379 protein-coding genes, 1 tRNA gene, 1 other RNA gene and 4 pseudogenes are annotated in these 435,702 nt (G+C 60.6%); 179 read left to right on the top strand and 206 right to left on the bottom strand.

Annotated features, from left to right (window positions below):
- Window positions 1-20 precede the first annotated feature (20 nt).
- Window positions 21-875, bottom strand: coding sequence for an ATPase, T2SS/T4P/T4SS family (locus V4529_05625; protein ID MES2357805.1), 855 nt, complete (start codon window positions 873-875; stop codon window positions 21-23).
- Window positions 876-1,680: 805 nt separating this feature from the next.
- On the opposite strand from V4529_05625, the gene V4529_05620 reads away from it, so the two are divergent.
- Window positions 1,681-2,460, top strand: coding sequence for a hypothetical protein (locus V4529_05620; GenBank protein ID MES2357804.1), 780 nt, complete (start codon window positions 1,681-1,683; stop codon window positions 2,458-2,460).
- Window positions 2,461-2,835: 375 nt separating this feature from the next.
- Here the strand turns inward: V4529_05620 and V4529_05615 are convergent, their stop codons facing one another.
- The 3 genes from V4529_05615 to ligD all read right to left on the bottom strand — a co-directional run bounded on the left by V4529_05615 (window position 2,836) and on the right by ligD (window position 11,137).
- Window positions 2,836-8,631 carry an RHS repeat-associated core domain-containing protein gene (locus V4529_05615; GenBank protein ID MES2357803.1) on the bottom strand — a complete coding sequence of 1,932 codons (5,796 nt, stop codon included), beginning with the start codon at window positions 8,629-8,631 and terminating at the stop codon, window positions 2,836-2,838.
- 518 nt (window positions 8,632-9,149) lie between these two features.
- Window positions 9,150-10,160, bottom strand: a complete 1,011-nt coding sequence (locus tag V4529_05610) for an ATP-dependent DNA ligase (GenBank protein ID MES2357802.1) — start codon at window positions 10,158-10,160, stop codon at window positions 9,150-9,152.
- Between the two features lie 29 nt (window positions 10,161-10,189).
- Window positions 10,190-11,137: a non-homologous end-joining DNA ligase gene (ligD, locus tag V4529_05605; protein MES2357801.1), complete on the bottom strand. Its 948-nt coding sequence runs from the start codon at window positions 11,135-11,137 to the stop codon at window positions 10,190-10,192.
- Window positions 11,138-11,304: 167 nt separating this feature from the next.
- Between ligD and V4529_05600 the strand changes: the two genes are divergently transcribed.
- Together V4529_05600 and V4529_05595 are read left to right on the top strand one after the other, a co-directional pair.
- Window positions 11,305-13,137, top strand: a complete 1,833-nt coding sequence (locus V4529_05600) for a M28 family peptidase (protein ID MES2357800.1) — start codon at window positions 11,305-11,307, stop codon at window positions 13,135-13,137.
- 89 nt (window positions 13,138-13,226) lie between these two features.
- Window positions 13,227-13,568: a dihydrofolate reductase family protein gene (locus V4529_05595; GenBank protein MES2357799.1), complete on the top strand. Its 342-nt coding sequence runs from the start codon at window positions 13,227-13,229 to the stop codon at window positions 13,566-13,568.
- On the opposite strand, the gene V4529_05590 is transcribed toward V4529_05595, so the two are convergent.
- Entirely contained in the window at window positions 13,480-14,202 is a 723-nt protein-coding gene (locus V4529_05590) for a DUF4397 domain-containing protein (GenBank protein MES2357798.1), read from the bottom strand. The two genes, V4529_05595 and V4529_05590, sit on opposite strands and share 89 nt — an antisense overlap.
- Before the next feature lie 165 nt (window positions 14,203-14,367).
- Between V4529_05590 and V4529_05585 the strand changes: the two genes are divergently transcribed.
- Together V4529_05585 and V4529_05580 are read left to right on the top strand one after the other, a co-directional pair.
- Complete coding sequence (locus V4529_05585; GenBank protein MES2357797.1) at window positions 14,368-14,787, top strand: GntR family transcriptional regulator; 420 nt, start codon at window positions 14,368-14,370, stop codon at window positions 14,785-14,787.
- The gene (locus tag V4529_05580; protein ID MES2357796.1) at window positions 14,780-15,745 is read left to right on the top strand and encodes an SPFH domain-containing protein; all 966 of its coding nucleotides are present in this window, start codon (window positions 14,780-14,782) and stop codon (window positions 15,743-15,745) included. Before V4529_05585 ends, V4529_05580 begins: the two co-directional genes overlap by 8 nt.
- Before the next feature lie 77 nt (window positions 15,746-15,822).
- On the opposite strand, the gene V4529_05575 is transcribed toward V4529_05580, so the two are convergent.
- On the bottom strand, window positions 15,823-16,182 hold the full coding sequence (locus V4529_05575; GenBank protein ID MES2357795.1) for a hypothetical protein: 360 nt from the start codon (window positions 16,180-16,182) through the stop codon (window positions 15,823-15,825).
- Between the two features lie 338 nt (window positions 16,183-16,520).
- Between V4529_05575 and V4529_05570 the strand changes: the two genes are divergently transcribed.
- Window positions 16,521-17,882, top strand: a complete 1,362-nt coding sequence (locus V4529_05570) for an aspartate aminotransferase family protein (protein MES2357794.1) — start codon at window positions 16,521-16,523, stop codon at window positions 17,880-17,882.
- A gap of 112 nt (window positions 17,883-17,994) precedes the next feature.
- Window positions 17,995-18,147, top strand: coding sequence for a lmo0937 family membrane protein (locus V4529_05565; GenBank protein ID MES2357793.1), 153 nt, complete (start codon window positions 17,995-17,997; stop codon window positions 18,145-18,147).
- An 82-nt stretch (window positions 18,148-18,229) separates the two neighbouring features.
- Here the strand turns inward: V4529_05565 and V4529_05560 are convergent.
- The 3 genes and pseudogenes from V4529_05560 to V4529_05550 all read right to left on the bottom strand — a co-directional run bounded on the left by V4529_05560 (window position 18,230) and on the right by V4529_05550 (window position 21,206).
- Window positions 18,230-18,364: pseudogene (locus V4529_05560) on the bottom strand (DinB family protein).
- 11 nt (window positions 18,365-18,375) lie between these two features.
- Window positions 18,376-18,723 carry a hypothetical protein gene (locus V4529_05555; GenBank protein ID MES2357792.1) on the bottom strand — a complete coding sequence of 116 codons (348 nt, stop codon included), beginning with the start codon at window positions 18,721-18,723 and terminating at the stop codon, window positions 18,376-18,378.
- Complete coding sequence (locus tag V4529_05550) at window positions 18,720-21,206, bottom strand: penicillin acylase family protein (GenBank protein ID MES2357791.1); 2,487 nt, start codon at window positions 21,204-21,206, stop codon at window positions 18,720-18,722. Before V4529_05550 ends, V4529_05555 begins: the two co-directional genes overlap by 4 nt.
- Before the next feature lie 172 nt (window positions 21,207-21,378).
- Between V4529_05550 and V4529_05545 the strand changes: the two genes are divergently transcribed.
- The 5 genes from V4529_05545 to V4529_05525 all read left to right on the top strand — a co-directional run bounded on the left by V4529_05545 (window position 21,379) and on the right by V4529_05525 (window position 26,359).
- The gene (locus V4529_05545; GenBank protein ID MES2357790.1) at window positions 21,379-21,912 is read left to right on the top strand and encodes a sigma-70 family RNA polymerase sigma factor; all 534 of its coding nucleotides are present in this window, start codon (window positions 21,379-21,381) and stop codon (window positions 21,910-21,912) included.
- 41 nt (window positions 21,913-21,953) lie between these two features.
- Entirely contained in the window at window positions 21,954-22,742 is a 789-nt protein-coding gene (locus V4529_05540) for a hypothetical protein (protein ID MES2357789.1), read from the top strand.
- Window positions 22,720-24,249, top strand: coding sequence for a HEAT repeat domain-containing protein (locus tag V4529_05535; GenBank protein MES2357788.1), 1,530 nt, complete (start codon window positions 22,720-22,722; stop codon window positions 24,247-24,249). The genes V4529_05540 and V4529_05535 overlap by 23 nt, the downstream gene beginning before the upstream one ends.
- Complete coding sequence (locus V4529_05530; protein ID MES2357787.1) at window positions 24,246-25,550, top strand: HEAT repeat domain-containing protein; 1,305 nt, start codon at window positions 24,246-24,248, stop codon at window positions 25,548-25,550. The genes V4529_05535 and V4529_05530 overlap by 4 nt, the downstream gene beginning before the upstream one ends.
- A 104-nt stretch (window positions 25,551-25,654) precedes the next feature.
- Window positions 25,655-26,359 (top strand): PAS domain S-box protein, encoded by a 705-nt coding sequence (locus tag V4529_05525; GenBank protein MES2357786.1) that lies wholly within the window; start codon window positions 25,655-25,657, stop codon window positions 26,357-26,359.
- 35 nt (window positions 26,360-26,394) lie between these two features.
- On the opposite strand, the gene V4529_05520 is transcribed toward V4529_05525, so the two are convergent.
- Both V4529_05520 and V4529_05515 read right to left on the bottom strand, forming a co-directional pair.
- Window positions 26,395-27,744: an amino acid permease gene (locus V4529_05520; protein MES2357785.1), complete on the bottom strand. Its 1,350-nt coding sequence runs from the start codon at window positions 27,742-27,744 to the stop codon at window positions 26,395-26,397.
- Window positions 27,745-27,763: 19 nt separating this feature from the next.
- Entirely contained in the window at window positions 27,764-28,909 is a 1,146-nt protein-coding gene (locus tag V4529_05515) for an aminotransferase class V-fold PLP-dependent enzyme (protein ID MES2357784.1), read from the bottom strand.
- Between the two features lie 165 nt (window positions 28,910-29,074).
- On the opposite strand from V4529_05515, the gene V4529_05510 reads away from it, so the two are divergent.
- From V4529_05510 to V4529_05500, 3 genes are read left to right on the top strand one after another with little or no spacing between them, the layout of a single operon-like run.
- Entirely contained in the window at window positions 29,075-30,769 is a 1,695-nt protein-coding gene (locus V4529_05510; protein ID MES2357783.1) for a GMC family oxidoreductase, read from the top strand.
- Window positions 30,766-31,383, top strand: a complete 618-nt coding sequence (locus V4529_05505; GenBank protein MES2357782.1) for a gluconate 2-dehydrogenase subunit 3 family protein — start codon at window positions 30,766-30,768, stop codon at window positions 31,381-31,383. Before V4529_05510 ends, V4529_05505 begins: the two co-directional genes overlap by 4 nt.
- A gap of 8 nt (window positions 31,384-31,391) precedes the next feature.
- Window positions 31,392-32,633, top strand: coding sequence for a Gfo/Idh/MocA family oxidoreductase (locus V4529_05500; protein MES2357781.1), 1,242 nt, complete (start codon window positions 31,392-31,394; stop codon window positions 32,631-32,633).
- Window positions 32,634-32,942: 309 nt separating this feature from the next.
- Here the strand turns inward: V4529_05500 and V4529_05495 are convergent, their stop codons facing one another.
- Both V4529_05495 and V4529_05490 read right to left on the bottom strand, forming a co-directional pair.
- The gene (locus tag V4529_05495; GenBank protein ID MES2357780.1) at window positions 32,943-34,181 is read right to left on the bottom strand and encodes a nucleoside permease; all 1,239 of its coding nucleotides are present in this window, start codon (window positions 34,179-34,181) and stop codon (window positions 32,943-32,945) included.
- A 95-nt stretch (window positions 34,182-34,276) separates the two neighbouring features.
- The gene (locus V4529_05490) at window positions 34,277-35,149 is read right to left on the bottom strand and encodes a sugar phosphate isomerase/epimerase (protein ID MES2357779.1); all 873 of its coding nucleotides are present in this window, start codon (window positions 35,147-35,149) and stop codon (window positions 34,277-34,279) included.
- A 283-nt stretch (window positions 35,150-35,432) separates the two neighbouring features.
- Between V4529_05490 and V4529_05485 the strand changes: the two genes are divergently transcribed.
- Together V4529_05485 and V4529_05480 are read left to right on the top strand one after the other, a co-directional pair.
- A complete protein-coding gene (locus V4529_05485) occupies window positions 35,433-37,100 on the top strand; it encodes a Na+/H+ antiporter (protein ID MES2357778.1) in 1,668 nt (555 codons plus the stop codon).
- Between the two features lie 78 nt (window positions 37,101-37,178).
- Window positions 37,179-38,813, top strand: coding sequence for an FAD-dependent monooxygenase (locus V4529_05480; GenBank protein MES2357777.1), 1,635 nt, complete (start codon window positions 37,179-37,181; stop codon window positions 38,811-38,813).
- A 24-nt stretch (window positions 38,814-38,837) separates the two neighbouring features.
- On the opposite strand, the gene V4529_05475 is transcribed toward V4529_05480, so the two are convergent.
- Both V4529_05475 and V4529_05470 read right to left on the bottom strand, forming a co-directional pair.
- Window positions 38,838-40,097 carry an aminoacetone oxidase family FAD-binding enzyme gene (locus V4529_05475; GenBank protein MES2357776.1) on the bottom strand — a complete coding sequence of 420 codons (1,260 nt, stop codon included), beginning with the start codon at window positions 40,095-40,097 and terminating at the stop codon, window positions 38,838-38,840.
- Window positions 40,094-40,432 (bottom strand): hypothetical protein, encoded by a 339-nt coding sequence (locus V4529_05470; protein ID MES2357775.1) that lies wholly within the window; start codon window positions 40,430-40,432, stop codon window positions 40,094-40,096. The genes V4529_05475 and V4529_05470 overlap by 4 nt, the downstream gene beginning before the upstream one ends.
- A 207-nt stretch (window positions 40,433-40,639) precedes the next feature.
- Here V4529_05470 and V4529_05465 point away from each other — a divergent pair, with 207 nt between their 5' ends.
- Window positions 40,640-41,791: a threonine synthase gene (locus V4529_05465; protein MES2357774.1), complete on the top strand. Its 1,152-nt coding sequence runs from the start codon at window positions 40,640-40,642 to the stop codon at window positions 41,789-41,791.
- A gap of 236 nt (window positions 41,792-42,027) precedes the next feature.
- Here the strand turns inward: V4529_05465 and V4529_05460 are convergent, their stop codons facing one another.
- Window positions 42,028-43,272, bottom strand: a complete 1,245-nt coding sequence (locus V4529_05460) for a heparan-alpha-glucosaminide N-acetyltransferase domain-containing protein (GenBank protein MES2357773.1) — start codon at window positions 43,270-43,272, stop codon at window positions 42,028-42,030.
- A 78-nt stretch (window positions 43,273-43,350) separates the two neighbouring features.
- Here V4529_05460 and pgm point away from each other — a divergent pair, with 78 nt between their 5' ends.
- Window positions 43,351-45,000, top strand: a complete 1,650-nt coding sequence (pgm, locus tag V4529_05455; protein MES2357772.1) for a phosphoglucomutase (alpha-D-glucose-1,6-bisphosphate-dependent) — start codon at window positions 43,351-43,353, stop codon at window positions 44,998-45,000.
- Between the two features lie 51 nt (window positions 45,001-45,051).
- Here pgm and V4529_05450 read toward each other — a convergent pair whose 3' ends face one another.
- Together V4529_05450 and V4529_05445 are read right to left on the bottom strand one after the other, a co-directional pair.
- Window positions 45,052-45,609 (bottom strand): AIM24 family protein, encoded by a 558-nt coding sequence (locus V4529_05450; GenBank protein MES2357771.1) that lies wholly within the window; start codon window positions 45,607-45,609, stop codon window positions 45,052-45,054.
- Between the two features lie 317 nt (window positions 45,610-45,926).
- Entirely contained in the window at window positions 45,927-46,862 is a 936-nt protein-coding gene (locus tag V4529_05445) for a patatin-like phospholipase family protein (GenBank protein MES2357770.1), read from the bottom strand.
- 253 nt (window positions 46,863-47,115) lie between these two features.
- On the opposite strand from V4529_05445, the gene V4529_05440 reads away from it, so the two are divergent.
- The 4 genes from V4529_05440 to V4529_05425 are packed head-to-tail and all read left to right on the top strand — an operon-like array spanning window position 47,116 to window position 51,435.
- Window positions 47,116-47,718, top strand: a complete 603-nt coding sequence (locus V4529_05440) for a hypothetical protein (protein MES2357769.1) — start codon at window positions 47,116-47,118, stop codon at window positions 47,716-47,718.
- Complete coding sequence (locus tag V4529_05435) at window positions 47,718-49,871, top strand: M28 family metallopeptidase (protein MES2357768.1); 2,154 nt, start codon at window positions 47,718-47,720, stop codon at window positions 49,869-49,871. Before V4529_05440 ends, V4529_05435 begins: the two co-directional genes overlap by 1 nt.
- 4 nt (window positions 49,872-49,875) lie before the next feature.
- Window positions 49,876-50,601: a Crp/Fnr family transcriptional regulator gene (locus V4529_05430; GenBank protein MES2357767.1), complete on the top strand. Its 726-nt coding sequence runs from the start codon at window positions 49,876-49,878 to the stop codon at window positions 50,599-50,601.
- 33 nt (window positions 50,602-50,634) lie between these two features.
- Entirely contained in the window at window positions 50,635-51,435 is an 801-nt protein-coding gene (locus V4529_05425) for an alpha/beta fold hydrolase (protein MES2357766.1), read from the top strand.
- Between the two features lie 172 nt (window positions 51,436-51,607).
- Here the strand turns inward: V4529_05425 and V4529_05420 are convergent, their stop codons facing one another.
- Complete coding sequence (locus tag V4529_05420; GenBank protein MES2357765.1) at window positions 51,608-52,078, bottom strand: hypothetical protein; 471 nt, start codon at window positions 52,076-52,078, stop codon at window positions 51,608-51,610.
- A 147-nt stretch (window positions 52,079-52,225) separates the two neighbouring features.
- Here V4529_05420 and V4529_05415 point away from each other — a divergent pair, with 147 nt between their 5' ends.
- Window positions 52,226-53,020 carry a hypothetical protein gene (locus tag V4529_05415; GenBank protein ID MES2357764.1) on the top strand — a complete coding sequence of 265 codons (795 nt, stop codon included), beginning with the start codon at window positions 52,226-52,228 and terminating at the stop codon, window positions 53,018-53,020.
- Between the two features lie 327 nt (window positions 53,021-53,347).
- On the opposite strand, the gene V4529_05410 is transcribed toward V4529_05415, so the two are convergent.
- The 6 genes from V4529_05410 to V4529_05385 form a co-directional block, all read right to left on the bottom strand.
- A complete protein-coding gene (locus V4529_05410) occupies window positions 53,348-54,199 on the bottom strand; it encodes an MBL fold metallo-hydrolase (GenBank protein MES2357763.1) in 852 nt (283 codons plus the stop codon).
- A gap of 217 nt (window positions 54,200-54,416) precedes the next feature.
- A complete protein-coding gene (locus V4529_05405) occupies window positions 54,417-54,758 on the bottom strand; it encodes a TraR/DksA C4-type zinc finger protein (protein MES2357762.1) in 342 nt (113 codons plus the stop codon).
- A gap of 67 nt (window positions 54,759-54,825) precedes the next feature.
- On the bottom strand, window positions 54,826-55,161 hold the full coding sequence (locus V4529_05400) for a contact-dependent growth inhibition system immunity protein (protein ID MES2357761.1): 336 nt from the start codon (window positions 55,159-55,161) through the stop codon (window positions 54,826-54,828).
- Between the two features lie 785 nt (window positions 55,162-55,946).
- Window positions 55,947-56,342 (bottom strand): DUF302 domain-containing protein, encoded by a 396-nt coding sequence (locus V4529_05395; protein ID MES2357760.1) that lies wholly within the window; start codon window positions 56,340-56,342, stop codon window positions 55,947-55,949.
- Between the two features lie 175 nt (window positions 56,343-56,517).
- The gene (locus V4529_05390; GenBank protein ID MES2357759.1) at window positions 56,518-57,600 is read right to left on the bottom strand and encodes an FAD-dependent oxidoreductase; all 1,083 of its coding nucleotides are present in this window, start codon (window positions 57,598-57,600) and stop codon (window positions 56,518-56,520) included.
- A 14-nt stretch (window positions 57,601-57,614) separates the two neighbouring features.
- Window positions 57,615-58,628, bottom strand: a complete 1,014-nt coding sequence (locus V4529_05385; protein ID MES2357758.1) for an aldo/keto reductase — start codon at window positions 58,626-58,628, stop codon at window positions 57,615-57,617.
- Between the two features lie 174 nt (window positions 58,629-58,802).
- On the opposite strand from V4529_05385, the gene V4529_05380 reads away from it, so the two are divergent.
- The 4 genes from V4529_05380 to V4529_05365 all read left to right on the top strand — a co-directional run bounded on the left by V4529_05380 (window position 58,803) and on the right by V4529_05365 (window position 62,944).
- Window positions 58,803-59,591 (top strand): fatty acid desaturase, encoded by a 789-nt coding sequence (locus V4529_05380; GenBank protein ID MES2357757.1) that lies wholly within the window; start codon window positions 58,803-58,805, stop codon window positions 59,589-59,591.
- Window positions 59,592-59,628: 37 nt separating this feature from the next.
- Entirely contained in the window at window positions 59,629-59,910 is a 282-nt protein-coding gene (locus tag V4529_05375) for an oxidative damage protection protein (protein ID MES2357756.1), read from the top strand.
- Between the two features lie 110 nt (window positions 59,911-60,020).
- Window positions 60,021-60,569 (top strand): DUF411 domain-containing protein, encoded by a 549-nt coding sequence (locus tag V4529_05370; protein MES2357755.1) that lies wholly within the window; start codon window positions 60,021-60,023, stop codon window positions 60,567-60,569.
- A 356-nt stretch (window positions 60,570-60,925) separates the two neighbouring features.
- Window positions 60,926-62,944, top strand: a complete 2,019-nt coding sequence (locus V4529_05365) for a M1 family metallopeptidase (GenBank protein MES2357754.1) — start codon at window positions 60,926-60,928, stop codon at window positions 62,942-62,944.
- A gap of 334 nt (window positions 62,945-63,278) precedes the next feature.
- Here the strand turns inward: V4529_05365 and V4529_05360 are convergent, their stop codons facing one another.
- Together V4529_05360 and V4529_05355 are read right to left on the bottom strand one after the other, a co-directional pair.
- Window positions 63,279-66,071: a hypothetical protein gene (locus V4529_05360; protein MES2357753.1), complete on the bottom strand. Its 2,793-nt coding sequence runs from the start codon at window positions 66,069-66,071 to the stop codon at window positions 63,279-63,281.
- 42 nt (window positions 66,072-66,113) lie between these two features.
- Entirely contained in the window at window positions 66,114-67,448 is a 1,335-nt protein-coding gene (locus V4529_05355; protein MES2357752.1) for a M20/M25/M40 family metallo-hydrolase, read from the bottom strand.
- Window positions 67,449-67,509: 61 nt separating this feature from the next.
- On the opposite strand from V4529_05355, the gene V4529_05350 reads away from it, so the two are divergent.
- From V4529_05350 to V4529_05340, 3 genes are all read left to right on the top strand, one after another.
- A complete protein-coding gene (locus V4529_05350) occupies window positions 67,510-69,840 on the top strand; it encodes a DUF5916 domain-containing protein (GenBank protein MES2357751.1) in 2,331 nt (776 codons plus the stop codon).
- Between the two features lie 115 nt (window positions 69,841-69,955).
- Window positions 69,956-72,892, top strand: coding sequence for a hypothetical protein (locus V4529_05345; GenBank protein ID MES2357750.1), 2,937 nt, complete (start codon window positions 69,956-69,958; stop codon window positions 72,890-72,892).
- 189 nt (window positions 72,893-73,081) lie between these two features.
- Window positions 73,082-73,657 carry a TMEM175 family protein gene (locus V4529_05340; GenBank protein ID MES2357749.1) on the top strand — a complete coding sequence of 192 codons (576 nt, stop codon included), beginning with the start codon at window positions 73,082-73,084 and terminating at the stop codon, window positions 73,655-73,657.
- A 70-nt stretch (window positions 73,658-73,727) separates the two neighbouring features.
- Here V4529_05340 and V4529_05335 read toward each other — a convergent pair whose 3' ends face one another.
- Window positions 73,728-74,597: a PEP-CTERM sorting domain-containing protein gene (locus tag V4529_05335; protein MES2357748.1), complete on the bottom strand. Its 870-nt coding sequence runs from the start codon at window positions 74,595-74,597 to the stop codon at window positions 73,728-73,730.
- Between the two features lie 303 nt (window positions 74,598-74,900).
- Here V4529_05335 and V4529_05330 point away from each other — a divergent pair, with 303 nt between their 5' ends.
- From V4529_05330 to V4529_05320, 3 genes are all read left to right on the top strand, one after another.
- Window positions 74,901-76,715 (top strand): glycoside hydrolase family 3 N-terminal domain-containing protein, encoded by a 1,815-nt coding sequence (locus V4529_05330; protein ID MES2357747.1) that lies wholly within the window; start codon window positions 74,901-74,903, stop codon window positions 76,713-76,715.
- Window positions 76,716-76,801: 86 nt separating this feature from the next.
- Window positions 76,802-77,482 (top strand): hypothetical protein, encoded by a 681-nt coding sequence (locus tag V4529_05325; GenBank protein ID MES2357746.1) that lies wholly within the window; start codon window positions 76,802-76,804, stop codon window positions 77,480-77,482.
- Window positions 77,483-77,487: 5 nt separating this feature from the next.
- Window positions 77,488-78,708, top strand: coding sequence for an MFS transporter (locus V4529_05320; protein ID MES2357745.1), 1,221 nt, complete (start codon window positions 77,488-77,490; stop codon window positions 78,706-78,708).
- 11 nt (window positions 78,709-78,719) lie between these two features.
- Here V4529_05320 and V4529_05315 read toward each other — a convergent pair whose 3' ends face one another.
- A complete protein-coding gene (locus V4529_05315; GenBank protein ID MES2357744.1) occupies window positions 78,720-79,103 on the bottom strand; it encodes a VOC family protein in 384 nt (127 codons plus the stop codon).
- A gap of 76 nt (window positions 79,104-79,179) precedes the next feature.
- On the opposite strand from V4529_05315, the gene V4529_05310 reads away from it, so the two are divergent.
- Window positions 79,180-79,680 (top strand): hypothetical protein, encoded by a 501-nt coding sequence (locus tag V4529_05310; GenBank protein MES2357743.1) that lies wholly within the window; start codon window positions 79,180-79,182, stop codon window positions 79,678-79,680.
- A gap of 6 nt (window positions 79,681-79,686) precedes the next feature.
- Here the strand turns inward: V4529_05310 and queF are convergent, their stop codons facing one another.
- The 10 genes from queF to V4529_05260 form a co-directional block, all read right to left on the bottom strand.
- Window positions 79,687-80,097 (bottom strand): preQ(1) synthase, encoded by a 411-nt coding sequence (gene queF / locus V4529_05305; protein ID MES2357742.1) that lies wholly within the window; start codon window positions 80,095-80,097, stop codon window positions 79,687-79,689.
- Between the two features lie 215 nt (window positions 80,098-80,312).
- A complete protein-coding gene (locus V4529_05300; GenBank protein MES2357741.1) occupies window positions 80,313-81,245 on the bottom strand; it encodes a rhomboid family intramembrane serine protease in 933 nt (310 codons plus the stop codon).
- Between the two features lie 23 nt (window positions 81,246-81,268).
- Window positions 81,269-82,279: a D-alanine--D-alanine ligase gene (locus tag V4529_05295; protein MES2357740.1), complete on the bottom strand. Its 1,011-nt coding sequence runs from the start codon at window positions 82,277-82,279 to the stop codon at window positions 81,269-81,271.
- An 11-nt stretch (window positions 82,280-82,290) separates the two neighbouring features.
- Window positions 82,291-83,685, bottom strand: a complete 1,395-nt coding sequence (locus V4529_05290; protein MES2357739.1) for a pyridoxal-phosphate dependent enzyme — start codon at window positions 83,683-83,685, stop codon at window positions 82,291-82,293.
- 60 nt (window positions 83,686-83,745) lie between these two features.
- A complete protein-coding gene (locus tag V4529_05285) occupies window positions 83,746-84,243 on the bottom strand; it encodes an energy transducer TonB (protein MES2357738.1) in 498 nt (165 codons plus the stop codon).
- 5 nt (window positions 84,244-84,248) lie between these two features.
- A complete protein-coding gene (mutS, locus tag V4529_05280) occupies window positions 84,249-86,846 on the bottom strand; it encodes a DNA mismatch repair protein MutS (GenBank protein MES2357737.1) in 2,598 nt (865 codons plus the stop codon).
- A 3-nt stretch (window positions 86,847-86,849) separates the two neighbouring features.
- Window positions 86,850-88,145: an SPOR domain-containing protein gene (locus tag V4529_05275; GenBank protein MES2357736.1), complete on the bottom strand. Its 1,296-nt coding sequence runs from the start codon at window positions 88,143-88,145 to the stop codon at window positions 86,850-86,852.
- A gap of 68 nt (window positions 88,146-88,213) precedes the next feature.
- A complete protein-coding gene (gene holA, locus V4529_05270) occupies window positions 88,214-89,272 on the bottom strand; it encodes a DNA polymerase III subunit delta (protein ID MES2357735.1) in 1,059 nt (352 codons plus the stop codon).
- 29 nt (window positions 89,273-89,301) lie between these two features.
- Window positions 89,302-89,814, bottom strand: a complete 513-nt coding sequence (locus V4529_05265; GenBank protein MES2357734.1) for a zf-HC2 domain-containing protein — start codon at window positions 89,812-89,814, stop codon at window positions 89,302-89,304.
- A 236-nt stretch (window positions 89,815-90,050) separates the two neighbouring features.
- A complete protein-coding gene (locus tag V4529_05260; GenBank protein ID MES2357733.1) occupies window positions 90,051-90,704 on the bottom strand; it encodes a sigma-70 family RNA polymerase sigma factor in 654 nt (217 codons plus the stop codon).
- Window positions 90,705-91,078: 374 nt separating this feature from the next.
- Here V4529_05260 and V4529_05255 point away from each other — a divergent pair, with 374 nt between their 5' ends.
- The 3 genes from V4529_05255 to V4529_05245 are packed head-to-tail and all read left to right on the top strand — an operon-like array spanning window position 91,079 to window position 94,407.
- Window positions 91,079-92,032, top strand: a complete 954-nt coding sequence (locus V4529_05255) for a DUF4097 family beta strand repeat-containing protein (protein ID MES2357732.1) — start codon at window positions 91,079-91,081, stop codon at window positions 92,030-92,032.
- Between the two features lie 34 nt (window positions 92,033-92,066).
- A complete protein-coding gene (locus tag V4529_05250) occupies window positions 92,067-94,067 on the top strand; it encodes an ATP-binding protein (protein ID MES2357731.1) in 2,001 nt (666 codons plus the stop codon).
- Window position 94,068: 1 nt separating this feature from the next.
- Window positions 94,069-94,407, top strand: coding sequence for an EthD domain-containing protein (locus V4529_05245; GenBank protein MES2357730.1), 339 nt, complete (start codon window positions 94,069-94,071; stop codon window positions 94,405-94,407).
- Between the two features lie 24 nt (window positions 94,408-94,431).
- Here the strand turns inward: V4529_05245 and V4529_05240 are convergent, their stop codons facing one another.
- The 3 genes from V4529_05240 to V4529_05230 are packed head-to-tail and all read right to left on the bottom strand — an operon-like array spanning window position 94,432 to window position 97,674.
- Complete coding sequence (locus tag V4529_05240) at window positions 94,432-94,983, bottom strand: NUDIX hydrolase (protein ID MES2357729.1); 552 nt, start codon at window positions 94,981-94,983, stop codon at window positions 94,432-94,434.
- Between the two features lie 19 nt (window positions 94,984-95,002).
- Window positions 95,003-96,352: a pitrilysin family protein gene (locus V4529_05235; protein MES2357728.1), complete on the bottom strand. Its 1,350-nt coding sequence runs from the start codon at window positions 96,350-96,352 to the stop codon at window positions 95,003-95,005.
- On the bottom strand, window positions 96,349-97,674 hold the full coding sequence (locus V4529_05230) for a pitrilysin family protein (protein MES2357727.1): 1,326 nt from the start codon (window positions 97,672-97,674) through the stop codon (window positions 96,349-96,351). The genes V4529_05235 and V4529_05230 overlap by 4 nt, the downstream gene beginning before the upstream one ends.
- Window positions 97,675-97,744: 70 nt before the next feature.
- Between V4529_05230 and V4529_05225 the strand changes: the two genes are divergently transcribed.
- A complete protein-coding gene (locus tag V4529_05225) occupies window positions 97,745-98,530 on the top strand; it encodes a histidine phosphatase family protein (protein ID MES2357726.1) in 786 nt (261 codons plus the stop codon).
- A gap of 27 nt (window positions 98,531-98,557) precedes the next feature.
- On the opposite strand, the gene V4529_05220 is transcribed toward V4529_05225, so the two are convergent.
- The 7 genes from V4529_05220 to V4529_05190 are packed head-to-tail and all read right to left on the bottom strand — an operon-like array spanning window position 98,558 to window position 106,050.
- Window positions 98,558-100,510: a DUF3857 and transglutaminase domain-containing protein gene (locus tag V4529_05220; GenBank protein MES2357725.1), complete on the bottom strand. Its 1,953-nt coding sequence runs from the start codon at window positions 100,508-100,510 to the stop codon at window positions 98,558-98,560.
- Between the two features lie 14 nt (window positions 100,511-100,524).
- Window positions 100,525-101,058, bottom strand: a complete 534-nt coding sequence (locus V4529_05215) for a putative metal-dependent hydrolase (GenBank protein ID MES2357724.1) — start codon at window positions 101,056-101,058, stop codon at window positions 100,525-100,527.
- 5 nt (window positions 101,059-101,063) lie between these two features.
- Complete coding sequence (locus V4529_05210; GenBank protein MES2357723.1) at window positions 101,064-101,570, bottom strand: hypothetical protein; 507 nt, start codon at window positions 101,568-101,570, stop codon at window positions 101,064-101,066.
- Between the two features lie 56 nt (window positions 101,571-101,626).
- Window positions 101,627-103,075 carry a pitrilysin family protein gene (locus V4529_05205; protein MES2357722.1) on the bottom strand — a complete coding sequence of 483 codons (1,449 nt, stop codon included), beginning with the start codon at window positions 103,073-103,075 and terminating at the stop codon, window positions 101,627-101,629.
- Window positions 103,072-104,421, bottom strand: a complete 1,350-nt coding sequence (locus V4529_05200) for a pitrilysin family protein (GenBank protein ID MES2357721.1) — start codon at window positions 104,419-104,421, stop codon at window positions 103,072-103,074. The genes V4529_05205 and V4529_05200 overlap by 4 nt, the downstream gene beginning before the upstream one ends.
- Window positions 104,422-104,461: 40 nt before the next feature.
- Complete coding sequence (locus V4529_05195) at window positions 104,462-105,844, bottom strand: MBL fold metallo-hydrolase (protein MES2357720.1); 1,383 nt, start codon at window positions 105,842-105,844, stop codon at window positions 104,462-104,464.
- A 35-nt stretch (window positions 105,845-105,879) separates the two neighbouring features.
- Window positions 105,880-106,050 carry a hypothetical protein gene (locus tag V4529_05190; protein ID MES2357719.1) on the bottom strand — a complete coding sequence of 57 codons (171 nt, stop codon included), beginning with the start codon at window positions 106,048-106,050 and terminating at the stop codon, window positions 105,880-105,882.
- Between the two features lie 7 nt (window positions 106,051-106,057).
- On the opposite strand from V4529_05190, the gene upp reads away from it, so the two are divergent.
- Window positions 106,058-106,693, top strand: coding sequence for a uracil phosphoribosyltransferase (upp, locus tag V4529_05185; protein ID MES2357718.1), 636 nt, complete (start codon window positions 106,058-106,060; stop codon window positions 106,691-106,693).
- Window positions 106,694-106,727: 34 nt separating this feature from the next.
- Here upp and V4529_05180 read toward each other — a convergent pair whose 3' ends face one another.
- Window positions 106,728-107,378 (bottom strand): DUF2225 domain-containing protein, encoded by a 651-nt coding sequence (locus V4529_05180; GenBank protein MES2357717.1) that lies wholly within the window; start codon window positions 107,376-107,378, stop codon window positions 106,728-106,730.
- A gap of 177 nt (window positions 107,379-107,555) precedes the next feature.
- Between V4529_05180 and V4529_05175 the strand changes: the two genes are divergently transcribed.
- The 6 genes from V4529_05175 to V4529_05150 all read left to right on the top strand — a co-directional run bounded on the left by V4529_05175 (window position 107,556) and on the right by V4529_05150 (window position 113,647).
- On the top strand, window positions 107,556-108,503 hold the full coding sequence (locus V4529_05175; GenBank protein ID MES2357716.1) for a hypothetical protein: 948 nt from the start codon (window positions 107,556-107,558) through the stop codon (window positions 108,501-108,503).
- A 66-nt stretch (window positions 108,504-108,569) separates the two neighbouring features.
- Complete coding sequence (locus tag V4529_05170; GenBank protein MES2357715.1) at window positions 108,570-109,325, top strand: hypothetical protein; 756 nt, start codon at window positions 108,570-108,572, stop codon at window positions 109,323-109,325.
- Window positions 109,326-109,352: 27 nt separating this feature from the next.
- Window positions 109,353-110,012, top strand: coding sequence for a DUF4129 domain-containing protein (locus V4529_05165; GenBank protein ID MES2357714.1), 660 nt, complete (start codon window positions 109,353-109,355; stop codon window positions 110,010-110,012).
- On the top strand, window positions 110,009-111,283 hold the full coding sequence (locus V4529_05160; GenBank protein MES2357713.1) for a DUF4350 domain-containing protein: 1,275 nt from the start codon (window positions 110,009-110,011) through the stop codon (window positions 111,281-111,283). The genes V4529_05165 and V4529_05160 overlap by 4 nt, the downstream gene beginning before the upstream one ends.
- On the top strand, window positions 111,271-112,239 hold the full coding sequence (locus tag V4529_05155; protein ID MES2357712.1) for a MoxR family ATPase: 969 nt from the start codon (window positions 111,271-111,273) through the stop codon (window positions 112,237-112,239). Before V4529_05160 ends, V4529_05155 begins: the two co-directional genes overlap by 13 nt.
- Window positions 112,240-112,360: 121 nt before the next feature.
- Window positions 112,361-113,647, top strand: coding sequence for a DUF58 domain-containing protein (locus V4529_05150; protein MES2357711.1), 1,287 nt, complete (start codon window positions 112,361-112,363; stop codon window positions 113,645-113,647).
- On the opposite strand, the gene V4529_05145 is transcribed toward V4529_05150, so the two are convergent.
- The 6 genes from V4529_05145 to rpmH form a co-directional block, all read right to left on the bottom strand.
- Entirely contained in the window at window positions 113,625-115,439 is a 1,815-nt protein-coding gene (locus V4529_05145) for a stage II sporulation protein M (GenBank protein MES2357710.1), read from the bottom strand. The genes V4529_05150 and V4529_05145 overlap by 23 nt on opposite strands.
- Entirely contained in the window at window positions 115,436-116,773 is a 1,338-nt protein-coding gene (mnmE, locus tag V4529_05140) for a tRNA uridine-5-carboxymethylaminomethyl(34) synthesis GTPase MnmE (GenBank protein ID MES2357709.1), read from the bottom strand. The genes V4529_05145 and mnmE overlap by 4 nt, the downstream gene beginning before the upstream one ends.
- Window positions 116,770-117,549 (bottom strand): MBL fold metallo-hydrolase, encoded by a 780-nt coding sequence (locus V4529_05135; GenBank protein MES2357708.1) that lies wholly within the window; start codon window positions 117,547-117,549, stop codon window positions 116,770-116,772. The genes mnmE and V4529_05135 overlap by 4 nt, the downstream gene beginning before the upstream one ends.
- A 160-nt stretch (window positions 117,550-117,709) precedes the next feature.
- A complete protein-coding gene (gene yidC / locus V4529_05130) occupies window positions 117,710-119,473 on the bottom strand; it encodes a membrane protein insertase YidC (GenBank protein ID MES2357707.1) in 1,764 nt (587 codons plus the stop codon).
- A gap of 14 nt (window positions 119,474-119,487) precedes the next feature.
- The gene (yidD, locus tag V4529_05125; protein ID MES2357706.1) at window positions 119,488-119,688 is read right to left on the bottom strand and encodes a membrane protein insertion efficiency factor YidD; all 201 of its coding nucleotides are present in this window, start codon (window positions 119,686-119,688) and stop codon (window positions 119,488-119,490) included.
- A 555-nt stretch (window positions 119,689-120,243) separates the two neighbouring features.
- Window positions 120,244-120,408 carry a 50S ribosomal protein L34 gene (gene rpmH / locus V4529_05120; protein MES2357705.1) on the bottom strand — a complete coding sequence of 55 codons (165 nt, stop codon included), beginning with the start codon at window positions 120,406-120,408 and terminating at the stop codon, window positions 120,244-120,246.
- Window positions 120,409-120,586: 178 nt separating this feature from the next.
- Here rpmH and dnaA point away from each other — a divergent pair, with 178 nt between their 5' ends.
- Both dnaA and dnaN read left to right on the top strand, forming a co-directional pair.
- The gene (gene dnaA, locus V4529_05115; GenBank protein ID MES2357704.1) at window positions 120,587-121,990 is read left to right on the top strand and encodes a chromosomal replication initiator protein DnaA; all 1,404 of its coding nucleotides are present in this window, start codon (window positions 120,587-120,589) and stop codon (window positions 121,988-121,990) included.
- Between the two features lie 299 nt (window positions 121,991-122,289).
- Entirely contained in the window at window positions 122,290-123,402 is a 1,113-nt protein-coding gene (gene dnaN, locus V4529_05110) for a DNA polymerase III subunit beta (GenBank protein MES2357703.1), read from the top strand.
- 3 nt (window positions 123,403-123,405) lie between these two features.
- Here dnaN and V4529_05105 read toward each other — a convergent pair whose 3' ends face one another.
- Together V4529_05105 and rnpB are read right to left on the bottom strand one after the other, a co-directional pair.
- A complete protein-coding gene (locus V4529_05105; GenBank protein ID MES2357702.1) occupies window positions 123,406-123,699 on the bottom strand; it encodes a hypothetical protein in 294 nt (97 codons plus the stop codon).
- A 520-nt stretch (window positions 123,700-124,219) separates the two neighbouring features.
- Window positions 124,220-124,608, bottom strand: an RNA gene (rnpB, locus tag V4529_05100) — RNase P RNA component class A.
- Window positions 124,609-124,751: 143 nt separating this feature from the next.
- Here rnpB and V4529_05095 point away from each other — a divergent pair.
- Entirely contained in the window at window positions 124,752-125,645 is an 894-nt protein-coding gene (locus V4529_05095) for a helix-turn-helix transcriptional regulator (GenBank protein ID MES2357701.1), read from the top strand.
- A 16-nt stretch (window positions 125,646-125,661) separates the two neighbouring features.
- Here V4529_05095 and pyrE read toward each other — a convergent pair whose 3' ends face one another.
- Window positions 125,662-126,219, bottom strand: a complete 558-nt coding sequence (pyrE, locus tag V4529_05090; GenBank protein MES2357700.1) for an orotate phosphoribosyltransferase — start codon at window positions 126,217-126,219, stop codon at window positions 125,662-125,664.
- A gap of 48 nt (window positions 126,220-126,267) precedes the next feature.
- On the opposite strand from pyrE, the gene V4529_05085 reads away from it, so the two are divergent.
- Window positions 126,268-127,185: a HAMP domain-containing sensor histidine kinase gene (locus V4529_05085; GenBank protein MES2357699.1), complete on the top strand. Its 918-nt coding sequence runs from the start codon at window positions 126,268-126,270 to the stop codon at window positions 127,183-127,185.
- Here the strand turns inward: V4529_05085 and V4529_05080 are convergent.
- Complete coding sequence (locus tag V4529_05080; protein ID MES2357698.1) at window positions 127,147-128,064, bottom strand: serine/threonine-protein kinase; 918 nt, start codon at window positions 128,062-128,064, stop codon at window positions 127,147-127,149. The two genes, V4529_05085 and V4529_05080, sit on opposite strands and share 39 nt — an antisense overlap.
- 106 nt (window positions 128,065-128,170) lie before the next feature.
- Here V4529_05080 and V4529_05075 point away from each other — a divergent pair, with 106 nt between their 5' ends.
- The gene (locus V4529_05075) at window positions 128,171-129,589 is read left to right on the top strand and encodes a GWxTD domain-containing protein (GenBank protein ID MES2357697.1); all 1,419 of its coding nucleotides are present in this window, start codon (window positions 128,171-128,173) and stop codon (window positions 129,587-129,589) included.
- The gene (gene polA / locus V4529_05070) at window positions 129,590-132,400 is read left to right on the top strand and encodes a DNA polymerase I (GenBank protein ID MES2357696.1); all 2,811 of its coding nucleotides are present in this window, start codon (window positions 129,590-129,592) and stop codon (window positions 132,398-132,400) included.
- Window positions 132,401-132,423: 23 nt separating this feature from the next.
- Here the strand turns inward: polA and V4529_05065 are convergent, their stop codons facing one another.
- Both V4529_05065 and V4529_05060 read right to left on the bottom strand, forming a co-directional pair.
- Entirely contained in the window at window positions 132,424-133,353 is a 930-nt protein-coding gene (locus V4529_05065) for a 1-acyl-sn-glycerol-3-phosphate acyltransferase (GenBank protein MES2357695.1), read from the bottom strand.
- Window positions 133,354-133,374: 21 nt separating this feature from the next.
- On the bottom strand, window positions 133,375-134,826 hold the full coding sequence (locus V4529_05060) for an MFS transporter (GenBank protein ID MES2357694.1): 1,452 nt from the start codon (window positions 134,824-134,826) through the stop codon (window positions 133,375-133,377).
- 143 nt (window positions 134,827-134,969) lie between these two features.
- Here V4529_05060 and V4529_05055 point away from each other — a divergent pair, with 143 nt between their 5' ends.
- Window positions 134,970-135,626 (top strand): acyloxyacyl hydrolase, encoded by a 657-nt coding sequence (locus V4529_05055; GenBank protein ID MES2357693.1) that lies wholly within the window; start codon window positions 134,970-134,972, stop codon window positions 135,624-135,626.
- 7 nt (window positions 135,627-135,633) lie between these two features.
- Here the strand turns inward: V4529_05055 and V4529_05050 are convergent, their stop codons facing one another.
- The 11 genes from V4529_05050 to mnmG all read right to left on the bottom strand — a co-directional run bounded on the left by V4529_05050 (window position 135,634) and on the right by mnmG (window position 147,041).
- Entirely contained in the window at window positions 135,634-136,554 is a 921-nt protein-coding gene (locus tag V4529_05050) for an ABC transporter permease (GenBank protein ID MES2357692.1), read from the bottom strand.
- A complete protein-coding gene (locus V4529_05045) occupies window positions 136,551-137,453 on the bottom strand; it encodes an ABC transporter permease (protein MES2357691.1) in 903 nt (300 codons plus the stop codon). The genes V4529_05050 and V4529_05045 overlap by 4 nt, the downstream gene beginning before the upstream one ends.
- Window positions 137,450-138,898 carry an ABC transporter ATP-binding protein gene (locus tag V4529_05040; protein MES2357690.1) on the bottom strand — a complete coding sequence of 483 codons (1,449 nt, stop codon included), beginning with the start codon at window positions 138,896-138,898 and terminating at the stop codon, window positions 137,450-137,452. The genes V4529_05045 and V4529_05040 overlap by 4 nt, the downstream gene beginning before the upstream one ends.
- Window positions 138,899-138,902: 4 nt before the next feature.
- On the bottom strand, window positions 138,903-139,676 hold the full coding sequence (locus V4529_05035) for a Nif3-like dinuclear metal center hexameric protein (protein MES2357689.1): 774 nt from the start codon (window positions 139,674-139,676) through the stop codon (window positions 138,903-138,905).
- Entirely contained in the window at window positions 139,673-140,626 is a 954-nt protein-coding gene (locus V4529_05030) for a BMP family protein (GenBank protein MES2357688.1), read from the bottom strand. The genes V4529_05035 and V4529_05030 overlap by 4 nt, the downstream gene beginning before the upstream one ends.
- A gap of 118 nt (window positions 140,627-140,744) precedes the next feature.
- Window positions 140,745-141,557 carry a ParB/RepB/Spo0J family partition protein gene (locus V4529_05025; protein ID MES2357687.1) on the bottom strand — a complete coding sequence of 271 codons (813 nt, stop codon included), beginning with the start codon at window positions 141,555-141,557 and terminating at the stop codon, window positions 140,745-140,747.
- A gap of 122 nt (window positions 141,558-141,679) precedes the next feature.
- The gene (locus V4529_05020; protein ID MES2357686.1) at window positions 141,680-142,480 is read right to left on the bottom strand and encodes an AAA family ATPase; all 801 of its coding nucleotides are present in this window, start codon (window positions 142,478-142,480) and stop codon (window positions 141,680-141,682) included.
- Between the two features lie 219 nt (window positions 142,481-142,699).
- Window positions 142,700-143,419, bottom strand: coding sequence for an SIMPL domain-containing protein (locus V4529_05015; GenBank protein ID MES2357685.1), 720 nt, complete (start codon window positions 143,417-143,419; stop codon window positions 142,700-142,702).
- Between the two features lie 109 nt (window positions 143,420-143,528).
- Window positions 143,529-144,434 (bottom strand): ion channel, encoded by a 906-nt coding sequence (locus V4529_05010; protein ID MES2357684.1) that lies wholly within the window; start codon window positions 144,432-144,434, stop codon window positions 143,529-143,531.
- A 234-nt stretch (window positions 144,435-144,668) separates the two neighbouring features.
- Window positions 144,669-145,037 carry a hypothetical protein gene (locus V4529_05005; GenBank protein ID MES2357683.1) on the bottom strand — a complete coding sequence of 123 codons (369 nt, stop codon included), beginning with the start codon at window positions 145,035-145,037 and terminating at the stop codon, window positions 144,669-144,671.
- An 81-nt stretch (window positions 145,038-145,118) separates the two neighbouring features.
- On the bottom strand, window positions 145,119-147,041 hold the full coding sequence (mnmG, locus tag V4529_05000; GenBank protein ID MES2357682.1) for a tRNA uridine-5-carboxymethylaminomethyl(34) synthesis enzyme MnmG: 1,923 nt from the start codon (window positions 147,039-147,041) through the stop codon (window positions 145,119-145,121).
- A 49-nt stretch (window positions 147,042-147,090) separates the two neighbouring features.
- Here mnmG and V4529_04995 point away from each other — a divergent pair, with 49 nt between their 5' ends.
- Window positions 147,091-147,375 (top strand): hypothetical protein, encoded by a 285-nt coding sequence (locus V4529_04995; GenBank protein MES2357681.1) that lies wholly within the window; start codon window positions 147,091-147,093, stop codon window positions 147,373-147,375.
- Between the two features lie 7 nt (window positions 147,376-147,382).
- Complete coding sequence (locus V4529_04990) at window positions 147,383-148,660, top strand: iron transporter (GenBank protein ID MES2357680.1); 1,278 nt, start codon at window positions 147,383-147,385, stop codon at window positions 148,658-148,660.
- Between the two features lie 176 nt (window positions 148,661-148,836).
- On the opposite strand, the gene V4529_04985 is transcribed toward V4529_04990, so the two are convergent.
- The 3 genes from V4529_04985 to V4529_04975 form a co-directional block, all read right to left on the bottom strand.
- Window positions 148,837-149,388: a hypothetical protein gene (locus V4529_04985; GenBank protein MES2357679.1), complete on the bottom strand. Its 552-nt coding sequence runs from the start codon at window positions 149,386-149,388 to the stop codon at window positions 148,837-148,839.
- Window positions 149,388-150,173, bottom strand: a complete 786-nt coding sequence (locus V4529_04980) for a dienelactone hydrolase family protein (GenBank protein ID MES2357678.1) — start codon at window positions 150,171-150,173, stop codon at window positions 149,388-149,390. The genes V4529_04985 and V4529_04980 overlap by 1 nt, the downstream gene beginning before the upstream one ends.
- Window positions 150,174-150,291: 118 nt before the next feature.
- Window positions 150,292-151,323 carry a hydrolase gene (locus V4529_04975; protein MES2357677.1) on the bottom strand — a complete coding sequence of 344 codons (1,032 nt, stop codon included), beginning with the start codon at window positions 151,321-151,323 and terminating at the stop codon, window positions 150,292-150,294.
- Window positions 151,324-151,341: 18 nt separating this feature from the next.
- On the opposite strand from V4529_04975, the gene V4529_04970 reads away from it, so the two are divergent.
- The 3 genes from V4529_04970 (at window position 151,342) to V4529_04960 (ending at window position 154,007) form a co-directional block, all read left to right on the top strand.
- Complete coding sequence (locus V4529_04970; GenBank protein MES2357676.1) at window positions 151,342-151,695, top strand: ArsC/Spx/MgsR family protein; 354 nt, start codon at window positions 151,342-151,344, stop codon at window positions 151,693-151,695.
- Window positions 151,696-151,787: 92 nt separating this feature from the next.
- Entirely contained in the window at window positions 151,788-153,725 is a 1,938-nt protein-coding gene (locus tag V4529_04965) for an ABC-F family ATP-binding cassette domain-containing protein (GenBank protein MES2357675.1), read from the top strand.
- Between the two features lie 87 nt (window positions 153,726-153,812).
- A complete protein-coding gene (locus V4529_04960) occupies window positions 153,813-154,007 on the top strand; it encodes a hypothetical protein (GenBank protein ID MES2357674.1) in 195 nt (64 codons plus the stop codon).
- Between the two features lie 183 nt (window positions 154,008-154,190).
- Here the strand turns inward: V4529_04960 and V4529_04955 are convergent, their stop codons facing one another.
- On the bottom strand, window positions 154,191-155,270 hold the full coding sequence (locus tag V4529_04955) for a hypothetical protein (protein ID MES2357673.1): 1,080 nt from the start codon (window positions 155,268-155,270) through the stop codon (window positions 154,191-154,193).
- Window positions 155,271-155,396: 126 nt separating this feature from the next.
- Between V4529_04955 and V4529_04950 the strand changes: the two genes are divergently transcribed.
- Entirely contained in the window at window positions 155,397-155,810 is a 414-nt protein-coding gene (locus V4529_04950; GenBank protein MES2357672.1) for a hypothetical protein, read from the top strand.
- Window positions 155,811-155,901: 91 nt separating this feature from the next.
- On the opposite strand, the gene V4529_04945 is transcribed toward V4529_04950, so the two are convergent.
- From V4529_04945 to murB, 11 genes are all read right to left on the bottom strand, one after another.
- Window positions 155,902-157,278 (bottom strand): TldD/PmbA family protein, encoded by a 1,377-nt coding sequence (locus V4529_04945; GenBank protein ID MES2357671.1) that lies wholly within the window; start codon window positions 157,276-157,278, stop codon window positions 155,902-155,904.
- Window positions 157,278-158,870, bottom strand: coding sequence for a TldD/PmbA family protein (locus V4529_04940; protein MES2357670.1), 1,593 nt, complete (start codon window positions 158,868-158,870; stop codon window positions 157,278-157,280). Before V4529_04940 ends, V4529_04945 begins: the two co-directional genes overlap by 1 nt.
- A 126-nt stretch (window positions 158,871-158,996) precedes the next feature.
- Window positions 158,997-160,043 carry a hypothetical protein gene (locus V4529_04935; protein MES2357669.1) on the bottom strand — a complete coding sequence of 349 codons (1,047 nt, stop codon included), beginning with the start codon at window positions 160,041-160,043 and terminating at the stop codon, window positions 158,997-158,999.
- Window positions 160,044-160,150: 107 nt separating this feature from the next.
- Window positions 160,151-160,522 carry a rhodanese-like domain-containing protein gene (locus tag V4529_04930; protein ID MES2357668.1) on the bottom strand — a complete coding sequence of 124 codons (372 nt, stop codon included), beginning with the start codon at window positions 160,520-160,522 and terminating at the stop codon, window positions 160,151-160,153.
- 82 nt (window positions 160,523-160,604) lie between these two features.
- The gene (locus V4529_04925) at window positions 160,605-161,717 is read right to left on the bottom strand and encodes an ATP-binding protein (protein ID MES2357667.1); all 1,113 of its coding nucleotides are present in this window, start codon (window positions 161,715-161,717) and stop codon (window positions 160,605-160,607) included.
- A gap of 16 nt (window positions 161,718-161,733) precedes the next feature.
- On the bottom strand, window positions 161,734-162,453 hold the full coding sequence (locus V4529_04920; GenBank protein ID MES2357666.1) for a response regulator transcription factor: 720 nt from the start codon (window positions 162,451-162,453) through the stop codon (window positions 161,734-161,736).
- Between the two features lie 32 nt (window positions 162,454-162,485).
- On the bottom strand, window positions 162,486-163,307 hold the full coding sequence (locus tag V4529_04915) for a D-hexose-6-phosphate mutarotase (protein MES2357665.1): 822 nt from the start codon (window positions 163,305-163,307) through the stop codon (window positions 162,486-162,488).
- Between the two features lie 51 nt (window positions 163,308-163,358).
- On the bottom strand, window positions 163,359-163,832 hold the full coding sequence (gene msrA, locus V4529_04910; GenBank protein MES2357664.1) for a peptide-methionine (S)-S-oxide reductase MsrA: 474 nt from the start codon (window positions 163,830-163,832) through the stop codon (window positions 163,359-163,361).
- A 36-nt stretch (window positions 163,833-163,868) separates the two neighbouring features.
- On the bottom strand, window positions 163,869-164,018 hold the full coding sequence (locus V4529_04905; protein MES2357663.1) for a hypothetical protein: 150 nt from the start codon (window positions 164,016-164,018) through the stop codon (window positions 163,869-163,871).
- A complete protein-coding gene (locus V4529_04900) occupies window positions 164,015-164,251 on the bottom strand; it encodes a DUF2007 domain-containing protein (GenBank protein ID MES2357662.1) in 237 nt (78 codons plus the stop codon). The genes V4529_04905 and V4529_04900 overlap by 4 nt, the downstream gene beginning before the upstream one ends.
- Window positions 164,251-165,231 (bottom strand): UDP-N-acetylmuramate dehydrogenase, encoded by a 981-nt coding sequence (murB, locus tag V4529_04895; GenBank protein ID MES2357661.1) that lies wholly within the window; start codon window positions 165,229-165,231, stop codon window positions 164,251-164,253. Before murB ends, V4529_04900 begins: the two co-directional genes overlap by 1 nt.
- Window positions 165,232-165,344: 113 nt before the next feature.
- Between murB and V4529_04890 the strand changes: the two genes are divergently transcribed.
- The 5 genes from V4529_04890 (at window position 165,345) to V4529_04870 (ending at window position 173,309) form a co-directional block, all read left to right on the top strand.
- On the top strand, window positions 165,345-166,862 hold the full coding sequence (locus V4529_04890) for a M20/M25/M40 family metallo-hydrolase (protein ID MES2357660.1): 1,518 nt from the start codon (window positions 165,345-165,347) through the stop codon (window positions 166,860-166,862).
- Between the two features lie 5 nt (window positions 166,863-166,867).
- On the top strand, window positions 166,868-168,280 hold the full coding sequence (locus tag V4529_04885; GenBank protein ID MES2357659.1) for a pitrilysin family protein: 1,413 nt from the start codon (window positions 166,868-166,870) through the stop codon (window positions 168,278-168,280).
- Window positions 168,280-169,590 carry a pitrilysin family protein gene (locus tag V4529_04880; protein ID MES2357658.1) on the top strand — a complete coding sequence of 437 codons (1,311 nt, stop codon included), beginning with the start codon at window positions 168,280-168,282 and terminating at the stop codon, window positions 169,588-169,590. The genes V4529_04885 and V4529_04880 overlap by 1 nt, the downstream gene beginning before the upstream one ends.
- 118 nt (window positions 169,591-169,708) lie before the next feature.
- Window positions 169,709-171,664, top strand: coding sequence for a hypothetical protein (locus tag V4529_04875; GenBank protein ID MES2357657.1), 1,956 nt, complete (start codon window positions 169,709-169,711; stop codon window positions 171,662-171,664).
- A 559-nt stretch (window positions 171,665-172,223) separates the two neighbouring features.
- Entirely contained in the window at window positions 172,224-173,309 is a 1,086-nt protein-coding gene (locus V4529_04870; GenBank protein ID MES2357656.1) for a nucleotidyl transferase AbiEii/AbiGii toxin family protein, read from the top strand.
- 142 nt (window positions 173,310-173,451) lie between these two features.
- On the opposite strand, the pseudogene V4529_04865 reads toward V4529_04870, so the two are convergent.
- Window positions 173,452-174,713, bottom strand: a pseudogene (locus tag V4529_04865) (IS3 family transposase).
- A 503-nt stretch (window positions 174,714-175,216) separates the two neighbouring features.
- Between V4529_04865 and V4529_04860 the strand changes: the two are divergent.
- Window positions 175,217-175,876, top strand: coding sequence for a class I SAM-dependent methyltransferase (locus tag V4529_04860; protein MES2357655.1), 660 nt, complete (start codon window positions 175,217-175,219; stop codon window positions 175,874-175,876).
- Window positions 175,877-176,151: 275 nt separating this feature from the next.
- On the opposite strand, the gene hisIE is transcribed toward V4529_04860, so the two are convergent.
- Genes hisIE through hisG form a run of 9 tightly spaced genes read right to left on the bottom strand, consistent with a single transcriptional unit; the run spans window position 176,152 to window position 183,388 of the window.
- The gene (gene hisIE, locus V4529_04855) at window positions 176,152-176,745 is read right to left on the bottom strand and encodes a bifunctional phosphoribosyl-AMP cyclohydrolase/phosphoribosyl-ATP diphosphatase HisIE (GenBank protein MES2357654.1); all 594 of its coding nucleotides are present in this window, start codon (window positions 176,743-176,745) and stop codon (window positions 176,152-176,154) included.
- Window positions 176,739-177,506 (bottom strand): histidinol-phosphatase, encoded by a 768-nt coding sequence (gene hisN / locus V4529_04850; protein ID MES2357653.1) that lies wholly within the window; start codon window positions 177,504-177,506, stop codon window positions 176,739-176,741. The genes hisIE and hisN overlap by 7 nt, the downstream gene beginning before the upstream one ends.
- Window positions 177,503-178,267 carry an imidazole glycerol phosphate synthase subunit HisF gene (hisF, locus tag V4529_04845; protein MES2357652.1) on the bottom strand — a complete coding sequence of 255 codons (765 nt, stop codon included), beginning with the start codon at window positions 178,265-178,267 and terminating at the stop codon, window positions 177,503-177,505. The genes hisN and hisF overlap by 4 nt, the downstream gene beginning before the upstream one ends.
- On the bottom strand, window positions 178,264-178,815 hold the full coding sequence (locus V4529_04840; GenBank protein ID MES2357651.1) for an imidazoleglycerol-phosphate dehydratase: 552 nt from the start codon (window positions 178,813-178,815) through the stop codon (window positions 178,264-178,266). Before V4529_04840 ends, hisF begins: the two co-directional genes overlap by 4 nt.
- Window positions 178,812-179,525, bottom strand: a complete 714-nt coding sequence (locus tag V4529_04835; protein MES2357650.1) for a 1-(5-phosphoribosyl)-5-[(5-phosphoribosylamino)methylideneamino] imidazole-4-carboxamide isomerase — start codon at window positions 179,523-179,525, stop codon at window positions 178,812-178,814. The genes V4529_04840 and V4529_04835 overlap by 4 nt, the downstream gene beginning before the upstream one ends.
- Window positions 179,522-180,118, bottom strand: coding sequence for an imidazole glycerol phosphate synthase subunit HisH (hisH, locus tag V4529_04830; protein ID MES2357649.1), 597 nt, complete (start codon window positions 180,116-180,118; stop codon window positions 179,522-179,524). The genes V4529_04835 and hisH overlap by 4 nt, the downstream gene beginning before the upstream one ends.
- Complete coding sequence (hisC, locus tag V4529_04825) at window positions 180,115-181,146, bottom strand: histidinol-phosphate transaminase (GenBank protein ID MES2357648.1); 1,032 nt, start codon at window positions 181,144-181,146, stop codon at window positions 180,115-180,117. Before hisC ends, hisH begins: the two co-directional genes overlap by 4 nt.
- Entirely contained in the window at window positions 181,143-182,468 is a 1,326-nt protein-coding gene (gene hisD, locus V4529_04820; protein MES2357647.1) for a histidinol dehydrogenase, read from the bottom strand. The genes hisC and hisD overlap by 4 nt, the downstream gene beginning before the upstream one ends.
- A complete protein-coding gene (gene hisG / locus V4529_04815; GenBank protein ID MES2357646.1) occupies window positions 182,465-183,388 on the bottom strand; it encodes an ATP phosphoribosyltransferase in 924 nt (307 codons plus the stop codon). The genes hisD and hisG overlap by 4 nt, the downstream gene beginning before the upstream one ends.
- Before the next feature lie 279 nt (window positions 183,389-183,667).
- Here hisG and V4529_04810 point away from each other — a divergent pair, with 279 nt between their 5' ends.
- Window positions 183,668-184,207 carry a plastocyanin/azurin family copper-binding protein gene (locus V4529_04810; GenBank protein ID MES2357645.1) on the top strand — a complete coding sequence of 180 codons (540 nt, stop codon included), beginning with the start codon at window positions 183,668-183,670 and terminating at the stop codon, window positions 184,205-184,207.
- Between the two features lie 131 nt (window positions 184,208-184,338).
- Complete coding sequence (locus V4529_04805; GenBank protein MES2357644.1) at window positions 184,339-185,979, top strand: AAA family ATPase; 1,641 nt, start codon at window positions 184,339-184,341, stop codon at window positions 185,977-185,979.
- An 84-nt stretch (window positions 185,980-186,063) separates the two neighbouring features.
- On the opposite strand, the gene V4529_04800 is transcribed toward V4529_04805, so the two are convergent.
- Window positions 186,064-186,699 carry a DUF5640 domain-containing protein gene (locus V4529_04800; GenBank protein ID MES2357643.1) on the bottom strand — a complete coding sequence of 212 codons (636 nt, stop codon included), beginning with the start codon at window positions 186,697-186,699 and terminating at the stop codon, window positions 186,064-186,066.
- Window positions 186,700-186,839: 140 nt separating this feature from the next.
- On the opposite strand from V4529_04800, the gene V4529_04795 reads away from it, so the two are divergent.
- Both V4529_04795 and V4529_04790 read left to right on the top strand, forming a co-directional pair.
- Window positions 186,840-186,974 carry a hypothetical protein gene (locus V4529_04795; protein MES2357642.1) on the top strand — a complete coding sequence of 45 codons (135 nt, stop codon included), beginning with the start codon at window positions 186,840-186,842 and terminating at the stop codon, window positions 186,972-186,974.
- Window positions 186,975-186,992: 18 nt separating this feature from the next.
- Window positions 186,993-187,478: a GAF domain-containing protein gene (locus V4529_04790; protein MES2357641.1), complete on the top strand. Its 486-nt coding sequence runs from the start codon at window positions 186,993-186,995 to the stop codon at window positions 187,476-187,478.
- Here V4529_04790 and V4529_04785 read toward each other — a convergent pair.
- Window positions 187,475-188,476 carry a DUF3667 domain-containing protein gene (locus V4529_04785; protein MES2357640.1) on the bottom strand — a complete coding sequence of 334 codons (1,002 nt, stop codon included), beginning with the start codon at window positions 188,474-188,476 and terminating at the stop codon, window positions 187,475-187,477. The two genes, V4529_04790 and V4529_04785, sit on opposite strands and share 4 nt — an antisense overlap.
- On the bottom strand, window positions 188,430-189,680 hold the full coding sequence (gene ispG, locus V4529_04780; GenBank protein MES2357639.1) for a flavodoxin-dependent (E)-4-hydroxy-3-methylbut-2-enyl-diphosphate synthase: 1,251 nt from the start codon (window positions 189,678-189,680) through the stop codon (window positions 188,430-188,432). The genes V4529_04785 and ispG overlap by 47 nt, the downstream gene beginning before the upstream one ends.
- A gap of 30 nt (window positions 189,681-189,710) precedes the next feature.
- On the opposite strand from ispG, the gene V4529_04775 reads away from it, so the two are divergent.
- Both V4529_04775 and V4529_04770 read left to right on the top strand, forming a co-directional pair.
- The gene (locus V4529_04775; GenBank protein MES2357638.1) at window positions 189,711-190,157 is read left to right on the top strand and encodes a hypothetical protein; all 447 of its coding nucleotides are present in this window, start codon (window positions 189,711-189,713) and stop codon (window positions 190,155-190,157) included.
- 185 nt (window positions 190,158-190,342) lie between these two features.
- A complete protein-coding gene (locus V4529_04770; GenBank protein ID MES2357637.1) occupies window positions 190,343-190,555 on the top strand; it encodes a cold shock domain-containing protein in 213 nt (70 codons plus the stop codon).
- Between the two features lie 109 nt (window positions 190,556-190,664).
- On the opposite strand, the gene V4529_04765 is transcribed toward V4529_04770, so the two are convergent.
- Complete coding sequence (locus V4529_04765) at window positions 190,665-191,039, bottom strand: hypothetical protein (protein ID MES2357636.1); 375 nt, start codon at window positions 191,037-191,039, stop codon at window positions 190,665-190,667.
- Window positions 191,040-191,095: 56 nt separating this feature from the next.
- Here V4529_04765 and V4529_04760 point away from each other — a divergent pair, with 56 nt between their 5' ends.
- Together V4529_04760 and V4529_04755 are read left to right on the top strand one after the other, a co-directional pair.
- Window positions 191,096-191,641, top strand: a complete 546-nt coding sequence (locus V4529_04760; GenBank protein MES2357635.1) for an outer membrane beta-barrel protein — start codon at window positions 191,096-191,098, stop codon at window positions 191,639-191,641.
- A 163-nt stretch (window positions 191,642-191,804) separates the two neighbouring features.
- Window positions 191,805-192,371 (top strand): outer membrane beta-barrel protein, encoded by a 567-nt coding sequence (locus V4529_04755; protein MES2357634.1) that lies wholly within the window; start codon window positions 191,805-191,807, stop codon window positions 192,369-192,371.
- Window positions 192,372-192,426: 55 nt separating this feature from the next.
- On the opposite strand, the gene V4529_04750 is transcribed toward V4529_04755, so the two are convergent.
- From V4529_04750 to V4529_04720, 7 genes are all read right to left on the bottom strand, one after another.
- Window positions 192,427-192,843: a DUF190 domain-containing protein gene (locus V4529_04750; GenBank protein MES2357633.1), complete on the bottom strand. Its 417-nt coding sequence runs from the start codon at window positions 192,841-192,843 to the stop codon at window positions 192,427-192,429.
- A 2-nt stretch (window positions 192,844-192,845) separates the two neighbouring features.
- Window positions 192,846-193,238 carry a fluoride efflux transporter CrcB gene (gene crcB, locus V4529_04745; GenBank protein ID MES2357632.1) on the bottom strand — a complete coding sequence of 131 codons (393 nt, stop codon included), beginning with the start codon at window positions 193,236-193,238 and terminating at the stop codon, window positions 192,846-192,848.
- Between the two features lie 15 nt (window positions 193,239-193,253).
- Entirely contained in the window at window positions 193,254-194,795 is a 1,542-nt protein-coding gene (locus V4529_04740; GenBank protein ID MES2357631.1) for an FAD-dependent oxidoreductase, read from the bottom strand.
- Between the two features lie 14 nt (window positions 194,796-194,809).
- The gene (gene argH, locus V4529_04735; GenBank protein ID MES2357630.1) at window positions 194,810-196,219 is read right to left on the bottom strand and encodes an argininosuccinate lyase; all 1,410 of its coding nucleotides are present in this window, start codon (window positions 196,217-196,219) and stop codon (window positions 194,810-194,812) included.
- 201 nt (window positions 196,220-196,420) lie between these two features.
- Window positions 196,421-197,215: a hypothetical protein gene (locus V4529_04730; GenBank protein ID MES2357629.1), complete on the bottom strand. Its 795-nt coding sequence runs from the start codon at window positions 197,213-197,215 to the stop codon at window positions 196,421-196,423.
- Window positions 197,212-197,730, bottom strand: coding sequence for a sigma-70 family RNA polymerase sigma factor (locus V4529_04725; protein MES2357628.1), 519 nt, complete (start codon window positions 197,728-197,730; stop codon window positions 197,212-197,214). Before V4529_04725 ends, V4529_04730 begins: the two co-directional genes overlap by 4 nt.
- 72 nt (window positions 197,731-197,802) lie before the next feature.
- Complete coding sequence (locus V4529_04720; GenBank protein ID MES2357627.1) at window positions 197,803-200,259, bottom strand: carboxypeptidase-like regulatory domain-containing protein; 2,457 nt, start codon at window positions 200,257-200,259, stop codon at window positions 197,803-197,805.
- Window positions 200,260-200,565: 306 nt separating this feature from the next.
- On the opposite strand from V4529_04720, the gene V4529_04715 reads away from it, so the two are divergent.
- From V4529_04715 to V4529_04700, 4 genes are all read left to right on the top strand, one after another.
- Complete coding sequence (locus tag V4529_04715; protein MES2357626.1) at window positions 200,566-201,042, top strand: hypothetical protein; 477 nt, start codon at window positions 200,566-200,568, stop codon at window positions 201,040-201,042.
- Between the two features lie 26 nt (window positions 201,043-201,068).
- Complete coding sequence (locus V4529_04710) at window positions 201,069-201,599, top strand: hypothetical protein (protein ID MES2357625.1); 531 nt, start codon at window positions 201,069-201,071, stop codon at window positions 201,597-201,599.
- A 250-nt stretch (window positions 201,600-201,849) separates the two neighbouring features.
- Window positions 201,850-202,227 (top strand): Rieske (2Fe-2S) protein, encoded by a 378-nt coding sequence (locus tag V4529_04705; protein MES2357624.1) that lies wholly within the window; start codon window positions 201,850-201,852, stop codon window positions 202,225-202,227.
- A gap of 6 nt (window positions 202,228-202,233) precedes the next feature.
- Window positions 202,234-202,773, top strand: coding sequence for a Rieske (2Fe-2S) protein (locus V4529_04700; GenBank protein ID MES2357623.1), 540 nt, complete (start codon window positions 202,234-202,236; stop codon window positions 202,771-202,773).
- Window positions 202,774-202,928: 155 nt separating this feature from the next.
- On the opposite strand, the gene V4529_04695 is transcribed toward V4529_04700, so the two are convergent.
- A complete protein-coding gene (locus tag V4529_04695) occupies window positions 202,929-204,176 on the bottom strand; it encodes an argininosuccinate synthase (GenBank protein MES2357622.1) in 1,248 nt (415 codons plus the stop codon).
- Between the two features lie 119 nt (window positions 204,177-204,295).
- Between V4529_04695 and V4529_04690 the strand changes: the two genes are divergently transcribed.
- On the top strand, window positions 204,296-204,757 hold the full coding sequence (locus tag V4529_04690; protein MES2357621.1) for a hypothetical protein: 462 nt from the start codon (window positions 204,296-204,298) through the stop codon (window positions 204,755-204,757).
- A gap of 130 nt (window positions 204,758-204,887) precedes the next feature.
- Here the strand turns inward: V4529_04690 and V4529_04685 are convergent, their stop codons facing one another.
- The 6 genes from V4529_04685 to V4529_04660 form a co-directional block, all read right to left on the bottom strand.
- Window positions 204,888-206,405: a M56 family metallopeptidase gene (locus V4529_04685; GenBank protein MES2357620.1), complete on the bottom strand. Its 1,518-nt coding sequence runs from the start codon at window positions 206,403-206,405 to the stop codon at window positions 204,888-204,890.
- A complete protein-coding gene (locus V4529_04680; GenBank protein MES2357619.1) occupies window positions 206,402-206,767 on the bottom strand; it encodes a BlaI/MecI/CopY family transcriptional regulator in 366 nt (121 codons plus the stop codon). Before V4529_04680 ends, V4529_04685 begins: the two co-directional genes overlap by 4 nt.
- 125 nt (window positions 206,768-206,892) lie before the next feature.
- The gene (locus V4529_04675) at window positions 206,893-210,075 is read right to left on the bottom strand and encodes a glycoside hydrolase (protein ID MES2357618.1); all 3,183 of its coding nucleotides are present in this window, start codon (window positions 210,073-210,075) and stop codon (window positions 206,893-206,895) included.
- Between the two features lie 260 nt (window positions 210,076-210,335).
- The gene (locus V4529_04670) at window positions 210,336-210,722 is read right to left on the bottom strand and encodes a hypothetical protein (GenBank protein MES2357617.1); all 387 of its coding nucleotides are present in this window, start codon (window positions 210,720-210,722) and stop codon (window positions 210,336-210,338) included.
- Window positions 210,719-211,342 (bottom strand): hypothetical protein, encoded by a 624-nt coding sequence (locus V4529_04665; protein MES2357616.1) that lies wholly within the window; start codon window positions 211,340-211,342, stop codon window positions 210,719-210,721. The genes V4529_04670 and V4529_04665 overlap by 4 nt, the downstream gene beginning before the upstream one ends.
- A gap of 79 nt (window positions 211,343-211,421) precedes the next feature.
- The gene (locus V4529_04660) at window positions 211,422-212,012 is read right to left on the bottom strand and encodes a sigma-70 family RNA polymerase sigma factor (GenBank protein ID MES2357615.1); all 591 of its coding nucleotides are present in this window, start codon (window positions 212,010-212,012) and stop codon (window positions 211,422-211,424) included.
- 168 nt (window positions 212,013-212,180) lie between these two features.
- Here V4529_04660 and V4529_04655 point away from each other — a divergent pair, with 168 nt between their 5' ends.
- From V4529_04655 to V4529_04635, 5 genes are all read left to right on the top strand, one after another.
- On the top strand, window positions 212,181-213,266 hold the full coding sequence (locus tag V4529_04655) for a FecR domain-containing protein (GenBank protein MES2357614.1): 1,086 nt from the start codon (window positions 212,181-212,183) through the stop codon (window positions 213,264-213,266).
- Between the two features lie 124 nt (window positions 213,267-213,390).
- Window positions 213,391-216,801, top strand: a complete 3,411-nt coding sequence (locus V4529_04650; GenBank protein MES2357613.1) for a SusC/RagA family TonB-linked outer membrane protein — start codon at window positions 213,391-213,393, stop codon at window positions 216,799-216,801.
- Window positions 216,802-216,829: 28 nt separating this feature from the next.
- Window positions 216,830-218,071, top strand: a complete 1,242-nt coding sequence (locus V4529_04645) for a hypothetical protein (protein MES2357612.1) — start codon at window positions 216,830-216,832, stop codon at window positions 218,069-218,071.
- Window positions 218,072-218,073: 2 nt separating this feature from the next.
- Window positions 218,074-220,074 (top strand): S9 family peptidase, encoded by a 2,001-nt coding sequence (locus V4529_04640; protein MES2357611.1) that lies wholly within the window; start codon window positions 218,074-218,076, stop codon window positions 220,072-220,074.
- Window positions 220,071-221,621 (top strand): M20/M25/M40 family metallo-hydrolase, encoded by a 1,551-nt coding sequence (locus V4529_04635; GenBank protein ID MES2357610.1) that lies wholly within the window; start codon window positions 220,071-220,073, stop codon window positions 221,619-221,621. The genes V4529_04640 and V4529_04635 overlap by 4 nt, the downstream gene beginning before the upstream one ends.
- 15 nt (window positions 221,622-221,636) lie before the next feature.
- On the opposite strand, the gene V4529_04630 is transcribed toward V4529_04635, so the two are convergent.
- Complete coding sequence (locus tag V4529_04630) at window positions 221,637-222,161, bottom strand: NADPH-dependent FMN reductase (GenBank protein MES2357609.1); 525 nt, start codon at window positions 222,159-222,161, stop codon at window positions 221,637-221,639.
- 100 nt (window positions 222,162-222,261) lie between these two features.
- On the opposite strand from V4529_04630, the gene V4529_04625 reads away from it, so the two are divergent.
- From V4529_04625 to V4529_04565, 13 genes are all read left to right on the top strand, one after another.
- The gene (locus V4529_04625) at window positions 222,262-223,449 is read left to right on the top strand and encodes a nuclear transport factor 2 family protein (protein MES2357608.1); all 1,188 of its coding nucleotides are present in this window, start codon (window positions 222,262-222,264) and stop codon (window positions 223,447-223,449) included.
- Window positions 223,446-224,144, top strand: coding sequence for an ATP-binding protein (locus tag V4529_04620; protein ID MES2357607.1), 699 nt, complete (start codon window positions 223,446-223,448; stop codon window positions 224,142-224,144). Before V4529_04625 ends, V4529_04620 begins: the two co-directional genes overlap by 4 nt.
- A 34-nt stretch (window positions 224,145-224,178) precedes the next feature.
- Window positions 224,179-224,805, top strand: a complete 627-nt coding sequence (locus V4529_04615) for a carbonic anhydrase (protein MES2357606.1) — start codon at window positions 224,179-224,181, stop codon at window positions 224,803-224,805.
- Window positions 224,806-225,022: 217 nt separating this feature from the next.
- Complete coding sequence (locus V4529_04610; protein MES2357605.1) at window positions 225,023-226,981, top strand: CocE/NonD family hydrolase; 1,959 nt, start codon at window positions 225,023-225,025, stop codon at window positions 226,979-226,981.
- A 256-nt stretch (window positions 226,982-227,237) separates the two neighbouring features.
- A complete protein-coding gene (locus V4529_04605; protein ID MES2357604.1) occupies window positions 227,238-228,158 on the top strand; it encodes a hypothetical protein in 921 nt (306 codons plus the stop codon).
- Between the two features lie 174 nt (window positions 228,159-228,332).
- Window positions 228,333-228,851 (top strand): polymer-forming cytoskeletal protein, encoded by a 519-nt coding sequence (locus V4529_04600; GenBank protein ID MES2357603.1) that lies wholly within the window; start codon window positions 228,333-228,335, stop codon window positions 228,849-228,851.
- A 10-nt stretch (window positions 228,852-228,861) separates the two neighbouring features.
- Complete coding sequence (locus V4529_04595; protein MES2357602.1) at window positions 228,862-229,206, top strand: hypothetical protein; 345 nt, start codon at window positions 228,862-228,864, stop codon at window positions 229,204-229,206.
- A 374-nt stretch (window positions 229,207-229,580) separates the two neighbouring features.
- The gene (locus V4529_04590) at window positions 229,581-230,990 is read left to right on the top strand and encodes a serine hydrolase domain-containing protein (GenBank protein MES2357601.1); all 1,410 of its coding nucleotides are present in this window, start codon (window positions 229,581-229,583) and stop codon (window positions 230,988-230,990) included.
- Between the two features lie 239 nt (window positions 230,991-231,229).
- A complete protein-coding gene (locus V4529_04585; protein ID MES2357600.1) occupies window positions 231,230-231,955 on the top strand; it encodes an HD domain-containing protein in 726 nt (241 codons plus the stop codon).
- A gap of 111 nt (window positions 231,956-232,066) precedes the next feature.
- The gene (locus tag V4529_04580; protein ID MES2357599.1) at window positions 232,067-233,962 is read left to right on the top strand and encodes a beta-L-arabinofuranosidase domain-containing protein; all 1,896 of its coding nucleotides are present in this window, start codon (window positions 232,067-232,069) and stop codon (window positions 233,960-233,962) included.
- A 125-nt stretch (window positions 233,963-234,087) separates the two neighbouring features.
- Window positions 234,088-234,627, top strand: coding sequence for a DUF1572 family protein (locus V4529_04575; GenBank protein MES2357598.1), 540 nt, complete (start codon window positions 234,088-234,090; stop codon window positions 234,625-234,627).
- A 42-nt stretch (window positions 234,628-234,669) separates the two neighbouring features.
- A complete protein-coding gene (locus V4529_04570; protein ID MES2357597.1) occupies window positions 234,670-235,092 on the top strand; it encodes a VOC family protein in 423 nt (140 codons plus the stop codon).
- A gap of 84 nt (window positions 235,093-235,176) precedes the next feature.
- Window positions 235,177-236,367 carry an alanine racemase gene (locus tag V4529_04565; GenBank protein MES2357596.1) on the top strand — a complete coding sequence of 397 codons (1,191 nt, stop codon included), beginning with the start codon at window positions 235,177-235,179 and terminating at the stop codon, window positions 236,365-236,367.
- A gap of 24 nt (window positions 236,368-236,391) precedes the next feature.
- On the opposite strand, the gene V4529_04560 is transcribed toward V4529_04565, so the two are convergent.
- The 4 genes from V4529_04560 to V4529_04545 form a co-directional block, all read right to left on the bottom strand.
- The gene (locus V4529_04560; protein ID MES2357595.1) at window positions 236,392-238,014 is read right to left on the bottom strand and encodes a M1 family aminopeptidase; all 1,623 of its coding nucleotides are present in this window, start codon (window positions 238,012-238,014) and stop codon (window positions 236,392-236,394) included.
- Between the two features lie 82 nt (window positions 238,015-238,096).
- Window positions 238,097-238,387 carry a MoaD/ThiS family protein gene (locus V4529_04555; protein ID MES2357594.1) on the bottom strand — a complete coding sequence of 97 codons (291 nt, stop codon included), beginning with the start codon at window positions 238,385-238,387 and terminating at the stop codon, window positions 238,097-238,099.
- 2 nt (window positions 238,388-238,389) lie between these two features.
- A complete protein-coding gene (locus V4529_04550) occupies window positions 238,390-239,571 on the bottom strand; it encodes an exo-alpha-sialidase (GenBank protein MES2357593.1) in 1,182 nt (393 codons plus the stop codon).
- A 101-nt stretch (window positions 239,572-239,672) separates the two neighbouring features.
- Window positions 239,673-240,377 carry a hypothetical protein gene (locus V4529_04545; protein MES2357592.1) on the bottom strand — a complete coding sequence of 235 codons (705 nt, stop codon included), beginning with the start codon at window positions 240,375-240,377 and terminating at the stop codon, window positions 239,673-239,675.
- Between the two features lie 244 nt (window positions 240,378-240,621).
- Here V4529_04545 and V4529_04540 point away from each other — a divergent pair, with 244 nt between their 5' ends.
- Window positions 240,622-241,170, top strand: a complete 549-nt coding sequence (locus V4529_04540) for a hypothetical protein (protein ID MES2357591.1) — start codon at window positions 240,622-240,624, stop codon at window positions 241,168-241,170.
- 61 nt (window positions 241,171-241,231) lie between these two features.
- On the opposite strand, the gene V4529_04535 is transcribed toward V4529_04540, so the two are convergent.
- Together V4529_04535 and V4529_04530 are read right to left on the bottom strand one after the other, a co-directional pair.
- Window positions 241,232-243,235 carry a hypothetical protein gene (locus V4529_04535; GenBank protein MES2357590.1) on the bottom strand — a complete coding sequence of 668 codons (2,004 nt, stop codon included), beginning with the start codon at window positions 243,233-243,235 and terminating at the stop codon, window positions 241,232-241,234.
- A gap of 62 nt (window positions 243,236-243,297) precedes the next feature.
- The gene (locus V4529_04530) at window positions 243,298-243,999 is read right to left on the bottom strand and encodes a DUF305 domain-containing protein (protein ID MES2357589.1); all 702 of its coding nucleotides are present in this window, start codon (window positions 243,997-243,999) and stop codon (window positions 243,298-243,300) included.
- 202 nt (window positions 244,000-244,201) lie between these two features.
- Here V4529_04530 and V4529_04525 point away from each other — a divergent pair, with 202 nt between their 5' ends.
- From V4529_04525 to V4529_04495, 7 genes are all read left to right on the top strand, one after another.
- Window positions 244,202-244,837, top strand: coding sequence for a YigZ family protein (locus tag V4529_04525; GenBank protein MES2357588.1), 636 nt, complete (start codon window positions 244,202-244,204; stop codon window positions 244,835-244,837).
- A 118-nt stretch (window positions 244,838-244,955) separates the two neighbouring features.
- Window positions 244,956-245,762 (top strand): succinate dehydrogenase, encoded by an 807-nt coding sequence (locus tag V4529_04520; protein MES2357587.1) that lies wholly within the window; start codon window positions 244,956-244,958, stop codon window positions 245,760-245,762.
- The gene (locus tag V4529_04515) at window positions 245,763-247,580 is read left to right on the top strand and encodes a fumarate reductase/succinate dehydrogenase flavoprotein subunit (GenBank protein MES2357586.1); all 1,818 of its coding nucleotides are present in this window, start codon (window positions 245,763-245,765) and stop codon (window positions 247,578-247,580) included.
- Between the two features lie 80 nt (window positions 247,581-247,660).
- The gene (locus V4529_04510; protein ID MES2357585.1) at window positions 247,661-248,428 is read left to right on the top strand and encodes a succinate dehydrogenase/fumarate reductase iron-sulfur subunit; all 768 of its coding nucleotides are present in this window, start codon (window positions 247,661-247,663) and stop codon (window positions 248,426-248,428) included.
- Window positions 248,425-248,937, top strand: a complete 513-nt coding sequence (locus V4529_04505; GenBank protein MES2357584.1) for a hypothetical protein — start codon at window positions 248,425-248,427, stop codon at window positions 248,935-248,937. The genes V4529_04510 and V4529_04505 overlap by 4 nt, the downstream gene beginning before the upstream one ends.
- 72 nt (window positions 248,938-249,009) lie before the next feature.
- On the top strand, window positions 249,010-250,059 hold the full coding sequence (locus V4529_04500; GenBank protein ID MES2357583.1) for a serine hydrolase domain-containing protein: 1,050 nt from the start codon (window positions 249,010-249,012) through the stop codon (window positions 250,057-250,059).
- 141 nt (window positions 250,060-250,200) lie between these two features.
- Entirely contained in the window at window positions 250,201-251,649 is a 1,449-nt protein-coding gene (locus tag V4529_04495; GenBank protein ID MES2357582.1) for a PQQ-binding-like beta-propeller repeat protein, read from the top strand.
- 14 nt (window positions 251,650-251,663) lie between these two features.
- On the opposite strand, the gene dcp is transcribed toward V4529_04495, so the two are convergent.
- The 5 genes from dcp to V4529_04470 form a co-directional block, all read right to left on the bottom strand.
- Complete coding sequence (dcp, locus tag V4529_04490; GenBank protein MES2357581.1) at window positions 251,664-253,799, bottom strand: peptidyl-dipeptidase Dcp; 2,136 nt, start codon at window positions 253,797-253,799, stop codon at window positions 251,664-251,666.
- Window positions 253,747-255,651 (bottom strand): M1 family metallopeptidase, encoded by a 1,905-nt coding sequence (locus V4529_04485; GenBank protein MES2357580.1) that lies wholly within the window; start codon window positions 255,649-255,651, stop codon window positions 253,747-253,749. The genes dcp and V4529_04485 overlap by 53 nt, the downstream gene beginning before the upstream one ends.
- Window positions 255,652-255,826: 175 nt before the next feature.
- The gene (locus tag V4529_04480; protein MES2357579.1) at window positions 255,827-258,481 is read right to left on the bottom strand and encodes an ABC transporter permease; all 2,655 of its coding nucleotides are present in this window, start codon (window positions 258,479-258,481) and stop codon (window positions 255,827-255,829) included.
- Between the two features lie 11 nt (window positions 258,482-258,492).
- The gene (locus tag V4529_04475; GenBank protein ID MES2357578.1) at window positions 258,493-258,831 is read right to left on the bottom strand and encodes a PadR family transcriptional regulator; all 339 of its coding nucleotides are present in this window, start codon (window positions 258,829-258,831) and stop codon (window positions 258,493-258,495) included.
- Between the two features lie 16 nt (window positions 258,832-258,847).
- Window positions 258,848-259,567, bottom strand: a complete 720-nt coding sequence (locus V4529_04470; protein MES2357577.1) for an ABC transporter ATP-binding protein — start codon at window positions 259,565-259,567, stop codon at window positions 258,848-258,850.
- 201 nt (window positions 259,568-259,768) lie between these two features.
- Between V4529_04470 and V4529_04465 the strand changes: the two genes are divergently transcribed.
- The 7 genes from V4529_04465 (at window position 259,769) to V4529_04435 (ending at window position 268,548) form a co-directional block, all read left to right on the top strand.
- Window positions 259,769-260,434: an O-methyltransferase gene (locus tag V4529_04465; protein ID MES2357576.1), complete on the top strand. Its 666-nt coding sequence runs from the start codon at window positions 259,769-259,771 to the stop codon at window positions 260,432-260,434.
- A 120-nt stretch (window positions 260,435-260,554) separates the two neighbouring features.
- On the top strand, window positions 260,555-263,167 hold the full coding sequence (locus V4529_04460; protein ID MES2357575.1) for a DUF5916 domain-containing protein: 2,613 nt from the start codon (window positions 260,555-260,557) through the stop codon (window positions 263,165-263,167).
- Window positions 263,168-263,304: 137 nt separating this feature from the next.
- Entirely contained in the window at window positions 263,305-265,449 is a 2,145-nt protein-coding gene (locus V4529_04455) for a prolyl oligopeptidase family serine peptidase (GenBank protein ID MES2357574.1), read from the top strand.
- A 103-nt stretch (window positions 265,450-265,552) separates the two neighbouring features.
- Window positions 265,553-265,963 (top strand): nuclear transport factor 2 family protein, encoded by a 411-nt coding sequence (locus V4529_04450; protein ID MES2357573.1) that lies wholly within the window; start codon window positions 265,553-265,555, stop codon window positions 265,961-265,963.
- A 36-nt stretch (window positions 265,964-265,999) separates the two neighbouring features.
- Window positions 266,000-266,827, top strand: coding sequence for an isocitrate lyase/phosphoenolpyruvate mutase family protein (locus V4529_04445; protein ID MES2357572.1), 828 nt, complete (start codon window positions 266,000-266,002; stop codon window positions 266,825-266,827).
- 335 nt (window positions 266,828-267,162) lie between these two features.
- Window positions 267,163-267,930, top strand: coding sequence for a c-type cytochrome (locus V4529_04440; protein ID MES2357571.1), 768 nt, complete (start codon window positions 267,163-267,165; stop codon window positions 267,928-267,930).
- A gap of 18 nt (window positions 267,931-267,948) precedes the next feature.
- Window positions 267,949-268,548 carry a YdeI/OmpD-associated family protein gene (locus V4529_04435; protein ID MES2357570.1) on the top strand — a complete coding sequence of 200 codons (600 nt, stop codon included), beginning with the start codon at window positions 267,949-267,951 and terminating at the stop codon, window positions 268,546-268,548.
- 80 nt (window positions 268,549-268,628) lie between these two features.
- On the opposite strand, the gene V4529_04430 is transcribed toward V4529_04435, so the two are convergent.
- Window positions 268,629-270,959 carry a M14 family zinc carboxypeptidase gene (locus tag V4529_04430; protein MES2357569.1) on the bottom strand — a complete coding sequence of 777 codons (2,331 nt, stop codon included), beginning with the start codon at window positions 270,957-270,959 and terminating at the stop codon, window positions 268,629-268,631.
- 109 nt (window positions 270,960-271,068) lie between these two features.
- Here V4529_04430 and argC point away from each other — a divergent pair, with 109 nt between their 5' ends.
- The 5 genes from argC to V4529_04405 all read left to right on the top strand — a co-directional run bounded on the left by argC (window position 271,069) and on the right by V4529_04405 (window position 275,558).
- The gene (gene argC / locus V4529_04425; GenBank protein MES2357568.1) at window positions 271,069-272,043 is read left to right on the top strand and encodes an N-acetyl-gamma-glutamyl-phosphate reductase; all 975 of its coding nucleotides are present in this window, start codon (window positions 271,069-271,071) and stop codon (window positions 272,041-272,043) included.
- Window positions 272,040-272,816, top strand: a complete 777-nt coding sequence (argB, locus tag V4529_04420; GenBank protein MES2357567.1) for an acetylglutamate kinase — start codon at window positions 272,040-272,042, stop codon at window positions 272,814-272,816. The genes argC and argB overlap by 4 nt, the downstream gene beginning before the upstream one ends.
- 5 nt (window positions 272,817-272,821) lie before the next feature.
- On the top strand, window positions 272,822-274,039 hold the full coding sequence (locus V4529_04415; protein ID MES2357566.1) for an acetylornithine/succinylornithine family transaminase: 1,218 nt from the start codon (window positions 272,822-272,824) through the stop codon (window positions 274,037-274,039).
- Window positions 274,036-274,539 carry a GNAT family N-acetyltransferase gene (locus V4529_04410; protein MES2357565.1) on the top strand — a complete coding sequence of 168 codons (504 nt, stop codon included), beginning with the start codon at window positions 274,036-274,038 and terminating at the stop codon, window positions 274,537-274,539. Before V4529_04415 ends, V4529_04410 begins: the two co-directional genes overlap by 4 nt.
- A gap of 269 nt (window positions 274,540-274,808) precedes the next feature.
- The gene (locus V4529_04405) at window positions 274,809-275,558 is read left to right on the top strand and encodes a methyltransferase domain-containing protein (protein ID MES2357564.1); all 750 of its coding nucleotides are present in this window, start codon (window positions 274,809-274,811) and stop codon (window positions 275,556-275,558) included.
- Window positions 275,559-275,580: 22 nt separating this feature from the next.
- Here V4529_04405 and V4529_04400 read toward each other — a convergent pair whose 3' ends face one another.
- On the bottom strand, window positions 275,581-277,485 hold the full coding sequence (locus V4529_04400; protein MES2357563.1) for an ATP-binding cassette domain-containing protein: 1,905 nt from the start codon (window positions 277,483-277,485) through the stop codon (window positions 275,581-275,583).
- Window positions 277,486-277,658: 173 nt separating this feature from the next.
- Here V4529_04400 and V4529_04395 point away from each other — a divergent pair, with 173 nt between their 5' ends.
- Genes V4529_04395 through V4529_04385 form a run of 3 tightly spaced genes read left to right on the top strand, consistent with a single transcriptional unit; the run spans window position 277,659 to window position 281,251 of the window.
- Window positions 277,659-278,945, top strand: a complete 1,287-nt coding sequence (locus V4529_04395; GenBank protein ID MES2357562.1) for a DUF4010 domain-containing protein — start codon at window positions 277,659-277,661, stop codon at window positions 278,943-278,945.
- Between the two features lie 23 nt (window positions 278,946-278,968).
- The gene (locus V4529_04390) at window positions 278,969-280,144 is read left to right on the top strand and encodes a tRNA guanosine(34) transglycosylase Tgt (protein MES2357561.1); all 1,176 of its coding nucleotides are present in this window, start codon (window positions 278,969-278,971) and stop codon (window positions 280,142-280,144) included.
- A 21-nt stretch (window positions 280,145-280,165) separates the two neighbouring features.
- Complete coding sequence (locus tag V4529_04385) at window positions 280,166-281,251, top strand: M15 family metallopeptidase (protein ID MES2357560.1); 1,086 nt, start codon at window positions 280,166-280,168, stop codon at window positions 281,249-281,251.
- On the opposite strand, the gene V4529_04380 is transcribed toward V4529_04385, so the two are convergent.
- Complete coding sequence (locus V4529_04380; protein MES2357559.1) at window positions 281,226-282,182, bottom strand: hypothetical protein; 957 nt, start codon at window positions 282,180-282,182, stop codon at window positions 281,226-281,228. The genes V4529_04385 and V4529_04380 overlap by 26 nt on opposite strands.
- Window positions 282,183-282,383: 201 nt before the next feature.
- Between V4529_04380 and V4529_04375 the strand changes: the two genes are divergently transcribed.
- From V4529_04375 to V4529_04365, 3 genes are read left to right on the top strand one after another with little or no spacing between them, the layout of a single operon-like run.
- On the top strand, window positions 282,384-283,574 hold the full coding sequence (locus tag V4529_04375; protein MES2357558.1) for an amidohydrolase: 1,191 nt from the start codon (window positions 282,384-282,386) through the stop codon (window positions 283,572-283,574).
- A complete protein-coding gene (locus V4529_04370) occupies window positions 283,571-283,807 on the top strand; it encodes a DUF3311 domain-containing protein (GenBank protein ID MES2357557.1) in 237 nt (78 codons plus the stop codon). Before V4529_04375 ends, V4529_04370 begins: the two co-directional genes overlap by 4 nt.
- 56 nt (window positions 283,808-283,863) lie before the next feature.
- Window positions 283,864-285,279: a sodium:solute symporter family protein gene (locus V4529_04365; GenBank protein MES2357556.1), complete on the top strand. Its 1,416-nt coding sequence runs from the start codon at window positions 283,864-283,866 to the stop codon at window positions 285,277-285,279.
- Here the strand turns inward: V4529_04365 and V4529_04360 are convergent.
- A complete protein-coding gene (locus V4529_04360; GenBank protein ID MES2357555.1) occupies window positions 285,254-285,991 on the bottom strand; it encodes a metallophosphoesterase family protein in 738 nt (245 codons plus the stop codon). The two genes, V4529_04365 and V4529_04360, sit on opposite strands and share 26 nt — an antisense overlap.
- Before the next feature lie 9 nt (window positions 285,992-286,000).
- Complete coding sequence (locus V4529_04355) at window positions 286,001-286,330, bottom strand: PadR family transcriptional regulator (protein ID MES2357554.1); 330 nt, start codon at window positions 286,328-286,330, stop codon at window positions 286,001-286,003.
- A gap of 153 nt (window positions 286,331-286,483) precedes the next feature.
- Here V4529_04355 and V4529_04350 point away from each other — a divergent pair, with 153 nt between their 5' ends.
- From V4529_04350 to V4529_04340, 3 genes are all read left to right on the top strand, one after another.
- Window positions 286,484-286,870, top strand: coding sequence for a VOC family protein (locus V4529_04350; protein MES2357553.1), 387 nt, complete (start codon window positions 286,484-286,486; stop codon window positions 286,868-286,870).
- Between the two features lie 74 nt (window positions 286,871-286,944).
- A complete protein-coding gene (locus V4529_04345; protein ID MES2357552.1) occupies window positions 286,945-287,568 on the top strand; it encodes an outer membrane beta-barrel protein in 624 nt (207 codons plus the stop codon).
- 30 nt (window positions 287,569-287,598) lie between these two features.
- Window positions 287,599-288,459, top strand: a complete 861-nt coding sequence (locus V4529_04340; GenBank protein MES2357551.1) for an alpha/beta hydrolase-fold protein — start codon at window positions 287,599-287,601, stop codon at window positions 288,457-288,459.
- A gap of 9 nt (window positions 288,460-288,468) precedes the next feature.
- Here the strand turns inward: V4529_04340 and V4529_04335 are convergent, their stop codons facing one another.
- Window positions 288,469-289,710 carry a serine hydrolase gene (locus V4529_04335; GenBank protein ID MES2357550.1) on the bottom strand — a complete coding sequence of 414 codons (1,242 nt, stop codon included), beginning with the start codon at window positions 289,708-289,710 and terminating at the stop codon, window positions 288,469-288,471.
- A 120-nt stretch (window positions 289,711-289,830) separates the two neighbouring features.
- Between V4529_04335 and V4529_04330 the strand changes: the two genes are divergently transcribed.
- From V4529_04330 to V4529_04310, 5 genes are all read left to right on the top strand, one after another.
- A complete protein-coding gene (locus V4529_04330; protein MES2357549.1) occupies window positions 289,831-290,370 on the top strand; it encodes a sigma-70 family RNA polymerase sigma factor in 540 nt (179 codons plus the stop codon).
- A complete protein-coding gene (locus V4529_04325; protein ID MES2357548.1) occupies window positions 290,367-291,047 on the top strand; it encodes an isoamylase early set domain-containing protein in 681 nt (226 codons plus the stop codon). The genes V4529_04330 and V4529_04325 overlap by 4 nt, the downstream gene beginning before the upstream one ends.
- A gap of 58 nt (window positions 291,048-291,105) precedes the next feature.
- Entirely contained in the window at window positions 291,106-292,251 is a 1,146-nt protein-coding gene (locus V4529_04320) for a glycogen-binding domain-containing protein (GenBank protein MES2357547.1), read from the top strand.
- A gap of 161 nt (window positions 292,252-292,412) precedes the next feature.
- Window positions 292,413-293,168: a hypothetical protein gene (locus V4529_04315; GenBank protein ID MES2357546.1), complete on the top strand. Its 756-nt coding sequence runs from the start codon at window positions 292,413-292,415 to the stop codon at window positions 293,166-293,168.
- Between the two features lie 80 nt (window positions 293,169-293,248).
- Window positions 293,249-294,199 carry a DUF4382 domain-containing protein gene (locus tag V4529_04310; GenBank protein MES2357545.1) on the top strand — a complete coding sequence of 317 codons (951 nt, stop codon included), beginning with the start codon at window positions 293,249-293,251 and terminating at the stop codon, window positions 294,197-294,199.
- Window positions 294,200-294,276: 77 nt separating this feature from the next.
- On the opposite strand, the gene V4529_04305 is transcribed toward V4529_04310, so the two are convergent.
- Window positions 294,277-295,131: a methyltransferase domain-containing protein gene (locus V4529_04305; GenBank protein MES2357544.1), complete on the bottom strand. Its 855-nt coding sequence runs from the start codon at window positions 295,129-295,131 to the stop codon at window positions 294,277-294,279.
- A gap of 64 nt (window positions 295,132-295,195) precedes the next feature.
- Between V4529_04305 and V4529_04300 the strand changes: the two genes are divergently transcribed.
- Entirely contained in the window at window positions 295,196-296,038 is an 843-nt protein-coding gene (locus V4529_04300) for a type II CAAX endopeptidase family protein (protein MES2357543.1), read from the top strand.
- 37 nt (window positions 296,039-296,075) lie between these two features.
- Here the strand turns inward: V4529_04300 and V4529_04295 are convergent, their stop codons facing one another.
- The gene (locus V4529_04295) at window positions 296,076-296,825 is read right to left on the bottom strand and encodes a phosphatase PAP2 family protein (protein MES2357542.1); all 750 of its coding nucleotides are present in this window, start codon (window positions 296,823-296,825) and stop codon (window positions 296,076-296,078) included.
- 99 nt (window positions 296,826-296,924) lie between these two features.
- The gene (locus V4529_04290) at window positions 296,925-297,104 is read right to left on the bottom strand and encodes a hypothetical protein (GenBank protein MES2357541.1); all 180 of its coding nucleotides are present in this window, start codon (window positions 297,102-297,104) and stop codon (window positions 296,925-296,927) included.
- Window positions 297,105-297,503: 399 nt separating this feature from the next.
- On the opposite strand from V4529_04290, the gene V4529_04285 reads away from it, so the two are divergent.
- Window positions 297,504-297,770, top strand: a complete 267-nt coding sequence (locus tag V4529_04285) for a hypothetical protein (protein MES2357540.1) — start codon at window positions 297,504-297,506, stop codon at window positions 297,768-297,770.
- Between the two features lie 56 nt (window positions 297,771-297,826).
- Window positions 297,827-298,459 carry a hypothetical protein gene (locus tag V4529_04280; protein ID MES2357539.1) on the top strand — a complete coding sequence of 211 codons (633 nt, stop codon included), beginning with the start codon at window positions 297,827-297,829 and terminating at the stop codon, window positions 298,457-298,459.
- Window positions 298,460-298,982: 523 nt separating this feature from the next.
- Here V4529_04280 and V4529_04275 read toward each other — a convergent pair.
- Complete coding sequence (locus V4529_04275; GenBank protein ID MES2357538.1) at window positions 298,983-299,471, bottom strand: VOC family protein; 489 nt, start codon at window positions 299,469-299,471, stop codon at window positions 298,983-298,985.
- Window positions 299,472-299,658: 187 nt separating this feature from the next.
- Window positions 299,659-300,717 (bottom strand): DUF72 domain-containing protein, encoded by a 1,059-nt coding sequence (locus V4529_04270; protein MES2357537.1) that lies wholly within the window; start codon window positions 300,715-300,717, stop codon window positions 299,659-299,661.
- A 249-nt stretch (window positions 300,718-300,966) separates the two neighbouring features.
- Here V4529_04270 and V4529_04265 point away from each other — a divergent pair, with 249 nt between their 5' ends.
- A complete protein-coding gene (locus V4529_04265; protein MES2357536.1) occupies window positions 300,967-301,335 on the top strand; it encodes a heavy metal-binding domain-containing protein in 369 nt (122 codons plus the stop codon).
- A 213-nt stretch (window positions 301,336-301,548) separates the two neighbouring features.
- On the opposite strand, the gene V4529_04260 is transcribed toward V4529_04265, so the two are convergent.
- Window positions 301,549-301,621: transfer RNA gene (locus tag V4529_04260), tRNA-Phe, on the bottom strand.
- A 141-nt stretch (window positions 301,622-301,762) separates the two neighbouring features.
- Window positions 301,763-302,290 carry a CGNR zinc finger domain-containing protein gene (locus tag V4529_04255; protein ID MES2357535.1) on the bottom strand — a complete coding sequence of 176 codons (528 nt, stop codon included), beginning with the start codon at window positions 302,288-302,290 and terminating at the stop codon, window positions 301,763-301,765.
- Window positions 302,291-302,431: 141 nt separating this feature from the next.
- Between V4529_04255 and V4529_04250 the strand changes: the two genes are divergently transcribed.
- Genes V4529_04250 through V4529_04240 form a run of 3 tightly spaced genes read left to right on the top strand, consistent with a single transcriptional unit; the run spans window position 302,432 to window position 305,697 of the window.
- Window positions 302,432-303,397, top strand: a complete 966-nt coding sequence (locus V4529_04250; GenBank protein ID MES2357534.1) for a DMT family transporter — start codon at window positions 302,432-302,434, stop codon at window positions 303,395-303,397.
- A 60-nt stretch (window positions 303,398-303,457) separates the two neighbouring features.
- Complete coding sequence (locus tag V4529_04245) at window positions 303,458-304,237, top strand: energy transducer TonB (GenBank protein MES2357533.1); 780 nt, start codon at window positions 303,458-303,460, stop codon at window positions 304,235-304,237.
- 11 nt (window positions 304,238-304,248) lie between these two features.
- Entirely contained in the window at window positions 304,249-305,697 is a 1,449-nt protein-coding gene (locus V4529_04240) for an aldehyde dehydrogenase family protein (GenBank protein MES2357532.1), read from the top strand.
- A 90-nt stretch (window positions 305,698-305,787) separates the two neighbouring features.
- On the opposite strand, the gene V4529_04235 is transcribed toward V4529_04240, so the two are convergent.
- Together V4529_04235 and V4529_04230 are read right to left on the bottom strand one after the other, a co-directional pair.
- On the bottom strand, window positions 305,788-306,015 hold the full coding sequence (locus V4529_04235) for a hypothetical protein (GenBank protein ID MES2357531.1): 228 nt from the start codon (window positions 306,013-306,015) through the stop codon (window positions 305,788-305,790).
- 66 nt (window positions 306,016-306,081) lie between these two features.
- Window positions 306,082-307,434 (bottom strand): retropepsin-like aspartic protease, encoded by a 1,353-nt coding sequence (locus tag V4529_04230; protein ID MES2357530.1) that lies wholly within the window; start codon window positions 307,432-307,434, stop codon window positions 306,082-306,084.
- Between the two features lie 136 nt (window positions 307,435-307,570).
- On the opposite strand from V4529_04230, the gene V4529_04225 reads away from it, so the two are divergent.
- The 5 genes from V4529_04225 to V4529_04205 all read left to right on the top strand — a co-directional run bounded on the left by V4529_04225 (window position 307,571) and on the right by V4529_04205 (window position 319,324).
- Window positions 307,571-308,293, top strand: coding sequence for a cytochrome b/b6 domain-containing protein (locus V4529_04225; GenBank protein MES2357529.1), 723 nt, complete (start codon window positions 307,571-307,573; stop codon window positions 308,291-308,293).
- Window positions 308,232-308,987 (top strand): molybdopterin-dependent oxidoreductase, encoded by a 756-nt coding sequence (locus V4529_04220; protein ID MES2357528.1) that lies wholly within the window; start codon window positions 308,232-308,234, stop codon window positions 308,985-308,987. Before V4529_04225 ends, V4529_04220 begins: the two co-directional genes overlap by 62 nt.
- A gap of 139 nt (window positions 308,988-309,126) precedes the next feature.
- A complete protein-coding gene (locus tag V4529_04215) occupies window positions 309,127-310,494 on the top strand; it encodes an HD domain-containing phosphohydrolase (protein MES2357527.1) in 1,368 nt (455 codons plus the stop codon).
- Window positions 310,495-310,593: 99 nt separating this feature from the next.
- Window positions 310,594-310,866, top strand: a complete 273-nt coding sequence (locus tag V4529_04210) for a hypothetical protein (GenBank protein ID MES2357526.1) — start codon at window positions 310,594-310,596, stop codon at window positions 310,864-310,866.
- Between the two features lie 94 nt (window positions 310,867-310,960).
- Window positions 310,961-319,324, top strand: a complete 8,364-nt coding sequence (locus tag V4529_04205; protein MES2357525.1) for a glucoamylase family protein — start codon at window positions 310,961-310,963, stop codon at window positions 319,322-319,324.
- Between the two features lie 41 nt (window positions 319,325-319,365).
- Here V4529_04205 and V4529_04200 read toward each other — a convergent pair whose 3' ends face one another.
- Window positions 319,366-320,901 (bottom strand): FAD-dependent oxidoreductase, encoded by a 1,536-nt coding sequence (locus V4529_04200; GenBank protein ID MES2357524.1) that lies wholly within the window; start codon window positions 320,899-320,901, stop codon window positions 319,366-319,368.
- A gap of 78 nt (window positions 320,902-320,979) precedes the next feature.
- Here V4529_04200 and V4529_04195 point away from each other — a divergent pair, with 78 nt between their 5' ends.
- Window positions 320,980-321,255, top strand: a complete 276-nt coding sequence (locus V4529_04195) for a DUF3006 domain-containing protein (protein MES2357523.1) — start codon at window positions 320,980-320,982, stop codon at window positions 321,253-321,255.
- Window positions 321,256-321,276: 21 nt separating this feature from the next.
- Here V4529_04195 and V4529_04190 read toward each other — a convergent pair whose 3' ends face one another.
- From V4529_04190 to V4529_04170, 5 genes are all read right to left on the bottom strand, one after another.
- Window positions 321,277-322,308, bottom strand: a complete 1,032-nt coding sequence (locus V4529_04190) for an MBL fold metallo-hydrolase (protein MES2357522.1) — start codon at window positions 322,306-322,308, stop codon at window positions 321,277-321,279.
- A 72-nt stretch (window positions 322,309-322,380) separates the two neighbouring features.
- The gene (locus V4529_04185; GenBank protein MES2357521.1) at window positions 322,381-323,022 is read right to left on the bottom strand and encodes a cyclase family protein; all 642 of its coding nucleotides are present in this window, start codon (window positions 323,020-323,022) and stop codon (window positions 322,381-322,383) included.
- A gap of 26 nt (window positions 323,023-323,048) precedes the next feature.
- Window positions 323,049-325,058 carry a transketolase gene (tkt, locus tag V4529_04180; protein ID MES2357520.1) on the bottom strand — a complete coding sequence of 670 codons (2,010 nt, stop codon included), beginning with the start codon at window positions 325,056-325,058 and terminating at the stop codon, window positions 323,049-323,051.
- 57 nt (window positions 325,059-325,115) lie between these two features.
- Complete coding sequence (locus tag V4529_04175) at window positions 325,116-326,093, bottom strand: ring-cleaving dioxygenase (GenBank protein MES2357519.1); 978 nt, start codon at window positions 326,091-326,093, stop codon at window positions 325,116-325,118.
- 78 nt (window positions 326,094-326,171) lie between these two features.
- Window positions 326,172-326,435 (bottom strand): hypothetical protein, encoded by a 264-nt coding sequence (locus tag V4529_04170; protein MES2357518.1) that lies wholly within the window; start codon window positions 326,433-326,435, stop codon window positions 326,172-326,174.
- Between the two features lie 34 nt (window positions 326,436-326,469).
- Between V4529_04170 and V4529_04165 the strand changes: the two genes are divergently transcribed.
- Together V4529_04165 and V4529_04160 are read left to right on the top strand one after the other, a co-directional pair.
- Window positions 326,470-327,879: an MATE family efflux transporter gene (locus tag V4529_04165; protein ID MES2357517.1), complete on the top strand. Its 1,410-nt coding sequence runs from the start codon at window positions 326,470-326,472 to the stop codon at window positions 327,877-327,879.
- Between the two features lie 37 nt (window positions 327,880-327,916).
- Window positions 327,917-329,332 carry a hypothetical protein gene (locus V4529_04160; GenBank protein ID MES2357516.1) on the top strand — a complete coding sequence of 472 codons (1,416 nt, stop codon included), beginning with the start codon at window positions 327,917-327,919 and terminating at the stop codon, window positions 329,330-329,332.
- A gap of 11 nt (window positions 329,333-329,343) precedes the next feature.
- Here the strand turns inward: V4529_04160 and V4529_04155 are convergent, their stop codons facing one another.
- Window positions 329,344-329,685 (bottom strand): NIPSNAP family protein, encoded by a 342-nt coding sequence (locus tag V4529_04155; protein MES2357515.1) that lies wholly within the window; start codon window positions 329,683-329,685, stop codon window positions 329,344-329,346.
- A 324-nt stretch (window positions 329,686-330,009) separates the two neighbouring features.
- Here V4529_04155 and V4529_04150 point away from each other — a divergent pair, with 324 nt between their 5' ends.
- Window positions 330,010-331,404: a pitrilysin family protein gene (locus V4529_04150; GenBank protein ID MES2357514.1), complete on the top strand. Its 1,395-nt coding sequence runs from the start codon at window positions 330,010-330,012 to the stop codon at window positions 331,402-331,404.
- Window positions 331,401-332,780, top strand: a complete 1,380-nt coding sequence (locus tag V4529_04145) for an insulinase family protein (GenBank protein ID MES2357513.1) — start codon at window positions 331,401-331,403, stop codon at window positions 332,778-332,780. The genes V4529_04150 and V4529_04145 overlap by 4 nt, the downstream gene beginning before the upstream one ends.
- 109 nt (window positions 332,781-332,889) lie before the next feature.
- On the opposite strand, the gene V4529_04140 is transcribed toward V4529_04145, so the two are convergent.
- From V4529_04140 to V4529_04130, 3 genes are all read right to left on the bottom strand, one after another.
- Window positions 332,890-333,294, bottom strand: a complete 405-nt coding sequence (locus V4529_04140; GenBank protein MES2357512.1) for a type II toxin-antitoxin system VapC family toxin — start codon at window positions 333,292-333,294, stop codon at window positions 332,890-332,892.
- Entirely contained in the window at window positions 333,291-333,542 is a 252-nt protein-coding gene (locus V4529_04135) for a CopG family transcriptional regulator (protein ID MES2357511.1), read from the bottom strand. The genes V4529_04140 and V4529_04135 overlap by 4 nt, the downstream gene beginning before the upstream one ends.
- A 139-nt stretch (window positions 333,543-333,681) precedes the next feature.
- Window positions 333,682-334,107 carry a DoxX family protein gene (locus V4529_04130; GenBank protein ID MES2357510.1) on the bottom strand — a complete coding sequence of 142 codons (426 nt, stop codon included), beginning with the start codon at window positions 334,105-334,107 and terminating at the stop codon, window positions 333,682-333,684.
- Window positions 334,108-334,178: 71 nt separating this feature from the next.
- Here V4529_04130 and V4529_04125 point away from each other — a divergent pair, with 71 nt between their 5' ends.
- The 3 genes from V4529_04125 (at window position 334,179) to V4529_04115 (ending at window position 337,537) form a co-directional block, all read left to right on the top strand.
- Window positions 334,179-335,978, top strand: a complete 1,800-nt coding sequence (locus tag V4529_04125) for a DEAD/DEAH box helicase (protein MES2357509.1) — start codon at window positions 334,179-334,181, stop codon at window positions 335,976-335,978.
- 118 nt (window positions 335,979-336,096) lie between these two features.
- Window positions 336,097-336,603, top strand: a complete 507-nt coding sequence (locus V4529_04120; protein MES2357508.1) for a hypothetical protein — start codon at window positions 336,097-336,099, stop codon at window positions 336,601-336,603.
- A gap of 97 nt (window positions 336,604-336,700) precedes the next feature.
- On the top strand, window positions 336,701-337,537 hold the full coding sequence (locus tag V4529_04115) for an energy transducer TonB (protein MES2357507.1): 837 nt from the start codon (window positions 336,701-336,703) through the stop codon (window positions 337,535-337,537).
- A gap of 89 nt (window positions 337,538-337,626) precedes the next feature.
- On the opposite strand, the gene V4529_04110 is transcribed toward V4529_04115, so the two are convergent.
- From V4529_04110 to V4529_04100, 3 genes are all read right to left on the bottom strand, one after another.
- On the bottom strand, window positions 337,627-340,161 hold the full coding sequence (locus V4529_04110) for a zinc-dependent metalloprotease (GenBank protein MES2357506.1): 2,535 nt from the start codon (window positions 340,159-340,161) through the stop codon (window positions 337,627-337,629).
- Window positions 340,162-340,222: 61 nt separating this feature from the next.
- A complete protein-coding gene (locus tag V4529_04105) occupies window positions 340,223-340,798 on the bottom strand; it encodes a hypothetical protein (GenBank protein MES2357505.1) in 576 nt (191 codons plus the stop codon).
- A 15-nt stretch (window positions 340,799-340,813) separates the two neighbouring features.
- Window positions 340,814-341,713 carry an enoyl-[acyl-carrier-protein] reductase gene (locus V4529_04100; protein ID MES2357504.1) on the bottom strand — a complete coding sequence of 300 codons (900 nt, stop codon included), beginning with the start codon at window positions 341,711-341,713 and terminating at the stop codon, window positions 340,814-340,816.
- A 25-nt stretch (window positions 341,714-341,738) separates the two neighbouring features.
- Here V4529_04100 and V4529_04095 point away from each other — a divergent pair, with 25 nt between their 5' ends.
- The 7 genes from V4529_04095 to V4529_04065 all read left to right on the top strand — a co-directional run bounded on the left by V4529_04095 (window position 341,739) and on the right by V4529_04065 (window position 345,988).
- Window positions 341,739-342,275: a 2'-5' RNA ligase family protein gene (locus tag V4529_04095; protein ID MES2357503.1), complete on the top strand. Its 537-nt coding sequence runs from the start codon at window positions 341,739-341,741 to the stop codon at window positions 342,273-342,275.
- A gap of 62 nt (window positions 342,276-342,337) precedes the next feature.
- Window positions 342,338-342,661, top strand: coding sequence for a hypothetical protein (locus V4529_04090; GenBank protein ID MES2357502.1), 324 nt, complete (start codon window positions 342,338-342,340; stop codon window positions 342,659-342,661).
- A gap of 15 nt (window positions 342,662-342,676) precedes the next feature.
- Entirely contained in the window at window positions 342,677-343,048 is a 372-nt protein-coding gene (locus tag V4529_04085; protein MES2357501.1) for an MmcQ/YjbR family DNA-binding protein, read from the top strand.
- Between the two features lies 1 nt (window position 343,049).
- On the top strand, window positions 343,050-343,544 hold the full coding sequence (locus tag V4529_04080) for a hypothetical protein (GenBank protein MES2357500.1): 495 nt from the start codon (window positions 343,050-343,052) through the stop codon (window positions 343,542-343,544).
- A complete protein-coding gene (locus V4529_04075) occupies window positions 343,541-345,286 on the top strand; it encodes a S8 family peptidase (GenBank protein MES2357499.1) in 1,746 nt (581 codons plus the stop codon). Before V4529_04080 ends, V4529_04075 begins: the two co-directional genes overlap by 4 nt.
- Before the next feature lie 136 nt (window positions 345,287-345,422).
- On the top strand, window positions 345,423-345,665 hold the full coding sequence (locus V4529_04070; protein MES2357498.1) for a ribbon-helix-helix domain-containing protein: 243 nt from the start codon (window positions 345,423-345,425) through the stop codon (window positions 345,663-345,665).
- The gene (locus V4529_04065; GenBank protein MES2357497.1) at window positions 345,650-345,988 is read left to right on the top strand and encodes a type II toxin-antitoxin system PemK/MazF family toxin; all 339 of its coding nucleotides are present in this window, start codon (window positions 345,650-345,652) and stop codon (window positions 345,986-345,988) included. Before V4529_04070 ends, V4529_04065 begins: the two co-directional genes overlap by 16 nt.
- Window positions 345,989-346,001: 13 nt before the next feature.
- Here the strand turns inward: V4529_04065 and V4529_04060 are convergent, their stop codons facing one another.
- The 5 genes from V4529_04060 to V4529_04040 form a co-directional block, all read right to left on the bottom strand.
- Window positions 346,002-346,214: a DNA alkylation repair protein gene (locus V4529_04060; GenBank protein MES2357496.1), complete on the bottom strand. Its 213-nt coding sequence runs from the start codon at window positions 346,212-346,214 to the stop codon at window positions 346,002-346,004.
- A gap of 25 nt (window positions 346,215-346,239) precedes the next feature.
- A complete protein-coding gene (locus V4529_04055; protein MES2357495.1) occupies window positions 346,240-346,524 on the bottom strand; it encodes a DNA-binding protein in 285 nt (94 codons plus the stop codon).
- Between the two features lie 28 nt (window positions 346,525-346,552).
- The gene (locus tag V4529_04050; GenBank protein ID MES2357494.1) at window positions 346,553-347,038 is read right to left on the bottom strand and encodes a type II toxin-antitoxin system VapC family toxin; all 486 of its coding nucleotides are present in this window, start codon (window positions 347,036-347,038) and stop codon (window positions 346,553-346,555) included.
- Window positions 347,035-347,331: a type II toxin-antitoxin system prevent-host-death family antitoxin gene (locus V4529_04045; GenBank protein ID MES2357493.1), complete on the bottom strand. Its 297-nt coding sequence runs from the start codon at window positions 347,329-347,331 to the stop codon at window positions 347,035-347,037. Before V4529_04045 ends, V4529_04050 begins: the two co-directional genes overlap by 4 nt.
- Window positions 347,332-347,481: 150 nt before the next feature.
- A complete protein-coding gene (locus V4529_04040; GenBank protein ID MES2357492.1) occupies window positions 347,482-349,458 on the bottom strand; it encodes a Xaa-Pro dipeptidyl-peptidase in 1,977 nt (658 codons plus the stop codon).
- A 244-nt stretch (window positions 349,459-349,702) separates the two neighbouring features.
- On the opposite strand from V4529_04040, the gene V4529_04035 reads away from it, so the two are divergent.
- Complete coding sequence (locus tag V4529_04035; GenBank protein ID MES2357491.1) at window positions 349,703-350,626, top strand: pyridoxal-phosphate dependent enzyme; 924 nt, start codon at window positions 349,703-349,705, stop codon at window positions 350,624-350,626.
- 108 nt (window positions 350,627-350,734) lie between these two features.
- Here V4529_04035 and V4529_04030 read toward each other — a convergent pair whose 3' ends face one another.
- The 11 genes from V4529_04030 to V4529_03980 form a co-directional block, all read right to left on the bottom strand.
- Window positions 350,735-352,330, bottom strand: a complete 1,596-nt coding sequence (locus tag V4529_04030) for a peptidase S10 (protein ID MES2357490.1) — start codon at window positions 352,328-352,330, stop codon at window positions 350,735-350,737.
- 194 nt (window positions 352,331-352,524) lie between these two features.
- The gene (locus V4529_04025; GenBank protein MES2357489.1) at window positions 352,525-355,692 is read right to left on the bottom strand and encodes a glycosyl hydrolase; all 3,168 of its coding nucleotides are present in this window, start codon (window positions 355,690-355,692) and stop codon (window positions 352,525-352,527) included.
- Window positions 355,693-355,741: 49 nt separating this feature from the next.
- Window positions 355,742-357,784, bottom strand: coding sequence for a gamma-glutamyltransferase (locus tag V4529_04020; GenBank protein ID MES2357488.1), 2,043 nt, complete (start codon window positions 357,782-357,784; stop codon window positions 355,742-355,744).
- A 98-nt stretch (window positions 357,785-357,882) separates the two neighbouring features.
- Window positions 357,883-358,275 (bottom strand): hypothetical protein, encoded by a 393-nt coding sequence (locus tag V4529_04015; GenBank protein ID MES2357487.1) that lies wholly within the window; start codon window positions 358,273-358,275, stop codon window positions 357,883-357,885.
- A 94-nt stretch (window positions 358,276-358,369) separates the two neighbouring features.
- Complete coding sequence (locus V4529_04010; GenBank protein MES2357486.1) at window positions 358,370-360,625, bottom strand: protein kinase; 2,256 nt, start codon at window positions 360,623-360,625, stop codon at window positions 358,370-358,372.
- Window positions 360,626-363,301 carry a protein kinase gene (locus tag V4529_04005; protein MES2357485.1) on the bottom strand — a complete coding sequence of 892 codons (2,676 nt, stop codon included), beginning with the start codon at window positions 363,299-363,301 and terminating at the stop codon, window positions 360,626-360,628.
- A complete protein-coding gene (locus V4529_04000; protein ID MES2357484.1) occupies window positions 363,302-365,581 on the bottom strand; it encodes a protein kinase in 2,280 nt (759 codons plus the stop codon).
- 22 nt (window positions 365,582-365,603) lie between these two features.
- Window positions 365,604-368,054 carry a protein kinase gene (locus V4529_03995; GenBank protein MES2357483.1) on the bottom strand — a complete coding sequence of 817 codons (2,451 nt, stop codon included), beginning with the start codon at window positions 368,052-368,054 and terminating at the stop codon, window positions 365,604-365,606.
- A complete protein-coding gene (locus tag V4529_03990) occupies window positions 368,051-370,456 on the bottom strand; it encodes a protein kinase (protein MES2357482.1) in 2,406 nt (801 codons plus the stop codon). Before V4529_03990 ends, V4529_03995 begins: the two co-directional genes overlap by 4 nt.
- Window positions 370,457-370,795: 339 nt before the next feature.
- Window positions 370,796-371,575 carry an exodeoxyribonuclease III gene (xth, locus tag V4529_03985; GenBank protein ID MES2357481.1) on the bottom strand — a complete coding sequence of 260 codons (780 nt, stop codon included), beginning with the start codon at window positions 371,573-371,575 and terminating at the stop codon, window positions 370,796-370,798.
- A gap of 32 nt (window positions 371,576-371,607) precedes the next feature.
- Entirely contained in the window at window positions 371,608-372,180 is a 573-nt protein-coding gene (locus tag V4529_03980; protein MES2357480.1) for a HutD family protein, read from the bottom strand.
- A gap of 177 nt (window positions 372,181-372,357) precedes the next feature.
- Between V4529_03980 and V4529_03975 the strand changes: the two genes are divergently transcribed.
- The 4 genes from V4529_03975 (at window position 372,358) to V4529_03960 (ending at window position 379,764) form a co-directional block, all read left to right on the top strand.
- Window positions 372,358-372,966, top strand: coding sequence for a sigma-70 family RNA polymerase sigma factor (locus V4529_03975; GenBank protein ID MES2357479.1), 609 nt, complete (start codon window positions 372,358-372,360; stop codon window positions 372,964-372,966).
- A 61-nt stretch (window positions 372,967-373,027) separates the two neighbouring features.
- The gene (locus V4529_03970; GenBank protein MES2357478.1) at window positions 373,028-374,182 is read left to right on the top strand and encodes a FecR domain-containing protein; all 1,155 of its coding nucleotides are present in this window, start codon (window positions 373,028-373,030) and stop codon (window positions 374,180-374,182) included.
- A 66-nt stretch (window positions 374,183-374,248) separates the two neighbouring features.
- Entirely contained in the window at window positions 374,249-376,927 is a 2,679-nt protein-coding gene (locus V4529_03965; protein MES2357477.1) for a TonB-dependent receptor plug domain-containing protein, read from the top strand.
- Window positions 376,927-379,764 (top strand): pitrilysin family protein, encoded by a 2,838-nt coding sequence (locus V4529_03960; protein MES2357476.1) that lies wholly within the window; start codon window positions 376,927-376,929, stop codon window positions 379,762-379,764. The genes V4529_03965 and V4529_03960 overlap by 1 nt, the downstream gene beginning before the upstream one ends.
- 76 nt (window positions 379,765-379,840) lie before the next feature.
- Here V4529_03960 and V4529_03955 read toward each other — a convergent pair whose 3' ends face one another.
- Window positions 379,841-380,209 (bottom strand): helix-turn-helix domain-containing protein, encoded by a 369-nt coding sequence (locus V4529_03955; protein ID MES2357475.1) that lies wholly within the window; start codon window positions 380,207-380,209, stop codon window positions 379,841-379,843.
- Window positions 380,210-380,372: 163 nt separating this feature from the next.
- Between V4529_03955 and V4529_03950 the strand changes: the two are divergent.
- Both V4529_03950 and V4529_03945 read left to right on the top strand, forming a co-directional pair.
- Window positions 380,373-380,798, top strand: a pseudogene (locus tag V4529_03950) (SDR family oxidoreductase).
- A 71-nt stretch (window positions 380,799-380,869) separates the two neighbouring features.
- Entirely contained in the window at window positions 380,870-381,469 is a 600-nt protein-coding gene (locus V4529_03945; GenBank protein ID MES2357474.1) for an NAD(P)-binding domain-containing protein, read from the top strand.
- Between the two features lie 85 nt (window positions 381,470-381,554).
- Here V4529_03945 and V4529_03940 read toward each other — a convergent pair whose 3' ends face one another.
- The gene (locus tag V4529_03940; protein MES2357473.1) at window positions 381,555-382,046 is read right to left on the bottom strand and encodes a DinB family protein; all 492 of its coding nucleotides are present in this window, start codon (window positions 382,044-382,046) and stop codon (window positions 381,555-381,557) included.
- A 98-nt stretch (window positions 382,047-382,144) separates the two neighbouring features.
- The gene (locus tag V4529_03935; GenBank protein MES2357472.1) at window positions 382,145-383,302 is read right to left on the bottom strand and encodes a DUF5700 domain-containing putative Zn-dependent protease; all 1,158 of its coding nucleotides are present in this window, start codon (window positions 383,300-383,302) and stop codon (window positions 382,145-382,147) included.
- 191 nt (window positions 383,303-383,493) lie between these two features.
- Between V4529_03935 and V4529_03930 the strand changes: the two genes are divergently transcribed.
- A complete protein-coding gene (locus V4529_03930; protein MES2357471.1) occupies window positions 383,494-384,927 on the top strand; it encodes a peptidase dimerization domain-containing protein in 1,434 nt (477 codons plus the stop codon).
- 34 nt (window positions 384,928-384,961) lie between these two features.
- On the opposite strand, the gene V4529_03925 is transcribed toward V4529_03930, so the two are convergent.
- The 8 genes from V4529_03925 to V4529_03890 all read right to left on the bottom strand — a co-directional run bounded on the left by V4529_03925 (window position 384,962) and on the right by V4529_03890 (window position 394,660).
- Window positions 384,962-386,347: a sialidase family protein gene (locus V4529_03925; GenBank protein MES2357470.1), complete on the bottom strand. Its 1,386-nt coding sequence runs from the start codon at window positions 386,345-386,347 to the stop codon at window positions 384,962-384,964.
- A gap of 81 nt (window positions 386,348-386,428) precedes the next feature.
- The gene (locus tag V4529_03920) at window positions 386,429-386,890 is read right to left on the bottom strand and encodes a hypothetical protein (GenBank protein ID MES2357469.1); all 462 of its coding nucleotides are present in this window, start codon (window positions 386,888-386,890) and stop codon (window positions 386,429-386,431) included.
- On the bottom strand, window positions 386,887-389,391 hold the full coding sequence (gene ctaD / locus V4529_03915; GenBank protein ID MES2357468.1) for a cytochrome c oxidase subunit I: 2,505 nt from the start codon (window positions 389,389-389,391) through the stop codon (window positions 386,887-386,889). The genes V4529_03920 and ctaD overlap by 4 nt, the downstream gene beginning before the upstream one ends.
- Window positions 389,392-389,410: 19 nt before the next feature.
- Window positions 389,411-390,436 carry a cytochrome c oxidase subunit II gene (gene coxB / locus V4529_03910; GenBank protein MES2357467.1) on the bottom strand — a complete coding sequence of 342 codons (1,026 nt, stop codon included), beginning with the start codon at window positions 390,434-390,436 and terminating at the stop codon, window positions 389,411-389,413.
- A gap of 5 nt (window positions 390,437-390,441) precedes the next feature.
- Complete coding sequence (locus tag V4529_03905; protein MES2357466.1) at window positions 390,442-391,026, bottom strand: c-type cytochrome; 585 nt, start codon at window positions 391,024-391,026, stop codon at window positions 390,442-390,444.
- Complete coding sequence (locus tag V4529_03900; GenBank protein ID MES2357465.1) at window positions 391,026-392,978, bottom strand: PQQ-dependent dehydrogenase, methanol/ethanol family; 1,953 nt, start codon at window positions 392,976-392,978, stop codon at window positions 391,026-391,028. Before V4529_03900 ends, V4529_03905 begins: the two co-directional genes overlap by 1 nt.
- An 8-nt stretch (window positions 392,979-392,986) precedes the next feature.
- Window positions 392,987-393,922 (bottom strand): SMP-30/gluconolactonase/LRE family protein, encoded by a 936-nt coding sequence (locus V4529_03895; protein ID MES2357464.1) that lies wholly within the window; start codon window positions 393,920-393,922, stop codon window positions 392,987-392,989.
- Window positions 393,923-393,925: 3 nt separating this feature from the next.
- Window positions 393,926-394,660, bottom strand: a complete 735-nt coding sequence (locus tag V4529_03890; protein MES2357463.1) for a hypothetical protein — start codon at window positions 394,658-394,660, stop codon at window positions 393,926-393,928.
- A 203-nt stretch (window positions 394,661-394,863) separates the two neighbouring features.
- Here V4529_03890 and V4529_03885 point away from each other — a divergent pair, with 203 nt between their 5' ends.
- Together V4529_03885 and V4529_03880 are read left to right on the top strand one after the other, a co-directional pair.
- Entirely contained in the window at window positions 394,864-395,796 is a 933-nt protein-coding gene (locus V4529_03885) for a GntR family transcriptional regulator (protein MES2357462.1), read from the top strand.
- A gap of 175 nt (window positions 395,797-395,971) precedes the next feature.
- Window positions 395,972-396,379: a hypothetical protein gene (locus tag V4529_03880; GenBank protein ID MES2357461.1), complete on the top strand. Its 408-nt coding sequence runs from the start codon at window positions 395,972-395,974 to the stop codon at window positions 396,377-396,379.
- A 75-nt stretch (window positions 396,380-396,454) separates the two neighbouring features.
- On the opposite strand, the gene V4529_03875 is transcribed toward V4529_03880, so the two are convergent.
- Complete coding sequence (locus V4529_03875; GenBank protein MES2357460.1) at window positions 396,455-397,168, bottom strand: hypothetical protein; 714 nt, start codon at window positions 397,166-397,168, stop codon at window positions 396,455-396,457.
- A 357-nt stretch (window positions 397,169-397,525) separates the two neighbouring features.
- On the opposite strand from V4529_03875, the gene V4529_03870 reads away from it, so the two are divergent.
- Genes V4529_03870 through V4529_03850 form a run of 5 tightly spaced genes read left to right on the top strand, consistent with a single transcriptional unit; the run spans window position 397,526 to window position 401,978 of the window.
- Complete coding sequence (locus V4529_03870) at window positions 397,526-398,071, top strand: thiamine pyrophosphate-binding protein (GenBank protein MES2357459.1); 546 nt, start codon at window positions 397,526-397,528, stop codon at window positions 398,069-398,071.
- A complete protein-coding gene (locus V4529_03865) occupies window positions 398,071-398,661 on the top strand; it encodes a thiamine pyrophosphate-dependent enzyme (protein MES2357458.1) in 591 nt (196 codons plus the stop codon). Before V4529_03870 ends, V4529_03865 begins: the two co-directional genes overlap by 1 nt.
- Window positions 398,658-399,809, top strand: a complete 1,152-nt coding sequence (locus V4529_03860) for an aminotransferase class V-fold PLP-dependent enzyme (protein MES2357457.1) — start codon at window positions 398,658-398,660, stop codon at window positions 399,807-399,809. The genes V4529_03865 and V4529_03860 overlap by 4 nt, the downstream gene beginning before the upstream one ends.
- Entirely contained in the window at window positions 399,806-401,143 is a 1,338-nt protein-coding gene (locus V4529_03855; GenBank protein ID MES2357456.1) for a sodium-dependent transporter, read from the top strand. The genes V4529_03860 and V4529_03855 overlap by 4 nt, the downstream gene beginning before the upstream one ends.
- 58 nt (window positions 401,144-401,201) lie before the next feature.
- Entirely contained in the window at window positions 401,202-401,978 is a 777-nt protein-coding gene (locus V4529_03850; protein ID MES2357455.1) for a cyclase family protein, read from the top strand.
- Between the two features lie 54 nt (window positions 401,979-402,032).
- Here V4529_03850 and V4529_03845 read toward each other — a convergent pair whose 3' ends face one another.
- The 5 genes and pseudogenes from V4529_03845 to V4529_03825 form a co-directional block, all read right to left on the bottom strand.
- Complete coding sequence (locus tag V4529_03845; protein MES2357454.1) at window positions 402,033-403,427, bottom strand: efflux RND transporter periplasmic adaptor subunit; 1,395 nt, start codon at window positions 403,425-403,427, stop codon at window positions 402,033-402,035.
- Window positions 403,428-403,429: 2 nt separating this feature from the next.
- Window positions 403,430-405,796, bottom strand: a complete 2,367-nt coding sequence (locus V4529_03840) for an ABC transporter permease (GenBank protein MES2357453.1) — start codon at window positions 405,794-405,796, stop codon at window positions 403,430-403,432.
- Window positions 405,793-406,469: pseudogene (locus V4529_03835) on the bottom strand (ABC transporter ATP-binding protein). The gene V4529_03840 and the pseudogene V4529_03835 overlap by 4 nt, the downstream one beginning before the upstream one ends.
- A 229-nt stretch (window positions 406,470-406,698) precedes the next feature.
- Window positions 406,699-407,346 carry a glutamine cyclotransferase gene (locus tag V4529_03830; protein ID MES2357452.1) on the bottom strand — a complete coding sequence of 216 codons (648 nt, stop codon included), beginning with the start codon at window positions 407,344-407,346 and terminating at the stop codon, window positions 406,699-406,701.
- A 9-nt stretch (window positions 407,347-407,355) separates the two neighbouring features.
- Entirely contained in the window at window positions 407,356-408,576 is a 1,221-nt protein-coding gene (locus V4529_03825; GenBank protein MES2357451.1) for a helix-turn-helix domain-containing protein, read from the bottom strand.
- A 154-nt stretch (window positions 408,577-408,730) separates the two neighbouring features.
- Here V4529_03825 and V4529_03820 point away from each other — a divergent pair, with 154 nt between their 5' ends.
- Genes V4529_03820 through V4529_03810 form a run of 3 tightly spaced genes read left to right on the top strand, consistent with a single transcriptional unit; the run spans window position 408,731 to window position 411,914 of the window.
- On the top strand, window positions 408,731-409,507 hold the full coding sequence (locus V4529_03820; protein ID MES2357450.1) for a DUF899 domain-containing protein: 777 nt from the start codon (window positions 408,731-408,733) through the stop codon (window positions 409,505-409,507).
- A complete protein-coding gene (locus V4529_03815; GenBank protein ID MES2357449.1) occupies window positions 409,504-409,851 on the top strand; it encodes a hypothetical protein in 348 nt (115 codons plus the stop codon). Before V4529_03820 ends, V4529_03815 begins: the two co-directional genes overlap by 4 nt.
- The gene (locus V4529_03810) at window positions 409,848-411,914 is read left to right on the top strand and encodes a S9 family peptidase (protein ID MES2357448.1); all 2,067 of its coding nucleotides are present in this window, start codon (window positions 409,848-409,850) and stop codon (window positions 411,912-411,914) included. Before V4529_03815 ends, V4529_03810 begins: the two co-directional genes overlap by 4 nt.
- On the opposite strand, the gene V4529_03805 is transcribed toward V4529_03810, so the two are convergent.
- Complete coding sequence (locus tag V4529_03805) at window positions 411,903-412,988, bottom strand: winged helix DNA-binding domain-containing protein (protein MES2357447.1); 1,086 nt, start codon at window positions 412,986-412,988, stop codon at window positions 411,903-411,905. The genes V4529_03810 and V4529_03805 overlap by 12 nt on opposite strands.
- 137 nt (window positions 412,989-413,125) lie before the next feature.
- Between V4529_03805 and V4529_03800 the strand changes: the two genes are divergently transcribed.
- Window positions 413,126-414,397, top strand: a complete 1,272-nt coding sequence (locus V4529_03800; GenBank protein ID MES2357446.1) for an MFS transporter — start codon at window positions 413,126-413,128, stop codon at window positions 414,395-414,397.
- 42 nt (window positions 414,398-414,439) lie between these two features.
- Here V4529_03800 and V4529_03795 read toward each other — a convergent pair whose 3' ends face one another.
- Complete coding sequence (locus tag V4529_03795; protein MES2357445.1) at window positions 414,440-414,880, bottom strand: VOC family protein; 441 nt, start codon at window positions 414,878-414,880, stop codon at window positions 414,440-414,442.
- A gap of 139 nt (window positions 414,881-415,019) precedes the next feature.
- On the opposite strand from V4529_03795, the gene V4529_03790 reads away from it, so the two are divergent.
- Together V4529_03790 and V4529_03785 are read left to right on the top strand one after the other, a co-directional pair.
- Window positions 415,020-415,577: a sugar O-acetyltransferase gene (locus tag V4529_03790; GenBank protein ID MES2357444.1), complete on the top strand. Its 558-nt coding sequence runs from the start codon at window positions 415,020-415,022 to the stop codon at window positions 415,575-415,577.
- Between the two features lie 130 nt (window positions 415,578-415,707).
- Window positions 415,708-418,266 (top strand): protein kinase, encoded by a 2,559-nt coding sequence (locus tag V4529_03785; GenBank protein ID MES2357443.1) that lies wholly within the window; start codon window positions 415,708-415,710, stop codon window positions 418,264-418,266.
- A 14-nt stretch (window positions 418,267-418,280) separates the two neighbouring features.
- On the opposite strand, the gene V4529_03780 is transcribed toward V4529_03785, so the two are convergent.
- The 3 genes from V4529_03780 to V4529_03770 all read right to left on the bottom strand — a co-directional run bounded on the left by V4529_03780 (window position 418,281) and on the right by V4529_03770 (window position 420,102).
- The gene (locus V4529_03780; GenBank protein ID MES2357442.1) at window positions 418,281-418,766 is read right to left on the bottom strand and encodes a hypothetical protein; all 486 of its coding nucleotides are present in this window, start codon (window positions 418,764-418,766) and stop codon (window positions 418,281-418,283) included.
- Between the two features lie 110 nt (window positions 418,767-418,876).
- Window positions 418,877-419,296 (bottom strand): hypothetical protein, encoded by a 420-nt coding sequence (locus tag V4529_03775; GenBank protein ID MES2357441.1) that lies wholly within the window; start codon window positions 419,294-419,296, stop codon window positions 418,877-418,879.
- A 587-nt stretch (window positions 419,297-419,883) separates the two neighbouring features.
- A complete protein-coding gene (locus tag V4529_03770; GenBank protein ID MES2357440.1) occupies window positions 419,884-420,102 on the bottom strand; it encodes a DUF2283 domain-containing protein in 219 nt (72 codons plus the stop codon).
- Between the two features lie 496 nt (window positions 420,103-420,598).
- Here V4529_03770 and V4529_03765 point away from each other — a divergent pair, with 496 nt between their 5' ends.
- A complete protein-coding gene (locus V4529_03765) occupies window positions 420,599-422,455 on the top strand; it encodes a M1 family metallopeptidase (GenBank protein MES2357439.1) in 1,857 nt (618 codons plus the stop codon).
- Between the two features lie 34 nt (window positions 422,456-422,489).
- On the opposite strand, the gene V4529_03760 is transcribed toward V4529_03765, so the two are convergent.
- The 12 genes from V4529_03760 to V4529_03705 form a co-directional block, all read right to left on the bottom strand.
- A complete protein-coding gene (locus V4529_03760; GenBank protein ID MES2357438.1) occupies window positions 422,490-423,155 on the bottom strand; it encodes a PAS domain-containing protein in 666 nt (221 codons plus the stop codon).
- A 246-nt stretch (window positions 423,156-423,401) separates the two neighbouring features.
- Complete coding sequence (locus V4529_03755) at window positions 423,402-424,184, bottom strand: pyrroline-5-carboxylate reductase (protein ID MES2357437.1); 783 nt, start codon at window positions 424,182-424,184, stop codon at window positions 423,402-423,404.
- 138 nt (window positions 424,185-424,322) lie between these two features.
- On the bottom strand, window positions 424,323-425,579 hold the full coding sequence (locus tag V4529_03750) for a dienelactone hydrolase family protein (protein ID MES2357436.1): 1,257 nt from the start codon (window positions 425,577-425,579) through the stop codon (window positions 424,323-424,325).
- 110 nt (window positions 425,580-425,689) lie between these two features.
- Window positions 425,690-426,202: a hypothetical protein gene (locus V4529_03745; protein ID MES2357435.1), complete on the bottom strand. Its 513-nt coding sequence runs from the start codon at window positions 426,200-426,202 to the stop codon at window positions 425,690-425,692.
- Window positions 426,203-426,343: 141 nt separating this feature from the next.
- Window positions 426,344-427,729: an FAD-binding oxidoreductase gene (locus tag V4529_03740; protein MES2357434.1), complete on the bottom strand. Its 1,386-nt coding sequence runs from the start codon at window positions 427,727-427,729 to the stop codon at window positions 426,344-426,346.
- Window positions 427,730-428,089: 360 nt separating this feature from the next.
- Window positions 428,090-428,407 (bottom strand): hypothetical protein, encoded by a 318-nt coding sequence (locus V4529_03735; protein ID MES2357433.1) that lies wholly within the window; start codon window positions 428,405-428,407, stop codon window positions 428,090-428,092.
- A gap of 147 nt (window positions 428,408-428,554) precedes the next feature.
- The gene (locus V4529_03730; GenBank protein MES2357432.1) at window positions 428,555-428,929 is read right to left on the bottom strand and encodes a YciI family protein; all 375 of its coding nucleotides are present in this window, start codon (window positions 428,927-428,929) and stop codon (window positions 428,555-428,557) included.
- A 2-nt stretch (window positions 428,930-428,931) separates the two neighbouring features.
- The gene (locus V4529_03725) at window positions 428,932-429,366 is read right to left on the bottom strand and encodes a DoxX family protein (protein ID MES2357431.1); all 435 of its coding nucleotides are present in this window, start codon (window positions 429,364-429,366) and stop codon (window positions 428,932-428,934) included.
- Window positions 429,367-429,667: 301 nt separating this feature from the next.
- Window positions 429,668-429,916 carry a TonB family protein gene (locus tag V4529_03720; GenBank protein MES2357430.1) on the bottom strand — a complete coding sequence of 83 codons (249 nt, stop codon included), beginning with the start codon at window positions 429,914-429,916 and terminating at the stop codon, window positions 429,668-429,670.
- Between the two features lie 313 nt (window positions 429,917-430,229).
- Window positions 430,230-430,451: a hypothetical protein gene (locus V4529_03715; GenBank protein MES2357429.1), complete on the bottom strand. Its 222-nt coding sequence runs from the start codon at window positions 430,449-430,451 to the stop codon at window positions 430,230-430,232.
- Window positions 430,452-432,152: 1,701 nt separating this feature from the next.
- Window positions 432,153-432,872 carry a hypothetical protein gene (locus tag V4529_03710; protein ID MES2357428.1) on the bottom strand — a complete coding sequence of 240 codons (720 nt, stop codon included), beginning with the start codon at window positions 432,870-432,872 and terminating at the stop codon, window positions 432,153-432,155.
- A gap of 315 nt (window positions 432,873-433,187) precedes the next feature.
- Window positions 433,188-435,644 (bottom strand): AAA family ATPase, encoded by a 2,457-nt coding sequence (locus tag V4529_03705; protein MES2357427.1) that lies wholly within the window; start codon window positions 435,642-435,644, stop codon window positions 433,188-433,190.
- Between the last annotated feature and the right edge of the window lie 58 nt (window positions 435,645-435,702).

Genomic DNA, 435,702 nt, shown 5'->3' with positions numbered 1-435,702 from the left:
CTGAAAGAGATCAAGGCAGCCTAAACTTGGTGTCCATTAAAGCGGGTCAAGTCCATCTTCTCGGATTGGATGTCACGCCGGCGCAGAGCACTGTAGAGCGTCGTAGTCTTTCCGCTTCCCGTCGGCCCTGTGACGAGCACCATACCGTGAGGGCGATCGATCGCTGCAATCATGTCATGCAGAATCGAGCGTGGCATCCCGAGTGCTGTGAGATCTACTGGCCGGCTGCCACGATCGAGGAGACGCAGTACGACGCTCTCTCCGTAAACGGTTGGGACGGTAGATACTCTGAGATACAGTTCCGTATCTTCCACGCGTACGCGGATTCGTCCATCCTGAGGACGACGACGCTCGGAGATATCAAGATCCGCGAGAAGCTTGAGCCGAGAGACAACTGCCTCATGCAACCGTCGAGGTGGCTCTATGGTTGGAGCGAGCACACCGTCAACGCGTACTCGCGCCGTCGCTCCTCCGCGCGTGGATTCAATGTGGACATCGCTGGCACCGGCCTCGTACGCGTCGTGCAGCAGCGTGTTGACGTACCTGATGACTGGCGGCTGATTGGCAATCTCACGCACGTCCGCGGTTCCTTCATCGCTGCCAGACGTCACGTCAGAACCATCACCGGCATGCGCGGTGGCGCGTTCGATCATCCGCTCGAGATCATCGTCGTTGGTATCGCGCGTGACGATAATCCGGCCGTAGATATCGCTGAGCTCCGGTATCGCCTCCAGGAACGCACCGGGCGCGACTGCCACGATCAACTTGCCATCGTCGCCCAGTTTATCTGGACACACACGATGATGCAGCAAATACTCTCGACTCACGCCAGTAGCAGCGAACGACTCCACAGCAACTTCGGAAACCGATAGCACGGGTAGCCTCGCAGAACGCATTCGCAATCGAGTAATGCGCAGACAACATTTACGATTTGGGCTACAACGTACGTATCCCTGCTTGCCAAGCAAGTGCTAATTCCGGCCAGCATATGCGAATTTCGGCCACGAAACTGGCCATAAACTGCTGCTTTATGGCTAGCTGATCATGTTTTTGAGCCGCTGCAGGGTTGCATTGCGGGTGACGGTATACTCGGATCTGCTTTGACTGCACTGCACAGTCGGGAGTGGTACGCCGACGGATATCGTGCACGGGACCAGTGAAATACGTGGGGGAATGACCTCCTTCTGGTGACCCGCACCGATCTTTGATTAGCGGTTGCGAGCCGGCGTGGATGGGTCATCTCTCGCGTTGGCTGGAATTCGCATACCTTGGCCGAAATTCGCATGCCGTGAACTGGAAGGAAACCACGCCCGACTCTTCTGCCGCCAGTTACGACGCGGCAGTTGCTTCTGCCTCAGTTCGAATTCCGGGAAGGGCGTTGGCGTTGAATACCCGGTCGTTCATCGGCGATAGGTTGATACGAATTTCAACCTTGGCGACCAAACCCTTCGTCTGCTTGCCTACCGCATCTTATGGCGGGCCGTCAACCCAATCCCGGGGTTCTCTTCGTGGGGAACGCCAGGCCGACGCGGGTTCTTACCGTTGGAATACGAACGATGTAGTATTTCTCCAGGTGCAAGAACGCGATTTCGTAGCACGCATGCGTGTGGTGTATCGAGCGTGACCCATCCTCGCTCGTTGCATCCAGGGAGCCCCGAATGTGACAGGATCTAAGCTGACTTGAGATACGTCGTATTTCTGTCGCCAGACACGCTGGAAACAGTGTCAGCAATCGTCGCTGGATACGGCGGCAGTATCGATTCCGTACCGGATGCGCGCCGGCTCCTGACCGCGATCGCTTCGACAGATGGCGACTGTCTCGTCATCGATCCGTCTTTGATCACGGCCGCGATAGCGGAGACGATCGTCGTCACCCTGTCCAAATTCCCGCGTCCGGTCGTCGTCTCGAGCGCCATCACTCCGGTGGCGATGGACAGCGCGGTGATTCTGGCCGAGCGCACTCAGGCGCGATTCGTCTTCCGCGGGGTGCCAGCCGAGCACTCGCTGCTGGAGCGGGCGTTGCTGCTGACGCCGGACGTGAAGCTGAGCGCGGCGTTGCTATCAGGGATCGAAGCGCAGATGGCCCGCCTCACGTCGGTCATACGGGACAGGCTCAGAGACGCATTCATGACGGGGGATGGCGCTCGTTCGCTCGACGCACTGGCCGCGATGACCGCGCACACACGCCGCAGTCTCGAGCGGCATCTCGCCGATGCGGGCTTCGTGTCGGGGACGCGACTGCTGGACGCGGTGCGGATCGTGGCTGGTTACACGGCGATTACGAGGTCGACGGTGCCGCTCGAGAGCATCGCGCGCATGCTCGGTTGTATGGTGCGGACGATGGACGCGCAGTTCGTGTTGATGATTGGTGTTACGTGTAGTGGGTTACGGGCGGAGCCGATGGCGGTTGAGGAAGTGGCGGGGCGGATTGCGCGGCGATTGACGGATCGAGAGAAGTAGATGGAAGTATGGCGCGGTATCCCGCTCCACGTCCAAAAATGCTACGCCATTCGGACCAGGAATCCGGGACAAGACCGATGTTACAACGTTCAAGAAGATAGATATATCACCAGTACCAAAGTGATGAGGTTACAGACTTGGCTGATAGTGAACCAGATCCAGAAAGTACGAAGATACGGACGCGCAGCTGGCGAGTAATGCGACGGCTTCAGTATGTTCCACAGCGGTGAAGGGGAATCACCTTCCCCGCCAGTCTGCGCTGGCGTGATGTCTATCCGATATCGACGCAGAGGTTGGTAGGAGAAGAACATCCCGATACCGGGGATGACTACCAAGGCAATACAAGCGATCACACCCATATTCTTGCTCGACTCATCATTGTGGACGTCCACTCGCAGCGTTCATCTCGTTGATACCTTGGTCTATCCAAAGTCGTATCGGCTGCATGACAGCTTCTTCGAAATCCGTAAACGTCAGAGTCTTCGTGTAAGTGCGATCAGCTTGCGACCCAATGAGGAGTAGCGGCGACCCTAACTGCGGCCCAAAGCCGCCTGTGTACGTCGAGCCCAATTGGTTTCCAGAATAGGAGCCGGAGATGCCCCACACTGAAGCGCCACTACCGTTTGACCACCCTCGAAACGAAGATAGGTTTGTGGATGAGCCCAATGCTATTCCCGCGCCGACTGCTCCTCCGAAGCCGCCTCCGACAGTAGTGTAAATCCCAGGCCCTTCATTACTCCATAGGATGAGCCCAACCCCTCCTGTTGGCCCCGCACCAATAATACCCGACCCATGAACTCCAATAAAGTACACACGGTTACAGAAGACGCACCCGGGATTCGCGCCTTTCAATGTCGCGTGCGGTACCTTGGACGGTCCCCGATTGTGGTAAAGGTCACTGGCAAACTGGCAGTAGATTCCGCAACTGTTGTATGCATTCATAATGCTTCCGCCAAACATACCACTCGGATCGCTGCCGTTGATCGGGTCGTCATCCGCAAAGGTATACGGATTCACTCCGCCAGCAAACCCTGCAGGATCCTCGGACATGAATCTGCCGAGCGAGGGATCATACCATCTGGCTCGGACGTAATACAACCCTGTGTACTCGTCATGATGTAGCGACTTCCACAGCAAGTTGCCAGCTTGCCCTACACCAACCGAAGGAACGCCCCAGTCGTCGTAGCTCGCTGTCATCGTGATCGTCGTACCTTCGTACGCACCCAGAACACTTCCGCTCTCATCCAGCTTCAGGTAATCGATCCTAGTCGGAGTCGTGGCACCCGTGATCACACCATAAGGGTCGTCCACACCTGGGTTATACAGGTATTCGGCTACGCGCTGCTCCCCGTTCGCTGCATTGAACTCGCCTAGCAACTGGCCGCGGTCATAGACCCACACGCGGTCAAGCGAAGAATCGAGCGAGCGAAGAACGGGCTGACCATATGCATTGTAGTCGTAGTGCACTATAAGCGGCGAGTCGCCCAGGCCGTCGTTATAGTACACGTCGGTGAGCCGACCATCGGAGCTCCAGGTGTACTGATGATCCTCGCCGGTGCTGGAGTTGTACTTCCGGATGATATTTCCGTCCAGATCGTGTGTGTACGTGAACCCGTTACTCGTAAGCACCCGGTTTCCCGTATCGTATGTTCCGCCTTGAGAAGTCCGATTCCCTTCGTTGTCATACGTATAGACGTTGGGCACGGAATGGCCGGAACAACTGCCCCACGTCATACCGGAAATCGTATCGGCCACGGCCGTCGTGCATCCTACAAGGATCTGTGTCTGCGCAAGCCTACCGAGCGAGTCATAAGCGAACGAAGTTCCGTTGCCCGGGCTCTGGAAAACGGTGGCGATCTGGTTGATGCGCAGCAAGTGATCGTACGCTTGGCTGCGGTTCAAGTTGGTCAGGCTGGAAGCCGAGAACTGCGTCCACTCAACTGCATGGCTCGGAAGGAATAGCGTATTCAAAGTTCCGCTTACATTGGTTGTCGCCGATTGGAGTCGGTCAGACGTATATGAATACGTCATCGTACTGAATCCATCGTTGTAGGAGCTTACAAGACCGGTCGTGGTATCAGCATACAGGTATCGTTTTCTAAACGTTACCGATGGGGCGGTCGTCGTAATCACCGTGCTGTCAACGCCAGCCCAGGAGCTCAAATCTCCATGGATCACCTGGAACCGCGTGCCGTTGACATGCGTAGTTACAGTATCAGCACGCCCCAGCGTACTTGTTCCAAAGTGCACGCGCAGCGAGTCGGTCTCGGTCGCGTTCCATGCGGTCACGCCGTGTTCATCCGCGTTGTACGCGAAGGTATCAGTGCTGGTGCTGTCACCGGACTTGACCAGTAATCGGCCAAGCCGATCGTAGGTACGGTCGATTCGTTGCCCTCGACGGTTCGTCTCGCTTGTCAAGCGGCCGCTCGCATCGTACCTGTAGTACGTGCAATGGCCCGTAGGATCGCATCGATCCGTTGCCCAGCCAAGCGCGTTGTAGTGTGTGGTGGTGTGGTTGGAGTTCCTGTCAATGACTGTAGTGGGCAACAGGCCGTCGAAGACAGTTTGTACCGTTGTTCCGGACCCGCCCTGATACACGGCAATCTGTCGGTTCAGGCTGTCGTATGCAAACGTGACGGAGCTATCAACACCATCAATGTAAGACGCTGTCCTTCCATGCGAGTCCAATATTGCGTGAACGATCGAGCCGACGGCGTTGGTAACTGAATCAGCGTTTCCCCAAACAGCATCGTAACCGTAGTGCGTAGTGTGACCCGCCTCGTCTCGAACGCTCAGAACCCGCCCAAGCGCATCGTACGTGTATCGGAGTACATTGGGAGTCGGACCGACATGGCGTACCGAATCGGCGTTGCCATTACTGCTATTCAGGAAGATCCGCTCGCCCGCCCTTCCGCCACCCCAGGTGCTATCGGACTGGGCAAATACGCCGTAACGAATGTGAACCGTGCTGTGTCCAGCTTCGCGCACTGCTGTTATGAGCCCGTTGGAATAGCTTGCGGAATCGACACTTCCATTCGGATGATGCAGAACAGTCGCGAATATTCCGCTGCGCTCGACGGTCGTCGTGTGGCCTATGGGATCCACTACGCTGAGGACCTGCCCCCAGCGGTCCGGTGTGATGGTGGTAGTGTCATTGGTGGGGCTGATGATGTGTGCAACGACACTGGAGGGCGGAGTGAGTTGTGCCGGAGTGATCGCCGTGGTGTCGGACGGTACCCCGACTGCCTGCCATGATGAGAGGCTCGTGGTTGGAATACCCGTCGTAGTTGACCCGCCACCCGCGTCAAGCGGCACCGATGGGCTTACGATCTGCGAGAGTTTCCACGCCGTGTCGTAATTATAGGTAGTAGTGTTGCCACGTCGGTCGGTAATCGTGTGAAGCCTGCCCGATCCGTCGTAGCCATAACTGTCGTAGCCACCATCGGGGTCAGTTATACGAGTCAGGTAGCCGTTGGCATCCACGGTAACGTTCGTCGTTCGACCATTTGCGCCGCCGGTTTCGGTGATGCCGGCGAGTCTGCCGTTTCCATCATAGGAGAGCGCGAGATATGGCGCTGATGTAGAACTCCCACTCGAACGCATGGGCTCCGTGATACTCACAAGGTGGAAGCCGTCGCTTCCACCGTACTGGAATGTTGTCTGGCGCCCCAGTCTGTCGATCGCTGCCGTCATAAGACCACTTGCATTGAATAGCACTCTTGAGCCGTCTGGATATGCGCGCGTCCATACTGAACCGTTGAGCGTTAGCGTGCTGAAGTCAGGTGCCATTGCGCCGTCGCTGGCAAAGTAGGTGGCCGATCCGTCTCCGTTCCTTGCCATGTAGCCCGACGCGCCACCACCTCCTTCCGGCTCGTACGATAGCTGCTGCAGACCAGCAATCGCCCATCCTCGGGCAATCTCCGATGACTGATCGTTTACGAGCATGAGCTGCGTCTTGACCGATGTAACGTCACTCTCGTCGTTTGCATAGTGAGCGGTGACGACCAGCGTAACGGTGTCGATCATTGTCCCATAGCTCGACATGTCGATCTGGCCTGCGAGCCGGTAGGTAGTGCCGGGCGAACTCGTGCCGGCGAATGTTAGCTTGGTCTCTCCATTAACGAATGGAAGATTGACCCCGAGCCGCTTCACTTCCAGCGTATAGCTACTGACGGCAGCAGGAGCTGAAGGAACCGAGACGTCGGCGTAGATGAATGGTCTTGGGAATGCACGATCACTGTTATAGACCAAGGTCACACTTCGCGGCGTGTCGAGTGTGTAGTATGGTACCGTGCTCCGACTCGCCGTCATTGCGAAGCAGGAAGCCACGCAGAGGCTCATGTCCTGATCGTCATTATTCATGAATGCCGTCGAAAGCGAAAGACGCGAACTCACGTTGACAGTGCCTGCTGCTGTCGATTCATACGTATTCACGAGCGTCTTGTACGCACGGAGGCTGATCTGCCCCGTGCCGGCAGCTCCCTGCGTCTGAAACGATACACTGACAATACTGTCGGCGCCCTGCGCTACCGTGACCGACCCCGGTGCGGAGCAACTGGTCAGCGGCGCAGTGCAACCCGTGATCTGAAGCGTGTACGTGATTTGACCGGAGGTGCCTACGTTATGCACGTTGAACGTGTACGTTCCACTTGAGTTTGTCTGAGTATTCAGACTTGCCAGCACTGGACTTACCTGCACGGTCGGTGCGAGCGTAACGACCTGGACCGATCCGTCGTCGGCATAGGTCGGCCCCCATGTCGCGGTGACGGTCGCATGCAAACTGACGCTTGCGTTCTGACCCGCGCCGAGCGTTGTAAAATCGACCGGCGCGTCGAAGGCCGTGTCGTTAGGCTGAATCGTGACCGATCCATACCGACTGGTGCAAGCGTTGCCAACCGTCCCCGTGCACGTCGCACTCAGGATATATTGCGCAGCCACATTGCCCGCATTATGGACCTTGAAGAGGTAGTTGGTCGATACGTTCGCCTCGTTGTAAGTCGTCGAGCCGTCCGGCGTTACCTGAACCGCCGCCGTTCGTATGTCCGGCACGTTCACGCTGTCGCTGTTCTGGCTCGTGTATACGTGACCCCAGCTGTCTGTGAACGTAGCCGATAGGGTCACAGTTCCAGTCCCGCCTGCTAGGTTGCTGGCCGCCGTGGCAACGACGTTTGCCGTCCCGGGACTGCTTGGGGTAATGCTTACACTCGAGGGGCTCGGCGTCGTACCGCAGCTCAACGCGCCGGAACAACTGGACACCAGTGAGTAGCTAACGGGACTCGTATTGTTACCCGTCGCATTGATCGTGAAGCCATACGTGGCGCTCCCGCTCGGGTTGGGAGGCGTGGGCGCTGTCTGAGTAGCAACAGATACCTTCTCGGACAGGATTACTATCGTTACTGCCTCGCTACCCGTTTCGCCAAACGGGGATTGCGCCGTCAGAGTGATCGTACCGTTCCCTCCACCATAAGCACCAGTCTGGAAGTTGAGCGTAGCCGTGGTCGATCCGTGTGGGGCGACGGATACCGTTGTGGAGGGACTGACGGTACACACATAGGAATTGAGATTGCCGGTGCAACTGGGAGTGAGCGTGTACTGTGCCGCGGTGTTGCCATTATTGGTGATCGTGAAACCCGGGTCGTTCGTACTTACACTTTCAGCCGTCCACACAGTAGGACTCGCAGTCACCGATGGCTGGGCGCTCTCCATCGTCACGTTGAGTGTGGCGGAAGTGTTGTTCCCCGATCCCCAGTTCACCAGCATCGTGATCTGGCCCGTACCCGTGGCTGCCGTGTGATACGTCACGGTCGCGGTTCCACTGCCGCCGTTCTTCGGTAACGAGACACTGCTCGGAGATACGGAGCACGTGTTCACCGCTCCAGTGCACCCGGTTATGGAGAGCGCAGCTACGGCGTTACCGGTACCGCTGTTCCCAAGAGAGAACGAGTATGTATGCGTACCGCTGCCTGTAACCAGAACATTGTCTGTCTCGGGAGAAACGGTCACGTTGGCGTCGCCGCCTATCATCGGGATGGCATTCTGTCCTGCGCCTGGCTTGGTGACCTGGGCCTGCAACGCCATGGGAGCGAGTGCCGAACTCAATGCGAGGATTGAGAGACAGATGCCGAATACCGAACGAAGCACGACAGGAGCAACACGAGAATTTGATCTCATGACGATACCGGGGGCGTGAGTGGATGAATCGGGTGAGAAGCCGGGAGCCGTGGTACCTCTCTCGTGGTGCTTCTCACTGATGTAGACGCGACTCGGTGACGCAGGAGATGCGTCCTGAGCGATGGGACCCGTGATGGCAGCATGACTGGCGGCTTAGGCACGCCGAGTGCCACTTCAACACAAATGCTAAATCGCGTCGGAACAACGACTTAGCTGTTATCAACCATCCGTTTGTCGCATTTTGTCGCGCGACAAGGTGCGACTGTCGCGCGACAAAATGCGACAAATGCTCGTTTCATATCGAGATTGGAGCGCTCACTTTTCGGTTCAGATTCCTGCGACCTGCGCTACAATGTGCCGTTGAGCGTTGACCGGGCAGCTCAACGTTCGAGCTTTACGCAACGTCAGCGTCGGATTTGCTGAAATCTCGGATCAGATATTGCTCTGAACTCCGTGGCTTCCCGCGCGACGTAAGGACTGTCCTGCTTGGGCGTGCCTCTTGACTCGGAACAGGAATCTTATCTCACTGGCGCGCGCAACATCCTCGACACATTCGCCACCGGCGGCTTTACCTGCTCCATCGTGCACTGCCGCGGTGCCTTGTCCGGGCGCCAGCGAACGAAGCTCGTTCCGTGCCGGAAGCGATCGCCGGAGAAGTGATCATACGTAACCTCCACGACGAGCTTCGGCGCCAATGGCTGCCAGTCCGCAGAGCGATCCGTGCTCCATCGACTCGGGCCACCTGGCTTCTGACCGGTGAACCCCGGTGGCTTGATGAGCTTCTCGATCTTCGGCAACAGCGCTTTTCTTTCTTCCACCGTGAACGACGACACGAATCCGATGTGATTGAGCAGGCCGTCGGAGTCGTAAAGGCCGAGCAGCAGAGATCCGACCACGTGACCCTTGGTTGCGTATCGGAAACCTCCGACCACACAATCGGCAGTGTGAATCCGTTTCACCTTGTGCATGCCGGTGCGATTGCCTGACTCGTACGGCAGATCGGTGCACTTTGCGACCACGCCATCCAATCCGGCGCGTCCCTCGAGCCAGCGCCGCGCGAGCGCAAGTGATCGCGTCGATGGAGACAGGCGCATGAAGGCGGATTCAGCGTCGAAGTAACGGTCCGCGAATGCTTCCAGCATCTCGCGGCGCTCCTTCAATGGCTCGTCGATCAGTGCCCGACCGCGCTCGCCGACGAGCAGATCGAACACGACATACATCGCCGGCGTCTCGGTTGACAGTTTCGTGACGCGACTTGCCGCTGGATGTATTCGCTGAAGCAACGCGTCGAATGAAAGCGCCTTATCCTGCGGAATGACGAGCTCGCCATCGAGCACGAACTTCTTCGCGCGGAGTTTGCCCAGTGCCGTCACGATTTCGGGGAAGTAGCGCGACAGCGACTTGCCGGCCTTCGATCGCAGCTCGACCTTCCCGCCATCCCGAAATGCGATGCACCGGAAGCCGTCCCACTTTGGCTCGTACTGCCACTGTCGTCCCGTCGGAAGCTCGGCGACGGACTGTGCCTCCATTGGCGCGTAGCTGTACTTGAGTGGAAGAGTCATAGGAATCTGTCCAGCTTCACACGCCCGCGTACGGAGAGCAGAGGCTTCCATAAATCGCCGAGCTCGGCGACACGTTCAGGAACTGTATTCATCCGAAACGCGTCGCGATCCACACCCCGCTCCACCTCGTCCCAGTTGACCGGAGTGGACACGGTCGCGCGCGGAGTCGGGCGCACGGAATACACCGACGCCAGCGTCTTGCCCCACGCGTTCTGGTTGTAGTCCACGAATACTCTCCCGTACGGCCGTTTGGCGATGATGTATTCCGCAGTTGCGATCTTGGGATGACTGGACGCGATGGTACGCGCCAGTTCTTTCGCGAAACTCCACACCTGCTTCTGAAGAGGGCCGCGCACGATGGGTACGTACACGTGCATTCCCGTAGCGCCGCTCGTCTTGACGAACGAAGGCATTCCAAGATGGTCCAACGCCTCCCGAACGATCAGCGCCACCTCCATCACGCGCGAGAACGACGCACCTTTCGCAGGATCGAGATCAAAATGCAGATAATCCGGCCGATCTACGTCGTCACAGCGTGCGTACCATTGGTTGAGATCGATACATCCGAGATTCACCAGCCACAGGAGCGATGCAACGTCCTGCACCATGGGAAAATCGATGACATTTCCCGAATCATGCTCGATTGCGCACGTTTCGATCCAGTCAGGACGCGGACTCGGTGCGCGCTTCATGAAGAAACATTTACCAGATGCGCCGTTGGGATAACGTTTCATCACCATCGCGCGATTGCGCAGGTGCGGGAGCAATGCCGGTGAGATGGCGAGGTAGTAGCGCAGGAGATCACCTTTCGTAATCCTGCGCGACGGCCAGAACATCTTGCGAAGATGCGTGAGGCGCACCGATCGCTTGCCGACGCGAAGATCCACGTCGTCCACGTCGCGTGGAATCTGTGATTGGCGCAAGGTTTTGGTTAACGTAGGCATGCAACATACCCTTGCAAATCGCTCGCCTGGGATCCCCCCCCCCGCGCGCGACCCTATCCGAGCAGCCCTCTCCCTGCTAACGTGTGACCAATACCGACACAGCGCCGGCACGGCTGCCGGCGTCCGCCAACGCACTCTGCTGCAACTCTGCCCCCGGGACCACTATTGTGACCGACCGCCCTCGCCTCGTTCGCTCCGCGCTCATCACTCTCTTTTTCGCGAGCGCAGCATCCGTCTCCGCTGTCTCCGCACAGCAGGCCGCACCGCGCTCCGATCGCCCCGTCTGGCCCGACGAGGGTCCGCGCACCTGGACGCCGCGCGCGACTGAATCCGCAATCACTCCGAACGATCTCCGCACTCGCCTCTACCAGATCGCCGACGACTCCATGCAGGGTCGCGATATCGGCGCACTCGGCGACTACAAGGCGACCGCCTACATCGCCGACGTGTTCCATCGCCTCGGTCTCAAGCCGGCCGGCGACAACGGTACGTACTTCCAGGATCTCCCCTACGGCGCGTTCGCGCTGCAGGGGCCAGCGCCGCGTCTCTCCGTCGGGAAGAAGACACTCTCCGCCGGCGCGCGATGGATTCCGTTGGCGCCAAGTGCCGCCACCGGTACCGGAGCAAGGGCTGAGCTCCGTAACACGCCGGTGGTCTTCGCCGGCCGCTTCGGCGATACAGTCACGCTCGATCCGGCTCGCTTCCGCGGCAAGGTCGCAGTGTTCGTGGGCGGCCCGCGTGTGCCGGAGAGCCAGGGTGTCCCTGCACGCGTCCCGAGTTGCGACTCTCTCCCGGATCGCTTCGGCGCCGATGCAGCCATCGCCGACGATGCGCGCAACCGCGCACGTGGCGTGCGGACCTTCGGGCGCCGAGATGAGCGCGCACTCGCGGCAGGCGCCGCAGGCGTGCTGTTCATCGAGCCCATCGACGCATCGGCGGCTGCCGCCCTAATGCATCCACGCGTCGGAATGCCGGTGAGTGATGCACTCATCGCCGCTCCAGCAGGCGCGGTGATCGACAGCGTGACCGCGCAGCAACTGTTCGGAAAGGCGCCGAGCCAGCTCGCAGTAGGCGACGCAGGCGCGACAGTGACCGCCAACTGGCGCTACAGCTTCAGCGTTTCCACGACTCCCGGCCGCAACGTGATCGCGATCCGCCCGGGCAGCGATCCCACACGCGCCGGCGAGTATGTACTGATCAGCGCGCACAACGATCATGTCGGTATGCGCCCCGAAGGCGTCGATCACGATTCACTGCGCGCCGTCAACATGGTCACTCGGCGGCAGGGCGCGAACGATCCGGTTTGCCGACCCAACGCGGCGCAGCAGCATGAGATCGATTCGCTCATTGCACACGCGCGCAGCATCCGCCCACCACGTCGCGATTCCATCATGAACGGCGCCGACGACGACGGGTCGGGTACCGTCATACTTCTGGAAGAGGCCGAGAAGTTCGCGAGCGAGCATCCGGAACGTTCCATCATCTTCGTATCGCACACCGGCGAGGAAGCAGGACTGCTCGGCTCCAAGTGGTTCACCGATCATCCCACGATTCCGCTCGATTCGGTCGCTGCCGCCATCAACATGGATATGGAAGCGAAGGGTCACGTCTGGCAGGTGAAGTTCGGTGGACCGAACTCGATTCAGATGCTCGGTGCACGCAGACTTTCGCGCGAGTTCGGCGACGTGATCGACTCGGTGAACGCCGTACGCCCCGAGGCAATGGCGATCGACAAGTCGTGGGATGTGCAGGCGAATCCGTGGAATCGGTTCTGCCGCAGCGATCAGGTGAACTACGTGCTGCATCACGTGCCGGTCGTCTACGCCTCCACAGGATATGCGCTCGACTACCATCAGCCCACCGACGAGCCGCAGTACGCCGACTACGATCACATGGCGAAAGTAGGCAACTTCGTGCACGACATCGCTCTCGCTGTAGCGGACCGTAAGAACAGGCCAGTGATCACCGGCGACGATCCCGCGTTTCCACGCTGCAGGTAACGGAGTTCACATGCGCAAGCTCATCGTATCCGAGTTCGTGACCCTGGACGGCGTGATTCAGGCGCCCGGAGGCAAGGACGAAGATCGGGATGGCGGATTCGAGCACGGCGGCTGGACATGGCCCTACTGACACGCTCGAGGCACCGATCTGGCGCGACACCACGATCATTCGCGACGACGTGATCGAGTCGGTGCGTCAGCTCAAGGAGCAACCGGGAAAGAACATCCTGACTGACGGAAGCAACCAGCTCGTCCACGATCTGATGAAGCACGATCTCGTCGACGAGCTGCACATGGTGCTGTATCCGCTGAGGGCTGGCCGGAAACGAGCCGACCGATCCGCTACCCGCGATCCGGTATCGCCAGCCACGAAACTGGAAGACCACCGCCGGCCGCGTCCATCAGCAGCACGCTTCTCGCCTGCCCATTAGTCAACGAGCTGGCATCGACGTCCAGCAGGACGTTCTTGGTGCCTGCGGCAGTTACGCGCAGACGCAGAATGCCGCTCGGAACTGGCGCAAGTATGTAGCCCGACGTGCCTTCGAACGTGATGTTGGAGGCGACCGGCGTCGTGAGCGTCGAATCCGCGCTAGTCAGATAGAAATCCACCGGGCCTGCAGACGGCGATGCATTGATGACTCGCAATCCCACCTGACCACTCGGAAGCGGCGACACCGTATCCGGCAGAATGAGCAATCCTGCACCGGTCGCATGCTGCGTCACGATCATCGCATAGACGCTGAGGTTCTGGACCAGCAGCTGGGTCGAAGCGATTGTCGTCGTGTCTGTCCCTGCGGTAATTCTGAACTTGCGAGCATTCGTGAGCGCATTGACATACACCGATGAACCGGAGTCGTACGGCTGCGGCCTCGACAGCGCACTCGTGTCATCGATGAACAGGTTCACCGTGGAATACCGTGGCGCCGCATTGATGAACTGAATGAGTCCCTGCGGAGCCGTATTCCCCGAAATTTTATCGAGTTGGCATCCGCTCAATGCAGTCACTCCAGCCAGGAGGCCGATGCTGGCAAGTGCCCGGAAACCCGGTAGTCGTTTGTTACGCATTAGCCCGAAGCGCTGAGACATTGAACTCTTGGTTAGTGACAGTGACTGTGCGACCCGAATACGCCGAATTGCGTCACATTCCGAGCCAGGCCGAACATTTACCCCTTTTCCCATGATCCGGATCGCCTCCACCTGACCGAAGTTCCCGTCTTGTTGGGTAGTTGTATGACTGTTATAATACAAGCATACATCATGTTCCAGATCGATCCGGGCAATCCTGCACCAATCTACGCGCAACTCGAGCGCGCAGTTCGCACCGCGGTGGCGGCCGGCTGGCTGGAAGCCGGCGACCAGCTCCCCACGGTGCGGCAGCTCGCCGTCATCCTCAAGATCAACGCAAATACCGTCGCCCGGGCTTATGCGGCGCTCGAGCGGGAAGGGGTCGTCGAGACCCAGCGTGGTGTAGGGACGTTCATCAGGCCGCACCCGGAAGGCTCCGGCGTGCGGAGTGCCATGCTCGCCCGCGAGCTCGAGGAACGAGCTGCGGGCTTCATCGCCGACATGTCAGGACTTGGATTCTCCGCTTCAGAAGTGATCGATCACCTGCAACGCGCTTACCAGAAGGAGGCGTCTTCAAATGGCTGACGACATTGGCATGGCACTCGCCACGATGCGCAATTCACGTAACAACAACCGACCGACGACGCGCGGCTCGCGCCTCAACATCGTCTCGGTCACGCTCCTGCTCGTCAGCATTGTCGTCGGCCTCGTGCTGAGCGCCGTGACGGTCTCGCCGTTTCCAGCGATTCTCCTGACGATAGTCGGCATCATTCTCGCCCAGGCTCCGCGAATCGCCCAGGAATGGGAGCGCGGCGTCGTACTCCGCCTCGGCCGCTTCGTCGGATTGCGCGGCCCGGGCCTGTTCTGGGTGACCCCGTTCGTCGAAACCGTCAACAGCTGGATCGACCAGCGGGTCATCACGACCGGCTTTGCCGCGGAGCAATCGCTCACGGCGGATACGGTTCCCGTAAACGTCGATGCTGTGCTGTTCTGGCTGGTACACGATCCGCAGAAAGCGGCGCTCGAAGTGCAGGATTACTTCAACGCAGTAACGTGGGCCGCGCAGACTGCACTGCGCGACATCATCGGCCGCACGTCACTCTCCGACCTGCTGCTGGGCCGAGAGCAGATAGAAGGCGAACTGCAAAAGCTCATCGACGAGCGCTCCAGCCCGTGGGGCGTCACCGTGCAGGCGGTCGAGATGCGCGATGTGCTGATCCCCGAATCGCTGCAGGATGCAATGTCACGCCAGGCGCAGGCGACTCGTGAAAAGCAGGCACGCGTGATACTTGGAGAAGCCGAAGTTGAGATCGCGGCGCTATTCGACAAGGCGGCGGTAACGTACGGCAGCAATCCGACCGCGCTGCATCTGCGCGCGATGAACATGCTGTACGAGGGACTCAAGGAAAAAGGCGCACTGATGATCGTCCCGAGCTCTGCCCTGGACACGATGGGCATGGGTGCGCTCGGCGGAACGGCGGCGCTGGGTCAGCAATTTCTGACGCAGCAACAACAAGCGGCGGCAGCGGCGGCGAAGCCGTAGAATCGAGGGAAGTCGTCTTTCAGGTCGTCATTCCCGCGAAAACGGGAATGACGATTGGGACGAACCGCGGTCGTTCGCTAGTGCGTCCCGGCGTGTCCAGCGACGCCCAGCCCGGTCGGCGGGTTTGACCTCGAGCGGCGATCGTCGCGCGTCGCATCGCGATCCGCCTGTGCCTGAGCCGGCCGGCCGGCACCAGCTGATTCCCGCCCCGTCCGCGACTGGCTCGCTCCGTCAGCATGCCTGATGTCGTGAATCAACGCGCAACGGAGACACAGATCTATCGTCCGGCTGCGGCGGCGGAAGATCCCGAACGGGGCGCCGCAGGCCTCGCATGACAGCGCGGCGAGCGCCATCAGCACGATCACGATGGGGCAAAGTATCAGCCCCATCATCACCCAATGGTCAGCGACAAAACCCGCGAACGTATCCAGTGTCATCCCCTCTTCCTCCGAACGCAGAGACTTGCAAGCTCCATCCCCATCACGCCAGGCACCTCTGAAAACGCAACTCTGTAACCAGTATCGGCCAGCCAACGGGAAACGAGCACTCACAGGTCAAAAATTCGGCCGCGCGGCCGAATCACCGCCAATCGGCTGCCGCGAGGGCGCCCGGCACTGTCCGTTCGCGAGGGTACCGAGCGCGTATCGAGCAACGGGTCGATGCGGGTCCGGTTCGCTCCAGACGGTGGATCGTGCATTATTGAGTGTGGCAAAACAGTGCCGGCCAGGCTAGCTCGGCGACCTCGCCAGAGAAACGACATCAAGGAGTTCAGCAGGTGACCACGATTGCACCGCGGCTCGACATGCCGCCAGTGAACCATACGCCGCGCCCGTATACAGGCCCGACCCGTGAAGCGATCCTGGAGATGCGCCGCCTTTACACCAATCCGGCCATCTTCACCACGTATCACGACCCCTTACTCATCGTCGAAGGGTTCATGCAGTACCTGTACGACGAGACGGGCAGACGATATCTCGACATGTTCGCCGGCATCGTCACCGTTTCATGCGGTCACTCGCATCCGGAGTTCGTGCGACGCGTTCAGGAGCAGGTCGGAACGCTGCAGCATGCAACCACGATGTATCTGCATCCCAACTTCGCGCAGCTCGCGAAGAAGCTCGCATCCAAGATGCCGGCCGGTCTCGACGTCACGTATTTCGTCAACGACGGAACCGAGGCGAACGAGCTCGCGATTACGATGGCGCGTCTGTTCACTGGAAACACCGACATCATCGCGGTGCGGAACGGCTATCACGGCGGCAGCCCAACGGGCCAGGGATTGACCTCTCACAGCACGTGGAAGTTCCCCGTGTCAGGCGAAGGACACGTGCATCACGCGATCAATCCGCATCCGTACAGGAGTCCGTTTACGGGAACGCCGGAAGAGATCGCGACGATGAGCGCACGCGACATACGCGATCTCATCAGATACTCCACGCCCGGAAAAGTCGCGGCATTTCTCGCCGAGCCGATCCAGGGAGTTGGAGGAGCAACGCACGGCGCGCCGAATTACCTGAAGGAAGCGTACGCGATCGTGCGCGAAGCCGGCGGTCTCTGCATCGCCGATGAAGTGCAGACAGGATTCGGCCGCACGGGCGACCATTACTGGGGCTTCGAGAACTTCGATGTGGTTCCGGACTTCGTGACGATGGCCAAGGGACTTGGCAACGGCGCGCCAATCGGCGCGGTGACGACGCGAATGGACATCGCGCGAACGTTGTCTCAACGCATCCACTTCAACACGTTCGGCGGGAATCCAGTGTCGATGGCCGCTGGACTGGCGGCGATGGACATCATAGACGAGGACGGCCTTCAGGAGAACTCGCGCGTCATCGGCGCACGCCTCAAGAAGGGACTCGAGCGGTTGCAGGAGTCATACGAGCTGATCGGCGACGTACGCGGAATGGGACTCATGCTCGGCGTCGAACTCGTCCGCGATCGTGGGACAAAGGAGCCAGCGAAGGCCGAGACAGTCGAGATTCTCGAGGCGACGCGCGAGCTTGGAGTGCTGATCGGCAAGGGCGGCCTGGATGGCAACACGCTCCGGATCAAGCCACCCATGTGCATCACAGCGGACGACGTCGATTTCGCGCTGGAGGTATTTGATCAAGCGTTCGCCAGGGTGGAAGGCAAGTAACACACGTCGGGAGGCGCGTGCGGCACGCAGATTCTTATCGCGTACTTAACGCGCCTTCCGGGCCAGTCAGTCTTACATTCACCCCTGCTTTTCGTGACATCCGGGGGATGACATGTTTCTGCTGGTCGCGCTCGTATTGTTGGTGTTGTGGGCCGTGGGGTTCTTCATCTTCCCCGCCGTCGGCGTACTGATCCACATCCTGCTGGTGCTCGCGATCATCGCGGTCCTCTGGCACTTCCTCACCGGACGCGGGATGCGCGTGTAGACGCACGTGTGTACATCATGACCAGACACGGATGAACTCTGTGGCACTTGTGTGCCAGGAAGCTCATCCGTGCTGTGCGGAACTACATCGGCTCGTCCGCGGATGGTCCGTATGATCCGGGCACTGGCACGCCGAGCAGCCGGTAGTACACACCGAGCTGCGCGCGATGATGCACGAGATGGTTGAGCATCACGCGACGGAGGGCAGCGCCTTTGGGCATGGTGAATATCACGGGCGCTCGAGCCCCGAGCCCAGCACCGCCGCTGCCCCGCAGAGCACGGCGGCGAACGCGACCGTGATGAGCACGAGAGCGAATGCAGGCAGCTGCATCACCGAGCCGACCTCCACGGCCACCATGCGCACGTCGGCCCCTCGCGCGGCCTCGGCGCCAAGTATGCCAAGCCAGCCGAGCGCGGCACCGAGTGCGGCGATGGTTCCGCGTGCGCGTGCGCGCCTGTCGATGATGCTGTAGATGAAACCAACGACTGGCAGACTCATCCAACCGAACACTACCGTCGCCAGTGCGCAGATCAGGGCGACGATCGCAAGGCGAGCCACATATCGCAGCACGATCACTTCATCGGCCTCAGTTTGAGAGTTGCGCTTGTCTCGCTTGCCGGAAGCTCCGCGCTCGTACGCGGGAACATCAGCGGCTGAAGCTTGCCGCGCTCCCAGAATGCGAGATGATCTCTGTACCTTGGGCTCATTGGATTGCCGCTCTGCCCGCCAGGAAACGTGCCCCATGCGTGAACTTCGGGCCCCATTTCCACAACCATTCTCCAGCTCGGGCCGTAATGCCCCGTTCCCGTTGACGGGGTCAACGTTCCAGTCCCACCGGGCACGGGAATACGGAGCGCGGAGAAGGCCGGAATGTGAAGCAGATGATAGATGTTCGCAAATCGAATCCTGTCCCAGCGCCAGCCCCCTGCATTCGGCGCGCCGTATTCCTTCGTGACACTGTCGTACGCGACAGCGAGACTCTGCGCCAGGATATCGTCGCGGTCTTCTGCAACACTCCGCGTCCGTCGGTCATCCCACCACGCGTTGCCTGGTTGTGTCAGCAGCTCCGCGAGCACAGCTGTACTCGGCGTCGCGACACGCGCGCCATTCTGATTCAGCTCATCCCAGGTGCGGTCGGATAACTCTCGCATCGCTGCTTCGAACAGGACCGCGCGTTGATTGTCCAGTGAGTAGCTGCGATTCCATTGCGCCAACAGCGTTGCTGCAGAATCGAGCGCTGCGTTGCTCCGCCCACGTGCGCGCTCCGTCTTCGCTGCGGCGATGAAATATGGCACGAAGCGATCGGCGCGCGTGCTACCCGGATCGGTCTGCCAGCGAATCATGTCGTCCGGTGTGACTTTCGCATTGGCGCGCAGCAGTTCATTGATTCTCAGTGCACGCCACACTTCGTAACCATGATCGGTGCCAAGGTATCCAAACTCCGATTCCGGAGTTTCAGGTTCCTGATTTGCCGACGCGAGAAATCCCTGCGGAGGGTCGAACGACTGTGGATACTTGTCGACCGGCCAGAATCCCTGCCAGTCGCTCGCCGAGGTCGATCCGTCGCGTATCGTCTGCCCGTCTCCGTCTCCGGGCCGGATGGGAAAATGCCCGGTGGAGCGAATCGCAATGGAGCCGGAGCGGTCTGCCACGAGCATGTTCTGCGCTGGCGCCAGAAAGTTTTGCGACACTGCATCCTGAAATTCACGCGTGTTACGTGCGTGCGACGCATCATACAGTGCCTGCAGCTCGTTGGACGGCTCCAGTACTGTCCACCGCATCGATACCCAGTGGCCGTGTTCGTTGGTCATCGGTCCGCGATGTGTGTACCGCACTGTATCGGTGTGGATCACACGTCCTGACTGATCGCGATATTGCTCGATGCGTCGTGAGAGCGGACGCCACTGTCCATCGAGCCTGTACCTTGCAGGATTGACGGAATCGTCGACGGTCTCGCGATAGAAGTCCATGACGTCCGCAGCTGTGTTCGTGAAGGTCCACGATACGTCGCGGTTGAACCCGATCACGACTGCTGGCGCGCCGGGAATCGTAACTCCGTAAACGTCGAGCTTTCCCGGCACTACGAGATGAACTTCGTACCATATGCTTGGAAGCGTCAGCTCCAGATGCGGGTCACCGGCCAGTAGCGCGTATCCGTCTTTCGTGCGCGCGGGCGACACCGCCCAGTTGTTGCTCGCGAATGCAGGCTGCGATTCGGCACCCGGATCGTCGGTCCGGAAACGCCGATACAACGACGACAACGCAATCGCATTGCGGTCTGGCGTGCCGGGAGCAACGATCGTCTCGAAACGGTCGTGCGGCGCTGTCCAGCCGGGTTGCGGCTGGATCGGCTCTTCGATGGGAGTGTGCTGCGGAAACACCGATCGCGCGGCGCTGTCACCGATGAGTGCGGCTGCGCGCACCAGCATGTGATCCGGATCGCCGGATGCGAGCGTCCATCCCATCCTGTTGAGCAGGTGAATGGAGTTGATCGAATGCCAACGCTCGGGCCTGGCGTTGAGCAACTTGTACTCTATTGGATAGTCGCGCGGTTTGAGCGAGTCGATGTATGCATTTACGCCGCTGGCGTACGCATCCAGGATCCTGCGCGATTCACTGTTCGGATCGACTGCCGCGAGCTTCTGCTCTGCTGCGCGCGGCATTCCGAGCAAGCGCGGTGTTTCATCCAGCTCTAGTGCGCGCGCTCCGACCAGCTCCGTAAGTCGCCCGGATGCCGCGCGGGTCTGGATGTCGAGCTGAAACAGACGATCCCGCGCGACGACGTACCCCAGGGCACGGTAGGCATCTTCTTCGGTAGTCGCGAATATGTGCGGAACGCCACGGTCGTCATAGCGAACGTCGACCGTGCCCTCGAGGCCGGGAATTGCGACGGTCGCATTTCGCGGCAGGACCGCGTTGCCCGCGGTGCCCCAAACCCCGCTCACAGGATCGAGCAATCCACCCATAGGCGGGAGTGGTCCGACCGGACGCATGCCGGCATAGACAGCGCCGCATAGCGCGACGGCAGAAAGTGCGAGTACGAGTGGTTTTGGCAGCACGATTGGAGTGCGAGTAAGATACAGCGCCGAGCCGGATTTGCCCCGGAGCGACCCTCAGTGAACGCTTTTCGGATAGCCGGCATCCAACCCCTCAGTCCACCGTGAGATTGGGGGCCGACGACCACTGTAACCTTGGGAGCTTTCCAGTACCACCATCCAGCGGTAGCGGCGCATGAGTGAAGCGCACCTGATCGCACGGGTGCTGGAAGGCGACCGGCTGGCCGGCCGCGAGCTGTACGACGCTCATGCCTCGAGAGTTTATCGGTTGGCGTATCGCATGACGTGCGACGAGGATATGGCGCGAGAATGCACTCAGGACACCTTCGTTCGTGCCTTCTCCAGGCTGAATGGATTCCGGCAGGAAGCGGCGTTCGGGACATGGATTCATCGAATCGCGGTGTCCGTCGTGCTGCAGGCATTGAGAAGCCAGCGTCGGCGGTCGGCTCGCTTCGTGGACATGGAAGAAGCGCGCGAGGTTGCCGCTGGCGATGACGGGCATGACGCCGAGCTGGCGAGCCGCCTTGAACGCGCGGTGGATGAGCTGCCGGAGATGTATCGCACACCGCTCATCATGCACGATCTGGAAGGCTATACACACGCTGCAATCGCTGACGCGTTGTCGATTGCGGAAGGAACGTCCAAGACACGCGTCGCTCATGCACGCGCAAAGTTGCGTGACACGCTGACGGCTTTGAGGGACCAATGACGTCCAGGGATGGAGAGAGGACTGCGATGGAAGAGGAACGAATGAATGAGACGATCCGGCAGACACTGGCCGCCTCACGACGACCACCCGAGCCTCCGCTCGACGCAATGTGGCTACAGATCGAGGAGCGGGTTTTCGGCGACGCGAAACCGCGGCTCGTTCTTCACACGCGCGCGTCACGCTGGCTCATCCCCACCCTCGCTGCAGCGGCTGCTCTCGTATTCGGTGTTGGTCTTGGCTGGTACGCGGCACCGCGCACCATCGTAACGCGAGTCGTTGCTTCACCGGCCGCTGCAACTCCGGCAACACAACAGATTGCGTCCGCAGACGCGACTCCGTCGAACACGCAAAACTCGAACACGGAAAACTCGAAGAGTGTCGCGAGCACGATTCCATCTCGCGAAAATGCACGGATACAGAATGCACATTCAGTCGCGACGTCTGACTCGCGGGATCTGGCCGCGGCGCGACTCGCATCTCAGTTCAACGATGCAGGCGGCGGATCCGAGATGAGCCGGTACCTCACGCAGACCACGGTACTGCTCGCCTCGCTGCCGTCCGACCGGGCGGCGGCCGAGTCCGATACGGCGGTAGCAACGCGCGCCGGCGAGCTGCTTACCCAGACGCATCTGCTGCTCGATTCAAAGGCTGGCAGCGATCCCACGCTACACAGACTGCTGGAAGATCTCGAGCTGGTGCTGGCGCAAGTCGCGCGTCTGCGCGGCCAGCGCAATGGAACGGATCTGCAATTGATACATCAGACACTCACCGCCCACGACGTACTTCCGCGCGTCCATGACGCGACGATTGAAGCCAGCACCACTGACTGAGGATTCACCGAACATGCGCATCTACACACTCGTCTCGCTTACTTCGGCCATGTCGCTTCTCGCGGCGGCCGCGCCAGCCCAGACACCCGCACCTGCGATCGCCCCCGCACCGCCGACAGAAATATTGCCGCGCGGGAGACTCGACGATCTCAAGCAGCTCGACTGGATCGACACCGATCTGCCTCGCAATCTGGCGGCCTCCGCCGCGCATATTGCAGAGGACGACGCATGGATGGTCAGGGCGAAGCTCGCGCCAATGGCTGCGGCGCTCGCGGCATCAGTTCCCGATCTTGATTTCGACTTCGACTACGCACCACGCGCATTCGCCGGAATGGCCGAGTCCCCGCGCGCATCATGGGCTGCGGATGATCCAGCCGATTCACTCTACCGTCTCGCCCGCCAGACTCTCAACTCGGGTGACTACCGTCGCGCCGCTCAGTTGTTCGCGCAGATCACACGCCAGTACCCGACTTCGCAGTACCGTGCGGACGCCGCGTACTGGCGTGCATTTGCACTCTATCGCATCGGTGGCATCGCCGATCTGCACGAGGCGCTGCAGGCACTCGACTCCGCTGGAACGCATAGCGCGACCGCGCCTGAAAGAGCGAGAGTGAGAGCGAAAGAAATGAAAATGACGATTGCCACTCCCGCTGCCGAAGACGGCGGATCGCGCGCAATGACGTTCTATATGGATGCAGTGAGATCATCGGACAGGGAAGCGGCGGTGCTTGCAACACGAATTCGTGGCGCGCTCGCGGCTCGCGGCGACGCAACTGCCGCGGCGCAGATCGCCCGAACGGCTGATTCGAGTGCAGCATCGTGCGATGACGAAGATGCGCAGCTGCGCGTGGAGGCGCTGAACGCGCTCGTACAGATGGATCCGAAGAACGCCGATCCGGCCATCGCGAAGGTGCTCGCGCGCCGCGACAGCTGTTCGGCGCCGCTTCGCCGCGGTGCGCTCGGGCTGATTGCACGTTCGAATGACGCGCACAACACCGATCTGCTGATCGGCGCAGCCAAAAGCGACCCATCACTGGAAGTACGCGCGGAAGCGATCCGCCTGCTCGGCCGTGCGCCGGACGACCGCGCGACTGCAGCGCTCGTGGGATTCGCGACGACGACTACGGACAAGGCTCCGCTTCAACGTATTGCCGTGCGATCGCTTGCCGCGCAACAGTCGCCTGCATCGACCCAGGCACTCCGCAGCCTCATGACACGCACCGACGTGTCGAACGACGTACGTATCACCGCACTTCACTATGCAGGCAAGAAGGATCTGCAGCTCTCCGACCTGATCAAGATGTACGATGCGTCGGCCGACAGATCCACGCGGGATGAGATCATCTCGCTCCTGGACCAGCGGCCGGAGCCGCAAGCCGCCGACAAGCTCATCGACATCGCGCGCACGAGTACCGACCCGAGCATGCGCCGGCAGGCGATATCTGCTCTGTCACGCAAGAAGGATCCACGTGTCACCAAACTCCTCCTCGACATCATCGACAAATGACGACACATGGATTCCTCATCGGCGCTGGCGCGCTCGCGCTCGCCGCTTCGTTCAGCGGCGCGCCGGAAACGCTCGGTGCGCAGTCGCTCACGTCGCGCATCAATTCGAGTTCCGCGACACGCGTGCAGTTCGAATTTGCAGGTCGCCCCGATGTATGCGGTGATGGTCAGGCATTTCTCTCGACCGGTGGCGGCTCATCGTACTACGGCCAGGTGAACGTCATCAACGGCGTCACGAGTCAACCGTGCGCGGCGGGACCGGTTCGTGTGGTGATCGACCGCGCGGATGGCGTGGTCACGAATATCCAGACAGTTGCCGGTCCATTGCACACTGCGGAAGGCGCTACCGATCTCGGGACTGTGCCGGGACGCGAGGCTTCGGACTATCTAATGTCACTCGCAACGAATACCGACGGCCGTGCAAGCCGGCAGGCGATTCTGCCCGCGGCTATTGCCGATGGCGTCGATATTACGCCGGCCCTCGTCAGCATCGCGCGCGACCAGAACCGTCCATCCGATACCCGCCGCGCGGCGCTTTCGTGGCTCGCGCGCGACGATGGCAGCGACTCCCGGGCGCAGACTGCGCAGGCAACCGATCTGCTGTTACGCATATCACGCGACGAGAACGAGACCCAGTCGCTGCGCCGCTCCGCGCTCAACATGCTAGGCCGCGTGGGTCACGGCGCCGGAATTCCGTCTCTGATTCAGTTGGCGACAGACAATTCGGCGTCCTGGATCGGCGAGGAGAGCGTGAGGGCGCTATCGCAGTCCGGCGATCCTCGCGCGCGCGACTTTCTACGCAAGGAAGTGACGCGCACCGACATCTCCGACGCAACACTCGCAGCGGTCGTGCGCGGGCTCGGCGGCAGTGAGGCAACAGGCAAGGATATCGACCTGCTGCGCAGCTCGTTCGGAACGATGACGAGCGACCGCGCGCGTACGGCAGTGCTCGATGTGATCGGCCAGCGCGGAACCACTACCGATACTCAGTGGCTCCTCGGCGTTGCACGCAACTCGCAGATGTCCGCGGAGACGCGCCGTCGCGCGCTGGATCTCGCTGCGCGGAGCACGAACGGCCGGACGCAGACGATTGCGCTCTACGACAGCATGGAAGATCCAAGCCTCAAGGAAGCGTTGATCCGCATCTATGGCCAGAGCAACGATCGCGCATCTGTCGACAAGCTCATATCGATCGCGAAGAGCGACAGCAATTACACGCTGCGCCGACGAGCGATTGCGTCGCTTTCACGTACCCAGGATCCACGCGCGCGCGAAGCGCTGCAGGAAATCACAGTTCGGTAATTGTTCGGGATCTACAGGATCCCGCGAAACAGCACGATTTTACGACCTGCGGCATCGGCCTCCTGGCATGCCCGTGACGCTGGCTAGATTCCAGCGTCACGACTATGGCGCATGGGCCAACCACGGACCGCAGGGCGAATCAGACAGGAGAGGGCAAGGTGATGGAGGAGGTCGCGCATCGTTCAGGTCCAGACTACGACGCGATAGAGCCAGTCAGCGATCTCGAGGAGCGTTTTTTCGAGGTTTCGCTCGACATGCTCTGTTGCCTGGATTTCAACGGCTACTTCAAGCGGCTCAATCCGGCATGGGAGCGCACACTCGGATTTACATGCGATGAGCTGAGATCGCGGCCGTTCATCGACTTCGTGCATCCGGACGATCGCGCGCGTACCCTCGAGCAGAACGCCAGGGTGCGGGCAGGTGGCCACGCCCTCGCCTTCGAAAACCGATACGTCTGCAAGGACGGCAGCTATCGATGGCTGCTATGGAATGCAGCGCCGGACGCCGGACGCCGCTCGATCTATTCCGTGGCGCGCGACGTGACAGCCAAGAAGCAGGCGGACGATGAGCGCGAACGTCTCGTGACCGAGCTGCAGGCGGCGCTCGCCGAGATCCGTACGCTGCAGGGGATCGTACCGATCTGTTCGTACTGCAAGAAGATTCGCGATGACGATTACTACTGGCAGACAGTCGAGAGCTACATATCCAAGCGGATGAACACACGCTTCAGCCACAGCATCTGCCCGGTTTGCTATACCAAGGAAACGGAACCGATGCTCGCGAAGTTCGAGCGCGACAACCCTGTGTAATTCCAACTGCCACGCGCGGATGCATCCGCGCGTGGCTAGTCCAGCGCCTCAACCGCGATCGACGGATCGGCCTTCCTCAATCGCATCCAGATGAAGTACGTCGGCACACCCAGGGACAGTGCGCCGATTCCGATGAGGCTGTGCCTGGGATCGCTGTAGATGGTCGTCCCCACCACTATCCAGCTCGCGATCATGAAGAACGCCGTGGTCCACGGGTGACCCGGCACGGTGTATCCCACTGCACTCGTACGCTCACGATCGCGCGCCCGAAATACGAACAGTGCGAGCGCTGCCAGTCCGTAGAAGATGAAATCCACCGAAGTCACGTAGCTCATGATGGATTCATAGCTTCCCGACGCGGCGACTATCGCGCACAGCGTCCCCTGAAGCGCTATCGCGACCGTTGGCGTGTGCGATCGTGGTGAGATACGCGCGATTGCCTTGAAGAACAATCCGTCGGCTGCCATCGCTTGATACACGCGCGGTGTGGCGAACATTCCCTGGCTCAGGAAGCCGAACGTCGACAGCGCGATGCAGCCAGCCATCACTTCGGCGCCGATATGCATCCGGCTCGACACGTGATCGACGACGGCCGCGGCGGGCGTCACCGTACTCGCGAGCCCGTCGGCGCCGAGTGCGAGGAGAAATACCGCGTTCACCGCAAGATAGAGTGCCACGACTCCGAGCACGCCGTAAAGCATCGCGCGCGAAAGGTCGCGTGCGGGATCGCGCATGTCAGCGGCCGCGAAGCTCGCGGTTTGCCATCCACCATACGCGAACATCACCGGCGTAAACGCAGCCGCCAGCGCACTGAACGGGTGTACCGGCATGGTTCCGCTCATCGACTCCGAAGCGGTACCGTGCGCCATTATGGCGACACCGCACCCGATTATCGCGACTATGGCGACGACCTTCAGAATCATGAACAGACTCTGAGTCTTGTTGCCGGCGCGCAGATTCGCGCAATTGATTCCGGTCAACAGCGCAAGCGCCAGCACCGCAACCGTCGTCTCGGATATCGGCAACGGAACAACCGCGAGAAAATAGCGCGCGAATATCACCGATACGGCGGCGATCCCACCGGTTTGCACGACCAGCAGTATCGCCCAGCCGAACATGAACGCGATCGCGGGATGAAAGGCGTCCCGCATGTACGCGTAGTGTCCGCCGCGCGCGGGATGGCGTGCCGCGAGCTCAGCGTACACGAACGCACCGGCCAGCGCTATGACTCCGCCGATCGTCCACACGATCATCATGAGCACACCGCTGTGCACCATGTTCGCCACCACGGCGGGATTGCTGAAGATCCCGGCACCGACGATACCGCCCATGACGAGCATGGTCGCGTCGAACACTCCGATCTTCGGGATCGAGCGGTCGTTCACGATGGTACTCGCCGGTCCGCTAACCATCCAGCAGCGCCAGTACTCTATCGATCTGCTGCTCCGTGTTGTAGATGTGCGGAGCAAGTCGAATCACCCCGCCGCCACGAATGGAGTGCGATACGTTGTGTTCGTTCAACCTTCGCGAAATCGTTTCGGCGTCTTTCGCTCTGAACGAGACTATTCCCGCTCGGCGGCTCGCCTCGCGCGGCGTCAAGAGCGACAGGGTTGGTATCGCCGACATCCCTTCGACGAGTCTGCCAGCCAGCGAATGGATCCGCGACGCCACTGCGTCGAGGCCGATCTCGTACAGCAGCTCGAGGCTCGAATCCATCCCGACCATGTCCTGATATGGAATCGTCGCGACCTCGAACCTGCGGGCATCGTCCTCGTATGTGAGATCGTACTCCAGCATGTGCGAGAAGTCCTCTGCGCCACGCACGCTGAGCCAGCCTACGGTGCGGGGCTCCAGCATCCGAATCAACTCCCGTCGCACGTAGCAGAATCCGGATCCCCAGGGAGACAACAGCCACTTCTGTGCGCCGCAGGATAGCACGTCCACGTGACACGCATGCACGTCCAGCAACGTGGTCCCCACTCCCTGAATCGCATCGACGACGAACCATATCTTGCGGTCGCGGCACATGGTTCCTATGGCAGCCAGATCCGCGCGATCACCGGACACGAACGACACCCACGATATCGCGACAACTGCAACGTCACCGCGATCGAGCCTGGCTGGCAGCGCGTCCCAATCGGGGAGCCCGTTCGGAAGCAGGCTCAGCTGTTCGTATCGTGCGCCGCCTCTGCGCTGAATCGCCATCCATGGATACACGTTGGCAGGAAACTCGCCGTCGTATCCCAGGATCACCTTGTCTCGCGCGATCGGAAGGACCTGCGCCGCGATGTTGAGTCCCGTGCTCGTATTGGGAATGAGAGCGATCTCATCACGGTCGGCGCCCACCAGACCGGCGCACAGCTCGCGGGCCTTCGCCAGTGCGGCAAACTGTTCGTCCAGGGCGATCTTCCACGGCTCCGCGCGAAGGCGAGTCCAGCGATCCAGCTCGCTGACGGTGCGCGCGGGCAACGGTCCGGTCGCCGCAGCGTTGAGATACGTAGGGGTGCCGCTGGCGGCCCAGGGAAATTCCTTTGCTATTTCGAATGACATGTCGGTGGAGTTATCGTCAACCGGGAAACGTTCGCTCTCCTGCATCCGTCGCGCCAGTGGTCTGTACGATCCCGTAGCGTTGCGAGTGCGCCGCGCGCGCACTATCTTCGCGCCCGCACACTACAGCTCCCCAGAATCTCGCACGATTTCAAGTTGGAGGAATGGATGTCCCAGCTCTCACAGCGGCCCGAGTACGACGTATGTATAGTAGGCTCGGGCGCTGGCGGTGGAATGGCCGCCTACGTTCTCACCAAGGCCGGCGCAAATGTCGCGCTGCTCGAGGCGGGGCCTGAATGGTACAGCACTCGCGATTCCAAGATGCTCGTACCGGCCTATGCGTCACCGCGCCGGGGCGCAGGCTCGCGCGAAAAGCCGTTCGGTGAGTTCGACGGCTGTATCGGTGGCTGGGATATCGAGGGCGAGCCCTACACCACCGCGCCAGGCACAAAGTTCTCCTGGTGGCGCGCCCGGATGCTGGGCGGCCGGACCAACCACTGGGGCCGCATCTCGCTCCGATTCGGTCCCGACGATTTCCGTGGCAAGAGCATCGACGGACTCGGCGACGACTGGCCGATCGGCTACGACGACATCAAGCCCTACTACGACGAGGTCGACAAGCTCATCGGCATCTTCGGCAGCAACGAAGGGTTGCGCAACAATCCGGACGGAATCTTTCAGCCCGCGCCCAGGCCGCGCTGTTACGAGCTGATGATCAAGCAGGCGTGCGACAAGCTGGACATCACCTGCATTCCCGGACGTCTTTCAATCCTGACGCGTCCGCTGAACGGCCGAATGGCCTGTCACTATTGCGGACAGTGCGGCCGCGGCTGCCAGACAAACTCCAACTTCTCGAGCCCCGGCGTTCTGATCAAACCTGCACTCGACACGGGCAAGCTCACCCTCATCACGGGTGCGATGGCGCGCGAAGTAACGATCGACAAGAACGGGATCGCAACCGGCGTCACCTACATCAGAACCAGGGATGGAACCGAGCAGCATGTTCGCGCTCGCGTGGTGGTACTGGCCGCTAGTGCCTTCGAATCGGCGCGACTCATGCTCAACTCCAAATCCGCGCTCTTTCCGCACGGTCTCGCGAACTCGAGCGGCATCATAGGCAAATACATCACCGATACCACCGGAGCCGGCCTCAACGGCTTCATCCCGAAGATGGTGAACCGCATGCCGCACAACGAGGATGGGACCGGCGGCAATCACATCTACATGCCGTGGACCAAGGACAACAAGAAGCTCGACTTCCCGCGCGGATATCACATCGAGGTCGGCGGCGGTTTCGATGCTCCGTCGTACGGATTCATGGGCGGAATTCAGCGCTACCCCAACGCCGGAGGCTATGGCAAGTCACTGAAGGACGACTATCGTCGGTACTTCGGTGCCAGTGTCGGATTCGCGGGACGTGGCGAGATGATTCCGAACGACGACTGCTACTGCGAGCTGGATCCGAAAGTTGTGGACAAGTACGGCATTCCGGTTCTCCGCTTCCACTGGAAGTGGAGCGATCACGAGATCAATCAGGCAAAGCACATGCAGGAAACCTTCCACTCGATTGTCGCCGAGATGGGCGGCGAGGTATTCTCGCCGATGCCTACGCGCGAAAGGGAATACGGCCTCGCGGCCGGCGGCACGATCATCCACGAGCTGGGAGCTACACGCATGGGCAACGACCCCACCAAGTCGGTGCTCAACAAGAATTGCCAGGCGCACGACGTGAAGAATCTCTTTGTCGCGGATGGCGGCCCGTTCGTATCGCAGGCGGACAAGAATCCGACGTGGACGATTCTCGCGCTCGCGTGGCGCACGAGTGATTACATAACGCAACAGCGCAAGGCGGGGGCACTATGAGCGACGACAAGAACAACGGAATGAGCCGCAGGGACGCACTCAAGCTGCTCGGTGCTGTCCCTCTCACCGGTGCGCTGCACTGGACGCCCGAAGCAATCAGCCGGGCCACCCACGTGCTGCAGCAGGATGACACCGAGGCGCCCAAAGTCAGGCCCAAGTTCTTTACAGCTCACGAAGACGCGACCGTTCGGATCCTCGTCGATCTGATCATCCCGCGCGATGAGCGCTCCGGCAGCGCTACCGATGCGCGCGTCCCCGAATTCATGGACTACATGCTCGGCGAGGCGACCGAGATGAATCGAGTCGAGATGCGGGGCGGACTTGCGTGGCTCGACACCGAATGTCGCACACGGTTCAATGCCAATTTTGTGAATTGCACCGACACGCAACGTCGTCAGGTGCTCGACGACATCTCGTGGCCCGAAAAGGCTCGGCCAGAGATGAGTCACGGCGTTGCGTTCTTCAACAGCTTCCGCGATTTCACTGCGTCCGGCTTCTTCTCATCGCAGATGGGATGGAAGGACGTGAGGTACATCGGGAACGTCTTCAATCCGAACTGGAACGGCTGCCCCACGGAAGTGCTGCACCAGTTGGGCGTCAGTTACGACAGTTAGAGGAATCAATGAGCAGCAACAGACTCGGCATCGGCTTCATTGGCAGCGGCTTCATCGCCCGGTTCCACCTCCAGTCGTTCGTCGGAGTGCGCGACGCAGACGTACTCGGAATCTGGAGTCCGAACCGTGAGAACGCAGCCGCGACCGCAGCGTTCGCGCGCACGCTCGATGTTGGAAATGCCCGCGCGTACGATTCCATCGCCGACATGGTTGCCGATCCCGCGATCGACGCCATCTGGCTGCTCGGCCCCAACTTCTCCCGTATCGATAACGTCAGGGAGATAGTCGCCGCGATCGAGAGTGGCAGGGGCACTCTCAAGGCAATCGCGTGCGAAAAACCACTCGCGCGCAACGTCGCTGAAGCCACAACGGTCCTCGAGCTCGTCGAGCGTGTTGGACTGATGCATGGATATCTCGAGAACCAGCTATTCTCTCCCCAGATCGAGACCGGCCGGTCGCTGATCTGGAGTCGCGGCGCAGCGACGACGGGACGCCCGTATCTCGCGCGCGCAGCCGAAGAACACAGTGGTCCCCACATGCCGTGGTTCTGGCGTGGCGACATGCAGGGCGGCGGTGTACTCAACGACATGATGTGTCATTCTGTCGAGCTGGTGCGTTATCTGCTCACCAAACCCGGCGATCCGCGCAACTCGCTCACGCCTGTTTCCATCAACGGCCGCATCGCGAGTCTCAAATGGAGCAGGCCGGAGTACGCCGAACGTCTGCGCAGGACAATGGGGAAGGATGTCGATTACAGCAAGCATCCATCCGAGGATTTTGCCGGCGCAACGATCGAGTTCGAAGCGAGCGACGGTACGCGAGTGATCGGTGAAGCGAGCACATCATGGAGCTTCGTCGGCGCGGGACTTCGTCTCTCCGCCGAACTACTCGGCCCTGAGTATTCCATGTCATGGAACACACTCGACAGCGGACTCAATCTGTTCTTCAGCCGCGAAGTGAGCGGCAAGGCGGGCGAGGACCTGATCGAGAAGCAGAACGCCGAGATGGGATTGATGCCCGTAGTGGCGAGCGAAGCCGCCGCCTACGGTTACGAAGCCGAGAACCGCCACTTCGCGCGCGCATTTCTCCGCGGCGAGACGCCGTTGTTGACGTTCCACGACGGACTCGAAGTAGTGAAGCTGTTGATGGCCGCGTACCGCAGCGCCGAAGAAGGCAGAACCATCGAACTGCCCGCAAAAGGGATCGAAAATTTCCAACCCGCCGTGGCCCGCGGGAAATGGCATCCTTGACCCCACCATCCACGCGCCGAATTGGTACGCCTGCGTAGGGCGCGGATATATCCGCGCCTGGCCCCGTTACGTGCAATCGGATTTGGATGTTCGCCGGATATATCCCGCGCCTGGCCCCGTTATGTGCAATCGGATTGGGATGTCCGCCGGATATATCCGCGCCTGGCCCCGTTACGTGCAATCGGATTGGGATGTCCGCCGGATATATCCCCGCCTGTCCGATATCGGCGCAATCGGATTCGGATGTCCGCCGGACACATCCGCCCTTGGCCCCGTTACGTGCAATCGAAACCAGATTGACACCGCGTGCTACGCCGCGATCGGCATCTCCATCTCATCCGCCGGCGGCTTGACCGCTACGCTCGGCTTGAACCAGAACAGGAATATCACGAAGATCACCGCCGATCCAATCGCTGGAATCAACCAGATCGATCTCCAGTCATGCGTGATCACTCCGTTCGCGCCAACGGTCTGATACGCCTGCACTACGAGTCCTGACAGCCACGATCCGATCACGTTGCCGATACCGAGTGTGACGAACGCAATCAATCCCTGCGCCGCCGCGCGGATCTTGAGAGTCGCCTGCTGATCGACGTAGATCTGTCCGCTCACGAAGAAGAAATCATAGCACACGCCGTGTACCAGGATACCGGCGTACAGCATCCACACAGTCGGTCCAACATTTCCAAAGGCAAAGAATGCGTAGCGGATTGCCCACGCAGCCATGCCGAGCAGCATGATGCGCTTGATTCCCAGACGTGTGAGAAACCACGGCAGCAGCAGCATGAAGAAGAGCTCCGACCCCTGGCCCATCGTCATCTTCGCCGCGGCTCGTGCCATTCCGGCTTCGTTCAGGAACGCGTTCGTGAACGTGTAGTAGAACTGCAGCGGAATCACGAGCAGGAACGATCCCACTACGAAGACCGTGAACGACTTGTCCTTGAACAACGACAGCGCATCGAGACCGAGTACGTCTCGCGCGCGAAGCGGCTGGCCGGCAGCGTGCGGTGGCGTGTGCGGCAGGGTCAGGGAGAAGAGACCGAATAGCAGCGAGGCACCGGCTGCGATCTTCATCGGAATCGCCGTGGACTCGATCCCCATGAAGCTCACGAGCAAGCCGGCAACGATCCAGCCGATCGTTCCCAGCACTCGAATCTTCGGAAAATCGCGCGCCGGATCTTCGATGTGATCGAAGCTTATGGAATTCGCGAGCGCCAGCGTCGGCATGAACGTCAGCGCATAGATGATGAGCAGCACGTAGAACGGCACGAAGGCCTGGAGCGTCGATACGTAATACAGTACCACCCCGCCAACGATCAGCAGGATCGCCATCACGCGCTCGGAAGAGAAGAACCGATCTGCGATCATGCCGATGAAGAACGGCGATATCATCGCCGCGATTCCCATGCTCCCGTACGCCAGCCCGACTCTCGATCCACTGAACTTGAGCGTCTCGGTCAGATACGTTCCGGCTGTCACGTACCACGCGCCGTAAACGAAGTACTCGAGAAACATCATCACCGATAACTTGGCGCGCGTTGCCGTCATTAATGAATCCTGATCTTCAGTAGTATGTGACGATTTCTGTGGTGGCTACGTCGATATTAATGTGCCGAAATCCGGTGAGATCCGCCAACCCCCTCTCAGAACTCCAGTTGCCGTAAATACGCGTAGCTCGCCGCGATGCTCGCGAACGGATCCCTGGCATTGTCGTGCTCCACGAAGTAGTGCTCGATGCCAGCTTCTCGCGACTGTGCGAAGATGCCCTTCCAGTCGATCACACCCTTCCCCACATCCACCATCGTCTTCGCAGCGCTGCCGTCCATGTCCTTGACGTGGACCATCCGGAAGCGGCCCGGATATTTCCTGAAGTACGCCAGCGGATCACCGCCACCCTTCACGAGCCAGTAGATGTCCATCTCCATCGCGACCAGCTTCGGATCGGTCCTGTCCAGCATCACGTCGTAGGGACGCACGCCGTCGATCGGCGCCAGCTCCGACTCGTGGTTGTGATATCCGATGCTGATTCCCGATCGCCCTGCGATCTCACCCGCATGGTTGAGTACGTCGGCGGCCTTCCGGTAACCATCCAGCCCCGCCTTCTCGTCCGGAATGTTCGGACAGATGACGAACTTGTGCCCCAGCTGATGTGCTTCGTCCAGCACCCGGGGCAGGTCGTCGCGAACGCGCTCCATCGCAATGTGAGTGGACGGCGCCGCAAGGCCGTGGCGATCCAGTGCGGCCCTGAACTCGGCGACGCTGTGCGAGCGGTACCCAGCCAGCTCGACCTCCTGATACCCGATCGACGCAACACGCGCGAGCGATCCGTCCAGGTCGTTGGTCAAAGCATCGCGAATCGTGTAGAGCTGCACGCCGATCCTGCCAAGCTTTCGCGCCGGTAACATGCCGTACGCCCGCGTTCCCATTGCCGTCGCTATCAACGATCCCGACAGCATGCCAAGGAACGAGCGCCGATCCATACCGCCGGTACAGCTGTCGCCCTGCTGCTTCGTCACCGTGCCTCCGTCAGAGAAACTGTGCTCGCGATTGTGTCACGAATTGCATTCCCCGGAATGCGCCCAGCTTCCGAGCGGGGAAGTTTACCACCCCATTATAGCGCAGACTTGCATCGCTGATAATGTCGCTCCGGACGAAGTCACGGCGAGCCGACACGCCTGCGGTCGCGATTATCCCCTGGCGCAGTGCTCGAACAGCATCCCGCCGACCCGATATTCATGGCCCGAATATTTCCGTGGTTAGGTCTTTCATCCACAAATCCGAAAGCCCTCCAGACCACCCGTGCGCGAACTCGAGCTCATCATCGCCCTTCTCGCCGTCTTCGCGACGGTGCAGATGCTCGCGCGCAGATGGAGCGTTCCATATCCGTCACTGCTCGTCATCGGCGGCCTGGCCCTGGCCTTCATACCGGGCTTGCCACGGATCGACAGTGACCCGGAACTGCTCTTTCTCATATTCGTTCCGCCACTTCTTTACTGGGCCGCCCTCACCACCTCGGTCCGTGAGCTGAAGGATGTGATCGGCCCTGTCGCCCGCCTGGCGACGGCGCTCGTTCTGCTCACGATGGCCGCAGTCGCCGTCGTCGCACACCTGCTCAGCCCCGAGTTTTCCTGGGCATCCGCCTTTCTGCTCGGAGCGATCGTCGCACCGCCGGATCCGATCGCCGCGACCGCAGTCGTCGTCCCACTTGGCGTGCCCCGAAGAATCACGGCCGTGCTCGAAGGCGAAGGGCTGCTCAATGACGCGACATCGCTCGTGGCGTACAGAGTCGCGCTCACAGCCGCCGTCACAGGCGCATTTTCCGTGTCGTCCGCAAGCGTCCGCCTGCTCACCGCCGGCGTCGCCGGCGCCGCGATCGGTCTCGTCATCGGATGGTTGATCGCGGTGTTTCGCCGGACCGTGACCGGACGACTGCCGACCGTCGAGAATACCCTTTCGCTGTTGTCGCCGTTCATCGCATTCATACCGGCCGACGCGATCGGAGCGTCAGGTATCATCGCAGTGGTCACGCTCGGCTTGTATCTCGGTCGCCAGGATCCAAAATCGATGGCACCCGCGTCACGCGTGCAGGCAGAAGCGATGTGGACGATGCTGACGTTTCTGTTCCAGAGTCTGATCTTCATAATGATCGGACTCGAGCTGCCGCACATCATGCGCGGCCTCGAGAATCACTCCACACCAACGCTGCTCATCTACGCGTCGGTAATCACGTTGGTGTGCATGTTGGTCCGTTTCGTATGGGTGGGAATCTCGGTGGCGGTCCTCCGTACCGTACGACGCCGGAAACACAAGCGGATCGAGCCGGCATGGAACGAAGGCGCATTCGTTGCATGGGCCGGTATGCGCGGTGGTGACTCGCTCGTGATTGCCCTCGCAATTCCATTCTACGCCAATTCGGGCGTGCCCATACCTGCGCGCAACCTCATAATCTTCATCACGTTCTTCGTGATATTCGTGACTCTCGTCGGACAGGGTATGACGCTCTCTCCAGTAGTGCGCGCACTCGGCCTGCATCGCGACCCGTCCGGCAAGGCAGAGGAGACGACCGCGCGCATTATGCAGGCACGCGCTGCGCTCGCCGTCATCGATGACATGATCACACACGGTGGAATCGACGCGAGCATAGGAAGGCGCATGAGATCGCGTTATGCAGATCGCGAGAAGCGCTGGACGGCACGCAGCGACGGCCACGATGAAGACGCCACGTCCGAGGAGCGCGAAGCAGCCGATGAAATGGCCGGCGTTTCCGATACAGTGATGCGCGCGAACGAGCGGATAATCAGCGCGCAGCGCGGTTCACTGCTCCATCTCCGCGAGAGTGGCACCATTAACGACGATGTCCTCCGCCAACTTGAGCGTGAGCTGGATCTCGAGACGATGCTGCTGGACTCCAAGAACCTCGATGACAGGGACGCCGGCGCCTGGTCGCCATATGGCGCTGATACCTGATGTGGACGCTTCACGAATTGGCGCGGCTGGTGCGCGGTCGCATATCTTGCTGATGTCGTAGAATACGGGAGGATCTCCATGCTCCACTCCGTTCTCGTAGTAGGTGCCGGTCCTACCGGCCTTGCGATGGCCGCCGAGCTGGCGCGACACGGTGTACAGTGCCGAGTGATAGACAAGGCACGGGCGCCATCCGACAGATCCAGAGCGATCGTCATTCAGGCGCGCACGCTCGAACTGTTGTCCCTCATGCAGCTCGCGGACGAGTTCGTCATGGCCGGCCATCCAGTCCACGCCGCGAACATCTACTCCAATGGGAAGCGCATCGTCCACCTGCGCTTCGACGATCTGGATAGTCCATATCCGTATCTCCTCGTCCTTGCGCAGTCCCAGACGGAGCGAATACTGGGAGATAGGCTCCGTCAGCTCGGAGTTGTCGTCGAGCGCGGAGTCGAATTGCTGTCGCTCTCTCAGGACGCGGAAAAGGCAACGGTCGAGCTGCGTCACGCGGATGGGCACACCGAGCGCGAGCGCGTCGACTGGATCGTGGGATGCGACGGCCCGCACAGTACAGTTCGGCGCGCACTCGACGTTCCGTTCGAAGGGCATGCGTTCGATCAGGTTTTCATCCTCGCCGATGTGCAGGTGCATTCGGAGTTGAGCGACGAGGAATTGCACATCTACTCGCAGCACGGCGACGTCTGCGCGATCTTTCCACTCGGCCGCGGTCGTTACCGCATCGTCGCCGATAACCCGCCAGCCAGCCTTGCAGGACAGGATCCCTCGCTCGAGGAATGTCAGGCGATGGTGAACGAACGCATGAGCGAGCCGGTCACTCTCAGTGATCCCGAATGGATCTCCACCTTTCACGTCAACAGCAGAATGGTGAAGGAGTTGCGATCACGACGCGTATTTCTTGCGGGCGACGCGGCCCACATCCACAGTCCGGCCGGCGGTCAGGGAATGAATACGGGCATTCAGGATGCCGTAAATCTCGCATGGAAACTCGCGCTCGTCTGCAGCGGTCGATCGGATCCATCGCTGCTCGACAGCTATCAGTCCGAGAGGTATCCCGTGGAGCGCTCCGTGTTGCGGCAGACTGACATGATGTTTCGACTCGCTGGTGCGTCCGGCGGTATCGGAGCGTTCGCAAGGCAGTATATCGCGCCGTTGCTCGGCAGTCTCGACTTCGTTCGACACGAGGCGGCGCGCCACGTGTCGGAGATCGCCATCGAATACGAGCACAGCCCGATAGTGGAGGACCACTACGTCCCGCACGGTCCGCATGCCGGTGACCGAGCGCCCGACGCAGTTGCGCGGCTCGCTCCCGATGGCGCTACCGTTCACGTCGTCGACGTCTGCTCCCGCCCACAACACACATTGCTGATGATCGTGGATGCAGCAGACCACGTTGCGGTCGCCGATAACGTATCAAGAAAAATTGTTGCATTATATGGCGACGTTATAACACCTGTCATGGTCTCGGATGCAATGACGCCGCGGGACAGGGCCAACGCATCGTCAATCACACCGGCTCGTACGCGCGAGCCACGATCGTTGCGCGACGAATACGGCCCTGCACGCCCGACGATGTATCTCGTGAGGCCGGATGGCTACGTCGGCTTTCGCGCGCCGCTCACGACATCGGCGGATGCGTTGATGCAGTATCTGGCCCGCCTCATGCCGCACAAGCCCACCACCGCCTTGGCGATATGACGACAGTTCGCGAATGATGCATCTCTAAATCCGTGCAACGCCACGTCCGGCGGCGCGACCCGTTGCCCAGGCCCACAGAAAGTTGTAACCGCCGATCGGACCAAACGCATCGAGCACTTCCCCGCACACGAACAACCCGGGATGACGCCGGCTCTCCATCGTGCGCGGATCGATCTCGCCGAGACTCAAGCCGCCTCCCGTTACCTCGGCTTTCTTGTACCCCTCGTTGCCAGTCCACGGAAGGTCGCCACGCACCAGCGTGTCGATGAGTGCACGTCGCTCGTCGCGCTTGAGCTCCGCAAGCATGCGCGTGGGCTCGACGCCGGCCGACACGATGAGCGCAATTGCCAGGCGGTCCGGCAGCTCTGCACGCACCGCACCGGCGACTGTGCGCGTGCCGCTCGCACGCAACGCGTGCTCCCATTCGACATCGCCAAGTTCGCTCCAACGCACGGTGATGCGTGCCGGTGGATCCGTGTGATCGTTCGCCGATCGAACCACGACGTGGGATATGTCGAGCACGGACGGCCCGCTGTAGCCGCGATGCGTGAAGAGAAATCCGCCGGTAGCCGTTGCGCTGCGCTCCGCACTCGTGGCGGTGATCGTCACCTTGAGCGACACGCCGGAAAGTTCGGCGAATGGCGCCGGCTCCGCAGTCACCGGCGTGAGTGCGGCGTAGGTCGGATGCATCGCATGGCCGAGCTTCGCAAGAACCGAGAGTCCTGCCCCATCGCTTCCCGTAGCAGGGACTGACAGTCCGCCAGTCGCGAGGATGACGGCATCGCACTCCAGTGGCAGATCTCCATCGCGCTCGACGCGCCAGCGCCCGCCTGGCAGTGGCACGACGTCGGTGACGCGACTGTTCATTATTATGTTCGCACCGCGTTGCGTGGCGTACGACAGCAAGCCATCACGCACGTCGCGTGCACGATTGGATTCCGGAAATAGTTTTCCCGATTCCGTTTCCTCGACCAGCCTGAGACCAAGCTCATTCTCGAAGAACGCGCGCTGTTCGGTGAGCGGCCACGATCGGACTATCTTGTGAAGCGTATTGCGGGACGAATCGGTGACGAAGCGTGACTCGTCCAGTCGCGCGGGCAAGATGTTGCAGCGGCCGCCTCCGCTGATGAGGATCTTCCGTCCACCGTCGGCGGTGCGCTCGAGCAGCGTTACCTGTGCGCCGGAAGCGGCGGCGAAGATGGCGGCCATCGTGCCCGCTGCACCGGCCCCAATGATGACGACGTGTCTCGCGAGCTCCGGCGGCCCTTGCTTGCCGGCGCTCAACGCCGGATCCGTGCGGCCGACCAGACCAGCAGGGCGAGCATGGCAGCCAGCGGCAACAGGATCAGCAGAGCGAACGCCAGCAGCCCCACGAGCAACCAGCCAATGAAGGGTCCGACTCCGTCCACGGTCACGGAGAACCGACTCACCCTCAGCCATACCACGAGCCACGGTATTACCGCGAGCACGCACACCCCTATGAGCCGCGTCGCGGGCCAGCGCACTATCCGCTCGCGCGCCGGCCGGCGCAGCGTTGCGTAGACTGCGGCCCCGCAGAGCGCGAGCAGCAACAGCGCCACGGCGGATCCGACCCACGTAACGAGCGATGAATGCGGCATGATGCTCCTTCCGGAAGATGCGCGCCGGACTCCGTGTATTCCCGCGATGGCGGTGTCTCCGGGCAGCGCCCGCCATCGATCAACTTACCACGCGCAACACGAGACCGACCAGATTAGTATCATCGATGTGACGCTGAATCATCCCGCAAGTGAGCGGATAGTCCGACGGCACGCATATCCCTGGAATCCCTGAGGAATCGAACCGGAATGGCAAATCTTACCTACTTCGAATGCACCAAGTGCGGGGAGCGACTCAGCCCCGCTGAACCTCATACAGTCTGTCCGGTAGATGGCGGATCGCTCTACGCGCGCTACGACCTGGAGCCATATCGCGGCCTCGCATCCCGTGACGCGCTCTCGGGCCGCGTCGCCAGCATGTGGCGCTATTCCGACGTCCTGCCAGCCGTCGAGCCGGTGACACTCGGCGAAGGTTTTACGCCGATGATTCAGAGCCGGCATAATTCGAACGTGTACATCAAGGACGAGGGATTGAATCCGACAGGCTCGTTCAAGGCGCGTGGATTGTGCGCCGCCGTGACGATGTGCAAGGCGTACGGCATCGACAAGATCGCGATCCCATCTGCCGGCAACGCTGCCAGCGCGCTCGCAGCCTATTGTGCGGCAGCCGGTATCGAGGCGCACATCTTCATGCCGAAGGACGTTCCAGTTGCGAACCGAGTGGAATGCCAGCAGTATGGCGCGCGCGTCACATTCGTCGATGGATTGATCAGCGATTGCGCGAAGATCGTGAACGAGCGCAAGCAGGCCGAGGGCTGGTTCGACATCTCGAGTCTCAAGGAGCCGTTCCGCGTCGAGGGAAAGAAGACGATGGGCTACGAAGTAGCCGAGCAGCTTGGATGGAAGCTGCCCGATGCGATCTTCTATCCGACCGGCGGTGGAGTCGGCCTCATCGGCATGTGGAAGGCGTTCGACGAGATGCAGTATCTGGGCTGGATCGGCGCCGAGCGCCCGAAGATGATCGCCGTGCAGGCAGCAGGGTGCGCGCCGATCCCCAGGGCGTGGGACGAGCACAAGCCGACGTCCGAGTTCTGGCAGGACGCGCACACCATCGCCGCCGGACTCAGGGTGCCGAAAGCTTACGCTGATTACATCATCCTCGACATCCTTCGCGACAGCAAGGGAACAGCTGTAACGGCGACCGATGCGGAGATGCTGGACGCGATTTCCTCGATGGCGTCGAAAGAAGGCGTTTTCGCCGCACCGGAGGGTGCTGGAACTCTGGTCGCTTACAACAAGTTGATCGCTTCAGGCTTTCTCAAGCCGACAGATCGGGTCGTGCTCTTCAACACAGGGTCGGGCCTAAAATACATAGACGTGATCGAAGGCGGTCCCGCGTAGGGCGCGGATATTTCCGCGCCTGGCCCCATTACGCGCAATCGGATTCCGATGCCCACCGCGTCGCGCGGATCCCACGATTCCCCACGCGCCGATTTGGTGGTCCTACGTACGGCGCGGATATATCCGCGCCTGGCCCATTTACGCGCAATCGAAATCGGATGACCACCCCGGATATATCCGCGCCTGGCCCCGTTACGCGCGATCGGATTCGGATGACCGCCGCGTCCCCCGCGCCCCTACAAATAACTCAGCCACCAATCCGTGCGCCGCTGCTTGACCGCCGCATACCAGCGACACACCGGATACAGCGCCACGACGACGATCGCCCAGATCAGATAGACCACCGGCAAACTGTAATCCCACCCGGGCGGCGGTGTTATCGGAAACCGATCCAGCGTGGGCGACTCGAACATCCAGTGCACTTGCCCGTAGCGCGCGTAGCACACCGCTGTCGCAAGTGCATGTATCAACGGAATGTGTAGCACGTAGTAGAACATCGGCACCTTGCCGACCGTGAGCGCAGGTCGCAGCCACCCTGGCGTGCGGCCATCCACCGCCCAGAGAAGCAACATCGCAGGCCCCAGCGTCATGAGCAAAAACAGCAGTGACGGCGGATACTTGGTCGTATTGAGAAACGACAACACCGTGAATCCAACAGAATGCTGTGCTGACCAGCGTTGTGGATCGCCGTAGATGTTCACGTAACGCAGCACCACAAAGGCGGCGGTGAGAAATGCGCCAAGTCGAAGCAGGAGATCCTTGCGGCGGACCGACTCCCATCTGTACAGCTCCCCCAGGCCGTAGCCCACCGCCGTGACTCCGATCCACGGAATGAGTGGATACGCCTCGAAGATCGTGAACCTCGGCGTCGAGACAAGTACGCCGGGCGAGTGCAGAATCAGCCAGACCGGTGCCAGCGCTCCGAACGATGCCGCACTGACGGAGTCGAAGAGATTGTGCGCGACGATGAGCACCACGCCGATTGACACGACTGCCTTTGTCGGAAGGTGTACCAACGCCGCCAGCGCGATCATCGACCAGCCCAGCGCCCACAGGACGAAGAGTATCGTGAGCCGGTAGTCGAAGTTGAACTGCCAGCCCAGACAACGAGTGGCGACCACCTCGAGAAAGATGAGCCAGAGACCGCGCGTCCACAGAAAACGCGACAGCTCGCGCTTCGATTTCCGGCGCAGCGAAAGGAATGCACCTGTCCCGGTGAGCAGAAAGAACACCGGCGCACAGAAGTAGGTGATCCAGCGTGTCAGAAACAACGCCGCGGATGCGTGGGTCAGATCTGTGGGACTGATCGTGGGCGAGGTGAAGTACTCGCGCGTGTGATCCAGAGCCATGACGATCATTATCAGGCCGCGCACCACATCCACCGACTGGATGCGCACGCGCGCAGGCGGCGCCGTCGCTGTCTCCCCGGGCATGCCAATTGCGCGAACGGTCGGTGTCACTTCATAATTCGGGATGGACATGACGATGTCTGCAAAGGTTGATGTCGAAATTCCCGTCCAATCGTGTACTCGTACGGGTGTCCTCACCGTGGATCGCTAATGAGCATCAGCCCACTCGCCGGCAAGCCGGCACCGCAGTCCATTCTAGTGAACGTACCGCGGCTCATGACTGCGTATTACTCGCTGGTACCCGATCCGAAAGTTGCGGCGCAACGCGTGTCGTTCGGGACGTCCGGTCATCGGGGGTCCGCCTTCGATTACGCCTTCAACGAGGATCACATCGTCGCCATAACGCAGGCAATCTGCGAATACAGAAAACAACATGGGATCGACGGTCCCCTGTTTCTTGGCATCGATACACATGCTCTCTCCGCATCTGCGTTCGCGTCTGCTCTCGAAGTTCTCGCGGGGAATGACGTGAACGTGATGATCGACGACCGCGACGGTTACACCCCGACTCCGGTTGTCTCGCACGCGATCCTCAGCTACAATCGCGGGCGTACCAGCGGATTGGCTGACGGCATAGTCGTGACTCCGTCGCACAATCCGCCCGACGATGGTGGCTTCAAGTACAACCCCATCAACGGTGGTCCGGCCGATACCGACGTCACGGGCTGGATCCAGAATCGCGCCAACCAGCTGCTCGGTGATGGCCTCAGGGGCGTTGTACGCATCCCTTTCGACCGCGCCACTCGTGCCGCAACAACGCACAAGCACGATTACATGGACGCCTACATCGGCGACCTCGGAGCAGTAATCGACTTCGACGCGATTCGATCCGCCAAACTTCACCTCGGCGTCGATCCACTCGGCGGCGCCGGCGTCTTTTACTGGGGAATGATCGCCGAGCGGTACAGGATCGATCTTACCGTCGTGAGCGAAGATGTCGATCCGACGTTCAGGTTCATGACCGTCGACTGGGACGGCAAGATCCGCATGGATTGTTCGTCGCCGTACGCAATGCAACGGTTGATCGGACTCAAGGACAGCTACGACGTCGCGTGGGCGTGCGACACCGACCACGACCGGCATGGCATCGTCGCGAAGAGCGTCGGCCTGCTGAATCCGAATAACTATCTCGCAGTTGCGATATCGTACCTCTTCGATCATCGCCCCGACTGGTCGCCTTCCGCAGGCGTTGGCAAGACGGTGGTGAGCAGCAGCATGATCGATCGCGTCACGTCGCGACTTGGCCGCCCGCTCAAGGAAACACCGGTCGGCTTCAAGTGGTTCGTGGATGGACTCATGAATGGAACTATCGGATTCGCAGGCGAGGAGAGTGCCGGCGCATCGTTCCTGCGGCGTGATGGCACGATCTGGACCACTGACAAGGATGGAATCATCGCCGGACTGCTCGCCGCCGAGATGACTGCCGTCACAGGCAAGGACCCCGGGCAGCTGTATCAGGATCTCACTCATGAATTTGGTGATCCCGTGTACGAGCGCATCGATTCACCCGCGACCCCGGAACAGAAGCAGATACTGTCGAAGCTCGCGCCGGGCGACGTGACTGTCAGCGAGCTGGCGGGCGAGAAGATTACGAGCGTCATCACGACAGCACCCGGGAGCAAGGATCCGATCGGCGGCATCAAAGTTAGTACGGCCAGCAGCTGGTTCGCTATCCGTCCATCGGGTACCGAAGACGTCTACAAGTTGTATGCAGAAAGTTTCAAGGGGAGAGATCACCTGCGAGTCGTGCAGTCGGAGGCGCAGGCGATAATTCAGACAGCACTGAAAACGGGCAAGTAAAAAGGCGCGGATGTTATCCGCGCCTCCAGTCATTCACGTCGTTTCGTAGCGTCAGCGATTATCCATCACCCCGCGCATCACCGCGCCGAGTATTCCACCGCCCACCGCCGCTTGCGTATTACTCTCTGGCGTCGCAACAGACGGATGGTAGTACATCGACTGGATACCAACGCGCCCGGGTCCCGTAAATCGATTGAAGAATATCTGTCCCCCGCTCGCGAAGAATCCTGTCGCTATGCTCTGCGTTTCGAGCTCCATGCGCACGGATGGATCCTTGTAGATCCAGCCGCCCGGTTCGACGTCGATCTGCTCGCCCGCCTGCAGCGTTACCTCGAACACGTTGCCATAACCGTGCAGCCATACGATCCCGTCGCCGTTTCGCGCACCGAACGTGTCGATGAACAGCCCCGACTGTCCGAAGAGGATGTTGCCGATTCCGTTCACACGCTGGAAAGTAAAATCGACCGAATCGGTTGCGGCCAGGAACTGATGCTCACGCACGTCGATTGCCTGTCCGCGCGTGAGATGCAGCGGAATTATCTGTCCCGCACCATCGCGACTGAACGCGATGTGCCCCATCCCCTTTGCCTCCGTCATGAAGATTGGCATGCCGGATGAACCACCGCACCCCCACCATCCACGCGCCGAATTGGTGGTCCTGCCTGACGACGCCAAACCACGCGCCGAATTGGTGGTCCTGCGTAGGGCGCGGATGCATCCGCGCCTGGCCCCGTTACGCGCAATCGAATTTTGATGTCCGCCGAATATATCCGCGCCTGCCCCATTACGTACAATCGGATTCGGATGAACGCCGCGTCGATTTCGTAATGGTACGCGCCCCCGCCCCCGCCCCCGTCACGCGCAATCGAATTCGGATGTCCGCAGTGCCACCGACACCCCCATATCGAACAACCGTTCGAATACCCCTACACCCTTCGCCCCGCAATGGCGGGACCCACCGGCGCCGCTGCGTGAAACCGTGCCGCAGACGCCGATTCCAGCGCCTCCGCCACCGCGTCGTACCCGGCACCGATCAGCTCGCGCGTAGCGCCGAACGTGAACGATGGCCAGTCATATACCGCGGGCCGGATATGAAGCGTCGGAACGTGGTCGCGCTCGGCCTGAATCGCAGCTCGCTGTGGCTCGGCGAGGATCTGAACTACGCGACTGTGAATTCCCACTAACCCCTGTCGCTCCCAGGTCGTGTCTTCCGCGTCGATCAGCTCACTCACGTCGCTCGCAATGATCCTGCGCGCGCCCCATCGGATTGCTTCAACCAGTCCGACCATCGTCTTCAATCCGCCGTCCACGAGCAGGTCGCCATCAGCGAGCGTGAGCGGCGGAAAGACGAGAGGCAGCGCTCCCGACGCGTACACCGCATCGACGAGACTCAGCGTCGACTCCGCGCCATGTCCGAACCAGCGCTCGTCGCCGTTGCGCAACGACATCGCATTGACGCGGATGGGACGCACCAGCGACGCGAACGTCGCCGGCGCGATTATTCGCTGAATCAGATCGCGATAGTGTTCGCCATCATAGATGGATATCTGCGCAAGACCGGCGATCATGTACGCCTTGATGTTGCGCTTCAGTACCGCCTGCTCCGTCACGCCAAGCGCATCTGCTTCCAGCTCGTCGATCGAGGCGCCCATGGCCCAGCGCGCGCCGATCAGCGCACCGATGCTGGTTCCGACAATCGCGTCGACCTGGACTCGCGCTTCGATCAGCGCACGAATGACTCCGATGTGTGCCATCCCGCGCATCGCACCACCGCCAAGCACCAGGACGGTGTGCGGGGTGTGGCGGAGGCCGTCGGGTCTGGCACTCTCCGGAAATGGTCCGGCGATCGGGAAACGCGGCATTTGAGTTGTCTAATTAAGTGGCGAAAATGCCGAGCGTAAGTCCCTGTCAAGTGCCGGAATCTGTGTCCTTTCGTATCTTTTACGGATGCGCAGGCATTCTGTTGTCAACACCGCTCCCGCGGCCGCGTCGATCGCGGCATCAGCTCCGGGTGCGCAGAACGCGGAGAACAGGCGATCGATCGGTACATCCAGACCGGACCTCAACGTGGCACAACGTTGACGGACTGGATGCGCCGATAAGTTGCCTCGACAGATGCCACGCGGTTATCCGAGCCACATTCAGAAAGCGTTCGACGAGATCCGGTTCGGACCTCTGAGAACGCTTAACCTCCGGGAGTCGCTTCCGACTGCCGAAGCGGCGCGCGCGCGCGCCGACAGCTGGATCCGCACCAAGCAGGTCGAGCGCGCCGGCGAGCTGCTCATCATCACCGGCCGCGGCAATGGAAGCGAGGGCGGAATAGCGGTTGTACGACAGACCATCCTCGCGCTATTCCCATCCCTTCGGCGACGCAACATCATAACGAAGTGGGAGGATCACACCGAGGGCTCCTTCGTAGTGACGCTGGCACCGATGACAGCGATGTTCGAAGCTCCCAATCGCCGCCGCGAGCCCGCGGTATCGCTTCCGATCCCGGAGTCCCTGTCAGCCCTTTCCCCCGAAACGCTCAAGCTGCTCAGAGAGCTCGCTGTATCATCGCTCCTCATGCTCGGCGTTCACAACCCGGAGCGATTCGTGGAGTCGGAGATGATGACGAAATTCACCAAGCTTACCGCCGCTCTATCCGGCGCGGATGATCCCGAAGTGGAGCTTCGCGCCGCCATCCAACACGCACTCGAAGAACTGGACGAACAGTAATGACAATTTCAAGGCTCACCGCTGCGATAGCAGTGTCACTCGCCGGCGCATCTGCAGTTGCACCGTTCGCGTCGGCGCAAGGTACGCAGAACACGCAGACGTCGATTGTCGGCTTCACCTCGGCAAACGCGCAACATCAGCGCGAGCTCGAAGCGAAAGCCGCCACGCTCGCCTCGCCTGCAAATGCTGATTCGCTGTCACGCGAACTGTCGAAGGAACCGCATATGGCCGGCACACCAGCCCAGGCCAGAACGCGTGACATCTTTGCGCGCGAGCTCAGGAAATATGGAATCGACCCGGAGGTGCGCACATACAGCATCTACATGCCGCATCCGACGAGTGTGCACCTGTACAGAGTGTCGCCCGACGCCGCTGAGTTGTCGCTCTCCGAAGGACCGATCGCCGAGGACACGACGTCGTTCAGCTACCCGCAGCTGCTCACGTTCAATGGATACGGCGCGGCTGGCGACGCAACGGGCGAGGTGGTCTACGTCAACTATGGACTGATCGAGGATTACGCGACGCTCGATTCGCTCGGAATTTCCGTAAAGGGCAAGATCGTCATTGCGCGCTACGGAAGATCCTACCGCGGAATCAAGGCACGCGAAGCCGAGAAGCATGGAGCGGCAGCGCTGATCATCTACAGCGACCCTGCGGATGACGGATTCACGCGGGGCGATATCTATCCTGAAGGGCCGATGCGTCCGTGGACCGGCGTCCAGCGTGGCAGTGTCTTCAACGACAACGGCGATCCCACCACGCCCGATTACGCGAGCGTTCCAGGCGCGAAACGTATTCCGCTGGATCAGACGAACCTGCCACGCATCCCCGTGATCCCCGCGTCGTACAAGAACGCCGCTGAACTGCTGCGCGACGTGCGCGGTGGTGGCGAGCTTCCGCGCGGCTGGCAGGGCGGCCTGCCGTTCCGTTATCACGTTGGACCGGGACCCGTCCGCGCACGTGTCGTCGTCACCACCGACGCACAGACGCATCCGTACAAGGACATCTGGGACGTGCTCGGCACCATTCGAGGGTCGGAATACCCCGATCAGCTCGTGATCATCGGCGGACATCGCGACGCATGGGGGCCCGGCGCTGCTGACAACATCAGCGGCACCGTCAGTATTCTCGAGACCGCGCGCACCATCGGCGATCTCGTGAAGCAGGGCTATCGTCCGAAACGTACAATCGTCTTCGCGTCCTGGGACGCTGAAGAATGGGGATTGATGGGCTCCACGGAATTCGTCGAGCAGGATTCCGCCCGTCTCTTCAAGGACGGAACTGCATACATCAACTTCGATGAAGTCACGACTGGTCCCGACCTCGGCGCGAGTGGATCGCCGTCGCTGCGTCCCTTCTTCCGCGACGTCACGAAAGTCGTCGCAAGCCCGACCGGAAAGGGGTCGGTATATGATGCGTGGCGCATCTCCGATCGGATAAAATCCGACACCGCACAGCCGGTGATCGGCGATCCAGGCGGCGGCTCCGACTTCGCCGGCTTTTACAATCACCTCGGCATTCCCATCGCCGATTGGGGATTCGGCGGACCGATGGGCGTGTATCACTCTGCGTTCGATTCGTACCACTGGATGAGCAAGTTCGGCGATCCAGGCTACAAGTATCACGCTACCATGGGCGTGATGGGCGCTGTCGCCATCACTCGTCTCGCCGACGCCGATATCATCCCATACGACTATGTAGAATACGCACGCGCGATGCGCGGCCTCACAGCGACCGCGGCCAGGAACATCGCCGAGAAGCACTGGACCAACGTCTCGCTCAGCGCGCTGGATTCATCGATTACGGTGATGGAGACAGCCGCGAGCAAGTTCAACGAGACGCGTGATGCAGCGCTCGCAAAGGGCGTATCGGCGGCATCGAGAAAGCAGGCAAATGAGCTGCTCATGCAGGTCGAGCGCGCATTCGTTCGCGCGGGCGGACTGCCAGTCAGCAAGCGTGAATGGTTCCGCAACGTGATCTACGCAGCCGACAACGACAACGGTTATGCGAACATCGGATTGCCGAGCATCAACGAGGCTGTGAAGGCTGGAGATGAAGCGTTATCTGTACGCGAGATAGCAGACCTGTCGCAGCGTTTTATCAAGGCGGCAGGATTGCTCGACTCGGCGGCGCGAAGCTTGCGAACACAGTGAGGTCATGGATGATGTAGCATCGGTGCGCCGGACGCCGCGACTGTCGCTCAGCGAGCGAATCGCGGCGTCCCAGTTCGGCGCAAAAGCACACTGGCCCAGCGGATTCGAGGTGTACCGGAGTGGTACAGCCGCTGACGGAGTCTTCATCGTGTTGCACGGCCACGTTGTGCTGCGAAGCCCCATGAAGGGCGGACGTGGCTTCGTGAGCGGGATAGCAATGCCGGGCGAGACCTTCGGAGCCGAGGGACTCGCTCCGCGCGGTTGCTACGTAACCGATGCCAGGGCCGCCGATGGAGTCGAGACGCTGCACCTGGGGGGCGAGCAGTTTCGCGCATTCCTGAGAGAGCAGCCCGCCCACGCGATATCCCTGATCGGCCAGATCCTCGCCGAGCGCAGTACGCTGCTCGAGAGATTGCAGGAGCTCGCGTCGCTCAACGTCGAGGATCGGCTCGTCTCAGTGCTCATGCGACTGAGCGAGGACACCGGCTTCATGGTGGACGATGCCACCCTCAAGCTGGACCCCTCGCATCACCGGCTGCTGTGTGAGATGGTGGGCGCCACCCGCGAATCCATCGCGCTGGCATTGAGCCGCATGGTGAACGGTGGGGTAGCGTCGCGCGCTGGCTCGTGCTTTGTTATTGATACGCGGCAGTTGGCATCCCGCCATCACGCTTCGCGGTACGACGAGCAGACTCCCCTGCCAATGACCAGGGAATCGGCCCGAGCGTAGAGCACCGAGCGGTAGCGGCTCGCATTCCCATCGATTCCGATAGCAGACATAATTCAAGGCGCAGGTCAGCTTGACCTGCGCGCCGGCAACGAGCGGGGGATTCTTCTCCTGCACGGTTTCGGCGACACACCTCAAACGTTGGCATACCTCGCCCGGTACCTTCACGAGCGGGCGTTCGACGTTCGCGTCCCCCTGCTCCCGGGCCATGGCCGCAACATCAGCGCGATGGACGCGTCGTCCCACATCGAGTGGCTCGACAGCGCGCGCGCCGAGCTGTTCGCCATGCGCGCCCGTCACAGGTGGACCGCCGTCGGCGGCCTCTCGATGGGTGGATCGATCGCCACGATACTGGCCGCCGAGCTGCGCGATCTACCTTCGCTCGTACTGATCGCGCCGTATCTCAGAATGCCTAAGCGACTGCGCTGGCTCTCCGCCACATCTGGATTGTGGAGCAACGTGGTCGGGCCCATTCACTCGCGAACTACACGCTCGATCCTGGACCCCGCCGAGCGCGAGGCGAATCTCGCTTACGGGTCGGTGACCGGGAAATCGATCCACGAGCTCGCGCTGCTGGTCAACAAGGCGCGCCGCGCGTTGCCGGAGATTACCGCACCGACGTTGTTGATTCAGTCCGAAACCGACAATCGGATCTCCGCGCAGAGTGCGCGGCAGGCATTCGCAGAGCTGAGGACGGAATCAAAGAAGCTGGTTCTCACGCACGAGGGCGGACATGTGATAACCGTGGACTACGGCCGCGAGCGCGTGTTCGAAGAAGTGCGCGCCTGGCTGGGGACTGGTCCCGGAACCTCGCCCCAGCCAGGGCGCCCGGAATAGCTGGGGTTGGACCAGCTACCCGGATCTCCTCGTCATTCCCGCGGAAGCGGGAATCCATCTGCTGCCGACCCACTTTCTGCTGTCATCGCATCCAGAGATCGAGAACTTGGATTCCCGCTTTCGCGGGAATGACGGTTCTCTGAACCCGCTGTCGCGGGAATAAGGATTCCCCCTAGAACTTGTCCTGCACGAAATCGCTCACCGCAGTCGCAGCGCCTTCGGCAACGTGCGTCACCTGCTCGGCGATACCAGCCGCAACGCGCTTCACACGCGTGACCGGAGACTGCTTGCGCGTGCTCTTACGGGTGCTTTTCCGCGCCTTTTTGACAGCGGAAGATTTGCGCGCCGTACTCTTCTTGCGCGCTGGGCCACGCTTGGCGGCAGCCTTGGTCGCGCCACGCTTACTGGTTGCCTTGCGTCCTCCGGTCTTGCGCGCGCCGGCCTTTCTGGTGCTCTTGCGGGTCGCAGCCTTGCGGGTGGTTTTACGAGTGGTCTTGCGTGCACCGCCCTTGCGGGACGCTGCCTTCCGAGCAACGGTCTTGCGCGTGCCCTTCTTGGCCTTCGACTTTGAACCGCGCTTTGCGCCGGTGCGTGAACCGGAAGTGCGGCTCGAGCTCTTACGGGACGATTTCTTAGTTGCCATGCTCTACTCCGGAACGTTGGTTGAATCAGCTCACGTGAATCCAAGCAAGAATCGCGCACAAATGTATAACGCGCAAGAGTTTTTCGTGCAATCCGTGCATATCTTTCCGTGCGACAATTCGAAATTCACGCCGATTCATCCCAACGAATGCCATCTCATCATCATCCAACGCGCGGAATCTCGCAGTCTGTTCGGCGATTCACCGGCAAGTTCACACCGGGCGCATCGATGTTCGCAGCGGTCGCATTGGGCGCTGTCGCCTTGGTCGCCGGGTGCAACAAGAGCGATACATCGTCCTCCAGTTCCGCCCCGGTCGCCGGCACAATCACCGCGACCGCCGCGCAACCGCCTGCTGCCGACACCGACCACACTGCGAACGGCGCCCGCCTGCCAACCGGATACCTCGCGCAGTTCGACAACGCGAACGCGAAGAGCTCCGATGCGTCGTACTCGGAAAAGGAGCCCGGCCGCTGGGAAGTGAAGACGGGACCCGCCCACATCCTGTACTCACCAAAGGACACCGCAGCCAACAAGTACACCGTCTCCGCCACCTTCGAGCAGCTGGAGGCCCCGTCACATCCTGAAGCATTCGGCGTCTTCGTCGGTGCGTCCAACCTCGGCGCGCCGACCGTCAGGTACACGTATTTCATAGTGCGAGGCGACGGCAAGTACATGGTGAAGGTCCGCGACGGCGCGAACACCCGCACCGTAACAGACTGGACCGCGCACCCGTCGATCCCCGTGCAGGATGCATCAGGCAAGGGACTCTACGGAATCAGGATCGACGTCAGCGGCAAGACGGCGAACGTCAGCGTGAACGGCGTCCCGATCACCACCATCACCGGAAAGGACATACCGCTGAACGGAATCACGGGCGTGCGGATCAACCACAACCTGCACCTGATAGTGACCCCCGTATCCGTGATCCGGGGGCGTGCGTAACCCTACGCAGGCGTCGTGGATGGCACGCCTGGGTCCCCTCCCCCACGCGCCGAATTGGTACGCCTGCGTAGGGCGCGGATTCTTCCGCGCCTGGCCCCGTTACGCGCGATCGGAATCGGATGACCACGTCGTCGATTCACCGCACCACACGCCTGGCCCCGTCCGGCGCAATCGAAATCGGATGACCACCACGTCGATTCACCGCACCACACGCCTGGCCCCGTCCGGCGCAATCGAAATCGGATGACCACCACGTCGATTCACCGCACCATACGCCCGGCCCATTTACGCGCAATCGAAATCGGATGACCACCGCGTTGGCCGCACCTACACCCTGCGCGTCTCACCGTGCGCCATCACCCATAACATCTCCGGCTCCAGCCCCGCCTTTTCCCACTCCACGCGTGTAAGCGCCGGTGGCTCATCCAGCGGCTCATCCGTGAGCTTGAAGGTCCCCCAGTGCATCGCGATGAACCTGCATGCCTGTCCCGAGTTCTCAGCGACCACATCGACATAAGCCGATACGGCCTCATCCGGCGCCATGTGCACCGGCTGCATGAACCAGCGCGGATCGTAAGCGCCGATCGGAATGAAAGCAGCCTCGAACGGGCCGAGTCGTCGCGTGATCTCGCCGAACTCCGGATGCCGTCCTGTGTCACCGGCGAAGAAGACAGCGCGATGGCCCGCACGGATTGTCCAGCCGCACCAGAGCGTCGAGTCCCGGTTGTTCGGGCGTCTGCCGGAAAAATGTTGTGCCGGTGTGCAGGTGATGTCGAGATTGTGCAAGTGCGCGCTCTGCCACCAGTCCAGCTCCGCCACGACCCGTGCACCGCGAGCACGGAGCCAGGCGCCGACGCCGATGGGCGCGATGAATTGCGCGTGCGGATGCTGCGCGCCTATGCGCCGGATCGTTGCGACGTCGAGATGGTCGTAGTGGTCGTGTGAAAGAAGCACCAGATCGATCGGCGGCAGCGAATCGAAGCTCACGCCAGGTGCCGTTGCGCGCTTGGGGCCGGCGAAGCTCACCGGTGACGCGCGCTTGCTCCAGATCGGATCCAGCAGGATGTTCACGGACCCGATCTGGAGCAGAAAGCTCGAGTGGCCTATCCACGTGACGACGACTTCGTCAGTCGATGCACGTGCGGGAAATGCCGGAGTTGCGCGGGGAAAGATCGACATCGGCGGGTCCGGGCGCCTGGTTCTGCGGCGATCCCGGACCCATTTCAGTACATCACGCAGTCCGTGAGGAGGCGTGTGTGGCCACGGGTTCAGGAATTTCCCGCGGGTGCTTTTGTGTGTCGGCATCTGTGACTGAGCCCTTCTGTCCTCTGGCGGCTGCATGCATCAACATTAAGCGACGCCACATGACGAGACGCTTCCGCTCGGAGCCGCCCATTTATCGGCACTCCAGGCAGTTGGTCGCTTCGGGGACGACGAGCAGGCGTCCATATGCGATTCCCTCCCCGCAGTGGCCGCAGACACCATACCTGCCGTCCTCGATGCGCCTCAGTGCCTCGGTGAGCTCTGCATGCCGAGCATGGACGCGGCCGGTGAGCGTGACCGTGAGGCCACCGTCGCTCGCCGTGCCGGAAGCGACACGAAGCGACGAGCTGTCCGCGAGGAGTGCCTCCTCCTGCGCGTCGCGCGCGAGCGATCGCTCGATGCGTGCCAGCTCCGAGCGGATGTCCGCCTCCAGCTCGCGCAGTTGTGCACTCGATATTGCTCCGGTCGATCTCATTTCGGTCCTCCTGTATCTGGTGAATGGCAGTGATGCCTCGACAACGGGCAGGCCCAGGGGCCTGCCCTTACTCCGCGTTCGTCCAGAACGCCATCCGCTCCGCGCGTGGCAGCGCCAGTCGCGCGATGGCACCTGCGCGAACCGCCGCCTTGTAGCGCTGGAACGACGCCGGATCGTCGTGCCAGAACGTTGCCGGCAGCTCGATCAGCGCCCGCAGCAGATCACCGCGAAAGCTTCCAGCCGATGCAAGTGGATCACGTTCGATCACATCCAGCACCATCGGCACTACTTCGTGCAGATCCGCGTGGTGGTGCAGTGCCTTCAGCAGATCCGCGTCGTTTTCAATGCACTGTTTCATTTCTCTGACGGTTACCGCTTTCGCTTCTTCTAATTGCGTTGCCATTGATGGTTTCCGATTCCTCCTCCTTTCGGTGCGCCAGACGTTGCGTGTTGCGTTCGGAGATCGCTGGTGGCGTGCAGACCGGGATTGCGAATTTGGTCCATAGTGCCTTCATCCTTGCCTCCTGCGTGATTCGAGCAAGTGCGTGGTGCCGCGTGAAGCATCCGTAGAGCGTGCGTCGTGTACGCATGCTAAAAACGAAAAACACCCCGCCAGGCTGGAAAAGCGCAGGCGGGGTGTCGAGTTGGCGAGCGGTGAAGCTCGCCTCTGACTGTGAGCCGGATCAACCGCTGTAGCGGTACTCCTGGCTGCCCGTCCTGCTATTGGGAGATGTGCGCGGTCGCATGGCCGACACTCGGCTGCAACTCGTGCTCCGGCGCATCATCCATCTCAGATCGACTCGTTTGGGCGCGCGCAAGCCGACCGGCCGGCAGGCCATGGACCGGCCAGTGCCGCAAGTCGGATCGAGATCCGCGCGCTGAGTTGAAGTCGACATTGGATGATCTCCGTTAGCAAAAAAGGTCGCGTGGTCCGATATCTTGGCACCGTGCCGAGGCAGGGTGGCTTACACGATCAGAGCGATTGGCGGAGGACCGCCGGAAACGTCTGGTGGTAGATGGTCGGGACGCGACTCCCTGTGGTACTGTAGCCCGAGGGGCTGGGGAAGTCAAGAATTGGGGGTGGCGAGACCCGGAAGTGATGCGAATCGCACTGCGACGGGTTTTACACCGAGAAACGCGAGACGTTCCACCGCACGCTCTCCGATGGTCGCGCGCATTGCAATTGAACTACTCCGCCGCCTTCGCTGCCAGTGTCTCCACCACTGTGATGTTCTGCAACAACTCCTGCGGTACGCCATGCCGCTTTTGCAAATATGCCGGGCTGTTGTAGGAAACCCAGGCTTTCCCATGAGCATCTTCCCAGATCAGAATCTTGAGCGGGAGATCAAGTGCTATGCTGGGAGCGGCTAACATCACAGGCGTGCCACCCTGGGGGTTTCCGAAGATCAAAAGTTTGGTAGGCCGCATTTTCATCCCTGCTCTTTCCGCTTCGCCGCTATGGTCGACGAGAGCAAACAGCTTGACTCCCTTCGCTTGAAGAATCCCCTTGAGTTTCTCTACCGTTTCATCTACCGAATGATTGCTGGCGATGTTGACGATCCCATCACCCTTATCGAGCGTCATGGACGTCTCCGCGCTGTTGTTAAACTGCGAGTCTGTGAAATGTCGGGCCGAACCCACATAAGTCGCCATTGCCAGCCCGACTAATGCTGGAAAGGAAGCAATTGCCACACCTCTCTGCACGTACACGTTGTCGCCCTCCGTCACATTGTTCGCGAACGGTCCCCGGTGCGGGTACTCAACTGGACTCTTTCAATCTCCCCACCGCATCTGCCACCCGCTCCCCCAGCAACCGCGACGTCGTCCACTTTCCACCAAACACGCTCACCACGCGACCTTCCACTTCGATAGTCTCCCCGCGCCGCTGCGCGTGCGCCGACTTTCCGAAGTCCACCAGCGGACGCACACCCGCAAAGGTTGTCTCGATGTCCGCATCATCAATCCCGTTCACGAAGAACGTATTGTACGCATCCAGCAAGTACTCACGCTCGGCGACGCTGCATGCAATTGGCTCGTCGAGCGTCTGACGCACTTCCGTCGTTCCCACCAGCGTCCGCCCGTGATGCGGTAACGCAAACACGAGCCGTCCGTCCGACGGAAGGTTCAGCGCAAATCCGGCTTCGATCGCTCTGTTCACAATGAGGTGAGATCCGCGCACGAGATCCAGCCGCGTGTGCGACGCAATTCCGCTCGCGTCCAGCAACGCACGCGCCCATGGCCCCGCAACGTTCACTATCACGTCGAATCGCGAAGCATCACGCGTCGTACGCAGCTCGCCATCGCGCGCGATTTGCAGGACGTCGGTGTTCTCATGAATCACGACGCCGTCGTCAAGCGCACGGTCAGCTGCCCAGCGGCCGAGCGCCGCGTCGTCCATCTGCGCATCCCAGTACGAGAACGCACCACGCAGTCCGTCGCGCTTCAGGCCGCTCGCGCGCTCAGGCATGCGTCCTCTACTCCACCATCTATGACGCCCGAGTCTCGCTCGGCCGGCAAGCAGATCGTATGCTGTGAGACCCGCGGCGAGCGCGACACGTCCGTGCGGCGCGTGGCTGTATAGTGGCAGGAACAGCTCGACCCGACGCGTGAGCATGGGTGCGCGCTGCATCCACCAGCGCCGCTCGTGCAATCCCTCGTACACCTGCCGTACGTCGCCCTGCTCCAGGTATCGCAGACCACCGTGCAGCAGCTTGCTCGATGCCGCACTCGTCGCACCCATCAGCACGCCGCGCTCGAACAGCACGACGTCGTGGCCGCGCCGTCGGAGCGCCCATGCGCTCATCACACCGTTGATCCCACCACCGACGATCGCGACTCGCATCGTGCCTTACACCACTACGTGAAGAGCTCCACGTTCTCCTCCACGTGTCTCACGTCGCGCATTCCTACAACTATGCTGGCGACATTCGGCAACATGCGCACGAATGACAGCGCGCACGCGGCATCCGTCCTTGCTTCCGGGAATGCCTCGCGTGCAGCCGGTGGTAGATCCGTTGCCAGGCGCCCCTGCATGAGCGGCGCGACCGCTATCATCGCGATTCCCATGTCGCTCGCGGATTCGAGCGCGGTCCGCTGATGTCCATTCACCATCTGCGTCGGCGAGCGCACTCCTTCCATCATCGCGAGATTCACCGGCATCTGCACGGCAACCATGTGATGATCGTCGCCCGCCACGTCACGCGCGGCCGACACCAGCGATTCGATGGATATGTGATTCTGCGCGTCCGCGGGAACCCGAAGGCCATTCCATGTCGCGCAGCCATATGACTGTATCAATCCGTCGTTCACGCAACGCTCCAGCTCCGCGAACGCATCGTGAATCCGGTTGTCGAACTCGCCGCGCGTCACGGCGTCGAGCTGCTGCTCCGGATTGTGTATGTAGTAGATGTCGATTGAATCGACGCCGAGGTTCGCGATACTGCGTTCCACCTGATTGCGCAGGAATGCCGGAGCGATGCAGTGCCCGCCCGCAACCAGCTCGTCAGCGCCGATGATTCCCGTATCGAGATATTCACGCGCGATGTACGCACGGTACTCCTGCTTGCTCGAGGGCGGCGGCGCTTCCAGTGGCAGATAGCCGCCCTTGGTCGCCACGAAGATTCTCGCGTCGCGATCGCTGTTGCCGATGTCGCGCAGCACACGCCCGATCACCCGCTCGGATCGCTGACAGCGATAGTTGATCGCCGTATCCACGTGATTCACGCCCAGTTCGATCGCCCGCCGCAGCGCGCGATCGTAAGCCGCGTCTTCCTCGTCTGTCGGCGCGCCCAGTGCCGATCCGATCCCGAGTGCTGAAAGCGGCAGGGATGGCGGGTTCGGCGAAGATTCGGAATGGGCGGCTGTCGGCATGTCGCGGGATGATGCCGGCCGAGTGGCGCCGTCGCAAGTGGCGGCGTCACTTTGATCCATTCGGCTGATCGATGACTATTCGAACAATCGTTCGGTAAGCTTTTGCCTGATACCTCGATTCACGCGTCTTTATAGATTACAGGTCTGCTATAGATCACGGAGATTGACGCCATAATGCCCCATTTCGCAGCTCTTGCCACCGCGTGGTGGAAGCCGGTCCTTTTCATCATCATTGCTGGACACCTCACCAACGTCTGCGTGACGATCTTCCTGCATCGCGCACAGACCCACCGCGGTGTGAAGCTCCACTACCTGGCAGCGCTTCCGATGCGCATCTGGCTGTGGCTGTCGACTGCGATCGTCACCAAGGAATGGGTGGCCTGCCACCGCAAGCACCACGCATTCGCGGACCGCGAGGGTGATCCGCACTCGCCGCTGATGGAAGGTCTCCGCAACATCGTGCTCAAGGGCGCGTTCTACTACCGCAAGGCGGTCCGTCAGCCGGGCATGCTGGAGAAGTACGGCAAGGGCACTCCCACCGACTGGCTCGAGCGTCACGTATTCTCCAAGCTCAACTGGGTCGGCATCCTGCTGATGCTGGGCATCGACATCTGGCTCTTTGGATTCTTCGTCGGACCGCTCGTGTGGGGCATTCAGATGATCTGGATTCCGTTCTGGGCAGCTGGCATCATCAACGGCGTCGGTCACGCAGTCGGCTATCGCAACTTCGACGTCAAGGACGAGAGCCGCAACATCTCGCCCATCGGCATCTGGCTCGGCGGCGAGGAGCTGCACAACAACCACCACGCAGATCCGCACAGTGCGATCTTTTCCGCGCGCTGGTTCGAGTTCGACGTCGGTGCGCTGTATCTCCGCATCCTCGCGATGTTCCGCCTCGCCGAAATCAAGTACGCACGTGGAATGCGGGAGCATGAATCGTCGGAGATGCGTGACGCCGCGTAACGCGCGCTTCGCATAACCCGAGACACCGAAGAGACGAATGCCAGCTACAGTAACGTGCACGCGCTGCGGCCAGACGCGCGAAGGTTTCGAGCGCGCGCCATTCCCCGGCCCGATCGGCGCGCGCGCGCTCGGCGAGATCTGCCAGGTCTGCTGGGGCGACTGGCTCAAGCAGCAGACGATGCTGATCAATCACTACGGTCTCAACGTGATGGATCCGCAAGCTCGCCAGTTCATCACGCGCAACATGGAAGCGTTCCTGTTCAAGCGCGGCGAGTCGAGCCAGATCGACACCAGCAAGCTAGGCACGATAAGCCATTAGTAGGGCGCGGATGTATCCGCGCCTGGCCCCGTCAGGCGCGATCGGATTTGGATGTGTCGATATCCGCGCCTGGCCGCGTTACACCACGCACGATGGAGGAAACGCACACAATGTCGAACGTCCCGAACACATCACGGTTCCACGCCACGATTGCCCTCGCAGCAATCATCGCCGCGCTCGGCTGCTCCTCCGGCAAGGCCGATATACCTCCCGCAAGCCAGCAGGCTTCCACCCAGGGACTCGCCACGCACGCCGCGGCGACGCTCGCACCTGGTACACCAGGCACACCGGTCGTCGTTTACAAGGACGCCCAGTGCGGATGCTGCAAGGCGTGGGTGCAGCACATGCGCGATAACGGATTCCAGGTGACGGCAATCGACGAGCCGGCACGAGTGCTCGATTCGATCAAGACCGCGCACGGAATCAACGACGCCACCGCGTCATGCCACACCGCGGAAGTCGGCAAGTACGTGATCGAAGGACACGTACCAGCCGATCTGGTGCAGAAGCTTCTCACCGACAAGCCGGCTGATGTTGTCGGACTGACAGTCCCTGGCATGGTGACCGGCACCCCCGGCATGGAAGGCGGAACCCCGGAGCACTACACAGTGCTCGCGATGATGCGAGACGGCACAACGCGCCCCTACGCACAGCGCTAACGCACGTTTTTCCCCACGCGCCGAATTGGTACGCCTGCATTGGCGATGATTCCTCCCACGCGCCGATTTGGTACGCCTGCGTAGGGCGCGGATGTATCCGCGCCTGGCCCCGTCAGGCGCAATCGGAATCGGATGACCACGTCGTCGATCCACCGCACCACGCGCCTGGCCCCGTCAGGCGCAATCGGAATCGGATTACCACCACGTCGTCGATTCACCGCACCACGCGCCTGGCCCATTTACGCGATATCGAACCCTGATTCAACACCATCCCATTGCAGCCGTATTATGATGATGGCGCATGTGGGGGGCGGATGCATCCGCCCCTGTCGCTAAAGTCCCGCCCAGGAGCCTCGATGTCCGTTCGATCCATTGCCGCGCTCGCGCTGCTTTCCAGCGCAGTCGCGTTGCCGATTTCTGCGCAGCAGTCCGCGCCCGTGCTTCCGTACACGCCGACCAACGCGCCGCGGGCGATACGACGAGACATTCCGCTCACCAACATGATCCGCCGAGCGTGGGAAGCCGGGACGCGCGATTCGACAGGACGTCCGGGGCGTAATTACTGGCAGCTGTGGAACGACTACACCATCAATGCGCGCTTTGACGCTCCGACATCGACAGTGAGCGGCAGCGAGCGCGTCATGATCCACAACAACAGCGATTCGGCGATGCACGAGATAGTGCTGCGACTGGATCAGAACATCTATCGCGCAAACGTACCGCGCGCCGAAACGGTCCCGGAGATCACAGACGGCATGGTCGTGACGAAGCTGACCGTCGATGGCGCGAACGTCGATCTCAGCGACAGAAGCAACTCTGCAGGACGAAGCCCGCGCGGCCGGCCGGCTCCGCCGATCACGCATCCAGAAGCGATCGGCATCACTCAGACCGTTGCAACGATCAAGCTTCCCGCGCCGATCCCTGCGAAGGGTACGAGTACGATCGAAGCCGAGTGGCACTTTCGCGTTCCGCAGTCGCTGGGTGTTCGCGGATTGCGCATGGGAGCGTGGGGTGACTCGCTGTATCAGGTCGGTCAGTGGTATCCGCGCGTAGCAGTGTTCGACGATCTTCGCGGTTGGGACACCGATCCGTACCTCGGACCGTCCGAGTTCTACAACAACTACGGCCATTTCGATGTGAAGCTCGACATGCCCGCAGGCTGGCTCGTCGGATCGACCGGTGTGCTACAGAACCCTGAGCAGGTGCTCACCGCGAGCGCACGCGAGAAGCTGTCGCGTGTTCTGCAATCCGACTCGACGATCAACATCGTGAGCGCCGATGAGCGCGGTCCCGGCAAGTCGACCGCTGCAGGCGACAGACTCGTCTGGCACTTCGTCGCTGACAGCGTTGGCGACGTCGCATGGGGAACGTCGGACCGTTTCGTCTGGGATGCTACGCGCGCGACGATTCCGGGGAAGGGTGTCATCCCGATCAACATCTTCTACGAGCCAGGTAACACGCAGAAGTACGTCACCGCTGGCCCAACGGCGCGTCACGCGCTCGAGTTCTATTCCAAGTTGTGGATGCCGTACACCTATCCGTTGCTCACGATGGTGGACGGTCCCGAAGGCGGAATGGAATATCCAATGTTCATCATGTCGAGCGCTGGCGCGTCGGATCACGAAACGGGTCATCAGTGGTGGCCGATGATGGTCGGCACCAACGAGACGTGGTACGGCTTCATGGACGAAGGATTCAATCAGTACATGAATCGTCTCTCGCGTTTCGATCGACTCGGTCAGACTCCAAACGTCGACAGCCTGGGACAGTCATACGGCCGCACGAGTGGTGATGAGCGTGAGCACCCGCTGATGTCGGACGCGAACTACGGCGGCCCGATGTATTCCTTCCAGGCCTACGGCAAGGCGCCGCTAATGCTGTCGATGCTCGGCGGCATCGTCGGCGATACCGCGGTCTGGAATGCGATGAGTGGTTACGCGAAAGCATGGCGCTTCAAGCATCCAACGCCATGGGATTACGCGCTGTTCATGGACAACGCGCTGCACAAGGATCTCAGCTGGTTCTGGTACTACTGGCTGTTCACCGACGAAGCGGTTGACGGCTCGATTGCGAGCGTGAAGACGACCGGTGCGCGAACGACGGTTGTAGTTCGTCAGGACGGCGGAATGCCATCGCCAGTGGTTCTCAAAGTCAAGTTCGCCACAACCGGCCCAGCGATCCGCACAATGAAGAACGCGCGGATGACAGATGCGAACACAGCAATAGTTACGTGGCCCGTTGACGTCTGGTTCAATGGCAGCAGAACCTACAACGCAGTGCTGGACTTCGGCGGACGCAAGATAGAATCGATAACGCTGGATCCCGGCCGCAGGTTCCCGGATCGTAATCCCAGCGACAACGTATGGCCGCGATAACGACGCGTCGCACGCGCCGAATTGGTGATCCCACGTTCGCAACGATTCCACCCACGCGCCGATTCGGTACGCCTGCGTTCGCAACGATTCCCTCCACGCGCCGAATTGGTACGCCTGCGTAGGGCGCGGATGTATCCGCGCCTGGCCCCGTCAGGCGCAATCGGAATCGGATGACCACGTCGTCGATTCACCACGCCACACGCCTAACCCGTTTACGCGCAATCGGAATCGGACGACCACGTCGTCGATTCACCACGCAACGCATCCGATCCATTTACGCGCAACCGAACCCGCATGAACCCCGGATCCATTTTGCGACCACCCCGGTAAAACGCTACCGCGGTGGTCGCACCAGATCGTCCGGCCGCGCCTCCACCCGGATCTCCTGCCTGAACGTCTTACCCGCAACCTTCATCGTGACGACGTAGTCACCAGGCTCGACGCGCTTGAGATCCGCGGGTGACGTCGGATCCCCAAGCGCGCGCGGACGCGGCTTGCTGCTCGTGAGATCCCATGTAGCCTGATTGAGGCCGGCGTAACCCGGCCCGCTCAACTTGCGCACCGTGTCGCCCTTCGCGGTAAGGATGTACACGTCCACCGGACCTGTGAGCGCGTCACGCAGATAGTAGGAAATGATCGCGCCACGCGGTGGATTCTTTGCGACGAACGGGCGGCTTCCGAAGGATGGATACGTATCAGTGTAGCGGAATTGAAGCGCTGGCGAAACGCGAAACAGGTGCGCGCGTTCGCGCAGCAACGTGTCCGTCATCTCCTCGAGCGGACCGACGTTCACCACCCAGATTCCGCGGCCGTGCGTGCCGACCACGAGATCGCGCTGATCGTATGACATCGCGAGCTTGTCCGCGGATACCGGCGGTAGCCCATGACCGAATTTCCGCCACTTCGCTCCACCATCGATGGATACGTAGACACCGATCTCGGTCCCGACCAACAACAGTTGCGCGTTGTACGGGTCCTCGAACACGGTGAGACTGCCAGCGTCGGTAGGCAGACCGGTCGAAATCGAGCTCCAGCTCTTTCCAAAGTTCGTGGTTTTGTACACATGCGGTGCGTAGTCGTCGCGACTGTGACAGTCGTACGTCATGTACGCAGTACCTTCCGCGAAATGGCTGGCGGCGATCGTCGATACGAAACAGCGTGTCGGCGCCTTCGCCGGAAAGTTTGCGGTGACGTTCGTCCATGTCTTGCCGTAATCGCGTGTCAGCCAGACCAGTCCATCATCGCTGCCCGTCCATATCACGTCGCGCGTGCGCGGGCTCTCGGCGATCGAGAACAACGCGTGGTATGACGTGTTTGGTCCTTCACCCTCGGGATGTTCGCGAGTGGCCCGCGTCATGTCGGGACCGACCACTTCCCAATCAACGCTCTTGTCGCCGTGATCGTGGATGCGGAAGAGATGGTTTCCGCCTGCGTACAACGTCGCGGTGTCGTGCTGCGACAGCGCAAGTGGCGTCGTCCAGCCCCAGGTATAGCCATAGCCGGAGTCGCCGCCCGCATCGAGCGCTATCGGCTGGATGTGATCGCGCTTCCATGTGCGCATGTCGAGACGCGACATGCTGCCGAATTGTGATTCCGAGTAGATGATGTTGGGGTTGGTGCGCGATATCTGCACCCACATTCCATCGCCGCCATTGACGCTGTACCAGTCAGCGTCGGTAACTCCGATCGTGTCACGCGTACTGCTCGGTCCACACCAGACACCGTTGTCCTGCAGGCCCCCGCAGATGCGATACGGCTTGGACGTGCTGTCGATAGCGACGGTGTAGAACTGGCCGATGGGAATCTCGGCGTGCTCCCACGCCTTCCCGCCGTCGAACGTGGTGTACACACCGCCATCGTTGCCGAGTATCATGTGGGCGCTGTCGGCAGGATCGATCCAGAGTGCGTGGTTGTCGACGTGAACGTTGTACAGTGAATCATTCTCGAATGAATGGCCGCCGTCCTTTGAAACCATCAGCGGCGACGCGAGCATGTACACGTGGCTGTCGTTGGTCGGGTCGGTGACTATTTCGTCGTAGTAGTAATGTGGATTTGCTGCCAGGTCGTTGACGTGTGTCCAGTGCGCGCCGGCATCGTCGGATTTGAAAACTCCACCGAATGGTGCCGCAGACGTGTTGGTGACGCCACGATCCACGGCGATCATCGCGTATACTGTCGACGGGTGCTTCGCGGATATCGAAATGCTGACGCGACCGATGTCGCCGGTTGGCAATCCGTTGGCGCGTGCTGGATCGGTGAGTTTCGTCCATGTGCGTCCACCATCCACCGTCTTGTAGATCCCGCTTCCCGCGCCAACTCCCTGCATGTGCGACCCGCCTTCACGTATCCGGTGCCACATCGCTGCATAGAGCACCTCGGGATTGGATGGATCCATTGCGAGATCGACTGCGCCCGTGGTGTCGTCGACGAACAGAACCTTGCTCCACGACGTGCCGCCGTTCGTCGTCTTGAAGACTCCGCGCTCGGCGTTCGGCCCCCACAGGTGTCCGAGTGCAGCGACGTACACTGTATTCGGATCGGTCGGACTGATGACGATCTTCGCGATCGATCGCGTGTCCGTGAGGCCCATGTGTTGCCACTTGCGGCCGCCGTTGGTGGACTTGTGCACGCCGTTGCCCCACAGCGTGGAGCGCGATGAATTCTTCTCACCTGTGCCGACCCAGATGACGTTGCTGTCGGACGGTGCGATGGCAATGTCGCCAATCGATCCGTTGCCGAGTGAGTCGGAGATGGAGTGCCACGTTATACCGGCGTTGGATGTCTTCCACACGCCGCCGCCGGCGGAGCCTATGTAGATCGTCTTGCGAAATGGCTTTGGCACCGCGATCGCCGTCACGCGCCCGCTGTATGCAGCGGGCCCGAGATTTCGAAATGAAAACTTGTCGATGAAGCGCGTAAGCGAATCGCCTATGGGCACCTTGCCAGCGGCTGTATCCTGTCGCGCTCGGCTCGTGTCATTCCCCGTTGGTGACGGTTGCCGGAGTACCGTATCTCCTCGCGCCTTTTTCACTGGCTGTCGAACGACCTGCGCGGCGAGCGGGAGGCTGATGAACATCACAGATGCGAGTGCAGCGATGACTGTCGGTGCGAGCGTCTTACGGTTCATTGTAGTGCGTGAGAGCGTGGAAAGACTACATCACTTCCTGGATCACTTCGGGTTGCTGAGCCTGTACATCAACACTGCCGCGCGCTTCGTCTGCACGGGCAGCATGCGTAGATCAGCGGTTTCCTTCTCGGTGTGATCGTCACGGCCCGATAGGCCAAGTCCATCTATGGCCATTGGTACCAGTTTCGCGACGAACGACACATCGGCCGCGCCGGCACGTGACGGATCGACGGCTGTGACGGGCCAGAATCCGAGGTCGGTGCTCACCTTGCTGTACATCGCGAGCAGTCTGCGATTGCCGTCGGTCGGTGCCATCGGTGGATAGCCATCGGCGAACGTTATCTCCGCAGTCGTGTGCGGAAGATGATCGGCCACGATATCGCTCATCGTCTTGCGCGCGCGCGCCAGCTGTTCGGGCGATAGCGTGCGCAGATCCCCCGTGACGATCATCTCCTTCGCAACGACATTGCTTTTGCCAGCCGCACTCCCTTCAGTGCCGCTGGTATCGGCTTTCACCGAAGTGCCGCCGAGTGCAAGGCCGGGATTGAAGGTGAGATACTGTTCACTCGAAAGCTTTTGATAGAACTGATTCAGGATGCGCGACGCCTCGTACACCGCGCCCGCTCCGACATCGCTCGTGAATATCTGCGACGAGTGCGCCGGAACTCCGGTCGTGCGCAGCGTCCATCCGTCATCTCCGCGCCGCGATATCACCAGCGTGTGCGGATCGCCGGCGGCGTCCTCGAAGCCGAGTGCGGCAGTTGCGCCATGAGCAGCGTCGATCAGTGTCTTGCGCGCGAGACTCAAAGGTGTGCCCGACTCTTCCTCGTCGCCGTGGTACACGACAGTCACGTTCATCCTGTCCAGCAGACCGGCGTCCTTGAGCGCGCGCAACGCGTACAGCGCGATGACGTCGCCCCCCTTCATGTCGATGACGCCCGGCCCTGTAGCCGTCGAATCGTTCACCATCGTGAACTTCTGAAACGGGCTGCTCGGCTCGAACACCGTATCCAGATGGCCTATCAGCAGGATCTTGGGACCCGGCCCTGGATGCTCGGCGACGAGATGTCCCGCGCGATGGAACGCCGCGCCATCGACCCAGCGTGTGGTGAATCCGAGCGAATCGTACTGTGCGCGGAAGATGTCGCCAACCTGACGCACGCCGGCAAAGTTGAGCGAGCCGCTGTTGATGTTGACAGTGCGCTCGAGCAGGGCAAGAGCTGCGGCGTTGTGCGAGTCCACCGCCTTGGCGATAGCTCGTTCCTGCTTCGTGAGTGCGACGGCGGCCTTCTGAGCGCCGGCTGGCGAGGGGGTAAGGAACAACGCGCCCGCCACCGGGAGCGCGGCCAGGCCACAACGGAATCGGGATGTACGCATACTGAAATGTAGTGCGACAACAGATGGTCGCCGTCACGCGCCAGGCTACATTTACTGCACCATGCTCCTAGCATTTCTCGGCGCGTTTCAGATCGCCGCGGCCCAGCCGGCTCCCGTGTATAATGGACGCGCGGGCCAGATCACCGCGCAGGCTCCGCGCATTGATACGACTATAACTATAGATGGCAATCTCGATGAGCCAGTCTGGAGCCGCGCAGCCGTGCTCACTGGCTTTTCCGAGTACTCTCCAGCTGATCAGCGCCCCTCGCCGGATTCGACTGACGTGTACGTCTGGTACTCACGAACCGCGATCTACTTCGGCATTCGCGCGTATGAGCCACACGGCCCCGTGCGCGCCACGCTCGCCGATCGTGACAACATCAGCTCAGGTGACAACATCGAGATTCGTCTTGACCCGTATAACGAACGCAACCGCTCGCTCGTATTCGCGGTCAATCCGTTGGGTGTCCAGGCCGACGGCACCACGAACGAGACCGGCGGATTCATACCCGGCTCCAACGTCGGGCCGGGACAGATAGACCTGAGCGCGGACTTCCTCTGGGAGTCCAAGGGTCACGTCACGCCGTGGGGTTACGAGGTCGAGATCCGAATCCCGTTCAGCAGCCTGCGCTATCCCAACAAGTCGATCGAGGACTGGGGAATTCAGATCCAGCGAAACGTGCAGCACAGCGGTTACAAGGAAACGTGGACTGAAGCGCGAAGCGGTGCGGCAAGCTTCGCCAATCAGGCGGGAACGCTCGTGGGAATGCACGACATGCATCACGGTCAGGTGATTGGACTCAACCCGGAGCTGACCAACACTGTCATCGGGAAGCCGTGCTGCAATTCATCGCTCACTGGCTGGAAGTACACTTCCAAGCCTCAGCTGGGTGGCAACGTTCGCTGGGCACTGGGCAGCAACTTCGTGCTAAACGGAACCGTGAAGCCCGACTTCTCGCAGGTCGAAGCAGACGCGACACAGATAGCGGCAGATGCGCGTTTCGCATTGTTCTATCCCGAGAAGCGCCCGTTCTTCGTGGAAGGCAGCGACCAGTTCAACGTGCCCAACACGCTCGTGTACACGCGGACCATCGTGCAGCCCAATGCTGCAATGAAGCTCACCGGCAAGCTCGGCCGCGCAGACGTCGCGGTGCTATCCGCGCTCGACGCGGGGAGTACTACGCTGAATGGCGATCAGCCGCTGGTTGACATCATACGACTCAACACCGGATTCGGTGGGCAGAGCACCGCCGGAATGCTTTACAGTGGTCGCGTCGGCGGTGGCAGATCCAATCGCGTTATCGATGGCGACGTTCACTACGTGTTCGGAAAATTGTACTACGCTCAGGCGCAGGCTGCCATCAGCAATACGACACAGAATGGATCGACCAAGACAGCGCCAATGTGGGAGCTCGTCCTGGATCGCACCGGACGCGCCTTCGGATTTCACTACAACGTTCTCGGTGTAGGCAGAACATTCGCGGCTGATAACGGATTCGTGTCACGCACCGGAATTGTCGCGCCGGGCATTTCCAATCGCCTTAGTTTGTACGGACCACCCGGCGCACTGATCGAAAAGTTCAATCTATTCTTTTCGACAAAGGCCGTCTGGCGCTATGACGATTTCTTCGCCGCAAAGAGCTTGCTCGAAGACAATGCATCCGCGAATACCAGCTTTACATTGCGTGGTGGATGGTCGCTCGGCGTTACACCCACGATCGCGACGTATGCATTCGATCCTGCGGCGTATCTCGGTGATTTCGTTAGCACGACACAGGGAAGCAATATCCCGTTCCAGCCGTCCCCTCGAATCACTACATTCACAAACGCGTTCAAGATTTCAACACCGCAGTTCGCGAAGTACGACGCATCGCTCGGTGTCACCACCGGCAACGACGTCGATTTCCTCGAGACGTCACGCGTTCGGCGACTGGATTACAACGCCAGTGTCAATCTGCGCCCGACCCAGCAACTGCGCGTCGGCGCGACGTACGTGAGCAGCAGGTTCACGCGTCGCAGTGACGGAGCACTCTCGACGTCGACGCGAATTCCGCGGGTGAAGATGGAGTACCAGGTTACGCGATCGATCTTTGTGCGCGTCGTCACGCAATACACCGCGACCCTGCGGTCATCATTGCTGGATCCGCGCACCGGGCTTCCTCTGTTGATCCGCAACGACACGTCATACGTCCCGTCGATCGAAAACATCGCGAACGGATTACGCACCGACTGGCTCTTCTCGTACCGCCCATCGCCAGGCACGGTGTTCTTCGCCGGCTACGGAAACTCGATGACCGAGCCCGATGCGCTGGCGTTCCGACGCCTGCGCCGCACGCAGGACGGATTCTTCGTGAAGCTGAGCTACCTGTTCGAGCCACTCAGCGGGCGGTGACCACGCGCGTCGGCCCCGCGAAAGCGGAGACCCGCGCCCCTCCACAAAGTCCGAACGCCGTAAAGACTTTTCCCGTATGTTTTGTTGAACCCTAGCCCACCGTGTGGAGTGGATCGTGAAGAAAAAGCGCTCGACGTCCGACCAACCAGATACTCATCTCGCAGGTGCCGGTGCGCAGCCGCCGGACCAGCATGTTCTTTCACGTCGTGGCTTCTTCGTAAGAGCCACGCAGGTAGGTGCGGCGCTCTCCGTCGCTTCTCCTGGCATCGGCCACTTCCTGCAAACAGCAGGCGCGCAGGGTTCGCTAGCGCACCGACCGCTGGCAGCCGACCCCGCACCCAAGAGCTACGCTGACCTTTACTCCGGTCTCCGTTGGCGCATGCTTGGGCCATTCCGTGGCGGTCGCACCGATGCAGTCACGGGCGTGCCTGGTCGTCCGAACGAGTTCTACTTCGGATCAGTGAATGGCGGCGTGTGGAAGACGATCGACGCGGGTCGAGTCTGGCTGCCGGTTTTCGATTCCCAACCGGTTGCATCGATCGGCGCGATCGCGGTTGCCGCTTCCGCACCTGACGTTGTGTACGTCGGAAGTGGCGAATGCACGTTGCGCGATTCCACCGGATACGGCAACGGCATGTACAAATCCACCGACGCCGGCAAGACGTGGACGCACATCGGCCTCGAGAACACACAGCACATCGGCAAGATCGCCGTTCATCCGCACAATCCTGACATCGTTTACGTCGCAGCCATCGGTCACTTCTACGCCGGAAACCCCGACCGTGGAATTTTCCGCTCGAAAGACGGCGGCAAGAACTGGGAAAAGGTTCTCTACAAGAACGAAGATGTAGGCGCAATCGAAGTCGTGATCGACAAGACCAATCCGGACATCGTGTACGCGGGCCTGTGGAACACACGCCGGCCACCGTGGTTCGTGTACGCGCCGAGCAACGGGCCGGGCGGCGGAATCTACAAGTCGACCGATGGTGGAAATACGTGGAAGCAGCTCACCAAGGGCCTTCCGAACGAAGGAATGGGCAAGTCTGGAATTGCGGTATGCCCATCCAACCCGCAGCGCGTTTACGCGGTGATCGACAATCTCAATCCCGATCCATCTGCACCCAAGCCACCACCGGGACCACCCAATCCATTCGGCTCGCCAGCCGGTCTTGGCGGCTTCTTCCGATCCGATGACGGCGGCGAAACGTGGAGCAAACTGTCGTCGGACCAGGCGCTCTGGGGACGCGGCTGGTACTTCGAGCACATCGACGTCGATCCGAAGAACGCCGACATCGTGTATGTCGCGAACGTTTCGATCTCACGCTCGATGGACGGCGGCAAGAGCTGGGTTGCGCTGCGCGGCTCGCCCGGCGGCGATGATTATCACCAGGTCTGGGTCTCGCCGGACGATAGCAATACTATGATCTCCGCGAGCGATCAGGGCACCATCATCACGCGCAACGCAAAGACCGAAGATCCGCGCGAGGTGACGTGGAGCTCGTGGTACAATCAGCCTATCGCGCAGATCTATCATGTTTCGGTCGATTACCGATTCCCGTACTGGGTCACCGGCGCGCAGCAGGACAGTGGCGCGGTTGCAGTACGATCGCGCGGCAAGTTCGCAGAGATCTCGATGCGCGACTGGGAGCCCGTCGCGGCCGGTGGCGAGAGCGGTTACACCGCAGGTGATGTGCTGCACCCCGGCATCATCTTCGGCGGTACCGGCGAACGCTACAACATGGAAGAGAATCGCATGATAGCCGGCACCACGGTGCAGAAATCACCGGAGACCGGCCGCAAGGACTGGACTCAGCCGCTGGTATTCTCACGTGCAGATCCGCGGGCGTTGTACTACGGAAACCAGTTCCTGTTCAAGACCACCGACAACGCAGTAACGTGGAATCAGATAAGCCCCGATCTCACACGCAAGGATCCCGGTGTGCCGCGCACACTCGATGCAGCGGCCGCAGCGGACGTCGGTAACGACAAGCGCGGTGTCATCTACACAATCGCGCCGTCGCCGTTGTTTGTACCGATGGTCTGGATCGGCACCGATGACGGATTGATCCAGCTCACCATGAACGACGGCAAGAGCTGGACAGACGTGACACCAAAGGCGATGACGCCGTGGAGTCGCGTCACCATGATCGAAGCGTCACACTTCGACTTCAACGTTGCGTACGCGAGCGTCGACAGGCATCAGCTCCAGGATTTCACGCCGTACATCTATCGTACTCGCGACGCGGGCAAGACATGGCAGAAGATCACGACCGGTCTCCCTGCAAATGGCTACGTGCACACCATCAAGGAAGATCCCAAGCGCCAGGGACTTCTTTTTGCCGGCACCGAGCTCGGTGTTCACATCTCGTTCGATGACGGAGAGAGCTGGGAACCGTTCCAGTTGAATCTCCCCGTCACGTCGATGCGCGACTTCGAGATCTACGAGAACGATCTCATCCTGGCGACGCATGGCCGCGGCTTCTGGGTAATCGATGACATCAGCCCCCTGCGTCAGATCAACGACACGATCGGAAATGCCGAAGCATATCTGTTCAAGCCCGGCGATTCGATCAACATGATCGAAGGCGGCGACAACGGCACGCCATTGCAGAAGGATGAGCCGCAGGCCCCGAACCCGCCGAATGGCGCAGCCATCGACTACTATCTCAGGACTGCCGCAACCGGTCCAGTGACAATCGACATCCTCGATTCCACAGGTGCCGTGTTGCACACGTTCTCGAGCGAGCCGCAACGCGAACCGGCAGCAGGCGGACGGCGCGGCAACGCAGGTGGCATTCCAAACACGTCTGCACTGTGGCGTGAGCCGCCAGCACCGTTTGCAACCGCCGCTGGAATGCACCGCGTCGTCTGGGATCCGATCAAGGTGGAAGCAGGTGCAGGTGGCGGCGGCTTCCGTCGTCGCGGCACGCCGATATCAGGCACCTTCACCGCAAAGCTCACCGTTAACGGAAAGAGCTACACACAGAGCTTCCTCGTCAAACCTGATCCGCGAAGCCCAACCGCACCGACTCAGCCGTATTTTGAAGGGTAAGCTCGTCATTCCTGCGAAAAGCGGGAATCCATGTGTCCCTCGTCATTCCCGCGAACGCGGGAATCCATGTTATCGATCTCCCTGATGCAGTAGCATCAGTAAGCGCATCGGCAACAGATGGATTCCCGCTTCGCGGGAATGACGACACCTGCACAGCTCTCCAGCGGTCGACGAACGAGGAACACTTTCTTGGACAAGCACCGAATGGAAGCGTTCAGCGACGGAGTCGTCGCGATTCTGATAACCATCATGATCCTCGAGCTGCACCCGCCCGTAGGCTACGACTGGGCTGCGCTCAGACCGATCATTCCATCAGTGCTCACGTACGTGCTGAGCTTCATATACCTCGGCATCTACTGGAATAATCACCACCACATGCTCCAGGCAACGGATAGCGTCAACGGCGCAATCCTGTGGGCCAATCTGCATCTGCTGTTCTGGCTCTCGCTCGTGCCGTTCGTCACCGCGTGGATGGGCCGAAACTATGAAGAGTCGGTGCCAACAGTGCTCTACGGTGCCGTGCTCATCATGGCCGCGCTGGCATACACGATTCTTCAGACGGGGATAATCCGGGAAGAAGGACGAGACTCGCGTCTCGCCATCGCTATCGGACAGGACACGAAAGGCCTCGTATCGCTGCTGCTCTACGCCTCGGGAATCGCCCTGGCCTTTGTGCGCCCCTGGATCGCCGATGCCACCTACGCCACCGTCGCACTCATCTGGCTGGTCCCGGACCGGCGGATCGAAACGCGACTGCCGCGGTAGGGCGCGGATATATCCGCGCCTGGTCCATTTACGTGCGATCGAACCCGGATATTAAAGTCGTAACCAACGACTACTTCCTGCGCCTGCGCTGCACTACCCCCGCCAGTCCCAGCAATCCTGATCCTAGCAATACCAGAGTGCCCGGCTCCGGTACAGTTGTGGGAGGTACGACCGGAGGAGGTATGACCGGTACCGTGTCGCCCGGCGGTGGAATCACCGGCGTCGTGTCTGGCGGAGTAGTTGGCGTCTTCGTCGTGTCTGGTGGCGTAGTTGGCGTCTTCGTCGTATCCGGTGGCGTCCCCGTCGTATCGATCGGCGTAGTAAACCCGTTGTGGGTCTTGCCGTTGTGAACGAATGGGATGAAGATCGCCGGAACGAGCCCAAACGGCAGCCACGACCGCCCACCACCAGCCGCAGCCATCGGCATTCCAGGCGCCGTCGATACGAAGATCGGCGGCCCCTCTTCCTCGACAACCGGCGCTGCGGGCGGCGTTGCGGTGGCAAGCTGCGGCACTGGAATCACCGATTGCTCCGTAGGCGTACCCTCGGCGAGCGCCGGCGTTGGACCAACCGGACGGCACATGACGACGGTCGTCGAATGCGCGGCAGCGGGCTTGGCCTTGGGGACGACACGCCGCGCGCGACGTACTACCGGACGGTGCTCCTTGCTCGCTGTCGTCGGCTTCGGCTTGGGTGCCACGTTCGAGGCCACCTTGCGGACCGGAGCCTTGCGCCGCACAGCCGGCTTCTTCTTGACCGAAGTCGCAACCGGCGAGCACTCGACCAGCGAGTCGACGGACGCTCGTCGCGCGACCGGCTTCTGACCCGCACGCGGTACAGTATCGCGCCTCACGGCCTGCGCAGATACCGGCGTTGCAGCCAGAAAGGCAGCAACGAGAAGTACCGCTAATGATCCTGCCGTGAGAATATGGTGCTTCATATGAACCGAATTGCCAAAAAGAGCGCGCAGCGCCGACTGTAGCGTTCCAGTAAACACACTCTGGGCCACGCGTCGAAAACAAAAGGTTACGAGTAAAATAGTCCTGGATTCCACATCGCGCATCAACAAATTGGCCGGTTGAGCAACGAAAATCGCCGAAAGTACCGAAAACCTTGCGACCTACGACGGTCTGGTCTTGGAAAGTGTGGCTGCATATGGCCAAAACAGCGCCATCTGTTGCACGAGTGCCACAGTGGTCGACGATCTTTTCCGACGACTTTGCCGGCAATTACCTTTGACTTCATGCATTCGAGACTTGCGACCACTCATCTGACAGCCGCCATGTTTGTGGCTATCGCCGCGCTCTGCCCGCTGGCAGTGCCAGTATCGTCCGCCGCTGCGCAGGCGGCTGGCAAGTCGCGGGCAGCAGTCGAATCTGACGCCAACCGGTGGGCAGACTCGGTTCTGACCACCATGACGCTCAGAGATCGCGCTGCCCAGATGGTCTGGCCCAACATCTACGCCGACTACGTACCGGCCGATGCGAAGACCTGGCGCAAGGTCACGTCGTACGTCGCCGATCAAAAGGTGGGCGGGATCCTGATGTCCATCGGATCACCCATCGAGATGGCCGTCAAGCTCAACGCGCTCCAGCGCATGAGCGCCCTTCCGCTACTGGTTGGCGCCGATCTCGAAACGGGCGCAGGCATGCGTGCCCGCGGCGGCTACTTCGTCCCCAACGGCATCGACCTCGGCGGCGCCACGGTCTTTCCATCAGAAATGGCGTACGGCGCGGCGAATGACACGGCGCTCACGTACACCGAGGGACGGGTCACCGCGATCGAAGGCCGCGCACTCGGTATCCACATCGACTTTTCCCCGGTCCTCGACGTCAACAACAACCCCGCGAACCCCGTCATCAACACCCGCTCGTACGGCGAGGATCCACACGAGGTCGCGCGCCTCGGAGTCTCGTTCATCCATGGGTTGCAGGACAACGGGATGATCGCCACCGCGAAACACTTCCCGGGGCACGGCGACACCGAGACCAACTCTCACCTCGCTCTCCCAATCGTGAACGTGAGCCGAGCTCGGCTCGATACGGTGGAGCTTGTCCCGTTCCGCGCGGCGATCAAGGCGGGAGTCGGCGCTGTGATGACATTCCACGGCTCCATGCCGGCGCTCGATAGCAGCGGCGCGCCAGGAACCCTCTCATCCAACGTGGTAACCGGACTGCTGCGCAATGAGCTGGGATTCAACGGACTCGTCATCTCCGATGCCATGGACATGAAGGGCGTGACCGACAAGTACGGCTCGACGGAAGCAATCAAGCGCGCCGTAGCAGCCGGCGTCGACGTGCTGATCCAGCCCCTCGACGTTCCCGCCGCGATCGACGCGGTGGTGGCCGGCGTGAGCGAGGGACGCTACAGCGAGACTCGCGTATCGGAGGCGGCGAGGCGCATACTCGCCATGAAGCGCAAGCTGAATCTCGACCGCAACCGTTTCGCGAACCTCGACTCGCTGCGCACAACGGTGGGCGACAGCGCGCATCTCGCGCTGGCACAGCAGGCGGCGAACAGATCGATAACGATCGTCCGCGATTCATCGCACATCCTGCCGCTCAAGCTCTCGACCAACACGAAGGTCCTCTCGGTGACGGTTGCGCGTCGTACAGATCTCGGCGCTGGCCAGATCTTCAACGCCGAGCTCGCCAAGCTGGCACCCGCAACTCGTATGGAATTCGTCATGTCGGACGATCCAGCCGTCAACTATCCCCGCCTCGCAGCGATGGCCGACTCTGCAGATGTGACCATCGTTTCATCCTACGTAGGGCAGAGCTGGAACGTCACGAGCGTCGATGCGCCGCAGGCGTTCGCCGACTGGCTCTCCAGTCTCGTCGCCAGGGGCCGCAAGGTTGTTGTGGTTTCGTTCGGAAATCCGTACCTGCTTTCTCAGATTCCCAGCACTCCTACCTACGTCGTCGGCTGGGATGGTGCAAACGTAAGCCAGCAGTCGGCAGCTCAAGTCATAACTGGCCTCTTGCCTGCATCGGGCCATCTTCCGATCACAATACCGCCAGTCGCGAAGCGCGGCGACGGGTTGACCATCACTCCCTGAAGTCGTATATCACCTGCACCGAAGTTGTCACAACGCATTCGTATTCTATCCTTGACATTAGTCACAATATGTGACTAATATGCTGCGTGACCAGAGAGCCCCGGGAAAAACGTCAGCATTATACCGTTGACGTAGTCGCACTTACTCCACGCGACAACCAGCTCGCGGTGTTGCTCGAGCGGCGCAGCGAAGGTCGAGAGAAGTCTGTGCGCTGGGTGCTTCCGTGGAGTGCATCACGGAATGGCGAGGGACTCGACGATCTTGCACAGCATGCGATCAGGCGAAGCGCGGGCGCCGCATCCATCTGGAGCACACAGGTCGGCGCTTTCAGCGAAGGTCCCCATCCTGGCGGCTCCGATCTGTCGATCGTGTACGTCGCCCTCGTTCCGATGGGCGAAGCAACGGTGCAGGGTGCCGAGTTCCAGTGGTTTCTCCTGAGCGAACTCCCGCCGCTCACCGAGCGACAGAATCAGATGCTGCAGGAGTCCGTGAACGCCGTCCGCGATCGGCTGGATCTGTATCCGGTCGCCTTCAGGTTGTTGCCGGCAACGTTCACGTTGAGCGAGCTGCAGCACATGTACGAGCTGCTGCTTGGACGGAGACTGCACAAGGCGAGCTTTCGTCGCGCGCTCACCGCCGCCGCACTCGTCGAGCCGACGGATGAATGGCGCAGCGAGGGTCGCGGACGGCCTGCGCAACTCTTCAGGTACGGTCCCAGAAAACGCCGCCGGGCAAGGCGCGGGGTGAGGTTCGACCTGCTCGGATGAGTGTGATGAGCGAGTGGAAGGAGTTCGACCGTAACCAGCGAAGCGCGCTCGTCGCAAGCTTCCTCGGCTGGACTCTCGACGCATTCGATTTCTTTCTCATGGTGTTCATGCTCGCCGCCATCGCGAAGGAGTTCGGGACTGATGTCAAGGCAGTAGCCGTCGCGATAACGTTGACACTCGCTGCGCGCCCCGCCGGAGCGCTGGTGTTCGGAATGTTGGCCGACCGGTTTGGCCGCAGACCAGTGCTCATGATCGACATCCTGCTGTTCTCGATACTGGAATTCGCGTCGGCATTCGCGCCATCGATCGTTGCACTGCTGGTGTTGCGTACCGCATTCGGATTCGCGATGGGCGGTGAGTGGGGACTCGGCGCGTCTCTCACCATGGAGACCATTCCAGCGAAGGCACGCGGCATAGCATCGGGAATTCTTCAGACCGGCTATCCGTTCGGCTATCTGCTCGCGTCTGTCGTGTACGGCTTGCTGTTCGACCGTATAGGATGGCGCGGCATGTTCATGGTCGGTGTGCTGCCGGCGTTGCTGGTGCTGTTCATTCGCCGCAATGTGCAGGAATCGCCTGCGTGGAACAGGATGCGCGAGCGACCGACGCAGAGTCTGATGAGCGTATTGAAGAAGCGTTGGCCGTTGTTCATCTACGTGGTTGTGCTAATGACCGCGTTCAATCTCTTCAGTCACGGCACGCAGGATCTGTATCCGGCCTTCCTGCAGATCCAGCACAAGTTCACGACGCACACGGTGAGTATCGTGTCGATCATCGGCAACGTCGGAGCGATAACCGGTGGCCTCGCGTTTGGTGCACTGTCACAGCGCATCGGACGAAGAAAGGCGATCGTGTTTGGAGCGCTGATAGCGTTGCCGATCATACCGTTGTGGGCGTTCAGCGCGACACCGATTCTACTTGGACTCGGTGCGTTCCTGATGCAGGTCGCGGTGCAGGGAGCGTGGGGTGTCGTTCCGGTTCATCTCAACGAGCTGTCACCGGACGAGGTGCGCGGAACCTTCCCCGGTTTCGCGTATCAGCTTGGCAATCTGCTGGCCTCGGGGAACGCTGCGTTGCAGGCGGGATTTGCTGCGAGCCACGGTGGGAACTACGCGTATGCGCTGGCGGTTGTCGCCGCGTGTGCTGCCGTGGTGATTGCAGTCCTGACTTACTTCGGGCCGGAGAAGCACGGAGTGATGTTTGGAACGACGGGAGAGGTGCGCTAGAGCTCCAGCGGTCAGCGCACGTCGACGAGCTTGAAGTGTGGATTCTCTATCACGCCCAGCTCGTTGCCGAACGGATCCAGCACGGTCCCCACACGAATCCCATCGCCGACGTCCGTCGCTGGCGCCTTGAGCGTTGCTCCTGCCTCGACGAGATCCACGAGTGCACGCTCGACACTCTCCACTCCCCAGTAAGCCGTCGTCCCGCCGGTGCCGCTCATGCCACTCGCGGAATCCGGATCCAGCCCCAGCTCGAAGCCACCGATGTTGAAGCCCACGTAGAATGGCTCGTCGAAGTAAGGCTCGACGCCCATCGCGAGCGCGTACCATTTCTTCGCGGCCTGTAGATCCGCCACGTGGTAAATGACAGTACGTAATCCGAAGAACCTGGTTGGCATTGGGAATCGGATTGAATTGATCGACGACGGGACCGTCGCGAGCGCTGTGCCCGGAAATTGCATTAATCTGGCCGAAATGCCACTGTTTTCCAATGTCCTTCGCAACTTTGCCGTCGTAGCAGCGATTGGAGCTGCCTGTGCCTCGTGCGCGGCCCAGTCCTACGATGCGCCCAACACACTCGGCGTTCTACCGCCGCCCAAGCCAACTCCGCTGTGGCTCGGCGCCATGCACAGTGCCGGAACGGGCGGCATCGCCGGAGCTGCATCCGTAACGCCGAGCCCCACGCCTGGATGGGTACACATCCTCATGTCGCTGGAGAATAGTGTGGCCGGCGAAACGTACGCCTGGAGTCTCAAGTCCGGCACCTGCGCGTCGCAGGGCAACATCATTGGTCCGGCCAACAGATACGCGGACTTCAATATCCATGCAGATGGCTCTGGCGCTGCCGAAGCCGCCATTCCGGAAACGCTATCTCCTTCGGCTTCCTACGCCGTCGTCGCGACTCCCGCAGCGTCCCGAGCTCCTTCTGCTAGCGCTCCAGTCGCCTGCGCCGATCTCGCCTTTGGATCGATGTAACGCCGTTCAGAGATTCCGTGTATCCGGTCTGGTTCCGTTCGACGCAGTGATCACCGACTTGATCCCGCCACGCAGATTGAAGTCACCGACAACACGCATCCACTTCGGCTTCACGCGCTCGACGATATCATCCAGAATTCGATTGACTGCGCGCTCGTAGAAGATCCCGTCATTGCGGAAGCTCCACAGATAGAGCTTGAGGCTCTTCAGCTCCACGCAGGAATCGCCAGGGAAGTACGTGATTCGAATGGTCGCGAAATCCGGAGCGCCGCCTTCGAGTGCAGTCAGATCACTCGCATCGCCTTCGATCCCGCCAAGCGGACACAGCGACGTGAACTCGGGACAGTCCATGTGAATCTCATAGTCCCGATCAACGTATGGATTCGGAAACACTTCGAGCAGTTGTGGCTTTGGCATCCTACAAATCTAAGCTGACATGGGGCCGTGATTCCCGCTGCAGGGCACGGATGTGTCCGCGCCTCGGTCATCGATTGTTATGGATCTCCGGAACAACGACGCCGGCCATCGACAGCGATGCCGGACTACTGTAGGGCAGGGATGCATCCCTGCCTGTCACGTAAAATGCGATCGAGATTGGATTGATGTCCCGTTCTCCGGAACGAAACGCGCGCTCAGGACCCGCGCAGCTTCCTCGAAATCTCCTGCAGCAGCGCTCGCTCGTCACCGGACAGACTCCCCATGCCTTCCCGCGAAATCTTGTCCAGCAATCCGTTCACGTCTTCGGCGCGCTGTTTTGGATTCGGATTCGGCGCTGATATCATCGGAGTCTGCGGGCGCCGTTTCACTATCGCGTTGCTGCGCGCCACCGCTTCATCCGCACTTGGCAATCCGTCGCGACGCTTCTGCGGACGTTGCATCTTGGGAATCGGTTGCGGGTTGGAATCATCCGGCACAGTCGCGACGTGACGGCGAATCTTGTCGAAGCTCGAGCTGTTCGGCGCGTGCAGATAGATCCACGCGAAGACGAGGCCGCCGACGTGCGTCATGAACGCGACCGACCCGCTGGAATATCCCGTGAAGTCCGCGAACGCCATCCCCACGTTCCACGCGATCGTCCACACTGCGAGCCACACTGCACGAATCGGCATGACGCCGAGTATGTAGACCTCGTCGTCGGGCCACTTTAGCGCGTAGGCGAGAACCACACCGACCACCGCGCCGGACGCACCGATCACTCCGCTGTGCTGCTCGAACAGCAGATGGAATATTCCGCCGCCGAGTCCGCACCACAGATAGAAGTAGGTGAATGCACGCGTTCCGAACGCGCGTTCCACGCGTGGGCCGAACATCCACAGCATGATCATGTTCGTCGCGATGTGCGCGAAGCCTGCGTGTACGAACATGTAGGTGCCGATCGCCCACCAGTGGGCCGGAAACTCCGTCGCCGACAGACCCAGCCACGCCGCAACGTCTGCCGTCCCGACTGGCGACGTCAGCTGGATGAAATAAACCAGTACGTTGAGCGCGATGAGCCACTGGACAGCCGGTGTTATACCGACGCCAGGCTCGAAATCCGCTGCGTTGAATTCGGTTGACGTTTCCATGGATCCCTGCGCGACCTTTCGTCCTACACAATTGCCAGCTGAACGATCCTCTCGCACAGCTCTTCAAATCCCATTCCCGCGGCGGCGGCGCCCTGCGGAATCAGACTCGTCCTCGTCATTCCCGGTAACGTGTTCGCCTCGAGACAGAAGCACTCACCGCGATCATCCAGACGGAAATCCACTCGCGCGTACCCTCGCAGTTTCAGTGCCCTGAACGCCCGCAAGGATTGCTCCCGCAGTTTATTAGTAACACTTTGCGATAAATTCGCAGGAAATTCCTCGACCGCCATTCCCGCCGTGTACTTGCACTCGTAGTCGTACAGCTCTTTCACAGGCTTGATCTCGCCTACCGGGAAAGTCTCGTCCCCCAGCACTCCAACCGTCAGCTCGCGACCGGCGATGAATCGCTCGATCATCACCTCGTCGTCATATCTGAAAGCTTCGGCGACAGCGGCGTCCAGCTCCGAAATGTCGCGCACGATCGACAGCCCGACAGTCGAGCCCTGCTTCGACGGCTTCACGACAACCGGTAGCCCGAGCGACTGTTCGACGAGTTTGCCCGGCTGCGGAGCCATCAGCCAATCCGCAGTCTGAACTCCAGCCGCCCTGAAAAGGACCTTGGACAGGTCCTTGTCCATCGCGAGCGCGCTCGCCAGGTGGCCGCTTCCGGTATATCGCACACCAGCCATGTCCAGCAGAGCCTGGATCGTACCGTCCTCGCCCTGGCCCCCATGCAGCGCCAGAAAAACGACGTCCGCATCTCGAATCTCCGGCATTGCTGTCAGGCCATCACGCAGACGGGCGCTCCCCAGGCCGGCGAGCTCTTCCAGTGCCGGTGGCCTCGTCCCAACGTTGCTCCGCCGCAACTCATCGAGGTAGGCTGGCGACAGGACACCAACGGCCGGATCCAGCGCGGTAACCATGTGCCCTCGTGTCGCCAATGCGTCGGCGATCCGGAGTCCCGAGGCAAGCGACACATCACGCTCGGCGGACGCCCCGCCCATGAGCACAGTGATCCGGAGTGGGGACAGGATCGGCACAATCCCTACCGCCCCATCATGAATCTCAGCATGTCCGATCGCGTGACGATCCCCTCGACATGACCATGCTCGAGCACCAGCACAGCTGGTGTACTCTTTGACAGCAGCTTCACCGCGAACTCGATCGCCTCGTCACTCGTCAGCGACGGAAACGGTGCATCCATGACCTCGCGCACAGTCGCTTCCAGCAATGCCGGCGTTTCCAGTCCCCGTTGCGACAACGTTGCCTCGACAACCGATCCGACACACTCATCGCCATCCATCACCGGAAGCTGCGACACGTCGTGTAGCGCCATGAGATTGAGTGCCTGTCGTACCCCCGCCGCAGGCGCAACACTCACTATCGCCGGCGCATTGGCATCCTTGCGGCCGAGCATGTCGCCGAGTGTGACGTGCTCGGCTTCGAGCATCTGATTCTCACGCATCCATTCGTCGCTGTACAGCTTGGAGAGATACCGCTCGCCAGTGTCGCACAGGAACGTCACCACGAACGCGTCCGGATCGTCGATGCGTCGCGCGAGGTCCAGAGCGACTTTCGCGATCAACCCCGACGATCCGCCAACGAACAATCCTTCCTCACGCGTGAGACGACGTGACATGGCGAATGCGTCGCGGTCACTCACTGTGTGATACTCGTCGATCACACTCATGTCGAGCGTTCCCGGAACCTTGTCCTGGCCGATTCCCTCGACCTTGTACGGAGCCCCCTCTATCTTGTGCTCGCCATGACTGCGCCAGTACTCAGCCAGTATCGATCCCGTCGGATCACCAGCAATGATCTTGATGTCGGGATTGCGCTCCTTGAGATAACGCCCGACGCCGGTGATCGTGCCGCCGGTTCCCGCTGATGCTACAAAGTGTGTGATCCTTCCTTCGCTCTGTTCCCACAGCTCGGGACCGGTCGTCGCGTAATGCGCATCGGGGTTCGCCTCATTGTAGAACTGATTCGCCAGGATGGCGTTCGGTGTCTGCTCCGCGATACGCTTCGCCATCATCACGTAGTTGTCCGGATGATCCGGTGCGACGGCGGTCGGCGTCACGATCACTTCTGCACCGAACGCCTTGAGCAGCCGCACCTTCTCCTGCGACATCTTGTCGGGCAGCGTGAAGATGCACTTGTAGCCGCGCAATGCAGCGGCAAGCGCGAGACCCACACCGGTGTTGCCACTCGTACCCTCGACGATCGTTCCCCCCGGCTTGAGCTTTCCCTCACGCTCGGCCCGCTCGATGATCGGAAGCCCGATGCGATCCTTGACCGATCCGCCCGGATTGAAGAACTCGGCCTTGCCGTACACCGGCGTGCGAATACCGCGCGTCACCCGATGCAGCCGGATCAGCGGCGTCCACCCGATCGTCTCGAGAACGTTGTCGTATGGCCGCTCGTTTCGTTTTATTGACATATTGCTACTATCTCGATTTTTTGCGCCTGCTTACCGGGCACGGCGACATTTTGACGCTGCCTACTTCGCGGGACCCTTCGCCGCACTATCGGTGCCCGCGGCGTTCTTCTTGAGAATGGAATCCCCTGGCGGTGGCGGCGCGTCTGGATGGCGGAAATATACCGGGAACAGGATCGACACCGGCATGGGTGTGCCGCGCAGCTTGGCGGGAACGAACTTGAGCTCGCGCGACCCCTTGATCGCCGCTGAATCCAGCGGCGCGACGTTGGACGATTCGATCACGCGCGTCGAATCGTCGACCACCGATCCATCCTTGTCCACGAACAATCGCAGCGTCACGTTGCCCTGTACCTTCTCGGCGTACAACGCCGGTGGATACCGGAACGGCATCTCCTTGTTCAGCATGATCGGATAGGTATCAGGATGCGCCATGCCGGCGTCGAACGCCGTCTTGGTGCCGTCACCCTTCGAGCATGCGGCGAACAGTGTGAGAATCGTGACTGCCACGGTAGCTGCGACCGTGCGCAACGCGACTGATCTGGAATCATCGATGGCCATGCTATTCACGTCTTTTGCTGAGCATCCGAAACCAGTCGCGCGAGTGTGTCGAGCGCTTGCAACGGTGTCATGGTGTTTGGGTCGATCCCTCTCAGTTCTTCCATGATAGGATCCGGCTCCGATCCGAATAATGCGAGTTGGCCCGCCATTTCGTCACCCGGCCGCTCGCGCGGTGGCATCCGGTGGTCCCCCTCCAATTGACGCAACAGCGTCCGTGCGCGTTTCAACACCGGGCGCGGCAGGCCAGCCAGACGCCCTACCTCGATTCCGTACGAACGATCCGCACCACCCGGCTCCAGCGTGTGCAAAAAGAGAATCTCCTCCCCCACTTCCCTCACACGCACGTTGAAGTTCCGGACTGCCGCGAGCTCGTCCGACAACTGTGTCAGCTCATGGTAATGCGTGGCGAATACGGTCTTGCAACCAAGCTCATCATGAATGTGCTCGGTCACAGCCCATGCGATGGATACACCATCGTACGTCGAAGTGCCACGCCCTATCTCGTCCAGCAGAACAAGCGATCTGGAAGTGGCAGAGTGCAGGATCGCACTCGTCTCGCTCATCTCGACCATGAAGGTAGATTGGCCGCGTACGAGATTGTCACTCGCGCCAACGCGGGTGAACAGTCTGTCCACCACTCCGATTTCCGCCGACCGCGCTGGAACGAAGCTGCCGATCTGCGCCATGAGCACGATGAGCCCGATCTGGCGCAGGATGGTCGACTTGCCGGCCATGTTGGGGCCGGTGAGAATTATTACCCGTGCATCGCCCGTGAGCGTCACGTCGTTTGGAATGAACTTCTCACGCGGCATCATGCGCTCGACCACCGGATGGCGTCCGCCCTCTATGCGGAGATCGAATCCATCGCCGAGTCGCGGACGTACATATGCCTCGATCTCCGCGACCTCACCGAACGTCGACAATACATCGAGCTCGGCCAGTACTCGCGCAGCGCACTGCAAACGCGAAACTTCCCGCGCTATCCGTCCGCGTAATGCTTCGAACAACGCGCGCTCGCGCGACTCGATCCTGTCGGCAGCCGTGAGGACATGCTCTTCGTATTCCTTGAGTGCCGGTGTCACGTACCGCTCCGCACCTGTGAGCGTTTGGCGGCGCTGGTAGTCGTCCGGAATCTTGTGGCCGTGCGTGTTACTCACTTCTATGTAGTAACCGAACACACGGTTGTAACCGACCTTGAGCGAGTTGATTCCGGTACGCGCGCGCTCCTCACTCTGGATGCGTGCGATTCCGTCCTTGCCTCCATCGCGCAACGAGCGCAGTTCATCCAGCTCGCCGTCAAAGCCTGCGCGAATGGTTGGGTCTTCACCCAGCGCAATCGGCGGACGCTCGACCAGCAGGTTGATGATATCGTCGCCCAGCTCCCTGCACGCATCCCAGCTTTCGAGAACCGTCTGCAATGCGTTGCCACTGATGCGACGTGCAGCGCTTTCGACGTCCGGCAATCGCGCGATCGAATCGCCGAGCGCACGCAATTCCCGTGGAGTGATGCGACTCGCCGCGACTTTGGCTGCAAGTCGCTCGATGTCGCGCACGCCATCAAGTGCCGCGCGCATCGTTGCCCGGGTCATCGCATCGGAAGCGAACGCGGCGACGGCATCGAGACGCGTTTCTATGCGGTCCACCTGCGTGAGCGGTGCAAGTACCCACTGACGCAACAGTCGCGCACCCATTGGAGTGAGCGTGCGATCCAGCACGCTGATCAGAGTTCCTTCCTGACCCGCGCCGCCACGCAATGATTCGGTGAGCTCGAGATTCCGGCGAGTCATCTCGTCCAGCGGCATCGTGCCGCCCGAGCGCTCGATCACAGGCGCACGGAGATGCGGGACTCCGCCCGGTTGCAGCTCGCGTACATAGCGCAGCAGTGCGCCCGCCGCGCCCACCGCAATGTCGTCCGACGATTCCACGCCGAATCCGTCCAGCGAGCGCACACCGAAATGGCGCTGCAGATCCTCACGCGCCATCGCCGAGTCGAACTCCCACACGGGGCGATGCGACACGAGTATGGAATCGAGAATAGTATTGGTTCCCGCGGCCATATCTTCCGGAATGACCATCTCGCGCGGAGACAATCGCGCCAGCATCGCTTCGATCTCCGCTCCAGCAACGACGAACAGCCGCAGCTCACCAGTCGAGAGGTCCAGCGCTGCGATGCCCGCTCGTGACGCATCGCCCTTCACGCCAGCCGCCATCGCGCAGAGGAAGTTGTTGCGCGATCCGTCCAGCAGCTCATCCGAGAATGCGGCGCCGGGTGTGATCGTCTCGACAACTTCGCGCCGCACGACCCCCTTCGCAGTTTTCGGATCTTCTACCTGCTCGCAGATCGAAACGCGATGGCCCAGCTGCACCAGCCTGCGCACGTATTCCGGGCCCGCCTTCACGGGCACACCGGCGAGTGGAACCTGCGACGCTCCGCCGTTGTTGCGAGACGTGAGCGTGATCCCAAGAACACGCGCGATCAACTCGGCGTCTTCGTAGAACGTCTCGTAGAAGTCGCCCATCCTGAAAAAGAGGATGGTGCCGGGATGTCTCGCCTTGATTTCCCGGTACTGCTGCATGAGTGGCGTGGCCACCGGCTTGGCCACGCCCTACCTCTCTGCCACGAACCCGTCTATATGCCTGGCTTTCAGCTTCTCCAGCTCCTGAGCTGCCGCCGCATGAGTCGCGTAATGTCCAATACGCACACGATACGGCGCACTCGTGCCATCGACGTAAGCATCGTAACCGCGTCCATGCAGCCCTGTGGCCAACTCTGCCGCCGCTGCCCTGGTACGGAACGCTGCAACCTGAACCGCGTACCGACCACTCGATGTGCTCGGCGCCTCGTTAGTTGATTTCGCCGCTGATTTCGCCGCTGATCTCGCGGTCGCTTTCGCCGGCGCTGCTGGCGTCTTCATCAGGAGTTTCGATTGCGCAGCCGATGCAAGTGCGCGATCGACCTCCTCTTTCGTAGGAGGGCGGGAAACAACGCCGCTGCCAGCAGCTGAAACGCTACCTGGCGTTGTGCCCACAGCCGCCGTCGGAGCAGCCGCGCTCGCAGGCGAGGTCCTAACTGCCGTGGGTGCGCTTGGCGCAACCACCGGCTCCACCGGTCTGGCTACGGTATCGTGACGTTCCGGAACAGCATTCTTCGGAGCTTCCTTGCTGGTTGCCGCAACTCCTGGAGCAGGCTTGACCGGCGGCTTCGGCGAATTCACGACCGGCACATTCTTCACCGGAGCCGGCGCTGCAGGCGCATTCGTCGCGAGCGTTACGCCTCTGCAACGCTGCTGCTGAAAATCGATGCGATTCCTGAGCTCCACGTTGGACGCCGGAGCATTCGCCATTGCGTCGCTGTTGGCCGCGCATGCATGCGGTGCGTCGTTCGCATCGAAGTACATTCTCGCCACCCAGTAGCTCGCTTCCGCGTGCAGCGGACTCAGCGGATGCTCCAGTACGAGTCGCTGAAAGTGTTGCAGCGCCGCTGCGTTCTCACCACGCGCCGACTCCAGCTGACCGATCCGAAGCAGCGCGTCTGGCACTCTACCGGAGAGCGGATAGTCCACGATGATCTGCCGGTACGCGTGCTCCGAATCCCTCGCGTTGGCAGCCAGTGTGGCGCGCCAGTAAAGCCCCTCGGCGTACGCCGCCGTCCCGGCAGGCGCGGCATTGGCGACCGAATCAGCCAGCTTGCGTCCGCCGGCGGCATCCCCATTCGCGACCATCTGCTGGGCTCGAAGGTACAGTGTACTGTCCTTCGCCGACTGCGCTCCGGCTACAGCCGGAAGCAACAGACAGAGTTGCAGCGCGCGGATATATCCGCGCCTCGGGAATGCCGTCCCCTGCCCAGCCCGTGGCGCTCCGCGGCCGATGAACGAAACTCTGCAGAAATTTGTGAAACTCATGATTTGGCTCATTTGTCGCGAGAATGCTTCTAAGATGGCGTGTTACTGTCGCGAATTATGCCGCGAATCTATGCTGCCCGACGACGACCAGATGCCGCGCAGATGGCAAGAACTGTCGTTGCAAGGATCTGGTTTTCAGATGATACACGTGACTCCTTGAGCGCGACGTCCGCCGCTAGAAGCGCGGTCACCGCCCTGTCGCACTCGGATGTCTTCCACTCCCGAGCCGCCATTGCCCAGGCGCGTGCGGCCCCGCTCCACGGACGGCCCGGGTAAGCACCGGTCGACTTGAGGAGCTGAAAATACTCGCCTTCCAGTCGTCCCGCCGGTAGTCCGGAATCCAGCCGGCAGCGACCCCACGCGAGTGCCAACATCTGCGTAGACAGCGCCATGACGACGCTCACCCCGCTCGTCTTGGGTTGCGACAGAACATGCGGAATGAGATTGAGCGCTCCTGTAGCATCCCGCTGCAGCACCTTGTCGAGAAAATCGGACACGGTTTCGCCACGCCGAATTCCTACGGCCGCGCCAATTGCATCTTCAGTGATCGGCGCGCCGTTGGTGTAACTGGCGAGCTTGTCCAGCTCCGATGCCAGTTGATACAGATCGTTGCCCACTGCTTCGTGCAATAGATCCGCCGCCGATTCCGTTATCTCGACGCCAAGCTCCGATTTGGCATGATGCGCAATCCACTTCGAGACGCGGCTGCCGTCGAGCGGACTGAATTCCATCGGCGTGGTCGACATCTGCAGAGCCTTGTCTGCCTTGGCACCAGGAGCCGCTACGAGCAGGACCAGTGTCTCGTGCGACGGATGCTTGAGATATCTGTCGAGTGCGCTGCGCGCGTCCTTCCTGAGCGCGCCCACCTCGCGAATTATCGCGACCCGGCGCTCCGCCATCATCGGTGGCGTGTCGAGCAGCGATCCCAGTGATTCGGCATCCAGATCAGCAGCCCGACGCGTGTCCAGATTGAAGTCGCGCGTTGCCGGATCGACCGCGGCGAGAACGAGCTGCTTCACCGCTTCGTTCTTCTGGTACTCATCGTCCCCGTAAACGTAATACGCCCCGTCAAACTGCCGTTTTTTCACGGCGTCACGGAGCGTCTTGAGGGCAGCGTCGGTTGCCATGCCCAAAATCTAATTTCGCGGAGCGAAGACTATCGCGGTTGCGTGTAGCTCACGGTCTGAAGACCGCCCTGTTCCACCAGCAACGCAGCCGGCCAGATCGGCATTCCAGCAGAAACCGACGCAACTATCGAAGGTACTGGAGTCGTGTCGGGCGGAACCGCCATTGCAACTGCGGGTGGCAGAACGATCTCCGGCAGTGCCCGCTGTTGCTCCGCCACTCTCATCGTTTCAGCCACGTAACCCAGCATTATCAACGATGCGATTGCGCCAATCGCCGCTACTGTTCGGAATCGTCCCCCGGATGCAGCCGCCTGGTTCAGCCGGCATTCTCTCAGCCGCGCATTGAGCCGGAACGCAAAGTCCGCAGAGGGCTCGATCGGTGCAAGATTGTGTACGAGCATGAGCGAGCGCCGCACACTGGCATCCAGACGAGCACAGTCGGCGCACTCAGCGATGTGACGCTGCATACGTACCAGCTCGACCCCTGCCAGGGTGTCGTCTACGAAGGAGCAGTGAAGATCTTTGAACTCTGAACAGCGCATCGAATAAGGATACCGGGCGGCGTCAATAATAGTTCCCCCAAAACGCGCCGTACAGGTGGCTAGCCGTCCGGCCTGATGGCGATCCGACCCCGTAGGGCGCGGATGTATCCGCGCCTGGCCCGTTCGGGTGCAATCGGAATCGGATATTCGTGGGATCCATCCACACCTATCGCCCCTAAACAGAAAACGCGTGACCAGTAGCCCCAGTCACGCGTTTCTCACCCACTCCGGCCCTTCTAGCCCAGCCAGGGTCCGATTATCTCGGCGAAACTGTTTCGCGCCCGATTCAGGCGCGACTTGACGGTTCCGAGGTTCGTATGGGTTATCTCCGCAATCTCCTCGTACGACTTCCCCTCGAGCTCACGGAGGACGAAGACGTTCCTGTGATGCTCCGGAAGCTGACCGACGGCTTCCTCGACCTTTTCCCGGATGTCACGCTTCCGGAACAGGTCGTCGGGCCGGTTGCCAGGATCCTCGAACTGCAACGGACGCTCCTCATCCTGCCAGTTCTTGGTGATCGTCTGAAATAGAACCAGCGGGTTGCGCGAGCGATTCCGCAGCTCGTTCTTGGCGAGGTTGGACGCAATGGTATAGACCCAGGTCGAGAACTTCTTCGACCTGTCGAAACGGTGCAGATGCCGGTACACGCGGATGAACACTTCCTGCACCAGGTCCTCGGCTTTCTCCCTGTCGCCGATCGTCCGGTAGATGAAATTCAGGAGGCGCGTTTGATAGCGCTCCACGAGCTCCGAGAATGCACGCTCCTCGCCGTTTAGAAACGCCGAGACGACTTCGGAATCTTCAGCCGTGCGAAGTCTGTCGCGGATCGTGGATCCGACGAGCTCGGCATGGGCGAGTGCTGGTAAGGTCTTACGAGCGGCAATGGCCATAAAATCCCCTTTTTTGGGACAACTGTTCAACGGGGCGGGGTCGGGGTTGGCCGGCCCATGCGAAGTCCCTCCGGACAGGTGCTTCGCTCTGATGTTAGACAAGCACCACCCGTGCCGGGTTGCCTGTCGTTGATAAAGTCGGCTAACACCTTATGTAGCAATGATTTAGCCACTATCTCAAGGTTCTTGGACTGCCGTTCTGTCTGCCATTTTGACTGAATCGACTGCGCACGCCGTCCCTCAACGCCAATTAGACGCTCGCAGCGCTCATTTCGTTAACACAAGAATGGAACTTTGTTCCCTTGCAACCATCCCGACGCGGATTGCATCCAATGCACGTAGCTGCCATCCCTGGCCCTGCCACAGGAGTTCGCGTGCTGAAAACCGCCATTACTGCCCTATCCGTCGTGCTCCTTCACGGATTACCTGCCAACGACCCTTCAACATTAACGACGGTCACCACTGTCGCCGACACTTCGGCGGATTTCACGTGGACCGGAACCGTGACTGATGGCGGCTGGCTCCGAATACGCAACCTTGCCGGCACAGTCGAGGTGAGACGGACATCCGGAAAGACCATCGACGTTCAGGCTACGAAGGAGCCGAGCTCCGATCGTTGGATCTGGTTCGGTAATTCTGTCCAACCGGTCAGATTCATCACTGAGCGCCGGGGCTCGGATGTGGTGATCTGCGCCATTTCTGATGAGAAGCCAACCTGCAAGGCAAACGACCTTTCTTCTCCCGACGACGATGATGATTGGCATCCACAGCCGATGCGCATCGTCGTGCTGCTGCCTGCCGGCGTCTCGCTCCAGGCGGCGACGAGACATGGTGACCTCCACATCACAGATGCGGGGGCGGACGTCATCGCTCGCACTGGACATGGCAGCATCGCCATCCGAAACGTCGCTGGCACCATCGACGCAAACACTGGCCATGGCGACATGGAAATAGTCAACGCCGCGAAGCAGGTCAGCGCCAGAACGGGCCACGGCAATATCCACGTGTCCAACGTCGGTGCGGTGCGTGCAAACACGGGCCACGGAGACATCGTTGCGGAGTTGGCTGGTGCTGCTGCCGTTGGCTCCAACGACATGATGTTCGAGACGGGACACGGCAACGTGCGTGTCGTTGCTCCAAAAGCCCTGAGCGGCGATGTGGATCTGCATACCGGCCGTGGTCGGGTATCGTCGGATTTTCCACTCACGATCAGCGATCAGAGCAGGCACTCGAGGACGGGATCGGCGCACGGCGTTCTGGGCTCGGGCGGCCGTTCCGTACGACTGTCAACGGGACATGGGGACATCAGCCTGACGACTGCCGGATGACACGCGGCGGGGATAACTTCTCATCGTCCCCGCCATGTCCATTCGGAATATGTCCCTGGAGCGAAAGCTCCCCCTGCTCGTCATCGCGGTTCTCGTGGCAACACTGGCAACATCAGTGGGCCTGGCGTATCGCGAGGTTCGCCACTCGGCAGAGCTCGCGGCGGGTGCGCGCATTCAAACAGCGTCCCGACAACTCGCGTCGCTGTCTTCCTTATCGGTAACTCAGCGCGCGAAACTGCTGCGCGAGGTTGCGGCGACACCTGCGGTCGGACGCGCCGTCGCGTCGCCGACTTCGCGCTCCCCCACGACAGCCGGTGCACCGAATCACTCGGAGGCATATGCTGCGCTGCACCGGCTGGTCATCCCCAGTGACTCGACGCTCGCAATAGAACTGTGGTCAGCGGACGGGCAGCTGATCGATAGCGTTGGTGGCCCCCCCGCAACACCCGGCACGATCAGCGATACCCATCAGTCCTTTCCAATTCCGGGAAATGACACGCCGCAGACCACGATGCCGAAGGGCAGCAACGTGCAATTCCTGCCGTTCTTCGCAGGTCGCGACAATGAGGTCTATTACTGGATGACCGTGGCGGTGATCGATGCCGGCAAGCCTGTCGGCTGGATCGCGGAACAGGCACGCATCAAGTCGCGCCCGAATGCCGATCGGCAAATCAACGGCTTGATCGGCGACCACACAGCCGCGTATTTCCGAAACGACACCGGTGCGTTCTGGACCACGGTCGGCGGCATTCCGACCACTGCACCGGCCCATGCACCGGCACTTTCCAGGGTGACTGCAACAGATACGCTCCGCGTTGCGTCATACGACCACGCGCAACACGGTACCGTACTGGCGACCACTATTCCGATTGACGGAACACCGTGGGCGTTGGTAGTGGAGGTCGAGCACGCAGCGGTGGTCGCCCCCGCCAGGTCGATGCTCGTGCGATTCACACTGCTGAGTTCTCTGCTCCTGATCGCTGCAGCAGCCGCATCGTGGCTGTTGATTCGCGGCGCAATAGGACCACTCGTCGACGTCACACGAGCCGCCACATCGATGGCGCGTGGAGACTACTCTACGCGCGTTGCCGTTCAGAATGCCGACGAAGTCGGGCGACTCGGCGCCTCGTTCAACGAGATGGCTGGCAAGGTCGCGGCTTCGCAGGCGCGACTGGCGGGGCAGGTTCAGGAAGCACAACGATTGGCGGACGAGCTGGATCACGCAAGGGAAGTGGCTGTGAGCGCAAGCCAGGCGAAATCCAACTTCCTCGCCACGATGTCTCACGAGATCAGGACGCCGATCAACGCCATCATCGGTTACGCTGACATTCTCGATCTTGGTATTTCCGGCCCGCTCAACGCGAAACAGCACGAGAATCTGCGCCGCATCAGAACAAGCAGCAGCCATCTGCTTGCGCTGGTCAACGACGTGCTTGACCTGTCCAGGATCGAGTCCGGTACAATGCAGATGCACACCGCACGCGCCGAGACGCAACCGTCGATCGACGCCGCCGTGGCGCTTGTAGAGCCACAGGCAACCGCCAAGGATATCAGGATTGTAGTCAGCGCGAGCGACCCTGCCGCATCGGTCTACAGAGGTGACGAACGTGGTGTGCGTCAGGCACTCGCCAATCTTCTCTCCAACGCGGTGAAGTTCACCAATTCCGGTGGCGAGATCCTGATCACATGCTCACTGTCCAAGCCAGTAGGCGCAAACGTGACGATGGATCGCAATTCGATGTATGTAGCGATACGCGTCGCGGATACCGGAATCGGAATCGACCAGGAAAAACTCGACAAACTATTTCAACCGTTCACACAGCTCGAGGCGGATAACGGCAATCCGTATACACGCCAGAAGAGTGGTGCCGGTTTGGGTCTCTCGATCAGTCGTCATCTCGCCCGCATGATGGGCGGCGACATCACGGTGGAAAGCCGCCTGCAGCACGGTTCTACATTCACGCTCTGGCTACCGCATCAGACCGAAGCAGCGCGGGAAGCCAGCATTGCATCATATCCGTCACACAGAGTATAAAGTGATCAAGTTGATTGTTGTCATAAAGCGTAACGCCGCCATGTCGCCCGAAGAATTTCACAGATACTGGCGCACCGAGCACGCCGCGAAGGTGCGTTCGCTTGCCGCCACGTCGAGATATATCCGGCGCTATGTACAGGCGCACACACTCGACACCGAATACGCCGCTGGCAATCCTGCGTACGACGGCACCGCCGAACTCTGGTTCGATTCAGTGGAGGACAAGAACGCTTTCTTCTCCGATCCTGATTACCTGGCGATAGTCGCTCCCGACGAGCGTATCTTTGCCGACATGGATCAGACGCAGTTTCTGGTCACGAACGAGGAAGGCGTAATATGATCGTGATACCGGAGCGAGCGTGATCTACCGGAGCTCCGCTCCGAATCCTGCCGCATACAGAATTATCAACGCAGTCTTCGCATCCCGGATCTCGTTCGTCTGAATCATCCTGAGGGCGTGCGACAACTTGAACGTCACGACCTCGCTGAACTCATCCGCTTCGAGATGCTTCTCACCGGTCGTCAGTCCAGTCGCCATGAACGAGTGAATTACCTCGTCCGTGAAGCCCGGCGTCGTCAGGAAGCTGAACATCGGCTCGATACGTTGCGCGCTGCAGCCGGTCTCTTCACGCAATTCCCGCTCAGCGCAATGCCTGGGACTCTCGTCCTTTTCCAGCTTTCCAGCCGGCACTTCGTACAGATAGCCGCCGGCGGCATATCTGTATTGCCTGAGCAGCATTATCTGCGGATCTTCGCCCGCTGGATCGGTCAGGAATGGCAGAATCGCAGCGGCGCCGGAATGCCGGATGATCTCCATCTCGCCCGTCGTCCCATCGGGAAAACGAACCTGATCCACATCCAGGGATACAACCTTGCCGGTGTAGATGCGGTGCGATGCAATCAGTGGATCAGACATGAGCCCAATGGTTGAAGTTCTACGGATTCACGACATCTACAGGACCGAACGCAAGTGCTTCGAGGGGCTCGCGAATGGCACCGGCGTCGCCCACGATCACGATCTGCAACGAATCCGGATGTACGTAGGCACGGGCCGCTGCCAGGACATCCTTCACCGTCACAGCACCCATGTGCGCACGATAGCAGTCGTACCAGTCAGAAGGCAGGTCGTATATCACTAGCGTCGCGAGTGCGGCAGCAATGGCAGCCGTCGTCTCGTATCGAATCGGGAAAACACCTTCGAGATAGCTTGTTGCCAGCGACAACTCGCTCTCACCGATCGGCTCCGCGCGCATCCGATCGATCTCCTTGAGTGTCTCCTGAATCGCAGGCACGGTGACGTCGCTTGCAACCGCGGTGCCGATGACGAACGGACCTGCCTCGCGTCGCCAGTCGAACGATGACGAGGCACCATAAGTGTACCCGTGCGCTTCCCGCAAATTGAGATTGATGCGCGACGAGAACAGCCCTCCCAACACAGCGTTCATCACCGTTATCGAGAAGTAATCCGGATGTGTGCGTGGAACCCCCACGTGTCCGATCCGTACCTCCGATTGCGGAGCGTCTTCCTTCCGCACGATCCTCACGGCGCGCGACGTCCGCACCGGTTTGTCGTTCGCTTTCGACGAGAGAACGATGGATCCATTCCACCCGTCCAGCTCGCCACTTACCATCCTCTCGACTTCAGCCACGTCCACGTCGCCGACCACGATCAGCGTCGTCGCGGATGGCTGGTATCTCGACGCGTGAAATTCCGCCACGTCATCACGCGTAAGATTACTTACCGACTGCCGACTGCCGCCGAGCGGAAGGCGGAAGCGGGACGTCACGTCGTAGATGTACTCGTCGAACTTCTCATCGGCGAGCTCTCGTGGCTCTGACTCTATCTGCATCAGCTCGGCAATCCGTTCACCCTTGAGTCGCTCGATTGCCGCTACCGGAAAGGTCGGCGTGACAAGGATTTCGGCGAAGTGTACAAACGCGTTCTCGAGATTGTCACGCAATACCGTCATTGCGAGTGACGCCGAATCCCATCCAGCCGATCCACCGACCGATGTACCAAGCCGCTCCAGATACTCCGTGAGCGCTTCGCCATCATACTTCGGTGTCCCCTCGTTGAGCGCGAGCGCTGCCAGATGCGCGACTCCTTCCTGCCCTGATGGCTCCGCGACAGCGCCTGCATCGACGATCGCAAGAAGCGTGACTACCGGCAGGTTGTGCGCTGGCGCAACGAGGAGTGTGAGTCCATTGGAGAGCAAGCGACGCTCGAACGACGGAAAATGATAATCGCGCGCCGGACCGGGTTGCGGACGTATGGCTGTCGTCATGCGGTCACCAGAGCTGCATCGGTACCTACTGTGTCTCTCGATTCTGCGTTTTCACTATCATCACGTGGTACATACATCAGGAAGGCACGGTTGTCCTCACCCAGTCGCGTTGCAGCGAATCGATCTACATCTTCGACTGTGACGGAGCGGTAACGGTTCATCTGATCGTTGATGAACGATGGATCACCGAAGTACGTGGCAAAGCGCGACAGCTGGTCGGCGCGCTCCGACGCCTGTTGCATCGATACAACGAAATCGGTGCCGATAAGCGAGATTGCGCGATCGACCTCGCTCTGCGTCACGCCGTCTGATCGCATGCGGTCGATCTCGCGTGTTACCTCCGCCTCCAGGTGCGCCGGCGTGATACCCGGTCGCGCCGTGACATCGACCACCAGAATGTCGGCACCCTTCGGGAGATCGAACGTGAACGCGGCCGCATCGGTCGCAACTTCACGCTCACGCACCAGCGCTCGCTGCAATCTGCTCCCTTTGCGCATTCCGAGAATTGCACCAGCTATGGACGCGGCATAGTACTCGCTGCTTCCGAACGCCGGCGACCGGAACGCCAGATACAGACGCGGAAGACTTACGTCATCCTTCACCACCTCACGCAGCGTGCCGCCGAATGTTGTGGGTAACGACATGTCCGGAAGTGCAGGCTTGCCCTTGCCGCGCGGGATTGCCGCGAAGTACGACTGCACCAGCTCGCGTGCCTCCCGCGGATCGAAGTCGCCCGCGATGGTCAGCACTGCGTTGTCTGGTGTGTAGTACGTCGCGAAGAAGTGCGCAATATCGTCCAGCGACGCGGCATTCAGATCCTCGAACGATCCGATCAGAGAATGATGGAACGGATGCGGGTCGGGGTATGTGAGCGCCGGAAGTTTTTCCCACCACGTGCCATATGGCTGATTGTCGACCGACCAGCGCCGCTCATTCGAAACGACATCGCGCTGTGTGTCGAGCTTCTGCTGAGTCATGGCCGGCAGAAGAGCACCCATTCGGTCTGCCTCGAGCCACAGTGCGATCGCCAACTGATTGGAGGGTACGGTCTCGAAGTAGTTCGTCCGGTCCAGCCATGTGGATCCGTTAAGCGTGCCGCCGGCGCGTTGCACCAGCTCGAAATGCTCGTTCGCCCCCACATGCTCCGATCCCTGGAACAACATGTGCTCGAACAGATGGGCGAAGCCGGTACGCCCGGGACGCTCGTTCGCCGACCCCACGTGATACCACAAGTTTACCGCGACGATCGGCGCGGTATGATCCTCGGAAAGGGTTACTAACAAGCCGTTCCCGAGTCGGAATGTCTCTATCGGAATGCGCATGACAGTGATTGGTTTCCGGGTAATATAGAATGTATCCACCCTTACTTCTTCCCCTGGCAACCTCTTCAGAATGACCGATGCATCTGTCTGGCCAAGCACGCTGTTCATCGTGCGACACGGCGAATCGGCTGGCAACGTGGCCCGCGATGAGGCAAATGCGGCACGTGAGCCTGTCATACGCAGATCCTCATCCCGTGATGTCGATGTCCCACTGTCCCCGCTTGGCGAGCGTCAGGCCACGGCACTGGGTCACTGGTTCGGCGCGCTACCTGTAAACCAGCGGCCCACCATTGTCATCACCTCTCCCTACGTCCGTGCCCGACAGACCACAGCCATAATCAAGGAGCTGGGTGATTTCCCCTACGCAAGCGACGTGACGAGCCTCCTGGTGGATGAGCGCTTTCGCGAAAAGGAGTTCGGGATTCTGGATGGCCTGACACGGTACGGAATCGCCGAGCGCTTTCCGGAGCAGGCTGCGTTCCGTACATCACTCGGAAAGTTCTATCACCGCCCGCCGGGTGGCGAGAGTTGGTGCGACGTGATTCTACGGCTGAGAAGCGCCTTCGAGATGATGTCCCGGGAGTACCATGGCGAGCGCATTCTCGTCGTAGCACACTCGGTCGTCGTGCTCTGCATGCGCTACATCGTCGAAAGCCTCACCGAGGAAGAGATACTGAAGATCGATCGCGAGAACGAGGTGGCCAATTGCTCGGTCACCCGCTTTGACGTGGACATGAGCCAGGGTCCGGTTGGCAAGCTGATCCTGGACAGTTTCAATTTCGTCGCCCCCCTCGTTGCAGAAGGCGCGCGCGTTACCTCCACGCCGGACGTTCCCCCGACATCTCAAATCAGCTGATGAGAGATCCGACTGACATCGTAGCTCTCAGTTCGCCGGCTTTTCCAGGACGATGAACTTGGTATCATCACGACCAATCGCGCGCAACCAAGTTACAAGTTCATCCACGCGACTCGGCGGGTATATCCCCGTCCCGCCGACGATGCGGCGATCGATGAGTAGATCGCGGCCATCCTGAGAGTATGTCGCCGTATAGCTGCCGAATACACTCGTCGCCGTCACATTGACTGGAAGCCGAGCGCGCCAGCCTTCAGGAAGTGTCACACGAAACTCCGAGATCCCGGTCAATCGTCCCACGATCTTCGACGCGTCGATCGGGAAACGCCGGGTCGGAAGCCGCGCAATGTCGTCAGCGGCCGTCGTCATTTTCGCAAAACTGGCGAATGGGTTGTTCAGCAGCTCTACCGTGCCTGCTTTTGTCGTCGCGTCCGCATTGATGATTCGAACGCTCACGCGGGCCGGCGCCGCGTAGTCCTTCCCATTGAACGCCAATAGCGAATCTCCATCAGCGTTCGAGAAATACTTGCGCGCAACTGTGCGTGCGGCATTCACTCGTTGTGTGGAATCTAGCGGTGATGCGAACGATGCCCGCATCGCAGCCGCGATCGACCCTACAGCCGTTTCTACATAATGGCCTTCGAATTTCCCATCGGCCGACAACGTTCCGGTAATTGCAGTAGTCTGAACATCCGATGCGGGTGCGTCCACTGGTATCGTTACCTCTTCATTCCGCCCATCGGGAAAGACCAGGAGGCCGAATCCACCCTGAATGCTGCGTGGTAGCTCCCCGTACGCGTTGAACGAAGAGGTGAGATCTACGAACCGATACCCACCGGAGCTGAGCGCGACAGCCGCAATCTCATGATTGAACTGCTGCGGTGTCGGTAGATCGCGCCGAGCGGTTGCATTGATGCTCAACAACACCGGATATGCACGTATGCCCAGATGCGTCAGTGCGGCAACGAACAATGTAGCCTTGTCCTTGCAGTCGCCATAACCGGTGGCTATCACAGTCTCAGGCACGCGCGGCTGATAGCCGCCAATTCCGAGCTCTATGCCGACATATCTGATATCCTGAGCGACCCACCTGTGAACGGCCCGAATGGAATCATCTCGTGTCTTTGCGCCGGCTACAAGAGAGTCTACAGTCCTGCTGAGTGTGGCTGTCGCCTTGTACCGGTCACGTGCGAGATCCGCGTACCAGTGAGATACGTCGTTCCAGCTGAGCGGGCCTCCGATACGAACGCGCATCACCACACCATTCGAGTCGGAGGCAAAGGGCTCCGGCCGCACCTTTGGCGTCGTGTCACGTGACCACATATACCGCGTTCGCCCGCCCGACGTATGCATGATGTGCTTGAAATCGAGATTCTCCTCTCGAATCAGAGGCTTCATCGAAGACGGCACATCCAGAACCAACCGCGCTCTCCCTATCGATACACCAGGAGTAAATACGTATGTCTGCGCAAAGTCATCCTTCAATACTGGCTTGCGCTCCTCGACCGTGAATTCCACGTCTAGAATGGTCCCGACTGCAATGCCGGAAAGAGACATGCGCACAACTTTCTGATCACTGTAGATCGGTGACGTCGATACGGGTGCGGGAACGTCGGACTCCTGAATCTGCGTCGGAGCCGCGCTGATGACGGATCCATTCGGCCGCACTACTCGAATCCAGTGCACGTCGAAGCTCTGATGCCCCGGGACGTACCCGAACTGCTGCTCGCGCAGCTGCGATGCACCAGCATCCGTCAAAACCTGAATGACCCGCCGGAAGGTCTTGAGAACCCGCCCATCGCTCTCGACCGTTACTGTCGCCAGATCTGCAATGGGATGTGTGGTCTCGCCTTCGTGCGTCGCCGGATCGACCACGAGACGATAGAGTGAATCGTCAGCTGGAGTTGGAGCTACTGAGGGAACTTTGATGCCCTGCGCGATACCGGGCGACGAGGTTGCGAACAGTAATGCAACGACTGCCAACGCAAATCGCTGCGTCAGGCCCACCCGTTTCGCTCACGCAATGACGATATGTGTGCCGTATGATGCCGGCCATGCCATGCATACAACGCTACAACTTCTCGCAGTGGCACCTGGCGCTGCTGCTCAGGATGAACGTAGCTGCGCTCGAAGTCGGCATCTGACAAGGACTCTAATAGCGCTACCCATCTGGTGTGAAGAGCTTCGAGAAGTACCAGCGATACGTCTATCGGCACAGCTTTTACGTCGCCAAGCCTGGACCAGGCAGCTTCGTCATACGGTTTCACCAACGGTGATTGCTCGGTCAGAGCAAGCTTGCAGCGTACGTATGCGTTCATGTGGCTGTCGGGAACGTGATGCACCACTTCCCTTACCGTCCAGCCTCCTTCACGATATGGCGTATTCAGTTGATCGGTACTCAATCCATCGACTGATGCGCGCAGCAGAGCCGGCAATCGGGCGATGTCGGCAATCGAGCGATCGATTGCTTCACGGGACGAGTCACCGTCATACTTGAATCGTCCGATCGGGTACCGCATATCCTGAATCATCGATGTCATTGGAAGGAAGCCCGACTCTCACGAATCGCGGAGTTGACTACGCTGACGAAGTGTTGCGCATCATCCGGCGTGAAGGACTGCAATGCCTTGTGACCGTTCTGAGTTACATCCTCGAACCCCATGCGCCGCTTGTCCCGATACGCGAACTTGATGGCTCCCCCGTTGTACGTAACACTGTCCAGATCGGCAAGTGGATACTTCAGTCGCGTCTCCAGCGCGGAGCTCACACGCTTCTTGACGAATCGCTCGATTGTACCCGCGATGACACTCTTCGTTTCCTCCGTGTCGCGCGCCATGTCCGTCCGCGCCACCGCTAACACCGAATCCGTAAGTCCCATGTAAACGGTGTCACGTGCCAGCCCAAGTTGTATGGAACCGTCAGTCGTTCGAATCGCCACACTGTCGCGAGATGCCGCAGCAGCTCCTGCTGCTTCAGACGCGCTTCGCGGCGGTGCATGTGAATTCTCAGCCTGCTTGCATCCCGCCGTCAGAAGCAGTGACATTACTGCTACCCCTGAGGTGATTCTCCTCGACATAGGTGCTCCTGGCCCCTCACTGATTATTGAACCGGGTTGCCATTCGTATCACGAAATACGATCGGTCCGATGTTGAGCGCTCTGATTGGCCCTTCGATTGTCTTTCTGTCTCCCACAATCAACACGGTCAGATGCGACGGGTCGATGTATTTCTCCGCCACTTGCTGGGCTTCACCCTGTGTAACCGCGCCGATCCGGTCGACAACGTGATTGTAGTAGTCGAGCGGCAGGCCATATAGCGCGACGTCACCCAGACGTGTCGCGATCTGGCCTGTGGTTTCGAACGCGCTCGGCAACTCCAGTTGAAGGTAGCGCTTTGTCTTGCTCAGCTCCGTCGCTGGGATCGTATCCCGAATGGCCTTCAATTGCTGCATGAAATCTACTAGCGCGGAATCCGACTTCGCCGATACAATCTCCGCCGACGCGACGAACAGCCCGCCATGCTTCCGCATGTCGAACCTGGACGACGCGCCATACGTATAACCCTTGTCCTCACGCAGCACCTGGTTCAGACGGCTGGTGAACGACCCACCGAGCGCCGTGTTCATCACCTGGATCGGGAAGTAGTCGGCCGTAGACCGCGCCACCCCCACGGAGCCGATCCTGAACGACGACTGCGCGGCACCGGGCTTGTCTATCAGATAAATCGTCGTCGCCAGCGCAGGAAGGCCAGCACCCACATCTGTAGTTGGTACAGTCTCGCGCGCCCATCCGCTGAACAACGCGCTCACCTTCTGTTCAACCTCCGCCGGCGTTACATCGCCTACGGCAACGAGCGTCGCACCATTCGGAGCGAAATGGTGGTGGTAGAAAGTGCTGAGATCCGTCACGGTCATTGCACCCACCGACGCATCCGTGCCTACCACCGAACGACCGTAAGGATTGTCCTTTCCGTACAGAAGCGTTGGATACACAAGGTTCGCTATCGCTGGACCTCTGTCCTTCAACTGGAGCAGCGCGGTCAGTCGCTCCTGCTTCACACGCGCAAACTCGGTCGGTGGGAACGACGGGTGCAACGCTACGTCTGCGAACAACGCGAGCGCACTGTCCAGTTGCGCTGTTGGTGTCGACAGTCGAACCGTCGTCGCGTCCCATCCGCTCGAGCTGAACAACGAGATGCCCAGATAAGCGGTTTGATCCGCGATCTGCAGCGCACTACGACTGGTCGTCCCTTCCGTCAGCATGTTCGCGACGAGATCCGCGGCACCGGCCCGATCCGCCGGATTCGCTGTCGCCCCGGAAGGAATCACGAGAACGAAATCAGCTACGGGCAGATTGTGGCGCTCTACAACCATCAGCTTGAGTCCGTTCGCAAGCTCACGCACCACGACAGGCGGTATGTGCAACGCCGGGGGAGGACCAAGCTCCGGCGGCTTGCTGCGATCGACCGGCGCCTGCGCCATCACCGGCATGGTCGCCGCGAGTACGACGAGGATCGCTCCTGCGATGGTGCTCGGGATACGATATCTCATCTGGACCCTCCCCCTCCCTTGACCATCAGTGCTGTCATCCCGTCTGGCACAACCGTCAACACGACTTTCGGCTTGCCGAGGTACATCCGTGCAACACGTTGAACGTCAGCTCTGGTCACAGCGTCATATCTGGCTGCATCACGTTGCACATAGTCCGGATCTCCCACGAAGTAATTGTACTGATTCAACAGCTCGGCTTTGCCGAGATCCGTGGCAAGCGATCTGAGAAAATCGGACCGCGTGGAGTTCTGCACACGCGCCAGTTCGCGCGCGGTTATTCCGTCCTTTTGCAGCTTGACGAGCTCCTCACGAACCAGCGAGTCGATTCTGGCCGGTGCAATTCCCTTTCTCGGTGTCACGATGATCTGGAAGTAACCCGCCAGATGCTCGCCGTTCTGATATGCATTCACATCCTGGGCGATCTGCATGTCGTAAACGAGCCGCTTGTACAGCCGCGAGTTCTTGCCCTCAGCTAGTACCGAGGCAAGCACGTTCAGCGCCGCGTCATCGTGCGCGAAGTTTTTCACCGACGGCCAGGTATAGTACACCCGTGGGAGCTGAACCCTGTCCTGCAACACCAGAAATGTGTCACGCGGGATCACAACCGGTGCCGGCGATGGCCTCGACGGAATCTGTGGACCACGCGGGATGTCACCGAAGTAATGCTTCACCAACGCCTTCGCCGAATCGATGTTGAAATCCCCGGCGATAACCAGTGTCGCGTTGTTCGGTGCGTAATACGTCCTGAAGAAATTCTTGACGTCCGCGAGCGTCGCCGCAGAGAGATCCGCCATCGACCCGATCACAGGCCACGAATACGGATGGCCTTTCGGATACAACGCTGCCAGAATCGTTTCGTCCGACTTTCCGTACGGCACGTTGTCCACACGTTGGCGGCGTTCATTCTTCACCACGTCCCTCTGCAAATCCACCTTCGCGCTGTCCAGAGCCGGAAGCAGGAAGCCCATTCGATCGCTATCGAGATACAGCGCCAGGGGGAGTGCGTTCGACGGCATCGTTTCGTAATAGTTCGTACGATCCTCTGTGGTCGAGCCGTTGTTGTTCGCGCCCGCACCTTCCAGAAGCTGGTCGAACTGTCCGGTAGGCACGTGCTGCGACCCCATGAACATCAGATGCTCGAAGAGATGTGCGAACCCTGTATGACCTGGCTTCTCGTCCCCCGAACCGACATGATACCACGTATCCACCGCTATCATCGGCGTCGTGTGATCCTGATGAAGGATCACCTCCAACCCGTTTGGCAGCGTGTACTTCTCGAATGGAATGCGCGGTATGGACTGCGCACCACCCGTCGCAGCAAACACCACTGCGGCGGCGGTAGCCACAGAGAGCAGCCGTAGAGCGGCGTACCGGGATCTTACCATGTCAGACCGTTCGCTTTACACGGGGTTCCGGGCATTCTACCATGTACCCCTTCGCAGTTAGCGCTGTCTTGAAGACGTCCTGTACGTCCGCCTCTCCGTGCACCAGAAATATTTCGCTCAGTTGGGGCGATGTCGCCTTCACACCGTCGATCCATGCTGTCAGCTCCGCCCGATCGGCGTGGGCGCTGTACCCATCGATGATCTTCACCTCGGCCCGCAATGGAATATCATCCCCATAAATACGCACCGTAGGCGGGCTCGCCTCGATTCTCCTGCCAAGCGTTCCCTCGGCCTGATAACCCACGAATAGAATCGTGTTCTTGGGATCCCCAGCCCCCTGCACCAGATGGTGCAGGATGCGGCCTGCTTCCACCATTCCCGACGCGGCGATGATCACCATTGGCCCGTGCGCTGTGTTCAGCGCCTTTGACTCCTCCACGCTCCGCGTGAAGTGCACCTGCGGAAACTGGAATAGGTTCTTCGCCTTGTTCACCAGATCTTCCGTGTGGTCGAACACCTCCGGATGCAGCTCGAATACCGTGGTGGTGTCGGTCGCGAGCGGGCTGTCCACGTAAATCGGAATCGGGGGAATCGCCCCCTCCCGTGAAAGTCCATTCAGGTTGTAGAGCAGCTCCTGCGTGCGCCCGACGGCGAACGAGGGAATCAGAACCCGGCCGCCACGCGCTGCCGTATCCCGCACGACCGCGGCAAGCTGAGCCCGTGCGTCGACTACGGTCTCATGATCACGGTTGCCGTACGTCGATTCCATGATCACAACGTCCGCCCCCTCCGGCACTACCGGGTCACGAATGATCGACAGACCGGGCCGGCCGATGTCACCGGAGAACACCAGCCGCCTTGTCTTCCCGTGCTCGGTGATGTCCAGCAGCACCGATGCCGAGCCCAGAATGTGGCCGGCGTCGATGTATGTGCACCGCACTCCCGGTACGACGTCGAAGGTCTTGTTGTACGGGATCCCGATAATCAGATCCTGCGTCCGCACTGCATCCTGCATCGTGTACAGCGGCTCTACGAACTGCTTGTGGTTCTTCGCCAGATGTTTGGCGTCGCTCTCCTGTATGTGCGCCGAGTCGGCCAGCATCACCGCACACAGGTCCCGGGTCGCCGACGTCGCGAATATGCTCTTGGAATAGCCCTTTCGAACCAGGTATGGCAGTCGCCCGGAATGGTCGATGTGCGCATGCGACAACACCACGGCATCGATCTCCGCTATCGCCACGGGCAGTGTCTTGTTCTTCGCGGTGGATTCGCTCCGCCGCCCCTGGAACATTCCGCAGTCCAGAATCACGACCTTGCCGTTCACGCGCAGAATGTGGCACGACCCGGTAACCTCCCGGGCTGCGCCGTAGAACTCGATTTCCATATTTAGTGGCTAGTTGGTACTAATTGGGGGATCGGTCAGCCCTCGGCTGACCTGCAGAATATCAGAACCAGCTGGTCTTTGTCCTGACTTATGAGCGCAGGCTCCCAGCCGCCACGGATCCGCTCGTTGAGCAGATCTGTCAGGGTATCTTCATTCTCACGCGTGTGGCGCGTAAGCTTGACCACTACTGCCTGATATTCTTTCATTGGAATTATGGAGTTTTCGAACCTCACTATTATCCGTCACCCGCTGGTCCTCCACAAGCTCACGCTGCTTCGGGACAGGCGCACACCCACCAAGATCTTCAAGGAATTGGTGGATGAGATAGCGACCCTGATGGCTTACGAAGCTACCAAGGATCTCGGTATCGAGCCCCGGGAAGTGGATACGCCCCTGGAGCACACGACGGGTCACCATATAAGTGGCAAGAAGCTCACACTCGTTCCAATCCTGCGCGCCGGCCTGGGAATGGTTGAGGGAGTTCTCCGACTCGTCCCGTCGGCACGCGTGGGCCACATCGGCCTCTACCGCGATCACGAGACTCTCCAGCCCGTCGACTACTACTTCAAGATTCCCGGCGATGCCGCCGAGCGCGATTTCTTTCTTCTCGATCCGATGCTCGCAACCGGCGGGAGCGCAGTCGCCGCAGTCTCGTCACTCAAGAGAACCGGCGCAACACGTATTCGCTTCCTCTGCCTCGTCGCGGCACCGGAAGGGGTCCAGAAACTCCTCGACTCACATCCGGACGTGCAGGTCTACGCAGCATCGCTCGATCGCGAGCTGAATTCCGTGGGTTACATACTTCCCGGTCTGGGCGACGCAGGAGACAGACTCTTCGGCACGCGCTGAACGCACGCCGAAGCCAGCTGTACCAAAGCCGATCCTAGGCAAACCACTCGCGAGGATCGGCTTGCTGTCGCCGCGCTGCCTCTATCACCCACCGTTGCGCGACCGGATCGGTAATCTCGTCCGGCACCAGATCGAACCACGCATTCGCCTGCGTCAGGTCACCAATGCGACGCCACAGCTCGCCGACCAGATACACGAGAACTGCACGATCTTCACGTGGAACCGTATCGTAGAATTCCAGGGCCTGCTCGAATGACCACGCCGCCAGCCGCCTGAAATACCGCTCCGCTTCGATGTCGCTTTCGTCCACGCAACACCAGGCGGCACGCAGCCACAAGTCACCGATGTAACGTTGGTCGGCGCTCTGCCACTGCGCCACCTTGGCCGCGGCTTCGTACTTCTCCGATCCAGTCACCGCTCCATGAGCATGCGGCGATAGCTCGCTCCACACTCGCTCCCGCACGAGCGGGCTGATATCGGTCTGATCGGTAAAATCTCGCTCCGCGCCGGAGTAGCCGCATCGGTCGCACATGTGCACCTGATACGCCCATGGCTGCGCCCCAGCCGCACGTTCATGAAAATCCGTTCGCTTGCCACCAAACCAGTTGGTGGACACCACCGTCTCGGACGGAAACTCATGGCTACATGATGGACACCGCAGCTCGATCTTGCGCAATGCAGTCATAGGATCTTCAATCGCCTCCCCTGTGGGCACGTAAGGAATTTCTGTGCCAAGGCGCGGATTTGATCGTCACTGCCGCCAGCCGATACTCGACGGGACGATCGGCAGCTCGAGAATATTCGCCGAGTTGGCCGTTTACTCTTGTTGTGCATTTCCCAACGCGGTATTTTCTTGGCGCCGATGCTGATCAACTTGCTCCCCGATTTTTTCGCTGTCATAGACAGCTCAGATCGCGTCGCAGCTTATCTGCGCTACTTCGAAGCGCATCGCCGAATACTGGAGTCGTACTGGACGAACTACGTCCTCGATCCCGAAGGCCCGCACTTCCAGGAAGTAGTTCGAGCTACGACCCACGCTAATCGCGATGACCTCCGTGCCATGCTCGCACGCATCGATGTCGTCGCACTGGCTCGTCTCGCCGAGACCGAAAGCCGGCGAGTCCTCGAAGCCGACGTCGACACCGATGTCGTCCTCATGGTCGGTGTCGGTGCAGCGAACGCAGGTGAACTCGTCGTCGGTGGCCGCGGAATGGCATTCATCGCCCTCGAGCATTTCACCGGACAACCCAATCCCGATACGAGCGCTCTGGGTCTCGAGCCGGAGCTGATTCCCCTCTGGCTTGCACACGAGATCGCGCACGCAGTCCGGTACACGTCGCCCACCAGCCAGAGTGAGATGCGCCAGCTCATCACGGAAGCCGGCGGATACTACGACTACTGGGAAACCGGCCGACGCGCATCGCTCCGCGAGCTCATAGTCAACGAAGGCCTCGCCGTGCAGACCAGCCGAATCGTCAGTCCCGGCCACGCAGCCTGGGAATACTTCGGCTACGCCCGCAAGGAATACGCTCGAGTACGCGAAGCAGAGCCCTTCATAATGCGCACCGTAGCCAAGCATTTCGACCGGGCGGGACTTGGTCTACGGCTGCGCTATCTATCCGGGGGAATGAGCGACGACGCACGTACCGTCGATCGTAACGTCATCCCCGAACGCAGTGGCTACTTCGTCGGAGCTCGCCTTACCGACGCAGCCGTCAACAGTCGCGGCCTCGCCTGGGCGATCCGCGCAGACGCGTCACAGATTGCGGCCGCGGCCGCAGGCCAGCAGTCGTCCGCCGCAAGCGCCTGACCTGACATCCATCATGGCAGCTTGGCTTGCATCGCTGCCAGACCCCAGCGCCAGCCCGCAGCGCTGATGTCCGACTTCCGCCCGCGTTCCAACTCCGAGATACTCGATGCAGCATTCGAGATCTACCGACGCCACTTCACGGTCTTCATAGCGATCAACGTCCTGGCAGCAGTACCCTGGGCCGTCTCGTCCTATTTTGGCCAGACAGCGGTCTTGCTGCAGCAGACGGACGGGCTATTCACTTCCGCACTCATCCGCTTCGCTGGCGTCCTCGTATCGCCTTTCGCCGAGGGCGCCATCGCTTGCGCCACCTCGGCTGCATACCTCGGTAATCAGGTCGATTTCGAGCAGTCCGTGCGCGCAGCGTTCAGCCACCCCGGCAGACTGTTCGTCGCCATGATCACCAAGTGGATTCTCATCGGCTTCGGTCTCGTCCTCTTCATAGCACCCGGACTTGTGGTCTTCAAACGCTACTTTGCGCTTCCCATGACCGTATTGTTCGAGGATAACAAGGTCGGTGACGCCATGTCGCGCTCGCGCGAGCTCGCCAATGGCAATGGCACTCGCATATTCGCCCTCCTCGGCGGAGTCTTTCTCTTTGTGCTCATCGCAACGGGCATATTGCTGCAACTCGTTCAGGCTTTCGCGCACAGCGCAGCAGCTACCGCCATCGCTACTCTCGTGCTGACTACCGCGATATCGCCGTTCTCCAGCATCGTCGCGACTCTGCTGTACTACGACATCCGGATACGCAGAGAAGGCTATGACATCGAGCTCATGGCACAGGCCCTCGGAGCACCGCAGTTGCATCCGGCATCCTGATTCAATATTAGTATCTAATCGATACTAATGGGCCCGCTCGATAACGCCGCCATCGCGGATACAGTCGCCGCCGTCTTCCGCAGCAGCACCTTCGCCGGTCGTGGCTCTGTTTCCATCAGAGAGTTGATCGCACAATGGATATGGAATCTGGTTCTTCGATTCTTTGGCTTTGCCCAGAGTCATCCGGCGGTCGGCATCGTATTTCGCATCGCCCTCGGATTGTCCCTGCTGGCCATACTCGCTCGCATCGTGTATGGCCTCCTGCTGCGTTTCGCACCATCCACAATCGGATTGCGGAGGTCCGAGTCCAACCGCGGCACCGATTGGTGGGCCACCGCACAGACGCTCGCCGCGCAGAACGACTATACCGGCGCAGCACACGCTCTCTATCTCGCGCTCATAGGGGCAGCCGCACGCCGCGGACTCGTGTCCCTCCATGAATCCAAGACCACAGGCGACTACCTGCGCGAGCTTCGCAGAAAGCCAGGCGCGATCGACCTGCCGCGCTTCACCGACTTCACACGCTCGTACGAAACGGTGATCTACGGCATTGGCATCTGCGATCGAGACCGCTTCACCACACTCAACACGCTGGCAGGTAGCCTCCTGCAAGCTCCTCCATCGAAGTCCGCTGCGAATGCTGCCCTGGACGGTACCGGTAATACCGCACCCGGTCTCGGACAATGAGCGACGCGCCATCCATCACCGGATTCAAGACACGAGCTGGCGGTAGTCTATTTACGGCTGCCCGCGTTCTCTCCGCTGTAGCAATCCTGCTGGTCATCTTTGTCCTCTTCGCTCCACAGGAACGAGAAGATGTGGGAACGGCGTACAGCTCCCAGGCCGTAGGAGCGGGTGGCGTCAGAGCGCTCTACGAAACGCTGGGCCGGCTCGGCTTCATCACGAGTCGCAACGAAAAGCCGCTCACTTCACCCGCCACCCTCGATTCGACCTCGGCTTACGCTCTCATACAACCCGCGCAACCGCTCACGACGATCGAGCAGGCGCAAATTCTGGCGGCAGTGCGTCGCGGTATGGTTCTCCTATTCACCCCGGACGACGACGAACTCACCGATTCGCTGGGCTTCGAGCTGAATTCAGCGCCGAGTGGATTCTACACATTGAGCCGAACAACCGTCGCCGGAGGTAATCCACCGACTCCGGCAATACAGGATCCACGCGCTGCCTTTCAGGCTGCCTTTCCCATATCTGTGACCGTCGCGTCGAAATCCAAGTCGGACAACCAGACATTCCTCTGGCTCCAGTCATTGCGCGACGGCGATGGCGCAAAAGCCGACTCGGCTCTGCGACCGGCATTGGTGCTCGGGCACCGACTTGGTCAGGGCTATGTGATCGCCGTCGCGCCGGCCGAGATCCTGATGAATCAGGTCATGCGTAACCCGCAGGCAGCCATCGCGATCGTGCGCGCACTCCAGTTCGCGAATGGCTCCGGATCTTCCCCGAAACGGCCTGGGAGTGTCGTCTTCGACGAATATCATCACGGCTTCGGAATTCACGCCGACATGCCAGCTGCCATCTCGCATGCGCTCACAGATACCCCGTTAGGACGGGTAACGCTTGGGATCGTCGCCGCTGCCCTGGTGCTTCTCCTTGCGTTCGCCGTGCGACCGCTTGGACCGTTACCGGTGCCTCTGATCTCGCGTCGCTCCCCGCTCGAGCACGTTGGCGCACTCGCGCATGCTTATTCGCAGGTCGATGCGCGTAGTCTCGGTACCGGCATGCTGGTCCGCGGCCTCCGGCGGCGCCATTCGCTTGGTCTGCCTCGATCGGTATCGAATTCGACCTATCTGTCGGCACTACGGGACCGGCTACCGGCGACGTCCCCGGATATCGATCGCATAGCGACGGCTCTTGTACCAGATTCCCCGAACTCATCAGACCATCTCGCCGCCGTCGGCGCTGCGGTCGCGAACATCGAGAGGGCATTTCGAGAGTGACTGATCTCACCGCTACATCCGCCGCGCTCCAGCGCATTCGCGATACCGTCGCAGCCCGTGTCCTTGGCCAGGAAGACGTGATCGATCAGATCCTCGCCGCATTCGTTGCCCGGGGACACATTCTGCTCGAAGGCGTTCCCGGCACGGCGAAGACATTGCTTGTTCGAGTACTCGCCGGCGCATTGGATGTGCGCTTCGGACGTGTTCAGTTCACGCCCGACCTCATGCCATCCGACGTGGCTGGCGTGAGTGTCTATCAGGAATCGTCGCGCGCGTTCGAGTTTCGTCCAGGCCCGATATTCACCGATCTCCTCCTGGCGGATGAGATCAACCGCGCCCCTGCCAAGACTCAGTCGGCTTTGCTCGAAGCGATGCAGGAACGGCAGGTCACCGTCGATGGTGTGACGCATTCACTCGGTGACATGTTCAGCGTATTTGCGACGCAGAACCCCGTGGAATACGAAGGCACCTACCCACTCCCGGAAGCGCAGCTGGACCGTTTTCTCGTCAACGTGCGAATCGGCTATCCGGCAAAGAGCGCCGAGCTCGCAATGCTCGAGAACTATTCCGAAGGATTCGACGCGGAACGTACGAGTACATTCATGCCCACGCCCGTCGTGACAGGTGCGGAAGTGTCACACCTTCGCATGATGACGGATAGCGTCAATGTGACGGTCGACGTCCGCGAATACATCACCGACATCGTACGAGCCACGCGCGAGGATACGTCACTGACACTTGGAGCATCGCCACGCGCGGCAGTCGCACTTTTCCGTATCGCGCGGGCCGCTGCGCTCGTGGCAGGCCGCGACTTCGCCACCCCTGACGACGTGAAACAGCACGCACTTCCAGTGTTGCGTCACCGCATTCTTCTCGCTCCCGAGCTGCAGGTCGAGGGTCGCTCGACAGACGACGTGATTACGGCGATCCTCGCACGAGTGCCTGCACCGCAATGAGTCCTGCGCGGGTCCGTCCAGCCAGAGTGCACCTGCGATGATTCTATCGCGGTTGTTTGGCCGTATCGCCCGGCCATTGCGCTCGCTGGCGAGGTATGCTCCCACGCCGAGACTGGCATTGGTGGTAGCGATAACTGCACCGGTCTGGATCTTTTCCTCGAGCACGGCTGGTCAGGTAGTCGCGACTGCAGTAACTGCAATCGTCGCGATCGCAGCCCTTGTCGATGCACTACGGATTCCCGGCGCACGTTACGTGAAGCTGACGCGTGATTTCCCGGCCACGATCGGTGTCGGTGACAGCAGAATGGGAACATGCACGATCACGTCGTCGTGGCCTGGCCCACTGAGCGTCTTCATGACTCAGCAACTTCCCTCGGCGCTCCTTGCCACCAACCTCGACGCAAAAGAGATGGAAGTCGGTCCGGGTAGCTCGGTTCTTACCACTCTTACGGTTACAGGACGAGCCCGCGGCACGTTCCCGCTCGGCCCGGTTGCAATCACCATCTCTGGCCCGTGGAAGTTAGTCCGGCGCTCGGTGATTTATTATCCAAGTGATACTATTTCGATAATCCCGTCCATGGCTAACGCTGGCCGGTATCGTCTCCTCGCTGCGCAGTACCGCGTGAGAACCGCGGGCCAGCGTGTGATACGTCGGCGCGGTGCAGGAACATCGTTCGCCAATCTCCGCGACTATGTACCGGGCGATGACCCGCGCCGCATCGACTGGAAGGCGACCGCGCGCCGTCACCGCCTCATCTCGCGCGAGTTCACGGTGGAGCAGGGCCAGACCATCATGATCGCGATCGACTGCGGCAGAATGATGACTCAGCTCGCCGGCGACAGACCGCGCTTCGAGTATGCTCTCGCGTCAGCACTGACTCTTGCGGATATCGCTCTCTCCACCGGCGATCGCGTCGGTCTCATTGTCTTCGACTCGCTTGTCCGCCGTTACATCGCGCCGACGCGCGCGCCCGGCACCCTCGGTGCCCTCCGGGACGCATTGACCGGCGTCACGGCAACGATGACGGAACCGGATTACGCAGCTGCATTCCGTACCCTCACCGAGCGCAATCGGCGCCGCTCACTCATTGTCCTCTTCACCGATGTGATAGACGTTCGATCTTCACGCGCCGTGATAGCACTGACTGCAAGAAGCGCCGAACGTCATCTTCCGCTGGTCGTGGCCTTGCGCAATGAGCAGCTGGTTCTGGCCTCCGTTCCATCGCCGGATGCCAGTGACGAGCAGACCTACGAGAGCGCCGCCGCCGAGGAGCTTCTCTCCGCACGGGACGAAGCGCTTCAGATCATGCGCCAGGCCGGAGTCGCAGTCCTCGATACAGCGCCCAGGGGCATGACTGCTGCTCTGATCAATCGCTATCTGGAAATCAAGGAACGCTCGACGCTTTGACCCGCCGTCCCAGCGACAGATAGCCGAGCATCAAAAGCGCCGTCACACCGGAGATCGTGAGCTTCCAGGTCAGCGGCCATACTCGCGGCGACACCAATCCCTCCAGTGTTCCCGCAACGATCAGTAACAGAGTCGACGCTGCAATGAGATCGATTGCACGCCTTCCATTTTCCACCAGCGCGTCTCGTCGGGTTCTATTGAGCGGAAGCAGAATTCCCTTGGCGATCAGCAACCCACCACCACCGGCGATGCAGATTGCGCTCAGCTCGAGAACACCGTGTGGCGCTATGAACGCAAAGATGAGTCTCGCCACACCGCGCGATGCAAACAGGCCGACGCCGCTTCCAATTGCGACACCGTTGAATACGAGCATGAGGATCGTTCCGATTCCTGCCGTCAACCCCATCGCGAATGTGAGATACGTCACCGTCACATTGTTCGAGATGATCCTGCTTGCTACGACTGGCCGAATCTCCTCTGGTATGGATACATACCCTTCGCCGCGCTTTTCTCGCTCACTGCCCATCGTCGCTCTGCTTATCATCTCATCTGGCAGGATCCGGCTGGCAATTGCCGGATTCTGAACGATGCTGGTGTACGCGGCGGCGGCTGGCCCGAACAGCAACAGCGCAGCCAGCGCGATAGGCCTCCATGACCTTCGTACTTCCGACGGCACGGTGTCCGTCATGTAATCAAAGACCGTTGCGATGGTGCGCCCACGCTGGCGGTACAACAGATTGTGCCCACGCGCAACCAGACGACTCACGTAGAACAGAGACTCGTTGTTGCGGCCGCGGCTCGCAGTCTGAAGGCGCGCCAGATCGGTCGTCATCTCCCTGTAGCGCGCGACAAGAGCCGATACGTCTTCGGGCGCCATTCGTGATAGCCGCTTCTTGTATGCGGCATCGAGCGCAGCTGCGAAATCATTCCAGCGTTTGAGGCCCAATGCGACAATTGCGTGCTGCTCTCGCTGAGCGCCGGTATCGCTTCGTGACGCAACACCACTTGCCCTTGTATCTCGTTCGGATTCATACAACCGCACGAGCGCGCCCCTCGGCGACGTTGCTGATGGCAGATGCTCCGCAAACCTGGCCGCCAGCTGCGCGACAATGACGTCCCTGTGCGCCGGGTCAAGTGTGCCGCGCCGTTCGATATAACGCTCGAGCACCGAGTACTCGTCATCGCTGAGGCGGGCAAACAAGTTGCGATCCCGTGCGGTCGCGGGCAACGGCGCGGAGCGAGCCTGCACCCGCTCCTCCTTCACGACGAACGTGCCGGCGACGATGTCCCCAAGCCGCTTGCGCGAGCTGTTCATGAGCGCGACGACGATTGCGACGAGATAGACTCCAAATGCATCGACGACGCGTAGTAGATTCCGCACCGCAGACGCACCGAACGTGACCGAAAAACCCCCGTCACGAACGACACGCAGCTTCATGATCCTTTTACCAGGAGTCTGGCCATCCCAGATTCCCTCGAATATCACGTAGTAGCCCCACATTATCACGAACTGCGCGATGAAATAGAATGCGAGCACCCATGCCGATGACGGAGGTGCCTTCGCCAGCCGGGGCCCCATGTGATTGGCTGCGATCAGCAGTATCACGGTCAGTCCAACGAGTATCGCCAGGGTGATCAATGTGTCGATCGCCGCTGCAGCACCGCGTGATCCTATCCCGGCAATGGAGTAGGATAGAGCGATCTGCTCCGGAGTCTCCACCTCCAGCGAGATGTCCAGGCTCGATGCCGGCACAAACGGTGGGTTTGTTGCAATCGGTGCGGAAGTTGTCATTTGCCCACGCAGAAAGTTCGGAAGAGACGATCCAGAACGTCCTCCACGTCGATTGTGCCCGTTACGTCCGCCAGCGCGTTGACGGCACTGCGAAGATGCACCGCCGCGATCGACGCTGGCAATGCTTTATCTTCAATCGCGGCTGCAAAGGCGACCATTTCCTCACGTGCCTGTTCCACACAAAAACGCTGCCGCTCTCGCGTAAGGATGGGAGCATCCAGTGGCGCTCTTCCGTAGCGCTCGGATACCACCTCCGTGACCCTGTCGAGAAGCTCGCGTATGCCCTGTCCAGTTGTTGCGCTTACGGTGTTCACGTCGACAGAGTGTGCGAGATCACCCTTCGTCCGCACCGGGATCACCGGCGCATCCGTCAGCTGTGATACAGCGGTCGTTGTCCGTAACACGCCGTCGGCACTGTCACCGCATGCGAGCACGGCATCCGCCGATGCGAGATATCGCGTTGCGACCTCGATCCCGAGTTGCTCGACGGCGTCCGTCGTTTCGCGCAAGCCCGCCGTGTCCACCAGGCGAATCGGCCACGGGCCGGCATCGAGCACGGCCTCGATCGCATCCCTGGTTGTCCCGGGAATCTCGGTTACGATGGCACGCGACCGGCCCAGCATTGCATTGAACAACGATGACTTCCCCGCGTTTGGCGCCCCCGCGATTACAACCAGTGCCCCGTTCCGCACCAGCTCCCCCGCCGGTGCCGTCGCGAGCAGATCGTTCAGCGATGCGATGACGCTTGCCGTCGCCACAGTAATTCTCGACTTCGGAATCGGGCCGTCGTCCTCTTCCGGAAAGTCGATGTCGTATGCAAGGAGCGCTTCCAGACCGATCACACGGTCGCGTAGCTCCTCGATCCGCCGCGACAAGCCGCCGTCGAGCTGAGTCATCGCCACTCGCTGCATTGCGCGCGAAGTGGAATCGATCAGATCCCCGATCGCCTCTGCCTGTACCAGATCGAGCTTGCCGTTCAGCACCGCCCGGCGCGTGAATTCGCCCGGTAGTGCAACGCGCGCCCCTGAGGCAACGAGTGCAGCCAGCACCAGCGTCGGTACAGTCGTACCGCCATGTGTGGCGATCTCGACCACATCCTCGCCGGTGAACGACGCTGGACCCACGAACGTGGTGACAAGCGCCTCGTCCAGGACGTCGCCATCCCGGTCTCGTATGGTGCATAACGTTGCCTGGCGCTGATTTGCCGGCCACGTTGCCACGTGACGCTTCACGATCGTGAACGCGGCCGGCCCGGAAATGCGAATCACGGCGATGGCACCCCTTCCGTGAGCCGTCGCCTCTGCTGCAATCGTGTCTTCTTCGCCGCTACTCAAGCAGACGGCGACGGCACTTGCAGGGACTCCCCGGGTTCGAGAATGCGCACGTCTGTACCACGTGCATGCGTCTCGACATGCTCCCGCATTTCACGTATCGCATCATATGCCGACGCGGTCACATGGTTGAACGTCCCCCAGTGATAGGGAATCAGGTATCGCGCATCGAGTCGCTCGAACAGCGTCAGCGCACCCAGGCTTGTAAGGTGTCCCTTGTTGAAGCTCTTAGCCTTCCACGCGGGTGCGTACCCAATCGGAAGCAGCGCGACATCCAGTTGGCGCCCCTTCAGCTCGCGCTCCACGAGCGCAGTCGTATCCTCCGCAAGCGCGGTATCGCCAGCAAAGAACACGCTCTCGCGATTAGTAGCGACTAGATACATATTAGCCTGCTTGCGCCACCGATCTATCACGTACCGGTTGCCGGAGTGAGTTGCCGCCTCCACCTGTACCGTAAGGCTTCCACTTGTAAGTGACTCGCCAGGCCCGAGCTCGATCGCATTCGTCACTCCATGCCGGCGGATCCATCGCGCAACGGGAGGTGGGGCGTAGAGCGGTACGGATTTGATTTCAGCGAGCGACCGGAACGACAGATGATCGGCATGTGCATGCGTCAACAGAATCATGTCCAGCTTCGGTAGCTTGTCGATCGCAATTCCCGGTGCACTTACCCGAGCCAGAAACCGCCCCAGTGCTGGATCGAAATTGGGGTCGGTAAGAATCGTCTTCCCGCCAATCTCGATCAGCAGAGTCGCATGCCCGATGTACGTGATGCGCATCTCTTAAGCTACACCAACCACACGCCGATCCGGTACGCCCGCGTAGGGCGCGGATAAATCCGCGCCTGGCCCATTTCGGCGTAATTGGATCTGGATGTCCACCGATGTATCCGCGCCGGGCGCCCTTCAGGCGCTACGCAGCTGGATACGCAGATCGATGCTACCCCTTGCCCTTTCCCTTCGCTTTGCCCTTCGCTAGCGCAGGTGTCGCCGGTGTCGCCGCGACTTCCTTTGCCCCGGCAGCAGCTTTTGGCTTGCTCATCCCGCGCGTCCGTGACAGGTGCCACTGCTGTGGCAGGGTCGCAAGGTTCTGAGTCGCGTAATACAGGTTGAGTCCCGCAGCCTCTCTGTAGAGAAAGAGCGTGAACATCGCCGGCATTATGTAGCTCATCATCTTCGCCTGCGGATTCGGCGGTGTGTTCCGCATTCCCATCCATGAGATGAGATACATTGATGCGCCCATCAGCAACGGCAGAATGTAGTACGGGTCACGCACCGACAGGTCGCTCATCCACCAGAACGGAACTCCGCGAAATTCGATCGTGTTCCTGAACACGAAGAACAACGCGAGCAGAATCGGCATCGGCAATAGCGATGGAAGACATCCGAGCAGCGGCGAGAGCGGATTCATCCCGTGGCTCTGGTACACCTTCATGATTTCCGTCCGTTGCTTCTCCGGATCGTCCTTGAACTTGTCCTGCACGGCCGTCAGTTCCGGCTGCAGGATCTGCATCTTGATCGATGTCTTCATCGACGTCTGATACAGCGGCCACATCAGCAGACGGATGAGAAGCCCGAGTGCGATGAGAACCAGCCCATAGCTCAGATTGAGCGCGCTGTGCATCCACAGCACCAGGCGAATCACCGACGTCGCAATTGGTTGCATCAACGGCCGCACGAACGCCCAGCCGTACGGGTTCACCTGGTCGAAGTCGCGACCCAGCGCGTTGAGTTTCTTCCACTCCTGCGGACCGGCGTATATGTCGAATCCGAATGCGCCATTCGCTATCGGTATCACGACAGTACCGGAGGCACGAGTTGCGACTTTCGTCGTACGCGGCCCGCCGACGAGCGTTGCCTCGGTGAACTCCGGTCCCTTCTTGGGCGCCAGCAGTCCCACCACGAAATACTTCGACTTGGCCACGATCCACGTAACCGGTCCCTCTACCAGCTGCCTCTCACCCGGATCGAGCGAATGGAACGACACATTCCGCGCCGCCTCGCGCTTGGTGAGGAACGCAAACGCCAGCGAATTACGATCGTCGTTTGTGTCTGGTTCCGTAGCCGCAAAGGTTTGCGGCAATTGGACGATGAGATAGCTCCCTGACTTGGCGCCACTCACAGAACCCGTGACATGCGACACGAAGCTGTCCGGCACGATCGCATAATTGATCGTAACGGTCGAGCCAGCTACATCGGCGGTATACGTGACGACGTCCCCGGACCGTGCCGTCTGAAATGCAGTCCCGGACAGGTCCGTCGGCTGGCCACCATTGGTAACTAATTGGTACTTAAGTACCGGATTGCCAGCAGAGCCCAGTCGCACCTTCGCGCCATTGCTGCCACTTACACGATTGGCGTAGGTGTTCATCACCACCACGCTGGGCGCAGCGCCAACGTTGCTCATCTCGAAGGTCGCGCCACTGTCCCGTCGCGCAGCGACAGGCGCCACGATCGTTGTTTCAGCCACTGCGGCCGGAACCGATGCAGCGACTGCTGCAGAAATTGCCGCTGCCGCCTTTGTCGAATCGACCCTCGACGTCTCGGCACTTGCCTTTGCGGTTCCTGCCGGATTGTGTACCGCAGCGCTGTCAGCGCTACTGGCTGGCTTGGGTTGAGGCTTCTGAGGAAACAGAAACTGCATTCCAAAGATGACAGCCAGGGCCAGTACGATGGCGAGAACGATTCGCTTGCTTGTATCCATGAATCAGTGCGAGCTCAAGGGACCGGATCGAAGCCGCCCGGCCGAAAAGGATGACATCTCAGTATGCGCCGTATCGCCAGCCAGCCGCCTTTCAAGGCACCGTACTTGTCGATGGCCTCGATCGCGTAGTTGGAGCAACTGGGATAGTAACGACATACGGACGGCGTCATTGGCGATATGGCGAGCTGATAGAATCGGATCGGTCCGCGTAGCATCCAAACCGCCACAGACCGCCTGCGATCCGTCAAAGCTCGTTCTTTCTTCAGTGCATGATGACCGTCGGTCGGATGCTCGTGTAGATGCGTACCGGCCTCCAGACCATCATGTGATTCGTGCGACAATCCCATCTATCTCCCGCTCCAGCACCTCAAAGCTAGCCGAATAGGCCCGCGGAAGCGCGCGGAATAGCACGTCCATCGGCGGCACTGACAAAAGCACTGGAAGCACGCGCAGGCGCACGATCTCCCGTATGCGCCGCCGAAGGCGGTTCCGATCGACAATGATGTGCCCGTACTTCGGCACAACAATCCCAACCCGCGCACACGAAGACGGGGAAGCAGTGACCCGGACGTCCAGCAGTCCAGACTTCACCCGCTTCCCCGTTCGCCTGACGGACTCGATATCCGGCGCGCGTGACAAACGCTGCGCGCGAGAAAACCTCAGATGTGACGTTGGTTGTGCCGTTGAGTTCGAAAGCCGAAAACCCCTCTCTCCCGCCTCGTCTGCAGGTACGTGCTGCGACCTGTCAGCCGGCTGCTTGCTTCGCTTGCTTACGCGCCGGCGTACTTCGACGGCAACTGAACCGTCAGGCGCTTGCGACCCTTCTTGCGGCGACGTGCAAGTACTTCACGTCCCCAACGCGTTGACATACGCTCGCGAAACCCATGCGTCTTGATCCGGCGCTTATTACGCGGACGATAAGTCGGCTTACCCATATATGATCCTCAGTGCTCTAAACGGCTCTTGAACAACTTTAGCGAAAGACCGTTAAATCTAATGGCGGCAACAAGATGCAACAATAGCATAAATGTGCCGCCTCACTACGGATCCGGACCCTTGGCCGCGGGTGATTGACTTATCCACATTCGTTCCGTAGCTTCGCCTCCCCACCATATGGAATCGCTCGATCTTCTCCCCGCCGAAATCTGGTCACGCCTTCTGGAGCGCGCTCGGCGCGAGTTGCCCGAACAAACCTTCAAAACCTGGCTCGAGCCAACCGAAGCTCTCGAAATAATCGGCGACACGCTCATAGTCGGAGCCCCTGATCGCTTCGCAGCTGACTGGAACGAGTCAAAACACGCAGCCTTGCTGAGCTCGTTTGGACCAGTCGCCCTGGGCCATCCGGTCAAGGTCGCATTCCGCGTCACCGAAGAGCGCCAGGCTCGCCCCCAGATGGATTTCTTCGTAGCCCCAAAACCCGAAGAAACAGCGACACGATCGCGACCACAGCGCGCCACCGAGGCGCCACTTAACGATAGATACACGTTCGCGCAATTTGTAATCGGCAAATCCAACGAGCTCGCCGCTGCTGCCGCACATGCAATCGCCGAGGCTCCTGGAAAGATCTACAACCCGTTTTTCATCTACGGCGACACCGGCCTCGGAAAGACCCATCTCATGCAGGCCGTAGGACACGCGATCTACGAACGCGACCCGTCCACACGTATCACCTTCGTTGGAACGGAACAGTTCACCAACGAAATGGTCAACGCAATCCAGACTCGGACCAATCACGAGTTCCGGCGTCGTTATCGCGAAACAGATCTCCTTCTCATCGACGATGTGCACTTCCTGAAGGGAAAGGAGGGCACCCAGGAGGAGTTCTTTCACACCTTCAACGCGTTGTATGAGGCCGGCCGTCAGATAATCCTCACGAGTGATCGTCCTCCCTCTGACATAGCAGGACTCGAGGCCAGACTTGTAAGCCGCTTCCAGTGGGGTATGGTCGCCGATATCGAGCTGCCCGATTTCGAGCACAGAATCGCGATCCTGCAACAGAAATCTCAACAGGATGATCTCGAAACCACGATTCCGGACGATGTGATCCGTTTTATCGCGGAGCACGTGCGGTCGAGTGTCCGCGAGCTCGAAGGGTCCATAATCAAGCTGCTGGCTTACGCGTCACTCAGGCACAAACCCGTAAGCGTCGAAGTAGCCAAGGAAGCCTTACGAGACAAGCTCAAAGCTTCCGAGAGCCTGACAGCTGACACAGAACCGCTCGGTCTTACAGTCAGCGCAATTCAGGTTGCTGTCGCAAAGGAGTGGGGAACTACAGTCGACGGATTGCGGTCAAAAACGCGAACCAAGGCCCTCACAGTGCCCAGGCAGATTGCGATGTACCTGACGCGCGACCTGCTCGGCATGCAGCTTGTAGAGATTGGTGCAGCCTTCGGAGGTAGAGATCATTCGACCGTAATCCACAGCCTGGATAAAGTCGCCGAGATGATCGCTGCAGATGCAGATACCGGAACGAGAATCAGCAGGATCCGCGGACTGTTGGCATCTCTCAGGATATGAACAAACCCCTGTCAGTTATCCACGTATATCAATACGCGAACGTATTACTCCGACAGGCCCAGTGTTGACAACTGTTGAAATCAAATGTTCTCCACCAGTGTTCCACAGCGTCATATCGCTGGAACTCCATATAGAATCGATACTTACAGAGGTTATCCGCTTCTGAACACTCCTCTACTACGACTGCTAGATTTCTATATCATTTAGGCTGTATTAGAGCCGGCGAGTCTTCCACACGAAGACCCCCCGACAAGCGACATGGTACGTTTACTCTCCTCCTCGGAAGTCAAGGAATACGGATGCGCTTTACGATCTCTCGTGAGAAGCTTCAGGAAGGCCTCAATGCCGTCTCGGCAAGCATTCCCACGAAGACAACTCTCCCGGTCCTGGCGAATATCCTGGTCGAGACGACTGACCGCGGTATACGGCTTTCCGGGACCGACCTGGATATAGCCGTCAGCACCGAAGTCGCAGCTGATGTCGAAGCTTCGGGTGCTGTTACGATTCCGGCGAAGAAACTGAGCGAGCTCGCCCGTGAATTGCCACCAGCGCCAGTAAAAATTGCAGCTCTCGGCGAGCAGCGAATCACGCTCGAGTGCGGCCGGTCGAAGTTCAAATTGCTCGGCCTTCCGAGGGATGAATTTCCAACCTTTCCGGTTGTGCGTTTCAACGAGAGTTGGCGTATCAAGTCAGGTGATCTTCAGAAGCTCATTGGCGCGACGGTATTTGCCGTTTCGACGGAGGAGAGCCGGCCGATTTTGAATGGTGTGCTCTGGGAGCTTCGCCCGGAGCAGATGCGGATGGTTGCCACCAATGGGCATCGTCTCGCGAAGATGGAAACTCCGATCGTTGCGAGCAGCGCGCCGGCGAGTGATCTGATTGTTCCACCCAAGGCGTTAGAGCAGGTACGCCGTCTTTTCCCGGCTGAAGAGGAGCTGGAAGTTGCACGTGGAGAGAATCACATTGGTTTTCGCTCACCGCTCACTGCCGTATACACGCGGCTGATCGAAGGACCCTATCCCAACTACGATCAGGTAATTCCTCGCGACAACGACAAGTACGCAATCGCCGATAAGAATGCGTTGATCAGTGCACTCAAGCGCATGTCAGTGATCGCCAGTGATCAGACGCACAGGATCCGTATGGCCTTCAACTCCGGAATGCTCAAGTTCAGCGTCACGACTCCGGATCTGGGCGAAGCCCAGGACGAACTTCCGATTCGCTACGATGGCGATCAACTGGAGATTGGATTCAACGCGAGCTATCTGCTCGAGATCCTGCGCTTCATGCCGACCGATGAGATAAAACTCACCTTCAAAGCACCAGAGCGCGCTGCCACAATCGAGCCAGAAGGCTGGACCGATCCAGCGACGTATATGTGCCTCGTAATGCCGCTACGATTGATGGATTGAGTCTTACCGAAAACCGGCAATTGTCGCCGTGTCGGTAACGTGTTGAATGAACTGTGTCAGCTTTCCCGACGTGGTGATGCTCACGAGGGTGGTCTGCAACCCACGGGAGCTGAGCAATCTGCCGGCGGCAGTGTCCAGGAAGAGATCCATCACGCCGGTTCCAGTTGCTGTAACGATGATTCGATGTTGACCTTCAGTACCTTCGCCAGCTGCGGATAGAGAATCCGTACGATGTATCTGAAGCGCGACTGCATTTGTGAAAGCTGTGTCTCCAACCACGATGTAATTACTGATCACGGTTGACTCGGCGGGAACGGTCCCCCTGCACCCTGTCGTAGTGGTTGAGTCTCGCCACCGATCGCCGACTGCGAGCTGGTTGGGCAACTTTGGGATAAGTTGCTGGGCGCGTGTTATCAACGCGGAGCTGCTGTCGCACGACGCTGTAGTACTAGGAGCTGGATCTACTACCTGTAAATCACCCGACGCGGAAAGAGAGATAGTTGTTTTCTGACTGAGCTCTGGAATCTGCCGTTTCTGGGTCGTATCGAGAGCCGGTGCTATGACAGCATCAGTGATGATCGTGTATGCGTAAGTTCCTGGCGCATACGTGAAACTCCACGGGCCACCTCGTGACATGCGGGCTGGGAGTGCAGGAGCCACGGGCACTGGTTGCGACTTGGGCTGAGCCGGATTGACTTCAGGCTTGTTTACGGGTGTTGGCTCGATTGCTGGCGATGCGGCCACACATGCAGCCATGAATACCGCGCCCAACACGCTCGCCATCCCGGACAGTTTCATCATCGGACCTTGAAGAGAGAGGTGCCACCGGCCTATAAGCCGGGTTCTGTACGCCAAGTCTTTCGACTGGCTGACGGTCATTTCTCTCGACGCGTAGTCACCCACGCGTTCCAGCAGCCTACCCGCGGCGTCTTTGTCAGGGTGGACACCCTTCGCCGCCTATTTGGCCTTGCTCCCACTGGGGTTTGCCAAGCCGTACGTGTTACCACGTACGCGGTGAGCTCTTACCTCGCCGTTTCACCCTTACCAACGGTTTCCCGTTGGCGGTTTGTTTTCTGTTGCGCTGTCCGTCACTTGGCGTTTTACCGCCTCGTGCCCAGGCGTTACCTGGCAGTGTGTCCATGGAGCCCGGACTTTCCTCGGAATAGTATCGCAATGATACTATTCCGCGACCGTCCAGCCGGTGGCACTGCCTGAATCTAACGGAGTCGAAGAGTACAGTGTGATGATCCAGTGGTGATGGAACGATGATGTCGTGATGATGTGCCGCTATATGATCGTGCTCGTGAGCGAACATCCGCTCCGTTTACCATCATCCCGAGGATGCGTCATTGCCGTCTGACAAGCCACGCACACATGTCCCGTCTGTCGCTGTTCGAGCGCCGGTAATTGCAACGGTGCTCACACCATTGGAGCGAATCAGGGTAGACGTCGCTTCCAGTGGAGTCTTCGAGGTCCTGCATCGCGGTTCAGTGGATGAGCTGGCTGAGGATGTCCGGTCGCAGGAAGTGGACGCTGTAATCCTGTCGGTTGCCAGGTACGATACCGGAAGCACGGCGCGAATGGCAGCGATGGTGAGGGAGTTTCCAACTGTGCCGACATTTGCGCTTCTCACGGATGTACAGCGCTCCACTCCGCATTCGGTTCTCGAGCTAGGTCGGGTCGGCGTACGCACGCTGATCGATGCACGATCGCCGGCTGGATGGTCGGCATTGCGCGATCTGTTGACTCATGAGCGCTCGACTGACGTCCAACGGCAGATGCTGGGCGCGCTGAACCTGGATCTTGCAGGGGTAGCGCCTGACTGCTGGAAGTTCTTCGAGCTTCTATTCACCCACAAACCTTACATCGCGAACGTCCGTCAGATGGGACGCCATCTCAACGTTATTCCGGGGACGTTGATGAGTCGGTTCTATCGTGCGAATCTGCCGTCGCCCAAGCGTTACATCGACGTTGGGCGTCTGGTGCGAGCGGCGCGGCTACTCGAGAACGCTGGACTTTCGGTTACGAGTGTGGCACGAAAGCTGGATTACTCTTCCCCTCAGGCCTTCAGCAGGCATGTACGCTGCGTGCTCGGTATGTCGCCTGTGCGTTTTCGTGAAGCGTACGACGGGGAGAAGATGCTGCGCAAATTCAGGGAGGAGTTGATCCTTCCACACGTAGCCACCCTGCGGTCATTCCGGCCCGTGAGTGCCCAACCGGGATGGATATCCAAATGCGCTTAGTTCCAGCCGAGGATCGTCAGCTGCGCATTCTTGTGATAATTTCGGCTGCCTTGGCAAGGGATCGAACGTGGTAGCCAGCGGCCTCTATACGTTCGCGGCCGCCCTCCTCGCGGTCTACGAGTGACAACACGCCGATGACCGTGGCTCCGGCGTTCCTGACGGCTTCTATTGCCTTGAGCGCCGAGCCACCGGTTGTGATGACGTCCTCGATTACGACTACACGATCGGATTGCAGGAATGGACCTTCGATCAGCTTGCCGGTCCCGTGTGTCTTGGCTTCCTTCCGCACTGTGAATGCGCGAATTGGCTTGCCAGCCAGGGCGCTCGCATATGCAATGGCGTACGAGACGGGATCAGCGCCCAGTGTAAGGCCACCGACGGAATCCGGTGTCCAGCCAGCGCTGGTGATCTCGTCGAATCCCAAGGGGCCGATGAGTGCAAGGCCCTCCGGGCTCATGGCAGTCATTCGAGCATCTATGTAGAGATTGGAGCGCGCGCCGGATGCGAGTGTAAATTCTCCAAGGCGTGCAGATCGCGTGGCGAGGAGCTCTACCAGTTCATCATGCTTCGTCATGCGCGAAGAATATACAGAACTCCTCTCGGATTCTTCAGTGCTTGATCAGTGTTAGATAATATTCCGGCAGGCCTGGGCTGGGTGCTCGTCGGTATTGGGGCAATCGTTTTTGTCCTTGTTGTTCGTCGTTTTCGTACCCAGGCGCACAGGCTTCAGGAGCGCTCCAGAGAGCTCGAGCATCTGTCGACCGAGTTGATTCGTGTCAACAAGATGAAAAGTGAGTTTCTCGCAAACGTATCCCACGAATTGCGCACACCGCTGAACGCGATAGTGGGGTTTGTGGACCTGCTGCGTGAAGGTGTGTATGGGGAATTGACACCGAAGCAAGCCGGACCAGTCCAGCGAATCGAGGCATCTGCCAGCCATCTCCGACATCTGGTCGATCAGATACTCGATCTTGCCAAAATCGCTGCAGGACGACTGGAAGTTCATTCCGAGCCAATCGACCTGCGGCCATTCATTCTTGATGTTGCAAGCGAGGTCGAACCACTGGTGTCGGAGAAGAGTCTCTATCTATCTCTCGCACTGAGCTCGGTACTTCCGCGGGTTCGGACCGACCCGACTCATCTACGGCAGATCATCCTGAATCTGTTGGGAAATGCCGTGAAGTACACACATAAGGGCACAATAAGTGTGCGTACCCGAATGATTCCGGCTTCCGACGCATCCATTCCAGCAACTGTCAAATCGGTTCAGGACGCATCTCTTACCGTCGGGCGTCCATGGGTTGCAATTCTGGTGTCGGATACCGGAATTGGAATCGGGAAGAACGATCAGGCGCGAATATTCGAAGAGTTTGAGCAGATCAACGCTGGACCGCGTGGTGATTCGATGAATCGCGGAACCGGGCTTGGTTTGCCGATATCACGTCGCCTCGCACGGTTGCTGGGCGGTGACGTTACGGTAGAGAGCGAGCTTGGGAAGGGCTCAACGTTTACGGTCTGGTTGCCTGGAGAAGCGGCGTAGTAGCCTGGATAGTTTTCCCTTCTCTTCAACCGGCAGTGCAAGTGTCCGTTCCAGCTCGACGGCGAACTCCATGACGCTCGGATAGCGGTCCTTGGGTTGTCGGGAGAGACCGCGCATTACGACTTCCTCGACTTCCGGGCGGAACTGCAGATCTTCATTTGCCTGGCTGAGTGGAATTGGCGGCATGGTGAGGAGCTGCGTGAACATTTCCCGTGGCTGCTTGGCCGTATAGGGGTGGCAGCCTGTGAGCAGAAAGTACGCGATGGTGGCCAGGGAATACTGATCTGCGGCTGGTGTGACCAATTCACCAGACAACGCTTCGGGGGCCACATACATCAGCGTTCCCACGAAGAAGCCGGCCCGCGTCAGACGCTCGTCGGCTGGTGTATTCGTGTCAGTCGCGATTCCGAAGTCGAGCAGCTTGACTGTACGGGTTTGCGGGTCGTACATGACATTGTCAGGCTTCAGATCGCGATGGACTATGTTCTGGCAATGCGCGGCATCGACGGCAGCGGCAATCTGAACAGTGATTACCGACGCCTCGGCTGGATCGAGATGGCCTTTTGTTTTGGCGTATCTTTCCAGCAATTCCCCGGCAGCCCATTCGATGGCGAGGAATGGGATTCCGCCTTCGGCTTCGCCTGTTTCGATCGTGCGAACGACGTTGCCATGTTCTACGCGAGCACCGAACTTCGCTTCACGGATGAACCGCGCGACAGCAGTAGGATCCTGCCGCAGACGCTCTCGCAGCACTTTGAGCGCTACGCGCCCATGCTCGGAGTGATGCGCTTCGTAAACGGCGGACGTACCGCCTTCACCGACCTCTCGGTCGATCGCGTACCCGGCGATCGTCGTTCCGACCAGATTTTCTCGTGGCACTCGGCGAACCTAATGCGAATTGGGCGGCGGGGACAGGGGCAGGACGCTATATAATACGTAATGATCGTGCGATGCCTTCGCTGCCCTCACACCCATGGACCAGTGCATGACAGTGATGTCGCTCAGATGGCTCAGACTTGGCGCGGTGGTATTTCTAGCGGCGTGCGCCTCGGGTAACGCTGCTGGTCCTGGGTCCGGGGGTAGAGATCCCCTGCAGAGCTACGACCCGAACCGTGCCTCGACGGCTGGGGATACGGGGGTATTTGCTACCATCTATGGCAGGATGGGACTCGCCGCATCGGGTCCGCCGATCTTCTTTGTCGGTGACGTTGCCTACTTCGCCACCAAGTCGCCTGACACTACGCTTGTTGTCGTTGGAATGTCGCTGCCGAACAAGGGCCTGTCCTTCAGGAAGGATCCGGATGGCTACTCAGCCAGCTATGCTGTGGATCTCACACTGGAAAACAGTGCTGGCATGGTAGCCCAGTCTCGGGACAGCGAGTCGGTGCGTGTGCCGACGTTCAGGGAAACGTCCCGGACGGACGAGAGCGTGATATATCGTAGAGCATTCCGTGTGGTTCCCGGCAGTTATTCGGTGACCTATGCGGTACGAGATGGAAGCGGCCAACGTAGTGCGGGCCAACGCCAGTCAATCACTGTTCCGAAACTGTCGTCTCCGGCACTATCCACCCTCGAGCCGGTATACGAGGCAAAGTCACGGCAGAACCTGGACTCGGTGCCATCGTATCTTCCCGCCCCACGCGCGTCTTACCTGTTCGGTGTCGATGACTCCGTGGCGGTCTACCTGGAGTCATATGGCACAGCCGGTCCGGTCTCCATGCAGGTTCGTACTCCGGACGGCAAGGTCGCCTGGCAAGGAAGCAGGTCACTTTCAGCGCAAAGTGCTGGCCTTGCATCGGGCATTGTAACTGTTCCGCTCGTTCATGCCGATGTGGGCATCGGGACCATCATCGCAACGCTGCCTGGATCGCCCGACACCATCGGTACGCGGATGTTCGTCGGCTTCGGTCCCGATCTTCCAGTGTTGTCATTCAAGGACATGTTGGGGTATCTGCGTTTTTTCAGCACTCCGGACAAACTGAAACCGCTGTACGACGCAAAGCCAGAGGAACGCGGTGCGCGATGGACCGCGTTTCTGCACGCGACCGATCCAAATCCGTCGACGCCACAGAACGAAGCGCTGGACGATTATTTCGGCAGGATTCGCGATGCCAATGCGATTTTCATCACCGATACGCCACGTGGGTGGCTGTCGGATCGCGGCATGGTGTTCGTGAGCCTTGGTGCACCGACGAACTCGTACGAGGATTACGGGTCGATGTATATGGGAGATATCGGGGTGGTGAATCAGCTGTCGACGCGCGTGCGGATTCTCGTGTGGGAGTACAGCCAGTATCAGACACGGATCATATTCTACGATCCCAACGACACCCGCCAGTGGCGTCTCACACGACCGAGCATGGCGGTGTTCCAATCATTACTCACCCGCATGACGAACAGATAAATGGACGTAGAGCTACCACAATCACCAAGACTGTTTCTGGTCGATGGCTATGCGCTGATCTACCGCGCCTTCTTTGCCTTGATATCGCGTCCTCTCACCACGAGCCGTGGGGAGAACACGTCTGCCGCGTGGGGAATTGCAAACTTTCTCCAGAGGCTGTTGAATACACACCGCCCGGAATATCTGGGATGGGTGCATGATTCGGGTCTGTCATTCCGTCACGAACGGTACCCTGCCTACAAGGCTACGCGCGAGAAGCTGACCGAGGAGCTGCAGTCGGACTTCGATCGCGGTATGGAGCGAGTCAGCTCGCTCCTCTCAGCGTACGGAATTCCGATTCTGTCGCTGGAGGGTTACGAAGCTGACGACGTAATCGGAACGTTGGTAAGGAAATCCGTGGACGCCGGCGTCAACGTTGTCGTCATATCGGGAGACAAGGATTTTCAGCAGCTAGTGCGTCCAGGGGTGTGGTTATTGAATCCCGGGCGTGGTGGTCCAGCGAGTGTCGAAGAACACTGGGTTGGTGTGGAGAATGGCGCCGAGCGGCTTGGTGTACCACCCAGTTTCGTCACAGATTATCTGTCTCTTGTTGGTGATTCGTCGGACAACGTGCCGGGTGTGAAAGGAATCGGTGACAAGACTGCATGTGAATTGGTGGGCACCTATGGTCACCTCGAGGAAATTCTCGCACATGCCTCCGAAATCACGAAGAAGCGACCGCGCGAGGCTCTTCTCGAACATGCAGAGAACGCGCGCCTCTCGAAGGAGCTCGTCACAATCCGCGACGATCTTCCGGTCGAATTTGATCTCGACGCATTGAGGGTCGGCGCGCCGGACAACGCAGCTCTGGCACAACTCTATGTCGAGCTGGAGTTTCATACGTTCGCCAAGGAAGCCGCTGGCGCTGTCGAAACGCCAAAGGTCACCCAGTCGGCAAAGTACAGTACAGTAGAAACTCTGGTGGAAGTCGAGCGAGTCGTACGTAAGGCACGCAAAGCGCGGACGATCGCGGTCGACACGGAAACGACCATCGATCCAGGATCGCCATCGAAGGTCGATCCACTCAGATCGCATCTCGTTTCGATATCCATCGCGGTGGCGCCGGGCGAGGCATACTACTTTCCCTTCGCGCATACGGACGGTACCAGTCATCAAGGAGAGCTGCTCGGGACAGCGATCAAACCGGCATCGAACGTGAAGAACCTTCCGGCACTCATGTCGGATGCGATGAAGCCACTCCGGGATCTGCTGGAAGACGAGTCCGTTTCAAAGACGCTTCAGAACGCAAAGTATGACATGCTGGTCCTGCGTAGTGAGGGCGTCACTCTTCGTGGTGCCGAGTTCGACACGATGATCGCGAGTTACGTTCTGGACCCAGGCCGTCGGTCGCATTCCCTCGACATGCTGGCGCTCGAGTTCCTGGATCACACGATGACGTCATATGTCGACGTGTGTGGCAAGGGAAAATCGGAGATCACCTTCGACCGGGTGTCTCTGGACATCGCTCGGGATTATTCGTGCGAAGACGTGGACATGACGCTGCGGATGCGCGCGCATTTCGAGCCACAACTAGACGCCCACGAGCTCACTCCTCTTTTCAAGGAAGTGGAGATGCCGCTCATCAGCGTTCTCGCCGAGATGGAATGGAACGGCATCGCAATCGATTCCCAACGATTTGCGACACTGAAGGAACGCTTTCAACGTGAACGCGAACTGGTACAGCTGCAGATCTACAAGGAAGCAGGTGAGGAGTTCAACATTGGATCCAACGTGCAGTTGCGTGAGATCCTGTTCAATAGACTGAAGCTTCCGGTGCTGAAGAAGACATCGACGGGTCCTTCCACCGACGCGAGCGTCTTGCAGGAACTCGCCGAGGAGGGGCACCGTCTCCCATCGTTGTTGATGGAATACCGGGAGCTCGCCAAACTGGAGAGCACGTATCTGGACACCCTGCCGCGGTCAGCAAATCCGAAAGACGGAAGGGTTCATACATCGTTCAATCAGACCGTGGCGAGCACCGGCAGGCTGTCTTCGAGTGATCCGAATCTTCAGAACATTCCGATTCGCAGGGAGCTTGGCAGGGACATCCGGCGTGGTTTCGTGCCGCGTGCCGGGTGGACGTTGCTCGCTGCCGATTACTCGCAGATCGAATTGCGGTTACTCGCACATCTGTCACGCGACAGCAATTTTGTCGAGGCATTCAATGCTGGTGGTGATATTCACAGGCAGACCGCGTCGATCATCTTCGACGTACCGCTGGAGTCGGTTACGCCTGAAATGCGCGGTCGTGCAAAAACCATCAACTTCGCAACGATTTACGGTCAAGGGCCGCATGCGCTCTCCAGACAGCTCGGTATTACCCATGCTGAAGCGCGGGATTTCATAGCGAAGTACTTCGAGCGGTTCGAAGGTGTCAAGCGATACCTCGACTCGATGGTGGAGTTCGCGCGTGAGCACGGGTACGTGCAGACGATCTTCAATCGTCGCAGGTATATCCCCGAGTTGCGAGAGCGCAACTTCAACATGCGCGCCTTTGGCGAACGTACCGCGGCAAATTCGCCAATCCAAGGTTCGGCCGCCGATCTGATCAAGATCGCGATGATTCGTGTGGATGAGTCATTTCGCGAACGGGGCTTTGAAAGCCGGATGCTGCTACAGGTTCACGATGAGCTTGTCTTCGATGTCAAGCCATCGGAGCTTGATGATGTGCGCGAGGTAGTTGTCTACCAGATGGAGCACGCCGCCGAGCTTTCAGTACCTCTGGTCGTGGACGTTGGAGTTGGCGACAACTGGCTCGATACCAAGCTGTGAGGTCGAGCAATCATCGCTCGACCTCAGGACCGTTTCGGGAAGCGTTCCGTGTACGCAGCGCAGTATGCACCGGAAACGAGTGATGCGAGAAACACGAGCCCAACGACTCTGCCGAGTAGCGCCCAGATAATCGGGACTTCGATCAGGTAGGACACCAGGGTTGCTGCGAGGCCGAGGGTCATCGTGTACATCGCAACCTCACCGACGTCGCCGCTGAGCCTGATCGCCTGGCGGCGCGCGATGCGGAGTGGGATTTCGTGCATCACTCGTCCCCACCAGGCTGCGGTACGTATCAGGATATTCCGGCGCGCCTCCACGGGTTCGTTCAGTGCTCGTACATCTCCGGTAAATGAAACGGTCCGAAGCCTGCTCGCGACGTCCTGTGTGAGCCGATGCACATCGTCATCGGGCCAGTCATCCATCAGTATTGGCTCGCCAATCTGTACGGACACGACTGTATTCGGCTCAGCCTTGTCGGCAAACGTGGTTCCGATAGGGACTATCCGAATGTCGTGCACGTTGGCCTCACGTGCTCGCAGTGCGACGCGTGCGAGGCCCGTCCTTAGCGGCGCAAGGTCCGGATCATTATGGCTCGTTCCTTCTGGAAACAGAAGCACTGCTCCGCCCGCGCACAACTCTTCTATGATTGCCTCGAAAGAGCGACGATTGCGAAGCGGATCATGCGCAACAGCTCTATCGGATGCGCGGCTGAGCGGCACGATGTGAGCTACCTTCATCAAGACTGCGCCGGCGAGGCTGTCGCCCAGTGTGGCCTTCGCGGTGATGCGTACTTCGCGTGGAACGACATCAAGCGCCAGCATTGCATCGACCAGCGCGCTCTGGTGATTCATCGCCACCAGAATCGGACCGTGCAACGGGATACGGTCCAATCCAGTGATGCGTATGTCGCTGTAGAACCAGTGCAAGCCGATTCCGCTGAGCCAGCGTGCCAATCGTTGAATCATTCCACTCGGTTATAACGAGCCGGACGGCGTCTGCGTTCCTGGAAAGTTGTCCGGGACACCACGCATGATAAGTAGCGCAATACACATCGCGATGGCTACAGTTGCAACTCCGGCGCGGTATGCAATGCCCTTGCCGAAGCTCGGCATGAGTCCGTCAACAGCCAGCGCCCACACCAATGGCCCAACAATGGCGGCCGCTCGTGCCGAGAGTACCATCAGTCCGAAAAACCGCCCCGCCTCTTCGTCAGGGATCAACCGCAGCAGCATCGGACGCTCGGCCACGTTCACTCCGCCATAGATAAAGCCGATCATTGCACCAACTATCCAGAACGCCTGACGTGACGGCGCGGCAATCATCGCAACGAGAAGTACGACCCAGGCGCAGAGCACGGTCATGAGTGTATTCTTTGGTCCGATGAAATCGGTGAGCCTTCCCCACAGCCACGCCCCGAAGACGGCGGGAATCGTCAGCACGACAAATAGTGTCGTCTCACTTCCACTCTTGAATCCCATCGCCACCACGGCGTACAACGCCATGAAGCTGATGATCGTTCCCATTGCGTCCTGATATACGAACGAGGCGATGATAAACCTGAGAACACCGGGATACTTGCGTGATTCCCGAATCGTATTTGCCACATCGTGGAATGCCTGTCGCCACGGTATGGTCTGGCGGGTGCGTACCGGAAAGTGATCCCGACAGAATACGAACAGCGGAATACTGAAGACGAGATAAAGCAGCGCCGTTGGTGCGAATGTCGCAACACGGCCGCCCGATCTGGCGAGCGGAAACACCGTCCGCAGGGCGTGCATGAACGTACCTGGGAGCTGTCCAAGTACCGGGAGCGACCCGTCGAAGAATGGCTTGATCATGAGCACGCCGAGGATGGACCCCGTATATCCGAGAATCGCGCCGAGTCCGGAGAGACGTCCCCACTTGTTTGGTGGGGCCAGCTCGGGCAGCATCGCATTGTAGAATGGAAGCGCGCCCTGATAGGCGTAGTTCGCGACGACGAATGCGGCGATTACGAAAACCAACGGAAGTCCGGATATTACAAATCCGGTAGCACCGGCCGGGTTCAGCACTGAATCCCCAACGCGAGGTATCAGGTATTGGCCCACGGCGCCGATGGCGACCGTCGCGAGCACGGCGACCAGAGTGAATCCGACCACCCAGGGCTTACGTCGCCGCGTTACGTCGGAAATCGCGCCGAGGACAGGTATGGATAGCATCACCAGAACGGAAGCGATCCCATTTCCGACGGCTACGTCGGCATTCGAGCCGTGAAGATCAGATACCAACCACACGGCGAAGTACAGAGTCGCGATGTTCATCGAGAAGATGGTATTTGCGAACTCGTATAACGCCCAGCTCCAACGCTCCCTTGCAGGAGCCTGATTCAGTACGAGAGCTGTACCTGGCTCTTCTGTTCCCGACGGGTCATGTACTATGGCTGTCATCGGCCTCAAATTAAGGCTCCCAGGTGGATGGCGCTTTCAGTGTGGACTGGTTCTGGCAAGCGGGGGGAGGTGAGCTCTTGCATCTGATCGGCTCGTCAAATGTCGTAGCCCGGCATGTAAAATCTTCTGTCGCCTGCATGCTGGTGACGTTAGCCATTATGTCGGCGCGGTCTGGTGCACAGGCCGCGAGAGGGCCGGCAGCCGAGGTGCTGGCCCCACCGGTTGACTCGAGTTTGATTGCCCGTCCCGCGGACCATCACTGGTCCTATGGGGCATGGTTCGCTGGTGGGACTCATGAGCCTATCAAGACGCGCGAAGGTCACATGGAAGACCGTGCGCTCTATGTAGCCGGCGTTAGCGCGGCGCGTTTAATCGGTCGGTGGCGGTTCGGCGAAGTCAGCTTCACTCCAACTCTGGTTCCAGCGGTAATCGCGACGGCAAACAGGGAATACGAAACGGTGTTTTACAATGGAGGCGGGGTTGGGCTCCTGCCCTACAAGAAGACGGCGTTCGGAGCTGGCCTGATTCCGATCGCCGCTGAAGCCACGCTGCATCTGTCAGACAGGACTGGTATCGTCATTGGTGGGGGTGGCGGAGCCGCGTTCTTCGATCGCCGAATTCCGGATCCCGCTGAAACCCGGTTCAACTTCCTCGCGGATGGCCACACCGGCATGTATCTCCACTCCAGCTTCGGAACGGCCACCTTTGGATTCAGATTGCAGCATATATCGAACGGTGGCACCGGGCGCGTCAACCCGGGAATGGATACGCGGATGTTGTACATCGGCTTCAGGCCTTAGCTCTGCTCTAACTCTGTTCGAAGTCCTGTCTTCCAAGCGCCGCCGGCGAGTTGGTTCTTCCGTGCGTAGCGGCCAGCGCGACCAGAGTAAGGACGTACGGAAAGGCGAGAAATAGCTGATACGGCAGGTTACTCCCGGTTGCCTGAAAGAAAAATTGCAACGCGCTCGCAGCCCCGAACAGGAGCGCCGCAAGTGCAGCGCCGAGCGGGTTCCATCGTCCGAGAACAACTATCGCTATGGCGATGAAGCCGCGTCCAGCAGACATGCCTTCGACGAAGGTGCCAGCCTGTGCAAGTACGAGCGTGCCACCACTTATGCCTCCGAGCAACCCGCCAAACAGCACAGCAAGGAATTGCACTTTTTTCGCGCGGATACCAGCAGCTATTGCCGCCGCTGGATTTTCACCAATCGCGCGCAGGCCGAGCCCTGCATGCGTCCGGTATGTCCACCACATAACCACCGGAACAAGCACGTAAAGGACGTACGTGATTGACGGCTGCACAAATAACGCGCGGCCAACTACCGGAGTCCGGGACAGCAACGGTATCGGCATCGGATCGAGTGTAGGCGTATTTAGAGCGGCACCGGCGCTTCCGTACAGGATGCGGTACAGTGTTCCCGTTCCACCCAACGCGAGCAAAGTGACAGCCGTGCCCGATATGATCTGATCCGCACGCAGCGTGACCGCAAACAAGGCGAAAATTGCAGCGACCGCGCAACCGCACACAGCTGCGAACGCAAAGCCGGCCCAGACTCCACCGTATCCCGCACCAACGACAGCACCCAACGCGCCGGCGATGATGCTTCCCTCCAACCCGATATTTATTATGCCGCTCCGCTCCGTAACGGTCTCGCCAAGCGCGGCGAATGCGAGTGGAGTGGCGGTCCGCACGACGCCCTCGAGGAATGCAGAGGTCCCGTCGATCATGCGCTTGTTGTCACTCTGTCGGCCCGAAGTTGCGCAATTGCGATGACTGCCAGAATCACGATGGCCTCGATTACCGACGCTGTGGTAGATGGAATCCCGATGTTACGCTGCATGGCACCGGCGGCAGTCTCGAGTGCGCCAAATAGAATCCCGGTGCCGATCACCCCGAGTGGATTGAGTCCGGCCAGAAGCGCGACTGCGATCGCCGTGTAGCCATACCCGGGCGAGATGTTTTCGTACAGGGCAAACGTTACGCCCGATACCTCGATCGCTCCAGCCATTCCTGCAATTGCTCCACTCGCGACGAAAGCAAACGCGGTCACTCTGGAGACATCTATGAGGCCGGCGCTTCGAGCTGCAAAAGGATTGACACCACTCGCTCTCACTCTGAAGCCCGTTGCGGAGTACTTCATCACCCACCACGCTATCACTGCAAGTGCTACTGCAATGACAAACCCCCAGTGCAACCTCGTCCCGTCCAGAAGGATTGGCATGTGCGCGCCGCTCACGATGCCACTGGTCTGCGGATAGACGTGCGTTGGTTCCTGCAACGGACCGCGTACCAGGAACGAGGCGCCGTATGTAGCGATGAAATTCAGCATTATCGTACTGATCACTTCAAGGACGCCAAAGCGCGATCTCAACCACGCCGCGATGGCGGCCCAGATGGCACCGGCAACCACGCCCGCAATCAGAGCGATTATCAGTGCAAGCCACCCGATCCCGGCCGGTGCGGAAACGCCGACCCACGCAGCCGCCGTCGCACCAGCGATGAACTGACCATCTGCGCCGATGTTCCATACTCCGGCGCGGAAGGCGAGCGCAACTGCGAGGCCTGTTATCACCAGCGGCGTAGCATGCACCAGCATGTCGACGACGAATGCCATTGTCTCCGTCATGATACGGGCAGCCCGAGCATCGCTCTACCGATCGACTCGTATTCACGAGGCGGTTCCGTCACCTTCCCCGCGTGCACGACAACTACGCGCTCGGCGAGTGCGAGAACCTCATCCAGATCCGATGAGTAGATCACGACCGCCATGCCGGCATCACGCGCCGCGAGAATGCGTGCGTGTACCGCTGCAGTTGCCTGTACGTCGAGTCCACGAGACGGGTTCTCCGCAACCAGTGCGGTCTGCGATCCCTCGATCTCCCGTCCAACGACCAATTTCTGTTGATTGCCACCCGAAAGCGAGCGAGCTCGCGTCAGCTCGTCAGGAGCCCGTACATCGTAATCTCGAATGAGCTCGCGAGTTCGCCTCCCGATGGCAGCCCAGCTCATCACTCCGTGGCGGGTACTTGCACCGAGCAGAGCAACATTGTCACGCAACGAAAAATCCTGGATCAACGCATCGCGATGCCGGTCTTCCGGAATGAAGCCAACTACCGGTGGGATCCCCACGTCGCCGCTAGTGACACGCATTCGTCCGGCAAGGACGCGTAGCAGTTCGCGCTGCCCATTTCCTTCCACCGCCGCGATCCCAACTATTTCTCCTGCATGAACGGAAAGCGTGACGGATCTGAGCCGCTCCACGCCACCGTCGTCGCGAACAGAAACGTTCTCCAGCGAGAGGACAGTGGCGTTACGATCTGTTGCGATTGCGGTAACCGGTTGTATCTCGGTGCTGGTCCGCTCTCCACCCAACATGGCGGCAACAAGAGTCTCTTCAGTTGCTTCGGACGCGTGTCCGCTCCATACGGTCGAGCCGCGTCTCAGCACTGTGATATCGTCCGCAAATTCCAGTGCATCGCGAAGCTTGTGTGTTATAAGGATCGCAGTCCCGCCATCGCTTACGAGCTCGCGCGCCTTGTGAAGCAGCTCCCTCGACTCGGTTGGAGTCAACACTGCCGTAGGCTCATCCAGTATGAGTATTCTCGTATCGCGGGACAATGCCTTGAGGATTTCGACCCGCTGTTGTGCTCCGGCAGGAAGATCTTCGATCCGCGCCGACGGATCGACCGCGAGTCCTGTGCGCGCAGACAGCGCCAGGATCGCGTCGCGAATTTGCGTGGGACGAAAAGTGCCTCGGCCGCCCAGTGCAATATTTTCGGCGACTGTCATGGCCGGTACCAGCGTGAAGTGCTGATGTACCATCCCGATTCCGGCAGCTATCGCATCGGCAGGCGATGCAAATGATCGATCGGTGCCGTCAACCGCAATGCTGCCCGAGTCCGGCCGCAGCATCCCGAATGCGATGCGCATGAGTGTCGTCTTGCCAGCGCCGTTCTCGCCGAGCAATGCATGGACAGTTCCACGCCGTGCTTGCAACGATGCACCATCCAGTGCTGTCAACCGGCCGAAGCGCTTGGTGATCGACGCCAGCTCGAGTGCGACGCCGCTCACCTGATCAGAGACCCGTTGGTGCCTCTATAAATGTCCATGGCACACCGAAACGGTCCGAAACGTGGGCTGCAAGCGCGCGTACACCGAGCGTCTCTGTAGCATAATGGCCCGCGTAGATGACAGTGATCCCACTCTCGTCCGCGTCCACCGCGGTGTGGTGTGATCCCTCACCGACTATCAGTGTGTCGATGCCGCGATCGCGCGCTTCGTTCAGGGTTTCGGTACTCGCACCGGCACCCGTGCAGATTGCCCACGCGTGCGTTCTGCGTCCCGAGTCGATGGGTGTCGTTCGTGCCGAGCCACCGTGCGATCGAACGAAGGCATCCGCACGTGCTGCAAGCTCTGTCGTTGCGACATCACTCTCACCCGATACACCGATCGATATCGTCCTGAAGCGAGCGAACTCGGCAGATGGCTCCAGCCCAAGCTCGGCGGCAAGCAGCGCGTTATTGCCATACAGCGCATGTCGGTCGAGCGGCAGATGAGACGAATAGACTGCGATGTCTCGCGCCAGGAGCGCTCGGATTCGATCGAAGTACTTTCCGCGTATCGGCTGCAGTCCGCCCCAGAACATTCCGTGATGCACTATCAGCAGGTTCGCGTCAGCCTGTGCTGCAGCCGTGATTGTGCGTAATGAAAAATCCACTGCAGCCGCCACTCGACTTACGGAACCGCTGTTCGCCAGTTGGAGGCCATTCAAGGCGTTCGGGTAATCCGGCACAGAGTCGGTTTCCAGCAAGTCGTCCAGATATCTGACGACGAGAGCGGTTGTCGTCATTCCGGCACCTTTAGTGTTTTCGCGTCGATCAGCTTCCGAGCCGAGTCCAACCTGGCAACCGTTGCCGGCAAGATCTCGGGTGCAAGCCTGGGATTGGGCACCCAGCGAACGACGCCGTCATTTTCGCCCAGTCGGTAAACGTGACCCTTGAACGCGCCACTCTTCACGTCGCGTGCGATGATCATCATTGCTCTTGGAAGATCGATCACGACGCTTCCGAGCGTGACTTCCGGTGCAACTCCGTTCTGGTCGGAGTTGGATCCGATTATACGGACAGTCCGGGATTGACGCGCTGCCTGGAAAACGCCAAGTCCGGCCGCATCTGCATCCTGGAATATCACGTCCGCGCCGCGGGCGATCTGTGCGAGCGCCTGCTCCCGGGCTGCGCTTGCGTCATCCCAATTCCCAACGTAGGCGGTGAGCAGCTTCACATTCGGATTGACAGACTTTGCACCCGCTTCGAATGCCTTGAATGCAGCAACGACTGGGGGTAGCTGTGTCCCGCCGATCGCTCCAATGACGCCACTGCGAGAGGCCGCGCCTGCGACAATGCCGGCCAGATATGCACCGTCCGAAAAGGTGAAATAGACACCGCCGACGTTCGGTGCTGTTTTCACCCCTGAGGTAGTCACGAATACCGTTTTGGGGAACGACGGCGCGACGCGGATCGCTGGATCCTGATACTCGAAGCCGTGTCCGAAAACGAGGTTGTATCCCTGCGCGCCGTACTGCCGAAAGTTCTCGTCTATCTCCGCCGGCGTCTGCGTCTGGACGTTCGAGATATGCGCGCCGAGCGAGTCCTTGATTGCCAGGAGGCCCTGATAGGCGCCAGCGTTCCAGCCCTGATCCGAGATCGATCCTGTCGTCACGAGTGCGACCTTGAATGCATTGGATGCTGGCTTCGCCTGCTCTCTGGCGCCTCCGCAAGCCACGATCGCGATTGCGAACAAGCTGTGGATAACTGTGGATAACCTTGATACAGGTTGACATGTAAGAGTGCTAAGTCTTTTCATGACAACGAGTTATGACAATTGTTGATAACTGTGTGAATATTCGGGAATTCATCGGTCACTCGATTGCTCCCATGGCTTCCAGGAGGCGATTCAGATCTTCAGTGGAATAGAACTGGATTCTGAGCTCACCCTTGTCGCGCTTCTTTCGAAAGAGTGAAACATCAGTTTGAAAACGCTTTCGCAGGAGATCTTCGACATGTCTTACTTCAGGCGGACGGGTGTCTTCCTTACGTGGCCTGCCGCGGTGTGGCTTGTCATGACGTGGTGCGTCCTGTCTCACGCGCTCTTCGATTGCGCGGACCGAGAGGCCATGCTCGACGGCCTCTGTGGCGAGCTTCGTGGCCAGCGCGGCATCTTCGAGTGCCAGGAGTGGTCGCGCGTGGCCGAGGCTCAACGCACCCGTCTCGAGCATCTTGCGTACGGCTGCCGGCAGCTGAAGAACTCGCTGGAGATTCGCGACGGTGGAGCGATCCTTTCCAACCAGATCCGCGATCTCGTTCTGGGTAAGGTCGAACTCGCTTGCGAGACGGGCGTAGCCTTCGGCTTCTTCTATCGGGTTGAGATCTGCGCGCTGCAAATTCTCTATCAGCGCGAGAGTCAGCATTGTACGGTCGTCGTAGTCCCGGACTATTGCTGGTACTGTGGTCCATCCGAGTGATTTGACTGCGCGGAGGCGACGCTCGCCGGCGACGAGCTCATATCCGTCCTTTGTGTTTCGCACCGCTATCGGTTGCAGCAAGCCCGCCGTCCGAATGCTATCAGCCAACTCTTTCAGCTCTTCCGGGCTGAATTCCTTTCTCGGCTGGTAGTGGTTCGGTCGGATGTCGACGATCGTGATTTCACGAAGTGCACTGACTGGCTCCGCCACCTTTGTATCTGATTCTTCAGCAGGTGCCGTTGAAGATGATCTTGGCCTTTGGGTCGTTCGCTCGCCGAGCAGGGCGTCGAGTCCTCTTCCAAGGCGGCGAGGCGAAGGAGTTTTGTCTGCGCTCATTGGGCCGGTTCCCCATTGCCGTTGGTTGCCAGTGCTTCTCGTTGGATGAGTTCTCTCGCAACGCCCATGTACGCTTGCGCACCAACTGATGCTACGTCGTAGAGGATAATCGGCTTTCCGAAGCTGGGTGCTTCGGCGAGCCTGACATTCCGCGGAATTACCGTTTCGAAGACCTGTGAGCCGAAATATTCACGTGCATCGCTTGCAACCTGGCGACTGAGGTTGAGCCGAGCATCGTACATGGTGAGGAGAACCCCATCGATGCCGAGTGATGGATTGACACCTTGCTGGACCCGGTGAACGGTGTTGAGGAGCTGAGAGAGGCCTTCGAGCGCGTAGTACTCGCACTGTAGCGGGATAATCAGGGCATCTGCCGCTGCCAGCATGTTGATGGTGATGAGTCCGAGTGACGGGGGGCAATCGATGAGGATGAAATCGTAGTCATCTCTGACCAGTTTCAGCGCCTCTCGCATTCGCTGTTCCCGGTGTGGCTGATCGACCAGCTCGATTTCGGCGCCTGCGAGATCTGGTGTCGCTGGGACGACGTCGAGGAGGCGGAAGTGCTCACCCACCTTGCGGGCTTCTGCGACGGTTGCCTCACCCAGAAGCACTTCGTAAACCGTCTTGCCGATGTCGCTGGGCTCTATTCCGATACCGCTGGTGGCATTGCCCTGTGGATCTCCATCTACCAGGAGCGTACGCTGTTCGGCAGCCGCGAGAGAGGCTGCGAGGTTCACTGCGGTCGTCGTCTTTCCGACGCCGCCTTTTTGATTGGCGACAGCTATGACTCTGGACAATTGACGGAATGTACCTGGCGGAGGGAGAGGTCGAGGAATCTAAGGCCGTCTGATGCGTGTTGCATGATCTCCCTCGCGATCCACGACTTGGCGCGAGGTATGAGGGTTCAGCCGCGGGAAGGTGGGATGTTCAGGACTGGAAACACAAGAGAGGGCAGCGTCAGCTGCCCTCTCTGTGGAACGTGAAAAAAGCCAAACCGTGGAACGTGAAAAAACTAGTTACGGGTTTGGGGTAAAGCGCCAGTCCGCCGAGACACTGACGGTGATGGTCTGCTGCCCTGGATTGATCTGGGTTTCTGCGGACTGAGCCACCGTCTTCGCGGCGAACATTGGTCTTGGAGGAGGAGGATAGGATCCACCGCCGCCAACACTCAGGTGCATGAGTGGACCAAGGGATCCACCAGCGGCCTTGGCGGCAACTTCGGCGTCAGCGCGCGCTTTCACTACCGCATCCGCAAGCGCCTTTTGACGGGCAGCGTCGGTATTGCTAGCGTAGAAGTCGAGTGAGGAGATGATGTTGGAGCCGTTCGCCAGCGCGGTATCGAGCACTTTACCAATTTGCTTGAGGTCATGTATGTCTGCGAGCACGGTGTTTGTCACCGTGTAGCCGGTGAGTGTCGGCGCCCGATTGGGGTCGTAGCGATACTCCGGGTTCACGCTATAGCCCGTTGTCGAGAGCTGTTCGTTAGTTAATCCTAACCCACGTAAGGCAGATAAAACGGCATTCTGCTTCCTGGCATTGTCTGTCGCTGCCTCCGCCGCGGTCGTTGCCTTGGTCTGAACGGCGATGCTGATAGTCGCACGATCCGGAGTGAACTTGGCGTCTGCAGTCGCAGAGCTCGCGATCGTCGGAATCGGGTCGTGGGTCATGGGTGCGCTCTGAGCTGAGAGCAACGTTCCCGAGAAGACGGATAGTACGAGGACTTTATCGAGTAGCATCAAGGCTCCAGGAAATTTGTAGAAAGGACGTTGGGTTCGCCCCTGGTGTTGGAACACCGATGCGGCAGCTATTGTGCCGGCTGCCTCGGCGGAAGGAGGAGCTCGAACGTCAGGGCGTTACCGGCTCGTAATCGTGGATGCGCGCGAGATCCATTCCCGTGGTACCCCTCGTGGTGGACTCGATGAACATCGAACGGAATCGCGCGTTCCAGATAATCTCGTTCGCCTTGTACGACGTTCGGGAGTGCACGGTTTGCGAAAACGTTTCATCGTTTCCCGAGAGCAGGACGAGGAATTCTGCTTCGTTTGCTACCAGTGTTTCAGCAGTGCAGTGGAACAACGGACTGGATTCATCGATCGGGTGCACGACGGTCCAGCTCAGCGCGAAGAACGTGACCTTGTCGAATTCGAGCGGCAGCGATGTGAACTCTCGCACACGCTCACCGTTCGGCCGCACGGCGATCCTGCTGTACATGATTTGTACCGACACTTCGATCAATTGATTGCTGCGTTCGTTTGCGCAACGGAACATGAACGCTCTGATACCACGGTACGGTGCGATCAGCGCGTGCCTGCTATACATGATTGCAGCACTCGGTCGGGAGAATCGCGCGAACACCAGACCTGTCGCGAGTGCTGCACTCAGCAATCCAATGAACGACTCGATACTAAGCAGAATATTCGCCGGCATCCCGACCGGCGCGATATTACCGTAGCCGATGGTACCGAATGTCTCGACGCTGAAGAAGTAGGCACGGAAGTAGTCACTGAACAGCGTGGAGTGCCCAGCGAAACCAGCACCAGCCAGTGCGTTGCGGCCGCACGCGAGATAGCCGAGTCCGAACACAGCATTCACAACGACGTAGAACGTCGCGATGATGAGCAGGAAGCGTCCCCATCCCATGCCCAGCAAGGCGTGGTATGGAGCGAATATGTGCCTGCCCTTGGTTCCTGCGAGTTCTACATTGAACGTGCCGTCGCGATTTAGTAGCCTTACGCGACTATCTACCGCGATGCGATTTCCGAAGCCCAGATTACGAGCGGCGTCCGGGTCTGTAACTGGCTTGTTTACAGGGGATACTGGATCAGCGATGCGACGAAACCCTCAGCGAACGTGTCGTGAATTGCTACTCGCTAACTGTAACCTTCATGCCACCAACCGTGAGAGCCGCACTTCCGAATGGAGCGGCCATCGGAATCATTTGCGCGCCAACTCCGCGTCGATGACTGATTGCAGCCAGGCTGACAGTTACGATGCGGACTTCAATGCGGCAGAAAGTTTCCTCACTTCGACTTCCGGATCTGCAACTTCAACGACCAGCTGATCGAACTTCTCGTGGTTCAGCGCTATGACTATTGTGTTGTCCGTATCGTGCACATCATAGAAGACGCGTCTGCCATGCTGATAGAATGTGCCGGCAGTAATGACGCCTGGAATCTGGGTGCCGGGCATACGAAGGCCATGCCACCATCCGCGTGCTGCTTCGGGATCTATCGTTACACCGGTAATGTGTACGAGCGGGATTCGGATCTGGCTCCTGAGTGCCCAGAACTTATCCATGCCCTGGACATCGAAGACGGCCATGCCATCGGCGATCGATATTTCGACCAAACGCACGCTTCCTTCGAAAGGAGACGAAAGAAAATACGACGTTCCAGAATCGAAAGGAACAAGCGGTACGACGGCCGATCCAGGTGGCTAGCTGGTAGCGCCCCGCTTGTGATGTCGCTCGACTTCTATGACGAGGTTCTGGATGTCGTTGGGGCTGACTCCGGGAATACGGGAGACCTGAGCCAGGGAACGAGGTCGAATTGCGGTCAGCTTGTGGCGCGCTTCGAGAGTGAGTGAGGCCATTCGAGCATAATCGAGATCTCCCGGGAGGGAGAACTCACCCATCCGCTTGATCTTATCTGCCTGAATACGCTCGCGGTCGAAGTAGCCGGCGTACTTGATTTCGAGCTCTGTCGAGAGGACTGCTGCGGGATCGAGGTCCTGTCCAACGCCGACGGCGGCGAACAGGGAAGCAAGGGAAACGTTCTGACGCCGTGCGACTTCGGTGATTTTCACGGAGTGCACCAGTGCGTTGCTATCGATATCGGACAGGATCGGCGCAGCCTGATCGGGACGAATGCTGGTTTCTTCAGCCAGTCTGCGCGTCTCGCGATCAGCTGCGAAACGGCGCTCGACGACCTGACGCTCCCGCTCGTCATACAGGCCCAACTCGAGAGCAATGGGTGCGAGACGCTCGATCGCATTGTCCTGTCGCACGGTAAGGCGAAACTCGGAACGGGAGGTGAACAGGCGGTACGGCTCGTCCACGCCACGCGTCACGAGATCGTCGATCAGGACTCCGATGTACGACGTGTGTCGGCCAAGCATGATCGGGTTTCGACCTGTGCAAGCGAGGCCGGCGTTCAGGCCGGCAACTACTCCCTGGCCGGCGGCTTCCTCGTAGCCCGTTGTGCCGTTGATCTGGCCGGCGAAGTACAAGCCGTCAATGGCCTTGACCTGCAGCGACGGGTCGAGCTGCGTGGGAGGATAGTAATCGTATTCGATCGCATAGCCCGCGCGGTTCATGCGGGCGCGCTCGAGCCCGGGGATGCTATGGAGGATCTCGACCTGCACGTCGGCAGGAAGTGAGGTCGAAAGCCCGTTGACATAGAGCTCGCTCGTGTCGTGACCTTCCGGCTCGAGGAATATCTGGTGACGCTCGGCGTCCGGAAATCTGAGGATCTTGTCCTCGACGGATGGACAGTAGCGTGGGCCTCGGGCGGAAATCGCACCGCCGTACATGGCCGACTTGCCAATGTTGTCAGCGATTATCTGCTTGCCGGGCGCGCCGAGGTAGGTGATCCAGCACGGGAGCTGAGCGGGATGACGAGTACCGGCGGCGGTCGACCGTGGTACAGGCCAGAAATGCGACCAGGAGTAATCAAACTGATTGATTTCGCTTTCCTGGACCTGGAGCTGCGAGAAATCGACAGACCGTCCATCAATGCGGGGCGGCGTGCCAGTCTTGAACCTTTCCACCGTAAGTCCAGCACGCTCGAGCTGTTCGGCGAGATGGGTAGTGGCGGACTCACCGGCTCTACCGCCGGAAAGGCTCATTTCCGTACCGATGTGGATGCGCCCTCTCAGAAACGTACCGGCGGTAATCACGACGCAGCGCGCGCCGAACTTCCTGCCTTCGAGCGTCTCCGCACCGCGTACGGTTGCACCGGCCTCATCCATGATGAGCCGGGCGACAGTACCCTGGATGGTCTGAAGGTTGGGCTGTTCCTCGATGAGGCTGCGTGCTGCCCTACGGTAGAGGCCGCGATCGCACTGCGCGCGGGGAGACCATACTGCCGGTCCCTTGCTCCGATTGAGCATCCGGAACTGCAATGAGGCCAGATCGGTGGCTCGGCCCATGATTCCGCCGAGTGCGTCCACTTCACGGACCACGGTGCCCTTGGCAACCCCGCCGATGGCCGGATTGCAGGACATCTGCCCTATAGTTTCGAGCGCGCTGGTGATGAGGGCGACGGATGCACCGAGCCGCGCAGCGGCAACGGCCGCTTCGGTGCCCGCGTGGCCGGCGCCTATGACGATTACGTCAAACGAGGATTCAAAACTTTGCATGGTGGTGGCGTCCCGTTATAAATGTAGGGCACACCACTAACTTTGGACCATGCCGATCTCCGTTACTCGTGACCGTCCTACGGTCTTCATCCGGCGCGAAGCGTTCGAGCGCGTGGGGCTCGAGCGCCACGCCATCGATGTGCGCTTCAATCTGACCGATGAAGAATTCATGGTCGAAGGAGGATTGATAGCGATCGGCCCGCTGCCATCAGACGACATGTTGAGCGATCTGGTGATTCAGCTGGAAACGATCGGACTTCGCTACTTCGACGACTTCTTCGAGCTCAGTGGAAACTGGCCTGAATGGATTGGCGTATTCGTAACATCTGCTTGACCTGATAGTGACACGCTGGCCACGCGCCGCGATGCCAACGCGTGGGTACGTATCAATCGTCGGCGTGATTGTCGTTGCCGTGTGTGCAGGCTGCGCTGCGCGTACTCAGGTCGCTGCGCCCTTTCCGAAATCGGAGCCAGCCAAAGTGGCTGCGCGCGTCGTTCCGGTAGAAATCCCGACTCCGCCTGTGATGCCATCGCTTCGGGAAAGCGAAGATGCAACGTCCTCGCAACTCGATCGCGCGCTGGATGAGGGCAAGGCACTGGGTCGCGAAGTGGATTGGGTCAAAGGCGAGGAAGCGGCAGCAAGCGGTGATATGGCGGCTGGCGAATACCTCACCACCTACCTGATAACGCCGGCCGACGACTACTACGATCTCGAAGCTGCTCAGCCGAATCTGCCAGCGCATCATACGACAGTCGTGCCGGGATCGGCGCACGTTGCGGTAGTGGTACGAGACGCAGCGGACGGACGGATGGTTCAGGGGCTGGAAGTTCGTGCGGTGCTGCACGACGAGGATTCCGGCGACGAACGGAGTGCCCTGCTTCCATTCGAGTGGCATCCGATTCTCAATCGGTATGGGGAGAACCTCGTTCTTCCGTCGAGTCCATTCACGTTGCGCGTGTACATCTCGATGCCGACGTATGGCAGGCACGATCAGGTCAACGGTGATCGGTTCATCGGGAAGGTGATGACGAGATTCACGCACGTCGTCGTTTCGCCGGATTCACTTGCGGTGGCATCGGAGCGTCTGGCGCGCGGCGAGTCACGCCAGACAGTGAGTCTTGCACGTGAGGAAGGTGATGTGATCGATCGGCCGCTTTCAGAAATGTTGCGCAGTGCCGACGTTAGCGGATCCCAGGTGCGCTCAGGTGATTACAAGGTAGCTGTGGTGGTACAGGCTGCGCGCGGAACATGGGAGGCTCGGAATGGACAGCTGAGCTATGACAGCCCGAACGGTAACATTGGACCGGTTGCTCATCTCGACGTGAGCATACGTGATGCAACCACGGGGCGGTTCATACCCGGGTTGAAGGTGCGCGCTACAATTCTGGATTCACGCAGGCGAGAGATCGACACGTACCTGATGCCGTTTACGTGGCATCCGTGGATGAATCATTACGGCTTGAACGTGCCGGTTCCCGGAAACGGGCGATACACAGTGCGCATACGTGCGGACGCTCCTGCGTTTCGGAGATTTGGGAGCACGGCGCTCAGGAAGTTCAACAAGGCTGTTGACGTGACGGTGCGTAACGTTCGGTTCGATGTTGCGGGGGCGCGGTAACGCACGATGTGCTGATCGGATTCCGATCGCGCGTATAGGGACAGGTGCGGTGCGCGACGCATCGACGCGGCGTTGATCCAAATCCGATAACGCGTTAAGGGGCCAGGCGCGGATACGTCCGGTGATCGCTGATTTCGATAACGCGTAAATGGGCCAGGCGCGGAAGAATCCGCGCCCTACAGGCGCTGTTCCACGATGGACCACCGTTCGACGTCGGCGATACCGTTCTCGATCTTGTCGATGACGACTTCGGTCCCTGTGGCGACTGCGTCGCCGGCGATGCTGCGTGCTGGGGCGCGTGTCGGCGATCCGCGGAACGAGAACGAAATTTCGCCGAGTTCGGTCGGCGTAATGGGTTGCGTAACGGTCGCGACGGTTCCCTGCAGCTCCTCGATTTCCTCGTGCGGGTCATTGAGCGATCCGCGTAGTGCCCACTTGGCCATGAGGACCGTCATGCCTGACCAGCCGGCGGCTCCGGCTACGAGAGCAGCGATCAATATGATAATAGTATCATATTGCGAATATTTCGTTGCCAAGTAACCAACTGCTCCGAATGCTCCAAGCGCTGCACCGATGACCGGCGTGTTGAAACCGGCCATCGGAAATCTTATCGCGCCTGGCTCGTGTCCCTTGCGGACCGTGCCGTGCAGCATTGCATAAACGCCGATGAACAACCCGGCGCCGAAGACGACGGCGTAAAAGACAATCTCAGTTTCGCGCAGCGACATCATGAACCAAGATACTTTCGGAACCACGCGATTGTTGCGGGCCATGCCTTCTGTGTTGCGGTCATGTTCGCGCCATTGTTGCCCATCTGCGCTCTGAGGAAGCCATGGCCCGCGCCTTCGAAGATGTGCGGCTCGTAAGTCTTGTGCATCGCCTTCATCGCCGAGTCGGCGGGGGGCATCGTTGCAACAACCCGCGCATCACTGCCGCCGTACAACCCGAGCACGGGCGCCCTGACAGACATCAGATCCGCTGCGCTCGGCGAGGTTCCGTAGTACACGACGGATGCGCCGAGGGATGGTGAGACGACGGCGTGTGCGAATGAAGCGGTGCCGCCCCAGCAGAAGCCCACGACTCCGTATTTGTGCAGTGCCGATGGAAGTCCCATCGCGTAGTTCGCCGCGGCGGTAATACCGGCCTGCACGTTGGCCGGGTTGAGTTTGGAGACAGCGGCCACGCCTTCCTGATTCGTGAGTGTATCGGCGCCTGCGGGAATCTTTCCACCGGGTATGAGATCCGGGGCGATCGCGATGTAGCCTTCCTTGGCGAGCTGATCCGTGACTGCGCGAATCCATGTGCTCATGCCGAATATCTCGTGGATGACGACGACAACGGGCGCCTTGGTTGCACGTTCCGGATAGACAATCCAGGCGTGGAGCGAATCGCCCGTCGACGTCTTGAGCATTACCCACTGACCGTGTCGCGGCGATGCGTCGAGGCGCGCAAGTGAATGCTCTGCGTCCGGCGGAAGCGTGGTATCGTCAGCCGCGTTTGCCGATGCGTGCATGGACATATCATGCGAGGACATGTCGTGTGTCATCCCACCTTGCGCCAACATCAGGGATGGTACCGCAATGAGTACCGAGCTTACCAGTGCAGTAATGATGCGCATGAGTGATGTTCGGTTAAGGGTTGACCTGACTTCGTGCAGCCAACGCGAACTTTTCGGCGAAGAAGTCACCGACCCGTCGCTCGAGATAGTACACGGGACGGAATGGATTCCAGCCTCCGACGAATCCAGCATGACCGCCTCCCCTCGGAAAGTCCAGTATCAAGTGGGGATTCTGCTCCGCTATACGAGAGACTTCCACAAGAACATCGGGTGGCAGGAACGGATCATCCACGGCATTGAGAAGGAGCGTGTCCACTGTGACTGCGTGCAGATACTGAATGGAGCTCGAGCGCGTGTAATAATCTATCGCGTCATCGAAGCCGTGGACGGGTGCGGTAACGGCGTCGTCGAAGCCACGCAGGGTGGTGATGGCATTTATGCGATCGGCCGTTGGCAGGTCCGGGTATCGTGATTGTTTTTCGATCGCCTTCTGCTTGAGCGAGTCGAGAAAATACTTCTGATACAGACGTGAGAAGCCGCGGTTGATGCAATCGGAGCCGCGTCCGAGATCGAACGGGACTGATACGGTAGCTGCGGCAACCAACGGCGCGTTCGCTTTCTCTCGTTCTTGGCCGAGGTACTTGAGCAGAATATTTCCGCCGAGCGACACGCCAGCGACGGCGAGTGGCGCGTTTGGGCGATTGAGCGCAATTCGGCGAAGCACGAATGCAAGGTCGCCTGTCTCGCCGGAGTGGTAGAAACGGCGCGCACGATTGGGCTCGCTTCCGCACGAACGCCATATCAGCAGATCGGCGCTCCATCCGCGGCGCTGCATCTCGGCGAGCAACGCCTGTGCGTAATGGGAGTGGATGGAGCCTTCGAGTCCGTGCAGAAGCAGCACGTGCGGTATGTGGGCGCGATCATTACCCGGCGTTGCTGGTGCATCGAGTCGATGGATTTCGAGGAAGTCGTCATCCGGCGTTTCCCATCGCTCCAAGCGCGTCGGTACCAACTGTTGGCGGCGGACGAGCTTACCCCACAGCGTCTGCGCGTGCGTACCAGGCACCCACCAGGCGGATCTATAACGAATGGAAACGTCACTCATCTCGTTAAATTAGCGAGGATGGAAGTGCAAATCTTCGGCACGAAGAAGAGTGCCGACACGCGAAAGGCGCAGCGGTTCTTTACCGAACGACGAGTGAAGATTCACTTCGTGGACCTGAACGAGCGCGCAGCCTCGCTGGGAGAGTTGAGGCGATTCGCTCAGAAGTTCGGAGTCGGATCTCTCATCGACAAAAAATCGCCGCGTTATCTCGATCTCGGATTGCAGCATGCGCGCATGGGCGACGACAGTTGGCTCGCGAAGCTCGCGGAGGAGCCGCTCCTGCTGATGCAGCCGATGGTGCGTTTCGGCCAGAAGGTCACCATAGGCCTCGCCGAGACGGAGTGGAAGTCATGGGTTGCATCTGCCGGGTGACATGAGCCGCTGCCTCAAACGAGCCATGCGACCGGCCATTTGAATACGTGGTTTACATTTCGGCTCGTAACCACGTTAAGCAAGAATCAAAGTTGACTCTCATATCCGTCTCCAACGCGTCGGTAGAATTTGGCGCGACGACATTATTCAAGGACATCACGTTCACCGTCGCCGAGGGCGAGCGGTGGGGCATTGTCGGGCGCAATGGTACGGGAAAGACCACGCTGTTCAAGCTGATCACCGGTGAGCTGCGTCCCACTTCAGGGGCGGTGGCGAAGTCTCCCACGATGAAGATCTCGGTGCTGGATCAGCATCGGGATTTCGAGGGCGCGACCACGGTATGGGAGGCAGCAGCCGGCCCCTTCGCGGAACTGCTGGCACTGGAGAAATCTCTCGCGGATCAGGCGAATCGACTGGGCGAGCTCGGTGAGGCGTGCACGGAGCGTGATCTGGACCGCTATTCGCGCGATCTCGAACGGTTCGAGCGCGAAGGTGGATATACGTTCGCGCCGCGCGTCGACGCCGTGCTGCACGGGCTTGGGTTCGATCCCGTGGAGTCGCGCACGCGGCCGCTCGCTCACCTGAGCGGCGGAGAGCGCGGCCGAGTTGGACTTGCGAGACAGCTGGTGAGCACGGCAGAAGTCCTTCTTCTGGACGAGCCCACCAACCATCTCGATCTGGATACGACCGCATGGCTGGAGTCGTACCTGCGTGAGACCGACAAGACGATCCTGCTCGTAAGCCACGACCGCGCGTTTCTCGCGGAGGTGGCGGATCATATGCTTCACTTCGAGGCGGGCACAGCCACGGCCTACGCTTGCGGTTACGAGGAATTCGTTCGCCAGCGTGCGGAGCGCCGGTTAGCGGCGCAACGCGCCTTCTCGAAGCAGTCGCGTGTGATTGCCGAGGAGGAGGATTACATCCGGCGTAACATCGCTGGCCAGAATTCCAAGCAGGCGAAGGGGCGCCGCAAGCGCCTGGAGCGGGTGGGCCGGTTGAGCCCGCCGCCGGGCGAGAGCGGTACGATGGCGCTGCGGCTCCAGACGCTCGAGCGCGGCGGCGATCAGGTGGTCGTCGCGGACCACGTCACCGTGGGAGTCGATGGTCGGACGCTGATCAGCGACCTGACATCGGTCGTCAATCGCGGAGACCGGCTGGGGATCGTTGGTCCAAACGGCGCCGGGAAATCGACCTTTCTGAAGACGCTGATCGGAGACAGGGCGCCGCAGGCAGGGGTACTCAGGATGGGCGGCTCCATCACAGTGGAGTACTACAGGCAGGACATGGCGCAGGTGCCGAGTGACAAGACGCTGTACAACGTCATCAGCGACATGCGTCCACAGTGGGAGCGTGGACTGGTCTACGGTCACCTGGGCCGCTTCGGCTTCTCGGGTGAGGAGACTGCCCGAACCGCGGCGACGCTGTCAGGCGGAGAGCGGGCGCGTGTCGCTCTCGCGATGATGATGCTGTCGCGAGCGAACCTGCTGATCTTCGACGAGCCGACCAATCACCTCGACGTCGAATCGATCGAGGCGATCGAGGATGCGATCGAGGGTTACGAGGGGACGGTAATCCTCGTGAGCCATGACCGCGCGCTGCTGAGGGCTCTGTGCACGCGCGTCTGGGTCCTGCACGACACGCATGTCACCGACTTCGCCGGCACCTTTGCCGAATGGGAAGTAGCGAGCGAGGAGCGCGAGCATGCAGCCCGGGTCAGCGCAGAGGAGGAAGAGGGTCTTCGCCGGGTACGCGAGAAGCAGAAAACCCGGCGACACGAGTCCGACATGGAGAAGGAACGCGCGTCGAAGCGGGACATGAAACGGAGCGCAGAAGAGGCCGAATCCCGGGTCGAGGAGCTCGAAGCGCAGGTAGCTGAACTGACTCGAACCCTCGAGGATCCCTCGCTATACGGGACGACCGACGGGGCTGCGCGCGCGGTGAAGTTGGGCAAGGATCTCGATCGTGTGCGGCGCAGTCTGGACCGGGCTCTCGAGGAATGGACGAGTCTGGTGGACAGCTCGGCAGGCTGACGGCCTGCCCACAAACGATCGAAAGTGGTAGCCTCGGCACGCATCGTGAACGCTTTCTGGTAAAAACCTTAAAGCGAGGATTGACGAGTGACGCAATCATACAAGGGCCAGCGATTGGTGCCAGCGACCGATCGCAAGTTCCACCCGACGGACGAGCATCTGATCGAGGAGAACAAGGAAGAGGTCGATCAGATCCATCACAGCGCCAAGACAGGGCCAGTATCGAAACAGGATCGCGACAAATTCGCGGAAATCGACCGGGATAGCGAGACGAAGGAATAAGGCTGTTGTCGGGGGATGACGGTAAACTCGGCCTGGGAAATATGGATTGGGGCTCGGTCCCGGGTCCGAGCGAAGTCCGCCCCCCGGCAGAAAGTTCCTCCGGAGTCCGTCCCCACTCCGTCCCTACTCCGTCCCCACTCCGTCCCCACTCCGTCCCCACTCCGTCCCTACTCCGTCCCCGCTTCAGTTGCGCCAGTCGGCTATGAAGACGTTGGTTTCGTGCGGGTTCTTCACCAGCCGGTTCGATGCCCAGACCAACTTCTTGCCGTCCGGACTGAACATGGGGAAGCCGTCGAAGGTGGGGTTGGTCGTAATCTGCTCCAGCCCGGTCCCGTCCGGGTTGATGAGAAAAACGTCGAAGTTGCCGAGCTTGGGATCGGTGTGGTAGTTGGATGAGAAGACGATCTTTTTGCCGTCGGGGGTCCACGATGGCCCAAAGCTGGCGCCGCCCAAGTGGGTGATCTGACGTTGGTCGGATCCGTCAGCGTTCATCGTCCACAGATCCATCTTGTTGGGACGCACCAGACGCTGGGCGAGTAGCGACTTGTAGTCGGCAATATCCTTTGGGCTGGTTGGATGGAAGGCGCGGTACACGATCTTCGTTCCGTCAGGCGACCACCACGGGCCACCGTCGTAGCCCTGGGCGTGAGTGAGCTGTTTGACGTTGGTTCCGTCTGCGTTCATCGTGTAGATGTCGAGGTCGCCGTCCTTCAGCGATGTGAACACGATCCGCTTGCCATCGGGCGAAAGGACGCCTTCGGCGGTGTAGACGCCGTACCTGGTGAGACGCTTGAGGTTCGATCCGTCGGGATTGGCGGTGTAGATGTCGTATGGATCCAGGCGCCAGACGTACCCCTTGGAAGGATCGGGGCGCGGGGTGCAGGCGGTATCCACCGCGCTGCTGGACGCGAAGAAGATGCGTCGATCGCCATCCATGAAATAGCCGCAGGTCGTCTTTCCCTTGCCGTTCGATACCCGGTGAACGCCGGTGCCATCGGTGTTCATGATGTATTGCTGGTCGCACGTCCGTCCGTCGCGCGTACTCTGGAAAATGAGCCGCTTGCTGTCAGCGCTGAAATAGGCTTCTGCGTTCTCGCCACCGTTTGTGAGCTGCCGGATGTTGACGAGATGCCGTTGTTCACCCGAATTGGGGGCGACCGTACGTGCGACGAACGTTCCCTGGGATGAAGCGGAGGCAGGAAGTGCGACAGATATGAGAGCTGCCGTGAGCGTCGTCAGGCAACGGCGGAGTTGTGAATTCATGCTACCCAAAATGGGCATTGATGCGATGAGGCGGTAGGCTCGATGGACCTGGTCGAAGACGGCCAGATCCCGTCGCGGCCGGATATTAGCATTAGACGTATCTATACTAGGTGAGCGTTGTCACAAATGGGTGAGTCGGAAGGGTTGTCCTGGCCGGGATTCGGTACCGCGGCTCGAATGGTTGGACGAGCATTGATTCTGCGGTGTCCCAACTGTGGCGGCGGGCCGGTGTTGAAGGATTGGTTTCATCTTCGAACGCACTGCCCGACGTGTGGAATTGCACTCGAGCGGGGCGAGGAAAGCGATTACTACATCGGCGGGATGCTGCTCAACATCACGTTGTGTTTCATCATTTTTGCCGTTGGGTTTTTGGGGGTGCTGGTACTGACGTATCCGCGTGTACCATGGGATCTACTTCAGTACGGACTCGTGGCAGCGATGATCATTCTTCCGATTGCATTGTATCCGATTTCCCGGCTCGTGTGGCTGGCAGCGGATCTTGCAGTGCGGCCGCGATCGGAAAAGACGCCGGAGAAATGAAAACCCCTGCACGGACACGGTCCGTGCAGGGGTTTGATTATGACATCATGTAACATGGATTCCCGCGTTCGCGGGAATGACGACGTCCTGATTACACGGCGTCGGAGAGCGACGAGAATGTGAAATCGTTGATCTTCAACGATGGCATTACGAGTCCTGCCTCGACCGGTTCTGCCTTGCCGATGTCGGCAAGGCGTGCAAGTGATAGAAGCGGGCTGTCGTTCCAGCGGAAATTCTTGATGCTCTTGGTGATCTTGCCGTTCTCGATGAGAAACGTGCCGTCACGTGTGAGCCCTGTCAGGAGAACGGTACGTTGGTCGAGCGAGCGTATGTAGAAGAAGTGGGTGACGAGAACGCCGCGGTCTGTTCCGGCAATGAGCTCGTCGACCGACTTTGTTCCGCCAGCCAGCTTAAGTCCAGCAGGGTTGCGACCGAATCCACCGCCGCCACCGCCTGTCGGTTCCACACCCTTCTTTGTGGCCCAGAAGCGTGAATACGCGAGGTTCTTGAGGACACCGTTCTCGATCCAGACGACGCGCTTGAGTGGGAGGCCGTCGCTGTCGAACGGTTGGCCGCGCAGGTCGGGGTCGAAGGGATCGGAGAGCATCGTGATGCGCTCGTCCACGATCTTCTCGCCGAGTTTCGTGCCTCCGCCCTTCTTCGAGAATGCGCTGCGGCCTTCGTCGGCAGAGCGCGCATTGAGCGAGCCCATGAGTCCGGGGATGAAGTCCGCAACAGCGCGTGGCTCGAGAATGACGGTGTAACGACCAGGCTCGATCGCGACGGGATTACGTGATGCCAGCGCTTTCTGTGCTGCGCGTCTGCCGAGCGCGCCGGGGTCGACTGCCGTCCAGGCACGGCCACCTGCGGACGCGTAACCTGAACCAGTGCCGTCGGGCGTTCTGGCCGTGCACGACAGCGATACGTCGGTGCTGGCGTGATATGCGAACAGGCCTTTCGATGTGGCAACGCCGCGCGCTCCGCTTCTGGCTTCAAGAAATCCAGCAACGAAGAGAGTTGCTGGATCTATTGGCATTGCGCCGCCTGGCGCGCGTGCAGCGGTAATGAGTTGCTCCACTGCGTGAGCGCGCGATGCAGCGTTGAGATCGGATACGTCTGCGTTGCTCGCGTCTACGTTCTGGTATTGCTGCGGTCCGAGTTCCGGAACGAGCTCGGGGTCCTGCGGTGAAAGCCTGGCGAGGCGTTCAGCGGTATCCACTGCACGCTTGAGCGATGCATCGTCCATCAGGTTGGTTGTGGACGACGCACGGCGGCCACCAACGGTACTCGTGATCGAGATGACGGTGTCTTCGGTATCGCCGCTCGTGGTTATGTCGCCGGCTGCGAAGCGCGTGTTGCCAGCGGCGTCGCTGCTTATGTTGACGCGGGTCTCGTCCGCGCTGCTCATTGCGAGAATGCGTTTCGCGAGCGTCTGCATCGCGTCGCGGGTCATGAGGGTATCGGCCATCAGACGCTCCTCGCCGTGTTGATGATGTTCACCTGTCGGAATCTTGCTGGCACACATCCATGACTGACCGAGCTCGACTGTCCGGGCTCGCCCTTTCCGTCGGAGAATGTGCCGCCGAGCCAGTAGGATCGTTTGCCACCGATCATGTCCATCGAGCCCCAGAAATCCGGGGTGCGTGCCTGGTACGCTACATCCTTCAGCATTCCGGTGATCTTGCCCTTCCTGACTTCGTAGAAGACCTGTCCGGAGAACTGGAAGTTGTAGCGTTGCTGGTCGATCGACCAGGATCCGCGGTTCTTGATGACGACTCCCCGATCCGTGTCGGCAATTATGTCATCGATCGTGGTGTCTGCATTGCCTGGAAGGAGTGATACGTTCGGCATGCGCTGAAACTGAACGGTATCCCATGAGTCGGCGAAGGAGCAGCCATGCGAATGATTCACTCCATTGAGTGATGCAATTGCCGGAGCCTGATCGCGTACTGTCTGATAGTCATGGAACATTCCATCCTTGATCAGGAGCCACGACTCGGCGGCAACGCCTTCGTCGTCCCATGCGCACCGGCTGAGAGAATCCTGCTGTATGCGATCGGCCTGGATGTTCATCAACCGCGAACCATACTTGAGCTTGCCGATCATCTTTTCCGGCGGCGCAACGAAACTGGTTCCCGCATAGTTGGCTTCGTAACCGCGCGCACGGTCGAGCTCGGTTGGATGACCAACCGATTCGTGTATTGTGAGCCAGAGGTTCGTGGGATCGAGAATGAGATCGTAACGGCCGACGTCCACTGATTTAGCGGTGAGCTTCTCCGCCGCGATCGCTGCCCACTTTGGCGCGTTGCCGACCATGTCGAGCGACGTGACGTATTCCCAGCCCGAGCCGCGTGGCGCCATCTCTTCTGTGTAGGATTGAAAATCACCATCGCCGATGGCTGTGACCGTGAACGAAGGTCCAACACGCACGAACGTCTGCGTGATGAGCGTTCCATCGGTTGTGGCGAGCGTCTTTTCTTCGCGTAGAAGAGCGAGGCCCGAATTGGCGAAGCGAACCCCGGGAACCTTGAGGGCCGCCTCATTGGCGGCCAGCAGGAGCGCGACCTTGTCCTCGATCGGAACGTCGATCGGATCCTGTTGAACCGGTGTGCGCCAGGAACCTTTGACGGCGGGTGTCGGTGCGAGCACGACGGGCGTGTGTGTAACAGCCCTGGCTGCGCGTGCAACTTTAACGGCCTGTTGCGCGACGCGGACCGCTCCCTCGCGCGATACGTCACGCGTCGCCGCGAATCCCCACGCACCGTTGACGAGAGCGCGCACGCCAATCCCGAAAGATTCCGAATCGTTGACTCCGGTAATCTGGTGCTCGCGTGCAGCAATGAACTGACGGCGGTAGCGTCCGACGCGCGCATCCGAATAGGATGCGCCGGCGTCCTTCGCAGCCTGAATTGCGGAGAGCGCGACCTCATTGGCCATCGGGTCGCCTGTGTCACTGCTCCACGGATTCAGTAGTGACTCGGCTCTGGCGATCCGCGAAGTGCCGGCTGCGGCGACGGCACCAATCGCGGCGGTTTTCAGGAAGTCTCGTCTGCTGGTCATGGAGTCTCGTTGAGCAGGTTTTGAGGTCTGTAAGGTGAAGCAGGTGTTAAGATTGTACGAAGAAATAGGGCGCCTCGTTGGGCGCCCTATTCAGTGTGGACAATCGTTCCAGAGCTGGATCGAGCTCTACTGGAACGTGATGAAGAGTGGCGATGGCTTGAGCTTCACTACCTCTTCGCGCGTCAGCATCGGCTTGTCGTTCTTATAGAAGAGCTTGAAGCCGGTGTACTGAACCGGCTGCATGCGTTCGTAAGCGTCGTATGAATCACGCTTGAGCCATGGCGGACCAAAGCCGTCCATGTTCATCACGACCTGAACTTCGGGTACAGGCCGGATCTCCCGGTAGTTGGTGACCATCTTCTGCGTATAGCGGTGAATCACCAGCACCTTGGGCGGAAGATTGTTCTGTTTGACGATATCAGCCAGGGTCTTGATGGCGTAATTGATCTCTGCCGCGTCCATCACTCCCACCTTACGTCCCGGAACGACTCCTTCTGATCCGTGGTGCATCGAAAATTCCGGATCGAGCGCGAGGTGCACGTACGGTCGTTTGAGATAAGGGATGAGTGGTTGGAGCTCGGACTGGACCGTGCTGTGTCCGACCTGCACGTCTAGAAAGATGATATATCCCTTGCTCTCCGCGAGTTTGCACCAGTGGTCGATCAATGAATCGGTCATGCGCAAGCGGTACGTGCCATTCTTGCCCGGCGATCCCTGTGCAACAGAGACAATGAGATGCAGCCCAGGCTTCACCGGTGTGGCAGGATCCGCGACCTGGAAGTTATGAACCTCCTGTTGCAGCTTCGCCAGCATGACTGACTCAGGGTACTCGCCCAGCACGCCCATCTTTTTGGAGAGCGGGTTACCGTAGTACACGACGATTCGATTCTTTGGGAGCAGCGAATTCGGTAACGGCGTGACCGTGAACGCTGGTTGAGGTGGGACCTTCCTACTTGGAATCGTGTCGGCCGCCGAGTGACTCCTGGACGCCTTGGAGCTCTTCTTCGCGCGAGCCTTGTGGCTGCGAGTCGAGTCGGAGGTTTTCGCGGGTTTTTGCGCAGTAGCCTGAAACGATGCCGTCGCGAGAAACGAGGCGTCGATGGAGGAGGCGCGTGCGGTGCTGATCGAAGTGCTGCCGAGCGATACGGCAGCGAGCAAGGCTATTAGAATCACGGAATCAATGGAGCGAAACGCGGAGGAGATGGGTCGAGCGGCCCATCAATATAGCAAGGTGATCGATCTGATCACCCCGGCATCTGAACGATTTTTCCTGCAGTTGCTCAGGGCTGTTCAGTCGGTGCTCCTACCACCTTCCATTCCCGCCATCCACCGGCCATCGACGACACGTTGGTGTAACCCATCTTCTTGAGTGCGTCGCCGGCGAGGACGGATCGAAAGCCGCCACCGCAATAGAGAATCAACTCTGCGTTCTTGTCTGGTATCTTCTCTTCGATGTCGCGTTCGATGACGCCCTTTCCAATGTGGATTGCGCCGGACGCGTGACCTGCGGCCCACTCGCTGTCTTCGCGAACATCCACGAATTTGAGATCGGGGTTGGCGCGCAGCCGCGCTCGCGTATGCTCCACGGTGACGTCGGGGACGGATGAATGTACAGAGTCAATCAACGCGAGAAATGCCGGTGAGTGAGCCATGCTATTGGATGTGGTTGATGGGAGGAAGCCAGTTACGAAGAATACATCGGAACTGGATCGGGCGCTGCCGGGCAATGTGCAGCTATTGTTCCACGGGCAGTTCTGCAGGGTCTGCAGCGCCCACCGCGCGGAGCCGGAGCGTGAAAACGCTGCCGCCACCGCTTCGTTCGGAGTAGATCAACTGGCCACCCTGCGCCTCTGTCAGCGATTTGGAGATGGCGAGGCCAAGGCCGGTACCGTGTACCGCATTCGCGGTGGACGTGTGACGATAGAAGGGCTCGAAGATTCGTTCGGAGTCCACCCTTGGAACGCCGGGACCGCGATCTGACACACTCAGCTGCAGCCAATCACCAACGCGAGTGGCGGACAGAATGACCGGCGAAGTCGGAGGAGAATAGACCAGCGCGTTGTCGAGGAGATTCACAAGCACTCTGAGCGATTCCACGAAATCGAACATACCGATGAGCACAGGTGCTGCGTAGTCGATCTCGACACGTATGCGATCGGCGCCATTCGATCCGGTCATTTCAAGCACTGCAGCGCCCACGAGATCCTCGGCGGTATTTAGCTCGATGCTGACCGGGAATTCGCCCGCATTCAGACGTGACATGTCCAGCAGATGAGCCACCATCTTGCTCAACCGTTCGGTCTGTGCAACGATGATGACAGCGTTCGGATCGCCGGAATCCGCCGCATCCTGTGCGAGTGCCTTGATGCTGGTGAGCGGAGTGCGAAGGTCGTGCGATACAGAGGCGAGGAGCACATCCTTGAAGCGCGCGGTTTCACGCAATGCTTCTGCGTGGCTTGCTTCGTTCGACAACCGCTCGACCTCTTCGGCGCGCGCGCGTGCCTGCGCGGCTTCTTCCTGTGCACGTACGAGCAGATACGTCGTGGTTCCTGCCGTGGCGAAGAATGCCGAAAGAACCACGGCGTCGATCGGTTTGGTGAGCGAGAAAGTGTCGAAGGGCGGCTGGAAGTAATACGATATGAGAATGGTCGCTGCGGCCGCGAGCGTGAACCCGAGCGGACGGCCACCGCTCAGGCTGCCGCCCAGTACGACGAGGAGGTAGATGAGGACGACGTGCGGCTGGCTCTGCTGAGTTTCGCGAGTCAGGTGCATGACGACCGTTACAAGTATCAGTAAACCGTACCACAGCACGACCGATATCGTCGCGCTCGAGCGAAGCTGCGCCATGCGCTCCACTTGACCGTTATGCCGATTCCTGGACCAGCGGGGTCCCGAATCTATAACCGACACCAGGCTCGGTGATGATGACGCGTGGATGAGTGGGGTCGCGCTCCACCTTGCGGCGGAGGTTGGTTATGTGTACCCGGAGGTACTGTCGCGCGTCGCCAAACTCTCTGGCCCAGACTGCATCGAACAGCTGCTGATGTGTGTACACGCGCCCCGGGTCTGCGGTAAGTGCGCGCAGGATCGCCCATTCGATCGGAGTGAGTCGCACCGGCTTGCCGTCCCGGTGTGCGTGACGCGAGGTGAAATTGACCGACATGCCGTCCGCTTCGACCGCGCCGGAGGTCCCCGGGCGCGCGGTTCGCGCGCGTCGGATCTGCGCGGCGACGCGGGCGGCAAATTCGGAAGTGCTGAACGGCTTGGTTACATAGTCATCGGCGCCGGCGTTAAGGAGTGCGACCTTGTCGGACTCGATGTGTCGTGCCGTGAGCACGACGATGGGCGCAAGCGAGTGAGCTCGAATCGCTCGACAGAGATCCAATCCGGATTGATCTGGAAGACCGAGATCCAGAACTATCAGATCCGGCGTTTGTGCCTTGACCGTAGCGAGTGCACTACGTCCGTCTGCCGCGTCGAGTACCCGCGCGACGGTTGAGCGGAGGGCGGAGTGCACGACGTGACGAATTTCCGGTTCGTCGTCGATGACAAGCACCGTAGCGTCCGTTCTTGTTGGATGCATGACCATGTATGAATCCCAGCCAGTTGGCTAGTTCAGGTAGCGCCGATGACCTCAGTCCCGCACCATGCGGCCCTGGCATCTAATACCACCGGATCGGAGATCCGTGCCGCTTCCACACACAACATCTCAAGGTAGTCCTCAGAGCCCATGTCAGCCAACGGCGCGGATCCTTCCCGCCATGGATTCCAGACTACCCAGTCACCGAACCCATCCGCCCCTACGACCGTGGAACTGGAGCCGATGGCTGCAGCGATCGTCACCTGTCGAGGGCCGGCGATATAGATGCGATCAGTTTCACCGTTCACGCGAAGCTCGCTCGCTTCCTCGAGGTAACGGGCGCCCGACAGGACCTTGTCCACGTAGACAAGGCCCGAGAGTCCCTGCACCGCAGACTGTTGGACGTTGCCAACCGCGAAATAGTTATGGAGAGCCGCTGTGAATGAGAATGGCGAATCGCCGGAATTGGTGATTCGGAGCGAGACCGTGAGCATTTCCGCCAGCTCTACCGTCAATTCGGCTATGAACGGATAGGGCCAGAGTGCTCTGGTCTGGTCGTCGTCGGTTATCCGAAAGGTGGCGCTGGAGCCGACGTGGGTGATCAGCGACCAGCGACGGGTTCGGAGAAATCCATGTTTCGGGAGCGGACCGGTCGCGAACTGCGGGAAGATTACGGGAATGCCACCGCGAATTGCCTGACCGGGTCCGAACTGCGCCTTGGGACTGAGATACAACCGTTCCTTGCCGCTCGCATCGACCCAGCTCACGACATGGGCGCCGTGATGGGTTATGCGAGCGGAAGCTCCTGATGGATGGACGAGTGTAACGGCATCCTCTCCGTTCCCGGACTCATGCATCAGAGAAGGTTACTCAGGAGCGCTCTCGGGACATATGAGGGGAGTTCTCTCTCAGACGTGGCACGTCGCCAAGCCGTGCTTATCCAGATAGCTCTGATGGTAGTCTTCCGCTATCCAGAAAGTGGACGCGGGCACGATCTGCGTGACGATTGGTTGCTTGAACCGGCCGGTCTCGGAAAGGACTTCCTTTGACTGCTCGGCCAGCTCCTTCTGCTCTTCGTCGTGATAGAAGATCGCCGACCGGTACTGCGTTCCCACATCCGGGCCCTGGCGATTGAGGCTGGTCGGGTTGTGGTTGTTCCAGAAGACGTCGAGCAGCGTATTGTAGCTCACCAACGCTGGATCGAACTCGACCTGGACCACTTCCGCGTGTCCGGTGGCGTGGCTGCACACTTCTTCGTATGTGGGATTGGGCTTCGTCCCGCCTTCATAACCTGCGGCCGTGGCAGTGACGCCGGGAATCTTCTCGAAGGTGGCCTGCGTTCCCCAGAAGCATCCGGCACCAAATGTTGCCTTGGCGGTCATCCTTAAACCTCGTCGATCGAACGATCGTTCAAATTGTTAGTGTCGCTTGAAATACTGTACGTCGCGCTCGTGTTTCTCAGCGGCTGCGCGTGTATTGAAGGTACCAAGATTACGTCGCTTCCCGGTCTTTGGATCGGTCTTTTTCGAGTACAGGCGGTACTCGCCTGACTTGAGTTTGCGGATCATGATTCCTCCTGGTCGAGTAGCCGAAGCGCCTTCACTGCATCCGAATGTTGCACGGCAAGTCGTACTCCATTCGAGAATGTCAGTGCTGGATACGCGCCCCCTGCGTCGTCGCCGACGATGATGGAGCGAATGTCGTTCGCATCGAGTGCGGCCTGAGCGATGTGCGCAGAAATAGCGTCCGGGAACGTACGAATGACGACGATGTCGTTTGTCCCATCCCTTTCTGCCGCCATCAGAATTCACCCACGAATGCGATCTCGGGTGTGAGCTCGTGGCCCAGCTCATCCTTCACGCGTCGTTGCGCAAGCGCGATCAGCTCGCGCACGTCGCGCGCGGTTGCACCGCCCAGGTTCACCATGATATTCGCGTGGATGTGCGAGATCTGAGCGCCACCGATGCGATGCCCCTTCATGCCGAGCTGGTCAATCAGACGTCCCGCTCCGACACCTTCGATCTTTCGGAAGATGGAGCCTGCCGACGGATGGAACTGCAGCCAGGGATGTCTGGCACCGCGCCAGCTGAGATTTTCCTGAATGATTCGGTGCATTACGGCCGGGTCACCTTTATCGAGCTGGAACGTGACGGCAAGGGCGTAATCCGCACGATGGTGGAACACCGAGTCGTCGTACCCGAACTGCAAGTATTCGGTACCGACGGTACGCCGATCGCCTTCCGCGCTCAGAATGTCGCACGAGTCCACCACTTCGGCGATGAACATCGTTCGGTTGCGCTCAGGAGCTGGACTGAGAAAGTGCAGATTCTGCCATACTGCGCCACCAACGGTACTGGGAATTCCAACGTAGTGTTCGAGGCCGGACCATCCCCGCTCGACTGCCTGCGGAATGAGATCGGCCATGACAACGCCGCTTTCCGCGTGGAGGTGTCCGTCGTCGTGAAACTCGAAGCTGCGGGCGCGGTTTCGGATAACCAGCCCGCGAAACCCCCGGTCTCCAACGAGAATGTTCGCGCCCAAACCGAGCACGAAGAAGGCAACACCTGTGCGCCGAGCAGCGGTGATTGCGTTGGCCAGATCATCGGCTGAATCGGCGGAATAGAAAAGATCCGCCGGGCCGCCGATGCGAAACGTCGTGTATGGACCGATGGGCTCGTCGCGAAGGAGCCGCGACGGATCGAGCAGAGCCGCCAGGTCCTCGTACGCGTAGTTTTCTGTCGGCGCGGCGCCATCGCTCGTCATGTTGTCGAGCCCAGTCATAGGTTATGGTGCGATCGCATAGCCAATCAAATATACGGCGTGAAGTTCACGTCTCAGTCAGTCACTCGATTCAAAGGAATTCATTGATGTCAGGGCATTCAAGAGCTCGTGTCATGTTGCGCGCCCGCGCGCTGTTCGCGATTCCAGCGGTGGCGATGGTTGCCGCCACATTGGTTCTGACCATTCCGGTGAGTCAGGCGAGCGGACAGATCGCGCAGGAGAAGGTGGATCTCGGTGTAGTCGCGCGCATACGGCAGGAGGGACTCGAGCGCTCCCAGATTCCGGCGCTCGCGCATCATCTAACGGATGTGATAGGACCGCGGCTCACCGGCTCACCGGGGATGAAGGCGGCGAACGAGTGGACCGCGACGACGCTGAAGTCGTGGGGGCTGACGGGGGTCGAAGTCGAGCCGTGGGGCCGTTTCGGGCGTGGTTGGGAGAACGTGTCGTACGAGGGCCGCATCCTCACTCCATACAGCCAGCCGATGCCAGGCCAAGCGAGTGCGTGGACCGGAAGCACAAAAGGGACGATAACGGCACCTGTGATGGTGGTCGAAGGCGGCGTCGACAGCATTGCCAAGTACGGCACCAGGCTCCGCGGTGCACTCGTGTTGCTCGCGCCAGCACGTCCGCTGCCGCCCGAGTTTCGTGATCCCGAAGAGCGCCGCACACCGGTCGACTCGCTACTGGCGCCGGTCAATCAGCGCGCTCGCCCAGCGATCGGATGGGACACTCTGCTGGTGAAGATTCAGAAACAGCAGGCTCACGGAGATTCACTGCTGCGTGCCGCCGGCGTGGCTGGTGTGATTACTGGTTCGGGAAGTGCGTACGGAACGATACGCGGCGGCGGAGACTGGTCCGCGACTAATCCAGCCATGCCGATTCCCGTACCGAACGTCATAGTGCAGCAGGAGCAATACAACGAGATGTACCGCAACGTGACAAGCGGAGTACCCGTCACTGTGCAGCTCAACGTACAGAACAGATTTCTCACGGATGATCTGAACGCATACAACACACTCGGCGATATTCGTGGGACAGACAAGCCGGACGAGTATGTGATGATTGGTGCTCATCTCGACTCCTGGCATTATGGAAATGGCGCGACTGACAACGCGGCTGGCACCATCGTGATGATGGAAGCGATGCGCATCCTCAAGACGCTCGATCTGCACCCCAGGCGTACGATCAGGATCGCTCTGTGGAGCGGCGAAGAAGAAGGGATTTATGGATCGCGGGGATGGATCAAAAAGCATCCGGAGCTGGCACCGAAGATCTCGGCGTATCTCAACCTGGACAACGGTACCGGCAGGATTCGTGGGGTGTGGGACCAGGGTAACGCAAAGGCGATCCCGATATTCGAGCAGATTCTGTGGCCGTTCCATGACCTCGGTGTGGTAGCGGTACGGCACGGGAATACCGGGAGCACGGACCACGTTTCGTTCGACGACGCTGGTATTCCCGGGTTCAACTTCATCCAGGATCCGATCGAATATGGCCTCCGGACGCACCATACCTCGAACGACGTGTATGACCATCTGGAGCTCGAGGATCTGAAGCAGGCCGCGGTGGTGGTCGCCGCAACTGCGTACGAGCTCGCGAACAGGGACGAGATGTTTCCACGCAAGTGAGGAAGATGAAAGTTCGACCGCATCAGAGGGCGTTGGCGTTACTGGCACTCGTTGCCGGAGCATGTTTGCTTCCGGCGCTTGTGCCAGCAGTTCTGCCAGCTCAGCGTGCCGCTCTCGAGAAGATCATTCAGCGACGTGTGTTGCCGAACGGACTCGAGGTGATAGTAGTGGAGAACCACGGCGTTCCACTCGCTACCGTCGAGGTCAACGTGCGGAACGGCTCGTTCACCCAGACGCCTGAATATGCTGGTCTTGCTCACATGTACGAGCACATGTTCTTCCGGGCGAACCAGCAGTATCCGGAGAGCGAGATGTATCTCGATCGCGCCGCGCAGCTGGGCGCCGTGTTCAACGGAACGACGCAGGAAGAAACGGTGAGCTACTATCTCACCGTGCCGGCGGATTCGGTTCGCGGCGCAATTCAGTGGCTGACGCCGGCATTGCGCGAGCCGTTGTTCCTGGAGAGCGAGCTGGCCGTCGAGCGACAGGTTGTAATCGGCGAGTACGATCGCAACGAGTCCAGTCCATTCTTCCAGTTGCAGCGACAGATGGACATGAAGCTGTATCCGGGCAACTACTCACGGAAGAATGTGATAGGCGATCGTCAGGTTGTGGCGACGACCACGCCTGAGAAAATGCGGTTCATCCAGCACAAGTACTACATCCCGAACAACTCGGTGCTGATAGTCGCCGGCGATGTGAAGCCGGATAGTATCTTCGCCATAGCAGCGCGCCAGCTCGGCGGATGGGCACGCGGTCCGGATCCGTTCGTGGCCGATCCCATTCCCGACATTCCACCACTCACAGCGAGCGATGCAGTCGTAGCAGAGGCTCAGGTCAACGCCGTGACCGTGCTGTTGCAGTGGCAGGGACCGAGTGTCGGCAAGGATCCCAAATCGACGTACGCGGCGGACGTGTTCTCGGATCTTCTGAACGACCCGCGGTCGCGCTTTCAGCAACGTTTGGTGGACAGCGGACTGTGGCAGGGGGTGACTGTCAACTATTACACGCTAAATCACACGGGACCGATCACGATAAGTGGCCAGACGTCGCCGGAGAAATTGCGCCCGGCACTCGCGGCTCTGGATTCGGAGATCAAGAAGCTGGATGCCCCTACGTACTTCGATCCCGATGAACTGAAAGCCGTCCAGGCACATCGCTCAGTAACATCCGCGTTCGGAAGAGAGCAGGCATCAGCGTTCGCGCACACGCTTGGATTCTGGTGGAGCGTCGCGAGTCTCGAGTATTACATGGGCTACGTGGACAACATGGCGCATCAGACGACTGCGGATCTGCGTGCATATGCCGACAAGTACATCATCGGAAAGCCGCGTATCACCGGTGTGCTCATCTCACCCGAGGGGCGGCAGCGGATTCACCTGACCGCTGACGAGCTCAAAGCGGGAGGGACCAAGTGATGCTGCGCGGAGTCATGCTGTTTGCGGCGCTGGTGTGTGCAGGAATTGGAAGTGTCGGCGCGCAAACGGAGGCAGACACCCTCACGTCGAGTTTTTCGGTCGACGGTATTCCGGTGATCCTGCGTCGGAATACGTCGAACAACGTAGTGGTCGCCAATGTCTATCTGCTGGGCGGCGTGCGTCAGGTGACACCGACTACAAGCGGGATCGAGCCATTTCTACTGGCCGTGTCGGAGCGCGGTACGCAGCACTACCCCAAGGCCGTCCTGCGTAGCAGGACATCGGCGCTGGGCAGCGACTTCGTGATAGCGCCGAGTGTGGATTGGACGATGTTCGGTGCGCGAACGATTACGAGTGGAGTGGACTCGACGTGGGCGATATTTGCGGACCGACTGATGTATCCAGCCATTCAGCCCGCGGAAGTCGAGCTGGTGAGGGCGCAGCTGTTGAGCGCGCAAAGGCAGGAGCGGGATGATCCGGATGCGTACGTTTCGGACCTCGCCGACAGTGTCGCGTTCTCCGGGCATCCGTACGCGATAGCCGAGACCGGCAATGCAACCTCGCTGGCCAGTATCACGGCCGCGGACCTGAGACAATATCAGAAGTCGCAGATAGTCAAATCACGGATGTTGATCGTCGTCGTCGGCGACGTCACACGTGCTCACGTCGAGGCACTGATCCACTCGACATTCGGGCGGCTCCCGGCGGGATCGTACAAATGGACATTGCCGCCAGTCGTGCCGGTCACGCCATCATCGGCGGTATTGGTGCAGCGGGATCTACCGACGAACTATCTACTCGGATACGTTGCCGGGCCACTTGCTTCGTCGCCTGACTATACAGCGCTGCGAGTCGCGGCAACGGTGCTTACGGGTCAGATGTTCGCCGAGATCCGCGGTCGACAGAATCTGACGTATGACGTGCACGCGCCATTCCTGGAGCGTACGGCGAGCGCATCCGGGCTTTACGTGACCACGGTGGCACCCGATACGACGCTCAAGCTGATGAAGTTCTTCATAACGCAATTGCAGAACGAGATCGTGACGCGCGAAGGGTTGCAGCGACTGGAGCTGCAATTCATCACACAGTACTTCCTGGACAACGAGACCAACGCATCGCAGGCGGACTTTCTGGCTCGGTCTCAGTTGTATCAGGGGGATTATCGTCGCGCGATGTCGTTCGTGGAGGACCTCAAGTCGGTGACGCCGGAGGCCGTGCAGGCAGCGGCGCGGAAGTACATGAAGAATTTTCACTGGGCGTATCTGGGAGATACGACGAAAGTGGACAGGAGGTTGTTGGAGAGTTTCTAGGGGTGCAGGGAACGAATGGTTGTCGCATTTTGTTGCACGGCAAAATGCGACAACCGGTGACGGCGGACATCGTCCGACCTGGATATCTGGAGTGGGGACGGAACTGCCGGCGGACACAGTGCGAATAGCCACTGAGTATGACGCGGAAGGCAGAGTCAAGGACGTGACGCGTACCCGTGGCCCATCGCTCGGATACACGGATTCGTACTACCAGTACGACGCCGTCGGCAGGGTGAAGATAGCGTTCGAAGCGGTCAAGACGACACACTACACGTATGATCCCGCCGGTAACGTGATCTCGAAGAATGATGGCGAGCACGTCGTGACGATGAAGTACGATGCGCTGAACAGGATCGTGAACAAGTTCGTGCCGCTCGTTACCTACAGCTCGACGAGCTGCATGACGAGTCCGCTCATGACGGCCAACTTCACGGGTTACTGTTTCTTCAGCCTTCCGGATCGTGTGACGCTCGGCAACGCCTATGGTGCGGCGGCGTGCTTCTCCAGCGACACGGCAACCTACAGCTATGACGTGGCAGGAAACCTGATCCAGGCGGACAACGGCGACGCTCGCGTACGGCGCGGCTACTATCCCAACGGTCAGATCCAGTGGGACACGCTCAAGACGAGGCAGACCTATCGCGGGACTGCGGACGAGTGCGGTGGCATGGAGCCGGCGCCACCACCGATAGACTCTCTCGGCATCTGCGGTGACGAGGCGCATGGCTGGCGTCCGTGCAACATCACGATGTCGAAGTATGTGCTGCCGAAGGATCATGAACTGGCGTTGGGTGCAGCGCCACAACAACGGACATGGGCATCGTGGCTGCCGACTAACACCTCCGTCGCAGGCTTGTCCGTACACGGTCGGAATGCAGGTGATGAAGACGGAGACCACAGCGCAGGCGATGGAGGTGGTAATCCCGAGCCGTTGTTTAGTGCCAAGTCTCTGGCACACATGCTTGCAAGCTCGATGGCACCTGACAGCGAGTACTCGCACATCTACGGTCTGAGCTACGCGTACAACGACGACGGAGAGCGGAGCACGCTGCTGCATCCGACGGGTTACAATGTTCCGTCGCTGTGCTACACCGGACCGTGCACCGAGTCCTATACGTACAGCACCAGTACGGGCGAGCTCACCGGGATCACCGACATCCATGGCCTCTCGTACACGATCGACTACGATAACGCGGGCCGGGCATACAAGCTCACCTCACCTGGTAGCGTGACGGGTCCGGTGACGGATACCAAGCACTACGACGACGACGGCAACGTGACCTCCGTCGTGGTGGTGAGCAACATCGGTTTGTTGAGTGACAGCATGACCTATGACAACATGGGCCGGGTCAAGACTGGTCACTTCTCGGGAAGCGGAGTGTCGACCAATCCCACCGAAGATGTGACGATGATGTATCACGGCCTGGGCTCGGTGATCGGCATGGAGACCAACGCCAGCGGGAGCGTGGCGACCGAGGCGTTCACGGTGGACGCGCTGGGGAACAGGCTCAACAGCTGGCGTCTGCCGATGTCGTACAACGCTGCCGACCCCAATACGGCACGCGTGATGGATGTGAGCGCCAACGGGGAACTCATGACCGTGACGTCGCCCAAGAACGACAGCACGTACGCGACCTATCCCTACTTCTACCGTAAGGAGCTGGGCTACGACGGCGTGGGCAATCTCTCGACAGTGTTCACGAAGGAGCAGAACGCCTTCGGAACCGGCGGAGAGACCACGATGAACTATCCGATGAGTATGCCAGGAGTGACGCCGTTCTTTACAGGGTCCACGTCACAGTTCGCATTCGATGGAAGCATGAATGCAGATCTGGACGGAAGTGTAAACAGAATGATGGGGCCGACGGATAACTCGTCCAACTCATCCTTCCATTCACTCTTCTTCACCGATTCGATCTCCCAGACCGCAGAGGCGCACTTCTATGACGGAGACAACAAGCTCCGTCTCTTCAATCGTCACAATGGCCTGCTGCCGGTTCCAAGGACACCATATTTAGGCGAACCGCGGGAAGCCGGAGGTGGGCCCAACAGCTGGGACGATTTTGCTTGCTAGACTTCTCACCCCATGCTGTAATCGACCTATAGTGGACATAATGTAACCTTACGTTACATTGTATCCATAACCCGGTGGTTCAGGACGAAATGTAACGTCTAGTGAGGTCTTGTCCGTCCTATGATGCGCGATGCATTCGCCACAGTCCATGAGATAGCCCTCGATCAGTTCGGATATTTCACTACTGAGCAGGCGCGGGAGGCCGGCGTCAACCCGCACGCCGTACTTATGATGTGCCGGCGAGGCACCATCGAGCGGGTGGCGCAGGGGCTCTATCGCAACCCCCTCGTTCCAGCCTCTCCGCTCGGTCCTTACATGGCTGCGTCACTCTGGCCGCATGGCGCCCGCGGCGTCCTGTCGCACCAAACGGCTCTGGAACTCCTCGGAATCTCGGACGCCGATCCGGGCAAGATTCATCTCATCCTACCTACGACATTCCGTATCCGACGCGCTACGCCCGGCCAGTATGTCATTCATCACGCCGACCTCGCTCCGAGTGACGTGACCTCAGTCGAAAGCATCCCCGTGACCACGCCCGCGCGGGCGATCCGAGACTGCCATGCCGATCATACCAGCCTCGCTCTCCTCCACCAGGCAATCGAGGATGGCCTCGAAAGTGGGCGACTATCGCGGCGCGATGCGGCAACGCTCAGCCAAGAGTTATTTGCAGGGGATAGCTCTGAAAGGCTGGCACCTGCCGACACCAGCAGCTCCAACGATGGCCGCGATGGCTGATCCCACGAACGGGAAATCGCCCTCGCGAGAACCCTACCGGCCGCCCAAGCGCGTCCCGCCGCCCAATCACCGCGCGCTCCAAGACGCGGTCAACCGGTATGCTGAATATCACAGTCTCGCCCCAAATCGCGTGCAGCGCTGGGTGGCGTTCATGGTGCTGGGCGGCGCACTGAGCCGCTTTCAAGCCGAGGATCACGGGCCCGCATTTCTTGTGAAAGGTGGTGTATCGCTGGAGCTGCGCCTCCGACTCAAAGCGCGAGCAACCAAGGACTACGACACGGTCTTCCGCGGCGAGCGTGACAAGCTCCTCGATGCACTGGACGAAGCGTTCGCTACTCCGTACGAGGGCTTCACTTTCCGTGTAACCCGGCCGCATCAGATGACGCACATGACCCGGCTCGACATCAAGGTCGAGTACCAGGGGAAAACGTGGGCGTCTATTCAGATGGAGGTGTCTTCCTGGGAAGGGACACCGCTTCCACCAGAGGAAGTGCCCGCGATCAGTCTAGCGGATTTCGGCCTCATGGGCCCAGCGTCACTCCCATGCCTCCCACTAACCAAGCAGGTTGCGCAGAAGCTCCACGCAATGACGGAGATCCTCGCAAGTGGCCAGCCCAACGAGCGGGTACGTGACCTCCTCGATCTCTGGGTACTCCGCGACCTCGCTCCGCCCTCGTCGGTGCTCCGTCTGATCTGCGAGGAAACGTTCCGGCTCCGCCAGCGGCAGCCGTGGCCACCCGAGATAGTTGTGCCACCGCACTGGGAAGCGCCCTTCACTGAACTCGCTCGCTCACTCGAACTATCAATCGAAGACGCTGAAGACGCGGCAGCCGATGTCCGCTCATACGTGCAGCGAATTGTCGACACTACAGAGGCTACGGATGAACACACACGACATGCCGATGAGTGAATGACTCGCGAACCCCGTGAACCGACGTTGCGGTCCGCAAACCACGCCGTGCATTAAGCCTCCCGGGAGTGCCAGAGACGATGACCAGTTCCTAGCGTCCGGTTACTGTTCGGGAGTTCCCCCGATTTGACAGACTCGGGGTTTACGCTGCCACCTCGTGCTGTAGCGTTTGCATCTCGTAGTTCATTTCACACTTCGCTTCGTAGTCGGCAGGGCTGAGATAATCAATCGAGGAATGCCGACGCTCTCGATTGTACCACACTTCGATGTATTCGAAAAGAGATGCTCTGGCTTCTTCTCTCGTTTGCCACGCTGCGTCGTTGACCAGTTCCTTCTTCAGTGTGGCGAAGAAGCTCTCAGCCACAGCGTTGTCCCAGCAATCGCCCTTCCGGCTCATGCTGCACGTCATTCCGTTCTGATCAAGAATGTCTCGATAGTCCCCACAAGCGTACTGACTTCCGCGATCCGAATGATGCAGTACGCCAAGCTCCGGAGTGCGCTGCGACAGCGCCATCCTGAGCGCATCGAGTGTCAGCAATCTCTCCATCGTGTGCTTCATGCTCCATCCCACCACGCGCCTGGAAAACAGATCCAGGATCACTGCCAGATACAGCCACCCCTCGGCGGTCGGAATGTAGGTGATGTCACTCACCCATACCCTGTTCGGAGCGATGATGCCGGTCACACCGAATTTCCGATTCAGCACGTTCTCTGCGACCGGGTGCGCATGCGAAGAGTCGGTCGTCGTCACACGAAACTTCCGGGTCTGCTTGGCACGGATCTCATTCTCACGCATCAAACGCGCGACGCGCTTCTCGCCGACATGAATGCCCTGGCCTTTGAGCTCGCGATGCGCGCGCGGACTGCCGTAGCTCCTCCGACTCTTCCGGTGGACCGTTTGGATTCTAACGGTGAGATCCTGATCCACTCGTGCTCGTTCGCTCAGCTCACCTTCCCTGCGCATCATCCACGCGTAATACCCCGGCCTCGACACCTCGAGCACTCGGCACATCGAAAGTACCTTGAACTCGCTCGCGTGGTCGCTGATGAAGTTGTATCTCATCGCGATTCCCTGGCGAAGAGCGAAGCGAAGGCCGTCGCTTTTTTTAGGATCTCTCGCTCCTCGCGCAGGATCGCATTCTCACGACGTAAGCGACGCAACTCCTCGTCCTGGCTAGTGAGCTTACCATTTCCCGGAAATACATCCGCGACTGGAGCACCATCGCCGCTGTTCATCCGGCGCTTCCACGACCGCAGAACTTCCGCATTCATCCCCAGCTCGCGTGCTACTTCCGCCACGCTCCGGTCGCCAGCTGATGCCAGGCGAACCGCTTCTACCTTGAACTCCCGGCTAAATCGCCGGCGTGATTGCCGTCCTGATCTCGCTGCATCTTTGTCCGCCATTGAACACCTCCACTCTGAACTTATTCAGAGCTAACTTGGTGTCCATCAAACCGGGGGAATTCCAAATTCACCAAATGGCTAGTTGCGCAACCCTTTTTACATTCGCTCAGTTGTCACATGATGCCAAACAGCGTTCTCAGGGCGACATGAATTAGATCACTGTGGTTGGTGAGTCGATGGGTAAGTGGCAGCGTGGCTGGCCATGGCCGGACGATGCGACAGGCTGATACGCAGTACGGCTTTGCAGAAGTACGCGTCTCATCTGAAAGGTAGGCCGATGCTGTTGCGGCACCTCCGGCGTACCCTGGTTAGGCGAAGTCGGCGCAACGGTAATTTTCGCCTCGCCGGCCCTTCTTCATTGGGATGCGCTCCCGAGCAGCTGGCACTCGCTGGCTGATTGTCACCCATTATTCATCGAGCCGCATTCCCTGTCGCGTAACGATCAGGTGCGCGTTGCGGAATGCAGTAGTATATCTCTGGTTCAGTAACGAGGCCGATCCAACATGGGACTCAAACGTTTGGCGAATTTCAACGACCCTGCGTCGCTCGCCAGTCGCATGCGCCGTAAAAGGTTCGCGTTGTTCCGCGGGTTGATAGAGAAACTCCCACGAGGGTCGTCGGTGCTTGACGTCGGCGGAACTCCACAATTCTGGGAAGGCGAGACGCTTGTGACGACTGGTGCGATTAGCGTCACGATTGTCAACCTGGAGTCCTACGTTTCTGCAAACCAGGCAATCAAGCAACTGGCCTGCGACGCCCGAGACATGCACATGTTTGCCGACAATGCATTCGACGCGGTTTTTTCGAACTCCGTCATCGAGCACGTCGGATCACTCGGCGATCAGGAGAGGATGGCTGAAGAGGTCCAGCGGGTGGCTCCGCGATATTTCGTTCAGACGCCCAACCGCTACTTCCCCCTGGAGCCGCACTTCCTCCTACCTCTGTTTCAGTTCTACCCGCGGCGCCTGCAGGTGGAACTGTTGCGCCGACACGATCTGGGATGGATGCATCGGCAACCGGACTACCGGGATGCGCTCCGCGAGGTGTCGCAGATTCGACTTCTCAATAGCAGTGAGATGAAATCACTATTTCCCGGTGCATTGTTGTATCGCGAGCGACTTGGTGGACTCACAAAGTCATTGGTGGTATACCGGGGCTGGTAGTGACAGTTCAGGAGACACGAGCGCGAACTATCAGAAACTCGGGTTGCTCGAGCAGCCGGCGGTACGCGTCCGGATCGATGAGTCGAAAGGCCTCTGTCGGTGTCGGCTCGACAAGCCGCTCGATCACGAACCCAACGTCGGTGAGCGCCGACGCTACCTCGATGGGAAGTGGGGTCAGATACCGTCTTGAAAAGCAAGGCCTGACCTTCCCCCACTGATCGGCCCAATCTTAGGCTTACAGTCCGGTTTGGTGGTCTTGTCCCCAGTCTTCGTTCCTATCGATTGCGCGCCGAAATCACGCCTCGTACCTGATCCAGCAAAATGTTCTGCGCGCGCAGCGCGACCATCATGTGGTACATCAGATCTGCTGCTTCTTCCGTCGCGCGATCGCGGTCTTCATCAGCGAGCGCAAGCACCAGCTCGGCGGTTTCCTCGCCGAGCTTCTTGAGTCGCAGATTGCGATCAGCGAGCAACTTCCTCGTATAGCTCTCACCGTCCGCATTCTGTGCACGAGACTCGATCACCGACGCGAGCCCGGTGAGCGCATCTCCATTCGCCGGTTGATCGAAGCATGAGATTGTGCCGTTGTGACATGCCGGACCGGCCGCTCTCACACGGGCGAGAATTGCATCGCCATCACAATCAGGCGTAAGCGATACCACATGCTGCACGTTTCCGCTCGTAGCACCCTTGTGCCACAGCCCGCGCGAGCGGGAGCGATAGTGCATCTCACCAGTCTCGACGGTCTTTTCAAATGCCTCACGATCCATGTGCGCGACCATCAGCACCGCACCGGTCACCGCGTCCTGCGTCACCACCGTGACGAGACCGCCGCCCTTGCTGAAATCCAGATCGCCGACTGTCATGATGCTGCAACCAGCAGGTCCCGCACCGGCCCGGCCAGAGCAGCGTTGGTGGCGATGATGTCACCGCCGAAGGCCGTGGCTGTGCCACTCCAATCCGTGAACGAGCCGCCAGCTTCGGTAACTATTGGATAGAGCGCAGCCGAATCCCACGGTGCTACCACGTCGTCGACCATCACGTCGGCTCGCCCGGTTGCAAGCAGAAGATACCCGTAGCAGTCGCCCCACGTGCGCGATACGCTGGCCTGCGCGGCGAGCCGCCGCCATGCAGTTGCGCGTTCAGGGCGCCCTTCGAACCGATCATCGGTTATCGCGATGGTAGATTCGGCGATCGTTGCGGTCGATGATACGCTGCAGCGCACACCGTTCCAGAAGCATCCCTCCCCTGCTGCCGCAGCCACAGTCTCGGCGACCGCCGGAAAATATGCGCACCCCGCGAGCACGGATTCTCCTTCGGTGACGGCGATGAGCGTTCCCCATAGTGGAACTCTTCTGATGAAACTCCTGGTCCCATCGATCGGATCGAGAATCCAGCGTCTCCGCGCGGTTGGACGCACATCGCCGAACTCCTCGCCCAGAATCCCGTCTTCAGGAAACCGCTTCTCGATCCACGCGCGAGCGCGCTCCTCTGCACCGCGATCAGCGACAGTCACGGGAGATCCATCGTGCTTCACATCTACAGTGAGTGACTTGCCATAGTGCGACATCGCAAAGTCGCCTGCAATGCGCGCAAGCTCGGTAACGGCATCAAGATATGATTCGCTCACGCAGCATCTCTCACAGGCAATAGTGACTCTCTCATGTATGTCTTGAGCTCGGATACGGTCGTCGTACCGTCATGCAGGATACCAGCAACCAGCGCCGCATCCGCGTGCCCCGATTGAATGACGTCCACTACGTCATGCGCAGAACCCGCACCGCCGGATGCAATAACGGGCACGCTCACGGCGTCCGCGACGGCGCAGGTCAGGTCGATATCGTATCCATCACGAGATCCGTCACGATCGATGCTCGTCAGAAGGATCTCGCCTGCACCGAGCCTCTCGCACTCGCGCGCCCACTCAATGGCGTCAAGTCCGGTTGCGGTGCGTCCGCCATGGGTGACCACGCGCCAGGATCCGTCGATCAGTCTGGCGTCTATGCTGGACACGACACATTGAGCACCGAACATCGCCGACGCCTCGCTGAGCACTTCCGGATTCCGTACGGCGGCAGAATTGATTGCCACCTTGTCCGCGCCCGCGCGCAGCACCTGAGCCACGTCAGCCGCGCCTCGCACTCCACCACCGATGGTAAGCGGAATGAACAGCTTCTCGGCGGTTCGCCGCGCCACATCCAGCAGCGTACCGCGCCCTTCGACACTCGCCGAGATATCCAGAAAGACTATCTCATCGGCGCCTTCCGCTTCGTATCGAGCAGCCAACTCGACTGGATCACCAACGTCGCGAAGATTCACAAAGCGCGTTCCCTTCACCACCCGGCCGTCCCTGACGTCGAGACACACGATCAGTCTGCGCGTGAGAGTCACTTCACGTCCAGCGAAACGGAACCCTTGGTGCTGAATACGGCGCCAGCTCCAGTGTCGATCATCGCCTTGCGAATCGCCAAACCGAGAGCCTTGAACGCAGCTTCAACAATGTGGTGCCGGTCGACGCCGCGCAGGACACGAATGTGGATCGTCGCCTTCGCATTGTCCGCGAAGGAACGCATCCAGTGATCGTACAGACCACTCGGCACCGGCCCTCTATAATAGGGACGGCCACCCATATCTACGCACGCCTGAACCAGCGCCTCATCCATCGGAATGGTACAATCGCCGTAGCGTGCCGCGGACGGTTTGATAACGTCAGCGATCGCCGAGCCCATCGCGATCGCCACATCCTCGATGGTGTGATGTCTCAGATCGCCAGTCGCGCGCAAGGTCACGTCGAGGCCCGAGTAGCGTGCGAACGTAACCATCATGTGATCCAGAAACGGAACACCGGTTGCAACGTCACCCTTCCCTTCTCCACGCTGAACCTCGAGCCGGATCTGCGTCTCGCGCGTCTTGCGCTCCACCACTGTTCTTTCACTCATTCGGCAAACTCCTCAGCAACGGCTCCTGGATCGATAGCGCCCGTATATAGCGCCATCCCTATGACAACTGATGCCACTCCCCGGTCCTCGAGTGCACGTAGATCACCGATCGTGCCTATACCGCCGCTGGCACACACCGGATGCTCGCTCTCCTCCACCACATCTTCCATGAGAGAGAGATCGGTTCCTTCCATGAGACCTTCCTTGTGCACGGCCGTGACCATTACACCGGCCAGCGGAAGTGCGTTGAGCTCCTCAATGAAATCCAGCACGTAACGGTCCGATGTACGCGTCCAGCCTCTCGTGACGACATGCCGGTCGCGTACATCGGCGGCTACGATCAACGTACCCGGAAATGCTTCCGCCATGTCACCGAGCCAGTTGGCGCTCTCGACCGCCTTCGTACCAAGAACCACGCGTTGCGCGCCATCCCGAAGCAGCGACTCGATTCGATCTTCATCGCGTACGCCGCCGCCCACCTGTGCTTCCATTGAAGTTGCGCGCAACACCTCACGGATCATCTCCGCGTTGTTGCCGCGTCCGGTCGCCGCGTCGAGGTCGACGACATGCAGACGGCGAAAGCCCGCAAACTCCCACTTATGCGCGACGCCGGGAGGGTCATCCAGCCTCACCTGCTCCGCGTCATACGAACCGCCAACGAGCTGAACGCACGCTCCATCGCGAATGTCTATCGCTGGTATCGCGATCATCGAATCACTCCGTTGACGAAGTCTCGCACGAAGCTGACTCCCGCCCGGGAGCTCTTCTCGGGATGGAACTGCACCCCGACAGTGTTGGCGACAGTCACGACCGAAGCGAATCGGTCGCGTTCATGGGTCGTATATGCCGTGATACAGTCGTCATCATCCGGTTCGCATACATAGCTGTTCGCGAAATATGCAACCTGCGGCAGCGCTTCATCGAGCGATTCGACTTCATTCCATCCAATCTGGGGAATCCTCCTCGCTCTGAGCCTGCGCACGTGGCCTGGTATGACGCCGAGTCCTGTGCCAGGTCCCTCCTCGCTGTCGTCGAAGAGCAGCTGCATCCCGAGACAGATGCAGAGAGTCGGTAAACCGGCGAGGATCGCATCGCGCATCGCGGGAGCACCGGATGCAAGCCTGCCAGCCGCATTGGTGAAGGCCCCCACCCCGGGCAGAACCAGCGCGTCAGTTTCCAGCGCTTCCTCTGGGTCGGTCTGCATTCGCACTTCGACATCGCCCCCGATGTCCAGAGCCTTCAGCAGCGAATGCATGTTGCCGGCGCCGTAGTCGAAGACGGTGATGATTGTCTTCCCGTTCATATAGCGCACTCCTGCAATGCGGCGATGCATTCTTCCAGCAGCTGCCACGGGCCAACCGATATGCGCAAGGCGTCTCCGATATTGGGTAGCGCAACGAATGGCCGAACGGCGATGCCGCGCGTACGCAACTGCCGATCGAGCTCCGCTGCATTCCTGACAGGGACCAGCACGAAGTTGCTGTCACTTGGCAACGGCTCCAACCCAATCGCCATGAGCGATTCTCGCAATCGGTCGCGATTCACAATGGCATCCCGAACGTGGCGATCGACCCAGGCACGGTCTGCCGTGAGAGCTGCAACTGCTGCGTGTTGAGCGATCGCATTCACCTTGTATGGTCCGCGCGATTTCTCTATCTCCGCTACCAGCTCCGGATCACCCAGCGCATAACCAACCCGAAGACCGGCCAGGCCGAACGCCTTGGATAACGTGCGCGTGATCACGACACGGGGAAACCGCGCCAGCAAATCCAGACAGTTCCAGCCCGCGAACTCGGCGTATGCTTCATCGATGATCACGATACCCGTAACACCAGAGGCGACCCGTTCGATCGCGTCGCGCGAGAAGGATGCACCGGTAGGGTTGTTCGGCGAACACAGGTAACTAATAATCGCGTTTGTCTCGATGTATCGCTGGACGTCCGCATCGTACTGTGCTGTAAGCGGAATCGGCGCGCCGACGAGGCCGTTCATCCGAGCGAAGATGGGAATCATCGCGAACGAGGGATCGGGATAAGCAACAACATCACCCGGCTCACCAAACGCGCGGATCGCGGAGTCAAGTACGTCGTCCGAGCCGCATCCGGTCACCACCATCTCAGGTGCCACTCCTGCATAATCTGCGATCGCCTGCTTCACATCCGCCGCGTACAACGCCGGATAACGCGTGATCGTGCCCGACGCGGCATCTGTAATCGCACTCAGAGCAGCCGGAGGAACACCCCAGAGGTTGGTATTGTCGCTGAGATCTATAGCTGCCGGCGCACGGTTCGGGGCATACAGCGAAATGGACCTGTAGCTTTCGCGTGTCACTGTGCCGCTCCGACGGACATCCACTGTCGTGCTGCCGCGGCGTGCGCAGGCAAACCCTCCGCATCTGCGAATACTCCAACGTCTTCCGTCAAACCCTTCGCGACGGCAGGATCGATCACCTGGTATGTCGTCCAGCGCATGAAGTCGAGCACCGACAGACCCGAGTAGGAGCGTGCAAGCCCACCCGTCGGAAGAACGTGATTGGCGCCGGTCATGTAATCACCAAACGCAACGGAGCTGCGCTCGCCGACAAATATCGTCCCCGCGTTACGGCAGCGCGGAAGCAGCTCGCGTGCATTCGCTACCGCGAGAAGCAGATGCTCCGGCGCGAAAGAGTTGCTGAAAGCGATCGCCTCGTCGACGTCCGCCGCGCACAATACCGCGCCGCGCGTTCGTAGCGACTCTTCGATGACCTCGCGCCTGGTCTGCGCCGAAGTCGCGCCGACGAGCCGCTCGACAATACAGTCCGCGACACTCTGCCCGATGGCAACGACCACGACAACCGCACGTGGATCGTGCTCTGCCTGAGCCAGCGCCTCCCGTACCACCACGTCAGCGTCGGAAGTCGCGTCAGCGATTACGAGCAGCTCGCTCGGGCCAGCCGGCGAGTCGATCGCAACAACACCCGCTACCTGGAGCTTGGCCTCGGCAACATATGCGTTTCCAGGCCCGACTATCCGATCCACGCCTGGGACGGTCTCCGTTCCATACGCCATCGCGCCAATTGCCCCTGCCCCGCCGAGTGCGAATACTCGGTCGACGTTCGCAAGCTCGGCGGCCGCAAGAACTACCGCGGACGGAAGTCCTGACGGACCAGGCGGCGAGCAAAGGATCAGTTCACGCACGCCGGCTACCCGGGCTGGGACTGCCCCCATCAAGACACTGCTTGGATAGGCGGCACGCCCCCCTGGCGCATAGATGCCGACTCTATCGATAGGATCCGGCCGGCGCCCGACGAGGATACCCGGTTCGGGCGACGTCTCCGAGGTCGTTGGGAGGAAGGCCCGCTGCACGGATTCGAGATTCCGGATGCTTCGCTCCATCGCCCCGACGAGACTGCGATCGAGGGAGTCGAGAGCAGCCCGCCAGGCTGGGCGAGCGATCTCGAAGGCGGCCATATGGACTCCATCGAAGTCCCTCGCCATCTCAGACAGGGCCTTGTCACCGCGGAGCCTGACTGCATCAAGGAGTGCTGCCGTCGCGACCGCAACCGCATCACCTGACGAAGAGCTACGCGAGAAAAGCGTTTTTTTAGAGCTATCTGTGAGGCTGGATATACGCTCTGTTAGCCAAACTTTACGCAAGTTAGGATCGCTTATCATCGCATCAGTCTCTCGATGCGAGTTACGAGAATCCCTTCTCCCCCGATTGCCTTCAAATCCGCAATAGTTCGATATATCGCAGACGCGGCCACGACCGCGTGAACGGCGACATGTCTGCCTCCGTCGAGGACGTCGATTACGGTAGGGCCGTTGAGTCCTGGAAGGACCTGACGGACTTCGTCGAGACGGTCTCGTGGCACATTGGCCATGAGGTAGCGCTGGCCGCGTGCAGAGGTCACTGACTCGAGTGCCGTACACAGCTCCTGCAGAGCCGTTTCCTTGGCAGCGGGCCAGGCGGTCCGATTCTCGGCGACGACCAGCTGGGCCGTGGACTGCATTATGGTGCCGATCTCTCGCAGACCGTTGGTCTTGAGGGTGGATCCCGTGGAGACCAGGTCCACGATGACGTCAGCGATGCCAAGGTGAGGCGCGATCTCGGCGGCGCCCGAGATCGGCACTATCTCGAGATCGAGCCCAGCCTCGGCGCAAAAGCGTGCCGTGATGTTGGGGAATGCCGTTGCAACCCGGGACCGCGGCGGTAATTGGCAGAAATCATCGACTCCGCTTTCCTCCCGGGCGGCCATGGAGAGGCGGCATTTTCCGAATCCGAGGTCGAGTCTGGAGACCACACCGCGCCTGTTCTCGGCGATGAGGTCCAGCCCTGTAACTCCTGCGTCTGCGGCGCCGTCGGACACGAACTCAGGGATATCCTGGGCCCGAACGAAGATTGCCTCGAAGTCTGCGCCGAGTGAGGCCTTGAGGGCTCGATCGCTGGAAGCGCGGACTTCGAGGCCTGCGTCGGTGAAAAGATCGCGCGTATCCTGGGCCAGACGCCCCTTGTTCGGAAGCGCGATCCGGAGGACCGGGGGGATCAGGGTGCGGGAAGCCAATGGTTCGAGCTGGAATTCAGCCGGGGTCATTTGAGTGTGAAATAGGAGAAGATTGGACTGGAAAACAAAAAAGCCCGTCCAGAAGGACGGGCCGGAGATCGCGGATGGTATGGCTGGTCAGCCCATCACGTGCGACAAAATCCCCGGTCCGTCAGGACATGGAGATGATGAGCATGGTGGGTTGCGGTACGGGCCATGCCTTCAATGTGGTCGGAGACGGATTTGTTGTCAACATTGAATTAGGCGCGGTTTGTGAATAGTTTCACAATGCTCGGCGAGAGCGCTCGTCGGGCGCACTTATCTAGGAGAATGAAGCAGATGCGGTATTTCGGTTTTACTGCAATAGCGGCTAGCGCCTTGATGCTTGCCGCATGCGGCGGTGGCGAGAAGGCTGCCGACACGACGGCTGCTGCGACCACCCCAGCAACTGATACAACTGCGGCTGCGGCCGCGGGTTCGACCTCGACTGCCGCGGCACCAGCAGCTGGTGCTGTTGCGGCGGCCCCGATCACCGGTACGATCCACGATGTGAAGATGATCGGCGACGCGAAGGGCTATCGTTTTGAGCCAGCCGCGATCACGATCAAGGAAGGCGACGGGATCCGCTACACCAACGTCAGCGGTGGCCCACACGACGTTGCATTCGATCCAGCTCTGATTCCTGCGGCGGTCAAGCCGCAGCTATCTGCGAACATGCCCGATCAGATGAGCGATCTCGCTGGCAAGCTCCTGGTTCAGCCGAATGAGACCTACACGATCTCGTTCGCGAAGATTCCGCCGGGCACGTACGAGGCGCACTGCACGCCGCACCTCGCAATGGGTATGAAGCAGGCCATCACGGTTCAGTAGTACCGACTGCGATCTCGCATCTCACCGGCTGCCCTGGAGCTGAACTTGCTCCGGGGCAGCCGGTTCGTTTTGTTTGGCGTAGCAACCTTGGCCGAGCCGAACAGTGAGCGGAGCTTCTGATCTGGTATTGAATGCCGCCGGGTAATCCGACGTACGTCTGGATCGCCGCGCGAGCGCGCAACGCACTCAGGCGGCGGGCGTTGGCGAGCATCGTCACAGGTATTGCCTTCGTGTGCGCGCTGATCGGGCTAGTGCTTCTTCCGCGCGAGACGACGCGTCTGGTGCGCATCACGAGTGAGCGCCCGGTCGAGAAAACTGCTGACACATCGGCAGCAGCCGACGCACTCGCTCTTGCGCGCGCCTCCATACGACAGGCGGACTCGGCGCTTGCCGCAGCGCGTCGGATTGTAGCGTTACAGCAACCGGTCGCTGTTCCCCAGGACACGCTATCGCCGGCGCTCCGCGCGGAGCGCGATTCGCTCAGCGCGTTGCTTGCGTCGCTCACTGCAGCGATGGCGCACGCCGCGGATTCGCCGTTGCCGCCAGCGTTCAGGGCGCTGGGTGAATCACCGGCGCTCGCGAAGGACCAACGCGTTCGAGTATGGCTGGATTCGCTGGATCAGGTGGACAAGCTGCGTGCGCCGTTCGGCGCGCTGGGTGCGGGCGATCCGATCTACGTGGCGTTGACGGCGCGAGTGAATGAATTGGGGCGATCGATTCGCGATGCCGCATCCGAGAAGCAATCGGAATTGCGTGCGCGCCTCGCGCCTCTCCTGGCTCCTCCGCCGCCGTTACCGACGCTCCAGACGACGCACGTGGATACAACAGCATTTGTGGGTGCACGGGAGAGTGCGACGCAGGAATTCCTGCAGGCGCGCCAGCGACTCGATTCTCTACGGAGTGTCAACGCGCGAATCGATACGGTGGCGACGCAGGCGCGGAGGGTCGCGAATGTCGGTGCGCCGCCGATCGCCATGCTGGCTGCGGCTCTTGTGATTGCCCTTGCCGTTGGGTTCGTAGTCGTGTTCATCGGCGAAATGCGTCATCCACGCGTGGCGCACATGCGTGAAGGTGAAGCTGTGTCGAACGTGCGCGTTCTCAGTGTGATACAGCCTGGAAGCATCGTGGAGCGTGGCAGACGTCAGTCGGATATCGAGACGCCGCCACTGATCGACCTGACGTCCGAGAGCTATCGGACATTGTACTTGCATCTTGCGGCCACCGAAGCGAGTGTACCGATCGTAACCGTGACGGGTGACATTCCCGGCGTCGTCGCCACGATTGCTGCCAATCTCGCTGCTGTCGCGGCTTATGAAGCCCGGAGCACCTTGCTGGTGGATGGCGATCCGTCCACCAGCTCTGTGTCGTCGGTATTACGAATCGAATCCGATCCCGGATTACGTGGTGTGCTGAGTGGGGAGGTCGACCTGTTCAGCGCGATCGTACCAACCACTGTCGGGCGTGATCGTCCACTCGATGTGCTGCCGAGCGGTCACGGGCGCATCGGCACAGCATCGCCGGAAGCAGTCCGCAAGCTGCACGATACGCTTGCCAGGATGGAGCGTCGCTATGACTTCATCGTGATAGTTGCCCCATCGAGTTACGCTCAGCTCAAGACCAACACGATCATACCGGCGGCAGATGTGGTCGTGTGCGCACGGGTGGGTGTGACGCAGATCGCAGATCTTCGAGCGGCGGTGAAGAACCTGCGCGCAGCGGGGAAGCTGGTGCATGGGATCGTGCTATGGGATGACGAGGCGCCGCGGTTGTAGAAGGGGTCCATCTGTCATTCCCACTTCGTGCGGATGACGAATCTCGCGAATCGTGGGTGCGGCTAGCGTCGCACCCTGTGTCAGCTAGCGAGGCGCCACTTTATGAAATTGACGCGCCTGCTTTCCGTTCTGCGGAGTCAGCGTGAGCACGCTGTCGGCGACGGTGAAGAGAGCCGTGGCAGGCAGCTGGAAGGTTTGATCATTGGACAGATGCAGCGTGTCGCCGCGCACCACGTACTTCCCTTTTTCGTCGCCGACCTGTGCGTGCATGTGCATCGCACCGTCGGTGGTGAAGACGTAGTGTGCAGCGACTCCGGCGCCGACCGTAATCACCCAATCACCGACGATTGGCGAAGACGGGACGGCAGCGCCCGTACGGCGCAATACCCGCGGAGGTGTACCCGTCCGCTCGCTCACGACCAGAGAATCACCGGCGATGGTAAACGTTGCCGTGTCGGTATGTGTCACACCGACATTGGGTAGAGTTACGGTTTCGATCAGCTGGTTACCATCGATCCGGTACTGGCCTTCTACTGCGAGTGCCTGAGCCAGGTCGAACGTGCCATCGGCATCGAATCGGAATGTCTGGACCACTCCATTCGGGAGGGGTGCATCTGCGCGCCAGGCACCGACGATAGACTGGGTCGAAGTCTGGGCTCCGATGGAACTGCTGGAGATCAATGCGAGAGCGGCTATTCCGATAAGCGATAAGGTCTTCATTGGCGACATCACGATGTGGCTGTGCGGCTGGCGGAGTCTGTCGTTCGTGGGAGAAATGCTCGAAAAAGACGATTTGACGGGCATTGGTGAAACAAAGCCGGTACAGTGCCCGGTACGGTCCGTGCATAAGGGGAGGCCTCATGAGCAAGATTCTACGCGGGATCGCGGCGGGCTACGGCGCCAAGAAACTGGGCGGCGGTGGGTGCGGCTGCGGAACGATTCTCATCTTCATCATTCTGTGGTGGCTGCTGGGACACTTCGGAATATTCAAGTAAACGTGCTAGCTTTCGTGCATGGCCGAAGTAACCCTGGACCTGCGCGGAATTCCAAAGAGTCAGGCATATAGCGAGCTCGCAAGTCATATCGAGGCCGTGCTGGACGGCATCGATGATGACATCGCCGAGATGGCGACGGTGAGCGCGCTGGTCCACAACGCATTTGGTTTCCTGTGGACCGGTTTCTACCGCGTCGTGACACCAGGCAAGCTGATGCGGGTCGGTCCGTACCAGGGCACACTGGGCTGCCTCGAAATCGCATTCGGACGCGGCGTCTGTGGCACCGCCGCGGCCGAGCGTCGGGCGGTCGTGGTGCAGGACGTGGATACGTTTCCCGGCCACATCGCGTGTGATGCGAGCGCGCGTTCCGAGATCGTGCTTCCGGTAATCGACTCGAGCGGCGATCTGATAGCAGTGTTCGACATCGATTCGGAGCACACCGGCACATTCGACTCCGAAGACGAACGCGGCCTCGCCCAGATACTTTCGCGGTTCGCGCGCTAGGCGAAGAGAAACACCGTAAGTGCTACGAGTCCCATGATCACCGCCAGCGAGATACCGTAACCGACGACTATTGTGGCGAACTTCGCCGTAGTCAACGCGACGCCCTGGCCATAGACTCTCCGCAACGCCAGGAACAGATACACCAGAATCGTGAAACCCGTAATCGCATCGATGAACGGTATCGGGAGCAGTCCGATGGTCAGCGCTGCGAAGGCGAAGCCCTGAAAGTGCATCGCGAATACCAGATGCTCGGCGAAGTAACGATGTTCGCCGTGGAACAGTACCCACAGCGCGAACGCGAGCCCTGGTACGAGAAGGAAGAGAGCGTCCGGAAGATCATGCTGAAACGCTTCGGATATGCGAGCGGAAGCTTCAGCCCTGTGGTTCTGCATGTATGCGGCGCGACGCCCGATCCGGCGGCGAAGGAGCAGCGTCAATGCATTCCCGTGCATCGTATCGATCGTGATTCCGGGCATGGGATTCGACGTGACGTGAGTCGAGTCGACAGACTTGCTCAGCGTTGCATTTCCGGGGCTCTTCCCCGGAGTGGTTGTGTCGAACGAGATGATCTGTCCCGGTCTTTTCGCAGCTCCGGATGTGTCGAACCGAACCACCCCGGTCGCATTCGAGCCGTTCAATCTGGCGCTGGTCGCGGAGCAAAGGAAGAACAACACGCTCAGAGATAGATAGAGGCGCAGCGGAGGAACGTAGCGAACGCGGCGGCCCGAGAGGAATTCGATCGTCAGGCGGCCGGGATGACACAGCAGTGTGACGAGGGTGCGCGCAACCTTGCTGTCCAACCCCAAGTGCTCCGTGACAGCTTCGTGCGCAATGTCGCGCACTGACAGGCGCGTATCGCCCGCGCGCTGACCGCAGTGGGCGCAGAATGCGTCGGTGAGACTCGTACCGCAGTTGAGGCAGGCGCCGCCCTGCGTCGCTGCTATCGGCGGATCAGACTCCAGCTGTGATGTTGCTTCCCGCGCCGCTGGTGGCGCCATAGGTTCGTTCCACATAGTCGTCGAGAATTTTCAGGAACTCGGGAACGATGTTATCACCTTTGAGCGTCACGGCAAGCTTGCCGTCGACGTACACGGGAGCCTTGGGGTCTTCGAATGTGCCTGGAAGGGAGATGCCGATATTGGCATGCTTGCTCTCGCCGGGTCCGTTCACTATGCACCCCATCACTGCAACCTTCATCTCGACGACGCCAGGGTACTGTGCGCGCCATGCAGGCATCTGCTCGCGCAGGTAGGTCTGGATGTCTTCCGCCATGTGCTGGAAGAATGTCGACGTCGTCCGGCCACAGCCGGGACATGACGTCACCTGCGGTGTGAACGATCGCAAACCGAGTGACTGGAGGATCTGCTGCGCGACCAGTACTTCCTCGGTTCTGTCGCCGCCCGGCTTTGGGGTGAGCGAGACGCGAATGGTGTCGCCGATCCCTTCGCTCAGCAGAATCGAGAGACCGGCGGTACTGGCGACGATCCCCTTCATGCCGAGTCCCGCCTCGGTCAGACCGAGATGAAGCGGATAATCGCAACGTGCGGCGAGGAGGCGGTAGACGTCGACGAGATCGTTGACACCGGAGACCTTGGCGGAGATGATGATCCGATCGTGTCCCAAGCCAGTCTCTTCGGCGAGTATTGCCGAACGAAGTGCGCTTTCGAGCATTGCTTCGATGTAGACGTCGCGTGCGCCGAGGGGATCGGGGCGGATCGCGTTCTCGTCCATCATGGAAGTGAGAAGGTCCTGATCGAGCGAGCCCCAGTTTACGCCGATGCGGACCGGCTTGGAGTTGTCGATGGCGATCCGGACGATGGTGCGGAAGTGTTCGTCGCGTCGCTTACCGCCCACGTTTCCAGGATTGATGCGATATTTCGCGAGAGCACGTGCTGCGTCGGGGTACTTTGCGAGCAGGATGTGGCCGTTGTAATGGAAGTCGCCGACGATGGGGACATCGATTCCAAGATCAGCAAGCCGTTTGACGATTTCCGGCACGGCGGCTGCTGAAGGCTCATTATTGACAGTGACACGTACGAGCTGAGATCCAGCGGCGGCGAGTGCCGCAACCTGGGCGACGGTGCCACCGACGTCAGCGGTATCTGTGTTGGTCATGGACTGCACCACGACCGGATGGTCTGACCCGACGGCGACGTCGCCGACGAGGGTCGTCACCGTTCTTCTGCGCGGTCCGAAGGGCATACTCGAAAAGTAACCGCGGAGAGAAAAGGGATGACGTCGAGCGAACCGATACCGCAAGCAGCGACAACGCCGAAGAAGAAACGCCGGCTGTGGCTCAGGGTTGGCGTACCGGTAGTGCTGGTGCTGATACTTGGCGCGGGACTCTGGACCTGGGGGACGCTGGGCTTCGTGTATTCCTCCGGGGAGCGAACTGGTTACGTGAAGAACCTGACTCAGCGCGGATGGCTCTGTAAGACGTGGGAAGGCGAGCTTGCGGTGGCGCCCATACCGGGGGCGGCGGCGGCGGCGCCTGGCGACACGACCGGGAAGGGCGCGGCCGTGTTCGATTTCACGGTCCGGAACGATTCGGTGGCGAGGGCACTCCAACTGGCGGGTGGGAAGCAAGTGACCCTGTCATACGGGGAGCACAGGGGCGTGCCCACAACCTGTTTTGGCGAGACCAGATACTTCGTGCAGGCATTCAGGGTCGTGCAGTAACCGTTGGCCGCAGGATCAATTTGAAGGGAAAACTTGTCTATTGCCTAAAATTCCGGCCGCCAATATTTTGTGGCCCAGCATAGGATCGTCCTATGGATCTGTGCGGGGGATCTGAACTACCCGCAGTATTGTCAGGGTAGGCGTTTCCTGCTTCCGGACAAGTTTCTATTCAGGAGTTAGTTGGAATGCGCACGACCGGAAAGGTGAAGTGGTTCAATGACGCGAAAGGGTTTGGTTTCATCACACCCGACAACGGTCAGAAGGACTGCTTCGTTCACTACAGCGCCATCTCCGGCAACGGCTTCAAGTCGCTGCAAGAGGGTGAAGCGGTGGAGTTCGACATCGTCCAGGGGCAAAAGGGGCCTGCGGCGGAGAATGTCACCCGGATGAACGGGTAACGCGATCCTGAAGCAATGGCGAAAGAGGGGCGTCTCGAAAGGGACGCCCCTCTTTCGTTGCGGGCGCTGTTCCCACGTGCGTCGGGCACGCGCCCGAAGGCGGATCAGCTTATCTTTTGGGCGGGCGTCCTCGCCGGCGGGTGGGGGCGAGCTCTACGGCGCGGGCGAGGCACTGCAGCACGTCAGCCTGGAACTCGTGCAGGTCGATGGTCATGCGTATGGGTGAATCGGCCAGGCTCTTGCCATCCGGGTCAGCCAGCATGGTGGAGGCGACTTGCACGGCCGTGGGCACGGGAACATTCAGGAGATGGACGAGTTCCCTGGTCAGCGCTATCTGAGTGACGGCTGCGAGTGAAAGGCGGCGGGATACGCCCCGCGACTCGCTCTGGACTCCGGGTATGTGGTTGTGGGACAGCAGGTTATCGAGCCACTTGTTGGTGACTCCGATGGCAGTTGCGGCTGTAGCGGTGTTGTAGAGCGGCATAATATCCTAAGATCAGAGGATATTTAAAATTAACCTAGCATATTAGGATATTATACATGAAGCACTCGGCCGTGGCTATAGCAGCCATAATCGGAATGAGTCTGGCACCTTCGGCACGGGCCCAAAGTTCGCTTCACCTGGGCCTGGCTGGGGGGGCCGCGATCCCCGTGGGACGGCTCGACGGCAACTATTCAGCGGGTGCAGCTGGGCTCGCGACTCTTTCGATAGGGCCCCGGGAATCTCCGCTCGGCATGCGGATCGACTATGGATACGCCGGCTTCAACGGCAAGACTGTCGCGGGCGCGCGCGTCCAGGACATCCACATAAACTCGTTGACTGCGAATCTCGTGGTGGCGTTCAGAGTTGGCTACGTAAAGCCGTATCTCATAGGCGGCGCTGGCTGGTATCCACTTCGTTTGCCCGGTGCTGCGAAACGCGAAAATGACTTCGGTGCGAACGGGGGTGCCGGCGTTGCCTTCCCGCTCCCCTACACCAGCATTGGCGCATTCATAGAGGCTCGATACCACGATGTGAACCGCTCGGAGACGACACCGTACACATCCATCCACTACATCCCAGTGACATTTGGAGTGATGTTCTAAACATTTGATGCGCGAACATGGCAAATGAACGAATAAACGAATGTTCTTGCTGTTCCCGCGGAACCCCTGAATCGTCCTAGCATAGAAGTAAAGTGTTACTGTCGCGCCGCGGATTTTCAAAATCCGAGGCGCGTTTGATTAGAACCTCTCAGGGGAGCAATTCATGGTAAGTCTTTCAAAGTTTGCAGCGGTTGCAGCGATAGTGATCTCGAGTGCAACTGTTGCAGGCGCGCAGAGTGTAACGAGTGCGACGAAGCCGTTCTCGCTGGGCCTCTCTGGTGGCGCATCGATCCCCACGGGTGATTTGTCGAACAGTGTAAACACCGGCTACAACATCGGCGGCCACGTGGGACTTGGATCGCCGGCGATTCCAATCGGTTTTCGCGGTGATGTGAACTACGACAACTTCGGCGCGAAGGGATCCGGCAACGCCAACGCGCACGTATGGTCGTACACGGCCAACGCGGTCTACGACATTTCGACCATGACTGGAATTCGCCCGTACGTCATCGGAGGCATTGGTGGCTTCAAGCCAGGCGTCAGCACCTCGTCGGGCGGCAGCACGTATTCAGCAAGCAGCGGCACGAAGTTCGGCTTCGACCTCGGCGGTGGTCTGACGATTCCGTTGTCCGGCTTCAACGCCTTCGTGGAAGCACGCTACAACCACTTCAACAATGATGGTGGCGGAAGCACCAGCTTCGTCCCAATCACGTTCGGTGTGATGTTCTAGTAGCGCCGTAATGCACGACGACACAGCCCCTGGTCACTCTGACCAGGGGCTGTTTTCATTTCTGCTGCTGCCAGTCTCCCGTGATGTCTATTCTGTCTTCCTCGGGAAGCGTGTGCGGCGGCGAGTCGTTGCGTTTGCCTCGGTAGAGAATCACCTTCGCACGCTCGAGTGTGATGAGGCCGGCGTCGATCATCATGTCGATCTCGGGCAGAATCGCTTCGATCTTTTCCTGCGTATCCACGCACTCGATCACGAGTGGGAGATCGAATGCGAGCAGCTCCATGTGATCGGTTGCTAGCCGGCCGCTTGCGCCGTAGCCCATGACACCGCGGAAAACCGTAGCGCCTGCATATCCGCGAGTGCGAAGCAGATTGACGAGCGCTTCGTACAACGGCTTTCCCTCGTACCTGTCGCGCTCGCCGATGTGAATGCGCATCAGCACGCGCTCGCCCTTGAGGCCACGCATCGTCATCGTCAGGCTCTGCCGCGGAAGGTGAGAGCAGATTGTGCAAGCGCAAAGCCGCCGAACGTCGCGACCAGCGACAGAACGACGCTCAGCGTGATGTACACTGCAGCGCGACGATACTGGCCACTCTCGACCATGACCGCCGTTTCGTAGGTGAACGTCGAGAACGTGGTGTAGCCGCCGCAGAATCCGGTGGTAAGAAAGATGCGCGTCTCGGGCGAGATCTGGCTTCCGCCAAGTGCCAGGCGGAGAAGAAAGCCAAGCAGCAGACTCCCGGTGATGTTGACGATGAGCGTACCAACCGGAAAGGCGAGGCCGAAGCGTTGTTGCAGCGCGGTGCCTATCACGTACCGGCCTGCGCCGCCGAGGGCGCTGCCGGCAGCGATGTACCAGATCGTCAACATTGGGGCAGGGCGTCAGGAATCACGCTGCGTAATTTCGCCGTCCAGCCGCGCTTCGGCCAGTAGATTGGATCGATCGCGGCCGACGTCGGCCTGCGCGCTGACAACATCTCCCGACGGCGCGAATGTCACAGTGCAGTCGTGCTTCATCGGATCACCATCGACCTTACGCTTGTCGTCGCGGGACGACCGGCCGACATAGTTGATCTGCAGATCGTAGTGACGGCTCCAGAAGAACGGAGTGAGTGTAAACGCCTCATTCGCACCCAGCATGTTGCGCGCGGCGGTCTGTCCCTGGCGTTGCGCAACGACCCAGTGCTCGACCCGAATCTGGCCAGAGCGCGGATCGGGCCACGATGCGATATCACCGGCGGCAAAAATTCCAGGGGCGGACGTTTCGAGTGTCGCGCTGACCACGACGCCGTTATCGACCTTGATGCCGGCATCCTGCGCAATTGCAACGTCGGGACGAACTCCCACGCCGACGACAACGAAGTCTGCCGGAAGCGATGTGCCATCGGCGAGCTGAACCGCATCCGGCGTGATGGACTTGACGTTCGCACCCAGTTTGAAAGTGACACCCTTGCTCTCGTGCAAGGCCTTCACCATTCTGCCAAGCTCGGAACCGAGGATCCGTTCGAGCGGCAAGGATTCCGGCGCAACTACGGTGACTTGCACATTGCGCGCGCGAAGTGATGCAGCGACTTCGAGACCAATAAAGCTTGCACCGATAACGACAGCACGCTTACCGGTTTGTGCAGCTGCGATGATAGCCTTGCTGTCGTCGAGTGTGCGCAGATAGTGCACTGTGGGCAGGTCGGCGCCCGGCACGGGAAGACGCACGGGTGAGCTGCCGGTCGCCAGAAGCAGCGCGCTGAACTTCGTGGTCGCGCCGTCATCCGTGAGGACGGTGTGTGCCCTGGTGTCGATGCGACTCACGCGGCGGCCGCGAATCAGCTCGATATCGTGTGACGTGTAGAAATCATCGGGCCGGAGATTGACCCATTCCTCTTCTGCCGTGCCCGCGAGATAATCCTTGGAAAGATTGGGGCGATCCACCGGTGGCGTCTCAAGCTGGTCGAAGAGCTTGATCGAATTGGTGTAGCCGCATCTGCGCAGCATTTCCGCGGCGGCAACGCCGGCGGCGCCGGCGCCGATTATGACGATTGATGTCGGAGGACTGGAAAGCTTGCGCAGGTACGCCGATGGCGGCTCAATGGCGTCGCGCACGAACACGGTGCCGGCACTTTCCTCGACGCGGTAACATGCGACGCGATCCAGTGCGGGCGCACGCAACGGCTCACCTGTCTTGAGGCTGAAGCACGCATGATGCCACGGACAACGAACGGTGTCATCGACGATTATTCCTTCGGCGAGTGGTCCGCCGTAGTGCGTACAGGTTGCACCAATTGCGTACAGCGACCCGCCGGTGCGCGCGACGAGAACAGGATCGTTACCTACATGACCAAGCAGCATGGCGCCGTCTGCGACCGATGATGCTGGAATTCCCGCGGATAGATCGGGACCTGTGGGTGTTTCGTCGGGCGTGCCGGACATCGTACCGCCTCAGTTCAAGGAATGAGCTGCAACCTGCGGACAGCCGCGCCTAGTGCCGAGTGCGCCGCGGTGATCTGATCATCTACTGCATCGGGGCCTGTTCCGCCAGGGACGTTGCGGCGAGCGACCGAGGCATCAGGCGAGAGCCAGTCGAATACGTCGTGGTCGAACGACGGATGTGCGGCCGCAAATGTCTTGAACGGCATCTTGTCCAGCTCGACACCGTTTGTTTCGCTGGTGCGAATGAGAGTACCCACGACGCCGTGCGCTTCGCGGAAACTGGTGCCCTTGGCGACGAGATAGTCGGCCAGGTCCGTTGCCATCATGCTGGATGAGAGAGCGGCGCGCATGCGCTGCGCGTTGAAGCGGAGCTCGCCGAGTGTTCCGGCGACGGCGGGGAGCACGAGCAGCATGGTATCTACCGAATCGAACATGGGGCGCTTGTCGTCCTGCAGGTCCTTGTTGTAGCCACTCGGCAGGCTCTTTATCGTTGCTACGATGGACGTGAGGTTGCCGAGCATTCTTCCGGCGGAGCCGCGTGCGATCTCGAGCGCATCAGGGTTGCGTTTCTGCGGCATCATGCTCGATCCGGTGCTGAACGTATCGCCGAAGGTTACGAATCCGAATTCACTGGAGCCGTACAGGATCAAATCTTCGCTGAGACGGGACAGGTGTACGCCGAGCATCGTCATGGCGTACAGCATGTCGGCAACGAAGTCACGATCGCCGGTGGCGTCAATCGAATTCCGGGAGATGCTCGCGAAGCCAAGCTCCTTGCGAATCTGGTCGCGCGGTACGGGGAACGCACATCCGGCGATTGCACCGGAGCCGAGCGGGAGGGTCGATGCGGAGGCCGCGGCATTTGCCACACGAATGCGATCGCGCTCGAGCTGCCAGAAGTGGTTGAGCATCCAGTGTGCGGCGGAGACCGGCTGGGCGCGCTGCATGTGTGTGTACGCGGGGATCAGCGTCGTGCGTAATCGCTCTGCGTGCTCGAGCATTACGCGCTGGAGACCCTGAATGGCCGTATCGACTCTGGCTGATGCGTCCATCGTCCACATGCGTGTGGCGGTTGCTACCTGATCGTTGCGCGAGCGGCCGGTGTGCAGGCGTGATGCGGGTTCGCCGACCTCGATGTGGAGCATGCGATCGATCATCGTATGCACATCTTCGTCGGACTCTTCCGGTTGCGCGCCTCTGGCGAGCTTTTCCGCGACGACGTCGAGGCCGCCGCGGATCTGATCGCGCTCTTCTTCCGTGAGGACGCCAGCTTCAGCGAGCGCGGAGGCCCACGCCTGGGAGAGTCGGATGTCGAACGGCCAGAGACGGAAGTCGGTGGCGATCGAGCGATTGAGTGCGTCGAGTGCGTGCGCGGTGGGCGCGGCGAAGCGGCCACCCCAGAGTTTGTGGGAGTCGGCGGTCATTTACGTAAGGTATCGCGTGGATTCTGCAGGGGCGGGTACCGGGAGGCCGTCCGTACGAGATCGAGGCAGGCCCGGGCAAGCGGATGCGTCGTCCGCAGTCTGCGTGGATGCCGCTTGCCATGTCATATATAAAGGTAAACGCAATAAGACCAATGCCTTAGGGCCTTCACGACAGGTCCAGGACGCCCTGTGATCGCGCCGTCAGCGCCGCAAGTTCTGGAAAGGCAATACTATCTGACCGCTCTGGTCAGCTGATAGCGGTGCGATTACGCGATTGCCAATGTTCGAGTATACGATTTGTCCCGCAACATGGATGTACACCGTATCAGTGTCCGAAAGTGCGGGTACCCCGACGACGAAGCTGAGCGAATCCGAGGGGTGGTTCGTGACAATGATGGAGTTGCTCCCCACCGTATAGGTTGGTCCCGCGTCAGTGCCTGTGACGCTGAGCTCCGCGATTGAAGCCGAAACAACGCGGACGGAGCCAGCCAACTGGCTGGAGCGAAAGAGAACGTCGACTCGTCCATGCGGAGATATCTCGACGCCACGCGGTAATGGTTGCGATCGATCCGACTTTCCGGGAGCGGCGGATGGCTGGTCTGAGGTGATTCGGGATGCGACGGCGGCCACGTGAAGTAATCGACGCATGGTAGCGGGTGTTACAAGCGCGGCCGCTGCGACGCTGCTCAAGAGGATGGCTGCGGCAATCGCGTTGTGTGCAAATCGACGAGATCGTAGACGACGCGTGCGCGCGTGCTCTCTTGTAAGGCCGGTACCCGATGCGACCTGTCTAACAAACTCGACTGGATCTATCTCTGGTTGCGTTACCGTCAGTAGCTCCAGCAGGCGGTTCACTTCTATGATCTGAGTCCTGGCCGCGGTGAGAGCGGCGCGACACTGGTCACATTCCGCGAGATGCAAACGCACGTCATCAGCGACGGAATCGTCGCGTTCCAGCATCGCGGCCAGGCTGGCATCCGTCAGATGTGATGTCATTCGCGTGACCCCGCTGCCATGAACGCACTCTGGAACGCGCGAGTCGCGCGCAGTAATAGCGTGCCCACGCTCGTCTCCTGGATTCCAAGGATGTGTCCCAATTCGCGGTAGCTGTATCCCTCATGACGTAGCAGAAGAAGCTGACGGTCGCGTAACGGAAGCATTGCGAGTACAGCTCGTACACGGTCCCGGGTCTCGCCAGCGATAAGCTGGTTATCCGGGGTTGTTGAGTCGATATGATTCGATGGATCGGCTTGCTGACTGGTGTTTATACGCGTGCGTCGCTTTCCTGTACGCTCCGCGTCGCGATACAGGTTAGTCGCCACAGTAATGAGCCACCCGGCCGGCTCATGTGGAACGCGTCCACGCTCGTACAGTCTCACGAACGCCTCCTGCGCGAGGTCCGACGCCAGATCAGAGTCTCCGCACAAACGATAGAGATAGCGAAACAGTGACGCGAATTTCTGACGAAAGAGCTGAGTAACCGCGTCCTCGAATGCCAGGTCAGGACCCATGAGTTCCGGCGCGGGTTTCACGAATAGAACGTGCGTACGGAGGCATTTGTGACAGTTCGCACGTGAATCAAATCACCGGCGCCAGGTAATTCCGACCATCAGAGATCTGGGTGTCAGACCGAAGAAACGCTGTCCGTCTCGCTCATTACGCGGCGGAAGGGCAACCACGTTCGATCGGTCGAAGATATTTGCCAGGGTTGTGGTGAGAATAATTCTGCCTGCTCTGGTGGCACGCCATTCATGGCTGACGCCCATGTCGACTCGCATATATGTCGGAAGGGGATCCGACGTCAACCCAACTGCGCTCAACGTTCGCGCTTCGGGTATTCCGTCTTCCTCTCGGACGTTTGCCCCGGCCCCGTCAGCGTCCGCATTCGCTGGGCTCTGGATACCGAGGAATGAGGATCCGAACGACCCCAGTATCTTCAAAGTGGTTGTCGGTCGTGCTCGCAATTCGACGATGGCCGAGGTAGTCTGTGCGGTTTCGCGAGGCAGTGGGTACGGCGCAGAAGTTCGCGTCAAGATCGCGTGCTGAAAACCATACGTCACCTGGAGGCTGAGGTTCTGTATCGTCGATCGTACAGCACCCCCGTAGCCGAAGATCTGACCGTCCATGGCATCGAATGCATCTCCAAAAGCGCGCGGCGTCGTTGTTGACGTCGGCAAGATCAAGCCATCGAACTTCCGATCGTATGCGTCGACGGTAACCCGCGTGTCGAAGCCGAGGTTCTTGCTGACGTCCGCGGTGAGAGTTCGAGCTGCAGCAACGGGGACCCCCGAGGAGCCAGCCGCTATCGGCAGGCCCACGGGCACGAGCGCACCGGGGGTGAGTCTGATGTCTCTGAGCGCCTGAACAAACTGATGCGTATCCGCGTAGCCTGCGGTCATCCACATACGCTTTCCGAGGTCGACCGATACGGATAACCGAGGCTCGATGTTTGGTGTGCGGCCTGACAGCGAAGTTAGATGCACCCCGGACATTGCGAACCAATGTCCACCAACGTCACCCCAACGTCGCTCGGCGTAAGCAGCAATGACTGCAGGATCTGCAGTTGCCCCGTAATGCGTGGTCCTGGCGAACATACTGCCAGTGCCAGCGTGCTCGATATCGCGGATCGGAAGGCTATCATCCGAAGATACCTCAGCAGCATACGACGTGTGAATCTTTTCGATCGACGCTCCGATCGCAAACGATGCCAAGTCGAGCTCACTCGCAAAGCCTACATCGCGAGCGCGATTGGACATCGTTGCAACGCCGGGTGCAGCGCCAGCATTCGTGCCAGCCGTGAATTCCGCATTCCACGCACGCGTCAGGAGTTTGTATGATGGCGACAACTGCTCTGTCCACACACCGCCAACAGTCATCGATTGCCACGGTACCCTGAGCGCGTGGTCTGAACTCGTTACCAACGTTGCATCACTCTTCGCGCCGACCGCTGCCTCATCCATGTCGGCGACGAGGCGATCTCCACTGCCAACCGCCACAAGCCGCACATTGCTGCGTCCGTGATGTATTGACAGCACTGTAAGACCATCGCCCCAACGATCGGTTACCGAGTTCGCATTGCTTCGGGCGGATGTCATAGCATCAGAATTGCGACGGGCCGCGACCAGCAGCTGTCCGTCGATCGTACCGACGCGAATTGGATCAGCCCACCATGCACGCATGGTAGTCGGGCCGAAGCCGGTGCCGAAAGACGGCTTGGTAAGAGTGGTTTCGCGAGTTTGCAGATCGGCTGTCTCGAAAAGTGCATCGTCAGAGCGTGCAGAGGCCGAGCCGTCGGATATTTTGATACCGCTCACGACATCGGGATCGATCGCGGTCAGCGCGCCGAGGCCATGTACCGCGTTCCACATGGGCAACCCATCGACGAACACACGATCTGCCAGCGAACCTGTCGCTGCATTCACGGCGGTACCGTCGTAGCCGTCTGGGCGCATCATCTCCCGTGGGTCGCCCGCCAACAATCGTAAAGCGTCCGGCTCGCCACTTGTCTCGGATGCGTCCTGGATATTGCCCGTCCACTCCCAGGTTCCTGGTATCCGGACGGGGGCTCTGACATCCGTATCGAGCGCGGTCGCCTGTGAGGACTTCACGTGTACTGGCGACAGACGCGCTGGCGCAACCACCACGGACTGCGAGAGAATGACGTCGACGTGCAGCTTCCCTGTGCCTGGCACAATTACTTGAATCGTCAGCGGATCGAGGTCGGCGCGGGTAATCTGGAGCGTGCGTGTTCCTGCAGGAAGGTGGGCAATAGTGTACGAACCGAGACTGTCAGAGAATGTCGTGTCATGGGTCCCGACCGCTTCAATCCGGGCATGCACCACTGGCGTACCTGTCGCCAGGCTGACCGTACCGTACACGGCTCCGGTCGACGGACTTGGCGCATGAAGCGTGTCGGAGAGCGCTTGCGCCGCGAGGACTTGGCTCGATAATGCACAACAGGCCACGACGCACAGCAGCCGTCCGCGCCTGACCAGAGCGCGGCGCACCGACGGGCCGCGCGCGCGCATCCGTGATGGCATGCCGCTTCCGTTGCCTTGCGTCACAATACTGCCTGCTCGGACGTTCTTCCTTTGACCATCGGCACCGTGTCTCTCGCGTCCACTGTCTAAAAACTAACACGGCCACTTTCACAATCTCCAATGATCACCGCACTGATCGCTATGATTCTGGCAGCAACTCCGCCATCAATGCCAGAGGCCAGGTATTTCGGCAGCCGCACCCCGGGTTCCCTGGCCGTGCCTGATTCGGGTAGTACGACGTCCGCGGTGTCTGTCGGGCCACGTCTGATTCCATTTGGATTTTCTCCCCGTATCGAGCAGGATACGATGGAGTCCTTACCCGGTGACACGACGCACCGCCCGCGCGCGATCGAATACAGCGATGCGTACTACACGCGACTCACTGTTCACCGGGTCGCCAGTTATGCGGAGCTGCCGCTGTTTGGCGCCGAGTACGTGTTGGGTGAGAGACTTCTTCGTGATGAGCGAACCGGATTTCCACCATCATCGCTCAAGGCGGCCCACGTCGGCGTCGCAGGCGGTCTTGCCGTGCTTTTCGGCGTGAATACCGTAACCGGGGCTTGGAATCTCTGGGATTCGCGCAAGGATCCGTCGAACCGTACTCTGAGAATAGTTCATTCCGTTGCGATGCTTGGCGCCGATGCCGGGTTTGCATGGGCGGGCGCTATCGGTGGTAACGCGAAGAACAGCATCCACGATGCTCAGCGGCATCGGGCTGTGTCGGTCGGATCGATGGCGCTTGCCACTGCAGGGACAGCCATCATGTGGCTGTTCGACAAATAACCAGTCTCCAGCAAACGAAATCCCCGATGATTCTCAGTTACACGACCGGACTCCACACTCTCGCCGGTGTTCTCAAGCCGTGGCAGTCGCTCTTCAGCAATTCGAAGGTCATTTCGGACGGAGTTACGTTCCTCCATCTCGCTGGGGTTCTGTTCGCGGGTGGATTCGCGATCGCAGCCGACCGCGCAACGTTCAGGGCGCTGCGAGGCACGTCCGACGAGCGTGCCATGCTACTTCGCGAGATCAAGGACGTTCACCAGCCAGTCCTGATTGGTCTGGGCGTGCTATTCGGAAGCGGAGTTCTGCTTGCTACGTCGGATGTAGAGACATTCGGAACTTCACCAGTGTTTCTGATCAAGATGACGCTTGTCGTGCTGCTCCTCGCCAACGGGGTAATGCTCGAGCGTACAGAGACAGCACTCCGCAACCGTTCCCAGTTGCATGTCAATGTCGCGAATGAGCAACTGCTCTGGGGCAAGCTGCGCCATACCGCCATAGCGAGCATTGTGCTCTGGACGTCCATCGTTCTTGCGGGGACGATTCTTGTGAACAGTTAGATAATCGAACCCGCCAACGGCCCGACGGTAGCGACTCTTGCACTGAATATTCCTGGACCTGAAACCGGATGAATTCGAATGAGGAACAATGATGAGGAACAATGACGAAAGCGCCACACCCTGCCAGGCGTGTGGAGTCGAGCAAAGTCGGCGGACATTCCTGCGGGACAGTGCAATAGCAGCCCTTGTGGTTTCGATGGGCGCGATTGGGGTTTCCGCGCGAAAGGCGGCCGCAATGAATGTTGATTTCGTGACCGGAAGACGAAGCGCGGCAGGTGGGACGCAGACCGTCAGCTATCCGCTACCGACAACCGACGGAGCACAAATCGATCACGGCAACGAGGTGATTCTCGTCAGGTGGCAGAATGCGATTTTCGCCTTCAATCTATCGTGCCCGCATCAGCGTACCGCACTTCGGTGGGACGACGCAGATCACCGTTTCCAATGTCCCAAGCATCACTCCAAGTACCAACCGGACGGCGAATTCATCAGCGGCCGCGCGACGCGCAACATGGATCGATTCACGATCAAGCGCGATGCGACCAACATGATCATCGTTGACGTCGACAACATGCTGCGAAGCGATCAAGATCTGGCTGCCTGGACGGCGGCGACTCTCAAGGTGTGAGGCCTCATGTCACATGACAACGAGCTGGCAGATGCAGGTACGCTGAAACTGCGCGTATCTTCTTGCGAAGAGTGCAAGGCCGGAAGGGCGCAGGCAGATGTGGTCGACTCCACAGCTGTTGACCGTCGAGAGTTCGTTGTAAGGAGTGCCGTAGCGGCGATCGGGACGCTTCTTGTCACGGCGTGTGGAGGTGCAGGTTCCACCACGGGGCCCGGTGGCAATGGTGGGAATAACGGTCCGCTCAACGTGACGATTTCAAACTTTCCGGCACTCGCGAATATTGGTGGCATCGCGCGCGTGGATTCCGGTCAGGGAACGCCCGTCGCAGCGGTCAGGACGAGCGCGAGCACATTCTCAGCGTTCTCGCTCATCTGTCCGCATTTCGGATGCACGGTGGGGATCGCGAGTGGAAGCTTTGCATGCCCCTGTCATGGCGCTCGCTTCGCAGCAAATGGCCACTGGACAGGTGGCCAACCGACCGGCAACCTCACCAGCCTTGCGGCAACATTCGACGCTACGACCGACATCCTGACTATTACATCCTAGGGGCGGGCACGGGGCATCCGGCGACCACGCGAACGAACGGTGGTGAGGTGATTGGCGTCACGGGGGGCGGGCACGGGGGCCCGCCCTTACGAGACCGGGGCAGGCATGGGGGCCTGCCCCTACGAGACCGGGGCAGGCACGGGGGCCTGCCCCTACTACGCGGCTTGCTGATCTCCGCTTGCGGCCTCGGCGGCGCGCTCCTGGTCGCGTAGGGCACGGACGCGCGCGGAGAGACCGAACAGGCGAATGAAGCCGGCGGCATCGCTCTGCTGATAGACGTCGTCCTCACCGAAAGTTACGAAGCGCTCGTCGTACAGCGCGTAGGCGCTTTCGCGGCCGGCGACGATGGCGTTGCCCTTGTAGAGACGGAGCGTGACCGAGCCGGTTACGGTTTCCTGCGTGACGTTGACGAACGCGTCGTAGGACTCGCGCTCGACCGTCCACCAGCGTCCCTCGTACACCAGATCGGCGTAGCGCGGGGCGATGAGGTCCTTGGCCGCGAGTGTGCGGCGATCGAGCGTGAGCTGTTCGAGCTCACTGTGTGCGGTGTACAGCAACGTGCCGCCCGGCGTCTCGTAGATGCCGCGCGACTTCATGCCGACCAGCCGATCCTCGACCAGGTCGATGCGGCCGACGCCATTGCGTCCGCCGATCTCGTTGAGTGTGGCGAGCAACGTCACCGGCGACATTACGTGTCCGTTGACCGCGACCGGCGTTCCGCGGTCGAAGGTGATCGTCACTTCCTCGGAGACGTCGGGTGCGGACTCGGGCGACTGCGACAGCATGAATAGATCGTCCGGCGGTGACTGGGCCGGATCTTCGAGGCAGCCGCCTTCGTGCGAGATGTGCCAGATGTTGCGGTCGCGCGAGTAGATCTTCTCCTTTGTCGCTGCTACCGGGACGTTGTGCTTGGCAGCGTAGGCGATGGCGTCCTCGCGGCTGCGGATGTCCCATTCACGCCATGGGGCGATGACGGGCAGATCCGGTGCGAAGGCCGCGTAGGTGAGCTCGAAGCGGACCTGATCGTTGCCCTTGCCGGTGCAGCCGTGGGCGAGCGCGTCGGCGCCGACTGCGCGCGCGACCTCGACCTGGCGGCGTGCGATGAGCGGCCGGCCCATGGAAGTGCCGAGCAGGTACTTGCGTCCGTAGATGGCACCGGCGCGCAGGGTGGGGAAGATGAAGTCACGGACGTATTCGTCGCGCAGATCCTCGACGTAGCACTCGTCCGCGCCGGAGGCGATGGCCTTGGCCTTGACGCCGGAGAGCTCGTCGCCCTGGCCGATGTCGGCTGCGACACACACGACCTTGACGCCCGGGAATCGTTCCTTGAGCCAGGGGACGATGATCGAGGTGTCGAGCCCTCCAGAGTAGGCAAGGGCGATCTTTTTGGGTGAAAAGGTCATGGCGGCGCTCTTCTATTTGTGAATGAAATTTTATGCGGTCAACATGTATAAATAGTCGGACATGTCCGGAATGGCAACTATCCGTCCCGGGCGGAGCCAGAGAGAGCTATCTTCTCGAAATGGCCAACAAGCGCGAGCGGCAGAACGCCATCCTGGAGACCATAGAGAATCATCCGGTGGTGAGCCAGGAAGATCTCAGAAAACTGCTTCTGAGACGGGACTGGGACGTTACGCAGGCTACGCTCTCGCGGGACCTGCGCGAGCTCCGGATAGCCCGAGTCCCGACGGCGGAGGGCGCGCGCTACGCGGTGACCGACGGCAACATCGAGGAGGCGCGGGTCGCGCTGGATACGTTGCTGCCGCAGCTGTTCATGCGGATCGACGGGGTGAGCGAGATGGCGGTGCTGCGCACGGTTCCGGGTGGCGCGCAACCGATTGCGAGCGCGCTGGACGGTGAGGGGTGGCCGGACATACTCGGCACTGTTGGCGGCGATGATACGATTCTGATCATCTGCAGGTCGGTGCAGGCGCGCGAGCGTACTGTACGGAAGATCAAGGGGCTGGCGGGAGAGCCGGGGTAGTAGAGACACCCGCCATTCCCGCGAAAGCGGGAACCCATTTGCTGCCGATCCGCGCGGTGCTGCGATGGCACTCGGAGATCGATAACATGGATTCCCGCTTTCGCGGGAATGACGATACGACCTGTGTGACTCAGTGCTTCAGTGTGATCCGAATGAGTCCGTCCTTCGCGCGCGGATCTGACGACTGCGCCAGCGCGGCTGCGCCCTTGAAGACGTCGACACTCGCGATCCGGCTCGGATCGATCGCTTTCATCGCGGCGAGGTCGGATGCTACACCGTCGATCGTGACTGCGCCGGTGAACGGCCGCTTCTGTCTGGTGGTCATGATGGACTGATCCGGTACTGGGCCAGACGGTGGCGCCATGGACATTCGGACGGAAAACGTTTTCTCATGGCTTCCATCGGCCGTGACGGAGTCCATCGCCCGAACGTGGTATACGGAGTCCGGTACGGTAATCCAGATCTCGTTTCCGCTTGCGAGCTTGCTCCCCTTCATGACCCGGATCGAGGAGATGTTTCTTGCGTCGATCGCATGGGCGCTGTCCGCGGAGACTTTAACGTTGTCGACGTAGAACGTTACTGGCTGATCGCTGATGATGGATGCCTTGCGCGCGTTGGTTTCTGCCGATGCAGCATCGAGCCCGCTTATGTCCGCTGCAGTCGGAACGTGCGATTCACACGCGGCGATGGCAATCGTCGATACGATCGCGAGATACGACAGAGTCCGTAGATAGCGCGCGACGGGCCGCGGTGCGAGAGAGGGATCGTTGTGCGGTATCATGGCGTTCAATCTCCGTTCGAGGTGTGAAGACGGCTCCAGCAGCGACGTCGCTCCGAGCCACAACTGCGCGGGTGCGCCGAGTCGCACTCTCGCCTGGTTCAACAACAACTCCGCATATGTTCTGAGCGAAGCACCGCGCCGTACCACGCGTGCGTCGCAGTCGAGCTCGATCGCGAGACGAGTGCGGGCGAGGCAATACCATGCGCCGGGATGCCACGGGATCAGCGCGACAAGTGTCCACATGGCTGCAAGCAGCAGCGGGTCTCGTGCTCGCTGATGCTCCGTCTCATGCATCATTACGAGATTGCTGTCATCTGCACCGTACTCGAGCATCCAGCGCGGTACGACAACCTCCGGGCGGAAGAGACCGATGACAGCGGGACCGGCGTGCGGAGCGACGCGCACGGTCCGGCCCGCGAACTCGGTCAGCTTCCAGCGCCGCGCGATGTACCATACGCGAGCGTAGACGATACAGACAAAGATCAACATGACTGCACTTGCAACGCACCACAGTGTCGTGAGCACGCGACTCTGTGCCGGTCCAGCAGCATGCGCTGCGAATGCTGCGGCAGAGCGCGGGAAGGAGATCACGTTGCTCGCGACGCGTGCAAGGTTGGCCATGGCGCCGGCATCGGCGTGATGGATTGGTGGCGCTTGAGTTGTCGGTGCAATCACCAGCTGCGCGGGCGACGGTGTCATCTGCTGCACCGCAGTCCGTCCACCGATGAGGAGAATGGCGATCGCGGTAGCTGCCCATGCACCGCGTACCGGCCACTTCCAGAGCCGAAGGATCTTCTCAGTCAACATAGCCGCCCAAATGAGCGGCAGTGTCACGATCAGGATGTAGACTACGAACGCCGCGGTCACGGCTCGCGCTCCAGGCGCTCCGCTATGAGACGCTGCATGCGCTCGAGCTCGGCGTTACTGATGCGCCGGTCGGAGACAAGCTGGGCGAACATGCGCTCGGCGGAACCTTCGAATATCGATTCCCTGATTCTCGCGAGCGCGCTCTTTCCAGCGCGCCGCGCGTCGATGGTGGGGAAGTATCTGTGCGCACGACCTTCCGGCTCATGCCGCACGCAGTTCTTTTCCTCGAGCGTCCGCAGCGCAGAGAGCACGGAGTTGTACGCGAGAGAGTCCTTCAGCTCGGCGCGGACTTCCGCCACGTTCGCGGATCCAAGGCGCCAGAGGATGCTCATTACTTCCAGTTCACGCGGCGGAAAGTACATAACCACTCGGGGAAAGGGGTTAACTCCTGACTTTTCAGGAGATTACGCCCTTTCCCCGAGATTGTCAACTGGTTTTTCAGGAGTTGGCCAATTCTGCCTCTTCCGAAGGGGTGAGCAATGGCAGATCAGGGCTCATTGTCATCCTTGTCGGCGGTCTCTCCCTGCTGGAGTGAATTGCGATACGGCGTGAGGTCTGCGGGAATCGAAATGGCGGGAATTCCTGCCGTTTTGAGTTTCGCGTTCAGCGAATTGAGCTCCGAACCCCTGACCCTGTTCCAGTCGACGACTGCGGCGTCGAGCTGCTGTTGCAATGCGGAGACGGCAGCTGTCGCCTGCGTCGTTGGGCGCGCATCGACGCCATCTATGGTTTCGAGCAACCCACCAAGCGTACTGTTGAGACGCGTGATCCGGAGTGCTTCGACGTGCGCGTGCAGTGTATCGATTGCTGCACGCACGCTCGCCGATGCACCGGGATTATGCGTTCTGGCTTCCTGTAGCTGATTCAACAACGCGCGACCTTCGACCACTGCATCGAAGTCACGCTCGATCATCGATGCGATATGCGTAGCGAGCGTGAATTGCTGTTGCAGATCGGCGGCCGGCGTGTGCACACGCGGATCCATCTTCACCACGAGTGGCTGTGTGTAGCTCTTTCCGTCGACGGTGAGGCGAACGGTGTAGGTGCCAGGGAGCGCGGCCGGTCCAAGTGGCAGTCGCGGCGTATCCATGTAGATCGCCGAGATGGGATACTGGTGCATGAGCACACTCGGATCGGAATAGTGCAGGTTCCATATCCAGCGGTGCATTCCGGGCGCAGCGGATAGAATGCGCGGACGGCGGATCCAGTATGCCGGTACGTTCAGCGCATCGATCTGCTTCTCGGTTACTTCCGGGCGATCGTTACTGGCGTAGCGACGTACGAGCTTGCCACTCGCGTCGAGAATTTCCAGTGTAACCGTGCTCTTCGGCGTGCCGCCGAGGTAGTAATCGATGATTGCTCCGTCGGGTGGATTCTGGCCGACAGGTTCCTCGGGCGGCAGTGGTGTGTCGGTGTACGTGTCGCGATGAACGCGGAACGCAGCTGCCGGGGTAAATAGATGAGCGGTTTCGTGTGAAGTCTGCGCCGAGAGCTGGCGGAGAGGGGTTACGTCGTCGAGAATCCAGAACGAGCGGCCGTGGCTTGCGACGACGAGGTCGCTGTCCTTGACGACGAGGTCGCGGATCGACGTTGCGGGAAGATTCTGGCGCAGTGACTGCCAGTGGTCGCCGTCGTCGAAGGAGACGTAGACGGTGGTCTCGGTTCCGGCGTAGAGCAGTCCCTTGCGAACGGGATCCTCTCGCACCGTGTTGACTGGAGCATCGTCGGGAAGTCCGGTGTCGATCTCCTCCCACGTCTTTCCGCCGTCGTGTGTGCGGTAGATGTGAGGATGAAGGTCATCGAGCCGGAAACGATTCACTGCAGCGTACACTGTCTGATCATCAAAATGAGACGCATCGAGCTGCGCGATCTTGCTCCACGGCGTGATGCCGGACGGTGTCACGTTGCTCCACGTCTTTCCGCCGTCGCGTGTTACATGAATCAAGCCATCGTCGGTGCCGACCCAGATGACGTTGGCGTCGCGGTACGACGGAGCGATGCTGTAGATGACACCGCGATGATGGCCGTGCGCAGGATCGGCACTGACGAATGAGCCGAGTGTTGCGGGGATGCCGGGATCTTCACGCGTTAGATCGGGGCTTATGACGTCCCAGCTCTGACCGCCGTTGCGCGTTCTGAAGAGAACGTTGCTCGCGAGAAAAAGTGTGTGCGGATCGGCGTAGGAGAAGATGAGCGGAGCAGTGCGGTTGAAGCGATACTTGCCGTCCCTGATTGCTTCGGGGGCGACATTCTGGTTCTGGCCCGTGACGCGGTCGTAGCGCGTTGCCTTGCCACCGAACACGATGTTGGAGTCGAGCGGATCGGGGGCTACGTAGCCGTATTCTTCGGTACCGACCGGATGGAATTCACGGAATGTGATTGCGCCGTCGTTGCCGCGGCTCGCGATGGCGGCGGATCCGCTTTCCTGTTGACCGCCGTAAACCTGATACGGAAAACGATTGTCGGTGGCGACGTGGTAGAACGCAGCTGTAGGCTGGTTGTACCATGAGCTCCAGGTCTTTCCGCCGTTGACGCTTATGGTTGCGCCCTGATCGACGGCAAGAAGCAGGATCTCGGGATGCAGCGGGTTGATCCAGATTGCGTGGTAATCATCGCCGCCTGGCGCGCCCTTGATCGCGGTGAAGGTTGCGCCGCCGTCCATCGAGCGATATGTCGAAGTATTGCAGACGTAGATCTCGTCCGGGTTGCGCGGATCGGCGCGGACCCAGGCGAAATCGGATCCGCGACCCCAGACGCGCTGCTCGTTGTTTACGCGTGTCCAGCTCTCGCCAGCGTCGTCGGATCGGAACAGGCCGCCGGCGTCACGTTTTGCTTCGACGAGTGCGTACATGCGATTGTGATTGCTTGGCGCAACGGTGAAGCCGATGCGTCCAAGACCCTGCGCGTCGGTTGGAAGCCCACGTGTCAACTGATGCCAGCTGGTGCCGCCATCTACAGACTTGAACAATCCGCTGCCGGTACCGTTGTACGAATCGCTCGATGTCCACGGTGGACGTCGTGATGCCCACATGCTGGCGTAGATGATCTGCGGATTGGTGGGATCGAATGCGAGATCGACGCCGCCGGTGTTCTCGTCCTTGTAGAGAACCCTGGTCCAGTTTTCTCCGCCGTCGGTGGAGCGAAAGATTCCGCGCTCGGTATTGGGCCCGTACGGGTGGCCGAGCACTGCTGCCAATACGCGGTTGGGATTAGATGGATCAACAATTATTGATGCGATTTGTTGACCGTCGCGGAGGCCGAGATGGCGCCAGGTCCTGCCCGCATCGGTGGACTTGTAGATCCCGTTGCCGGTGGAGAGATCGGGGCGGCGAAGGCCTTCGCCGGAACCGACGTAGATGACGTTGGGATCCGATGGCGCGAGTGCAATGGTACCGATGGAACCAGTCGATTCGGAGTCGAAGATCGGATTCCAGGTGCGGCCGGCATCGGTGGTTTTCCAGACGCCGCCGTTGTTGACGCCGACGTAGAAAGTGTTGGGCTGATCGGGGATTCCGGCGGCTCCGACGGTTCGGCCGCCGCGAAAGGGGCCTATGAGCCGATAGCGAAGGCTGGAGTACATCGCCGGATCGATGCTCTGGGATTGCGCAGCGAGTGGGAGAGCGGTGATCGCTGCAGAAGCGATGAGGGAAGCCAGGATTGAAAGGCGCACGGTATGTCTGATTGGAAGCCGGGAAGTCTGATTCGAAACCAGGAAGTCTGGTTGGAAGCCGGGAAGCTTACCCGATCTCGATTGCATTATAAGTGAAAGGCACGGATGCATCCGTGCCCCACAGTCGCGTCCGTCGTTGCTGGTGGGTGGACGTCGTCATCGTGGAGATCGATAACATGGATTCCCGCGTTCGCGGGAATGACGAAGAAAAGGCGGGAATGACGAAAAAAAGCGGGAGTGACGACTTCGGGCATCCGGCTCTACTGTTCGTACTGTGCCACCGTGAATGCTATGAGCACCGGGACGTGAATGGCGTAGACGATGATCGAGAGGGTGAGCACGACGAGTGGTCCGCCGCTCATTCCGTCGCGCAGGAATGCGAACTCGATCAATCCCGCCGTTATCGCATACGCCAGCAGAGCCCACTTGCCTACGGCGAAGAATTTCTTCCACGCGAAATCCTTCGCGCGGCTGAGCGCGATGAGATTTACCGCCAGCAGCAATGTCGACGCGCCGAGAAGAATCCACGCCGGCGTGAGGGGCACCTGTTGTGGCAGGTGTGAGGCGAGATAGATGCCACCGATGAGGATCAGCGCGAGCGAAGTCATCGCGAGCTGAGTAACTGGCGGAAGAGTGCGCTCGCTCATCCGACTCTGATTCTGGTCATGATCACGAGGATCGCAACCTGAAGCGTTCCGGTGAAGCCGGCAGCGAAGATGAAGCGTTTCATCAGCTTCTGAATCACCGCTGGATTTGGTTTGGGCTTCTTGAGTTCGGTGAGGACCGCGATGTTGGCGGGAGAGAGAAGGCCGAGCGCGATGACAGCCATGAATCCGACGACGATGTAGCTGGCGACGATCCACCCGTGATTGTAGTACGAGCTGTTGACGGTGCCCATGAGCATGCCGAGCTGCCAGCCGGCCGCGAGAGTGACTGTCACGACTGTCGGCATGATCAGCACCATCTTGGGCATCAGGCGGGTGGCCATCTCAACGCGTGCTGAGGGCGGGAGTTTTCCCATGGTGGGCCCGATCACGAATCCCATGAAGAGATCGACGATCGTCCATGCAGCGCCGAAGGCGACGTGCAGAAAGACGAGGGGCCAGAGTTTATTGGCTACGATCGCTGCAACAAGGGCGGCGAATACCACACCGACTATCGGGAGTCCCTTTCGCGGGACGATCTGAAAGTCGGCCGTGCGTGGTGGGCCGGATCGACCAGAATCATCGCCTTCCAGGCGGGGCAACGCCTCCGCAATTTCGATCATTCGCGATCTTACGACTACAGAACGTGGACGTCAAGCGGATCGTTGCCGGGTGGATCACCGCCACGAACCGAGCTGGCGTCTAGTCGGGGCCCGTGTGCGCCGCCAGCGATACTCGCAGCTCCTTAAGTGCGGTGGACACGTGGTTCGCGAGGGTCTGCGCCGAGACTCCCATGACCTCCGCGGCCTCCCGATAGCTGAGTCCGTGGTATCGGACCAGCACGAGTGCTTCGCGCCGCCGGGCAGGGAGCTTGCGCAGGGCAGTCTCGATCGCGGCGGAGAGATCCTGTTCGTGGAGATTGGTGTCCGGCATCGACGGCTCCGTGTGAGCAGCCCGCACGCGTTCCAGCACATCCGGCCGGGCGTGCAGCTTCCGATCCCGGAATTCATTCAGCGAAAGTCTGCGAACCGACTGCATGAGATATGCGCGCAGCGCTCCGGGCTGTCCGATGTTGTGGCGGTGATTCCACAGACGGATCAACGCTTCCTGTGCAACATCCTCCGCGTTGTCGACAGAGCCAAGCAAATCGTACGCAAATCCCACGAGCGCCGACCAGTGCTTGCGCGCGATGTGGTTGAGCACATCGTGGTCGTCGTCACCAAGTCGCCGAAGCCATTCCGCTTCATCGATGGCATCTGTGCGGGTTCCCGCTGGCGGCACTGATTCTGACAAACACTACCTCCATTGGCGAGAACGCGAAATGACCAATTGCGAAGTGCGGGGCGATTGCGAGCAGGAAGCCGACTCTGCGACATAGCTCCACGAACGTACGAACGTCAAGGTGCAAATCACTCGGGTTGCAAGACACGAAATTCGGAATGGTATAAACGCGACTCTCGTGTGTCTTACCCCCAAGCACATCACTGCTCTGCGCGTGGAGAGAGCGGTGTTCGCGGGACGATTCTCTCTCTGTTGCGGGGTGACGCAGTGCACAATTCCATTCCTGACAAATCAGAGAATATCGATGAGCTTCTCGTCGCGCTGATCAGCGGCGATGTACTTACAGCGCAGCAATCCATGGTGCTCGAAGCCTGGCAGGCTGCGTCGGTGGACAACCGTGTACGGCTGGAACAGATGCGTGCCACGTGGAACTTGCTGGGCCAGCGCTCGCTTGCCTTGCCGGAGTTCCGAGCGATCGATGTCATGGCGCCTCCCCCGCGACGGAGTGCGTCGGTAATAGGGCGGATCGGTGATTGGCGGCGACCTGCCTGGGTTGCTGCCGGCCTCGCGGCCGCATTACTCGTTTTTGCAATCAACCGCTCGACTCGGCCTACCGAGCGTGAAAGCGTGCAGCATTACGCGGCGGTGGACGGGCAAGCTTCGGATATTCGCCTGGATGACGGCACGGTAGTGCATTTGGCGCCGGGCAGCAGGCTCGACGTGACCCATGGTTCTGGTGGTCGCGACGTGCGCCTGACGGGCCAGGCGTTCTTTGCTGTTACCCATCAAGCGGGTCGCCCGTTCCGTGTGCACACATCATCGGGCGATATCAAGGTTCTCGGGACGCGATTCAACGTGAACTCCGACAACGCGCGCACGGACCTGGTTGTGGTGGATGGGCGCGTGGAGCTCTCGACTGGAGCACATCGAGTGCAGGTAGTGGGCGGGGAAATCAGTCGCGCGGAGCATGGCGACGTTGCGCCTGCCGTTGCGGTTCCGGATGTGTATTCGCGGCTCGGGTGGATGAGCAGCACCATGCTATTCAATGCGACCCCGCTTCCCAGAGTCGCAGACGAGATAGCACATCGATTCGGAGTCCGCGTGCAGGTCGATTCATCGCTCGACGAGCATACGGTAACAGCCGTGTTCAACAATCGGCCACTTCCCGACGTGCTCGATGTTGTGTGCCGGATCATCGATGCCAAGTGCAGTATTGCGTCCGACAGCGAGATCGTACGTATCTCGGCGTATACGGCCCCTATGTAGGCATTGCACCTTCGCGCTCGCGGTAGCGCGAAGAAGTCTGCAGTACGACCCCGGAACGGCTGTCGGCACAGATGCGTGTGACAGCGCTGATGACGTAACCACCAGTCCCCCCACGGGAGAGGCAATGCGAGTACCGCGAATTGGATTGATGGCAGGTGTGTGTCTTGCGGCGTCTCTGCCGCCAACCGTGTCTGCCGGTGCACAGGGAATTACTCCCCTGGCTCAGGTTGCATCAGCGACGAAGGCCGGTGCACGAGTCACGGAATCGTTGCTCAACCGTGCAGCCAACCTCGATGCCGAGAGTGAGCCGTTGCGCGACGTACTGGTGCGGTTACGCCGGACGTCGGGAGTGTTCGTCGCATTCAGTCCGACGCGCGTGCCGGCGACCGTGCGTGTCACGTGCCGCTGTACGAAGGCCACCGTCGGTGACGCACTTGCTCAGCTTCTCCGTGGGCTTCCGTTCACGTACAGCGAGATGGGCGAGCTGGTTACTGTCGAACCCATCGGCTCCGAGCTGGAAACCAACTCCTCGAGATCAGCGGCACAGGCAGCACATTCTGACGGTCGATCGGAGCCTGTCAACGACGAACGTCGCGGGGCATCTGTCGTTGGAATATCGAAGGGATCGCGAAGTGTGGTCGCAGCGGTAGTCTCGGGTCGCGTATCTGAAGAGGGCTCTGGCCGCCCGCTTGCGTCGGCGCAGGTGTCGATCGAGGGAACGCGTCTTGGTGCGATTACGGGCGACGACGGCCGGTACCGGATCGTCGGAGTGCCGGCCGGCCCGCAGAAGATCAATGTGCGCCTGATTGGCTATGCAGCGCAGCAGACGACAGTGACAGCGCCGGAGGACGGCGATCTCGAAGCGAATTTCGTACTTGTAAGACAGGCAATTTCGCTGAGCCAGGTACTGGTAACTGGCACGGCTGGACGCCAGGAAATGCGTGCACAGGGTGCTACGGTCGCGAGCGTGAACGTTGGACGGGTGACCGAGCTCACGCCCGTGAAGAGTGTTACGGACATCATCTCCGGGCGCGTTGCGGGTGTGTCTGTCACGCAGGGTTCGGGGGTGAGCGGGTCGAGCCAGCAGATACGCATTCGCGGCGCGTCCTCGATCTCGCTGTCGAACGAGCCGCTGGTGTACGTGGATGGAATTCGCATCGATACCAAGCAAACGGCGGTAGCGGCTGGTGCCGTGGTCAATCCGCTGAACGACATGGATCCGAATGAAATCGAATCTGTGGAAATCGTGAAGGGGCCGGCGGCGGCGACGCTTTACGGCGCAGATGCATCAGCGGGCGTAATCCAGATCATCACCAAACGCGGCGCAGCCGGGACGCCATTCCGCAAGACTCTCTCGGTGACTCACGCGCAGCTGGATCCGACGTTCACCCCGTACACCAACTTTGCGGCGTGTCGCGCTCAGGATCTGAATACGGCGACGTTGTGCAAGGGGCGCAGTGTCGGCGACATCGTTTCCGATCAACCGATGGTCCGGTACGGACTCCCGAATACTGGTCACCAGACATCCATCAACGGCTCGGTTCGCGGTGGCGGGACGAGTTACGGTTTCTTCTCATCCGTCGGCGTCGATCAGGAAAAGGGACTGTTCCCGAACAATACGTACGACAGGATGTCGGCACGTCTCAATTACAACATTCAGCCGACCGAGAAGACGCGTATCGAGCTGAACCTGCCAGCGTTGCGGGTTACTGGTGATCTACCTGTGACGGCGGGCAGCAGCGCGGGGTGGACGACTGGTGGAATGGCGGGATCGCCTCTGACGATTGGGACTCCAACCGATGGCTGGTTCGGCGCAAACCGGACGCCCGACGCAATCGCTTCGATTCGTCATGAAATCAACTCGGTACGCCTCATACCCGATGTGAAGTTGAGCTGGAATCCGGGTGCGCACTTCCGAAACCGCCTCACGCTCGGCGCGGATCTGTCGTCGGTGAAAAGCAATGAGTTCTTCCCCAAGAACAGCAACGGGTGGTACTCGGCATCACAGAATCTCGGGATCATTCGCGAAGACCGTCGCGATCTCCAGCGCGGAACGGCGAATTATCTGGGAACGCTGGATCTCACGATGGGCAGAGGTTGGAATTCGACCCTGTCATTCGGGTCCGAGGTGCAGGCAGACATTGAAGATCTCACCTATGCGCTTGGAAATCAGCTGACGACCAATTCCGCGCGATCGGTCAGCGCGGCCGCACAGGTATCGGGCGGTCAGACGGTTGTACGTGACCGCCGCGTGGGATTCTATGGGCAGTGGGAACCCAATTACGAAGAGCGCGTCTATCTGCAGTTCGGGCTCAGAGCCGATCGTTTCGCTGCGTTCGGTGCATCGGCTCCGTGGTTCTACAGTCCATCGGCGCGTGTGTCGTACGTACTGTCCGACGAGCCGTTCTTCTCGGTTGACTGGGTCAAGTCGCTTCGTCTTCGCGCGGCCTTCGGTACAACGGGTAGAGCGCCGACAGCTGGCGCGTCACTGAGGACGTTCCTGGCGGCGCCGTATCTGACCGGTCCGAACCAGGTCGCATCCGGCATCATCCCATTGAATCCGGGCAATCCCAAGTTGCAGGCAGAACGTGGCCAGGAATTCGAAGCCGGCATTGACGCATCGCTGTTCAACGAACGTCTGGGCCTCGAGCTGACTTTCTTCGACAAGAACACGAAGAACCTGCTGCTCAGAGTTCCGCAGCCACCGTCGCTCGGATTTCAGGAAGACGGTTATCGGAACATCGGAAAGGTGCTCAACAGAGGCCTGGAGCTCACTGCGCGCACCAAGGTAATCACGGGCGAGAACTTCAGCTGGGGAGTCGACGTCGGTGCCAACACGCTGCGCAACGAGATCCTCGACCTTGGCGGGGTGCCGGCATTCTCATCGATTCGTTTCGGCACGGTAAACAGCGTACGTCAGGGCCGTCAGGTCGGAGCATTCTACACGAATCGCATTCAACGCATCGACACTAATGCCGGTGTGGCAGTCGTCTCGGATTCGCTCGAGTACGTAGGGAACCTTCTCCCGACGTTCGAAGCAAACGCTGCTTCCACGTTCACCTTCTTCCGCAAGCTTCGTCTGTACACGCAGTTCGATACCAAGCGGAACTTCTACATCTACAATGCGACGGCTGCATACCGCGAGCGCAACTTCGGTATCGCCGAGAATGCGGTGCGGCGGAACGAAGTGCTGACAGCGGAGCAGCGGCTCAGCCGATTCGGTCCGTACGTGACCGAGAGCGGGGCGTCGATGGGTACAGGCACGGTGCTCGGCCCGTACCTCGAGCGTGCGGACTTCGTTCGACTGAATGAGGTCACGCTCAGCTATCAACTCCCGGAGAGGATAGCACGGAAGGTGATGGGAGCGCATTCGGCTTCGCTGGCGTTGTCAGGGCGAAATGTCGCTCTGTGGAGCCCGTACTCGGGGTTCAACCCGGACGTGCAGAACGAAATGGACGCTCTCGCTGGACGTGCCGATTTCTTCACGCTACCGCCGCCGCGCAGGCTCGGCGTGCGACTCGATCTCACTTTCTAATCCAGCTCGCTGCGGAGGCGATACAGCAATGAGAATATCAAGACTGAGGCGTGGCGGGATCTGTCTAGCTGCCGCACTCTCAATGGGCGGTTGCAGCGACTTTGTCACGGTGCAGAATCCGAATATCGTGGAGGCCGGCGGCATCAATCCCGATGTTGACGGCGCACTCATCGCCTACTCTGCGTTCCAGGATTTCGTCGCGGGCTTTGGTGACATCGCACTGTACACTGCGTGGTTTACGACCGAGGCATGGACGGGGGATTCATCGGAGGATCGAAGCGAGGTTGGCCGGCGCGCGATAGATCCGGCGAATCCGCGTTTGAACACCGACGTGTGGATTCGGTTTTCCCGTGGACTCGCCACGACTGAAAACACGCGTGACATATTGCTCACTGCGAGCGACGCCACGAAGAACATTCATCACGCACGGGTGAATCTCGCTGCCGGATATTCCTACCTTCTGATGGCCGAGACGTTCTGTCGAGGGACGGCGCGCGGAGGTCCTGTGCTGACCACCGCCGAGATGCTGAATCTCGCGACCGAGCGACTCACGAGTGCGCGAGACATCGGGCTTGCGGCGGGTGGCGCACCTGGTACGCTGATCGTAAACGCAGCTTCAGTCGGGCTGGGACGCGCGCTGCTACAGGCTGGAAAGGCAGCCGAGGCAGCCGCCGCGGTGCGCAACGTTCCTGCGAACTTCGAGTACCTGCTGTACACGCAGGACGATCCTGCAAACCGCGCGCGGCTGGGAAATCGCATGTGGGAGGCGACCGTGGATCGTCCGTCACTGGTTGTTCCTCCAGTGTATCGCGCTGCTGCTGACGCAGGCGACCCGCGAATTCGCTATCAGAACACCGGGCTTCGCGCGTACGACGGATTCCTGCCGATGTACGCCCAGCGCAAGTATCCCAGCTGGGCGGCGTCATACCGACTCGCGACGGGGCTCGAAGCGCGTTACATAGCCGTCGAGGCCGCCGGCGATCAGGGCGCCATGCTGAACTTCGTGAACGAGCGGCGCGCTGCAGGGAATCTTGCTGCGGTCAGCGGGCTCACGGGCGACGCGTTGCTAACTGAATTCCTGGCTCAGAAGTCGCTCGACTTCTGGCTCGAAGGAAGGCGCATGGGTGATTTCCGGCGTCATGGCGCTCTGGTGCCGAATGTCGCACAGCCCGGTGAAGTGTTTTACAAGCCTGCAGCAGGACCCGTGGGCAACGGGATGTGTTTCCCTGTCCCGCTCGCCGAAACATCAGCGAACTCAAACTTCCGATGAGAATGAGACGTCTCCTGATGCGCTCATGCGTGGCAATGGGTTACACGCGTGCCACCTGTCTCACCGCGTTGGGTGCTGCGGCGCTGATTACGTCTACGCGAACCGTTGGCGCGCAGCAGCGATACAGCGTGGATGATTTCATGACTGTGACGGGCGTAAAGGATTTCCTCTGGGCGCCTGACGGTCGCACCATCTATTTCATCAACTCCTCCATCGAAACGGGAACGGCGGAGGTGTTTCGGGCCAATGTCACCGGTGGTGTGCCGGTACAGCTCACGCGCACGTTCGTGCCGGAGCTGGGGACGACGCCCGTGGCGAATCGCGCCGAGCCAAAGGCGAATCTGGCGTTGAGCGCTGACGGATCACGCCTGTTCTTTACGAGCTCGAGATACTTTCAGGCGATCGACAACATCTTCTCGATGCCAGCATCGGGAGGCGCAGTTGTTCAGCATACGTTCGACGATGCGATCATCGAAACGTCTCCGGCGCCTTCGCCCGACGGCAAGACGCTGGCGTACTTCAGTCGCAACGCGCGCGGAACGAAGATACAGCTTCTTGACCTGCAGTCTCCGCGAGCGTGGCCGCGTTACTTTGTTGGCGATAAGGAACAGGAGCGGGATCCGGTCTGGTCGCCGGACGGAAAGACTCTCGCATTTACACGGTCTGGCGACATTTGGATTCAGCCGGTGTCCGGCGGAACGGCCAGGCGACTGGTCGCGACAGGTAATCCGTCTGTATCGTCACCGGTGTGGTCACCGGACGGAACGCGCGTGGCAGTCGTGTCGAGTCAGAGCGGCTTCTCGCAAATTGCCGTTGTAGATGTGGCAACCGGTGCAGTGACGCCGATTACGTACGCGCCGCGCGAGAACACATCGCCGTCATGGTCGCCAGACGGACGCACTCTCGCTTTCATCGTGAGTGATGGACTGGGTCTGAGCACTCAGCTCGCGATTGCGTCGAGCGCCGGAACAGATGAGCCAAAGCTGCTGACGACAGGCAGGGGGGTTCGCTCCAGCCCTCAATTCTCACCCGACGGACGCAGCATCGGATACGTGGAGTCGACTGCGACGCGCACGTCCGACGTCTGGACGATACCAGCAGCCGGCGGCACACCGCGAAGCGTGACCAGTTCCATGGGACGCGTGGATCCAGCTCGTCTGAGCACACCTGAAGAGGTGACGTTCAACGCTGTCGACAATCTTCCGCTGCGTGCGCTGCTGTTCAAGCCGCCCGGATTCGATCCCAAGAAGAAATATCCTGTCATCATCGCACTGCACGGACATCCGACGCACTGGGATCACTCGATGAACCTGCTGTGGCAATCGGTGATCGACAAGGGCTTCGTGCTGATTGCGCCCAACCCGCGCGGATCCGTGGGAATGGGGCACGGGTTCCATGAACTTCACGTTGGTGATTACGGCGGCACCGAGTTCGAGGACATCATGCGCTCGGTCGAATTCCTGCGGACGCTGCCGTACGTCGACATGACGCGCAAGGCAACCTGGGGCGGAAGCGGCGGCGGCTACATGAGCCTGGTTCTCGCAACCCAGGTCCCCGACACGTTCCGCGCCCAGGTCATTCGCGCTCCCGTGTCATCGTGGAAGTGGCTGGCGATGGAGCGATACGTATCACCAGGCCGTTTCGCGACTGCAAATCGCGACCCGCAGCGCGCACGGGAGGAATTCGGAGGGGCCTACACGGACATTCCGGAGCGGTATGACGAACGGTCACCGCTGAACTTTGTCGAAAACGTCAAGGTGCCGCAGTTGCTCATGCACGGCATGCGTGACGGTTCCGTGCCGCCGAACGAATCGCGCCGGTGGGTGGCGAAGATGCGCGAGCTCGAGAAGGGCGATCTGATCACGTACGTGGAATATCCCGACGAGGAGCATTCCCTCCTGCGTTATCGCACCACGCTGCGCGACCAGATGGAGCGCATTCCATTCTTTCTCGCGACACAACTGGAAATGCCGGACATGCTCTCACGCCTGAAGGCGAAATGACGACGACGCATTCGAACCGGCTCACATCGACGGAGGCCCCAATGACGCATTCATCCAGGTTCCATCTCGTATCAGCTGCGGCGCTGGCGCTCGGTTGCATGGTCGCGCAGCCAACGCAACTGCTCGCGCAGAACAAGACGCCCATGCCCGACATTTCCAGAGAGGTTGCGGAGGCAAAGGCGACGTTGGCGATGCCGGTGGTGCAGCGGGCGATGAAGTATGTCGAGGGGAAACAAGCCGATCCCAAGGAACTGATCGACACATGGATCGGGTTGTGCAATGCGGCTGGCCCGTCCGGTGACGAGATCTATCGCTCGACGCATATCAAGAAGCTCTTCCAGATCTACGGGCTGGAGGATGTACACATTGATGGCGCGCTCAACGTGATTGGCGTACGTCCGGGGACGGGTGGCGGGCCCAAGGTTGTGCTGAATGCGCATGAAGATCAGATCTCGATCTTCTCCAAAGACCAGCCGATCGAAGCGTTCGTTGCCGATGGCCGCGTGTGGTGCCCTGGCGCAGGTGACGATCTCATCGGCATCGTTCAGATGATCACCATTCTCGAAGCGATGAACGCTTCGAACATGCAAACCAAGGGTGATGTCTGGTTTGTTACGTTCACAGGCGAGGAAACTGATTTCCGCGGTGGGCGACACTTTGCCAGGTCCAACTACCCGCACCACATCGACTGGTCTAAAGGCGATGTGGTGATGCAATTCCACGGGCAGGGCGGCGGCGGTGCCACAACCGGGAGCACGCCACTGATCGACGATGCAAAGCTTTGGTTCTTCACGCCGTTCGAGCGTGAGATCAAGGGCCAGGCGGGATCGGACCGACGGTGGCGCTCGCATGGTATCGATGCACTTGCGAAAGCGATCATCGGGATTCGCGAACAACTCACCGATCCGACGCGCGATTGTCTGCGATGCTCGGATGGCGGCGAGCGGGCACAGTTCTACGTCAACATGGCAATGGTCCAGGGAATGCCGGTCCGGAACACGCCTGGATCAGAAGCGTGGGTTCGACTCGATCTGCGGTCCGAGACGAAGGTGGGAATGGAGCGGGCGCACTCTGAAATCATGCGCGTAGCGAAGGAAGCGTGCAAGGACATCGAGGGCTGCCGCTACCAGCTGGAAGTGATGAGCCGGCTCGGACTCGAGACGGAAATCCCGGGCTGGGACAAGGTCAACAATCGCGGCGCGCGCATGGCCTCTGCGACATCGCAGGTGCTGTACGGAAATCCCGGCCTGATCGATCCCACGCGGGGATGCGGTGATTGCCAGGGCACCTACATGGAAGGATTGCCGTCGATGTCCTTCCGTGGCGACGTCGTGGATTATGGGAAGGGGAAGTTCGAGCGCACCGCGAAATACGCGCAGTACGGCGGCCTTGAATCACCCGTAAGGTTGAGGACCAGCGGGCATCACGCCACGCAGAGTCAGCAGATTGTGACCCTGTGGGCCGCCGCCAAGCACGGCCTGCTGTTCACTGCAACGTACGCGGGCGTGAGTGATGGCAAGGACAACGGACGTGGCACCGACAACTAGGCAGATGCGCGGGAATTAGTTGCGAAGCACGGCAGCGATGGCGCCGCGCAGCGTGGACGATAGCTCCGGATCGGCTGCGATGGTGGCGGCGCTGTCACCGCGGCGCCGAGGTTGCACGGTGACACACGCTTCCGGAATCAGTCGCGCGTTCATCGTCGTGAGAACTTCGGCGAGCTGAGCCGGAGCGTGCACCGACAGGGGCGACGTGTTGAGAAGCGCGACAGGTTTATCAGGAAATTCGGTGCTGCCCACCAGCCAGTCGAGCAGGTTCTTGAACGATCCGGGAATCCCGTGCGCGTATTCGGGGCAGGAAATGAGCAGCGCGTCAGCCTGCCCGACCTGCCTTCTCAGGTCCGCAACGATTGCCGGTAGCGCACGTCCGTCCGGCGAATCCAGATCGGGATTGAAATGCGGCAGCGCACCGAGGCCGTCGTAAAGTGTGATGGTCACGCCCGGCGGCGAGAGAAGCACCGCGGCCTGGAGGACAGCCGTGTTGGAGGCGCCTGCGCGGAGGCTGCCGGAAATGGCGAGGATGTGCATGAATGGCTGGATCCATGATTGCGAGCGACGGCGCCGCGCGATAAGCGGTGTAAGTTAAACCGACAGTCGTGTTGCGCATTCCCCAAACACGGATCGGCAGATGCGTCGTCTATTCGAAGGTCTGGCCTGGAGCGTAATAATAGCGCTCGGCGCGGTGCCGAACCCTGCCGGCGGACAGGGTACGCCCGTTGCATCGAGTGGCACATTTCGCCCGCTGCTGGACGCGGAATACAGTGCGACAGTGCGGGGTGACACCGCCGCACTCGGTGCCATGCTGGCTGACGATCTGGTATGGATCGTTGGCGCGAACGGCAGCGAGATGACAAAGACACAATTGCTGAATGCGGCTGCACGATTCCACGCTCCCGCACCTCGATTCACCGTCGACAGTGTGCGCGCCGAGCGCTTTGGCAATGTCGCGACCGTCGAGTACCGTCGCACGGATCACTGGCCACAGGGCACCGGCGAGTTTGCAACATCGTGGAAGGCGCTGGACGTGTTCGCGCTGCACAAGGGACGGTGGCTGCTGGAGCGGCACACACAGGTATGGCTGGTTTCACCCGTCACTCCGATATCGCTCGACTCCGCGTCGATGGGCGCGTTCGTGGGACGCTATGAGATCGGGCCTGGCTACGTCGATGATGTGCACTGGGAAGGGGCGAATCTCGTCGCAACTGCATCGGGGCAGAGGACGGGCGCGCGCCTCGTACCGGTCGCTGCCAATGTGTTCAGTCCGGACGGCGATGGCGCGCTCATCTCGTTCCAGCGTGATGCGAGTGGACGCGTGCTCGGATACGTGCAGGGATATCCGGATGGTCGTGTGATTCGCGCGCCGAAGCTGGGCATGGTACAATCGGATTCGACGTCCATCGCGTCGAGGGTGAAGCGGGAGATCGAGCCGTTGCTCGCCGAGATGATGACAGCGGCGAATGCGCACGACACAGATCGTTTCATGGGGGCTTACATGCGCGATCCATCGTTCGTCTTCGTGATCAACGGGACTGTGATGAACGGTTGGGACGCGGTGCGCGCACAGCAGCTCAAGTGGTGGAACAATGGAAAATCCGATGTCGTGTACAGCTACGTTGGCGAGCCGGAGTTCACGGTGCTGAGCTCCGATGCGGCGGTCGTGACCGAGAGGATGAGCGCGCGCAGAACCCTGGCGAACGGCCAGACCACGACCGGCGAGCTTGCCGTCACGATGATGATGCAGAAACGTCCGGAGGGGTGGCGTGCTGTGCAGGTGCATGAATCGACAGCGCCACCACCCGCGACGCCGGCCAAATGATTCCTGAGCCACTTGTACTGAGCTGGAGCGGCGGCAAGGACAGCAGTCTCGCGCTCGCTGCGTTGCGCGGCGACCCGCGTTATGAGGTGCTGGCTCTCCAGACGAGCATGACACGCGGTTACGATCGTGTGAGCATCCATGGTGTCCGGCGCGCACTGGTGGAGGCACAAGCTGCTGCCGCGGGATTGCCGTTGATCGAGATTACGCTCGAGCAGCAATCGTCGAACGATGCATACGAAACCGCGTTCAAGGAGTCGCTCGGACGTGTGCGGGGCGAATATCCGGAAGTGCGGCGGATCGCGTTCGGTGACCTCTTTCTTGCCGATGTTCGCGAGTATCGCGAGCGGCTGGTTGGTGCGGCCGGCTTCGGCGCGCTGTTTCCGCTATGGGGACGCGATACACGTGCGCTGGCGCACGAATTCATCGCAGCGGGATTTCGCGCGCATCTCGTTTGCGTAGACACTACTCAGTTATCCGCCGAGTTCGCGGGTCGTGAGTTCGACGCAGCTCTGATCGCGGATCTGCCGGCGAGCGTGGATCCATGTGGCGAGCGGGGCGAATTTCACACTTTCGTGTCGGAAGGCCCTATTTTCACTCAAGCACTCGGTGTGACGCGTGGTGAAAGTGTGCTGCGGGATAATCGTTTCATGTTCTGCGATCTCCTGCCGGCCGCCGGATACCCGGGCGCGCCGTGAATCGGGAACTACGAGCATGAGGATATGAACACATATGATGTCAGCACATGAAGCACTGGACCGTCTGAGGAACGGGAATCGAGACTTCGTCGCGCGCATGCAGGGCGGCGACGTGGCGCTCAGCGATTCACGCCGATCTGAATTGCCACAGGATCAGAACCCATTCGCGATCATACTCGGCTGCTCCGATTCGCGAGTGCCTGCCGAGATCGTCTTCAATCAGGGACTCGGCGATCTCTTCGTGATTCGCGTTGCCGGAAACATCGTGGCGCCATCGCAGGTGGGGAGCGTGGAGTTTGCTGCCGCGCGCTACGACACGGCGTTGGTGGTGGTGCTGGGGCACACCCAGTGCGGCGGCATTCTGGCGACACTGGAAGCGCTTCAGCAGCCGGGCGAAAAGCTGTCACCCGGTCTCAAGTCGATCGTGGATCGTGTACGGCCGTCTGTAGCGCCATTGCTAAAGACTGACTTGCGGAACGATCTGGATTCGCTGGTTCGCCATGCCGTGCGGGCGAACGTCGCTGTATCGGTAAATCATCTACGACATGCGTCGGCGCTCATCGAGCAGCTGATTCAGGATGGCAAGCTCGCGGTCGTGGGTGCGGAGTACTCGCTCGAGACTGGGGCGGTGGACTTCTTCGATACGGCGGGCGCGGAGTAGCGCCCGTCCAAGGATCGGGAGGAAGATGTTCGCCGCGGCTGGTGAACGATGGCTTCCCGCGTTCGCGGGAATTACGACGGGGGAGAACCACGCGGTGAACGAACGGTCCTTCCGGCGCGTAGTGGAATGATGTCATAGTATTATCTACGGCGGCCGTGGCGCTCCGCGCGCCGTCGTAGATGCATTCCATTCGCACTCAAGTTCACGGAACGTGCCCATGATCAAGGCTGCTCGCCAATTCCTCTGCACCGCGGTGAGCTTGCTCGCGGTGGTACCGGCGCTACCTGCGCAACGCCGTCCGCCGCGTGACACCGTACTGGTAGCACATCGCGACTCGCTCGAGAAGGCGCTCGAGGCCATCGCGATCATCGATCGCAAGCTGATGATACCGATGCGTGACGGCAAGAAGATGCAGTTCGACGTTTACAGGCCAAGGAACGTGGCCAAGGCGCCGGCGATCTTCAGTCGTACCCCATACAACATGAATTACTGGGACGTCAAGCTTGGCGCACCGGCGGACATGAGCGCGCAGCTCGAAGCGGTGAAGCGTGGCTACGCCTACGTGATGGCGAACGAGCGCGGTCACTTCTTCTCGGAAGGCAACTACGACATTCTGGGACCGCCGTTGACAGACGGTGTGGATGAGATCCAGTGGATATCGTCGCAGCCGTGGTCGAACGGGAAGGTCGGCCTGGTGGGCTGTTCGTCGACTGCAGAATGGCAGATGGGTGTTGCCGCACAGGCACCGAAGGGTCTTGCCGCCATCAATCCGCAGGGATTCGGTGCGGGTGTGGGCCGCGTCAAGCCTTACTTCGAGCAGGGCAACTGGTATCGTGGTGGTGCGGTGCAGATGCTGTTCATCGACTGGCTCGAGGGTGAGCAGAACCAGGTGCGGCCGATGTTCCCGTCCAACACGTCGCAGGCGGATCTCATTCGCGCTGCGCGCGGGTTCGATCTCGCGGATCAGTTGCCACCAGTGGACTGGAAGGAAGCGTTTTGGTATCTGCCGGAGCAGGACATGATCGAGGCGCACGGCGGACCGCACGGAATATTCGCCGACTCGATGCCGGTCGCGACCGGTGGTGCAATGATCAAGCGCACGCCGAACGATCCAGCGTGGTATCGTGGCGGCCTCTTCAACGACAGCATGAAGATCAACGTGCCGGGACTGTGGTTCATGTCGTGGTACGACGTGTCGATCGGGCCGAACCTCGCGACGTACAACTACGTGCGGAAGACAGCGGATCCGGCGATCGCGAACGAGCAGTACGCGGTGATCGCGCCGACCTTGCACTGCTCGTACACGCGTGCGACGGAGAACACGATCGTTGGGGAGCGGAGCGTTGGCGATGCCCGTCTTGACTACAACGCGCTGACGTACGGCTGGTTCGACACGTTCCTCAAGGGCGAGAAGACGGGCCTGCTCGACACGCTGCCCAAGGTGCGCTACTACGTGATGGGGATCAACAAGTGGCAGACGTCGGATTCATGGCCGCCGAAGGGTGCGTCACCGATGACGTTCTATCTGTCGAGCAACGGCAAGGCCAACACGCTGAACGGTGACGGCATGCTGACGATGGCTGCACCGTCGAAGGATACGCCGGACAACTTCACGTACGATCCGATGCATCCGGTGATGTCGAACGGCGGCAACGTGTGCTGTCAGGCGAATGCGTTGACTGGTGGCGCACTGGATCAGAGGAAGGCCGAGGAGAACGACGGGATACTGGTTTACACGACGGAGCCCCTCAAGGAAGGGATGGAAGTGAGTGGACCGGTGCAGTTCACGACGTACGTGTCGTCGGACAGAAAGGATACGGACATAACGGTGAAGTTGATCGACGTGTATCCTGACGGGCGAGCGTACAACCTGGACGAGACGATTCAGCGGCTGCGTTATCGGAACGGTTACGACAAGCCGGTGGAGTGGATGCAGCCTGGCAAGGTGTACAAGGTCGCGCTGCAGCCGATGACGACGAGCAATTATTTCGAGGCGGGCCATCGCATTCGCATCGAAGTATCGAGCAGCAACTTCCCGCGTTTCGATCGCAATCTGAACACTGGCGGGAACAACTACGACGAAACGCAGCCGTTGGTGGCGCACAACAGCGTCCACCATTCAAAGCAGTATCCGTCGTCGTTGACGATCACTGTGGTGAAGCAGCCGAAGAAGTAGCTCAACAGGAAGGAGATCGATGAATCGGGCGAGGGTGCATATGCATCCTCGCCCGATTTGCGCATCTGACGGGGGGGGGAAAGGCATCACCGCGCGGGCGGTTTGATCGCGATGAAAAGGGTCGGGCACGACTAATCGTGGCTCGACACTAGCCAAGAACATGGTACGGAGGCGAACATATATCCGGAAGGAGAGTAGTAGCCTACTGTCGAGCACCGGAGGATTCGGTGCACCCCATCAGCGAAGGAGAACTGTCATGACCGCAGCATCTCATCTCCGTGGCATTGCGTCAGCGGGATTAATCATCGCAGCATCATCGGTCGCCCCGGGCGTCATGGTGTCGCAAGGCGTTCCTCCGGGCGGCGGGATGGCGCCCGCAATGCGGGAGGCGAACCAGCTGGATCTGATGGGCGAGACGGCCCAGGCGCGCGTCATCTTCCAGAAGATCATCGATACTGCGACCGTTCCGGCCGCGAAGGCAGCGGCGCAGCGGGCGATGGCGATGTCGTATGCTTTTGATGGCGATTGCGTGAATACGGTGAAGTACGAGTCGATGGTGATCGACTACTGGAAGACGCGGGAACAGGCGGAGCCGCAGAACGCCTTCTACCAGGAGGGGGAGATGGCGAACGAGGCGGCTCGAGTCTGTATCGACGCCGGCGATCTGGCCGCTGCCGACCAGTGGTATCGAAAGGGTTACGAGCTCGGCGTGAAGGAGCCGGCGCCACAGACTCATCCTCGCAGTCTCTGGGATTACCGGCTCGCGCACGCACTGGGCCGTCTGGCGGCCCGGAAGGGGGAGAAGGCCGAGGCGGAGCAGCAGATCACCAAGGCGCGCCAGTTACTCGACAGTGACACGGCAATGGCGGCACAGCAGGAGCGTTTCTTTCCGTATCTGATCGGTTATGTCGCGCTGTACACGAATGACTTGCCCACCGCCGAGGCGCAGTTCGGCAAGGCGGTCGCGATGAAGGGGAACGAGCGCGATCCGTTCATGCACTGCCTGTTGGCGATGACGTACGAGCGGATGGGCCGCCAGAGTGAGGCGAACGCCATGTACAGAACGGCTTATGACATGGCGACGGGGCACAATCCGCCTGCCGCTTTTGTACGACCGTTCGTGCGAAAGAAGCTGGGAGCGAGCGCTGTCGCCGCGAACCTGGTGAGGACTCGGTAGATGGGGGGACAGGCGAAATTTGGACGGGCTATTCCCGGATGCTGCGCAGGGGGGTAGAAATAGTGGTGCATTCTGTGCAGGCAGGACGCACCGCGGCAGTGACCGTGTGCTGGCGCCGTCGTCCACGGTAGTCAGTAGTCGAAGCACGTATACATCAATCAGGAGCATCGCACCATGGCAATCTGGAAGGAACAGACCTCGGTCAAAAAGGATTCTTCACCGCTGTCGTTGACGCCAGACCCCGAGGTCCAGCCTCAGACGTCCGCCGATCTTCCGCCGGCGAACGAGCCCGTGCGCCGCAGCCCGAGTGCGACTCCGGAGCGGAAGAATGCCGAGTCGGTAATCTCGGCAGGACTCTCGATCGAGGGGACGATTACGGGTAACGGAGACGTGCGCATCGCCGGCCAGTTCAAAGGCGACGTGAACGTGCAGGGGAGTCTCACGATCGAAGCGGGCGCGAAGCTGGTTGGCGGCGTGCGCGCGAGCAACGTCGTGATCGATGGTGAGCTCGAGGGCAACATCGAAGGTGCGACACGCGTGGAGCTGCGTTCTACGGGCGTGCTGAACGGCAATCTCAACACCGGCTCGCTCACTGTCGCGGCGGGATCGCGCATGCGTGGGCAGGTGGAGTTCGGGTGGGCCAAGGATGGTCCACAGCGCTCGGATGCGACGGCGGGGCGCAGCATCGCGTGAGTAGACGCAGGTGAGTACGGTGAATCAACGGACGCCGGGAAAGACGCGCAGTTGCCCGCACTGCAGGGCGACGATCCTCGAAAGCGCCAACGTCTGTCCCGGCTGCCGGCACCACGTGCGCTCCGGTGCATCATCCACCGAGAGTGTTTTTCCGAGTTTCACGGCGTTGAAAGTGGACGGCACCATCAAGCCGCCGGCGGCGGATCAGGTGTGGGAGTATTCCATGGTGGTGTCGATCCGCAACGAGCGCGGCGAGGAAGTCGCTCGGCAAATCGTCGGCGTGGGCGCGTTGGTGGCGTCGGAGACGCGGACTTTCACGCTGGCTGTGGAAGTGTTCAAGCCGGAAGGGCGGTAGGGTCTAGAGAGCCGTCATTCCCGCGAAAGCGGGAAGCCATGTTATCGATCTTGAGATGCGATGACAGCAGCAAGGTGGTCGGCGGCAATCTGCTCTCGATGGCATTTAGAGTGTGTAGGGGGCGGAGAGCCGCAATCTGCTCTCGATAGCATTTAGAGTGTGAGGCACGGATGCATCCGTGCCCCACATTCGCCTGCCATCGCTTACTCCTGCAACGCGACGGTGTTGAATCCGATCGTCATCCGTAGGCCATGCGCGTGGCAACCATTCGGTGCGTGTTGGACGTCGGCGGGCCAACGGCCATCTGGCGTTGCGGCCATATCTTTGGCATGCTTGTGAGTCGCAGGAGAGCTCCGACCCTCATCAACCTCCATATGCGTATTCCTCACGCCTTCGCCACCGTACTGTTCGGTAGCGTTGCTCTGGGACCGTTGTCCCTCAGCGCACAGGCCGCCCCCGCCGATCCGCAACTCGCAGGGCGAATCGATTCGATAGCGTCCTCGGTACTCAAGAGCACCGGTGTGCCAAGTGCATCGGTCGCGGTGGTGCGACACGGCGAGATCGTGTACGCGCACGCGTACGGGTCGGCGAAGCTGGATCCGGCGGTCGCTGCGACTCCCGACATGCGCTACGGCATCGGCTCGATCAGCAAGCAACTGACTGCGGCGACCATACTCCTGTTGCAGCAGGACGGCAAGCTGTCGCTGGACGATCACGTGTCGCGGTTCGTGCCCGGGCTCACGCGTGGAGACGAGGTGACGATTCGCGAGCTGCTGTCGCACACGTCCGGCTACCAGGATTTCTGGCCCCAGGACTACGTGCCACCGTTGATGCAGAAGCCGATCTCGCCACAGGGGATTCTGGATCGGTGGGCGAAGCAGCCACTGGATTTCGACCCGGGTACCAAATGGCAGTACAGCAACACCAACTTCGTAATCGCGGCGCTGATCGTGGAGAAGGCGAGTGGTGAACCGTTCTTCCAGTTTCTGCAGAGCAGAGTTCTCGATCCGCTCGGGATGAAGAGCGCGATCGATTTCGACGCGAAGGGGCCATCTTCCGTTCAGCCGATCGGTTACATGCGTTACGCGCTCGGCCCGTTGCGTCCAGCGACGTCGACTGGCCCCGGGTGGATGCACGGCGCGGGTGAGCTTGCGATGACAGCCAGCGATCTGGCGCGCTGGGACATAGCGATGATCAGGCAATCGCTGCTCGCACCGCAATCGTACAAGGCGATGGAAGCGACGGTGCTGCTCAGCGATGGGGTCAGCAGTGGTTATGGTCTTGGTGTCGACGTTGGCACGATGGGCGGCCATCGGCTGATCGAGCACAACGGTGAAGTAGCGGGATTCACGGGTGAGAATCTCGTCTTTCCGGATGACAGCGTCGCGGTAGTGGTGCTCACGAACCAGGACGCTTCACGGGCTGATGGCGTGATCGCCGATCAGATTGCGCGAGTATTGTTCACGACGCAGGATGCTACGGAGGCGAAGCACACGGCTCTCGCACGCGACATTCTCGAAGGGTTGCAACGCGGTACTATCAACCGTTCGCTGTTTACGGAGGACGCGAACGCGTACTTCAGCACGCAGGCCATCCTCGATTTCACCTCCGGCCTGGCGCCACTTGGCGCACCGACGGAGTTCGCGCAGATATCGGAGGCCAATCGCGGCGGTATGGTCGAACGTGTTTATCGCGTGAAGTTTCCAACGCGTACGCTACGTGTGTGGACGTATGAGATGCCGGATGGCAAGCTGGAGCAGTATCAGGTTGCTCCGATGGGGTGATCTGTTGCTCGAACGCAACAACTGCGCGTCGTGCGCATCGGTCATTACGCCGGTGCGATCTGTGATGCGGTCAGGCTGACCGTCTGGCGCAGAACAGGAGCGTTCAGGCAATGAAAATAGCCGTTGATGTTCTGCTGCTTACCATTCACGTGTTTGGAGATACATTCATGGCGAGTTGAAAGTAAGGTTCACTCACGCCGGACTGTCCTCTTCTTCGAACGCTCAGCGGTGAGTATTGCATGTTTGGGTTTCCAAGACCGCGTCGTGCCAGCGTCATTGCCTGGTGTCTGCCTTTAGTCATAATCGCGACGCTCGTTCTCTCGTCATCTGCACAATCGTGGGGAGCGACTGCGGCAGAGTCGGCTTCGCCCGACTGGCGCGCGAACATTCGGGCATTTGCCGAAGCGCATCTACAGCATACCGCGTGGGGACCTGCGCACGGACGACGTGATTACGAGATGACGCTTTCGCTTGCCCGTGCCGAAGGCGTCGTAGTGGATGACGACGCGTTATACGCGGCTGCCTATCTGCATGACATGGGAGGGATTCCTCCGTACGCGAAGGCTGGCGTGGATCATGGCGATCGCTCTATTCAGCTGGTAGATAGCGTGTTGCGCGATGCCGGTTTTCCGATGGAGAAGTCCGCGCTGGTGAAGGAGATCATCGATCATCATCAGTACTATCGTCCGCCCGATACTCTCGCCGTCGCCGTGTTGTTCCGCGATGCCGACATACTGGACTTTCTTGGCGCGGTGGACGTCGCGCGCATACTGTCGCTGACTACGCGCGAGAAGTTCACGCCGGACCTGCCGCATGCGGTGGAAGCGATAAGGCAGAACATGCTTCAGATGCCAGGCCGGTTGCAGAGTGCGGCGGCCAAGCGGGAAGGTGCGAAGCGGGTGGCGGAGATGCAGCGGTATCTGGATGAGCTCGCGGCGGAGACGGATTCCTTGCGAGTGCTGTAGAGCTCAGCGACTGGTGGCAGGTCGAGCGGCCGGGGCCGGCCACTTGCGGAAGTCCAGCCGACCGCTATATCCGTGATTTGGGGATATTATATCCAATTTCATGGAAGCCCAATGGAAGACATTACCAGGCGCGAGTTTCTGGCTCAGGGTATCAGCGCCGTACCCGTCGTGTCGGGGCTGATAGTGATCGGATCGCGGCTTGGCGCGCAGGAAACCGGCGCGGGTGCAGCTGCAAGCGCGGCTGCAAGCGCGGCCGGAGTAGCGGATGCGCCCTCCGCGAAGACTGCACTCGAGCCGTTCGACTATCGCGGTGTGACGCTGAACGAGAGCCGGTGGCGAACGCAGTATCTGGCCGCGCGCGAGTTCTATCTGAACGTTCCGGACGACGACATCCTGAAGGGATATCGCGTCGCGGCGGGACTGCCCGCGCCCGGCGAAACTCTGGGTGGCTGGGCGAAGGTGAACACCGACGAGATCTTCGGGCAGTGGCTGAGCGGATTCGCACGCATGTACCGGGCGACCGGAGACGAGACAGCGCGGACGAAAGCCGTAGGGCTCGTGCGCGAGTGGGCCAAGACGTTCGGGCCCGATGGCAACTGCCGCATGGAGACATACGGTTACGACAAGATGGTGTGCGGCCTGGTCGATTTGCACGTGTACGCCGATGTACCGGAAGCGATGCCGTTGCTGCAGAGCATCACGCGCTGGGCCGACAGAACGTTCAGCCGCGAGCGGTCGCTGCGTGATCGAACGGATCCGACTACATACTACGGTCTTCCGCACGAGTGGTACACGCTGTCGGAGAATCTCTACCGCGCGTACCAGGCGAGCGGCGATCCATTGTTCAAGCAGTTCGCGGAAGTGTGGCTGTATCCTGCGTACTGGAACAAGTTCGCGAACACGGCGAGCCCCCCGGATGCGCAGGGGGCGCATGCATACAGTCACTGCAACACGTTCAGCAGCGCGGCGATGGCGTATGAGGTGACCGGTGATCCGGCTTACCTGCGGATCATCAGGAATGCTTACGATTACTTCCAGAACACGCAGTGCTTCGCAACCGGCGGTTACGGTCCAACGGAACGGCTGATGACGCCCGACGGAAGTCTTGGCCGGTCGCTGGAATCGCGTCCCGATACCGCCGAGACGCCATGCGGAACATGGGCGGCATTCAAGTTGTCGCGCTATCTCACCCGGTTCACGGGTGAGTCGCGGTACGGTGACTGGATGGAGCGGATGCTGTACAACGGTATCGGTGCGTCACCGGTTCCGCGCGGGCGCGGCGAGGCTTTCTACTACGCAGACTATCGCGTTGCCGGCGGAATGAAGACGCGCTACTGGGAAGGGTTTCCCTGTTGCTCGGGTACCTACATCCAGGACGTCGCGGACTATCACAACATCATCTACTACAAGGACGCCGGCGCGCTGTACGTGAATCTCTACGTTCCTTCGACGGTAACCTGGTCGCGTGGCGACGGCGACGTACGGGTAGTGCAGGAGACCAACTATCCCGAGGACAGCTCGGTGAAACTGTCGATTGCAATGCAGAAGCCGGCGAGCTTTGCACTCAAGTTCCGCGTGCCGGCATGGACTCGCGGCGCAACGGCGGCGGTGAACGGACAGCGTGTGGACGCAACGTTCACGCCCGGCAGCTGGGGTACGATCACACGAGAATGGCGCGATGGTGACAGGGTGGAGCTCGACATTCCACTCGTCATGCGACTGGAGCCGGTGGACTCGTTTCATCCCGATCGTGTTGCGGCTGTGCGCGGGCCGGTGGTTCTGGTTCTGGACGGTGACTGGCAGGACCCGAACTTCAATCTGCCGATGCACAACGACGAGCTGGACAGATGGCTGGTCGCCGATCCCAAGGTGCCCGGTGTGTTTCACGTTCATCCGCCGGGCGGCAAGCGGGTGATGCCGAAATTCCAGCCGTTCTACGCGGTGGCTGAGAACTATCCGTACAAGATGTACTTCGATCGGAATGTGCCGGTGGCGACGCTCTGGTAGGGGGAGCAGTTTAATCGTCCGTGGGCCGGCCACCGGTGTTGTAACCGCCTGTGGCGCCGGTATAGCTTAGGTATCGAACACGACAGCCGGCGAGCCGTCGGCATCGTCAGCGCGGAGAAGTGCACATGAGCATCGAATCGGAATATCTGCAGAGCGCCATCAAGACATTCAGCACGTACAAGGATCTCGCGGACCGCGCGATGGCGCAGGTAACGGATGAACAGTTCTTCATGTCGCTGGACGCCGAGTCCAACAGCATGGCGGTGATTGTAAAGCACGTGGCGGGGAATCTGCGTTCCCGCTGGACCGATTTTCTCACATCTGACGGTGAAAAGGCCAACCGCGATCGCGACTCCGAATTCGAGATGAGCGACTCGATGACTCGAGCCGAATTACAAGAAGCGTGGGATTACGGATGGAAATGTGCGTTCGATACGTTGAACGCGCTCACTCCGGAAGATCTGGAAAACACGATATACATACGAGCCGAGCCTCACTCTGTAGTCAAGGCGATAAACAGGCAGCTCACGCACGGTGCGTATCACGTCGGACAGATCGTATTTCTTGCGAAGCACTTTGCTTCCGGCACATGGCAGACGCTGACGATACCACGCCGCGCGTCGCAGGCTTTCAATGCGGAGATGTTCGCGCAGAAGCGTGTGTAACGGCGACTTGCAGGCACTTCAATCATCAAGTGGCCAACCCGAATGAAAGCTCGCATTACTCTCATCACGCTGGGCGTGGATGACCTGCAGCGCGCCGTCGCTTTCTATCGTGACGGTCTGGGTCTCGAAACTCCAGGAATCGTCGGCGAAGAATTCGAGAATGGAGCCGTGGCGTTCTTCGATCTTCAGTACGGACTGAAACTCGCGCTCTGGCCGCACAGGAGCATGGCGAATGACTCAGGACTCTCGCAGGGGACTCCGAATTCGACCGACTTCACGCTGGCGCACAACGTAATGTCAAAGGGAGAGGTCGATGTCGTCATGCAGCAGGCACGCGACGCCGGAGCGGAAATCGTAAAGCCGGCACAGGATACGTTCTACGGGGGCTATGCGGGATACTTTCTGGATCCCGATCGGCATCTGTGGGAGATTGCGTGGAATCCCCAGATGCTTCCGGCTGATTGATCGCTTCCGGTTGACCGCCAGTCGGTTCGGCCTAGTTTGATGTAGTCAGCTACGTCGTGCTGCATGGCCCGGGACAAATAATAAATGAATCAGCTCAACGATGATGCGAGCAGCCCTTCTGGATTGTTACCGCAACAGATCGCGCAGATCGAGACCCCTGCTCCACTGGTCGAGGTGTCACGCCTCAAGCGCAACCTCGACCGCATGGCTGATTATGCGCGGTTGCACAAGCTGCAGCTCCGGCCGCACGTAAAGACTCACAAGACGACTGTGATCGGTGCCGCGCAGATGCGTTGTGGCGCCGCGGGACTGACCTGCGCGACGCCGCGCGAGATGGAGATCATGAGTTCGGTCGCCTCGGACCTGCTGCTCGCGCATCCACCGCTCGGTCTCAAGATCGATCGGTTGCTGATGTTGCCGAGGTCCGTGAGCATCGTGACGGCGCTGGATTCGGCGGCGGCGATCGACTGGATCGCAGACGCCGCGTCTGGTGCGAATCGTACAGTCAGAGTGTACATCGAGATGGATGTCGGGATGCATCGGGTGGGCGTCACGACGGCGAAACAGGTCGTGGAGCTCGCGGAGCGTGTTGCTGCTGAAAGCTCGCTCGAGTATGCGGGGATCTGCTTCTATCCAGGCCACATTCGCGAAACGGTGGATGAGCAGAGTGCGAAGATCTCCGCTCTCAACGAGGTTCTGGGAGAAGTGGTTTCAGCTCTCGAGCAGGCTCGGCTCAAGCCGCCGACGGTGAGCGGTGGATCGACGCCGACTGCGTGGCGCACGCATGAGATGCCACTGGTAACGGAGTTTCGGCCAGGTACTTATGTGTTCAATGATCGTACGACGGCGGCGGTCGGCGCGTGCAAGTGGGACGATTGCGCATTCACGGTGCTCGCGACCGTAGTGAGCACGGCTGTCCCGGGACAGGCTGTGGTCGATGCAGGATCCAAGGCACTCGGCCGCGAGCCAATGCGCGGTGTGAACGGTGAGGGGTTCGGCGCGCTGATGGGACACGAGGACGTTCTCGTGTCGGCAATGTCGGAGGAGCACGGAATACTCGACCTGTCCAGGACAGACTGGCGGCCGCGCGTGGGCGACACCGTTCGCATCGTGCCGAATCACGTCTGCATCGTGGTGCATCTGAACGATGCGCTGTACGCGGTGGACGGCGATCGTGTGACAGGAGTCTGGCCCGTGGCAGCGCGCGGACGCATGGCACCATTCACGAATGAGCAAGCGAGCGCGGTGGCTCCATCATCCGAGATTCTGCTGTAGGAGCTGTGCGCGCCAGCGGTTGCGCTACCGCTTGGTGAACTTGGGTGGTTGCATCAGAACCCAGGTATTGGGATCCAGGACGACATCCCGTGGTGGCGAAGCAGCCGGAATCTCGAAGTGCTGAGATGCTCCCGTCATTTCGATCCTTGCAATTCGGGGTGCGACGCCCGCACTGTCACCGACGAGTCCGATGTCGAGTGGCAGCCGATATACGCCGCCTGACTGCGTCTGCGTGAGGTCGATCGAGACTTTCCGTGCAGCTGGATCGTAGCTCCACGTTCCGGTGAGCGCCGGCGAGTAATCACGATTGAGCCACTGATCGAAGAACCAGCCCAGTTTCTGGCCGGATACCTCTTCCATCACGCGACGCAGGTCGTCGGTGGATGCGTTGGAGTTGCGATAGCGGGCGTAGTATTCGCGGATGCCCTTCCAGAACGTGTCCGTGCCGAGCTGCGCGCGCAACATGTGAAGCACCCATCCGCCCTTCTGATAAACGAGCGGCGGGATGACGCCGCGAAGATCCGAAATATTTCTGTGGACCACGGGCTCGTTGTACTTCTGCTCGGCGGCCAGCGCAGTCGTGCGCGCGCGCACGAGTCCGGACACGAATGCATCGCGGCCGGAGTAGTGCTCCGTGAACAGCAGCGTGAAGTACGTTGCAAAACCTTCACTGAGCCATGCATCGTCCCAGTCGCTCTCGGTGATGGAGTCGCCGAACCACTGATGTGCGACTTCGTGCGCGACGATTGCGGTTGCAGGTCTGTCCGTGACCACCTTTTCGCCGTAGAAGATCGCGCTCGCGTGCTCGGTACCGCCTCCACCGAATGCCGCTGCTACGTTGGCGAGCTTTTCGTACGAGTATGGGCCGATGTGCTCGCTGTAGAACTCGAGGGCCTGTCGTGCCGGCTCTTCGAAGCTTGTGATTCCATTGTCACGGTCCTGATGCGCGACCCAGGTCTGCAGCTCGACGCCCTTCACCATGCCCGCGTGATGCACGGCGAACTGCTCGACGCCGATCGCGTTGAGCCACGATGCGATCGGGACCGATTGTTTCCAGTGGGTGACCTTGCGACCGTCGCCGAGCAGTATCTCATCCTGCAGAAGGCCATTGGACACCACTGCGTACTTTGCCGGTGCGGTGATGATGAATTCGCTGGTTGCCTTGTCTGATGGATGATCGATCATCGGAAGCCACTGGCGCGCCTTGTCGGGCCAGTTCCACGAGAAGAACGCACGCTCGCCATGGCTGTTCTTGCCGATGTAGAGTCCACTCGCCGGAATCCCGTGATACGCGACGGTGAATTTGCGCAGCTCGCCGGCGATTGTCGGTGTGGCGAGGCTGATGGTGAGATGATCGCCGGTGTGGGTGTAGCGCAGTGAGCTGCTGTCGCGGGTGACACTGGTGACGGTCATGCCCTTGCCATCGGCGGGCGTGGCGAGGTCGAGGAAGAAGCCGGTGAGGCCGCCTTTCGTGAATCGGACCGTGATGGTGGCGTCGCCGCTGATTTCGTTGGTGGAATCATTGAGGGCGAGCGCGAACCTGTAGTGCTGGACGTCGACGCCTGGTTGTCGCGGATAGGTGTCAGTGGCGGCTAGTGGAGCTGCGCCGAGTGAAATACCGAGTGCCACCAGCATGAATTTGCGCATCGCCGCCTCGCTGTCAGATTTCGGATAAAATATCCAATACAAATACGACGCGCGCAAGAACGCTCGCTGCCACGGGCCGGCGCTATCCCCCGCTTATAGCGGCGAGAATCGTTATTGTTGCGGGGTCGCGAATAGGAGTGGACAGGCCATCCGCGAAACGACTGTTCTCGCCGTCGACGAATACATTGACGTGCGGGCGAAGATCGCCTTCTTCGGTCATCACGCGGTCGAGTACGCCCGGATATCGCGACTCCAGCGCGCCTAGGGCGGCGCCGACGGAATCGCACGATTGTTCGTGCGTATCGATGGTGACGACGGCGCTCCCGCGCGAGTGTAATCGGAGCGCCGAGGGGATCTCGATGGTGATCGCCACGATCAGCTGACTGGAGCGCCGACCACAGCCGCCTTGACGCAGACGATCGATGGCAGTCCGCCGGCGATCTCGTTCCAGTTTTCACCGTCGTTGGCCGAGCCGAAGAGCTTGCCGCTGCGTGTGCCGAAGTAGATGCCAGCTGATGGGAGCGAGTCGGCGCTCAGTGCATCGCGGAGGATGGTTTCGTATGCGTCCTTTTGCGGGAGACCGTTCGCCAGCGGCTTCCACGATGCGCCGGCATCGGTCGTACGATAGACGCGCAGCTTTGCTTCGGGCACGCAACGAAACTGATCCGACTGGATGGGAACGATGTACACCGTGTCCGGATCGTGCGGGTGCATCTGCATGGAGAAGCCGAAGTCGGACGGAACGCCGTTCGCGATATCTGTCCACGAATCGCCCCAGTTGTCGCTGCGGTACAGGCCCCAGTGATTCTGCAGGAAGAGACGCTCCGGACGCGCCGGGTGATTCACGACCTTGTGAACGCACTGTCCAAACTTCGGGTACTTGTCGGGTAGAAACTCAGCGCGGACACCGACGTTTCGCGCCTGCCAGTTATTGCCGCCGTCGTCGGTTCTGTAAAATCCGCCGCTGGAAACGGCGATCGCCATGCGTCTGGCATCGTTGGGGTCGACGACTATGGTGTGGAGGCACAATCCACCGCCCCCGGGTTGCCACTTGGGGCGGTCCTCATTGTCGTGCAGGCCGCGGACCATGTCCCACGTCTCGCCAGCGTCGCGCGACTCGAAGAGCGCAGCGGGCTCGACGCCGGCGTAGATGACGTCAGGTTGAGATGCACGGCCCGGCAGGATCTGCCAGACCTGAACGAGCGATACGCCCAGGCCGGCTGGAAACTTGACGTTCTGACGATCGGGTGCGGTCCAGCTCTGCCCGAAGTCGTCGCTCCAGCGCACGACACTGCCCCAGTGAAAGCTACGTGTCCCAGCAAGAAGGCGGTGGCGGCCGTTGCGTTGATCGAGAGCGAGCGCGTACACGGATTCACCGGGGAAGTGCGGTCCGTCGATGCGCCAACTGGTGCGCGCGGCGTCGGACCAGATGAAGAATGCGCCTTTGACCGTTCCGACCATCAGCACTACTTCACCGTGAGGCTTCGCCTTCGTTCCAGATTTTGTTTCGGGATGCGTGTCAGCGCGAGATTCAGCGAGAGATTCAGCGAAAGTCATGGTAGTCTCCGTGGCGATGTCGCAAATCAAACGGGGTTCCGGACTGTTCGCATAGTGTCACGACAGCGATATGACACCATACGAACAGCGTTACTGCGCTTCTACTTCTTGACGGCCAGGCCTGTGACGAGGCCTTCGGTGTTGTGCGCGAAGCGGATGCCGTACACGCCGTCGGTCGACTTGAGCTTGCCTGGCGCGACCAGCTCGGCCCTGGTGTAGCTGGCGACTTCGGTGCCGTTGATCGAGCATGACACCTTATCACCCTTCACCGAAAGTGCGATCAACTGCTCGACTGGCTGATCCTTGCCGGCAGCCTTGTGCACTGCGGGGCTGGCGGCGCCTTCCCGGCCGTTCATCTGGAAAGGAGCCGGACCGAAGCCACGAACGATGAAATTGCCGTTGCCGTACGCGGCGCAGTAGAGATAGGTCTGGTTATCGGTGCCCATGTCGTTTCCGGCGATGAACACACCGTACGGATGCGGGTGGTCGTTGAGCGACATGTATTTGGGCTCGCGGAACGTCGCGCTGACGGTGTAGTCGCCGCTTGCCTTGTCCGACGGATTCCAGTATGCAACCGCAGGTCCGGTCGTCACGTGCAGGGCGTCGCCGTCCTTGGAGAGCTTGGCGTCCTTCAGGGTCGAGCCCCGCTTGGCGGCACTGGCGTCGATCTTCCCGGTCCAGCCTGGAATGGAGATGCCCCCGCCTGCAATGCTGCGGGATGCTTCCTGCTGTCCCTGGACGGTGGTCGTCAAGGGTGAGAGCGCGACCGCGGCAGCGGCCAACGCATAGCTGTAAATGCGATGCATGGAGAACTACCTCTACTGAGGGTGGTTTACCGAACCGGGCCGCTGTAGGCCCAGAGGCTGATTTACCAGTGCCGAATCGGGGAAATCTACAGGAAGTTACGGGCTCGAGGGCCAGCCTCCATCGAGTGACAGCCGGGCCTGCCAGCGGCTCGCCGCGGATTGATCTTTGGGCCGATCTGGCGCAGCTTCGGGGTGGCGGCGCGGCGTTCAGTGCCGCGAAGAATGCGCATCCGCACGAGGGACCATGTTTCAGAATCTGGCAGAGGCCTCGCTCAGTGATTGGGGAAGCTTCTATGTGATCACCGGATCGGCGGCGGCTGCGCTGACTGGGCTCCAGTTCGTCGTAATGGCGCTCGTGAACGACACGAGCAGACGTAGCAGCACGGAGACGATCGACGCATTCGGAACTCCAAACATCGTGCACTTCTGCGCTGTATTGCTCGTGTCGGCTGCGATGAGTGCGCCATGGCACGTCCTGTCGTACGTGGCGCTGTTGATCGGCGCGTGCGGAATTGCCGGCGCGGTGTACGCGCTGCTGGTCGCGAGGCGAACGAAACGGCAGCCCGACTATGTGCCTGTGCTGGAGGACTGGATCTGGCACGTGGCGCTTCCGTTCATCTCGTATGTAGCGTTGTTGGTTGCAGCGATGCTGCTGCTCAGGGATGAAAACGCGGCGCTGTTCCTGATGGGTGCAGCGGCGCTCCTTCTGCTCTTCATCGGCATCCACAATGCGTGGGACACGATCACGTACATCGTGGTGGAGCTGCCTGGGAACGACAGCGAACCCAAATAGAAAGCCTGCACCAGCGTGTCGACGCTGGTGCAGGCTTTCTACTTCCTGAATCAGATGACGATCAGCGCGATGCTGATGCCAGCTGTGTAACGGCGCCTGTGAGCATCTTCACCTTGGATGCGTCGGACGATCCGTTTTCATCACCCTTGAGCTGTGCGGCCAGCTTGGTGAGCGACGCGCGTCGCGCAGCGCCTGATGCGCTCTCAGCACTGGTGAGTCCCTGGCGGACAGATGCGATCTTGTCGGAAGCCAGGCCCTTGGAGCGCTCGAGCTGATCGACGTAGGCGCGTGCAAGCGCGAAGCTTGCCGGCCAGACGATCTTCGGCTGTCCCTGAACGTTCAGATAATCGAAGTGAATGGTCTTCGCAGCGTCGATTTCATTCTGCGAGAGGTACTCGCTTGGCTGCAGCTCGAACACGTCGAGACCGCGCTCGATCTCCGAGCCGACGATCTTGCCGTTGTACCAGTAGGCAGACCAGAAGCCGCCGGTGACCATGCGGGTGGAGTCCATCGGGCCACGATCGAAGTATGCGATCTCGACCGGGTGCGTCGCGTCGGTCCAGTCGAACACGGAGACACCGCCCTGATACCACGCCTGCACCATCACATCACGTCCGGGAATCGGTATGAGCGAGCCGTTGTGGGCGACGCAGTTCTCGAGTGACGTCTGTGGTGCGGGGAGCTTGTAGTAGCTCTGGAAGTGCATCTTGTTATCCGCGATCGTGAAGATCGCGTCGGCGCCCCAATCGCGAGGATCGGTTGCGCGGCACTTGGGCTGGCCACCGCCGCCCCACTCATCGGAGAACAGCACCTTGGTGCCGTCGTTGTTGAACGTCGCGGAGTGCCAGTACGAGAAATTGGAATCGGATGCCGCGTCGAGGCGTACCGGGTGTGCCGGATCCTTGATGTTCAGCAGCATTCCGTAGCCTTCGCATGCACCACCGGCGTAACCGATGCCGGGATAGACGGTGATGTCGTGGCACTGCGTGGGGCCAGTCTTGCCGCGCGGCCCGATCATCTTGGCGATCATGTCGGGAAGCGCGGTGCGAAGTGTTGCGCTGTCCGCAGCGGTTGGCGCTCCAGTGCCGCCGCGCGCAGTTACGATGCTGTCCAGCATGTGGTTGGCGAACCCTGTCGGCAGCACCATGTCATTGCCCAGGATGTTCGCGATGAACGCTCCCTTGGCGCGGGCAGCGGCGATCTCGCTGATGTCTGCTGATGCAGCGCCGTGCTCCGGTGGCGCAACCAGGTCATTGAAGATGCGCGGTGAGCTGACGATAGCGGCCTTTTCCGGATGCGCGAGCGGGACCTTGATCACTTCGATGCGGAAGAGCGCCGAATTGGGATCCTTGTCCGGCGTGACTTTGGAGCAGCCGGCCATTTCGTTCGGCGAGCGGACACCGGCGGAGCCGGAGACATAGACGTAGACGTTGTCCTTGTCTTTCGGATCGACGAGCAGGGTGTGCGTGTGCGAGCCTCGGCACGTCTGCACGTTGGAGATGTACTTCGGATTGTTGATGTCGCTGATGTCGAAGATGCGGATGCCGCGCAAGCGCTCCTTGCTGACCGTATCCTTTACGCCTTCTCCACCACAATCGAGGCGCCCGCTGGTTGCTTCGCTCGAAACGAAGAGGAGATTCCTGTAGACGGAGACGTCGCTCTGTGATGCAGGGCAGTAGTACGACGTCTTGAGCGACACCTGGGCCGGATTCTCAACGTTCCATATCTGGAAGCCGTTGTAGTTGCCCTGGATCGCGTACGGCCCGATGAAGGCCAGATCAGAATTGGTACTGCCGACGAACTTGGGTGGCGGCGCATTGGAAGACATGAGCTTGAGGTTCCACGAAGCCTGGCCGGCGTCTGCCGCGCCAGCCTTGAGGCCGACGCGCGGATCCGGCATCGGTTCACCTGCGGCCATGTTGGCGGCCGGCGATACTTCCTGTGCAGCTGCTGCGGGAGCCTGAGCGGAAACGGCAGCGGCCATGGCGATTGCTACCGACAAATTGAGAACTGCTGCCAGACTTGATCGCGCTCTCGAGCGGAGCGACTGGTGCACGAACGACATAGCTGATTCCTCTAGTGATGTTGGGTGGGGCATGATGGCGCTGACTGCTGGGACTTCTGCGGTTACTGCTCTGTGTCTGCTCCAAACATCTCTGCAACGAGCATCTTCTGCATTCGTGCGATTTCCGTAGCCTGATCGACGTTCGCATCGGTGGCGAGCTTGAACACAATTTCGTCCTGGCCCGCGCCGTACGAATCGAACAGTTGCTTCACCATCGTGATCGCCCCTTCATGATGCTGGATCATATCTCTGAGAAACAGGAGGTCGAAGTTTCGGCCTCGTGCAGCGTCGAGCTCCTTGAGCTGAGCGTCGGAGAGCATGCCCGGCATCAATGGCCCGGCTTTCATGTCGCCCATCGACATGTCGGAGCCGCTCATCATCATTCCGGCATGGCCATCCGGGACGGGCAGTTGGCGATCGCGGAGCCATTGCTGCATGGTCCGGATCTCATCCTGCTGTGCGTTGATGATTCGTGAGGCAAGCGTTTGCACCGACGAATTGGCGCCGTGGGTAGGGGCCCACCTGGAGATGACGATGGCCTGGGCATGGTGGCCGATCATGCCGGTCATGAAGTCGATGTCCGCCTTGGTGTAGGGCAGGCGGGCACTGTCGGCTCTTGCCCTGGCGATTGCTGCCGCCTCGCCGGGTGCAGCGGCAGCAGCGACGGTGGTGGCTTGGGCTGCCGCGGGGCTCGCGGTGGCGGAGGCAGCCACCGCCATGACGGCCAGCAAGGTGGTGATCCCGACGCTTCGCGGTGAGGTCATTTTGAGCACTCTCCTGGGGGCGGGGTTGGGATCGCCCCACTGTGACAACCTGCTCTGGAAGATACCAATACTATCACCTGGGAACGGAGGGGTGAAGTCGTGCGGAAGGGGGACTCCTCACCGCAGGACCGGGGCAGCTGGCCGGAACCAGGACATTGGACAAATCCAGTCGTGCAACGGTTGCACGCGTGGCTACGATTGTATGATGCACGAGGTTGCGCGTTACCCGGTGCCAGCCGCCGATCATCGAGTCGAGCAGAGGATCGACCGGAGTCGGTTCATATGCACGGTGCGTCGTGTGGACAGTCCCGGTGCAGCCCAATCTTTCATTCGGGAAATGAGTGCGGAGTTCGCGGATGCGAGTCACAATTGCTGGGCCTACGTCGCCGGACCGCCGGGAAACACCAACGTGATAGGAATGAGCGATGCCGGCGAGCCGCACGGAACCGCAGGGCGACCGATGCTCACGGTTCTTCTGCACAGCGGAGTCGGCGAGATTGCAGCCGTCGTAACGCGCTATTTCGGCGGGACAAAGCTCGGTACCGGCGGTCTCGTCAAGGCGTATGGCGGAATCGTGCTGCTTGCGCTCGAGTCTCTCCCGCTCGCTGAGCGGGTGGATTACGCCGAGGTGATGCTGTCGATCGGATATCCGACCATTTCCGTTGTGCAACAGGCAATCGCTTCGCTTGGCGCCGAGGTTCTGGAACAGGAGTACGGAGTGAATGTTCGGTATCGGTTGCGAGTACCACGCGCGAACGCCGAACCGTTGCGGGCGGCCGTCGCGGATGCGACGCGTGGCGAGGGGGCGTTTTCGGTCATATCAGAGGACGCCGGCTGACGGAAGACCTGTAGGACTGACCGGCAGGCGGCGGGTCTGACGCTCGCAATCCTCTATCCACCGTTGACCCTGCGGAGTACTTTGTCCTGAAATAGAGCCCCTCAAGAGAGAGCACTTCATGGCGTCTGAAGTGGTTCAGTTGACGCGCCGCGGCTGGGGTGAGACCATGCGGCGCGACACGTGGTGGCTGCAACCGCTCGTGGTCTTCGTGATCCTGAGCGCATTCCTGGTGTACGCGACGTGGGCCGCGTTTCAGAACGCGCACTACGAATACGGTCCGTACCTGTCGCCGTTCTACTCGCCGCTGTTGTTCGCGAATTCACCGCATGCGTGGATTCAGGGCAGCCGGCCGGGATGGATCCCGAGCTTCCTTCCGTTTACGCCCGCGCTGCTGATCCTGCCGTTGCCGGCTGGATTCAGGCTCACATGCTACTACTACCGTGGCGCGTACTACAAGGCGTTCTGGGCGGATCCGTCCAACTGCACGGTCGGAGAACCGCGCACGAGCTATCGCGGCGAGCGGAAGTTCCCGCTCATTCTGCAGAACGTGCATCGCTACTTCATGTACGTCGCGCTCGTGTTCATCGTCATTCTTGCGCACGACGCATACGTCGCTATGTGGTTTCCCGATCCAGCGACTGGCGCAACCCACTTCGGCATCGGAGTCGGCACGCTGGTCCTCACCCTCAACGTGATCCTGCTCGGCGGCTACACGTTCGGCTGTCACTCGTTGCGCCATCTTGTAGGCGGTTATCGAGACCGACTGGCTGGCGCGCCCGTGCGCAAACAGTGCTACGACTGCGTGAGCTGTCTCAATCGCGGTCACATGCGTTGGGCATGGCTCAGTCTTTTCTGGGTAGCGTTCACAGATCTCTACGTGAGACTCTGCTCGATGGGAATCCTGCACGACGTGAGGCTCTTCTAGATGACCGTGTACGAGACCCATACATACGATGTGCTGGTGATCGGAGCGGGCGGCGCCGGACTTCGCGCCGCGATCGAGGCTGCACATTCCGGCGCATCTGTCGGGCTCGTCTGTAAATCGCTGCTGGGAAAGGCTCACACGGTAATGGCGGAGGGTGGCGTTGCAGCCGCACTCGCCAACACCGACGAGCGAGACAACTGGCAGGTTCACTTTGCCGATACCATGCGCGGCGGGCAGTATCTCAACAACTGGCGCATGGCAGAGCTGCACGCGCGCGAGGCACCGGACCGCGTGCGGGAGCTGGAAGCGTGGGGCGCCGTTTTCGACAGAACTCCCGACGGACGGATTCTTCAGCGTAACTTCGGCGGTCACAAGTACCCGCGTCTTGCGCACGTTGGCGATCGCACTGGACTCGAGATCATTCGCACGCTGCAGGATTACGTGATCCACCAGCCTGTCGAAGTGAACATGGAATGCACCGTGATCTCGCTTCTGCGTGACGGTAATCGCGTCACGGGAGCGCTCGCGTACGACAGGGAGCGCGGGCGCTTCAAGGTGTTCGTCGCCGGAGCGGTAGTGTTGGCTACGGGTGGAATCGGCCGCGCCTACCGCATAACGAGCAACAGCTGGGAGTACACTGGCGACGGCCAGTCGCTCGCGTACAATGCAGGCGCTGCGCTTCAGGACATGGAGTTCGTGCAGTTTCATCCCACGGGGATGGTGTGGCCGCCGAGTGTGCGCGGAATTCTCGTGACGGAGGGCGTTCGTGGCGAGGGCGGCGTTCTTGTGAACAACGAAGGGCGTCGCTTCATGTTCGACGACATTCCGGAGAACTATCGCAGCCAGACCGCGGATAACGAAGAGGAAGGCTGGCGTTACACGCAGGGCGACAAGAGTGCACGTCGTCCGCCCGAGCTGCTCACGCGCGATCACGTTGCGCGTTGCATTATGCGCGAGGTGCGCGAGGGGAGAGGCAGTCCGCACGGCGGAGTCTTTCTCGACATCTCGTGGATCGGATCGAAGCTGCCGAATGCGGAAGAGCACATCAAGCGCAAGCTGCCGAGCATGTATCATCAATTCAAGCAGCTCGCCGACATCGACATTACAAAGGAGCCGATGGAAGTCGGCCCTACGACGCACTATGTGATGGGTGGCATTCGCGTCGACGGCGATACGCAGATGTCGACCGTGCCCGGTCTGTTCGCGGCAGGCGAGTGCGCCGCGGGGTTGCACGGAGCGAATCGTCTGGGTGGAAACTCGCTGTCCGATCTGCTTGTCTTCGGGAAGCGCGCGGGGGAACATGCGGCACTGTTCGCGAGTCAGAATCCCGCCGTCCCGCCGCATCAGGATGCGATAGACGTGCTGGCCAGTTACGCACTCGAGCCGTTCGAGCGGGAGGGCGACAGCGTCGAGGGGCCCTATCAGGTGCAGCACGATCTCCAGGCGATGATGCAGGATCTCGTCGGCATCGTTCGCCGGGAAGAAGACATGCAGAAGGCGTTGAGCGGGCTCGCTGTTCTGCGCGCTCGGGCCTCGCAGGTGTCCGTGCCGGGGAATCGGGAGTACAATCCGGGATGGCATACCGCGCTCGATCTCGCGAATCTGCTCACGATCTCCGAGGCGATAACACGCTCCGCGCTCGAGCGTAAGGAGAGTCGCGGTGGCCACTTCAGAGATGATTATCCGGAGAAAGACCCCGCATTCGCGCATTTCAACACGGTTGTGACTCGCGGGCCCGACGGCAGGATGCAGGTCTCACGCGTTCCCTTGCCGGAGATGCGCGATGATCTGAAGCAGATAATCGAGGAGCAGAAATGACTGCTACGGAATCACAGATGCGGGATGTCGCCGAGAGCGGAGCCCGTGCTGCTGCGAGGAGCAACGAGAGCGCCGGAACTATCGCTCAGACGATCACATTTCAGGTGTGGCGTGGCGACGGCACGTCAGGGCACTTCGAGGAATACCGGACCGCAGTATCCGACGGGATGGTCGTGCTGGACGCGATCCATCAGATTCAGTCGGAGAGCGCCAACGATCTGGCGGTCCGCTGGAATTGCAAGGCCGGCAAGTGCGGCTCGTGCTCTGCCGAGATCAACGGCATGCCGCGACTCATGTGCATGACTCGCTTGAATCAGCTCGATCTCGACAAGCCGATAACCGTCGAGCCGATGCGTGCATTTCCGCTCGTGCGTGATCTGGTTACCGACGTTTCCTCGAGCTTTCGCCAGAAGAAGCGCATCAGACAATTCACGCCGCGCGCGCCGGATGCACCGGACGGAACGTGGCGCATGGCGCAGGGCGACGTCGACAGGATTCAGGAATTCCGGAAATGCATCGAGTGCTTCCTGTGCCAGGACGTGTGTCATGTGTTACGCGATCATCATCTGCATGATGAATTCGTAGGACCGCGATTGCTCGTGCACGCGGCGCAGCTCGAGATGCATCCGCTCGATGTGCTGGATCGCACAGGGGACCTCAAGGACAAGCACAACATCGGTTACTGCAACATTACCAAGTGCTGCACCAAGGTCTGTCCCGAAAACATCACGATCACCGACAACGCGATAATTCCGCTCAAGGAGCGTGTCGTCGATCAGCACTACGATCCGCTGCACAAACTAGTCAGTCTGTTTCGTCACAAGGAACCAGCGAGGGTCTCATCATGACGGAGAAATTCCAACTGAAGCCGATTTCGCGAGCGGCGATTCCCAGTGCTCTTCAGAAGGCAGAACGCTACAGACTGCTCAATGAGTCATGGGCGGCCGAGAGCATCTGCCGGGATATTCTCGCGATAGAGCCCGACAATCAACAGGTGATAGTGATGTTGGTACTGGCTCTCACGGACCAGCTTGCGGCAGGGCACGGCCGCGTGATGCACGAAGTGCGCGCTGCCCTGGCCCGCATCACAGATCCATATCAGCGCGCCTACTACACCGGCATTGCATCGGAGCGACACGGCCAGGAGCTGCTGCGTCGCGTGGCAATGGGCAGCAGCACCATGGCGTACAATGCGTTCCGCGAGGCGATGGAGTGGTACGAGAAGGCGGAGGCGATTCGTCCGCCGGAGAACGACGACTCGATCCTGCGCTGGAATACGTGCGCACGGGTGTTGTCGCGCGAGAGCCACCTGGAGCCGCCTGTCATCACGGAGTACGAACCGGTGCTGGGGGAGTAGTGGGCGGGATCGAGGGCTTGCTGCCACAGCCCGGTATCGGAGACTCCTGCAGGCGGTAGGTACTGATTCTCCATGCGTGATTCATCTCGTGCCATCATCGCGGCGATGCTCGTCGCCGGGTCACAACTCCTCGGTGCTCAGCAGCCCTCACCAGGGCGACTCCGACAACCAGCCGTATCGCAGCCAGCGCTGATCAGCCGCCTGTCCCATTCACTCGACAGCCTGGCGGGACTTGGCGAATTCTCTGGTGTGGCGCTGCTTGCCAGGAACGGCGTTCCGGTGTTCCAGCGCGCATACGGCATGGCCGACCGCGAAGCCGGGCGACCGAACAATCTGGAAACCGCGTTCAACATTGGCTCGATCAACAAGATCTTCACCCAAATCGCGATCATGCAACTTCGCGACGACGGCAAGCTCGATCTGGATTCCAATCTCGTGAAGTACTGGCCGGACTATCCGAATCAGGAAGTCGCCGGCAAGGTGACGATCCGGCAGCTGTTGCGACACACATCGGGAATCGGTGGCAACATCTTCGCGGCACCGGCGAGCGGAAAGCGAAATGACATCCGTACGCTCGCGAGTTACCTCCCGTTGTTCGTCGACGCACCGATGCAGTTCGAACCTGGCACGCGCACCGCATACTCCAATGCTGGGTACGTCGTACTCGGCCTGCTGATCGAGCGGCTATCGGGGCAAGATTACTACACTTACGTTCAGCAGCACATATTCGAACCAGCCGGAATGATGCGAACCGCTTCGTACGAGGTTGATTCGCTGCCACCCAATACGGCCATCGGATATACACGTGGCGATGAAACGGCGCCGGCCGGAGTATCTCTTCATCGCAACAGTGCTGACCTTCCGGGACGGGGCAGCTCAGCTGGTGGCGGCTATTCCACGGTGCACGACCTGCTCGCATTTCTCCAGGCTCTGCGTGCGCACAGGATCAGATCAGGACCGCCAGCTGGTCTGGGGGCTGCGGGCGGATCAGTTGGACTCAACGGCGATGTCGAAGGCGATCTGCCGGGTGGCTACGACCTGATAGTACTTGCCAACCAAGATCCGCCTGCGGCCGAGCGCGTCGCGGAGATGGTAAGGAAGTGGCTCGGTGCCAAGGATTGAGAGGTGCAATAGCGTCGAACGATCATCGGCACGGCCGATGCAGGTCGGGCCGATGATCGTTCCGTGCGCCAGACGCCGGACATGATCCATCAGACGACTCAACCAAGTCGCGCTCGCGACCGAGGCGAAATGCAGTACCTCATGGCTATCTGTTCTCTCGTATTGACTGCGTGCAGCGGCGGATCGGCCGAGCGCACGCCTGCGACTACAACCACCGCTCCGGGCGACTCCACAACCGCTGTCGCGCCAGCTGCGGTCCATCAGGACTGGACCCGGTTCGGCTTTGACGTTGGACGCTCGAGCGTCGATCCAGCGTCGACGGGAATTACCGCCGCAAATGTTGCATCGCTCGAGAAGCAACAGGTTTCGATAGACGGAACCGTCGACGCGTCTGCCATCTACCTGCACGGCGCGAGTGTGAGCGGTGGAACACATGATGTGTTCTTCGTCACGACGACATATGGAAAGACGCTGGCAATAGACGCCGACAGCGGCAAGGTGCTCTGGACGTACACACCTTCCGGTTACAGTGGTTGGGCCGGCTCTCGACAGATCACCACCGCGACACCGGTAGCAGATCCGAGCCGGCAGTTCATCTACGCGGCATCGCCAGATGGGCACATCCAAAAGCTCGCAGTCGCGGACGGTCACTCCGTCTGGAGCACCGCCATTACAAAGCTTCCGGAGCGGGAGAAGATCGCATCGTCGCTGAACTTCTTTCACGGAAATGTGATCGCTACGACCGGTGGCTACATCGGAGATGCGCCACCGTATCAGGGTCACGTTGCCATTCTGGATGGGGCGAGCGGCAACCTGCTGCACGTATGGAATTCTCTGTGTAGCGATCAGACCGTGCTGATCGATCCCAAGTCCTGTCCTGAAAGCGATTCGGCGATATGGGGTCGGGCCGGTGCAGTGATCGACTCCACTACCGGAGACATCTATGTCGCCACGGGCAACGCGAAGTGGGATGGCAAGACGTATTGGGGCGACGCAACTCTCGAGCTCAATCCGACAGCGACTGCTCTGCTCGGCAACTACACACCATCGAACACCGATCAGCTCGATGAAACCGATGCGGACGTCGGATCATCATCTCCGGTCCTGCTCGGTGGCGGATACATCGCGCAGGGTGGCAAGGATGGAACGATCAGACTTCTAAACCCGTCGGTGATGAGCGGTGCGACAGCTCACAAGGGCGGCGAGCTGCAGGTGATTCAGACGCCAGGGAGCGCGCGACTCTTCACGGCGCCAGCAGTTCTATACAGCAACTCCAATACGTCGATGTTCGTCGCGGACGGAAGCGGGACAGCTGCATGGAGCTTCAGCAACGGCAAGCTGCAATCGATGTGGCAGAACGGAACGGCGGGCACCAGCCCTGTTGTAGCTGGCGGCCTGCTGTACGTCTACAATCCGAATGGCGGTCTGGTGGTGTACGAGCCGAGCACCGGGAAGCAGATCGCGAGCCTCGATGCCGGTGGCGGTCACTGGAACAGTCCGATCGTCGTCGACGGAAGGATTGCGCTGCCCGAAGGCAGCGCCAACGATCACAGCACAAGCGGCACGCTGGACATCTGGCGTGTCAAATAACTAAAGTCAGTTCGCTACTGCGTTTCACCCGCAAGCAACCCGCGTTCCGCGAGCATCGGCTCGATGCGTGGATCGCGGCTACGGAATGCACGATACATCGCGGCGAGATCCTCCGTATTACCGCGCGATAGGATCATTGCGCGGAAGCGATCGCCGTTCTCGCGCGTGAGCCCGCCGTTCTCCTCGAACCACTCGTACGCGTCCGCGTCCAGCATCTCGGCCCACAGATATGCGTAGTAGCCGGCAGAGTAGCCGTTTGACCAGATGTGCATGAAGTAGCTGGAGCGATAGCGCGGTGGAACGGTACGCAGGTTGACGTTGTTTTCGCTCAACGCCTGTGTCTCGAAGGCATCGACGTCCATGAGTGGTGCATCGGCGGGCAGAGTGTGCCACGCCATGTCGAGCAACGCCGCCGCCAGCACCTCGGTCAACCGGTAGCCCTGATTGAACTTCTCGGCCTGCTTGATCCGTTCCGTGAGGTCCTGAGGCATCGGCTCGCCGCTGGCGTGATGCTTCGCGTAGTTCGCAAATACCGTTGGCTCGGTCGCCCAGTGCTCATTGAACTGGGATGGAAGCTCGACGAAGTCGCGCGCAACGCTGGTTCCCGACAGGCTCGGGTACTGCTGGTCCGCGAAGAACCCGTGCAGCGCGTGACCGAACTCGTGAAACATTGTCGTGACGTCGTCGAAGCTGATCAATGCCGGCTCGCCCGATGCCGGCTTCATGAAATTCGCGACGTTGTATATCACCGGCCTGGCGCCGAGGAGCTTCGACTGCGTGATGAGGCTGTCCATCCACGCGCCGCCGTTCTTGTTGGCGCGTGCGAAGAAGTCGCAGTAGAAGAGCGTCAGCGGCGATCCATCAGCGTCGGTCACCTCGAATACGCGCACGTCCGGATGGTACACGGGAAGATCGTCGCGCTCCCGGAACGTGATACCGTACAGACGAGTTGCGGCGTAGAACACGCCATTCTGCAGCACGCAATCCAGCTCGAAGTACTGCTTGATCTGCTCCTCGTCGAGATCGTATCTCGCTCTCCGGACGCGCTCTGCGTAGTGCTCCCAATCCCACGGTTCCAACTGGAACGACTCGCCGTCGCCGTCGATTATCGCCTGGATAGCGTCGCCTTCCGCGCGTGCGTTGGCCGTAGCGGCAGGAACCAGATCGCGCACGAACTTCAATGCCGCTCCGGGAGTCCGGGCCATCTGATCCTGCAATGCCCACTCGGCGTAACTAGCATGGCCCAGCAGGTTCGCCTGCGAGGCGCGAATCTGCGCAAGGCGTGCTATGAGACCGCGGGTGTCGTTCGCGTCACCCTTTTCGGTGCGGGTGTACGACGCGTCGAACAAGCGCTTTCGGACGTCACGGTTCTTAAGCGCCAGAAGCGCCGGTTGTTGCGTCGTGTTCTGCAGCGGGATGAGCCACGCGTTGTCGAGATTACGCTCCAGCGCCGCTCGCTCCGCTGCCGCGATCTCGGCGTCGCTCATCCCCGCGAGTGCATTACGATCGGTCAGTGCCAACGCGCCGGCTTTGGCTGCCGCAAGCAGCTTGTTGACGAACGCCGTCTCGAGTGTCGACGCCTCCTGGTTCAGCGCCATGAGCGCCGCCTTGTCAGGCTCGGCGAGTCTGGCGCCCTTCTGCACGAAGACGTCGTTGTAGTACCAATCGAGCAGGCGGCGCGACTCTGCATCGAGAGTCAGGCTATCGCGTTGATTGTAGATCGATTCCACGCGCTCGAACAGCCGGCGATCGAGATAGATCCCATCCTCGTGCGCCGCTAGTCTGGGCGCGACATCTTCCTGGACCTGCTGCAGGAAGTCGCTCGTGTTGGCACCAGTAATCGCGCTGAATACAGGCATCACGCGGTGCAGCAATTCGCCGGATTTCTCCAGCTCCACTAGCGTATTCTCGAACGTTGGCGGGGCAGGATTGTCGATGATCCGCGCGATCTCCGCCATCTGCTGGCGCATTCCTTCCTCGATCGCCGGCTGGTAGTCAGCCTCCTGAATCTCATCGAAGCGCGGCGCCTGGAACGGCAACGTGCTCGGGGTGAAGAATGGATTCACGCGCGCGGAGGTCGTGCTCATGATATCAGCACTACTTGCGTGCCCACTTGTTGTTCGTGGTATCCGCGTCCATCCAGATCCCACCGTCGAGATCGAGCGAGCTGACGGCTCGGGTTGCCGGGATCGTGACGGTTGCCCTGCGTTGATTGGCTTCCCAGATCGCGGGCGTCTGATGGAACGTCGCTGAATCACCATTCGTGTACTTCACGCGAATGTCGACTGGAGCATCCATACCACCGATGTTGTCGATCACGACCGAGTAACCGTTGCGAGCTTTAGTGACGCTCGCGACTGCGAGATCGATGTAGTTGTTGCTGAAGTACCAGTCATTCCAGAACCAGTTCAGATTCTTCCCGGATACGTTGCTGAACGTGTTGAAGAAATCCCACGGCATCGGGTGCTTGCCGTGCCAGCGATCCATGTACGCCTGCAGACACTTCTTGAATTGCGCGTCGCCAAGCAGGTCCTTCATGGCCAGGTATCCAAGTGCAGGCTTACCGTACGCATTATTACCGTATGCCACACCCTTGAGCACGTCACCAGGCGTGACGATCGGCAGGTCTTCGAGTGGCGACGGATCGTGGATCCAGCCATTGACGCGGAATTGCTGGAAGAAGGTGGAAGCACGTTCCTTGCCGAGGTCGGCAGTCCCGATGAGGTACTCGAAGGTCGTGGCCCAGCCCTCGTCCATGAAGCCGTATCTCGTCTCGTTGGTTCCCATGTAGAACGGGAAGTACGTGTGTGCGATCTCGTGTTCGACGACGAAGCGGGAGAACACAGTGTCGGGCGTACTGCCGTCGTTGACCATCATGGGATATTCCATGTCGGCGGAACCCTGTACTATCGTCGTTTTCTCGTACGGATAGGGGACGCCGGGCCAGTTATGCGAAAGCCAGTCGAGCGCGTGCTGGCCGAAGTGGACCATGTGATGGTAGTCGGCGGCCGTGTCGTTGAACGCGGATTGTACGCTGGCGCGACGGTGCGCCGCATCATCGACGATTACGCTGGCGGCATCCCAGTCGTAGTGGTTGCTGACGGCAAATGCCATGTCTGGAATATTGCTGGCTCTGAAGTGCCATGCGTTCGTCGGCTTCTGCACGGTGATGCTGTCGCCAGCCATCTGCTCTCTTGTCGCGACGTGGATCACCTGATCGGAAGTAAGCGAGTTGTTGAAGCGTTGCAACGGTGCAGGCTGCAGCACATCAGCGGCGTTCAGTAGTGTGCCAGTTCCCCACACGACGTAGTTCGCGGGAACGTTCAGCGTAACGTCGTAATCATTGAAGTCGCTGTAGAATTCCTGCTGGTCCGTGAAGTCCATCGTATCCCAGCCGTTGTAGTCGTCGAAGACCGCAACGCGTGGGTAGAAGTACGCCAGATAATACGTGGTCGAATCGATCATGCCTTCGCGACCCGCTTCCAGCGATATCTCGTAGTGCCAGTCGAAGGCGAGCCTGACCGAATCGTGCGGCATGAGCGGGGTCTTCAATGGAACGCGCTTCCACGTGAAGGTGCGTGCATCGTTGCCCCACGGAGTGGCAGTTCCGTTAACGGCGAACGAGTCGATGTGCACGCCGGATGTGAGATACGCGTCAGCAGCGCCACCCGCACGTGGCGCTCCCGGCCTGTGGATGTTGACGAACAGCTTGATGACGAGGCTCTTCAGCGTGTCCGGGCTGTTGTTGGAGTAGCTGATCTGCTCTGTGCCCCTGATGGTGCGATCGGGTGGTGCAACAGTGAGCGAGATGGAGTAGCGGCCGTGATTCTCCCAGTAGTTGGGCCCGGGGCGGCCGTCGAGTGAGCGAGTTCCCTTTCTTATTGCTTCCTTGACGTTGCGCGGCATGTAGAGCGTCTGCACTGTCGGCGTTGGGAACAACGGAACGCCCAACAACGCAACCAGCCACGACTTGGCGAGCAATGGCTTCGTAAGGTCAAGCATGAAATGGGAAATCATTTTCGTTTCTCTCGCATTTTGAGGTGCGGCAGAGCATCGTAATTGCCGATTGATAAGATGACGACAAATCGATGCCCTGGGTAGGGCGGGAGAATACAGCGATATCTGCGATGATTCCCTGGGTAATCCTTACGTCGATCCTTACTCCATGGGGCCCTCTCTACTCATAGCGCAAGGCGACAACGGGCTCCACCCGCCCGGCACGCCTGGCGGGGAAATAACTGGCAGCCAGCGCAACCGTGCCAAGCGCGAGCGCTACCACGATCAGAGTGACCGGATCTCGTGCCGTCACTCCGTAGAGCAGGAATGCGAGAGTCCTGCCAGTGAACCACGCCCCGGTGATACCGAGCATGACACCGATCGCCGCCATGCGAGCACCGTCGATGATCACCATGCGCACAACTGTATGATATTTCGCGCCCAACGCCATCCTGACACCGATCTCCTGCGTGCGCTGTGCGACACCGTACGAGACGACGCCATAGATACCGGACGCGGCTATCACGAGTGCGATGAGCGCAAAGACGGCGAGAACGTCCGCGAGCAGGCTGTTGTACGAATAGTGTCGCGCCATCATGGCTCGCATCGTCATGACACGTGTTACGGCAACGGAAGGATCGATTGCGCCAACCGTCCTGATGGCCTGCTGCGCCATTCCGCCCGGATTCCCGGCTGTCTGAATCGCGATATCGGTGCTCCAGACAGCGCGTCGCATCGGAGAGTAGACTTCCGGTCCTGGCGGCTCGTCTGCACCGGCGTAACTCACGTCTCCGACGACACCAGCTATGGTGTACTGCTCACGTCCCTCGAGGCCCATGCGGATCGTATGGCCAATCGCACTACGCTCAGGCCAGTACCGATTGGCCATCGTGCGATTGATGATCACTACAGAGGTGGTCGTGTCACGGTCGGCATCGTTGAAGTCCCGGCCGTCGATCTGTGGAATTCCCATGACCGCGAAGTAGCCCGGCGTGACTACTTCTTCGTGAGCGGTCAGTCCCTGAATGACCGGGATGCCCGGCCGGCTGTCGGGAACGAAGTTGCCGGAGTTGTTGCTGTTGCTGAGCGGGAGCCGGTCAATCACCGCTACACGGCGGACACCCGGTAGTGCTTCGAGCTGATGCACCAGTGTGCTGCGGTACGTAATTGCCTGACTGGCGTTCAGTGTGGATGGAAGCTGCAGATGAAGTGTGAGCACCTGGTCGGGTTTCAAACCGGTGCCGGCCGCAGTCAGCCTCGTAAAGCTCTGAACCAGCAGGCAGGCTGCCGTAACGAGTATTACGGCAAGTGCGATCTCGCTGATGACGAGCGTCGTGCGTACTCTTGCGATTCGGCGACCGACAGTGCTGCCGCGCGTGCCCTGCTTGAGCGCTCCAGTCAGCTCCGCGCGCGCTGCTCGAAACGCCGGAAATGCGGACAACCCAGCGCCGATCGCGACGCATATTCCCAGCATCATGAGCACCACGTGCTTGTTGACACCCATTGCTTCCCATCCCGGGAGAAAGCTGAACAGGTCTGCCGGGACATTCTGCTTGACCAGAGTCACTCCCAGTTTGCCAGCAAGCACGCCAAGTACGCCTGCAGCGAGTGACAGCATCATGCCTTCGATGATCAGCTGACGTGCGAGTTGTCCGCGTCCCGCGCCCAGCGCCGCGCGAACCGCTACTTCGCGCTCGCGTGTAGTCGCGCGAACGAGCATCAGGTTGATAACGTTGGCGCACGCGATGAGCAGGAGACCGGTGACGGCGCCGACAACAAGCAGGACTGACGACCGGACGTCGCCGGTTCGGAATTCCTTGAGCGGTGCCACTATGAAACGCCAGCTGTCATTGGGTGTCGGCGACTCAACCGCGAGCCGTCGCTCGACTGCCGCCACATCGCGCGCGGCGTCGGCAGCTGTTGCGCCAGGTCGTAGTCTCCCGAGCACCATGCTGCCATTGAAGAAGTTGCGGTTCAACGCAACACTATCGGGAACGCTGACCGGTCCCCAGACGGACGCAGTCGTCGGAAATGCATCGTCCCTGCGTAAGACTCCAATCACTGTTCTCGGAATCCCGTTCAACGACACACTGCGCCCGACGATAGTCGGATCTCCATTGAAGTGGCTCTGCCAGAATGAATAGCTCAGCATCACCACGGTTACGGTGTGCGTCGACGCGTCCGCATCAGATTGCGTGAACGACCGGCCAATCAATGGCGTGACGCCGAGTACCGAGAAGTAGTTCGGCGTGACGACTGCACCTTCGGCAACAGTTGCCGTTGCACGACCCGACACCGTCACGTCCCAGTATCGCTCCAGTGCTACATCCTGAAAGACGGTGTGTGCAGCGCGAATCGCTACATAATTTCCGGGAGATAGCGTCACGCACGCCGATTCAGAAGGAGCAGCCTGGCATACGGTTGCAATACGGTCGACATCGTGGAGCGGGATTGGATGCAATAGAGTTGCATCGAGCAACGCAACCACCGTTGTCGTGGCGCCAATTGCGAGCGTGAGTGTGAGCAGCACGGTCAGCGTGATCGCCGGAGTTCGCAACAGGGATCTCGCCCCGTACCGCACGTCCTGGCATAGCGCGTCGATCCAGCCGAGCGACCAGTGATTTCTACTCGCCTCCTGCAGCATCGTCGCGCTTCCGAATTGTCGTCTCGCGAGCTCGCGCGCGGCATCCGGTGCCATCCCGCGCGCCTCGTTGTCGCGCGTCAGCATGTCGATATGAAACTGCATCTCGTCACGCAGTTCCTCATCCAGCGAAGCACGGCGCGCACGGAACGACAGACGTCTCAAGATCGCCGCGAACCAGCTCCAAATCGCCATTACTCGTTACCTCAGACTGCCTGGATGACCCGCTGAATCGCTTCTATTGCCTTTCGGAAATCCGCCACCTCCGCGCCGAGCTGCTTCTTGCCGGCGGCGGTGAGCCTGTAGTATCGAGCGCGGCGTCCCGTCGGGGACTGACCCCACTCCGACGTCAACCATCCCTTCACCTGCATACGCTGAAGCGATGGATACAGTGAGCCTTCCTCGACCTGAATCGCCTCGCGCGATACCTGTTGAATGTGCTGCGCGATTCCGTACCCATGCATCGGTGTGATGGTGAGTGTCTTGAGAATCAGCATGTCCAGAGTGCCAGGAAGTACGTCTGCGCGATCGGTTTTCTTCGACATGATGGATATGGTGGTATCAGACTGGTTGCAGCATCGAATCTCGCGATGCTATTGCGACGACATTCCCGTCCAGCAGATTGATTGTTCGCTCGGCGTGCCGGGCATGACGCGGATCGTGTGTCACCATGCAGATCGTCGATCCCGTGCGATGCAGCTCAGCCAGCAGTTCCATCACCTGATCGCCGTTATCGCTGTCGAGATTACCGGTAGGCTCGTCCGCGAGAATGATCAGTGGCTCGCCTGCAATCGCTCGCGCAACCGCGACACGCTGCTGCTGACCGCCGGAGAGCTGCGCCGGATAGTGATCCAGCCGGTGCGCCATCCCCATTCGCTCGAGGGCGTTGAGCGCGCACTTGCGCCGGTCTCGCGGCTCGAGACCGCGGTAACTCAGCGGTAGCGCAACGTTCTCCCACACGGTGAGATCGCCCAGCAGGTTGAACGCCTGAAAGATGAAACCGATCTGGCTGTTGCGAATGCGCGCCCGCTGTCCGCCCGACAGCTCCGCAATGTCGCGGCCGCCAAGGACGTAGCGGCCAGCGCTTGCGACGTCGAGAAGGCCGAGGATCGACAGCAGAGTGGTCTTGCCGCACCCTGACGGACCGGAGATCGCGACGTACTCTCCGCGCGCGATCTCGAACGACACGTCGGACAGGGCGCGCGTCTCCACTTCATCGGTGAGATACGTCTTTCCGACCCGTTCGAGTCGGATTACCGGCTCAGGTCCCCACGAAGTCATCGGCACGTTGGCGTTAGGGTCAACTGCCCCAGGCGATCAATACATAGTCAATCTATGTGTAGCCTTTCTATGTGACAAGATGGCGACTGCGCCACGCGGGCCGGATCGGCCGCGGGACCGGGCTTTGCAGCATCTTTGACCTGTATTCACCCGAACACGGCCAGCCGGCAGGGCCGGTATCACGATTACGGAGCCAACACGATGGATCAGGAAACATGGACGGCGGTCGACGGCTACCTCGCGGAGAAGCTGATTCCCCCGGATTCCGCGCTGGACGCTGCGCAGGCTGCGACGGCGGCGGCGAACATGCCGGCGATCAGCGTCTCTCCGACTCAGGGGAAACTGCTCCAACTGCTCGCCATGACGCTGCGCGCCAAGTCGATCCTCGAGATCGGTACACTCGGCGGCTACAGTACGATATGGCTCGCACGCGGCCTCGCTCCTGGAGGAAGGATCGTGACTCTGGAGAAGGCGCCCATGCACGCGGACGTTGCAAGAGCGAACATAGCGCGAGCGGGATTCGCAGACGTCGTCGATCTGCGCGTGGGTAGTGCGCTCGACACGCTTCCGCAATTGGCCGCGGAAGATCGCGAGCCGTTCGATCTGGTCTTCATCGACGCCGACAAGCAGAACATACCCGCCTACTTCGACTGGGCGGTCACGCTGGCGCATCCCGGAAGCATGATCGTCGTCGACAACGTCGTGCGTGATGGGGATGTCATCAACGACGATACCGAAGACACTGGCACGCAAGGGGTACGTCGATTCTTCGACCGGGTGTCCATAAGCGCGCTAGTGACCAGCACGGCGATTCAAACAGTTGGGTTGAAGGGTTATGACGGATTCACGGTATCCATAGTGAACTGACGATGTGGGGCGATGGAGGTGCTTCCATGCCGAAACAAACCATTTTGACACGTCGAGCATCTCATGGTCGAGAAGGGCACGCGCCGGCGGGCCCGTCAATGCACCATTCAACGCTCGCCAGTGTCCTTTCAGATTCGATCTTCATTCTCAGCTTCGCGGCCCACGCTCGGTGCGGTGGCGATGATTCTCGGCGCGATGGCTCCTGTCCTCGTTCGTGCACAGGCATCTCAGGCATCTCAGGCACCGCAGCCAGCCGCTGCATCTGACTACATAACGTCGGTTGCAGCGGTGCATGCGGACCATCCGCCCGTGCTGGATGGTCGCGACGACGATGCGGTATGGCGAAAGGCGCCGGCGGTAACGCACTTCCGCGAGTTCGATCCGGTGGAGGACGGCGATCCGCGCTTCCGCACCGAATTCAAGGTCGCGTACGACAGTCACAACATCTACGTCTTCATTCGCGCGTTCGATCCCGAGCCGGCGCTCATACGCAAGACCCTTGCGCGGCGGGACGTTCGTCCGCCGACAGATCAGCTGAAGGTGATGATCGATTCGTATCACGACGGCCGCAGTGGATTCGAGTTCGCAGTCAGCCCGGGTCTGGTGAAGCGTGATTACGCGATGTACGACGACACCAACGAAGACCAGACGTGGGATGGCGTCTGGGACGTTGCGACATCCATCGATTCACTCGGGTGGACCGCCGAGTTCGCGATTCCCATGTCGCAGCTTGGCTTCAACAACGCACCGGTGCACACGATCGGGTTCGGGATCTGGCGCGACATCGATCGCTTCAAGGAGCGTGTGAGCTGGCCGGTGTTTCGTCCAAGCAGGAACGCGACTGTCTCTCAACTGGGAACGGTGACCGGTATCGGGGACGTGGGATCGACGCATCCGCTCGAAGTGGTTCCGTACGTTGTGACAAAGAATGTTTCGACGGTGGGCGCTTCGTCGTACGGCCGTGCGCAGCGCCTTTCTGCCGGTGCGGATCTCAAGGTTGGCGTGACGCCGAGTCTGCGACTGACGGCGGCGGTGAATCCTGACTTCGGTCAGGTGGAAGCAGATCCGTCGGTGCTCAACCTCGGTACGTTCGAGACATTCTTCAACGAACAGCGTCCGTTCTTCGTCGAAGGACAGGGGCGTTACGCGTTCAGCATCAACTGCAACGTCGTGAACTGCAGCTCAGAGGGACTGTTCTACTCACGAAGAATTGGTCGCACTCCGCAACTAATTGGGAATTACGGTGACCCGAGCTCGCCGACCGCGACGACTATCCTCGGCGCTACCAAGCTGAGTGGCCGGATTGGAAAGTCGCTGTCTTTGGGAGTGCTGGACGCGGTGACGGAGCGCGCGACGGGTTCGCTCGACAGGACCATCGAGCCAACGACCAATTACGGTGTCGCTCGTGTGCAGCGCGAGTTCCGTGATGGAAAGAGCTACATCGGCGCTGTTCTCACGAGCGTCGACCGGAACACCGACTCGTGGACTGCGGATGCGCTGCGGCGAACGGCGACTGTTGGCGGAGTGGACTTCGCGCATCGCTTCCTGAACGACAATTACAAGATCTCCGGATCGTTGACGGGAAGTGAAGTGACGGGAACGGCCGCTGCGATCACGCAGACTCAGATGAGCGCCGTGCACTACTACCAGCGGCCTGACGGGAAGCTGCGCGTCGATTCCAGTCTCACGTCGCTGACAGGTAATGCGGAAGAGCTGCTGTTCGGCAAGTACGGCGGCGGGATCACACGCTTCGAGACGAGCTACCAGCGTCAATCCGCAGGTTACGAGATCAACGATATCGGGTATTTGCGCCGGGCGGATCGGCAGAGCTGGAGCAATTGGGGCGCGCTCAATTTTCTGAAGCCGACTCGGCTTTACAACAGCTTTAGAATCAATGGCAACTTCTGGAATACGTGGAACACGAACGGGTTGGCGCTGGAGCATGCGGTCAATTCCAACGTGCATTTCGTTTTCCACAACAATTGGGGTTTCAACGCTGGCGCCACGCTTGGCCAGTTGGGAAGCACGTACTGCGACAGGTGCGCACGGGGCGGGCCGGCGGTGCGGCAATCGTCGTATCTCTCTCCATGGATGGGTGTCACCGGTGATGATCGACGCCGAATCACGCCGGCAGTCTATCTGAACTACATGCGCACCGACGAGGGGCGCTCGCACAATCTCAGCATCGAGCCAACGCTAAGCGTGCGCGCATCGAGCCAACTGCTTCTATCGCTGGATGTCACCGCATCGCACAACGACGACAACACGCAGTGGATCGGCAACTTCCATGATACAGCTACATCCGCGATGCACTACGCATTCGCGCATCTGCATCAGAACACGCTCGTCACCGCCGTTCGCGCGACGTACATCGCAACACCGGCGCTGTCGTTCCAGTTCTATGCGCAGCCTTTCGTGTCGAACGGTTCCTACTCAGACCCGCGCGAACTGAGTGCGGATCCGCGTGCAGCGCGATACTCCGACCGATATGTCGCCTACACGCCACCAGTGTCGGCGATGTCGGGATTCAGCGATCGCGAGTTCAAGTCGAATACTGTAGTGCGCTGGGAATACCGACCAGGATCGACACTGTTCCTGGTGTGGACGCAGGGACGTCAGCGGTACGACAACGCACCAGATGCACGCGGATGGACACAGACATATCCGGATCTGTTGCAGCTCCGGCCGGACAACACGTTTCTGGTGAAGTTCAGCTACTGGTTGAACAGGTAGCAGCCGCAGCGCATCCCGGGCCGGTGCCAGCGCCGGGACGGACTTCAGCCGCCGACGCACGACAGCAGTGGGAGTGTGACGGTGGCGCCGCGCCCGCGGGCGCGCTATTCTCTCCGTACCACAAACTCTCAAGGGCCATGAAACTCTCGTTTCGGTCACTCTCGCTGGCTGCGTCGCTCGTCACGTTTGCCAGCCCGTCCATCGGCGCACAGTCCGGGGCGGCTGCACATCCGTCGGTTGCGGTCAGCAACGATCCCTTTGTGTGGCTGGAGCAGGTTTCCAGTCCACGATCCATGGCGTGGGTGAACGCTGAAAATGCAAAGACCGTCGCGGTGCTGGAGAAGGATCCGCACTATGCTGCGCTTTACGCCGATGCGGTGAAGCTGGCGGAGGCGCGTGACCGCATTCCGTCGCCGTCGATCATCGGCGGTCAGATCTACAATTTCTGGCAGGACGCAGAGCATACGCACGGACTGTGGCGGCGCACGACGCTCGCCAGCTACCGAAGCGCATCACCGGCATGGACGACCGTGCTCGATCTCGACGCGCTATCCAAGGCAGAGAAGGCGAACTGGTTCTGGAAGGGAAGTACCTGCGCCGAGCCTGCGGAGCGCCGTTGCATGGTTCAACTGTCGGACGGCGGCGAGGATGCCGTGACTGTTCGGGAGATCGATCTGCCGAGTGCGAGTTTCGTGTCGGGTGGATTCGTATTACCGCATGGCAAGCAACGCGTGGCGTGGGAAGATCCCAACACGTTATTGGTCGCGCGCGAGTGGGCACCGGGCGAGATCACGAAGTCGGGATATCCTTACATTGTAAAGCGCATCAAGCGCGGGCAGCCGCTGTCGGCGGCGACCGAAGTGTTTCGCGGAACGGCGAACGACGGCGGATATGGCGTGTCGCCTTTCACGCTCGACGATGGCGACGGTAACCATGCAGTGTTCGTGGCCCGTCCACTGAGCACGTTCGAGGCCGAGCAGTTCATCCTGACCAGGAACGGATTCGAGAAGCTTGCGCTTCCGCTCAAGTCGTCCGTGTCGGCAATGGTTGCGGGCAGAGTGATCATTTCGCTGGACACAGCCTGGACACCAGCTGGTGGCACCGCCTTCAAGGCCGGATCCGTCGTATCGGTACCGCTGGCGACCATGCTCGCGAGTCCGGCGAAGTTTGCGCCGACGCTCGTTGCAGCGCCCGGCCCCCGGGAGTCGATCAGTGGGATGGCTACGACGAAGAACGCGCTCATACTCACGCAGCTCGACAATGTGCGTGGACGCGCCTACACATACACGCCGGCAGCCGCGAACCGGTGGACACGCTCCCAGCTCAGGTTTCCCGACAATCTCACCATCGGCATCGTCGATGCTGATGCGCATTCGAACACGGCATTTCTTGGCGTTACCGGATTCCTGACGCCCAGCTCGGTATGGCTGGTGGATGCGCAGTCGGGTGCGCTCTCGTCGGTCAAGTCGCTTCCGCCCAAGTTCGACGCGTCGAATGATGTAGTCGAGCAATTCGAAGCCACGTCGAAGGATGGCACGCGTGTACCGTACTTTGTCGTACATCGGCGCGGCATGAAGCTGGACGGGAACAATCCGACGATTCTCTATGCGTACGGCGGATTCCAGGTGTCGGAGACTCCCAACTACTCGCCGAACATCGGCAAGCTGTGGCTCGAGCACGGCGGAGTGTGGGTGCTCGCGAACATTCGTGGCGGCGGTGAGTTCGGTCCGGCCTGGCACGAGGCCGGCCTCAAAACGCATCGTCAGGTGGTATACGACGATTTCGCGGCGGTTGCGCAGGACCTCGTCAAGCGCAGAATCACAAGCACACGCCGGCTCGGCATTCAGGGCGGATCGAACGGTGGTCTGCTGATGGGCGTCGAGTTCACCCAGCATCCTGAGATGTGGACTGCGGTGGACATCCAGGTCCCTTTGCTGGACATGCTGCGTTACGAGCAGATCGCGGCGGGCAGCTCGTGGGTGGGAGAGTATGGCAGCGTTTCCGTTCCGGCGGAGCGCAAGTTCCTGGAATACCTGTCACCATACAACAACGTTCACGCCAACGTGAAGTATCCGGAACCGCTGATCTGGACCACCACCAAGGATGACCGCGTGGGTCCGCAACACGCACGCAAATTCGCGGCAAAGCTGGCGTCGATGAATATCCCGTACCTGTTCTACGAAGTGATAGAAGGTGGTCACGGGTCAGGTGCAAGTCTCAAGGAGCGCGCGCACACGACGGCATTGGAGATGACCTACTTCACGCGCAAGCTGATGCAGTGACACGCGTAGTGACATGCGCTGCGATATGCACTGTGATATGCACTGTGATGCGTGTGCCGATTCGTATATCTTGTGATGATTACCACTCAACGGGAGTTCCATCTTGCCGCAGGATGCAGGCCGCACACGTGACGACGTTATTCGCTGGGCTGGCACGCTTTATTCGGACCACGTCGATCACAAGGATGCAGACGGTTTCGCGGCCGTATTCACACCGGGCGCCACACTTCGCTTCGGCAACTCCGACGCGCTGACTGGGCGCGATGCGATCCGTGATGCAATCGCGCAATTCTTCGCTGCGTTCAAGTCGCTGCGGCATCACTCCGGGCGCACCTGGATCGAAGGCGACATCGTGGTTCTCGAGGCCGTCGTTACCTACATGAGGCATGACGGAAAGGAAGTAACTGTGCCCGCCGTGACGATCTTTCATCTGATTCCGATCAGCGTATCATCGACACCACTTGCGGACGAATGTCGCATCTACGTCGATCTTGCTCCGTTGTTCGCAGCCTGATCGGCACAGTCGTTTCCTGAAGAGAGAGTTTTTACGATGATAACGCAGGCAGAGAAGGGACGACGGTTTCGCGATTTGCATCACCGCGATAGCGCCTTCGTAATTCCGAATCCATGGGACGTCGGCTCCGCGCGAATCCTGGCAAGCACTGGGTTCGAGGCACTCGCGACCACGAGCGTCGGCTACGCGAACTCGATTGGTCGTCAGGACCACGGAGTCACGCGCGACGAGATGATCGCGCATGCGACAAACCTGTGCGCCGCGACGGAACTGCCCGTGAGCGCGGACCTGGAGAACGGGTTTGGAGACGATCCGGAAACCGTTGCGGAGACGATTCGTCTGGCAGCTGGCGCCGGCCTGGCTGGCTGTTCGATCGAGGACAGCACCAACCGCAACGACGATCCGATCTACGCGTTCGAGCATTCGGTCGATCGTATTCGCGCAGCTGTAGAGGAGGTGCGCAAGCTACCGTTTCCATTCATGTTGACCGCGCGCGCGGAGAACTATCTGCACGGGCGCAAGGACCTTGCGGATACCATCAAGCGACTACAAGCCTTTCAGGAAGCCGGCGCCGACGTTCTGTATGCGCCCGGCATGACGGATGTAGCCGAGATAGCGACCATGATACGCTCGGTGGACAGGCCGGTGAACGTTCTGGCCGGAATGCAGGGCGTGCACTTCGACGTCGATGGGCTGTCGCGGATCGGCGCCAAGCGCATCAGCGTTGGCGGCGCACTCACTCGTATCGCATTTGCCGCAGTTGTCCGTGCAGCACGCGAGATGAAGGAGCACGGCACGTTCACGTTCGTGGACGAGCCGATAACCTCGCGCGAGATCGCCGCACTGATCAGTAGCTCCAGCTGACCCCCTGCACATCGTCGGACCGCCTGGCGGCCTGGCATGCGACATGATAGCGCGGCGCTCGCCACATGCTTCTACGCAGCCGTCTACGCTCGCTCCGGACCGTTCAGGCGCGTTTGGTGACCGTTCGCCCAAGTCAGCGCAGTCGGGGGCTTCTTCGAGCGCGAGGGTTTCGAGGAGGTACGAGTGGTGCCGGACGGCTTCGCGTCGGGCATCGGCATGGTCGAATTGCGGCTCCAGCTGATCTTCCGAAAACAGCCCGTTTCACGCATGTTTTAGGCGACGGTGGAGACTGCACCAGCAGTACCGACTGTGGAGCTCAACTTCCAGGATCAACCATGACACGTTTCCGCGTTCTTGCATTTGCCGCCATTGCTTCAATCGCGATTCCGGTACTTACCATAGGGGCGCAGAACCAGCGCCCTCAGGGTCCACCGCCGCCTCTAAAGAACCTCAAGTTCTTTCCGAAGGATATCTCTCGGCAGGCGCTACTCGATACGATGGGCACGTTCACGCGGGCGCTCGGCGTGGGCTGCGAATTCTGCCACATGGCTGATGATAGCATCCCACGTGATCGGCACGACTTTGCATCGGACGTGAAGCCGAACAAGAACAAGGCACGTACGATGCTCCGCATGGTCTCTGCCATCAACGCTGACTATCTGACGAAGCTGTCATCGAGATTGGAACCACCTGTCGTCGTCACCTGCGCCACCTGTCACCGTGGTGTGATGGAGCCTCGGCCGCTCGAGCAGGTAATTCTTACTCGCTACGATTCCGCCGGCACCGATTCCGCCATCGCAACGTATCGGGAGCTGAGGCAGCGTTACTACGGACGCGCGTCGTACGACTTCGGTGAAGCTCCACTGTTCGCGGTTGGCAGTGCGTTGCGTCAGCGGAACAAAGTGGCGGACGCGCTCAAGTTCTACATGCTGAATCTGGAATACGCACCGAACTCCGCGCCCGCGTGGTCCCAGGCTGGTATTGCGCAACTTGCCAGCGGCGATACGGCGACCGCAATCAAGAGCTTCGAGAAGGCACTGTCGATCGACCCGAAGGACCGTGGGGCGACCCGAGCAATGCAGTCACTCAAGCCCAAGCCGTAACTTCGAGTCCTGCATTGAATGGCGCGAGCGTCGAAGAAGGCCGCAGCACCGACTGATATTCCGATCGTTCCATTCGCCGACCAGGTTGCGTGGAACAGGTGGCTCGACGAGCATCACACGACTTCAGTGGGGATCTGGATCCGCATCGCGAAGAAAGGATCCGGCATCCCCTCCGTGTCGCACCCCGAGGCGCTCGACGTTGCCCTGTGTTACGGTTGGATAGATAGCCAGCGAAAGGGATACGACGAAGAGACGTTCATTCAGAAGTTCACGCCTCGTGGTGCGCGAAGCATCTGGTCCGTGATCAACCGCGACAAGGCGGTTGCACTGCTGGAAAGTGGGAAGATGATGCCCGCAGGTGTCTCCGAGATGGAGCGCGCGAAGAAGGACGGTCGGTGGGATGCGGCGTATGCCTCGCAGGCAACGATCGAAATCCCGCCCGATCTGCAGGCCGCGCTCGACGCGAAGCCGCGCGCAGCAAAATTCTTCGCTACGTTAACCAGTCAGAACCGCTACGCCATCCTGTTCCGCATTCACAACGCGAAGCGTGCGGAGACTCGCGCCAGGAGAATCGCCGATTTCGTGGCGATGCTTGAACGGCATGAGACGATTCATTGATCCGGTGTAGAGCTTATACGGAAAATCAAAACGCGCCTGCATTTCCGCAGGCGCGTTTTGATTTCGACACCTATTGCAACTTACCTCAACGCATTCCAGACCAGCGGATACGTCGACATGCTCTGCGCCCGGTACTGCGGGCGGAATCCAAACAGTACGACGTGTCCCTTGCCCTGCTTCACGTCCACCATCGCGCCCTTGCCGTTGATGCGGTCTGCGCCGAGCAGCCAGCCGGAGAGGAGTGGATCACCCTGCGCAGGATAGCGTGCGACGATAGTTGCACGCGATGGATCGGTTACTTCGAACGCCGGGCCACCCTCGAACCAGACTGCCGGCGTCGGTGCCGTCATGCCATCCGCGAGAGGATTGGCGCGATCGAACTCGACCCTGAAGAGCGAGCCTGGCGCGTAGAAATCCTTCGGCCGCACATCGGCAAGTACGTTCTTCACTGGTAGCGACAGCGCTTCGATCGCGTAATTGCTCGCAGCGTTGAATGCCACGAGAGTACCGCCGGCATTTACGAACGCCGCCAGCTGCTTCGCTCCATCGTCGCCGAGTCCGCCCTTGAGCGAATCCGGATATGCACCGCGCGGGCCGCCGGCGATCTGGCGTGCATTCTGATCCGGCAGCACTATCGCGTCGAAGCGAGAGCTGAGATTGCCGGCGCGAATGTCCTTTGCCGTAATCAGCGTGTACGGAACGTGATACTGATCGAACACCCACTGCGTCCATCCCTGATCCATCGACGGTGCCCAGTTCTGGAACATCGCGATACGGCGCGCCTTGTTGTTGCTGAGCCCCTTCGCGACCCAGGGAATCGCGCGAACCGGAGCAAGTGGTGTCGATGCAACCGTGACGGAGTCGCGCACGAACGACACGTTGAAGCCGTACAGCAGCGGCAGCGTCTGCGCCGTGACATCGTACGGACGCTTGGGCGGACCGCCGGGATACTCGAACAGATTCGGGTAGTGCTGGTCTTCGAGCAGCGTCTTCGCGAACGCAGCGTATGGCTGCGCAGTGTAGATCAGATAGCTTCCGGACGGAAACTGCTTTCCATCTGCACTGAACGCAGATTTAGCGCGACGCACTTCAACCCGTCCGCGCTGCAGAATGCCGAGCGCCGCGTTGATCGCGGTGTCGCGCGCAGCCTCCGCTGGAATCACGATCGTCGCAGGCCAATCTTCTCGTCCCGGCGCGCGATTGCCCATCACTGCGTTGCGCTCGACCTGCGAATATGTGCGCACCCATTCGATGTGATCGGCAGCGGCTTGCGTGAGCAACGCCATCGTTGCCGCGGTCTGATAGCGAACGATGTCGCCGATGGTCCATCTGCCACCGGGCCACGTGGTGAGGAAATCGACACCGGTCTTTTTGGGGTCGACATTGTAGCCGGGGCGAAGTGAATCGAATGGTACGTCGATCGGCGAGGCGAGATCCGCGCTGGCCGTCTCGGTCAGGATGCGGATCGCGCCGTGATAGTGCTGATACGCGCGCGCCGGAGTCCACGCATCGTACGACGTGTTGTTCGCGATGCCGACGAATCCGTCGGACGTCATGCGCCACGTCATCGCCTTGCCCATCTGCGCTACGCCCGCCATGAGGATGGGATCGATGTTCGGCTCGATCGGATCCATGTATGGCGGAATGAAGAGCCGCGTGCCTGAAGATCCTTGTTGATGGATGTCGTTGACGATCGCCGGATGCCACGGGCTGTACAGCGAGTCGATCACCATCTGCGTCTCGACCTGGGTGAACGCGTACCAGTCGCGGTTGTCGTCGTGGCCCGTGTAGTGATGGTACAACACAGGTGGTCCGCTTCCTTCCCACGGCGTGCCCATGGAGCTCGCGTACCAGTCGTGCACGATGTCCACGCCGTCCGGATTGAGTGACGGAACCAGGATCACGATGGTGTTGCGCCGGATGGAGCGCGTGTTGTCGTCCTCGTCTCCCACCAGCTTCTGGGCCAGCACCATCGGCGTGAGTATGCCGCCGACTTCCGTGGAGTGGATGCTCGACGTGACGAGGATTACGAGCTTGCCATCGACCTGGAGCCTGGTGACCTGTCCCGGCGTCGTTAGCCGTGGATCCGAGAGCAGGCGCTGGATGCCGCGATAATGCGCGAGATTCGCGATCGTTGCAGAGTCGGCGATGTAAGCGGCGACGAACGGCCGGCCGAGCGTCGTCTTGCCCAGTGTGTGCACCTGAATTCGCGGCGACGCCTTTTCGAGCGCGTGGAAGTACGCGACTACCTGTTTCCATTCCGGAAGCTTCCTGTCTGTGCCGGGCGCGAAGCCGATCACGGAAGCCGGCGTCGGCACCGCGGATGCGGCACGTTGCGCGACTGACAGCGCGGGCGTGCACGGCAAGGCTGTCGCAAGGAATGTCAGCGCTGAGAAAAGACGAATGCGCACTAAACGCGGCTCCTGATTGAGGGGTCTCCTTCTGTACGCTGACTGGCAGACCTTCGTTAGAGACATCGGAGCTATTGCGACTGCCCCGGTGACTGTTTATACATTCCTGGTGAATAAAATTACGGTCGGCGTGCTCGGCGCCTCGGGATACGCGGGCCGCGAGATTTGTGATCTCGTTACGCGGCATCCATGCATGGAACTGGTCTTCGCGTCGGCCAATTCCAGGGCTGGCGAGACCATCCGTGCTGCCGGCCGTTCCATCTCTCTCATCGCGACCGACGAGGCGAAGCTGGACAGCGCCGGCCTCATCTTTTCGGCGCTGCCACATGGGGCGTCCGCGAGCTGGGTACACGCTGCTGCCGCGGCAGGCGCCAAGGTGGTCGATCTCTCAGCGGATCTGCGCCCCGGGAACGGCTCGACATCGTTTAATGGGACGACTGTTCCATACGGCCTCACCGAGCTGACGCGGCCGTTGCTGCCAGGGGCGGACGTCGTCGCGAATCCAGGCTGCTACCCGACCGCGATTCTCATCGCGCTGGCGCCGCTGCTCGCCCGTTCGCTCATAGCGAAGGGTGCGACCATCAACGTGAGCGCGGCCAGCGGCGTTACCGGGGCCGGCTTCACACCGAAGCCGGAGCTGATGTTCGCGGAGGTGGCTGAAGACTTCCGTGCTTACGCTGTGGGGAACGAGCACCGGCACCTGAACGAGATGCGCGCAGTGGTCAGCGAGATGGGCGGTGACAACGACATTCTCTTCACGCCGCATCTGCTTCCCGTCGCGCGCGGCATACTTGCCACGATCACTGTCCCCGTGAATGAGTCGCTCGCGCAGCCGCTGTCGCTCTGGCGTGACCTGTATCGCGATGAGCCGTTCATTGAAGTGAGCGACACGATGCCGTCGCTTCGCGAGGTGGTTCACCGCAATGTCGTGCGCATGAGCGTCACGAAGGCTGCGAACGTGCGTCAACCGACATTGATAATTGTCGCGGCAATCGACAATCTCATGAAGGGCGCGGCGGGACAGGCGGTTCAGAACGCGAACGTCATGTTCGGGCTTCCGGAAATCGCGGGATTGCCGGCATGACGGAGCCATTGACGCGTGTGGTGAAGCTGGGTGGCCGCGCACAATCCGCGGACTCGCTCGCCGCGATGATCGCTTCCGCATGGAACGCGAGCAAGGCGATGTGTATCGTCCACGGCGGCGGCGACGAGATCTCGGCGCTGCAGCGCAAGCTCGGCGGCGAGCCGAAGTTCGCCGGCGGCCGCCGCGTCACGACGCTCGAGGATCTCGACATCATCCGGATGGTTCTCTCGGGTGTCGTCAACAAGAGACTGGTGTCGCAGTTCAACGCTGCTGGCGCACCGGCCGTCGGAATCTCCGGCGAAGATGCGTCCCTGATCGCGGCGAAACCGCTCGGCATTTCGGAATTCGGTTACGTCGGCATGCCGGTGAGCATCAACACGTCGTTGGTCGAGACGCTCTGGCTCGCTGGCCTACTGCCAGTCGTCTCGCCACTCGCGACGAACGCTGAAACGCCGGGCACTGCGCTCAACGTCAACGGTGATGATGCCGCGGCCGCCATCGCAGTTGCACTCGGCGCTGACGAGCTGCTGCTGGTTGCAGACGTCGAAGGCGTGCTCGATTCGTCGGGAGAGGTGATCGATCAGCTCGACGTCGATGAAGCGCGTGCACTCATCGCGTCGGGAATCGCTGTCGGCGGAATGGCCGCCAAGCTGGAAGCAGCGCACGCCGCGCTTGCGGGCGGCGTTCGTGTTGTTCGCATTGCCGATATCGACGCGCTCGGAGAATCCGGACGCGGCACATTCATAACACTCGCAACGGTAGGCGCAAAGTGACGACAATGACTTTGCCTGTGATGCAGCTATCCACCGAACAGCCGGCAATGCCGGTTCCAGTGCCAACGCAGTCAGCCATACTCGGCACGTACAAGCGTCCGCCAGCACAATTTGTTCGTGGCGACGGCATGTATCTGTACGACGAGACCGGCAAGGCGTATCTGGATTTCGCGAGTGGCATCGCCGTCAATGCGTTCGGCTACAACGATGCCGGCATCGCACGCGCGATTCAGGATGCGGTCGCCACGGGCCTGTTGCACGTATCCAATCTGTATCGCACTGCGCCGGGCGAGGATCTGGCGGAGTTTCTCGTCGATCACTCCTTCGCGTCGTCAGTCTTCTATTGCAACTCAGGCGCGGAAGCGAACGAGGGCGCGTTCAAGTTCGCGCGCAAGTTCGGCCGTTCCATGTCGCCCGACAAGACCGGTATTATCTCGTTGCGCGGCGCGTTTCACGGCCGCCTCTTCGCGTCGCTGGCGGCTACCGATCGCGCAAAGTACCAGGCGCCATTCAAGCCACTGGCACCGGGTGTATCGATCGTCGAGCGCACAATCGAGGATCTGGATGCGGCGCTGGATGCGCGTACGGTTGCAGCGGTGATACTCGAGCCGGTGCAGGGCGAGGGCGGCGTGCGAGTGATCGACCCCGGGCTGCTCGCGGAGCTGCGCGCGCTCACGCACGAGCGTCGCATCGCTCTCATCTTCGATGAGATTCAGAGCGGGCTCGGTCGTACCGGAACATTGTTCGCGTACGAGCAAACTGGCGTCGTGCCGGACATGGTAACGCTTGCCAAGCCGATTGCCGCCGGTCTGCCGATGGGCGCCGTGCTCGTCAGCGAAGAGATCTCGGCAGTAATGAAGCCCGGCGATCACGGTACCACGTTTGGTGGAGGGCCCCTGGTCGCGAGCGTCGCGCTGCATGTCGTGAAGCGTCTTGCGGAGCCGGCGCTGCTGGAGCAGGTGCGCGACAACGGTGCATGGATGGGCGAGGAGCTTCGCGCGATCATGCGTCGTACTGGTCGCGTGCGAGCGGTGCGTGGCATGGGGCTCATGTGGGGGATCGACGTCGTGGAGCCCGCCGCAGGCGTCGTCGCACGCGCGATGGATGCGGGTCTTCTCATTCTATCGGCGGGTGAGTACACGCTCCGTCTGCTGCCGCCGCTCGTCATGAGTCGCGATGAGATGAGAGAGGGGCTCGAATCGCTGGAAGAGGTCCTTCGATGAATCCTGATGTAACGGCATCGATCGCGTTGCGCCCCGCGCAGAGCGGTGACATCTCCGGCATCGTGTCGCTCGTGAATGGCTATGCCGCAGAGGCGATCATGTTGTACCGGTCGCCCGAATCGGTAAGCCTGACGCTGCACGATTTTGTAGTTGCCGTGGATTCCGCTGGAACCGTGATGGCGTGCGGCGCGCTCAAGGAATACTCGCCTTCGCTCGCCGAGGTCGCGTCTGTTGCAGTTGCGCGTGACGCGCATGGACTCGGGCTCGGAACTGCGATAGTTGCCGAAGTCGAGCGACTTGCCCGCAAGCGTGGAATCGACGAGTTGTTCGCGCTGACACTCACGCCCAAGTTCTTCGAGAGCGCGGGCTACGTGATCGCGGACCGGGCGTTGTATCCGGAGAAGATCAGGCGCGATTGTCTCAAGTGTCCGCGCAGGATCCGCTGCAACGAATACTGCGTGGCGCGCTCGGTCCAGGAAGAGATGGCCGTAGCGGCCTAGCCGCGATTGACGAGGCGTCCGGTGTACCCTCGGGACGCGCCGGGCGCCGAGTGGTGGCCCGTACGGAGGCTAACGAACCCGCCAACTCGACGCCGGTACTCGCCATGGCGCCCAATACCCGCGCCGAAAGCGTCCTGCAGTATCCGCAGACGCAAATTGTATGCGCCCCCATACAGTCCCACGGAGCGGACTGCGTGGTAATCGTTTGTTTATAGCACGATGGGCCGAATTGGGATAACGTTCGATCTTACTCCCGGACGGAGATCCGCATGACTGCAGCCGACAAGATCACGCCGTCGCACGCCGATTACGGTCTGGATGCGCCGGGCGTCGTTCGCGTCATGTCGATCTGCGGCATCGTGGCCGTCGTGGTCGGGATCGTGGCCGGCCGGCCCGTATTTACGGCGGCGGTGCTGCGTCAGGTCGCGATCGGGTCGATCCTGCTATGGATCGGCTGGGCATTGTTGGTCGGCGCCGGCTTGATGATGGCGAGCAGCAGGTGGGGGAAGCTGCGGGCTCGTGACCGTTTGCTGGAGCGGCTCGCATTCAACGGCGCGGAGACCGTGCTCGACGTCGGGTGCGGGCATGGATTGCTGCTGATCGGTGCGGCGAAACGAGTTCCACGCGGTCGCGCGATCGGCGTGGATCTCTGGTCGCAGGTCGATCAGAAGAGCAACTCCGCGGCTGCAACACTGGCGAACGCTCGCGCGGAGGGAGTGGAGGATCGGGTCGAAGTGCGCGACGCAGACATGCGTGCACTACCGTTGGACGACTCGAGCGTCGATGTGGTGGTATCGAGCCTCGCAATTCACAACGTGACCGGAGACGCTGAGCGACGCAAGGCGATTCGCGAGATGGTGCGAGTGCTCAAACCCGGCGGACGTGTGGGAATCCTCGACATCGCGCACGTCGGGGATTACGCGAAGGAGTTTCGCGCCGCGGGTATGGGCGAGGTCGAGCTGCATGGAATCACGCCGTGGATATATCCGCCTGCGCGCGTGTTGACGGCGGTGAAGTAGCGACGGTCAGCACCTGACGGTTCTAGCTGTCGCTCGCGATCGTCTCCAGCTCCTCCCATCGTCCCATCAACCGGGTCATCTCGAGCTCGATCTCGTTGAGCCGATCCCTGGCGGCGACGACGGCTGCGCCATCTCGCAGGAATGCTGGATCTGAAAGCGACGTGTAGATCTGCTCGCGCTCGTTCTCGCGCCTGTCGATCTCATCCGGAAGCGATGCCAGCTCACTCGTTTCCTTGTAGGTGAGGCGACGCTTGCGCGCAGGCGTCGGAGTTGAAGCAGCGCCGCGTTTCGGCTTGCTTGCTGCCGATGTCGTTGACGTTTCCCGCTCCGGCATTCGTCGCTGGCGCAGCCAGTCGGTGTAACCACCAGCGTACTCACCCACGCGACCGTCGCCCTCGAATACCAGCGTGCTCGTGACGACGTTGTCGAGAAACGCGCGATCGTGGCTCACGACCAGCAGCGTTCCATTGAACTCCAACAGAAGCTCTTCCAGGAGATCCAGCGTCTCGATGTCGAGGTCGTTGGTCGGCTCGTCCATCACGAGCAGATTGAACGGCCGCGTAAAGAGACGCGCCAGCAGCAGACGATTTCGCTCTCCACCGGATAGCGCGCGCACGGGAGCGCGCGAGCGGTCAGGCGAAAAGAGAAAATCCTGGAGATAACCAAGTACGTGCTTCCGCGCGCCGGCGATGTCTATGAAATCGGAGCCGTCGGCCACGCTATCGAATACGCTCCTGTCGGGATCCAGCTGCTCGCGCATCTGATCGAAGTACGCTATATCGAGTCCTGTGCCGATGCGAATCGTACCGGAATCAGGCTCGAGCTCGCCAAGCAGCAGCCGCAGCAGCGTCGTCTTGCCGGAGCCGTTCGGGCCGATGAGCCCGACACGATCACCGCGCATGATAGTCGTCGAGAAATCGCGAATGATGGTACGGTCACCGCGCGCGAATGTCACGGCTCGCGCCTCCACGACCAGTCGTCCGGACCGATCGGATTCCTGTGCCTGCAACTTCGCGGTTCCTGTGCGCTCACGGCGCGCACTGCGTTCCTTCCGCAACGCCTCGAGAGATCGAACTCGTCCCTCGTTGCGAGTCCTGCGCGCCTGGATGCCGGTGCGAATCCAGACTTCTTCCTTTGCGAGCTTCTTGTCGAACTCGACCCATTCGCGCGCCTGGGCGGCGAGTGCTGCCTCCTTTCGCTCGAGATATGTGTCGTAATCGGCACCCCAATCGACCAGCTGTCCACGATCGAGCTCGACGATGCGTGTGGCGACGCGGCGCAGAAAGGCACGGTCGTGCGTGACGAGCACGAGAGTGATGCCGCGATCCACGAGAAACGTTTCCATCCATTCGACTGCATCGACGTCGAGATGATTGGTCGGCTCGTCCAGCAGCAGCACATCCGGCTCGGCTACGAGCGCGCGAGCCAGCAGGGTCTGACGCTTTCTGCCGCCGGACGCCGACGCAAACTGTGCCTCGCCGTCCAATCCCAGGTGAAAGAGCACGGTTTCCACCCGGGTCTGAACCTGCCATGCATTGGCGCTGTCGAGCGCTCGATGCAGCCGATCCAGATCGCGCAGCGCGCTGGCACTGCTGTCAGTCGCCACTCGCTGGCTCGCCGCGTGATAGCGCGTAAGCAGGCTGCCCGTGTCGCCGAGTCCGGCGGCAACGACGTCGAAGATCGTTCCCCCGAGATCGGCCGGGATCTCCTGTTCCAGACGCGTTACGGCGATCCCGGTCTGGCGCACAATCTCCCCGCTGTCCGGTGCGATGGTACCATCCAGCAGCTTCAATACCGTGCTCTTGCCAGTGCCATTCCGTCCGAGCAGACAGACGCGTTCCCCGCGCTCGATGCTGAATGCGGCGTGATCGAGGACTGGCGGTCCACCGAACGCTATGCTTACGTCCTGCATGCCCAACAACGCCATTACGTTATCTCTTCCAGGGTTCGGGGTTTGAAGGTTAACAGATGGGCCATCGAGCCCGTATACCGAGCGCCAATTCGAAAGCCAGGTTCGATCAGAAATACGCGGAAGCGGTAACTTCCAGAAGAACATTCAGGCACAACTTTCAGGCACAACTTTCAGGCCCAAACGGGAAATTGGACTCGACATCTCTCTGGCCTTTTCTGCCGACGTTCCAACGCCTGGCACTCGCACTTGCCATCGGGCTTTTTGCCGGGCTGGAGCGTGAGCATCGTGGCAAGGAGGCGGGGCTTCGGACCTTCGCCTTCATCGCGTTGATCGGATGCACCGGGGCGTTGCTGGGCGAGAGCTTCGCTCTGCTGAGCGTCGGGCTGACCGGCGTTCTGATCGTACTGCTGAACATGCAGACCATGCGAGCAGGCGAGGGGATCGAACTCACGACGTCGGCGGCGCTCGTGCTCATCGTGCTCGCTGGAATACTGGCAGGAGAAGGACAGACACTCACGCCCACCGCGCTTGCGGTGATAACGGCGGCGCTGCTGGCGTGGAAGCAGCCACTTCACAAGTTCAGTCTCGGTCTTACCGATTCGGAACTGCGGTCGGCGATACTGCTCGCGATTCTCGCGTTCGTTGTCTATCCGGTGTTGCCACGCGGATTCGCCGACCGTTGGGATCTCCTCGATCTCAGAGCAGCGTGGATAATCGTAATGCTCATCGCGGGCATCGGATTCGTGAATTACATCCTGCTCAAGATGTACGGCCCAAAAGGAGTCGCCTTGACGGGATTTCTTGGCGGAATTGTGAACAGCACGGTTACGGTCACGGAGATGGCTACACGTGACCGTGACAGCGGTGATGCGCTCACGGGCGTTGCGTACGCCGGAATCCTGCTTGCAATTGTAGCGTCCATACTTCGCAACGCAGTCCTGCTGGTACTGCTGGCACCGGCAGCACTCGTGAGTGGAATGCTTGCATTCACGTTGATGATCGGTGCGGGGGTCGTGCTACTCGTTCTTCACTACCGGTCGGTCAGAGCGTCCGAAGCAACGGCCCAGAATCAGCCCCTCATCCCATTGACTTCGCCGTTCTCCATCACATCGGCGATCAAGTATGGGCTCGTATTTCTCGCTATTCAGGTTACCGGAATACTCGGCCAGCGTCTGCTCGGCCATGCCGGTTTCTATTTCATCAGCATCATCGGCGGTGTTCTGTCGAGCGCGAGCACTGTCGCATCGGCCGCGCTGCTCGCCGCACACGGCACTATCACGCCATCGGTTGCTGCGATCGGCGCCGTTCTCGCGACCGCAGTGAGCGTGCTGGTGAATGTCGTGTTCGCTACACGTGTGTCGAAAGACCCCGGCCTCAAGAAACGTCTCACACTTACAATGAGCTCGCTCGCTGTGCTCGGCATCCTGGGTGTGATTGTCCAGAACGCCGTGGCGTCGTTGATGACTCGCCCGTGAGCCTGGCGGCGTTTTCATTTCGAATGTCACATGAGTGCGGCTCTGCACGGCTCGGCTGGCTCGACACTCCGCATGGAGTAGTCGAGACACCCGCTTTCATGCCCGTAGGCACACATGGCGTCGTGCGCGGGCTCTCGATGGAGGAGGTCGCAGCAGCTGGGGGCCGGATGGTACTGGCGAACGCGTACCATCTCTACCTTCGTCCAGGCGACATGATGGTACGTGCGCTCGGCGGTCTCCATGCTTTTACGAGATGGAACGGCCCCATGCTTACCGACTCCGGCGGATTCCAGGTGTTCTCGTTGGCCAGGCTCCGAACAGTGACCGAGGATGGCGTCGAATTCCAGAGTCACATCGATGGCTCGACGCATCAGTACACGCCGGAAAGCGTGATGCGGATCGAGCGCAATCTTGGCGCCGACGTGATGATGCAGCTGGACGAGCTGATTCAAGGTCGGAGTGATGCAGCAGCAGCACGATCTGCCATGGAGCGAAGCCTCCGCTGGCTGCAACGCTGCAGGATCGAGTTCGATCGGATCTCTCGCGAAGGACGTGCTCCGATTCCGGATTTCGCAGTGCCGCTTGGCGCGCCGACTCTTGCATGTGACAGTCCGGCGCCGCCGCAGGCGCTTTTTCCCATAGTGCAGGGTGGTACCTATCCGGATCTTCGGAGAGCGTCGGTCGCCGGAATTCTCGACAGTGGAGACTGGTCCGGCGTCGCGATAGGTGGCTTGTCCGTCGGCGAAACGAAGGATGATACGTACGCGATGCTGGAAGTGTGCGATCCGATTCTACCTCGCAACGTCCCACGATATTTGATGGGCGTAGGCTTCCCGGATGACCTCATCGAGGGCGTGCGCCGCGGCATCGACCTGTTCGATTGCGTAGCGCCAACGCGGATGGGTCGCGATGGGACCGCATTCACCCCTGATGGAAAGATGCAGATTCGGCAGAGCAGCTATCGCACCGATCGTCGTCCATTAGTGGACGGATGCAACTGCCCTTGCTGTATGCAGTACGACCGGGCATATCTGCGGCATCTCTTTGCAAGCGAAGAGATGCTTGGCAAGAGGCTGCTCGCGCTGCACAACATATCGTTCCTCATCAACCTCATGCGCGGCGCCCGTGGCGCACTTCAAGGTGGTGTGTTCGATTCATGGAGCGCAGAGTGGCTGGCGCAGTACCGAAGTACTGTATGACCTCATACGGACGGAGCTGTGATGCCTGTGACTGAACCGACTGTACGATCAACCGTCGGCAAGCGTCGAAGCGCATACAACGCGCTCGTTTGCGCGACACTCATTTTGTCGACACTCGGCGCTGCTACCGTCAGGGCGCAGACGAGCATCGGCCCCGCGCCCAGGCCTGCTCCATCCGCCTGGATGGGTCTCATTGGCGAATACGGTGACGGCGATCGAATGCTCATCTCGGAACGCGATGGATCGCTCTACGCCACAGTCGAATGGCTCACGCCGTACCCCGTCCGCCAGATTTCCGCTGACGTGTTTCAGTGGCCGCGTGAAGGGTTGTACGGTGGTTCGCGAGTGACGTTCCAGCGCGGTGCAAACGGCCGCGCAACGCAGCTCACCGTTGGTGGGATAGTATTCCCACGCAGGCAGATTGGACCCGAATCCGGCACTCAGCTACGCGTAACGCCGGTCCGTCCGGTGGAGGAGTTGCGTACCATCGCTCTGGCCGCAGCGCCGCCTGTCGAGCCGCCGAGCGCGCGCAAGCCGGATCTGGTCGAGCTGACGACGCTCGATTCCACGATCAAGCTCGAGATCCGCTACGCGACCACCAACAACTTCCTGGGCAGCCGCATGTACACGCAGGCGCGCGCATTCATGCAACGGCCCGCCGCCGAAGCCGTGGTTCGCGCCAGCCGCGCGCTGCACAAGCGTGGCTATGGCTTGCTGATTCACGACGCGTATCGCCCGTGGTACGTGACGAAGATCTTCTGGGACGCGACTCCGGCAGACAAGAAATGGCTGGTTGCAAATCCAGCACACGGATCGATGCACAATCGCGGTTGCGCCGTGGATCTCACGCTGTACGATCTCAGGACCGGCCAACCAGTCGCGATGGTCAGCACTTACGACGAGAGCACCGATCGGGCGTACGCCGAATATCCGGGTGGCACGTCGCTACAACGTTGGCACAGGGCGTTGCTGCGTTCGGTGATGGAGGCCGAGGGCTTCACCGCGAACCCGCAGGAGTGGTGGCACTTCGACTACAAGGATTGGCACGATTATCCAATCATGAACGTGACGTTCGAGCAGGTCAGTGCAACGAAGGGCGCGCACTAGAAGATCGCTTGATCTTGTCGATGTCACGCATGTAGACCTCGAGTCCGAGATCCGAAAGCGTTCGTGAGTATCCGGCGATGAGCTGCGCGTCGTAGCGGTCCAGGTCGAACTTGAAGGGATCTTCCGGATCCAGGTCGACGATCTCCATTTCAGCATCGACCATGAGGAGCTTGCCGAAGCGTAATGTGCCACCGCGATACAACATGAAATTGCGTTGGCTCGGATCGGGGATGCCGAGCTGCTCGGGTGTCCCCTCGCCGCCGAAAGTCTCAACCATTTCATTTCCCACGATCCGTACAGCGGTCACGCGCCCCTCGATCGTCGGTGGTGGGAGAATGCTGTCCGGTGCGAGGTAGATGTCGTTGCCTACGGCGGACGCGCCATGCGCCTTGCTCAGATCCACCAACTTCTGCAACGACATTCCGAGGCCGTGCATCAGGTGAGTGACGCCAAGGCCGACGATCTTCGTCTGGACCGGATGCATGCGGATGTGTCCATCGGGTGTCGCGCTTACTTCTGCCCTGATCGTGAACGGCAGGGCGGCGACCTTGTGCAGTGTCCCCGTCAGTATTATCTGCGATCCGGAAATCGTTACGTGCAGGCCGGAGAGTGGTGCACCCTTGTACGCGAACACGTACTTGTTGAGCAGCGCCGTAATGTCGTTCGCGTTCAGACCGACTTCAGCACTTGCGAGATGGATGACGAGTGATCGCTTGTCGTCGAACAGGACCGGACCGCCAGCCTTGCTGCGTATCGTCCCGCGGAGCCGGTGGATGTGGAGCACTATCTCCGGATCGACATAGAAATCGACGTTCCGCATCTCGACCTGCGTTGGATCACGTGGCGCATGCGCCGGTGGTGGATGCACCGTCCGATACGTGACGGGGGTCGCCCACGCCGCCATGACGATTGCGAGAAGACACTGTCCCAACTGTGATCCGACCATTCGACTTGCAGCGTAACCACGTTACAGGCGTACACAAACGACTCGAGCGTGAACAGCGGGATTCCTGCGGCGAACCGTGCGTTGTACGCTGCTATCACATGCCAGCGATCGCTCGTCCCGGTGTCTGCCCCTGTCCAACACGCGCGCAAGTCTGTAACATCCAGCGAACTCTGGCGGGGGTTTTCCTTGGCGGCTCCAGTTTCACAGAGCGAAACCGTAGAGACGGTTCGCGAAGAGGTCATAGGGTGGCGGCGCTACCTGCATCAGCACCCTGAGCGCTCGTTTCACGAGGAGCGAACCTCTCAATGGATTGCCGACACTCTCGCTGGATTCGGCGGCCTCGAGATCACGCGACCCACTCCGACGAGTGTCCTGGCGCGCCTCAAGGGCGCGGGTCCGGGGCCGGTGCTGGCCATCCGTGCAGACATCGACGCTCTTCCGATCGAGGAGCGCAACACCCACAGTTTCATTTCCCGGAACCCGGGCACCATGCACGCATGTGGCCACGACGGCCATACGGCGATGCTGCTCGGCGCCGTGAAGGTGCTGGTCGGCCGACGCGATTCGCTCGCTGGCGAGGTGCGTTTCATCTTCCAGCACGCCGAGGAGCTCCATCCTGGCGGGGCCGAGGAGCTGGTGAAGGCTGGTGTGATGGACGGGGTGGATATCGTGATCGGCGCACACCTCTGGCTTCCCCTCGAGGTTGGCAAGGTCGGCGTAAAGGCCGGTGAACTCATGGCTGCCCCAGATAAGATCTGTATAACGATTACGGGAAGCGGCGGGCACGCCGCCCTGCCGCATCAGACCGTCGATCCGATTGCCGTGTCCGCGCAGTTCATCACCAATCTGCAACACGTTGTCGCCCGTAACGTCGATCCATTGCAACCATCGGTGATATCGATAACGCGGATTGCCGGCGGAACCACGCACAACGTGATTCCAGGCTCGGTCGAGATGGAAGGAACGGTACGGACTTTCGATGAGAATCTGCGTACGGAAATGCCGCGGCATATCGAGCGCATTCTCGCCGGCATCACGTCGGCGCATGGCGCGAGCTACACATTTTCGTACGAGCGCGGTTATCGGCCAGTAGTGAATGACGAGCGCGCCGCCGCACTGCTGCGTCGAGCAGTGGTTCGTGCACTTGGTGAGGAGGCGCTCACCGAGGCCATTCCCTGCATGGGCGGCGAGGATTTTTCAGCGTACCAGCAACGTGCGCCCGGCGGGTTCTTCTTTGTCGGTGCACGTTGCGAGGAGCGAGGGATAGTACAGCCGCATCATCACGAATGCTTCGACATCGACGAGCGCGCACTCGACTGCGGAACGCGCATATTCGTCGTCGCGGCACTGGACTTTCTCGCGCCGTCGCACGGATGAGGCGATATCGCTGGCTCGCCGCGATTCCCACACTCGGGATGCTTGGCGGCGTGCCATTCGCCAATCGCGTCCATCCATACGTATTGGGCCTGCCGTTTCTGCTCGCGTGGATCGTTGTGTGGGTTGTGATCACGTCCCTCGTGATGGCGCTCATCTACCTGCTCGACAGCAGGCGCGATGCCGAGCTGGCGAGTGCGGCCGCGACGGTGCCTGACGATTCGAGATCATCGTGACACCGGCGCTCGCTGTAATCATCGGGGTCTTTGTACTGGCCATCGCGCTCGGTCTGATGGCGCGACGCGGCCATGTGATGAGTCTCGAACAGTGGAGCGTTGGAGGACGCGGATTCGGATCGGTATTCGTGTTTCTGCTCATGGCCGGCGAGATCTACACGACGTTCACCTTCCTCGGCGGCAGTGGCTGGGCCTACGGCAAGGGCGCTCCTGCATTCTACATCCTCTGTTACGGTGCGATCGCATACAGCGTCTCGTATTTCCTGCTGCCGATAGTGTGGCGATATGCGCAGACGCGCAGACTCGTATCGCAGGCGGATTTCTTCGTTGCGAAGTACGAGAGCAAGACACTCGGTGTCGTCGTTGCGCTCGTCAGCGTCGCGGCGCTCGTGCCGTATCTCGTGCTTCAACTCAAGGGACTCGGCATCATAGTTTCCGAAGCCTCGGGCGGAGTCATCACGCAGGCAGTGGCGGTGTGGACGTCGAGCATCGCACTGGTCGGATATGTGGTGGTGTCTGGAGTGCGAGGGTCGGCGTGGACGTCTGCGCTGAAGGATGTGATGATTCTCGCTGCTGCGGTTGGCATCGGTGTCTATCTGCCACTGCACTATTTCGGCGGGTACCGCGCGATGTTCGAGGCCGTCGAGGCGGCGAAACCGGGCGCACTGACGCTGCCTGGATCCGGAATGAGTCCGGCATGGTTCATCTCCACAGTCCTGCTCACGGCGACGGGTTTCTACATGTGGCCGCAGTTCTTTGCAGGAGTGTACACGGCACGCAGCGAGAACGTGTTCCGCAAGAATGCGGTGATCCTTCCGTTGTATCAGCTGGTGGTGCTGTTCGTGTTCTTCACCGGGTTCGCGGCGATGCTCGTTGTGCCAGGCCTCAAGGGCGCGGCCGCTGATCTCTCGCTATTGCGCATCGTCGAGCAGAGTTTCGGATCGTGGACCGTCGGCGTGATCGGGGCCGCCGGCCTGCTGACGGCGCTCGTGCCTGGATCGATGATTCTCATCACCGCGGGCACGATCATATCTCAGAACATTTACAGAGTGATGGCGCCCGCCGCATCCGACCGAACCGTGTCACTGGTCGCGCGCTCGCTCGTGCCGGTGTTGACACTGGTCGCCGTGATTCTCACTCTTCGTGGCGGCCAGACGCTCGTCGTGCTTCTTCTGATGGGCTACAACTTCGTGACGCAACTCTTTCCCGCACTCATATTGAGCCTGGGTGAGCGCCAGCGTGTGAGTGCTGCGAGCGCGATCGCCGGGATTGTAGCCGGTGAGCTCACCGTTGTGTTTCTCACTGTCACCGGTGCATCCGTCGCGACGCTGCTTCCAGGCGCCCCGCAGATGGTGAAGGATCTGAACGTCGGCTTCGTTGCGCTGGCTGTGAATGCAGTCGTGCTTACTGTGGTCGCGCTGGCGACGCGTGTAGAAACACCGGTCGTTACGGAACTGGCGCGTACCCGGTAGCGATAGCGCGCGCCCACGGACTTCCTGATTTCTCGGCGAGCGCCGCTGCGGAATCCGAGTCGTATTCGACCGCAATGAAATCCGCGCGCCAATGTCCGCCGGATTCGTCAAGAATCGCATAGCGTGCGTGCGGGCTGCCAGACTGAATCACGTGCGGATAGGGAACATCATCATGGAAAGCCGGAAGCCCAACGCTGCCCGGATTGATGACGAGAGGTCCGTCCGCGACCGTAACCGCGCGCTGCATGTGCGTGTGGCCGCAGAGCACTACTGGCTGTGATATGCCGCGAACGAGATCACGCACCTGCTCCGGCGGTGCAAGCGAAGCTCCGCTCGGGCCCACGTGCTCGAGGAGATATGTGAGATCGCTGTCCGGCGATCCGTGGCAGAGAAACATGTCGCCGAGCACTGCTGTGGCTGGAAAGGTCGCGAGCCATGCGCGATGACTGTCGTTCATCTCCGAATACGCGGCCTGATCGGCGGCGCCCATCTGCTCGAATGGGCGATCCAGCAGCTGGCGATCGTGATTGCCGCGGATGGTGAGGAAGTCGCGAGACATGAGCAGGTCTGCTGTCGCCGCTGCCTGCAGCGGTCCGGAGAGACAGTCGCCGAGGTTGACCGTAACGTCAGGCGAGCGCCACGCGATGTCTGCGAGGACTGCCTCCAGCGCGAGCAGATTTCCGTGAACGTCAGCGAAGACAGCTATGCGCATTGTCGAATTCTATTTGCAGTCACTTTCGGACGCAGCCCCAAGCCGAGCCAGCCCGGTTGCTGCAAATCTCGCCATGCCGCGGAGCCGTGCTGCCAACTCGTGCGATCCATCGCGCGTCAGTCGGTACGGCTTGCGCCGGTCCTCCGCTGGCAGCGCCTCGATCAAGCCGCTCTCCTCCAGACGCGCGATGGCTCCGTAGAGCGTGCCCGGCCCCAGCGCGACGCCGCCGAAATCCTCGATGTCCCGGGTCATCGCGTAGCCATGTTTTGGCCCGTCCGCCAGACTCGTCAGAATGAGCAGCGACGGGTCGGAAAACCGGCCGGTATCATCCATTTCCATGCTCATCAGCCCCGGGTCTGATATATCGCACCACGTAGTACGTATAACGTAGTAGACATTGAGGCGCGAGGTGAAGCGCGACAGGGGGACGCCCGGCGCCTCGACGGCCCGTAATTCGCGGACGACGTTGCCCACACGAAAGGGGGAACAGGCATGCTGGGGAACAGAAACGTCTTTGCCACAATCGCGGTGAAAGACATCCATGTGGCGCAGAAATTCTACGAAGACACACTCGGCTTCGTGCACGACGGCCCGCGGCGACGTGGCGTTCTCAATTACCGCAGCGGTGCGACGATGCTCCTCGTCTACGCATCGCAGTACGCAGGCACGAATCAGGCAACTTCGGCGAGCTGGGACGCTGGCGATGAGATTGAAGACATCGTCAAGGGGCTGCGCGGAAAGGGCATAACGTTCGAGCACTACACGATGCCCGATACCGTGCTCGAAGGGGACATCCATGTGTCGGGCAACATGCGCGTCGCCTGGTTCAAGGATCCGGATGGAAACATCCTCAATCTGTTCAGCAGTGGACAGAGATAGAAAGCGCAGGACGCGCACGAAACGTGCGGTGCCTGCGTGCAATGCGTGCGCGCAAACTTGATCTGGAGAATTCGATGTCGACTGCCGGAAAGCGTGTTGCCGTAGTGACAGTTGTCGCGGCAATGGCGGGATTCACATTCAGCGCACGAACTGCGGTTGCGCAAGGATCGACCTCGATCGTGAGCCCGATCACTTTTGGAATATCGGGCGGCGTTTCCGTTCCGATGGAAGATCTTGCGAATGGAAGGGGCCAATTCACCGGTGTCAACACCGGCTACAATGTCACGGGCTCGGTGGGCATCGGGCTTCCCGTGTTGCCGTTCAGCGTGCGCGCAGACGTGGCCTATAATGGATTCGGCAGCAAGAATGTCAGTTTTCCCGCGACGAATCCGCAAGGTGGCTTCAACGCAGATGCGCGCGTGCTCGGGTTCACAGCCAATGTCGTCGTTCCGGTCCATCTGCTGCCAGTGCCCATAGTTCGCCCGTATCTCATCGGTGGAGCGGGCGTGTACAATGTCCGCATCTCGCCGACCACTGGCGGGAGCACGTCGCAGAGCAATCTTGGATTCAATCTTGGTGTCGGCGTGTCGGTGCCGTTCGTGCTCTTCGATGGGTTCATCGAGGCTCGATACCATCACGTGAACCAGGACAACGGAAGCATGGCATTCGTCCCGATCACCGTGGGTGTTATGTTCTAGGGCATAATGCCCCACAGGCGACATTCGTGCGTGCTGACTGCGGCCCTGGCGTTCCTCGCCGCTGGTTGTGCAACCACAACTCCATATGTACGCGATAACTCTGTCCGTGTAGAGACCGACACAGTCAACGCCGCGTCGCTTGGCCGGCGCGTCGCGTACAATGTGGTGCTTCCGTCCGGATATGAAGCCAACCAGCGTTACCCGGTTCTCTGGCTGTTGCACGGCTATTCAGGCGGCAAGGATGACTGGTTGCGTCGCACGGATCTGCTGAAGGAGATCGAGCGGTACCCATTCATCGTCGTGCTGCCCAGCGCCGAGAACTCGTGGTATGTAAACGCGCGGTCAGCTCCGGGCGCGGCGTACGAAACCTTCATTACCGTAGATCTCTACAACGAAGTGACCCGGCGTTTCTCAGTCGACACGACGCGCCAGGCGATCGCCGGACTCTCGATGGGCGGCTACGGCGCGGTGATGCTCGGTCTGCGTCATCCACGCAGATATCATTTTGTCGGTGGATTGAGCGCTGCACTGTCGGTGGCGAGTGTGATGGGACAATCAGATACCGTTCTCTGGAATGGGACGGGGAAAAGCATATTGAAAGCGTTTGGATCCGGCGGCGTCGCATCGGTCGCGGAGTACGATCCACTGCGCATCTTCCGCCGTACGATGGCGGACAGTCTTCCGTACGTCTTTCTCGCTATCGGCACGCATGACGGTTATCCGAGTTTCCTGCCGAGTAACAGGGCATTCACGGATTCACTGCGTGCGTATGGCGGACGGTACGAGTACCACGAGATTCCCGGGCGGCACTCGTGGATTCTGTGGGGGGCGGAGCTGGAGCCGATGTTGAACGCCGCGTGGCGCGTGCTGCATGCGGATGCTGGCAGATGATGTCTGAGATTACTTTCCCATCGCTGCATTCACCAACACCCTCGTCACGCCTTCATCCAGCGGCTTCACATCGGAGAAGTATCCGCGGCTGTTCGTGCCGACGTTCTGCTTGTTCGTCAGCAGCACGATCGACAAGCCAGCCTTCGGCACACCGATCACGTACGTCCCCGTGAATCCGTTGTGCATGTAGCTGCCGTCCGGTGTATTCGGTGGTTTCATCCAGCCGAGGTAGTTCTGAAACCGGTCGACGGTGAGAAATGAATCGACTACGGAAGGCCGGATGTACTGATGGCCGCCGTATGATCCGCGATTGTTCAGCAGATCCAGTAACACGTGCAGATCCGCGCCTGTCGCGAACAACCCCGCATGTCCCGCGATTCCGCCGTTAGCGTACCACGAATTGCCGTCGTTGGTCTCTCCGTTCAGTACGTACTGTCTCCAGCCGTTCCACGCGGTCGGATCGCCACGATACCGATATCCGAAAGTCGAGTCGTACACCATGTGCTTCTCGTAGCCATTTCCCTGTTCCGTGGCAGCGAAGTCGGTGAAGCCGTGCTTCTTCGGAAGGAATGTTATCGACTTGAGTCCGAGTGGCTGATACAGTTCCTTCTGCACGAATACGTCGAGTGGCTCGCCGCTCACATGCTCGACGATGTAGCCAAGCAGCATGAAGCCGAGATCGCTGTAATGGCGACCTTCGCCAACGCCCCACTGCAGCGGCATCCTGCGTATGACGTCGTACGTCTCGTGCTCGTTGGAGGCTTGGTAATACAGCGGTTGCCACTGTACGAGGCCCGCGGAGTGTGTGAGCAGATTGCGAACGGTGATGCTGTCGAGATGCGGCCCGCGGAAGTCCGGCAGGTACGTGTAAACCGGCGCATCCACGTTCACCTGTCCGCGATCGACGAGCATCATCACCGCGAACGTCGTTGCCATCACCTTCGTCACCGACGCGAGATCGAACATCGTGGTGGTATGCATCGGGCGGGGATGCGCCAGCCGATGCAGCTTGAAGTCATACAGCTCGGCGTATCCGAACGCACGGTTCTGCAACACCTTGCCGTTGCGCGAGACTACGAGCACGGCGCCGGGGATGAGATTGCTCGCGACCGCCGCCTGGACCAGCGAATCCGCGGTCGCGAGGCCGGCGGCCATCGTCGGAGACGGCGCCGTTTGCGCTGCGGCAGCCACGGGTAAGGCCGTGCCAGCTGCAAGGAGAACCGTAATAAGTGCTTGAATCGATGCGATCATGGGGACTGTTCGGATTGTTCGGACTGCTCTCGATCGGGCCTCAGATTGAACATGGCGGCTGTCCGCGAATAACCGGCGCATCAGGTGTGACCGGCGGTGCGCGGACCTAGTCTATATAGCATGGAAGTGGTGGTTCCCCCAGACGCGGATCTCATCGCCTCGGTCGTGGACGGTGATCTCGACGCGTTCACGATCCTGGTTCGGCGGTATCGGGACCTGTGCTTCCGCTTTGCGCTGCGAATGCTTGCAAACCGGGACGACGCGGAAGAAGCTCTACAGGACGCATTTGTCCGCGCCTTCCGTGCGCTCGCAACGTGCCGAAATAGAGACAGGTTCGGGGCATGGCTGTATCAGATTCTGGTAAACGAATGCCGTACGCGAGCTACTCGTACGGCACGTCGCGACCGGCATTTCGTGGATGTGGCTCCAGACCTCATCGATCCTGCTTCGCGCGAAGACTCGGCGATTGGTGAGGAGATCGAATACGCCCTCGCGCAACTCGTTCCCGAGCAGCGCGAGGTATTTGTACTCAGGTACGTCGAAGAGCTCGGTTACGAAGAAATAGCGGAAATCACCGGCGTCGGTGTCTCGGCGCTCAAAATGCGAGCAAAACGAGGTTGTGAGCGACTTCGGGAATTGCTCGAGGGAGTGGTGCGGTGAAAATCCATTCTGATATGGAACACGAAGGCGATGAGCCAGGCCGCGAGGATGCGGATTTTGCACGCCAGCTGGGGTCCATTCTGCGCACGGCGGAGAGCCCACGGCCCGGTTTTGAAGAGCGTGTCAGAGCAGCCGTTCAAACCTCGCAGAGCCCGCAAACAGCGCCCAGTGCAGCCGCGGTGCTCCGACTCCAGCCGCGCGCGGCCGGGATTACGGCGTGGCGCCGACGGCGTTCCGTCACGCTTCCACCAGCCGGCTGGGGAGCTCTCGCCGCAGGTTTTGCAGCGCTTGTCAGTCTCGGGACGCTCGCGGTAGCCCGGACTGGCGAGAGGGTGCAGCGGTCGCCTGAGGGTACCAATGGTGTTATGGCCCAGACCACCCGTCAGGCTGTGGCGTCACCGTCCCACGACACCGTTTACGTGGTACGATTCGTTCTCACGGATGCCCGGGCGCAGACGGTAAGTCTCGTGGGCGACTTCAACGCGTGGGCGCGACGGGCGACTCCGTTGGTCGCGGTCAAGCCCGGCGTCTGGAGCGCTCAGGTGGCACTCCCCGCAGGGCGGCACGAGTATGCCTTCGTGGTCGACGGCAAGCACTGGGTTGCTGATCCTTCGTCGGAACGCCTGGCTGACGATTTCGACACCCCGAGCTCGGTTGTAACTGTAGGAAGCGATTGATAGGCCAGAATAGCGCCAGTACAGCGTGATCATAGCGACAATTATCAAGAACTCCCATATGGCGTCCGGGCGCGTCAGTTGGTGCATTCTTCTCATCGCCGGATTGGCAGCTGGATCGAGTGTTCCCGCAGTGGCGACGGCTCAACGGGTTGTCTCCTCGCTCGACGTGCAGGAGACCCAACTTCGGTACGCCGATTCCCTGAATGCAACCGCAACCGGACTCTCTCCATCGTTCCGGGCTGGTTGGGATAACGCCATCGTGGCCGCGTCGGGGACCTTTGCGCAGCTGGCCCGAGCCTGGAGTGCCAATGGCTCCGTCGGCGCATCGGCGTTCACGCCGGCGGCTGGCGCATTCTCGGGCGAGCTGGCAGCGACGTTGGGAGGGAGCGCGCATCAGAACGGGGACCGGACCGGTGCCGCGATCGGAATGGCTCGCCTGCATCTGGACGCGACGGGCCTCGGTGCCTGGATTGGCGCGGGCGGCGGTGCGACCTCGGACGGTTCGCGCTGGCGCAGCGTGCGCGAGGGCGAGGCGGGCCTCTGGTATGCGAATGGACCGGTTGACGCGACGCTTACCGTTCAACCGACCGCCGTTGACGATTCCATTCGCTACACGGACATGACCGCGGAAGGACAGTGGCGAGTTGGCATGCTCGATCTGGGAGCGGTCGCCGTTACGCGTGCGGGCTCGCATCTCCCGGCGCTCGGCACGGGGGCTCGTGCGTGGGGCAGTGTCAGTGCAGTCGCATGGCTGTTGCCGCGCGTCGCATTGCTGGCCAGCGCCGGTACGTACCCGGTGGATTACACGCAGGGGTTTCCCGGCGGGCGATTCGTATCGGCAGGCGTGCGCATTTCCCTGACGCGCAGCGCGCGACAGGTTCCGCTGATGGCGAAGCTCGAACCTGTCGCGACGGCAGCCGGTGTAGCCGAGCTCCAGTTGGCAGCCGGCGCCGGCGGGCGACGGATCCTCCGGCTCCGGGTACCGGGGGGTCGCACCGTGGAAGTGAACGGCGATTTCACCGGCTGGGCGCCGCGCACGTTGAGTCGCGGAGCCGATGGCTGGTATTCGTTCGAGACGCCTCTCTCACCGGGCATCTATCAGATGAATGTCCGTGTGGACGGTGGCAAGTGGCTTCCGCCGCCGTCGCTGACGACCGTGACGGACGAATTCGGCGGACTGGCTGCCGTTCTGATTGTACCATGAGCACTTCGATCACGTCATGCTGCGCGTCACACTTTCGTTGCAATTCGGATGTGACCGGACCGGGTCAGCGTGCAGTCTAACCGGTGAAGGTCCATATCAGCGCGAGGCAGAGTGCTTCATCAGCTGATGGGCCAACGCTCCTGTTTCCCAAGAGTCATGCGATGAGAATGCGTTCAATCACGACGGTGAGCAACAGCATCATTGCACTCGTGTTTCTTGCGAGCTCTGCAATCGCGACCGCACAGAGCAGCGCGGTTGACCCGTCAGCGCGACTTTCGGCTGTGCTGCCGGCGAATGTCGCCCAGCACGTGCTGGCAGTGATCAGCGATGCGCGCTCGGACAATCTGCCATCCGACGCAGTGTTGAACCGGTCGCTCAAATTTGCGGCGCGCGGCGTTGCGGCACCGGACATTGCACGTGCAGCGGACGAACAGCTTGCCCGTATGCGTGCGGCGAGAGAAGCACTCCGGGCAGCACGCAGTGCTCAACCCACCGGTGACGAGATCGAGGCTGGCGCCGAGGCTTTGCGTGAAGGCGTCAGCGGTCCCGACGTTTCCAGACTCGCGCGGAGTGCGCCGAGTGGACGCTCTCTTGCTGTACCGCTGTATGTAATTGGAAGCCTGGTGAGTCGCGGCCTGCCGTCCGATCAGGCGTTGCAGCGAGTTCAGAGCAAGCTCGCGGCGCGCGCATCCGACGCGGACATCGAGTCGTCCGGACGCGATAATGGCGTAGCGTCGGAGAATCACTCGAACGAGGGCCGCGGGAATGGTGTTCGCGGCGGTCGCGGGGGCGAGGCAGAAACCGGCGCTGCTGCGCATGGGCCGCCTGCGGGCGTTCCCGGTAATGCAGGTACTCACGGACGAGAGAGCGGCGCGGCGCACGGTAAACCGCCGACGACTGGCAAGGGTCGTCCGTGATGATGGCAGGAACGGGCGCTGATCGTCGCGCTCGCGCGGGCTTTTGCGAAAACTTTCAACCTTTCTGGAGCAAAGAATCTATGAGTCGTCCCATTACTTCCCACTCTGTCGTCGCACTCGCGTTGTGTGCTACTACAGCTCTTGCAGCGTGCAGCTCCGGTTCGGACAGTGGCATGTCGCCATCCACGTCCGGCTCGGTTTCCATTGCACTGACCGATGCTCCATTCCCCTTTGATTCAGTGGCACGCGCGGATCTGTTCGTCGTGCGGATCGATGGCAGGATTGCCGATGTGGACTCGGTGGATGCGGACAGCGGGAAGGATGATGACTCCCACTCCAACACCGATCCATCGCACGGTTGGGTAACACTCGCAACGCCAAACCAGACCTTCAATCTTCTCGATCTGCAGGGCGGGAAGTCGGTCAATCTTGCACAGCCGACGTTGCCAACGGGAACGTATCGCGGCTTCCGGCTCGTGCTCGACGTCGACAAGTCCTCGATAACTCTCAAGAACGGATCGGTTCTGACGGGCGCGAACGGTGGAATCAAATTCCCGGGCGCCGGACGGAGCGGGATCAAGATCGATCTTACGCGGCCGTTCACTGTTGTGAGCGGCAAGTCGCAGATGCTCATCGACTTCGATCTGGGCCGCAGCTTCGTCATGCGCGGCCGGAGCATCGGCAAGAACGGTCTGATCTTCAAGCCGGTGATTCACGCGACTGCAGTTGAGGAGACCGGTGGAATCTCCGGAACGATTCACGACTCGACGGCTACTGGAACGCCTGCCGCGCATGCGTCCGTGGAGATTCTCAAGGCGGGAACCGCGCTCACGGATACGGTGTCGGCCAACGTAGTTGCGACGACCACCTCCGACGCGAACGGTGTGTACTCGGCGATGTGGCTGCAGCCTGGAACCTACGCGGTACGCGCGACACCGCCGACTGGCTCGTTGAACCATCCCGCGCTCGTTCCGGCGGTGACAGTGATATCGGGCAAGACGATCAGCGGTGTCGATGTAGTATTGCCGTAAACCAGATCGCCTTGCGATTTTCCGATGGCGCAGTCCGAGTCGATCGACTCGGGCTGCGCCATCAGCGTTGGAGCGTGTTACGCCGGCCGTTTCAGTATTGCCTGAAGCATCCGGGCTCGTCCTTCGACGAGGTTACGTCCAAGGTTCGCCATCATGACGGGGAAGTCGGGCGGTGTTATGAGGTGAAGTCCGATTGCAGGAGATGACGGGGCTCGAGAGCGTGCATCCTGTTGTCTTGCGATCCACTCATTTGCGATGGCAGTCGTATCGGTCCAGGATACGACGTCGAATCCGGTAGCCGAGAGTACATCGCGCAGTGCCTCGGATGTTAGAAGGAAGCTGATGGCGGGCTCACGTGCCCATGGAACCGGAAATATCAACGGTTCGCCGTTTCCAGCGATTACATCATAGATCCCAAACAGACCGCCCGGTTTGAGCACGCGAAAGATCTCAGAGTAGAGTCGAGCTCTATCGTGAATGTTCATCGCGACGTGCTGGGTCCATGCGTGGTCGAAGCTCGAGTCCTCGAACGGAAGCGCGAGCGCGTCCGCGACACGGAATGTCGTTCTGTGTGCGAGTCCGGTGCGCTCTGACAGCATCGTGGCGCCATCGACGAACGACGGACTGAGATCGATTCCAGTTACGTGCGCGCCGTACGTGGCGGCAAGAAACCGACTGGGGCCGCCGAGCCCGCTTCCGACATCGAGTACCGTTGCTTCGGGGGCAATTTTCAGCTCAGCCGCGAGCTCTTCGGTTGCGGCAAGACCGCGGACATGGAACTCATCCAGCGGGGCGAGATCCTTCCAGTTGATCAGATCGTTATTGCCGGCGAGGCCAGTCTGGTTTAGAGCATCACCTATCCGCGTCGTGAGCGATGTGGTGGCATAGTGGCTTACGACGGCGGAGGAACTGCCTGCGTCGGGGTGGCTCATCGGTCGATCCAGTTGGCTGAGATTGAGGTAAAATTATCGCCGTTCGCAAATTCGTGAGCAAACAGTGGTCCTCATTTCCTCCGGAGAGTCGATGCACCGCTTCACCCCGCGTCTGACGAGAGAGCTTGCCACGTTCCTGATCTTCACGTTCGGGCTCAGCACCATCTTCTACATACTGTTTGCCAGAGCTGGAACGCTGACCGCGGGCAGCGGCTCCTACGTCCTTCTGCTGATGTGGTGTCCGGGAGTTTCGGCGCTCGCGACACGCCTGATATTTCAGCGCAACGTGCGTGGCGAGGGATGGAAATGGGGACCGACGAGATATGAAATCATCGGTTACTTGCTTCCCATCGTCTATGCAGCAGCAGCCTACGGTGCTGTATGGATATCCGGATTCGGCGGCGTTGATCTCGGTAGGTTCCACGCATCTGCGTGGCGATTCATCATCCTCGGAATTCTCACGAGCCTGGTCTACGCGCTTGGCGAGGAGCTCGGCTGGCGCGGCTTTCTGGTGCCGAAGCTCGCGGAAGGGCTGACGTTCACGCGCACCGCGTTGGTGAGCGGGCTCATCTGGTCGGTGTGGCACATACCTCTCATCATCTTCGCCGGCTACAACGGCGGCACGCCCGCAGCATACTCGATCGCGTGCTTTGTCGTGATGGTTGTCGGGATCAGCTTCCCGATGGCGTGGCTGCGCCTTCGGTCACGAAGTGTATGGCCGACTGCGATCATGCACGCGAGTCACAATCTCTTCATACAGGGATTCTTCGATACCGTGACGGTGAATACTGGTAGAACGAAATATCTGTTGAGTGAATTTGGAGCAGTACTCGCGCTTGCGGCCGTTGTCACGGGTTTCATTTTCTGGAGGCTCCGTTACCGCCTGGCGGATTCGACGGACGGCTGAGCATCGGCTCGCGAGACTTCTGCCGATCGCGATCGACTCACAGACCGAACGGATGGCCGTGTAGCCGTCGTAACCGATGCACCACTGCGCTGCTGACGAAATCGCCGAGCAGCGTGCCGGCTATCACGTCACTGGTCCAGTGCTGATCGGCGTGTATGCGCTGCCAACCCACGAGCGTGGTCGCGCCGATCCCGAGCACACGAAGCCAGGGCTCGTGTGATTCTATCGCAGCAGCAGCAGCGATAGAGGCGATGTGCGTCATGTGCCCGGACGGAAACGAGTGGAAGTCGCCGTGACTCGTGAACGGGTGAAAGCGTTCGGGATTCCCGCTCACCATCGGGCGTTCTCGGCCTACCGCGCTCTTGAGCAATCCTTCGACAATGTCAGATGCGGCGTAGCCAGCCGCCGCGTCGACGATGTCGTCCGCGGTGCGCCTTCGTCCCGCGATGCGCTCCGCCAGATACGAACCGGCCAGTACTGGTATGATGTGTCCAGCCGTCCCCAGGTCGTTGCCGGCATTCGAGAGTGAATTGACGACTGCACTGTGACCGCGATTGGCGATCAAGCGACGCATGGGCCGGTCGAGTGCAGCGCCCGTGGCGAGGAGCACGACGGTTGCGGTGACAGTCGGTTGCGGGAAGCCTGTGCTGTCGCGCGCGCTGTCGCTTTGCGCCTGCAGTGGCGACGCTGGAACAGTCGCGGTAGTCGCTGCGACGAGCAACGTGATGTATGTCGCGATGGCACGACGGATGGTGAGGCGCATGGCGCGGTGTACAGTGAGATGCATTACTGTTGCCAGCGGCGCGGGGACTCGAGTGCAAAGTGTACTCGCCGCTCCAAGTTCCAACGGTTCATCCCAATTTACCCGACGATGAACAAAATCATCCTAATAGCGTGAAATCTTCAGCTCGGGTAGAACGCGAGCGTAATCGTACAGTAGGAGCTGTCCCGCTGGAATGTCGAGAACCACAAGCCAGCGACGCAGGAAGTCGCCACCCAGAATTCCGTCGCACTCTGGTACACCCCAACCCTTCCCGTACTGCTCAATGGATGTGTGGATCCTCATCGAGTGTTGAATTGGCGTGGTGTTCGGAAAGACGAGAGGCACGTCGAACCTCTCATTCCGTGCCAAATCAATCTCATCCAGGCTATGTCGCTGTGAAGAAATGCGGTTCGCAATGCGCGCCGAAATCCACGAGCTGCGACCCGAGGCGACGGCGAATGTCGGAGTTGTGCGGAGGCCGTCGATCCTCAATGATCGAGTAAACGGAACGCCGTCCTGCATGTTCGGCAACAGGCCCAGCCGGTGCGTCGGGTCGGGAAGAAGCGCACGTATAGCAGCGTGCTGAGAGGTCCGTGCTATCTCACCGCTCGCCCAGTCTATTCCGAGCAATCCATCATTGAAGAACATCGTCCCCAACGTACCGGCATAAGCAGGATCATATCCTTTCTCTGTCGGAAGGGCTTGGACTGTCGCCGTATTGAATACACGCTGTCGACCAAGCACAACGAAATCGCCCGTTGGGCACACTCCGAACTGGTCGCCACGCCATTCAACGGTGAACCCTCGCCGCTCGACATAAGATCGGTCGAGGTAAACGTCGAGCCGCATACCGGTATCCAATATGAGAACGGCGTCGTCACCTTCAATTTTGGCGGCAACGATCAAGCGCTCGGCGGCACGAACGACGGGGAAAACGGAATCGTCAGGAAAGCCAAGTCGCTGAAGTAGCAAGGAAGTCGTATCTTTTCGGGGAACCCACCCGACGCTCACAGTCGCGCGCGACAATGGAATTTAGGGCATTTGGCTCACAGGTGCTGAAGGGCGTGGCCGGGCACATCTCTCGTGCCCTTATTGGCGTAGTCGCATTGGTTTGCGGACGCGCCTCCGCGTACGGAATTCCGCTTGTCAGCTTCGACGACGCAAGAGATGGAGTCAACGAGCTCTTCTTCGCCAAGGTTACTCTGGCGCTCGGCCTGATCGACAAGTACGACCACCGCCGGCTCGGCCGCATGCGGCGAGATCTGTCCGCAATCTGGCTCCTGCGGGCGGGCGGCGCATACTTCGAGGTCAGCACGCGACGCTGTGTACTAAGTTGGCAGAATGTAGTTGCAGGCGATCCACGATCAATTGCCATGATGCTGGTGCACGAGGCAGCGCACGCGCGGATATGTGGTCGAGGAGTGGTGAAGACGCCACGCGCAAACGCGGCGCGTCACGAGGCTGCAGCGGTTCGTCAACAAATCGCTTTCGCCACGCTCCTGCCCGATAACGAATCGCTGCTGAAGTACTACAGCACCGTGCTTCAGACACCGTGGTGGACTTTAGAACAAAAGCGTGAACGCGAGCTGGCACGATTGCGCGCCTACGATATGCCGGAGTGGGTCGTACGTCGAACGATGCGCCAGTATGATCGTTAAGCCGCACGCACAGCGAGTCGTCCGCGGTCGATGGAAATGATCTTCTATGGAAAACAGCCATGAGTCGAGCATTGGTACTGCAGCAATGAGATTGTCCATTCTAATCTTTGTGCTCTTCGCAAGCGGCGCATGCCATCATCCAGCCCGCGCAACCCTTGTCGACAACACGGGGCCGCTGACAGCAAAGGATTTAGCGGACGTGTTTACACCACCTGCCTCAAAAGGATGGTTCGACTATCGGAGTGATGGAACTCCGCGCGGCGACTCGACAGCCAGAATCGCATCTGTGGGACTGTGGGCGATGGAAGGTGGCGACTGGGAGCGCGGCATCCGGCTTGCCCGCGCGGCATACATGCGCGGGCTTCCGGACTCAAACTTCTACCATGACTATATCGCTGTCATGAGGCTCGCCAGGCGACCATCAGATATGCGTGCAGCATGTAAAACGCTCGCCAAACTCTGGCCCGCACGTTCAGCGGATAGAAGCATATGCAAAACTAAATGACTCAGCCGGTGATCCTACTCACCGCCCCTCTCCCCGCCTCGCCGCCTCGATCTTCGCAATGTCGATCTTCCCCATCGTCAACATTGCGTCCATTGCGCGCTTCGCTGCTGCGCGGTCCGGATCAGTCGTCGCTTCGAGCAGCGCGCGTGGTGTGATCTGCCAGGAGAAGCCCCAACGGTCCTTGCACCAGCCGCACTGGCTCTCCTCGCCGCCATTGCCTACAATGGCATTCCAGTACCGATCGGTGTCTTCCTGATTGTCGGTAAGGACCATGAAGCTGACCGACTCGTTCGGCCTGAAGTTTGGCCCGCCATTCAGGCCGACGAACGCCTGACCCAGGACGGTGAACTCGACTGTGAGTTCCTCTCCCGCCTTCGTAGACGGATTGTCTGAGGCCGAAGCGTGGCTTTCGCCGACCTTGCTGTCGGGGAACACACTCGCGTAGAACTCAGCCGCCTTGCGGGCTTCGCCGTGGTCGTACCACAGGCAGGTGGTCAGCTTGTTCATGTCTGCTCTCCTCAGGTGTCGCTGGCGCGCGCGAAGACGGCGCCTTGCTGGGTGGTATCAATCATAATGTGCATGCCATGTGCATGCCGCCCGACACTTCAAGACACTTCAAGACACGTCAAGTGTCATTCCGCGATCGTGCTCGCGCCGAGTCCGGCAACTTGGGTGCCGCTGGAAAAGAAGTGGCTCATAGCGACGCGAGTCGCGCGATCAGCTCTCTTGCGGTCGTCGCACCGTAATTCGCGTAGCAGTTGTTGGCGAGCACCACCGTGCGCTCCGCCTCGGACGCAGCCTCCTCGATCTCGGTGACAAGGCCGGTGAGTTCCCGTGCGGTGTAGAGATACCTGTAACGCTCGACCGTTGGAACCTTGGCCGCTTCCCACGTTGCTGCTCGGCGCCCATGCAGTCTCACGATGGAGAGCGTGGGCGTCGTGACCGCCGGTACTGCCGGCACACTGCTCTTCATCCCCTGCGGCCCGTCAACAATGACGTGCGTCAGCGAGAGATCGCGAAGCATGTCGAGCGTCCACTTGGTTGCCGTGTCGCTCGAATACCAGAACTCATTCCGGAACTCTACGGCAACAGGTATCCCACGGAGGCGCTCCGCTGCCTCCTCGATCTCATGCTTGTTCTCGGGCGTTGGAAGGAACCAGCGCGGATACTGAAGCAGAATGCCGCCCATCTTGCGAGCCAGCGTCAAGGGACCGAGTGCATCGAGAAAGTGGTCCCATACCGCTGCCTTCACGTCGAGTGCGAGATCCTTTCCGTATATCCTGGGTTTTGCGGCGAGCTCCGGCGGAAGAAGCTCGAGCAGTCCTGCGGGGAGTCGCGCGACTTCCGTCGGCTGCCCGGTCATCAGGGCGTGCGCCTTTATGTAGAAGAGAAAATCGTCCGGCGTTCGCTTGCTCCAGAGAGTCGCCGTCGCGCGCTCTGGCAGCGAGTAATACGACGAGTCCACTTCGACAACGGGAAACTGGCTGGCGTAATATCTGAGTCTGTCCTCGGCGCTCGACGTTCCTGCCGGATAGAACACACCAGCGCGCGTCATCGTCGGATCCGTCCACGACGCGGTACCGATGCGGACCTCGTGCGATCCTTTCTTGCCCCACGGTATTGGCGCGCCGATCAGGTCCGCCGGCGTCTCGGCAACTGCGCGCTCGGCGCGCCGGCGTGCTTCGGCGAAGCCTGGATCGTGCGCCGGATCGAGATCAGGGGCCGGGCGAGGTGGTGCCGCTCTTGGACTCACTTGGGCTGGCTGCCGTTCTGGTGGGGAGTTCGCGCGAGGTCAATCGGCAAACTGCTCGAGCGCAAGATTCGGGCGAGGCTGGGGGGGCGAAAACAGCAGCGGCGGCCAACGCATGATGACCGTCGCTGCAGACGCGAGGCGTATCTCGTAAACGCACGGACGTCGGCTGGCGCCGATGGCGGTATATTCTTTCGCGCGTGCAGGGAGACCTCTGACGCATACAGCTAATCACCCACGACACAATCCGCCATGGACTCCATCATCGCTTCGCAAGTCGCCGACATTCCGTACAGCATGACGACGACCGGATTCGACATCCCCGGCTTTCGAATTGTGGCGAACGTGGGCGTGGTGCGCGGTGTTGTCGTCCGGTCACGGTCGGTGTTTGGGACCTTGGGGGCCGGCCTGCAAACCTTGTTCGGCGGGAACATCTCGCTCTTTACAGAACTCGCCGAGCGCACCCGTCGGCAAGCGTTTGACACCATGTTGGTTCACGCGCACATGGCAGAGGCCGACGCGGTGATCGGTATCCGCTACGACGCGAATGAGTTGATGCAGGGCGTGACCGAAGTCCTCTGTTATGGGACGGCTGTCCAGGTGCGACCGCTCGAAGCCTGAGTCGCCTGCCCGATCAGGGCCGGCTCTGTCACGCGCTCGGATAGGGGGCTCGGAGTCCACGCAGCAGATCGTAGCAATAGAGAGATGACCTCTTTACTAACTCGGCTCTCAACGCAAACTTGGGGACTTTCTGGGGACATTACATGCAAAGCGGTCAACTACATCAGTGGCCGCTTTGCGTGTAACTCCTTCAGTCGCAACATTTTACCACAGTGGCCAGGGGCAGAATCGAACTGCCGACACGCGGATTTTCAGTCCGCTGCTCTACCAACTGAGCTACCTGGCCAAACCATTGTCCTGCAACCACTTACCGCCTTCACCACCACGTGGATGAGCCATCCCGCCCACGCTTCCCGGTAAGCCCTAAAAATCTAATGGCGCCCGCTTCCCAACGGTACCGGGACTAACGTCGCTCGCCCGAGCAGGATCATCCGTGCTGCCGCTCCCGTAGTCGCCGCATCTTGTTCCGCGCCCCGCACACTTCCATCGAGCACCACGTCTTCGTCCCGTTCTTCGTCGTATCGTAGAACGAGGCCCTGCAGGTCGGATCCTGGCACAGTTTGAATCGCTCCCACATCCCCTTCGACATCGCGTCCAGGGCCGTGACTAGTACGCTGGCGATCGGTGCGTTGCGCCCGGTCACGGCACTCGCCCTCAGCTTCACATCTCCGAACGGCTCGACCACCGGATGCACGCCGAGTGACTCTATGAGCTCGTTCAACAGACGCGCGGGCGCGTCGTCGACGCGCTCGCCATTGTTCATCGCCTCGAGCGAGCGCAGCGCTTCCCTGAGCGCCATCGCCTGACCGAAGACCTCCCGCGTCGACGTCGTCGCTCGCGCGAGTCCGTGCTCCTCGGTCCACTCCAGCCAATCGTCCACACCTGTAAATTCACGCCACAGAAACGACTCGAGCACGTAGTACTCGCCCGGGGTTCCCAGCCGATGTTCGGGCATTACCGTCTCCTCGAAATCATGGATTGACTTTGATCAAAAGTCGCGTTACCATCTAACATGTATTGATGGTAACATTCCGGAGTTGATCTGACAAGCACTACATCTCGAGACGGGCCGGCTGCAACACAACGAAAGGCACGCGTGCGTGCTTTCGCCGCGCTCGCGCTCAGCGTCTTCTGTATCGCGTGGTCCGCACCGCTCGTTCGATGGGCCGACGTACCGGGCGTCACCTCTGCGTTCTATCGCGCACTCGTCGCGGCTGTAGTGCTCGTCCCATACTGGTTGCTGTCCCGCCGCGGGAAATTGCCGTCGGCGAGAGCGACGATCATCGCCCTGCTCGGCGGCGCGTTCTTCGCAATGGATCTCGCACTGTTCAATACGGCGGTGCTCAAGACGTCGGCGACCACCGCGATGGTGCTCACCAACAATTCGCCGATGCTCGTTGGCCTCGGGACGTGGATTCTCTTTCGCGAGCGGCCAAAATCGGTGTTCTGGATCGGCTTCGCTCTCGCCCTCGGTGGCTGCATCGTCATGGTCGGTGGCGACATGATCAGGCCAGGCGGAGGCGGTGTGGGAATCGGCGACGTCGGCGGCGACATGCTCGCTGCGGCTGCGTCGGTGTTCTTCGCTGCCTACCTGATCACGACTGGCCGCGTGCGAGTCAGCATGGATACGATCACCTTCACGACGCTCGCCATAATCGGCAGCGTGGTGACGATGTTTATCGTCTGCCTGCTGATGAAAGCGCCGCTCGTCGGATTCAAGGCGTCGGCATGGCCATCGCTCATCGCACTTGGACTCGTGACGCAAGTCACGGGATACCTTGGTGTCACCTACGCGCTCGGACGGCTCCCGACGACGGCGGCGTCGGTCGGCTTGCTGGGCGTCGCACCGGTCACGGCACTTCTCGACGTCGTGTTCCTCGGCGAGCCGCTTCAACTGGCGCAGATCATCGGCGGCACTCTGGTGCTTGCCGGCATCTTCGTGGTAAACCGTCGCACGGCCGGCAATACTCTTACAAAGCGGAACGTAGCCGCTCCGGAGGGCTACGCCCCTGACGCGCCGGTGACGCGCGAGCGGCTGTCCGTCGAACTGGAACGACTGTAAGTTTCAAGACGGTTTCAAGAACGCGCCACTCCCGGGTGCGCAATCTGAGGGGCTATTCCGATGCTGAATGCACCTCGTCATGCCGAAAGCGCTGTCGCTTCACTCGGTCCACCCATCGCGATCCCCACGGGCGGACGCCCTCGCGCGGCGGTCGGACGATTCTGGTATTCGCGCCCGTCCATCTGGCCATCCGTGCTCAGCGTCGCACTCCACGTCGCGGTGGTCGCCGCACTGGTCTGGACGGTTGGCGACGTACTCGATCGTCCGCAACCCGAAGGCCAGCTGGTCTCGTTCATCCCTCCGCCGCCACGCAGTCCGTCCGCCGCTGGCGGTGGTGGGGAACACATCGCGGCATTTGCCTCGCTGGCGTACTTCTCTGGTATCGGACCCGGCGACGGTGCCAACGGCAAGGCGGCAAAGACCGACCAGGCAGCCAGGCGAGCCGCCGACAGCGAAGTCCACGCTCCGATAACCTCGGCAGATACGGCGTCCGCGGCTGGTGACAACGTCTACACCAGCTTCGAGGTGGACAACGCGGTGCAGTTCTCGTACGGCAGCGCGGTTCCTCAGTATCCGCCCGACCTTCTGGCCCGCCGCGTGCCGGGAAAGGTCACGGTGCGATTCATCGTCGATACGTCAGGCACGGCCGACGTTCAGTCGCTCGAGATAATCGACTCCACCGATCCGCAGTTCGCTGCATCCGTGCGCGACGCGCTTCCGCGCATGAAGTTCCAGCCGGCGCGCCTCAACGGCAAGCGCGTGCGCCAGCTGGTGGAGCAGCCCTTCCGCTTCAACATCGATACGACCACGCCGAACCCACTCGACTCGGCGACAGAATAGTAGTTTGAATAATGGCACAATCGCTCCCGCACTTTCGTCTCTTCGTCACCGGCGCGACTACTTCGGCAGCCGACGCAACGGTGTTCTCTCCGTACGATCGCACGCCAATCGCAACGTTCGCTGTCGCCGACGCCGGCGTGATCGAAACCGCCCTCGCCACTGCATCGGCGCTGTTCCGCGACAGGGCCAGATGGCTCGAGCCTGCGGCGCGCATCGACATTCTTCGCAAGCTCGCCGATCGAATGGACGACGACGTCGAGCAGCTCGCGATGACGATCGCGCGCGAAGGCGGCAAGCCGTTGGTGGATGCGCGCGCCGAGGCGATTAGAGCGGCCGATTCGGTGCGCGGATGTGTGGACGTGCTGCGCACTCAGCATGGCAGCGAGATTCCGATGCGACTGAACGCTGCGTCATCGCATCACATGGCGTACACCTCTCTCGAGCCAGCGGGGCCGGTTGTCGCGATAAGCGCATTCAATCATCCGCTCAATCTCATCGTGCATCAGGTGGCGACGGCGATTGCCGCTGGCTGTCCGGTAATCGCGAAGCCCGCCGAGCGCACGCCGATGTCGTGCTTTGAATTTGCGAAGATGCTGCACGACGCGGGACTGCCGGATGGATGGTGCCAGGTGGTGGTGCCGATGGATCATGCGCTGTCGGAGCGGCTTGCGACCGATCCGCGTGTCGCATTTCTCACGTTCATTGGAAGTGCGAAGGTGGGCTGGATGCTCCGGTCGAAGCTGCCGCCTGGTACGCGGTGCGCGCTCGAGCACGGCGGCGCGGCACCAGTGATAATGGCAGAAGACGCCGACATCGAGAAGATGCTTCCGATGCTCGTGAAGGGCTCGTTCTATCACGCGGGGCAGGTGTGCGTTTCGATTCAGCGAATCTTCGCGCACCGCTCGATCGCGAAGCAGCTCGCCGACAAGCTCGCAGATCGTGTGAAGAAGCTTCGCGTTGGCGATCCGACGAGTGCGGATACGGAAGTCGGTCCACTCATCGCGACTTCCGAAGTCGATCGCGTCGAGCAGTGGGTACGCGAGGCGAAGGATGGCGGCGCGAAAGTGCTGTGCGGCGGCAAGCGAATCTCCGACACGTGTTACGCATGCACCGTGTTGTATGATCCTCCGCGCGACGCGAAGGTCAGCACGCTCGAAGTATTCGGCCCCGTGGTGTGCGTGTATCCGTACGACGACATCGACGAGGCGATCGATCGCGCCAACGCACTATCGTTCGCATTTCAGTCAGCGATCTGCACACGCTCGCTCGACACCGCATTGCGCGCGTTCCGCCGGCTGGATGCGACTGCAGTGATGGTAAACGAGAGCACGACTTTCCGCGTCGACTGGATGCCGTTCGCGGGACGACGAACCTCCGGACTCGGCACCGGCGGAATTGGCTACTCCATCCGTGACATGCAGGTGGAGAAGATGCTCGTCATCAAGTCGGACGAGCTGTAGGCGTTTTCGTGGGTATGGCGACGGACACATGGATTCCCAAGGCGCGGATGCATCCGCGCCCTACAGCGGGAATGACGATGGATTGCCTGCCTAGTGCGTCGTACTCGCTGGCGCTGGCGCTGGTGCTGTCGGCGCCTCGGCGGGTTGAATCACCGTCGACCGCTCATTTGGGGAAATCGGGTTGATCGGGTCGTGCCAGACCGTGAGGTGCAGGAAGAAGAGAAACGCCCATGTCGCAGCGGTGAGTACGAGGGCGGTTCCGACGCCCCACCATCCACTGTGTGGGCCGGTCAGTTTTTCATTGTTTTCAGCGGGCATTCGTCAAATGTAGTGCGTCCGGAAGTCTGTTAACAAGCGCGCTCGTGCACCCGAACACCCATTCGGTCACTTGCCCGCGATGTCCAGCCGGCCGTTGGTCATGTCGATCCGGAGTATGCCGCCGCGGCCCGCGTCGGCGCCGAGGGTGCCGTCCAGGGTGAAAATGGTCGGGTACTGCGCTTCATAAAGGAAGATTCGCTTGAATGTGAGCGGAACGTCCCCCAGGTACAGCCGCACCGAAGGGATCACGATACCCGATTCGCTCTTGCTCCCGCCGAAGCCCAGTACGGTACGCCGCTCGGCGGGCCTCCACCTGGCGTGGGTCTTGGTTGCCATCCCGGGTGTGCCGAAGGTCTCCTCGGCGCCCGTGTCGAGCACGAGATGGATCGCCGCTCCGGTTTCCGCGATCAGGGTCACGATCGGCACTCCATACCAGGAGAGATTGCGCCCCTTGTCCTCCCCCTTGGCCGGCGGGCGGGGCGACGGCTTGCGGAGAATGACCCGATCGTGGATATCATCGATCGTCAGGTCGAGCGACCGGATCACGTCGAAGCCGATCACGCCGTCGATGGCTTGCGGCGTGAGGCCGGAGGTGGCCTCCCGCATCTGGAGCGCGCCGGGACTGACTATCATCGCGCGCGCATTGGTGACGGTCACCCCACCGATCTTCAACGAGTTGACGACTGCCGCTCGTGTTGGCAGTCGTCCGACGGATGTCACCAGCTCCAGCGTGTCGCCGTTGATGCCCGCGACGTGGGACGCGTCCGCCACGTCCGATGTGAGGATCGTGATGCTCGACCCAGTGTCCAGCCAGAAGTGTCGAGTGACACCGTTCACGACCACGGGGACGATCGGCACACCGCTCTCCGAGTGCCCGAGCGGCACCACGGACATCGAATCCGCGAACGATATGGTCGTGGAGACACCCTTGAACGCCGATGCCCAGGTTTCGACACCTGCCGCATCCCGGGACTCGCTCTTGGCCGAGTCGGCATAGAACGCCAGCCGGGTCCAGTTTCCTTCGGCGGTAAGGATCGCCCCGTAGGTTATTCGCGCGGCATTGCGGACCACGCTGTCCTTTGCTGACAGAAGCGGGACGACGGTCGAGTCCGCTGCGGCATTGTCTCCGCCGAGGAAATCCTCGATGGCGTCGGCAAGCTTTCGCTGCTCGCTCCCGTCGGCAACAATCCACGCGGCCTGGACGTTTACATCCGCGAGCGCCTTCCAGAACGTATCGTACCAGCGGATGGCGGCGTGAGGCGCGTCGCCCGGACGCGGTTGCGATGCTTCGACCACGGGCCGAGCCGTTATGACGAGCGGTTTCGGCGTGATGCACGAGGTCGTTGCGAGAAGCAGCGCGGCGCAGAATACGCGCGGCGGCGGAGTGCCTTTCAGATACTGGGCGCGATGTTCGGCCATGGTTCGATATGGTCGCTCCACAGATCCAATATGCACTGGGCGCCGTACTGCGCCATTGGAAACCCGGAGCTATATCTTAAGACCCCGGAGACGTTGTGTTCGTTTCCGCGCCGTACCTCCAGGGGGGAGACCCTACATGGCTGTAGACCGACATCACTGGTTCGTACGCGTGACGCACTGGGTGAACGTGGTGGCGCTCGTGATCATGATCGGGAGCGGGTTGCAGATATTCAACGCCTATCCAATGTTCGCGCGGCGTGGAATGACGTTCTGCTGTTATCCTTTCGCGGGGAAGGCCATACCGCACTGGGCGACATTCGGTGGATGGCTCGCCGGCGCGCGCAACTGGCACTTCGCGATGATGTGGCTGTTCGTGGTGAACGGCATCGCGTACGTGATCTTCATCTACTTGCACGGCGAGTGGCGCGATCTGGTACCGCGTCGTGGTGACGTTCGCGATTCGTGGGAGATGCTCAAGTTCTACGCGTTCGTGCGCAAGAAGCATCCGCATCAGGGCAAGCACAACGCTCTGCAGAAATTCACTTATTTCGCGATCCCGATTCTCGCGGCGCTTGCGGTGATAACGGGCGTTGCCGTGTGGAAGCCGGTCTCGCTCGCTCCACTCACCAATCTGCTGGGTGGATACGTGTACGCGCGCTACTGGCACTTTCTCGTGATGCTCGCGCTCGTCGTTCTTTCAGCGATTCACATATTCATGGTATTCGCCGTGGATCCGTATTCGATACGCTCTATCGTGACGGGGAAGTACAATCCCGATCGTGCGCCGGAGTTGCGTGATGCGCGTCCGTTCTATCACATCTTCACTCGCGCGAGGCACGACGTCGATGCGCAGGCGTGACTTTCTTCTTGCCAGTGGCGGATTGAGCGCATCGTGGCTCCTCGCTGCGTGCGGCTCGCGCGGACCGAAGGGCGCTGACAAGCTATTGAAGTATGCGATGCGAAAGAACGAGACACTCGAGCGCGGACTGTTCCGTCATACGTCGATGGATGCACCGTCATCGCGATGGCGCAACGCGGGGGTGGCGTTACCGAAATATTACATTTCGGATACAGTTCCAGTGTGGGACGTTTCGGCGCGCGGGCAGTGGACGCTCGAAGTGTCGGGGCTCGTGACGCGTCCGCTCACACTGACGATGGACATGCTGCAACGTCTGCCGCGCATCACGCAGCGCGTGAATCATTACTGCGTCGAGGGATGGACCGCGGTGGAAACGTGGACAGGAGTTCGGATGAGCGATCTCGCGCGTGCAGCTGGCGCGACTCCGGACGCGAAGTACGTCGACTTTCAGTCGTTCGACAACGACTACCACGAGAGCTGGGACATCGAGAGCGCGATGCATCCGCAGACGCTCATCTGTTACGGACTGGACGGCAGGATGCTGGAGCCCGGCCACGGCGCGCCAGCGCGTCTCTTCTCACCCGTGAAGCTGGGCTACAAGAATACGAAATACCTCACAAAGATAGTCTTCATGCCCAAGCGCAACGGCGGATACTGGAGCGATCAGGGCTACGAGTGGTACGCGGGGACGTAGCGGCGGGGACGGAGTGGGGACGGAGTGGGGACGGAGTGGGGACGGAGTGGGGACGGAGTGGGGACGGACTCCGTACGGATCCGGGAGGAATTTTCTGCCGGTGAATAACGCGCGGGTGTAGCCGAGACTTGGCGACACTATGTCCGCGCGCATCAACCTTTCAGAGGTGATTTCCGCGCTTTCGTGTGCGCTGGATCTCACGGAAGGGCAGCCGATTGGCCACACGATGCGCACCTGCCTGATCGGCATGCGCCTGAGCCGCGAGCTGGACATGAACCCGTCCGACAGCGCCGCGCTCTACTACGCGCTCCTTCTGAAGGACGCCGGCTGCTCCAACAACGCTGCTCGTCTCTGCCAGCTGTTCGGGACGGACGACCTCGAGCTCAAGCCTCGAATGAGACGTGTCGACCGCCAGAACAGGGTGGCTCTCGCTGTGGAGACGGCACGTACGGTCGCCATGGAAGGCGGCCTTTCGGACAAGCTCAGGTATTTCGTGGGCGTCGCCCGCGCCGAAGACGTGATGAAGGAGATCATGGGATTACGGTGCGAGCGAGGCGCTGACATCGCCATGCGGCTGGGATTCCCGCAGGCCACCGCCGATGCGGTGAGACACCTGGACGAGCACTGGAACGGCAAGGGCCATCCCGACGGGCTTGCCGGACCCGCGATCCCGCTCATGTCGCGAATCGCGAATCTTGCCCAGGTGATCGACGTGTTTCATCAGCATGACGGCTCCAGAGGCGCGATAGGGATCGCGCGGCGCCGGAGCGGGACCTGGTTTGATCCGGCCCTGGTGGATCGCGTCCTTGGCTGGCGTCATGAATCGAGCTGGTGGGAGAGGCTCGACAGTACCGATCCTACCGATGAAGTGATCGGCGCTGAGCCCGCGTCCCAGCTGCGCTGGGTAAGCGAGGAGGATCTGGACGTCGTAGCGCGCGCCTTCGCCGACATAATCGACGCCAAGTCGCCGTACACCTACTCGCATTCCCGCAACGTAGCGTCGTACGCGCTGGGAATCGCGCGCGAGATGAAGCTCGATTCTGGCACTCAGCGGCGCGTGTACCGCGCCGGCCTTCTTCACGACATTGGCAAGCTGGGTGTGTCGAATTCCATCCTCGACAAGGCCGGACCACTTACCGATTCCGAGCGGAAATCCGTGGAGCGCCATCCGTTCTTTACCTGGGAGATCCTGTCCCGGGTACCTGCCTTCCGCGACTTCGCGTGGTCGGCGGCTCTGCATCACGAGCGGCTCGACGGCAGCGGCTATCCATGGCATCTGAGCGGTAACAGACTCGACATGACCGCGAGAATTCTGTGCGTCGCCGACGTATACGAGGCTCTGACGGCGGACAGGCCATACCGCGCGAGTCTTCCGTGGATAGAATCGTCCCGAATCCTGAACGAGGGCCGCGGGACGGCTTTCGATCCGACGGTTCTCGATGCCCTGGCAGCATTCAGAAATGCCGTCGCGGACATGACCGAGCTTGTTCCTCTAGTTGCTGCATGACGCGTCGCCGCTTGCCAATCCTTTACTGACGCCCGTGTGGCCCGATCGACTGTTCACTGCCCGTTGTCTTCCCGGAAACATGCGTAGTATATTTTTCGCGTGCTAAGTGAAGAGACGTCGACCCAATTTCGTGCGGCCCTGAGGGCGCATTGCTCGATCTCGGAGGGCGCGCACGACGAGGTACGCAGCGCGGTAAGCTCCGCTGCGGCAGAGGCGCACAATGGCGGGATCAGCGCGGAGCAGTTCGTGATCTGGGTGAAGCGCATCTGGGACGAGATCATGGCCGAGGGCGCGCTCGCGGACAGTCCTGACCCGGCCCACGTTCGCGACGTTGTAATCTCCTCGGCGATAAAGGCGTACTACGTGCAATAGTTAGATACGTCCCCGCTTGCATGGCGTCGCGCACCGGCCCGTACGTCATGCAGATTCGGGGCACCGCTTCGGCGGCGCCTTTAACTTTCGCTACGTGGCCACAGCTACCCCCCCAAAAACCGAAAAAAACGTCCTCAAGCGCTTCCTCGCCTGGACCGGGACCGAAGATGATGGCGCTGGCGCCGCCCATCTTGTAGCTCCAATCCGAGGCGAGGTGCTCGGCGTCGAGCGACTCGCCGAGCGCGCACGCGCGGTCGCGCGCCAGGAAAAGATTGGACCGCCGCCGCTGCGACGCGGTCCGGGCCCGTTGCTTCGCAGACTGGACGACACCAGGACAGTACTGGAGGAGATCCAGCACGCACTGAGTGATGCTGCTGCACATGGCGTCGACATCTCATCGGCTGGCGAGTGGTTGCTGGACAACTACTACATCGTTCAGGAGCACATGCGCGAGGTACGCACCGCGCTCCCGCACAAGTACTATCAGGAGCTGCCCAAGCTCGCGACCGGTACGCTGGCAGGGTATCCGCGTGTGTACGAGCTGGCGATCGAGCTCATCGGTCATACAGAAGGCAGACTGGATCTCGATAACATCACGTTGTTCACGCGTGAGTTTCAGCGCGTGTCGCAGCTCAAGCTGGGCGAGCTGTGGGCGATTCCGACGATGCTGCGGCTCGGCCTGGTCGAGAATATTCGCCGGATGGCACTGCGCACGGCTGCACGATTGGCGGAGGTGCAGGAAGCCGACGTGTGGGCGACACGTATGCGCACTGCGAGCGCCGAGTCGTCGGACGCGTTGTCACAGGCGCTTTCGACATTCATAGATCACCATCCGCAGCTGACGCCGACGTTCGTCGCGCGCTTTCTCGGACAGATACGCAGCTACCAGACGAACTTCACGCCTCTGGTGTGGCTGGAGCAGTGGATCGCGGAAGACGGGCTCAGTGCCGAAGACGCCGTCACGCGCTCGAATCGTCGTATCGCGATAACGCAGGTCACCATCACGAACAGCATCCAGAGCCTGCGCATGATCGCGCGTCTGGACTGGAACGAGTTCGTCGAATCCCAGAGCGTGACGGAGAGACTGCTGCGCGACGATCCGGCTCACGTCTATGGCGACATGACGTTCGCGTCGCGCGACGAGTACCGCCATGCAGTCGAGCAGATAGCCAAACGCACCAAGCGCGACGAGGATTCGATCGCCAACGAAGTGCTCGCCCTCGCGCGCGAGCATCCCGGCGATGCGCGCATGTCGCACGTGGGCCACTGGCTGATTGGCGAGGGGAGGCTCACACTCGAGGAGCGCACTCAATACATCCCGACGGTCGGCGAGCGCGTATATCGTTGGGCCAAGCGTCACCCGAGCATGATTTACTTCGGCGTGATATCGACGGTGACGCTGCTGGTGTTCGTCCTGATGCTGGAGATTGCGCCGATCACGACGACGGGCTACGCACTGCTGCTGATACTGCTGCTTGCGATTCCGGCGAGCGAGGTTGGTGTCGCGGTCGTTAACAAGTTGGTGACGGTGATCGTGCCGCCGCACCTGCTTCCGAAAATGGACTATCGCGACGAGGGTATTCCCGCGCAAGCGCGGACCGCCGTCGTTGTTCCAACATTGTTCGCAACTGTTGCGTCGGTGCGCGAAGCTCTGGAGCATCTCGAGGTGCAGTATCTCGCGAATCCGGATCCGAATCTCCGTTTCGTGATTCTCAGCGATTTCACCGATGCCAGGACCGAGACTCTTGCCGGTGACGCGCACGTCGTGGACGCGATCGAGAGCGGCGTCCGGGGACTGAACGACAAGTACAGGACGCCAAGCGATGCCGGTCCATTTCTGATCTTCCACCGCGCGCGCAGGTGGAACGAGACCGAAGGCGTCTGGATGGGGTGGGAGCGCAAGCGCGGCAAGCTTGCGGAGTTCAATCGCTTTCTGCGTGGCGGATCCACCGACGCGTTCCCCGTGATCGCCGGCGATCCCTCATGGCTCGTGGATGTGCGTTACGTCATAACGCTCGACTCCGATACCGTGCTTCCGCGTGGTGCAGCCGCGCAGCTCGTCGGAACCATGGCGCATCCGCTGAATCGCGCCGAGTACGATGAAACGCTCGGGCGTGTGACGCGCGGATACGGGATTCTCCAGCCGCGCGTTGGTGTTGCGCTCACGAGCGCGTATCGCTCCAAGTTCGCCGCGATTCACTCGGGCCACCCCGGCGTCGATCCATACACGACAGCGGTGTCGGACGTGTATCAGGATCTGTACGGCGAGGGGAGCTTTACGGGCAAGGGGATCTACGACGTCAACGCATTCGAGGAAGCGACGCATGGTCGTTTTCCCGAGAACACGTTGCTGAGCCACGATCTCATCGAAGGTACGTACACGCGTGCGGGTCTCGTCACCGACATCGAGCTCTACGACGACTATCCGACACGCTATCTCGCCTACACGCGTCGCAAGCACCGCTGGATTCGCGGCGATTGGCAGATCCTGAGCTGGCTGGGCACGACGGTACCGGGTCCGGACGGTCTGGAGCCGAATCGACTGTCGACGCTCTCGCGCTGGAAGATCTTCGATAACCTGAGACGGTCGCTCGTAGAGATAGCGTTGCTGGTGTTGTTGCTCGTTGGCTGGTTTATCCTGCCTGGTTCGCCGATGCTATGGACGCTCGTCGTGCTGGGGTTCATCGCATTTCCGTGGCTGTTCGCGGCAGTCCTCGCGATACTTCAACCGCCGACCGATCAATCTCTGCAGGCGTACTACGGTGCGGTTGCGCGCGACATAATGGCGAACGCCGAGCAGTTTGGCCTTGCCGTGACGTTCCTGCCGCATCAGGCGTGGGTATCGGCGGACGCGATAGTGCGCACACTGGTGCGCCTGTACGTGACGCACCGTCACATGCTCGAGTGGCAGACGGCGTCGCAGGTGGAACGCGCGATGCGCTCCGGCGCTGACCGCGAAGTGTATCGCCGCATGTGGCCCGCGGTGGTGATCGGTCTGCTTGCCGGCGTCGGCGCGATGGTGGGTGTGTACTACACGGGCGAGCATGTCGGATTGCGCGTGTTGGCCGTGGTCGCAACGATTCCGCTGGCGATCCTCTGGATCGTGTCACCCAGCATCGCATCTGCTCTCTCCGCTCCGGCAATTCCGGGCGAGGTAAAGCTCGGCGATGCCGAGCGCTCACGCGCCGAGCGGTATGCACGATTGCACTGGGAGTTCTTCAATCACTTCGTGACCGAGCAGACGAACTGGCTCGCGCCCGACAATTTTCAGGAAGATCCCGAGCCGGAAGTCGCCCTTCGTACGTCGCCCACCAACATCGGTCTTCAGCTGCTGGCGACGGTCAGCGCTGCCGACCTTGGCTTCATCACTCGGCAGGACATGATCGAGCGCCTGGAGCGGGTGTTCCTGTCACTGGAGAAGATGAACCGTTATCGGGGTCATTTCTTCAACTGGTACGACCTCACGACGCTGCAGGTGCTGGAGCCTGCGTACATATCGACTGTCGACAGCGGCAACCTGGCCGGCCACTTCATCGCGTTGAAGCAGGCATGCATCCAGATAATCCACTCGCTGCAACCGCGCACGATCGAGATGGAAATTTCCGGCCATTCGCTCGCGGGTGGCATAGTCGCCGCCAGGTCGGGCGAGCGGATGCAGGGAACCGTGGCGCCCGGCGAGGATGTCGGCGACGAGTGCGCACGACTGCGCGCGATTGCGGATCGCGCATTCGCCTACGCGTCCGAGATGGATTTTACATTCCTGTACGATGAGCGCAGGAAGCTGTTCTCCATCGGATATCATACGAGCGCCAGCTCGTTCGACAATTCATTCTACGATCTGCTTGCATCCGAAGCACGTCTTGCTTCGTTCATAGCTATCGCCAAGGGCGACGTTCCGGTCGAGCACTGGTTTCATCTCGGACGCTCGCTCACGTCTGACAGGGGCATTCGCGCTCTCGCATCGTGGAGCGGCAGCATGTTCGAGTATCTCATGCCGGTGCTCGTGACGCAGTCGTACCCGTTCACGCTGCTGGATCAGACCTACCACGGTGCAGTGCGACGACAGATTCTGTACGGTGCGGAGAGAAAGACACCGTGGGGAGTATCCGAATCTGCATACAATATGCGCGACCGGAATCAGGTATATCAGTATCGCGGTTTCGGTGTGCCGGATCTCGCGCTCAAGCGCGGGCTCAACAAGGACCTGGTCGTCGCGCCGTACGCGACCGTGCTCGCGATGTTGATCCAGCCGCATCAGGCAATCCGGAACCTCGCCCTGCTCGAGAGTGAAGGAGCGCTCGGGCCGTACGGCTTCCGTGACGCCATCGACTACACGCGTCCGGATCCGGGATCCACGCGTGCGGTGGTTGGAACGTACATGGCGCACCACATCGGGATGAGTCTGGTGGCACTCACCAACGCATTGCAACGTCAGGTGTGGCAGCGACGTTTTCATGCGGATCCGCTGGTCCGATCCAACGACCTGGTTCTTCAGGAACGCATTCCACGACGCCTGGTAGTGCAGCGTACCGGCAACGAGGACGAGCCGGTCCCGACGACGCCGGTGGAAATCGCGAAGCCAGCCGTACGGGAAACGGATACGCCTTACACGTCCCAGCCACGCATCGCGCTGCTGGGCAACGTTCCCTACACTACGCTCATCACAAACGCCGGCGGTGGTTACAGTCGTTACGGGGACATCGTGGTGACACGCTGGCGCCGCGATACGACGCGTGACAACCACGGCGAGTGGATATACGTCAAGGACATGACGAGTGGGCGTGTATGGAGCGCAGCCCATCAGCCCGTGGCCGTCGACGCTGACGCGTATCATGTCTCGTTTGCCAGTGATCGCGTCGAGTTCCACCGCCGGGATGGCGACGTAGACACGAGGATGGAAGTCGTGGTATCGTCCGACGACGCTGCGGAAGTCAGGCGCGTGACGATCACCAACAGGTCCGCTGTGACGCGTGAGTTCGAGCTCACGAGCTACTCGGAAATCGTGTTGCAGTCGCTCGACACGGACAGGCAGCATCCCGCATTCGGCAATCTCTTTGTCCAGACCGAATGGGTCGGTGAGCATTCGGCGATCATTGCAACGCGTCGCGCTCGCGCGTCGGACGAGAAGGTCTACTGGGGGGCGCACGTCGTCGCGACAGGCCCCGAGCGCGTAGGTAGTGTGAGTTACGAGACCGACCGTGCAAAGTTCATCGGCCGCGGGAAATCCGTGCGACATCCCGATGCAATGGAAGATGCCGGCAGTCTGTCCAATTCGGCAGGCGCTCCGCTCGATCCGATATTCTCACTCCGCGTTCGCATTCGTGTGGCGCCCGGCAAATCCGTCCCGGTGAGCTTCACTACGCTCGTTGCAGAGACACGCGAGCGCGCGGTGGAGCTGTCGGACCTGTACGATGATCCGTTCAGTGCGCGCCGCGCACTGGATCTGAGCTGGGCGCAGGCGCAGGCCGAGCTGCGCGATCTGGGGATCGCGCCAAGTGATGCTGCCGTGTATCAGCAGTTCGCCGGCTACCTGATCTATCCGCATCCGCAATTGCGGCCGACCGGTACCGAGCTGCGCGACAACACGCGCGGACAGCAGTCGCTATGGCCACTCGGCATCTCCGGTGACAACCCGATCCTGCTTGCGACCATCGACGCACCGGAGGGAATGCCGAGCATCCGGCAACTGTTGCAGGCGCATCATTACTGGAGATTGAAGGGCCTCAAATCGGATCTCGTCATCCTGAACGAGCGGCCGCCGTCCTACCTGCAGGAATTGAACGACACGCTCACGTCCACGGTCATGGCGTCGAGCGAGGCGGCGCTGATCGATCGCTCCGGCGGCGTGTTCATCCGTCGTACCGACGTACTCAAGGCGGACGACGTCGCACTGATCCGCGCGATGGCGCGCGTGCACGTTGCGTGTGATGGGCTGGGGCTGGGATCCCTGCTCGAATTTGCCGATGACACGAAGGAATACGCCGGAAGCCCGGACGCTCCGGTACCGCCGCGATACGCGCGTCGTACTGCAGATCGCCATGTGTCGCTGGTGCCATCTGATTCACCAGTTACCAACGGTTTCGGATTCTTCAACGAGGCCGGCGAGTACGAGATGCGGTTGTACGGCACCGAGCTGCCGCCGGCACCGTGGGCGAACGTCGTAGCGAATCCTGCGGCAGGGTTCGTCATAACGGAAAGCGGCAGCAGCTGCACGTGGGCGGAAAGCAGCTTCTTCTATCGTATAACTCCGTGGCACAACGATCCCGTCCGTGATCCATGCAGCGACTGCATTTACCTGCGCGACGACGAGACCGGTGATGTCTGGACCGCGACACCGGCTCCGATCCGCGAGATGACCGAATACGTCGTCAAGCATGGCGCCGGCTACTCGATCTTCGACCATCAACACGCGGACATACATACATCCGTGAAGATCGCGATGGCAACTGACGATCCGGTAAAGGTGAGCGTACTCAGGATCACCAACAACGGCCGATCGCCAAAACGCATCACGGTGACGAGCTACGTCGAATGGGTGCTCGGCGTTTCGCGCGACCTGACGCAGCAGCATGTGTACACTTCCTACGACACCGACACCGCATCCATCTTCGGGCAGAATTTCTTCGATCAGGAATACTCCGATCTCGTTGCGTTCCTTGCAATGAGCGGTGATGTGACGAGCTACACAGCGGACCGACGCGAATTCATTGGACGGAATGGAACGCCTGCCCGCCCCGCGGCTCTGTCGAAGGCGGCGCTCGGTGAGTCGGTCGGCGAGGTGGTCGATCCGTGTGGCGCGCTGCAGACAAGCGTTACAGTCCATCCCGGCGAGACTGCGGAAGTAGTCGTGCTGCTCGGCGCAATCTCCTCCACGGACGAGGCGCGAACGCTCATCCGCAGGTACAGGACCGTGGAAAGCTCCGTCGCCGAGGTGGATCGCTCGGGCAAGGCATGGCAGGCCAGGCTCGCGACTATCAAGGTCAGGACACCGGATGAATCCTTCGACCGGATCGAGAACGGGTGGTTGTTGTACCAGGCTCTCTCATGCCGGATGTGGGGACGCACGGCGCTGTATCAATCCAGCGGTGCATACGGGTTCAGGGATCAGCTGCAGGACTGCATGGCGTTTCTGTACACCGACGTTCCCGTTGCGCGCGCTCACATCCTGCGCGCCGCCGGCCGGCAGTTCGTGGAAGGCGACGTGCAGCACTGGTGGCATCCGAAGAGCGGCCGCGGGGTTCGGACGCGCTTCTCGGACGATCTGGTCTGGTTGCCGTTCGTCGTGGCGCATTACACGGAAGTGACCGGCGACAACGCGATTCTGGACGAGCAGGCGAGATTCATAACGATGCGTCAACTCGCTCCCGACGAGCACGAGCTGTACGACAAGCCGGATATATCGGACGAGAGTGCGACCATATACGAGCACTGCGTGCGCGCGCTGCGCAAGGCGTCCACATTCGGGCAACACGATCTACCGTTGATCGGAAGCGGCGACTGGAACGACGGGTACAGCCGGGTCGGGATCGGAGGGAAGGGAGTAAGCGTCTGGCTCGCATGGTTCCTGATCGCGACGCTCAAGCGCTTCGCCGAGATCAGCGCATCGCGCGGCGATACGGGAACGCACGACGATTTCCTCGCGATCGCGGAGCGCTACCGGAACGGAATCGAAACCAACACGTGGGATGGCGACTGGTACGTTCGCGCGTACTACGACGACGGTTATCCGCTCGGATCGAGCAAGAGCGACGAAGCCAAGATCGATTCCATTGCGCAGAGCTGGAGCGTTCTCTCCGGAGCGGGACATCCGCAACGTGCGCAGTCGGCGATGGTATCCGTCGACCAGCACCTCGTTCGGAATGACGCGCAGCTGGTCATGCTGCTCACACCGCCATTCGACAAGACGACTCACGATCCTGGCTACATCAAGGGCTATCTACCCGGTGTACGCGAGAATGGAGCGCAGTACACGCACGCGGCTACGTGGGTGATCTGGGCGCAGGTGATGAACGGCAACGGCGCGCACGCGTTCGAGCTGTTCCAGATGCTGAATCCTGTGATGCACTCGAACACGAGAGAGGCCGTCGAGAATTACAAGGTCGAGCCTTACGTGGTCGTGGCCGACATCTACACGGCCGACCAGCATCTCGGACGCGGTGGCTGGACGTGGTACACGGGCAGCGCGAGCTGGTACTATCGCACGGGTCTCGAAGGAATACTCGGCTTCACCAAGCGCGGCGATCGACTCACGATGAATCCGTGCATTCCGCCCACCTGGGATGGATTCACGATCGAATACATCTACCAGTCGGCGACGTACACGATCGAGGTGCGCAATCCGGCGCATGTCCAGCGCGGCGTGAAGAGCGTAACGCTGGACGGCGCTGCGGTGGCGGATGGAGTCGTGCAGCTGCGCGACGACGGGGCGCGCCACACCGTGATCGTGGAGATGGGGTGACGTTGATGCATCGGCAGTAGGGTAGGCACGGGGGCCTGCCCTTACGTTCGCGCAGGCTCCAGGTCCGCGATCGCAGGCCCGTTCACTACCTTGCCATACGGATCGAAGCGGGAACCATGGCAGGGACAGTCCCACGTCTTTTCGGTGTCGTTCCAATCGACGATACAGTAAAGATGTGTGCAGACTGCGGAACATTCGTTGACCTTGCCGAACGCATCCTTGTAAACCGCGATCTTGTGCATGCCGCGACGTATGACCGCACCCGAGTTGTTGGGAATCTCGTCGGCGCTCCCAGCGTCGCCCGGTGTTATCCAGCTCGAATATTGTTCCGCCACATTCAGGTTTTCGCGAGCGAAATGCGGCGCCGCGCGCAGTGCTATGCGGCTCGGATCGTAAATATCCGTCCACGGGTTCGGGACACCCATGATCAGATCCGTGAGAAGGATGCCGCCAATCGTGCCGTGTGTAATCCCGTGCCCTGAATCGCCTGTGATGATGTAGATGTGCTCGTCGGCACCGGGATTCTTTCCGATGAATGCAAGACTATCCACCGGCTCCAGAACCTGTCCCGACCAGCGATACAGGACGTCCTGCGCCATGGGAAAGCGCTCGCGCGCCCATCGTTCGAGACGTGCAAAGCGTTGTTCCATGTCCTGCGCCTGGCCGGTCTTGTGGTCTTCTCCGCCTACGATGAGCACTTCGTAATCAGCGTCCGGCCTGTCTGCGGAATGCACGCGAACATAATGATACGGATCGGCGGTATCCCACAGAAGCATGTGCGGGATTGCGTCGGACGGCACGCGCAGTCCCACCACGTACGTGCGATACGCGGCCTGTTTGGTGTGCATGACCATCCAGTCGTTCACCGGCGAGTTGGTGGCGACGACGACGTCATCGGCAATGATGGTGTGGCCGTCGGCGGTAATCACTTTCGCGGGCGCGCCATCCTCGATGCTTCTTGCTTTCGTTCCCGAGTAGATTCGGCCGCCATCGCGCGTTATGGCGCGTGCCAGTCCGTTCAGATATCGCAATGCATGAAACTGCGCCTGACGTGGAAACCGAAGTGCGACACCAGTGTCGAATGCGTCGAGTGGTGCGCACTCGACCAACTCCGTATCGGTGAGACCTGCCTGATGGCTGGCTTCCAGCTCGTCCGTGAGGAGCTCGCTCTTTCCTTCTTTGTGGAGAAAGAGAAATCCGTCCACACGCTCGAAATCGCAATCGATACCTTCCAGCTCGGCGATGGCTTCGATCCGCTGGATCGCGGCCGTATGCGAATCGGCGGCATGTCGAGCCCCTTCATCACCGAAGAGTGTGGCGAGATTGGAATAGCGATCGTCGAGCGCATTGGAGATGTGTGCAGTGGTTCGCCCCGTATCGCCACTGCCTACCGGGCCATCGTCGATGACGATCACCGCCTTGCCGGCACGCGTGAGGAGATACGCGGTGGTCAAACCGGAAATGCCGGCGCCGATGATGCAAACGTGCGCGCGTTCATCACTCCCAAGCGGCGGGAACGAGAGGACTTCGGCCGTGTCCATCCAGAGAGATTCGGTCGCGCCGGAACCAGAGTACATGACTTGTCAGGGGTTCAAGGTCTTCGTTCGATATCTTTCCCCAGAGCATTCGGTATGCCACGTCCGCACGGAGCCCAAATGACCGACTCGAACTCGCCTTCCCCGCCGGCGCACGGCGGATCCAGCAGCACCTGGGTCATCGACCAGATCGAGAACGGCGTAGCTGCCGTCGAAATCAACGGCAATCACGTTGTCACCATGCCGATCGACGTGTTGCCAAAGGGGGTAAACGAAGGCGACGTACTGCGCGTCACGATAGCACAGGATCCAGCGGAGCTGGCGCGACGCCTCGCGAAATCAGCTGCTCAGGTGGCGAAGGGCGGGACCGGCGGCAAGGGTAACATCACCCTCTAGATACTCGATCTTGTTCGGTGATCAACTTTCGCTTCCAGCGCATCCCCGCGCGCTTGCCCTGCGATCGCTCGGCCCGTTCAGGTCCTTGCCCGGCCGAGAAGGTGTGATGGTGTAGCCGCCTCCCGGCACACCTGGCGATTGTATCGTGACCGTGCCGTTCTGATCGGTGCGATACCACTGCACTCCAGCATTGCGGTATTCCGCCTTCGCCTGCTGATGCATGTGACCGTAATCGTTTACCGCACCAAGTGACGCCACCGCCCAGGTCGGCTGAGTAAGCTCCAGATAGCGTGGCGTCACGCCGTTGCAGCTGCCATGATGGTCGGCCTTCAGGACATCGACCTTCATGCCGGGGTTCACCGCGTAGCCCGCCGCCTCGAAGTGCGCGATCGCGGCGTGTTCGGCGTCGCCTGCAATCCACATCGTAAAGGATGCCGAATCCGCACCGACGAGCTTCACGGCGACGGAGCGGTTGTTCGGTTTGGCGGGCGCTGCCAGTGGTCGCATGATGTGCATCGTCGCACCGCCGCGCAGAGTGATCGTGCACATCGCCTCGCCGTCGCCGCACGGGTCATCCGTGCTTCGATACTGCAGGCTGTCAGACTGAACCCGCGAGATGACCGAGTCGCGCAGCCGCGCGAGGGTGGAAGCGGCGGAAGGGTCCTTATCCTCGAAGAAGTACCGGATCCTTATGTGACGGCGCGAATCGAATAGCGGAAGCAGCCCGGTGTAGTGATCGGAGTGTTGATGGGTGAGGATCACGACGTCGATGGTCCTGTTGTTCAACCCGAGCGAATCGAGCAGAAACCCCATCCGGCGAGCATCGGGACCGCCGTCGATCAGGACGCGGCTGTCCCCGTTGTGGATGTACGTCGCATCGCCCTGCCCGACATCGAGATCGCGCACCGTTATCGCGGGAGCGGGCGGATCGTTCACACTGGCGTTGCGCTGAATCATCCCGCCAGCGCCACTGCTACCGCCCATCCCGAACATGCCGTACGCGATGATGCCGAGCAAGGCGAGTGCTGCGGTGGCAATGAGGATTCGGCGCATGAGACAAGAATAAGCGATGAATCGAGCCGTGATCGAAACACTAACGCGGCAGCATCATCGAATGTGGATCGGCTACCCCGTGAACTCGAGCACGGCCCGCACCGGCGCCGCATCCAGTCCCGCTACCTTCATCGGCAGCGCGTCGAGCACATATTCGCCCGGCTCGGCCTCGCGCAGATCCAGATTCTCCAGCACGCATACGCCGCGGTCCAGCAGTTCGTGGTGCACGTCCAGCGTCTTGCTCTCCCGATCGTCCGCGGACGGGCAGTCCATACCAACGAGGACCACGCCACGCGCTACCAGGTTCCGCGCACAATCGACCGACAAACTCGGCCAGCTCTCGGGGAATATGCCACTCGCGATGCTCCGTCCGGTCCTGAGCAGCAGACGTGTCGTCGCAGCGTATCCGCGCGTGCGACGATCGATCTCTTCGATCTCGATATCGGCGGTGAGATCGGTCACGTCCACAACGACAACCCGCCCCCGAAAAGCCGCGATCGCCAGCGATTCAGATCCCGCCGCACCGCGCGTTACGTGCAACGGCGTATCTGCGTGCGTCCCCGCGTGCGGGCTCGATGTCACCGCGCTCACGTTCACGCTCGATCCCTCGTCCATGTTCCACGTCCAGAGACATGAAAACGGCGTGTCGCCCGGCCACACTGGTGTGTCGGGCGACAACATCACCGAGATATCGATCACCCGGCGCTCGCTCACTGTTTCAATCCACGCTCATCGAGCTGTCACTTTCCGAGCAGCGACTTCGCCGTGTTGACGACGTTCTCCGGCGTCAGGTGAAACTCCTTGTACAACTCCTGATACGGCGCTGATGCACCATAATGGTCGAGGCCGATGGCGACGCCGCCCTCGCCGATCCACTTGTACCACGACATCGGCTGTGACGCCTCGATCGAGATGCGCTTGATCCCGGGTGGCAGCACGCTGTCGCGATAGGCCTGATCCTGTTTCGCGAACAGCTCCATGCTCGGCACACTCACGGCGCGTGCGCGAATCCCCTGTTGCGCGAGCGTGTCCTGCGCTTGAAGAATGATCGATACTTCGGATCCGCTCGCCATCAATACGACTTCCGGATCGCCACCGCGAATGTCGGCCAGTACGTATGCACCGCGCGCGACATTGCTCGCAGCGGCGTACCTGGTCCGGTCGATGAACGGCAACTTCTGTCGCGTGAGTATCAGACACACCGGTGTTCCGATCTTGAGCGCTGCACGCCACGCTTCCGCCGTCTCGTTGGCATCGGCGGGGCGGATGACGGTCATGTTCGGGACCGCTCGCAGATTGGACAACTGCTCGATCGGCTGGTGCGTCGGGCCATCCTCACCGAGTCCGATCGAATCGTGCGTGTAAACGTAGATGAGACGCTGGCGCATCATGCACGCGAGTCGCATTGGCGGCCGCATGTAGTCGCTGAATATCAGGAACGTCGCGCCGTACGGGATTATGCCGCCGTAGAGCGCCATCCCGTTCATGACACCGCCCATTCCATGCTCGCGGATTCCGAAATGGAAGTTGCGTCCCTCGTAACTTCCCGGCCCGAAGCTCGGCGCGCCTTTCACTATCGTGTCGGTCGAGCTGGCGAGATCCGCCGAGCCTCCGATCAGCTCCGGGATCTTTGGTGCGATCGCGTTGATCACTGCGCCGGATGCGGATCGCGTTGCGACGTTTCCGGTTTTCGCGTCGAACGTCGGGATCAGATCTTCCCAGCCATCCTTGAGAAGACCGTGTGCGCGTCGCTCGAATTCAGCGCACAGATCCGGGTTCGCCGCCTTCCACTCGTCGTACAGCGTGTTCCACGCAGCCTGTTCGTCCGCACCTGCGAGTCCCGCGCGTCGCCAGAATGCGAGCGCGTCGGGGTCGACATAGAACGGCTCCTGCGACGGAATCCCGAGGTTCTCCTTGGTGAGCTTGACCTCCTCCACGCCTAGTGGAGATCCATGCGCGGCCGAGGTGTCCTGCTTGTTCGGGCTGCCGTAGCCGATGTGCGTGCGCATGATGATGAGCGACGGACGCTCGGTCTCTGCCTTTGCGCGTTTGATGGCCTCGTCCAGCGCATCCAGATTCTTCACGTCGCCGACGAACTGCACGTGCCAGCCGTACCCTTCGAAACGGAGCCGCGTGTCGTCGCTGAAGGTGAGATCGGTGTTGCCTTCGATCGTTATGTGATTGTCATCGTAGAAGCCGATCAACCGACCCAGTTTGTTGTGGCCGGCGAACGATGCGGCTTCGTTCGAGATCCCTTCCATGAGATCACCGTCACTCGCGATGAAATACGTGTAGTGATCGATGATCCGTTGCGCGCGATTGAATACAGCGGACGTGTGTGCTTCCGCGATCGCCATTCCGACTGCATTGCTGAATCCCTGTCCGAGCGGACCGGTCGTCGTTTCGACGCCAGGTGTGTGTCCGTACTCGGGATGTCCGGGTGTCTTGCTGTGCAGCTGACGAAAATTCCTGATGTCGTCGAGCGACAGGTCGTAGCCAGTGAGATAGAAGACGCTGTACAGCAACATCGATGCATGGCCGCACGACAGAATGAATCTGTCACGGTTGGGCCAGTGCGGATCGGTCGGATTGTAGCGCAAGTGGCGCGTCCATAACACGTACGCGAGCGGTGCGAGCGCCATCGGCGTCCCTGGGTGGCCAGAGTCCGCCTTCTGCACTGCATCCATCGCGAGAACGCGAATTGCATCGATGCACGCCTTCTCGAGTTCCACTGGAGTCTTGTCTGTCATCTGTACGTCGCTCTATCTGGTCAAGGATTGATATGCTGCTTGAGGTACTGCGAAATGCTACGCGTTCGGTCCCGGAAGATCGATCGGCAGGTGAATGTTTGGAAGAAGCGCTTCGATCTCGAACCGGCGCGGCTCGAGCCACGCTGGCAGTTTGAGTGCGCGGCCGAGTAGAGGCGCGGGCTCATCGACAGTGAAGCCGGGTCCATCAGTTGCGATTTCGAAGAGCACGCCGCCAGGCTCGCGAAAATAAACCGATTTGAAGTAATCGCGATCGAGAGCCGGCGTCACGTTGTATCCGCCCGCTTCGAGCTCCTCGCGCACATTCAGCTGCGTCCGGTCGTCAGTCGCGCGAAACGCAACATGATGCACCGTTCCGGCGCCCATCACGCCGGGCCACAGTCCAGGAACGATTCTGAGATCAACAATCGAGCCCGGTCTGCTGTCGTCCGACGTATACCGGAAGATGCTTCCCTGTTCACGCGCGAGACGGAATCCGAGCGACGTCGTGAGCAGATCGGCCGTGTGCTGCTGACCGTCCTGCCACAACGTGACCGCGTAAACGCCCCGGATCCGATGTTCCGCTGGGATCTGCGTGTCGGTGTCCGCATCCGCGGGAACCTCACACTGCTCGGCGCGCTGATGCGATACCAGCTCGAGCATCAATCCATCCGGATCCTTGAGTGCGATGACCCGCTCGCCGTCGAAGCGCGTGGAAGGCTGCTCGAAATCGACATGGTGCTTCAGCAACCGTTCGAGCCAGAATCCGACGGATCCCGGTACGATCGCGAACGATGTCACTGCTGCCTGGCCTGCGCCCTGACGTCCGCGGCGCGCATTCGGCCATGGAAAGAAGGTCAGCAGCGTCCCCGGGCGTCCGATCTCATCACCGAAATAGAAGTGATATGTGGTCGGATCGTCGAAGTTTACCGTTCGCTTGACCAGCCTGAGCCCAAGGACTCCTGCGTAGAAGTCGATATTGCGCTGTGGATCGCTGGCGATCGCCGTTACGTGGTGAATCCCTGAGGGAGCGAGCATCTGCTGAAATTTACCCGGTCCGGTGTCCGGGCCCGAACTCGAGGAATGGCGCGGGCGCACCAGCGCCATTCCAACGTGTCACTTCTGGCCGGCGTCGGTCTTCGGGCCCCCGCGAGTCCCACCGTAGCCCGAGCCCTTGTCTTCCTTGCGCCGGGGTGATCCCGCCGCCGGGTTCGCTGCGTCCGCTGGATTTCCACGCTCCGAACGGCCACCAGTGGACTCCTTGCCGGCGCCCAGATTGCCGCCGTCGCCTCCTCCTCCAGTGTTATCGCGCTTCGGCGTACCGGGCTTGCCGACACGCGTTCCGCCGTCGTCGCCGTAGGGATTGTTTTTCGTCGTCATTCATGCCTCCTGGCAGAGCCCGATAGATTGGGCAATGCCCGTGCCCGACGACCGTTCGGTAATCCTCGAATCGCACGAAGAAGGCGTCACTCCGATCACCATCACCGGCGAGTGGGAGCACGCCCGTCTCGTTCGCCAGCCGCTCGCGCGCACGATCATGCGCCTGGGACTGCCAGCGGTGGCGTCCACGCTCCTCATGACGCTGTTCTTCACGGTCGATCTGCTCTGGATCGGCCGCTTTCTGGGCCCCGTCGCGCTCGCCGCCGCGACCGCGAGCGTATTCTGGATCTGGCTCATCATCTCGATCGCCGAGCTGGTGAGCATCGGTCTCACATCACTCGCAGCCCGGCGGCACGGCGAGCGCAATCCTCGAGAGGCGGCGCGCGTCGTGGGTGAGGCGATGGTGTATTCGATCGTACTCGGTTCCGCTGTCGCGCTCTTCGGGACGCTGCTGCTGGATCATCTGTTCGCGGTGATGAACGTCGAGCCGGCGATCGCGGTCCTCGGGCGCCGCTATCTGGGCACGTATCTGCTCGGCGCCCCGCTATTCTTTGGCTTCTTCGCAGTCGACGCGGGATTTCGTGCAAGCGGCGACACGCGAACTCCGCTTGCCATCCTCAGTGTGTCGATCGCGGTAACGATGATCCTCGATCCGATTCTGATACTCGGTCTCGGACCCGCGCCAAAGCTCGGGATCGAAGGCGCCGCCATCGCGACGGCGATAACACGCACACTGGCATTCGGGTTGGGTGTCGTTGTTCTGCACAAACGCCGCATGGTCAGCTTCGGACACGTCCGCCGCACAACGATCGCTGCGATCACACGCGTGGGTCTCCCCACAGCGATGACGGGCGTTGTATTCTCGCTCATCTACATAGTGCTGACACGCAGCATCGCACCATTCGGAACCGCAGCGCTGGCCGCGCTCGGAATCGGTCATCGCGTCGAGAGCTGGCTTTACACCATCAGCCTCGGCTTCGGCGCTGCCGTGGCGGCGATCGTGGGTCAGAACATCGGCGCAGGCGAAATCAGGAGAGCGGAGCACAGCGGCTGGATCACCGTCGGATACGTAATGGTGCCCGCTGTGATACTCAGCATACTGGAGCTCACCATCGCACCCGACTTTGCAGGGATCTTCACGAATGATCCGGCGACGCAGATGATTGGTGCCGAATACCTGCGAATAAGCGCGTTGTCGAACATGTTCCTCGGCGCCGAGATAGTATTGGAAGCGGCGCTGGGCGGGTCGGGCACCACGCTCCCGCCGATGCTTACCTCGACCACGTTGACAGCACTGCGAGTTCCGCTCGCGATCTGGGCTGCGGCACGGTTCGGAATCGTCGGTGTGTGGTGGGTGATCGTGCTGACAGCCGCTGCGCGCGGTCTTGCGATGGCGCTTATCTGGAAGAGCGGGGTATGGAAACGGCGCGCGGCGTTCGCGTGAGGCCGTCAACAACGTCAACAATCACCCTGACCGAGCAATGAAACACACATTCACTGCTGCGCGCGTCACAAACTTCGTCGTCGTCACCATCACCTGCGTGACCACAATCGCGAGCACACTGCCGGCGCAGCTTCCCGATAGCGCGATCGATGCGTTCCACGATGCGACGATGCGCGCAAAGTCGGCGTTGGCGCGCGATGCCGGCAAGCTATGGGGATCGCGGCTCGATTCGGTCCCATGGCTGGGTGTCAGCGGCAAGACGATTCTGCTCACGAGCGCTCCCGTCGATGTGGCCGGATACACTCCAACGCGTGGTGTCTGGGAAGGTCCGCTGCCTGCGACGATAACGCCGTCGAATACGTCGGTGACGTGGGCCGGCCGCCACTGGGCGATGGTACTGCTTCCCGTCTATGGCGACACGCTCGGTGCTGAACGCTTGCTGATCCACGAAGCCATGCACGTGCTGCAGCCGTCGGTGCTGCCGGCACCATCGTACGAAGAGACCGGCTCCGGGTCCGGACTGTTGGACGAAGCCGCTGGCCGCACCTGGCTGCGTCTGGAATGGAAGGCGCTCGCGACGGCTCTGCGCAGCACCGGCGCGCGGCGCGACAGCGCGGTGCACGATGCGCTCCTGTTTCGTGCAGCCCGCTACGCCATTGCTTCGCCCGATGAGATAACGCGCGAGCGAGCGCTGGACGTCAAGGAAGGCATTCCGGAATACACTGGCTGGAAGCTGTCCAACTCACCCCGTGCGTCGTTCATCGCATCGGTGGATTCGGCTCCGACGACGCTTCCGTCGTTCGTTCGCGCCTTCGAGTACTTCACCGGGCCTGCGTACGCGATGCTGCTCGACGACTACACCAACGAGCGCTGGCACCGCTCGCTCAGGAGTAATCCTGATTTGCAGTCGATGATCGCCAGTGCGATTGCGCCGCGGAAGTTCCCGGCCGCATCGCTCGTCCGGACAGCACTCATGGCAACAGCCGGTACGACCGTGTCGCCGGCCGTCACCCAGGCGGCGCACTCACGCGCTCGGATCTACGGCGGTCCCGCGATCGTCGCCGAAGAGAACATCCGATGGGCGAATCGCGAGCGCGAGCTTGCCGCGTACCGTAAGGAATTTCTCGACAGTCCGACCGTGCGACTGCGGCCGCACTCGCTCAACGTGAGCTTCAACCCGCGCGGCCAGGCTTCGCTCGGTGCGTCGGGGACGGTGATGGCGAATCTTGCGTGGAAGAGCGCAGATGGTGCATCGCTTTCCGCACCATCCGGCGCCCTCATCAATCAATCGTGGACCGAGCTGCGCGTATCGCTCGGCGATGTACATCTCGAGCCTGGCGTCGTGAAGCAGACGACTACCATCAACGGCAACGGCTGGACGCTCGTGCTCGCGCCAGGGTGGACGATCAGCGTCGATGGATCTTCCTTTGTCGTCACGCCGCCGGCATCGTAAACGCTACGCGGTCAAGCGCCGCCAAGCGTCGACGGAACGTTGAACGTTCCGTCGACGACTTCGACGAAGTTGCGCTCTTCACGGAGGATGAAGCGCTTGCTCTGCGCCATGAGAAAATTGTCGCGCGATTCCTGATCGGTCCTGAGCCGCGCCTTGTACTTCTCGTACGAGGCGAGACTGTCGAATGCGATGAGGCCCCACCCGATATCGTTCGTGCCTTCGTGTGGAAGAAAGTATCCGATGAGGTGGCCGCCGCATCTCGGGATGATCCGACCCCAGTTTTCGGCGTATGTCTTGAACGCGTCACGCTGGAACGGATCGATCTGGTAGCGGATGAAGCAGGCAATTGTCACTGATGCTCCCGTGTTCTGCGGTGTTGACGGTATGTGCCCGTGAAGCTTCAACAGGGCAAGCATGGCTGCGCCGGTTGCGATTGCTTCCCGCCGGCTGATCGGCTCGGAACATGGTTCGATGGCACGCACACCGGAAAATGTAGAGACACCATCGAGGCGACACTTCGATGCGGATCGAAACGTCGCTGGTGGGTCGATCGCTCGGCAACAGCTCGGTTGCCGCCAACCTGCGCCGACGAGCGGCGGTCGGCGAACGTGCAGAGGTTACCGTGGAGCTGTAGATTTGGCCCATCGAATGGCCAAACCTACCCTTCGGGGGGACGGATGCGGTGTAGTCTCGTGGTCGTCGGCACCTTCGCAGTCGCGTTCAGTTTTTCGGGTATCGGAGTTGCCAGATGCAACGCCCAGCGCGCGACCCTCGATCGGATCATGCACTCCGATACGCTCGACAATGGCTTGCAGGTGATCATCGTCGAGAATCACTCCATACCTATTGTCACGGCAGAGATAGTATTCCGGGCCGGCGCGATGACGCAGGCTGAAGAGGATCAAGGCGTCCCCCACTTGTTCGAGCACATGCTTTTCAGGAGCTATCGCGGAGGACTGGGCGAGCCGTTCAGTTGGGATGCGGCGAAGGAGCGTGCAGCGTACAACGGCGCGACATCCGATGAGGACGTGCTCTACTTTCTCGTCGCCCCCTCGGCGAATACCGACGACGCGCTTGGAACACTTGCGCGCCTGGTGCGCGACGCTCACTTCGAAAATGCAGACTTTCAGCGCGAACGCTTCATCGTAATGAACGAGGCACAACGAGACGCCTCCGACCCGCAGTTCCATCTCGAGCGCGAGACCGACATGCGACTCTGGGGCGACGGTTTCCCGCGCAAGAACGCGATCGGCGACGAAATGAGCCTGATGTCCGTTACCATTCCGCAGCTGACCACGATCTTCAAGCGATATTACGTCCCGAACAACGCGGCGCTGATCGTGTCAGGGGACATCGGTGCTCGCGAAGGCATGGAGATGGCACGGAGCCATTTCGCCGGCTGGAAGCGTCAGGCGAATCCGTTCGCTTCGCATCCGGTTGCCGCCATGCCGGCGCTTGACTCCAGTCGCGCTGTGGTCATATCGGCGAACGTCACCACTATTACGCTCGAAGTCGCCTGGCAGGGACCCAGCGTTTCGACCGACCCGCGAGGAACGTATGCGGCTGACGTTCTATCAGAAATCGTCAACGACGATCAGTCCGGTTTTCACACCCGGCTCGTGGATAGCGGAGTGTTTCAGGAAGTCGCGCTTGAATACAGCACCCGCGCGCACACTGGGCCAATCACCTTCCACGGCGTTACCACGGCGGCCAAGCTTCCCGATGCGCTGACGGCGCTCTACACCGAGCTCGACTACATGGCCGAGCCAAGCTACTTCTCTCCAGCGACAATTGCAGCCGCGACAAAACGCCGCGAGGTTGCCAGCGTGCTTCAGCTTGAAAATGCTCATGGCCTGGCACTCGATCTCGCCGAGACGTGGTCGGTCGCAGGCACCGACTATTTCCGAAGCTACAGTGACAACATGGCGGCGATGACGGAGAACGATCTGCACTCCTACGTAGAACGTTATCTCTTTCACAAGCCGTTCGTGATCGCTGCACTCGTACCGCCCGCCCGCGCTGCGTCCACCGCCACCATTCTCGCCGAGGCCCTCGGGGAAGGCAGACAATGATACCTCGGCCCGGTAACAAGTTGCGCGCGCAAATCATCTCACTGTCGCTTGGCGCGTGCATCGCGTGGCTGTGCGTGGCGTGTGCCAGCGCGCCGCCCGAGAGGGCAATGTCGGTGATCACCGCCGAGGGTCGGCTGGCGCCGCTGGACAGTGTGACGGTTTCGTACGATGTCGCAGGAATTCGTGTGATCCAGCGGCCCAATTACGCGAATGATGCTGTTGCCGTCAATATCTATCTGCTGGGCGGTACGAGACAACTCACAGAGGCTACGCAGGGTGTGGAGTCACTGTTGCTGCACGACGGTGAATACGGTACGCAGAAGTATCCGGGCAGCGACTGGCGTGCCGCATGGGGATTGACGGGAAGCAGGCTCGTGATCGATCCCGAAGCTGACTGGACAGTGTATGGCTTTCGCGGAATTCGCCAGGAATTTGACGCATCCTGGGATGCGTTCGCGGACCGTCTCATGCATCCGACACTTTCCTCGTCCAGTCTCAAGATTTCTCGTGCGCGGCTCGTAGCCGATAGTCGTCTCGAGAGTGACGAGCCGGATGTGTATATCGAGAAACTTGCTGACAGCGTCGCCTTCGCCGGCCAGCCATACGGCCTGAATCCGGATGGTACCGAGGCAACGCTCGCCGCGCTCGACTCCGCGACGATTGCAAAATACGAGGAACAGATCGTCAAGTCGCGATTGCTGCTGGTGGTTGTTGGAAACGTCACGCGCGCGCAAGTCGAAGCCGCAGTCTCGCGGACCCTGGCTGCACTGCCAGCGGGGAATTACACCTGGACGCTCCCGTCCGTGCCCAACGCTTCCAACTCGACCATCAATCTGCGGTCGCGGATCCTGCCGACGAATTATGTCGTGGGAATATTTCGCGGTCCCGACGCAGCATCGCCGTCATCGCCAGCATTTCGCGTCGCCGTGGCGCTTTTGTCGACCGGCATGACGGACGCGATTCGCGAGGAGCGCGGGCTCAGCTATGCGGCGAACGCCATATGGATCGAGCGCGGCGCTACCGCCGGTGCCATCTACGTATCGACTGCCGCGCCGACCACCGTACTGCCGTTGATATCGAAGCAGATGGATGATATCCGTCACATCCCTGGCCCTGTAAACCTCCACAATTTCACGGATCAGTTCATCGTCGAGTATTTCGCGGATAACATGACGAATGCCGGGCAGGCTGACTTTCTGGCACGTGCGCAGCTATATCAGGGCGACTATCGAAAGGCGAGTCAGGCCATGGAGGACTTGCGCCACGTGTCGTCCGATGACGTCCGTGACGTGGCGACAAGATATTTCAATCACATCCACTTCGTGTATCTTGGCGACACGACCCGCGTGGATCGCAAAGCGTTCGCCGGATTCTGAAGTCCGGCGAGATCCGACGGGTAAACGGAATTCGGACGGCAGCCGCAATCCACCGACGGCCTCGGCTGGCCGATTCAGTATCACCCTCAGCCGCCGAGCGGGTTTCTGATCACGCTGTTGGTTGCCGTCTCACGATTCCCATTATGCGATCGAAGTCGCGATCGTAGCTGCACACCGCTTCCATTCCTTCGACCATTACCACCGCTGCGTGAAGCGCATCCCGCGCCATCAGCCGCGGGTCCGCGTCGAGTATCCTGCGTGCACGGTCCATGATGGCAGCAGTCACTGGCAGCACGTTTGGAAAGAGCTGGCGAGTGAGATCGTAAACGCGTCGTCCATCGTTCCATTGCTTGATTGCGCGGTACCGATGGAGAATCTCCTGCAGCACTTGAGCGTCGATCGTTGCTTCGACTTCGCCGCTTGCTATGCGCTCGAGCAGCGACACGCTCGGCAGCTTATGCGGATGGTCGGCGCCAGCTGCATACATGATTACGCTGGTGTCCACGAGGATCATGGCAGGCTGTCTCCCGGATCGGGTTGGGACTCCTGCTTCATGGACGACGGTGTGCCAACCGGCAGATGCATTGCGCCAAGCGCGCGTACGGCTTCGCTTCGCTCGGGGCTGCCGGCAATCCCGTAGTGCGCCTCGCATGCCTCGCGCACCAGCTCGCCCAGGCTCACATGTCTTTTTGCCGCCAATGACGTGAGGCGGCGGTGCAGCTCCGGGGAAAAAAGGATGGTGGTCTTTTTAGAAAGCTCCATATACACCTCCATATATGGAGAATCTAATCAACTGCGACGAGCGTTTGCGATTCCAGGCGAGCTGTCCGAATCGATACGTACCCCCGGGGCGCGGGTTCAGCCGCGCCCTAGGCCTACTCAGGCGGGGTCGATTTTAGTATCAGATAGTTACCAAATGCGACGTCCCCAACAACCACATCGCGACCAGCGCCAGCAGGAAGTAAGGCACCAGCACCGCTGCACCGGCGTAATCCTTGGCGACCCTCTGGCCGAAGAACAGCGCACAGAGTGATATCCCGGACAGTACTGCCCCCCAGAACGCCACGTCTGGAACGTGCATGAACACGATCATCAGGAAGCCGATGCCGCTCAACAGCCCGGACAGGGTTTCCAGAATCGTCATGGTCAGAAACATCGGTCCGACGGTCTTCGCGAGCGGGCTCTTTGCGAAGTGGCCGGTCAGGAAATCGAGGTTTCCGCGTCGGTCCACGATCTTGTCTATCCCTGATTGCAAAAAGAGAATCGCCAGGAACAGTGACGCGAGTGCCTGCAGGAGCCAGTAAGTCAGCGTGTCGAAAGGATGCATGAGGCTTGAGAATACGCAGGGGCTGCCGTCAGTCAACAGGTGGAGGAGATATTGCAGGTTTAGATTGAACGATGCCTACCCGTGTCACCAACGAGAACACCCCCGACCTTGCAGCCGAGGATGAAACGCAAGCAACCGGCAAGTCCGACGAAGCCGGCGCCTCCGGATTCGCCGCGCTTGGATTGGATCCTTCCATCCTCGCAGCACTGACCGCACTTGGATACGAGGAACCGACCCCGATCCAGACGGAAACGATTCCGGCTCTCATTGCCGGCAAGGACGTCCTTGGCCAGGCCGCGACCGGAACCGGGAAGACAGCCGCATTCTCGCTCCCGATCCTCCAACGCCTGCACGAGTCACACCGGAAGCCTGGAAGCGGCCCATATGCACTGATCCTCGCTCCGACTCGCGAGCTGGCGATGCAGGTCGCCGAAGCCATTCACAAGTACGGGAAGGCAATGGGTGTCTCGGTGCTGCCGGTGTATGGCGGTGCAGCGATGACGCAGCAGCTCAAGGCGCTCAAGCGCGGCGTCGACATCGTGGTCGCGACGCCAGGCCGCGCGCTCGATCACATCCGCCGCAAGTCGCTGCAGCTTGGTTCCGTGCGCACCGTGGTGCTCGATGAGGCAGACGAGATGCTCGACATGGGATTCGCCGAGGATCTCGAAGCTATTCTGAGCGAGACGCCTGCCGATCGACAGACAGCGCTGTTCTCGGCGACTATCGCACCACGCATCGCCGCAATCGCGAACAAGCATCTCAAGAATCCCGTCCGTGTAACCATCGCGCGTGACAAGACCAAGGCTGGCTCAGTTCCACGCGTCCGCCAGATGGCCTACATCGTTCCACGCGTTCACAAGATGACCACGCTCGGCCGCGTGCTCGACATGGAAAGCCCCAGGTCGGCGCTGGTGTTCTGTCGCACGCGCACCGAAGTGGATCAGGTCGCCGAGACGCTCAACTCGCGCGGATATCGTGCGGAAGCGTTGCACGGTGGAATGTCGCAGGAGCAGCGCGACAGGGTGATGAAGAAGTTCCGCGCCAACACTGCAGATCTGCTGATCGCGACCGACGTCGCGGCGCGCGGACTGGACATCGGACAGCTATCGCACGTCTTTAATTACGACGTTCCAACTTCGCCTGATGCGTACGTGCATCGTATTGGACGCACCGGACGAGCCGGACGCGAGGGCGTTGCGGTGACGCTCGCCGAGCCGCGCGAGCACCGCTTTTTGCGCAACATCGAGAACATCACCAAACAGAAGATCGAGATCGCGACAGTTCCGACCGTCGCCGACATGCGCGTGCGGCGTGTCGAGCTGACGCGTGCAACGTTGCAGGAAATTCTGATTGGCGACGATTTGGACGAGTACCGCGGAGTTGTCGAGTCGTTGGCGGATGGCGACTACGACGTGATGGACATTGCAGCGGCCGCGGTCAAGATGGCGCACGAAGCGAGCGGAAACGACAAGCACGAAGCGGAAGAAGAAATTCCGGTTCAGCGCCCGCCGGCGCAGCGCTCCTCGGCGCCGCACGATCGCCCAAAGGATCGTTCAGAGGATCGTCCGAAGCGTGAAGGCAAGCCACCACGTACGGTAGCAGGCACCAAGCGCAAACCCGGCTGGGAAGTCGCGAAGATATACATCGGTGCAGGGCGCAAGGCCAAGATCCGTCCCGGCGACATTGTCGGCGCAATAGCGAACGAGCTGCAGCTCGACGCAGACGTTATCGGTGCCATCGAGATTTACGATCGGTTCTCGCTTGTCGAAGTCCCCGATGAGATTGCGGATGACATCGTCGACACCTTGCGCACGACGCACATCAAGGGGAAACGCGTACCGATCCGACGCGACAAGGACGTAGTGGCGTAGCCGATCGCGACCATCCGTCGCGCGTTCACAGGCTAGAACGAGCATCTGGCCGCTCAGAAGGTGCGATTTCGACTCTCGTTGCACATCTTCATCGTGACCTGGAGAACCGGATATGCTGATGCGATTCCGTTCTGCTGATTACCCTGGAGGTCGGCGGCCAGCGCATGGACTCGCGGCTGCTCTGCTCGCGCTCCTGGTTGTCGCGTGTTCGAGCTCTTCGATCACCGTCCCGCGACCGGCGCCCAGCTTCAGCGTGCAAACGGTGTCGCCAGCCGAGGCGCAGTCGCTGCCACGCGTTACGGCGAGAGGTGACGTCGCCAGCGTCGTCGTAGCCGGCGTCGTCGTTGCACCCGACCCTCCCTGCGCGACTACAGTTTCAGCCGACGACAATCTCAGCGGAACCACGCTGACAGTGCGGATTATCACGATGGTCCCGGGACCGGGAGCCGGCACGTGCGCAGTGGCGCAGGACGGGCCGAACTACAGCTACATCGAAAGGTCGCTCGACGTCCCTGCCGGTACCATACGAGTCGTGGTGAAGTACGTGGTGACGGGCGGTCAGACAGGGTCGAACGCTACGAATGCAGGTTCGGTCGTTCTGGATCAGAGCGTCACGGTTCCGTAGCGCAATAGTGACGCAATCCGTCAGCAACAGTGAATCCCTCGCGTACTCGGCCAGGACGTGTATCTTTTGCGGCCTGAACCCACCTCTGGAATCACTGATGAGAGACCGGTCTGTCGGAGCCCTGTTCCTGATCACCGTTGTGTTCCTGAGTACGATCTCGCAGTCTCATCCTGCCCAGGCACAGGCCAGCACCGACGCCACGGTGCCGCGCGTCTATTCCGCGAGTGAAGTCGATACACACGCAAAACAAATTGGAGATGGAACGGAGCCGTTGTATCCGGACTCGCTCCGTCCATTGGGAATAGACGGCAAGGTATTGGCTCAATTCGTCGTCGACACGACAGGGCTCGTCGATACGACGTCAATCCTGACGGAAGCCTACGGCCAACCTCTCTTCGCAGCGTCAGTGCGACGGGCTCTGACGACGATGCATTTCGTCGTTGCACAGAAATCCGGTCATAAGGTCGCCGAAGAGATCGAACAGTCTTTTCTTTTTCACAAGGAAGATCCCGCGCCACCTGTTCCGCAAAGTGCCGTTTCCCGACTTGTGGATTCGATGATTCAGACGGGCGGATACAAGCGGCTGGGAGGGCCTGCGGAGTTTGCACCCGGAAGTGAGGTGCCGAGGTACCCCACGTCGCTCGTACGCGCCGGCCTCGCTGCGATCGTGTACACGACGTTCGTGATCGACACGACGGGCAAGATCGATCCAACGACGTTCAAGGTCACTTCGGTGAAGACGTGGCGGGACCGCCCCGCACCGTATCATGACGTCCTGACAGGTCCCGACATTGACGATGTCGCACCTGAACAGGCATTCACGCAAGCGGTACTCGCCCAGGTCCCGCACATGCGTTTCATTCCTGCACGAATAAATGGTAGAAACGTCAGGCAGCTCGTAACGCAGCCGTTCACATTCACCATATTGCCGTGAGGTGGCCGGTTACGCACGTCTAGTGTCGTCCGGCGTCCCCGCATCACGGAAGGTTGATCATCGGCACCCATAATTCGCCGCCGATAGTATCATCGATTCGGATCCAGCGTCCTGTCGATCGCGACCTTCGCATCTTCCAGATGAGCGCGCGTCGCCGCGTCCGCCGCACGCGGTAGGGCGGCAACAATCTCCGCGCGTAGTGCAACCAGCTCCGCCCGCATCGCCGCGCGCGCGTCGGCCATCGAGGCGGGCGTGCTCGCAGGCCGCTGGTTACGTGAGTTCGGCGTAAGCACTATCGTGAATCCATCGCCATGCGATCCGTTGATCTTTGCGTCCAGTTGATCCAGATACGATCTCTGCAGGTTGCGGCGATACACGTCGATGGTGACGCTGCGATCACCAAGCTCGGTCCAGATGCCGTGCCGAATGTCGGAGAGCATCTCGGGTAGCGGGTACACGTCGCCACCGCGCGATGAGATCTCGATCATCCGCTGCATGCGCGAGTCTTCCAGCAACGTGTGAAGGATTCGCGCCTGTGCGTCGTTGATCCGCGACAGCGACCCGTTCGCCTCGATACGACTCGTCACGGCATTGTCCAGAAAGAACGTCGGCGTGTGAAAGACGTGCGCGTTCAGGAACTGGATCGCTTCAATCTGACGCGCACGCGAGACGGGAGTGTATACGGGGCCGGGCTGTGATCCGTACTTCACCCGGGCAGTCGCTCCGCCGATGATGTTTGCGACATGACCCATCTCGTCCGACCACTGTCCTACGAGCCTGCCGTAAATCTCTTCCAGATCCGAGTTGTCCTCGCCGGCTTTCTGCGTCACGCGCAGCAACATGGGCATCGTGCGCTCGATGTTCCTGAGCCCATAGCCGGTCGACTTCACCGCGTCGGCGTCACCGACCGCCTCCACTTCGTCACCAGGATCCGGGTTGTCCGCGCGTGATTCGGCGAGATGGCCGAACCTGTACCATGGAACGCTGTCCTGCATGCGCGCGATCGAATCGAGCGATGGACGCTCCTGCTCGGGAGTAGTTGCTCCGGCAATCGGAGTGTATCCCCACATTATTGCAAACTTGTCGTACGGCCCGACGCGTGGCACGAGATCGTTAACGTCGATCGAATCTTCCGGCTGCGCGACGTAATTGTACCGCGCGTAATCCATGATGCTCGGCGTATGTCCCATGCGATGGACCCAGGTGCGCGAGCGCACGGAGTCCGCCGGATACATCGAGCTCGCCTTGAAATTGTGGGCGAGGCCGAGCGTGTGACCGATCTCGTGCGCGACCACGTACTCGACCATGCGGCCCATCAACGAATCCGGCATCGGCCAGTGTTGCGCTCGTGGATCGAGCGGCGCCACCTGCGTGAAGTACCAGTCGCGGTTGAGGTTGAGAACGTTGTGGAACACGCGTATCGATCCGTTCAAAATCTCACCCGTGCGCGGATCTGCAACGTGAGGACCGACTGCATTTTCGACCGTGGAGGGAAGCCAGCGAATCACCGTGTGGCGCACGTCGTCCGGTGACCAGTCGGGATCGTCGGTCGGCGGATCCATCGGTATGATTGCGTGCGAGAAACCTGCTGCCTCGAATGCCGGCTGCCAGTCGAGGACTGCCTTCCGTATCCATGGTTTCCATCGCTCCGGTGCCGCAGGATCGATGTAGTAAACGATCGGCTTCACCGGGTCGGACACGGCAGCGCCAGGGTTCTTCTTTTCGAGACGCCACCTGTTGATGTACTCGCGCTCCACGGAACGGTATTGTTTCGTTCCATAGTCGGTACGCGTGACGCTCAGAAATCCGATGCGATCGTCAACGAGACGCGGCAGCATCGGCTCGGTCGGAAGACGCACCATGCTCCAGTGCGCGAGCACGCTTATGGCCGACCGCTCCTGCGCGGATGAAGATCCACCGCTCGGCTGTGGTATCCCGGTCTGTGTCGCCTCGATCTCGACGTTGTCGGGAAAGGCGATCGCGTTCTCGATGTACGAGCGCTTCTCATCCACCTGCCCATGAATCGCGGCGAATTCCGGAACGTCGGTGGTGTAGAGACGTGTAACGTCGATCACTGCAGCGCTGTCGGGTCCGTACGCCGCGACGTCGAATATTGCGATGATGGGTGCGTAGCTACCCGACTGCACTGCGCGATAGATCGGCAGGGACGTATCGGCCATGATCGCGAACGACGGCGATCGCAGTATCACGTGATTCCCGGAGCGCTCCCATCTGAGGGTGCGCTCGCCGAACTCGTCGCCGCCGTAAGCTCCGAATGGGTTGTTCGCGTCGACCGCGGCCGTGCGTGCGTACCGACCCACCAGCAGCATGTCGCGATTCAGCTCCTTCGCTGGAATCTCGAAGTACAACGTATCGCCAACGCGATGAGTCTTGAACAGCCCGACGCGCGTCTTTGCGTTCTTTGTAATGACCTCGGCGTACGGCTTGACCGAAACGTGTGGTCCGCCGGCTCTGCCCGAATCTGCTCCCGTCGTGTCGGTCGTCGATGCAGCCGGCGTCGGAGCAATGCTCGGCGATGGCATGCACGCGGAAAGGACGAGCGAGGCCAGGAGCCGGATCAGTGCTCGAGCGCGCGACGATCGGATACGCTTCGACTGGGTCATCCATCCCCGTTTCATGCAGATTTTGTTGCGAGACAGTCGTTGACCACAGTCGATCGGTAAATCAGTACGGCGCCACCATCCCGGTCATACTCGTCGCCGACGCACTCCATGAAGCGCCGGTAGCGTGGGCAGCTGCCTCGCCGATGCGCCGTATCACGTCGGCATCGCTTCCGTGAAGATCGACGGCCGTGATATTATCAATGAGTTCGCGCGTAACGAATGGGCTGTCGCTTGCGACGATGACCACCTGACCCTGCTGCTGGCATCGGGGATAACGTGGATTTGCGTTGCAACGTTCGATATCCTGGAGTGTCCAGTCCGAAGCGCTCTTTTGAAGCGCCGGAAGCTGGTGGAGGACGAGTGCTTGAACTCCAGCTGCAGTCTTGTCGGTTCCGCTCGGCCTGCCGGACGTACCGAGCGGTATCATGCTCTGATTGGGGAAAACCGCTACCGCCGCAAGGTACTCCGGCTGCGGCAGGTTCACGCGGACAGTCACGATTCCATCGCGGCCAAGGTTAGCGCTCTGCACACCGGGGCTCAACTTGGTGGTTGGCCCGAAGTTCGATACCATATCGGCGGACGTGGACGCGCAACCAAACACGAGCATCGCAGCAAGAACAGCAAGGGATTTTTGCATCATTCTCCCGGTTGATTAGCCAACGAGTGATTCCACCGACATCCCCATCGCGTGGTAGCCCTTGTCCACAAACAATATGGACCCTGTTATGCCGCTTGCCAGCGGTGAGCACAGGAACGCCGCCGCAGTCCCGACCTCATCAGCGGTGAGCTTCTGCGGCAGCGCCGAATTCCGCTCGCAATATTCCACCATCCGCTCGATAATGCCGATCGCGCTCGCTGCGCGCGAGGCGTATGGACCGGCCGAAATCGCGTTCACGCGGTGTCCATATCGCCGCCCGATCTCGTAGGCGAGCACCCTGGTATCGCTCTCCAGAGCCGCTTTTGCCGACGACATCCCGCCACCGTAACCCGGGATCGCGCGCTCAGAAGCCATGTAAGTTAGCGACAGAAACGAGCCACCATCGCGCATCAATGGCGACAACTTCGACGCAAGCGCTATCATCGAATACGCGCTGACACTTACGGCAGTCAGGTAGCCGGCTCGGCTCGTGTCCAGCAAAGCCTTCTTGACCTCGGGGCCATTGGCCAGCGAGTGGACGACGATGTCGAGCGGCTTGTCGCCAAAATCGGCAACGAGGCTGGTCGCCATCCCTTCTATAGAAAAGTCGCCCGTGTCCTTGTAGCGCTTGCTCTCCCGCACGTCTTCCGGCACGTCGGCGAGCGTGTCATAAGCGGCATCCAGCGGGTAGATACGCTCGAATTCCAGCATGGAGCCATCGGGCATCCTGCGAGCCTCATCCATCTTTCCGCGCTCGAGCAGGTTCAGAAAAATGTTGAGCGCAGGCGGCCAGGTCCCGACGCAAACCGTCGCGCCGGCCTCGGCAAGTCTCTTGACGATCGCGAAGCCGAAGCCGCCATCATCGGCCACGCCCGCAACGAGGGCACGCTTGCCCGTCAGGTCGATATTGAGCATTCGCATAAGATAGTATCTTCCTCGTGTGGCCACCCCGTCCGGCATCTTCATACTCGGCGAGCTGACCGGCGCTGTGGCCGACGAGATCCAGTCGGTCATCGAGCGCCACGATCCGAAGCTCGGCAGAGGACGCCGGCCGCATCTGACCCTCGCGGGCTCGTCCGGACTCGGGCCGATGGCGGCGGATACGCCGGTGGAACTGATGCGCGAGCGGCTGGAGCCAATCACCAGCACGACTCCTCCCATCGAGCTCATACTCGGCAAGCCTGAGCGCTTTCCGGCGACCCAAATAGTGGTGCTGCCGATAACACCGCGCGGCCCGATCCGTGCGCTCCACGACCGGATCGGCGCGAGCGGGCTGCACTTCGCGCGCCCGCGATTCGCCTTCTCGCCCCACGTCACGCTCAACCTTTACAAGACTCTCACGAGAGAGGCGCTCGATTCGCTGCTTGCCGTGCGCGTAACAGAACCTGTAACTCTCGACAGGTTGCGGATGTACTACACGAGCGAGCCGAACATCTCGCGATTGTTGCTGGAACTGCCGCTAACCGGGCCGACATAAGGCGCGGATGCATCCGCGCCCTACAGCGGGAATGACGATCTTCTTCCAACTCGGAGGATTCAATGCAGGTTCTGGTTCAGGTGCTCTGCTCCAAAGGCGGAAGCCTCCGCGAAGCAATCGCCAACGACAAGCGGATAGACAAGTTCGGTCTGCGTGTCACGAGCGAGAAACAGCCTGGCCGTCAACCCGGCTGGATGAAGCTTCATAGCGCCGACTCCGCGCGTGGAGCGCTCAACGTCGAATGGGATACACAATCCGCGGTGTTGAGCGCGCGCATCATAACAAAAGGATCGAAAAAGCCGAGTCCGATAGTCGGCGACTTCGTGAACTATCTGCTGGCGCGGCACGGTAGCAGAGTGCAATCCATGACAACGGCGTACCGTTGAACACCAGTGAGCTCGATGAAACGCGATCCAACTGAACGCCTGCGCGCGCTGTGCCTGTCCCTGCCCGAAGCGCATGAAGTCGAAGCCTGGGGCGAGCCGACGTTCCGCGTGCGCAACAAGATCTTCGCCATGTACGCGTCCGCCGCGACTCATCACGGTGGCGGCCGTACAAGTGTGTGGTGCAAGGCGAAGCCCGTCACGCAGGACATGATGATCAGAGCGGAGCCCAATCGGTACTACTCGCCACCTTACGTGGGACCCAAAGGGTGGGTGGGAGTGTGGCTGGATAAGTCACCGGACTGGAATGCACTGGAAGGACTTCTACTGGACGCTTACAGATTGACCGCACCCCGGAGATTGGTCGCGCTGCTGGATGATGATGCCTGAGATGGTGATTCGTCTTACGAAGCGCCGAGATGCGAGTGTCGTGCTGAGGTGCGATCGCGCTGATGGGACGGCGACATGGCAGCGCCAGAACGGGCAGCTCGCGTCGGTGTTTCCATTTCACGACATGACTCACTATGTGGTCGAGAGCGAGCTTGGCTTTCGCTCCGGGTTCTTCGGTCTGGTGGCGAACGGTTGGGATATCAGCGATACGGGAGGGAAGAGCGCGCGCGGGCCACTGCCGCCCGAAGCTGTTGTTGTCGAGCAGGTGGTTGGGCTGTTCGACGTTCAACGCGCGCTCGGCGTCGAGTGGACCGCAGATGAGATGAACGAGCACGCCCGTACGTACGTATCTGGTAGAGGCGGTCCGGATGTACGACCGCTTACGGGCGAAGAAATTGCGAGAGTGCGGGCGCGCGTTCAGCAGCTGGTTCAGCGCTGGAAGGAGATGGCGCCGGATGAAACTCTCGAGCTACCATTCAACACAGGAACAGCGTGACGCAGTTCAGGAAACAGTTCAGGAAACAGTTCAGGAAACAGTTCAGGAAACAGTTCACGAAACAGTTTGCATGGCTCACGTTTGCAGCCACGGCGTTCGCCGCCTGTGCGCCGGCGACGAGCCCTGTCGTTACGGCGCCGGCGCCGGCGCCACCACCACCCGTTGCTGCACCTCCGGTTCAGGCACCCACAGAGCAACCGGCGGTCACGACTTCAGGAGTGCGCGAGGCGCCGCGCAACTGGCAGTTGCTGGATGATTCGATCGATCACTATCCCGGCATAAGTCTCCTGCGTGCGCAGCGCGAGCTGCTCAAGGGCAGGGCTCCCAGGCAATCTGTTGTCGTCGCAGTGATAGACGGGGGAGTGGACACCGCCCACGCGGCGCTCAGGACGCGGCTCTGGACGAATCCGAAGGAAGTCGCTGGGAACGGCAAGGATGACGACCACAACGGTAACGTGGACGACGTGCATGGATGGAACTTCATCGGTGGCGCAGATGGCAAGGACGTTCAGTACGACACGTTCGTGCTCACGCGCATGTTCGTTCGTTGCGCCGGAACACCGCAGACGGTGACCGAGCGTGCGATGCCGGCGATCGATTCCACGACGTGCAGCAAGGTATCGGCAGATTACGCAAGGAAGAAGACCGAGATCAACACCACGCTGGATCAGATGCGTACGATCGAGGCCGTGATGAATCGCGCATTGCCGATTCTGAAGCAGGCGGCCGGCACGGACAGTCTCACTCCAGCGAAGGTCGAGGCACTTGTAGCGACGTCACCGCAAGTAATCGCCGCACGCGGGCTGTATCTGCGACTTGCGCAGCAGGGTGCGACGCCGGAAGCGGTAGCCGAGGCAGTGACTGAATACGGAGTGCAGTCGCAGTACGGACTGAATACGGAGTACGACCCGCGCACGATCGTCGGTGACGACGTTGCAGACGTGTCACAGCGCAATTATGGCAATAGCGATGTCACCGGGCCTGACGCAAAGCACGGAACGCACGTGGCCGGCATCATCGCAGCGATGCCGCAGGATGGTGTCGGCATGCAGGGCGTTGCGTCGGCTGCGTTGATCATGCCCGTGCGAGCCGTGCCGGATGGAGACGAGCGTGACAAGGACATCGCCAACGCAATTCGCTATGCGGTGGACAACGGCGCACGCGTGATCAACATGAGCTTCGGCAAGCCGTATTCACCGTTCAAGAGCGCGGTGGACGCTGCAGTGAAGTACGCCGACGCGCACGGAGTTCTGATGGTTCTCGCGGCCGGCAACGACGGTGCGAGCCTCGACACTGCGTCGAATTTTCCGACGCCGGAGTACACCGGTGGGGGGCGGGCCGCGAACTGGATCGAGGTCGGTGCGTCGTCCTGGCGCGGTGGCGACACGCTTGCAGTCGCGTTCTCCAACTACAGTCACACCAGGGTCGATGTATTCGCGCCGGGTGAGGACATTCTGTCGACGGTGCAGGGCGGCGGTTACGAGCGGCTGAGTGGCACCAGCATGGCAGCGCCTGTCGTGACGGGCCTGGCGGCGTTGATCATGTCGTACTATCCCAATCTCACCGCCGCACAGGTGCGACAGATCATCCTCGATTCGGCGACTCGGTACAATCGCGCTTCGTTGGTGCCGGGCGGGAAGTCGGGGGAGACGGTTCCGTTTGCGTCGTTGTCGGTGACGGGTGGCATAGTCAACGCGTACAATGCGCTGAAGCTGGCGCAGCAGAGGAGTTCGGCGCACTAGGCAGAAAACGACTACACGCGCTGAATGGTGATTTCGCTCAGCGCGTGCCGACAAGCCCTCATGCAGTCATGGTTAACAAGCCTGACATTGCGATAGGCGGAGTGGTATGATAAATTATCATACCACGAGGTATATGATGGCCAAACAGAAAGTGGCAATAACGCTCGATCGCCAGTTGCTGACGGAGATCGATGATCTCGTCGCATCTGGTACCTATCCGAATCGAAGCCAGGCGATAGAAGCTGCGCTATCTGAAACGCTAGCGCGGCGCGCCCGCACGCAGCTCATTCGCGAGTGCGCCAAGCTCGATCCTGCCGAGGAGCGCGCGCTCGCGGAGGAAGGACTCGGCGCCGAGGGGATCGAGTGGCCAGCATACTGAGGGGCGACATTCGATGGGCCGATCTGGATCCGGCGCGAGGACATGAGCAATCCGGGCAGCGGCCGGTGCTGATATTGAGTCAGGATGTGTTCAACGAACGATCAGGAACCGCCATCGTGGTGGCGCTCACCAGTCAGGAGCAGCGTGCCGGTTTTCCATTGACGCTCGAGCTTGTGGCCGCGAATCTGCCAAAGCGTTCGTGGGTGAAGATGGGCCAGGTGCGGACACTTTCAACGGAACGCATCGGCCGGCGGATTGCGCGGGCATCCGCCGGGGAGATGGTGAGAGTGGTGGAGGGCCTCAATGAGATAATTGGCGGATGAGTAATCAGTCCCTTCAAACGCTCCCAGCCAGATATGCCTTTCGCCGCTTCTCCGGGAACCGCTCGATCGCGATTCGTCGTTCCCACAAATTTTTCGAATGCGCGAGCTTCGACAACAGTCCTGAATCGTCGCCACTCGTGTGCGGACCGACGATGTATCCCGCGGATGCATCTACGAGGTCCCAGTTGTTCAGGTGAGCTGCGTCATCCGGGTGGCCGCCTTGCAAACCGCTGCGCGAACGGCACTGAGTTTCATTTGCTGCGGAACGACAGACCGTGTTTCGTCAGCTCCCTACCGATGACGCCGATCGCCTTTGGACCCACGCCGTGCAGCTTGCGAAGATCCGCCTCCGACACATGTGCGAGCTGATCGAGACGTGTATATCCGGCGCCCGCGAGCGCGCGAAGTGCTGGCTGGGACAAACCCGGCGGGAAGCCGCCCTTCACAGACGCGGCAAGCTTGTTGGCAGCATCACGCTTGGCCGGATTCGTCATCAGCTCACAGCGTTTTCTGTCGTCGTTGGCTTTGCGAGTCATTGGATTAGAAAATTCACTGCACCGTTGGTCATACCCGAACATCCACTACCGGTGTACCCGGAACTGACTGTGCATATTCGACAATCAGCCGGTCCGCCGTTACCAGAGGGATGTTGTTGATCTGCGCTGCCGCGATGAGCATGCGGTCGGCAGGGTCATTGTGGGCAGTGCCGGCTAACCGCGTGCTCAGCAGGAGGACTGCGCGATCGAGTGGAAGAAGACGGATTCCAGGTGCCCTCTCTGCGCGCTGTAGCCAGATGGCTGCGTCCATCGATAGCGTGATTCTTTGCTTCGCGGCTTTCACTGCCACTTCCCAATACGAGATGTCGGAAACGTGGAGACGCGATGCGGCACCGACTCGATCGAGCAATGCAATCACGCCTGTGCTGAGCCTGGTGGTATCACCGCTCAGGTGCCACACCCAGACGTGAGTATCGAGCAAAAGCGGACCATCATAGCCGGTAAGATCCGTGGTGCGCAATACATTGGAAGGCTTGGCGCGAGCGGACCTCACACCAAGTCACCCCACGAGTCGAAGTCTGGTGCGACGATGTCCTCCTCAGCGATGACGGTCCCGCTCATGAAGCCAAATGCACTCGGCATCGCCACTTCCGCTGCGACCAGCGTCGCCACGGGTTCTCCATACTTTGTCACGACGATCTGTAAATTCCGGTCGCGCACATCGTCGAGAAGCTGGAGACACGTGTCCTTGAACACGCCGGCCTTCACCTCCATTACCGCGCTCGATGACAATGCAGTGGAGGGTGCAGGGTACCGTCGTGGTTTCGATGCTGATTTCTTCGGCATGCGCTATTCCTCCTGATAGCCGCAACGTTACGGCTATAGCCATGATTATATGGCTATAGAGTTGTTGCGGCAAGAGCCGAGCATGCCGGGAGCACAAACAGGAACGTGGCGGCGCGCGAACCCGCGCCGCCGAGTCACATCATCGTGGATCTACTTGATCGCTCCCGCGCTCCTGAGCGCTGTGGCTCCGCCGACAATCGGTAGACTGAATGAGCTGCCGTTGAGATCGACGGTTAGCTCGGTTCCCGCTTTGGGCCACAGGGTGAACTCGGGATCGCTCGACATGATCATCACGCCGATCTGCTTGCCTGCGGGGATGAATTCATCGTCCGGCTCGATGTCGAACGTCATGTTGTAGAACTTGCCGGGAACGAGCTTCTCGCCGGGGAGCTTCGAGTCGTAGTTGCCACCGTGCGTGAGCGACCTGTAGTTCTCGGGATCCGCCCAGCCGCGCGTGATGAGCCCTTCCTGAATCGACGTGCCGATGGTGGTCGAATCGAATGGAAGCTGTACGAGCCATACTGTTAGATTCGCAGCGGGTTTACTGAAAGCAATGCGCAGCGTGATGCGCGACGTTCCGGATATGTGAACGGTGTCGGTGAGTGGCGCAGTCGCGAACAGCAATCTGTGCGGCGACTGAGCCGCCAACGCCAGCGCGCTTCCGCTGAACGATACGTCGTCGATCAGCTTCTCATTCTTCTGATTCTTCGATGGCGCGAGACCGAGACTCCCGACCGCGTTGCCGTTGCCGACCGGATGCAGCACCACCTGCACCGAGCCCGGCACCGGGAATGACGCATATGGAGTTGGAGCGGTTCGCGGTGGACGTGGACCACCGCGTCTGCCGCGCTGCACGGGGGTGCCGGCCGCAATGCGCGCTTCCTCGGCTTTCGCCTGCGCGGCCTGTGCGGCTTCCTCATGAACGATCCATACCGGCGGTGCCTTCTCGACACCGTTGTCGACGCCGTAGAGGTAGTGGCTGAACCACTGGTTCACCATGTCATCCGGCGGGTTCCCGCCGTGTCCGCCCTGATGGAAGTAAGCGGAAACGGGAAGGCCATCGGCCTTCATCTCATTGTAGATGCGCACGCTGTGCTCGGGGACGACGTTCCAGTCGTTGAATCCGTGCGCCAGCAGTACGGCAGCCTTGATGTTCTTCACGAACGGAAGAAGATCGCGCCTGGCCCAGAAGTCGTTGTAGTCGCCCGTCGCACGATCGCGTCCGCCGGCTGCTGCGAAGAGTCCGTCGCGATATGTAGCATTGCAGTACGCGCGCGTTGCCGGATCGCCGCTGTGGATGAAATCGTAAACAAAGTCGATATCCTCGCCCAGCCATCCACCCGGATGGCGGACCAGGCCGTTGGTGCGATAGTAGTGGTAGTACGACGTGTTCGGCGAAACTGGAATGACCACCTCGAGTCCCTTGACGCCAGTCGTCGCAGCAGCGAGCGGAAGTGTCCCGTTGTAGGACGTTCCGATCATGCCGACCTTGCCGGTGGACCAGCTGGCCTTCACTTCTTCGTTGCCGGTCTCGGTCGTGTAGCCCTTGGCGCGACCGTTGAGCCAATCGATCACGGCCTTGGGAGCCATGCGCTCGGGTGTATCGCCGACAGTCGGGCATCCCTGCGACAGTCCCGTGCCGGGTGCCTCGGAATGCACGACTGCAAACCCGCGCGGCACCCATTCGTTGATCAGGTCGTTGGAGATCCGCGGACGGACTGGCTTGAACGCAATCTCGGGCTGATGCTCGCGCTGGGTTGGCGTGGCGCCGACTTCCTGCTTGACGTTCCAGAGGTACTGTCTGGGACCCGACGTGCCGGCGAAGTAGGGACTGGATTCGTAGACCACGGAGACCTTGAGTCCCTCGGTGTCGGTCTGTCGCGGGCGGGTTACGTCCACGTGCATACGGTCCGGCTTGCCATCACCGTCGGTGTCGAAGCCGGTCTCGACCCAGAGCTCCTGGCGGACCCAGCTGGTGGAATCGGCAAATCCGGGGACGATCTGCGCCATGCCGTCCTTGAAGACGGGGACGGATCGGTCCTGGGCGGCAGCGGTGTGTGGAAGAATGACACCGAACGCAGCAATGGACACCAGTGCGGTGGCCCAGCGAGCGGCACCGTAAATCATGGAACTGCTATCCCGAGATTGCATCCAAGTCACCTGAGCGAGAGGACGGAAATGGAGATTGACGGACTGGTCGTCTGTCCGAAGTATTCTTCTTCAACAACGGATAAAGTATACGATTCGTTGGAATGAGTCGCGGATCGAGGGGGCTGGGCGGCTGGCCATATGGCCGCTGAGTTGGGTCAGGTTATCATTGGAACGAACCAGCCGACCCACCAACCTCCTCACTTTTCGCCATGAGTTTCGAGTGACCGACAAGCCGACGAATCTGCGCCGGACTACTCTCATCGAGGCGCCGCGGCTGAGCGAGCGGCTGGGTGCGACGGTGGTTCTCGCAAGCGAGACGTTTCAGTACACGGGCAGTTTCAAGCTCCGCGCAGCATACAACGTAGCGACGTCGGTGCCGCATCCGATGATCATTGCGGCCAGCAGCGGCAACTTCGGCCAGGCGATGGCGCTTGCGTGCAAGCTGACCGGCAAGCGGTGCATAGTCGTGATGCCGCAGAACTCCGCTCGCGTCAAGGTCGATGCAGTGATCGCATACGGAGCAACTGCAGAGCTGATCGATACGACCGTCATCACGCGTGAAGCTCGCGTCGCCGAGCTCGCCGCGCAGTATCCGGAAGCGTACATCGCGAGCGCATACAACGATCCACTGGTCATTGCAGGCAACGCAACGCTGGGACACGAGCTTGCCAGCGCGCCATACTCGTTCGATGCGGTCGTCGCTCCGATAGGCGGCGGCGGACTGTCGTCCGGCATCATTCAGGGATTACGCGAATCCGGAAGCCAGCTTCCCGTATACGGGGCCGAACCACTCGTTGCGAACGATGCAGCGCAGTCACTCCGCGCAGGACACATCGTCGTGAACGAGCACGAGCCACAGTCCCTGGCGGACGGCGCGCGCACGCGCTCACTCGGCGCACACAACTGGGCAATTCTGCAGCACGGGCTCGCCGGCATCATCGAAGTTCCTGAATCGCAGATCGCCGAGGGCGTGCGATTGCTCTTCTCGCTCGCCAATCTCAAGTCGGAGCCGACGGGCGCGTTGACCACCGGTGCGATGCTCACCGATCCGTCGCGTTTTGCAGGGAAGAGCGTCTGTCTGGTAGTCAGCGGCGGGAATGTCGATCCGGCGATCTACGGAAGAATTCTGGCTGGAGAGATCTAGCGATTACGATGTACGCGATGTGTGTACGACAGCGGGGTCGAGAATGATTGATTCTCGACCCCGCTCTTTATTCGACCGCTCTCAAACATTCATGAGCGGCTCACGCGGCTACTGTGAAACCTTCCCGCCCTTCTTAGTCGACGCGATGAAGTTCGCGATGTCAGACTTGAGCTGCTTCGCCGATGCCTGGTTGAGATATGCCATGTGGCCGCTCTCGTAGTACTTGAACTCGACGCGATCGCTGTACGTCTTGTCGAAGCCGAGGTGGTCGAAGGTGTACTCGGCGTTCGCGAATGGTGTTGCGGTGTCATAGTAGCCCGCGCCGACCATCACGTGAAGGTACGGATCCTTTGCCATCGCGGTACGCAGGTCTTCGACTGTGCTGGGGTACCCGGCGTAGCCACCGGGGCCCCAGTCCCAACGCCCGCTGTGGCCGCCCATGTAGTATTGCAGGTTGCTGGAGTAGCCGAGGTCTTCGTGCAGATAGCGCATGAAGGCGGACATGAATGCGCCGGACGGTGCTACGTCCGAGGGATCGTAATCCTGGCGCGTGCTCGAAGCGTTTCCGTTGATACCGATCATGCGGCTGTCGTAGCGTCCCAGCATCTCGCGTTGATCGCGCAGCAGCTCGGTGCGGAAGGTACCGGCGTCGATGCGAAGATTCGTGTTCAACACGAACTGCTGCGACAGGCCCGTGAGTCGCGCAACCTTCTGCGCAACTGCTGTACGCTCGGCCTGGGTCAGCTTGTTGCCCTTGGCGAGCGCGGTCATGTAATCACCGAAAGCATAGTCGCGCGACTGCTGCACGACCTGTTCCAGCGTCTGACTCTGCAGATCGGATGGCAGCTTCTTGTGATACCATGCCGTCGCGGTGTAGGTCGGGAGGAACGTCGAGTAGCCGATGTCGTTGGTCGCGGATGGCGCGATGTACTGCAAGTCGAGCACGGTGCCGAGCAGCATGATGCCGTTCAGCTCGATGCCTTCAGCCGACTGCAGGTGCGACGCGAGGCCGGCCGAGCGGAACGTGCCGTAGCTCTCACCGAAGAGATATTTGGGTGACTGCCAGCGCTTGTACTTGTCGAGGTAGTCACGGATGAACTCACCGAACATCGCGATGTCGTTCTGCGTGCCGGTGAAGTCGGTTTCCTTGACACCCTTGGCGGGGCGTGAGTAGCCGGTGTTCATTGCATCGACCTGAACGAGATCGGTGACATCGAGCGGAGAGTTGGGATTCTCGACCAGGTTGTACGGAGGTGCGGGCTGTGATCCGTTGGGGCCCATGTCGGGGTGCATCGGTGCCATGATGCCCATGTCGAGCCAGAGCGATGCAGAGCCGGGCCCGCCGTTGAAGAAGAACGTCAGCGGGCGTGTCGCCGGATCTTCCTGATCCTTTGTATAGGCGATGAAGAAGACCGAAGCCTTGGGCTTTTCGTTTTCGTCGCGCAACACCATCGTGCCGGTGTGGACCGTGTAGCTGATCGACTTGCCATTGATGCTCGTGGTGTGATGGGTCGTCGAGATCTTCTCGATCGCCGGTACACCTAGCGTGTCAGCTGCCGTGTCGGGCCTGGCACCGCGTTGGGCGCCGGGTGCAGCTGGTGCACCTGGGGGTGCTCCCGGTCGACCTCCGGGACGCTGAGCCGAGACTGTTCCTGCGACGAGTAAGGAGGCTGTGGCGCTAAGCAACAGCTGGCGCATCTGCATGACGAATTTCTCCAGGTTGTGGTCCGCACGGGTACCGGAAATCGGACGAACGACGCCAGACGGCGGGTCGGCCTATGGAGGCGACCCGCCGTCTGAGTTCATTGCATCCCATACATATCGCGCGAGGCCCTAGATTTGTTGAGATCGGGCGCTCGAACGATCGTTCTAAAGGCGAGATCCTGCCCCGTGCGCGCTCACGGGACTCGAATCTTCGGCACGATGACAATCGCCTTGCCGCCGAGCTTCGTGTTGAATGCGGTGAGGTCGGCGCCGAGCAGGGCGTCGATGCGCGATTGCACGGGCAGCCACTGCTGTTGAAGGTCGGCGAGGCGTTGCTTGTCGCCGCCCGTCACCGGCATGTACGAGCCGTCGATGTTGCCCGCCAGATACAGCCAGTCATCCACAACGCCATTCGGGAAGCCGATGATGTCCTGTCCGTTGGTGTGCTGCGGCTGCACGAGCTCGATGCTCAGTGAATCGAGCCGCGCGGCGAGGCGCTTGCCTGTGGACGACACCTCCGTGCTGTCCGGAAGATCACCAGCGTGCGCTACAATGGCTTTCACCTGATCGCGTACGTCATCGAGTCGCTTTGCATCGCGGAAGATCGCGTTGACGCGATCGGTGATGACGCGCATCGTCTGACTCTGCTCGGCGATCTGCGCGGTGGTCAGATGCACGCGCGGATCCTGCAGCACCTCGAGCGGAGCAGTGAGCGTCTTTCCATCTGCGGTAAGACGCACGGTGTACTGGCCGGGCGCAACACTCGATCCCGAGATCGATCCGAAGAACGTGAGGCCCTTCGGCGCATCCAGTTGCGCAGATTGAAGGTTCCACACCATTCGGTGCATTCCGGGTTTGCCCGAAATGACGCTGTTGACGTCGCTCGGTTTCGGCTTGCTCGTGAACGTGCGAACGGTGGCGCCGGCTGCGTCGACCAGCTCGAGCTTCACCTTTGTCGAATCGGTTCCGCTGGCGATGTCGTAATAGATAATCGCGCCGCTCGGCGGATTGGCACCGGCGTCTGGCGCGTTGGTCGATCCCCAACGCGTGAGGTGCACCGGTCGGGGATTGAAGATGCGTGATTCGTTTGCCGCGATCGATTCAGCGTGCTGCTGGAGAGGCGAGATGTCGTCCATGATCCAGAATGCGCGTCCCTCGGTGGACGCAACGAGATCGCCGTCTCGAATCTGAAGATCGGTGACCGGCACCACGGGAAGATTGGCTTGCAGGCTTTCCCATTTCTGGCCATCGTCGAAGGAGACGTATGCGCCAGTCTCCGTACCGGCGTAAAGCAGGCCGCGGCGCACGGGGTCCGCGCGCACGACGCGCACCTGATCGCCATCGCGGATGCCGTTCACGAGCTTGGTCCAGGTGCGACCGTAGTCTGTGGTCCTGTAGATCTGTGGCGACCAGTCGCTCCACTTGTAGCCGTCGTACGTCATGTACGCGGTGCCAGCCTCGAACGGCGATATCTCGATCGCATTCACGAAGCCGGGGCGAAGTCCCTTCGGCGTGACATTCGTCCAGCTGCGGCCACCATCGCGTGTGAGCTGCACCAGGCCGTCGTCGGTGCCGACCCAGATGGTATTCGTGTCGCGCGGCGATGGTGCGATGTAATAGATCGTGTTGTAAACCTCGCCGCCCGCGCCTTCATTGGTGATCGGCGCGCCGCCAGGACCCTGGTGCGCCTTTTCGTTACGCGTCAGGTCGGGGCTTATCGCGGTCCAGTTCTGGCCGCGGTCGCTCGATTTGAACAGAACGTTGCCGCCGTGATAGATGATGTTACGCGCGAGCGGCGAGGTGGCGATCGGCGCACTCCAGTTGAAGCGATACTTCTGCGTCTCCGGCGATGTCGAAAGGCCAAGCGATGGGTACTCCATGACGCTTCGCTGCTGCTGCGTGACGCGGTCGAACTCGCTGATCGCACCCTGATAACATCCTGCGTACAGATAACGCGGATCCGCTGGATCGAATGCGATGTGCGAGCTCTCGCAGCCACCTACGGGATACCAGTCTGAAGTCGTAATACCACCATGCGCTGTCGCGCTGGCGATCGCGACCGACGTATTGTCCTGCTGTGATCCGTATACCCAGTAGGGATACTGAGCGTCGGTGTTGACGCGGTAGATCTGTCCTGTCGGCTGGTTGTCCTGTGACGACCACGTCCTGCCGCCGTCGAGGGTGATTGCCGCGCCGCCGTCGTTGCCGTTGATCATGTCGTTGTGATTCAACGGATTGATCCACAGGTCGTGATTGTCACCGTGCTTTGCAGGCAGGACCTGAAACGTCTTGCCGCCATCGATGGATTTCACAATTGGTGCATTCATTATATAGACGACGTTCTCGTCCTGCGGATCCGCGGTGATGCGAGTGTAGTACCACGCGCGCGAGCGAATCAACCGCTCCGCGGACAGGTGATGCCAGCTCTCGCCCGCATCATCGGAGCGATACAGGCCGCCGGTGTCTGCGGCGGCTTCGATGATTGCGTAAACGCGATTCGGGTTCGCCGGTGACACGGCAACGCCGATACGGCCCACGATCCCGGCGGGAAGTCCATGACCGCGAAGTCGAGTCCAGGTGTCGCCACCGTCTGTGCTCTTGTAGATCGCGCTGCCGGGTCCACCGCTCCGGATCTGCCACGGCAGCCGCTGAAAGTCCCACATGGCTGCGTACAGGATGCGTGAGTTGGACGGGTCCATGCTCACGTCGATCGCCGACACACTGTCGCCGGTATGAAGGACCAGCTTCCAGCTCGCGCCACCGTTGGTCGTCTTGTAGATGCCGCGGTCGGGTCCAGGTGTCCACCGGCTGCCCTCTGCTGCAGCGATGACGAGGTCGGGGTTGTGCGGATCGATTACGATCTGCGCGATCGATCTGGTGTTTTCGAGACCGCGCGAGACCCAGGTCTTTCCTGCATCGGTCGATCTGTAGATACCATCGCCCCACGTGGACGACTGACCACGCGGTTCGCGCTCGCCCATCCCGGCGTAGATGACGTTCGGATCACTCGCGGCAACTGCAAGCGAGCCCACGGAGCCGGTGTGAAGCTTTCCGTCCGAGATGTTCTGCCATGAATTACCAGCATCGCTCGTCTTCCATATTCCGCCTCCGGTCGCACCCATGTAGTAAGTGAGCGGCTGCGTCGGGACGCCGACGACCGTTGTAACACGGCCACCGCGATACGGTCCGATGCTTCGCCAGTGCAGCCCGCCGAAATGCGCGGAGTCGAATGCGACAGCGCCCGGTGCGCGCGCGGCCGGATCCTGCGCGTTGTGAGCCTGCGCCGCGAGATGTGGTGCAGCAAAAAGGAGCAACGCAGCAGTTGCGGTTGTCGCAGCGATGGAATCGGATATAGCGCGCATGTTATTGAAGGAAAAATGGAAGTTCGAAGATCTGGAGCTGGCGCCGTCGTTACCAGGCTATCCCGTAATCCTCGCCATGATTACTCGAGCCGCCCCACATGCTGTGGTGCTGCGCGTCGAAGAAAATGGCGTTGATCGGGCCCGATGTCCGCTGCGCGAACTCGAGCTTGTAGCCCATCCGCTTGAGCGCATCCCGGGTGGAGTCGGGAAGCGACGTGGCAACCAGCATTCTCCCGGGCTCCAGCTCGTGCATGCCGAACGACGACCGCATCTGATAGCTGTTGAAATTTGGCGCTTCGGTCGCCTGCTGCACGGTCATTCCGAACTCGACGACGTTGAGAAAGAACTGCAGCAGATTCTGATCCTGCGAATCTCCACCCTGCACTGCGAACGCCAGATACGGGGCGCCATTCTTGAGCGCGAGCGTCGGTGTGAGAGTCACCCGTGGCCGCTTGCCGGGCTCGATCACGTTGAACGGTCCGTCCCTCGCGTCGGTCACAAAGCTCTGCGCGCGCTCGCTCAGACCAATTCCAGTTCGTCCCGCGATCACTGCTGGTACCCAACCGCCGCTTGGCGTCACGGATACGACCCAGCCTTCCGCATCGGATGCTTCAATGGATGTGGTGCCTGCGTAGAAGTCCTTCGCAAATGCAGAGTCCGCGCGCGTTGCGTTGTCGGGGAGAAACTCCATCGCGCCACCGGACGCATTAGCGATGCTCTCAGTCGTCGTGTCCGCTTTCGTCGGCGTCTTATCCTGCTGACCGCTCCGAGGTTGCATCTTCGCCGGTGCGAAGTCGGCTGGATTCCACTGCGCCAACAGGGCCTTGAACGGATTCGTGGCACCTTGATACGGGTACGGATCGCCCGGCTTGACGTTCGGGTTGTTCTTCGCTGGATCGATCTCGGCGAATCGCGCTTTTGCGTACGCCTTGGACATCAACCCCTTTACCGGTTCTTCAGGAGGGAAGTACGGATCGCCGTAATAGAAGTCGCGATCTGCGAATGCGAGGCTCATCGTCTGGTACAGCGTGTTGATGTACCTGGGCGAGTTGTAACCCATGCTCTTGACGTCGGTATTCTCGAGTATGTTGAGCGACTGCAACAAGGCCGGGCCCTGCTGCCAGATCGGAAGCTTGTATACCTCGATGCCTTTGTAGTTCGTGTGCAGCGGCTCTTCGATATGCACCTTCCAGTTTGCAAGATCCTGCATCGTGAAGAGTCCGCCTTCCTCGCGCACGCCACGCACCATCTCCTGTGCGATGTCGCCCTTGTAGAAGCGGTCGTACGCTGCATAGATCGCCTGCTTGCGCGTCTTGCCCTGCTTCAATGCCTGCTGCTCGGTGTCGACGAGCTTGCGCCACGTGGCGGCAAGGTCCTTCTGCCTGAAGATCTCACCGGGTTCCGGCGCCGGATGTGCCGTACCGGCATGTGGAAGCAGCACGGCGGTGGAGTACTTCCACTGCATGATGGTGTCGCGGTATTGCTCGATGGTATTGGACAATTGTGCTTCCATGGCGTAGCCGTCTGCCATCTGAATCGCGGGAGCCAGCACCTGCTTGAGCGACAGCTTTCCGTATTCGGCGAGCATGGTGAGCAATCCGCCAACTGTACCCGGCGTTACCGCGGCGAGCGGTCCGTACTCTGGCGGGAATCGATAACCTTTCGAGTGATAGTATTCCGCAGTCGCGCCGGTGGGTGCGACGCCGAGTGCATCGATGCCGATCACCTTTTTGGTGTGCGGATTGTAGATGAGCGCCTGTGTCTCACCGCCGCACGACAGCGTGTCCCACATCGTGCAACCTGCAGCGAGCATCGCGGCTGCGGCGTCGACGGCGTTACCGCCCTGGGCGAAGATCAGCGCACCAGCGGTTGCGGAGAGCGGTTTACCGGTAATTGCGAGCCAGTGGGTGGCGTGGAGCGGCGGTTTCTCGGTCTGGGAATATCGCGGATCTTCCGCCTGGCGCGGCTGCGCGGTTCTGGGTCGTGCAGCGCGTTGTGCGTGAGCCGCGAGTGGTACTAGCGCGAGCAGAGCAGCGGTCGCGAGCGAGGCGACCGTGGCTGACGTCGGGATCGAGCGGGCGAAGACTCGCATTTGCGGAATGTTGGAGTGCTGCGTGGAACGAGAGAGGGGCTCGTTCGGATAATACGGGTTGCCGGGGTGTGGCGCGAGATCGGTTGGTCGATTTCGAGTTACGGTAACCGTGGCCCACGGTTCGATCGCGCGATGACGCCGCCGAGTGCCGCGAATCCGGTGGCCAGCGCGGTGACGAAGATTGCCGTGAATAACCATTGTACAGGAGTAATTCCGCCCGCCACCTTACCCGGCCCGATGGCCCACGACGTCAACCAGCCGAGTGATGCATCGGCGATTCCTGCCACGAGTCCGGTGATTGCTGCCGTGCGTATGGGCGATTCCGGAATCGCGCGACCGGCGAAGTAACCGATGCCGATGTACAGGATCCACGATCCGAAACTTGCCCAGAAGTAGGGAGTTCCGGTCGTGCGGGACGCGATCGATGCAAGCGCGTCGAATGCGACGATGGCGATGATCGCCGTTATGAAGATGCGGGTGCGAGGTGTCATGTGATCGGATGATGTCGCGTGACAGGCAGTATCCTGTGCACTGGTCTGCGATGGATCAAGGAGCTCGAGCCCCGGACCCGGGTGGATCATTGCTCTAGAACGAGCGCGCGTGAAGCATCGCTGCCCCCTCCGCATCGGCACGGAATGGTGCCCAGGCTGGAGATTTCGCAAACTGCCAGAACACCTCGTGCTCCGCGATCCCACGCGCCACGAGTGCGCGAGCTTCGGCCATGAGTCCGGAAGACGCTGCCACCGCTCCCAGCACTGAGTGCTCAACGAATCCCGCTGTTGTGCGGCCACGCAGCTCCTCGAGAATCTCCAACGCTGCGCGCACTTCTCCGCGGCGGGCGTGGATCGCAGCGACGTCCGCGAGGATGCGCGGATGGCGTCCGGACATAAGAAGCGTCTCTGTCGCCGCAGTGATTGCCTCTTCATCCCGCCCGATCGCGGCAAGGGTCCACACCAGTGCCCACCGCCCGGTGAACGCGAGGGGATCAAGCGCGACGGCATTTTGCGCCGCGCGCACGGCATCTTCGTAATTCCCGATGCATGCGAGCGACATCGATTCGATCGCCGCAGCCCAGGCATTCAACGGATCAGCCCCTCTAGCCGTGCGTATGTGGTGCAGAGCTTTTGCCAGTGACTCCGGCGACGAATTGCTGCGCAGCGCAACGACGAAACCACGCTCGCACAGCGTCTCCACGCGTAGTGGCTCGCGGGCAAAAACGCGATCGGCGAGCGCGAGGCATCGCTCGACGTCCAGATCGTATGAGCTGGCGATGTTGGAGAGTGTCGACAGTGCCTGCGGATCATCGGAGTCCAGAGCGAGGGCGCATGCGATTGCCGCGCGCGCCTGCGGTATCGTTTCGCTGGCTGGCGCCATGCCGTAGATCCAGATGAGCCGGTACGCGTCGGCCAGCAACGCATGCGCTTCTACCAACTCCGGGTCGAGCGCCACGGCGCGCTGAAAGCAAGCGAGAGCATCGAGAGTTGCGGGCCCGCGCTGCCTGAGTAGTACGCGTCCTTTGAGCAGAAGCTCGTACGCTTCCACGTTGCGCAGTCCGGGACGTGCGACCGCGCGATCGGGTGCATCAAGCAGCGACAGTCGCAGCTTCGTCGCTATGGAGTTCGCGATATCGTCCTGCAGTGCGAAGATGTCGATGAGATCGCGGTCGTAGCGCTCCGACCAGACGTGGTAACCGTCGGCCGCGTTGATGAGCTGTGCCGTGATCCGCACATGTGGACCCGCCTTGCGCACACTTCCTTCGAGGACGTGCTGTACGCCCAGCTTCTCCCCGACCATACGGAGGTCCTCGTTCCTTCCCTTGAAGGCAAAGCACGAAGTACGCGCGGCAACACGCAAGCCCTGGAGCTGTGCGAGCAGGTTGATGATCTCTTCCGTGATGCCGTCGGCGAAATATTCGTCGTCGACGCTCGCGCTCATGTTGGCGAACGGAAGAACCGCCACAGACTGTTCGGCGCGCCGCGGAGTTTGCGCCGTCGGCGACGTATCCTGTTCGCGAAGCGCCGCAACAACCAGGGCCCCGCTTGATATACGCGCCGTCGGATCTCTCTCCAACAGGCGCTCTATCGTATGACTAACGCCAGGCGGCACAGTCGGTCTCGTCGAGCTCGCTGATGGCGGGGAGTAATGAAAACGCTTTGCGATAACAGCCTGAACAGTCGAACCCGTGAACGCCGGCTCGCCTGTCAACATCTCGTACAGCACGCAACCCAACGCGAAGAGATCGCTGCGTCCGTCGATCTCGTCTCCAGCGGCCTGCTCGGGACTCATGTACGCGGGCGTTCCGACCGTGACGCCGACCTGTGTCAACGTCGTCACACCACTCGCCGCTGCAGCAATAATTGCCTTTCCGATCCCGAAGTCAGCAACGAGCGCGTGACCCTCGTGCAGGAGGATATTCTCCGGCTTGATATCGCGGTGCACCACGTCGTGCCGATGTGCGTAATCGAGCGCGTCTGCCACTTCCTGCACCAGGCGTACGGTGGCATCAACCGGGAGCTGGCCTTCGTCCCGCATGCGGTCGCGCAGCGTCTGTCCCTGCATCACCGGCATGACGAAATAGAGAAAACCGTCTGCATCACCGGAATCGTACAGTGGGAGGATATGTGGGTGGTTGAGTCGTGCGGCCAACCGGATCTCGCGCAGGAAGCGGTCTCGGCCCAACGACTCGGTAATGTCAGACCTGAGCACCTTGATCGCGACATCGCGGTCGTGCCTGATGTCGTGCGCGAGATACACGGTCGCCATGCCTCCGGCGCCAAGCTCCCGCTCGATCGTGTAGCGGTCGGCAAGGCTGGCGCTCAAGCGTGAAACTGATTCAGTCATCTATTGTTTCCTCGCTGTCGTCAACTGTCGCAGTTCCGTCTGCCAGTCGGGAATCACCACCAGGTTGAGACCAGCCGTTTCGGTCTGGATCATCAGAAAGCGCGTTCCATCATGCGAGATGTCGTAGTCCGTTTCGTAGCGTCCATCGAAGAGCGGCTTGCGTGACACCACTCGCAGCGCCGGATCCCGCGCCAGCGTTGCGGATGTCAGTCTGCCGCCTTCCCAGTAGTACAGGGTCTTTCCATCGGGAGCCCAGACTGGACGACGGCCGCCGCCGGTGGAAATCTGGATTCTGCTGCCCACGTCGGGAAATGACCGCACATAAACTTCGGCGCGGCCGGATTCGTCGGAGTTGTACGCGATGGAATGTCCATCCGGGGAAAACCTGCCAAATACCTCCGTTGCGATCGGCGACGCAGATACATCGCGCTCTGCGTGTCCCGCGTCCAGTGAAAACGTCTCGAGATTGAAAGTACCATCGTAAATCGCGTTGAATACCGTGGTGTGTCCGTCCGGCGAGAGATCGACGAACCATGGATTGTGACGCGGCACGCCCGCCATCACTGCGGGTCCACTGCCATCTGCGGGCTGCCACCATAATGCAGCCTGTCCCGAGTGGTTGGAGCCGAACAGAATTCTCCGATTGTCGGACGACCAGCTCGGGTTGCGGCTTCGGCCAGCAGTGGTCAACGGTGTGAGGGTTCCGGCCGCAAAATCCAGGATCCAGACGTTGTTGCCGGTTCCGGTGCCGATGCCAAGTGCGGCACGTTGTCCGTCCGGCGATAACCGCACGAACTGAAACTCGCGCGGCTCGTTGAATGCATCGTGAGTCGCACCGTTGCGATCCACCCACACGAGGCGCCTGTTCAGCGTTCCGGTCGCGTACACGAGTCCACCAGCCTGTGTCATGTATGCCGCTGCGTATCCGGTTTCGGCTCCGATCATCCGAACTGAATCGAGCAGCTGCACAGGCGTGCCAGAAACCTTTCGTCGTGTGACGTCGAACGGTACCGCCATGACAGTACCGTCGGCGCGCACGTACACCAATTGTCCATTCACCACTCCGAGCGCCCTCGCCGCGAGAATGCCGAGCGGCGTCACCTTGCTTCCGTCATCGAGCGACGTCACCGCGAGCTCCGCGCGATCGACGGTTCCGTACCAGATCGTGAACACGACGGTTCTGCCATCGGCTAGCACGCGCGGGTACTCGTGGCTATGCTCCTTGCGTTTTGGGTCGATGTGCGTGAGCGGTGTCAGCGTTCCGCCATTGGCTGGCACATGGTAGAGTCCTCTGAACTCCTCGAATGCGCCGCCGCCGACCACGATGTCTCCACTCGATGACCAATCGACGCCGCCATCATCGGGAACATCGGCGAGCGTGACTTCAGGGCCGCCGTCAAGGGGCACTCGGACAACCTTCCGACGGTTGACGATCACCGCAATCGACTTACCGTCAGGCGAGAAAGCAGGAAGTCCGGCGTTGTTCGTGTTGGGAATCGGGCGCGAAGTGAGTTGATCTAACCTGCGCAGATACAGACTCGTCGCCTGACCCATGAATGGGCTCTCCCCCTGATCCGATGGCGCCTGGGCGGCATAGACGATGGTGTGACCATCCGGGGAAAGCGCCGGTGATCCGGATTGCGCACCGCCCGGCGGAAGCGGCAACTCGACACGCAGAGGGAACGAATCACTCGTGGTTGCGTGCCGCGAGAGTGCGACGAGTCCAACCGCCAACGCTATTGCAAGCGCACCGAGCGCCAACACCAGCGGGTCGCGCGTACGTGCGCGCCAGTCCGTGACGCTTCGATAACGTCGCCGTGTCGATCCAGCGGTCGTGGTGAACGAGTCGTTCGCGAGCGCCGCTGCGAATTGTGTTGCGGTTGCAAAGCGGTCTGCAGGAAGTTTCTCGAGCGCGGTGAACACGGCATCGTTGACATGTGTCGGCACGCTCCTGCGCTGTGCAGTGAGTGATCGCGGTTCACTCGTGATCACCTGCGCCACGATCGCCTGCGCGGTCGAGCCCGTGAATGGCGGATCACCGGCGAGCATCTCGTATGTCACGGCGCCGAGCGAGTAGATGTCGGAGCGAGGGCCAATCTCGCGCTCGCCCATCGCCTGCTCCGGGCTCATGTACTGCGGCGTGCCGAGTGACAGGCCCGTCTGTGTCATGCGCTTGCCGCCAGCTTGCTCCACCGCCAATGCGATGCCGAAGTCGGCTACGAGCGCGTGACCGTTCTGCAGAAGAATGTTCTCCGGCTTGATGTCACGATGCACGATGCCGCGTCCGTGCGCGTATTCAAGCGCGTCGGCGGCTTCGCTGGCTATCCGAACCGCATCGGCGATCGAGAGCTGCTTGTCGCGATCCAGGCGACTGCGAAGCGTTTCGCCTTCGACGAAAGGCATGACGTAATACAGCAACCCGGCTGCACTTCCACTGTCGAACAATGGAAGGATGTGCGGATGCTGGAGGCTGGCGGTGAGTTCTATCTCCTTCAGGAACCGTTCAGGGCCGAGCAGCGCTGACAGTTCTGCGTGCAGAACCTTTACCGCGACCTTGCGATGATGCTTGAGATCTTCGGCGAGATATACAGTCGCCATGCCGCCCGCACCAAGCTCGCGCTCGATGCGATAGTGATCTGCAAGCGATGTGGCGAGCCGCGCCGGCGGTTCAGTCATTTATGGGACGGATGCGAGGCCGTCGAACGCAGCTTCGGCGCGAACGCCCATCAGTCGTAACAGCTCCGGATATCGCGGATGCGCCCGGAGCGCGTCGGTGCCCGGAAAGCGGAGGAACCAGGGACCGAACGCGTCCCTCTCCGTGACCGAGCGAAACGTGAGCTCCATCGCCTCGTCGATGCGGCCGAGTGCAAGCGCGGAAAGTGCGAGCCAGGTGCACTGCACGTATCCGGATCTCGCGCGCGCGTGAAGCTCGTCGTCCATCGCTTGTGCGCGAGCCAGTTCGCCCTGTGCGGCGTAAACATGGGTAAGGAGCGAGACCGGCCACGGATGCCGGCCGGACATCTGGAGCACCGGCACGGACGAAGCGCGCGCCGCCGCGTAACTCCCGCCCCATGCCTGCGAGAGCATTACCGACAGTTGCGCGGCGAAGGAGGCGGGATTGAGGTCCGCAGCGCGTGTCGCCGAGCGAAAGGCCTCCTCGTGCATGCCCAGGATCGACAGGCCGATACTCGCGTGTGCGGCGCAGATGCTGCTCAACGGGTCGTCTCGCAGCGCGCGCTCGACCTCGGCGAGCCCCCGGGCATCCTCGCCTCGCAGGAGCACCAGTACCCATATCGCGTACAGGCAACGGATCTCCGAAAGCATCGGATTGATAGCCAGTGCCCGCTCGAACAACTCCATCGACCCTGACGCGTCGAGATCCGAAGTGAGCGTGATGAGCGCGAGCACACCGATTGCCTCGCCGAGATTCGGGTCGAGCTCCAACGCACGCGCGATTGCTGCCTTGGCGCGCGGGATTGCGTCGGCAGCACGCACGAAGCCGTACTGCGCGAGCGTGCGGAGTGCTTCGGCGAGTCCCGCGTGCGCCGGCGCGTAGGACGGATCCAGCTCGATCGCACGCTCGAAGCACTCCAGCGCCTGGGCGATCCCCGCACCGCGCTGCATCGTGAGCGCGCGCCCGCGCACGTACAGTTCGTACGCTGCAACCTGATTCGTCGTCGCGCGTTCGGCGTTGGTGTCGGTCCTTACCAGTGTCAACTGCAACTTCGCGGCAATCGCCGCGGCGATCTCGTCCTGCACGACGAATACGTCGGTAAGGTCGCGATCATATCGCTCCGACCAGAGATGATATCCATCCGCGACTGACACCAGCTGCGCGGTGATACGCAGCCGGTTGCCCGACTTGCGCACGCTGCCCTGCAACACTGTGGATACGCGGAGCTGCTCGCCGATCGTTGCCAGCGACGCCTGCTTTCCCTTGAATGAGAAAGCAGACGTGCGCGCCGCGATGTGCAGCCCGTCGATGCGCGTCAGCGCGTTGATGATGTCCTCGGCGATACCGTCGCCGAAGTACTCATTCTCACGGTCGCCGCTCATGTCCTCGAATGGGAGCACTGCGATGGAGTGCTCCGGCAATTCGGGTGATGTGGCGGCGCGCGCTCCGGACGCGACGTCGCGCAGCGCAGCGATGAGTCCGCCGGCGGTATCGTAGCGATCCACCGGCGTGCGCGCGAGCGAACGCTGGACCGCGACAGCTATCGCGCGTGGCACTCCCTCGCGCAACGCGCACACGTCCGCAGGTGTCTGCACAAACCGCTTGGCGATGACGGCCTGTACGCTCGGACCGGTGAACGGTGGCTCGCCGACCAGCATCTCGTACAGCACGCAGCCGAGTGAATAGATGTCGCTGCGTCCGTCCACCGCCTCGCCGACAGCCTGCTCGGGACTCATGTACGCCGGCGTTCCCACATTCATTCCAACCTGGGTGAACGTGGCACCGCTTGCGTCGCTCAACGCCTTGCCGATCCCGAAGTCGGCAACTAGCGCATGTCCGTCGTGCAAAAGAATGTTCTCCGGCTTGATGTCGCGATGCACGACGCCGTTCCTGTGTGCATATTCGAGTGCGCTTGCAACTTCAGTCACGATCCGCATCGCATCATCGAGCGATAGCTGAGGGGTGGAGTCAAGCAGCTCGCGCAACGATCGCCCATCCACGGCAGGCATAACGTAGAAGAGCACGCCGTCGATTTCGCCTGAATCAAACAGTGCGACGATGTTCGGATGATTCAGCTTCGCGGCGAGGCGAATCTCACGCAGAAAGCGGTCGGCGCCGACGGAATGGCCGATCTCTTCGCGCAGCACCTTGATCGCGACGTCGCGGTCGTGCCTGATGTCGTGCGCGAGGTAGACCGTCGCCATCCCGCCCGAGCCGAGCTCGCGCTCGAGGCGATAGCGATCCGACAGCGACGTGGCAAGGCGAGCCGCAGACTCGGTCATTTGCACGGATTCCATCATCGGATCAGCCAGGCCCCGGTGGACAGACGTGTACCTTCATCCGCGCCATGAGCACACCGAAGCGTGGATCGGACTTGAGCGGGTCGAACATCGGGTCGCAGCTCACTCCCCAGGATGCGGGAGCCTGCTCATGTGCGTCGATGCTGCGTGTCAACCATCGAAGTGCCCCTTCGCGATCTCCGATTCCCATTCGCGCCAACGCTGCGGTGTACGCAGAGCCCCCGCTCTTCACCATCGCTTCGACAATTGCGACCTGCTGGCGTGCCTCATCATTACGCTTCAAACGCGTGAGTGCGGCGGCGCGTATAGCGGCTCGCATGGCGACCCCCTGCTGGTCCTGTCCACCAACATCCAGTCGCTGTGCTGTCGCGAGTGCCGCCATCGCCGAGTCGGGATATCCCATGAAAATGAATGCCGGCGCGTAGTTGAGGTACGAGAATCCGAGGAGGGGATCCATTGCACTTGCGCGATGTCCGGTAGCGATAGCCTCGGCGTATAGGTGTTTATCGTATAGTTCATTCGCGACCTCCGCGACGACGATAGCCGCCGTTGGGTCGAGTTGCTGCGCGCGTCGCTGCTCGTTAAGCGCGCCGTCGATGTCACCGCGTGCGTACAGCAGGTCAGCGTGCCAGTGGTGCGCCTCCGGGTTCAAGGGTTCAAGTGCGAGAGCCCGGCGGAAGCTTGTTTCGCTCCCATCCCAATCCCACCGTGCGATGAGCCCGTATCCCTGAGCGACGTATGCGTCGGCGAGTGTGGAGTCGCGTGCAATCGCCCGCGCCGCGTTGCGCAGGCCGGCAGTGATCATCGTATCGCGAGTCTGCTGTCCGTCAGTGGTCGCGCTGACGGCTGACAACTGCGTGTACTCGGGCAGCACCACCTGCACCATCGCAAGTGTCGCCATCGCGCGCGCGAACGTGCTGTCCCGATGGATCGCCTGGGCCAGCAGCGCTGCTGCGTGCAGGAGATTGGCCGTGCCGCGACGGGCGAACAGATAACGTGCCTGCAGGTACAGGTCATACGCCACCTCGTCCGACGTACCGCGATCGAACGAGGTAGCGCGCGCTCGCGCTACGGCAAGGCGATCATGGAGGGCGGCAGCCACGCGATGTGTGAGATCGTCCTGCGCCGCGAAGACATCACCCCCATCATGCTCGAACTCGTCGCTCCACAGCACCGTGCCATCGTGTACGCCGACGAGTTCCGCCGAAAGGCGAATGCGCGGTCCGGAACGGCGTACTGCCCCTTCGAGTACCGTCGCGACGTCGAGACGCTTGCCCGCCGCCATCGCATCGAGGCTGCGTAGCGCGGGTGCGAAGGCTGCGCTGCGTGCGGTGACACGGAGCCCCGGCGTCCGACCGAGCGCGGTCGTCAGCTCATCGGCCAGACCGTCGGCAAAGTACTGCTGCGTGGTATCACCGCTAAGGTTGGCGAAGGGAAGCACCGCGAGCGTGTGCGCGCCAGGTAATTGCGCCGCACCGACAACACGTTCGCGCCAGCGCCACGCGACTCCTCCAATCGCGGCAATCGTGAACAGCACAACAACTGCTGCTACCGCTCGACGCAAGCCGATGATGCCGCCGAATCCACTCTGCGATCGCTGTGTGCTCATCACTTCGACCAGCGCTGCCGCAGAATCGGGGCGCCGGATCGGATCTTTCTCCAGACAACGCATGACCAGTGTGGCCAGCGCGGGCGACACACCCGGCGCCGCGCGGCGCAACGGCGCGGGAAGCTCGGACATGTGCGCTGCGAGCAACTGCTGCGGCGACGTACGGCTCGCGAACGGATGGTGCCCCGACAGCAGCTCGTACGCCACCACGCCCCATGCGTAGATATCGGCGCGGTGGTCCGTCGCAGGATCTCCCGCGGCCTGCTCGGGAGCCATGTACGCCGGCGTGCCGATCGACGTGCCAAGCTGGGTGAGCGCGCTTGCCGGTGCAACGGTTTTGGCCGCGTCGATGGCTTTCGCGATGCCGAAATCCGTAACCACCGCTATACCATCCGAGAGAAGTATATTCTCCGGCTTGATGTCGCGATGAACCACTCCGCGACGATGCGCGTAATCGAGCGCACGTGCGACTTCCGCGAGAAGCTTGACGGACGCGGGACCGTCCAGTCGAGTGCCACCGCCGAGGTGTGCGCGCAGCGACTCGCCGGCGACGAACGGCATCACGTAGTACGGTTGTGCGTCAGTGACTCCCGACGTGATCACCGGCACGATGTGCGGATGCTGCAACTGCGCGGTAACCCGTACCTCGCGCTCGAAGCGCTCGGCTGACAGCTCCTGGGCAAGCTCCGATGTGAGCACCTTGATCACCACATCGCGGCCGAGCGTGTCGTCGTGTGCGCGAAAGACGCGTGACATGCCTCCGCCGCCCAGCTCGCGCTCGATTGCATATGCAGCACCCAACGTGAGCTGCAGGCGGTCGCGAAGATCCGTCGATGGCGACGTCATTGCGCGCTGCGCGTTGTGCCAGGTCGCGCCATGAGGTTCGCCGGATCGAGATTGTAGCGGCGCAATACTGCGGCGATGCGCGAGCTCGGGGACAGATCTCTCGCATACGTGATTCCGAAAGTCGGCCACTCGTCACCGTCGCCCGCCGCGGCGCGATCCATTGCGGCAAACGCACGAGTGGTATCACCCAAACCGTTGTACGCGAGGCTCAGCGCGGTCCAGCGCGTCCATGCATTCTCCGGTGTCGCTTCCAACTGCCGCGTCAACAGCTCGGCGGTGCGCCGGTCACCGTTCCGCGCGAGCACGTATGCAGCCTCGCCAATGCGCGCAGGCTGCGATGACGTCTCGAGTATCCGATGCGCGTACAGACGCGCGGAGTCGGGCAAGCCGGCGCGGTCGTATGCAAGCGCAATCAGGCAAAGTCCCGTGATGCTCTGCGGCTCCAGGCCGAGCCCGCGACGTATCTCCGCGATGCCCTCGGGAATCTGGCCCGTACGCACCTCCGCCCAACCGAGATAGATCGCGGGCAGAAAATACAACGGATCGCGTGCCTCGGCGCTCCGGAATTGTGGAATTGCATCGGTCACGCGACCCTGATTGAACAGCGTGTAGCCGAGTCTGTACCGTGCTTCCGCGTTGTTCGGATCGAGCACAATCGCCCGACGCAGTTCGGATTCCGCGGCTTTCCATTGAAACTGTTCGGCGTCGACATATCCAAGCGCCATGTACCCGTCCGACAGCGCGGAGTCGAGACGTATCGCGCGTTCCGCCGCTTGGCGCGCTCGCGGAAGGACGTCGCCTGCGTGCGTGCTCAGGTAGGACGGCGACACTGTGAGCGCATTGGACAGGCCAGCCCACGCGCGTGCGAACGTGGAATCCTGCGCAGTTGCCTGATCGAGCGTGGAAATCGCGTCTGCTATTCCGGGTCCGCGGCGACGGTAGAGATACATACCTTTCAGATACAGATCGTACGCGGCGGCATCACGCGTTCCGCTTGCGGCGAGCGACGCTGTGCCGGCATTGCCGAGCGTGACCTGTAATTGTCCCGCGATGGCGCGAGCGATCTCGTCCTGCACGGCAAAGATGTCCTTTGCCGCGCGCGTGTAGCTGTCGTGCCACACCACGGCGCCGTCGCTCGCATTCGACAGCTCCGCAGTGACGCGAATCTGGTCACCCTCGCGGCGCACCGTGCCGTCCAGCACGGAAGCAACCTTGAGAGCGGCGCCGGCCTCCTGTGGCGTGCCGTTGCTCCTTGCGAATCGAGCGGCCGAGCTCCGTCCCGCGATTCGCAAGCCCGGGATCTGTGATAGTGTGTTGTTGACTTCGTCGGCGATCCCTTCAGCGAGATATGCGTTCGCCGTATCGCCGCCGGACGTGGTGAACGGCAATACAGCGAGCGACTTGTCAGTCGTCGCTGCAGTGGTGTGACGGAAGTGCTGGATGATGAGCACGGATACGACTGCGACAACGAGCACGGCGGCGATTGGGATCGCTCTGTTCCGTCGTCTCGCGAGAGCGGCTGACGGTGTGACACTCTCACGCGACGTGTTGACCGATTCGACAGATGCAAGCAACTCACTCGCGGATTGCGGCCTGTTCTCAGGATTCTTGTCGAGACAGCGCATCACGAGCGCGGCGAGCGCTTCGGGCACTTCAGGACGCCGTTCGGAGAGTGATGGCGGCTTCTCGGTAACGTGTGCAGTGATCAATGCCTGCATCGTCTTCCGTTCCGCGAATGGATGCGCTCCGGCGAGCAATTCCCACGCAACGACACCCCACGCGTAGATGTCGGCGCGTTGATCGGTACCGGGATCGCCGAGTGCCTGCTCGGGCGCCATGTAGGCCGGTGTTCCGAGCGATACGCCAGCCATCGTGATTCCAGTGGTGGAACTCGCATCCAGCGTTCGCGACGCAACGATCGCTTTCGCAATTCCGAAATCGGTGACGACCGCTGCGCCGCCGGAGAGCAGGATGTTCTCCGGCTTGATGTCGCGGTGCACCACGTGCTCCGCGTGTGCGTACGCAAGGGCGCGTGCTACGTCGCGGAGGATGCTCACTGCTTCCGGTACGCCGAGCGGCGTGCCACTGGCCAACCGCGCGCGGAGCGACTCGCCGCGCACGAACGGCATCGTGTAGTACGGGAGAGTACCTGATGTACCTGCTGCGAGCACCGGAACGATATTCGCCTGCTGGAGACGTGCAGCGAGCTTTACTTCGCGCGCGAACCGCTCCGCGCTCAGTCCTTGGGCATTCTCCGGGGCAATGACTTTCACCACAACGTCGCGACCGAGCGTGAGGTCGCGCGCGACGAACACGCGTGACATGCCGCCGCCACCGAGCTCGCGCTCGACGGCGTAGCACTCGCCAAGTGTGGCCTGAAGTTGTTCGCGGAGATCGGTCAACGTTTGCTCACTTCGGTAATTGTGCCGAGTCCGCATTCGTTGGTGCGGCGTCCGGCTACTGCTGTGCTGCGAGCGTTCGCCGACCCAGGGTCGACGAGTCACAAAAGTACAGGGCAGCGACTTGCAGGCGCGCGAAAGAGCGGGCCTTCACCTTTTCGCAAACATTTGTATCGACCGCGCACTTCCGGGCCCAGGACCGATCGACGTAAACGTACGGGTCTACAGTGTGACTGTCTAATCGGACCTCGGATCTGCTCCTTGCGCACGCACTGGGAACTTCCTCGGAACTTCGATCGACACGATCTTCACTCTCGACGACGACAGCGCCGCGGCCGGATTCTAGTTCTTCGACAGTTCTATCCACGTCGGCGCGTGATCGCTCGGCTTTTCCCATCCGCGCACCTCACGGTCGACACCAGCACCGGTCAGACGTGCGGCTGCTGACGGATTGAGCAACAGATGATCGATGCGCAGTCCCGCGTTTCGGCCCCAGGCATTCCGGAAGTAGTCCCAGAAAGTGTAGATCTTTTCATCCGGATGCAGCGTGCGCAGCGCGTCGGTCCAACCCTGTGCGACGAGCCGATGAAATGCGTCGCGCACCTCAGGGAGAAATAGCGCGTCAGTCTGCCAGCGTGCAGGGTTGTACACGTCGAGATCGGTGGGGATCACGTTGTAATCGCCCGCGAGCACGACGGGCCCATCGTCCGCGGTGAGCAACTCTTTCGCGTGCAGGCTCAGCCGCTCGAACCAGCTGAGCTTGTACTCGAGCTTTGGTCCAGGAGCGGGATTGCCATTCGGCAGATACAGGCATCCGATCACCACTCCATGGACGATCGCTTCGATGTAGCGGCTGTGCATGTCTTCGGGATCGCCCGGCAGGCCGCGTCGCCTTTCCACCGGCTCCGTTCCGCGCGTGAGAATCGCCACACCGTTCCAGCTCTTCTGCCCGTGCCAGATAGCGCCGTATCCCGCGTCTCTGATAGCCGCTATGGGGAATTTCTCTTCGGGTGCTTTCAGTTCCTGGAGACAGGCGACGTCGGGCTCCCTCTCTCCGAGCCAGCGCAGTAGTGAAGGCAGATGGCCGTTCACGCCGTTCACGTTGAAAGTCGCGATTTTCATTTGGATGGGATCACGGGGTCACTCGAGTATCTCTAATGGATCTCTATCAGATATGCCAGCGCCGACGCGTCGCTCGAGATCCTGAGCGTAGCGGGCCCCTCTTCCACGAGAAGAGAGTCGAGCGCCATGAGCGTGGTTGTTTCTGCGTTCATCTCGATCTGCAGCGAACCCTCTGCGCAAATCAGCAGCGCCAACGGTGCCTCCAGTGGGACCTCGACGCTCCCTGCGATGCGCAGTCGTCGCATGGAATGTCTCGAGCGTTCGCGACGGGTCATCACGTTGAGGTCGGTGACAGCGGCGCCCAGCAGAGTCGCACTGACCGCGACATCGCCGGGAAATGAAAGTGGCTCCGAGTTGAACGTCTGATCTATTGGTGAACTGCCGGCAATGGAGAGACGCAGGCCGTCACCGCGCAACACGGCGAGCGTGCGATCGGTTTGCGGAAAGATGGAGAATGGCCCATCGCCCTCGATGCGCGCCATGCTGACGCGCCAGTCGAAGTCTTCAAGCGTGGCGCCTGTCGGACTGATGGCTACTTCTGCGGTTTCGCCTCGACCGTTCCGCCACGGCATGCGACGGTATTCATTGGATTTCAGTATGCGCATCGCACTCAATCATTAACAGTATGAACAATGTGAGATTATGCCGTGGCAACGGGAAAGTTACGTCGACGACGCGCAGGCTGCCGCCAACAGACACCGAGTGCCGAGAGGCCTGGTTCCGTTCGTAACTTTGCGAGTCGACGTTGACGAACGGTTGTACAGTCATTTATCTTCGCGCCGATGCCCGAATCGTTGTCAACCCTGCCACGGATCGCCACTCGCCTGGATGCGTCTTCGGACGAGCGGGAGTGGGTCGCGCGCATCCGCGGGGGCGATGCGGCGGCGTTCAAGGCAATGTACGACAGACATGGCGATGCGATGTTCGCCTTCGCGTATGCATGCCTCAAATCCCGTGATGAAGCGCAGGATGTCGTGCACGACATCTTCCTTAACATCCTGAAGAACTCTGCAACCTTCAGCGTCAGCGGGGGGCTGAGGACTTACCTGCTGCGCGCGGTTTACAATCGTGTCGCGACGCTGCGGCGGCATCTTCGCGTCGAGCTCGTGTCGCACGAGTCGATCGTTCGGGATGCCGGTTCCCCAATCGAATGGGCCTATCGGGGGAATACTGACGACCCGCTGATGCAGCACGAGCTGGGCGAGGCCCTCTCGCGTGCCGTCCTTACCCTGCCACCGCGAGCGCAACAGGCGTACCGCCTGGTTCGCGAGCAGGAATTGCCGTACGTGGAAGCGGCCGAGGTAATGGGAATCTCGACACACACGGTGGAGATCCATCTGATCCGTGCGCTCAAGGCGCTGCGTGAGCAACTGGCCTCGTGGCGAAAGTAGCGGGAAAATAATTACAAAGCTGCCTTAGAGGTTTTGCGGGGCTGACGCGTCTGGCTGTCTGATGACGCCAATTCGACGCCTGATTTCCGATCCGCGACCTGATGCGCTGCTCCGGTATGTATCCGGGACAAGTCCGCTCGCCGAAGCCGAGTCGATTCGTATCTGGGCCGCCGGAGACCCGGATCGCGCCGCGTCGATAGAAGAATTGCGAGCCGCGTGGAATCAGAACGCCACACCGCCACAATGGGACAAGGGTGAAGTGTGGGACCGTCTTGCGCGTCACATTCCCGGCGCGGAGATCACGGCACAGAAAACCACCGATCCAGCAGTGGTGCTTCGGCGGAAACCACTGACGGGTTATCCGGCGCGTTCACGCTGGTCATCGTCGTACCTCGCGATTGCCGCAGCAGTATTGGTTATGGCAGGCGGTGGCGTCTACGTCAGGATGCATGAGCCTGCGCAGAGTGTAATGCCGGCGAGCGCACCGATGCGCGAGATTGCGACGACACGTGGACAGCAGGCCACGCTCGATCTCGCAGATGGAACCCGGGTAACGCTTGCGGCTGATAGCAAGCTCCGCATTCCATCGAGCTTCGACAGGGCTGGCAGCGATGGAGTACGCCGGCGCGACGTAGAGCTGACGGGCCGCGCTTTTTTTGACGTGGTGCACGACACCACACGGCCGTTCGTCGTCCATACGACCACGGCCGTCACGAAGGACGTCGGCACTTCGTTCGTGATTAGCGCATATCCCGAGGCGCACACGACCGAAGTAGTGGTCGTCAGCGGTTCTGTCGGTCTCTGGGACCGCCCCGGAGTGAGCGCGCCCGACTCCAGCAGGCGCCGCCGTCCCCTCATGGTTCTGACGCGCGGCGATCTGGCGACGCTGGATACCAACGGCACTGCGATACGAGCCCGCAACGTGTCGCTCGCAACTTATACCTCATGGATGCACGGCGAACTCGTGTTCGATCACGTGCCGGTGCGGATTGCTATCCATGAACTCGAGCGCTGGTACGACATCGACGTCCGTGTCGCGGATCCGGCATTGCGCGCCCGACGAATCACCGCGACGATTCGCGGCGAGACCGCCGAGGCGGCGATGCAGCATCTGGCACTCACGCTCGGCGCCCACGTTCGTCAGGACGGACGCGTCGTCACGTTCTATCCGCGTGATGGCACTTCGCGCAGCAATGGGCCCAGTAATGCGCGCTGACCGGGCGATGGATCGGTCTTTGGCCTCTGTTTCTTCCTGGATGTATCTCATTCACCGGAGTAGAGCATGAATTGCAGGAATGTCTGGATGCCGCTCGCTATCGCCATATCGCTCACGGCGGCTTCAGCGTTGGGTGGACAGGGAACTGATGGGACGACAACAGGTCCTCATTTCTTCTACGCGGCGAGTGCGAATAGTGCGCCAGTTGCGCTGGATGTAAGCAGAGCGGCAATCCTGCACAAGCGACTGGCATTGAACCTGGATAACGCGACGTTGAAGGATGCGATCGGAACGATCGCGAGCGAGGCCGGAATTGCAGTGTGGTACAGTGATGACATACTGAAGCATGGTGCAAAGCCCGATACTCGCATCAACCTCAAAGCGAAAGACATCACCCTCGTCGCGGCGCTTACGAGCGTTCTTGTCGAATCGGGGATCGACGTTGTGTTCGGCCGAGATGGGAATGCGACGCTCGTAGCGCAGCCGGTAGTGGTTGCGTTGCCGGACGGCGAGCTGAGTGGCAGAGTCATCGATGCAGCGACGAAAAGGCCGCTGGCGAAAGTGTCTGTCAGCGTTGGTGCAGGCGCAGGCAGGGCGACAACGAACGACGCTGGCGAGTACAGGCTCACCGGTCTGGACGAGGGCAAGACTCTGACGCTGCACTTCCGCCGGCTGGGTTATCAACCGACGACGGCGAATATCACCGTTGGCGCAAGCGGAACCGACACATCCGTGCCGGACGTCGCGATGGTCGCAACCGCGAATGGACTCGATCGCGTCGTTGTAACTGGCACCGTGATCCCGACAGAAGTGCGTGCACTTCCGTCTCCGATTACAATCGTTACCGCCAAGCAGCTGCAGGAACAGAACATCACATCGATCGATCAGGTATTCAACTACATGGTGCCCGGCGGTGTCGCGCGCGATGACACGCCCGGAATCGGCGGCTATGCCAACTTCTCGGTGCGCGGCACGACCGACCTCGGCGGAGGAACGTCGACGTTCAAGGTGCTGGTCGATGGCGTGGAGCTGGACGATCCGTCGCGCATCAGAAACATCGACCCGGCCACTGTCGATCACATCGAGATAATAAGCGGCCCGCAAGCGAGCACGATCTACGGATCCGGTGCATCCAGCGGTGTGATGCAGATATTCACCAAGCACGGCACCGACGACTCGGCCAAGCCGGAAGTGACCGGCAAGGTGCAACTCGGCACGATAGCCCACAAGTACAATCCAGACGCGAGCCCTCTGAGAAAGGACGTCGGACTCGGCGTAAGCGGCGGCAACGCAACCGCTGGATACACGGTCGACGGTTCGTGGGAGGGTGAAGGCGACTTCGAGAAATATCGTCACGGCGAGCAGCGGAACTTCCATGGAGGCATGCGTTTCGACCAGGGAATCCTCAGTGGCAATCTGAGCCTTCGCGACACTCGCATGGCATATCACCAGGGCCTCAGCATCCTCGATCCGATTGCCGTTGCACAGCATCGCCCCATCAGTATGGGCGACCCGGGGAACAGATACGAATATCAGATCTCCACGCTCGCCGGAACAATCACCGCAGAGCCGATCGTGGGATGGCGCAACACGCTGACGATGGGGTCCGATGACAACACGTTTGCGACATTCACGCGGAGCGCGACGGTCGGCGATCCGGAAGCAGTGGATCAGTCGAACTCCACGGCGCGCTCGGTGCACTTCACTTCGAGCTACGACGCGGCAATGAGCGACGCGTTGCAATATTCCGTCGTTGCCGGTGGCGACCGGGTCGATTACACGCAAGCGCAGTTGTCGAGCTCGTCGCGTAGTACCAGTCACATCAACGGCATATTCGGACAGGCACAGGTCGGGTGGCTCAAGACGCTTTACCTCACCGGTGGTATGCATGGCGATCAGAGCCCGGGTGAAAACGGTACGTACTGGTCGCCCCGTGTCGGGCTGTCATTCGTGCACAGCCTCAATGCGATGACCGTCAAGGCACGCGCTGGATTCGGATCGACGGTTGTGTTGGCCGATCCTCGCAATCGGCTCGGTTTCATAACCGCCTCCGAAGTGAGGGTCCCCAACCTGGGCCTTTTGCCGACGCTGCAGCGGGGCCTCGACATGGGCGGCGAGCTGTATTTCGGCAACAAGGGATCTGTCGGCATCACCTACTACAACCAGGCAGCCATCAATCAGGTTGGCGGCATAACGCTTCCGGATACGGGGCCTGCGGGACAGGCCATGACGAAGTCCGTGAACCTCGGACGCATTCGAAATACCGGATGGGAATTCACAGGCACGTTGACGGCGATACAATCGCTGTCGCTCCGTGGTCAGTTTGGATCGGCCCGCAGCGTGGCGGAAGACATTTCACCTCTGTATGTGGGAATCGTGAAGACGGGTGACGTCCTGCCAGGCATCCCAAAGTGGACTGCCGGACTGGTGGGCACCTACACGCCGTTCAGCGGCACCGTGATCAACTTCGCGGCAACACACATGGCTACCTGGCGGGACCTCGATATGTATGCATTCATGAACGCAATATTCTCCGGTCAGTTCCGCGGTGACCAGCGACCGTACTACGTCGACTACCCTGCGTGGACGAAATTCAACGTAGGTCTTACAAAGACCATCACGTCGTCGGTGTCGGGGTTCGTCCAGATGGATAACGCCGCCAACAACTACGCGTACGAGCGGATCAATGTCATTCAGCAGGCCGGACGCACGACGTCCGTCGGCTTACGCTACCGCACACCGTGATGCGACCAACGAGATTTCTGACGGCGCTGTGCGTCACTCTGATCGCCGGCGCTGCGCAGGCGCAGCAGGCGTTCAACATTCCGCACCTTCCAGTCGAGCGGCACACGCTGCCGAACGGCTTGACGGTTCTGCTATCGCGTGATACCGCTGTACGCGTCGTAACAGTCGACGTGTGGTATCACGTCGGATCTCGCAACGAAACACCAGGCCGCACCGGCTTCGCACATCTATTCGAGCATGTGATGTTCCAGGGGACCAAGCATATCCCCAACGGCCAGCACGCCCGGATCGTCGAGGAAGCCGGCGGCGACATGAACGGCAGCACAGCCAGCGATCGCACGAACTACTTCGAGACACTTCCGTCCAATCGACTGGAGACTGCTCTGTGGCTCGAGTCGGACAGGATGGGCTTCCTGCTGGATTCGCTGGATCAGTCGAAGCTCGACGCGCAACGCGGTGTGGTGAAGAACGAACGCCGGCAGCGGGTGGATAATCAGGTGTACGGCTCCGCCTCGGAAGTGATGAGCGCGGCGCTCTTTCCAGCATCCAATCCGTATTCATGGCCGACGATCGGATCCATGCGCGACCTGGATGCAGCGACGCTCGGTGACGTCAAGCAGTTTTTTCGCGCCAATTATTCGCCAGCCAACGCAACGCTTGCGATCGTAGGGAATTTCGATCCCGCGAGGGCACTGTCGCTCGTATCGAAATACTTCGGACCGATACCGGCTGGGCACAAGGTCGTTCAACCCATCGTCGCACCGGTAACGCTGCCGAGCGAAAAGCGGATCGTGCTGGAAGACACCAAAGCCACGCTGCCGCGCCTTATGATCGCGTGGCCGACTGTCTCCAACCACAGCCCGGACAATGCAGCACTGTCAGCGCTGGCCGAGGTGTTGAGGCACGATCGTACCAGTCGTCTCACCAAGTTGCTGGTGTACGACCGACAGCTTGCGACGCAGGTAATGGCGTGGCAGAGCGGCTTTGACGGAGCGGGCGAATTCACCATCACCGTGCAGCCCCGTCCTGGTGCGTCTCTCACGGTGATCGAACATCTCATCGATTCCACACTCACGTCACTCGCGAGCGATGCACCGCCGACCGCGCCGGAGATCGCACGCTACAAGAGTCAGGAGACACTGTCGCTCGTGCTGCAGCTCGAAAGTGCAATGCGGAAGGCCGAGACGCTCCTGCAGGGCCAGGTCTTTGACGGCGACCCGCTCGCGTATGTCAAGGAGACAGAACAATCGCTCGACGTGAAACCCTCTGACGTTACACGCGTATTGCGTAAGTACCTCACCCGCGGGCGCGTGGTACTCAGCATGGTGCCGGCAGGCCAGCTCGGGCTGGCGGCCGACACGACGAAAGCGTACGTCATCGCCACTCCAGCCGGCGGCGCGACGGCCACTGCATCGCCGGCAGCAACTGCGACGGCCGCGAGCAATACACCCGCCGACAGCATACGTGAAACGCCGGAGACGTTCGATCGCACCGTAGCGCCGGCGCCAAACGGCGACGCATCGCTGGCGTTCCCGGCAATTCAGATGCGAACGCTGTCCAATGGAATTCGTGTGGCCGTTCTCGAAGATCATCGGACGCCAGTCGTTCAGGCCGATGCCGTGCTCGACATACCGGGGACGGCAGATCCCGCGGGAAAGACGGGGCTTTCCGGTGTGGTGATGCAGCTACTGGGCGAGGCGACAAAGTCGCGCAGTGCCGCGCAGATCGCGGACGCGAGATCGGTACTCGGCAACTACGTATCGGCCACCAGTTTTCTTGTGACAACCCAGAACGCGGACAGCGCGCTTGCGTTGATGGGAGACGAGCTGCGCAACCCTGCGTTTCCCGAAGCAGCTCTCAAGCGCATCGAAGCAAACGAGATCGCTCAGCTTGCACGTCAGAACGACGACGCGCAATATCTTTCCGATCGGGTTCTCCTGAATGTCCTGTATGGCGCGGGCCACGCGTACGCGCGCAGCACGACAGCGGCCGAGATCAGCTCGATGACGCGTGACGATGTGGAACACTTTTACCAGACATACTACCGCCCGCCCAATATTCAGTTCGTTGTCGCGGGCGACATTACCCCCGACGCGGCGGTGGCCAAGCTGCAGCACTATTTTGGCGATTGGAAAGCCGGTACTCGCGCTCGTGTCACGCCACCACCTCCGCACGGTGCCAGCGCTACCGCGATCTACATCTATGACCGACCCGGTTCGGCGCAGAGTGTCATACTCGTTGGCGCCCCAGGTCCGCGCAGAGATGCGCCGGATCACTACGCCACGGAGCTCATGAACACCGCACTGGGTGGCGCTTTCAATAGTCGTCTGAACCTGGACCTGCGCGAGCGGCGTCACTTCACCTATGGCGCCACATCGGAATTCGAATTTCGGCGTCCGCCCGAATCCGGTGTGTTCCGCGCCGGCGCCGCTGTTGAAGCTCAAAAGACCGATAGCGCTGTTCTGGCGTTCATGCGAGACATCGGCGATGTCGGTGGTGCGAGGCCGATAACCCCGACCGAGCTCGAGTTCGCCAAGTCAGCGTCTGTGAAACGGCTGCCGCTGCAGTTCGAGACTACGCTTGCGCGCGAAGGCGCGGTGAATACGCTTCTGAGCGACGATCTGAATCTTCAGTATTACCAGAGCCTGGTCCCGAATCTCGAGCGGGTAACAAGTGCAGACGCGGCGAGAGCAGGGAAGGCGCACCTCGATGCGAGTCACATGGCCATCGTCGTTGTCGGCGATCGCAAGATCATCGAGCCAGGTCTGCGTGCGCTCAATATCGCGCCGGTCGTGATCGTACCGCCTCTTCCATCCGCGCAGAAGAAAATGCAGTAGCAATCGGTAGGATTCGATCCGCCGCCCTTCCACGAACGCGGCGGGTCGTGCGACTCAGCGATTCTTCAGCATCCCGCTAAGGCAACGTGTCGCGCGCGGCCACGATCCTTGCCGTTACCGCCATGTTCTCGTTTCCCCACGTGCACAGCGGAACGAGCGCGTCGGCCAGGCTGCGACCGAGCGGGGTCAGCGCGTAGTCCACGCGCGGCGGCACCTCCCTGTAGTCGGTCCGCACCAGCACGTGATCGGCCTCCAGATCCTTCAATTGCTGGATCAGCACCTTGTCGCTGACGCCTTGGGTCAAGCGCTTGAGCTCGCCGTAGCGCTTCGGGCCGTCGCGCAGGAAAAACAGGACCAGTGGTTTCCACTTGCCCGAGATGATGTGGAGGGTGGCGTCGAGCCCGCAGGAAAAGCCCGTACCGCAGGTCTGAGAAGGCGTCGTCATTCCTTGATACTTACCAAAAGGTGCATACTTGATCTAAGGTTAGTAACGCTCCATACTGCCGTCAAGTAAGTAGTTGCTCGCTTTCGTAGATCTCCAAGGGAATATGTACGACATGACCAGACTGAATGGAAAGACCGCCGCGATCACAGGTGGCGCTACCGGGATCGACGAAACCTTCGACACCAATGTGAAGGGTACGATCTTCACGGTCCAGAAGGCACTGCCGCTGATGGGCCATGGTGGTTCGATCATCCTGACCGGGTCGAGCGCGGGCACCACCGGTGCCCCGGCATTCAGCGTCTACAGCGCGAGCAAGGCGGCGGTGCGCAACCTCGCGCGGAGCTGGGCGGAGGGCCTGAAGGGTACCGGCATCCGGGTAAACGTGCTGTCGCCCGGGCCGACGGCGACCGAACTCGCGAAGGCCGCGGTGGGCGAGGAGGGCATGAAGGTATTTGCCTCGATGAATCCGCTCCAGCGCATGGCCGATCCGGTGGAGATCGGAGCGGCGGCTGCCTTTCTCGCCTCGTCGGACAGCAGCTTCATGACCGCCAGCGAGCTCGCCGTCGACGGCGGCCTGGCGCAAATCTGACACGCCACGCCCGGGCGGTCGCTCCATTCGAGATGGAGGCCGTAGGGTGTGGTCAACCAAAGGGAAAATTTATGAGCTACGCAATTATTGGCTTCGGCGAAGTCGGCCAGGCTCTGGCCAGAGCATTCGCCCGAAAGGGAATCGAAGTATCCGTTGCAACCACGCACGACCCGGAAAGCTTTGCATCCGCTGCGGCGGCGATCGGACCCACGATCGTTCCCAGGACACTGGCAGAAGCCATCAAGGCAGACATCATCTTTCTGGCTGTCGGCTACGGATCGCACAGGGATGTCGCGAAGGCGCTGCCGAGCTGGAAGGGAAAGATCATCGTCGATGTGACCAATGCCTACGGCGTCCCCGCTGAGGAGTTGGGAGGACAGCCTTCCGGCAGGGTCGTCGCGCAGGCCTTCACTGGGGCAAGACTGGTCAAGGGCTTCAACCATCTGCCCGCTGGCATCCTCGAGCAGGATCCGGCAGTCCATGGTGGCAGGAGAGTCGTGTTCCTCTCGAGCGACGATGACGGCGCAGCGGCGGAGATTGCCGCGCTTGCAGAAAATCTCGGTTTCGCGCCGATCCAACTTGGTGGGCTTTCGGAAGGTGGGCTGCTCGTGCAGGCGCGCGGAAACAGCTGGGGTCAACTGATCTTCAAGGACCTGGTCAAGTTCAACTGACGCCTGCCCACCAAATCCCAAACGCACTGCTTATTCACGTGTCCGAAAAGACTCGACCACGACGCTGTGATCAAGGGTGACTCGATCACGCAGCGGGCCACGCGCCGAGCATCAGGCGCACCGCGATCAGTTGACCGACGTGATAAGCAGTGTGGTCGGTCGCGACGAGGATGGTGCGCAGGTATGTCTGTCCATCACCCCACGGAATCTTCGCGGCGAGATCGAGTGTGGGACGCGCGGCGAGGGTCTTGAGCTCCTCCCGATCGTGTTGCACAGCCGCGATGCTTTCGTCCCACGCCGCGGCAGTTGGTGGTGCGGGATCGGATGGCCAGTAATCGTCGGGCCACTTTGGTGCGGTGTACGATGCGTCCCGCATGAACGCGATCAGATCGGCCTGCGCCAGTCGAATATGTTCAACCAGCTCCCACGCGGAGTGCGGGTAGTGATGAGGCCGGCGGCCGCGGAGCTCGGCGCTCAGACCCGCGACCGCGTCATCGAATGTCGCGTGCGCTTCGCGCCAGTCGACCGACGAAGCAACGATAGCGCGCCATGGGTCGGCTGCGTCCTTCATTGTCATGTGATCCTCCAGTAGTTGTGGCGGAGGTTCCACGCCGTGAATCACTCCGCGCCATTGGCTAGAAACCTACATGAATGCATTGTCTATGCATGTCGCTCCTACTTCCGCGGCGCGCGTGCCATCCGCGAGAGCGTATCGATCAACGGCGCGGGCCAGAGCGGAAGCCTTGCACCCTTGCTCGAGTTCGACTGCTTCGCGGCGTGGTTGTACTGTGACAGAAAACCGACCGGATTGCAGAGTGTGCCGATCAGTGCGGCACGCCCTGCCTCACGCTCGACGGTCGATGCCATGAGCCAGCCGACGGTGTACCACGCGCCCTGCACTCCGAAATAGGAGTTGCCGCGACGTTGAACGGAGTCCGCGGTCGCAATCCGGCCGGCGATCACATCCGTGATGAATCCCGATAAGTCGGCAATGTCTGCTGGTGCATGCGCGACATCGCGATCCCAGCGCGCGCGAATTGAATCCGCGTCGGTTGCATGAGGATGTACGTCAGGACTACCCGCAGCGGCGAGCATTGCGCGGCCTTCGCCGAACGCCGTCAGGTACTCGAGCAGCATCCGCTCCGCGGGTGTCATGTGCGTCGAATCGGCACTCGGTGCGTTGCGACACGCTGCATTCGTGCCGATGTGGTGCAGCTCGTGAGCGAGTGTGTTGTTGAGCTGGACCGCGGTTTCATCGGTCTTCACATAGATGAAGATCGACGGCACCGAGTCCCTTCCGGTGAACACGAAGCTGTTGGTGTGAGGTTTGATCTCGAGATAGAGCCGCGCGCGAATCGGCGTCCCCACTGGCAGATACGCAAGCGCCATGCGTGCAGCCGAAGTCACATCGATGCGCTCGAGCTCAGGTACCACATGCGCTATTGCGGGTAGCCGAGCGGCCACGGAATCCGCGGTAAGGAACTGTGCAAACGACGAATCCGTGAACGCCCTGCCCATCGACGCTTCGCGCTCCTTGAGGTGGTCGTAACCCTGCGATTCAAAGAGCGCAGACCATTGTCGAGCAGTCGGCATTTCACCGGACGCAGCGCTCCGGATGATGCCGAGCGCAGCGTCGACCTCGTCGGTGACGAGCGTCACATCCACACCATGAGGCGTGCGCTCGGTTGCTGGAGCGGCGTTTACGCTGGTACGCGCACAGGCAACAAAAGCGACCAGCGAGACGAGTATCGCCGGCCGTGCGACAGCTTTGGAGATGGATCTGGTGTCTAGCGCCCTGGTGCAGCGCAGAAATATGGACAGCGGTGATTTCACTGTATCGTCAGTAATGGAGGAGCGTCAGCGGAGCGACGTCAACATATTGGATGCTGCGGACCACGAATTGGTTTTGTTCGGGACGGAACTTGCCTCGCACGCGGCGAAGCGATGACGGCCTTTACCGCTATTGACGTCGATGCACGTCTCTGCCACATTCGGGCACGTTTCCCCATTTCCTCTGCCTGCCAATGCGCATCCTCCCGTTTGCCTCGCTCGCACTGCTCGTCCCATTTGCCCTCAGCGCTCAGGAAACGCCGACCGAGCGGGAATCGGCGCGCGACGTCGTCCGGCAACTGGACTCGCTCGAGAGCTCGCTCAAACTCCCTGCACTGGTTGCGCGGCTGACCGGTCCGAACGCGGCCCGGGATCAGGTCGTGGCTCGAGCGAAGCAGTTGATGGATACCGATCTGCTCGCGCTCGGCGACGACATCACGCGACATCCGGAGATCGGCTTCGAGGAGAAGCGCTCCGTGCAGTTGCTCACCGACTACCTCAAGCGACACGACTTTACGGTGCAGATGGGAACGCCGGGACTGCCGACCGCGTTCGTAGCACGCTACACGAAGACCCATGGTGGACCAAGTCTGGGCGTCATCGTCGAGTATGACGCCCTGCGCGGAACGAAGGGCGCATTCCATGGCGACCAGCACAGCACCCAGGGACCGATCGGTCTCGCTGCAGCGATCGCCGTCGCGGAATTCCTTTCGAAAACCGGAACACCCGGAACGGTCACGGTGTTCGGCACGCCGGGAGAGGAGATGATGCCACCGAACGCGAAGACCGTGATGTATGAGTCGAAAGTCTTCGACGGAATGGACATCCTCGTGCGAAGCCACTCGTCCAGCGCCACGACCCGTCCTGCCGCCGGATTTGGCACGTGCTGCATGAACATCGACGGCGTCAAGTACGTATTCAGCGGCGCCCCAGCGCACCAGCTCACGGCATGGAATGGGCGCAACGCACTAACTGCTGCGATCCACCTGTTCAACAACATCGACGCCATGCGCAGCAACATGCGTCCGGAGACGCGGATCCAGGGCGTCATTACCGAAGGTGGCACTGCACCGAACGTCGTACCGGATAGAGCCGTCGCCGATTTCTACGTTCGCTATCCGGACGAAGTCTATCTCGCGCAGGTGTCGAAGATCGTCGACGACGCCGCGCGCGCCGCGGCTCTCGCCACGGGAACGAAGGTGAAGATCGAGCACTATGGGGCAGATCGCGATGGCATCGGCGTTGGCGCACTCAACGAGGTTGCGTTCGCGTACATGAAGAAGTACGGCGCCGTTGGTGTCGTACCCGAGCCTGGAAAGCCGCAAGGCTATGAAGAGACCGGGAGCGTTTCGAGCGCCATCCCCGGGGTGGGCTTCCAGGCCCGGACGTCGAACGCGCCAAATCACACGTACGAGATGGAAGCCGACGCACTCACCGACGTCGGCCACAAGGGTTTCGTAGTCGACGCACAGGCGATGTCAGCCCTGCTGTTCGACTTCGCGACTCATCCGGAATACCGCGCGACCGTGAAGCGCGAGTTCGATACGATTCGCGCGCTCCATGGCGAGTATCTGAATGCGCTTCGGAAGACTTACGTGGTGCCCAACGTGCCCACACCGGAGCAGTGAGTGTCAGGCGCGATGCACGATCCGACGCCTCCGCTTATTTCACTCCGTGAAAATCTGCCGTCCCCACCCTGAAGATCGTCGGTGTGCGTCTCACCGTCGGCGCAGGCCGATTCGGATTCCCCTCTACCTGATATCCTTCCGGCGCAGCCTCGGCCCAGACGCCGTACACACGTCCGTCGTACGCGACCATCCACATGTAATCGCCGAGGCTCGCGTTCTCACCGGCGAATGAGCGATCCGACCAGTCGTAGTTCCTGAAAGTCTTTCCACCGTCGGTCGAGCGCGCGAGTGTAAGGCGGGTGTTCCTGTTGTTGGGATCATCGCGACGGTCGTAGAACTGCACGTACACGTCACCGTTGACGGGATCGACCGCCATCCACTGGAAGAACTGATCGTTTCCGTCGTGAATCGGATCGTCGTTCACGCGCATCGCTGGCGTCCAGGTCTTGCCGTGATCGGACGAGCGTGAGATGAACACATCCACGTCGCCATTTCTGAAATCACTCCACGTCACGTACAGTTCGCCCGACTTGCGGTCCAGACTTATCTGCGGAAAGCCCATCGTTCTCGCGACGCCCGGAACACCGCCCGTTCCGCCGAAGTAGGGCGGTCCAACATCGATGATCGGCCTGGACGGCGCGAACGTCGCACCTCCGTCCTTCGACACGGCGAGCGTGATGTTGAGTCCCTGATTCCAGACGATGTACACCGTTCCGTCGGGCGCGACGGTTCCGATGATTCCGACCACCGATCCGTTGTCGTCGCGCGGATAACCTGCGATCGTGCTGATCCGCACCGGTTTGGACCAGGTGGCTCCCTGATCTGTCGAGCGCGAGTACAGAACTATGGAATTCTCGAGACCCCACTCGATCCACGCGTAATAGATATTGCCGCGATGCGGACTCTTCTCGTTCTGGTCGGCCCAGATACGCGGCATGTCCTCGAACTTGATGTTGCTCTCGTGTCCCGTCCACGTCTTCACGCCTACTGGCTTCTTCCACGTCTTTCCGCCGTCGGGTGAGCGCACTACCCAGACGCCATTTTCGGTGGCGCCGTGGGCCCAGTAGGACGCAGTCCCGAGCTTACGGAATGCGAGATATGAGAAGTAGAGGTTGCCGCGGTCGTCGAAGGTCATCGACGGATCGCCGCCAGTCGTCCCGCCTTCGCCGGCCGGATTCACCGTGGTGAAGGTGCGGGCCGAATCGGTGGAATAGGCCAGCAGCCCGCTGCCGGCTGTGACGGCTATCTGGTTGGGGCTGTAGTGATTGATGGCGATCGAGGGCTCGCTTCCGGTCTTGCCCGTTGGTGTAACGGTGACGATTCGGGCACCGGGCGCGCGCGGGAGGGACGACTGGGCCGTAGCACCAACGGGTGCGATCAGCAGTGCGACGGCGATGATACGGGAGGCGGTCACGGTCATCTATCGATTCCTCGTTTGGATCCAGGTATGGATAAAATATACGATTTATCACACCCGGCACGCCAACGTATCGCGCCGTCATCAGCATGGCTTGATTACCACGATCGCGGCCACATCCACGAGAATCGCCAGCAGGAATACCGCGCTCGTCATCACGCTCGACACCGCCATGAACCGTGTGCGCCCCTCACCGGTATCGAGTGCCCAGTGCGTATCGCCGCTGATTTCCCCGCTCGTGCGTCGCCAGTTTCGCATGGACACCAGGCCCGCTGCAACGCCAACGATCACGGCAGCACACGAGATGATGATCAGTGACACATACAACGTTCTGGCGCCCATCGTTGGAGTCGACAGCGGTACCATCCTGGGGTAACACGCCTGTGCGGCGATAGCGTAGATCGCGATCGTGAACACACTCCACGCAATCGGGCCACCGCCCAACCCGAACCACAACGACGCAAGGCCTACGGTACCGCGTGATGGCGACGGATGGTCCACGCTGCTCCCGCCGAGCGTCGGCGCCGCATTGTTCCGCGTACTCATCGTACGTGCGGCAGGACGTACAGCGACGCGAAGACGCAGATCCAGACCACGTCGACGAAGTGCCAGTACATCGTCACATTCGCGATGGCGAGCCATCCGCTGTTTCCTCCGTGCGCCGCGCGGCGCGATCCACGCACCAGGACAGTAACGAGCATTACCAATCCGGCAAGCACGTGCGCTCCGTGAAAGCCCGTGATCGTATAGAACAGTGAGCCATACGCGTCCGTCGTCGGTCTCACTGTCGCGAGCTTGCTGTGAAACTCCGCCGCCTGGATCACGAGAAATACAATACCGAGCAACACTGTGAGGAGCATCGCTCCACGCAGGCGTGACGGGCGTCCGTTCTCGCCCTGTCGACGGCCGTACTGAAGCACGATGCTACTCACTATGAGAATGATCGTGTTCGGCAGCGCAAGACGAAGATCGGGACTCGCGCCCGGCCACGGGTTGATCGAAGATGCCGAGAGATAGGCGTAGCTTGCGAGCAGATATGCGAAGAACGCGGCTTCGGTGGCGATGACGCACGCCATTCCCCACCACGCTACTGAGTGATATCCCTCGCCGTCTACCGGAAGCATTCCGAACAATGTCTCCACGGTCTCGTGCTGCCTTGCTCCGGACCGGGGACTGAACCAGGCAATTACGGAAATGGTTGCGATCAGCAAACCGGTCGCCGTCCAGACAGTGGACGGCCACACGAGCCCAAAGCACGTCAACGTCAGCGCTATCGCAAGCATGAATGGCCAGATACTGTCGGACGGCATTTTCATCACCACATCCGGCTCGGCGTCCAGTGGAGTTATCCCGAACGTCTCGCGTCCCGTGTCGAGCAACGGCCCGTTGCCCAGCACGCTGTGACCGCCCCCCTCTTCGGGGAGCCGATCCTCCCACAAGGGGTGCCGACTCGCGATCACCGGAATCGTCGCGAAGTTGTATGGCGGTGGCGGTGAGCTCACCGACCATTCCAGAGTCGGCGCATCCCACGGATTGTTGCCGGCCAGCACGCCATGTTTCAGTGAACGAATTGCGTTGATGATGAAGAGCAGTACGCCGATTGCAAAGAGATACGCGCCGATCGTTACAACGAGATTCGTCGTACTCCAGCCAAGCCCGGAGTCATAGGTGTAGATGCGTCGTGGCATTCCCATGAGGCCGAGCCAGTGCATCGGAAAGAACAGAACATTCACTCCAACGAACATCGTCCAGAAATTCCAGCGCCCCAGTCGCTCATCGAGCATCCTGCCAGTCATCTTCGGAAACCAGTAGTAGAATCCGGCGAATACAGGAAATACGTTGATGCCGACGAGTACGTAATGCAGATGGGCGACTATGAAATACGTGTCGGTGAGTTGCCAGTCGAACGGGACAGCGGCTGTCATCACGCCGGAAACACCGCCGATCGTGAACAGCAGTATGAATCCAACCATGAACAGGAACGCGGTGGTTCGGACGGGCCGGCCGTACCATATGGTCGCGAGCCACGCGAACACTCCAACCGCGCTCGGTATCGCGATGATCATGCTCGCACCGCCGAAGAACGCGAGCCCCAATGGCGGGATTCCGGTCGCGAACATGTGGTGCAGCCACACTCCGAATCCCAGCACTCCCGTAGCCATGGTGGCGAGCGCGACAAAAGTGTAACCCACCAGTGGCCGCCGGCAGAACGTAGGGAGTGCATCCGATACGATTCCCATCGCCGGCAATACGATCACGTACACCCAGGGATGTCCGAAAATCCAGAACAGATGCTGCCAGAGCAACGGTTTGCCACCCGACGCGGGATCGAAGAAGTGCGTGCCGTAGCGTCGGTCGAGATACAGGAAGATCAGGGCTACCGACAGCGACGGCAACGCGAACAGATTGACGATCGACGCGGTGAGCGTTCCCCACACGATGATCGGCAACCTGTTGAGAGACATTCCCGGTGCACGCGTCTTGAACAGCGTGACGATGAAATTGGCCGATCCGACGGTGGTGGATATGCCGAGAAGCAACAGCCCCAGAGCGTAGAAGTCGATATTGCGACCAGGGTCGAAAGCGCGCTCCGCGTACGGCACGTAGTCGAACCAGCCCGCATTTGGCATCTGGCCGTTGAACACGCTCGAATAGATGAACAACCCCGCACCAACGAACAGCCAGTAGCTCAACGCGTTCAATCGCGGGAATGCCATGTCGCGCGAGCCGAGCATCAGCGGCCACAGGTAGTTGCTGAACCCCGACAGGATTGGCGCGGCGTACAGAAAGATCATCGTCACGCCGTGCACGGTGAAGAGCTGGTTGTATTGTTCCGGTGTCAGCAGATGCAGGTTCGCGGCTGCCAGCTGCGCGCGCATCGCGGCTGCCTCGAGTCCGCCGAGCAGGAGAAAGACGAATGCGGTCACCAGGTAGCGCTTGCCGATCGTCTTGTGATCGACCGACGTCAGGAACCCGCGGATTCCGGGCGGCGTTTCCCAGGTTGCCTGGAGAGAAGTGGTCACGGCCGGGTCGAGCGTTGCTGCCACGTTGTGCTCCTTGCGCTCGTCAGTGAAGCGTCGTGAGATAAGAGACGACGGCGGCTACGTCGTCGTGGCGGAGGTCCATCCTGGGCATGAGCACGCCCGGCTTCATCGCCTGCGCATCAGATACCCATCGCATCAGATTTGCCGGTGTGTTGTCGATCAATCCCGCGCCAATGGTCTGCCGGCTCGCAATGTGAGTGAGATCCGGCCCGACACGTCCCAGCGCGTTCGTCCCACGAACCGTGTGGCATCCGCTGCACGTCGCAACGAAGACGGCCTCGCCATGAAGCACGTTCGGCGGCAGAGCTGCATTCGGCGGTAGCGAATTGGCACTGGTGGCGCGCTGCGCCGCAGCCCATCTGTCGTACATCTTCTGCGGTTCCGCGGTGATCGCGAAGGCCATGTGCGCGTGCTGCAGGCCGCAATACTCTGCGCAGGCACCCCGATACGTTCCGCTGCGATCGGCTCGCATCCACGTCACGTTGATCTGCCCGGGGATGACATCCATCTTGCCAAACAGCTCCGGAACCCAGAACGAGTGAATCACATCCTGCGACTGGACTCGAATTTCCACCGGGACTCCCACCGGTACATGAATCTCGTTCGCCGTAACGAATGCATCGCTCGGCACCGAGTCTTCCATGCGCACTTCCCACCACCATTGGTGCGCTGTTATGTCCATGGTGATCTTCGGCCGTGATGGCGCGTGCGCCGAGCTGGCGAGCGATACGACAGTTGCACCGAACGCTCCCAGCAGGATCACCACGGTGATCGCGAGACCGACGTAGATCCAGGACAGGCCAGGTACTATCTTGACGCGAGGTGTACCGTCGGACGCATTCCGTTTAGTAGTGCTGTCCGGATCCTCGCGCTTTCGCAGCACCGCAACCACGAGCAGAATCGCTATGACTACCGTTACAGCGACTGCAATGATCGTGAGTGCCCAGCCGAGCACCGCCTCGCCGCCGGCTGGAGCGCCGGCTGGGCGCATGTAACTCGGCGCATGCGAGTCGAGCCGCGTTTGCGCTATGATGTATGGGAGTGACATCACGTCTACGGTTCGCTCTGGCGGCCCTTCAACACGCCGGTTGCGGTGTCCAGTGTGGTGCCGAGGTTGCCCTGCTTCCCCTGCTCGGCAAGCGCCGCTGGAAAACTGCCGCCCAGGTTCTGAACATACGCGGTGAGCTTCCATAATTCGTCGCTCGTAAGCATCGCTCCCCACGCCGGCATTCCCTGCGGTCGTCCTTCACTTATCGACTTGTATATCTCGGCAGGCGATCCGCCATAACGCCAGTACGTATCGGTGAGATCCGGACCCATGCCGCCTCTGGCGTCGTAACCGTGACACGCAACACAGTTCATGCGAATGAAAAGCTCACCTCCGGCCTCGATCGCACCCGTGTTGCCCTCGTAGGGATTCTTGATAGAGGTGAGAAGCGTGTTGCGCGTGGATCCCGCGAGATCGCCAAGCGCAACACGTGCGAGAGTGGAATCCTTTGGCAGTGGAATGCCACCAGTGGATCCTTCCCGCAGCAGTTCAGGCTGCCCCTTGCACGCCTGAACGCTGCCGATCAACAACGCAATCGCCGCGGCGCGAAAACATGGCGCGCTGCGAAAAGCGAACGCATGGATAGTCATCAGCGCTTCCCCTTTGCTTGAGCGCCATTACTGGATCCGCCACTCTGTGATCCCTGAACGCCCGGTGCCGACGTCTGCCCGATCGCTGGTACGGCCGAGTCGAGCGCGAACGTGTAGAGCGTTCCACCGCGCGCAGGAAATCCGGGCATCGCCTTTGTAACCATCGCAGCCCCGCCAACACCCGCCAGTACGGATACGTATTGATGTCCGTCCGGTCCGCGGAACGTCATCGGTGCGCCAATGATTCCGGAGCCGAGTTTCTGAGACCAGAGGATCTTTCCCGTTCGCGCGTTGACGGCGCGAAACCAGCCGTCCACCGTACCGTAGAACGCGACGTCGCCGCCGGTTACGAGAACGCCACTGTACACCAGAAATTTCTCCGGAATGCCCCAGACCTTCTTGCCGGTGGATGCGTTCCATGCGATGAACTCGCCGTAGTTTCCGCCGGGCCCCACGTGGCGTGTCATGTCTGCCCCCCAGTACGGAGTGCCCGCGATGTAGCTCACTTCGCGTCCCTTGTAATCCATGCAGATGTTCTGCACTGGCACGTAGAACAGACCCGTGCGTGGCGAGAACGCCGCCGGTTGTTCGTCCTTGACGCCGATATCAGCGGGACAGATGTCGCGCACCCAATGTCCCGGCACCTCTGTCTTCTTCTCCGGAACGACTATTGGCATCTTGGTGACCGAATCGATTCCAGAAGCCCAGTTTTCGTGACCGAACGGACTTGCCACCAGTACTTCGCCAGTCGCGCGGTCGATCGTGTACGCGAAACCGTTACGGTTGAATTGCACCATCACCTTCCGCTGTTTTCCGTTGATCGGAAGGTTTACGAGAATGTTCTCGTTCACGCCGTCGTAGTCCCACTCGTTGTGTGGGGTGAACACGAACGCCCATTTCGCCATACCGTTATCCGGATCGCGGGCGAACACGCCGCTGGTCCAGAGATTGAGCCCGGGGCGCTGCTGCGCATTCCATGGTCCCGTGTTGCTCGTGCCGGCGTAGATGAGATTGAGGTCCGGGTCGTAGGTGATCCATCCCCACACCGCGCCGGCGCCGTTCTTCCACGCGCCCGCGGGCCACGTAGTCTCTCCCAGATTTTTGCCCTGCATCCACGAGTAGAACGGCTTGAAGTCGGGGCCGATCTTGACGAGCGAATCCGGACCCGTGCTCGTCGCCTGCCAGTCGATCTTTCCCGTCTTGAGATCGAGCGCGGTGAGCGAGCCAAGCACACCCATCTCTCCGCCGCTGTTGCCAACCAGCACCTTGTCCTTCACGATCACCGGCGCCATCGTCATCGTCACACCCTGCGTCACGTCGTACACCTGCGTGCGCCACACTTCCTTCCCCGTCGCGGCGTCCACGGCAACGGTGTGACCGTCCAGCAGATTGTAGATGAGCTTTCCGTCAGCGAGCTGCCATCCGCGATTCACCACGTCGCAGCACGCCTTTCCTATCGCGATCGGCGAGGGGTTGGGTCTGTACGTCCACTTGATCGGTGCGCCGGGCTTGGTGAGGTCGAGTGCGTACGCGATGTCCGGAAATGGCGTGACGAGATACATCGTGTTGTTCGCGACGAGCGGCGTCCCTTCATGACCGTGCAACACCCCATCATTGAAGCTCCATGCAATTCGCAACGACGAGACGTTGTTGGTATCTATCTCGGCAAGTGGACTGTATCGCGTATTGGCGTAGTCCCGCCCCTGCGTAGTCCAGTCGCCGTCCGCCGGAATTCCCCATCCCGGGCCGGTTGGAGCTGTTGCGCCAGTCACGTTCTCACCCGCGGAAGTGCTGGTGGCGCTTGGTGCGACCGCCGATACACCCGATGAATCACCCGCGTCATTTGCGCGGCGACCAGGATATTCATGAGTAGTGCAGGCGGTGACAGCAACGCCCGCGAACGCCAGAGAGATCAGCGAGCGGAACGCAATGCGAATCGAGGGATTGTCCACTGGCTGCATCACCTCAGAGAGAGAAGGTAAAGCTTGTTGTCCTGCATCGACGTGATGGCCAGTTTGTCGTGCGTTGTATCGTAGGCAACACCTGCTGGGGACGTGATGCCAGTCAACACGGCCTGAACCTTCCCGTCCGGCTCCATCCTGTAAACGGTCTTTGCACCCCAGCTGCTCACTATGTACGACCCGCTTGGCAGCTGTCGAAGACCATCGGCCTGTTTGCCCGGAAGCGTTGCAACCACGCGGTGCGTGCCCGAACTGGAGATCGCTTCGACGCTGCGTCCCTTGAACGTTGCGTAAAGGATTCCGCTGTCGGTGACGACCAGTCCATCGGGACCCATCAGACTGGGACCTTTCGCGATAGTCGCGGTACGGCCGTCGTGGTATAGCCGGTAGATCGCGTCGTGGTCCGCGCTGTCGGGCTTTCCCGCGTCGGGGCCCGTATCGGTGACGTATACGCTTCCATCGGAGGCGAACGCGACGTCGTTCATCAACTGACCTGGTACCATGCGAACGCCCAGCGCTGCGCCTGTGCGACGATCGAAGAAGCGCACCGCTCCCACGTCGGCTACAGCGAGCGTGTCTCCGTGAATGGCGAGGCCTTTCGGAGCATCGAGCCGCGTGGCTGCGTGACTTCCGTCGATCCACTTGAGCTGGAGGATCTTTCCGTCGGGTGCGACGCGGCTGATGAATCCGTTCGCATCACGCGCACGCGCGCCTCCATTGATGTTGGAAACCAGGTACACATTGGACTGCGGATCGTACACCAGGTTCTCCGGCGACGAGAATCCAACACCAGCGATGGTGACGACGCTGCTGCTGTTGACGCTCACCGGCTGTTGCGTACGAGCCGTTACGGGTCCGAATGCAAGCAGGATTGCGGTGGCGATTGCAGGCGCTGCGGTGATGCGCGGAGCGACAAGATATGAGTGAATTGGCATTGTCTATTTCGATGCGAGTGGGAATACGAGCCCGACGATCAGCGACGCCGAGTGCACGCCGGTCAGGAACACGCGCTCGCCTTTGGGAACCTCGTCGCCCGCTTTCGGCAGGCCCGTTGCTACGTAGTCCAGCAGCGTGGAAAGCACGACATCGTGCATGTAGGTTTGCGTCGGCAAGCCTGCGAACAAGGACCAGTTCGCGGCGAGCCCGAGATCCAGCTTGTGCGTGTACGCCCCAGAGTCATGCGGCCGCGCTGCGCTGCTGTACAGATCACCGATGTGCGCGTCCACGCCGAGCCACCCGTTAGTGTCCCTCGCGTCGACGATGCCAAGCGAGATGCCAGCGCTGACGGTTGGTGCGTTCGCGCGCACCTTGTCGCCGATGTCGCTCGCGCCGTACAGGGTGAACGGATTCCGCTTTTCGCTGGCGTTGGGGAGCCACTGCACGCTGCCGTAAAGCGAGAGCCGCTTGATCGGCGTCGATGCTCCCGCCGCGAAAATGAGCTCGAGATTGGTCGTGGACGGCAGCCGCTGCACCGCGCCGGTCGCGAGTGTGCGCGTGGTCGGGTGCGAGAAGAGATGGTTCTCGATCATGGCCGGCTCAACGGAGATCGTCGGCTTGCAGATGAAACTGCAATTGCTCTGCGCCGCCGCCGGCCGTGCGACGACCAACGCCGCGCTCCCCACCAGCAGGACAGACAAATGCCGCAACGCGAGATGCGTTTCCGTACGGCGCAAGGTTGCTTCTCCCCCTTCCGGGTCGAAATCCGGTTATGCGAGCGATAGCATCATGTCATCGCCTCCTCGTGCCAACGCATAGGGAATGCCGTAATGATGCAGATGATATGGCCACAAGCGTCGATTAGTCGATTTATCGGGCACATGATATGCCGCATAAATGGCAGGGTCCTGTTTAAACACCTGATCATCCCCCCTTTTTTATGCGACGAAGAGACGACGTTCTGGCCAGGCTCAGAGAGCGCATCACGAACGGAGTCCACTTCGGACGCATCGCGAACGGGGACCGCCTACCCAGCGCGAGGCGCCTCTCGGGCGAGTTGGACGCTGATCCGCGCGTGGTCACTGCCGCGTATGGGGTTCTCGAGCGCGAGGGTATGGTCACACAGCGTCCTGGCGCGCGGGGTTACTTCGCGTCGATTCGGAGGGAACCAGGCGGTCGGTCGATTCCGACCGCGGAGTGGCTGGTGCCGGTCCTTGCAGACAGCATCGGACACGGCATCCCCGTGAGACAGTTCATCGACTACGCTCGCAGCAGTCTGGAGTCGGTGCACTTCCACGTCGCCTGCCTCGAATGCAATGACGATCAGCTGCGATGGTTGTGCGGGGAGCTGGAAGACGATTACGGTTTTGTGAGTCACGCCGTCAATACCCAGACTCTGGCTGGCGAGCCGGCCGACAATCCCGAGATCGAGCGAGCAGAAATACTCGTCACCACGTCGGCACACGCGCTCGAGGCGCATGTTCTCGGAGAGAGACTGCAGAAGCCCGTAGTACAGGTCACGTTGAAGCCGGAGCTCATCGCCGAAGTGACGGAGCTGCTGAGCAAAGGCCCGCTTTACTTTCTTTGCACCGACGAACGCTTCGTCGGCAAGTTGACGGAGCTCTACGACGGCCTCCCGAATGCATTCAACATCCGCAATGTGCTGCTGGGCCGCGACGACCCGCAGGACATCCCGAGCGGAGCGCCAGTGTGGGTGATGCGGCGCGCGAGCGAACAACTTGGCGGCGTACCATCGCATATTCGCCCGCTGAATACAGCGCGCATATTCTCCCGCGAAACGCGAATGGAGCTTCTGTCGTATCTGGTTCGCGCGAACCTCACTGCCTCCGTCGCACCGCGACCGGCCGATTAGCCTCTTGCTGCCCAACGGCGACTGACGGGAAGCGGGGCAAGAGCTGACCCCAAAAAGAAAACTGTGGTGAACCGGGCCCCGTTCACCTATACTTGCTCGCCCAATTGATGGCTCCGGCGGCGGGCCCGCCTACACCGTCTTTCCTGTGGAGTGATCCGAGATGAACCAACGTCCGATGAGGTCCGTGGTTGTCGTCCTGTCGCTTCTTGTGCTCGCAGGTTGCTCGGCTGGTGTGAACGGACCCACGACGCCGAGCGGCGTCGCGCAATTCAATGGGTCGTACAACTTCTTCTTCAAGTATCCCAGCCCATCCGGCACCGCGTCGCGCACACTGACGCGGTATCTCTACATCAACGGCGGCGTCGTTACCAGCAGTGATGGGCTGTCTTCAGGAAGCGTGGACCACTTCGGCGCCATCCGGTTCCAGACGCCATGTCCGATCAACAGCAGCACGGCCACGTGGACTGGAAACATGAATGCGTCCGCGCAGTCCGGGTCGAACTTCGGACAGGGCACTTACACATGCGGTATCGCGATCGGCGGTGGTTCCCTGGACTCCTGGCAGGCCACCCAGACGCCTTGAGCGCACATGGCGGGTCTTGCTCCGTGCCGAGAGAGCAGGACCCGGCCCCGCTTCATCCCACGTCAGTGTCCCACGTCAGTGCGCATCCGTTGGCGCAGCTGTACCATCCGACCACTTCGCGATCGGGAGCAGAAACACGGTCAATCCGTCCTCGACGTCCTTCGAGCCTATGAGCGGCGATCCCGGGACGTCTGCACCCCAGGCTGCGGTCTCCGTGAGAGGCGTGAAGAACATGAGGTGGGGATGCCAGTGGCCATCGCGATCGTTCAGGTATCCCTGCTTCGACATCATGTAGCACATCGCGCCAGCCTCGATGGCTGGCAACTCCTTTCTGTCGAAGGCTGTCCTGATATCCGCGAACATCCGGGCCTTCGATCGCGCTGCCAATACCGAATTGGTCTTCCTGATTGTTAGCGGAACGTAAGTTCGTGCCGCCGCTGGGTTGAAGCAGATCGGCGCCCGTATCTTCTGATTCCAGAAATTGGGATCGTCGATCCCAGCCGTCCACGACCGTTCCACCAGGCACACGAAACCATTTCTGCCCTTCACCGCGGTTTCGTAGCCATGCGATCCGAGGACCATCACCTCGGCGCCGCTCGAGATTGCTTCCGGCGCAGCGCTCCGCGCCAGCGTTATCTCGGCGGATCGTGCCATCAGGTACTGGCCGATCGGCGCCATGCTCGGGTACGGAGTTTTGATCTCCTGTGCTTGTGCCGTCCACGCGGCGGCCAGGATAACGGTCAGAGCGCAGCACCTGGATGCAAACCTTACCTGATTCTTCCGCTTCATTATCTCCGCCTGAGATGAGCAATTCTTCAGAATCCCACATCAAGATCCTGCCGCCATCGGTCGATCTGTGACGAGCGCGCTGTCGAGACCGTGATTCCAGACAACGTGCGCTGTGCCATTCCGACCCGCGAGGAGCTTCACGAAAGTACGAGATCCCGCTGCGCGGCGATGTAATGAAATGGTAGTGGAACGCCACCGACCGGTCACGGTGCTTCATTTGAACCTTGGCGGCGCACGGCCGCAGCACGCGTACGGATGGTGGGATGGACCGCTGGCCATTTGCACCAATTGGTGCAAGCCGGTCGGGGTCGCAGCGGGCCTCGACACGCCACGCGATGCACACGATACTTCGCGCGGGTGACCGAAGCTGTTTCCGTCTTCCTCCGCGCAGCCATGACCGTTTCGTACGACAACAGCAAGATCATCTTCGACGGCATCAAGGCCGCCGGTATCAAATCCGTATCGGCGCTCCCCGAAACGTGGCTCGGGCTGCTCCTCCAGCGCGCGGAGAGCGATCCCGATATGCAGCTGGTTCAGGTCGCGAAAGAGGAAGAGGCGATCGGCATCGCGGCAGGCGCGTACTTCGCCGGCACGCCGCACGCGCTTCTCATGCAGAACCACGGCTTCCTGGGCGCGATCAACGGGATCGTCTCGCTCGCTCAACTCTATCACGTTCCGCTCTGCATGCTCATCGCGCTGCGCGGACACTGGGGCGAGCCATATCCATGGCACACACGCGGCGGCATCGTCACAGAAGCCGTTCTGCGCGCGCTCGGCATTCCCTTCGAGTACGCGCGCGAGCCAGCGCAGGTGGCGAAACAGATTCGCGAGGCGTGGACGTTCTCGCAGAGCTCCCTCTCTCCGGTCGCGTTGTTGCTCACGCGCGATCTCATGGAGGATTGATGGAACGCGCACGCTGTCTCGAAATGATCTATCCCGAGCTCACAGACGCGCTCGTCGTCACGATCATGGGGGCTTCCGCCCAGGAGCTCTACAACCTCGGCCATCGCGAGAACTTTTTCTATCTGCAACATGCCATGGGACTCGCGTCATCCATCGGCCTCGGACTCGCGATGCACCTGCCCGCCGAGCGTGTTGTCGTACTCGATGGCGACGGCTCGGTGCTCATGAACCTCGGCACGTTCGCAACGCTCGCGCGCTACAGGCCCAGGAATCTCATTCATATAGTATTCGACAACGGCAGCCTGCTCTCAACCGGCGGATTCGATTCGCACACAACTTCCGGGATCACCGACATCGCCGCGATCGCGCGCGGCGCCGGCATCGAACATGTCGCCGCAGTGGATACGGCCGTCGGTTTCGGTGAGGCGTTCATCGCGGCGCTCGAGCGCAACGATCTGAGCGTCATCGTCGCAAAGGTCGCTGCAGTCGGGCCGGAGCACTATGGAATGGATCTGCAACTTCCCGAGAACGCATTCCGTTTCAGGCGCTGGATTCAGGATCGCAAGCGCGCGACGGGACAAAACTCGTGACCGTCACGCATCCGCCTTACGATATCGAAGCATGGCGCCGGCGCATTCCGCTGCTCGCGTCGTGCATTCCGATGAACAACTGCTCGCAGGCTCCGCAGACCGACGCTACGCGCGCCGCTGCCGAGCGTTATCTCGAATCGTGGAACGGCAGCGGCATGGACTGGGACGCCTGGATGTCCGAGGTGGCGCTGGCCAAGGCCGAATTTGCAAAGCTGATCGGGGCCACGGCAGACGATATCGCCGTGTTCAGCTCCGTCTCCGAAGCGGCGAGCGCCGTCGCGAGCGCGCTTCCGCTGCAGGGTCGCCGCACGAACATAGTTGTGAGCGACGCGGAGTTTCCAACGGTGGCGCATGTGTGGCTGGCGCAGGAGCGACGCGGCGCGCGGGTGTCGTGGGCTCCCATATGTGAGAACACCGATGTGTCCCCGTACGATGCGGTCATCGATGATCGGACTGCGCTGCTTTCGGCGTGTCATGCTTACTACATGAATGGTCTCATCCAGGATTCGGCGCGCATCGCGTCCATCGCGCGCGACGCCGGCGCTCTGTCGTTCGTCGACGCTTACCAGTCGCTTGGCACCGTTCCATTGGATGTGCGCGCACTTGGCGTTGATTTCCTGGCGTCGGGAAACCTGAAGTTCCTCATGGGCATTCCCGGTATCGCATTTCTGTATGTGCGGCCGGAGATCGTCGATACGCTGCAGCCGAGCGTGACGGGATGGTTCGGTCGCGCCAATCCGTTCGCATTCGACGCGAGGTCGCTCGACTGGTCGCCGACTGCGAGCCGGTTCGACACGGGGACGCCGCCGGTTATCAACGCGTACGTCGCGCGCGCCGGCATGGAAATCATCAACGCGCTCGATCCCTCGACCATACGCGCCTGGCTCGTCGAGCTGGGTCAGCGCCTGATCGATGGCGGCCGCGCGCGTGGAATGGTGCTGCATGGTACGGACGATATGCGGCAGAAGACTGCGACGACTGCGTTCGTTGTTGGCGACTCGCACGCTGTGGAACGCGCGATGCGCGAGCGCGGCGTCATCGCTTCGGCGCGCGGCGACGTGATCCGGCTCGCGCCGCACTTCTATTCCACGACCGACGACGTCGATCGCGCGCTGGATGTGCTCGCCCAAGTAGTGCGTACCGCGTGACCGAAGCCCGCGAAACTTTCTCGTCCCGCTTCGGCGGGCTCATGACGATCGTCGGGGTATCGATCGGGCTTGGCCACGTCTGGCGCTTTCCATACATGGTTGGAAAGTTCGGCGGCGCGGCGTTCGTGCTCTTCTACACACTCGTATCCGTCGTCATTGGCGTGCCGGCGTTGATGGCCGAGTTCGCGCTCGGCCGCCATACGCGCCGCGGACCGGTCGGCGCATTCCAGCGCGGCGGGCTGCCCTACGGTCGATATGTCGGCTGGTTCCTCTTCTTCGTGGTCACCGCTGCAACCGGCTACTACTCGGCGGTGATCGGCTGGGTGCTCTACTACACAGTGGGCCAGGTCGCCGCGCTTGCGCACATTTCATTCGAGGCCGCCGCGATCCTGCCGCCGGATCACGGTTTCGTGTTGAAGTCCTTTCTGTTGCAGATGGCCTGCACCGGCATCGTGCTCCTCGCCTGCGCGCTCGTCGTGCTCAAGGGCGTACGCAAGGGAATCGAGGTGGTGAGCATCATCGTGTTGCCCGCGATGACGATCGTGACAATTCTCGTGATGATCCGCACGCTGACACTGCCCGGAGCGATGATCGGCGTGCGCTGGTATCTGCTCGAATTTCGCTTTGCCGATCTCACTGCGAACGTCATGGCAGCTGCGATCGGTCATGCCATTTTCGCGCTTTCACTCGGCGGCACCTTCATGGTGGTCTACGGCTCGTATCTGCACGCCGACGAACCGCTCGCGCGTCCCGCGATCTGGACGGTGATTGGAGATACGGGCTCGTCGCTCATCGCAGGACTCGCCGTGATTCCGGCGGTGTTCTCGTTCAGTCTGCAGCCTGCATCGGGGCCGGGGCTCATCTTCGATACGTTGCCGCGCGTGTTCGCGGCGATGCCGGCGGGTTGGGTGTTCGGCGCGCTCTTTTTCGCCAGCCTGTTCGGCGCCGGCTATCTGTCGGACATCGGTGCACTGGAAGTGCTCGTCGCGGGACTGACCGACAACACTCGACTCACGCGCACGCGGTCGGTGTGGGTGATGTCGGCTGCCTGTTTCATTCTGGCAATTCCGCCGAGCGTAAACAACGCGATCTTCGTTCCGTGGGATCTCACGTTTGGCTCGGGGATGCAGACGCTCGGTTCGCTGCTCGCGGTCGTTACCGTGGCGTGGTGCCTCAACCGCGCAGCGGCTCTGAAGGAGCTGTTCGGTGCCGGCGAGAAACCCGTGCCGATGTGGGTCTTTTATTGGATTCGATTCGGAATCCCCGTGATCATACTGGGCGTCGGCGTGTACTGGCTGCTGACGCAGGTGTTCGGCACATTTAGCGGTGTCTAACGCGCGTCGTACGTCGCAGTCTGTTAGTAGAGAACCCTTTTTTCGTAGAGATTGATCAATGGCCATACTCGCCGATCTCGTCGCCGCGCTCGATTCCGGTGCTCTCAGGATGGTGGACCTCTCGCAGCCGCTTGGCCCTGACACGCCGGTAATCGGGCTGCCACCCATCTTCGCGTCGTCGCCCGGCGTGTCGATGGAAGTGATCTCGCACTACGATGAGAAGGGGCCGGCCTGGTACTGGAACACCATCCACATGGGTGAACACACCGGCACGCACTTCGACGCGCCCGTGCACTGGGTCACTGGCAAGGATTTCCCCGACAACCAGTGCGACACGATTCCACCGCGTCGATTCGTCGGCCCCGCGTGCGTGATAGATGTGACTGCCGACGTCGCGAAGGATGAAGATTTTCTACTGATGCCGGAACACGTGGAAGCGTGGGAGAAACGGCACGGCAAGATTCCGCGCAGGGCGTGGGTTCTACTTCGCACCGGTTGGAGCACACGCACCGATCCGGTCAGGTTCCTCAACGTGAAGGAAGATGGTGCACACAGTCCGGGCTTTCACAAGAGTACGTCCGAGCTGCTGGCGAAAGATCGCGATGTTCTCGGTGTCGGCGTGGAGACAGTCGGCACAGATGCGGGCCAGGCGGGCACGTTCGATCCACCATTCCCGAATCACACGACCATGCACGGGAACGGGAAGTTCGGACTTGCGAGTCTGTGCAACCTCGATCAGCTGCCGGCGACGGGCGCGGTCGTGATTGCGGCCCCGCTCAAGATCGTGAACGGGAGCGGGAGTCCGTTGAGGGTGCTGGCGATCGTGCCGGGGTGAGGAAGCCGATCCACTGTCCGCTTGCCATCGATCTCCGCGCTGGTCGTCAACACATCAGCGACTCTTGGCGCGAACGCGCGTACCATCGCGCAGCGCTTCGGATGGAAACACGATGACGGTATCTCCTTCACCCACACCCGATAGCACTTCCGCGGATCCACTGCCGGTGTGTCCAATGTTCACATCGCGCAGCTGAGCACGGCCGTCTCGCAACGCATATAACTGCCACCGCTCATCGTTCCTGAATAGAGCGCTCGCGGGTACGGTGAGCGCTCGTGGTGCCTGCCAGACCACGATACTGCTCTCGAGACGGTAGCCGTCGCCGAGTGCGGCAGGGTGTGTTGCGAGATCGATGATCACCGAGAGACGTTGCTCCTCCACGCCGAGCGCCGAGATGCGTTTTCTCGCTGAAGGCTCGACGCGACGAACAGACCCATAGAGCGGTGCGCCACCCCAGCCTCGTAGAGTGACGGATTGGCCAGGGCGAATGGACGCGGCGTCGCTCGACAGCACATCGGCGGCGATCTCCAGCGAAGAGGGATCACCGACCTCCACGAGTGGGGTGCCGGGCGTCACGACTCGCTCGCTTCGCTCGGGGATGAGCAGAATGCGTCCAGCCGCCGGCGTACGCACCGTCGTCGTCGCTTGCGACGAGCCGGTCGTCGACAGTAGCGAGGCGCGTGCCTGCGCAAATTCGGCATCGGCACTGTTCACCTGCGCGCGTGCGGCCGCGACATCGCTGCGACGGCCGTCAACCTGCAATTGCGCCAGCTCGACATCCCGGTTGGCCAGCGCGCCGGCGGCGGCGAGAGTGCGCGTCCGGGCTGCATCGCGCTCTGCTTGTGCAAGGCTCGTCGTTGCGCGCGCAAGATTTGCACTGGCGTTCGAGCGCGCAGCCTCGGCGGCACGCAAGCCGGCCTGTGCGACACCGCGTGCAGTGGGATCCGTCGGCGGCGGTGCAATCACCGCGACGACATCTCTCGCGTTGACAGAATCACCCTCGGAGTACGTGATACGGCTCACGAGACCGGCAACGGGTGCGGTAATTGTGAAACGCGAACGGACACGCGTTACCGCATCCGCATCCACGGTGACCTGCAACGGGCCGCGTGTTACCTGCGCAACTTCCACCGGCAGGGGCGTGCCGCGCAGCAGCCGTACAGTGATCGCGATGATGGCAAGCAGGACAACAGCGGCTATGATGCGGCCGCGTGTAAGTATGCGGCGTGGACGCTCACTCGTTCGCCGAGCCGTGGTAGTCGTTGGCGGCTGCGCCGGTGGAATCGTTGCCGGTATCGTCGCTGGTACTGTTGCCGGAACCGTCGTTGGCCCCGTTGCGGGTACCGTTTGAGGTGACGTTTCTGCTTGCGGCGTTCGAGCGACGACTGGCACTGGATCGTCTGACGCCGGTTGAAGACCCGGATCGGGGACAGGAGTACGGTCGGACATCGTCATTCCCGTGTCTTGAGGACTGCAACGAGATCGAGACGCGTCGAGCGCCGGTACATGAGCGCCCCTGCGAGCGCCGAAGCAGTCAGCACAACGGCGGTCGCGAATGCGTACGTGCTTGCGCGCGTCACGATCGGAACCTGATAATTCTCACTGGTGAATCCGTAAGTCAGATAGGCAGCAAACGCGCGCCCAAGGACCCAGCCGAGCGGGATCGCAGCGATGGTGAGGATTGCCTCCTCGCCCAGCAGCATCACCCCGACCTCGCGATTCGTGAAGCCGAGCACGCGAAGGCTTGCGAGCTCTCGGCCGCGTTCCGACAGCGCAATGCGCGCGCCGTTGTATACCACGCCCAGCGCGATTATGGATGCGAACAACACAACGACTACCGCCGATATTCGAAAGCTCCTCGCCATCATGCGATCGAACTGTTCCACCATCGCGGTGCGCGACGTTACGCCACCGACGAGCGGCATCGCCCTGAGCTGCTCGAACAGCTCGGGTCGCGGCGGGCCATCGAGTCGCAGGTAGGCACCGTTGATCAGGTCTCCGTCCCCCACCAGTGAGCCGGCAGCGGTGAGATCCATATAAGCGTTTGGCGACATGAGCTCGTTCAGCAGCGCAGTCACCACGACTCTGCGCGTCGTGCCTCGTTCGAGCAGATCCATGTCCAGCGTATCACCGGTGTGAAGCGCGAGGATGCCCGCGACCTTCGTGCTGAGCACGATACCGGCCGGCGGGATTGCATGTATCTGCCCGTCCACGTCAACCAGCCTGTCCATCTTGCCGTCGCGCTCGAGCGCCGTGAGGCCGACTGTTCTGGACCGTCCCATGTGCCGGAGGCGGACCGGAACGACACGAACGAGCTCGACGTTGGTGACTCCGGGGAGAGACGCAAACACCGGGCGCGTCGATGCTGGGACAGCTGTTACAAGCTGTACCGAGAGCGCCTGACGTTGTCCAACCCGGAACTGGAGACCGATCATGTTGTCGGTTGCGTCGTAGAGAGAAAGAGCGCCGGCCATCATTGCGAGCGCCGCCGCAACGCCCATCGCGCCGAGCAGTGCACGGCGCGGCTGTCGTTCGAGGCCGCGGATTATCATGCGTACTGGCGTACTGAGAGTCAGGCGGCTGCCGATCGTGTCGAACGGCAGCGCACGATAACGCGCAGGCGCCGGTGGCTGGAGCGCCTCTGCGGGAGGCAGAATTGCGACTTTGCGGACAGCGCTGAGCGCACCGCTGAGCGCGGCGAGAAAGATCACGACGATCGCGCGACCGATCGTCACCCAGTCGGCGTGAAACTGGAGACCGGGGATGCGGAGCACGTCACTGTAGATACCAGTGTAGAGGCGTCCCACCCAGACACCGACTCCGACGCCAAGCGGTATGCCCACGGCTGCTGCTGCCGCTGCATAGGCGAGGTAGTGCAGACCCACGGCGCCGCTGGTGTATCCAAACGCCTTGAGCACCGCGATCTGTTCGCGCTCGGTGGCTATGAGACGCGATACGACGGAACCGACGAGGAACGCAGCGACGGCGACGAAGACCGCCGGAAACGCGAACGCCATCACTCCCATCTGATTCAGCTCGTTTGAAACAACGCGGTCCGACAGTTGATCCTTGCGACCGATCGCCCCGCGCCCACCGTACGGAGCGAGGAGTGTATCGACCTCGGCTATCACTTTGGACGGATGTGCCCCTCCTGCCAGCCCAATGGAAACATCATTGAACGCACCACGCATACCCGTTGCAGCGGCAGCGAGCTCGTGCGGGACCCAGAGGATTCCGAAACCGCGCGCGTCGGATGGAAATGCATTACCCGGCTCCTCGTACAGATAATCGGGCGCCGCACCGATACCGACGATTCTGAGTTCGACGTAGCGCTCATTGATAATTGCGGTGAGCAGCGAGCCCGGCCGCAATCCATTCGCCTCCGCAAAGCGGCCGCTTACGAGTATTTCCTTGTCGGCACCTGGCAACACAGCGCGCCCGCTCGTGATGTGTACCGCATTCAGCGGCACGCCTCCGCTACCAGGGAGCGGGAGCGACACCATGCGTCCGATTGCCGGCATGTCGAGACCGGGGACGTCGAGCCTTACGTCCTTCACGACACGCGTCGCCACGCTGTTCACACCGGGGATCGCTGCGAGCCGGACAGCGACGGCGTCGGGGGCGCGTGTGAGCGTCGCAAATACATCGGCAAAGTGACCGCTGAGGTAGTATTCGCGTGTTGCGGAACCCAGAGAGCTCGATGTGCCGCCGAGTGCGACCACCGTCATGACACCGCCGGCCATGACGGCAGCTATGGAGAATACCTGCGCGCGAATGCGCCAGAGATCGCGTCGCAGCTTGCTCGTAAGTGCGCTCACCAGGACAGATCCTCTGCCGAGATCCGGTGCGCGTTGCGGTACGAATCAGAGATGCGCCCGCTGGTCATGTGAACGACGCGATCGGCCATGCCGGCTATCGAGACGTTGTGCGTGATGACGACCGTCGCCGCGCCAAGTTCTCTGTTGACCAGATCTATCGTGCGAAGTACCAGGCGCCCCGTCTCGACGTCGAGCGCTCCGGTTGGTTCGTCGCAGAGGAGTACGTCCGGGCGCTTGGCGACGGCGCGGGCGATCGCGACGCGTTGCTGCTCGCCGCCGGACAGTTGCGCAGGAAAGTGATCCATGCGATCGCCGAGTCCGACCAGCGCAGCGCATCGTCGGGTCGCATCGGATCGCGTGCTATTTCGGTGACGAGCGCGACATTTTCACGCGCCGTGAGACTCGGGATGAGATTGTAGAACTGGAAGACGAATCCAATGTGATCGCGCCGGTATTGCGTGAGCTCACGCTGATTCATGCTGGTGAGGTCGTGATCCTCGAACCGCACAGTCCCGCTGGTTGCAGTATCGAGCCCGCCCAGGATGTTGAGCAGCGTGGACTTGCCACTGCCCGAGGCGCCGAGCAGGACCAGCAGCTCGCCGGCATAGAGCTCCATGTCGAGCTCGCGGAGCGCCCGAACCTCCAGGTCGCCGGATCGATAGATCTTTGTCAGTCCGCGGGCGAGAAATACCGGCGCCGACGGAGGTGGTCCGTCGTCGGAGCGTGCTGTGGCAGCTGGCTGGGCAGTGTTGCTCGCGACGGCGCTGGTCGGCATGGAATAGTCCACGCCGTGTGGTGCGTGGAACCTCCTCATGAGGAGGGTACGGCATTGCGAGCGCCGCGGCTATCGGGGAATCACTGGTTTGGAGTCAGGAGTTCGCGGACAGACGCCGGGAGCCTGGTCATGTCGCCCGCCGCGGCCTCCGGATCGCTCTCACGGTACCGCTCTTCCCGCCGCCGCAGAAGAACCGGTCGGCACCATCGGACTCCAGCCCGGACACACCGATTCCAGCCGGCATCTCGAGCCGCTCCAGTACTTCTCCGGACTGAGGATCGATACGCCGAACATCAGCATCATCGCCTTCCCAGGTGGCGTGCCAGAACTCTCCATCCACCCATGTGACTCCGGTGACGAATCGGTTCGACGTGATCGTACGCAGGATCGCTCCGGTCTCGGGATCGATCTGGTGGATACTCCGGTCGCGGTATGCTCCCACCCAGAGCGTCCCTTCGGCCCATGTGAGCCCCGAGGCGCTGCTGCTGGGCGCGGGGATCGTGGCGAGCACGCGACCGCTCTGGGGATCGATCTTCTGAATCCGATCCTCGGCGAGCTGGAACAGATGCTGCCCATCGAATGCAGTTCCGGCATGCGCCGCGACATCGATCGTGCGCACCGCCTCTCCGCTCACGGGATCGAATGCGCGCAGATTGTCTCCTGCGGCAAACCACACGTGACGCCCGTCGTACGACACGCCACCCACGTTGGGCGTGCCCGCGAACGGTCCGTACTCCCGAATTATGTCGGCCTTCTCGACAATCGATTTACGCATGTGTCCAGTCTAGTCCATCGGTAACGGAGCGGGGAGTAACAATGTTGTCGTGAACCCCGCCACTGGCGTCGTTATCCAGCGGCGCGCGCGCCCGCGGCCGAACGCCTGCACCTTGCCAGCCGCAGCGAGCGAGTCGATCACGCGCTGTACGGTACGCTGGCTCGCACCAAGTGCGAGCGCAAGTGCCGAGCTCGACCAGGCCTCGCCGTCGCTGAGGAAAGCGAGCACCGCACCATGCTCCTCTTCGACGGGCCGCGCCAGCACGAGGATCTCCTTTGCGTGGCGCGGTGTCATGACGAATCCCTGTTTCGTCGCGCGGACGTCCGCAACCGCGCGGAGAACGTTGCGAAGCCGTGCGACCTCGACACGTAATCTCGCGCGATGCGATGCGTCGATGAACTTCGCTCCGAAGGCGCGCGCAAGAAGCACATCTCTCGCCACATCTCCAGGCCACGCTTCACCCATTGCGCACGCGAGCGCGAACAGCACCGGGCGTGATGCGAGCGAGACTACAGTCTGCGCATCGCGAATTATGCCACGACACGCGTCGATGACTAGCGCGTCCGACGCCAGCAGCCTCTCGACGTCCTCGAGCAGCAGGAACCGTTCTTCGCCGCTCGCGATCAGGCGGGCAGCGGGCGTGTCTAGTGCAAGCCATGCAGTCTCGACCTCCGCCGTCAGCGCAGGAATGCGCGCCTGCTGCGCAAGACGCTCTGCGCGCATCAGCGCCGCACGCGCAACCGTTCCCCGAATGCGCCGCACCGCGATTCCTGCAACGAGCAACTCGTGCACGGTTTGCAGCGCGGGCGGAAACGATGCGAGATCGAGCTCGGCGAGCATGTGCTCCGCTTCGTCCACGCGGCGTATCAGAAGCAGGCGTCGGATCTCGAGGTAGCGCGCGTGTGCGGCGTTCATGCGGTCGCCGTGTGCTTCGAGCGTCGTGCGCGCTGCGTCCAGTGCTTTCGCGGGCCAGCTCAGATCTCGCGACGCGAGCGCAACTTCCGCCTCCGCAACGATACACCGTGCGCGCGCCACGGATTCATTCTGGCCGAAGGCGCGCGCTGCGCTACGCAGGAGTTCCCTCGCGCGCGCAAGATCGCCGAGCTGCGCCATCGCGATGCCCCGAAGCGCGAGCGCGGGTGCGTCGTCCCGCAGTGCGACTCGGTTCAGTGCGCCGAGTGGGTCGCCGGCGGCAAGCGCGCGCGCCGCAGCGGTGATCAGCGAGTCCATCGTAATCCCGTCACACTTGTAACTCCCACCTCTGCGATGTCTGGTGCCAGACTTGTCTCACGACCGATAACGAGCCGTGAGCGGCGAATGGAATCGCGCTTCACTCTCGCAATGCGGAAACCCGAACTCGATCAAACCAGGAGATTTCAGAGCCATGTCTACATCAACGCAGCCAGTCATGCATACACCACCGGTCGTGTCGTCCGAGGAATGGGAGACCGCCCGCAAGGAGCTGCTCGTCAAGGAAAAGGCCAATACCCGCGCCCGGGATGCACTGGCCGCCGAGCGCCGGAAGATGCCCTGGATGGCCGTCGACAAAGCGTATTCGTTCGAGGGGCCTCGTGGCAAGGTAAGCCTGCTCGAGCTGTTCGAGGGCAGGCGTCAGTTGATCGTCTACCGCGCATTCTTCGAGCCCGGCGTTTTTGGCTGGCCGGACCACGCCTGCCGCGGCTGCTCGCTCGGCGCCGACCAGGTCGCGCACGTCGCGCATCTCAACGCCCGCGATACCACCCTCGTCTTCGCATCGCGTGCACCGCAGCCCGATATCGCGCGACTGAAGGAGCGGATGGGCTGGAACAACATCCCGTGGGTCACCATCACCGACAGCTTCGACGCCGACTTTGGCGTGGACGAGTGGCACGGCACGAACGTCTTCTACCGCGACGGCGACCGTGTATTCCGCACCTACTTCCTCAACAATCGCGGCGACGAGCAGCTGGGCGGCACCTGGAACTACCTCGACATCACCCCCCTCGGCAGGCAGGAGCTCTGGGAGGATTCGCCCCAGGGGTATCCCCAGACGACGACCTACAAGTGGTGGAATTGGCACGACAGCTACGTCGCGGATGCAGCGCCCGATGAGAAGTGGGTCCAGATATCGACCGCGGGAGAGGAGGCGTTCCGGAGGCAGAGCGCGAGCGAGAAGCGATGAGCCACGGCTGTTCCGGCGGGTCGGAAGGAGGTGCGATCCGCCGGAACGGCGTCGCGGTGAGGGTGGCTGACGCGCTGGCCCTCGCAGCGTCGCCAACCTTCGCCATGATGGCGCTGCTAACAGCTGTAATGGGCGGCGGCTCATCGGAAATGCTCGGCATGACCACACACGCATCGCCCGTGAGTGGCATGGTGACGATGTACTTGCTGATGAGCGCGTTCCATGCATCGGCGTGGCTCAAGCTGATCGGCGCAGGGCTGGTTCGAAAATCCCCTGTATTCTGGCGTCGAGGCGCGCGTTGCTGTAGCGTTTATTTCAACCGCAGAAACAGGACGCCCGAATGAAAAGCCTCGTCACTGTATCGTTGCTCGCCCTCACCGCCGCTCCCGGAATGGCCCAGACTTCCTCGCATCCGTTCAACGTCCATGACCTGGTGATGATGGACCGGGTCTCCGATCCGCAAATTTCCGCGGACGGCAGCAGCGTGGCGTTCACAGTGCGCACCACGGATTACGAGGCCAACAAGGGCGTCACCAGCGTGTGGCTGCTGGAGCTGAACAAATCGGGATCGGCCCCGCGCCGCCTCACCGAACCCGCGCAGAACGCGAACAACGCGCGGTTCTCTCCCGACGGAAAGACGATCTACTTTCTCGCCGCGGAATCCGGTGTCAGCCAGTTATGGCAGATGCCCGCAACCGGCGGCGAAGCGAAACAGATCACGCATCTTCCCGTCGACGTCGACAACTACCGGATCTCGCCGGACGGTCGAGAGGTGCTGTTCTCGGCACAGGTATTCACCGATTGCGAATCGCTGGCGTGCACCGCGGCTCGCCTCGAAGCCGTCAAGAACGACAAGGCGACCGGCAGGGTGTACGATCGTCTCTTCATTCGCCACTGGGATACATGGTCCGACGGGCGCCGGTCGCAGCTTTTCATCACGCCCCTCGGCGCAACCAGCGAGCCGTTGCATCTCACGCGCGGCATCGACGGCGACGTACCGTCCAAACCGTTTGGCGACGAGAGCGAGTACAGCTTCTCGCCCGATGGAAAGACGGTGTACTTCGACGTGCGCATTGCCGGCAACACCGAACCGTGGTCGACGAATTTCGACATCTACTCCGTGCCCGCCGATCGCTCGTCCGCGCCGAAGAATCTCACCGCTCGAAATCTCGCCTGGGACGCGACGCCGGTGCCATCGAAGGACGGCAGAACCCTGTACTACCTGGCGATGAAGACACCTGGTTTCGAGTCCGACCGTTTCGGAATCATGGCGCTGGATCTCGCGAGCGGTGCGACGCGCGAGATAGACCCCAAATGGGACCGCTCGCCTGGCGGACTCACGCTGTCGGATGACGGCAGAACTCTCTACACCACAGTCGACGACGAAGGGATGCACGCGCTCTACGCCATCGACATCGCGAGCGGCGCGCCGCGGAAGGTGCTCAGCGATGGAACCGTGACAGGTTTCGCAGTCGCTGGCGACCGCATAGTTGCCGCTCGTCAGGACTTCAAGCATCCCACGGACCTGTACACGCTCGACGCGCGCGGTACGGGTCTGACGCAGGTAACACACTTCAACGCCGACCGGCTGCGCGACATTCGGTTCGGCGACGCCGAGTTCTTCAGCTTCAAGGGTGAGAACGGCGAGACGGTTCACGGATACGTGATGAAGCCCGTGGACTACCAGGCTGGCAAAAAATATCCTGTAGCGTTCATGATCCACGGCGGTCCGCAGGGCGCGTGGAACGAGGACTTCCACTATCGCTGGAATCCGGAGGCATACGCGGGTGCAGGTTTCGCCGTCGTCGCGATCAATCCACGCGGATCGACCGGCTACGGCCAGGCATTCACCAACGCAGTGTCCGGAGACTGGGGCGGCGCACCGCTCGGCGATCTCAAGAAAGGCTGGGCAGCGGCGCTCGAGCGATATTCATTCCTCGACGGCAACGAAGCCTGCGCACTCGGCGCGAGTTACGGCGGCTACATGGTGTACTGGATGGCCGGCGTGTGGAACCAGCCGTGGAAGTGCCTGGTAGACCATGACGGTGTGTTCGACACGCGCATGATGGCGTACGCGACCGACGAGCTGTGGTTCGAGGATCACGAGAACGGCGGTACGCAGTACGAGCACCCGGAGAACTACGAGAAGTTCAATCCGCTGAATCACGTAGCGCAGTGGCGCGTGCCGATGTTGATAGTGCACAGTGGCCACGATTTCCGGATTCCCGATAGTCAGGGAATCGGTGCGTTCACGGCGCTGCAGCGGCGTGGCATTCCGAGCAAGCTCCTGTACTTCCCGGACGAGAGTCACTGGATACAGAAGCCGCATAACAGTGTGCTGTGGCACGATACAGTCATCGACTGGCTGAACGAATGGACGGGGGGGAAGGGCAAGTCAGGACCATAGCATCTCCACCGGAGATCCGACAAACCGACCGAGCTTCTGAGCGGCAACGTCAACCGCTCGTCGTTCCGCTTCGTCAAGCCGGATCAACGGCTTTGGTTCGACAATTACAGCTCGCGCGGTCAGCATCCGCTTCCATCCACCGACGATCTGTCCGTTGACGACGAGCGCGTGCCCCGAAAGCGCGCGCGTTCTCGCCTTCACTCCGGCGGCCTCGAGCCTCGTGCCGAACGCGCTGCGATCCTTGAGTCCGACGAAGAACTCGTCGAAGTTCGGCAGCAGGTGCACTGCGGGAGAAGCGATGCGCGCCACGCGTTCCGCGGCTGGACCCCAGTAGGACCGCCCCTCGACCGACACGTGTTGCAGATGCGTCGCAGCCGCTTCGACTGCTCTCTTTGCGTCAGCCTTCGTGAGTCCTGACCACCATGCAAAATCTTCGACCGTTGCGGGTCCCCTGGTCGTGAAGTATCGCCGAGCCAGCTCGCACAACGCTGCGTCGCGCTCGAGCACCATCGGTTTCGGCACACGCTCTTCAAGCAGTGCGTACGTGAACTGTTTCCCGCGTCGTGCGCCATTGCAGATCGCTCCGTCGAGCTCAGCGCGCATTACGATGCATGCCAGCCGCATCGAATTCGTGACCTGAATATTTGCTTTCGTCAGCGCCCGTGCCAGCTCGGCGCGCGTGAGTTGCTTCCCGTCGCTCAACGCCCTCGTCAACACGGCTCGGCCTCGCCGCGCAAGAGCATCATCCACCTCGAGCCAGCGATACCAGTACGCATTGGCTGCGTGGACCCGCGGTGCAGTGAGAGCCAGCATCCAGTGAATGTCGGCAGCAGCGACGAAGTGCCACGTCGGGCGCAGTATGTGAGTCCGAACTATGCTTCCGTCGTCGATCTCCCGCTCGATCCGAGCGTCGGTGAGACCGGCAGTACGCTGAGCGATTCCCCACTTGGATGCAGCGTAATCCTGTGCCTGCACTGCGCCGAGTGTTGCCACCACCGTGCTTGCAGTCTTCAACGCGGGCTTGACGAGGCCCTGGTTGATGAGACGCTGTCTTGTGATGTCTGGTCGGGGCATGGGAGCATCATAGTATACGTCACTGGCTGACGAACCGCCGCGTGCGCCAGATAGTCGGAGCATGAGTCGGACCCCAAAGACGATACGTGACTCCGATGCTGATTGCACAACCCGGCATGGACGCTATCTTCCCGCGCATGACCGCCTCCGCGGCTGCTGCTCCCGGCGTTCGGCACCCGTGGGTCTGGGCCGTGTTGTATTTCCCCTACGGTCTCACCTTTGGTTTTCCCGCGATCGCGCTTGGCTTCCTCGGCAGGCGCGCGGGAGTGCCGCTGTCCGCCATCGCCGGCGTGGTGGGCATGTCGTTCCTTGCCGCGGGATGGAAGTTTCTCTGGGCTCCACTCGGCGACTACACGCTGTCGCGCAAGCGCTGGTATCTGCTCGCCGTCGCGATGCTGTGCGCAGGTCTGATTGCACTGACGACCGTTCCGATCTCCGTTCACACAGTGCCGCTCCTGTCACTGCTGGTGCTGCTTACGAGCGTCGCCGGAACTTTCCTCGCTTTCGCAACCGAAGGATTGATGGTGCACAACACTCCCGACGCGCTGCGCGGCCGCGCAGCAGGATGGTTCCAGTCGGGTAACCAGTTCGGACAGACTGCAGGCGGCGGAGTGGGATTGTGGCTCATGACCCACGTTCCATCGCCATGGATGGCAGGGTTGATACTCGCTGCGATCGTCTGCGCATGCGCGGCCGTGTTGCCGCTGTTGCACGAGCCGGAACGACTGCTCACGAACGCATCCGTCGCGACGCGTGCGACCGACGCGCTGCGCAATCTGAGCTTGATGATTCACTCGCGCGCAGGCCGCATCGCGCTGCTGCTTGCGATACTTCCCATCGGCACCGGTGCGGCGCAGTTCCTGTTCGGCTCGCTTGGCGCAGAGTGGCACGCACCTGCGGATACCGTTTCCGCCGTACTCGGACTGGGCGGCGGACTGGCCATCGTCGCCGGTTGCATTGCAGGCGGATGGCTGGCCGATCATCTGCACAAGCCTGCGGCATACGCCGTGTCGTGCGGCCTCGGGCTTGCGGCGTGCGTCGTGATGGCACTGTCACCGCGCACTGCCGCCGGTTACGCGACGTCCACGCTCTTCTACACGTTCACGCTTGGGATGGTAGCTGCATCGTTTACCGGAATGGTGCTCGCGATAGTCGGAAACGCAGCTGCCGCGACCAAGATCAATCTGTTCTTTGCGCTCAACACGCTGTTCAGCTTCGGCATGCTGCGAGTGGATGGCTGGAGCCACGACGCGTGGGGAGTGAACGGAATGCTGTTTACCGAAGCGTTGGTGGGAGTGGTTGCTCTGGCTGTGTTCGTTGCCGTTGCGAGCCGCGTGCGTGGAGCGGCGCTGGTGCTGGATGGAGAGAGTAGTTTAAACGGCGACGTGGTAGTTCAGGATCCGGGCTGATCCTTTCCGAGGAATGTCTCGTTGCCGGCCGATGTCCGCGCTTCAGAACAATTCCTCGGCCAGTGCAACGATTATCCCTGCAGGGCCGCGCATGTAGCAGAGCCGGTACTTGTCCTCGTACTGTACCACCTCGCCGATGAGCTCGCCGCCTTCGGCGCGCAGGCGAGCGACAGTGTCGTCGACGTTTTCGACTGCAAACATGATACTGCGAAGTCCCAGCGCGTTCGGCGGTGCGACCGCTGGTTCGATCTCGACGAGTTCCGGATTGCGAAACTTCGTCAGCTCGATCTGGCCCAGACCATCCGGCGTCCGCATCATGACGATGTCGACCTGAATACCTTCGATCCCGTTGACGCGGTCCACCCACGGACCCTCGATCGGCGCCTGGCCTGCGACCGTCATGCCGAGCGCGGTGAAGAAAGCGATAGCACCTGCAAGGTCGTCGACTACGACGCTCACGTGGTCCAATCTCTTGATCGTCATGCACGTAGTATAGCGGAGGTCGTGCGGGGCGGTCCAGACCGGTGCGCATGGCGGATCATCAGGTATTATGGTGCGGAGACGCGACCGCGCGTTGAACATCACAGACCATTTGCAGTGCACGACGACAGGAAGATTACCAATGCCGAACAACGATCGCACCAGGATAATCCACAGACGGACGCCGGAATCGGCGGCCATGGTGGCAAACGTCAAGCGGGCGATGACGATCACCGCCGCGCTCAACCGCTTGACATTAGACGATGCGGATGAGATTCGCACATTGTTCAGCGAACTCATCGGCGGGAAGGTGGACGAGAGCTTTTCACTGATCCCTCCGTTCTATACCGCTGGCGGGAACGAAATCCGCGTCGGCCATAACGTCTTCATCAATCAGAACTGCACGTTCTACGACCTTGGCGGCCTCGACATCGCGGACGACGTGATGATCGGGCCGAACGTGAGCCTCATCACGACCGGCCATCCCATCGAGCCCGCACAGCGACGCGCCGTTACGGGAACGCCCATCGTGATCGAGAAAGGCGTGTGGATCGCTGCGGGCGTGACCATCATTGGCGGCGTAACGGTAGGTGAGAATTCGGTCGTCGCCGCTGGTTCGGTAGTCACGAGGGATGTTCCACCGAATACTCTTGTCGGGGGGAATCCGGCGCGGGTCATTCGTTCGATTGAGGACGGCTGACGGAGCAATCCACCGTCGTTACGCGCGCCGCTCCGTCCGATCGCCGGCGCCTCTGGCATAAAGGCCTCTCAAAAGCCATGTTCCTGTGTACGCTTCGCGACTCTCAGGTCGTGGAACGACTCGCGCACTCATGTCCAACGACGCCGCCCACAGCCTGACTCCCGCGCTGGCAGATCGCTACCGCATCGAGCGCGAGCTTGGTACGGGCGGCATGGCGACGGTGTATCTCGCGGAAGATCTCAAGCATCACCGCAAGGTCGCAATCAAGGTTCTGCACACCGATCTGTCGGCGACGCTCGGCCCCGAGCGCTTCCTCAGGGAAATTGAGCTGACGGCGAGTCTGCAGCATCCCGTGATCCTGCCATTGTTCGACTCCGGCAATGCAGATGGGTTGCTGTATTACGTGATGCCGTACGTGGAAGGCGAAACGTTGCGAGCGCGACTGGATCGCGAGCGCCAGCTTCCGGTCGAAGACGCGATACGCATCGCATCCGACGTTGCCGATGCGCTCGAGTACGCGCACAGGCACGGCGTGATCCATCGCGACATCAAGCCTGAAAATATATTGCTCCAGGATGGCCGTCCGGTCGTCGCCGATTTCGGAATCGCACTCGCCGTGCAGCAAGCCGGCGGCGCACAGCGGATGACAGGGACCGGTCTCTCGCTCGGAACACCGCAGTACATGTCACCCGAACAGGCAATGGGTGAGCAGGCTCTCGACGCGCGCACGGACATCTATGCATTGGGCGCCGTCACGTACGAGATGCTCGCGGGCGAGCCGCCATTCGCCGCGCCAACGGCGCAGGCGACGGTTGCAAGAGTGATGACGGAGACGCCGCGCAGCCTGCGCGTACAGCGCCACACCGTTCCCCGGGCCGTCGACGCTGCCGTGCTTCGCGCTCTCGAAAAACTTCCCGCCGATCGATTTTCGAGTGCGCATGCATTCAGTCACGCGCTTTCTGCCGGTGCCACTGGCATTCCGACGCCGCCATGGTACAGGCAACGAAAGTCCTTCGCCGTCGCTGGAATTGTCGTAACTGTAGTGATCGCAATCGGCGCCGGTATTGCGCTCGCGCGACGAAGCTCGGAGGCAGGGACTGAAGCGAACGGCTCCGCCGCTGCACGGATCGTAGCGGTGCTTCCTTTTCACAGCATCGCGTCGGACAGCGCTCAGCGATACTTTGGCGACGGAATGACCGCCGAGATAAGCGGGCAGCTCTCGAAGCTCGCGGCGCTGCGTGTGGTGAGTCAGGCTGCGTCAGCGCCATACGAGAACGTATCCGACCGCCTGGGCCGGATGCGGCATGACCTGGGTGTCGGTAGCGTCGTGGATGGAACTGTACGGGTGGCAGGGAAGCGAATTCGTATCGACGTCGAATTGATGGACGCGACGAACGGTCAGACGCTCTGGTCGGACCAGTATGATCGCGATCTCACCGACATCTTCGCCGTGCAGAGCGACGTCGCGCATCGCATCGCCGCGGCGCTGCAGGCGAAGCTCACACCGTCGGAGGCAGGACGCGTGGATCGCGCTCCGACAGCAAATGTCGACGCGTATAGGATCTACCTGCAGGCGCACTCCATTCCGGTAGTGAGCAGTGCGGCCGCACAGGCAGCAATCACGGGCATGCACGATGCCATTGCGCTCGACACTACCTTCGCTCTTGCATACGCTGAGCTCGCGCGCGAATTCATGTTCATGGCGGCTTACACGGGGCCGGCCTATCTCGATTCCGCGAGCGTGGCGGCGCGCACGGCGTTACGCCTCCAACCGGATCTGGCATACGCGTCGTTCGTCCTCGGCGACCTTCAGGCTTCTCAGGGACATCTTGCCGACGCACGACTGTCCTATCTGAGGGCGCTGGAGTTGGACCAGAGCCTCGTGCCAGCAATGGAGGATCTATCGGAAGCCGAGACCATGCTGGGCCACTACGAGCAGGCGCTTTACTGGGCGTTGCGCGCGCAGCCACTCGATCCGAATGAGTTTCACGTCTATTACCACACTGCAGTTCCGCTTCTCCGGCTCGGCGATGATCAGGCGACCGAAGACCTGCTCGACGTGGCAGCACGGCGCTTTGCAGACAGTCCAGGCGGTCCACGCCTCCAAATTGCACTCGCCGCGCTTGATTTCCTGCGGGGCCGCGACAGCGAAGCGATGGCTCGTGCCCGGCGTACAGCGGCCAGCAACCCGCACGACGATGAAGTTGCGTCGTTCCTGGCACAACTCGCAGCACTCACCGGAGCGCCGGATGCGGATGCGTTGTTGAGCACGCGACTCCTCGCAAATCCGGAGTCAGGCGTGGATCTGGCGCCCGCGCGCTTCCCCGCCTGGCATGCGTTGTTCGCCGATCGGCGCGGCGACCACGCGATGGCAACGCGTACATGGAACGAGGTACTCTCGTCCGATGAGCGCGCCATCGCGAGCGGTAACGACGATCCGCAACGCCCGATGGAGATAGCCGCCATTCACGCCGTGCGCGGAGATTCAGCCGCAGCGCTCGACTGGTTGCAGCGCGGGTACAACGCCGGATGGAAGAACTATCGCGTGATCGTGCGCGATCCGTTCTTCGCACGCCTGACAAATAATGCGCGCTTCCAGCAGATCATCACATCGATGCGGAACGATACGGATGCGATGCGCCGGCGTGCCAGGACCGGGGAGAATTCGCTCGTGAAGTGGAGTAAGTAGGCGAGCGTCCGATTCTACTGATCGACGCCGGCCGCGGCCATCTGTGCCGCCATCCGCTTCTGCACCGCTTCGATATCTGCCGCGTGCTGCTGCAGGAAGTGGACGTTCGCGAGGCTGACGCCGTCCGGAAGCTTGGCCGACGGGTTCGTCTTCAACAGAGCCACGCCGAGTGCGGTCGCGGCGAACGTCAGATCGAGTCGGACGTACTGCGCGGGCGTCAATCCAGCTTTCCTGAGCGCTTCGACGGCGGCGGGAATTGCCGCGATCTTCGCAGTTGCCTGCGCTTCGCTGTCATCGGCATCGACCGATAGTGCGTCCTCGGACTCGGGGTGGCCCTTCGTTGCCACTGCGAAGTTGACCATCGCCTGGTACATGCGCGTCATCTTGTCCACCGTGAGCGGTTCGACACCCTGATGTACAGCGACCGTAGTCGCAACAGTGGTCAATGTCGAGAGCGCGAGGGCTGGTGCTGCGGTGCCGGCAAGCAATGCTGCGGTCATCGCTCCAGCGAGTGAGCATGCAGAGGAGAAGCGAGTGGACCCGTCATCCGCAACGCGTTCGGAACATGACCAGCACCACCTCACGTTCGTCGCCGCACGGAATGTTCATCTCATCCGGACGCATCCGCGCTGCCTGCCGTCGGCGCCGCCGCGGAAGGCGACAGCATTACAAACGCGCTCACCATCGCCAGCAGCCCGAGTCCATACCACTGGATCTGGCCGGTAACGTAAAAGATCACGGCGCCGAACAACGCCGCGCTCTCACCGACAGCCCACCCGACGAGGAGCATCGAGGCGCGGCGCTGCTGATCGGGTTCGCGTCGCACGCGTCCTTTCAGTACCGCGGCAATCGACACCGCCAGAATCGCGTCTGCCACCAGCGCGTAGTCAGCTGCGTCCGGGAGCGTTCCCGGTGTCCAGTTCGGCTGCCGGTGAACGACCAGAATGACGGCGCCGAACATCAATACTCCTGCCATCAGAAAAAGGCGGATCAGCTGCAGGGGCTGCGGACGTGGATTCGCGGACGCCATGGGTTCTCGCAGGTTGGTGGACATCGAACAGGTACGCAGGAGCCAATGATCCAGCCATTCAGTGGATTACGCCAGTACCCCGGCCTGAGGTGGTGCGCGTCACTGCGACAAGAAAGCGGCCCCGAGATCAGGGGCCGCTTTGTCGTGTTATTCCGCGGCTGCGAGAAACTCATCGCGCGCTGCTGGGTGGAACTCGAGTATCATCGGTGCAGCTGTTGCTCTACTTCAGCAAATACCTCGGCTGCGGAGATCCCATCCACCAATCTATTTTCTAATTCATTAGCGCGTCTGTCGATCTCATTGTCCCAGACTGAAGCAGCGCCTGCGTCGTGCTCTTCGATGCTTGCCAGGAGCAGTTCTGCAAGACGTGCGCGATCAACGGATGGGAGGGCGAGGAGTTGATCAGCGAGCGCGTCGGCGTTCCGATCCACTATGGAAGGTCCTGTGTACGCGTTAGTTCCGGTTTATCCGAACGACCGTTCGAGGGGGCTATGCACGGTCGTCCATGTATGCAAATCTATTGCCCTGGTCATATCGTGCGGCGTCATCGCGGGAGCGGGAGGCTGATTCGCGCGCCGCAGGGTTGATCAGCTCGCGCGTTGTTCGATCAGCCCGTCCATGCCCGTTAGGACCAGTCGCTGGAGTTGGACCTTGCGGCTGGCGTTGTCGATGTCGATGCCGACGAGTTGTCCCGCGGCATCATAATCCAGCACGACCCCTTCCGAGATCTCGCGACTCGACACGCTCGTCTGTTCGGACAGATCGATGTAGAGAGAATCAGTGTTCGCGTAGTATGCGAGCTTCATGGCCGGAATCCGCGATCGGGGAAGGCGTTGTGGATCGTACGCCTGTCATCCAGTGTCACTACACGAAGATACCGGCCTCCGAGATCGGCTACCATCCCCCAGAACCGGTATCGGTTGTCCTCTTGCCGCTCGACCCGATCCGGGGACTCGATAACTGCAATACACCATTCACGGCGTAGATACGGTCGTTTCCGAAGTACCTCACGTTCGAAATAGTCGGTGAACGAGTATGCCGGCATTTTCCAACCTACGACGCCTCAGCGCGTTCCATCGAATCGTTTCACCTCCCGGCTCATCGATTCGCCGCGTCGCACTCTCACCGCCGAGTCGAATTGGACACGCATGGACAACATCGCAAATGACAGCGGATTGAACCGTTCCGCCACCAGTCGATTTGTCGAGTGACTCTTCCTGCGTGATTTCTTGCGGTGTCCCCGCGCGAAAGACATCTTCGTCCTCGTCGATCGCCTGTCAGGCGCAACCACATGAAAAACCAATGATCAGCTCCACTCTCGCAGCCGCTCTGCTGCTGCTGGCAGCATCTCCCATCACGGGCTCGCCCACCACGGGTTCGCCCACCACGGGTTCGCCCACCACGGGTTCGCCCACCACGGGTTCGCCCACCACGGTCGACACCTATCCCCGCCAGACGGGCTTCCGGGTTGTCAACTACAGCTTCACTGTCCTGCTCAGCGACGCATCCAACGAATTGGTCGTCACCGATACAGTGAATCTCGCCTTCACGGCCGACGGCGTCACAGGTATGGATCTCGACCTCTGCCAGTTGCGCACCGCGTCTGAAGCCGCCAATCCCTCGAATCCATGCCTGGTACCTGCCGTTCGCACGCGTCGGGGAGAGCCAGCCGCCCCGCCGGTCTCGAGCGTGGGGCGGGGGATGGTCGTCACTTCCGTCACCTCCGCCGGGCAGGCATTGCACTACACTCAGGCCAACGATCGATTGCACGTCGTTTTCCCCGCCGCATCCAGGGCGGGTGGTCGCATCACCTTCGCGGTCTCTTATCACGGCGTGCCAGCAACCGGCATCCTGATCGCCGACAACAAGTACGGTGATCGCTCGTTTGTCTCAAACCCGTGGCCCGACAAGGCCCGCAACTGGCTCGCCGTTGTGGATCACCCCTACATGAAGGCGCCCAAGACAATCGCGGTCACCGCGCCCGCCAAATACCAGGTCATCTCCAACGGCACCCAAATGGAATCGACCGACCTGGCCAACGGTCTGCGTCGCACCGTGTGGAAGGAGTCGGTGCCGATCGCCACGTGGCAGTACTCGCTGGCCGCCGCCCCGTACGCGGTGGATTACTACGGGACGTACCACGGCATCCCCATGTCGGGATGGACGTATCCCCAGGAACAGGCAGTCAGCTCGAAGGCATTCGGCGAATTCACCCAGCCCATTCTCGAGTTCTACATCGACCACATCGGTCCGTATTCCTACGAGAAGCTGGCCCAGGTGGAAGCCAATGGCATAGGCGGCGGCATGGAGCTCGCCTCCGACATTTTCTACGGATACCCAGCCACCGGGCCGGATCGCCAACTGCTCGCCCACGAGATGGCGCATCAGTGGTTCGGCAACTCCGCTACCGAAGCGGATTGGGATGATGTGTGGCTCAGCGAAGGCTTCGCCACGTACTTCGCACTGCTCTATCAGGAACACCAGGACGGCCGCGACGCATTCATCAAGGGCGTGAAATCGAGCGCCGCTTCGGCCCGTCGCTACGCCGAGGCGAATCCGACTTCACCGCTGGTCCACAACAATCTGTCGGATATCAGCAAGGTGATCGCCAACAATGCGCAGATCTATCAGGGCGGCGCCCAGGTCCTCCACATGCTGCGCGGCGTACTCGGAACCGACAACTTCTGGGCCGGCATCCGCCTTTACTACTCCCGTTACCAAAACTCCAACGCATCCAGCCTGGACTTCCAGCATGCGATGGAGGATGCCTGCGCAGCCGCAGCCGATTGTCCCGCCTACGGCAAGGACCTCTCCTGGTTCTTCCCGCAGTGGTTGCACCGCGGCGGGGTGATGAAGGTGAATGGAAGCTGGCACTACGATGCCGCGAGCAAGCAGCTCGCGGTAACGCTCGACCAGACGCCCAACCAGGGCCAGCTCTACACCATGCCCTTCCAGATCGGCATTGAAATGCCGCCTGAGGCCGCGCCCGCTGGCAGTGGCGCCCGCACCGCCCCTCCGTCGCCGACGCCCACGCCGGTGTTATGGGTGCGCGCCGCTCACAATACTGTCTCGATCCCGTTGGCCAGTGCGCCGGTTGGTGTGACGCTCGATCCGGAAATCTGGGTCACCATGGTGGAAGCCACCTTCGTCGCCCGCTAAGCTGACGGGTTCGCCTTCAACACAGCCGCACCGATCAAGTAACCTTGAGCGCGCCACAGGTTACTGTCCCCGCGGCTGCCAGCTCACGATCTTGGAGTAGCTGCTCTAATGCATTGAAACACGAGGGACAGATGCCGTGGGTCAATGCCGGAAGTGGTGAGCCCGAAAACAGCCCGAGTGCATCCACGGCTTCCTCTGCCTCGACCCATCTGTCCGTCGATAGCGGAATATGTTTGCACCACGCGCACATGACGAGAAAACCCCCGCTGTGCAGGTCCGCGTGACCGAGTAGCGACACGTACGGCCGGGACTGCTCCACGGCGGACCTGACGGTGAACATTACGTCACCTTCCAGGTTGGACGTTATCTCCATCGCGAGTAGCCGTCGCCGATCGGGTGAGTCGCATCGGAAGCGAAACCGCACGGGAAGGCCGCCCTCGCGCGATTGCCGGATCATCGACTTGTACAGCTGGATGGTCGTGTCATCGGCCAGAAAATCCCAGATGGATCGCGAGAGAATGCGGGACGGCTCCAGACCATCGCCCTCGTTCTCCGTGGCGAACTTCGGCCATGCGTCATTCACCTCGGCGATCCGATCATCGCGATCGATGCGGTAGCGGACATGCGGACAGACATCCATGGAAACGCTTCCCTTGTTGGTTGCCTCGTCCAGCCAGGCTGCGCGGAGTGCCCCGGTCAACCGGCGCGCTCCTCAGGGGACCACAACTCGCAATATCACCATGCGACGTTGCTTACGCATGGGGCCGCGAGTTTGAGTAACCGCCCGAAAGGTGTCGAAAGGCATTCAACGAGTATCGGAACCTGGCGTCTGAAAGAGAACATCACGAATTAGCTGGAGTTCTGCAGGATGACCATGGGCTCCGGCGTTACGTCGGTGGCGCACATTTGGCCCGCGGCTCTGTACGAGCGAACTATTTCGTCCGCATCAGCCCGCCGAGCTAGCTTCCGTCATACGGTCGAGGACGCCGTCCAGGGCATCGGAAACGGCCTTCAGCGCGCCCACCTGGGTGAGATGCGCCAGGACCTGCTCGTTGATTCCACCGGCAGTCGCAAACTTCCTGGCAAGCGCCGGGAAAGGCTCTGCTGACTGATTCGCGGCAACAGTAGCGAGACCGTGGAACACGCCTCCGATGTAGCTGCGAGCAGTGGCTGGTGCTACTCCTTGTCGGGTCAGCCAGTCGGTAACCTCACCGGCGAAGGCGAAGTACGGCGCCATGGTGGCGGTTGCCGTACTGAACGCGTTGAATTGCTCGGGCGAGTCCAACGCGATGGTCGATCCGAGCTTGTTGAAGATGGCTCGGGCCGTAGAGTCATCCGGATAGACGACCGTCACGCCAGCACGCATGGCAACCATCGGCAGCGGAATTGCGCGAACGACGCGAGTCGCCGGTGCCACAAGGGCCTGCACGCGTTCGACGGAGATGAGCGCCATCAGGCTGATCACGTGATGATCGGCTCGAAAGTGGAGTGACTCGAGCACGTCGACAGCTACTTGCGGGCGAACAGCCAGTATGATGGTGTCGCAGTCATCGAGCACCGCTTGGTTGGACGCGGCCACGGTGACGTTGTCGCACGCAGAAGCAAGTGCGGCCGCCACGCCGGCGTTGCGTGGCGACAACAGGAAAGTGAAAGTCGTGGACTCCAGCGAATTCAGTCCGGACACGATGGCTGACGTGATTGTCCCGGTTCCAATGAACCCAATGCGCATGATTGTCAGAGATTGTTGGTAGTGCTGCTTGCAGTCGGCCTCAAGTGGCGAAATTCAACTGCCACTACCGAATCAAACCCAACGGATTCGGATGCTCCATCCCGGGGCACGAAATCGCGTAACCGAACGATCGTTCGATTACGGCAACACTGCACTGTCGTGCCCCCGCATCGAATCGCTGCCGACGCGGTCAATCACGACTTCAGGAAAGGGCGACGGCTGCTTCGCCAATAGCGCTCCGTCCGTCCCGCGGACATATCGATCGAGAAATGCGCGCGTATACGCCGAAATGATCTCGAAGCCGCGCGACGCATCGATGACCGTTCCGCCGAATCGCGTGATGGTGGTCGGCATGACGAACGGCGCGTCACTGTAGCTCATATGGCCGGTGCCACGGATGGATACCACATACGAAGGCGTGTCGAGGCGTTTGGCGAGAATCGAATCGATGCTCGTCTTGATCGATGCGCCCATTACGTCCCACTCCTTACGCGTACGGCCGCGCTTCGCCAGATCGGCATCGGAATAATTTGGATGGCTGCGCAACATCAGTACGGGACGGCCGATTCCGGAGTCGGCGACGGTACCGAACATTGCGCCGTCCATGTTGACGCATGCACGAATCCGCGAGTCGCGCCTGCACATCTCGAACGCGGCTGCGCCGCCAAGTGAATGGCCCATTGCACCAACGCGAGCTGCGTCGATGTCTGGCTGAAGCGAGCGCGCGACGAGCGCCGGCTCTCCGGCGCCGCTCGTGAGGCGAGACAGTACGAGCGAATCGTCGCGTGCCCAGTCGTCAACGCGTCGCGCCTCGGCCTCGTCGGAATCTCCGCCAATGGTATCTGATGCCGCAGTGAGCACGCGTCCATCGTTGAGGATGGTGAAGCCGCCGTATGGATGTTCGATGGCTGCGACGATGTATCCGTGACTCGCCAGGTCCTCGATTAACGTCGTATAATTCGACCTCGCGACGCCCTGCCCTTCCGAGAAGATGATCAGTGGAAGCGCTTCGCTGCGTGCGGGGGCAACATTTAGAAGCGCGTGAGTGTCGATATGCGCCCACGACATGATCGTAGCGGAATCGGCGTCGTAATATCCAGCGGAGCGCATGGCGGCGAGCAGTGCGCGGTTCGGTATGTACGGCGCGCGTGCGCCGCGGTTCGCATTGGTGGGATACCACAATTGCACGACAATCGTGCGGTAGCGCCGCGGTTGCGGAGCGATTCGGTCGGTGCGAGACGAGTCGGCGAATTGATAGATGGTGGTACCGATCCGATGAGGGCCGGTTGGCGCGGGGAGCGTCGTGGCGCTTGCAGCCAGGTGATCACTCGAGTTGGAGGACGCTAGCTGTGGATGCAGGGCGAGGGATGCCAGTGCGGCGGCAAGTATCAGCATGCTGGTAAGATGCCGTGCATACCGAAAGGGTTTGTGCTACTGCCGCGCCGGGTCGTCGTTTGCGTTGCTCAGCTCGCACGTTGCTCGATCCTTCCGTCACTACGCCTTCATTATCGTCGCGTCAACGTGACCCGTGCGAATGGACGGCGTACTCCGGAACTGTCGTTATCCATGTGCCATTGCCAGGACTCTTTCGACGGGTCGTAGAGGAACGTCGTATGAAAGCTCGTCGTGGGGGTGTACTGGAAGAGGAAGGAGATCGAATCTCCGGTGACCGTCCCGCGGCCAGTACCCTCGGGTGGGAAGGCCGCCGCGGCGGTGTTGTCCATCCACACGCACGCGTACGCGCCAGTCTTGGGATCGCGTCCGAAGAGTACCACGGCTTCGTAGGCGGGACTGCCATTGGGCGCTCGCTCGCGAGATACCTCGTGCATCTGAACGTACTCGCGGCCAAGCAGCCACTCGAAGTCCACATCATGGACAGTCTGCTGGCGCGCGATGGTGCCGCGCAGTACCCAATGCCCCACCATGCGCGGAAAGAGCGAGTCGGGAGCTAGCTCCTGCGCGAACACCGCTGCGGGCGAGCACAGGAGTGCGAGAGCGAACATCGATGCTTTGAGCATGGAGAAACCGGGGTCAGAGTGCAGTTTTTTCACAGCCATCCGAAATCCTTGATTCCGCAAAGCGCGTCCTGGCCCTGGTTCGCACAGTTCCGCCCGGTCGAAAGTACTCGTGATGGTAGCAATCCTCAACGCCCTTCCCCTTCAGCTCGGCTTGATGTTCTGGTTCATCCGGAAAAGGTTTGTCGGATCGTACTTCTTCTTGATCTCCACCAGTCGCTTGAATGTAGGGCCGTAGGCGAACGCGATGCGATCGGTCTCGTCCTGAGTCAGAAAGTTGATGTACGCGCCTTCACTCGCGAACGGCTGCGCCTTTGCGAAGAAACCACGCGCCCACTCGATACCGCGCGCGTCCTCCGAGGCCGACTCCCAGCGTCCGTGCACGTTCATAACGTAATTGGCGTCTCTGTTCGCGTAGGCCATTGCCTCGGGCGCCACTCGGCCGGTCTGCCCGCCGATTGTGCCAATGAAGATCTCGCACTGGGGCGACGGCAGCTTGGCGGCGTACTCGATGATCACATCGATCGCGCCGTCGCTGAGCTGCGCGAAGTTGTGCGACTTCCAGTAATTGCGGGCGCCCTTCGTCAGTAGCGGATCGAATGCCTGCTGCCACGCAGTGTACGGCTGCACGCCGACGTGTTCGCCGATCGGTGTGCCGAATTTGCGCAGCGGTTCGATCAGCGCCTCACCGGACGATGGACTGCCGGCATAGCACAACGCGAGCGCAACCATCTCCTTCCCATGAAACTCCTCGGCCAGAAATGGCAGCGGAGGCGCTTTGCGCGTCACCATCCATACGTTGAGCTCGTCCGGCATCGCGAGGGTGAAATGCGCAAACTTCGTGAGCACGGACTTGGCCTGATCGAAAGGGAAGACGATGAGCCCGCTCAGCACATCCGGCCCGACAGGATGGAGCTGAAATTCGAAGCGTGTAACGACACCGAAGTTCCCACCGCCCCCACGCAGCCCCCAGAAGAGGTCGCTGTTTTCCGTCTGGCTGGCATGCACCTGCCTGCCGTCCGCGGTAACGACGTCCGCGGAAAGCAGGTTGTCGACAGTCATTCCATACTTCCGGCTCAACCAGCCGAAGCCCCCGCCGAGCGTGAGGCCGGCGACACCGGTGGTCGAGTTGATGCCCAGTGGCGTGGCGAGGCCGTGCGCCTGCGCGGCCGCGTCGAAGTCGCCGAGTGTACAACCGGGATCGACAGTTGCGCGGTGACCCTTCACGTCGACCTGGACGTTCTTCATTCGCGAGAGATCGATCATGATCCCGTCATCGCAGACAGCGTTGCCTGCGATATTGTGTCCGCCGCCCCGGATCGCGACGAGCAGGTTGTGCGTGCGTGCGAATTTGACGGACTCGACGACATCTTCAGCCGACACGCAACGAGCGATCAGTGCCGGTCTTCGATCGATCATCGCGTTCCAGACCTGGCGGCTGTCGTCGTAGCCTTCGGCGTCAGGTAGGAGGACGTCGCCACGCAGGTGCGTCCTGAATTCGTCGACCGTCGCGTGTTGTAACTGCGCCATATCTGACTCCCCTGTTTGTGCCGGATACGTGCGTGGGGATGCAATGGGATCACGTAGGTGTGATGCATCCATCAGTTTCCGAATCCGGCAGGCTGTGACACAGCGATGCATATCGGATCGTTACCGCAGTACAGTTGTCCACGAACTGTTCGTGCTGGGCCGTTCAACGAAGGAGGTTGGATAGCATCAGGGGAGATCCACTATCGCTTCCACATGTCGCACAAGGTTCGCGTGGCGGGCATGGCCATACCGCAATTTGCCCGCCAAAACCGGGGTCAGAGTGGGGTTTCTTGCGGACTTTCCTGGCGCAAACAGTTGGGATGTCGCAGAAGAATTGGACTCTGACGCCGGTTTCGCTCGTTATGCAGCTATTGCGTGAAGCATGAGCGCGCGGACACCCAGAAGTGCCAGCACGACGCCTATCGCGTAGCAGACACGACTCGCAGGAATCATCCAGGGACGGACCTCGCCTGGCGCACGGAAGCCAAAGATCCGACGAGCGTTCGCAATCTGAAATCCAGCCAATGCGACGATCAGACCGGACAGAAGTGCGGTCCACGGCACGGGACGATGGTACGACGCAACGGCGGTGGCTGCGACCGCGAGCGCGGCGCTCATGACCGAGAACAACACCACCTGCCTGGTCGGTGCGACTATTTCATTGTCTGAAAGTCTCACAACGGGCCTCGAAGTGATTCGTAGCGCGATTCAATGCGTTGCTCAACCGCGATGGCTCTCATAAGGTATGGCCAAAGGCCGCATTTTGCAGTTTCCGGAGTCAGCAGTTGCGACCGACTGAAAAAAAATGCACCCCGACCTTCGTTCCTACTCCGATCCCGGCGCGCCCGTTTCGATGGGGCGCAGCTCGCTCTCGCCCTCGAACTCCGGCCAGTGTACGCGGTGCAGCTCCATGAACCGCATGGCCACGTCGAGTGCCTCCTCGTCCGAATCCAGATCGAGGATCGCGTAGCCGCCGACCAGTTCCTTCGCTTCCGTGAACGGTCCGTCGACCACACTGAGCTGGCCGTCGCGTAGCTGCACCTTCTTCCCCTTGTGACTCGACTTGAGCCCTGCGCCGTCGACGAACTTCCCCTTCGCGCTGTACTCCCCGATGAACTCACCCATCGCCTCGATGAGCGCCGGTGGAATGGGCTTTCCGCGATAGTCCTCGGTGTGCTTGATGAACATCATGTAGCGCATGGTCAGGATCCTGTGATGTGAGTGTGAGGTACCAACAGAACGAAATCACTCGCCGCGAAATGCGTGACGCGGCGCCCGAGCGCGATCACCGCGGTGATCGTGCCGACAACCGCCGGAAGAATCGCCGCCGCAGCGCCCATCGCCAGCACGGTGACCACCGTCGCGCCGATCATGATGATCGTCAATCCGGCTGCGGCAAGTGGCGTGAGCCACGTCTGGAACCGCAGCACACCCGGGAGAACGAGCCCGAGCGCCCCGAGACACTCACAGACACCGATGAAGTGAATGAACGCGATGGGCAGCACCACCGGCCCCTGCTGCATTTTCGCTGCGGGCATGATGAACTTCATCGACCCCGCGAAGAGGAAGAGCAGGGCGACGACAATCTGGGCCGCCCAGAGCAAACGGTTGATGGTTCTGGCGTTCGAGCTCGACATGGTTGGGTTCTCCGCTGGCTTCGGCGGCCGTGGCGCCCGAGGGATTCGAGCGTCTCGCTGCCTTCACTACCACGTCGAACGAACGGATACGAAATCGACACGCCAACGAAAATAGTACCGCAACCGGGCTCAACGATGGCTGGATGGCTGTATCAGGGCTGACAGCCGCACATCGTTGGATCGGAGTTGTCCTGCATCAGGTTACCGCGCGGTAACTTACGATAGTGTTATCGAACTGTCGTTCGAATCGCGCAAGACGTCCTGACCATAGCTCCGGATCGCCGAGCTTGATCAATTGGTGTCAGTGGGTGATTGTAAACGTCGTCGGTATCTCGACAACGACCGGTCTCGGAGCACTGGGTGTCTTCGGAGCGAAACGTATGAGGGGCGTGACGGCAAGAACTGCTTCCGCGAACTCCCGGTCGCCAACGAGTTTCACCACACGAATCGACGCCGTATCGGGAACTCCGGCTGAGTCTACCAGAAAGCGAACGCGCACTTCTCCCTGCTCCCCTATTCTCAGGAGATCGTACGGATAGCGAGCGACCACACAACGAACGACTTCGGGAGCGGCGAACGGTTGCCCATTCAAGTCCCAGGTGCTGGACGGTCGACACAAGCTCGGCGGGGCCTCGCTAAATCGTGGATCGCCACCCCAAAGAGCACTGCTGCTTGCGAGGCTGCAACTCTCTATGGTATTTAACGAGAGCAATAGGAGTCCGAGCCGCAATACGAGAGTGTGATGCTGCGTTATCCCGGATCGGATTGAGGGTACGCGCGGTCTCTGTTGGAGACGTTCCGTCTCCTGCGCCGCAAAGTCCAATTCAATACACTGCGGGCACTATGTAACAGTAGAACGGCGTTCACGGATCAATTGATCGATCAAGATCCTTGCGTGCTCCATGTTCTTCCAGCGGCCACTGCAGCAGCGAACGCAAGAAGTTTGCTACGCTCAGGCCGGCCTCCGTCGCCCTGCGTGTCAACTCGCGCTTTTGTTCGCTCGTGCAAGGGAGCGTCACTTTGGCGTCACGCATGCGCGGATTGATGCCTTGACTACTGTTCGGAACAGTTATAAACTTCCTCATTCTTCCTCCGAAATAAATCGCCACGACGCACACACATTCGTTTGCACATTTTCGGCAAACAAGGTACAAGTTGTGATAACGCCAATATACGATAAGCCAGCCGACCCCATGAACAACACACGGTCAGATCAACGGAAGCGTGGAGCATACTACACTCCGAATTTGTTGGCAGAGTATATGGCTGAGTGTCTCCTTGCACGCCCTGTATCGTCGATCTTGGAGCCTAGCTCCGGAGATGGGGCTTTCCTTCGGGCTATAATAACAGTAGCCAGCCGCCTTCGACTCCCAGTGCCGAAGGTAACAGCGGTCGAAATTAGCCATCAGGCAATAGAGCGTTCGTCGGCAGAGATCCCTTCCTCCAGAATTACATTCGTACACTCCGATTTCCTCTTGCATACCTCCAAGCAATACTCAGCGGTGATTGGGAATCCTCCATTTGTCAGATTACGGCACCTTGCAGCACCGGAACGACAACGGGCGCTCGCTGCTGCTTCAGCAACTCTGGGCCATGAAATGGATCCCTCTGGCAGTATATGGATGCCATTTGTGCTCCATGCCTGTCACCGGCTTCGTGCCGGAGGCGCCCTTGCGATGGTACTTCCACTTGACGCTACCTACGTGCGGTACGCTAGGCCATTCTGGCGGTTTCTCGCCGAATCATTTTCCGCCTTGCGTGTCGTCAGAGTTCGCGAACGGCTATTCCCGGAACTGTCACAAGACGTTGTCCTTCTCTTCGCAGATGGGGCTGGAGGGAGGACGTCCACTGTTCGTTTCGAAGCATTCGCCGATCTTTCATCGCTCGTATCCGGGAGAGCAGAACATCGGCGGGATGTAGACACGACGGAGGTAGTGCGCGGTGAACGAGCATTTCTTTCAGCGCTATTACATCCGAGGCTGCAAGCATTGCTGCAGGGACCGATTGCAGGGCGTCTCGTACCGGCCGCACAATTCGCCCGATTTCGAATAGGATACGTAGCGGGTGATAAGCACTTCTTTCATCCTACACACGATTTGGTGCGGCAGTATGAACTCAAGCGCAGCAGCTTGGTTCCGACTATAGCATCTGCGCGGAGCCTGCGACGCTGCGGGCTCTTCACGTCCGGAATTCCATCAACAAAACAAGAGCGTTTGTTCTTACCGAGCGCCGCCGCGCTCTGCCGAGGCGAAGCTAATTACGTCGCATCCGGCGAGAAGTCCGGAGTTGCCGCCGGATATAAGTGTCGCGTTCGCTACCCTTGGTATCGCGTACCGTATGTAACTCCACCGGACATTGTTATGTCAGTGTTCAGTGATCGGCCACTTGTTGCGATCAATGACTCCGGCAAGGCTGTGTCCAATAGCTTCCTATGTGGGACGTTGCTTTTGGACACTGCAGAAGCGTTTGCATGTCGCTGGTACAACAGTCTGACACTCCTTCAATGTGAACTCAATGTTCACTCGCTTGGCGGTGGCGTTTTTGTGCTCGTCCCGCGTGAGGCTGCCGCGGTCAAGCTTCTTAAATCCATCGCGTCCCCGAAACGACTCATAGCTCGAATCGATTCAGCGCTCCAGCGAGGAGATTTGATCGCTGCCTATGAAAGTGGCGACCAATCGATACTGCAAGCACGGGAAGGATTATCGTCCACTGATGTGGCCCTCATCCAAGAAGGGGTCGCCACTCTTCGTATGTGGCGTAACCCATCAGGTCGACCTGAGTCGATTTCAGAGAAACAGGTCGATGAACAGTTCGCGCTTCTTGAAGCATGAGACGATTTCGTCAACGAATAAATCGAGCTTGAGATCCTTCTCGAGCGCGGCCGCATTAAGGATATCGTCTCGTAATACCGGTGGCGTCTTCCCAAATTCAACAATCATGTACGCGAACACATCGAAGATACCACGTTGCATCCTAAAGAAAGCCGGATGGCGGCCCGTTATTGCCTGGTACATTCGGGCATATCGCTTGTGATCAATCTTCTGGTCTTCTTTTCCTTCCTTTATCGGCTGTAGCGGATGTAGATATACGTATCCGTGTACAGCCATTGGAAATCGATCTTGTAAGCTGATACACTCACCGACAATTCCCTCATAGTATGTCAAGACATTATTGCCAACAGAGCTCATTTGGCTACGAATGCCCACGATAACAAGTGGGCCATTCGCCGGATCTAGAACAACGATATCCACATCCTTTGGCTTGGTTGACCCAAAAATTGTCGTTTCGTATTCTACGCGGACGTGCCGTTGCTTGGCAGCGTCGGATAAACGTAAAGCGAGTTGGCCCCCAAGATACTTATGGAGGATCTTGATGAATGCCTGCCCTCTAACCGCCTTTACAGGGTCCTTCGAGTAAATCTCCCCCATCTGTTGAAGTATCTCACCCAGACTCGGCGCGACTACTTCGATCTCTTTGAATGAAGCCTTCTGGTTAGCTGTCTTCATGCTAATGTGAAATCCCTCCATAGCGGTCAGTAACATTCTCCAACTACCAACGATTCAAGCTGGATGCGAAACGGCCATTGATGCAACTGCAGGCCAGTTGTCAATGCTGCGACTAGTGCCGCGCCTTTTGCGGTTGCGTCTCGTCGCCTGGATCTCAAGGAATCGTGCCAACCCCTAAAGTCATGCAATGTCTCGCACGCGCGCACCAACTTGAGACGACTTCGAAGTAGACATAAGCGACTAGTACGATTCCTCTCTCGTCGACGACGGCAGCAACTCGCGCGTTACATTGCCTGGACTTGATCCGCCACCGGTCTAAAAACCGTATTTCTCTTGCCGCAAGCGGAATGCAGCCTTCCCTCCTTCCATTATCGATGCAATGTCTTGACGTACTGGCTCCAAATCGATCGCCCCTTCAGATCTAATCCAGCCACCGGATTGTTCTCCCGTAATGCGGTAATCGCAACATATTACCAAGTCCGCGTCGCCATTCACAACAACGTTCGCATTGTGACTGCTAAAAACTAGTTGGCGTCGGTCTTTCGCACGCCAAATTTGTTCCACAACTTTCAGTAAAATTTGATTGTCTAAGTCGTCTTCGGGTTGATCGATCATCAGCGGCGGGCCATCTTGGTTCAGAAGAGCCCAAAGCAGGGAAGTCGCCTGCTGCCCAGCCGAAGCGTTTACAAACGGAATGTATTCATTCTCTCGAAGACGGTACTCGAATGACGGTTGATCTTCCAATGATGTAGTAGCCAGCCCGATCCACGCATCAACCGTCATCTTTCCAGCAATGCGCTGCAGTTCGACTTGAGTGAAGCCGAGGTCAGAAAGAACGGGCGTATCGTGCGCCAAAGCCGTGTCGCTTTTACCATTACTTTGAATGAGTAATTCAATTTCGTCCAATACACGACCGGCTTCCCGAATTGGACTGGATGATCGTGTCAAATAATCAGCAACAGCATTGAACTTCTCCCGCCTGATATTTGTGCCAGTCAGGGATTGGCGCAGGCGCAATTCGAATGCCTCAGCAATGAAACCCGGTGCAAGTGTCGCGAGCAGCTGACCGTCCGATAGCCGGGTCAATGCTTCGCACTGAGCAGCCAGTAGCCTGACTCGTGCTTCGTGTAATTCGTACCATTTTTCACGAATTGCCTTTAAGACATCGTGCGGTTTACCCAATACGTCCAATTGCTCTTGCCTTAGAGCGGATCGCGTACGAATCTCCTGCACTCGTTGATCGATCTCCGTAAGTTGGTCCAACTCCACTTGCTGAGTAGTTGCCCTAGCTTTAGCTTGGTCGTAGCTCTCTAGAAAGGCCGCATATCGAATACGCCAACGTTCGAGGCCCTGCCCGACCGGCGCACTAAGAAGCTGGATTCGGTCCAACGTATCGAGCTGCTCTGCGAGTTGATGGTCCAAGCCCATTCGATATTCTTCGAAGGCTGCGTTTGCACTGAGAAGATCTCCATCGAGCGGACCGACCGTTCCAAGATTCCGAATCGTGTCGCGCGTGTTCGTTAGTATCGATCTGATGCGCTCGCCGGTAATGCGTATGCCACGCGCTGCGTCGTCCTCCAGGTCCTGAATTGGCTTGTCATTCAGAATCGCTCGATCTTGATCAGAAACTCCAGAGATAGCTGCTCGTATGGAAGATGCGCGCTCAGTGAGCGACTGAAGGGTCCGCTCATCGTCCTGCTCTTCTGCTTTAAGGCGTCGATAGGAAGCCAGGCTGCTATAGCTCGTGCGAATACGACTAGCGACGTCATCCAGATCTCGCTGAAGGTCTGATAACGCCGAGCGGATTGGTTCTCGCACAAATCGTCTGAGTTCTTCGAGGCGCACTCCGACATTGCTCAGTTGTTTTTGACTGTAAGCTTGTATGGGCAATAACGATTGAACATCCCCCTGATTGCATGATTCAAAAGCATCCATGCCAATCTTGAGAGCTATCGCCCCGTCGCCGGCGTGTCGCCGTATGACGTGTGGCACGCCGTTCAATGAGAGGTGTACAGTCACAGTCGCATTAAATGGCTTAAGCGTCTGTTCGACGAGTCTTTCGCGACGCGCGATATCCACCGCGTCACCGTCGTTAGGTATGCTTGAATCGCATAGTCCCCACCTTATATACTCTAGAATTGTTGACTTGCCTGTACCACGACCGCCAATCAAAGCATTAAACTGGGGATTGAAGTCAACGTGAATTGGTCCAAGAAACGAGCTATTAGAGACATCTAGTGCCGTGATCGTCACTTGCGGCAACTGAGGTGCAGATTGACTCAATCGTGATTCACGAGCCAAGCACGCTTGGCGGAGCGCCTCAGCGGTCGGCGCTGCCCACTTGACCCACGTTGTGCTCTTCCCTAGGTCGGCAAAGTCTCGTCGTCGGTTGTCGGACGTTTGATAAAGGCCGAGCTTACGGCTGCCATAAGCAACGTCCTGACCGCTAAGGATGCGAAGATTGCCTTCGCCGAGTTGGCTAATATTTCCGTCTAGATAGCCCCCAACACACGGCATGTCTGCGTAATGCGCAGCATGCCCTGACCGCATGAGGGTAGCAGTGCCACCTTCGCTAACGTTAGGAAGCAGGATGAACCTTCCACGCAAGAAGGAGTGTTTGTCTAGATCGTCGTGGACCTGCTGTAGCGAAGTCAGATGAGTTAGGCGAACTGTTTCGGCAGTGCGAGCCGCCGAGTCCGGCGAAGGTACGATCGCAAGCGCGGTCATCGCAAGTGTGAACAAATCATCGGGGAACGACGCATCAAAAAGCAAGAGTGGACTTGACCCGCTTTAATGGACACCAAGTTTAGGCTGCCTTGATCTCTTTCAG

It is taken from the genome of Gemmatimonadota bacterium (assembly GCA_040388625.1).
In the GTDB taxonomy this organism is placed as follows: Bacteria; Gemmatimonadota; Gemmatimonadetes; order Gemmatimonadales; family Gemmatimonadaceae; genus Fen-1247.
Note: the sequence above shows the minus strand (reverse complement) of the source record. Positions and strands in the feature narration are given on the sequence as shown.

What these genes read in the sequence shown, in the direction of transcription:
- V4529_05615 (MES2357803.1), bottom strand. Translation starts at nt 8,631, where the DNA reads ATGAGATCAAATTCTCGTGTTGCTCCTGTCGTGCTTCGTTCGGTATTC.
- V4529_05610 (MES2357802.1), bottom strand. Translation starts at nt 10,160, where the DNA reads ATGGAGGCACAGTCCGTCGCCGAGCTTCCGACGGGACGACAGTGGCAG.
- ligD (MES2357801.1), bottom strand. Translation starts at nt 11,137, where the DNA reads ATGCCTACGTTAACCAAAACCTTGCGCCAATCACAGATTCCACGCGAC.
- V4529_05595 (MES2357799.1), top strand. Translation starts at nt 13,227, where the DNA reads ATGGCGGATTCGAGCACGGCGGCTGGACATGGCCCTACTGACACGCTC.
- V4529_05590 (MES2357798.1), bottom strand. Translation starts at nt 14,202, where the DNA reads ATGCGTAACAAACGACTACCGGGTTTCCGGGCACTTGCCAGCATCGGC.
- V4529_05585 (MES2357797.1), top strand. Translation starts at nt 14,368, where the DNA reads ATGACTGTTATAATACAAGCATACATCATGTTCCAGATCGATCCGGGC.
- V4529_05580 (MES2357796.1), top strand. Translation starts at nt 14,780, where the DNA reads ATGGCTGACGACATTGGCATGGCACTCGCCACGATGCGCAATTCACGT.
- V4529_05575 (MES2357795.1), bottom strand. Translation starts at nt 16,182, where the DNA reads ATGACACTGGATACGTTCGCGGGTTTTGTCGCTGACCATTGGGTGATG.
- V4529_05565 (MES2357793.1), top strand. Translation starts at nt 17,995, where the DNA reads ATGTTTCTGCTGGTCGCGCTCGTATTGTTGGTGTTGTGGGCCGTGGGG.
- V4529_05545 (MES2357790.1), top strand. Translation starts at nt 21,379, where the DNA reads ATGAGTGAAGCGCACCTGATCGCACGGGTGCTGGAAGGCGACCGGCTG.
- V4529_05540 (MES2357789.1), top strand. Translation starts at nt 21,954, where the DNA reads ATGAATGAGACGATCCGGCAGACACTGGCCGCCTCACGACGACCACCC.
- V4529_05530 (MES2357787.1), top strand. Translation starts at nt 24,246, where the DNA reads ATGACGACACATGGATTCCTCATCGGCGCTGGCGCGCTCGCGCTCGCC.
- V4529_05525 (MES2357786.1), top strand. Translation starts at nt 25,655, where the DNA reads ATGGCGCATGGGCCAACCACGGACCGCAGGGCGAATCAGACAGGAGAG.
- V4529_05515 (MES2357784.1), bottom strand. Translation starts at nt 28,909, where the DNA reads ATGTCATTCGAAATAGCAAAGGAATTTCCCTGGGCCGCCAGCGGCACC.
- V4529_05510 (MES2357783.1), top strand. Translation starts at nt 29,075, where the DNA reads ATGTCCCAGCTCTCACAGCGGCCCGAGTACGACGTATGTATAGTAGGC.
- V4529_05505 (MES2357782.1), top strand. Translation starts at nt 30,766, where the DNA reads ATGAGCGACGACAAGAACAACGGAATGAGCCGCAGGGACGCACTCAAG.
- V4529_05500 (MES2357781.1), top strand. Translation starts at nt 31,392, where the DNA reads ATGAGCAGCAACAGACTCGGCATCGGCTTCATTGGCAGCGGCTTCATC.
- V4529_05495 (MES2357780.1), bottom strand. Translation starts at nt 34,181, where the DNA reads ATGACGGCAACGCGCGCCAAGTTATCGGTGATGATGTTTCTCGAGTAC.
- V4529_05480 (MES2357777.1), top strand. Translation starts at nt 37,179, where the DNA reads ATGCTCCACTCCGTTCTCGTAGTAGGTGCCGGTCCTACCGGCCTTGCG.
- V4529_05470 (MES2357775.1), bottom strand. Translation starts at nt 40,432, where the DNA reads ATGCCGCATTCATCGCTCGTTACGTGGGTCGGATCCGCCGTGGCGCTG.
- V4529_05465 (MES2357774.1), top strand. Translation starts at nt 40,640, where the DNA reads ATGGCAAATCTTACCTACTTCGAATGCACCAAGTGCGGGGAGCGACTC.
- V4529_05460 (MES2357773.1), bottom strand. Translation starts at nt 43,272, where the DNA reads ATGTCCATCCCGAATTATGAAGTGACACCGACCGTTCGCGCAATTGGC.
- pgm (MES2357772.1), top strand. Translation starts at nt 43,351, where the DNA reads ATGAGCATCAGCCCACTCGCCGGCAAGCCGGCACCGCAGTCCATTCTA.
- V4529_05450 (MES2357771.1), bottom strand. Translation starts at nt 45,609, where the DNA reads ATGCCAATCTTCATGACGGAGGCAAAGGGGATGGGGCACATCGCGTTC.
- V4529_05445 (MES2357770.1), bottom strand. Translation starts at nt 46,862, where the DNA reads ATGCCGCGTTTCCCGATCGCCGGACCATTTCCGGAGAGTGCCAGACCC.
- V4529_05440 (MES2357769.1), top strand. Translation starts at nt 47,116, where the DNA reads ATGCCACGCGGTTATCCGAGCCACATTCAGAAAGCGTTCGACGAGATC.
- V4529_05435 (MES2357768.1), top strand. Translation starts at nt 47,718, where the DNA reads ATGACAATTTCAAGGCTCACCGCTGCGATAGCAGTGTCACTCGCCGGC.
- V4529_05430 (MES2357767.1), top strand. Translation starts at nt 49,876, where the DNA reads ATGGATGATGTAGCATCGGTGCGCCGGACGCCGCGACTGTCGCTCAGC.
- V4529_05420 (MES2357765.1), bottom strand. Translation starts at nt 52,078, where the DNA reads ATGGCAACTAAGAAATCGTCCCGTAAGAGCTCGAGCCGCACTTCCGGT.
- V4529_05415 (MES2357764.1), top strand. Translation starts at nt 52,226, where the DNA reads ATGCCATCTCATCATCATCCAACGCGCGGAATCTCGCAGTCTGTTCGG.
- V4529_05410 (MES2357763.1), bottom strand. Translation starts at nt 54,199, where the DNA reads ATGTCGATCTTTCCCCGCGCAACTCCGGCATTTCCCGCACGTGCATCG.
- V4529_05405 (MES2357762.1), bottom strand. Translation starts at nt 54,758, where the DNA reads ATGAGATCGACCGGAGCAATATCGAGTGCACAACTGCGCGAGCTGGAG.
- V4529_05400 (MES2357761.1), bottom strand. Translation starts at nt 55,161, where the DNA reads ATGGCAACGCAATTAGAAGAAGCGAAAGCGGTAACCGTCAGAGAAATG.
- V4529_05395 (MES2357760.1), bottom strand. Translation starts at nt 56,342, where the DNA reads ATGACGCTCGATAAGGGTGATGGGATCGTCAACATCGCCAGCAATCAT.
- V4529_05390 (MES2357759.1), bottom strand. Translation starts at nt 57,600, where the DNA reads ATGCGAGTCGCGATCGTCGGTGGTGGGATCAACGGTGTGATGAGCGCA.
- V4529_05385 (MES2357758.1), bottom strand. Translation starts at nt 58,628, where the DNA reads ATGCCGACAGCCGCCCATTCCGAATCTTCGCCGAACCCGCCATCCCTG.
- V4529_05380 (MES2357757.1), top strand. Translation starts at nt 58,803, where the DNA reads ATGCCCCATTTCGCAGCTCTTGCCACCGCGTGGTGGAAGCCGGTCCTT.
- V4529_05375 (MES2357756.1), top strand. Translation starts at nt 59,629, where the DNA reads ATGCCAGCTACAGTAACGTGCACGCGCTGCGGCCAGACGCGCGAAGGT.
- V4529_05370 (MES2357755.1), top strand. Translation starts at nt 60,021, where the DNA reads ATGTCGAACGTCCCGAACACATCACGGTTCCACGCCACGATTGCCCTC.
- V4529_05365 (MES2357754.1), top strand. Translation starts at nt 60,926, where the DNA reads ATGTCCGTTCGATCCATTGCCGCGCTCGCGCTGCTTTCCAGCGCAGTC.
- V4529_05360 (MES2357753.1), bottom strand. Translation starts at nt 66,071, where the DNA reads ATGAACCGTAAGACGCTCGCACCGACAGTCATCGCTGCACTCGCATCT.
- V4529_05355 (MES2357752.1), bottom strand. Translation starts at nt 67,448, where the DNA reads ATGCGTACATCCCGATTCCGTTGTGGCCTGGCCGCGCTCCCGGTGGCG.
- V4529_05350 (MES2357751.1), top strand. Translation starts at nt 67,510, where the DNA reads ATGCTCCTAGCATTTCTCGGCGCGTTTCAGATCGCCGCGGCCCAGCCG.
- V4529_05335 (MES2357748.1), bottom strand. Translation starts at nt 74,597, where the DNA reads ATGAAGCACCATATTCTCACGGCAGGATCATTAGCGGTACTTCTCGTT.
- V4529_05330 (MES2357747.1), top strand. Translation starts at nt 74,901, where the DNA reads ATGCATTCGAGACTTGCGACCACTCATCTGACAGCCGCCATGTTTGTG.
- V4529_05320 (MES2357745.1), top strand. Translation starts at nt 77,488, where the DNA reads ATGAGCGAGTGGAAGGAGTTCGACCGTAACCAGCGAAGCGCGCTCGTC.
- V4529_05315 (MES2357744.1), bottom strand. Translation starts at nt 79,103, where the DNA reads ATGCCAACCAGGTTCTTCGGATTACGTACTGTCATTTACCACGTGGCG.
- V4529_05310 (MES2357743.1), top strand. Translation starts at nt 79,180, where the DNA reads ATGCCACTGTTTTCCAATGTCCTTCGCAACTTTGCCGTCGTAGCAGCG.
- queF (MES2357742.1), bottom strand. Translation starts at nt 80,097, where the DNA reads ATGCCAAAGCCACAACTGCTCGAAGTGTTTCCGAATCCATACGTTGAT.
- V4529_05300 (MES2357741.1), bottom strand. Translation starts at nt 81,245, where the DNA reads ATGGAAACGTCAACCGAATTCAACGCAGCGGATTTCGAGCCTGGCGTC.
- V4529_05290 (MES2357739.1), bottom strand. Translation starts at nt 83,685, where the DNA reads ATGTCAATAAAACGAAACGAGCGGCCATACGACAACGTTCTCGAGACG.
- V4529_05285 (MES2357738.1), bottom strand. Translation starts at nt 84,243, where the DNA reads ATGGCCATCGATGATTCCAGATCAGTCGCGTTGCGCACGGTCGCAGCT.
- V4529_05275 (MES2357736.1), bottom strand. Translation starts at nt 88,145, where the DNA reads ATGAGTTTCACAAATTTCTGCAGAGTTTCGTTCATCGGCCGCGGAGCG.
- holA (MES2357735.1), bottom strand. Translation starts at nt 89,272, where the DNA reads ATGGCAACCGACGCTGCCCTCAAGACGCTCCGTGACGCCGTGAAAAAA.
- V4529_05265 (MES2357734.1), bottom strand. Translation starts at nt 89,814, where the DNA reads ATGCGCTGTTCAGAGTTCAAAGATCTTCACTGCTCCTTCGTAGACGAC.
- V4529_05260 (MES2357733.1), bottom strand. Translation starts at nt 90,704, where the DNA reads ATGGCCATTGCCGCTCGTAAGACCTTACCAGCACTCGCCCATGCCGAG.
- V4529_05250 (MES2357731.1), top strand. Translation starts at nt 92,067, where the DNA reads ATGTCCATTCGGAATATGTCCCTGGAGCGAAAGCTCCCCCTGCTCGTC.
- V4529_05240 (MES2357729.1), bottom strand. Translation starts at nt 94,983, where the DNA reads ATGTCTGATCCACTGATTGCATCGCACCGCATCTACACCGGCAAGGTT.
- V4529_05235 (MES2357728.1), bottom strand. Translation starts at nt 96,352, where the DNA reads ATGACGACAGCCATACGTCCGCAACCCGGTCCGGCGCGCGATTATCAT.
- V4529_05230 (MES2357727.1), bottom strand. Translation starts at nt 97,674, where the DNA reads ATGCGCATTCCGATAGAGACATTCCGACTCGGGAACGGCTTGTTAGTA.
- V4529_05225 (MES2357726.1), top strand. Translation starts at nt 97,745, where the DNA reads ATGACCGATGCATCTGTCTGGCCAAGCACGCTGTTCATCGTGCGACAC.
- V4529_05215 (MES2357724.1), bottom strand. Translation starts at nt 101,058, where the DNA reads ATGATTCAGGATATGCGGTACCCGATCGGACGATTCAAGTATGACGGT.
- V4529_05210 (MES2357723.1), bottom strand. Translation starts at nt 101,570, where the DNA reads ATGTCACTGCTTCTGACGGCGGGATGCAAGCAGGCTGAGAATTCACAT.
- V4529_05205 (MES2357722.1), bottom strand. Translation starts at nt 103,075, where the DNA reads ATGAGATATCGTATCCCGAGCACCATCGCAGGAGCGATCCTCGTCGTA.
- V4529_05195 (MES2357720.1), bottom strand. Translation starts at nt 105,844, where the DNA reads ATGGAAATCGAGTTCTACGGCGCAGCCCGGGAGGTTACCGGGTCGTGC.
- V4529_05190 (MES2357719.1), bottom strand. Translation starts at nt 106,050, where the DNA reads ATGAAAGAATATCAGGCAGTAGTGGTCAAGCTTACGCGCCACACGCGT.
- upp (MES2357718.1), top strand. Translation starts at nt 106,058, where the DNA reads ATGGAGTTTTCGAACCTCACTATTATCCGTCACCCGCTGGTCCTCCAC.
- V4529_05180 (MES2357717.1), bottom strand. Translation starts at nt 107,378, where the DNA reads ATGACTGCATTGCGCAAGATCGAGCTGCGGTGTCCATCATGTAGCCAT.
- V4529_05175 (MES2357716.1), top strand. Translation starts at nt 107,556, where the DNA reads ATGCTGATCAACTTGCTCCCCGATTTTTTCGCTGTCATAGACAGCTCA.
- V4529_05170 (MES2357715.1), top strand. Translation starts at nt 108,570, where the DNA reads ATGTCCGACTTCCGCCCGCGTTCCAACTCCGAGATACTCGATGCAGCA.
- V4529_05165 (MES2357714.1), top strand. Translation starts at nt 109,353, where the DNA reads ATGGGCCCGCTCGATAACGCCGCCATCGCGGATACAGTCGCCGCCGTC.
- V4529_05160 (MES2357713.1), top strand. Translation starts at nt 110,009, where the DNA reads ATGAGCGACGCGCCATCCATCACCGGATTCAAGACACGAGCTGGCGGT.
- V4529_05145 (MES2357710.1), bottom strand. Translation starts at nt 115,439, where the DNA reads ATGACAACTTCCGCACCGATTGCAACAAACCCACCGTTTGTGCCGGCA.
- V4529_05135 (MES2357708.1), bottom strand. Translation starts at nt 117,549, where the DNA reads ATGCGCATCACGTACATCGGGCATGCGACTCTGCTGATCGAGATTGGC.
- yidC (MES2357707.1), bottom strand. Translation starts at nt 119,473, where the DNA reads ATGGATACAAGCAAGCGAATCGTTCTCGCCATCGTACTGGCCCTGGCT.
- yidD (MES2357706.1), bottom strand. Translation starts at nt 119,688, where the DNA reads ATGCTACGCGGACCGATCCGATTCTATCAGCTCGCCATATCGCCAATG.
- rpmH (MES2357705.1), bottom strand. Translation starts at nt 120,408, where the DNA reads ATGGGTAAGCCGACTTATCGTCCGCGTAATAAGCGCCGGATCAAGACG.
- dnaA (MES2357704.1), top strand. Translation starts at nt 120,587, where the DNA reads ATGGAATCGCTCGATCTTCTCCCCGCCGAAATCTGGTCACGCCTTCTG.
- dnaN (MES2357703.1), top strand. Translation starts at nt 122,290, where the DNA reads ATGCGCTTTACGATCTCTCGTGAGAAGCTTCAGGAAGGCCTCAATGCC.
- pyrE (MES2357700.1), bottom strand. Translation starts at nt 126,219, where the DNA reads ATGACGAAGCATGATGAACTGGTAGAGCTCCTCGCCACGCGATCTGCA.
- V4529_05075 (MES2357697.1), top strand. Translation starts at nt 128,171, where the DNA reads ATGACAGTGATGTCGCTCAGATGGCTCAGACTTGGCGCGGTGGTATTT.
- polA (MES2357696.1), top strand. Translation starts at nt 129,590, where the DNA reads ATGGACGTAGAGCTACCACAATCACCAAGACTGTTTCTGGTCGATGGC.
- V4529_05060 (MES2357694.1), bottom strand. Translation starts at nt 134,826, where the DNA reads ATGACAGCCATAGTACATGACCCGTCGGGAACAGAAGAGCCAGGTACA.
- V4529_05050 (MES2357692.1), bottom strand. Translation starts at nt 136,554, where the DNA reads ATGATCGACGGGACCTCTGCATTCCTCGAGGGCGTCGTGCGGACCGCC.
- V4529_05045 (MES2357691.1), bottom strand. Translation starts at nt 137,453, where the DNA reads ATGACGGAGACAATGGCATTCGTCGTCGACATGCTGGTGCATGCTACG.
- V4529_05035 (MES2357689.1), bottom strand. Translation starts at nt 139,676, where the DNA reads ATGACGACAACCGCTCTCGTCGTCAGATATCTGGACGACTTGCTGGAA.
- V4529_05015 (MES2357685.1), bottom strand. Translation starts at nt 143,419, where the DNA reads ATGCTACTCGATAAAGTCCTCGTACTATCCGTCTTCTCGGGAACGTTG.
- mnmG (MES2357682.1), bottom strand. Translation starts at nt 147,041, where the DNA reads ATGCAAAGTTTTGAATCCTCGTTTGACGTAATCGTCATAGGCGCCGGC.
- V4529_04995 (MES2357681.1), top strand. Translation starts at nt 147,091, where the DNA reads ATGCCGATCTCCGTTACTCGTGACCGTCCTACGGTCTTCATCCGGCGC.
- V4529_04985 (MES2357679.1), bottom strand. Translation starts at nt 149,388, where the DNA reads ATGTCGCTGCGCGAAACTGAGATTGTCTTTTACGCCGTCGTCTTCGGC.
- V4529_04980 (MES2357678.1), bottom strand. Translation starts at nt 150,173, where the DNA reads ATGCACGCATCGGCAAACGCGGCTGACGATACCACGCTTCCGCCGGAC.
- V4529_04975 (MES2357677.1), bottom strand. Translation starts at nt 151,323, where the DNA reads ATGAGTGACGTTTCCATTCGTTATAGATCCGCCTGGTGGGTGCCTGGT.
- V4529_04970 (MES2357676.1), top strand. Translation starts at nt 151,342, where the DNA reads ATGGAAGTGCAAATCTTCGGCACGAAGAAGAGTGCCGACACGCGAAAG.
- V4529_04955 (MES2357673.1), bottom strand. Translation starts at nt 155,270, where the DNA reads ATGAATTCACAACTCCGCCGTTGCCTGACGACGCTCACGGCAGCTCTC.
- V4529_04950 (MES2357672.1), top strand. Translation starts at nt 155,397, where the DNA reads ATGGGTGAGTCGGAAGGGTTGTCCTGGCCGGGATTCGGTACCGCGGCT.
- V4529_04945 (MES2357671.1), bottom strand. Translation starts at nt 157,278, where the DNA reads ATGGCCGATACCCTCATGACCCGCGACGCGATGCAGACGCTCGCGAAA.
- V4529_04940 (MES2357670.1), bottom strand. Translation starts at nt 158,870, where the DNA reads ATGACCAGCAGACGAGACTTCCTGAAAACCGCCGCGATTGGTGCCGTC.
- V4529_04930 (MES2357668.1), bottom strand. Translation starts at nt 160,522, where the DNA reads ATGGCTCACTCACCGGCATTTCTCGCGTTGATTGACTCTGTACATTCA.
- V4529_04925 (MES2357667.1), bottom strand. Translation starts at nt 161,717, where the DNA reads ATGGCGCAGCTTCGCTCGAGCGCGACGATATCGGTCGTGCTGTGGTAC.
- V4529_04920 (MES2357666.1), bottom strand. Translation starts at nt 162,453, where the DNA reads ATGCATCCAACAAGAACGGACGCTACGGTGCTTGTCATCGACGACGAA.
- V4529_04915 (MES2357665.1), bottom strand. Translation starts at nt 163,307, where the DNA reads ATGCATGAGTCCGGGAACGGAGAGGATGCCGTTACACTCGTCCATCCA.
- msrA (MES2357664.1), bottom strand. Translation starts at nt 163,832, where the DNA reads ATGACCGCCAAGGCAACATTTGGTGCCGGATGCTTCTGGGGAACGCAG.
- V4529_04905 (MES2357663.1), bottom strand. Translation starts at nt 164,018, where the DNA reads ATGATCCGCAAACTCAAGTCAGGCGAGTACCGCCTGTACTCGAAAAAG.
- V4529_04900 (MES2357662.1), bottom strand. Translation starts at nt 164,251, where the DNA reads ATGGCGGCAGAAAGGGATGGGACAAACGACATCGTCGTCATTCGTACG.
- murB (MES2357661.1), bottom strand. Translation starts at nt 165,231, where the DNA reads ATGACTGGGCTCGACAACATGACGAGCGATGGCGCCGCGCCGACAGAA.
- V4529_04890 (MES2357660.1), top strand. Translation starts at nt 165,345, where the DNA reads ATGTTGCGCGCCCGCGCGCTGTTCGCGATTCCAGCGGTGGCGATGGTT.
- V4529_04885 (MES2357659.1), top strand. Translation starts at nt 166,868, where the DNA reads ATGAAAGTTCGACCGCATCAGAGGGCGTTGGCGTTACTGGCACTCGTT.
- V4529_04880 (MES2357658.1), top strand. Translation starts at nt 168,280, where the DNA reads ATGCTGCGCGGAGTCATGCTGTTTGCGGCGCTGGTGTGTGCAGGAATT.
- V4529_04870 (MES2357656.1), top strand. Translation starts at nt 172,224, where the DNA reads ATGCCGATCATACCAGCCTCGCTCTCCTCCACCAGGCAATCGAGGATG.
- V4529_04860 (MES2357655.1), top strand. Translation starts at nt 175,217, where the DNA reads ATGGGACTCAAACGTTTGGCGAATTTCAACGACCCTGCGTCGCTCGCC.
- V4529_04840 (MES2357651.1), bottom strand. Translation starts at nt 178,815, where the DNA reads ATGAGTGAAAGAACAGTGGTGGAGCGCAAGACGCGCGAGACGCAGATC.
- V4529_04835 (MES2357650.1), bottom strand. Translation starts at nt 179,525, where the DNA reads ATGATCGCGATACCAGCGATAGACATTCGCGATGGAGCGTGCGTTCAG.
- hisH (MES2357649.1), bottom strand. Translation starts at nt 180,118, where the DNA reads ATGAACGGGAAGACAATCATCACCGTCTTCGACTACGGCGCCGGCAAC.
- hisD (MES2357647.1), bottom strand. Translation starts at nt 182,468, where the DNA reads ATGATAAGCGATCCTAACTTGCGTAAAGTTTGGCTAACAGAGCGTATA.
- hisG (MES2357646.1), bottom strand. Translation starts at nt 183,388, where the DNA reads ATGACCCCGGCTGAATTCCAGCTCGAACCATTGGCTTCCCGCACCCTG.
- V4529_04810 (MES2357645.1), top strand. Translation starts at nt 183,668, where the DNA reads ATGAAGCAGATGCGGTATTTCGGTTTTACTGCAATAGCGGCTAGCGCC.
- V4529_04805 (MES2357644.1), top strand. Translation starts at nt 184,339, where the DNA reads ATGCCGCCGGGTAATCCGACGTACGTCTGGATCGCCGCGCGAGCGCGC.
- V4529_04800 (MES2357643.1), bottom strand. Translation starts at nt 186,699, where the DNA reads ATGAAGACCTTATCGCTTATCGGAATAGCCGCTCTCGCATTGATCTCC.
- V4529_04795 (MES2357642.1), top strand. Translation starts at nt 186,840, where the DNA reads ATGAGCAAGATTCTACGCGGGATCGCGGCGGGCTACGGCGCCAAGAAA.
- V4529_04790 (MES2357641.1), top strand. Translation starts at nt 186,993, where the DNA reads ATGGCCGAAGTAACCCTGGACCTGCGCGGAATTCCAAAGAGTCAGGCA.
- V4529_04785 (MES2357640.1), bottom strand. Translation starts at nt 188,476, where the DNA reads ATGGCGCCACCAGCGGCGCGGGAAGCAACATCACAGCTGGAGTCTGAT.
- ispG (MES2357639.1), bottom strand. Translation starts at nt 189,680, where the DNA reads ATGCCCTTCGGACCGCGCAGAAGAACGGTGACGACCCTCGTCGGCGAC.
- V4529_04775 (MES2357638.1), top strand. Translation starts at nt 189,711, where the DNA reads ATGACGTCGAGCGAACCGATACCGCAAGCAGCGACAACGCCGAAGAAG.
- V4529_04770 (MES2357637.1), top strand. Translation starts at nt 190,343, where the DNA reads ATGCGCACGACCGGAAAGGTGAAGTGGTTCAATGACGCGAAAGGGTTT.
- V4529_04765 (MES2357636.1), bottom strand. Translation starts at nt 191,039, where the DNA reads ATGCCGCTCTACAACACCGCTACAGCCGCAACTGCCATCGGAGTCACC.
- V4529_04760 (MES2357635.1), top strand. Translation starts at nt 191,096, where the DNA reads ATGAAGCACTCGGCCGTGGCTATAGCAGCCATAATCGGAATGAGTCTG.
- V4529_04755 (MES2357634.1), top strand. Translation starts at nt 191,805, where the DNA reads ATGGTAAGTCTTTCAAAGTTTGCAGCGGTTGCAGCGATAGTGATCTCG.
- V4529_04750 (MES2357633.1), bottom strand. Translation starts at nt 192,843, where the DNA reads ATGACGATGCGTGGCCTCAAGGGCGAGCGCGTGCTGATGCGCATTCAC.
- V4529_04740 (MES2357631.1), bottom strand. Translation starts at nt 194,795, where the DNA reads ATGTCCGGCACGCCCGACGAAACACCCACAGGTCCCGATCTATCCGCG.
- argH (MES2357630.1), bottom strand. Translation starts at nt 196,219, where the DNA reads ATGACCGCCGACTCCCACAAACTCTGGGGTGGCCGCTTCGCCGCGCCC.
- V4529_04730 (MES2357629.1), bottom strand. Translation starts at nt 197,215, where the DNA reads ATGACATCACATCTGACGGATGCCAGCCTGGCCGCGATGCTGGAACGC.
- V4529_04725 (MES2357628.1), bottom strand. Translation starts at nt 197,730, where the DNA reads ATGGGTCCTGACCTGGCATTCGAGGACGCGGTTACTCAGCTCTTTCGT.
- V4529_04720 (MES2357627.1), bottom strand. Translation starts at nt 200,259, where the DNA reads ATGCCATCACGGATGCGCGCGCGCGGCCCGTCGGTGCGCCGCGCTCTG.
- V4529_04715 (MES2357626.1), top strand. Translation starts at nt 200,566, where the DNA reads ATGGAGTCCTTACCCGGTGACACGACGCACCGCCCGCGCGCGATCGAA.
- V4529_04710 (MES2357625.1), top strand. Translation starts at nt 201,069, where the DNA reads ATGATTCTCAGTTACACGACCGGACTCCACACTCTCGCCGGTGTTCTC.
- V4529_04700 (MES2357623.1), top strand. Translation starts at nt 202,234, where the DNA reads ATGTCACATGACAACGAGCTGGCAGATGCAGGTACGCTGAAACTGCGC.
- V4529_04695 (MES2357622.1), bottom strand. Translation starts at nt 204,176, where the DNA reads ATGACCTTTTCACCCAAAAAGATCGCCCTTGCCTACTCTGGAGGGCTC.
- V4529_04690 (MES2357621.1), top strand. Translation starts at nt 204,296, where the DNA reads ATGGCCAACAAGCGCGAGCGGCAGAACGCCATCCTGGAGACCATAGAG.
- V4529_04680 (MES2357619.1), bottom strand. Translation starts at nt 206,767, where the DNA reads ATGTACTTTCCGCCGCGTGAACTGGAAGTAATGAGCATCCTCTGGCGC.
- V4529_04670 (MES2357617.1), bottom strand. Translation starts at nt 210,722, where the DNA reads ATGAGCGAGCGCACTCTTCCGCCAGTTACTCAGCTCGCGATGACTTCG.
- V4529_04665 (MES2357616.1), bottom strand. Translation starts at nt 211,342, where the DNA reads ATGATCGAAATTGCGGAGGCGTTGCCCCGCCTGGAAGGCGATGATTCT.
- V4529_04650 (MES2357613.1), top strand. Translation starts at nt 213,391, where the DNA reads ATGCGAGTACCGCGAATTGGATTGATGGCAGGTGTGTGTCTTGCGGCG.
- V4529_04645 (MES2357612.1), top strand. Translation starts at nt 216,830, where the DNA reads ATGAGAATATCAAGACTGAGGCGTGGCGGGATCTGTCTAGCTGCCGCA.
- V4529_04640 (MES2357611.1), top strand. Translation starts at nt 218,074, where the DNA reads ATGAGACGTCTCCTGATGCGCTCATGCGTGGCAATGGGTTACACGCGT.
- V4529_04635 (MES2357610.1), top strand. Translation starts at nt 220,071, where the DNA reads ATGACGACGACGCATTCGAACCGGCTCACATCGACGGAGGCCCCAATG.
- V4529_04630 (MES2357609.1), bottom strand. Translation starts at nt 222,161, where the DNA reads ATGCACATCCTCGCCATTTCCGGCAGCCTCCGCGCAGGCGCCTCCAAC.
- V4529_04625 (MES2357608.1), top strand. Translation starts at nt 222,262, where the DNA reads ATGCGTCGTCTATTCGAAGGTCTGGCCTGGAGCGTAATAATAGCGCTC.
- V4529_04620 (MES2357607.1), top strand. Translation starts at nt 223,446, where the DNA reads ATGATTCCTGAGCCACTTGTACTGAGCTGGAGCGGCGGCAAGGACAGC.
- V4529_04615 (MES2357606.1), top strand. Translation starts at nt 224,179, where the DNA reads ATGATGTCAGCACATGAAGCACTGGACCGTCTGAGGAACGGGAATCGA.
- V4529_04610 (MES2357605.1), top strand. Translation starts at nt 225,023, where the DNA reads ATGATCAAGGCTGCTCGCCAATTCCTCTGCACCGCGGTGAGCTTGCTC.
- V4529_04605 (MES2357604.1), top strand. Translation starts at nt 227,238, where the DNA reads ATGACCGCAGCATCTCATCTCCGTGGCATTGCGTCAGCGGGATTAATC.
- V4529_04600 (MES2357603.1), top strand. Translation starts at nt 228,333, where the DNA reads ATGGCAATCTGGAAGGAACAGACCTCGGTCAAAAAGGATTCTTCACCG.
- V4529_04590 (MES2357601.1), top strand. Translation starts at nt 229,581, where the DNA reads ATGCGTATTCCTCACGCCTTCGCCACCGTACTGTTCGGTAGCGTTGCT.
- V4529_04585 (MES2357600.1), top strand. Translation starts at nt 231,230, where the DNA reads ATGTTTGGGTTTCCAAGACCGCGTCGTGCCAGCGTCATTGCCTGGTGT.
- V4529_04580 (MES2357599.1), top strand. Translation starts at nt 232,067, where the DNA reads ATGGAAGACATTACCAGGCGCGAGTTTCTGGCTCAGGGTATCAGCGCC.
- V4529_04575 (MES2357598.1), top strand. Translation starts at nt 234,088, where the DNA reads ATGAGCATCGAATCGGAATATCTGCAGAGCGCCATCAAGACATTCAGC.
- V4529_04570 (MES2357597.1), top strand. Translation starts at nt 234,670, where the DNA reads ATGAAAGCTCGCATTACTCTCATCACGCTGGGCGTGGATGACCTGCAG.
- V4529_04565 (MES2357596.1), top strand. Translation starts at nt 235,177, where the DNA reads ATGAATCAGCTCAACGATGATGCGAGCAGCCCTTCTGGATTGTTACCG.
- V4529_04560 (MES2357595.1), bottom strand. Translation starts at nt 238,014, where the DNA reads ATGCGCAAATTCATGCTGGTGGCACTCGGTATTTCACTCGGCGCAGCT.
- V4529_04550 (MES2357593.1), bottom strand. Translation starts at nt 239,571, where the DNA reads ATGACTTTCGCTGAATCTCTCGCTGAATCTCGCGCTGACACGCATCCC.
- V4529_04545 (MES2357592.1), bottom strand. Translation starts at nt 240,377, where the DNA reads ATGCATCGCATTTACAGCTATGCGTTGGCCGCTGCCGCGGTCGCGCTC.
- V4529_04540 (MES2357591.1), top strand. Translation starts at nt 240,622, where the DNA reads ATGTTTCAGAATCTGGCAGAGGCCTCGCTCAGTGATTGGGGAAGCTTC.
- V4529_04535 (MES2357590.1), bottom strand. Translation starts at nt 243,235, where the DNA reads ATGTCGTTCGTGCACCAGTCGCTCCGCTCGAGAGCGCGATCAAGTCTG.
- V4529_04530 (MES2357589.1), bottom strand. Translation starts at nt 243,999, where the DNA reads ATGACCTCACCGCGAAGCGTCGGGATCACCACCTTGCTGGCCGTCATG.
- V4529_04525 (MES2357588.1), top strand. Translation starts at nt 244,202, where the DNA reads ATGATGCACGAGGTTGCGCGTTACCCGGTGCCAGCCGCCGATCATCGA.
- V4529_04520 (MES2357587.1), top strand. Translation starts at nt 244,956, where the DNA reads ATGGCGTCTGAAGTGGTTCAGTTGACGCGCCGCGGCTGGGGTGAGACC.
- V4529_04515 (MES2357586.1), top strand. Translation starts at nt 245,763, where the DNA reads ATGACCGTGTACGAGACCCATACATACGATGTGCTGGTGATCGGAGCG.
- V4529_04505 (MES2357584.1), top strand. Translation starts at nt 248,425, where the DNA reads ATGACGGAGAAATTCCAACTGAAGCCGATTTCGCGAGCGGCGATTCCC.
- V4529_04500 (MES2357583.1), top strand. Translation starts at nt 249,010, where the DNA reads ATGCGTGATTCATCTCGTGCCATCATCGCGGCGATGCTCGTCGCCGGG.
- V4529_04495 (MES2357582.1), top strand. Translation starts at nt 250,201, where the DNA reads ATGGCTATCTGTTCTCTCGTATTGACTGCGTGCAGCGGCGGATCGGCC.
- V4529_04485 (MES2357580.1), bottom strand. Translation starts at nt 255,651, where the DNA reads ATGCTTGACCTTACGAAGCCATTGCTCGCCAAGTCGTGGCTGGTTGCG.
- V4529_04480 (MES2357579.1), bottom strand. Translation starts at nt 258,481, where the DNA reads ATGGCGATTTGGAGCTGGTTCGCGGCGATCTTGAGACGTCTGTCGTTC.
- V4529_04475 (MES2357578.1), bottom strand. Translation starts at nt 258,831, where the DNA reads ATGTCGAAGAAAACCGATCGCGCAGACGTACTTCCTGGCACTCTGGAC.
- V4529_04470 (MES2357577.1), bottom strand. Translation starts at nt 259,567, where the DNA reads ATGACTTCGTGGGGACCTGAGCCGGTAATCCGACTCGAACGGGTCGGA.
- V4529_04465 (MES2357576.1), top strand. Translation starts at nt 259,769, where the DNA reads ATGGATCAGGAAACATGGACGGCGGTCGACGGCTACCTCGCGGAGAAG.
- V4529_04455 (MES2357574.1), top strand. Translation starts at nt 263,305, where the DNA reads ATGAAACTCTCGTTTCGGTCACTCTCGCTGGCTGCGTCGCTCGTCACG.
- V4529_04445 (MES2357572.1), top strand. Translation starts at nt 266,000, where the DNA reads ATGATAACGCAGGCAGAGAAGGGACGACGGTTTCGCGATTTGCATCAC.
- V4529_04440 (MES2357571.1), top strand. Translation starts at nt 267,163, where the DNA reads ATGACACGTTTCCGCGTTCTTGCATTTGCCGCCATTGCTTCAATCGCG.
- V4529_04435 (MES2357570.1), top strand. Translation starts at nt 267,949, where the DNA reads ATGGCGCGAGCGTCGAAGAAGGCCGCAGCACCGACTGATATTCCGATC.
- argB (MES2357567.1), top strand. Translation starts at nt 272,040, where the DNA reads ATGACGGAGCCATTGACGCGTGTGGTGAAGCTGGGTGGCCGCGCACAA.
- V4529_04415 (MES2357566.1), top strand. Translation starts at nt 272,822, where the DNA reads ATGACTTTGCCTGTGATGCAGCTATCCACCGAACAGCCGGCAATGCCG.
- V4529_04410 (MES2357565.1), top strand. Translation starts at nt 274,036, where the DNA reads ATGAATCCTGATGTAACGGCATCGATCGCGTTGCGCCCCGCGCAGAGC.
- V4529_04405 (MES2357564.1), top strand. Translation starts at nt 274,809, where the DNA reads ATGACTGCAGCCGACAAGATCACGCCGTCGCACGCCGATTACGGTCTG.
- V4529_04400 (MES2357563.1), bottom strand. Translation starts at nt 277,485, where the DNA reads ATGGCGTTGTTGGGCATGCAGGACGTAAGCATAGCGTTCGGTGGACCG.
- V4529_04390 (MES2357561.1), top strand. Translation starts at nt 278,969, where the DNA reads ATGTCACATGAGTGCGGCTCTGCACGGCTCGGCTGGCTCGACACTCCG.
- V4529_04385 (MES2357560.1), top strand. Translation starts at nt 280,166, where the DNA reads ATGCCTGTGACTGAACCGACTGTACGATCAACCGTCGGCAAGCGTCGA.
- V4529_04370 (MES2357557.1), top strand. Translation starts at nt 283,571, where the DNA reads ATGAGGCGATATCGCTGGCTCGCCGCGATTCCCACACTCGGGATGCTT.
- V4529_04365 (MES2357556.1), top strand. Translation starts at nt 283,864, where the DNA reads ATGGCGCGACGCGGCCATGTGATGAGTCTCGAACAGTGGAGCGTTGGA.
- V4529_04360 (MES2357555.1), bottom strand. Translation starts at nt 285,991, where the DNA reads ATGCGCATAGCTGTCTTCGCTGACGTTCACGGAAATCTGCTCGCGCTG.
- V4529_04355 (MES2357554.1), bottom strand. Translation starts at nt 286,330, where the DNA reads ATGGAAATGGATGATACCGGCCGGTTTTCCGACCCGTCGCTGCTCATT.
- V4529_04350 (MES2357553.1), top strand. Translation starts at nt 286,484, where the DNA reads ATGCTGGGGAACAGAAACGTCTTTGCCACAATCGCGGTGAAAGACATC.
- V4529_04345 (MES2357552.1), top strand. Translation starts at nt 286,945, where the DNA reads ATGTCGACTGCCGGAAAGCGTGTTGCCGTAGTGACAGTTGTCGCGGCA.
- V4529_04335 (MES2357550.1), bottom strand. Translation starts at nt 289,710, where the DNA reads ATGATCGCATCGATTCAAGCACTTATTACGGTTCTCCTTGCAGCTGGC.
- V4529_04330 (MES2357549.1), top strand. Translation starts at nt 289,831, where the DNA reads ATGGAAGTGGTGGTTCCCCCAGACGCGGATCTCATCGCCTCGGTCGTG.
- V4529_04320 (MES2357547.1), top strand. Translation starts at nt 291,106, where the DNA reads ATGGCGTCCGGGCGCGTCAGTTGGTGCATTCTTCTCATCGCCGGATTG.
- V4529_04315 (MES2357546.1), top strand. Translation starts at nt 292,413, where the DNA reads ATGAGAATGCGTTCAATCACGACGGTGAGCAACAGCATCATTGCACTC.
- V4529_04310 (MES2357545.1), top strand. Translation starts at nt 293,249, where the DNA reads ATGAGTCGTCCCATTACTTCCCACTCTGTCGTCGCACTCGCGTTGTGT.
- V4529_04305 (MES2357544.1), bottom strand. Translation starts at nt 295,131, where the DNA reads ATGAGCCACCCCGACGCAGGCAGTTCCTCCGCCGTCGTAAGCCACTAT.
- V4529_04295 (MES2357542.1), bottom strand. Translation starts at nt 296,825, where the DNA reads ATGCATCTCACTGTACACCGCGCCATGCGCCTCACCATCCGTCGTGCC.
- V4529_04290 (MES2357541.1), bottom strand. Translation starts at nt 297,104, where the DNA reads ATGAGGATCCACACATCCATTGAGCAGTACGGGAAGGGTTGGGGTGTA.
- V4529_04280 (MES2357539.1), top strand. Translation starts at nt 297,827, where the DNA reads ATGGAATTTAGGGCATTTGGCTCACAGGTGCTGAAGGGCGTGGCCGGG.
- V4529_04275 (MES2357538.1), bottom strand. Translation starts at nt 299,471, where the DNA reads ATGAACAAGCTGACCACCTGCCTGTGGTACGACCACGGCGAAGCCCGC.
- V4529_04265 (MES2357536.1), top strand. Translation starts at nt 300,967, where the DNA reads ATGGACTCCATCATCGCTTCGCAAGTCGCCGACATTCCGTACAGCATG.
- V4529_04255 (MES2357535.1), bottom strand. Translation starts at nt 302,290, where the DNA reads ATGCCCGAACATCGGCTGGGAACCCCGGGCGAGTACTACGTGCTCGAG.
- V4529_04245 (MES2357533.1), top strand. Translation starts at nt 303,458, where the DNA reads ATGCTGAATGCACCTCGTCATGCCGAAAGCGCTGTCGCTTCACTCGGT.
- V4529_04240 (MES2357532.1), top strand. Translation starts at nt 304,249, where the DNA reads ATGGCACAATCGCTCCCGCACTTTCGTCTCTTCGTCACCGGCGCGACT.
- V4529_04235 (MES2357531.1), bottom strand. Translation starts at nt 306,015, where the DNA reads ATGCCCGCTGAAAACAATGAAAAACTGACCGGCCCACACAGTGGATGG.
- V4529_04230 (MES2357530.1), bottom strand. Translation starts at nt 307,434, where the DNA reads ATGGCCGAACATCGCGCCCAGTATCTGAAAGGCACTCCGCCGCCGCGC.
- V4529_04225 (MES2357529.1), top strand. Translation starts at nt 307,571, where the DNA reads ATGGCTGTAGACCGACATCACTGGTTCGTACGCGTGACGCACTGGGTG.
- V4529_04220 (MES2357528.1), top strand. Translation starts at nt 308,232, where the DNA reads ATGCGCGTCCGTTCTATCACATCTTCACTCGCGCGAGGCACGACGTCG.
- V4529_04215 (MES2357527.1), top strand. Translation starts at nt 309,127, where the DNA reads ATGTCCGCGCGCATCAACCTTTCAGAGGTGATTTCCGCGCTTTCGTGT.
- V4529_04200 (MES2357524.1), bottom strand. Translation starts at nt 320,901, where the DNA reads ATGTACTCTGGTTCCGGCGCGACCGAATCTCTCTGGATGGACACGGCC.
- V4529_04195 (MES2357523.1), top strand. Translation starts at nt 320,980, where the DNA reads ATGACCGACTCGAACTCGCCTTCCCCGCCGGCGCACGGCGGATCCAGC.
- V4529_04190 (MES2357522.1), bottom strand. Translation starts at nt 322,308, where the DNA reads ATGCGCCGAATCCTCATTGCCACCGCAGCACTCGCCTTGCTCGGCATC.
- tkt (MES2357520.1), bottom strand. Translation starts at nt 325,058, where the DNA reads ATGACAGACAAGACTCCAGTGGAACTCGAGAAGGCGTGCATCGATGCA.
- V4529_04175 (MES2357519.1), bottom strand. Translation starts at nt 326,093, where the DNA reads ATGCTCGCTCCCTCAGGGATTCACCACGTAACGGCGATCGCCAGCGAT.
- V4529_04170 (MES2357518.1), bottom strand. Translation starts at nt 326,435, where the DNA reads ATGACGACGAAAAACAATCCCTACGGCGACGACGGCGGAACGCGTGTC.
- V4529_04165 (MES2357517.1), top strand. Translation starts at nt 326,470, where the DNA reads ATGCCCGTGCCCGACGACCGTTCGGTAATCCTCGAATCGCACGAAGAA.
- V4529_04160 (MES2357516.1), top strand. Translation starts at nt 327,917, where the DNA reads ATGAAACACACATTCACTGCTGCGCGCGTCACAAACTTCGTCGTCGTC.
- V4529_04150 (MES2357514.1), top strand. Translation starts at nt 330,010, where the DNA reads ATGCGGTGTAGTCTCGTGGTCGTCGGCACCTTCGCAGTCGCGTTCAGT.
- V4529_04145 (MES2357513.1), top strand. Translation starts at nt 331,401, where the DNA reads ATGATACCTCGGCCCGGTAACAAGTTGCGCGCGCAAATCATCTCACTG.
- V4529_04140 (MES2357512.1), bottom strand. Translation starts at nt 333,294, where the DNA reads ATGATCCTCGTGGACACCAGCGTAATCATGTATGCAGCTGGCGCCGAC.
- V4529_04135 (MES2357511.1), bottom strand. Translation starts at nt 333,542, where the DNA reads ATGGAGCTTTCTAAAAAGACCACCATCCTTTTTTCCCCGGAGCTGCAC.
- V4529_04130 (MES2357510.1), bottom strand. Translation starts at nt 334,107, where the DNA reads ATGCATCCTTTCGACACGCTGACTTACTGGCTCCTGCAGGCACTCGCG.
- V4529_04125 (MES2357509.1), top strand. Translation starts at nt 334,179, where the DNA reads ATGCCTACCCGTGTCACCAACGAGAACACCCCCGACCTTGCAGCCGAG.
- V4529_04120 (MES2357508.1), top strand. Translation starts at nt 336,097, where the DNA reads ATGCGATTCCGTTCTGCTGATTACCCTGGAGGTCGGCGGCCAGCGCAT.
- V4529_04115 (MES2357507.1), top strand. Translation starts at nt 336,701, where the DNA reads ATGAGAGACCGGTCTGTCGGAGCCCTGTTCCTGATCACCGTTGTGTTC.
- V4529_04110 (MES2357506.1), bottom strand. Translation starts at nt 340,161, where the DNA reads ATGACCCAGTCGAAGCGTATCCGATCGTCGCGCGCTCGAGCACTGATC.
- V4529_04105 (MES2357505.1), bottom strand. Translation starts at nt 340,798, where the DNA reads ATGCAAAAATCCCTTGCTGTTCTTGCTGCGATGCTCGTGTTTGGTTGC.
- V4529_04100 (MES2357504.1), bottom strand. Translation starts at nt 341,713, where the DNA reads ATGCTCAATATCGACCTGACGGGCAAGCGTGCCCTCGTTGCGGGCGTG.
- V4529_04090 (MES2357502.1), top strand. Translation starts at nt 342,338, where the DNA reads ATGCAGGTTCTGGTTCAGGTGCTCTGCTCCAAAGGCGGAAGCCTCCGC.
- V4529_04085 (MES2357501.1), top strand. Translation starts at nt 342,677, where the DNA reads ATGAAACGCGATCCAACTGAACGCCTGCGCGCGCTGTGCCTGTCCCTG.
- V4529_04080 (MES2357500.1), top strand. Translation starts at nt 343,050, where the DNA reads ATGGTGATTCGTCTTACGAAGCGCCGAGATGCGAGTGTCGTGCTGAGG.
- V4529_04070 (MES2357498.1), top strand. Translation starts at nt 345,423, where the DNA reads ATGGCCAAACAGAAAGTGGCAATAACGCTCGATCGCCAGTTGCTGACG.
- V4529_04055 (MES2357495.1), bottom strand. Translation starts at nt 346,524, where the DNA reads ATGACTCGCAAAGCCAACGACGACAGAAAACGCTGTGAGCTGATGACG.
- V4529_04045 (MES2357493.1), bottom strand. Translation starts at nt 347,331, where the DNA reads ATGCCGAAGAAATCAGCATCGAAACCACGACGGTACCCTGCACCCTCC.
- V4529_04040 (MES2357492.1), bottom strand. Translation starts at nt 349,458, where the DNA reads ATGATTTACGGTGCCGCTCGCTGGGCCACCGCACTGGTGTCCATTGCT.
- V4529_04030 (MES2357490.1), bottom strand. Translation starts at nt 352,330, where the DNA reads ATGCAGATGCGCCAGCTGTTGCTTAGCGCCACAGCCTCCTTACTCGTC.
- V4529_04025 (MES2357489.1), bottom strand. Translation starts at nt 355,692, where the DNA reads ATGCGCGCTATATCCGATTCCATCGCTGCGACAACCGCAACTGCTGCG.
- V4529_04020 (MES2357488.1), bottom strand. Translation starts at nt 357,784, where the DNA reads ATGCGAGTCTTCGCCCGCTCGATCCCGACGTCAGCCACGGTCGCCTCG.
- V4529_04015 (MES2357487.1), bottom strand. Translation starts at nt 358,275, where the DNA reads ATGACACCTCGCACCCGCATCTTCATAACGGCGATCATCGCCATCGTC.
- V4529_04010 (MES2357486.1), bottom strand. Translation starts at nt 360,625, where the DNA reads ATGACTGAATCAGTTTCACGCTTGAGCGCCAGCCTTGCCGACCGCTAC.
- V4529_04005 (MES2357485.1), bottom strand. Translation starts at nt 363,301, where the DNA reads ATGACTGAACCGCCGGCGCGGCTCGCCACATCGCTTGCAGATCACTAT.
- V4529_04000 (MES2357484.1), bottom strand. Translation starts at nt 365,581, where the DNA reads ATGACCGAGTCTGCGGCTCGCCTTGCCACGTCGCTGTCGGATCGCTAT.
- V4529_03995 (MES2357483.1), bottom strand. Translation starts at nt 368,054, where the DNA reads ATGACGTCGCCATCGACGGATCTTCGCGACCGCCTGCAGCTCACGTTG.
- xth (MES2357481.1), bottom strand. Translation starts at nt 371,575, where the DNA reads ATGAAAATCGCGACTTTCAACGTGAACGGCGTGAACGGCCATCTGCCT.
- V4529_03980 (MES2357480.1), bottom strand. Translation starts at nt 372,180, where the DNA reads ATGCGCATACTGAAATCCAATGAATACCGTCGCATGCCGTGGCGGAAC.
- V4529_03975 (MES2357479.1), top strand. Translation starts at nt 372,358, where the DNA reads ATGCCCGAATCGTTGTCAACCCTGCCACGGATCGCCACTCGCCTGGAT.
- V4529_03970 (MES2357478.1), top strand. Translation starts at nt 373,028, where the DNA reads ATGACGCCAATTCGACGCCTGATTTCCGATCCGCGACCTGATGCGCTG.
- V4529_03965 (MES2357477.1), top strand. Translation starts at nt 374,249, where the DNA reads ATGAATTGCAGGAATGTCTGGATGCCGCTCGCTATCGCCATATCGCTC.
- V4529_03960 (MES2357476.1), top strand. Translation starts at nt 376,927, where the DNA reads ATGCGACCAACGAGATTTCTGACGGCGCTGTGCGTCACTCTGATCGCC.
- V4529_03955 (MES2357475.1), bottom strand. Translation starts at nt 380,209, where the DNA reads ATGACGACGCCTTCTCAGACCTGCGGTACGGGCTTTTCCTGCGGGCTC.
- V4529_03945 (MES2357474.1), top strand. Translation starts at nt 380,870, where the DNA reads ATGAGCTACGCAATTATTGGCTTCGGCGAAGTCGGCCAGGCTCTGGCC.
- V4529_03940 (MES2357473.1), bottom strand. Translation starts at nt 382,046, where the DNA reads ATGACAATGAAGGACGCAGCCGACCCATGGCGCGCTATCGTTGCTTCG.
- V4529_03930 (MES2357471.1), top strand. Translation starts at nt 383,494, where the DNA reads ATGCGCATCCTCCCGTTTGCCTCGCTCGCACTGCTCGTCCCATTTGCC.
- V4529_03925 (MES2357470.1), bottom strand. Translation starts at nt 386,347, where the DNA reads ATGACCGTGACCGCCTCCCGTATCATCGCCGTCGCACTGCTGATCGCA.
- V4529_03920 (MES2357469.1), bottom strand. Translation starts at nt 386,890, where the DNA reads ATGAGTACGCGGAACAATGCGGCGCCGACGCTCGGCGGGAGCAGCGTG.
- coxB (MES2357467.1), bottom strand. Translation starts at nt 390,436, where the DNA reads ATGTCACTCCCATACATCATAGCGCAAACGCGGCTCGACTCGCATGCG.
- V4529_03905 (MES2357466.1), bottom strand. Translation starts at nt 391,026, where the DNA reads ATGACTATCCATGCGTTCGCTTTTCGCAGCGCGCCATGTTTTCGCGCC.
- V4529_03895 (MES2357464.1), bottom strand. Translation starts at nt 393,922, where the DNA reads ATGCCAATTCACTCATATCTTGTCGCTCCGCGCATCACCGCAGCGCCT.
- V4529_03885 (MES2357462.1), top strand. Translation starts at nt 394,864, where the DNA reads ATGCGACGAAGAGACGACGTTCTGGCCAGGCTCAGAGAGCGCATCACG.
- V4529_03880 (MES2357461.1), top strand. Translation starts at nt 395,972, where the DNA reads ATGAGGTCCGTGGTTGTCGTCCTGTCGCTTCTTGTGCTCGCAGGTTGC.
- V4529_03875 (MES2357460.1), bottom strand. Translation starts at nt 397,168, where the DNA reads ATGAAGCGGAAGAATCAGGTAAGGTTTGCATCCAGGTGCTGCGCTCTG.
- V4529_03865 (MES2357458.1), top strand. Translation starts at nt 398,071, where the DNA reads ATGGAACGCGCACGCTGTCTCGAAATGATCTATCCCGAGCTCACAGAC.
- V4529_03850 (MES2357455.1), top strand. Translation starts at nt 401,202, where the DNA reads ATGGCCATACTCGCCGATCTCGTCGCCGCGCTCGATTCCGGTGCTCTC.
- V4529_03845 (MES2357454.1), bottom strand. Translation starts at nt 403,427, where the DNA reads ATGTCCGACCGTACTCCTGTCCCCGATCCGGGTCTTCAACCGGCGTCA.
- V4529_03830 (MES2357452.1), bottom strand. Translation starts at nt 407,346, where the DNA reads ATGCGTAAATCGATTGTCGAGAAGGCCGACATAATTCGGGAGTACGGA.
- V4529_03825 (MES2357451.1), bottom strand. Translation starts at nt 408,576, where the DNA reads ATGGACTCGCTGATCACCGCTGCGGCGCGCGCGCTTGCCGCCGGCGAC.
- V4529_03820 (MES2357450.1), top strand. Translation starts at nt 408,731, where the DNA reads ATGTCTACATCAACGCAGCCAGTCATGCATACACCACCGGTCGTGTCG.
- V4529_03815 (MES2357449.1), top strand. Translation starts at nt 409,504, where the DNA reads ATGAGCCACGGCTGTTCCGGCGGGTCGGAAGGAGGTGCGATCCGCCGG.
- V4529_03810 (MES2357448.1), top strand. Translation starts at nt 409,848, where the DNA reads ATGAAAAGCCTCGTCACTGTATCGTTGCTCGCCCTCACCGCCGCTCCC.
- V4529_03805 (MES2357447.1), bottom strand. Translation starts at nt 412,988, where the DNA reads ATGCCCCGACCAGACATCACAAGACAGCGTCTCATCAACCAGGGCCTC.
- V4529_03800 (MES2357446.1), top strand. Translation starts at nt 413,126, where the DNA reads ATGACCGCCTCCGCGGCTGCTGCTCCCGGCGTTCGGCACCCGTGGGTC.
- V4529_03795 (MES2357445.1), bottom strand. Translation starts at nt 414,880, where the DNA reads ATGACGATCAAGAGATTGGACCACGTGAGCGTCGTAGTCGACGACCTT.
- V4529_03790 (MES2357444.1), top strand. Translation starts at nt 415,020, where the DNA reads ATGCCGAACAACGATCGCACCAGGATAATCCACAGACGGACGCCGGAA.
- V4529_03785 (MES2357443.1), top strand. Translation starts at nt 415,708, where the DNA reads ATGTCCAACGACGCCGCCCACAGCCTGACTCCCGCGCTGGCAGATCGC.
- V4529_03780 (MES2357442.1), bottom strand. Translation starts at nt 418,766, where the DNA reads ATGACCGCAGCATTGCTTGCCGGCACCGCAGCACCAGCCCTCGCGCTC.
- V4529_03775 (MES2357441.1), bottom strand. Translation starts at nt 419,296, where the DNA reads ATGGCGTCCGCGAATCCACGTCCGCAGCCCCTGCAGCTGATCCGCCTT.
- V4529_03770 (MES2357440.1), bottom strand. Translation starts at nt 420,102, where the DNA reads ATGAAGCTCGCATACTACGCGAACACTGATTCTCTCTACATCGATCTG.
- V4529_03765 (MES2357439.1), top strand. Translation starts at nt 420,599, where the DNA reads ATGATCAGCTCCACTCTCGCAGCCGCTCTGCTGCTGCTGGCAGCATCT.
- V4529_03755 (MES2357437.1), bottom strand. Translation starts at nt 424,184, where the DNA reads ATGCGCATTGGGTTCATTGGAACCGGGACAATCACGTCAGCCATCGTG.
- V4529_03750 (MES2357436.1), bottom strand. Translation starts at nt 425,579, where the DNA reads ATGCTGATACTTGCCGCCGCACTGGCATCCCTCGCCCTGCATCCACAG.
- V4529_03745 (MES2357435.1), bottom strand. Translation starts at nt 426,202, where the DNA reads ATGCTCAAAGCATCGATGTTCGCTCTCGCACTCCTGTGCTCGCCCGCA.
- V4529_03740 (MES2357434.1), bottom strand. Translation starts at nt 427,729, where the DNA reads ATGGCGCAGTTACAACACGCGACGGTCGACGAATTCAGGACGCACCTG.
- V4529_03730 (MES2357432.1), bottom strand. Translation starts at nt 428,929, where the DNA reads ATGCGCTACATGATGTTCATCAAGCACACCGAGGACTATCGCGGAAAG.
- V4529_03725 (MES2357431.1), bottom strand. Translation starts at nt 429,366, where the DNA reads ATGTCGAGCTCGAACGCCAGAACCATCAACCGTTTGCTCTGGGCGGCC.
- V4529_03715 (MES2357429.1), bottom strand. Translation starts at nt 430,451, where the DNA reads ATGAGGAAGTTTATAACTGTTCCGAACAGTAGTCAAGGCATCAATCCG.
- V4529_03710 (MES2357428.1), bottom strand. Translation starts at nt 432,872, where the DNA reads ATGAAGACAGCTAACCAGAAGGCTTCATTCAAAGAGATCGAAGTAGTC.